Source organism: Flavobacterium limicola, from assembly GCF_003634755.1.
In the GTDB taxonomy this organism is placed as follows: domain Bacteria; phylum Bacteroidota; class Bacteroidia; order Flavobacteriales; family Flavobacteriaceae; genus Flavobacterium; species Flavobacterium limicola.
Genome location: NZ_RBXA01000001.1, coordinates 1,326,447 through 1,661,528 on the forward strand (window position 1 = coordinate 1,326,447; position 335,082 = coordinate 1,661,528).

Annotated in this window: 281 protein-coding genes, 1 tRNA gene and 2 pseudogenes (1 of these 284 cut by a window edge); 100 read left to right on the forward strand and 184 right to left on the reverse strand. The window is 34.0% G+C overall.

Annotated features, from left to right (window positions below):
- The 6 genes from BC952_RS05910 to BC952_RS05935 form a co-directional block, all read left to right on the forward strand.
- On the forward strand, positions 1-254 hold the end of the coding sequence (locus BC952_RS05910) for an amidohydrolase (RefSeq protein WP_121364644.1). 1,372 nt of this gene lie to the left of the window's left edge; the window shows 254 of its 1,626 coding nt (coding positions 1,373-1,626); the start codon falls outside the window, past its left edge; its stop codon occupies positions 252-254.
- A 444-nt stretch (positions 255-698) separates the two neighbouring features.
- Positions 699-2,315, forward strand: coding sequence for an asparagine synthase B (asnB, locus tag BC952_RS05915; RefSeq protein WP_121364645.1), 1,617 nt, complete (start codon positions 699-701; stop codon positions 2,313-2,315).
- A gap of 182 nt (positions 2,316-2,497) precedes the next feature.
- On the forward strand, positions 2,498-4,441 hold the full coding sequence (gene gyrB / locus BC952_RS05920) for a DNA topoisomerase (ATP-hydrolyzing) subunit B (protein WP_121364646.1): 1,944 nt from the start codon (positions 2,498-2,500) through the stop codon (positions 4,439-4,441).
- A 61-nt stretch (positions 4,442-4,502) separates the two neighbouring features.
- Positions 4,503-5,438, forward strand: coding sequence for a malate dehydrogenase (gene mdh / locus BC952_RS05925; protein WP_073353918.1), 936 nt, complete (start codon positions 4,503-4,505; stop codon positions 5,436-5,438).
- 226 nt (positions 5,439-5,664) lie between these two features.
- Positions 5,665-8,637, forward strand: coding sequence for a protein translocase subunit SecDF (secDF, locus tag BC952_RS05930; RefSeq protein ID WP_121364647.1), 2,973 nt, complete (start codon positions 5,665-5,667; stop codon positions 8,635-8,637).
- 141 nt (positions 8,638-8,778) lie between these two features.
- Positions 8,779-9,405, forward strand: coding sequence for an acyloxyacyl hydrolase (locus BC952_RS05935; RefSeq protein WP_121364648.1), 627 nt, complete (start codon positions 8,779-8,781; stop codon positions 9,403-9,405).
- Between the two features lie 44 nt (positions 9,406-9,449).
- Here BC952_RS05935 and lgt read toward each other — a convergent pair whose 3' ends face one another.
- The 5 genes from lgt to BC952_RS05960 form a co-directional block, all read right to left on the reverse strand.
- Positions 9,450-10,376, reverse strand: a complete 927-nt coding sequence (gene lgt / locus BC952_RS05940) for a prolipoprotein diacylglyceryl transferase (protein ID WP_121364649.1) — start codon at positions 10,374-10,376, stop codon at positions 9,450-9,452.
- Positions 10,377-10,441: 65 nt separating this feature from the next.
- The gene (yidD, locus tag BC952_RS05945) at positions 10,442-10,690 is read right to left on the reverse strand and encodes a membrane protein insertion efficiency factor YidD (RefSeq protein WP_121364650.1); all 249 of its coding nucleotides are present in this window, start codon (positions 10,688-10,690) and stop codon (positions 10,442-10,444) included.
- A 58-nt stretch (positions 10,691-10,748) separates the two neighbouring features.
- Positions 10,749-12,227 carry a cysteine--tRNA ligase gene (gene cysS, locus BC952_RS05950; protein WP_121364651.1) on the reverse strand — a complete coding sequence of 493 codons (1,479 nt, stop codon included), beginning with the start codon at positions 12,225-12,227 and terminating at the stop codon, positions 10,749-10,751.
- A 142-nt stretch (positions 12,228-12,369) separates the two neighbouring features.
- Positions 12,370-13,041 (reverse strand): GTP cyclohydrolase I FolE, encoded by a 672-nt coding sequence (gene folE, locus BC952_RS05955; protein ID WP_121364652.1) that lies wholly within the window; start codon positions 13,039-13,041, stop codon positions 12,370-12,372.
- 225 nt (positions 13,042-13,266) lie between these two features.
- A complete protein-coding gene (locus BC952_RS05960; RefSeq protein ID WP_121364653.1) occupies positions 13,267-14,472 on the reverse strand; it encodes a pyridoxal phosphate-dependent aminotransferase in 1,206 nt (401 codons plus the stop codon).
- A 126-nt stretch (positions 14,473-14,598) separates the two neighbouring features.
- Here BC952_RS05960 and BC952_RS05965 point away from each other — a divergent pair, with 126 nt between their 5' ends.
- Positions 14,599-15,927, forward strand: a complete 1,329-nt coding sequence (locus tag BC952_RS05965; RefSeq protein WP_121364971.1) for a retropepsin-like aspartic protease — start codon at positions 14,599-14,601, stop codon at positions 15,925-15,927.
- A gap of 55 nt (positions 15,928-15,982) precedes the next feature.
- Here the strand turns inward: BC952_RS05965 and BC952_RS05970 are convergent, their stop codons facing one another.
- Entirely contained in the window at positions 15,983-16,369 is a 387-nt protein-coding gene (locus BC952_RS05970; protein WP_121364654.1) for a DUF1573 domain-containing protein, read from the reverse strand.
- Between the two features lie 217 nt (positions 16,370-16,586).
- On the opposite strand from BC952_RS05970, the gene BC952_RS05975 reads away from it, so the two are divergent.
- Positions 16,587-19,220 (forward strand): valine--tRNA ligase, encoded by a 2,634-nt coding sequence (locus BC952_RS05975; protein ID WP_121364655.1) that lies wholly within the window; start codon positions 16,587-16,589, stop codon positions 19,218-19,220.
- A gap of 150 nt (positions 19,221-19,370) precedes the next feature.
- Here the strand turns inward: BC952_RS05975 and BC952_RS05980 are convergent, their stop codons facing one another.
- From BC952_RS05980 to BC952_RS06035, 12 genes are all read right to left on the reverse strand, one after another.
- Positions 19,371-21,689: a TonB-dependent siderophore receptor gene (locus BC952_RS05980; RefSeq protein ID WP_121364656.1), complete on the reverse strand. Its 2,319-nt coding sequence runs from the start codon at positions 21,687-21,689 to the stop codon at positions 19,371-19,373.
- Between the two features lie 457 nt (positions 21,690-22,146).
- On the reverse strand, positions 22,147-23,142 hold the full coding sequence (locus BC952_RS05985) for an FAD:protein FMN transferase (RefSeq protein ID WP_121364657.1): 996 nt from the start codon (positions 23,140-23,142) through the stop codon (positions 22,147-22,149).
- Between the two features lie 117 nt (positions 23,143-23,259).
- Positions 23,260-25,458 (reverse strand): PepSY domain-containing protein, encoded by a 2,199-nt coding sequence (locus BC952_RS05990; protein WP_121364658.1) that lies wholly within the window; start codon positions 25,456-25,458, stop codon positions 23,260-23,262.
- A gap of 91 nt (positions 25,459-25,549) precedes the next feature.
- Positions 25,550-26,032 carry a DUF2271 domain-containing protein gene (locus BC952_RS05995; RefSeq protein WP_113665358.1) on the reverse strand — a complete coding sequence of 161 codons (483 nt, stop codon included), beginning with the start codon at positions 26,030-26,032 and terminating at the stop codon, positions 25,550-25,552.
- Positions 26,033-26,120: 88 nt separating this feature from the next.
- Positions 26,121-27,617, reverse strand: coding sequence for an ankyrin repeat domain-containing protein (locus BC952_RS06000; protein ID WP_121364659.1), 1,497 nt, complete (start codon positions 27,615-27,617; stop codon positions 26,121-26,123).
- Between the two features lie 265 nt (positions 27,618-27,882).
- A complete protein-coding gene (locus BC952_RS06005; protein WP_121364660.1) occupies positions 27,883-29,031 on the reverse strand; it encodes a PepSY-associated TM helix domain-containing protein in 1,149 nt (382 codons plus the stop codon).
- 59 nt (positions 29,032-29,090) lie between these two features.
- Positions 29,091-31,463 carry a TonB-dependent receptor gene (locus BC952_RS06010; protein ID WP_121364661.1) on the reverse strand — a complete coding sequence of 791 codons (2,373 nt, stop codon included), beginning with the start codon at positions 31,461-31,463 and terminating at the stop codon, positions 29,091-29,093.
- A gap of 198 nt (positions 31,464-31,661) precedes the next feature.
- Positions 31,662-32,129, reverse strand: a complete 468-nt coding sequence (locus BC952_RS06015; RefSeq protein WP_341866831.1) for a DUF6265 family protein — start codon at positions 32,127-32,129, stop codon at positions 31,662-31,664.
- A gap of 240 nt (positions 32,130-32,369) precedes the next feature.
- Positions 32,370-34,661 carry a DNA topoisomerase 3 gene (locus BC952_RS06020; RefSeq protein WP_121364663.1) on the reverse strand — a complete coding sequence of 764 codons (2,292 nt, stop codon included), beginning with the start codon at positions 34,659-34,661 and terminating at the stop codon, positions 32,370-32,372.
- A gap of 757 nt (positions 34,662-35,418) precedes the next feature.
- Positions 35,419-35,664, reverse strand: a complete 246-nt coding sequence (locus BC952_RS06025) for a hypothetical protein (RefSeq protein ID WP_341866832.1) — start codon at positions 35,662-35,664, stop codon at positions 35,419-35,421.
- A gap of 127 nt (positions 35,665-35,791) precedes the next feature.
- Positions 35,792-37,408 carry a hypothetical protein gene (locus BC952_RS06030; RefSeq protein WP_121364664.1) on the reverse strand — a complete coding sequence of 539 codons (1,617 nt, stop codon included), beginning with the start codon at positions 37,406-37,408 and terminating at the stop codon, positions 35,792-35,794.
- 35 nt (positions 37,409-37,443) lie between these two features.
- The gene (locus tag BC952_RS06035) at positions 37,444-38,004 is read right to left on the reverse strand and encodes a hypothetical protein (RefSeq protein WP_121364665.1); all 561 of its coding nucleotides are present in this window, start codon (positions 38,002-38,004) and stop codon (positions 37,444-37,446) included.
- A 180-nt stretch (positions 38,005-38,184) separates the two neighbouring features.
- On the opposite strand from BC952_RS06035, the gene BC952_RS06040 reads away from it, so the two are divergent.
- Entirely contained in the window at positions 38,185-38,592 is a 408-nt protein-coding gene (locus BC952_RS06040) for a helix-turn-helix domain-containing protein (RefSeq protein WP_121364666.1), read from the forward strand.
- A 104-nt stretch (positions 38,593-38,696) separates the two neighbouring features.
- Here the strand turns inward: BC952_RS06040 and BC952_RS06045 are convergent, their stop codons facing one another.
- From BC952_RS06045 to BC952_RS06105, 12 genes are all read right to left on the reverse strand, one after another.
- On the reverse strand, positions 38,697-40,100 hold the full coding sequence (locus tag BC952_RS06045) for an RES family NAD+ phosphorylase (RefSeq protein ID WP_121364667.1): 1,404 nt from the start codon (positions 40,098-40,100) through the stop codon (positions 38,697-38,699).
- A 44-nt stretch (positions 40,101-40,144) separates the two neighbouring features.
- Positions 40,145-41,056, reverse strand: a complete 912-nt coding sequence (locus tag BC952_RS06050; RefSeq protein WP_121364668.1) for a hypothetical protein — start codon at positions 41,054-41,056, stop codon at positions 40,145-40,147.
- 27 nt (positions 41,057-41,083) lie between these two features.
- Complete coding sequence (locus BC952_RS06055) at positions 41,084-41,542, reverse strand: hypothetical protein (RefSeq protein WP_121364669.1); 459 nt, start codon at positions 41,540-41,542, stop codon at positions 41,084-41,086.
- A gap of 96 nt (positions 41,543-41,638) precedes the next feature.
- Entirely contained in the window at positions 41,639-42,058 is a 420-nt protein-coding gene (locus BC952_RS06060) for a hypothetical protein (protein ID WP_121364670.1), read from the reverse strand.
- A complete protein-coding gene (locus tag BC952_RS06065; protein ID WP_208639971.1) occupies positions 42,058-42,855 on the reverse strand; it encodes a hypothetical protein in 798 nt (265 codons plus the stop codon). Before BC952_RS06065 ends, BC952_RS06060 begins: the two co-directional genes overlap by 1 nt.
- A gap of 308 nt (positions 42,856-43,163) precedes the next feature.
- Positions 43,164-44,174, reverse strand: a complete 1,011-nt coding sequence (locus tag BC952_RS06070) for a toll/interleukin-1 receptor domain-containing protein (RefSeq protein WP_121364671.1) — start codon at positions 44,172-44,174, stop codon at positions 43,164-43,166.
- A gap of 527 nt (positions 44,175-44,701) precedes the next feature.
- Positions 44,702-46,006 carry a M28 family metallopeptidase gene (locus BC952_RS06075; RefSeq protein WP_121364672.1) on the reverse strand — a complete coding sequence of 435 codons (1,305 nt, stop codon included), beginning with the start codon at positions 46,004-46,006 and terminating at the stop codon, positions 44,702-44,704.
- A 627-nt stretch (positions 46,007-46,633) separates the two neighbouring features.
- Positions 46,634-47,518 carry an XAC2610-related protein gene (locus BC952_RS06080; protein WP_121364673.1) on the reverse strand — a complete coding sequence of 295 codons (885 nt, stop codon included), beginning with the start codon at positions 47,516-47,518 and terminating at the stop codon, positions 46,634-46,636.
- Positions 47,519-47,797: 279 nt separating this feature from the next.
- Positions 47,798-48,337 carry a hypothetical protein gene (locus BC952_RS06085; protein ID WP_121364972.1) on the reverse strand — a complete coding sequence of 180 codons (540 nt, stop codon included), beginning with the start codon at positions 48,335-48,337 and terminating at the stop codon, positions 47,798-47,800.
- A gap of 554 nt (positions 48,338-48,891) precedes the next feature.
- Entirely contained in the window at positions 48,892-49,443 is a 552-nt protein-coding gene (locus tag BC952_RS06095; protein ID WP_121364675.1) for a GNAT family N-acetyltransferase, read from the reverse strand.
- Positions 49,444-49,514: 71 nt separating this feature from the next.
- On the reverse strand, positions 49,515-49,943 hold the full coding sequence (locus BC952_RS06100; protein ID WP_121364676.1) for a hypothetical protein: 429 nt from the start codon (positions 49,941-49,943) through the stop codon (positions 49,515-49,517).
- 240 nt (positions 49,944-50,183) lie between these two features.
- Positions 50,184-50,507, reverse strand: a complete 324-nt coding sequence (locus tag BC952_RS06105) for a hypothetical protein (RefSeq protein WP_121364677.1) — start codon at positions 50,505-50,507, stop codon at positions 50,184-50,186.
- Positions 50,508-50,630: 123 nt separating this feature from the next.
- Between BC952_RS06105 and BC952_RS14765 the strand changes: the two genes are divergently transcribed.
- Entirely contained in the window at positions 50,631-50,894 is a 264-nt protein-coding gene (locus BC952_RS14765; RefSeq protein WP_147405263.1) for a hypothetical protein, read from the forward strand.
- Between the two features lie 577 nt (positions 50,895-51,471).
- Here BC952_RS14765 and BC952_RS06115 read toward each other — a convergent pair.
- The 4 genes from BC952_RS06115 to BC952_RS06130 all read right to left on the reverse strand — a co-directional run bounded on the left by BC952_RS06115 (position 51,472) and on the right by BC952_RS06130 (position 54,632).
- Positions 51,472-52,260 carry a hypothetical protein gene (locus tag BC952_RS06115; RefSeq protein WP_121364679.1) on the reverse strand — a complete coding sequence of 263 codons (789 nt, stop codon included), beginning with the start codon at positions 52,258-52,260 and terminating at the stop codon, positions 51,472-51,474.
- Positions 52,261-52,460: 200 nt separating this feature from the next.
- Complete coding sequence (locus tag BC952_RS06120; RefSeq protein ID WP_121364680.1) at positions 52,461-53,000, reverse strand: hypothetical protein; 540 nt, start codon at positions 52,998-53,000, stop codon at positions 52,461-52,463.
- Positions 53,001-53,078: 78 nt separating this feature from the next.
- Positions 53,079-53,843, reverse strand: coding sequence for a hypothetical protein (locus tag BC952_RS06125; protein WP_121364681.1), 765 nt, complete (start codon positions 53,841-53,843; stop codon positions 53,079-53,081).
- 447 nt (positions 53,844-54,290) lie between these two features.
- Complete coding sequence (locus tag BC952_RS06130; RefSeq protein WP_121364682.1) at positions 54,291-54,632, reverse strand: hypothetical protein; 342 nt, start codon at positions 54,630-54,632, stop codon at positions 54,291-54,293.
- 578 nt (positions 54,633-55,210) lie between these two features.
- On the opposite strand from BC952_RS06130, the gene prfA reads away from it, so the two are divergent.
- Entirely contained in the window at positions 55,211-56,287 is a 1,077-nt protein-coding gene (prfA, locus tag BC952_RS06135) for a peptide chain release factor 1 (RefSeq protein ID WP_091174156.1), read from the forward strand.
- An 80-nt stretch (positions 56,288-56,367) separates the two neighbouring features.
- Here the strand turns inward: prfA and BC952_RS06140 are convergent, their stop codons facing one another.
- From BC952_RS06140 to BC952_RS06175, 8 genes are all read right to left on the reverse strand, one after another.
- The gene (locus BC952_RS06140; RefSeq protein ID WP_121364683.1) at positions 56,368-56,712 is read right to left on the reverse strand and encodes a hypothetical protein; all 345 of its coding nucleotides are present in this window, start codon (positions 56,710-56,712) and stop codon (positions 56,368-56,370) included.
- A 12-nt stretch (positions 56,713-56,724) separates the two neighbouring features.
- Positions 56,725-57,261, reverse strand: coding sequence for a hypothetical protein (locus BC952_RS06145; protein WP_121364684.1), 537 nt, complete (start codon positions 57,259-57,261; stop codon positions 56,725-56,727).
- Positions 57,262-57,345: 84 nt separating this feature from the next.
- Positions 57,346-57,642, reverse strand: a complete 297-nt coding sequence (locus tag BC952_RS06150; protein ID WP_121364685.1) for a YtxH domain-containing protein — start codon at positions 57,640-57,642, stop codon at positions 57,346-57,348.
- A gap of 28 nt (positions 57,643-57,670) precedes the next feature.
- Positions 57,671-57,814, reverse strand: a complete 144-nt coding sequence (locus tag BC952_RS06155) for a lmo0937 family membrane protein (protein WP_113633518.1) — start codon at positions 57,812-57,814, stop codon at positions 57,671-57,673.
- A 25-nt stretch (positions 57,815-57,839) separates the two neighbouring features.
- On the reverse strand, positions 57,840-58,478 hold the full coding sequence (locus tag BC952_RS06160) for a porin family protein (protein WP_121364686.1): 639 nt from the start codon (positions 58,476-58,478) through the stop codon (positions 57,840-57,842).
- Positions 58,479-58,954: 476 nt separating this feature from the next.
- Entirely contained in the window at positions 58,955-60,736 is a 1,782-nt protein-coding gene (locus BC952_RS06165; RefSeq protein ID WP_121364687.1) for a sensor histidine kinase, read from the reverse strand.
- A gap of 1 nt (position 60,737) precedes the next feature.
- On the reverse strand, positions 60,738-61,184 hold the full coding sequence (locus tag BC952_RS06170; protein WP_121364688.1) for a response regulator: 447 nt from the start codon (positions 61,182-61,184) through the stop codon (positions 60,738-60,740).
- Positions 61,185-61,195: 11 nt separating this feature from the next.
- Positions 61,196-61,759, reverse strand: coding sequence for a helix-turn-helix domain-containing protein (locus BC952_RS06175; RefSeq protein WP_121364689.1), 564 nt, complete (start codon positions 61,757-61,759; stop codon positions 61,196-61,198).
- Positions 61,760-62,295: 536 nt separating this feature from the next.
- Here BC952_RS06175 and pyrF point away from each other — a divergent pair.
- The 4 genes from pyrF (at position 62,296) to BC952_RS06200 (ending at position 67,054) form a co-directional block, all read left to right on the forward strand.
- The gene (pyrF, locus tag BC952_RS06180) at positions 62,296-63,135 is read left to right on the forward strand and encodes an orotidine-5'-phosphate decarboxylase (protein ID WP_121364973.1); all 840 of its coding nucleotides are present in this window, start codon (positions 62,296-62,298) and stop codon (positions 63,133-63,135) included.
- A gap of 317 nt (positions 63,136-63,452) precedes the next feature.
- Entirely contained in the window at positions 63,453-64,253 is an 801-nt protein-coding gene (locus BC952_RS06185; RefSeq protein ID WP_167445700.1) for an ABC transporter substrate-binding protein, read from the forward strand.
- Between the two features lie 179 nt (positions 64,254-64,432).
- Positions 64,433-65,218 (forward strand): alpha/beta fold hydrolase, encoded by a 786-nt coding sequence (locus tag BC952_RS06190; RefSeq protein WP_121364975.1) that lies wholly within the window; start codon positions 64,433-64,435, stop codon positions 65,216-65,218.
- Between the two features lie 351 nt (positions 65,219-65,569).
- On the forward strand, positions 65,570-67,054 hold the full coding sequence (locus tag BC952_RS06200) for a catalase (RefSeq protein ID WP_121364691.1): 1,485 nt from the start codon (positions 65,570-65,572) through the stop codon (positions 67,052-67,054).
- Between the two features lie 114 nt (positions 67,055-67,168).
- Here BC952_RS06200 and purU read toward each other — a convergent pair whose 3' ends face one another.
- From purU to BC952_RS06215, 3 genes are all read right to left on the reverse strand, one after another.
- Positions 67,169-68,023 carry a formyltetrahydrofolate deformylase gene (purU, locus tag BC952_RS06205; RefSeq protein ID WP_121364692.1) on the reverse strand — a complete coding sequence of 285 codons (855 nt, stop codon included), beginning with the start codon at positions 68,021-68,023 and terminating at the stop codon, positions 67,169-67,171.
- A 124-nt stretch (positions 68,024-68,147) separates the two neighbouring features.
- Positions 68,148-68,855, reverse strand: coding sequence for a DUF4197 domain-containing protein (locus BC952_RS06210; RefSeq protein WP_121364976.1), 708 nt, complete (start codon positions 68,853-68,855; stop codon positions 68,148-68,150).
- Positions 68,856-69,128: 273 nt separating this feature from the next.
- Entirely contained in the window at positions 69,129-70,385 is a 1,257-nt protein-coding gene (locus BC952_RS06215; RefSeq protein WP_121364693.1) for a hypothetical protein, read from the reverse strand.
- Between the two features lie 282 nt (positions 70,386-70,667).
- Here BC952_RS06215 and BC952_RS06220 point away from each other — a divergent pair, with 282 nt between their 5' ends.
- Complete coding sequence (locus BC952_RS06220) at positions 70,668-74,120, forward strand: methylmalonyl-CoA mutase family protein (RefSeq protein WP_121364694.1); 3,453 nt, start codon at positions 70,668-70,670, stop codon at positions 74,118-74,120.
- Positions 74,121-74,235: 115 nt separating this feature from the next.
- On the opposite strand, the gene BC952_RS06225 is transcribed toward BC952_RS06220, so the two are convergent.
- Positions 74,236-74,805 (reverse strand): DUF1543 domain-containing protein, encoded by a 570-nt coding sequence (locus BC952_RS06225; RefSeq protein ID WP_091174110.1) that lies wholly within the window; start codon positions 74,803-74,805, stop codon positions 74,236-74,238.
- An 86-nt stretch (positions 74,806-74,891) separates the two neighbouring features.
- Here BC952_RS06225 and BC952_RS06230 point away from each other — a divergent pair, with 86 nt between their 5' ends.
- Positions 74,892-75,383, forward strand: coding sequence for a hypothetical protein (locus BC952_RS06230; RefSeq protein ID WP_121364695.1), 492 nt, complete (start codon positions 74,892-74,894; stop codon positions 75,381-75,383).
- Positions 75,384-75,452: 69 nt separating this feature from the next.
- On the opposite strand, the gene BC952_RS06235 is transcribed toward BC952_RS06230, so the two are convergent.
- The gene (locus tag BC952_RS06235) at positions 75,453-76,400 is read right to left on the reverse strand and encodes a TerC family protein (RefSeq protein WP_121364696.1); all 948 of its coding nucleotides are present in this window, start codon (positions 76,398-76,400) and stop codon (positions 75,453-75,455) included.
- A gap of 298 nt (positions 76,401-76,698) precedes the next feature.
- Here BC952_RS06235 and BC952_RS06240 point away from each other — a divergent pair, with 298 nt between their 5' ends.
- From BC952_RS06240 to BC952_RS06280, 9 genes are all read left to right on the forward strand, one after another.
- A complete protein-coding gene (locus BC952_RS06240; RefSeq protein ID WP_121364697.1) occupies positions 76,699-78,888 on the forward strand; it encodes a glutamine synthetase III family protein in 2,190 nt (729 codons plus the stop codon).
- Positions 78,889-79,261: 373 nt separating this feature from the next.
- On the forward strand, positions 79,262-79,918 hold the full coding sequence (locus BC952_RS06245) for a hypothetical protein (RefSeq protein ID WP_167445702.1): 657 nt from the start codon (positions 79,262-79,264) through the stop codon (positions 79,916-79,918).
- Positions 79,919-80,119: 201 nt separating this feature from the next.
- Positions 80,120-80,638, forward strand: a complete 519-nt coding sequence (locus BC952_RS06250) for a hypothetical protein (RefSeq protein ID WP_121364699.1) — start codon at positions 80,120-80,122, stop codon at positions 80,636-80,638.
- A gap of 3 nt (positions 80,639-80,641) precedes the next feature.
- Positions 80,642-81,373, forward strand: coding sequence for a curli production assembly/transport protein CsgE (locus BC952_RS15010; RefSeq protein ID WP_244200101.1), 732 nt, complete (start codon positions 80,642-80,644; stop codon positions 81,371-81,373).
- A gap of 111 nt (positions 81,374-81,484) precedes the next feature.
- Positions 81,485-81,895: a curli production assembly/transport component CsgF gene (locus BC952_RS06260; protein ID WP_091174085.1), complete on the forward strand. Its 411-nt coding sequence runs from the start codon at positions 81,485-81,487 to the stop codon at positions 81,893-81,895.
- A 131-nt stretch (positions 81,896-82,026) separates the two neighbouring features.
- The gene (locus BC952_RS06265) at positions 82,027-83,403 is read left to right on the forward strand and encodes a CsgG/HfaB family protein (protein WP_121364700.1); all 1,377 of its coding nucleotides are present in this window, start codon (positions 82,027-82,029) and stop codon (positions 83,401-83,403) included.
- A gap of 70 nt (positions 83,404-83,473) precedes the next feature.
- Entirely contained in the window at positions 83,474-84,955 is a 1,482-nt protein-coding gene (locus tag BC952_RS06270; RefSeq protein ID WP_244200102.1) for a carboxypeptidase regulatory-like domain-containing protein, read from the forward strand.
- A gap of 229 nt (positions 84,956-85,184) precedes the next feature.
- Complete coding sequence (locus tag BC952_RS06275) at positions 85,185-86,363, forward strand: AIR synthase related protein (protein WP_121364701.1); 1,179 nt, start codon at positions 85,185-85,187, stop codon at positions 86,361-86,363.
- A 54-nt stretch (positions 86,364-86,417) separates the two neighbouring features.
- Positions 86,418-86,777: a hypothetical protein gene (locus BC952_RS06280; RefSeq protein WP_121364702.1), complete on the forward strand. Its 360-nt coding sequence runs from the start codon at positions 86,418-86,420 to the stop codon at positions 86,775-86,777.
- 192 nt (positions 86,778-86,969) lie between these two features.
- Here BC952_RS06280 and BC952_RS06285 read toward each other — a convergent pair whose 3' ends face one another.
- Positions 86,970-89,798, reverse strand: a complete 2,829-nt coding sequence (locus BC952_RS06285) for a M16 family metallopeptidase (protein ID WP_121364703.1) — start codon at positions 89,796-89,798, stop codon at positions 86,970-86,972.
- 248 nt (positions 89,799-90,046) lie between these two features.
- On the opposite strand from BC952_RS06285, the gene BC952_RS06290 reads away from it, so the two are divergent.
- The gene (locus BC952_RS06290) at positions 90,047-90,643 is read left to right on the forward strand and encodes a GNAT family N-acetyltransferase (RefSeq protein WP_121364704.1); all 597 of its coding nucleotides are present in this window, start codon (positions 90,047-90,049) and stop codon (positions 90,641-90,643) included.
- A 32-nt stretch (positions 90,644-90,675) separates the two neighbouring features.
- Here BC952_RS06290 and BC952_RS06295 read toward each other — a convergent pair whose 3' ends face one another.
- Together BC952_RS06295 and BC952_RS06300 are read right to left on the reverse strand one after the other, a co-directional pair.
- Complete coding sequence (locus BC952_RS06295; RefSeq protein ID WP_121364705.1) at positions 90,676-92,829, reverse strand: PAS domain-containing protein; 2,154 nt, start codon at positions 92,827-92,829, stop codon at positions 90,676-90,678.
- A 226-nt stretch (positions 92,830-93,055) separates the two neighbouring features.
- Complete coding sequence (locus BC952_RS06300; RefSeq protein WP_121364706.1) at positions 93,056-93,727, reverse strand: DUF6629 family protein; 672 nt, start codon at positions 93,725-93,727, stop codon at positions 93,056-93,058.
- Between the two features lie 479 nt (positions 93,728-94,206).
- On the opposite strand from BC952_RS06300, the pseudogene BC952_RS06305 reads away from it, so the two are divergent.
- Positions 94,207-94,479 (forward strand): annotated as a pseudogene (locus tag BC952_RS06305) (transposase); the annotation flags it as partial.
- Between the two features lie 227 nt (positions 94,480-94,706).
- Here the strand turns inward: BC952_RS06305 and BC952_RS06310 are convergent.
- The 12 genes from BC952_RS06310 to xerA all read right to left on the reverse strand — a co-directional run bounded on the left by BC952_RS06310 (position 94,707) and on the right by xerA (position 107,011).
- Entirely contained in the window at positions 94,707-95,825 is a 1,119-nt protein-coding gene (locus BC952_RS06310) for an erythromycin esterase family protein (RefSeq protein ID WP_121364707.1), read from the reverse strand.
- A 161-nt stretch (positions 95,826-95,986) separates the two neighbouring features.
- Positions 95,987-96,490 (reverse strand): hypothetical protein, encoded by a 504-nt coding sequence (locus BC952_RS06315; protein ID WP_121364708.1) that lies wholly within the window; start codon positions 96,488-96,490, stop codon positions 95,987-95,989.
- Positions 96,491-96,732: 242 nt separating this feature from the next.
- A complete protein-coding gene (locus BC952_RS06320; RefSeq protein WP_121364709.1) occupies positions 96,733-97,737 on the reverse strand; it encodes a hypothetical protein in 1,005 nt (334 codons plus the stop codon).
- A gap of 55 nt (positions 97,738-97,792) precedes the next feature.
- On the reverse strand, positions 97,793-98,347 hold the full coding sequence (locus tag BC952_RS06325; RefSeq protein ID WP_121364710.1) for a hypothetical protein: 555 nt from the start codon (positions 98,345-98,347) through the stop codon (positions 97,793-97,795).
- A gap of 159 nt (positions 98,348-98,506) precedes the next feature.
- On the reverse strand, positions 98,507-98,773 hold the full coding sequence (locus BC952_RS06330; RefSeq protein WP_147405264.1) for a hypothetical protein: 267 nt from the start codon (positions 98,771-98,773) through the stop codon (positions 98,507-98,509).
- 408 nt (positions 98,774-99,181) lie between these two features.
- A complete protein-coding gene (locus tag BC952_RS06335) occupies positions 99,182-99,370 on the reverse strand; it encodes a hypothetical protein (RefSeq protein ID WP_121364712.1) in 189 nt (62 codons plus the stop codon).
- A gap of 24 nt (positions 99,371-99,394) precedes the next feature.
- Positions 99,395-99,703: a hypothetical protein gene (locus BC952_RS06340; protein ID WP_121364713.1), complete on the reverse strand. Its 309-nt coding sequence runs from the start codon at positions 99,701-99,703 to the stop codon at positions 99,395-99,397.
- Positions 99,704-99,872: 169 nt separating this feature from the next.
- Positions 99,873-103,136 (reverse strand): YCF48-related protein, encoded by a 3,264-nt coding sequence (locus tag BC952_RS06345; protein WP_121364714.1) that lies wholly within the window; start codon positions 103,134-103,136, stop codon positions 99,873-99,875.
- A gap of 292 nt (positions 103,137-103,428) precedes the next feature.
- The gene (locus tag BC952_RS06350; RefSeq protein ID WP_121364715.1) at positions 103,429-103,833 is read right to left on the reverse strand and encodes a hypothetical protein; all 405 of its coding nucleotides are present in this window, start codon (positions 103,831-103,833) and stop codon (positions 103,429-103,431) included.
- 243 nt (positions 103,834-104,076) lie between these two features.
- Positions 104,077-104,562 carry a hypothetical protein gene (locus BC952_RS06355; RefSeq protein ID WP_121364716.1) on the reverse strand — a complete coding sequence of 162 codons (486 nt, stop codon included), beginning with the start codon at positions 104,560-104,562 and terminating at the stop codon, positions 104,077-104,079.
- Between the two features lie 642 nt (positions 104,563-105,204).
- A complete protein-coding gene (locus BC952_RS06365) occupies positions 105,205-105,816 on the reverse strand; it encodes a hypothetical protein (RefSeq protein WP_121364718.1) in 612 nt (203 codons plus the stop codon).
- Between the two features lie 151 nt (positions 105,817-105,967).
- Positions 105,968-107,011, reverse strand: coding sequence for a site-specific tyrosine recombinase/integron integrase (gene xerA / locus BC952_RS06370; protein WP_121364719.1), 1,044 nt, complete (start codon positions 107,009-107,011; stop codon positions 105,968-105,970).
- A 461-nt stretch (positions 107,012-107,472) separates the two neighbouring features.
- On the opposite strand from xerA, the gene BC952_RS06375 reads away from it, so the two are divergent.
- Entirely contained in the window at positions 107,473-107,913 is a 441-nt protein-coding gene (locus tag BC952_RS06375) for a hypothetical protein (protein WP_121364720.1), read from the forward strand.
- Positions 107,914-108,045: 132 nt separating this feature from the next.
- Here BC952_RS06375 and BC952_RS06380 read toward each other — a convergent pair whose 3' ends face one another.
- From BC952_RS06380 to BC952_RS06405, 6 genes are all read right to left on the reverse strand, one after another.
- Positions 108,046-109,287, reverse strand: a complete 1,242-nt coding sequence (locus BC952_RS06380; protein WP_121364721.1) for a peptidylprolyl isomerase — start codon at positions 109,285-109,287, stop codon at positions 108,046-108,048.
- 33 nt (positions 109,288-109,320) lie between these two features.
- Positions 109,321-110,445, reverse strand: coding sequence for a peptidylprolyl isomerase (locus tag BC952_RS06385; RefSeq protein WP_121364722.1), 1,125 nt, complete (start codon positions 110,443-110,445; stop codon positions 109,321-109,323).
- Positions 110,446-110,457: 12 nt separating this feature from the next.
- A complete protein-coding gene (gldI, locus tag BC952_RS06390) occupies positions 110,458-111,117 on the reverse strand; it encodes a gliding motility-associated peptidyl-prolyl isomerase GldI (RefSeq protein WP_121364723.1) in 660 nt (219 codons plus the stop codon).
- Positions 111,118-111,121: 4 nt separating this feature from the next.
- On the reverse strand, positions 111,122-112,126 hold the full coding sequence (locus BC952_RS06395) for a DHH family phosphoesterase (protein ID WP_121364724.1): 1,005 nt from the start codon (positions 112,124-112,126) through the stop codon (positions 111,122-111,124).
- Positions 112,127-112,195: 69 nt separating this feature from the next.
- Positions 112,196-113,452 (reverse strand): voltage-gated chloride channel family protein, encoded by a 1,257-nt coding sequence (locus tag BC952_RS06400; RefSeq protein ID WP_121364725.1) that lies wholly within the window; start codon positions 113,450-113,452, stop codon positions 112,196-112,198.
- A gap of 34 nt (positions 113,453-113,486) precedes the next feature.
- Positions 113,487-113,897 carry a RidA family protein gene (locus BC952_RS06405; RefSeq protein WP_121364726.1) on the reverse strand — a complete coding sequence of 137 codons (411 nt, stop codon included), beginning with the start codon at positions 113,895-113,897 and terminating at the stop codon, positions 113,487-113,489.
- A gap of 293 nt (positions 113,898-114,190) precedes the next feature.
- Here BC952_RS06405 and BC952_RS06410 point away from each other — a divergent pair, with 293 nt between their 5' ends.
- Positions 114,191-114,859: a hypothetical protein gene (locus BC952_RS06410; protein ID WP_121364727.1), complete on the forward strand. Its 669-nt coding sequence runs from the start codon at positions 114,191-114,193 to the stop codon at positions 114,857-114,859.
- A gap of 79 nt (positions 114,860-114,938) precedes the next feature.
- On the opposite strand, the gene BC952_RS06415 is transcribed toward BC952_RS06410, so the two are convergent.
- Positions 114,939-115,466 carry a hypothetical protein gene (locus BC952_RS06415; protein ID WP_091172191.1) on the reverse strand — a complete coding sequence of 176 codons (528 nt, stop codon included), beginning with the start codon at positions 115,464-115,466 and terminating at the stop codon, positions 114,939-114,941.
- 293 nt (positions 115,467-115,759) lie between these two features.
- On the opposite strand from BC952_RS06415, the gene guaA reads away from it, so the two are divergent.
- The 7 genes from guaA (at position 115,760) to yidC (ending at position 125,724) form a co-directional block, all read left to right on the forward strand.
- Positions 115,760-117,289 carry a glutamine-hydrolyzing GMP synthase gene (gene guaA, locus BC952_RS06420; protein ID WP_091171857.1) on the forward strand — a complete coding sequence of 510 codons (1,530 nt, stop codon included), beginning with the start codon at positions 115,760-115,762 and terminating at the stop codon, positions 117,287-117,289.
- Positions 117,290-117,350: 61 nt separating this feature from the next.
- Entirely contained in the window at positions 117,351-119,267 is a 1,917-nt protein-coding gene (locus BC952_RS06425) for a lytic transglycosylase (protein ID WP_121364728.1), read from the forward strand.
- Between the two features lie 83 nt (positions 119,268-119,350).
- Positions 119,351-121,288, forward strand: coding sequence for a LysM peptidoglycan-binding domain-containing protein (locus tag BC952_RS06430; protein ID WP_121364729.1), 1,938 nt, complete (start codon positions 119,351-119,353; stop codon positions 121,286-121,288).
- Positions 121,288-121,689: an OsmC family protein gene (locus BC952_RS06435; protein WP_121364730.1), complete on the forward strand. Its 402-nt coding sequence runs from the start codon at positions 121,288-121,290 to the stop codon at positions 121,687-121,689. The genes BC952_RS06430 and BC952_RS06435 overlap by 1 nt, the downstream gene beginning before the upstream one ends.
- A 78-nt stretch (positions 121,690-121,767) precedes the next feature.
- Entirely contained in the window at positions 121,768-121,998 is a 231-nt protein-coding gene (locus tag BC952_RS06440; protein ID WP_091171865.1) for a DUF3820 family protein, read from the forward strand.
- Positions 121,999-122,140: 142 nt separating this feature from the next.
- The gene (locus BC952_RS06445; protein ID WP_121364731.1) at positions 122,141-123,754 is read left to right on the forward strand and encodes a CTP synthase; all 1,614 of its coding nucleotides are present in this window, start codon (positions 122,141-122,143) and stop codon (positions 123,752-123,754) included.
- Positions 123,755-123,819: 65 nt separating this feature from the next.
- On the forward strand, positions 123,820-125,724 hold the full coding sequence (gene yidC, locus BC952_RS06450; RefSeq protein WP_121364732.1) for a membrane protein insertase YidC: 1,905 nt from the start codon (positions 123,820-123,822) through the stop codon (positions 125,722-125,724).
- Between the two features lie 49 nt (positions 125,725-125,773).
- Here the strand turns inward: yidC and BC952_RS06455 are convergent, their stop codons facing one another.
- Positions 125,774-126,739, reverse strand: a complete 966-nt coding sequence (locus BC952_RS06455; RefSeq protein ID WP_121364733.1) for a fasciclin domain-containing protein — start codon at positions 126,737-126,739, stop codon at positions 125,774-125,776.
- Between the two features lie 466 nt (positions 126,740-127,205).
- Between BC952_RS06455 and BC952_RS06460 the strand changes: the two genes are divergently transcribed.
- The 6 genes from BC952_RS06460 (at position 127,206) to BC952_RS06485 (ending at position 133,617) form a co-directional block, all read left to right on the forward strand.
- Positions 127,206-127,919 carry a toxin-antitoxin system YwqK family antitoxin gene (locus BC952_RS06460; protein WP_121364734.1) on the forward strand — a complete coding sequence of 238 codons (714 nt, stop codon included), beginning with the start codon at positions 127,206-127,208 and terminating at the stop codon, positions 127,917-127,919.
- Positions 127,920-128,227: 308 nt separating this feature from the next.
- Entirely contained in the window at positions 128,228-128,848 is a 621-nt protein-coding gene (locus tag BC952_RS06465; RefSeq protein ID WP_244200103.1) for a murein L,D-transpeptidase catalytic domain-containing protein, read from the forward strand.
- A gap of 467 nt (positions 128,849-129,315) precedes the next feature.
- Positions 129,316-130,503, forward strand: a complete 1,188-nt coding sequence (gene mnmA / locus BC952_RS06470) for a tRNA 2-thiouridine(34) synthase MnmA (RefSeq protein WP_121364735.1) — start codon at positions 129,316-129,318, stop codon at positions 130,501-130,503.
- Positions 130,504-130,629: 126 nt separating this feature from the next.
- Positions 130,630-132,243: a S8 family peptidase gene (locus BC952_RS06475; protein ID WP_121364736.1), complete on the forward strand. Its 1,614-nt coding sequence runs from the start codon at positions 130,630-130,632 to the stop codon at positions 132,241-132,243.
- Between the two features lie 15 nt (positions 132,244-132,258).
- On the forward strand, positions 132,259-133,203 hold the full coding sequence (locus BC952_RS06480; RefSeq protein WP_121364737.1) for an NAD(P)H-dependent flavin oxidoreductase: 945 nt from the start codon (positions 132,259-132,261) through the stop codon (positions 133,201-133,203).
- Between the two features lie 3 nt (positions 133,204-133,206).
- Entirely contained in the window at positions 133,207-133,617 is a 411-nt protein-coding gene (locus BC952_RS06485) for a hypothetical protein (protein WP_121364738.1), read from the forward strand.
- Positions 133,618-133,650: 33 nt separating this feature from the next.
- Here the strand turns inward: BC952_RS06485 and BC952_RS06490 are convergent, their stop codons facing one another.
- The gene (locus BC952_RS06490) at positions 133,651-134,091 is read right to left on the reverse strand and encodes a DUF4268 domain-containing protein (protein ID WP_121364739.1); all 441 of its coding nucleotides are present in this window, start codon (positions 134,089-134,091) and stop codon (positions 133,651-133,653) included.
- A 93-nt stretch (positions 134,092-134,184) separates the two neighbouring features.
- Between BC952_RS06490 and BC952_RS06495 the strand changes: the two genes are divergently transcribed.
- The gene (locus tag BC952_RS06495; protein WP_121364740.1) at positions 134,185-134,826 is read left to right on the forward strand and encodes an NUDIX hydrolase; all 642 of its coding nucleotides are present in this window, start codon (positions 134,185-134,187) and stop codon (positions 134,824-134,826) included.
- 139 nt (positions 134,827-134,965) lie between these two features.
- Positions 134,966-135,775 carry a lysophospholipid acyltransferase family protein gene (locus BC952_RS06500; protein ID WP_121364741.1) on the forward strand — a complete coding sequence of 270 codons (810 nt, stop codon included), beginning with the start codon at positions 134,966-134,968 and terminating at the stop codon, positions 135,773-135,775.
- Between the two features lie 24 nt (positions 135,776-135,799).
- On the opposite strand, the gene BC952_RS06505 is transcribed toward BC952_RS06500, so the two are convergent.
- A complete protein-coding gene (locus BC952_RS06505; protein WP_121364742.1) occupies positions 135,800-136,432 on the reverse strand; it encodes a hypothetical protein in 633 nt (210 codons plus the stop codon).
- Positions 136,429-136,932, reverse strand: a complete 504-nt coding sequence (locus BC952_RS06510; RefSeq protein ID WP_121364743.1) for an RNA polymerase sigma factor — start codon at positions 136,930-136,932, stop codon at positions 136,429-136,431. The genes BC952_RS06505 and BC952_RS06510 overlap by 4 nt, the downstream gene beginning before the upstream one ends.
- A gap of 330 nt (positions 136,933-137,262) precedes the next feature.
- On the opposite strand from BC952_RS06510, the gene BC952_RS06515 reads away from it, so the two are divergent.
- Complete coding sequence (locus tag BC952_RS06515; RefSeq protein ID WP_121364744.1) at positions 137,263-138,567, forward strand: NAD(P)/FAD-dependent oxidoreductase; 1,305 nt, start codon at positions 137,263-137,265, stop codon at positions 138,565-138,567.
- A 68-nt stretch (positions 138,568-138,635) separates the two neighbouring features.
- Here the strand turns inward: BC952_RS06515 and BC952_RS06520 are convergent, their stop codons facing one another.
- Entirely contained in the window at positions 138,636-139,697 is a 1,062-nt protein-coding gene (locus BC952_RS06520; protein ID WP_121364745.1) for a DUF3810 domain-containing protein, read from the reverse strand.
- Between the two features lie 109 nt (positions 139,698-139,806).
- Between BC952_RS06520 and BC952_RS06525 the strand changes: the two genes are divergently transcribed.
- Positions 139,807-141,270 carry an aminoacyl-histidine dipeptidase gene (locus BC952_RS06525; RefSeq protein WP_121364746.1) on the forward strand — a complete coding sequence of 488 codons (1,464 nt, stop codon included), beginning with the start codon at positions 139,807-139,809 and terminating at the stop codon, positions 141,268-141,270.
- A 284-nt stretch (positions 141,271-141,554) separates the two neighbouring features.
- On the opposite strand, the gene BC952_RS06535 is transcribed toward BC952_RS06525, so the two are convergent.
- The 5 genes from BC952_RS06535 to BC952_RS06555 all read right to left on the reverse strand — a co-directional run bounded on the left by BC952_RS06535 (position 141,555) and on the right by BC952_RS06555 (position 148,109).
- Complete coding sequence (locus BC952_RS06535; RefSeq protein ID WP_121364747.1) at positions 141,555-141,893, reverse strand: DHCW motif cupin fold protein; 339 nt, start codon at positions 141,891-141,893, stop codon at positions 141,555-141,557.
- A gap of 139 nt (positions 141,894-142,032) precedes the next feature.
- Complete coding sequence (locus BC952_RS06540; protein WP_121364748.1) at positions 142,033-142,800, reverse strand: carboxypeptidase-like regulatory domain-containing protein; 768 nt, start codon at positions 142,798-142,800, stop codon at positions 142,033-142,035.
- 86 nt (positions 142,801-142,886) lie between these two features.
- Positions 142,887-144,812: a DEAD/DEAH box helicase gene (locus tag BC952_RS06545; protein WP_121364749.1), complete on the reverse strand. Its 1,926-nt coding sequence runs from the start codon at positions 144,810-144,812 to the stop codon at positions 142,887-142,889.
- Positions 144,813-145,014: 202 nt separating this feature from the next.
- A complete protein-coding gene (locus tag BC952_RS06550; protein ID WP_121364980.1) occupies positions 145,015-145,593 on the reverse strand; it encodes a non-canonical purine NTP diphosphatase in 579 nt (192 codons plus the stop codon).
- A 1,007-nt stretch (positions 145,594-146,600) separates the two neighbouring features.
- Entirely contained in the window at positions 146,601-148,109 is a 1,509-nt protein-coding gene (locus BC952_RS06555; protein WP_121364750.1) for an FMN-binding glutamate synthase family protein, read from the reverse strand.
- A 173-nt stretch (positions 148,110-148,282) separates the two neighbouring features.
- On the opposite strand from BC952_RS06555, the gene BC952_RS06560 reads away from it, so the two are divergent.
- Positions 148,283-150,664 carry a hybrid sensor histidine kinase/response regulator gene (locus BC952_RS06560; protein WP_121364981.1) on the forward strand — a complete coding sequence of 794 codons (2,382 nt, stop codon included), beginning with the start codon at positions 148,283-148,285 and terminating at the stop codon, positions 150,662-150,664.
- Here BC952_RS06560 and BC952_RS06565 read toward each other — a convergent pair.
- The 3 genes from BC952_RS06565 to BC952_RS06575 all read right to left on the reverse strand — a co-directional run bounded on the left by BC952_RS06565 (position 150,661) and on the right by BC952_RS06575 (position 153,342).
- The gene (locus BC952_RS06565; protein WP_121364751.1) at positions 150,661-151,446 is read right to left on the reverse strand and encodes an NYN domain-containing protein; all 786 of its coding nucleotides are present in this window, start codon (positions 151,444-151,446) and stop codon (positions 150,661-150,663) included. The genes BC952_RS06560 and BC952_RS06565 overlap by 4 nt on opposite strands.
- A gap of 62 nt (positions 151,447-151,508) precedes the next feature.
- Positions 151,509-152,069, reverse strand: coding sequence for a GDYXXLXY domain-containing protein (locus tag BC952_RS06570; RefSeq protein WP_121364752.1), 561 nt, complete (start codon positions 152,067-152,069; stop codon positions 151,509-151,511).
- Entirely contained in the window at positions 152,059-153,342 is a 1,284-nt protein-coding gene (locus BC952_RS06575) for a DUF2157 domain-containing protein (protein WP_121364753.1), read from the reverse strand. The genes BC952_RS06570 and BC952_RS06575 overlap by 11 nt, the downstream gene beginning before the upstream one ends.
- A 287-nt stretch (positions 153,343-153,629) precedes the next feature.
- Between BC952_RS06575 and capB the strand changes: the two genes are divergently transcribed.
- The 3 genes from capB (at position 153,630) to BC952_RS06590 (ending at position 158,914) form a co-directional block, all read left to right on the forward strand.
- Positions 153,630-154,892 carry a cysteate-C-fatty acyltransferase gene (gene capB, locus BC952_RS06580; RefSeq protein WP_121364754.1) on the forward strand — a complete coding sequence of 421 codons (1,263 nt, stop codon included), beginning with the start codon at positions 153,630-153,632 and terminating at the stop codon, positions 154,890-154,892.
- 632 nt (positions 154,893-155,524) lie between these two features.
- Positions 155,525-156,277, forward strand: coding sequence for a GLPGLI family protein (locus tag BC952_RS06585; RefSeq protein ID WP_121364755.1), 753 nt, complete (start codon positions 155,525-155,527; stop codon positions 156,275-156,277).
- 336 nt (positions 156,278-156,613) lie between these two features.
- On the forward strand, positions 156,614-158,914 hold the full coding sequence (locus BC952_RS06590; protein WP_121364756.1) for a hypothetical protein: 2,301 nt from the start codon (positions 156,614-156,616) through the stop codon (positions 158,912-158,914).
- A gap of 74 nt (positions 158,915-158,988) precedes the next feature.
- Here BC952_RS06590 and BC952_RS06595 read toward each other — a convergent pair whose 3' ends face one another.
- Both BC952_RS06595 and BC952_RS06600 read right to left on the reverse strand, forming a co-directional pair.
- Entirely contained in the window at positions 158,989-160,107 is a 1,119-nt protein-coding gene (locus BC952_RS06595; protein ID WP_121364757.1) for a GTP cyclohydrolase, read from the reverse strand.
- Between the two features lie 21 nt (positions 160,108-160,128).
- Entirely contained in the window at positions 160,129-161,064 is a 936-nt protein-coding gene (locus tag BC952_RS06600; RefSeq protein WP_121364758.1) for a transporter, read from the reverse strand.
- A 124-nt stretch (positions 161,065-161,188) separates the two neighbouring features.
- Between BC952_RS06600 and BC952_RS06605 the strand changes: the two genes are divergently transcribed.
- From BC952_RS06605 to BC952_RS06625, 5 genes are all read left to right on the forward strand, one after another.
- Positions 161,189-161,470, forward strand: coding sequence for a DUF4834 family protein (locus BC952_RS06605; RefSeq protein WP_121364759.1), 282 nt, complete (start codon positions 161,189-161,191; stop codon positions 161,468-161,470).
- Between the two features lie 48 nt (positions 161,471-161,518).
- A complete protein-coding gene (locus tag BC952_RS06610) occupies positions 161,519-163,924 on the forward strand; it encodes a YfhO family protein (RefSeq protein ID WP_121364760.1) in 2,406 nt (801 codons plus the stop codon).
- Positions 163,925-163,988: 64 nt separating this feature from the next.
- The gene (locus tag BC952_RS06615; protein WP_121364761.1) at positions 163,989-165,272 is read left to right on the forward strand and encodes a glycosyltransferase family 4 protein; all 1,284 of its coding nucleotides are present in this window, start codon (positions 163,989-163,991) and stop codon (positions 165,270-165,272) included.
- A gap of 48 nt (positions 165,273-165,320) precedes the next feature.
- Positions 165,321-166,781 (forward strand): lipopolysaccharide biosynthesis protein, encoded by a 1,461-nt coding sequence (locus tag BC952_RS06620; RefSeq protein ID WP_121364762.1) that lies wholly within the window; start codon positions 165,321-165,323, stop codon positions 166,779-166,781.
- A 195-nt stretch (positions 166,782-166,976) separates the two neighbouring features.
- The gene (locus BC952_RS06625; RefSeq protein ID WP_121364763.1) at positions 166,977-167,276 is read left to right on the forward strand and encodes a hypothetical protein; all 300 of its coding nucleotides are present in this window, start codon (positions 166,977-166,979) and stop codon (positions 167,274-167,276) included.
- 3 nt (positions 167,277-167,279) lie between these two features.
- On the opposite strand, the gene uvrA is transcribed toward BC952_RS06625, so the two are convergent.
- Positions 167,280-170,075 (reverse strand): excinuclease ABC subunit UvrA, encoded by a 2,796-nt coding sequence (uvrA, locus tag BC952_RS06630; protein WP_121364764.1) that lies wholly within the window; start codon positions 170,073-170,075, stop codon positions 167,280-167,282.
- Positions 170,076-170,261: 186 nt separating this feature from the next.
- Here uvrA and BC952_RS06635 point away from each other — a divergent pair, with 186 nt between their 5' ends.
- From BC952_RS06635 to BC952_RS14840, 9 genes are all read left to right on the forward strand, one after another.
- The gene (locus BC952_RS06635; protein WP_244200104.1) at positions 170,262-173,063 is read left to right on the forward strand and encodes a helix-turn-helix and ligand-binding sensor domain-containing protein; all 2,802 of its coding nucleotides are present in this window, start codon (positions 170,262-170,264) and stop codon (positions 173,061-173,063) included.
- A 237-nt stretch (positions 173,064-173,300) separates the two neighbouring features.
- On the forward strand, positions 173,301-176,348 hold the full coding sequence (locus BC952_RS06640) for a SusC/RagA family TonB-linked outer membrane protein (protein WP_121364766.1): 3,048 nt from the start codon (positions 173,301-173,303) through the stop codon (positions 176,346-176,348).
- Between the two features lie 11 nt (positions 176,349-176,359).
- Positions 176,360-177,838: a RagB/SusD family nutrient uptake outer membrane protein gene (locus BC952_RS06645; RefSeq protein WP_121364767.1), complete on the forward strand. Its 1,479-nt coding sequence runs from the start codon at positions 176,360-176,362 to the stop codon at positions 177,836-177,838.
- 14 nt (positions 177,839-177,852) lie between these two features.
- Positions 177,853-179,478 carry a carbohydrate binding domain-containing protein gene (locus BC952_RS06650; protein ID WP_167445705.1) on the forward strand — a complete coding sequence of 542 codons (1,626 nt, stop codon included), beginning with the start codon at positions 177,853-177,855 and terminating at the stop codon, positions 179,476-179,478.
- 11 nt (positions 179,479-179,489) lie between these two features.
- Positions 179,490-181,136 (forward strand): glycoside hydrolase family 16 protein, encoded by a 1,647-nt coding sequence (locus tag BC952_RS06655; RefSeq protein ID WP_121364769.1) that lies wholly within the window; start codon positions 179,490-179,492, stop codon positions 181,134-181,136.
- 72 nt (positions 181,137-181,208) lie between these two features.
- Positions 181,209-183,509, forward strand: coding sequence for a beta-glucosidase BglX (gene bglX / locus BC952_RS06660; RefSeq protein ID WP_121364770.1), 2,301 nt, complete (start codon positions 181,209-181,211; stop codon positions 183,507-183,509).
- A gap of 6 nt (positions 183,510-183,515) precedes the next feature.
- The gene (locus BC952_RS06665; protein ID WP_121364771.1) at positions 183,516-184,271 is read left to right on the forward strand and encodes a glycoside hydrolase family 16 protein; all 756 of its coding nucleotides are present in this window, start codon (positions 183,516-183,518) and stop codon (positions 184,269-184,271) included.
- 341 nt (positions 184,272-184,612) lie between these two features.
- Complete coding sequence (locus BC952_RS06670) at positions 184,613-185,197, forward strand: RNA polymerase sigma factor (protein WP_091171946.1); 585 nt, start codon at positions 184,613-184,615, stop codon at positions 185,195-185,197.
- A gap of 52 nt (positions 185,198-185,249) precedes the next feature.
- Positions 185,250-185,393: a hypothetical protein gene (locus BC952_RS14840; RefSeq protein WP_165151563.1), complete on the forward strand. Its 144-nt coding sequence runs from the start codon at positions 185,250-185,252 to the stop codon at positions 185,391-185,393.
- Between the two features lie 106 nt (positions 185,394-185,499).
- On the opposite strand, the gene BC952_RS06675 is transcribed toward BC952_RS14840, so the two are convergent.
- Complete coding sequence (locus tag BC952_RS06675; RefSeq protein WP_121364772.1) at positions 185,500-186,150, reverse strand: endonuclease III domain-containing protein; 651 nt, start codon at positions 186,148-186,150, stop codon at positions 185,500-185,502.
- 88 nt (positions 186,151-186,238) lie between these two features.
- Between BC952_RS06675 and bcp the strand changes: the two genes are divergently transcribed.
- Positions 186,239-186,691, forward strand: a complete 453-nt coding sequence (bcp, locus tag BC952_RS06680) for a thioredoxin-dependent thiol peroxidase (RefSeq protein WP_121364773.1) — start codon at positions 186,239-186,241, stop codon at positions 186,689-186,691.
- Positions 186,692-186,839: 148 nt separating this feature from the next.
- Here the strand turns inward: bcp and BC952_RS06685 are convergent, their stop codons facing one another.
- Entirely contained in the window at positions 186,840-188,300 is a 1,461-nt protein-coding gene (locus tag BC952_RS06685; protein ID WP_121364774.1) for a TonB-dependent receptor, read from the reverse strand.
- A gap of 94 nt (positions 188,301-188,394) precedes the next feature.
- Between BC952_RS06685 and BC952_RS06690 the strand changes: the two genes are divergently transcribed.
- Positions 188,395-189,159 (forward strand): MBL fold metallo-hydrolase, encoded by a 765-nt coding sequence (locus tag BC952_RS06690; RefSeq protein WP_121364775.1) that lies wholly within the window; start codon positions 188,395-188,397, stop codon positions 189,157-189,159.
- Positions 189,160-189,165: 6 nt separating this feature from the next.
- Positions 189,166-189,666 (forward strand): hypothetical protein, encoded by a 501-nt coding sequence (locus BC952_RS06695; protein WP_121364776.1) that lies wholly within the window; start codon positions 189,166-189,168, stop codon positions 189,664-189,666.
- A 58-nt stretch (positions 189,667-189,724) separates the two neighbouring features.
- Here BC952_RS06695 and BC952_RS06700 read toward each other — a convergent pair whose 3' ends face one another.
- From BC952_RS06700 to BC952_RS06715, 4 genes are all read right to left on the reverse strand, one after another.
- Complete coding sequence (locus BC952_RS06700) at positions 189,725-190,372, reverse strand: alpha/beta hydrolase (RefSeq protein ID WP_121364982.1); 648 nt, start codon at positions 190,370-190,372, stop codon at positions 189,725-189,727.
- A gap of 5 nt (positions 190,373-190,377) precedes the next feature.
- Positions 190,378-190,734 (reverse strand): hypothetical protein, encoded by a 357-nt coding sequence (locus BC952_RS06705; protein ID WP_121364777.1) that lies wholly within the window; start codon positions 190,732-190,734, stop codon positions 190,378-190,380.
- Positions 190,735-190,738: 4 nt separating this feature from the next.
- On the reverse strand, positions 190,739-191,992 hold the full coding sequence (locus BC952_RS06710) for a dihydroorotase (RefSeq protein WP_121364778.1): 1,254 nt from the start codon (positions 191,990-191,992) through the stop codon (positions 190,739-190,741).
- Between the two features lie 110 nt (positions 191,993-192,102).
- Positions 192,103-194,031 carry a vWA domain-containing protein gene (locus tag BC952_RS06715; protein WP_121364779.1) on the reverse strand — a complete coding sequence of 643 codons (1,929 nt, stop codon included), beginning with the start codon at positions 194,029-194,031 and terminating at the stop codon, positions 192,103-192,105.
- Positions 194,032-194,213: 182 nt separating this feature from the next.
- On the opposite strand from BC952_RS06715, the gene BC952_RS06720 reads away from it, so the two are divergent.
- Positions 194,214-195,326 carry a lactonase family protein gene (locus tag BC952_RS06720; RefSeq protein ID WP_121364780.1) on the forward strand — a complete coding sequence of 371 codons (1,113 nt, stop codon included), beginning with the start codon at positions 194,214-194,216 and terminating at the stop codon, positions 195,324-195,326.
- Between the two features lie 59 nt (positions 195,327-195,385).
- On the opposite strand, the gene BC952_RS06725 is transcribed toward BC952_RS06720, so the two are convergent.
- The 8 genes from BC952_RS06725 to BC952_RS06760 all read right to left on the reverse strand — a co-directional run bounded on the left by BC952_RS06725 (position 195,386) and on the right by BC952_RS06760 (position 204,858).
- Complete coding sequence (locus BC952_RS06725) at positions 195,386-196,738, reverse strand: DEAD/DEAH box helicase (protein WP_121364781.1); 1,353 nt, start codon at positions 196,736-196,738, stop codon at positions 195,386-195,388.
- An 89-nt stretch (positions 196,739-196,827) separates the two neighbouring features.
- On the reverse strand, positions 196,828-197,199 hold the full coding sequence (locus BC952_RS06730; protein WP_091171968.1) for a response regulator transcription factor: 372 nt from the start codon (positions 197,197-197,199) through the stop codon (positions 196,828-196,830).
- Between the two features lie 11 nt (positions 197,200-197,210).
- The gene (locus BC952_RS06735; protein ID WP_244200105.1) at positions 197,211-199,379 is read right to left on the reverse strand and encodes a DUF4838 domain-containing protein; all 2,169 of its coding nucleotides are present in this window, start codon (positions 199,377-199,379) and stop codon (positions 197,211-197,213) included.
- A 69-nt stretch (positions 199,380-199,448) separates the two neighbouring features.
- On the reverse strand, positions 199,449-200,720 hold the full coding sequence (locus BC952_RS06740) for a YaiO family outer membrane beta-barrel protein (RefSeq protein WP_167445707.1): 1,272 nt from the start codon (positions 200,718-200,720) through the stop codon (positions 199,449-199,451).
- Entirely contained in the window at positions 200,717-202,159 is a 1,443-nt protein-coding gene (locus BC952_RS06745; protein WP_121364783.1) for a glycosyltransferase family 2 protein, read from the reverse strand. Before BC952_RS06745 ends, BC952_RS06740 begins: the two co-directional genes overlap by 4 nt.
- Positions 202,159-203,220 (reverse strand): HEAT repeat domain-containing protein, encoded by a 1,062-nt coding sequence (locus BC952_RS06750; RefSeq protein WP_121364784.1) that lies wholly within the window; start codon positions 203,218-203,220, stop codon positions 202,159-202,161. Before BC952_RS06750 ends, BC952_RS06745 begins: the two co-directional genes overlap by 1 nt.
- Before the next feature lie 71 nt (positions 203,221-203,291).
- Positions 203,292-204,056, reverse strand: coding sequence for a TIGR02757 family protein (locus tag BC952_RS06755; RefSeq protein ID WP_121364785.1), 765 nt, complete (start codon positions 204,054-204,056; stop codon positions 203,292-203,294).
- 139 nt (positions 204,057-204,195) lie between these two features.
- Positions 204,196-204,858 carry an ABC transporter ATP-binding protein gene (locus tag BC952_RS06760; protein WP_121364786.1) on the reverse strand — a complete coding sequence of 221 codons (663 nt, stop codon included), beginning with the start codon at positions 204,856-204,858 and terminating at the stop codon, positions 204,196-204,198.
- A gap of 247 nt (positions 204,859-205,105) precedes the next feature.
- On the opposite strand from BC952_RS06760, the gene msrA reads away from it, so the two are divergent.
- Together msrA and BC952_RS06770 are read left to right on the forward strand one after the other, a co-directional pair.
- Positions 205,106-205,654 carry a peptide-methionine (S)-S-oxide reductase MsrA gene (gene msrA / locus BC952_RS06765; protein WP_121364984.1) on the forward strand — a complete coding sequence of 183 codons (549 nt, stop codon included), beginning with the start codon at positions 205,106-205,108 and terminating at the stop codon, positions 205,652-205,654.
- A gap of 47 nt (positions 205,655-205,701) precedes the next feature.
- Positions 205,702-206,001, forward strand: a complete 300-nt coding sequence (locus tag BC952_RS06770) for a hypothetical protein (protein WP_121364787.1) — start codon at positions 205,702-205,704, stop codon at positions 205,999-206,001.
- Between the two features lie 16 nt (positions 206,002-206,017).
- On the opposite strand, the gene BC952_RS06775 is transcribed toward BC952_RS06770, so the two are convergent.
- From BC952_RS06775 to BC952_RS06795, 5 genes are all read right to left on the reverse strand, one after another.
- A complete protein-coding gene (locus BC952_RS06775) occupies positions 206,018-206,320 on the reverse strand; it encodes a DUF6787 family protein (protein ID WP_121364788.1) in 303 nt (100 codons plus the stop codon).
- Positions 206,321-206,352: 32 nt separating this feature from the next.
- Complete coding sequence (locus BC952_RS06780) at positions 206,353-206,787, reverse strand: DUF6146 family protein (protein WP_121364789.1); 435 nt, start codon at positions 206,785-206,787, stop codon at positions 206,353-206,355.
- Positions 206,788-206,904: 117 nt separating this feature from the next.
- On the reverse strand, positions 206,905-207,855 hold the full coding sequence (locus tag BC952_RS06785; RefSeq protein ID WP_121364790.1) for a D-2-hydroxyacid dehydrogenase: 951 nt from the start codon (positions 207,853-207,855) through the stop codon (positions 206,905-206,907).
- A gap of 114 nt (positions 207,856-207,969) precedes the next feature.
- Positions 207,970-209,040 carry a 3-phosphoserine/phosphohydroxythreonine transaminase gene (gene serC / locus BC952_RS06790; RefSeq protein ID WP_121364791.1) on the reverse strand — a complete coding sequence of 357 codons (1,071 nt, stop codon included), beginning with the start codon at positions 209,038-209,040 and terminating at the stop codon, positions 207,970-207,972.
- A gap of 93 nt (positions 209,041-209,133) precedes the next feature.
- Positions 209,134-210,192, reverse strand: coding sequence for an acyl-CoA reductase (locus BC952_RS06795; protein WP_121364792.1), 1,059 nt, complete (start codon positions 210,190-210,192; stop codon positions 209,134-209,136).
- A 138-nt stretch (positions 210,193-210,330) separates the two neighbouring features.
- Between BC952_RS06795 and BC952_RS06800 the strand changes: the two genes are divergently transcribed.
- Entirely contained in the window at positions 210,331-210,681 is a 351-nt protein-coding gene (locus BC952_RS06800; protein WP_091171992.1) for a 4Fe-4S dicluster domain-containing protein, read from the forward strand.
- A 70-nt stretch (positions 210,682-210,751) separates the two neighbouring features.
- On the opposite strand, the gene BC952_RS06805 is transcribed toward BC952_RS06800, so the two are convergent.
- Positions 210,752-211,288 carry a hypothetical protein gene (locus tag BC952_RS06805; protein ID WP_121364793.1) on the reverse strand — a complete coding sequence of 179 codons (537 nt, stop codon included), beginning with the start codon at positions 211,286-211,288 and terminating at the stop codon, positions 210,752-210,754.
- Between the two features lie 153 nt (positions 211,289-211,441).
- The gene (locus BC952_RS06810) at positions 211,442-214,147 is read right to left on the reverse strand and encodes a TonB-dependent receptor (RefSeq protein ID WP_121364985.1); all 2,706 of its coding nucleotides are present in this window, start codon (positions 214,145-214,147) and stop codon (positions 211,442-211,444) included.
- Positions 214,148-214,435: 288 nt separating this feature from the next.
- Here BC952_RS06810 and ychF point away from each other — a divergent pair, with 288 nt between their 5' ends.
- The 4 genes from ychF (at position 214,436) to BC952_RS06835 (ending at position 221,358) form a co-directional block, all read left to right on the forward strand.
- Entirely contained in the window at positions 214,436-215,530 is a 1,095-nt protein-coding gene (gene ychF, locus BC952_RS06815; RefSeq protein WP_121364794.1) for a redox-regulated ATPase YchF, read from the forward strand.
- Between the two features lie 371 nt (positions 215,531-215,901).
- Positions 215,902-216,432: an NADPH-dependent FMN reductase gene (locus BC952_RS06820; protein WP_121364795.1), complete on the forward strand. Its 531-nt coding sequence runs from the start codon at positions 215,902-215,904 to the stop codon at positions 216,430-216,432.
- Between the two features lie 121 nt (positions 216,433-216,553).
- The gene (locus BC952_RS06825) at positions 216,554-218,416 is read left to right on the forward strand and encodes a DNA topoisomerase IV subunit B (RefSeq protein WP_121364796.1); all 1,863 of its coding nucleotides are present in this window, start codon (positions 216,554-216,556) and stop codon (positions 218,414-218,416) included.
- Positions 218,417-218,664: 248 nt separating this feature from the next.
- On the forward strand, positions 218,665-221,358 hold the full coding sequence (locus BC952_RS06835) for a DNA gyrase/topoisomerase IV subunit A (RefSeq protein ID WP_121364798.1): 2,694 nt from the start codon (positions 218,665-218,667) through the stop codon (positions 221,356-221,358).
- 46 nt (positions 221,359-221,404) lie between these two features.
- Here the strand turns inward: BC952_RS06835 and BC952_RS06840 are convergent, their stop codons facing one another.
- From BC952_RS06840 to murQ, 5 genes are all read right to left on the reverse strand, one after another.
- Positions 221,405-222,175 (reverse strand): TerC family protein, encoded by a 771-nt coding sequence (locus BC952_RS06840; RefSeq protein WP_121364799.1) that lies wholly within the window; start codon positions 222,173-222,175, stop codon positions 221,405-221,407.
- Between the two features lie 25 nt (positions 222,176-222,200).
- Positions 222,201-222,575 carry a DNA topoisomerase IV gene (locus BC952_RS06845; RefSeq protein WP_121364800.1) on the reverse strand — a complete coding sequence of 125 codons (375 nt, stop codon included), beginning with the start codon at positions 222,573-222,575 and terminating at the stop codon, positions 222,201-222,203.
- Between the two features lie 79 nt (positions 222,576-222,654).
- Positions 222,655-223,227 (reverse strand): pentapeptide repeat-containing protein, encoded by a 573-nt coding sequence (locus BC952_RS06850; RefSeq protein ID WP_121364801.1) that lies wholly within the window; start codon positions 223,225-223,227, stop codon positions 222,655-222,657.
- Positions 223,227-223,448, reverse strand: coding sequence for a DUF6095 family protein (locus BC952_RS06855; protein ID WP_121364802.1), 222 nt, complete (start codon positions 223,446-223,448; stop codon positions 223,227-223,229). The genes BC952_RS06850 and BC952_RS06855 overlap by 1 nt, the downstream gene beginning before the upstream one ends.
- A 73-nt stretch (positions 223,449-223,521) precedes the next feature.
- Positions 223,522-224,337 (reverse strand): N-acetylmuramic acid 6-phosphate etherase, encoded by an 816-nt coding sequence (gene murQ, locus BC952_RS06860; RefSeq protein WP_121364803.1) that lies wholly within the window; start codon positions 224,335-224,337, stop codon positions 223,522-223,524.
- Positions 224,338-224,550: 213 nt separating this feature from the next.
- On the opposite strand from murQ, the gene BC952_RS06865 reads away from it, so the two are divergent.
- Positions 224,551-225,693, forward strand: coding sequence for a helix-turn-helix domain-containing protein (locus BC952_RS06865; protein WP_121364804.1), 1,143 nt, complete (start codon positions 224,551-224,553; stop codon positions 225,691-225,693).
- Between the two features lie 156 nt (positions 225,694-225,849).
- Positions 225,850-228,240, forward strand: a complete 2,391-nt coding sequence (locus BC952_RS06870) for a TonB-dependent receptor (protein WP_121364805.1) — start codon at positions 225,850-225,852, stop codon at positions 228,238-228,240.
- A 57-nt stretch (positions 228,241-228,297) separates the two neighbouring features.
- Here the strand turns inward: BC952_RS06870 and BC952_RS06875 are convergent, their stop codons facing one another.
- Both BC952_RS06875 and BC952_RS06880 read right to left on the reverse strand, forming a co-directional pair.
- Positions 228,298-228,966 carry a ZIP family metal transporter gene (locus BC952_RS06875; RefSeq protein ID WP_113633336.1) on the reverse strand — a complete coding sequence of 223 codons (669 nt, stop codon included), beginning with the start codon at positions 228,964-228,966 and terminating at the stop codon, positions 228,298-228,300.
- Positions 228,967-229,060: 94 nt separating this feature from the next.
- A complete protein-coding gene (locus BC952_RS06880) occupies positions 229,061-229,825 on the reverse strand; it encodes a class I SAM-dependent methyltransferase (RefSeq protein ID WP_121364806.1) in 765 nt (254 codons plus the stop codon).
- Between the two features lie 95 nt (positions 229,826-229,920).
- On the opposite strand from BC952_RS06880, the gene BC952_RS06885 reads away from it, so the two are divergent.
- Entirely contained in the window at positions 229,921-231,096 is a 1,176-nt protein-coding gene (locus BC952_RS06885; RefSeq protein WP_113633334.1) for a THUMP domain-containing class I SAM-dependent RNA methyltransferase, read from the forward strand.
- 58 nt (positions 231,097-231,154) lie between these two features.
- On the forward strand, positions 231,155-231,391 hold the full coding sequence (locus BC952_RS06890; RefSeq protein ID WP_121364807.1) for a hypothetical protein: 237 nt from the start codon (positions 231,155-231,157) through the stop codon (positions 231,389-231,391).
- A gap of 79 nt (positions 231,392-231,470) precedes the next feature.
- Here the strand turns inward: BC952_RS06890 and BC952_RS06895 are convergent, their stop codons facing one another.
- The 3 genes from BC952_RS06895 to rlmD form a co-directional block, all read right to left on the reverse strand.
- Positions 231,471-232,304 (reverse strand): DUF6048 family protein, encoded by an 834-nt coding sequence (locus tag BC952_RS06895; protein WP_121364808.1) that lies wholly within the window; start codon positions 232,302-232,304, stop codon positions 231,471-231,473.
- Positions 232,276-232,797, reverse strand: a complete 522-nt coding sequence (locus BC952_RS06900) for a DUF6452 family protein (RefSeq protein ID WP_121364809.1) — start codon at positions 232,795-232,797, stop codon at positions 232,276-232,278. The genes BC952_RS06895 and BC952_RS06900 overlap by 29 nt, the downstream gene beginning before the upstream one ends.
- A gap of 80 nt (positions 232,798-232,877) precedes the next feature.
- Positions 232,878-234,293 (reverse strand): 23S rRNA (uracil(1939)-C(5))-methyltransferase RlmD, encoded by a 1,416-nt coding sequence (gene rlmD / locus BC952_RS06905; RefSeq protein ID WP_121364810.1) that lies wholly within the window; start codon positions 234,291-234,293, stop codon positions 232,878-232,880.
- A 381-nt stretch (positions 234,294-234,674) separates the two neighbouring features.
- Between rlmD and BC952_RS06910 the strand changes: the two genes are divergently transcribed.
- Positions 234,675-235,085 carry an OsmC family peroxiredoxin gene (locus tag BC952_RS06910; RefSeq protein WP_121364811.1) on the forward strand — a complete coding sequence of 137 codons (411 nt, stop codon included), beginning with the start codon at positions 234,675-234,677 and terminating at the stop codon, positions 235,083-235,085.
- 68 nt (positions 235,086-235,153) lie between these two features.
- Here the strand turns inward: BC952_RS06910 and BC952_RS06915 are convergent, their stop codons facing one another.
- A complete protein-coding gene (locus BC952_RS06915; RefSeq protein WP_244200106.1) occupies positions 235,154-235,846 on the reverse strand; it encodes an SGNH/GDSL hydrolase family protein in 693 nt (230 codons plus the stop codon).
- Positions 235,847-235,969: 123 nt separating this feature from the next.
- Positions 235,970-236,857: a cysteine synthase CysM gene (cysM, locus tag BC952_RS06920; protein ID WP_121364812.1), complete on the reverse strand. Its 888-nt coding sequence runs from the start codon at positions 236,855-236,857 to the stop codon at positions 235,970-235,972.
- Positions 236,858-237,250: 393 nt separating this feature from the next.
- On the opposite strand from cysM, the gene BC952_RS06925 reads away from it, so the two are divergent.
- Positions 237,251-237,949, forward strand: coding sequence for a DUF1003 domain-containing protein (locus BC952_RS06925; protein WP_121364813.1), 699 nt, complete (start codon positions 237,251-237,253; stop codon positions 237,947-237,949).
- 35 nt (positions 237,950-237,984) lie between these two features.
- On the opposite strand, the gene BC952_RS06930 is transcribed toward BC952_RS06925, so the two are convergent.
- Positions 237,985-238,263: a DUF2752 domain-containing protein gene (locus BC952_RS06930; protein ID WP_121364814.1), complete on the reverse strand. Its 279-nt coding sequence runs from the start codon at positions 238,261-238,263 to the stop codon at positions 237,985-237,987.
- Positions 238,264-238,364: 101 nt separating this feature from the next.
- Between BC952_RS06930 and BC952_RS06935 the strand changes: the two genes are divergently transcribed.
- Together BC952_RS06935 and BC952_RS06940 are read left to right on the forward strand one after the other, a co-directional pair.
- A complete protein-coding gene (locus tag BC952_RS06935) occupies positions 238,365-238,547 on the forward strand; it encodes a hypothetical protein (protein WP_121364815.1) in 183 nt (60 codons plus the stop codon).
- On the forward strand, positions 238,540-239,091 hold the full coding sequence (locus tag BC952_RS06940) for a Smr/MutS family protein (protein ID WP_121364816.1): 552 nt from the start codon (positions 238,540-238,542) through the stop codon (positions 239,089-239,091). The genes BC952_RS06935 and BC952_RS06940 overlap by 8 nt, the downstream gene beginning before the upstream one ends.
- A 140-nt stretch (positions 239,092-239,231) precedes the next feature.
- On the opposite strand, the gene BC952_RS06945 is transcribed toward BC952_RS06940, so the two are convergent.
- Positions 239,232-240,176, reverse strand: a complete 945-nt coding sequence (locus BC952_RS06945; RefSeq protein WP_147405265.1) for a hypothetical protein — start codon at positions 240,174-240,176, stop codon at positions 239,232-239,234.
- Between the two features lie 204 nt (positions 240,177-240,380).
- Here BC952_RS06945 and BC952_RS06950 point away from each other — a divergent pair, with 204 nt between their 5' ends.
- A complete protein-coding gene (locus BC952_RS06950) occupies positions 240,381-241,298 on the forward strand; it encodes an EamA family transporter (protein ID WP_121364818.1) in 918 nt (305 codons plus the stop codon).
- A 19-nt stretch (positions 241,299-241,317) separates the two neighbouring features.
- Positions 241,318-242,442, forward strand: a complete 1,125-nt coding sequence (locus BC952_RS06955) for a cysteine desulfurase family protein (protein WP_121364819.1) — start codon at positions 241,318-241,320, stop codon at positions 242,440-242,442.
- Positions 242,443-242,477: 35 nt separating this feature from the next.
- On the opposite strand, the gene BC952_RS06960 is transcribed toward BC952_RS06955, so the two are convergent.
- The 36 genes from BC952_RS06960 to truA all read right to left on the reverse strand — a co-directional run bounded on the left by BC952_RS06960 (position 242,478) and on the right by truA (position 283,380).
- Positions 242,478-244,745, reverse strand: coding sequence for a glycosyltransferase (locus BC952_RS06960; protein ID WP_121364820.1), 2,268 nt, complete (start codon positions 244,743-244,745; stop codon positions 242,478-242,480).
- An 11-nt stretch (positions 244,746-244,756) separates the two neighbouring features.
- Positions 244,757-245,794, reverse strand: a complete 1,038-nt coding sequence (locus BC952_RS06965; protein WP_121364821.1) for a glycoside hydrolase family 130 protein — start codon at positions 245,792-245,794, stop codon at positions 244,757-244,759.
- 50 nt (positions 245,795-245,844) lie between these two features.
- On the reverse strand, positions 245,845-246,837 hold the full coding sequence (locus BC952_RS06970; RefSeq protein ID WP_121364822.1) for an MlaD family protein: 993 nt from the start codon (positions 246,835-246,837) through the stop codon (positions 245,845-245,847).
- 9 nt (positions 246,838-246,846) lie between these two features.
- Complete coding sequence (locus BC952_RS06975) at positions 246,847-247,599, reverse strand: ABC transporter ATP-binding protein (protein ID WP_121364987.1); 753 nt, start codon at positions 247,597-247,599, stop codon at positions 246,847-246,849.
- Positions 247,600-247,604: 5 nt separating this feature from the next.
- Complete coding sequence (locus BC952_RS06980; RefSeq protein WP_121364823.1) at positions 247,605-248,387, reverse strand: MlaE family ABC transporter permease; 783 nt, start codon at positions 248,385-248,387, stop codon at positions 247,605-247,607.
- A 315-nt stretch (positions 248,388-248,702) separates the two neighbouring features.
- Positions 248,703-251,285 (reverse strand): cation-translocating P-type ATPase, encoded by a 2,583-nt coding sequence (locus tag BC952_RS06985; RefSeq protein WP_121364824.1) that lies wholly within the window; start codon positions 251,283-251,285, stop codon positions 248,703-248,705.
- A gap of 12 nt (positions 251,286-251,297) precedes the next feature.
- Positions 251,298-252,296, reverse strand: a complete 999-nt coding sequence (locus tag BC952_RS06990) for a sodium:calcium antiporter (RefSeq protein ID WP_121364825.1) — start codon at positions 252,294-252,296, stop codon at positions 251,298-251,300.
- A gap of 146 nt (positions 252,297-252,442) precedes the next feature.
- Positions 252,443-253,276 (reverse strand): universal stress protein, encoded by an 834-nt coding sequence (locus BC952_RS06995; RefSeq protein ID WP_121364826.1) that lies wholly within the window; start codon positions 253,274-253,276, stop codon positions 252,443-252,445.
- 157 nt (positions 253,277-253,433) lie between these two features.
- Positions 253,434-253,721, reverse strand: coding sequence for a chaperone modulator CbpM (locus tag BC952_RS07000; protein ID WP_244200107.1), 288 nt, complete (start codon positions 253,719-253,721; stop codon positions 253,434-253,436).
- 2 nt (positions 253,722-253,723) lie between these two features.
- Positions 253,724-254,629 (reverse strand): J domain-containing protein, encoded by a 906-nt coding sequence (locus tag BC952_RS07005; RefSeq protein ID WP_121364828.1) that lies wholly within the window; start codon positions 254,627-254,629, stop codon positions 253,724-253,726.
- Between the two features lie 75 nt (positions 254,630-254,704).
- The gene (locus BC952_RS07010; protein ID WP_121364829.1) at positions 254,705-255,277 is read right to left on the reverse strand and encodes a YceI family protein; all 573 of its coding nucleotides are present in this window, start codon (positions 255,275-255,277) and stop codon (positions 254,705-254,707) included.
- Between the two features lie 218 nt (positions 255,278-255,495).
- Positions 255,496-256,557, reverse strand: coding sequence for a reverse transcriptase domain-containing protein (locus tag BC952_RS07015; protein ID WP_121364830.1), 1,062 nt, complete (start codon positions 256,555-256,557; stop codon positions 255,496-255,498).
- 495 nt (positions 256,558-257,052) lie between these two features.
- The gene (locus BC952_RS07020; protein ID WP_167445711.1) at positions 257,053-258,207 is read right to left on the reverse strand and encodes a phospholipase D-like domain-containing protein; all 1,155 of its coding nucleotides are present in this window, start codon (positions 258,205-258,207) and stop codon (positions 257,053-257,055) included.
- Positions 258,194-259,297, reverse strand: a complete 1,104-nt coding sequence (locus BC952_RS07025) for a site-2 protease family protein (RefSeq protein WP_121364832.1) — start codon at positions 259,295-259,297, stop codon at positions 258,194-258,196. Before BC952_RS07025 ends, BC952_RS07020 begins: the two co-directional genes overlap by 14 nt.
- A gap of 79 nt (positions 259,298-259,376) precedes the next feature.
- On the reverse strand, positions 259,377-260,366 hold the full coding sequence (locus BC952_RS07030; RefSeq protein WP_121364833.1) for an NAD(P)-dependent oxidoreductase: 990 nt from the start codon (positions 260,364-260,366) through the stop codon (positions 259,377-259,379).
- A 1-nt stretch (position 260,367) separates the two neighbouring features.
- Entirely contained in the window at positions 260,368-260,613 is a 246-nt protein-coding gene (locus tag BC952_RS07035) for an acyl carrier protein (RefSeq protein WP_121364834.1), read from the reverse strand.
- Entirely contained in the window at positions 260,610-261,779 is a 1,170-nt protein-coding gene (locus BC952_RS07040) for a dihydrolipoamide acetyltransferase family protein (protein WP_121364835.1), read from the reverse strand. Before BC952_RS07040 ends, BC952_RS07035 begins: the two co-directional genes overlap by 4 nt.
- Complete coding sequence (locus BC952_RS07045; protein WP_121364836.1) at positions 261,772-262,770, reverse strand: alpha-ketoacid dehydrogenase subunit beta; 999 nt, start codon at positions 262,768-262,770, stop codon at positions 261,772-261,774. Before BC952_RS07045 ends, BC952_RS07040 begins: the two co-directional genes overlap by 8 nt.
- A 19-nt stretch (positions 262,771-262,789) precedes the next feature.
- Complete coding sequence (locus BC952_RS07050) at positions 262,790-263,062, reverse strand: zinc ribbon domain-containing protein (RefSeq protein WP_121364837.1); 273 nt, start codon at positions 263,060-263,062, stop codon at positions 262,790-262,792.
- Between the two features lie 148 nt (positions 263,063-263,210).
- Positions 263,211-263,471 carry a zinc ribbon domain-containing protein gene (locus BC952_RS07055; protein ID WP_121364838.1) on the reverse strand — a complete coding sequence of 87 codons (261 nt, stop codon included), beginning with the start codon at positions 263,469-263,471 and terminating at the stop codon, positions 263,211-263,213.
- Positions 263,472-263,483: 12 nt separating this feature from the next.
- Positions 263,484-264,479, reverse strand: a complete 996-nt coding sequence (gene pdhA / locus BC952_RS07060) for a pyruvate dehydrogenase (acetyl-transferring) E1 component subunit alpha (protein ID WP_121364839.1) — start codon at positions 264,477-264,479, stop codon at positions 263,484-263,486.
- Positions 264,480-264,490: 11 nt separating this feature from the next.
- A complete protein-coding gene (locus tag BC952_RS07065; RefSeq protein ID WP_121364840.1) occupies positions 264,491-266,008 on the reverse strand; it encodes a Do family serine endopeptidase in 1,518 nt (505 codons plus the stop codon).
- Positions 266,009-266,054: 46 nt separating this feature from the next.
- Positions 266,055-267,788 (reverse strand): acetate--CoA ligase, encoded by a 1,734-nt coding sequence (gene acsA, locus BC952_RS07070; RefSeq protein WP_121364841.1) that lies wholly within the window; start codon positions 267,786-267,788, stop codon positions 266,055-266,057.
- A 57-nt stretch (positions 267,789-267,845) separates the two neighbouring features.
- Positions 267,846-268,304, reverse strand: a complete 459-nt coding sequence (locus BC952_RS07075) for an OsmC family protein (protein ID WP_121364842.1) — start codon at positions 268,302-268,304, stop codon at positions 267,846-267,848.
- Between the two features lie 30 nt (positions 268,305-268,334).
- Positions 268,335-269,090, reverse strand: coding sequence for an SDR family oxidoreductase (locus BC952_RS07080; RefSeq protein ID WP_121364843.1), 756 nt, complete (start codon positions 269,088-269,090; stop codon positions 268,335-268,337).
- 12 nt (positions 269,091-269,102) lie between these two features.
- A complete protein-coding gene (gene ppsA, locus BC952_RS07085; protein WP_121364844.1) occupies positions 269,103-271,523 on the reverse strand; it encodes a phosphoenolpyruvate synthase in 2,421 nt (806 codons plus the stop codon).
- Positions 271,524-272,085: 562 nt separating this feature from the next.
- Positions 272,086-272,760: a hypothetical protein gene (locus tag BC952_RS07090; RefSeq protein ID WP_121364845.1), complete on the reverse strand. Its 675-nt coding sequence runs from the start codon at positions 272,758-272,760 to the stop codon at positions 272,086-272,088.
- Positions 272,761-273,012: 252 nt separating this feature from the next.
- The gene (locus BC952_RS07095) at positions 273,013-273,597 is read right to left on the reverse strand and encodes a fasciclin domain-containing protein (protein ID WP_121364846.1); all 585 of its coding nucleotides are present in this window, start codon (positions 273,595-273,597) and stop codon (positions 273,013-273,015) included.
- A 500-nt stretch (positions 273,598-274,097) separates the two neighbouring features.
- Positions 274,098-274,532 carry a hypothetical protein gene (locus tag BC952_RS07100; RefSeq protein ID WP_121364847.1) on the reverse strand — a complete coding sequence of 145 codons (435 nt, stop codon included), beginning with the start codon at positions 274,530-274,532 and terminating at the stop codon, positions 274,098-274,100.
- A 165-nt stretch (positions 274,533-274,697) separates the two neighbouring features.
- The gene (locus tag BC952_RS07105) at positions 274,698-275,414 is read right to left on the reverse strand and encodes a hypothetical protein (protein ID WP_147405266.1); all 717 of its coding nucleotides are present in this window, start codon (positions 275,412-275,414) and stop codon (positions 274,698-274,700) included.
- A gap of 462 nt (positions 275,415-275,876) precedes the next feature.
- Positions 275,877-276,791 carry a cysteine synthase A gene (gene cysK, locus BC952_RS07110; protein WP_121364849.1) on the reverse strand — a complete coding sequence of 305 codons (915 nt, stop codon included), beginning with the start codon at positions 276,789-276,791 and terminating at the stop codon, positions 275,877-275,879.
- A 5-nt stretch (positions 276,792-276,796) separates the two neighbouring features.
- Positions 276,797-277,633 (reverse strand): serine O-acetyltransferase, encoded by an 837-nt coding sequence (locus BC952_RS07115; protein ID WP_121364850.1) that lies wholly within the window; start codon positions 277,631-277,633, stop codon positions 276,797-276,799.
- A gap of 279 nt (positions 277,634-277,912) precedes the next feature.
- Complete coding sequence (locus BC952_RS07120) at positions 277,913-278,698, reverse strand: hypothetical protein (protein ID WP_121364851.1); 786 nt, start codon at positions 278,696-278,698, stop codon at positions 277,913-277,915.
- Between the two features lie 240 nt (positions 278,699-278,938).
- Positions 278,939-280,327: a dihydrolipoyl dehydrogenase gene (gene lpdA / locus BC952_RS07125; protein WP_121364852.1), complete on the reverse strand. Its 1,389-nt coding sequence runs from the start codon at positions 280,325-280,327 to the stop codon at positions 278,939-278,941.
- Between the two features lie 422 nt (positions 280,328-280,749).
- On the reverse strand, positions 280,750-282,504 hold the full coding sequence (locus BC952_RS07130; RefSeq protein WP_121364988.1) for an ABC transporter ATP-binding protein: 1,755 nt from the start codon (positions 282,502-282,504) through the stop codon (positions 280,750-280,752).
- A gap of 135 nt (positions 282,505-282,639) precedes the next feature.
- Positions 282,640-283,380, reverse strand: a complete 741-nt coding sequence (gene truA, locus BC952_RS07135) for a tRNA pseudouridine(38-40) synthase TruA (RefSeq protein ID WP_121364853.1) — start codon at positions 283,378-283,380, stop codon at positions 282,640-282,642.
- Positions 283,381-283,626: 246 nt separating this feature from the next.
- On the opposite strand from truA, the gene BC952_RS07140 reads away from it, so the two are divergent.
- Positions 283,627-284,124: a metallophosphoesterase family protein gene (locus BC952_RS07140; RefSeq protein ID WP_121364854.1), complete on the forward strand. Its 498-nt coding sequence runs from the start codon at positions 283,627-283,629 to the stop codon at positions 284,122-284,124.
- On the opposite strand, the gene BC952_RS07145 is transcribed toward BC952_RS07140, so the two are convergent.
- The 3 genes from BC952_RS07145 to BC952_RS07155 all read right to left on the reverse strand — a co-directional run bounded on the left by BC952_RS07145 (position 284,099) and on the right by BC952_RS07155 (position 287,131).
- Positions 284,099-285,826 carry a tetratricopeptide repeat-containing sensor histidine kinase gene (locus BC952_RS07145; RefSeq protein WP_121364855.1) on the reverse strand — a complete coding sequence of 576 codons (1,728 nt, stop codon included), beginning with the start codon at positions 285,824-285,826 and terminating at the stop codon, positions 284,099-284,101. The genes BC952_RS07140 and BC952_RS07145 overlap by 26 nt on opposite strands.
- 67 nt (positions 285,827-285,893) lie before the next feature.
- Positions 285,894-286,556, reverse strand: a complete 663-nt coding sequence (locus BC952_RS07150; protein WP_121364856.1) for a response regulator — start codon at positions 286,554-286,556, stop codon at positions 285,894-285,896.
- A 161-nt stretch (positions 286,557-286,717) separates the two neighbouring features.
- The gene (locus BC952_RS07155) at positions 286,718-287,131 is read right to left on the reverse strand and encodes a DUF4293 family protein (RefSeq protein WP_121364857.1); all 414 of its coding nucleotides are present in this window, start codon (positions 287,129-287,131) and stop codon (positions 286,718-286,720) included.
- A 182-nt stretch (positions 287,132-287,313) separates the two neighbouring features.
- Between BC952_RS07155 and rho the strand changes: the two genes are divergently transcribed.
- Positions 287,314-289,080 (forward strand): transcription termination factor Rho, encoded by a 1,767-nt coding sequence (rho, locus tag BC952_RS07160; protein WP_121364858.1) that lies wholly within the window; start codon positions 287,314-287,316, stop codon positions 289,078-289,080.
- A gap of 138 nt (positions 289,081-289,218) precedes the next feature.
- On the opposite strand, the gene BC952_RS07165 is transcribed toward rho, so the two are convergent.
- From BC952_RS07165 to BC952_RS07175, 3 genes are all read right to left on the reverse strand, one after another.
- Entirely contained in the window at positions 289,219-290,475 is a 1,257-nt protein-coding gene (locus tag BC952_RS07165) for an RsmB/NOP family class I SAM-dependent RNA methyltransferase (protein WP_121364859.1), read from the reverse strand.
- A 140-nt stretch (positions 290,476-290,615) separates the two neighbouring features.
- Positions 290,616-292,577: a KUP/HAK/KT family potassium transporter gene (locus BC952_RS07170; protein WP_121364860.1), complete on the reverse strand. Its 1,962-nt coding sequence runs from the start codon at positions 292,575-292,577 to the stop codon at positions 290,616-290,618.
- A gap of 116 nt (positions 292,578-292,693) precedes the next feature.
- Positions 292,694-294,067 carry a hypothetical protein gene (locus BC952_RS07175; RefSeq protein WP_121364861.1) on the reverse strand — a complete coding sequence of 458 codons (1,374 nt, stop codon included), beginning with the start codon at positions 294,065-294,067 and terminating at the stop codon, positions 292,694-292,696.
- Positions 294,068-294,184: 117 nt separating this feature from the next.
- On the opposite strand from BC952_RS07175, the gene BC952_RS07180 reads away from it, so the two are divergent.
- Positions 294,185-295,249, forward strand: a complete 1,065-nt coding sequence (locus tag BC952_RS07180; protein ID WP_121364862.1) for a WD40/YVTN/BNR-like repeat-containing protein — start codon at positions 294,185-294,187, stop codon at positions 295,247-295,249.
- Between the two features lie 180 nt (positions 295,250-295,429).
- Positions 295,430-296,725 (forward strand): TIGR00341 family protein, encoded by a 1,296-nt coding sequence (locus tag BC952_RS07185; RefSeq protein WP_121364863.1) that lies wholly within the window; start codon positions 295,430-295,432, stop codon positions 296,723-296,725.
- Between the two features lie 46 nt (positions 296,726-296,771).
- On the opposite strand, the gene BC952_RS15015 is transcribed toward BC952_RS07185, so the two are convergent.
- The 8 genes and pseudogenes from BC952_RS15015 to BC952_RS07220 form a co-directional block, all read right to left on the reverse strand.
- Complete coding sequence (locus BC952_RS15015) at positions 296,772-296,963, reverse strand: hypothetical protein (RefSeq protein WP_244200108.1); 192 nt, start codon at positions 296,961-296,963, stop codon at positions 296,772-296,774.
- Positions 296,899-297,828, reverse strand: coding sequence for an FAD-dependent oxidoreductase (locus BC952_RS07190; RefSeq protein ID WP_244200109.1), 930 nt, complete (start codon positions 297,826-297,828; stop codon positions 296,899-296,901). Before BC952_RS07190 ends, BC952_RS15015 begins: the two co-directional genes overlap by 65 nt.
- 12 nt (positions 297,829-297,840) lie before the next feature.
- Positions 297,841-298,887, reverse strand: a complete 1,047-nt coding sequence (arsB, locus tag BC952_RS07195) for an ACR3 family arsenite efflux transporter (RefSeq protein WP_121364864.1) — start codon at positions 298,885-298,887, stop codon at positions 297,841-297,843.
- 2 nt (positions 298,888-298,889) lie between these two features.
- Positions 298,890-299,522 (reverse strand): arsenate-mycothiol transferase ArsC, encoded by a 633-nt coding sequence (locus BC952_RS07200; RefSeq protein ID WP_121364865.1) that lies wholly within the window; start codon positions 299,520-299,522, stop codon positions 298,890-298,892.
- An 18-nt stretch (positions 299,523-299,540) separates the two neighbouring features.
- Complete coding sequence (locus BC952_RS07205; RefSeq protein ID WP_121364866.1) at positions 299,541-300,011, reverse strand: DUF6428 family protein; 471 nt, start codon at positions 300,009-300,011, stop codon at positions 299,541-299,543.
- A gap of 19 nt (positions 300,012-300,030) precedes the next feature.
- A complete protein-coding gene (locus BC952_RS07210; protein WP_113633231.1) occupies positions 300,031-300,363 on the reverse strand; it encodes an ArsR/SmtB family transcription factor in 333 nt (110 codons plus the stop codon).
- A 114-nt stretch (positions 300,364-300,477) separates the two neighbouring features.
- Positions 300,478-300,738, reverse strand: coding sequence for a heavy-metal-associated domain-containing protein (locus BC952_RS07215; RefSeq protein ID WP_121364989.1), 261 nt, complete (start codon positions 300,736-300,738; stop codon positions 300,478-300,480).
- A 187-nt stretch (positions 300,739-300,925) separates the two neighbouring features.
- Positions 300,926-302,440: pseudogene (locus tag BC952_RS07220) on the reverse strand (succinate CoA transferase).
- 157 nt (positions 302,441-302,597) lie between these two features.
- On the opposite strand from BC952_RS07220, the gene BC952_RS07225 reads away from it, so the two are divergent.
- The 7 genes from BC952_RS07225 to BC952_RS15130 all read left to right on the forward strand — a co-directional run bounded on the left by BC952_RS07225 (position 302,598) and on the right by BC952_RS15130 (position 309,679).
- A complete protein-coding gene (locus tag BC952_RS07225; RefSeq protein ID WP_121364867.1) occupies positions 302,598-303,416 on the forward strand; it encodes a helix-turn-helix domain-containing protein in 819 nt (272 codons plus the stop codon).
- Between the two features lie 169 nt (positions 303,417-303,585).
- Positions 303,586-304,929 carry a TolC family protein gene (locus tag BC952_RS07230; protein ID WP_244200110.1) on the forward strand — a complete coding sequence of 448 codons (1,344 nt, stop codon included), beginning with the start codon at positions 303,586-303,588 and terminating at the stop codon, positions 304,927-304,929.
- A 35-nt stretch (positions 304,930-304,964) separates the two neighbouring features.
- Positions 304,965-306,017, forward strand: coding sequence for an HlyD family secretion protein (locus BC952_RS07235; protein WP_121364869.1), 1,053 nt, complete (start codon positions 304,965-304,967; stop codon positions 306,015-306,017).
- 4 nt (positions 306,018-306,021) lie between these two features.
- On the forward strand, positions 306,022-307,605 hold the full coding sequence (locus BC952_RS07240; RefSeq protein WP_121364990.1) for an efflux MFS transporter permease: 1,584 nt from the start codon (positions 306,022-306,024) through the stop codon (positions 307,603-307,605).
- 159 nt (positions 307,606-307,764) lie between these two features.
- Positions 307,765-308,139 carry a hypothetical protein gene (locus BC952_RS07245; protein ID WP_121364870.1) on the forward strand — a complete coding sequence of 125 codons (375 nt, stop codon included), beginning with the start codon at positions 307,765-307,767 and terminating at the stop codon, positions 308,137-308,139.
- A 28-nt stretch (positions 308,140-308,167) separates the two neighbouring features.
- Positions 308,168-308,785, forward strand: coding sequence for a DNA polymerase ligase N-terminal domain-containing protein (locus tag BC952_RS07250; protein WP_244200111.1), 618 nt, complete (start codon positions 308,168-308,170; stop codon positions 308,783-308,785).
- 768 nt (positions 308,786-309,553) lie between these two features.
- Positions 309,554-309,679: a hypothetical protein gene (locus BC952_RS15130; RefSeq protein WP_279629640.1), complete on the forward strand. Its 126-nt coding sequence runs from the start codon at positions 309,554-309,556 to the stop codon at positions 309,677-309,679.
- A gap of 522 nt (positions 309,680-310,201) precedes the next feature.
- Here the strand turns inward: BC952_RS15130 and BC952_RS07260 are convergent.
- The 14 genes from BC952_RS07260 to BC952_RS07325 form a co-directional block, all read right to left on the reverse strand.
- Positions 310,202-310,289 (reverse strand) — tRNA-Ser (locus tag BC952_RS07260).
- A gap of 167 nt (positions 310,290-310,456) precedes the next feature.
- The gene (gene ribB / locus BC952_RS07265) at positions 310,457-311,590 is read right to left on the reverse strand and encodes a 3,4-dihydroxy-2-butanone-4-phosphate synthase (protein ID WP_121364873.1); all 1,134 of its coding nucleotides are present in this window, start codon (positions 311,588-311,590) and stop codon (positions 310,457-310,459) included.
- Between the two features lie 8 nt (positions 311,591-311,598).
- On the reverse strand, positions 311,599-313,032 hold the full coding sequence (locus BC952_RS07270; RefSeq protein WP_121364874.1) for an LptF/LptG family permease: 1,434 nt from the start codon (positions 313,030-313,032) through the stop codon (positions 311,599-311,601).
- Positions 313,033-313,040: 8 nt separating this feature from the next.
- On the reverse strand, positions 313,041-313,721 hold the full coding sequence (gene lolA1, locus BC952_RS07275) for an outer membrane lipoprotein periplasmic chaperone LolA1 (RefSeq protein ID WP_244200113.1): 681 nt from the start codon (positions 313,719-313,721) through the stop codon (positions 313,041-313,043).
- Between the two features lie 4 nt (positions 313,722-313,725).
- Positions 313,726-316,173, reverse strand: coding sequence for a DNA translocase FtsK (locus tag BC952_RS07280; RefSeq protein WP_121364875.1), 2,448 nt, complete (start codon positions 316,171-316,173; stop codon positions 313,726-313,728).
- A 19-nt stretch (positions 316,174-316,192) separates the two neighbouring features.
- Positions 316,193-316,567: a diacylglycerol kinase family protein gene (locus tag BC952_RS07285; RefSeq protein WP_121364876.1), complete on the reverse strand. Its 375-nt coding sequence runs from the start codon at positions 316,565-316,567 to the stop codon at positions 316,193-316,195.
- A gap of 10 nt (positions 316,568-316,577) precedes the next feature.
- Positions 316,578-317,075 (reverse strand): thiol peroxidase, encoded by a 498-nt coding sequence (tpx, locus tag BC952_RS07290; RefSeq protein WP_121364877.1) that lies wholly within the window; start codon positions 317,073-317,075, stop codon positions 316,578-316,580.
- Positions 317,076-317,264: 189 nt separating this feature from the next.
- On the reverse strand, positions 317,265-317,522 hold the full coding sequence (locus BC952_RS07295) for a DUF6952 family protein (RefSeq protein WP_091172168.1): 258 nt from the start codon (positions 317,520-317,522) through the stop codon (positions 317,265-317,267).
- A gap of 104 nt (positions 317,523-317,626) precedes the next feature.
- A complete protein-coding gene (locus BC952_RS07300) occupies positions 317,627-317,935 on the reverse strand; it encodes a thioredoxin family protein (RefSeq protein ID WP_091172170.1) in 309 nt (102 codons plus the stop codon).
- Positions 317,936-318,061: 126 nt separating this feature from the next.
- On the reverse strand, positions 318,062-318,700 hold the full coding sequence (locus BC952_RS07305; RefSeq protein ID WP_113637308.1) for a peroxiredoxin: 639 nt from the start codon (positions 318,698-318,700) through the stop codon (positions 318,062-318,064).
- Between the two features lie 141 nt (positions 318,701-318,841).
- Positions 318,842-320,452, reverse strand: a complete 1,611-nt coding sequence (locus BC952_RS07310; RefSeq protein WP_121364878.1) for a glycoside hydrolase family 3 protein — start codon at positions 320,450-320,452, stop codon at positions 318,842-318,844.
- A gap of 25 nt (positions 320,453-320,477) precedes the next feature.
- A complete protein-coding gene (locus BC952_RS07315) occupies positions 320,478-321,749 on the reverse strand; it encodes an AmpG family muropeptide MFS transporter (protein ID WP_121364879.1) in 1,272 nt (423 codons plus the stop codon).
- A 27-nt stretch (positions 321,750-321,776) separates the two neighbouring features.
- Positions 321,777-323,309: a glycoside hydrolase family 10-like protein gene (locus BC952_RS07320; RefSeq protein WP_121364880.1), complete on the reverse strand. Its 1,533-nt coding sequence runs from the start codon at positions 323,307-323,309 to the stop codon at positions 321,777-321,779.
- Positions 323,310-323,616: 307 nt separating this feature from the next.
- A complete protein-coding gene (locus tag BC952_RS07325; RefSeq protein WP_121364881.1) occupies positions 323,617-324,825 on the reverse strand; it encodes an anhydro-N-acetylmuramic acid kinase in 1,209 nt (402 codons plus the stop codon).
- Between the two features lie 338 nt (positions 324,826-325,163).
- On the opposite strand from BC952_RS07325, the gene BC952_RS07330 reads away from it, so the two are divergent.
- The 3 genes from BC952_RS07330 to BC952_RS07340 form a co-directional block, all read left to right on the forward strand.
- Positions 325,164-328,079: an FAD-binding and (Fe-S)-binding domain-containing protein gene (locus tag BC952_RS07330; protein ID WP_121364882.1), complete on the forward strand. Its 2,916-nt coding sequence runs from the start codon at positions 325,164-325,166 to the stop codon at positions 328,077-328,079.
- A 274-nt stretch (positions 328,080-328,353) separates the two neighbouring features.
- Positions 328,354-330,273 (forward strand): amino acid permease, encoded by a 1,920-nt coding sequence (locus BC952_RS07335; RefSeq protein ID WP_121364883.1) that lies wholly within the window; start codon positions 328,354-328,356, stop codon positions 330,271-330,273.
- 682 nt (positions 330,274-330,955) lie between these two features.
- Positions 330,956-335,082 (forward strand): Calx-beta domain-containing protein (locus BC952_RS07340; protein ID WP_121364884.1); only part of this gene is annotated, 4,127 nt, incomplete at its 3' end.

The following is a 335,082-nucleotide window of genomic DNA, read 5'->3' on the forward strand; positions in this document are numbered from 1 at the left end:
CCAGAAAAGACAGTAAGGAATATCCAAAAGGTGGTTTCCAAATGGAAAATGCTTTGACCAGAGCGGAAACGTTAAGAGGAATGACCATTTGGGCTGCTTTTTCTAATTTCGAAGAAAAAGAAAAAGGAAGTCTGGAAGTAGAGAAATGGGCTGATTTTGTAATGTACGACCAGGATTTAATGAAAGTGGAAGAAAATAAAATAGTGAAAATGAAACCTACCAACACCTATTTAAAAGGGAAGAAAGTAAAATAATTGAATTGTCAGCCTTTTATAATTTACGATTAATTCTTCAAATAACAGCATTTTGTATAATACATTGTTAAAACATATGAGTCATATAAGTTTTTAATTTGAATAAAATCAAATAAAACTAAAAGTTCATTTAAGTAAAGTCACATAGCCTTGCAAAGAACTTTTTTAACTTATTTTTCCTTTTAATCACGATTTGAGAAACTGACTTTTTTAAACTTATATGACTTATATGTTTAAAATTAATGCTGTTTATTTTATAATGTAGCGATAATTTACAGTTGTAATAGAATATTTTAATTTATTGGTATTTGAATTACATTTTTAAGATAAAATGTATCTTTTTGTTTGAAATAGTAACTAAATACTACGATTGTGTTTTGTATTTGTAACTCCTATTGCATATTTGTCGACTTAGAATTGGGTAAAAAATAAAAATACAGAGTTATGTGCGGAATATTAGCCATTATCGGAAGAGGAAAAGAGGAGCAATTGTTTGGAGAACTTTCAAAAAGAATGACGCATCGTGGTCCGGATGAGAGCGATTTGCATGTTACTGAAAAAGGGCATATTCTAAGTCATGAAAGGCTATCGATAATTGATTTACATTCCGGAAAACAACCGATACAAGGCGCGGGAACGGCTTATATGGTTCATAACGGCGAAATATACAATCATCAGGAATTAAGAGATGGTGTTTTGAAAGATCATACTTTTAGAACAAAATCAGATTCTGAAGTTATTGTGCATTTGTACGAAGAGTTTGGTTACGATTTTTGCAATATGCTGGATGGAGATTGGGCTTTTGTTATTGTGGATGGTGATGATTTTATTGCCGGAAGAGATCCATTGGGAGTGAAGCCACTGTATTATGGTTTGGACGAAAGGGGAAGAATCTATTTCTCCTCTGAAATGAAACCTATCGCAGATCAATGTAAAACATTTTCTACTTTTCCTCCGGGACATTATTATACTGCAAAAACAGGTTTTGTAAAATATTACAAACCGGAATATGAAGATTATTTAAAAGCCGACCAGGAATTAGATTTAGAATTAATCAGAGCAACGTTGACCGAAGCGACTCGTAAACGACTGATGAGTGATGTGCCAATTGGGGTCTTGCTTTCGGGAGGATTAGACTCTTCATTAACTTCAGCTATTGCTTCACGATTATTGGCAGAAAGCGACAAAAAATTAAAATCATTTTCAATTGGTTTGAACGCTGATGCGCCGGATGCTGCGGCAGCCAGAAAAGTTGCTGAGTATTTAGGAACAGAGCATCATGAAATTCATTTTACTGTCGAAGAAGGAATTGAAATTTTAGAGAAACTAATTTGGCATTTAGAAACCTATGACGTGACTTCGGTACGAGCAAGTACACCAATGTATTTCTTGTCGAAAGCGATTACGGATTTGGGTGTAAAAGTGGTGCTTTCGGGAGAAGGAGCTGATGAGATTTTTGGCGGGTATTTGTATTTTAGAAATGCACCATCACCAGAAGATTTCCAAAAAGAAACTATCGAAAGAGTGCAGAAATTATTTACTGCCGATTTGTTAAGAGCTGATAAATCAACGATGGCACATGGTTTAGAGACCAGAGTTCCGTTTTTGGATAAAGCGTTCTTAGATGTTTCAATTCGCATCAAAGCAGAAGAAAAAATGCCTAAAACGTACGATGGAAAAGAAAAATACATTCTAAGAAAAGCATTTGATACTCCAGACAATCCCTATCTCCCAGAAGAAGTTTTATGGAGACAAAAAGAACAGTTTTCGGATGGAGTAGGATACAATTGGATCGATCAATTGATTGAATATTGTGCAATGCAAGTTACGGATGAGCAATTAGCTGGTGCTGCAGCCGAATTTCCATACAATTCTCCTACAACTAAAGAAGCCTATTTTTATAGGTCAATATTTAATAAATATTATCCGCAAATAAGTGCCGCGCAAACAGTTAGGAAATGGATTCCAAAATGGCAAGAAAACCTAGATCCAAGTGGAAGAGCCAATGCAGCTCACGTTAAAGCCGATACTGAAATTGCTAAAACAGGAATTGCGGTTTGAAACAATATTTCGAATTTTTTATAAATGAAGAACGCTCTCAATTTTGAGAGCGTTTTTTTATAATTATATGAACAAATGTTAATAACTTAAGGGCTTAAAAAGGGATTTTAACGGTTATCTAATTTGCGTTTTTATATATTTGCGTGTTATACAAAAATTACATTTTTTACAATAAAATATATATGAGCGAAGAAATCAAGAAGGACAGTTATTCAGCAGATAGTATTCAGGCATTAGAAGGAATGGAGCACGTAAGAATGCGTCCTTCGATGTATATTGGAGATGTGGGTGTTCGAGGACTACATCATTTAGTGTATGAGGTTGTAGATAACTCTATCGATGAGGCAATGGGAGGTCATTGCGATACCATAATAGTTGATATTAATGAAGATGGATCCGTTTCGGTTGAGGATAATGGACGTGGTATTCCGGTAGGTATTCATAAAAAAGAAGGTGTTTCGGCATTGGAGGTTGTAATGACTAAAATTGGTGCCGGAGGAAAGTTTGATAAAGATTCCTATAAAGTTTCTGGAGGACTTCACGGTGTTGGGGTTTCTGTTGTAAACGCTTTATCAAATCATTTGAGAGCTACCGTTCACAGTAGTGATGGTAAAATATACGAACAAGAATACGAAAAAGGAAAAGCATTATATCCGGTTAAACAAATTGGTGAAACGACAAAAAGAGGAACAATCGTTACTTTTTATCCGGATCCAAGCATATTTACGCAAACAATAGAGTATTCTTATGATACTTTATCTGCTCGTATGCGTGAATTGTCTTTTCTGAATAAAGGAATTACCATCACTTTTACAGATAAAAGAGAAAAAGATAAAGATGGAAATTTTGTGTCAGAAGTATTTCATTCTGATGAAGGTTTAAAAGAATACATCCGTTACTTAGATGGAAACCGTGAGCCAATTATTGCACACGTAATTTCTATGGATCATGAAAAAGGAGAGATCCCAGTTGAGGTTGCTTTGATTTACAATACGAGTTACACGGAAAATATTTTTTCTTATGTAAATAATATCAATACACACGAAGGAGGAACGCACTTGCAAGGGTTCAGAACCGGTCTTACAAGATCGTTAAAGAAATACGCAGATGCTTCGGGAATGTTAGATAAACTGAAATTTGATATTTCAGGAGATGATTTCCGTGAAGGATTGACTGCTATTATTTCGGTGAAAGTTCAGGAACCACAATTTGAAGGACAAACGAAAACCAAACTTGGTAACAGAGAAGTTGTTTCTCCAGTAAGTCAAGCGGTGAGCGAAATGATTGAAAATTATTTGGAAGAAAATCCAAATGATGCCCGAATCATTGTTCAAAAAGTAATTCTTGCAGCACAAGCACGTCATGCAGCCAAAAAAGCGCGTGAAATGGTGCAGCGCAAAACCGTGATGGGTGGCGGTGGATTGCCTGGAAAATTATCAGATTGTTCGGAACAAGATCCGGCAAAATGTGAAGTTTACCTTGTCGAGGGAGATTCGGCAGGTGGAACTGCAAAACAAGGTCGTGATCGTGCGTTTCAAGCTATTTTGCCTTTACGTGGTAAGATTTTGAACGTAGAAAAAGCAATGCATCACAAAGTTTTTGAAAACGAAGAGATTCGAAATATATTTACTGCTCTAGGAGTTACAATAGGAACTGCTGAAGATAGTAAAGCCTTAAATATTGAAAAATTACGCTACCATAAAGTAATTATTATGTGTGATGCCGATGTCGATGGTAGTCACATTTCTACTTTAATCTTAACGTTCTTCTTCCGTTTTATGAAAGAATTAATCGAGGAAGGTCACGTGTATATTGCAGCACCACCTTTGTATTTAGTTAAAAAAGGAAATAAGAAAGAATATGCTTGGAATGACGTACAACGTGATCAAGCGAATGAAAGAATGGGCGGAAGCGCAGGAATTCAACGTTATAAAGGTCTTGGAGAGATGAACGCGGAGCAATTATGGGAAACTACAATGGATCCGGGTTTTAGAACGTTGCGTCAGGTAACTATTGACAGCTTGGCGGAAGCCGATAGAGTTTTCTCTATGTTAATGGGTGACGAAGTACCGCCAAGAAGAGAATTTATTGAGAAAAATGCAGTTTATGCAAATATTGACGCATAGTAAATGTTCTATTAAATAATTAACCACAAAGATTAACAAATAACCGAATAAACTTTAAAATATGAAAGTTACCATTGTAGGAGCAGGAAATGTAGGAGCGACGTGTGCGGATGTGATTTCTTATAGAGGAATTGCGAGCGAAGTTGTGTTATTGGATATTAGAGAAGGTTTTGCTGAAGGTAAGGCATTAGATATTATGCAATGCGCTACTAATACAGGTTTTAATACCAAAGTATCAGGCGTTACCAATGATTATTCTAAAACAGCAGGAAGTGATGTAGTTGTAATTACATCAGGAATTCCAAGAAAACCAGGAATGACTCGTGAAGAATTAATAGGAATCAATGCAGGAATCGTGAAAACGGTTGCTGAAAATGTATTGAAACATTCACCGGATACTATTATAGTGGTAGTTTCTAATCCTATGGATACGATGACATATTTGGCATTGAAATCTACGGGATTACCAAAAAACAGAATTATAGGGATGGGTGGAGCACTAGACAGTTCTCGTTTCAGAACGTATTTGTCTTTAGCTTTAGACAAACCCGCTAATGATATTTCAGCTATGGTTATCGGTGGGCATGGTGATACAACGATGATTCCTTTGACAAGACTGGCTTCTTATAACGGAATTCCAGTTTCTCAATTTCTATCAGAAGAAGAATTGCAAAAAGTAGCTGCTGATACAATGGTTGGAGGAGCGACACTTACAGGACTTCTTGGAACATCAGCGTGGTATGCTCCTGGAGCTTCCGTTGCTTTCTTAGTAGACAGTATTTTAAATGACCAAAAGAAAATGATTGCATGTTCTGTTTTTGTTGAAGGCGAATATGGTCAAAATGATATCTGTATTGGTGTTCCATGTATTATTGGTAAAAATGGAGTGGAAGAAATTCTTGACATTAAACTAAATGATGCTGAAAAAGCATTGTTTGCTAAAAGTGCAGATGCTGTCAGACAAATGAATGACGCTTTAAAATCGATTTTGGTATAAAAATTTACATATAAAAAAGAGAAGACTGCATCATTGCAGTCTTTTTCTTGAGATTAATCTATAAATAAATTGGTTAATCTTAACGTTAATTATATATTTGCTCGGTTTAAAAAAAATGAGGTAGCTCGAAATATTCTTTTTTAATGTTAAAAATGAATGTAAAGTGTTATTATATAAGGTTTAAAGCAAAAATAAATAAATAAAAAATAATTAATTTTTAGTAATAATGCAGAATAAAGGACTTATTAAATTTTTCGCAATTCTATTTGCATTGGTAAGTATTTACCAACTTTCTTTCACTTTTGTCGCAAGTAAAGTAAAAAGCGATGCCAAATCTTTTGCTGGTGGAAATCCTGAAAAAGAAGCAAAATATTTAGATTCAATCGGTAAAGAGAAAGTATTTAATCTTGGTTTTACCAATTTTACTTTTAATGAAGTAAGTGATAAGCAAATCAACAAAGGTCTTGACTTAGAAGGTGGTATCAATGTTATACTTCAAATATCTGTAAAAGATATTTTAAAAGGATTATCTAATAATTCTAAAAACCCAGTTTTCAATAAGTCTTTGGCTGATGCTTCTGCAGATTTACAAGGGAATAAATCATATTTAGATAAGTTTTTTGATGCTTTTGAAGCAAATTCAAAAGGAACGGTAAAATTAGCTTCTCCTGATATTTTCGCTAACAGAAGTTTGCAAGGTGAAGGTGGGGTTGATTTTCAAATGACGGATGCACAAGTAAAAAAGGTTATTTCCAGAAAAGTAGATGAGTCTGTAGAAAGTGCTTTTGGAGTGTTAAGAAAACGTATCGATCAATTTGGTGTTACGCAACCTAATATTCAAAAATTAGGAAATTCAGGTCAGATTCTTGTTGAACTTCCTGGTGCAAAAGATGTGGATCGTGCTAAAAAATTATTGTCAAGCACAGCTCAATTACAGTTTTGGGAAACGTACAAAATTGAAGAAATTGGTAATTTTTTAATGGCTGCTAATGAGTCATTGAAAAAAACAGAAATCAAAATTACTGAAGTAAAACCAGTTGTAAAAGATTCTTTGAGTGCTTTACTTACGGATGCTAAAGATTCAACTGCTACTAAAAAAGGAGAAAATCCTTTATTTGATAAAATTATTGGTCAAGGTGGAGGTCCAGTTTTAGGACTTTTCTCTCCAAAAGATACCGCTGTTGTAAACGGATATTTGAAAAGAGCTGATATTAGAATTTTATTAGCAGGTGACCAACGTTATGCAAAGTTTGTTTGGGGTAAACCAATGATAATTAAAGATGCTAAAGCAAAAGATATTGATGCTGTAGAATTATATGCTTTAAAAGGAAACAGAGACAATGTGCCTTCAATGAGCGGTGGTGTGGTTACAGATGCAAGCGATACATTTGACCAATCAGGTAAACCAGCTGTTTCTATGCAAATGAACGGTCAAGGTGCAAAAGCTTGGGAAGAATTAACTGGTAGAGCATATACTCAAAAAAGTAATATTGCTATAGTTCTTGATGATGTGGTTTATTCTGCGCCAGGAGTTTCTAGCGGACCAATTTCTGGTGGTAGATCTGAAATTTCGGGAGCCTTTGATGTTACAGAAACTAAAGATTTAGCAAATGTTTTAAGAGCGGGTAAACTTCCTGCTGCAGCGGATATTGTTCAATCAGAAGTGGTTGGGCCATCCTTAGGTCAAGAAGCAATTGATAATGGTACTAACTCCGCTTTAATAGGATTGCTTTTAGTATCACTTTGGATGATGATATATTATGGTAAAGCAGGTTGGTATGCGAATGTTGCACTAGCGGTTAATTTACTGTTCTTGTTCGGAATTTTAGCAAGTATCGGAGCAGTTCTTACATTGCCAGGTATTGCCGGTATCGTTTTAACAATGGGAACAGCAGTTGATGCAAATATCATTATTTATGAAAGAGCAAAAGAAGAATTACGTGCTGGTAAAACACTTGAAGAAGCTATTAAAACTTCGTACAGTTGGAGAGGTGCAATGTCATCAATTACTGATGCTAACGTAACGCATATTTTAACTGGAGCTGTATTGTTTATTTTTGGTTCAGGACCAATTAAAGGTTTTGCTACTACATTATTGATTGGTATTGTAACGTCATTATTTACTTCAATCTTTATTGCAAGAATTTTCATTGATTGGAACATAAGCAAAAAGAATAATTTGACATTTGTTACAAATTTCTCTAAGAATATGTTTAATAACTTTCATTTTGATTTCTTAGGAATGAAAAAATGGACGTATTTATTCTCAAGTATAGTAGTTGTTATAAGTGTGATCTCTTTAGCAACAAATGGACTTGATGAAGGAGTTGATTTTGTAGGAGGAAGAACATTCCAAGTACGTTTTGAAAAACCAATTGAAACAGAAGCTGTAAAAGCAGAATTAGCTAAAGTTTTTGATGGTAGCGCTGAAGTGAAAATTTTTGGTAGTGATAATCAATTAAAAATCACAACAAAATTCAAAGTTCAAGAGCCAGGAATTAAAGCAGATGAAGAAGTGAATAAATTGTTGTTTGCTACTTTAAAACAGCATTTTTCAGCAGATATGACGTATGATAAATTTGTAAATTCTTATGATGGTAAAAAACTAGGTGTTTTACAAGCCTCTAAAGTTGGTCCAACTGTAGCAGAAGATATTAAGACTAATGCTTATTGGGCTGTTCTTGGAGCGATGGCTATCGTATTTTTATACCTAATGATTAGTTACAGAAAATGGCAATACAGTTTAGGAGCTATTGCAGCTATTGCACACGATGTTATTTTTGTATTAGGAATTTACTCATTATGCTATAAATTCATGCCTTTTGGAATGGAAATCGATCAGCACTTTATCGCTGCGATCCTAACCGTTATTGGGTATTCTATGAACGATACTGTTATTGTATTTGACAGAGTTCGTGAATATTTAGCTGGTAAAACAAAAGGGACTTTTGCTGAGATTGTAAATCAATCTATTAATACAACCATGTCAAGAACTATTAATACGTCATTAACGATGATTGTGGTTTTATTAATCATGTTTGTTTTTGGTGGAGAATCAATCAGAGGATTTATATTCGCTATGTTGGTAGGTATCATCGTAGGTACTTATTCTTCATTGTTTATTGCAACTCCAGTACTTGTGGATACAATCTCTAAAGAAGATAAAAACAAGGTAGAAAAAGCACACCAAGAAAGCTAAAAAAAGCTTTTTATATAAATTTTAAAAAGAGATTCAATGAAAGTTGAATCTCTTTTTTTTGTCTGCAATCCAAAGTGAAATTTTTAATTCGTAATTTAACTGTTTGTTATAAAGAGTTGATGAGTTTTAAATTTAAATTTTATGTATAAGAAAGCATTTCTTATTGCAATTGTTATTTGTTGCACAATTCCATTTTATGCGCAAGATGATGACAATAGAGTTGAATTTGGTTTTGCTTACGGACTAGGAAATGAATTTAAAAATAGAAATTATACATATACAAACCAGTATTTCAAGTTACAATTATATTACAAAATAAATGATACAAAGAGCTTTAAATACGAATTTGTACTTCAGCCAGAGCTTAATTTAGCTACACACCAACTCTTAAATTTGTATTTTGTTAAACCTGATGAGACGGATTATATTGCAAAACGAGAACAATATACAAAGCTAAAGAATCTGAAAGAATACGTTCTTAATATTGGCTTTCTGTTAAGGAAACCAATGTTTAAATCGGCTTCGATTTACGTTTTAGGAAGTGTCGGACCAATGATTACAGATACGGAAACGGAGCGTTTGTCTAAAGGTTTTGCCTTTGCAGATGTCTTAGCGATAGGATTTACTTTCAAAGTTAACAGAGTGAAGCTTGACTTAAGACCGAATATTCGTCATATTTCTAATGCAGGGTTGCAAAAAACTAATTCGGGTTACAATACTAAAAATATTGATTTTGGATTTTTATTTACCCTACAAAAAAAGCGTTAACTACTTTGATGTAGCTAACGCTTTTTTTTGAAGCGAATAATTATTTAATTTGTAAGTTCTTTTTGGGCTGTAAAGATGAAATACAGTCCTATAAGTATGAATGGAATACTTAGCCATTGTCCTGTTGAAAACAAACCTAAAGCGCTTTCGAAACCACCTTGACTTTCCTTAACGGATTCTACAATAAAACGTACTGTAAATAAAAGAACTAGGAACATTCCAAAAATAAATCCGGTATATTTTCTTTTTTCTGTTTTCCAATACATGAAAAATAAGATGGCAAAAACAAAAATATAACAAAATGCTTCGTATAATTGGGTAGGATGTCTCGCGGGAACTTGTTCTAGCAAAGTCGCAAATTTAGGATCTGTTGCAATGGCGGAATACGCATCTTTAGGATTTGGAATTTGAGTAGCATTTACTGCGTCCATCGGACTAAAATGATCTTTAATAAATTTTATTCCAAAAGGAGAAGTTGTTTCATGACCAATAATTTCTGAGTTGAAAAAGTTACCCAATCTCACGAAAATAGCTCCGCTTGCTACAGGAATTACAACGCGGTCTAGTATCCACAATTGTGGTCTTTTCAATATGTTTTTACTATAAAAATACATGGCAATTATTATAGAAATAGCAGCTCCATGACTGGCTAGACCTTGATATCCTGTGAATTCAAAACTTGGACTTAATCTAAAAGGCAAAATAATTTCTAACAAATGATTGCGATAATATTCCCAATCGTAAAAGAAAACGTGTCCCAAACGCGCACCAATTAAGGTGGCTAATACCGTCCAGATAAACAATGAATCTAATTTTTCTATCGATTCACCTTCTCTTTCGAAAATGTTTTTCATGATGTACCAGCCTAATCCAAAAGCAATTACAAACATTAAGCTGTAGTATCGAATGATAAAAAAGCCTAAATCAATTCCTTCTGATGGATTCCAAACGATGTTTAAAGCGTGTGTCATTTAGTGTTAAATTTGTTTATTAGTCGTAAAAATAGAGTTTTAAAGTACATTTATACTAAAAAAGGTTAATGTTTGTGATTGCATGTTTTTTTTGGAACAGGATCATAACCCGTCTTGCCCCAAGGATGACAACTCAAAATACGTTTTACTCCCAAAAATCCTCCATAAAACAAACCGTGAATACGCAGGGCTTCAATCATATAAGATGAACACGTAGGCTCAAATCGGCAGGCGGAAGGTGTAAATGGTGATATAGCAACTTGATAAAATCGAACTAATAGTACAAAAGGAAATATGAGGATTCTTGAAATCATATTTTATTAGTTTCAATTTGAAATTTTGCGCGAATCATTAAAAACGGATTACTGAACACTAAATGCTAAATGTTGTTCCTTCTTTGCCATCTTTCAATTGAATTCCTAAAGCAATCAATTGATCTCTAATTTGATCAGACAAGGCGAAATTCTTGTTGTCTCTGGCCTGTTTTCTCATTTCGATAAGCATATTCACCGTTCCTTCTAATTTATCATTATTGTTGTCTGACACTTTTTCATCTTCCAATCCTAAAACGTCAAAAACAAAAGCATGCATTGCTTTTGCAAAATTATTTAAGTCATCGGCATTCAAAGTTTCTTTTTCATCCTTTAATAAATTGACAAACCTTACGCCTTCAAACAACTGCGCAATTAAAATTGGCGTGTTAAAATCGTCATTCATCGCATCATAGCAGGATTGTTTCCATGCAGCAATGTCAATCGTGCTTTTTGCGCCAGCACTAATTTCTTTTAATGAATCCATTGCTTCCATTAATCGCTTATATCCTTTTTCGGCAGCAACAATGGCATCGTCAGAAAAATCAAGAATACTTCGGTAATGCGCCTGCAACATAAAAAATCGTGCAACTGATGCGGAGAAAGCTTTACTCAAAATGGTGTTTTCTCCAGTCAATATTTCTCTTGGTAAAATATTATTTCCGGTAGATTTCGCCATTTTTTTACCGTTCAAAGTAAGCATATTGGCATGTAACCAATAATTAACTGGAGTTTGACCGGTACAAGCTTCGTTTTGAGCAATTTCGCACTCATGATGCGGGAATTTTAAATCCATTCCGCCACCGTGAATATCAAAATGATTACCTAAATATTTAGTACTCATTGCTGTACATTCTAAGTGCCATCCCGGAAATCCATCGCTCCAAGGCGAAGGCCAACGCATGATATGTTGTGCTTCCGCTTTTTTCCAAAGTGCAAAATCTTGTGGATTTCTCTTGTCACTTTGTCCGTCAAGATCACGGGTATTGGTAAGCATATCCTCAATATTACGGCCGCTTAATCGTCCGTAATGATTGGTTTCATTAAATTTTACCACATCAAAATAAACCGATCCATTGGCTTCATAACCAATTCCTTTGTCAATAATAGTTTTTATAATTTCAATCTGCTCAATGATATGACCCGTTGCCGTTGGTTCAATACTTGGTGGCAAAAAGTTAAATTCATTCAAAATATCATGAAAATCTACAGTGTAGCGCTGTACGACTTCCATCGGTTCCAGTTGCTCCAGACGTGCTTTTTTGGCAATTTTATCTTCGCCTTCATCCACATCATCCACAATATGACCTACATCCGTAATGTTTCTAACATAACGCACTTTGTAATCCAAATGTAAAAAATACCTGAAAATTACGTCAAAAGACATAAAAGTACGCACGTTTCCAAGATGCACATTACTGTAAACCGTTGGTCCACACACATACATCCCAACATTTCCTTCATGAATGGGTGCGAATATTTCTTTTTCTCCCGAAAGAGAATTGTATATTTTTAGATTTTGGCTACTATATAATGGCATTGTAGATTATTGTTTTCCCCACCCCAGCCCTCCCCAAAGGGAAGGGAGTTGAGACGTGAATGTGTTATTAATAATTGTTGTAATCTTGTTCAGGCCTTACCAGACTAGGCTCCCTTTCCTTTGGAGAGGGTCGGGGAGAGGACTAGAATTTTGTCTCTAATTTAATATAATCCAAAAACTCTCTGCGAGTTACGGCATCTTTAAATTTTCCACCAAATTCCGATGTTACAGTGCTACTTTCAATATCACTGATTCCTCTTGAATTCACACAAAGGTGTTTGGCATCAATCACGCAAGCTACATCTTCTGTACCCAAAGCGATTTGTAATTCCTGAACAATTTGCATCGTTAAACGCTCCTGAACCTGAGGTCTTTTGGCATAATATTCAACAATACGGTTCATTTTAGATAAGCCAATAACTGTTCCATTAGAAATATAAGCCACATGTGCTCTTCCTATAATGGGTAATAAATGATGTTCGCAGGTAGAATATACGATGATGTTTTTTTCAACTAACATTTCACCGTATTTATAATTATTGTCAAATGTAGAAGCTTTCGGTTTTTTAGCAGGATTTAAACCTCCAAAAATTTCCTTTACAAACATTTTTGCAACACGATTGGGCGTGCCTTTTAAACTATCATCAGTCAAGTCCATTCCAAGTGTAATTAGAATGCTCTCAACATCTTTTTTTATTTTTTCAATTTTATCATCATCAGAAATGTCAAAAGCATCATCTCTTACTGGATTTTTTGCGGATAAACTAACATGATTATCTCCTATTTCGTCTTGAAATTCTTCGTTTTTTATCATTAAAAGCAACTATTATTGTTGGTATAAATATTTAAGCGGTAAAGATAAATAATAAAAATTTAAGAATTTCTATCGGTCTCACTATTTAAGACTACTTTATCGGTTCTATAAGGCTTTATCATTTCTTTTTTTGGAAGTAAAAAGAAAGGCAATAACGAGTTCGCTATTGCCTTTATATATAGAAATCAATTTACTGGAATGGTAAATCTAAAATTTCTTGTTTAATTATGCTTTTGTTAGGGATGCATTATAAACAGGAATTGCTGCTTTAAGGATTCTTACTGCACTAATTAAGTCGGCTTTCTTCAAAACATAAGCGATTCGAACCTGATTTAATCCCATTCCCGGAGTAGAGTAAAAGCCCGCTGCTGGCGCTACCATTACAGTTTCGCCATCTAAGTCATAGCTTTCTAAAAGCCATTGTGCAAACGCATCAGCGTTGTCCACCGGTAGTTGTGCGATACAATAAAAAGCCCCTTTTGGTTTGCTTACAATTACTCCTTCTATTTTATTTAATTCTTCAATCAAGGTGTCTCTGCGTTCTCTGTACTCTGAAATTACTTCGTCAAAATAACTTTGTGGAGTGTCCAGAGCGGCCTCGCTTGCTATTTGTTCAATGGTTGGCGGGCTTAATCTTGCTTGCGCAAATTTCATCGCAGTAGACATCACTTCCTTATTTTTAGAAACAATACATCCTATTCTTGCGCCACACATGCTGTATCTTTTTGAAACAGAATCAATCATAATAGCGTGTTCTTCAAGTCCGGGAACATTCATCACAGAGTAATGTACATCTCCATCATAAGTGAATTCACGATAAACTTCGTCAGAAATCAAGAATAAATCATGTTTTTTGACTAAAGCAGCCAGTTTCATAATTTCTTCTTTCGAATATAAATAACCCGTTGGATTTCCTGGGTTGCAAATAAGTATTGCTTTTGTTTTTGGAGTAATCAGTTTTTCAAAATCTTCTACTGCAGGAAGAGCAAAACCAGTTTCAATTGTTGAAATTACAGGAACTACGGTAACACCTGATGCGGTAGAAAATCCATTGTAATTTGCATAAAAAGGTTCCGGAATAATAATTTCATCGCCCTGATCCATCGTGCTACCCATGGCAAACATAAGCGCTTCTGAACCGCCAGTAGTAATAATAATATCTTCGATATTTACTGAAATATCTTGATTGATGTAATAAGCCGATAATTTTTTTCTGTAACTTTCGTTTCCGGCAGAATGACTGTATTCTAATATAGTTAAATCAATATTTTTAACAGCATTCATCGCAACTTCGGGAGTTTTTATATCCGGCTGCCCAATGTTTAAATGGTATACTTTATTTCCTTTTTTCTTAGCAATTTCTGAGTAGGGAACCAATTTTCGTATTGGTGATTCTGGCATTTGTCTGCCTTTGTTTGATATTTTTGGCATAGTCTTAATTATTGAATTGCAAATTTGCAATTTTTTTTCCGAATTTATTATAATCAAAAGCGGTATATATTGTTAAATCTGCATTTTGATGTGATTTATTTATTAATTTTATGGAAAAGTAAAATGATGAAAAAACCACTTTTTTTATTTTCCATTTGTATGTTCGTTTCTGTAGTTTTTGCGCAGCAAGGATTTCAGTTTGAAAAAGAGGTGAATAAGGTCAGCATGCCATTTAAATTGATTAATAATTTGGTTTTTGTACCAATCAAAGTCAATGGCATCGAACTTAATTTTTTGTTAGATACTGGTGTTGCTGAAACGATATTATTCAGTTTGGAAGATAAAAAAGAAGTCCGTTTTTTTAACGCTGAAAAAATATTATTAAAAGGTTTGGGAAGCCAAGTCGCAGTTGAAGGATTAAAATCTACTAATAATATTTTGGAATTTGGTAGTTTAAAAAATAAGAATCACATGCTCTATATTGTTTTAGACCCAGATTTTAATTTGTCTTCTAATATTGGGATTCCTGTAAACGGCATTATTGGGTATCAATTTTTCCGAAATAATTTAGTCGAAATTGATTACCAGAAAAGGAAAGTTTTTGTTTATAAAGACACAGCTAAAAACAGATCTAAATTTGAAAAAAAGTTTACCGCTGTTCCTATTGCTATCGAAAAATCCAAACCATATTTGAAAAGCACTATCTATCAGGATAATCGCAATGTTGAAGTCAAATTGTTAATAGACATTGGCAATAGCGATGCAGTTTGGTTGTTTCCTGATAAATCAGAATTAATTAAAATTCCAGAGAAAAACTTTGATGATTTTTTAGGCAAGGGATTTAGCGGTGACGTCGAAGGTAAAAGAGGCAGGATACAAAAATTTGAGATGGCAGATTTTGAATTTATCAATCCTGTGGTGGCATTCCCAGACTCAATTTCGATTAGAAATGTTACCATGGTCCCAGACCGAATGGGTTCAGTAGGTGGTGAGATTATGAAACGATTTACTGTAGTCTTTAATTACCAAAATCAACAAATGTATCTAAAAAACAACAGAGATTACAAGGCACCATTTAGCTATAATAAAAGTGGTGTCGAAATACAACATAATGGTCTGCAGTGGGTTCAGGAAACTGTCCGAATGCAAACGGTTCCGCTGAGCACTAAATATAATGAGGAGGGTGGAGTTACCGTTAGTACTGATTTTAAATATAAATTTCAATTAAAACCTATTTATGAAATAGCACATGTCCGCAAAAATTCGCCAGCGGCCATAGCAGGACTACAAAAAGGGGACATAATTATTTCCATTAACAACAACACTCCGTACAAATATTCATTACAGGAAATCAATTCTCTTTTTAAGTCAGTAGATGATAAGTGGATTACTATTGAGGTGGAACGTGAAAGTGAAGTCTTGAAATTTCAGTTTAAACTGGATGATATTTTGTAATAAAAAAAGCTTCTGAATGATTTTTCAGAAGCTTTTAGTTTAATTTGATGATGTATTAGTTGGAAATTACTTCTCCTTTTATTTTAATAGCAACTCTTCCCGCTTCATAATTCACTGCATTCGATTCTACAGTTATTGTTTTTCGGATTGGTCCTGGAGCCATATTATATTTTACTGTGATTTTTCCTGTTTTCCCCGGCATGATTGGTTCATTTGGTTTTGTAGGAACTGTACATCCACAAGTTGATAAAACGTTAGTAATGATTAATGGTGCGTTTCCAGTATTTGTAAAGATGAAATCTCGGGATCCATTTTCTGATTTAGTAACCTTTCCGTAATCGATTGTGTTGTCTTTGGCAGAGAACACAATTTTGGGACCATTTTGAGCAAAACCGATACTGCTGATTAAAGCGAATGCGAATAAAGCTATTGTTTTTTTCATTTTGAAATTTTTAGATTCATTAAAGTAAATATACTTTGTTTTAATTAACGTACAAATTTTTATTTCTCTTTTTATAGTCTACATAATTATTTACTTTTGTTCCAGATTACAATTACAAATATCAGACCAAAGTCTAAAAGGTTATTTGCTGATTTGGTTAACCAATAAACTGAACCGACAAATAATTGAATTTAACGATTAAATGATCCACAATAAAATGACAATTCCTGCACAATTTGACGCTAAAACTATTGAGAATAAGTGGTATGACTACTGGATGAAAAATAATTATTTTCACTCGGAACCAGATCATAGAACGCCATATACCATTGTAATTCCACCACCAAATGTGACTGGGGTTTTGCACATGGGACACATGTTGAACAATACGATTCAAGATGTATTAATTCGAAGAGCGCGTCTCAAGGGATTCAATGCATGCTGGGTTCCAGGAACGGATCACGCCTCAATTGCAACAGAAGCCAAAGTTGTAGCCAAATTAAAAGCAGAAGGAATCAATAAAAATGATTTGACGCGCGAAGAATTTTTGGCACATGCATGGGAATGGACAGACAAATATGGTGGTGTAATTTTAGACCAATTAAAAAAACTGGGAGCTTCATGTGATTGGGAGCGAACTAAGTTTACAATGGATCCTGATATGTCAGCATCAGTAATTCGTTCTTTTGTAGATTTATACAACAAAGGGCTGATTTATCGCGGATACCGAATGGTAAACTGGGATCCGGAAGCTAAAACGACTTTGTCTGATGAAGAAGTAATTTATGAAGAACAACAAGGAAAACTCTATTTCTTAAAATATAAAATCGAAGGAACTGAAGACTTTCTGACGATTGCTACTACTCGCCCAGAAACTATTTTTGGAGATACCGCAATTTGTATCAATCCAAATGACGAACGTTTTGCCCATTTGAAAGGCAAAAAAGCGATTGTTCCTATCTGCGGAAGGGTTATTCCAATTATTGAAGATGAATATGTTGATATCGAATTTGGAACTGGTTGTTTGAAAGTAACGCCTGCTCACGATATGAATGATAAGACTTTAGGCGAAAAACATAATTTGGAAATTATTGATATTTTCAACGAAGATGCTACGCTGAATAGTTTTGGATTGCAATATCAAGGACAAGATCGTTTTGTAGTTCGTGAAGCAATTGCCAAAGAATTAGAAACTATTGGAGCTTTAGCAAAAACAGAAACACACTTGAATAAAGTTGGAACTTCTGAAAGAACGAAAGCCGTAATCGAGCCACGTTTGTCAGACCAATGGTTCTTGAAAATGGAAGATTTGGTAAAACCGGCAATCAAATCGGTTTTGGAAGATAGTGAAATCAAATTGCATCCAGCACGTTTTAATAATACGTACGCACATTGGTTAAATAACATTCGCGATTGGAATATTTCCCGTCAATTATGGTGGGGACAACAAATTCCTGCTTATTTCTACGGAGACGGAAAAGAAGATTTCGTTGTTGCTGAAAATATTGATGATGCCTTAAAGTTAGCGAGAGAGAAAACTTTAAACCTTAAACTTGAAACAAAAGATTTAAAACAAGATGTTGATGCTCTTGATACTTGGTTTTCGTCTTGGCTTTGGCCAATGTCTGTTTTTGGGGGAATTATGGATCCCGAAAGCAAAGATTTTAAATACTATTATCCAACAAATGATTTAGTAACCGGTCCGGATATTTTGTTTTTCTGGGTGGCGAGAATGATTATTGCAGGATATGAATACACAGGCAAAAAACCATTTACCAATGTATATTTGACTGGTTTGGTTCGGGACAAACAAAGACGCAAAATGTCTAAATCATTAGGAAATTCACCTGATCCTTTAGATTTAATTGAAAAATTTGGTGCCGATGGAGTTCGTGTTGGATTGCTGTTAAGCGCTTCTGCAGGAAACGACATTATGTTTGATGAAGAATTGTGCAACCAAGGAAAAGCATTTACCAATAAAATCTGGAATGCTTTTAAACTAATAAAAGGTTGGGAAGTTTCGGATACAATTTCGCAACCTGAATCCTCAAAAGTAGCGATTGAATGGTATGAAGCCAAATTGCAACAAACACTTCTAGAAATTGAAGACAATTTCGATAAATACAGAATTTCCGATGCGTTGATGGCAATTTACAAATTGGTTTGGGACGATTTCTGTTCTTGGTTCCTTGAAATGATAAAACCGGCATACCAACAGCCAATTGACAGCGTAACTTTGGCGAAAGCCATAGAAATGCTGGAAAATAATATGAAATTGTTGCATCCGTTTATGCCGTTTTTGACAGAGGAAATTTGGCAAATTCTTGCTAAAAGAAGTACAGAAGAAGCGTTAATCGTTTCGACTTGGCCAGAAATGAAACCGTTTAACGCAGCTTTAATTGCTGATTTTGACAATACAATTGAAGTAATATCTGGAATTAGAACGATTCGTAAAGACAAGAATATTCCGTTCAAAGATACCATCGAACTGAAAGTGGTAAACAATGATAAAGCTTCCACTTATTTTGATTCGGTTGTGACCAAATTAGGTAACATCACTTCATTAGAATATGTTTCGGATAAAGTAGACGGAGCATTGTCTTTCCGTGTAAAATCGAATGAATATTTTATTCCAATCACTGGAAACATTGATGTAGAAGCCGAGATTTCTAAACTTACGGCTGAATTGGTGTACACGCAAGGTTTCTTGAAATCAGTTCAAAACAAACTGGCAAATGAGAAATTTGTAGCTGGTGCGCCAGAGAAAGTTCTGGCAAACGAAAGACAAAAAGAAGCGGATGCTTTAGCAAAAATTGAAACTATCGAACACAGTTTGGCAGGTTTGAAGTAAGAGTTAAGTTCTTTCAGAAATATAGAATCCCATTTCCTGTCAAAAAGGAAATGGGATTTTTTTATTTAAATAACAAAAACTTTTTCTGCTTTTCAAAAAAATGAAAGTAGCAGAAAAAGTTTTAGATGAAATAAAACCAAACTTAGGTTTTTAGAATTTATACTTCAAGCTTGTCAATACTTGACGTGGAGCGATTGGATTTACACTGTAATTTTCGTGTACCGTGTAATTCAACTCATTTGTCACATTAGATAATTTACACAATATGGAGAATTTTTTCCATTCATAACCTGCCGAAACATCAATTGTTGTGTATCCTTCTAAAGGAATGTCACGGTCTTCAATAGTCACAGTATATGTTTTTGGAGTAGTTACAGGTTTGTTTTCTGTCCATACATAACGGTCATTCCAACCTCCTGTGCGGTCACCAATATAGTTTCCGATAGCTCCAAAAGTTAGTCCTTTTAATTTCCCGCTAGGCAATTTGTAGAAAAAACTCAAATTAGCTGTGTGCTTTGGTGTTCTTGCTAAAATATCGCCTACTACAAGACTTCCGCTTGTCCCTGATGATTTAGAAATTTTGGTTTCGTTGAAGCTATATCCAGCAATGATGTTCAAACCCAGTGTTGGTTTTGCTGTAACATCTATCTCAATTCCTTTTCCTTTTGTTCCCCCTACCAGTTCTTTTAAATTGGTATTTACATTAGGTGTTACACCATCAGCCGCAAACAAAACAGTTTGAGCTAAATTATTGTTTGAGATTTGATATGCTGTTACATTGGTACTCAAAATACCTTTCCAAAAATCTTTTTTGATACCCACTTCATGTTGATCTATTATAGAAGGATCTAATGGTTGTAAATCTACTGTTGTTCCTGTGTTTGGAGTAAATGAGTTCGAGTAGCTGGCGAACAATGACAAATCTTTATTTGGTTGAATTACCAGTCCTGCTTTTGGAGAATAAGCTCTGTTCAAAGTTTTAGTTCCCGTTGTAGGAATTGCATTTTCAAGCGTTGTTGTAATCGTGTCAACACCATTTACTTTTCCTATTACCTCTTTAGAGGTTGTAACCTCACTTTCTTGCCATGACCAACGCAGTCCTGCTAAAACCTTTACATAATCAGTAATCGAAATTAAATCTTGTGCATATACTCCAAAACGTTGCGTATCTGTAGTAGCCAGTTGTGTGGCTCGAGTTGGATACGGTGCTGTTAAGCTTTGTGTGCTGTAATCATAATTGAATAGGTTTATGGCAGTTGCTTCAGTGGTTAAAGCCGTTGTGCCATTTGGATTGGCATAAAAGCCAAAAGTATAACTTGGTGCCATAGAATTTTCATAGTCAACACCTGTAAATATTTGGTGTTTGATGCTTCCAGTGTTGAAGGTTCCTTGTAAACTCAGTTGGTCTCCAAATATTTTTTCGGAAGCATCAGCTTGTGTCAAGCCACGTTTCCAATTCCCGTTCACATCAATCGAGCTTAACTGTGCAGTCGATTTTTGAGTTCTGTTGTAAGACTGAAAAGAAGAATTAAAACTTAATTTCCAGTTGCTGTTGAAATCATGATTGACGAACACTGAAGCACTGGATGATTTTGTTTTACCAGTTGACCAGAGTGCGCCATAATAGGTGTTTCGGGGTAAATCTAAAATGGTTTTTCCAATGATTCCAGTACCAAAATCAGGAGTCCAATCGGCACTTAAATAGTCACCTTGTACCGTAATTTGCGTTTTATCGCTTACATTAAAGAGGAATGAAGGATTTACATAAATACGCTCATTTTTGACAAAATCTCTAAAGCTTTCTGAGTTTTCGTAAGAAGCATTAAATCGATAAGCAATATGTTTATTCAAAGGGCCATAAAAATCAATCGATGGTTTGTAGTAGGAATAACTACCTGCTTGCATGGTAATTTCGCCACCGCTCTTGAAAGAAGGAGTTTTAGTAACTAAATTTAAGATTCCTCCCGGAGCAACGTTTCCATACAGTAAGGCTGAACCACCTTTAAGAAATTCCACTTTTTCTAAACCTGAAATTTCAGGAATAGAACCTGCGTTGTAACGAAAACCATTTTTAAACATATTGTTAGCTGACATATCGTAACCTCTTGAGAAAAACGATTCTTGAGCGCCACCACGTGCAGAACCTACATAAATACCATTGGCATTTTTGATTACTTCACTTAGGCGGATGGCTTGTTGTTGCTCGATAATTTCAGCTCCAATAACTTGTACGCTTTGTGGAGTATCCATTGGTTTTAATCCTGATCGTAAGGCTGAAACTGGTTTTTTCTCTTTGTTGGATGTAATTATAACTTCTTTAAGTACTCCTCCTTTTTTATTTTTTATGGTATCCGTTATGGATTCGAAAGGATCTTCAAAATTTTTATCGTCAGATGGATTTACTGATTCTTGTGCTAAACAAGTTAAACTAAATAAAAGTGTTAATGTAGGAAGGAAAATATATTTCATGAGTGTTTATTTGGAATAATTAAAAATAACGATGCAAATATAAAACCCAAGTTTGGTTTGACAAAACTTATTTAGATTAAATATTAATAATAATTTATTTTTTACTTAACTTATTATAGTTTAGTAATTTGTGTTTATTTAAAACAGTAGTTTTTAAAATAAAACATGCTTTTTGAGAACTTTGTCTAGTGTTTTTTGGTTGTTTTGACTTCTAGATTTTGAAAATTCTTCTCCAAAAAGACTATGAATATCTTTTATGTTAATTTTTGTTAAAGGAGTAATCCAAATAAGAGCGCTGTGTGTTGCTGTTTTGGTGCTACAGATTTTTGATAGTAAACTCTGATTTGTAAAATTTGAATCAAAGAAGGAGTATTAGAATTAATCTTTCCTGACCACAAATAGGAAGTTTATCTTTGTGGAGCTAGTATTTAATTTCGGTAGTTTAAGCTAGGAAGAATTAAAGTCGTACCTTAAATTTCTTGGTTCGGAAGTTTTTTGATTTTATCACTTTTCCATCATCGGTAATCATGATGCAGCTATAATCAGCGTATTTGTTGAGTAAAAGAAGCCCAGCTGTTTTTCCTAAAACCATTAACGAAGTACTCAAACCGTTCGCCGTTTCAGCATTCGGTCCAAAAACTGTTACGCTACACAAGCCTGTAGCGGGATAACCCGTTGCTGGATTAATAATATGCGAATAGCGTTTCCCATTAAAAATAACAAATTTCTCATAGCTGCCCGAAGTGGTTACCGCATCTTGTTTTAATGGAACAACCGCCAGAAGTTTTTCAGGATGAAAGGGATTCGTAATTCCAATATTCCAAGGTTTTCCATTGGGCTGTTTCCCCCAAGTGCTCATATCTCCTGAACCGTTTATAATTCCGGCTTCAACGCCTTTTGCAAGCATCATATCGCGGCATTTATCGGTGGCATATCCTTCTCCTAAAGCGCCAAAACCAATTTTCATCCCTTTTAGTTTCAGAAAAATGGTGGATTGAACGCTATCCAAGATTATATTTTTGTAGCCCACTTTTTCAACTGATTTCTGAATGGCTTCGGCCGAAGGCATTTGTGTCATGTAACCATCAAATTTCCAGATTTTATCCATTGCCGCAAAACTGATGTCAAAACCACCATTCGTCACTTCAGAAAACCGAATCGCTCTTTGCGTTAATTCAAAAACTTCTTTATCCACTTTCACTGGCCGAATACCTGCATTTTGGTTCACTTCAGAAACCTGTGAGTCTGGTTTCCAATCGGAAATTAAATTTTCGATTCGGGTAATTTCATTAATAACTGCATCTATGTTTTGTTCTGCCGATAATGAATCTTTGTCAACGATGGAAATGTCAAATCGACCGCCCATAAGTAAGCTGGTTCTTTTTCGTAAGACTTGGCTGTGGCTTGTGAAAGCGCAAATTAGTAAAAGGAAAAACAGGAATTGGAATTTCATAATAAAAGTATCAGTAGTGATTGCGAGGAACGAAGCAATCGTACTAGCATAAGGATATAAGTTGAGCAACTAATGTGATTGCTTCGTTCTTCGCAATGACAAAATAACATAAATCCACTAATAACAATCCGTCAGCACTTGACCATTAGATTTGTAGTCAGCAATTCCTTTGCTAGTTTTGTCAAGGCAAAGTATATTAAGAACAGCTTCTACATCCTTTTGCATCGCAAGCGAACCGCAAATCATTACAACGCCTTCTTGTGTTAGTAAATCCAAGAAAAAATCAGCGTCACGTTTAATCAAATCCATAACATAATTATGGTTTTCTTCACGGGATAAAGCCAAATGAAAACTTTGTAGTTGCTGTTTCTGAATCATTTCAGCAGCAAATTTTTCATACCCTAAAACAGTTTCAGTTGCTTTTCGAAAGCCACAATACAGATGAATTTCGGTTTTTTTCTTGTTTTGTTCCATCATTCCCAGGAACGGAGCAATTCCTGTTCCATTTGAAATCAACGCTACTTTGGATTCTTTTTTCGGAAAATGAAAAGTCTTGTTCTTAATGATTCGCGCTTTGAAAACAGAACTTGGTTCTGCATTATATAGATAGCCTGAACCTAACCCTGAAGGATGTAATTTCACGACTAATTGTATGTTGCCGTTATGATTCCCTATAGAGTAGAGCCGCTCTTGGTTATCGTTTGCTGGATAAATAGCTAATAGGTCACCCGAAGTAAATGTAGCACTCCTGCTAGTGCGTAATGTGAGCAAAAAGGTATGTTCCGTATCAGATATGGCAGTTTTATCAAGTACCGTCATTTTTTCCAAATCTTTCGGGATTTCATTGTATAAAGATGGAGTCGCCGAAAGTGGAATTCCTGTTTTGGCACTCCATAATTTCACCCAACCTACAAATTCTTCTGCAGATTTGTCGTTTACGGTTTGTAATTCTAAAAAACGTTCCACCCAATTTTGTTTTGCTAACAACACATCAATTTCCTGCGCATAACCACAAAAATCAGGATACGCTTTCGACCCAAAACCTACTACAGAAACATTGATTTTTTGCTGTTGTTCCGTTTTGTTGATTAGCAAAATAAATTTGCTCGCATTAGATGGTGCATCTCCTAATCCGTGGGTTGAAGTAAATACGATAAGATGTTTTGCTTTCGGAAAAACCGAATAATTATTCAGTTCAGTAAGGAAGACTTTTTCTCCGTGCGCAAGCAATTGCTTCTGAATCGCATTGGCAAAAAGGAGCGTGCTTCCATTCTCGGAACCTACCAACAATATGAATGTGCTTTCTTGAGCTTTGTATTTGTTTTTAATGCGACTCGCTCTTCGTTTTAGCGTCATGGCAAAACCCGAGTAGATAAAAAAGAGAATATTTAAACTTGCTATTCCTAAAATTATCGCCCATAAAATACTGCTGCGACCGGTATGTAAATCAAGACTCAAATTTGATGCTAAAGTTTGTAGTGGAAAAGGAGTTTCACTTACAATTGCTCCGGTAATTTGGTTGACTTCGATTTCTCTGTCTTTTAATGTGATGATATAATATTCTTCGGGATCATCTGAAAATGGGAATTCAATTTTTTGAACATCAGCCAGAAGCGTGTTTTTAAAAACAGAAATAGCAGTGCCTTTTTTGGGAATAGGAGTAGTTGCAACCGTTTCGGTTTTTTCTTCTGAATCTGTTTTTTCAAGGAAAAAATTAAACTTTTCCAGAGTTAAATAGGTTCCCGAAAGTGCAATAATCAGAATTGGAATCAGCGATAAACGGCCTAAAAAAATATGGTAATATTGAGCGAAATTTTCTTTTACAATTTTAGAAAACAAACTGCGCAGACTTCTTTGTCGGTTGAGTATCAAAGCAAAACCCGAAATGGAAATCAATACTAACAAAAAGGAAACAAAGCCCACAATAAAACGCCCGGTTTCTTTAAGGAATAAAGAGCGATGGAGCGCTGTGGTCCATTGTATAAACTCACTTTTTTTGATGGGTTCTCCCAGTATTTTTCCAGTTCTTGCGTCAATATAGGCATTGACATCATTGTCTTCCTGGTCGATACCTTGCAGGGTTACAAATTGATTGTGGTTTACACTCAATTCGGTTATTTCAGGATAGGTTTTGCGTAATATTGGCAAAGTTTCTCCAAGGGTTATTTTATCGAAATTTTCTACTTTATATGGCGGTGTTTTCTCTTGTATGGCATCGACTGCGAGGATGACACCAGTTACGGATGCCAAAACTAAAAATGCAGCAGAAAATACAGCCAAAGCCAAGTGTGCGTAACGCCAAAAAGAAAGAGTCATTTGTAATAAATTTTAACATATAAGTCATATAAGTTTTACGTTTTGTAAAAGCTTATATGACTTATTTGGTTTAATGAAAAAGCTGTTTATTTTATATTTTGTTTAATCTTACGTAGCGAATATAGTTTTTACCTTCTGTTTTTGCTGCAATTCCTTCAGTTGTAAGTGGAATCTCTAAATCAGTGGTGTAATATTTATGATCTTCTACTGCAGTTTCAAAACGCAATTTAAATCCTTTGTTGATTTTAGCATCTTCAATTTCTATTGTGGTGATGCTGCGGTCACCACCAGTTACAGAAGCTCCTGTTTTTGCACTGATATTTTCTGGTTTTTTAGAATAGAATTTATGCCATTCTTTCAGGGTTTTATACCATTTTTTGTCGTCACCCATTACGTATAATGTTTTTACATATTCGCCTTTTGCATTTACAAGTGAAACTACAATATAAGCGCCTTCGCCCATGTAGTTTGACATTTGGAGCATGCATTTGTATTTACTTGTTTGTGCTGTCGCTTGAAAGGACAAAAGGAATAGAAACGCTATTGATAAACTGATTTTCAGGATTGATTTCATATGTAGATAATATTTGTTTTTTAAAGGAATATGGTAGCGCCATTGTTTATTATTGTTTATGATTTTGTATCACGGCGATTTCATACTATTATTTTAAAAATTCTAGAGCTATTTTGTTAGTTGTTAACGACTCGTTTTCTTTGGCTAAAGCATACGCACTTTCGTCAAAATCAGTGGTAATTTCTTTTTTTGCACCTATAGATACCAGATATTTCAAGATTGAATCATCTTTTGAAATCATAGCTGCTTTGTGCAAAGCGGTTAAGCCATCTTTGTTTTTGGCATTGATATCGATGTTTAAAGCAGCGATTTTTTTCAATAAAGCCAAATCGTTTTTAATTATGGCGAAATGATATAATGTATTTCCGTCTTTTTGAGGAGTCGCCAAGTTTAAACCTTTATCCTGAAGTAATTTTATTTTAGTCTCAAAAGGATCTTGAGTGGTTGTCTCTGGTCCGCGACCTGATGGTCTGTAGGATTGAATTAGGTAATATCCTAAATTGTTTCCTTCTTTGTCCAGTACTTTTGCATCAGCTCCTTTGTTTAAAAGTACTGTTATAGCCTCAGGAGTTCCTGCTTTTACAGCCATTGTCAATGCCGATTCTCCTTTTAGATTTTGAACATTGTTGTTTTTTACTATTGGCAATAACAGTTCTAACACTGCAATATCTCTAGCTGAAGCTGCTGCCATTAATGCCGTATTTCCTTCATTATCTAATTTGTTTGCATCTACGTCTTTGGACAAAAAGTAATTGATAATTTCAGTTTGGTTGGCTTTGCTTGCTAATAAATGAAGCACCGTTTCACCCGATTTGCTCGTAGCAGTTGGTTTGATTTTTAAATCTTCAACTAAGTATTTGTAGGCTTCAAGAGGAGTCACATCTCTACGGGAACCTTGTGCTGCAAACAGCAGTGCATTGTCAGTATATTTTACTCCTTTTTCTAATAGGGATTTTAATAATGGTAGGTTGCCTGATTTTGCAGCGTAATTAAAAGCCGTATTGCCGTCACTATCAGTATCCTTAATTGACATTCCTTTGGTGGTCAAATAGGTAGTAAGTGCGAGGTTTTTGTCGGATGCGATCGCCATTAATAACAGGTTGACACCGTCTTTGTATTTTTTCTTAGGATCAGTTCCAGCTTTAAAAAAGGCATCATACAATGCGGTATTGCTTTGACCTCCAATAGCTGCAAAGGTTAGTGGAGTTTCTCCTTTGCTGTCTTCTAGATTAAGATCAGCACCTTTGCTAATAAGGTATTCTACAATTGCTACATTTCCTTTATTGGCGGCCCAGTGCAAATAAATACGATTGTCGTGTGTCAATTTGCTGACTTCATTCCCGGGTTGTTCCAGTAAGAATTGTATGGTTGCTGAAGGCGCATCATTATTAATTGCCATAACGGTTACATCAAAAGCATTTGGAGTTGATGCTGATGGGCTGTTACCTTTTGCTATTTCTGCTTTAACTGCATTTACATCTGGTGTTGTTTTCCAAAAAGATTGCTCCAAAAGTGTGTTTTTTTGCTGCGCACTAACAAATAAAGTAGCGACTAAGGCAAAAGAAATGAAAAGATTCTTTTTCATAAATTTTTTATCAAGGTTCTTATTAATAGAAGATGTGTGTTTGTTTAATCTGGTTATTTAGAATAAATAAAAATAACGCAAATGTAAAAATAAATAGTATAATTCCAATTATAATAGACTCAATTATATGGAAATATTTAATGTATTATAATGTTTGTCTGCCTTTCTTTCGATGATTTGAAAAGGTATCTTTTAGTTCCCACTATTTTAGATGCCAAATTGATGGAAAGGTTTAAAGCAGAAACTTGAAATTATTTAATTGGATTTAATTCAAAACAGCTGCTGTGTTTTTCTTTTTTCTGTTTCGTCCCCACCAAATGTAGCATCCGGATATTGGCAGACTTGCAATGAGTAAACTGCACAGAAAGGCGAATATTTTTCCAGGCAAACCTAATATGGCTCCAGTGTGAATGTCATAATTCATTTTCATGAGGTTATCGGCAACTTTATCCGCTGTTTTTCTGCCCCAAAGATGGGAAACAGTTATTTCTTTTAAACTGTATTGATCAAAATAGCGATAATCAATTTTCCAATACGTTCCTTCATCCATATTAGCATTGGCGGCTATCGGTGATAGATTTGTTTCTGGCGGGTGAATTTCAATGGATTCTGCCAATGGATATTCTTTTTGCATTTGAAACCAAATAGCATCTAATGGTTTTACGATTGTAGTTGCAGTTTTTTGGTTTTTTTTCGAAAGAGGCTCTTCATAGATTAGCGATTTTTCGCCACCGGAAACTTTATAATACGAATACGCAAACCATTCAAATCCCCATACTAATCCAGTAATGGCGAAAATGATTCCGATTATAAGCATATAAAAACCAGTAATGTTATGTAAATCGTAATTTTTTCTTTTCCATTTTGTGCCTTTTTTCCATTTGAACGAAAAGCGTTGTTTTGCTGCATTTTTATTTTTTGGATACCAAAGAATTAATCCGGACACTAACAATACCAGAAAAATTAAAGTAGCCACGGAAACTACGACTTGACCAATTTCATGAGGCAGCCATAAGTTGAAATGTCCGTCGAGTATAAAAGTAAAGAATCCTTCCTCGTGGTTTACTGTTTTTAAAACTTTTCCTGTATATGGATTTATAAAAGCGGTATAATAATAGGAGGGTTCATATTGATAAAATTCAGCTTCTACAGCATTATTTTTTTCGTTGTACTTTATCGCGTGAAGCAGTTTATTTGGAAGTTCTTTTTTAGCAATTCCAACTAATTTTGATGGAGGCAAAAAGTTCACATTCTGTTCTTTTACAAAACGATATTCTTCAGTAATGTTTTGTATTTCTTCTTGAAAAGCATACAAACAACCCGTAATGGCGATTATAAAAACTATAATGCCCGATGATAAACCCAACCATAGGTGTATTTTTCCTATCAGTTTTTTGAAATTATTATTTTTCATAAAAAAGGATTAAACTCCCCAACGAAATGAGGAGTTTAGTGAAACAAAACTAACTAACTCTAAAATTTATATCCAACAGATAAGCGCATGTTGGTTCCGGCTTCTGTTTGCCAGTAATACATATCGCTATAGCTATAATATCCTCCAGAATACAAGTATTTATTCAAGATATTATTGACAACAAGATTAACTGATACTTTGTTTTTTTGGTAAGAAACACCTCCATCCAGTCGGAAATAATCGGGTAACATTCCTATATTATCAGGTGAAATAAACCAAGGTGCTCTCTTTACTTGATATTGGTATCCTAATGAAAACCCAACTCCGTTTAGCGTTCCTCTGTCTACTTTATAATTCAACCAAGCATTTTGAATGTGTTTGGTTGTACCTGCAACTTGAGTTCCCACAAGAGATTCATCTGTATCTTTGGTTGTTTTTCCTTCTGTAAATGCATAATTTACAATAAGATCAAGGTTTTTGAAAATTTCTCCTCTAAGGTCAACCTCAAATCCTTTTGTTTTTTGTTGCCCGCTTTCTCTACTGAATTGATATGTAGAATTAGAATGTTCAGGATCTAATGTTAGTACATTGTTTTTGGTGATTTGATAAACAGAAACAACTGAATTCCATTTTCCGTTCAACCAGTCTCTTTTCAAACCTAATTCTATGTTTCCGCCTGTTTGGGGATTAAAAGATTTGCCTTGCCAGTCCGTACCGTAGTTCTCATTGAAAGATTGGTCATTTACAAAATAAGCAGCCGTGTTTTTATCAATAGAATAACTCAATCCTACTCTTGGTGTAAATTTGTTGTTTTTTGTACCTCCCGAGTAATAGTCATAGGTTTTAAGCTGGGTATATCTTCCTGCTAATGTCACTCTCAGTTTGTTATCAAAGAAGCCCATTTCGTCCTGAATATATAGTGCTTTGTAACTGTTTTGGTATTTAACTCCTCTATCTTCCAGACTTTTGCTTCTGTCAAAAGTAGGAGAAGCAACAAGCGTTCCGTGTACGGGATTGTATATGTCTAAATCAGGCATAGTAAAGGATTGCGACCAGTCATGAAAAAATGTTTTATCACTTAAATCCAATCCGGATAATATTTTATGAGTTACAGATCCTGTTTTAGCTTCACCATTTACAAAAGCTTGTCCAACATATATTTTTCCTAAAATGTCCCAATTGCCACCAGCACGTTTCAGAATCGCATCATTAGTAGGATCAAAGCCACTTGGCCATAAAGACATTCCTTCTTGTTGGTAATTAAGATAAGATGTTTGAGCTGTTAATTTCCAATTATCACTTATTTTATGATCTAAAATGGCAAGAATATTTCTTTCTGTCATTTTTGTAGGATCTAAATTTGATTCTGAAGTAGTAAAGTTTCTAGGCAAATCAGCGTATCCTCTTTTAGAATAGGCATAGTTACTCCCAATAGCATTTACTTTAGAAAATTGTTGCGTGTATTCCAATGTGATAGCAGTTTTATCAGTTACTAAATACTTTAAAACAGGTGCAAAAGTATAGCGGTCATTGAAGTCAAAATCACGGTAACTTTGTTTCTTTTCGCCCATTACATTGATACGATACAATAATTTCCCGTTTTTGCTCAACTTTCCGTCAAAATCTAATGTTCCTCTATACATATCAAAACTGCCCAGCGTTAGGCTCGCTTCTCCTTTAGTACGTCCGCTTGGTTTTTTGGTAACTACATTATAAAAACCGCTTGGGTTACCATTTGCCAGCATGAATCCTGCTGGACCTTTTACAAATTCGATACGTTCTACCATACTCATATCCTCCGTAAGTGGTCCCCAAGTTGAACTTACATTCATTCCGTTTCTAAAAGCGGCCACTTGACTGCCTCTCATAGTAATATTGGCATAATTATCCCAATGTTCCACTCTTGTCGCGCCGCTCACATTACGAGTTACTCCTTCTAGCATGTCAAAAATTTGTTGGTCTTGGATAAGTTTTCCCGTTATGACCTGAATATTTTGAGGAATTTCAATAATTGGTGATTGTAATCGTAAAGTAGATGAAACACGATTCGTTTTGAAAGCACTTTTGTTACTTAAAACCACCACTTGGTTGAGTTCATTATTCGATAAAGTAAGTTGTAATGCTGCAACAGTAACTTCTCCAGTGGTAACTTTCACTTCTTGCTCCAGGTCATTATACCCAACTAAAGTAACTTTTAGGATATGAACCCCTTCGGGTATGTTTTTTAGTGTAAAATTTCCATTGTTATCCGCAATAGTGTTTTTGTTCGCTCCTTTTATAGAAACCGAAACGCCTTCGGCAGGTTGGTTATCGCTTGTCAAAATGGAACCTTTTATGCTACCGGAGTTTTGGGCAAAAGCAGTGGTTATAGAAACGAGCAATAAACATGTAAGAAGAATAAATTGAGGTATTCGTTGTTTCAAATATTTCATAATTAAAAATTAAATTAGTTTAAATTTATTTAGAATGAATAAGAATAAAGCAAAAGTAAATTTTAATTTTTATTTAACAAGTATTATTTAGACTAATTAATAATAATTTTTTAATTTGATGATTTACAATATTTTGGGCATAAAAAAACCTTACTTTTCAAGAGCAAGGTTTTGATTTGAGTATAAAATATTAAAGTTTTATTTGATTTTTTTCATCGAAAACTGTTCGGAACTTGGTTTTCCTTGTTGGATCCCCGAAATTTTTGCCACTAAACTGTCAGGAGTAATTTGGGTATAACTTATTTTTTGAGGATAATCGTGTTTTGGATTTTCAAAAACCATTTGCTTTTCTGTTCCAGTTGTCAACTTGAAAGCAACGGGTTTGTCATCATTCTGTCCTTCTACAGTTGCAGTATAGGTTAACATTTCCCCTTTTTGTTGCAAAGTGATGGATTCAAAATGCAAAGTGTCTTTCTCCTTAACGAAATAAGATTGCGCTTGAAAGGTGCTGTCGTTTACTTTTTTCCAATATTCGGTCAGAGTACCATCAACGGCTTTGTTTTCCCAATTTCCCAAAAGCCAATTGGCAGCCTTGATTTTTTCTTTTTCATTTGCATCAGAATCTTTACAAGAAACCATCGCAAGCAAAAGCAGTATAAAGGTCATTTTTTGAAACATAAGCTTAGATTTTATGGGTTATTTATATGCAGCTAAATTATGAAAAAATAGAATAGTGTTCTTTTTTTAGTTTTTAAAATTCAAAAAAAGACTAGACTTTTGAATACTTTTTCAAACAAATAATTAAAATGCAACCGTTGAAAAAACTTAACCATATAAGTCATATAAGAAAAAAACACTTTTTAAAGCTAACTTAAATGATTCTTATATGACTTATATGGTGAAAAATTAAACACTGGATTTCAAAATAGTATAAACCAATTCCTTCGTAGGTTTTTGATCTTTTAGTTTCAATCTGACCGTATCAAAAGTCACTTTAAAATCACAACCCAATTTATATTGACTGCAACCATAAGCCGTTTTTCCTTTTAGCATGGTTCCTTTCCGGCATTTCGGACAGGCTAATTCATCAGGTACGGCTTTCGTCAAAGTTTTCTTAGGTTCTAATTTGAGTTGGAAATTTTCGTCAAAGCGAAGTAAACCTTCCACAACACCAGCATCCGTTTTAAAATCTTTTAAGTTTACGGTAGAGCCTTTTTGAAGCAATCGCAAGTATTGATTCTCGGATATTTTTTTTTCTGCAAAAGTGTATGGCAATAAAAACGTGCAACCCGCTTTATAATTGGAACAGCCAAACGAAGATTTCCCTTTTATTAGTGTTCCTTTTTTACATTTCGGACAGGCTTCCGCCAAAATTCCGGCTGCTTTCTTTTTCTCGACTTTTGCCACTTCTTTTTGAACACTTCCTGCATGCGAAATATTGGCGCGTCTGGTTTCACTGCGGACTTCGTACACCAAAGTTTCGACCATGTTTTTCATGTTCTTAATAAATGAACCCGCGGTAAACGTTCCTTTTTCAATATCTTTCAGTTGCTTTTCCCAAGAACCGGTCAGTTCAGCCGACTTCACCAAATCATTTTGAATCGTATCAATCAGTTGAATTCCAGTTGGTGTTGGTAAAACCTGTTTTTTATTTCTTACAATGTATTGGCGTCTAAAAAGTGTTTCAATAATATTGGCTCGCGTTGACGGGCGGCCAATACCGTTTTCTTTCATCAATTCGCGTAAATCTTCATCATCCACTTGCTTTCCCGCGGTTTCCATGGCGCGCAATAAAGTCGCTTCGGTAAATTGATTCGGTGGTTTGGTTTCCTTTTCTAAAAACGAAGGTTGATGTGGCCCTTTTTCGCCTACAACAAAACTCGGCAAGATATCGGCTTCTTTTTCTTTGGCGTTTGGGTCTTCAAACACTACACGAAATCCCTTTTTCAAGATTTCTTTTCCGGTTGTTTTGAATAAAACATCGGCTGCTTTCCCAACTACAGTAGTATTAGCGACTAAACAATCGTCATAAAACACAGCAATAAATCGCTTGGTAATAATATCATACACTTGCTGCTGATTATATTGTAAGTTGGTTTGAATCCCCGTTGGAATAATCGCGTGGTGATCCGTTACTTTTTTATCATTGAAAACTTTGGGTGATTTTTTTATCTTTTTTTCTAAAAGCGGCTGCGTCAACGCAGCATAATTCGTCAAGTTTTTCAGGATCCCCGGCACTTTCGGGTAAATATCATTGGGTAAAAACGTGGTGTCAACTCTCGGGTAGGTGACTACTTTTTGTTCGTACAAAGTCTGTACAATTTTAAGCGTTTCGTCTGCCGTAAAGCCAAATTTCGTGTTGCAATATACCTGTAAACCTGTTAAATCGAATAGTTTTGGTGCAAACTCATTACCATTCTTTTTTTCGACAGAAACAATTTCGAACTCACTTTCCTTTACTTTATTGGAGAGCAATTCGCCATCTTCTTTCTTCAAGAAACGTCCTTCTTCATAGCTGAAAAGCGTTTCTCGATACAAGGTTTGTAATTCCCAATACGGTTGCGGTTTGAAGTTTTCAATTTCCTTAAAACGGTCCACGACCATTGCCAGCGTTGGGGTTTGCACCCTTCCAATAGACAATACTTGCTTATAGCCGCCATGTTTTACGGTGTATAAACGCGTGGCATTCATGCCGAGTAACCAGTCGCCAATGGCTCTGGAAAATCCGGCGTAATATAAATTATCGTAGTTGGCCGATGGTTTCAAGTTCTGGAATCCCTCTTTGATGGCTTCGGTGGTTAGGGATGAAATCCACAAGCGCTGTACCTCGCCTTTGTATTTGGCTTCGTTCATCACCCAGCGCTGAATGAGTTCTCCTTCTTGCCCGGCATCCCCGCAGTTTATTACTAATTCGGCTTTGTCGAACAAACTTTTTATGATTCTGAATTGCTTTTGAATCCCTGAATTCTCCACCACCTTCGTCTCGAATTTGTCGGGGAGCATGGGCAGGTTGTTGAGGTCCCAACTTTTCCAGTGTGGTTTGTAATCGTTCGGTTCTTTTAAGGTACATAAATGCCCAAAAGTGTACGTTACCTGATACCCATTACCTTCAAAATAGCCATCGTGCTTGGTATTGGCTCCCAAAACGGATGCGATTTCACGGGCTACACTTGGTTTCTCGGCAATACAGACCTTCATTTTTACTACTTATTTTGAGGGCGCAAATTAGGAATTTAGATGTTGCTATTATAAAGAAATCTGCAGGAGTTATGAACGGGTATAAATAGTGGAGGAAGCATTAGGAGGAATGAAGCACTGTTTATCGATGCTTTGTTCATACACTTTCCATACATTATCCATGCTTTATCCATACACTATCTATACACTATCTATACACTATCCATGCTTTATCTATACACTATCTATACACTATCTATACACTATCTATACACTATCTATACACTATCTATACAATATCTATACACTATTCATGCTTTATCCATACACTATCTATACACTATCTATACACTATTCATGCTTTATCTATACACTTTCTATACACTATCTATGCTTTATCAAACATTAAATAACTTTCGTAAAACAAAATAGTAACAACAAAAAAGTTGTACCAATACAAGATTGCGGAAGCCTTAAAAATAAACGAACATAAATTACATAAGTGTTTTTCACCTAAGTGTATTAAAAATAAGTGTTTCTCACTTGTTTTAAGTGTTTTTCACCCATGCCAAGGAATTTTTAATTTAAATTTGAATAATCATTTTTCACGGTCGCAGTGCACCAGAAGGGGGGTGCTAGTAGGATATGGTGCTCTAATAGAAGCCTATACTTTTTCAGTAGTTAATTTATTTAAGTCCTGTGAATCTGTACTAAATATTTGATGCATTTCATCCAAGAACTCAATTTCATCCAGAGGAAGTAACTGAGCCACGATTTCCTATACGCTCGCAACATTAATAGATGGATTTTTGATTGTCTCTGAAATTTCTGGTGCTTCTTGGTCTAATGCCAGAATGCATAATTTCAGCATGTTAGAAATAACATACCCAAGTTCGCAATAATTTAGCACTCTGATTTCAGCAGTGTACATATTCGTTTTATCTGTAACAGGCTTTAGTGTGTTGAAATACCGAGCGCTTAATTTTCTACTATTCTCCAGGTTTTTAATTTCATTTGTTTCCATAATTATTCTTTTTCAATAGTTCGTTTATTTAGGTCCTGTGAATCTGTACTAAACATTTGATGCATTTCATCTGTTTTTTCGATGATCTTGATTTTTAAATTGGTTAATTATATTAAATGACAATATATTAGTCTTGTTCAAAATTTAATAATCCGTCCTCAATAACCAAATTGTGTAATTCATATACCAGTTTTTCAACAATAACAACCATCTGATCCACCTCATTTTTTTTGAGCGTTGATAGCCTTTGATGAAGGGTTCTATGTTTATCCAAATACGGAAAGAAATCCGTCCAGAACTGTTCTGTCAGATAATTGTATTTTCGGATGTCGGGATCTGCGTAGATGCACAGTTCCCACAATGCCTGACTTGACAGATAATTTGGCAGGTAGTACGTTTTTATAAAAATGTAGGTCCTGCAAAAGGACAGAAAAAATAGTGAAAAAAGGAAATCTAAACCCTGATGGTTTTCATTCCCGTTACGGGCTATCGCAAAAAACTGCAAAGCACTATTCTTGGTAGACTTATAATAAAAATACAGATCAGCGTGGTACTGATTGTGAGGCAGCTCCCAATGCAGTTCCGGATGGTATTGACTGGATGAATATATCAGGTATTTGTCTTGTATAATGGTAGCAAAGAAACTCTGATACTGATAGAGGTTCTTTTGCATCCAGCTGCGGTTGTGGCTTATCAAAACAAAATCATATTTCCCACCTGTTTTGCTTTTCAGGGATTGGGTGACTGATTTTAACTTTTCATTACCCGCACCGATAGCTATAAGCATCAGATAATAGGTTGTTTTTTCACCATACGTAATTTGATGGTATAAGTAAATCTGTTCGACTTCAACCGACTTTACTATGGTTTCGATGGCAACGTCGAGAATTATATCTTTAGGTTTTTCATCCATCTGAGAAGGAAGTTCCTGCTTTTCAAATGATGCTTTTTTTATCCGTTTTTTTAACTCGGCAAACCGGTCTTCGATGAGGCGGTAGAGATTTTGTTCGGCAATTCCAACTGCCTTATACACTTCATCTTTATGTATTGGCTCATCGTCATTGACGGATGCTTCTTTTGCTTTTACAAACAGATCAATAAGATAATAGCTGCTGTGGCTGTTTTTTATAAAGTATTTTTGAATCTCGGGAATATAGGCTATCAGATTATTGATCCTTTCGGCTAAAGACAGCGAATTAAAGCTATTTACTAAATATAATTCTTCTAAATATTCCAAATCATATTCCATCCATCTTGCATAGGACGTAAAAACACTGTTGGAAGCACCTTCAGAAATAAGATTATGAACTTGTGACTTCTGAAGGTCGTGATCGTTATAAAAACGCTCTTCAAATGCATGAAACTTTTTCTTGTATTTCTTCCAATCCCTTGTAATGATGAGCGGATTTACAGCGGCTGCATTTTGATAGATAAGAGCCGAAGGCTGACAGTATAGTTCAATAAAGGGATGCCCCATAGAAAATCGATGATGCAGCCTTCCGGAATAAATGAAAATGACATTGATTTGATAACCATTTCTAGCTTTCGCCACCCATTTTGCCGACTGCAGCTGATCCGCATCAATCTTTTTTTCGAGATTAATGACAAGTTGTGAGTGTAAAGAAAGTTCCTGTTTGGTAAAAAACATTTGAATGACAGCATACTGATTGACCAATTGCCGAAGGATATTTTCTAAAAACTCGTTTTCGAGTTTTGGAAATGAAAGTTTTTCTAGAGTTTTCATAATACTGTGTTTTTGAAGATTAGATAAAGGATAATTTATTCCACTGAAGGTTCAACCTGTTCATTTTTCTTTATTCTCTCAACGCCTCTTTCTTTCATCAGTTCCGCTGCATCGAGCATTTTGATTAAATGAATATAAGGTGTCGCAAGGTCGGAGTCAGGATCTACATCATATGGAGACAATGAAAGCTCTGTGATTTCACTTAAGAAAAATTCAAACTGTTGAAGTGTTCTCTCTTCAAAGGCACTTTGAAGCGCCAAAAAAGGATTGTCGTATTCTTCTTTGGTCAGGGAAGAAAGATGAAATACCGTTTCGGAGCGGGAAGACTCTTTCACTTTCCATTTCTTGTCTTTCCCCTTCAGGCAGTAACAGACTTTGAGAAAAGAACATATAGCAGTATAAAAGACAAAAGCATTGCAAGGAGCATCCTGCTTGTAGACTTTTGTCTTATAACAGTGAAGTACTGCTTCACTTAAATTCTGTTTATAATAATCAAGATGTGCAAAGTCAAAAATGGCGTCAAATGCCTCAAATGGATTTCCTGTCACGAACCCTGCCCAAAACCTTGTTTCAAGGGATATTTTATTCTTTTTCATAATGAGAAGATTTAATATTGAAAAGCGAAGTTCCACTCTTTCAAAAGGATAATCTATTCGCTATACGGATATAATATCTGACAAAATGGATATTTTACAGGATATTTTTTTATCTTTGAAACTCAGACTTTTTAATCCAAATGGCTTTATCTTTGAGCCTTTAGAAAATTGACACTCATTATGGAACAAAAAATACATCAGGGAAGAAACGTAAAGCGTTTTAGAGAAATGCTTAACATAAAGCAGGAGGCATTAGCTTATGATCTGGGAGAAGACTGGAATCAAAAGAAAATTTCTATGCTGGAGCAAAAAGATGTAATTGAAGATAACCTGCTTAAACAAGTCTCAGCTGTATTAAAAATTCCTGTTGAAGCGTTTCAGAATTTTGATGAAGAGCAGGCTGTAAATATTATATCGAATACATTTTCAGATTTTAAAGATGGAGCCTCTGCAATTAATCTTCATCCAATATTTAACCCTATAAAAGAGGTTATAAAACTACACGAAGAGAAAATTGCATTATACGAGCGTATGTTGAAAGAGAAAGATGAAATGATGATAAGGCTTGAAAAATTAATCACTAAATAATTTATATAAGGATATAAACAAAAAAAGAGACTTGGAAGTCTCTTTTTTGTAATTAATTAAATTTAAGTTCGCTATTTAGTCAGCGCGCCTAATTTTTTTTATATTCAAAATCGCATGACATCAAATTCTTGACCTTTAATTTGTACTGACTCAACGTGTTTCACCTTAATAGAATCTAAATCAATTGACAAAGTTATTTTTCTCGTATCTGGATCGCTCTTTTTCCATTCTCCGTCAGGAAATTCAAAATACTCATTCTTTAAAATTTTATCTTTTATATTTTCATTCGGTACACATGTTGATACCGTGTAGTTAGGAACTATTCCTTCATCATTCCATTCTGTAAGGTCTGCAATAATATCTGTTCCATCAGGATATTCGAGTACAAATACTCTTGAAGCAGAATGAAAAAGAGTAACATTAAGCCCTCTGTGTGATTGGGCAGAAGGAAAAATAATACCGTCAAGTTCTAATTCTGACGATAAGAAATCAGCAACAACCTGAGTAGTCAAATATTCGGAATGTTCATCATCGGGCATTACTGGCCTAGTCATCCTTTGGCTTAAGTTTCTTAAAAACATGATCCTCGATAATCTATCTGCGTAAGTTTCGTCAAAAATACTCCCGATAACAAGTGTGGATGTAAGTGCACTCAAATCCAATACCTTCAAAGTTTTCATTAGTTCAAAACGTGCAAGAGCCACTTTGCAACCTACAGGTGGCCGAATTTCAGCTAATGCAGTGTTAGCATCAGTTGCTCCATAAAACACTGAAATTCCCCTGGAATTCATTCTTCCTGCGGTTGCAAATTCTGAAGGTGGCGGGCCAAGTTCCTTATCAGGAGACTGTAGTGCATTTTTAAGTTTAAAATCAGATTGAAAAGCTCTTGCTCTGTACAAATGCGTAACATCTTTTTCAGTTCCAATATTACGAACAACAGGCTTTCCTTCATGGGTGTGCAAAGATTCAATTTCTTCGAAAACCGACCTTAAAAGCTCTTCATTATTTTTATTAAAGAAGCGAGCACTAGTTTTGAGGATATGTTCAAAATTGCTCCACTGTTTTTGCCATTCTATATCTTCTGGACTTTTAATATCATAAAATGATTCATCATCAAATTTCGACATTTCTCCTATTTCTGCCGAAGAGCGGTCATAATATTTATCTTCCAATATTTCCTGAACATCTTTCGCAATTTCTTCTTCAATATTTGCCGAGTCCATAATAGCTTCAATTACTGGTGATCCATCAGGTTCCCAAAAATCTAAATTTTTTAATCTATAAATTGACCAGTCATCAGGTGGGTTTGGAGGTGATTGAATGTAATGCTGATCAAAAGCAATATCAATTTTATCAGCAAAATCTAAAAGTGAAAAACACTCCAGTTCATCATTGTCACAGTAAGAGCAGTTAATTACAAAACCATTGTTTTCAATTATGGATTTCAGATAATTTTCGCCCACACAATCATAGCAAATATATTTTTCGTCATTATTATTTGAGTTCATTAAAATGCTAATTTAAATTAGTAATAGATTATGAGGTATAATTATTAGCCAAATATCTGCCACAAAACACCCGCAATTGTCGCCACGCCTACCACCAAAGCCGTAATTATATTGGCCTTAGACCAATTGGATTCTTGTTGTTCAGTTCCGTTTTTTATTGTTTGTTTTTTAATTTTAGAATTTTGATTAATTATAAGATTACCACTATTGATAATAGTTTCTTTAGAACCTTTTTTTACATTCACACCTTGTTCTTTTAAAAATTCCATAAAATTGTTCCCTTCATTTTCAAACCATTTTAGAAATTCAGGTATGTTATCCTTGCCAGAATTGGGAACAGTTTGAAAATCTCCATCTTCAATTACGAAGTCACCATTTTCAATTTGTAAATCGAAATCATGAGATTCATTAAACCATTTCTTGAAATATTTTCTTACTGTTAGCTTATCTAAATTTATAAGTCCTTTTTCAATTATCATATCAAGAAAAAAATCAGCTTCGTCAGCTCTTTTTTCAAGACGTTGGTCATAATATTTATCCCATTCATTTTCATTGAACAATAGATTTTCTTTAATTTCTTTTTCTTCGTCAACAAGAAGAGTAGTTTCGTTTATAAGGGTCTTAATTAGGCTTTTTAAATCAAAAATTCCTTTTTTCCATGCTGATTTTGTATGCTCTCTATCAGTAGTGACTATTTTAAATCCACCTATTTTGGTATCAAAATCAATTTCATTCCAAGGTTGAATATAATCCTGTCTTCCTGAAAACTTGACATTAATAAAAGCAGCGACTTCTTTTAATATATCATCTAATTTTTGATAAGTATCTAAAAGTAATTCTTCATCAGTTCTTGTTAATTCATAACCAATTGGTGCTGCTCTCAAATGAAGGATGTCTGGCAAATCATTTGTGCGTTTTAATAGTTCACTAATTATATTTAAGTCTCTTTGTGTCATGGTTTTTTTAAATTTTGTAAAAAAACTCTATTTCAATTCTTCTAATCTTGATTTTTCAATATTTGAATAGTCTCCCCAAGTTCCTTCATTTATTGAATACAGATTCGAATTTAATAAATTTTGTGACTCATCTATAAGTACTTTTTTTACTTCATCAGAATTTATAGTATTAAAAAATGAATTGTCAGTAATACATATATTTTCGAATTGTTTTGTAATAGCTTTCCCGTAAGGATAATTAACAGTCTCTCTATCAATAGTTCCAAATACATATTGACCAATTACACCACACTTTTGTAATGATATTTTTCTAGGTAAAGATCCATCTATTGCTTGTGAAAAAAAATCGTCAATCGATAATATGTCATTATCAGGATTAATTATTGAACTTGCTCCAAGAAGAAAGGGAATTGTTAATCCGTTTTCAAAATAATTATTATCGTTAAAATGGCATAAAACTTTAAACCAAAAAGGGTAGTTCTTCATAAAATGTATTTTTAGTAGAATTCTTCATCTGTCCAGAAAAAACCAGCCAACTCAATTTTTCCATTAGCCAAATGCCCAAATTACTTATAGCGTGTGTTAGCAGCAGTACTTGCTTAGTTTTTCACATAAATATATACCTAATGGAATAAGTAACATTAGACAGTAAATTGGCCATATTGAGTCGGCTTTTAAACATTCTTTTATTGTATTCTCTCCTGCGTTGTAAGTTTTAGCATCCATAGAAAAGTCAATAAGATTCTCATCTTTAATTCTAACATCATCATATAGGCTTCTGTAACGTCTTTCCTGTAGTAGAAAAAAGGCATTTAGATACCAAAAAATTGGTACTGTAATATAGGTAAGGATTGCATAGGTTGTATTTGAATCTTTTTGAGCAAGTACAAAAAGAGCAGAAATAAGTGTAATAGTCCATCCCTTAATTATGAATGAATTTGTACTCATTCTCGTTATTGTATTTTGAATGAATTCTAAATGTTTTAGTTTGTTTTCTGACATTATAATAAAAATTTTGGATTAATCTTATGTTGGTTGTATAAATTATCTAAAGCATTTTCAGGCGAACTTGCTTGAGTATTTATCCATCTTTGTAAATCATAATTATTTAATTCTGTCAAATGTGAAAGTTCTAAATCATATTCTACGCTAAATCTAATTTGTTCACTTTCATTCATAATGACCAAATCTTTAGCAGAGAAAAGTCTTGTTTCTCGTTTTAATCTTTGTGGAGTTTGCTTGCGAATAATTTTTGATGTTGCAATTTCTGAGAAAATCCAAGGTGAATTTGTTCTTTGATTAATTTCTGTGGAAGTTGAAATTGAATTAGGTGAATTTAAAAAAAACAAGCACTCACTGCTATCCATCATTTTGTTTAATGCTGTTGAGAGCATTAAATGTACGTGAGCAGTTGAATAATTTCTTTTATCGTAATCATAAATTTCTCCGTTACTTTGAAGACAATATTTATTATCAATTTTTTTTAATAGTTCATTTGAATATCCCCAAACAGTTGAGTCAATGAAAGTTAAAATATTGAATTTATCATATAACATTCCTGCAATAATTATTGCTTTTTCTTCATCTTTGTGAGAGTGAGATAAAAATATATGAGATTTAAATTCTGGAAACCAATTTTCAATAATTTTATTTCCATCTAAAGAACCACTATCTAACAAATAAGAGTCAAGAGACTCTTTTACGCATTCATTGGTTATTTTTAAAATTCCTTTACCAATTGTTAATAATCTACTTTCATTAAGTTCATTTGGTATTTTTAGGTTAAATCCTCTATACATTTTTTATTTTTTATATGATTGTTATTTTTCTTTTTTTTGGTCGTATTGCTGCTAACGTCAGTCTGTGAAAAAACTAAAATCTGCCTCTTGAGAATCTCATATTTAAATTTTTTCTTTGGTAGCCTTCCGAATACTATCTAAATTTGAAGAGTTTTTTTCACAGCCTGACGTTCTCGCGCTACAAGCAGTTTGGGGTTAAATTAAACCCATTATTCGGATTTGCCAAATCTTCCAAATACAAAACCAATTTCAAATTAAGCCTAATACCCAAATTGCTTGTAGCGTGTGTTAGCTGTAGTTGTTTAATTTTAATCTGAAGTTTCTTCGTCATCATAGAATGAATTTGGAACACAATCCAAAATTTGTTCCAGTTCAGTGTCTTCAATTTTCTCTTTTAAATCTGTAAAATCTAATCGCTCCATTGCGGTCAAACAACAAGTTTCACACCGATTAAAAGCTATTGCATAGTACATACATAATAACATAAAAGTTGAATTCTCGAATAATATTGATTTTCCAAGCGGAACAAATTTTAAGGAAACAATTTCCGCTTCCACTTCAACACCATCAACAAAACAGCCATGAAGTTTTTTACTCACGGTATATTCAAAACCAAAATTACTTAAGTTATTAATAATATCTAAAATTTCTGTTCTTGTGAAATTTGTTACACGAGTTAGCAAAGACATTTTTTCATGAAAATCTTCCATTAAATTTGCAGAACAAGTGTTTAAAATTAATTTGGATAAAAATTGCCTTTCTTTTTCATTCATTAATTTTAAGTAACCGAATATAAAATTTGCGTGATCATATATTTCTTGCTCTGAAATATCATACAACGATTGAAATATTCGATTAATAAAAGTTAGTTTTTTGGGTAGAAAATTTTCAGGTTCTAACTTTCCAAGCTTTTGAAGTATTTTCCTTCCTAATTTTGCTGGCGTATTATCATTAGCTGAAACGTATCCAATTGTTTTTCTTATTCCTGGAATTTCAGTTAGATCAAATCGGACAGGTAGTATATATTCTTGATTTTCTGAAAATGCTCGTGCTTGGGCACTTTTCAACTCATGATTTGTCCAAAGTTTTCGAGCATAATGTTCCGAAATAAATATGATTGCATATTTAGCTTTGTTTTGATAAATATCGTCCAAATGTTGATATAAATCTTTACCCCAAAGATTAACGTCTTCATATACATCATAAAATACTTTTACTCCAGATTTTCTTAAATATTCAGCCGTTTTCTCTACATATTTTCTGTCTTCTCCAGCGAATGAAAGAACAACATCATATTCTAAATTTAAACATTTTTCCATACAGTTTCTTTACAATTACAGCTAACTAGTATATAGTCGCTATAAAGTAGCGACTATACGCCCAAAACTGGATAGATTGTCGCTATTTTATAACATTTTGTTATCTTCTCAAATATATAAATTAATACCGAAAATACTGATAAAAAACATTTTAGTTTTATCTCTTTTTCAAAAGTAATTCCTTTTTATTCAGGGATGTTACGGGAAACCGTAAACGCCATTTTTTGCAAAAAAACTACAACTTTTTAGGGTTGTAGTTTCTTGTGTTTTATTTTGTTTGTGGGTACGAGCAAGATGCTCGCACTACTAGGGGCTTCTCGATACAATTTTAAATAGTAAAGCTATCGCATTACTATTTAAAATCACTCGAAGTGACGGTTTAAACAACTTAATTTAATGATATTGTGCTCGCACTAGGGGTAAAATAGTAATGGGTAATTATTTTACAATAAACAGATTGCAAAATAATTACCCATTAAAATAAACAAACTTCAATTATCAAGAAGTCCAAATAGGTATCCTATTTTCTATTTCAAGGTACTACTATCCACTCTTGATGGTGTATCTTTTCCGTTAATGATGGTAGCAGAACTGATAGCAATGGCTTTAATGATTTGTGTCATGTTAACCATATCCAGCGTTTCTATTTCATCACTTACTTTGTGGTAATTCGGTTCACTATCCATTTTAGAAGTAGAAATCGTATGTGCAGGAACGCCCAGTTTGGCTAGAGTCGCATTATCTGAACGATAGAATAATTGTTGTTCCGGGTAAGGATCCGGATAAAATTTAAACGCTGATCCTTGTAAATTTTTCTGAAGTATTTCCCCCATACTAGATTTTTCAAAACCAGTGATGTAAGCCGAATTTTTACCCCATTTCGATTCCGTTCCAATCATTTCCAAGTTGAACATAGCCATTACTTGCGCCGGGTTTAATTGTTTCGAAAAATATTGCGCGCCGTAACCTCCAATTTCTTCTGCTACAAATGTGGTAAACAATATCGTACGCTCATTATTATTTAGTTTCTTGAAATACTTGGCCAGCATGATTACGGCTGTTGTTCCAGCGGCATCATCATTAGCGCCATTATAAATAGAATCGGTACCATCGTGACCGACTCCTTCTGCCGGGGAACCCACACCTAAATGGTCATAATGCCCTGAAAACACAACATATTCATTGGGTTTGCTTTTACCTTTCAATACGCCTACTACGTTATTCAATGCTTTTTTTGTAATTGTATTGGTGCCTTCTATTGAAAATTGAGTCGCTTCAGTAGTACCAAAAACAAACACCACCGTATTTCCTCCTGGATTAGCAGTCATTTGCGGAATGTGTTTCACATTTTGAATTCGGGCTTTAAAAGAAGCATCCACAAGAACCAAAAGGTTTTTTTCGCTCTGGTAATACTCGTAAAACTTCGGACCAAATTTATCTCCGGCATTTATTTTCACAACTTGAACATCGCTTTTTTCAGTCATATCAAGTTGAGGTTGGTAGGAAAAAGAAACCACATCCACTTTATCTATTGCTTTACCATCAATCAGCACCTTTAGGGAAACATTTTTAGACTCGGTCATGGAAAATTCCTGCTTGAAATCCTTCGCTCCGTTAAATGTTTGCAGTCCTATTTTCTTAAACTCAGATTCAATATAAGAGGAAGCCTTATCGATACCTGGAGTAAACGCTCTTCGGCCTTGCATATCATCAGCCGAAAGCACTTTCTCTATCTTGGTAACGTCTTTTGTATTGATAATTTTATTGATGTTCTGGGCCTGCAACATACAAGTTGAACAAAGTACAACTGCACTTAAAATAATTTTTTTCATAAATTATAGCTTTTAATAACAATAGGTTCTACCGTAAGAGTGTAGTATTGGAATTGTGTTACAGTAAAAATAATAAAAAGGTTTGGACTTATTTATAATTTGGAGCAAAACGAATGAGTTTTCAAGAACGAAACCTCCTGCTGTGCGCTGTATCTCTCCACTGCGTTACGAGGATGCCGCTACCATCAGGGCTAAAAAATAACGAACTTTTTTCATAATACCGTTTCCACAATCTGGTTATTGCAAGGAACGAAGCAATCTCATCCGGTTTATCTAATAATTTATTTGCCTCTTGTTGTGGGCATAGTTTGTTATATGTCGTTCTAACTTTAGCAAATTCTATTTCCCTTTGTTTATTGCTTATTGGGATGGCTACGAAGTCAGAGACTTCGCAGAGCAATCCCGATTATATTTTGTTGTTACGACTTATTCATACTTCGCAGAGCTGGATGTTAAGCTTCAGCTTAAAATCATTTTGATGTTTCTTTAGCCTGCTCGTCCCAATTACAATAATAATATATTTGCCTTTGTTTGTGTTCACGAGCGGGAGGCTTGCGCCAGCCTTTAGATTTGTTCAACACGAGTTTCCTTGCTCGTGCTGCGCACGCAACGAAACTCTTGCTGTTATTATTGGCAGTCCTTCATTTTTCGTTCAATTAATTGTTGCTTTTTTTCATCCCATTTAAAACAATGCTCTTTTATTAGCACCATTTTGTTCTTTACGACATTGTATTCAGCTGTTGTTACACTAGTTCCTGCACAACATTGATTGCGCTCATAAACTTTTTTGTTTTTGCTGTCAAACTCTAATGAAGTTCCACTAAACCCGCTTTCAAAGAAATTGTTTGTTTGTCTGTCGCATAGGAAATATAGACTAGAAGTATTTGGTCCTGCATAACTTTGCTCAAAGACGGAAAAATCTGCAATGCCGTCAAAGTTATAATCGTCAATAGTTATGTTGTCTAACCCCCAAAGTTGACATTCTAAGTTTATTTGCTGAATGAGTTTGTCTGTTTTTTTTTCAAATATTTTTAATCCTGTTACAGTTGCATAAAATATATCTTTTTCTTTACTAATAATTAATTTAAAGTATTTGTTCTTTAATGAAGTCGGTTGTAGTAATTCCCTATTTTTCCATTCAAGACTATCTCCATGATCTATATCAAAAGATTTGGTTAAAGTTATTTTAAGTTCTTTGTTTGAACTTATATCTTTCCAAACACCTTCAATATTATTGCTTTTAGGATTAAAGTCCTTAAAAATTAAAGTCGCACTATCTTTATTTGAGCCATTCTTTTCTGTTAGCTTTAATAATCCATTTTTGAGAGTTCCGTTTATTCTAATCGGGTCGTCAAATTTTGTGTAAACATAAAATGCTCTTGCATCTCCATCTGAATAAATGTCTGTTACAAATTCAATAGGATATTTGTCAATAAAACCGGCATAAGTTGTTTGTCCAGATAGGTTAATGTTAAAAAGTAAAATAGTCAATATTGTTAATGTCTGTTTCATTTTGCAGGTTCTTCTATAATAGTAGCTAACGTCAGTCTGTGAAAAAACTAAAATCCACCTCTTGAGATTCTTGTCGTATTTGAGATTTTTCTTTGCCAGCCCTCCGAATACTTTCTAAATTAGAAGTAGTTTTTTCACAGCCTCGCGTCTCGGCACTACAGCGGGTTTGGGACTAAATTAAGCCCTATTTTCGGATTTGCCAAATCATTTCAAATACAAAACCAACTTTCCATTAAGCCAAATGCCCAAATCAGTTGTAGTAGCTTTTGGCAATTGGCTTTACAATTTAATTGTTATATAGTATTCTGTTATTCTAAATAGTACAAAACAAATAAAAGCAATAGCTAATTTGATTATAAATTTATTTTTTGGTTGTTGAGATGTATTGAAATGGATTAAAGCCTTTATGCTTTGAATAACTTTATCTTTATTTAACCATAAAATTATTAGAATTAACACTTGGTATAATATAGCTGCTTTCAAAGCTCCAAGATGGACTTCGAAATATATGTCTTGTAAAATCACATTTACAAGTATAGTAGATGTAAACAAACAACCAATAATTCTAGTTCTTTTCATCAAAATTAATGTTCCTCCAATTATTTCAAAAAGTCCTAAAGTTATTGCATATGATTTGGAGTACCCATAAAAAGCCCACATCAATTCCATTCCAGTCAAGTCTGAAACAGTTTTGTTGATTTCAGAAGCTCCATCAAATTGTACTATTTTACCTCCACCATAAACAAAGAGTGCAAATACTACAATCCAACTAATTGCATTTTCAAAAATCTCTATTTTATCTTTTCTGTCGAATTTCATTCTTCGTGTTTTTCTTTTCACTTGTTGCTCACGCTGGCTGGGCGAATTAATTATTTTGCATTATTCCAGCCAGTTAAAAATTCTCCTAAAGCAAAATCAAGAAATATAACTATCACAATTATTGTTACAATAATCCCAATAATCCGTACTGTTTTTTTATTCATTTTAATAATTTATATTTTGATACTTTTTTTAAGCGGACCACTAAAGTTCCCGCGTTCTTCGGATGGTGGGGACTAAAGAAGCCTTATTTTTCGGGTATTCACTAATTTTTCAAGTACAAGCGCTCCGCGCGTGCCAATTGCAATTTATAATGTATTTGCTTTTGTTTGTGTTCACTAGCGGGACGCTTGTGCTAGTGGGGGAAATACCCGCGTTGCAAACGCTAAGATTGTGCTCTAAATTAAAACTAGCACTCGTTGCAAACGAGCGCCAGGGGGATATCCGAGCGATCAGGCAATTTTTTATTTGCTCATCGTTGTGGGCACAGTTTTCAAAACTACGCTAACGATTGTGGATGTCTAAGCGATCGGGACTTTTTTTTACTTGATTTCTTACTCAGGTTTTATTAAATTATCTTTTATTTTAGCATAAATGTCAAGACTTATAAACTTGCCATTTTTAATTTCACAGTCTTTCATTGTTCCTTCGTATTGAAAGTCAAGTTTGGCCATTGCGTTTTTACAATTCTTATTTTTCGACTCAACAAATCCTTCAATTCTGTTAAGTTCTAAATTGTCAAATCCATAATTGCAAATTAGTGGCATTGCTTCTTTCATAATTCCCTGTCCCCAAAAATTTGACATTAACCAAAAACCGATTTCTGCTTTTTTATGTTCTTTACTCAAATTATTTAATCCACCCGCTCCGTAAAATGTTCTGTTATCAGCCGAGCAAACAGCAAACCAAATTCCTGTATCGTTTTTTTCAAGGTCAGCAAAAAAAATCATTTGTTCTTTAGTTGCTTCCAATGTTTGAAAACTCACTCCATAATATTTAATAATTTCTGGATGTGAAAGTCCTTTAAAAACATTTTCAAGATCACTATCTGCAAATTGTCGCAGTAAAAGTCTTTCGGTTTTTATTGTTGGAAATTCTTTCTTCATAATTTTTGTTCATTTCTGATTATCAGTTTTCGTCGTTACAGCCTGACCGACGTTCTGGTACTATAGCGGATTTATATTTTAAAAACATCCATTCTTTGCATCCAGGGAATTTCTGATTCAACGAACGCAAGTTTTGTCTTGATGATTCGGTCACTTTTATCTCTGGGATTTTTAGTGACAAATCTCGCCTTGGATGTATTGAAATCCAACGTATATTTTTCATCAAAGTCTTCTTGTTTGTTCGAAGAGAAAGTAATCAGATTATCTTTCGCAGTCCATTTTCCTTTTCCGTATTTATTTACTTCAGGTGGAATTCCGTTTTTAATTTTAGAATAATAATGAAATACGAATGTTCCATCCTGATTTAAAGTTAATTTATAGTCTAAAATGTCATTTTCTGTCGTATTAAGTGTACGATTATAATCACCGGCAAATCCCTTAGATTGCCCGAATGTTGTAAAGCTGAACAATATAAGTAATGTGGTTAGTAGTAATTTCATTGGTTTGGTTTTTAATGGTTTAGTGTTTATTTGCTATTTTATGGTTTATTTGTTGGCGGTAGGCTTAATTCATTGCGAGGAATGAAGCAATCCCATCCAGTTTATCTGTTATTTATTTGCTCCTAGTTGTGGGCACAGAATGCAGAACTGAGCTAACGATTGTGGATAGTAGAGCGATTGGATTTTTAGTTTTATAAAAGTATTAAAATAAATGCATTGGAAGCAAGTGCGGGTTTGAGATTAATTATTACCAAACAATTTCTTTGCTTCTTTCCAAGGTATCAAATCCTCGTTCTGAATGCGACGAGATTCAATTTTGGAGGAGAATTTTCCGGATTGTTTCATCGCTGCCAGATGGGTCCCATTGCGATAAAAAGCGTTAATGTCATTTTCATTTTCCCATAACGTCATAGTGTACCAAACTCTCCCGTTCCAACTGCCGGCTACTTTGTTTTTTTTGCAGTTGGCTTGTTGCAGCTCTGCTATGATTTGCCCATTGAACTTAAAAAAAGGAATTAGTTTTAGGTATGAATTTAACTCGATTTTAGTGATGGAAACTATCATTAGCTTTTATTTGTTAATGATAGGCTTATTTCATTGCGAGGAACGAAGCAATCCTATCCAGTTTGTCTATTATTTTATTTGCTTTTCGTTCTGGGAACAGTTTGCAAAACTGCGCTAACGATTATGGATATCCGAGCAATCGGGCTTTTAATTGTTGTTCTTTATTTATTTGACGATGCAATTTGCACAAACTTTGATGCAATATATAATATTCCAGGTCGGACCAATATATATAGTATTGCACTCACTAATGTTAATATGGATCCGATACCAGTTGGAAGTACAGCACCAAATGTAAATGTCATGCCAATAACGAAACCTAGAAGACATTCTGCCCGAAAAATTGGAAAGTACAGGGCTAATGGCAATAGTACCAATATCATGTAACCCGATAATTCCGAATGACCAAAAGTAAAAAAGACAGATAGCAGCACCCCGAATAATAAAGAACTAGTGAATCTGTAAAGTACATGTTTTTGATAAGTTGACGTTTCAGACCTTTCATTGTTATGACGAACAATTCTCTTTTGGATTCGGTACAAAAGAAACCAAGTTAAAAAAGGAAGTAGCAGTCCACCCCACCAATTAGAGATTTCCGGTAAGTCTTTATCGTTCAAAATATGGTGACTTGGCACACCTCCATGATAATAATTCCAGGCTAAAAGTGTCCATATGGCAATTGTTACAATTCCTGTGAAATATATACGGATCTTAAAAAACATTTTCTCGTTCATAAAAGCTGATTATGATTGTCTACTGAGTTGATTCATATACTAGGGTTTTTTAGCCTGACGTTCTCGCGAAACAAGCAATTTGAGACTAAGATTAAGTCCTATTTTCGGATTTTCCACCCGAGCGATAGCGAACAGGCGAAGCAAATCATCCCAAATATAAAACCATTTTTCCATTAAGCCTATTGCCCAAATCCGTTGTAGTTGCTGTTAGTGGCTGGCAAAATTTCACTTTATTTCCTTTTACCTTTTTCAACTCCGATATATTTAAATAAGTTATCACTAAGTTGATATAAAAAATATTTTTCAGTCACTTGCATCTTTTCGTTTACAACTGGTATATAAATAATATTTTTCTTGGCATCAAATGAAATTAATTGTAAAGGTCTTTCAGGTCTATCTACAACACTGAAAAAGTCAAATTCAACATCAATTCTATTCAACATCTTAGTTTTAGTTTTAAAAAGTTTTTCTGAGTCAGCAAGTTTGTTTCCTTCTATATTGAAGACAGATATTGATTGCGAGGCGTCTTTTGTCGAGAATATAGCATTAGTTATCGGTAGGTAATAAGTTTTATTGCCAATTTTTACATCGAATATTTTTGAACAAAAAGCACCTGAATCTCCCTCTTCATAAGTTGGTACTTTTAGGTAAACTTTTGAATTGTTTTTATATTGATAAATTGTTTTGAAGAAATGCATAGTTCCACCTGTCTCGGTATCCCAAGAATAAATTCTAAAATTCCCGTCTGATGAAGTTTCTACATAGCAACATTTTTTGTCAATGAGTGTTTTAAAATCGTAATTTAATGTTGAAGGATTTACTTTTAATATTTTAATAAACTCTTTTTCAAATTTTTCAGAATTTTCATATGCCAAATCATCTTCTTTTGAAATATTCGAGTATAGTTTACACAAATTATTCTCGGCTAATTTTAAATTAGTTTTCTGTGAGTAAAAGTTTTGCACTACAAAAAATGTCAAGATAAAAAGCGAGAGAACATTTTTTTTGTTTGTTTTCATATTTTTGATTTTGGTCTTTTTTTAATTGCTAGCCACTGACGTCCCTGCCGCTTGGCGAGGTTGAGACTAAATTAAGCCCTATTTTGGGATTTGCCACCCGAGCGATAGCGAACAGGCGAAGCAAATCATCCCAAATATAAAACCATTTTTCTATTAAGCCTATTGCCCAAATCCGTTGTGGTAATTTATGGTAATTGGCTCTACAATTTAATTGTTATATAGTATTCTGTTATTCTCAATAGTACAAAACAAATAAAAGCAATACCTAATTTGATTACAAATTTATCTTTTGGTTGTTGAGATGTATTGAAATTCATTAAAGCCTTTATGCTTTGAATAACTTTATCTTTATTTAACCACAAAATTATTAGAAGTAACACTTGGTATAGAATAGCTGCTTTTAAAGCTCCAAGATGCACTTCGAAATATATGTCTTGTAAAATCACATTTACAAGTATAGTAGATGTAAACAAACAACCAATAATTCTAGTTCTTTTCATCAAAATTAATGTTCCTCCAATTATTTCAAAAAGTCCTAAAGTTAATGCATATGATTTTGAGTAACCATAAAAAGCCCACATCAATTCCATTCCAGTCATTTCTGAAACAGTTTTGTTAATTTCAGAAGCGCCATCAAATTGTACTATTTTACCTCCACCATAAACAAACAGTGCAAATACTACAATCCAACTAATTGCATTTTCAAAAATTTCTATTTTATCTTTTCTGTCGAATGTCATTCTTCGTGTTTTTCTTTTAGCTTGTTGCCCAAAGGCTAGCGGAGCTTACTATTCGTGCTAATTACAAGGGTTAGTTATTTAATTAAACCGAAAGTCTTCAAAATGAATAATTGGCATAACATCACTCATTGTAGAAATACAAATTCCATCAATTTCTTGGTTTTTCATTTCAGCTTTATTTTTATAATTAAAATAAATAAAGTACGTGAAATATAAATACTTTATTGGTCTGAAATCTGCATAACGAGCAGTAATTGCTGTATACATCCAACTTGCATAATTTTGACTTTTAAAATTTTCTGAATTTTTAATTATATTTTCTGTAATCGTTGCTTCTCCAAAAATTTTGTCGTCTTCTTCAAATGAATAACGACATTTGACAGGATATTTTTTGTCAGGTTTACAAACTAAAGAAATAGATATAATATTCTCGTCTTCTAATTCTGTCGTAAAGAGAATTACTGCATTTGAAAATTTGTATTTATAAACCCAAAATTCAAATTTCTTGTTTTCATTCCACTCTTGTTCAATATCGTCCTTTATTTTCACTAATGGTTGACCTAAATCTTCAATTATTTTACCAATTGTTACTTCGCCAGGAATGTAGTTGTATAAAAAGTCTTGATGAAGATTTTTCCGTTCCCCTAAACCAATAACGTTTCCTGATATCTTTTCTTTAATTTTTGAAAAATAAGTGACTAAGGAAGTTATTATAGCAACTACAGAAAGAATTACTGCAATTAATGGTTCAATTTCCTTTGTATTGGAATACCATATTGATGCTAAAATTAAAACAATGAATTCCGATGCTATTGTCAAGTAATTTTTTAAAAAATTTACCATTCTGAAGTTTTAGTTTTTTATAATTACATATTTTTGATAATAACAGAGTTATGACATCTAAATTGGGTCGCTTTATATAACAAAATTCAGTGTATACTTAATTTTCAAATATATAAATTTCTTCCGAAAATACTGATAAAAATTATTAAGTTTAAATGGCTACTCCAAACCAACATCTTTTTTTTAGTAATGTTAAGGAAATTTGCTATTATATTAGACGTTTAAATATTCAAAGACATTGTCGAAAATGTGGAGAAAATTACAATCAAGTTGATGATATTCTCGAACCTAAAAGAGTTTTCGACTACTTATAAACAGAATTACCTAACGCTTGTGTATATCCGAACAATTGGGGTGTTTTAAAATTAAAGTTTGAGTGTTGCAAACGCATCTAAATAGTTGCAGATTAAAATTGGCACTCGCTGCAAACGAGTGCCAGTAAGGACTTTAGTTTTTTGGATTATAATTATTGTAGGTTTTATTGTCTGGTGTAGTTTTTAAGTGTGGTGCAACATAAGTACCATTGCTCTTTTGGTAACCTTGCTGGATTTTGTATTTTCCACCATTATCATAGTTTCTCTCTGTTGTTTTTGGTGCAGAATAGCTTGAAGTTGAATAGTTTGAACTACTACTTGTCGGTGTTGAATAACTTGATGTCGAATACGAGTTACCATAAGTTTCTTTATTAGCTTTGTATCTCATATCTGGTGTGCCATCTTTTTTTGTTTGAGCGCTTACATTAACGACACAAACTAAGGCAAATGCCAATGTAAAAAGTACTTTTTTCATTTTTTTTAAATTTAATTTTTATTGCCTACTCTACACAGTTTTCGGCTTACCTGTTTAATTATTTTTATACTCGTCTGCGTTTGACATTACATCAACTGAGTAATTCTTTGCTTTTCAAGCTTAATCTTTTTTATCTTCGAGGCCGTCTAAAATATTTCCATGATTTTCATAATTATATCCATCGTTAGCAGAAGAAGTCCAATTATCCAGAATTACAACTCTGAAATTATTCAGTTTAGTTTTTATAACTTAATATAGAAAATTCTGACTAAATAGCTTTTGGTTTTAAATTTTACTCAAAACTAACTCCTTTTGATTCAGTAATATTACGGAAAACCGTAAACGCAATTGTTTTAACATAAACGCACTAGCCCTGATAGCAGCGGCATCCTTTTTCTGGCCTCGTCTCGTCTTTTGGGATGAGACCAGACCAGAAAAAGATATAGCGAATAGCAGGAAATAGCTCCTGATTGACACACAATTCTTTCCTCATTGTTCGCAATGACAATCTCAATTGCGAACCTTGCAAACTGAATACTTTTTTCGTAATTTTGCAGTCTAAATAAAGGACTAAGAAAATGTTAGATAGACTTCAAATAGTAAAACAACGTTTCGATGAGATTTCGGATTTGATTATTCAGCCGGATGTAATCTCGGATCAGAAGCGTTATGTGCAATTGAATCAAGAGTACAAAAGTTTAAAAGCTTTGGCTGAAAAGCGCGATGAATACGTTATTTTGATGGCGAATATCGATGAAGCAAACGAAATAATTGCGGATAACAGTGATGCTGATATGACCGAAATGGCCAAGATGCAACTGGAAGAAGCGAAGGAAAGATTGCCGGAACTGGAGGAAGAAATCAAGTTTATGTTGATTCCTAAAGATCCCGAAGATGCTAAAAATGTCATGGTGGAAATTCGTGCCGGAACGGGTGGGGATGAAGCGAGTATTTTTGCCGGGGATTTGTTCCGTATGTACACGAAATATTGTGAAAACAGAGGCTGGAGAACTTCTGTGGTGGATATGAATGAAGGAACTTCGGGTGGTTTCAAAGAGGTAATTTTTGAAGTTACCGGTGAAGATGTTTACGGAACTTTGAAGTTTGAAGCGGGTGTTCACCGTGTGCAACGGGTACCACAAACGGAAACGCAAGGACGTGTTCACACATCAGCAGCGACGGTTATGGTGCTTCCGGAAGCAGAGGAATTTGACGTACAAATTGATATGAATGATGTGCGTGTGGATTTCTTCTGTTCGTCAGGACCTGGTGGACAATCTGTAAATACTACGAAATCAGCAGTTCGTTTGACACACATTCCAACTGGATTGGTGGCGCAATGTCAGGATCAGAAATCACAACACAAGAATAAAGATAAAGCTTTTGGCGTTTTGCGTTCCCGTTTGTACGAACAGGAATTAGCCAAAAAACAAGCGGAAGATGCTACAACAAGAACCTCTCAAGTGAGTTCTGGTGACCGTTCGGCAAAAATTCGTACCTATAATTATGCACAAGGTCGTGTAACAGATCACCGTGTAGGATTGACGTTGTATGATTTAGGGAATATCATGAATGGTGATATTCAGAAAATTGTAGATGAGTTGGCATTAGTCAACAACATGGAAAAACTGAAAGAAGCAAGCGAGGTTTTCTAAGAAACCAAAATGTGATACCATACAAAAACCAGCGAAAAGAAATTTTTCGCTGGTTTTTTTGCATTCATAACTAACCAATATTATTTTTCTGAAAGGTTTGCGCCTTTTAAAATCCCTTTTTGTTGCCGAATAGACTTTCTGAACGCTTCATATTTGGCGGTTGCGGAATCAATTTTGGCATCAAAGGCCGCTGTATCTTCTAAGTCGTCAATCGTGCTATTGAGTTCTTTGGATTGTTTCTCGAAATATTTTTCAATAGTAGACCAATTGGCCGCTGCATCAGCAGTCGTTTTTTGGGTAACAGAATCTATAAAGCGAACGTATTTATTGGTAATCAATTCGGCTTTTTTTTCCTGTTCACTTTTACACGAGGTAAAAGTGATTGTCAGGAAAAAAAAACCGAATAGTAGTACTGAATTTTTCATTTTGGGTTTTTCTTATAATTTGAAACCGTATGCTAATCGTAGCGATATTTGTCCTAAACCATCTTTAACAACGTCGTTTTTAATTACCGGAAAGTCATTAAAATGTTCGTATCGTAAACTGATGTCAATCTTATCTGTTGCATATCCGATGGCTGGACTTAACAACAAAGAAGTATCATTATATCCGTTTGTCACTGCAAATGCGGCACCAATTTCTCCCATTACATACAATTGGTCTTTAAGTACAAAAGCTTTGAAACCGGCTTTTGCAGGAATGTAACCCAAGTCATTGTTGTCACCTGACACAAACATATTGCTGAATCCTGTGGTTAGGGTTAGGGAATATTTTTGAGATAAATCATATTGAAGTCTTGCATCGGCACCCAAACTGAAATCGTACGGATTGTCAAGGGGAAGTCCTCCGTTGATTCCTACTCCCAGACGAAATCCCTGATCGTAATTTTGTACTTCCTGCGCGCTTGTCGTCGCTATTCCTAATACGATAGCTAATGTTGTGAAAACTGTTTTTATATTGAATTTACTTTTCATAATAACGTATTTTAATTAATAAATTTCTATAATAAATTTTTGAATTATACCTTTTATATACTTCCGCTGAACGGAAATTGTCTCTTAAATTGTTGGCTTATTGATGTTTTTCAAGTTGTCTGCATTTGCTATTTCTGCCTTAATGACCTCTTTTGTATTTCCTAACAATTGTTGGGATTCATTTTTGAGATCATTGATTGTTTTCGAAATCACATTGGATAACTTACCCGATGAATCTTTAAACGACTCTGCTAAGTCCGTGCTTTTATCAACGATTTTCTTTCCGGTTTCGCAACCTTTCGCCGGGGCAAATAGTATTCCTAATACCGTTCCTACTGCTAATCCCCCAAGTAATCCTAGTGCTACATTATTATTTTTCATGGCTTTAATTTTTTAAAATTTAAATTATTTATCCTCTTATTACTCGCAGTAAAATGGCTATTACTGCTATTATCAATAAAACATGAATCATGCTGCCCACGCTGTAAACGAAGAATCCTAACGCCCAAAGGATTACGAGCACCACTGCAACTGCGTATAATAGATTTGACATGATGTTTTGATTTTGTGGTTAATTATTAAAATTTTATTGCTGCATAAACACTTAAAACGCTGTTTTTAGAATCTGGGAACGTGTAGGTTTGTCCAAGAACTGTTCTTTCTTTTCCAACAGTGCTTAATCCATAATTGTATCTGGCACCGATTCCAAAGCTGTCAAAATCAAATCCAACTCCAGCAGCAACACCGAAATCAAATTTATTTAAATCGTCTTCGTCAATGTTTTCTTCAAAGTTGTACGATCCATTAGCCGATTCGTTAGTGATTTTTGAGTCTACCAGAAATGCTGCGTAAGGACCAAATTGCACATTGAAATTCTTAGTAAGATTTGCTTTCAACAAGACAGGAACTTCAATGTAGTTCAGCCTGAATTTTCCTGTTCCTTCTGCAAATGCGTTGTCGTATTGCAATTCCGCTCCTTTGGTAGTATAACTAACTTCTGGTTGCAGTGCCAGGCTTGAAGTTATAGGAAGTTGTGCGAATAAACCAATATTGAAACCGGCCAAAACATTTTCGTCGTCAACATCTTCTGTATATAAATTAGACATGTTCAAACCTCCTTTAATTCCTAATGATGCGCCACTTTCTTGTGCTTGAATTGCATTTGTAGTTCCTAATGTTACTAAAACAACGGCTAATACTCTCTTTAAATTTTTCATCTTTGTATATTTTTTAATTGTTTGTTTTTGTTTTACAAAGATGCGATGGCAATCGTTATTGCGTGTTACATCAATTTCGAATATTGTTACAGAATTTAAATATGAGGTTATAAAATTTTGAAATAATGCCCGTCAGAATAGGGTTTAGTGTACCTCAATTCTTTTATTGGTAATGAAAATAAAGGATAATTGAAAAACGCAAGGAAAGAATATTACGTGTAATAAAGTAGGAATCTTTAATGTGAGGAATAAACTGTTGGGTATAAATCAAGTTTATTTTTTTGAAACGCGTAGAAACATTTTTTAGATTTTGCATTTAAAACTATTCAATTTAGAATAGTAAACTAAAGCGTTATGACCAAAAAAGGGACATCCAACTCTGTTTTGCTATGTTTCTATGTTTTTTATTTTTAAACAGTTTCGGAGCTTTTGATTTTAAATAATGGTTTCAGATAGATTAAATACTGTCTTTTGAATTATGCAGGAAGATATATGGTAAAAGTCGCTCCTTCATTGGCTGTTCCTTTCGCAAAGATAAATCCTTTATGGTTTTCTACTATTTTTTTGCAAATAGCGAGTCCAATTCCGGTTCCTTCATATTCGTTCTTGTTATGAAGTCGATTAAAAAGGATAAAAATCTTTTTAGCATATTCCTGTTCAAAACCAATTCCGTTATCAGCGACAGTGATTTTGTGGTATTTAGTGTTGTTATTGGGTAAAATTTCTTCCTCATTTGCAACAATTGTCAAACAGTTGATTTTGATAATAGGAGTGGTGTCTTCTTTGCTGTATTTTAAGGAGTTGCTGATTAAATTTGTAAACAACTGCTGAATTTGGAACGGAATTACGTTTAAAATTGGCAATTCATTATTTTCAATTACCGCTTTTTTATCTTCTATAATTTGAGCTAATTCTTGTTTTGAATTTTCCAATAAAGAATTCAAATCCGCTTCTTCAAAAACTTTTTCTGCTTTATTTGTTCTTGAAAATTGCAATAAATCCTGAATTAGAATTCGCATTCTGTTTGCTGAGGATTGAATGCTGGACACGTATTGTTGTCCCGCTTTCGATAAATTATCATAGTCTTTGCTGACTAATCGAGAAAGAAACGTTTCAATTTTGCGCAAAGGTTCCTGCAAATCATGACTGGCAATGTAATTGAATGCGGTAAGTTCCTTATTGTTGCTTTCTAATTCTCTGTTGCGATCTTCGATAAATTTTTGAGCATACACTTCTTCGGTAACATCGCTCGTGGTTCCTATAAAGGTTTTATCTCCAGAAGCGATTGTAACCGTTCGGCCTAACGTTCTAAAATGTCTGATCTCACCGTCTTTTCGGATAATTCGGTAGGTAAAAGGAGCGAGGTCATTATCAGTAAGAATACTTTTGGTGTTTTCGATTACATATTCTAAATCTTCAGGATGAATAAAGTTCAAATACGCTTCTAAACTGGCTACAAAAGATTGAGGTTCGCAACCCAACAATCGATATTCATTGTCAGAGAAAGTATAGGTATTGGTTTCGAAATTTAATTGCCAACTTCCAAAACCACCTACGATTTCCGCAAGATTACTGGCTTCATTCGCTACCGAGAGCGTATTTATTGTGATTTTTAGCAACACTAAATCCCGATTCATTTTAATAAAAGCAATCGTAATCAAAATCAAGGTTGTTATAAGTGTCAAATAAATCAGTAACGGTGTATAATTCATCGTTAATTCATAGTCCTTTTGCCTGTTTTTTAAAAGTTTTTGCTGGGTAATCATCATGTCTTCTACTTTATGACGAATAGAATCCATTGTTTGTTTACCAATAATTAAATTGGTTTTAAGAATATTTTGGTCATATTTACCCTGCTCAATCATATAGAGTGACTTAGAAAGGTAGTTTTGTCTTTTGTTAATAAAATACAACAGTTTTTTTAAATTGCTTTGTTGCGTTCTGCTTTGGGCGGTCAGTCGAGTAACTCTTTTAAACGATTTTCTTACTAACCCTTTTGAATTATAATAGGGTTTTAGAAAACTTTTATCATTACTTAAAAGGTAACCTCTTTGCCCGGTTTCGGCATCTTTTATATAGGAAATAAGTCGTTCAAGTTCAGCATTCACCTCGTGGCTGTTACTTACAAAAGCAGACGATTTTTTTAAAACCGTAATGTGCTTAAAAGTAATTCCGCCAATAAAAAAAATAATCGCTACCGAGATAACAAAAATTATTTTTAAAAAAACTGGTGATTTATGAAGTTGAATATATTTCATTTTACATTCTCATTAGAAAATTATCTTTGTTCAAGCCAGAAGTGTGGTATTGCCAATTGATGGTCACCACTTCAGAAAGTATTTTTTTTAAATCCTCAAAATCATTTGGTTTTTTAATATAGATATTGGCACCATTTATAAATGTTTCTTCAATATGCTCTTCAGATGATGAGGTAGAATAAATCGCAATAGCAATATCACTTAGCTTTTCATTTTTTTTAATTTCCAATAAGCATTCAACACCATTCTTTTTTGGCATGTTCAAATCCAGAAACAATACGTTTGGCAAAACGGAATCTTCATTGTTCAGATAATCCATTAACTCGACACCATCGTTAAAGGTACTTACTTTGGTATTTATTTTTAATTCGTCAAAGGCATCCGTAAAAAACAATCTGTCATCTTCGTCATCGTCTGCAAGGCAAATATTTATAAAATCAGTAGTCATATACTATTGGTTTAATTGTTGTTTTTGTTGGATAATTCTCTTCGTTTCGAAATAATGCGCTGGAAAGCAGAAGGTGTCATTCCAGTGGTATGCTTGAATTGCGTGCTTAAATGTGCTACGCTGGAATAATTCAATTGAATGGAAATTTCAGTCAAATTTAGTGGCGTATTGATCATCAACTGTTTCGCTAATTCTATTTTTTGAATAATGATGAAATTTTCAATAGAAGTATACGTGACTTCTGAAAAAACATTGGACAAATAGGCGTAACTAAGATTTAATTTGTCCGCAATATACACGGAGCTTTTTATGTTGAGCGGCTTATCACTGTTGACCATTTCAACGATGGCGTCTTTTATTTTTTGAACCAAAACACTTTTCTGATTTTCAACTATTTCTATGCCATATTCTTTAAAAATAGCGGTGATTTCAGCTACTTTTGAAGAAGGTATTTTTTCTAAAAAATTAAATTCGCCAAACCCGATACTATTAAATTTATACCCCAATTCGGATAGTTTTTCCTGAACAATTTTTTTTGTCAGTTGAGCATAATCAAATTTTAAATATACTTTCATAAAGACTTTTGTTTAACGGTAAAGATATAAAAAGGTTGCTTTCAAATTCATTTTTGAAATTTTCTTAAAACCATTTTACAGAATCAGAAATAGATGATTTTCGAACTTTAATGCAAAATTTCAATTAATTGATAAAGGTTTAGTTTTGATTATTAGGTTTTTAAAAATAGAAAAATATTTGGATTTAATTGGTCTTGAATTTTAAAAAAGTTCAACAATCGTTAATTTTGTGATTTTTTTAACAGATATTTTAAGATTAAATTGTTCTTTTTTTTTGGGCAATTCAGCAAGATTATTCGCGGATATCACTGCTTTTTCAGCGTTATAATTCTTAATTACCAGTTGTTTTTTTATGTATTGAATTGCTGTTTTCAATTCCTTTTTTGCTAGGGATTAAGAGCTGTTTTCTGTGTTTTCAATTTCAGTAATGCCAGAATAATCCGTTTTGATTTCGGAATATAAATTTGAATTTTTATTGCAGGATTGTAACTGATATTGATTCTATGTTTGTAATTTTGCCGCACAACTACATAAAAATGACAACACAACAACTTATCCAGCAAATTCAACAAAAAAAATCGTTCCTATGCGTAGGTTTAGATGTTGATTTGACCAAAATTCCATCGCATTTATTAGAGTCAGAAGATCCTATTTTTGAATTTAATAAAGCGATTATTGATGCCACTCATGACCTTACTGTCGCCTATAAACCCAATACTGCTTTTTATGAAGCTCATGGTATAAAAGGATGGATGTCACTGCAAAAAACAATTAAGTATCTGAACGAAAATTATCCAGAAATCTTCACAATTGCTGATGCAAAACGCGGAGATATTGGAAATACATCATCGATGTATGCGAAAGCTTTCTTTGAAGATTTGAATTTCGACAGCGTTACTGTTGCTCCTTATATGGGAAAAGATTCTGTAGAACCCTTTTTAGCTTTCGAAAATAAACATACGATTATGTTGGCTTTGACTTCCAATGAAGGTGCATTCGACTTTCAAACGCTGAATGTTTCCGACGCTTCGGGAGGAAAAGAATTGTACAAACAGGTTTTAGAAACGTCTAAAACATGGAAAAACAGCGAAAACCTGATGTACGTTGTAGGTGCTACTAAAGCCGAATATTTCACCGAAATCCGCAAAATTGTTCCTGACAGTTTTTTACTCGTTCCGGGAGTTGGCGCACAAGGAGGAAGTCTTTCAGAAGTTTGTAAATACGGCATGAATGCCAATGTAGGATTGCTCATTAATTCTTCCAGAGCGATTATTTATGCCTCAAACGGAACTGATTTTGCCGAAAAGGCAAGAGCAGAAGCGTTGAAAATGCAACAGGAAATGGAAGAGATAATGAGTTTGAAGTTTAACGTTTAAAGTTTCAGGTTGTAACCAAAACATAAAACATAAAGCCTTTAATTATGAAACATATAAGTCATGTAAGTTAAAGAATGTTAGCTTGCTAAATAGTACTTAAGAAGGTATATAAGTTAAAAGCGTTTTTTATAAAGCTTTGACTTTCTTAAATGAACTATTTGACTGCATAAATTAATTGTAAATTAAAAACTTAAATGACTTTTATGTTTAACAATTTATTTTTTCATAATGCTCTTATTTGTAAAAACTTAATTTTTCTCAATTTCTTAATGGTAAAAAAGCGGTCAATTGATGCTTTAACACTTTAAACTCTAAACTTGAAACAAAAAACTTTAATCGATCAAATAGGAACATCTCATTCTTTTGAAACGTCTCCAAAACGTATTATTTCATTAGTTCCCTCTCAAACGGAATTGCTTTATGATTTAGGTTTGGAAGACCGAATCATTGGAATTACAAAATTCTGTGTGCATCCGTATCATTTTAAATCAACCAAGAAAACCGTTGGCGGAACCAAGAAAGTGCATTATGAGAAAATCAGATTGCTGCAACCGGATATTATCATTTGTAATAAAGAGGAAAACACACCCGAAATTGTGGATGAATTGCGTAAAATTTGTCCGGTTTGGGTAACAAATATCATCACGATTGAAGATAATTTTCAAATGATAACCGACTTTGGTCAGCTCTTTAATTGTAGAACTGAGTCTCAGAAATGGAACGACAAATTGGCTTTTGCCTTGAGCGATTTTAAAAACTTCATCAAGGATAAACCGGAACAAAAAGTAGCGTATTTCATTTGGAAAAATCCTTATATGGTCGCAGGTTCTGATAATTTCATCAATGAATTATTGAAGCTGAATCACTTTAAAAATATCTACGAGAATAATGGGCGTTATCCGGAAATTGAACTCAAAAAAATGCGCTTGGAAGGTGATCCGGATTTGGTTTTTCTTTCTTCAGAACCATATCCTTTCAAGGAAGAAGATGCTTTTGAAATAGGTCGTTTTACGCATCACGCAAAAACAGTGTTTGTAGATGGTGAAATGTTTTCCTGGTACGGAAGCCGATTGCTAAAAGCGTTTGACTACTTTAAAAAAATGCATCAAAAATTATAATTCGCATTCCTAGAGGATTAATTTGTATTCTGTTTGCATTTTGTAATTCTGACTCGTTTCCATCGGACATTCTCCTTTGAATTTTTTTTCAAATTTGTATTTTGAAACCATTCCGCAAGCAATATTATTGGTTAAGATTGCGATTCAAAATTAAAGTTATATTTTTACAAAAAAAAGACGTGATTAATTATACCATTTACGAAAATAAAAACAGTGATCAATGGGTGACTTTTGTTCATGGCGCTGGTGGAAGTTCGTCTATCTGGTTCAAACAAATTCGGGATTTCAAGAAACAGTATAATGTATTGTTATTGGATTTACGAGGTCACGGGGAATCAAAACCCACTTTAAAAACGGCTTTCAAACAGAAATATACTTTTTCGGCTTTGGCCAATGATATTCTGGAAGTTTTAGATTTTCTAAAAATCAAAAAATCACATTTCGTTGGTATTTCATTGGGTACCATTCTCATCAGACAATTGGCTGAAATGTATCCGGAACGCGTGCAAAGTATGATTTTGGGAGGTGCTATCTTAAAGATGAATTTCCGTTCCCAAGTATTGATGCGATTGGGAAATATGTTTAAATATGTATTGCCTTATCTCGTTTTATACAAGTTTTTTGCCTTTGTCATCATGCCTAAAAAAAGTCACAAGCAATCTCGTGTTCTTTTTATAAACGAGGCCAAGAAATTATACCAAAAAGAATTTATAAAGTGGTTTAAACTTACTGCCGAAATAAACCCGGTGCTGAAATGGTTCCGCCAAGTCGAATTGAATATTCCTACGCTATATGTTATGGGTGAAGAAGATTATATGTTTTTGCCATCGGTTCGTAAAGTAGTGGAGAATCATTATAAATCTTCGAAACTCTTTGTGATAGAAAAATGTGGACACGTAGTTAATGTGGAGCAACCTAATGCTTTTAACGATGCGGTACTTTCTTTTATAAATACGGCCAAATAAAAAATGCCTGCACTATGAATGCAGGCAATTCTTTAACTAACCAAAACCAAAATAATAAATAACCAGTTTATTACTCTGCAAAGATCACACTTAAGGAAACGTTTTGCTGTTAAGATTTTGTTATTACTTTGTTGTACATACGTTAAGTTTCTTTAACTTTAATATGTTGTTTCTGGTAGCGTTTTTTGTGTCAGAATATATTTCGAAATTACCCCATTTCTACCTATCCAAATTTTACTTTCTTCTGTTGAAAAACACTGATTTTTCGATGTTACTTTTATAGGCGTCATCAATTTTAGTGGTGTTTTGCATTTTGTTATTCCTTGATGAAAACTATTAAATCGCATTACTATGAAATCACATGAAAAACTTACAACAGCGTCTGGAAGACCATTTGTAGAAAACGAAAATTCTCAATCTGTGGGTTCACGCGGACCGTTACTTTTACAAGATTATATTTTGCACGAAAAAATGGCGCATTTCAATAGAGAGCGAATTCCGGAGCGCGTGGTTCATGCAAAAGGTTCGGGAGCTTTTGGAACATTCACCGTAACACATGATATCACTAAGTATACAAAAGCCAAACTATTTTCTGAAATTGGAAAAGAAACTAAGGTCATCATGCGTTTTTCTACCGTAGGAGGCGAACGAGGTTCAGCGGATACCGAAAGAGATCCACGTGGTTTTTCGATTAAGTTTTATACTGAAGATGGCAATTGGGATTTAGTAGGCAATAATACACCCGTTTTTTTTGTGAAAGATCCTAAAAAGTTCGGAGATTTTATCCATACCCAAAAACGAGATCCGTATACCAATATGAAATCACCAACGATGATGTGGGATTATTGGTCGCTAAATCCGGAGAGTTTACATCAGGTGTTGATTTTAATGTCAGATCGGGGAACGCCTTATGGCTACCGTCATATGCACGGTTTTGGTAGTCATACATTTTCAATGATTAATGCAGCCAATGAACGGACTTACGTAAAATTTCATTTCATAACAGCGCAGGGAATCAAAAATTTCACCAATGAAGAAGCAGCCGAAATGAAATCCCGAGATATGGATTTTGCCCAAAGAGATTTGTTTGAAAACATTGATAAAGGAAATTTTCCACAATGGAATTTGCAAATCCAAGTCATGACCGAAGAACAGGCAAATTCCCAAGACTATTATTTAAATCCATTTGATGTAACGAAAGTTTGGCCTCACGCCGATTTTCCTCTGATTGATGTTGGCGTTTTAGAATTAAATCAAAATCCACACAATTACTTTCAGGATATTGAGCAAGTCGCATTTGCACCGGCTCATGTGGTTGACGGAATTGGATATTCACCGGATAAAATGTTGCAAGGCAGATTGTTGTCCTATCCTGATGCGCAACGCTATCGTTTGGGAACTAATTATGAGCAAATTCCAGTTAACCGCTGTCCATTTGCAACTAATAATTACCAGCGGGACGGACAAATGCGAGTGGATGGAAATGGAGGCAGTAACCCGAATTATTATCCCAATATTTTCGATACGATGGAAATAGACCCAGCTTATACAGAACCCCCATTGGAAGTTTTTAGCGATTTTGCGGACTGGTACGATAGAAATTGCGAGGGAGAAAACGATCATTATTCGCAACCGGGAAATTTATTTAAAATCATGACTCCGGAGCAACAACAGAACACGATACATACTATCATTTCGCACATGTCAGGTATTGAAGGTCCTAAAAAAGACGAAATAGTAAATCGTCAGTTGAGTCATTTTTATAGAGTTGATGGCCGAATAGGAGCGGGAGTTGCTGAAGGATTAGGAGTTGACGTTGATTTGTTAGAAAGATAAAAATTTCGATTTTTCGCAAAACAAAGCTCACCAAAAGTGAGCTTTTTTTATATCGCAGATTCCTTAATTCGATGTGTTTTCTCCCTTTCCTTTGTAGAGAATCGTGGTTAGGATTTATAAAAATACCACCGTTTTATTGTCATAAACCATTGTTTTTCTTTCGGCATGTAATTTTATGGCTCTGGCCAAAACCATGCGTTCCAGATCGCGTCCTTTCGTGATAAAATCCTCTATCGAATGGCTGTGCGAAACTCGGGCAATATCCTGCTCGATAATCGGGCCTTCATCCAATCCTTCGGTTACATAATGACTGGTGGCACCAATGATTTTCACACCGCGTTTAAAAGCAGAATGATAGGGTTTTGCCCCAGGAAACGCCGGAAGAAAAGAGTGATGAATATTGATGATTTGATTTTTGTATGCTGCAATCAAATTGGGTGTGATAATTTGCATGTAGCGCGCCAAAACAATAAAGTCAATATTGTATTGCTTTAGTAAATCCAATTGCTTTTGCTCGCCTTCGGTTTTAATGTCTTTAGTAAACGGAACATAATGAAACGGAATAGAAAAACGTTCCGCCACTGCTTTCAAATCTTCATGGTTGCTGATGATTAAAGGAATTTCTAGCGGCAATTCGCCGGCGCTGTAACGTCCTAAAATATCATACAAGCAATGGTCGTATTTAGAAACAAACAAAGCCATTCTTGGTTTTTCGTCTTGAGTATACATTTCCCATGACATATTGAATGGAGCAGCTAACTTAGCTTGGAAATCAGTTTTAATAGCTTCAATATTCCAATTTTTGGCACTGAATTCACATTCTAAACGCATGAAAAAGACATTTTCATCGGCATCAACATGTTGATCTAAATAAATAATATTGCCATCAATGGACGAAATATAATTCGTAACGGAGGCAATAATTGCTTTTTGATCTTCGCAATGGATTAGGATTGTAATTTTTTGCATTAGCGTTCTGTTTTCAGCTTTGTTCTTAGTAATGAATAGTATTTTTCAAAACTAAACGTATTTGTACTTATAAAAAAGTTGAATTTGGCTGTTTTATGTTTGAAAAAAACAGCCCAATTTCAATCTATTTGTAATCCTGCATTGCAAAAACTTTCTGCAACAAAACAGAAGTTCTGGCACTTAGGTTCGTTCTGATGTTTTTCTCTTCAACGGCAACCATTTTGAAAACGCCATTCAACGCTTGATTCGTAACATAATCCGTCAAATCAGGATTTACTTTGTTCACTAAAGGAATGCTGTTGTATTTTGTAATAATATTAGTCCAAACTTTATCGGCACCAACTTTAGTAAACGAATTTTTAATCACCGGATTGAATTTTCCGTACAAAGCCGTTGAAGTGCTGTTTTGTAAATAATTCGTAGCCGAACTTTCATTGCCCATCAAAATCGTTTTGGCATCCATAAATGTCATATTTCTAACAGCGTCAACAAATATTGGCGTCGCTTCTTTTACCGCGTCTTCAGCAGCACGATTCAAGACTTTTAAACCTTCATCGGCTAAAGAACTTAGTCCAATTCTTCTCAAACCCGCGTCTACTTTTCTTAATTCTTCCGGCAATAAAATTTTTACGGCTTCATTTCTGTAAAAACCATCGGTAGCGGTCAGTTTGGTCACCTGTTTTGAAATTCCATTATTCAATGCTTCCTTCAATCCGCCGGCAATATCAACCCCGCCAATCCCTTGCGTTTGCGGAAATTGATTCATAACTTGTTGCATTTCGGCACAACTGGAAAGTGAAATTGCTACTGCTAAAACTAAAATTTTCTTCATCGTAAATTGTTTATTTATTAATTCGCCTTCCGGCATTTGTAAAAATACTACTTATTCAAAAACAAAGCCAACTATTCTTTAGGATTACAAATTTTAGTTTTATTAAACAGCATTCGTACCGCTTCTAGAAGCCTAGGGACTATCTGGGCTAGTTTAGAAGTTTTTTTTAGGATGTGGATAAAATATGACAGATATAAATAAAAAAGGAGATTCAACGGTAAGTGAATCTCCTTTAAGGGTTAATTTTATCTGATAAACTATAGAGTTCAATTATTATTTCACTACAAATTTACCATTCTGATTGTAGTAAATTTCATTAGAACTTGATTCGTATTTTTTATAACCAGAATCTGCTGTTTTTTCTACCAGTAAAAAAATATTTTGATACGGGATATAATTTAATTCAAGCCCTTTTTCAGTTGTAATTGTTGTTTTGTCATCAACATAAACAAAATCAACTTCACCATTTTCTTTATATATCCAAACCTTTGGCTTTGTATCGGCTGAACTCATGATATTTCCTTCCGAAAAATTTGCAAATCGGTCTACTTTAATTTTTCCTTTCTGAGATTTTCCGTTTTGTGTTACAGTGCCATTCATAAAATTAATAAAATAGGCAGAATCATGCGTTAGATTCTCCACTTTAGTGTCAAAATTTGTTTTGTTTACTGCAATCAAACTTTCAATATTTGCTTTAGTCTCATCTGGCCACATACTCATCATACCAGCACCTTGTTTGGCAGTTTCAAGATATTCTAAAGATTTACTAAAGTTTAAACGAAACATTTCAGTAAGAGATAAGTTTAGGTAAATCACTTTGTTGTAATCTTTTGGTTTCAACTTTGGATATTCTTTACCCACATAACCTAAATAAAATTTTTCTAATTCTGCTAAATAATTCTGATCTAAAGAATTACTAGCTATTTTGCTTAAAAATTCATCCGTTTTTGTATTCAATTCTACTAATTCAGGAAGTTCTTCTGACTTAACAAATACACCATAGTTTAGAGTATATTCTTTTTCACTAGATAAGAAATTGTTATCTTTTATGTATTTATAGCCTATGTTATTCAGATCATTAGCTAGATTTACATATGGTTTTACATTTGTATATGTAGGAGAATATAATTTAGCATTGGATCCTTTTTCATAAATAATCTCGTTGTTTTTACCTACAACTAAATATTTGAAATCGCCGTCTAAATAATAGGTGCCATTATCAGCTTTTTTATAAGTCGCTCCATTATATCCCATCAAAACACGAACGTCAGGATTCGTATTGTTTTTCTTGGTGTAATCTTCTATAGTGTTTTTAGTAACATTGTTTTCATAAGTCAATTTTTCCTTGTCTGCAGCTTCAGTATTCCAAGAATCGTCTCCTTGAATAATAATGTCATAAGTATTAATGTTTTTAAAAAACTCAGACTTAGGAATGGTAATGTTTACCTTTTTTTTGTTGGTATCAGCTTTTTGAGCATAAGATGTACCGCTAATGAAAGCCAATAGTAGAAGTAAAGTAGTTTTTTTCATGTATTTTTTTTTTCAAATATATGAATATGACTCTTAATTATGGTTTTGGAATCTTTATTAAATTTAAAAAAATAGAAAGATTTGTAACTATTAAATAATGAGGTGATTATTTAGTAAATGCCAATTTTTGAAACCTAAAAAGACATTTTTTTTAAATTACTTGTAAAAATTATCTAACGAAATTTAAAATAATATTCCTTATTTATTAACAACGAGGAGCAACATCAAATAATTTTTAAAATAAAATTGTAAATTGCAGGCTTAAATTATCATATTCATAAAATGGAACAACAAAAACCATATATCCCTAACAATAAAGTAAGAATTGTAACCGCAGCAGCTCTTTTTGACGGTCACGATGCGGCAATCAACATCATGCGTAGAATTATTCAATCTACTGGTGTCGAGGTGATTCATTTAGGTCACGATCGTAGCGTGGAAGAAGTGGTCAACACCGCGATTCAAGAAGATGCGAATGCCATTGCGATAACTTCCTATCAAGGAGGACATAACGAATATTTCAAATACATGTATGACTTGCTTCAGGAAAAAGGAGCGGGCCAAATCAAGATATTTGGTGGTGGCGGTGGTGTAATTCTACCTTCAGAAATTGCCGAATTGCAAGCTTACGGAATCACCAGAATTTACGCTCCAGATGACGGACGTGCGATGGGGTTGCAGGGAATGATCAATGATTTAGTGCAACAATCTGATTATCCGGTTGGCGATAAATTGACGGATGAAATCAATCATTTGGAAGAAAAAAATCCAAAAGCAATTGCAAGAATCATCTCGTCTGCAGAAAATTTTCCTGATGTTGCCGCCAAAACTTTGGAAGCCATCCAAAAAAAGAATGAAAATAGTACGATTCCGGTTCTTGGAATAACAGGAACGGGAGGAGCAGGAAAATCATCTTTGGTGGATGAATTAGTGCGTCGTTTTCTAATTGATTTTCCGGAAAAAACGATCGGATTAATTTCTGTAGATCCATCCAAACGTAAAACGGGTGGAGCATTATTAGGAGATAGAATCCGAATGAACGCGATTAATAATCCTCGCGTTTACATGCGTTCTTTGGCTACACGCCAATCCAATTTGGCTTTATCTAAATATGTTGCTGATGCAATCCAAGTAATCAAAGCGGCAAATTATGATATCATCATCTTGGAAACTTCTGGAATCGGGCAATCTGATACAGAGATTATGGACCACTCTGATGTTTCTTTATACGTTATGACACCAGAATTTGGTGCTGCAACCCAATTGGAAAAAATCGACATGCTTGATTTTGCTGATTTGGTAGCGATAAACAAATTCGACAAACGCGGTTCTCTCGATGCATTGAGAGACGTGAAAAAACAGTACCAACGCAACCATAATTTATGGGATGCAAATTTAGATACACTTCCTGTTTTCGGGACCATTGCTTCGCAGTTCAACGATCCGGGAATGAATACGCTGTACAAAGCGATTATGGATAAAGTCCATGAGAAAACAAATTCTGATTTGAAATCAACGTTCCAAATCACTCGTGAAATGAGCGAGAAAATTTTCGTTATTCCGCCACACAGAACCCGTTATTTATCTGAAATTGCAGAAAGCAACCGTAAATATGATGTTACTGCGGTAAGCCAAGAACAAGTTGCCCAAAAATTATACGGAATTTTCAAAACGATTGAAACCGTAGCTAAAAAAACTCCTGAGTTAAACAAAGCAGGCATTAATGATGATTCGGTTTTGCCAACAGCTTTAGAATCGGAGAAATCGGGTGCAGCTGAGGACAAAATATTTTTGAATCTTTTACTGAATCAATTTGATAAAGTAAAAATGGATTTGGATCCCTACAATTGGGAAATCATTTTGACTTGGGACGAAAAAGTAAACAAGTACAAAAATCCAGTTTATACGTTTAAAGTTCGTGACAGAGAAATCAAAATGGCTACGCATACAGAGTCCCTTTCACATTCTCAAATCCCGAAAATTGCATTACCAAAGTATAAAGCTTGGGGTGATATTTTACGTTGGTGTTTGCAGGAAAACGTTCCTGGAGAATTTCCTTTTACTGCAGGTTTGTATCCTTTCAAACGTGAAGGGGAAGATCCTTCTCGTATGTTTGCCGGAGAAGGTGGACCAGAAAGAACCAACAAACGTTTTCATTATGTGAGTGCGGGATTGCCTGCAAAACGATTGTCAACTGCTTTTGACAGTGTGACTTTATACGGAAACGATCCACATGTACGTCCTGATATTTATGGAAAAATCGGAAATGCCGGAGTTTCTATTTGTTGTTTGGATGATGCTAAAAAGCTATATTCTGGTTTCGATTTGGTTCATGCGATGACTTCGGTGAGTATGACTATCAATGGACCAGCACCCATGTTACTAGGCTTTTTCATGAATGCGGCGATTGACCAACAATGTGAGTTTTACATCAAAGAAAATAATCTTGAAAAAGAAGTTGAAGCAAAAATCAACAAAATATATGCAGCTAAAGGAGTCGAAAGACCGCATTATCAAGGTGATTTACCCGAAGGAAATAACGGTTTAGGATTGAAGCTTTTGGGCGTTACCGGAGATCAGGTTTTGCCTTTGGAAGTGTATGACGAAATCAAAGCAAGAACGTTGTCTCAAGTTCGTGGTACTGTTCAAGCAGATATTTTGAAAGAAGACCAAGCACAAAATACCTGTATTTTCTCAACAGAATTTGCGTTGCGATTGATGGGCGACGTACAGGAATATTTTATTACTAAGAATGTTAGAAACTTCTATTCGGTTTCTATTTCGGGATATCACATTGCCGAAGCAGGTGCAAATCCAATCACACAATTGGCTTTCACACTTTCTAATGGTTTCACGTATGTGGAATATTATTTGAGTCGTGGTATGAATATCAATGACTTTGGACCCAACTTATCGTTCTTCTTTTCGAATGGAGTAGATCCGGAATATGCCGTTATTGGTCGTGTAGCGCGTAAAATTTGGGCGAAAGCCATGAAAAATAAATACGGCGCTAACGAACGTGCTCAAATGTTGAAATACCATATTCAGACTTCGGGACGTTCATTGCATGCACAGGAAATAGACTTCAATGATATTCGTACGACTTTGCAAGCGTTGTATGCTATTTATGACAACTGTAATTCCTTGCACACCAATGCGTATGACGAAGCAATCACCACGCCTACCGAAGAATCTGTACGTCGTGCGATGGCAATTCAGTTGATTATTAATAAAGAATTAGGGTTGGCTAAAAACGAAAATCCAATTCAGGGTGCTTTCATCATAGAAGAATTAACAGATTTAGTTGAAGCTGCAGTTTTACAGGAATTTGATAGAATTACGGAGCGTGGAGGAGTGCTGGGTGCTATGGAAACCATGTATCAACGCTCTAAAATTCAGGAAGAGAGTTTGTATTATGAGACTTTGAAACATACGGGTGAATTTCCTATCATTGGTGTGAATACGTTCTTGAGTTCCAAAGGTTCTCCAACGGTTATTCCAGCTGAAGTAATTCGCGCTACGGAAGAAGAAAAACAATACCAAATTGATATGTTGAACCATTTGCATCAATCGAATCAAGATTTAGTAAATGAGCATTTGAATACGCTTCAGGAAGCAGCCATTAAAAACGAAAATTTATTCGAACATTTAATTGAAGCGACTAAGGTTTGTTCTTTGGGACAAATTACTTCGGCTTTGTTTGAAGTAGGAGGACAGTATAGAAGAAATATGTAAGCAGAGAACCGCTTTTTGTATCGCAAAAAGAGTGTGAACATCTTAACCCGTTTTCGGGCTAGATTTGATTGCAATATTTATAAAAGGCCTCTCAGTGATGAGAGGTCTTTTTTTGTTATTTTATTTTATTAATTTTCAAGTACCCAATATGCAATTCATCCTCTTGTAAATCAGTTTCAGATTTGGTTATTAAAAGAGCATGTTGCGCTTTAAATTGCTTGTCTAAAACATCGGCTACATTATGTATATCATCCACATCGATTCCGTATTTATCATCTATATGAGATGGGGCGTCCTTGAAACCGAAATGTTTATAGAAAGTGCTTTTTCTTGCTTTTTTGGAAGCCAATCCTAAATTTTTGGCAATAGTTAGAATTTTGTAGTGGTATTCTTCAAATTCATTTTCTTTATAACCGCCCAAGTTGATGAAAAATAAATTATCCGAAGAAGAAGTTAGAGCTGTATCTTTTGCAATAATTTTGATCGAAAAATTGTCTACTGAAGAAACCTCTCGCCAGGCATCAATATGAAGCTGCCCTTTGGCTTCAGGCCAAAACGATTTCATCTGAGGGATCAAATCTTTCAAGGAAGTTCCAATTCCAAAAAAAATATCATGCTGTTCCGTAAACCGTCCTTTTGGTACGCAGCCTAGCATTATCATGTATAATTTAAGTTCTTTTTCCATAATTCAAAATTACATTATATTTTAAAATAAACTTTGGCACAATTCATGAATGGTATTTTTCAATATAAATTATAAAACGATAACGAATGAAAAAAATTACCTTATTTTTAGTTTTCATCGGGATGATGGCACTACAAAGTTGTGAAGTAACGGAAGTATATGATGATGCTCCAAGAAATGAAGTGTTTGAAGTTACAACTTCATTTAATTCCAATAATAATTACAGTAGCTTGGTTACATTTGACCCGCCAATTTATTCCACTGATTCCGTTTTAGTATATCATTTGTATGATACGGTAAATGGGCAAGATGTTTGGAAATTAATGCCTCAAACCTACTATTTTAGTGATGGTGGGGAATTGGATTTCAATTTTGATTATTCTAGATTTAATGTAAATATCTTTCTTTCGGCTAATTTTAGTCTAACTACAGTACCATCAAGTTGGACGCAAAATCAAACTTTTAGAATTGTAGTTGTACCTGATGGTTTTGCCGCTACAGTTAACAAAAATAATATTGATTCTGTACTGTCAGCATTACGTGTTAATCAAGGTGAGATTAAGAAAATTGATTTGTAAAGAATACTTTTTATAAACAAAAAAAGGAAATCGTGAGATTTCCTTTTTTTATTGCTGGTACTTTTAGTATTAGACCATTTCTTTGCTGCTCTTTCTTAGAGAGGCGACAATTCCTGCGATAAGTGAAACAGCTATAAAGGCCAATGATACCCATTCCGGTAATTTAATATAATCATGAAGTAGCATTTTAACCCCTACAAAACTCAAAATAGCAATAAGGCTGTATTCCAAATGAGCAAATTTGTCTAGCATGTGGGCGAGAAAGAAATACATAGAACGCAATCCTAGAATAGCAAAAATATTCGAACTAAAAACTAAAAAAGGATCGCTTGTTATGGCTAAAATTGCAGGAACACTATCTATAGCAAATACAACATCCATTACTTCAATAACAATAAGTGCTACAAAAAGAGGTGTAGCAGCTGTAATATGTCTTCTTTTTACAAAGAAATGCTCTCCGTCGATGTGATTGGAAATAGGTATGACTTTTTTCAGAGTCTTATAAATGAATGATTTTTTTGGTTCAAATTTTTCATCTTCCCCACTAAATAACATTTTCATGGCCGTATATATTAGAAAAACTCCAAAAATATAGGTCATCCATGTAAATTTGTTAATCAGTAAAACGCCAAAATAAATCATCAAACCTCTAAAGATAATAGCTCCTAGGATTCCCCAAAACAATACTCGATGTTGGTATTTTTGTGGTATTTTAAAGGCTGAAAAAATAATAGCAATAACAAAAATATTATCGATACTCAAGGATAATTCTATTAAATAGCCTGTGATGAATTTTAATGACGCATCCATAGGTTTCAAAGAATCTGGATTTGCAATATAATCCGTGGTGTAAAGCCAATAGATTACTCCAGAGAACATAAAAGATAATGCTACCCATATTGCAGTCCATTTGCCTGCTTCTTTTGAACTTATAATGTGAGGTGTTTTATTGAAAACTCCTAAATCGAGTGCAAGAAATATTAAAACAGCTACTAAAAATGAAATCCAGACAATCATAAGTATAATTTTTAAAGTTATGCAAAGATACTTTATGAATTTTAAACTTTCATAACTATTTTGTTGTAAAGTTATTTACTCTAAGTGTTATCAAAGCTGTTTTTTTGCTGAAAATAGGAGTTAAAAAAAATATCGCTATTAAAATTATTTATGTAGTGATTATTGCAGGTGTTTTTTAGGAATATGATAATTTTAAACCTACTGCCTATAAAAAAACAGAGGTAGAACTTTATAAAAGTAATAATTTCTATATATTTGCATCAAAATAATAGGGGTTTAATTAATTAAAATAATTTTTATGTCGACAATACGTTTTCAAGCTTTGAGAGAAGCTTCAAGCAGAAAGCCAGTAGATTTTCAGGAATCGGATAGAAAATCAACTATTTTTGGTTCAAATGTCTTTAATGACAAAGCAATGAGGCAATATTTGACCTCGGATGCTTTTAAAGGAGTGCAAGGTGCTGTTCAGCATGGAACTAAAATAGACAGAAAATTAGCGGATTATATCGCCATGGGTATGAAAGAGTGGGCTTTGTCTAAAGGAGTGACTCATTATACACACTGGTTTCAGCCACTTACCGGAACTACTGCTGAAAAACACGATGCTTTCTTTGAAACATCGTATGATGGTAGTGATCCTGTAGAAAAATTTGGTGGAGCGCAATTAGTGCAACAAGAACCAGATGCTTCCAGTTTTCCAAATGGAGGAATTAGAAATACATTTGAAGCAAGAGGATATACTGCTTGGGATCCAACTTCTCCAGCATTTATTTTTGGAACTACTTTATGTATTCCAACCGTTTTTATTTCATATACCGGAGAAGCTTTAGATTATAAAACGCCTTTGTTGCGCGCTCTTATGGTAATGGATGATGCAGCTACTGAAGTGTGTAAATATTTTGATAAAAATGTTAAAAAAGTTACCGCGACTTTAGGTTGGGAACAAGAATATTTCTTAGTAGACAGAGCTTTAGCAAATTCTCGTCCTGATCTTATTATGACAGGGAGAACATTGTTAGGACATACTTCTGCCAAAGGACAGCAATTAGATGACCATTATTTTGGCTCAATTCCAACACGTGCTTTAACGTACATGAGAGATTTAGAGCAAGAATGTATGTTGTTAGGAATTCCTGTAAAAACTCGTCATAATGAAGTGGCACCAAACCAATTTGAGTTGGCGCCTATTTTTGAAGAAACAAATTTGGCTGTAGATCACAACTGTTTATTAATGGACGTGATGCAAAAAGTGGCTGAGCGTCATGAATTGAAAGTTTTGTTCCATGAAAAACCTTTCAAAGGAGTTAATGGCTCAGGGAAACATAACAACTGGTCTTTAGCTACTGATACTGGTGTAAACTTGTTGAGTCCAAGTAAAACGCCAATGAGTAATTTGCAGTTTTTGACTTTCTTCATCAATACAATCAAAGCGGTAAATGATAATGAATCATTATTGAGAGCAGCTATTGCTTCTGCGAGTAATGATCACAGATTAGGAGCTAATGAAGCGCCTCCTGCAATTATATCCGTATTCATCGGTGGACAATTGACAAAAGTTCTAGCTGAATTAGAAGGGGTAACTACCGGTAAATTATCTCCGGAAGAAAAAACAGATTTAAAATTAAATGTAGTAGGGAAAATTCCAGATGTCCTTTTGGATAATACGGATAGAAACAGAACTTCCCCATTTGCTTTTACAGGAAATAAATTTGAATTCAGAGCAGTAGGTTCAACGGCTAACTGTTCTAATGCAATGACTACTTTGAATGCCATAGTTGCGAAACAATTAAGAGATTTCAAAGTTGAAGTTGATGCTTTGATTGATTCTAAAGACATGAAGAAAGACGACGCGATCTTCAATGTATTAAGAGAGTACATCAAACAATCCAAAAAAATTCTTTTTGAAGGAGACGGATATAGCGAAGAATGGGAGATTGAAGCCAAAAAAAGAGGCTTGAGTAATTTCAAAACAACTCCTGAAGCGTTAAAGGCGAGAGTTTCTAAGCAATCATTAGATTTGTTTTCTGAATTGAATATCATGAACCATGTTGAAGTGGAAGCGCGTTATGAAATTGAATTAGAAGAGTATACCAAGAAAATTCAAATTGAAGGCAGGGTTTTAGGTGATATTTCTAAAAATCACGTTATACCTACAGCAATCCGTTACCAAAATACTCTGATTGCAAATGTGAAAGGGCTGAAGGATATTTTTGGAAATGACTTTGAAACCATAGCTAAAGAGCAAATTATACTTATAAAGGATATTTCTAAACATATTGAAGGTATTAATACCAAAGTAAAAGAAATGACTGATGCCAGAAAAAGTGCTAATGCATTGACTGATGCTCAAGAAATGGCAGAAGCGTATTGTGATAAGGTAAAGCCATACTTTGAAATCATCAGGAACCACTGTGATAAATTGGAGTTGTTGGTAGATAATGAATTGTGGACTCTAACAAAATATAGAGAATTGTTATTCACTAAATAATAGTGCAGATAAATATTAAAAAAAAGAGGCTTTACGGCCTCTTTTTTTGTTAATAAAAACAATGATATCTTTAATAATTTTTTTCTTACTGTATCGATAGTTTATTTTACTCTTTGTCGATTTAGTTTTACACTTCATCGAAAAAATAATTAAATAGCTAAAAAACAGTGTTTTAGTTGTCAGGGGTGTTTAAAAACTTTTATATCTTTGATATGTAGTAATCAAATAAGCAATTAATTAAAAATGTATTTCTTATTAATTATTACCTAAAAAAGCAGATCCCAAATCACTTTTTTGAACCTATATATTAATTTGTATTAACAACCAATTAAATATATTTATTATGAAAAAAGTAATTTTAAGCATCTCCGCGATGCTTGTGGCCTCAGTTAGTTTTGCACAAGGAAATGTTAGTGCAGTAAATCAGTTTGGTATTGCAAATGCTGCTGTTATTACACAGTCTGGTTTAGAAAATGATTCAGATGTTTTGCAATTAGGATTTGCAAATTTGGCTGTCGTTGATCAAGACGGTAGACATAATGAAGCTGACATCAACCAAGGGGGAGCTTTAAACTATGCAAATGTTGACCAAAAAGGACGTCGTAATGATGCGTATATAGGTCAATTAGGAATTGCTAATGCTGCTTACATCACTCAAGATGGTAGAAGAAACGATGCTGTTATAGGTCAAGCAGGTTTCCTTAATTATGCTAGAACAACGCAAATAGGTAGAGACAACTCCTCAACTACTTTGCAGTTTGACATAGCGAATTCTTCTAACACTATGCAAGAAGGACATGATAATAACTCTCTTGTGTTTCAAGTTGGTATAGGAAATAGTGCCAATGTTGATCAATATGGAGAATATAACATGGCTATAACTACGCAACTGGGAACGGATAATACTTCTTACATCAATCAATTTGGTACAGCAAACTATGCTTGGACTATTCAAACTGGGGATAGCCATTTAAGTACGGTAAACCAATGGGGAGCTGGAAATATGAGTTTAGTTATGCAATCTAACTAATTACTTTCTAAAAGGCGGAATTGGTTAACCAATTCCGCCTTTTTTATTTTAAAAAAATATTATTTAGTTTTCAGAAATATTGAAATATTTTTTAATGAAAAGTAGCATAATAGAATTTTTTTGACTGCAATAGATTGTTTTAGGAATAGTTTATAGGTACTCTAAAAAATATTTAGTTTTAATATTCATAATCAATGACTCATGAAACCAAAATTCAATATTTTTTTATTTATACTTCTGTTTTTAACGAGCTATTTTGTTAAAGCACAAGAGTTTAATTCGCCTGTTAATTCATTGCTCTTAGTAAGTAAGGATTTAATATATAATGGGAATAACGAAATTGGGCAAGCTCAACAGTCATCAAATATTCAGTTTCTTACGAATACTAATTTAATACATATTTCTCAAATAGGTTTTAATAATTATTCAGATGCAAGCGTACCTAATGAAAGTTCTACCATTGTCATTGGTCAATTCGGATCAAATAATTATGTATCAGTTGATAAAAATGCGTATGATTTGACGCAATCAGTCACTCAGTATGGAAATAATAATTATGTGAGTGATTTTTCATTATATAGTTCGGGTTCAATCAATATGGCGATACATCAGGAAGGAAATAATTTGACGCTATTCAATAATGGCTCTAATTCAATATCCAAAGATTTGAAAATTACCCAAACAGGAAATTCGGGAGCAATTTATATTTTTAATCATTAAGTCATGAAAAGATTTTTAATTAAAATTGTGGTATTGCTGTTCTATTTTAATATTCAACTTTTGACCGCACAGGTTGTTTATAAAGAAGTTAAAGCAAAGATTGATATTGAAGAAATTGAAAATACTTTGTCAGTTGCAGGAACAGTTGAGAATTTAAAGTCAGAGTTTAAAAACATTTCATTTAAGCTTTCTGTTTTTAAAAAAAACAAATCGAATTCCAATAAATCAAGTAATGCTCAAGATGGTCGCGTTACGCTTGAGCCGATACAGAAAATCACGCTTTCCAAAACTCAGATTAATAAAAGCGCTGAAGATCAAATTATCATATTGTTGTTGATTTATGATGAAGATAATAAGATAATAGGAAAAGATCGGGTTGTTTTTGGGGAAGAGGATACAAATTTAGGGATTCTTAAGCCTAAAGATGGATTAGAGATGGTAGGTATTGTATCCAATGACACGAAAACTAAATTAGGGAATGATTTCTATGATCTTTTTTATAATGCGTATTCAAAATTAAAATTGAATTCCAGCAAGATTATCTCTGTTCAGGAAGAATTGACCTTTGGTAGAACCACTAAGATTTCAATATATGTAGATAGCGAAGTCATCGAAGAATTTATTGCAAAACCTGATGAAGACTTTTTGAAATATATGGCGGAAACAGCTGCTGCTAAAGTTTTTAAATATTTCAAGAATATTGAAAAACAAAATAAATTTATTACTCAGTATTGATTGTTTATTCAGGAGACTATTACAATTTTATAGTGACTTATGATAAAGAATTAATTTTCAGGTTGCTTTTTGTTCGCTTCTCAATAATGTTTTATTTAAATCAATTTCAATATGAGAACATTACTTTTAATGGCATTGCTTTTTGGAGTTTTTAATAACTCAAATGCACAAGATTTAGTCTATAAACCAAAGAATCCTGCGTTTGGCGGAGACACATTTAATTATCAATGGCTATTGAGTTCAGCTGATACGCAAAATGATTTTAAAGAAGATTCCAGAACAGGATTTGAACAGAAATCGGAGTTGGAACGGTTTAAAGAAAACCTCAATAATCAGTTATTAAATAAAATTTCTAACTCCTTATTTGAAGATCAGTTTGGTGATAAAGGTATAGCTGAAGGATCCTATGTTTTTGGCAGTTTAGCGGTAGATATCTATCCATCAAACCTTGGTTTAGTAGTTGATATACTTGATACAGACACTGGCGAACAGACGCAAATATTTATTCCAGGGAATAATTGATTTTTTTGAAAGATACACTTGGCTAGTTTTTATAGTTAAAAATTAATTCAATACTCACCTCATTCTTTACTTTAAGATTTGTGACATTATACTGTTTTTTTGCTCCCAAATAAGTTAATCAAGATATAACCATGAATAAAAAACCTACTATCATTCTTCTGCTTGTTTTTTTGTTTTCTAGCTGTGCAGCATATTTCAATCAACCTGTTGGTATCGAAAAAGCAATTTATGGTGAGAATACTCCCGCAACCTCTTCATTGTTGAAATTGCCTAAACCAAAGGAACCTGTAGTTGTTGGCGTTTATAAATTTAAGGATCAAACTGGACAATACAAAGCCATAGAGCAGGGGAGTACATTTAGCACTGCAGTTACTCAAGGCGCAACATCAATACTGATTAAGGCTTTGGGGGATTCAAAATGGTTTGTCCCTATTGAAAGAGAAAATCTGGGAAACCTTTTGAATGAAAGAAATATAATACGGTCTACACGTCAAGAATATGCAGCAAGCTCAAATACGAATGAATCGCAATTAACCCCTCTGTTGTTTGCCGGAGTTTTATTGGAAGGAGGTATAATATCGTATGATTCTAATATTATAACCGGAGGATTTGGCGCCAGATATTTTGGAACAGGAGCCTCAACACGGTACAGACAAGACAGAATTTCAATTTATCTCAGGTTAGTATCTACATCAAATGGAAAAATTTTAAATACCGTTTATGTTTCTAAAACAATTTTATCTCAAAGTGTTGATGCTAATTTATTTAAATACGTTAACATAAGAAGGCTTCTTGAAGTAGAAACAGGATTTACCAGAAATGAACCGATACAACTTGCCGTTACAGAAGCAATAGAAAAAGCAGTAGAAGGATTAATTGTTGATGGAATTAAAGATAATCTTTGGGAAGTAAATGCTACAAATATTCAAGTCAAAAACTTTTTAGATTCTTATACCAAAGAAAAAGATGAAGCTGATTTAGCCTTGCTTTATGGCAGAAATCAAAATGAAAAGCGCGGTAGATTTGGTGTAGAATTAGTTGGGGGAGCAACCTATATGGCAGGAGATTATCCCGACCCGGTAGCCAAGCCAATGTTAAGAGGAGCTTTCAAATTTTTTGTGACCCCCAATTTTAATATTAGTGCCTCTACCAATGTATTTAAACTTGGAAATAAAAACAAATTGGATGTGGGGTATACTTCATTGGATTTAAATTTAGAATATTTAGCACTTCCATACGATGTTTTGACACCTTACTTTTTTGTAGGAACGGGAACAACTTTTAATTCAGATTATAAAAATTCTAGCACTAAAATCCAATATGGGGCGGGTTTAGAATACTTAATAACCAATAATTTTGGATTCAAATTATATGGGGAGCATAATTTAAATTTTTCTGATAATATAGACTATATAGTGAGTGGTAAAAGAGATGATTATTATTGGCGTTTTGGAGCTGGAATAACCTATTATTTTCCACATAAATCAAAAATTAAAACAAAAAAATAATAGGATTGAAATCAAGATTTATACTGTTATTGATTGACCAGTTGTCTAATAAAAATAATACAATCTAAAGATGAAAAAAATAGGAATAAAAATAGTACTTTGTTTTATTCTCTTGGTTTCTTGCACCGAAGAACAAATTGATGATAGTGGTATAGGAATGGTAAAAGGAAGGGTAGTAAATTCAGAAACTTTTGAACCAATAGAAAACGCAAGAATATCGACGAGTCCCACTACGAATACATTTTTCACGGATAAAGATGGTTATTTTGTTTTTGATGAAGTCTTGGTAGGGAAATATTCTTTTCAAGCACAAAAAGAAGGTTATATTACCAAATTTGAACCCGCTACTGTGGTGAAAAATACAACAATACAAATAATATTCGAATTGGATGTTTCTACAGCAAATAATAAGCCTCCAGAAATTCCTTTATTAACAGCACCTGTAGATAATGCGAAAAGTCAAAGTTTAAAACTAAATTTAACTTGGACCGCTACTGATAAAGAGTCTGATCCGTTAACGTATACCGTCACTCTTAAAAATGGTACTACTGATGTTATAACTACCTATAAAGATATAAAAACTACTACGTTTGAAATATCAGGTTTGAGTTATAGTACAAAGTATTATTGGCAAGTTTCCTCTTCAGATGGTATAAATAGTCCGTCAAATAGTGTGACAAATACCTTTACAACTTTGGCATTTCCAAATCCTAGGTTTTTGTACATCAAAAAAGTAAACAGTAATAATGTTATTTACACCGCAGACGAAGCTGGAAATGAGTTGCAATTGTCTTCTTCTGAGGTGAATAGTTTTAGACCGAGAAAAAATTTGCAAATAAATAAAATTGCCTATATTAGTTCCGACGGGTCTCAAAATCAAATTTATACAATGGATCCAGATGGTTCAAATGTTTTTAAAGTTACGAATTCCATTCCCATAGCCGGATTTAATATGGAACACATTAATTACTGCTGGAGTACCAATGGAAGTCAATTGATTTATCCGAATTTTGACAAACTTTACCGAATTGATGCAAATGGAGGAGGATTGATAGAATTATTTAAAACACCAAATGGTAAGTTTATTTCTGAATGTGACTGGAGTCAGGATGGAACTCAAATCGTATTGAAAGTAAATGATTTATCTGGATATAATGCAGAGATCTATGTTATAGATAACGCGGGAGCTGTTCTTTATGAAGTGCTTTCTGGTTTAAATGGTGCAGTTAGTGGATTAAATATTTCTGTAGATAATCAAAAAATTGTTTACACGAGGGATATTTCAGGTTATCAAAGTTCAAATTACAGAAGACTAGATTCTCGAATTTTTATCTACAATCGTATCACTAACACTTCAACCGAATTAGATACCAAAAAGCCAGATGGCTACAATGACTTGGATGTTAAATTTTCTCCTAATGAAGCAGACGTAATTTTTACAAATACGTCTAATGATGGAATTTCTATAAAAAATATTCAAAAAGCCAGTATCACTGACGTTGATTCCCGTACCACTTTATTTACTGGCGGTTCCATGCCTGAGTGGAAGTAATACTTCATCTTTTTTGTAAAAATGTCTATCTGTTTCGGATAGACATTTTTTTTACATGCATTTTAAGATATTTCTCTCTTAGATACTAAACGTAAGGTGTACATAAATTTTCTTTGCAGGACAAATTTATCACGAAACACTTCTTATTACTCGATAGGCAAAACCCAAAAAAATAATTACCTTTGCCAGACAACTACCTGCCATAAAGCAGGCTTCACAACTATACTACATGAGTTCAGATACTTCAAAAAGATATGCGCTACGCGGTGTTTCGGCATCCAAAGAAGATGTTCATAATGCCATAAAAAACATAGATAAAGGATTGTTTCCACAAGCTTTCTGTAAAATTGTCCCGGATTATTTAACCCAAGATGATGACTATTGTCTGATTATGCATGCTGACGGAGCCGGAACTAAATCCTCTTTGGCTTACATGTATTGGAAAGAAACCGGAGATATTTCCGTTTGGAAAGGCATTGCTCAAGATGCTTTAATCATGAATATTGACGATTTATTGTGCGTAGGAGCAACTGATAATATTCTACTTTCATCTACCATTGGAAGAAATAAAAATTTGATTACCGCCGAAGTAATTTCAGCGATTATTAACGGAACTGAAGAACTGATTAAAGAACTGGATTCTTTTGGAGTAACCATACATTCCACTGGCGGAGAAACGGCAGATGTGGGTGATATTGTTCGAACAATAATTGTAGATTCAACAGTTACGGCTCGAATGAAACGTTCTAAAGTGATCGATAATGCCAATATCAAAGCAGGTGACGTAATTGTAGGATTGGCTTCTTTTGGTCAGGCTACTTACGAGAAAAGCTATAATGGAGGAATGGGAAGTAACGGATTGACATCGGCGCGTCATGATGTTTTCGGGAAGTATTTGGCGACCAAATATCCGGAGAGTTTTGATGCTGCAGTTCCTGAGGAATTAATCTATTCCGGACAAGTAAAATTGACAGACGCCGTTGAAAATTCACCAATCGATGCCGGACAATTAGTGCTTTCGCCAACCAGAACCTATGCGCCAATCATCAAGAAAATTTTAGACCAATATTCTTCCAATGAAATTCACGGAATGGTGCATTGCAGTGGAGGAGCGCAAACTAAAATTTTACATTTCGTAGAAAATTTACATATTATAAAAGACAATTTATTTCCAGTTCCGCCATTATTCCAGTTAATTCAGGAACAATCTAAAACGGATTGGAAAGAAATGTACCAAGTGTTCAATTGCGGTCACCGTATGGAAATTTATGTCCCGGAAGCAGTTGCACAAGACATTATTGCGATTTCTAAATCATTCAATGTTGATGCAAAAATCGTAGGTAGAGTAGAAGCTGCTACTGCAAAAAAACTGACTATTGCCAGTGAATATGGAACTTTTGAATATTAAGTAGCTTTATTGTAAGTTCATTTTTCAATTGTTTAATCTTTTAATTTTTTATCTATGTACGAATTGGTTTTTTGGAAATATCTTGAGGGAATTTATCTCAACCATCACTTAGTTTATGAAACTATTACTGAAGAACAAGCTGAAATTGAAGGCCTTGAAGAACTGCCTGTTCCAGTTATCTTGAATAGAATCGCTTCCGTATTTTCAAAATGGGAAAAAGTAGACGAGAAAAGTTGGAAAAATAACAATGGTGTAGGTGCTTTTCATATCAGGACGACGCCTCAAAGTATTAAAATTGATTGTTATGGTACTGAAGGAAAAACAATGGATTCTTTAGTGAATATAATGGATGAATTTAAATGTCCACTATATGATCCGCAAGTTCCGGAGCGTCATGACGAAATGAATGAATAAAATTTTCAGGAGCTTATCCAGCACTCCGTTACAATACTCCCTTAAAAAAAATATTTATCTAAATCCTGAAAGGAGCTTCCGTTGGTCGCTCTTTCAGGACAAGAAAAATTATCTTTTTTGCAGTCGGGATTTTCACTTCGATCTGGGCTACATCAATCAGTGATGTATAACCCAAATTAGTTTAAAATCAACTTATTTTACTGTTGGTTTATTCAGAAGAATTGGTTCTCCAAAACCAATTTGTTCTAGTTTTTTCAATTGCGTTTCAGCATCACCTATCACTAAATAGATCATTTTATCAGCATTCAAATACTTTTCTGAAAGCTTTTTTATAGCGTCAATACTACTGTTTTTCACAGTGTTTTCCTGTTGCTTTGCGTAATCATCAGCGTAATTGTAGTTGCTGATATCGTAGAGCATTTCCAGTTTAGAAGACAAAGTTTCAAATGCTCTGGCATTGCTTTTTATTAAATATCCTTTTGTCACTTCAAGATCATTCTCGTTGAAGTTTTTTCCATATTGCGAAAGAATTTCTTTGATTACCCTAACGGATTCAAACGTTACATTCGAACGAACTCCACTTGCAATAGTAAAAGGACCTTTGTTTACAGAACCATTGAAGGAAGAATTGATGCCATACGTATATCCTTTTCCTTCGCGTAATTGTTGCGTCAATTGTGATGCAAAACTGCCACCACCCAAACGGTAATTCATGATTTGAACAGGATAAAAATCCTCATCAGTTGCGGCAAGCGCAGGATATCCAATTCGGATTACCGATTGTTTTGCACCCGGAACATCATAGAAATAAATTTTGGATGACGCTACGGTATTTGTAGTTAATGCTTTAGGAACCGTAACTTTTTTAGCTTCCCAGTTTTTATTTAAAGTCGCTAGTGAATTGGTCACCTCCGCTTTTGAAATAGCACCCACAATTTGGAAATTTGTAATTGATGGAGCTGAATTTTTAGCGTAATAATTTTTCAAATCATCAATAATAATACTGTTTACAGCGTTTTCGGTGCCAATGCGGTTGTTGGATAAAATAGATTCGTTTCCATAAATTAATTTTTTGAATTCATTTCGGGCAATACTGTTTGGATCCGCTTTTTGCTGTAGAATTTGGCTTAACGTACTTTGTTTAATTAAATTAAATTCCTTGGTATCCCAACGTGGTTCTAAAATTATTTCCTGAACTAATGCCATAGTCGCATTGTAATTCTTAGCTAAGGTATTTCCTGTAACAAATATAGATTCATCACTTGCATAGGCTCTTATGGTGGCTCCTAGACTTTCAATCGCATTCTCCAGTTGCTCAGGAGTTTTGTTTTTAGTTCCTTTTGTCATCAGTTCCGCCAGCATATTCGAAACTCCTATTTTATTTGCTTCTTCAAGCAACATTCCGCCTTTTATTTGCAATTGAAATTGAACAAGCGGCACTTCGTGGTTTTCAATTCCTAATACGTTTAGACCGGATGACAACTTGCTTTTCCAAACTGTTGGTAATTTTACATCAGGACTTTTTCCATAAGCGGGTTCAACGCTTCGGTCAAATTTGGAAGGAGTCTTTTCATAGCTTGCAACAATACTGGCATCAAACGCATCTTCTTTACCTTCAATGATTTTTTCCTCAACAACGGCTGCTAATTGTGAACTTTCCAAGATTAAATTGGTTTCTCCTTTTGGAACAAAACTGGTGGCTACAAAATGTTTTCCTTTGATGTATTTTTGATATACACGCATTACATCTTCGGTAGTTACCGCAAGAATGTTTTTGACATCTTGATTGATATAATCCGGAGTTCCTGCAAAAATTTCATATTGTGCCAGTTGAAATCCTTTTCCTAAAACACTGGATAAATTGGTGTAAAAAGCAGTCTCTTGTCCGGCTTTAATTCGATTTAAATCTTGCTGCGAAATTCCTTCGGCTTCGAAGTTTTTAAAAGCTTCGTTTACGCCGTTCATTACGTCATTCAAATTTGTTTTTTCAAAAGCAGTAACACTTAGCATGTATTGACCCGCAATTTCTGAATTGTATTGGAAAACATCAGCGGCATCTGTTATTTTTTTGTCTTCCACTAAAGTTTTATACAAAGGTGCTTTTTTACCTTTAGAAAGATAGCTTGCCAAAACTTCTAATGCATAACTATCAGGATGGTATTCGTAAACCGAAGGCCATGTTACCGTGAGTTGCGGCAATTTGGCAAAATTATCTTCATAATATAATTTTTTAGTTTCCGTCAATATCACAGACTGTTTTTCCATTTTGGGAATGGCTTCCCCACGTTTGATTTCTCCAAAATATTTTTCGACCCAAGCTTTTGTTTGTTTGACATCAAAATCTCCGGCAATTGTTAATGTTACATTATTTGGTACATACCAGCGGTTGTAGAAACTTTTTACATCTTCCAGTGTGGCATTTTGTAAATCTTCTAAGGAACCGATAACTTCCCAACTGTAGGGATGCGTTGCCGGGTATAAATTTTTAGAGATTACAGAAAAATTGTGTCCGTAAGGTCGGTTGTCATAACTCTGTCTTTTTTCATTTTTAACGACTTGTTTTTCTTTGGCTAAAACTGGCTCTGTAACCGTGTTGATGAAATAACCTAATTTATCGGCTTCGGCCCAAATCATTTTTTCTAATGCATCTTTAGGAACGGTCTGATAATAATTCGTTCGGTCTCTGCTGGTAGAACCATTGGCACCAGCCCCACCAATACGAGCACTCATTTTATCAAGCCCTCCTTTTCCTAAATTTTCCGATTCCAAGAAAAGTAAATGTTCAAATAAATGCGCAAATCCTGTACGACCTGCTTTTTCTCTTGCGGATCCTACGTGACTCGTCAAAGCAACAGCTACAACAGGATCTGAGCGGTCAATATGCAAGATGACTTGCAATCCGTTTTCTAAGGTAAATTTTTCAAATGCTACTTTGAATTCTTTTGATTTTTTATTTTGGGAGTGAGACGAAAAAGTGCTAAAAAGCACCAAATAGCACATTAATAACTGGATTGGTTTCATTTTTTGAATTTAGGTTCAACGTTATTTTTCACAGCAAAGATCATTTTGCTTTAGACACTAAAAGTAAGAAAAAATAAAATACTATAGCATTAGCAAGTGTTAAGTTGGATTTTTGGATAAAGGCTATTAATCATTAAACAACATATTTGGTAGATTAGTAATGTAGCAGGAAAAAATATTTTTAGTACTAATCCTTTATGGTTTATATTTGAACGTCTTTATTGCTACACTCTAAATTGAATACCAACATGGATTTTAACTTTTCTGACCCTATAGTTTTGGAGGATGAAACTGTTTTATTACGGCCGTTGCAGGAATCAGATTCTGAAAATTTATTGGAAATTTCCCTTAATGAGCCAGAAACTTGGGAATATTCTTTGGTGCGTGCCAATGGCAGAGAAAATCTTGAAAAATATATTCAGATTGCACTAAAAGCCAGAGAAAACCAAAAAGAATTTCCCTTTGTCGTTTTCGATAAAAAATCAGGAGAATATGCCGGAAGTACTCGTTTTTACGATATTAATTTTGAATTTAAAATGCTGCAATTGGGCTACACTTGGTACGGAAAAGCTTTTCGGGGAACCGGACTTAATAAACATTGTAAATATTTACTTTTGCAATATGCATTTGAAACGCTTGGAATGGAGCGGGTTGAATTTCGAGCTGACAATAATAACGAGCGAAGTATTGCAGCCATGAAAAGCATAGGTTGCAAAGTGGAAGGTATATTGCGCAATCACATGCCAACCTTAGGAAGTGACGCTCGGAGGGACAGTATTATTTTAAGTATTCTAAAAAATGAATGGTTTGATGAAGTGAAAGAGAATCTAAAAAGGAGATTATAGCAAATAATCCTTTGCAAATGTAGCTTTCAAGTTTAAAGCATTGTGTCAGCATTTCCTTTTCGGAAACCTATTAATTGTCGGTATTTTGATTCCGTTTCCTTCAATTCTTCTTCCATTTGTTTGTATTTGCTAATATCCTTTATGGTTACAACCGCTGCGACCACATTGTTATTTTGATCGACTAAAGGCCTGCCGCTAATCAGTACTCTTTTCTTTTCCTGAGCTACTGGATTCCAAAGAATGATTTCGACATCATTGGTTACTTCACCACTCAATGCACGTTCCATAGGTAAATTTTGTGATGGGAAAATGGTTTTTTCATCGGGGAAATACAACTCAAAATGGTTGCTTAAATTAGTAGATATTTTGTCGTCTTCTGCTATTCCAAAAATCTCATTAGCCATATTGTTAGCCATTATTATTTTTTTATCGGCATTAGCCACTATAATTCCCTCGCTGATATTTTCGACTATTAATCGTAATTTTTCCTCATTTTCATAGAGGTCATCAATGGCACTCTGTTGCTTATCTTCTAATTCGACAATCTCCGTTACATTGCGTCCAACAGAATAAAATACTCCGTTTTGAAGATCAATGTTACTATTCCAATCGAGCCACTTATACGAGCCGTCTTTGCACATAAACCGTGTTCTGAAATTGACAACGGATTCTCCTTTTAAATGTCTTTGCAATATTTCGACAGCAGTTTGTTTGTCATCCGGATGAATTAAATCTATGAATTTAATCCGATTCATATCATCTTGTGTATACCCTAATGTTTTGGTAAAAGCGGGATTAATTTTTATAAAATGTTCCTCTTTAGCGACTGTTAAAATATCGAATGCCATATTGAAAAACATATTTGATATTTTTAGGGATTCTTCATTTTTAATCAATTCAGATACGTCTCGTGCAACAGCATATATGATTCCAGTTTGAATATCGATTGTACTAGTCCAGTCTAACCATTTATAGGATCCGTCTTTCAAGCGTTCCCGAACTCTATGAGTAACCACAGAATCACTGATTCTTAATTTTTTGACACCATCCATAAAAATTTCGGCATCTTCAGGGTGTATAAAACTTAAAAAGGGTTTGTTTATTATTTCCTGTTGATCATATCCTAGAATTCTGGTAAAAGCAGGATTGACTTTCACAAAATTTTCATTTTTAATCACTACAAACATATCAAAAGACATGTAAAAAAAGGTATTTGCGACATTCAACGCATTTTCAATCTCTTTTTTATCTGTGATATCACTAGCTACGGCATACAATAATCCGCTTTTTACATCGGGGAATACGGACCAGACGAGCCACTTGACAGATCCGTCTTTACAAATATATCGGTTTTCGAATTTAATAGACGCAGCTCCTGTCTGTAATTTTTGTACTTCTTTTTTAGTGATTTCTATGTCATCGGGATGCGTAAATTCTAAGAAATTTTTGCGCAAGAGTTCTTCTTCTGAATATCCTAAAATTTTACTGACTGCCGGATTCACTTTTATAAATTTTTCCATCGATGAGATAATCATCATATCTACTGACATCATAAAGAATTTATCAGCTGCTTTAGAGGATTCTTCCAGTTTCTTTCTTTCGGAGATATCAGTAAAAATTCCACCAATAGCATAAATTCTTTTAGCGGCATCGTAAATAGGAAATTTTACAGCAATATAGGTATGCTTGCCATCAGCCTGTAGAATTGTTTCTTCGGTTTTTAATTCTTTCAACGCTTTGACAACTTCAAAATCCGAATTTCGATACGCATCTGCTGTACTTGGTGCCAAAAAATCATGATCCGTTTTACCTATAATTTCCAGATTTGAGATTTTAAACAAGGATTCAAATTCTTTATTAATCAACAGGTATTCGCCATTTATTTTTTTTATAAACATAGGACTTGAAGTGTTGTCAAGGATTGACTGCAGTAGTTGTTTGTTTTCTAAAAGTAATTCTTGAGAAGTGTTTTTAGCTCGAAGTTGAGCCCGAATAATAAAGTAAACAACGGTCAGCAAAATAACAGAAAGAATAATCAATGCAATTTCAATCCAATTTAATGAAGTATCTAAAGCTTGGTTTCTCTTTTTGTCAATCCTTAAAATAAAAATTCCAGCTATTGCAAAAACAACGAATAGATTGATGACAAAACCAATGATTATTTTTTTTTCTAAAGAAATTTTCATAGTCGAATGGTATAAAAATTAAATAGTAGCGATCTCAATATTTAAAATGGAGATTTGAATGTAAGTATGTGAAAGTTAGTTAATTAAATTGAATTTGCAAACGTTTTTTTCATATTTGTTATTACGTTTCAAACCAATATAAAGCAGTAAGAAAAATTGCTTGTAAATTTTGTTGTAGCTTTTGTTTTTACTGTTATCTTATGTTTTTCAGAATTACTTCAAGAAGTTAAACTTTGGCAAAATCTGAAATTTGTTTGTCCTTATTTTTAATTCCCTGAAGTATAAATAAAATAAGGATACTAATAATTGATGCAAAAAAACACCAAACTGAAATAACATGCTTAGTATATAAAAGTGCCGTAATTACATAAGCAATTGTAATGAACAATCCCAGAAGCCACATTCTCTTAATACTGGAGATAAATGTGGGAATAATTGTTGCGCTAAAATAGAGTAGATCACCATAATTGCCAAATCGGACGGGATAATCATGTTGGTACAAAATGTGGTGTCCTATTATTTTTGCTTCCGAAGGAAAACCAATCAGTAAATACAGTTGATAACAAGAAACCAGTATACCTATTAGTAATAGTATTGACTCAAATTTTTTGCGTTTTGTGCTTTTTTCAAGCTTCAATAAGGCAAAAGGAATCCATGTTGGCCACAAAATTTGTGCAAAAAAAAGGAAAATATAAGTCATCGGTTGCTGTAATGAAGCGTAAGAAGAATTCGTTAGGGAAAGCCATAAAAAGCCTTCAGATGCTTGTTGCAAGCAAAAAATTAATGGAATTCCAGCAAAGTAGAAATGTGAAGTATGCTGTATATTTTTGATTGTTCCGACGCTTATCACTGAAAGAACTATTGCTGCTCCAAAACTTGCACTGGCTGAAAAACACATAAGCTTTTAATTAAGATGAATTAAAACTCAAGAATGCGTATAACTTAAATCTAATTTAATACCATAATTATGGATAGATAATCCTCATCTTTTTATAGTTGAACCAACCCAAATAAGATATTTATTATGGAAAGGTGGAACAAATAAATTCTTACTACTTGCTAAGTTAGTGATAATTTGCAATTTAGTCATTGAAAATCAGATAATTGTAATTTTAAAAAAAGTCTAAGCTAAAAAAAGGTATTTATGTAGAGGAAGATTTCTATAACTCATTAGAATACTTAGTACAACTCTTTGGAAAAACTGAAAGAAAAAAAAATCTTACACCATTGGAAGCTGACCGATCTCATGTCTGTTTAATTATTCGAGTTTATAGAAGGGTTGTCATTTGCAAAAATTAATTGTTCTGACGCAAACGACAAGAATTGAAGCGTAGCGGAAATCACGAAAACAAATAAAAAACAATAAAAATTGAGTAAATCAACGAACATATATTTGGCACCATCAAACGGCAATGGGGCTATAACCATACCAACTTAAAGGGATTAGAAAAAGTAAACGGAGAACATAGCCTGATTATGCTGGTGTATAACATCAAACGGAGTGTCATTATCCTAGGCGTTCCAGAACTGATTACCAAACTCAAAAAATGGAACTCACCCTACAAGGCGAAAGTCTTGTTTTTGCTAAAAAAGAGTTATTTAAAGCTGAACTTAGAACACTATTTCTATCAAACTAAAATTGCAGCCTAAAAATAACGACCTGTTAAATGCCTTATATTTGAATTCTTGAGTAGAATTATCTGAAGTTTTTGAAAGTAAAATAGGTTTTTTCACAACCTGACGTCTTGGCGCTACAAGAGGTTTGGGATTAAAGATGCGAGTTTTTTCCATTATGCACAAATTTTCCAAATACAAAACCATTTTTAAATTAAGCCTAATTCCCAAATTGCTTGTAGCGTGTGTTGGCTGCAGTATTTTTAGTAACTTACTTTCTCTCCATTTCCAATGAAAACAAGTGCATCAAAATGTTTAAAATAATTAAACGCCGTATTTCCCATGCCAAACATACCAACAAATTTTGTGTCCTTTAATTCAGGATATTCTTTACTTATCAAACTTGAAAAAATTATAGAATTACCTGTTATGTTTGGTAATAAATTCAACAGATTGTTTTTCTGTTTTACTTGCGTTTCAATAAAGCTCGTTTTTCGGTAAGACATTTTTATTGGAGCGAAACCAATGTGAAAAGTTTTTCGATTAGTTTGTTCAAGAAATTTTGCACCCATAATTTTGCCATCCATAAATTCCTCCTTCATTTTTGAAATATGAGCATTTGCGGCCCAAACAATTATTTTTTGTTTTTCTAATTTTTCTGCTACAAATTGTAGGTTGCTTGCCATCTGATTATCCCTAATTTCATATGCTTTCAATTTTGATGTGGTATTTTGTAATATGATACTTTGAAAACTTTGAAGAAATTGAAACCACTGTTTATTTTCCTGAACACTATCAGCTTGCAAAATAATATTAATTTTTTCAACTAGATATTTTATATCGTTTTTTGAGAGTTCTTTTTCAAATTCGGGTCCACGTTTGCACACAATATCTACAAAATCTTTAAATTGTTTTTCATATGTAATATTGTTTTCATTCATGAATGAAAAAAGTTGTGGTGAAAAATTAAGGAAACTGTAACCCATACTAAATTGATTATCAAATCCCCAAATTGTAACTTTTTGATCTTCTAAAAAATTAAATAAGGCTTTACATTGTTTTGATTTTGACCAAAACGGAAACAAAAAATTTTTATCGTTTGTATTGTATAAAGCAAAGAAATCTCCTTCAAACGCAATGTTTTTGTAACCATGTTCTAGTACCAAAAATTTCACAAATTCTGTTTTTGCCAGAAAATCAGAGCCAATGTGATGTTCCGATTCACCCATAAAAATCATGTCTTTTTCGGCAATTTGTAATGATAGTTCTTTTTTTGCATCTTGATTTAGTAATGTATCAATCGAATTCAACATTATTATAGACTTTTGTCCAATCATCAAATTCGTAAAAGCACATGTAACTAATAATAGGTAAGTTTTCATCGTTTTGAGGTAATATTGCAGCCAACGTCCCCGCGCTACAAGTAGTTTGGGACTAAATTAAGCTCTATTTTCGGATTTGCCAAATCTTCCAAATACAAAACTAACTTCAAATTAAGCCTAAAACCCAAATTGCTTGTAGCGTGTGTTACAGGAAGTGGATTCTATGCAGTTATTAATGGATAAATGGCCTTTAGTTTTTTTATATTTAACTCTTTAAAATTCACTTCTAATATTTTGTCAATTTTTGTAGAAAAAAGACAGCTTATAAAAATAACTTTTTTGTCTGTTGTTAGAATTTGGGCATAGTAATAATCTTCAAAAGGAAGACTTCTAATTGCACTATTTAACAATCTGTTGGGCATCATAAAAAATGTTATTTCTTTTATGTCGGCTATTGAAATGAACTCTTCTTTATTGTTAACAGTCTTCGTTATTCCGCTTTCATCGATTTTATAAATAATTCCCGTGCCATTTATGTAATAATTCAAATGGATAATAACTACGGGAATAAAAAAGATAGCTAAATATGGTAATGAGAATATTAGTACAGCTCTTTTTTCTAGTGGTATTTCAGCATATACTAACCCACCAATATATAGTGAAGTAATAAATAGTAGCGAAAACAATGATTTTAATTGTTTCCATAATGTTATCTTGAGGATCATAGTTTATTTTCTCCGATTTTTTATTCCATTTCCTGTAACGTTCCCGCGCTACACGCAGGCTGGGATTAAAGATGCGTAATCTTTCGGTTAAAAACAAATGTATAAAATACAAACTATTTTCCCATTAAGCCTATTGCCCAAATCCGTTGTAGTAGCTGTTACAGGAAGCCTTTTTTATCGTTCAATATTTGTTTTCTAACACCTAGTTACTAATACTAAATAGACATTGAGTCCATTACTTTCTAATCCTCCTGATGTTCTGACCAACAACGAGTTCCGCCTTTAACTTCTTTAATTTTAATTTTCCCACTTCTGATATCATCTTTATCAATGATAAAAACTTTTTTGTAATTTGAACCTATTAATAGTTCCAAATCACATTGGGTAAATCTTTGCAAATCTTCAAGACGCAATATTTTGTCGGAATTAGTTTTTAAAAATGATTCCTTTTCATAAAATACATTTGCTGGTTCTGCAGAACTAAAGCGATTCAAATTAATAAAAGAAACATAAGAACAATTAAATTGGAAGTCATAATTTTCTTGGCGTATATTTTTTAATTTATTTATACCAACAATATATGTCATATTTTTCCCTTTCTTAACAATAGTCGAATAAGTAGTATCTGAAAAATTCGATTGCTCATATTGCGTATTTTCCTTTTTTTCAATAAGCAAATAAATAGTATCTAAAGATTTCAATCGTTCAAATTCCTTATCATAAAAATATTTTGTCAGATTTAAGTAATTATTTAAAAACGTCTTTCTGTCTTTAGGAAAAGAAAACTTGTCTTCGAAATTAGTCTCGGAAGAGTAACTATAAAAAAGCTTTAAAGTTTTGTTATCTTTATAAAATGATACCATATACCTACCTAAATTTTCAATAAGTATACTATTTTCTTTATCAATTTCATTGATTATTTTTTTTGGGTCAATCGAGACCAATGTATCAATTATAGACTTACAAATCATTACGTCAATATTATTCAGTTCTACTATATTGTTAATTATAGTGTCTTTACAAACTGTATAGCATTTAACTTTATTGTTCTTTAAGGAGATGTATTTGCTGTCATCCAAGTATACAATTAGTGCTTCATTATCTTCATTCACAATATCTCTAACTTGATTTCCTTTTTTTTCATAATCAAAATTTTCGTATTTTGAAAAGATAAAAGTAGAACCAACTTTATCTTGTGAATAGACAGTCGTAAAAAATAATAAGGTGATAACTAAAATATAATTCATTATTATTCGATTTCTGTGAGTGAAGGTTTCCTGTAGCGTGTGTTGGCAGTAGTAACTATTTTTCTTTTGGTAAAGGCACATTTAATGTATCAAGTTGCATTGCATCCGATATGAAAATGTCCTTCATTCTATTTAATCTTTCCTGCTTTCCAATTAGTTCTATTTCTGTTGGATTCACAAAGGAATGATATAAATTTCGAAGAGGCTGAAATTTCATATCTCTTACTGTCATTGGAAAAGTATAAATTTTCGGAGGATGACTTTTAAAATTTACCCTTATCTTGATGCATGGCCCATTGTAAATTTTTTTGTCAATGGAATCGTTTTTTTTACTTTTTACTAATGAAATTATTCTGTCAATCGAATTATCTTCAATTTCGTTAATAAAATAAAAAGGCTCCTTTTCAAAATAACTATGATTTGAATATGTTATTGCATCGCCCGATTTATCAATTATGGAATAAGTTGAACATGAAATATAAAATCCATCTTTTACATTTTTATAATCTCCATGCATCCAACTGTAGGTTAAAACTTCAATATTTTCATATTCATTTTTTCGAGAACAGCCGGTGATAAATACAATTAAAACTAAAATATAAGCTCTCATAGTTTTTTGGTTATTACTGCCAACGTTCCCGCGCTACACGCAGGCTGGGATTAAGAAAGCCTAAACTTTCGGTTAAAAACTAATTTTTCAAATACAAAAACATTTTCCTGTTAAGACAAATGCCCAAATCGCTTGTAGCGTGTGTTGGCAGTAGTAAATTTATTTATAATGGAAGTCCGATTCAGGTAAATTAATTACTTCACTTTTATTTCGCAAAATATTCCAAATCATATCATAAAGACGGAAAAAATTTCCTGCTCTTTTTTTATTTTCATAACTAGTATATCCAGTATTATAACTTACAACTTTTTGTTTTCCCTCGGAAAATATCACAATGCTTCTATAAAAACCAGGGTCAGTAATTGAGATAACGCTTTCTTTAGGTTCAAATTTATTTGGCATTTTGAAAAAATCAACTTCTTTCATAAATGAATATGTACTCTCTTTTTCTTCTTTCGTTAGTTCAATGTTTACTGTTTTATAATCTTCTAAATATTTTCTAGTGAAAGTGCTGTTTTTCGAATTGTAGCTATCATTATAAAATAAAAATCATTAGGGAGTGAATTATTTTCAATTAAAGAATTTTTCGAAAATGATTTCGGCATTCTTTCATTAAAACTGTAAATACTAAAAAGTATAAGTATTATAGAGATGACTTTAATTTTTTTCATTTCTCATTTTTGTGGTTTATTACTGCCAACGTTCTGACGCTTGGCGAGGTTGCGAGCTTCGGAACCGATTATTTTCTGTTAAAGATAAAATTTCTTGCGAAATGTAAACGTGAATTTAATACTAAATTCGCAATCTTGCCAAACGCCTGTTAGCGGTAGTGCTTTAATTTTCGTCATCTATATCAATTCCAATTGGTACGTTTTTGTCAAGCACTTTTTTCAGACATTTTTTATGGCTAAAAATACATTGTGATTCTTCGGAATTTGCAATTGAAATTTCAATCTCAACAGAATCTTTATGAGTTAAACTTTTTCCGCAAAAACAACACATTACTGTTTCTATTTGTTCCATGAATTTAATTTGTTTGAATATGTTTTAAATTCCAATAAAACCTTTATAATATGCACAAACAAATAACAAAATAATTACGATTTGAGCACCTAAATAAGTGAGAGAGTTTTGTTTTCCATTTGGAGCAAACATTTTGTAAATATTGAAAATTATAGGGGGAAACAATACAATACACGTTGCAATTTGACCACACAATATTGCGCGAGGACTTTCTGCTCCAGCGCCTTCTCCAAAATATCCCCAAAGTGCGAAAAACGAAACAAAAAATAATGCTACAGAATATAAAATTTCTAATGCAACAATTTTTAGTAAAAGTAGATAGTTAATTTTCAAGTTATGTTTCTTTAGATTCGTTTAAGTAGCATTACCGCTAACGTTATGCCACTTTGAGATGGCTGGAAGTTCGTAACCACTTAGTTTTCGGCTTAACGAAAACGTGATGCGAAACGGTAATTCCACTAAATTCCAGCTAGCTCAAAATGGCTGTTGGGCAATCCTGTTTTTAATTCAATATTAATTTCGATGATACTACTTTGGTACTTTCGAAGTTTACTTTTACGAAGTATATTCCTTTTCTGAAATTTGATACATCAATTTTTATATCAGAGATATTAAAAACATTCTCATAGTAAATACGTTGACCTAAAGCATTATAAAATTCAATAGACTTAACTTTTTCAGAAATATTAGATTTAATATTCACATAATCAGTTGCTGGGTTTGGATATATTGATATTTCTTGCTCTAAATCAAAATCTGTAAGGCTCAATGTGCCCGTTGTATATTGATAAGTATCTGAATAAATTATATTCCCATTATTAGTGGCAACTAATCTGTAGTAATAAGTTTGTTTTGCCAACGGATTGTTGATTAAACCAGATATCAAATTAGTATTATAACCATAAGCAAAATTTGGTGTTCCTGTTATTAATGAACCAAAACTGTTTGTAACTCCATACTCAAAATGAATGTTAGTTAAATATGCACCTTGACAATTAATTAAGCCTTTTAATTTTAAAGAATTTGTTTGAGGTTCTTCTATTGTTCCATTAACTATTATAATATTTCTTGAAAAATTGAAAACTCTTTCCTCGCTATAAATTGCTTGTCCATTATGCATGGCTTTCAATCTGTAATAATAATTTAAATTGGCATCTAGGTTAGTAATTGTGGCACTTACATGGTTAGAGCTACTAGCGTTGATTTGCGAAGGATTGGTTGAAATATTGTTTTCATAATCGAGAGTACCATATTCAAATACGATGTCAGTTATATCTTTATTATAGGATGTTAAATATGCTGATAATGTAACATTTGTTCCATTAATATTTGGACTGTTAATATTTATTTTATATTCTGGATAAGTTGTAAAGGACCGAATGTTACCATAAATATCTTCCCCTTTGTGTGTGGCCTTTATTCTGTAGAAGTATTTTGTTTCTGGTTTTAAGTTAGTTAAACTTGCCTCAACAGTTGCTGTTGAATTTCCTAATACAAGTGTTGGTGTTCCGCCTAAAGTACTATCAAGAACATCAGAACTCGTGCCATATTGAAACTCCACATTTGTAATGTCATACCCATTAGAAACTATATTGCCTGAAATTTGTGCAGTAGTTGATGAATAATTATAAGTAAAGTTTGTTGTTATTTCAAAATCGGGAAGTGTTGTGAAACTTAAAATTTGGCTGTAATATATATTTGAATTCTGTATTGCAGTTAATCTATAGTAATAGGTAGTATTTGATTCTAAGTTTATTAAATTTATTGAAATATTTGCAGATCCATTTGAAGCAACTGTACCAGGTGTTGTAGCAATAATATTTTTGAAAGAGTGATCTAAACTGTACTCAAATTGAATGTTTGAAATAGCCTGGCCATTAGAAGTAGCATTACCAGTTAAGCTAGCACTTGAATTAGTAACGTTTTTAGCAGGATTAATACTTAAAACTATGGGTTGGTATTGCACATCACTTCTATAAATTTTACCATTTGACCCTGCAGTATATATTTTATCATTAATAAGCTCAATAGAGTTAATAGCATATTGTTGAGTAAGATATTGCCAATTTAAGCCTCCGTTTTCTGTTTTATATAATTTTCCATCTTCGTCTGCAATATAACCTACATTTTTTGAATAAAACTTAACCTTTGTGTACCATTCGTAAGGAATTTCTAATTTTTTCCATACAATACCTCCGTCAGTTGTTTTATAAATCAATCCTTGGTCACCGACAAAATATCCATTGTTCTCATCAATAAAATCAAAGGCATTGATTCCTTCGTCTACTTCAATACAAATGTTCCAAGTATTTCCACCGTCAATAGTTTTATACATACTACCATTTGAATATCCTATTCTATTGCCATATCCTACCAAATCATTAACAAATTGTATTTCGCCATATAAAATAGATTTAACTTGTGTCCATGTGGAACCACCGTTTGTAGTTTTCATTACTTTTTTTTGATTGAAACCACCACTGACATATCCTATATCATCATTTATAAAATTGATAGAAGACAAATCCTCGTTGATTATTTCATTTCCATTATTTAATTTGGTCCAACTTATGCCCCCATTTATGGTTTTATAAACGGAGCCTGTAGTACCTGAAGTTCCTATAGTACCGCCAACTAAGGCATAGCCTAAATTTTCATTGATAAAATCAAATCTGCTAGTTTTCTCATTTTTAAGTGGAGGTCCAAGATTATTCCAAGTACTTCCTGAATCGATTGTTTTATAAAAATTATTTCCTTGTAAGGCATAACCTAAATCTTTATTGATGAAATCAATTTGACTAAAGTCATTATACGTTATAGAATGCGGTGTCCAAGTATTTCCTCCATCTGTAGTTTTAATGATTCGACCGCGATCACCAGTAGCGTAGCCAATATTTTTGTTTTGAAAATATATACCGTACATAGAAGTTACAGCTACAAAGCCATTTTGAAAAAATATTTGATTCCATGTAGTTCCTCCATCAGTTGTTTTGTAGGTTGCACCATACTCTCCAGTAGCAAAACCATTATTCTCGTCTAAAAAATGAAAATCATAAATAGCTTGATTTGTTTCAGAAATTTCTACCCAAGTTTCACCAGCATCGGTTGTTTTGTATAGGTCATTACGATCTCTTGTTGCGAAACCAATATTTTGATTTACAAAATAAACCGTAAAATAATCTGAAAGTGAAATATTATTGTTATCTATTGTTTTGTACCAATTTTGACCTCCATCAATGGTTTTTAGTATGATTCCATTATTACAAACTGCATGTCCAACTAAAGAACTGGTAAAAGCTGTTTTAACCACAGTGACATTAGGAATTGTAAAACTTTGCCAAGTATTTCCTCCATTATTAGATTTTACGATACTATTTGAAGTTGATAGTATTATATTCTTATCATCTATTATATTAACAGTATTGCAATTACCGCTGAAACCAACAGAAATTTGATTCCATGATGCTCCGTTATCTACAGATTCTAGAACATATCCATTGTTACCGACAATATAACCTTTTGTATTGTAGAAACTCATATCATTTCCACTTGAGATATTTTGCTTTTTTGTCCAAGTATTACCAGCATCCAGTGTTTCTAATAACTCATTTGAAGTTATAATGTAACCAATATTATTTGTCACAAATTCAACACCTTTTCCAGTATTAGCTGTTGGTTTAGGATTTAATAGTTCCCAATTTGTTTGCGAGTGAATTTTATTTATACATATAATAATATAGAACAGGATAAGTAGATTTTTTTTCATTTTCGATTTATTAATTAATTCGTCTCCGTTTATTTAACATGTTGCCCAACGTTCCGCTGCCTGTGGCTGTTGTGGGAGTTCGTAACCGCTCAAGTTTCGGCTTTGCAGAAAGTTGATGCGAAACGGTAATTCCACTAAATCCCACAATAGATACAGACAGCTGTTATAAGGCGGTTTTATTTTCGGTTTCGTGTTTCCACCGCTATTAAGCGAAACACAAGTTTAAATTATTATGTTATGAAATTTTTTAAATCGGATGAACAAGAAATTAGGTTTAATATTATTGTTACAATTATTGCTTTAGCAATATATATAATTCTTTCAACGCTAAGACAATCGCAATGAAAAGTCCAATTCTCGCAAACTGTTTAGTTTTTGGAAATTCTTTGAGCATTTTTTGCGCTAGTTCTAAATCAATTTTTGATTTTTCAAATTCTATACGTTCTTTTTCGGCAAAATATTTATGCTCTTCTATTATGTCCTTTAAGAATTTTTCTCCTTTGTCGGTTATAGAATATATAGAATCTCGATTATCGTCTTCAACAATCAAACTATTTCTTTCCAAGAAGTCAATGTTTTGTATAAAAACAATTCGGTCAAAATGCTCGTCAATTTTTGGATACAAATCTTGGTCTCTTAAATTAACTTTGTTTTGTTTGAAAAATATTAGATGGTTTTTTACTTCGATATTATTCATAGTGTTTTCGGTATTTCGGTTCTCTAAACTGCCTTATAACGTTCCCGCGCTACACGCAGGCTGGGATTAAAGATGCGTATTCTTTCGGTTAAAAACAAATGTATCAAACACAAACTATTTTCAAATTAAGCCAATTGCCCAGCTTGCTTGTAGCGTGTGTTAGGGCTTCGGTTTTATTTTTCGGTTTAGTTTCCGCACCGCTTTTAAGTCGGAAGCAATTTTAAATATTTTTGTTATGATTAATTATGTAAACCTTTTTTGTTCTATTGCTATCAAAGCAATTCCCAATAGCAACGGTATTAATATTTGCCACCAAAATTTTTCTACAAACGAAATAATAACGCTTTGTTGTTTCTCTTTTGCTTTTGGTTGGGTTGTCTGTTTAATTTCTGTTTTTAAAACACTTAATTCATCTGATTGATTAAGTTGGCCAATTGTAGAATTATTAAAATTATTAGTTATGTTTCTATTGTCGGAATCTATTTTGTTTAAATATTCAATTCCTTTGAAGTTGATTTTCGCCCGTATAAAATCTACTTTCACACCAGTTCCATCACCAAATCGCAAGTCAATTCCGCTTCCGTATGATATTAATTTTTCTTTTTCCAGTTCAATTAATTTCTGTTTTAATTTTTTTGTGTTAGTTTCTAATCTAGAAACATCAACAGGTTCTCCGTTATTATTTTCTGATAAATATTTAAGTATTTTATATTCTAAAGTGTCTTTCATATTTCGGTTCTTTAAACTGAGCCCTAACGTTCCCGCGCTACACGCGGTTTGGGACTAAATTAAGACTAATATTCGGATTTGCCAAAACTTCCAAATACAAACCAATTTCCCCATTAAACCTATTGCCCAAATCGCTTGTAGCGTGTGTTAAGCGGGGGTTGTTTAGTCGGAATTACAATTAAACCGCAAATTTTTCACGCTTCTGTATTTCGGTTTGTTATTTTTAACTTTCACGTTTGTTTTTAGTTTTCTGTTATTTGGTTCCAATTTTCACGTTTCCTTTTTCCAAGTTTCTATTGTCAGATTCCAATTTTCACGCTTCTGTTTTCCGAGTTTCTGTTTTTCCACTCCAATTTTCACACTTCTGCTTTTCAGGTTTCAACTTTCCAGCTTCTGTTGGCGCTTCCGTTTTTCACGCTTCAGCTTTGTTAATTTCTTGCGGAAACAAATGCTTGTTTTCTAATGGATTTCTTCTGCGTAATTTCGGCTTTCAACTCCCGCTTAACGTTCTGGCACTACAGCGGGTTTGGGATTAAATTAAGACCATTATTCGGATTTGCCAAATCATTCCAAATGCAAAACCATTTTTCCATTAAGCCAATTGCCCAAATCCGTTGTAGTGGCTGTTAGGTGCTGGCGTTTTTATGCTGTTAAAATAATATCATACTTTTTTAATATTTCTACAGCTTCCGAAAAGGCGTTTAAACCTTCTTGATATGATGGGAATTTTGGTCGATGTCCTTTTACCATATTTACAAATTCTCTACCTTTTTGTATTTTGTCAACTTCATTTTTAGGAATTAACAAATCATTGCAAAGCAAATTAATTACATTTATTAATTCGATTTTTTGTTCAATTATGTATTTATTGTTTACACACATTCTCAAAACCATTTCAAAATTCGCAACGTTTTCAAAATCTTCGTCTAATAAATCATAATCAGTTATATTACCATATTCTTGATAACATTTTGAGTAAAATTCTTTTAATGCAGGAGCAGATAAAAGTAAAAAAAGGAAATCTACATTTTTCATTTCCATTTGTTTCTCAGTAGGTATCAATTCGACTTCTCCTTCTTTAGCAACAATAATATTGTCTGGAATTCCAATATTTATTAAATTGATGAAGCAAACGTAATCACCGTGTCTTATAGCATTAAATTCCTCTTTGTATTTAGTTATTTCAGCTTTAGATTTAAGTACTTTTAGCATATAACCAACAACAAAATCATAGATTAGTTTTTCTTTAGCCATTTTTGATGTTTAATTTTGAACGTGATTTTGAGGTACGCTTGCACCTAACTTGTATATATGTATGACAAAATCATACAAACCCATCCAGTTTTGGGTAGATATGTATGACAAATACCATACTTTATTTTAATTCAAATATATAGATAATTCATTACAAATCATCAAAAGGACTTTTAATTTGTTGAATACTTTTCGTACTTACATGGGTATAAATTTCGGTAGTCTTACTACTGTTATGGCCTAATAATTCCTGTATATATCGTAAATCAGTTCCGTTTTCTAGTAAATGTGTGGCATAACTGTGACGCAACCAGTGTAATGTTACGGGTTTTTTATTCCCCACTTTTTGAAGAGCTTGTTTTAAAACACTTTGTAAACTTTGTTCTGAATAGTGTTCTCCTACATTTTGCCCTTCAAAAAGCCAAGTTTTAGGTTTGCTTATTACATAATAATCTCGCAGCATTTCTAATATTTTTGGAGACAAAGGAACAATTCTATCTTTTTTACCTTTGCTTTGTCTGATTATTACAATACCTCTTTTTGAATCAATATCATTTGGTTTTAAATTTAAAAGCTCACCTCTACGCAAACCACAACTATAAATTAAGGACAGCATCGTTTTGTGTTTGATGTTGCTATGCGCATTTAATATCAATTTTACTTCTTCTTTGCTTAATACATTGGGTAATAGTTTGGCTCGTTTGGGACGATGGATTTTATCAATATCGATTTTGGTGCCTATAATTGTTATAAAGAATAATTTAATGGAGTTGACCGTTTGATTCTGATACGAAGCCGAAAGCTTATTCTTTAAAATATACTCGTTATTATAAATAATCACGTCCTCATTATTGATTTCTACAACGGATTTTTCTCGATAGAAAATCAGGAAAGATTTTAAGGCTTCGCTATAGGTACTAATGGTGCTTTCGCTATATCGTTTAGAACGAAGCCATTGTTTGAATTTCTCTATTTGAATAATCCCCTCGGCGGAAGGAAGAGAATTTTTCAGGGGTTCTATCTTGAAACGTTCTCTATTTTCGATTGTATCGGGCAGATGCCACACCGTTTTTTGCTGACTCCATCGTGCTCCTGCTACTTGCTTGATACGCGCAATCAAATCTTGATTTTTTTCAAAGTAAACAGCAATCCGGCTTTCGCCTTTGTGTTTTATGGGTTTTGCAGTCCAAGTCATATCGTATTGATTTTGTGACTGAAAGATACTAATTTTTACAAATATGGTTTTATTTAACCAAAGGTTCTTATAGTACCAAAGCTTTTGCGTGAGGGATAAAAGCGGAAATCCTCCCGATTTTTCTTCGGGAGATTAAAGCGGTTAGCCCGACCCGCTTTTTTTTTAGCGGGTCACGCCCAAATTGCAAATTTTAGAATTAGTGGCAGTATTTGTGTAGCATTATTTTTTAAATAAAAAGGTAGTGGACTTTGCGAAAAACTTTGCGAACTTTGCGGTCCAATAATACTAGATGAAAGGAGTATAACAAGTTTGAAATAAACAACTGTAGCGCTATGCAAATTACATATTGCTTAAAAAAAATATATAAACTAGGTATGAAATTGCCATGACAACATTTGTCTCAAACACCGATTAAGATCTGGCGATATCATATTCCATTAAAAAACAAATATTATCTACATATGAAAATAAATCCAAAAAACGGAATTGACAAGCTCATTTTCGGAATGAAACAAAATGATGTTACGGCGATTTACGGCAAACCAGACCGCAATTACAAGGACGAGGATGATAATGTGATTTTTGCTTATAATAAGCTAAAAATGCGTTTGACGTTCTATGTAGAGGAAGATTTTAAATTGGGTTATATCGTTGCGTCTAGCCCGGAACTGGAAGTTTTTGGATATAAAATAATCAACAGAAAAATCAGTGACGTCAAAAAAGATTTAGCTGCTAAAGGAATTACTAAATTTACTCAGGAAGAGTTTGATACGTTCGAAAACTATTTCAACGAGGAAAACTGGATGATTTTTCAAACAGAATTTGATGAAGTGGTGAAATTTGAGATTGGTGCCATTATCAACCAAAAAGATGAATTTGACTGGAAATTTGGAAAGAAATAATTGAAACGTCGATAATGCTCAAAAAAGCATAAAAGCCAATTTCTATTCCTGTAATCACAGAGAATGAATTATAAAAATAAAACCCGACAGATTTTGAAGTCTGTCGGGTTTATTATTTGTGATTTTTTTAATTTATTGTTTTGGAGCGGGTTGTTTTTCCAGCATTTCCAATTCGAAAATAAGCATTGTATTGGGTGGAATAACACCACCGGCGCCTCTTTCTCCATACGCTAGATTTGATGGGATGAAAACTACTGCTTTGTCGCCAAAAGCCATATTTTCCAGTCCTTCAATAAATCCTGGAATCATACCGTCTTTTTTTCCTGCTTCAAAAGGGAAGGCTTGGTAGCCGTTTTGTGCGGCACGATTTGCGTCAAATTTGCCATAGGATTTATTCACGGCTTCATAACTGCTGTCAAATAGCGTTCCGTCCTCAAAATAACCAGCATAATTAAAATAGAATGTCGTTCCGTTAGCGGGTTTTACTCCAGTTCCTTTTTCAATTATTTTGTACGCTAATCCAGACGGAGTAGTAGTCGCTGTGGCTTTAGTAGCGACTAAATAAGCTTTTTTTGCAGCTACTACAGGACCGTATTTTTCAGTGTACGCTCTTTTGGCTTCGGCTTCAATTGCTGCTTTTTTTGCTTTGTTTTCAGCGTTGATCCGGTCCTGTTTCTTTTGGTCTTCGGATTTATTGTTGAAATAATCAGCAAACACTTTTGGGGCGTCAAATTTCTGGGCTAAATCACCTTTTCTTACGATGGTAATTTTTGTGATTACATCGTTTTGCGCAATTGAGTTTACTATATTCATTCCTTCGGTAACGTGACCAAAAATGGTGTGTTTTCCGTCTAACCAAGGCGTTTCTTTATGCGTAATGAAAAACTGGCTTCCATTAGTAGTGGGTCCAGAATTTGCCATAGAAAGGATTCCAGGTTTGTCATGTTTTAAGTCGGTGAATTCATCCTTGAATGCATAACCAGGTCCACCAGAACCATTTCCGGAAGGATCTCCGCCTTGAATCATGAAGTCTTTGATGACACGGTGAAATTTTAAACCATCAAAGAACGGTTTTCCTTTTAGTTTGTCATCTGTGACAAAGGTGTTTTTCCCTTCGGCAAGTGCAATGAAGTTAGCCACTGTTACGGGTGCTTTTTGGTATGCTAATTCCAGTACAATATCTCCTTTGTTTGTGGCAATTGTTGCAAAAATCCCCTCGATTACCGTTGGAGTTTTTACCGCAGGCTTTGCTGGCGATTTTACAGTTGCTTTGACACTTGTTGCCGATTTTTTGGCAGGAACGGATTTCTTGACCGTTTGAGAATGTACGTTGACCATTCCCAGAAATAATAAAAACAGAATTTTAAATTTCATGTTGTACTAATTTAAAGGCTTATTTTTTTAATATTATTGGGGCATTTTTTCTAATAACTCAATCTCAAAAATGATATTCGCATTGGGTGGTATTACTCCTCCAGCACCCGCTGCTCCATATCCTAAACGGGATGGAATGAAAATTACGGCTTTGTCACCAAAAGACAATTGCTCCAGTCCTTCAATGAAACCAGGAATCATGCCATCTTTTTTACCTGCTTGGAAAGGGATGGGTTGGTACCCGTTTTGTGCAGCTCTGTTTTCATCGTATTTGCCAAAGGTTTTAGCTACATTTTCGACACTGGCATCAAATAATTCTCCGTCTTCCAGAAAACCGGCGTAATGAATGAAAATTTTGGTGCCTTTGGCAGGTTTTTTACCACCGCTTTTTTGGGTAATCACGTATTGTAATCCAGTAGGCGTTTTTGTCGCTTTGGTTTTCAAATCAGTAAAATAAGCTACTTTTTGTTCGCGAACTCCTTTGTATTTTTCGTTGTACACTTTTTTGTTTTCGGCATCAACAGCTGCTTTTTTCTTTTGATTTTCAGATTCCACAGCGAAATAGTCGTTGAATATTTTTACAGCATTGAATTTTTTAGCCGCTTCACCATTTCTGATGATGGTTACTTTAATGATGTAATCATTTTGTTCAATTTTGTTTACTACTTCCATTCCATTTTCGACTACATGACCAAAAATGGTGTGTTTTCCGTCTAACCAAGGTGTTGCAAGATGCGTGATGAAAAATTGACTGCTGTTCGTTGTAGGTCCGTTATTGGCCATAGCCAAAACACCGCCTTTATCAAATTTCAAATCAGAAAATTCATCTTTAAATTTATATCCGGTATCTCCAGAACCTGTTCCAAGCGGATCTCCGGTTTGTATCATAAATTCTTTGATAACTCTGTGGAATTTTAAGCCGTCAAAAAAGGGTTTGTTTTTAAGATTTTCATTGGTAACAAATTCATTTTTTCCTTCGGCCAAGGCTACATAATTGGCCACCGTGATAGGTGCTTTTTCAAAATCTAATTGTACAATGATTTCGCCTTTATTGGTTTCAATTTTAGCATATAAACCATCAGGAAGATTGTTGTGTTCTTCTTTGCAAGAGTAAAATGAAGCAATTACCAGGAATACGAATAGAATCTTTTTTTTCATTTCTAAATTATTTTATTGAGTTATAGTATCTATGGTCTTGTTTATGATTGGGGCTGTTTGTTTGATAGGTGTTGGAACTGTTGGTACGACTTTTAGTTTTACCTCGTTTTCTTTTTTATATGCTGCTTCGGATTTAAAATCACGTAATGTCACGGTGCAAAGTAGCGGTTGATTGGTTCCAATTCTTTTTTCGTCACCATGGTATCCATATCCCATGTGCGATGGGAAAAGAAAGTTTACTTTTTCATTTTTACGCATCAGCTTAATTCCGTCACGCAAGCCCATCATGATGTTTTGCTTGTCCACATAATATATTTGCGGTCTTAACTCTAATTCAGAATAGATAATCGTACCTTTCAAGTCTTTGATTTCATAATCAAAAAAGGCAACGTCTCCTTTTTTTGGTGTAAGCGTATCAATTTCATTTCTTGTTTCATAGGAATACCAATATCCTTTTTTGGATGCTAAGTATTTCATATTAGGATTACTTTTTATTACATCCTGGATTTGGGTTTCCTCGTTAGCAACTAATTTTTTGTTGCGTGCCACAGATTTTTTCATGAAGCTTCCTGATGCTTGAGAAATAGGTCTCCTGGCTTCCTGAGGTTGTTTGCAACTTGAAAAGAGGACAAACATAAAAAATATAATTGCGATTATCTTGCTGTTTTTCATAGGATTAGATGCTTAAATTGGTTACTAAATCTTCAAATTTCCGAATCGTTTCTTCCATCGAAACTTCTGATTTTCCTCCGGCAGCATTGCGATGTCCGCCACCATTAAAATAATCTCTTGCAAATTGATTGACATCAAAATCGCCTTGAGAGCGGAATGAAATCTTGATGATTTTTTCTTCTTTATTTTCGATAAATATAGCGGTAAATACAATCCCTTTGATACTTAGTCCGTAATTTACAATACCTTCCGTATCTCCTTTTACATAATCAAACGAGTTCAATTCCTCTTGAGTCAGTGTGGTATAGGCTGTTTTATGTTCCGTTATCACTTTCATGTTTTGAAGTGCTCTTCCCAATATTTGTAATCGTCCAAAAGAACTGTTGTCAAATAACAAACTTGGAATTTCAGTATTTTCAACACCCAAATCAATTAATTCAGCCACAATTCTATGTGTTGTTGCAGTTGTTTTTGGGAAACGAAACGAACCTGAATCCGTTAGAATTCCCGTATAAATGCAGGTTCCAATGGTTTTATCAATGTCTGCTTTTTTTCCAAGATGCGATATGAAGTTATAAAGCATTTCGCATGTAGATCCAAACGAAGTATCTGAATAAGTTACCACAGCGTAATTATCCGGTTTTTGATGATGATCTATCATTACGAAAGGCGCGGTCAGTTTAGCTAAAACATGTTCCATTTCGCCGGTGCGATGCAACGCATTAAAGTCTAATGTGAAAATAAGTTCTGCTTCTTCAAGAATTTTTGTGCAGTTTTGTTTGTCTTTTTCGAATATTTTAATGGTTTCAGAACCCGGCATCCACGCCAGAAAATCCGGAAATTCATTTGGAGAAACCACAACAGGATGATGCTTGTTTTTTAATAAAAAATGGTATAAACCCAGTGTAGAACCCATGGCGTCTCCGTCAGGACCGCGGTGAGGGATTATGGCAATCTTTTTTGGAGTTGCTAATAACAACTGTATCGCTTGAATGTCTTGTATTTTCATAGTCTGCGAAATTACATTTTTTTAATGTAATGTTGAAATCATTTATAGAATTAACAAAGTTTTAGAAGGTTATAAAAAGTCGGTATTTTTTCTTTTCAATTTTTGATACAAATGGTATTTTGCCCCTTTTACAATTTGAGCATTATAAATTCCCACGGAGCCCGAAGAAAAGTAAGCTATTAGGCACGCAATTCCAATGAAAATGCCGCTTTCGATCCCGAAAAGTTCCATTCCCATAACCGTACAGGCAATAGGCGTATGGGTGGCTCCCGAAAAAACAGCTACAAATCCCATTCCTGCCAAAAGTGCTATTGGTAAGGGAACGATAAGTGATAAAGTACTTCCCAGAGTAGCACCAATGAAGAATAATGGCGTGACTTCACCCCCTTTGAATCCCGCTCCCAGCGTAAATCCTGTAAAAAGTATTTTCAATAGGAAATCATAAGAAGCATTTGGGTTTAAAAAAGCATTAACAATCATTGGGACTCCAAGACCAATGTATTTTGTGGTTCCAATAAAATAAACGGCCAGTGCTATGAAACATCCGCCTACGAAAGGGCGAAGTGGTGGAAATGAAATAGTTTTTGAAAATAAATATCCCCAAAAATGTGTGCTTCTGGAAAAAAGCATGGCGGCTAGGCCAAATAAAATGCTCACGAGAATTACCCAAAATAGAGTCGTAAAGTTATTTTCTGGCAGAAATGGAATTGCATAATGGCTGTGATTTACGTGCCAAATTTCCACTGTGAAATAAGCGATATATGCAACCAGAAAGGAAAGAAAAATGCTTTTGAAATTGATTTTACTAAAATAAACAACCTCTAAAGCAAATAATGCTCCGGCTAAAGGTGTTCCGAAAATAGAGGCAAATCCGGCGCTGATTCCTAAAATGAGTATTGTTTTTCTTTCGGAAGCGTCAAGTTGAAATAGTTTTGTAAATTGGTCTGCAATGGCGCCACCCATTTGCACGGCGGTTCCTTCTCGACCGGCTGAGCCGCCAAAAAGATGAGTGATTAAGGTGCCAAAAAGCACCAAAGGAGCCATTTTTAACGGAATGATTTTTTGCGGATTTTCGTATTCTTCCAGCAATAAGTTATTCCCTTTTACCACCGATTTTCCCCAATAATGATAGCCCAATCCTATAATCAAACCGCCTATTGGCAAAAGCCATATGATCCAACTGTTATTTTCTCTTATTTGGGTAACCCACTCTAAAGTTACAAGGAAAAAAGCAGATGCTGATCCGGAAAAAAAACCTATCAAAATACAAATAGAAATCCATTTGAGCAGCAGCGATGATATTTTTTTAGTTTTCTCTAAATTCATTAGTAAAATGACAAATTGTTTTTTTGCAAAAGTATTATAAACCTTCTTGAATTAATGGTTTTTCGGTGGCTATTGCGGTGAATTCAATTTCAACTAAATATTCAGGGGCAACCAGTTTGCTGATTTCATAAAAACCGGTAGTGGGTTTAATGTCCTTAAAAAATAGGGCATGAGCCGAAGCAACGTCTTCAAATGTCGAAATATCAGTAGTGAAAATTCGTGTTCGGATGACATCTTCCATACTCACTTTTAAGTCTTCGAGAACAACTTTTACGCGTTCTAAAATATTTACTGTTTGCGCATACGCGTCATCAGCTTTTACTTTTTCACCATCAACTATCGCTACTGTGCCTGAAACTTCAATAGTATTTCCAATGCGTACCGCTCTGCAGTATCCCATTTTGTCTTCCCAAGGAGAACCGGTCAATATGTTTTCTCTTTTCATTTTAGTAGTGTTTGTTTGTAGTTTTTAAATTTTATTAGTAATAAAAATGCGATTTTTGATATGGCATACTATTTGCAAGTTAGAAAAAAAAGTGAAATAAAAATACCGATTTTGGATAAAAAAAGTTCAATTTTTTGAAACGAATAGTAACAGTTTTATTTTCTAAAATGTAATAAAATGCAGATTTGGGAGTTATAAATGAAAGTTAAATTACTGCTTGATTCTTGAATAAATACAATTGGTTTTTTATTTTTAAAATTTTACAAGCACTGATAAACTAATTTTAGAAAGTTATGAAAAGGATTTTATTTTTAATGATTACCATCAGCATGTCTTTGAGCGGATATGCCCAAAACGAATTTAGCTCGAAATTTAAAGCGATTCCACCTAAAAATAATGCCCCAAAAATAAAAAAAACAATTCCACCTAAAGCGGATATTCCACCTATTAATACCCCAAACGTATTTAAAAATCCGGAAATTTTTAACCCAAAACCAAGTCCGTCGCTTCCTAGTACGCCAGCAACTAATTTCTCCATGACTCCGAAAAATGAGTTTATTAATCCCGGAGATGTTTATAAAGACAAATGGAATAAAAAAGAAGAAAATACAGATGGTGTTGTGTATAGAAAGAACCAAAATTTAGGTAATTTTCAAACGGGATCAGTTACTGCTAAGGTAATGTATCGCGATGCAGCTTATGTTGATGGCGATAAGATTCGAGTATATTTAAATGATAAAGTAATTGAATATCAAGTGAACCTGGATAGTGACTTCAAGGGTTTTGAAATCGTGTTGGAAAAAGGCTTTAATAAGATAGATTTCGAAGCCTTAAATCAAGGAAGTTCGGGTCCTAATACTGCTGAATTTAAAGTGTATGATGATAAAGGTGGTTTGATATCAGCCAGTCAATGGAATCTTGGAACTGGATTCAAAGCCACTATTATTTTGGTAAAAGAATAAAAACATACTTTATGTAAATAAGAAAACCGTTGAACATTCATTATACTCAACGGTTTTTTTATGATCAAGGACGTTTTGTCTAAAACGGATCTGCAGTAACTTGAAATTTCATATCCGATTTTACAGTAATGTCTTGGGTTAAGGATTCTTTAATAACTGCCTTAGCTCTTATTTTATAGGAAGGTGCCTTAATGTATTTGTCTAATTTTTGAGAGATACAAATTAGATTGATCGTATTTGAAGTGGAATTAATATCGTCTAAATAAGCCAATTCAATTTCATCATTTGCATCTGTTGAAATGTATAAGTGTATTGATTTTAAAAAGCGGAATGTTTTATCAGTTGGATCAGTGATCGTTAATTTTAATGCTGTCAACTTTACATCTTTAACTAAATCTGCTTTTGTATTGTTGTTTTCAAATTCTTTACTTGAATTCGTGGTTATTTCTGGTGTTACTACTTCAAATAGAGCGCCAACTGGGAAAGCACTGTCAATTGTAAAAGAGGTTTCATTATCAATTGTAAATGTCAACAGATCATCAATTATATTGCATGAAAAAAATAGTAATCCTAAAATTGCTATAGTTATGTATTTTCTTGTTCTCATTTTTTATGGGTTTAAGTAGGATTGTACTATTTTTTTTGTCACAACGCCGTATGGATTGCAAAACTAACGTTTTATAGCCGTAAATAGTATTTAAATGAAAAAGCATTTTCGTTTTATTACCAAGAAAATCAAAAATGACGCTATAATAATGGAGAACATTGTTGTTTTTTTATGAAGTAGACTTTATTTTTTATTGAAAAATTGGTTGGTTATAAAGCAAAAGTAGGATTTGGTCTTGAATAAAATTTAAATTAAATGTTTTTCAATTCAAAATATAAAAAGTATTTTTGCGCATGCAACACAACGTACTTATTTTAGATTTCGGATCGCAATACACACAGCTTATTGCGCGTAGAGTTCGCGAATTAAATATATTCTGCGAAATCTTCCCTTACAATCATTTTCCGAGTGATTTATCAAGTTATAAAGCAGTAATTCTTGGTGGTAGTCCATTTTCTGTTCGTTCAGAAGATGCTCCCCATCCTGATTTATCACAAATCAGAGGAAAATTGCCTTTGCTGGCAGTTTGTTACGGAGCACAATATTTAGCCCATTTTAGTGGTGGGGAAGTAGCAGCATCCAATACCAGAGAATACGGTAGAGCTAATTTGACTTTTATTAAAGAAAACGAAACTTTTTTTGAAGACGTTTCTGAAAACAGTCAGGTTTGGATGAGTCATAGTGATAGTGTTAAAGCTTTACCTACCAATGGCGTGAAATTAGCAAGTACACATGATGTAGAATTTGCCGCCTATAAAATTGAAGGCGAAACTACTTATGGTATTCAATATCATCCAGAAGTTTTTCACTCTACAGATGGAAAGCAAATGCTGGAAAATTTTTTGGTAAAAATTGCTGAAGTACCTCAGACCTTTACTCCAAATGCTTTTGTAGCTGATATGGTTGCTGAGTTAAAAGAAAAATTACAAGACGATAAAGTTGTTCTTGGTCTTTCTGGTGGAGTTGATTCGACTGTAGCGGCAGTTTTATTGAACCAAGCGATAGGAGAGAATCTGTATTGTATTTTTGTAAACAATGGATTGCTTCGTAAAAATGAATTCCAAAGTGTTTTAGATCAATACAAAGGAATGGGTTTGAATGTGAAAGGTGTAGATGCCGGTGATCGATTTTTATCTGAATTAGCAGGTGTCAGTGACCCGGAAACCAAACGTAAGATTATTGGACGTGTATTTATCGAAGTTTTTGATGATGAATCACACCTTATAAAAGATGTAAAATGGTTGGCTCAAGGGACCATATATCCGGATGTAATTGAATCTGTTTCTGTCAAAGGACCATCAGCTACTATTAAATCGCACCATAATGTAGGAGGTCTGCCTGATTACATGAAATTAAAAATTGTAGAGCCCCTTCGTATGCTTTTCAAAGATGAGGTACGCAGAGTAGGAGCTTCATTGGGAATAGATCCTGAATTATTAGGACGACACCCTTTTCCTGGACCTGGATTGTCAATCCGTATTTTAGGAGATATAACGCCGGAAAAAGTACGTATTTTGCAAGAGGTAGATGCTGTTTTTATTGATGGATTAAAATCTTGGGGATTATACGATAAAGTTTGGCAAGCCGGCGCTATTTTGCTTCCGGTAAATAGTGTAGGTGTGATGGGTGATGAACGTACTTATGAAAAAGTGATCGCGCTTCGTGCCGTAGAATCTACTGATGGTATGACTGCTGACTGGGTACATTTGCCTTATGATTTCCTGATGAAAATTTCTAATGATATCATCAATAAAGTAAAAGGAGTGAACAGAGTAGTGTATGATATCAGTTCAAAACCACCTGCTACAATAGAATGGGAATAATATCGTTTTTTAACATTAAGTCATTACATTTGTGATGACTTAATTGTTTAAAATTATATTTATGAAAGGATTTTTACGAATTTTGTTTTTAATAGTATTGTTTTCAAATGTCATTTTTGGACAAGAAAGTGTATTGCAACATACCGTTGTTAAAGGGGAAACAATAACTCAAATTGCTTTAAAATACAAAACAACTCCTACAGCCATTTATACACTTAATCCGGAAACTCAATCCGGAATTCAAGAAAACCAAATTCTTAGTATACCTGATGTTGTCTTACAACAAAGAAATAATCTCGTTCACATTGTAGGTCCTAAAGAAACACTTTACGGTTTAGCTACAAAATACAATGTAAAAGTTGAAGCACTTCAAGGAGTAAATGAAACAGCGCTCGTTAATGGCTTAAAAATAGGTCAGGAGTTAATCATTCCGCGATTTTATGAGCTTGAAAAAACAGTTTCTAACCAGCAAGCCTTCACTGCTGATAATTCAAAAATCACTCATAAAGTAATGCCTAAAGAATCATTGTTTGGTATTGCAAGATTGTATAACGTTTCTGTTCAGGATTTAGACAAAGCTAATTCAGATGTTTTTAAAGTAGGATTGCAAGTAGGTCAAAATTTAGTTATACCAAACAAACGAAAAACATTAGACGGAAGAGCCCGAATTATTAATTCTGAAACTATTTTTCATGATGTTCAGTCTAAAGAAACTAAATACTCAATAGCCAAAAAATACGGAATTACAATTGATCAATTGGAATCACAAAATCCTGAAATTGTAAACGGATTAATTCAAGGAAATAAATTGGCTATAAATGTTAAGCAGATAACTCCTTCAAACGAAAATGAAGAGTTGATGATTGCGTTAGCGGAGAAGCAAGTAGTAGTTGAGAAAACCAAAGCAAAAAATGTTCAATTAGAAGATTTAAAAGACAAGCTTACCGTTCAAAAAGAAATGAATCAAAAAGTTATTAAAGTTAATAATTTAAAAATTGACCTTAACGAGATCGATGATGCCAAAGAAGGTTCAGAGGAAAGGCTCAGGTTAGTCTTAGAAGCTAATAAAAATATTCAGGACATATTGATTTCAAAATTAGATTCATTAGTATACACGATGAATGAAGATTTATCAGAATTAAAAAATACTGAGATTGAAAATCTAGAGAAATCAAAGAAATTGGAAGCTAAATCTTATGAAAGTATTTCGAGAACGAGCGAATTATCATTTCAATTGAAAAAAGATTTAGCCCAAAATAGAAAAGTATATTCGGGGTTGATGAATAAAGTGCAGCGCATAGCTGTTGAAAAAAATATTGAATACAAGAAGAAAGTAAGGGAAAATAGTAAAGCTGATTTAGTGGAGTCTGACACTGAAATTACTTCTCTTGATACTTATAAAAAAATGGAATCAGACCAAAAACGAAGAGATGAATTAAATGAAGTGCTTCTTAAGAAAATTGATTCGTTAGGCGGAGAGAAAAAAATAGAATTAAAAAGGCATATTAGTATGGCTACTTTTTATAGCAGAGAGGCAAGAAATTTTGATGATAAATTAGCGTTGGTGCGCTTAAAAAGATACCAAAATAAAGCGCAGGAGTCTCAAAGCCAGAATCCAGTTCCTAAAGATTTAAACCAACTAAACATAGTGGAGATAAAAGAAGTAATAGAACACGATTCTTTAAGTGAGGTAAATAGATCTAAAATAGAAGTATTAGATAATCTTAAAGAAGTCCCAGCAGGGTATTATATTGTTTTAGGTGATTTTATTGAAGCAGAAGACCGAGATAAATTTATAATGAAATTGATTGATGCCGGAGAATTGAATTCCAGTTTTTTCTTTAATGTAAATATTCTTTCGTATTATGTTTTTACTGAATTTTTTACTACCGAAGAAGAAGCTCTTTATGAATACAAACAGAAAAAAAACAAAGAATTCTTTGAAAAAATGTTTGTTGTAAAGATTGAACAGAATTAATTTATTTAGGAAACAATTAACTACTCTTTTTAAAGTTCATTACTAATTTTACAAAAACTAAAAATTAATTTATTACACTAAGCATGAAATATTTTTTAACATTCTTTGTTGTTCTTTTTTTTATTTCTTTTCCGGGTCACACTCAAAATAAAGTGATACAACATAATGTAACAAAAGGAGAAACTATAAATCAAATTGCACAAAAATATAAAGTTACACCTTATGATATTTATCAATTAAATCCAGATGCACAAAGTGGTTTGAAACCCAATACAATCTTGCTAATTCCTCAAAATTCTGGAAAGCAAGTGGTAGTTCAAGCCAAAAAAAGTACTCCGTCTATAACCCATCAAGTAGCGCCAAAAGAAACCCTGTATGGTATTGAAAAAAAATATGGAATTTCTGATGAATTATTGAAAAAAGCCAATCCTTTTCTTGAAAAAGAAGGGCTGCAAATAGGGCAGACGTTAACTATTCCCTCTAATAAAGTTCAAAAGAATAGTCCTGTCACTTTAGAAAAAGTGGTCTATCATTATGTGCTTCCTAAAGAAACAAAGTATTCAATTGCCAAACAATATGGAATTACGATTCAAGAATTAGAGCGTAAAAATCCTGAAGTTGTTTCTAATTTACCCGAAGGGTTTAAGTTGTTAGTTAAAGGTATAGCTCCCAAAGTAGATAAGACGGTAGTTTCAGAGCCTAAAAAAGAAATTGTAAATTCAAATCCTGTACCGACTACTTCCGCAATCAATTATTTGAATTATGTAGTGAAATCGAAAGAAACACTTTATAGTTTGTCAAAAATGTTTGGCATGAGTCAGGAAGAATTAATTATTCTGAATCCTGCATTGTCTGAGGGAGTTGTAGAAGGAATGAATTTGAAAGTTCCGTCAACAATTGCAATTTCTCCGGAAACTAAAAAAGAATACACGGAATTATCAAAAAGTATGGGCGTTACTTCCAGAAAAAAATTAACGCTTCTTTTGCCTTTTAATGTTTCAAAAATTGAAGGAGATACGGTTAACTCGATGGCAATGCGCTTGAAAAAAGATAAATTTCTGAACATGACTTTGGATTTTTACGCAGGAGCTTTGGTGGCCATTGATTCTGCCAGAACACTAGGGCTTAATATAGAGGTGAAGATATTAGATTCTCAGGAGACTAAAAATAGTTCCAATGTTGCTTCTCTTATAAATAGTCATAATTTAGAAAATTCGGATGCCATAATTGGACCTTTTTATCAAAGTAATGTAGAGAAAACAGCTGAATTATTAATTAACAATCAAGTTCCTGTAATTTCACCTTTGTCAAAAGATTCGGGTGTTTCATACGCTAATATTTTTCAATCCATTCCCGCTCCTGATGCAGTCAAAAACGCTATGTTCGATTATATGCGTTCCAAAGGAGGGAATATTGTAGCGGTAGTTGATAAGAAAAAAGAATCAGTAATACAGTTCATTAAAGAAAATCATAAAGATGTAAAATTTTCATCACTTAGTGCAAATGGAAGCGTATCTGCCGAAAATTTAAAAAGTTTGTTTGTAAAAGATAAAATAAACTTTGTGGTGATGGAAACCGGAAATACGGGAATGATAAAGTCGACAATAGCCGCGATGTTGAGTTCTATGTCAATTTACAAAGTGCAGTTAGTTATTTTGGAACCAAACGAGACATTGGATACAGATGAAATTAATGTGTCTAATTTGGCTAAATTAAAACTTACATATCCTTCCATAACTCGTGAGAATGAATCTCCGGAGGCTTTGATTTTCGAAAAAGAATTTAAAAAGAAAAATAAGATATATCCAAGTGCCTTTGCAACACGCGGATTTGATATTACTTTTGATACAATGATGCGATTGTCACAAAATAAAAAATACCAAGAAACGGTTGATTCTACTGCCACAGAACAAGTGGATAACAAGTTTGAGTTTTACAAAAAATCAGATGGAGGTTATAGTAATAGAGGAATATATATCTTATATTATGACACGGATCTAACTATAAAAGAAGCAAACTAATGACATCAAAAGTAACCTATTTAGGTGATTTAAGAACCTCTTCAACGCATTTGCAGTCAGGGACGGTAATCCTTTCCGACGCACCTTTAGATAATAACGGGAAAGGAGAGGCTTTTTCTCCAACCGATACTGTAGCAAATGCTTTGGCAAGTTGTATGATGACTATTATGGGAATAAAAGCAGGTGAAATGAATGTTGATTTGACAGGTTCTACCGCCGAAGTAATTAAAATTATGAATGCAGAACCAAGACGCATTGGAGCAATAGAAATTTATTTTGATATGGTAGGAACAGCAGATCAAAAGAATAAAACTATTCTGGAAAGATCCGCCATGACCTGTCCTGTTTTCTTAAGTTTGCATCCTGAAATCGAGAAACGAATCACTTTTGATTGGAAATAAAATAGATTCGAGAAGCTTGAGGCAAGAAATAAGAGGTATTACTACTTTTTATTTCTTGCTTCTTTTTTATTAAAAAAAATGGATCAAAATCAAAAACAACTCATTAAGCTGGCCCACACTAAAATGCCGTTTGGTAAATATGAGGGATGGTTTCTTATCGATATTCCGGAATATTATATTGTTTGGTATAGCAATAAAGGTTTTCCAAAAGGAGAACTAGGGGAGCAATTGCAACTTATTTATGAGTTAAAACTCAACGGTCTTGAAGAATTAATTCGAAATATAAAGAAACGATACCCAAAACCATAATTCAGATTAGTAGGCTTTGCAAATATTCGGGTAATAGAAAAAATATTTTCTGATAATCAGGTAATCTAATAATCTGAAAATCCAATTAAATTTGTACTTTTGCCACGTTTTTTTACACAACTACAACACAAACAACAACAGAATGAATCAAACGAAATATATTTTTGTTACTGGCGGTGTGACTTCTTCTTTAGGGAAAGGAATCATCGCAGCATCTTTGGCAAAATTGTTACAAGCAAGAGGATATAGAACAACCATCCAAAAGTTTGACCCGTACATTAATGTAGATCCAGGGACATTAAATCCTTATGAACATGGGGAATGTTATGTGACCGATGATGGTGCAGAAACCGATTTGGATTTAGGGCATTACGAGCGTTTTTTAAATGTTCCTACTTCTCAAGCAAATAATGTGACCACTGGAAGAATATATCTTTCGGTTATTGAAAAAGAAAGAAGAGGAGAATTTCTTGGTAAAACGGTACAAGTCGTGCCTCATATCACCAATGAAATCAAGGAAAGAATGCAGTTGTTGGGGAATTCCGGCGATTATGATATTGTCATCACTGAAATTGGTGGAACGGTAGGAGACATTGAATCCTTACCTTATATAGAGTCTGTTCGTCAATTGGTTTGGGAATTAGGTGAGCATAACGGAATTGTAATTCACCTTACTTTGGTACCTTATTTGGCTGCCGCAGGAGAGTTGAAAACAAAACCGACGCAGCATTCCGTGAAAACTTTGATGGAAAGCGGGATAAAAGCGGATATTTTAGTGTGCAGAACAGAACACGAAATTTCTGAAGAATTACGCAATAAACTGGCTTTGTTTTGTAATGTAAAAAGAGAAGCGGTTATCCAGTCGATTGATGCTTCTACAATTTATGAAGTGCCAAATTTGATGTTGGAAGAAGGACTTGATGTCGTTGCGTTGAAAAAATTAGATTTACCTAAAAAAGCGGCTCCGGATTTAAAAAACTGGAATACTTTTTTACGCCGATTAAAAAATCCGAAGCATACCGTGAATATCGGTTTGGTTGGGAAATATGTAGAAATGCAGGATTGTTACAAATCTATTTTGGAAGCGTTTATCCATGCTGGTGCTGCAAATGAAACTAAAGTAAATGTGGTTTCCATTCATTCTGAACATATTGATGCCAGTAATATAAGCGAGAAATTCTCTGGTTTAGACGCAATTCTGGTTGCGCCAGGTTTTGGTGAAAGAGGAATTGAAGGGAAAATTGCAGCAGTGCAATATGCTCGTGAAAATAAAGTGCCGTTCTTCGGGATTTGTTTGGGAATGCAAATGGCAATCATCGAATATTCAAGAAATATTTTAGGTTATGCTGATGCTAATTCTACCGAAATGAATGAACACACTGCGCATCCGGTGGTAAACCTTATGGAAGAGCAAAAAACAGTTACTGATAAAGGAGGGACAATGCGTCTTGGTGCATGGAAATGTGATATCAAAAAAGATTCATTGGCTTATAAAATATACGGAAAAGAAACGATTTCGGAACGTCACCGTCACCGTTATGAATACAATAGCAATTACGTTGCGCAATTACAAAATGCAGGATTGATTGCTTCTGGAGTAAATCCTGATACCGGATTGGTGGAGATTATAGAAATAGAAAATCATCCATTTTTCATTGGGGTACAATACCATCCGGAATACAAAAGTACGGTTGCAAATCCGCATCCTATTTTTGTGAATTTTGTGGCAGCAGCCGTTCAGGCAAAGAAAAAATAGTTGTTGTTTTTTGAAACAAATCATTAAACTTCATACTAATAGATTAAACTTTTTTAAATATAATAATGGAACAAAAAAAATTTGACCTCAATTCGATTATCGGTTTTGCATTAATTTTTGGTATTTTGATTTTTATCATGTATCAAAATCAACCAGACCCGAAAGTGGTTGCTGCTGAAAAAGCACAAAAAGAGTTGTTGATTAAAGAAGCTAAAGTCAAAGCGTTAGAAGCAAAAACTGTAGCAAAAGCTACTGTTGCGGTTGCTTCAACCGGAGATTCAACTCAATTGGCGCAATTGCAAAAAACGTTGGGGAATTTTGCGTATTCTGCGACACTTCCTTCTGCGAAAGCGGGCGTTACCACTATCGAAAACGATTTGGTGAAGCTGACAATCGCCAATAAAGGAGGTTATATTGTTGAAGCGACTTTGAAGCAATTCGAGAAGTTCAAGAAAGGTTCCGGACAATTAGTTCAATTGGTAAAAGACAACAATGCTAATTTAAATGTGCAATTGCTGACTAGTGATAACCGTACTTTGAATTCGAAAGACTTGTATTTTGAACCTACTTTAACGAAAGTTGGAGCGGATCAGATATTGTCTATGAAATTGAAAGCAGGAGCCAATGAATTCTTGGAGTACAAATACATTTTGAAACCAAACGATTATATGATTGGTTTTGATATTCGTTCTCAAGGGTTGAATAAAGTATTAAATACGGCAAAACCATTGGATTTAGAATGGAATTTGAAAACCTACAGAAATGAAAAAAGTGTTTCTTATGAAGACAGGTATACACTTCTTTATTTTGAGTATGGAGATGAAAAATTTGATTATGTAGGCGATGGAAAAGATAAAGAAGAGATTCCTGAAAATGTTAAATACATAGCTTTTAAACAACACTTTTTTTCAACTATATTATTAACAAATACTCCTTTTGCTAAATCATCTTTAAAATCTACTAAATTGGTTTTAGATGAAAAAGTAGATACAATTTTTACAAAACAATTTAAGGCAAATATTCCTTTGGCGTTTACCAATGGTGAATTAGACCACAAAATGAGTTGGTATTTTGGTCCAACGGATTACAAAACATTAAAGGATTATGATAAAAATTTAGACCAGATTATTCCTTTAGGTTGGGGAATTTTCGGATGGATTAACAAGTTTATTTTTATCCCGTTATTCGGATTTTTAAGTTCTTACATTGCTTACGGAATTGCGATTATCATTTTTACGATTCTGATAAAAATCGCAATGTCGCCTATCACTTTTAAATCGTTCTTGTCACAAGCGAAGATGAAAGTATTGCGTCCTGAAATAACAGAATTGGGGGAAAAATTTAAGAAAGATCCAATGAAAAAGCAACAGGAAACCATGAAGTTGTACAACAAAGCGGGCGTGAATCCAATGGCAGGTTGTATTCCGGCTTTGATTCAATTGCCATTTATGTATGCTTCGTTTCAGTTTTTCCCATCGGCATTTGAGTTGAGACAAAAAAGTTTCCTTTGGGCAGATGATTTATCTTCTTTTGACGAAATTATCCGTTTGCCTTTTTATATTCCTTTTTACGGAAATCACATCAGTTTGTTTCCAGTTTTGGCTTCGATTGCTATTTTCTTTTATATGAAAATGACTTCTGGTGATCAACAAATGGCTGCTCCACAACAAGAAGGTATGCCAGATATGGCCAAGATGATGAAAATCATGATTTATGTTTCACCAATCATGATGTTGTTTTTCTTTAACAGTTATGGTGCGGGATTGAGTTTGTATAACTTTATTTCGAATCTAATTACCATTGGAATTATGATTGTCATCAAACGATACTTTATTGATAGTGATAAGATTCATGCTCAAATTCAAGAGAACAAATTGAAAGAGCCGAAGAAACAAGGTAAATTCCAGAAAAAGCTGCAAGAAGTTATGGAACAAGCCGAAGCTCAAAAAGCACAACAAAAGAAAAAATAATTCATAAAAAAAGCTCTCAATTTTGAGAGCTTTTTTTTTGTTCAAAAAATTACAGAATCGGCAATAATACTTTATCAATGGCATGAATTACTCCATTGGAACATTGGACATCAACAATAATAATATTTGAAATTCTGTTGTTCGCATCTTTAATTTTTGCGCCACCAGTAAGTTGGATTGTAAAGGTTTGAGCTGGTGTCAAAATTGGAGTTACAATTTGTCCTTCGGTTAGACTTGCTGCTAAAACATTAGCTGGACTTACCACATGGTATTGTAATACTTTAGTCAAGTTTGCTGCTGAAACGCCTGCAATTCCTCCAGGAGCAAGTTCGGCATCTAATGAAGTAAAGGCAGCATTTGTTGGAGCAAAAACAGTAAACGGACCTGTTGCGGATAATGCAGTTATAAAATTAGGTTGGCCCGATCGATTTAGTACACTAACTAAAGTGCTAAAATTAGCATTTGCCGCAGCATGAGTTACAATGGTTGGCAAATCAATAACTTTATCAACGATGTGTATTACTCCATTAGAAGCCATGATGTCAGGAGTGGTGACTGTTGCAATTCCATTCAGTTTTACTCCTGCTGATGTATTGACATACATGCTCAAGGTATTCGTTGTGGAGGCGGTACCCTTTGCTAAAGTCTTGATGTAACCTGTAGTCAAATCAGTTGATTTTACAGCACCAGTTACGACATGATTTAACAAAATTTGAGTTAACGCTTCTTTAGGTACATCGTTTATTGTTGCATAAGGAGTTGTGGCAAGAAAAGCTGCAAAAGCTTCATTTGTTGGAGCAAAAACAGTGAACGGTCCAGCTCCTTTCAAAGTGGTTGCTAATTCGGCTTTGGTAAGTGCTTGAACTAATATACTTAAATTGGCAGTTGCAACTGCTTTTCCTGTAATTGTGTTGTCTACAACCACAACTGTATTGTCGTCATCGTTGCACGATACTGTCATGAATGCAAACAATGCAATCACGGCTAAATTTCTAATTTTAGATACATTTTTCATAGTGTTTGTTGTTTATTTGTTTCCTCTAAATTAGTAAATTGATTTCTATATTTGTTTAGTTTTTATTTAAAAATAATAAACAATATGAAAATTTATTATTTTTTTTAAAGTTGTTTAATTTTTATTTTAACATTATAAAATGTAATTAAACAACTGTTATTCAGTATTATATGGTTTTTTAGATTGTTCTAATACATTATTCATGAAAAAAAAATAACAGAATGCTTAAACATTTTATAAAATGATTTATTTCAAACATTTGTTGAGATATTTATCTGAATAACACTAAGGGAAATGGTTGGATTTTAAATTCGAAATTTTCTATATATTTTGCGTTGACTTAGAAGAATAGTGTATTTTATTTGCGAAATAATAGAGTGAGCACCAACTCTAATAAATTCGTATTTTTGGTAAAATAAAAAAGAAGATTCTCAGTTTTAAATAGTGGACTAAATACAAAGTAGTAATGAAAAAATATCAGATTAGTTTTTTTGCCTTTTTGATTTTTGCGCTTTTCAGCCAAAATATTCTATCGCAAACCGATTTTAATAAATTAGATGCGAAAGGAAAAAAGCACGGACTATGGAAAGGGTTTTACGAAGAGTCAAAACGACCTAGATATGAAGGTACTTTTGAGCACGGAAAAGAAATAGGAATTTTTAATTTTTTTGATGATACCAAAGCTAAATCTATAATTGCCACAAGGGAATTTAATACAAAAGACAATTCGGCTTACACCATTTTTTATGATCAGAATAAAAATAAAGTCAGTGAGGGTAAAGTGGTCAATAAAGTATTTGAAGGACAATGGAAATATTACCATCTAGCTTCTAAAAACATCATGACAACGGAATACTATAGTAAAGGTAAGTTGGAAGGTTTGCGTACCGTTTTTTATCCAAGTGGTAAAATTGCAGAAGAAATTAGTTATAAAAATAATTTTAAAAATGGTTTTTATAAAAAATATACGGAGAATGGAATCGTACTTGAAGAGTCTATTTTCAAGAATGATCAATATAGCGGTTTGGCAATCTTTAGAGATTCTAATGGGAACACCGTTTCTAAAGGGCAATTTGTAAATGGAAAGAAAGCTGGAATTTGGCAGTTTTTTGAGAAAGGAAAACTAGTAAAAGAAATGAATATGAGCTTTCCGGAAAATGCAACAAAATCTAAATTGTAATTTTTTAAAGATTAATTGTTTGAGATGAAATAATTTTCGGTAAAATTAGTTATGATTTAATAATAGATTTATTTTTATTCAAATTCTTAATGGATAAATTCAACAATACTAATAATTCAATTTTTTACTTGTTAATTAATTGCTAATGATTATTTTGGTATTGTGTAAAAGGTTTATTTTTGCGAAATTTAATTTATAAATTATAATGAAAACGTACTAGCTTTGTTTGAGTATAGTATTGCATTGAGTTCATAAAAGAGTCTGTAGCCCGTAAATATTTTAGATAAATAAAACGTAATATCGATAAAATGAAAAAACTTTTTTTTGTTTTAATGTCAATTATAATGTTGATGTTTAGCATCAAAATTTTGTCAAAAAGCACTAATCACAGTTCCATAATTTCTGTGTTTAATAATGCTACAGAAGAAAAACTTTTTAACCGAGCAAAAAATATTAAGAAATTCATTGTCAATAATTCTAAGTATAATAATGAAGTCGCTTTCATTATTGATATGAAGATTATGTCCGGAAAAAATAGATTTTTTGTATATGATTTAAAAAACAATAAAATCATCGATCAAGGTTTGGTGGCACATGGTATTGGCTCACAAACACAAACTGAAGGAGAACTAATCTTTAGTAATGAACCTAATTCCCTTTCAACCTCATTAGGCAAGTATAGTGTAGGATCCAGCTATACTGGGCAATTTGGCAAATCATACAAATTATTTGGGTTGGAGGAAACAAATAATAAAGCTTTTGCGAGAAATATTGTTCTTCATAAATATTCTAAAGTGCCTTTTGGCGAACAAGAGAATCCAATTTGTAAAAGTTTTGGCTGTCCAATGATAAATGTGGAATTTTATAAAAGAATTGAAAAGTTAATTGATAATTCAAAAACAAATATCATTTTAGATATTTTCTATTGATAACACAAAAAGTTAAAATTTGCAGTATAAAAAACCTCATTCCAGAAATTCTGAATGAGGTTTTTTGCTTAGCGTTTTATTTTAAAGCAACGATTTTGCGACCGAATGAAACCTTTTGTCAATCCAATTATTTACAGAAGTTGCTTCAATAATATTTTTGACACTTTCTAAAATGGATCATTCAGCAATAGTAGCAGCACTTTTTTCAAATTATTCCGTTGACTTTTAAGAGAAGAATGTAATTAAAAAAAGCAAAATAGGCTAGTCTTTATTTCTTTCTGATTCAAATGAATTAGCATCTGATTCAAATTTTGACTTCATATTGAATGCATTTTTGATCTGTAAAAATACGGATTTGCGGTTGTGGAAATGTAACAAAATTGGATAACAATTAACTTTATAGATAACAAATACTCTTGCAAATCTTTTGTAACTTTGGACCCTTATAAAATTATAATTTTTTGAAGATGAAGCGTGTTGTTGTAGGACTTTCCGGAGGTGTAGATTCAAGTGTTGCAGCTTATTTGTTGCAAGAACAAGGATATGAAGTAATAGGTCTTTTTATGAAGAATTGGCATGACGATTCAGTTACTATTTCTAATGAATGCCCGTGGCTGGAAGACAGTAATGATGCATTGCTTGTTGCCGAAAAATTAGGAATTCCATTTCAAACCGTTGATTTAAGCGAGGAATACCAAGAGAAAATCGTGGACTATATGTTCAGTGAATATGAAAAAGGGAGAACTCCAAACCCCGATGTACTTTGTAACCGTGAAATAAAATTTGACGTTTTCATGAAAATTGCTTTGAGTTTGGGTGCTGATTTTGTGGCTACAGGACATTATTGCCAGAAAACGGAAATCGAAAAGAATGGAGAAACGATTTATCAATTAATAGCCGGTGCAGATACTAATAAAGATCAGTCGTATTTTCTATGTCAATTATCACAAGAGCAATTGGCTAAATCTTTATTTCCTATCGGAGAATTAACAAAACCTGAGGTTCGTGAAATAGCCGCTAAAATGGATTTGATTACTGCCGAAAAGAAAGATTCGCAAGGTTTATGTTTTATTGGAAAAGTACGTTTGCCGGAATTTTTACAACAAAAATTGCAGCCCAAAGATGGGATTATTATCCAAATAGATAAAAATGATCCTGTTTACAGTTCTGAAATACAAGAAGGAATAAGTGTTGAGGATGGTTTAAAATCAGAGGCAAGAAAAATTCCGTATACGCCACAAATGGGGAAAGTAGTAGGGAAGCATCAAGGGGCCCATTATTTTACTATTGGACAACGAAAAGGATTAAATGTAGGAGGAACAACGGATCCATTATTTATTATAGCCACAAATGTGGAAACGAATACGATATATACCGGATTATCTAGTCAGCATCCCGGATTATTTAAGAAAGCATTGCGTATTGAAAAAGATGAAGTACATTGGATTCGCAAAGATTTGGCTTTGGCCGATGGAGAAACTATGGATGTTATGGCAAGAATACGCTACAGACAACCTTTGCAAAGTGCGACTTTACATCAATTCGAAAATGAAATGTACGTGGCTTTTGATGAACCACAATCTGCCATAACTGAAGGGCAATTTGCTGCTTGGTATGTAGGAGAAGAATTAGTTGGTTCGGGTGTAATTTCTTAATTTAGTACTTTGTTTTAATTTCAATAAACGTTTTCTTTGCCTTAAGTAGGAGTGTTATAGAAATTTGCAAACTTGTTTCAAACTATTGGAATTTAGCATATTTATGGCTTAACAAATAAAGTTACTATGAGAAAATTTTACTTATTTCTTTTTCTAATCATTGCTACTGCAGGTTTTTCACAACAGGATGCTTGGGTATATTTTAATGCAAAGCCCAATTCTCAATTTTTTTCTGATTCACCATTAGAAATGCTCTCTCAAAGAGCATTGGACAGAAGAGCCAATCAAAATATAGCCCTAGATTATAAAGATATTCCAGTAGAAGCAACTTATATAAGTCAAATAAAAGCAGCTGCAGGAATTACCGTCATGGCAAAATCCAAATGGCTCAACGCAATTCATGTTCGAGGGGAACAAGCGGCTATAAATTCGTTAGCATTATTTTCTTTTGTCACTAAAGTTGATTTTGCGGACAAATCATTGAATCAATTGGGAAAAATCGCAAAATCCACGAAGGTAAAAAAAGGAAATAAAACCAAAAAAACTAAAATTGAATATGCCTATGGTTCCTCTTCAAATCAAATTGAAATGCTTAATGGACAACTGCTGCACCAACAAAATTATACAGGTTCCGGAAAAATAATTGCCGTAATGGATGGTGGTTTCCCTGGAGTCAATACAATACAGCCGTTTCAAAGACTAAGAGATAATAACCAAATTTTAGGAGGATACAATTACGTAATGAGAGATGCTGAATTTTATACAGGTTCTTCACATGGAACATCTGTACTTTCCACTATTGGAGGATACAAAGAAAATTCGTTAGTAGGAACGGCGCCTGATGCCTCTTATTATTTATTTATAACAGAAGATGATACCTCTGAGAATCCTCTGGAAGAATCCCTTTGGGTCGAAGCTGCAGAAAAAGCAGATAGTTTAGGGGTAGATATTATAAATACGTCTTTGGGTTATTTTGATTTTGATAATGAGGCTTACAATCATACCTACAGTGAAATGAATGGAACAACAGCATTTATGTCTCGCGGTGCCGAAATTGCATTTAGCCGAGGAATGATTTTAGTGACTTCAGCTGGTAATTCAGGAAATTCATCAGATCCACATATTGCTGTTCCTGCGGATGCTGTTTCGGTGCTTTCTGTTGGTGCAGTAACTGCTTCTGAAATAATAACTTCATTCAGTTCAACAGGACCATCTTTTGACGGAAGGATAAAGCCGGATGTTATGGCACAAGGGCAAGCCGCTGTTGTTTCAGATGCTGCAGGGAATATTGTAACGGCAAACGGAACTTCTTTTTCAGGTCCAATCATGGCGGGAATGGTAGCTTGTTTATGGCAGGCGTTTCCACAAAAAACAAATCAGGAAATCAGAGCATTAATAGTACAATCATCCGATAAATTTTCGGTACCAAATAATCAATATGGATATGGAATCCCAGATTTTGGATTGGCGGTGAGCAATGGATTAGCTTCAACATCTTTTTCGAAAGATGATTTTATAATTTATCCCAATCCGGCAAATGATTTTGTTTCGGTTTCTTTACCGGCAAAATTTGAAATAGGAACCGTTTTTATTTATACCATTTTGGGGCAAAAAATCTTTGAACAAAAAATCACCTCTCAATCATCAATTATTTCATTGAAATCTCTTGAAAAAGGAATGTATCTTTATAAAATGGAATCTATTGGTTTCTCTAAAACGGGAAAAATAGTAAAACAATAATAGCATTAATACCACATGAATAAAATCACAACACTTTTTAAAATTAAATATCCAATTATTCAAGGAGGAATGATTTGGAACAGTGGATATAAATTAGCAAGTGCCGTCAGTAATGCTGGGGGTTTGGGATTGATTGGCGCTGGTTCCATGTATCCTGAGGTGTTACGCGAACATATTCAGAAATGTAAAAAAGCCACTTCAAAACCTTTTGGGGTTAATGTTCCAATGTTGTATCCCAACATCGAAGAAATCATGAAAATCATTGTTGAAGAAGGCGTAAAAATCGTTTTTACTTCGGCTGGAAATCCTAAAACATGGACTTCATATTTAAAAGAAAATGGTATTACAGTTGTGCATGTAGTCAGCAGTTCAATATTTGCTTTAAAAGCTCAGGAAGCCGGCGTTGATGCTATTGTTGCCGAAGGTTTTGAAGCTGGCGGACATAACGGAAGAGAAGAAACTACCACTCTTACGCTTATTCCCATAGTGAAAGAAAAAATAAAGATTCCCTTAATTGCTGCGGGAGGTATTGCCACTGGTCGCGGTATGTTAGCCGTTATGATTCTTGGTGCAGATGGAGTTCAGGTTGGAAGTAGATTTGCAGCATCTTTGGAATCATCAGCTCATGAAAATTTCAAGGAAACTATCATAAATACTAAGGAAGGTGATACACAATTGACTCTGAAAGAACTCGCTCCAGTGCGCTTAATTAAAAATAAATTTTATCAAGATGTTCAGGATTTATATGAAAAATGTCCTACAAAGGAAGATTTGGTTATTTTATTAGGAAGAGCAAGAGCAAAAAAAGGCATGTTCGAAGGCGATTTAGTGGAAGGAGAATTAGAAATAGGGCAAATAGCAGGGATTATTCACGAAATAAAGCCAGCGGGAGAAATCATTAAGGAGATGATAATCGATTTTCAAACTGCTAGGAAAGAAGTACTAAATTTTGATTTTTAAACAATGAATAAAACAAAAATATATATAGTCTTGTTTTTTTTGGCACTAGGACTGCAACATTCTTATGGACAAAATTATAAGTTTAAAACCACGGGCTTTAGTGTTTTAGAAAAAAATGAAAAGGGAAAGTGGGGAAATTGGTCTGATTTGAATTTGGTTAATATATTAGTTACTCTTGATACTAATAAAAATAGAATTGTAGTTTATTCAAAAATTATCCAACTATTTGAAATTGTTGATTATCAGGCAACTGAAGAAAATGATACTGATATTGTATATTCTTTTTCTTGTAAAGATAATGAAGGAGTCAATTGTACGCTTTCAATCATTACCAGAAAAAAACAAGATAACAGGAAACAATTATACATCAATTATGACAATAGGATTGTTGTTTATAATATTTTCAACATGTAAATAAGGTTAGATTATCGTTTTTGATTTTGTTCATCAAAGTATTTCGATATCTTTAATGAAATCATCATACTCTGAATAAAATGTTTCCAAAGCATTCATTTTTTCGTTGTAAAAATCAAATATTTCATCCCAATAGTTTTTATTACTGACCCCAACGTCTAATTTTTCAACCCAAATTCGACTGATTGTTTTACCACTCTCCAGCGTGTGTTCCTTCTCGAAAATCAAGTCTTTGATAAATTCTTCTTCGAGAATGTTTTTTAAAGCTTCGAGTTTTTCAAAATAAGCAATTCTTTTTTCATCGCTTCGATGCTCAATATCTATTAGAACTTGAGCTTTTTTATTGTCTACGTAAAATTTAAAAGAGAAATCCTTGATTTTAGTGTCATACAAAACCCATTTACGCGGATATTTTTCTGCAAATGCAATCCAAAATTCTCGCTTTAATCTTTGTGTTTCTTCTTTGCTGTACATTTGAAATGACTTTTGGTACTAGAAAATTTGTGCAACTGTATTTTCTAAACTATATTTATATTAAATTTCAGTGTGCAAAAATAGACTTTGATTATGGATTTTCAAGAATTTTTACGGTTTGTTCCTAAATTAATCGATGCTAGGCTTCCTGCATTTGATGCGCATATTAAAATGGCACCTTTAGAGCGACTGGAAAGCTTGAGAAATAATGATTTTGGCGATAAAAAACCTAGAATAGCTGCTGTTATGATGCTTTTTTATCCTAAAAATGATAGAACGCACTTGGTATTGATTGTTCGGAACTCTTATAAAGGAGTTCATTCGGCTCAGATTGCATTTCCAGGAGGTAAATATGAATTAGAGGATGAAAATTTTGCTGAAACGGCACTTCGAGAAACGCATGAAGAGGTAGGAATTCATCCTGATAAAATTGAAATCCTTAAACCATTTACAGAATTATATATTCCACCAAGTAACTTTATGGTGCATCCTTTTTTGGGTATCAGTAAGGAAGAACTTGTGTTTTTACCCCAGCCTTCTGAAGTGGCTGGTATTATTGAATTGCCATTGTCTACTTTCTTGAGCGATGCGATTGTGGTAGATACAAATTTGTCAACTTCTTATGCTGACAGCATCAGTATTCCAGCTTTCAAAATTGAGGAACATATTGTTTGGGGCGCTACAGCAATGATGTTGAGTGAATTAAAAGAAGTTTTAAAAGAAGTTTTAAGCTGAGATATTTCTTTTTTTAATGACTTTAGTGTGTATTTAATTTACAATAATTTCCAAATGGATTCTATTTAATTCAGCAATCAACTTCAAATATAAATTTCGTAAGTTTGTAATCCAAATTCACAAAAAAATACACAATTTTATGGGATTGTTGAAGAGAAATCCTTTCGGACACATATTATTTATAAAAAAATGGCTAATCCGAATCTTCGGAGCCATGACGCATAGACGGTATAGAGGATTTAATGAATTACAAATTGAAGGTTCAGAAATTATCAGAAATTTACCGGATACTAATGTACTTTTTATTTCCAATCACCAAACCTATTTTGCGGATGTAGTAGCCATGTTTCATGTTTTTAATGCAAGTTTGAGTGGTCGCGATGATACTATCAAGAATGTTTGCTATTTGTGGCAACCTAAAATGAATATCTATTATGTAGCTGCTAAAGAAACCATGCAGGCGGGATTATTACCAAGAATTATGGCGTATGCTGGAGCAATTTCTGTAGAGCGTACCTGGCGTGCTAAAGGAGTTGATGTTCAGCAGAAAAAAGATATTAACCCGGATGATACTGAAAATATAAAAATAGCTTTAAATGACGGTTGGGTAATCACTTTTCCACAAGGGACAACAAAATCGTTTAAACCGGTTCGTAAAGGAACAGCACATATTATCAAACAGCACAGACCTATTGTAGTACCTATTGTTATAGATGGTTTTCGTCGCTCGTTTGATAAAAAAGGATTACGCATGAAGAAGAAAGGAATCCTGCAATCTTTTATCATCAAAGAACCGTTGGACATTGATTACGATAATGATACCATAGAAGAAATTGTAGAAAAAGTGGAGTATGCAATTGAGCAACATCCTTCATTCCTAAAAGTTATTCCATCTGAAATTATAAAGGAGCAAGAAGAATTGAACCGATTAAGAAAATGGGAATATTAAAAAAAGAGGCAATTGCCTCTTTTTTTATAAATCTATTTTCTTTAATTCTTTATAATTAGCATACAATCTTCGAAGTAGTATACCATATAAAACTCTGTAAAAAAGCCATAGCAAACCGAATAATGCAATGCTAAAAATACTTAAGATGGCTATTGTTATTGCCATCACTTTGCTATTGCCATTAATTTGATTTTTCAAAGCATCCATTTCAGGATTATAAGCAAAAGCAATGATAAAACCAATAATCAAACCAAAAACAAGCATCGCTAAGTTATACCAAACATAATATTGAACCGTTTTACGAGTTTTGAGTATATCTTGCATCAATTGCTTGGTTGAAGCAGTGGTCGAAATCCGAATATAATTTTTGTAAAACAAATAAATAAAAATCAATATCACTGCGTAATTAAAATAATTCAATACTTTAAAATAGGCAATTAGTTCTACATGCTTTATTTTCTTCAAATATTCATCTGAGTCATAGTAAGCGCTAACACAAGTCCATAACAATACCTCCAAAATGCTTATAATCAAAATCCACTTCACTATCGAAGATGATTTTTTATGAATCATTTTATAAATCTCGATTTTCGACACCTGCTCAAAAGAATTATCACTCTTTTGCCAGTCTTTTTTTAATAAATCCAACTCTTTCATACGCCTAATGGATTTAATATTTTTTTTAATTTCCCTTTGATTCTATTCATTTTCACCCTTGCATTTACTTCACTAATTCCTAAAGTTTCTGATATTTCCTGATAATCCTTATCTTCCAGATACATAAATATCAACGCCTTTTCAATATCATTCAACTGGTAAACCGCTTTGTACATTAATTTTAATTGTTCTTCTTCTTCATAGTCATATTCCACATCATTCAGAAAATGTTGTCGCCCTTCAAATTCGATAGTATTTATGGATCGTTTTGTTTTTCGGTACAAAGTAATCGCCGTATTCAGCGCGACTCGATAGGCCCAGGTAGAAAATTTGCTGTCACCCCTGAATTTTGGAAAAGCCTTCCACAACTGTATCGTGATTTCCTGGAATAAATCCTTATGTGCATCATCGCCATTAGTATACAACCTACAAATTTTGTGGATTATATTCTGATTTTCCTGCAACTGCGTTACAAAAGAATGTTCTAGATTATCACTCATATATACGTTAGTAAGTCAATACTGGTTTTTGTTACAAATTATGGGAATAAAATAATACTTCTCAAATTTATCATTACGAGGTACGAAGCAATTAGGAGCACAACACTAATCATTTCATAACTAATACTCGTCCCGCTGTACATTACAATCTTTATTTTCTGAAAAATCAAAAAAACAAAGGATTTCCATTACCATCGGGGCTAATTTACACCTTTATTTTTCAGAAGATCATTTCCAAAGAAAACAAAAATTTCGATACTATTTGATGAAATGCAACAATAGAAAACTTTGTATCTTTGGTTTTTAACAACTTTGAACTTTTTTACAAACATGAACATCCCAAATTCAACTTTACCCAGAATAGTCATTATAGGTGGTGGTTTTGCCGGAATTGCATTAGCTAAAAAACTAAAAAATAAAAAAGTTCAGGTTGTCCTTTTGGATAAACATAATTATCACACTTTCCAACCTTTATTATATCAAGTAGCTACAGGCGGTCTCGAAGCCGGTTCTATAGCGTACCCAATCCGAAAAGTGATCCAAGAATACGATGACGTTTATTTTAGACTCACCAATGTCCAGGAAATAGATAGTAAAAATCAAAAGATAATCACTGAAATAGGCGAATTAAAGTATGATTATTTAGTCATTGCCACGGGTTCCAAAACCAATTATTTTGGCAACAAAGAAATCGAGCGGAACAGTATGGCCATGAAAACTATACCGCAATCACTGAATATAAGAAGTTTGATTCTCGAAAATTTTGAGCAAGCCGTTTTGACTACCGATGTAGCCGAACAGAATAGTCTTATCAATTTTGTACTCGTAGGTGGCGGACCAACAGGAGTAGAGCTTTCCGGAGCTTTGGCCGAAATGAAAAAAGCCATTCTGCAAAAAGATTATCCCGATCTTGATATTGCCAAAATGGAAATCAATCTGATTCAAAGTGGGGACAGGATTCTTAATACTATGAGTGAGAAATCCTCTCAAGCTGCCGAGAAGTTTTTAACCAGTTTGGGTGTGAAAATCTGGAAAAACGTTCGTGTCACTAATTATGATGGACGAACTATAACCACAAATTCCGATTTGACATTTGAAACCGCCACCGTAATCTGGACAGCAGGCGTTCAGGGTGCTCTTATTGCGGGATTGGATGGAAAATCCTTGGTAGAAAAAGTAGAACGCATACGTGTCAATGAATTCAATCAAGTAGTGGGCTATGAAAACATTTTTGCAGTAGGCGATATTGCTTCTATGGAATCCGAAACCTATCCGCAAGGACATCCCATGATGGCGCAACCCGCCATGCAGCAAGGGGAATTATTGGGTGAAAATTTAATAAAATTAATTGAAAACAAACCCATGGAAGCTTTCGAATACAGCGACAAAGGTTCTATGGCAACTATAGGAAGAAATAAAGCCGTTGTCGATTTGCCAAATTACCATTTCAGTGGTGTTTTTGCTTGGTTTGTCTGGATGTTTGTACACTTATTTTCCCTTATTGGATTCAAAAATAAAGCTGTCGTATTCCTGAATTGGGTCTACAATTATATTCGTTTTGATCGGGAAGGAAGATTGATTATTAGACCCTACAAAAAGAAAAGTTTTACCACTTTTACAAGTGATGAAGTATAGAAAATGATGCGTTATGAATTATAAGTTTTAAGGTCTTGTTCATAACTCATAACTCCATAACTAATCATTTATAACTCTTTTTCTTTATAATAATTCACCATCAAATTCACAAATTTGCTGTATCCTTCTATGCCGTCTTTTTGCTGGTTTACTTTCAGAAATTGATCGTAAAAAGCATGAAAACCTTTGTCGATAATCGTATCGTATTGCTTCCAGAAATGCTCACTTTCTTTATAATTTTTCAAAATGCCGGGATGAACAGTTTTTAATAATTGTTTGTAAATCGTTTCATTTCGGGCTTGCCAATTGCCTAAACAATAGCGTAAAGCCATGCTGTAACCTGAATATCGAATGTATAAATCATCATTTTTTACAGAAGCTAAAAATCCAATAAAGTTGCATTCGCTTTCACTTGCATAACCCATCTGATGTGCTATTTCATGAGTGGTAGTCATTGGAAAACTATACATTGGGCCCAAATAATTTACCTGCGCTTCATTGGTAAACGGATTGAGATAACCTCCAAAACCCATATAGGTCAAAGGCAAACTAATCAGTGATTTCTTGGTACTTAGCTTGGAATAGGAGAAATAAGGATGTTCAACAGATAAGTTTTTGTATCCATTCAAACTCATTTCAAAAACCTGCTCTTGCGAGTAGGGGAATACGACTTTCAAGCTGTCGTTTTTTGTAAGTTGGTAATGAACAGCATTGCTTTTAGCAATTATTTTTTTTGTGAAAGCCAACAAATCAACATCCGAATAGTCTTTTTGAATTTCCATTTTTTCAAAAAGCGGTTCGCGGTAATAATTCAATGCCCAAAGAACATGAAACAAAAAGTAAAAAATTGAAACAAAACTCAAGATGCTCAAAACAGTGTCTTTCCATTCGGATTTCCAGGTTTTTCGTTTGTTCCAAATCCATTTTAAAATAAATAAAATAAGAATAAAATAAAGGCAGTCACCTACAGAAAAAGGAATTCTGCCCAAAATAGTTCTTGAAAATAGCGAAAGTATCGGATAAAAACCATTGCTGTACCAATCTTCTATCTGTTCCGGGTAAAAGGGAATTATTTGCAAAAGCAGAATTTGGATTAATAGGAAGCAGGAAAGGAAATATTTTGTTTTCAATGTTTGAATTTTGGAAATGTAAATATAATTACAATATCAATTACTATCATACCGAATTTAAACTTTGTAACTTTGGGACTTGTAAATGTTAAACCTCAAACAAAAATAAATGAGTCAGGAAATAAGAAATCTGGAACCAAAAGTACTTTGGAATAAGTTTGCCGATTTGAATGCCGTGCCTCGTCCTTCTAAAAAAGAAGAGCGTGTGATTGCGTTCATGAAAAACTTTGGCGAAAGCCTTGGATTAGAGACTTTCGAAGATGAAATTCGCAACGTAATTATCCGCAAACCGGCAACTGCTGGAATGGAAAACAGAAAAGCAATCGTGCTTCAAGGACATTTGGATATGGTGCATCAAAAAAATTCGGATACCGTTTTTGATTTTGATACACAAGGAATCGATATGTATGTTGATGGGGATTGGGTTCGTGCTCGAGGAACCACTCTTGGTGCTGATAACGGTCTAGGAGTTGCGGCTATCATGGCAATTTTAGAAAGTACGGATATTCCGCATCCTGCTATTGAAGCTTTGTTTACCATTGACGAAGAAACAGGAATGACAGGGGCGTTAAACTTAAAAGGAGGCATTCTGCAAGGTCAAATTCTTTTGAATATGGATACCGAAGAAGATGATGAAATCGACATTGGTTGTGCAGGGGGAATTGATGTAACGGCTACTGCTGAATACGATGAAGAAGAAACTCCGGAAGGATCTGTTGGATATACGATTACCGTAAAAGGATTGAAAGGTGGGCATTCTGGAATGGATATTCACAAAGGATTAGGAAATGCCAATAAAATCATGAACCGATTATTGTTTGATGGTTTTGATAATTTTGGTTTGCAAATTTCTGAAATTAAAGGAGGAAGTTTACGTAATGCGATTCCTCGTGAAAGTCAGGCAAAAGTAATTATTGCCGAAGTGTACGATGAAGCTTTTGTTTTTGACATGCAGCAAATTGTAAATGAAATCAAAACAGAGTTTAAAACAACGGAACCAAATTTAGAAGTTGTTTTTGAGAAAATGGAGGCAACTCCTGCTAAAGTAATGCCTACAATTGCTCAGTTTTATTTTGTAAGATCGATGTATGCGGCACACAACGGAGTGTACAGAATGAGTGCTGATTTTGATGATTTAGTAGAAACATCAAATAACATTGCCAAAGTAATTGTTGGAGACGGACAACTTTCAGTACAATGTTTAACGCGTTCTTCTGTTGAAACATCTAAATTTGATTTGGCTAATGCGTTGCGTTCCGCTTTTGAATTAATGGGTTGTGAAGTAGAATTTTCAGGTTCATATCCTGGTTGGACACCAAATTCTGAATCTGAAATTTTGGATGTTTTAGTTCCAATTTACGAAAAACAAAACGGTGAAAAACCAAAAGTAGTGGCGTGTCACGCCGGATTAGAATGTGGAATTCTGGGAACTAATTATCCGGATATGGATATGATTTCTTTTGGACCTACGATTCACGGTGCGCATTCCCCTGATGAAAGAGCTAGTATTTCTTCTTCTCAGAAATTTTGGAAATTTGTATTGGAAATTTTAGCGAATATTCCAGTGAAATAGTATTCAGTTATTGAAAAAGTGGTCAGTGTTCAGTTGTTTAGGAGTCAGTATTTATAACTGAACACTTCTTTTTAAACTTAACACTGACCACTAATTTTTAGTCTCTTTTAGGAGCGTTCTTCTTGTCTCTCTTTTCTTCTTTCTTTTCTTTAGCCGTCTTCAAAGGCTCTTTTTTAGCAGTTTTTTTTGCGTCTTGACTTTTTGCCATGATATAGATATTTAGGTTATGTTTTTAATTCTTGATTCAGGTAAATGTATATAATATTTTTGATTTGTTTTAAATATTATTTTAAAAAATCCCCATCGATGATTAATAATTCGACGCCATTAGCGGCTATAGACCGATGCGAACTTTCATTGTCTGAGACGATATAAGTCATTCCTTTAGAAAGTAGAACTTGTTCTCCAGATTCTAATTCACTAATAAGATTTCCTTCAAGACAATGAACAATATGTCCTTTTTGACACCAGTGATCTGCCAGATAATCTTTGGAATACCTTACTTTACGAATTCTAAGTCCGCCTAATTGTATTGTTTGCCAATGTGCAATTCCTGTTGTTCCTATATGTTTAGTTTTTTCTATTGAATCCCAATCAATAGTTTGGAAAGGTATATTGGACATAGTTTCTATTTTTTTGAAGATTTAAATTTTGACTAGAACTTTAATATATTGACTTTAAAATAAAATTCCCCAATTTCTTTTAGAATTGAGGAATGATTTAATTTGTAAAAGCTTGTTTACTAAGATTTAATTATATGTTTTATTTTTTCTTTAAAACTTTATATTCTTCATAACAGCCACTGATGGCATCCATAATTTGTAAGTCGTTAGCTGTTTTTATAAATGATTCCGAGTAGTTGCAACGCTGTAAAATTTCAGGGATTTCATTTTTATCAATACCTAAAAGTACGGCTATAGTTTCTCTGTCAAATTTTGATTCCAGAAGATTACGCACCGTATCATCTTTCTTCATTTCTTTGAGTTTTTTGAGCTCTTTTGGATTGTTACCAAAGAAATTATACAACATATCGGCTGGATTAAAGATAGAACCAAGAACTTTTCCAAACGCATTTGGAGAATATTCTCCAGCTTCATATCCTTGAGTCAATCCGGAAATACTATAACGATAGTTTTCTCTTACAGGAATGATTTTAGTGTCAACTTCTAGATATCCGGTCAGATTAAAAGGGCGGATGATCACTTCTTCTAGCGCAATGGCTTTTTCAGTAAGTTGTATTTTGGTACTTTTATTTTTGATCCAGTCATTAGTTACTCTAACACGAAGTGATTGAAATCCCAGACTGGTGATGTGAAGTGTGTCGTTAACTTGAACATCGATCTCAAAAAATCCTCTAGCATCAGTAGTTGCACCTCTTACTTTGTTGATGTTAATAATATTTACACTGGATAAGGGTTGTCTGGTAGTGTTGCTGATGATGATACCATCAACTTTTTGGGAAGGTTCTTTAACTTGCGCAAACGCTGTTGCGGATACTACTAAAAAAAAGAAAACTACAAAATATTTCATAAACTGATTTAAGACTTTAAAAGTAATAAAACAGGATTAAATATTTTGTAGTTCCAGTATAATTATAAGAAAATTAACAATACTTGTTAGTCTCTTCTCGGTCTTCTTGGTCTTGGTGAATCACCAAAGCTTTCAGAACGTCTTGGTGCTCTATCAGATGAACCTTCAGTTCTAGGTCTGTCAGATGAAAAACCACCTTCTCTTCTTGGAGCATCACTTCTTCCGCCAAATCCACCTTCTCTAGGAGCTGAACTTCTGTCGCTTCTAAATCCGCCTGAACCTTCTCTTCTCGGAGCAAAACTTCCTTCTCTTCTTGGAGCTGAACTTCTTCCGCCACCAAAACTTCCGCCAGAACTTCTTCCGTTATGATCACGTCTTCCGCCACCATCATTTTTAGAAATTTCAACATTGATTCTACGTCCTTCTAATTGTACGTTATTCAATATTTCCATTACTTTATCAGTATGTTCCGGATCTGTGTTAAAGAAAGAGAAACCTTCTTTTACATCTACTTTGAAAACATCATCACGACCTAAGTCTAATGTTTCTTTCAAGTAATCCTTCAATGACATCCAATCAAAGTTATCTCTAGAACCTATGTTGACAAAGTATCTTGTTGCACCACCATTGTTATTTTCTCTTGGAGCACCATCTCTGTCATCGCGCTCACGTCTTTCAGAACCAGAAGCTTGATTAGAAATATCTCTGTTTTTCTTATAGTAATTGATAAAACGATTAAATTCAACCGATACCATTTTCTTGATTAATTCCTCTTTTGATAAATCTTCAAGAACGCTGTTAATTGCAGGAAGGTAAGTGTCAATTTCGTGATCAACTTCCGTGTCTTTAATTTTAGTAGCTAAGTGTAACAATTGGATTTCGCAGATTTCAATTCCAGAAGGGATTGTTTTCTCTTCGAATTTTTGTTTTATGATTCTTTCGATCGAAGAAATCTTACGCAATTCACTTTTAGTAACAATTACAATAGAAGTACCTAATTTTCCAGCACGACCAGTACGACCTGAACGGTGATTGTACGTTTCGATTTCGTCAGGTAATTGATAATTTACTACGTGAGTAATATTGTCAACGTCAATTCCACGTGCAGCTACGTCAGTTGCTACAAGCATTTGGATTTGTCTTCCTCTAAAAGATTTCATTACACCATCACGTTGCGCTTGAGATAAATCTCCGTGCAATGCAGCAGCGCTATATCCATCTTCAACCAGTTTTTCAGCAACAGCTTGCGTATCTCTTTTGGTACGACAAAAAACTACTGAGAAAATGTCTGGATTAGAATCGGCTAAACGTTTCAAAGCTTCATAACGGTCACGAGCATTAACAAGGTAAAATTCGTGTGAAACTGTAGCAGAACCTGAGTTTTTAGCTCCAACTGTAATTTCAATTGGATCTTTCATGAATTGTTTTCCAATACGTGCTACTTCAGCAGGCATTGTTGCAGAGAATAACCACGTGTTTTTTTCGTCTGGCGTAGTCGAAAGGATGTTTACGATATCTTCGTAGAAACCCATGTTCAACATTTCGTCAGCTTCGTCAAGAATACAATAGTTGATTTGAGAGATGTTTACCAATCCTCTATTGATCATGTCTTGCATTCTTCCTGGAGTTGCCACAATAATTTGCGCGCCTCTCTTTATGTCTCTCGCTTGTTCTGTAATGCTAGCTCCACCGTAAACTGCTACCACATTAATACCTTTTTCGTATTTAGAGTAGTTTTTAATTTCGTTGGTAATCTGCAAACAAAGTTCGCGTGTTGGAGATAAAATTAATGCTTGTGTATTTCTGTTGTTGGCATCAATTTTCTGAATAACTGGAAAACCAAAAGCTGCCGTTTTCCCTGTCCCTGTCTGAGCCAACGCAACCATATCTGTGTCTTTTTCCAATAATAGGGGAATCGCTTTCTCCTGTACTTCGGTCGGATTTTCAAATCCTAGATCTAAAATCGCCTTCAGTAACGATTCACTCAATCCTAATTGTTCAAATTTATTCATATGTATTTTTAAAATAGGGTGCAAAATTACTGTTTATAATTCATATAAACTAATGCTATTTTAAGATTTAATGATTTATTATAATTTGATTATCAGAAAGTTATATTTTTATTTGCAAATTTGAGGTTTCGATTTGGACAATTGAGTGTGAAATTAGGACTTGAAATTTAATATTTTGTTGTAAAAATGTTGTATTCAATAGTTATTTAGTCTCTTTCAAGAAAGTGATCAATTGTTGTGTCGCTTTTCCTCTGTGACTGATTTTATTTTTTATATCTAATGATAATTGGGCGAATGTTTCAGGAAATCCTTCTGGCTGAAAAATAGGATCATAGCCAAAACCTTGATTTCCAATTTTTTCTAAAGTAATCTCACCTTTTGCAATTCCTGTAAAAAGGTGTTGTTTTCCGTTTAAATTTAGTGCAATCACCGTTTTAAATTGTGCTTTTCTATTATTTTTATCTAATAAGGCCACTAATAATTTATTCATATTATCATCTGCATTGCGTTGTTCGCCAGCATAGCGAGCGGAGAAAACACCCGGTTCGCCATTCAAAGTGTCCACTTCTAGTCCTGTATCATCAGCAAAGCAATCATATCCAAATTTTTCAGTAACATAATTTGCTTTTTGGATTGCATTGCCTTCAATAGTATCAGCTGTTTCTGGAATATCTTCAAAACAACCAATACTCTCTAAACTCACAATGGTTATAGTTTCAGGAAGCATGCTTTGTAATTCCTGGATTTTATTTTTATTATTAGAAGCGAAAACGAGTTGCATTTTTTTAGTTTTAATTTTCAAATATACATTTTCTATATCTTAAGGGCTCTTATGTAAACGTTTTTTATTTATCAAATTTTAAATTTGAATTGTTCGCATTAAAAATACACTTCATAAAAACAGGTGTATCTTAAAATGCTGAAAACCAAATTGCTAAATAAAGGTTAAACTAATGGTTTGCAGTGGTTTATGTATGTTTTATATCTATCTTTGAGTATAGTTTTGATTGATCACTTGAATAATTCGCCAGTGTATGGTGATAATATTCAGATAGTCAATTGTACTGAACGGTAGAGTTGATAATGATAAATCGAAATTAACAATTGGAGGTCTTTAACAAGACCTCCTTTTTTTATGTCAATATCGTATAATTACTCTTATGATCGATCCATAGTAACTGACCAGAATGAGTTGATATATTGATTGTGATTCTTTTAATGTTTAAAATAAGCAGGTTGATAATTAGTTAAAGTGTTTATTTTAAGTTTGTTATAGATGTAAATAGTCTTATCTTTGAATATGATTTTGCTTTGTTCTTGAATATAGCCATCTGCAAAGAGTAGCGTATTTGATAGTTAGTTGTATCGAAAGATTCAAGCTGATAATAACAAACCAAAGTCTAAACTGGAGGTCTATAAAAAGACCTCCTTTTTTTATGCTTGTATACTAAAATCTTATATTTGGTTAGAATAGCTTTCTAATTCAATTTTCAGAAAATAGAGCTACTTGAATTCAGATGTATCAACTTCTTCTGAAAGTAATATTATATCACCATTTATAACCTACAAATGAATATGTTAATTTATTTATAAATACCTGATTATCAATATATTTGACTGGTTAAAATTGTATCTTTGATTGTGGTTTTGATTAATTACTTGAGAATGTTAATTTCATAATGAGATTAATAACTCATAATTGACCATATCAGTAACGGTATGAGTTAGTATTGGTAAATCAGAATTACATTAGGAGATCCTTTAAAAAGACCTCCTTTTTTGTTAATGTTAGTGTTTTCTAACACTTTTTAAATTATCAGGAAAATACAAATCTGATAAATGAGCAAATTCATCACCTCGCATAAATATATTAATATCAACTTCAGCAAAATTATTTTTACCTGCTGCTGCAAGAAGTTCGTTAGCCGAGTGTAAAGTGTTTTTATGAAAATGATAAACGCGTTCTGCTTTATCAGTTACAACTAATCCTTTCATCAGCATTTTGTCTTGTGTAGCAACTCCTGTAGGACATGTGTTATTATGACATCGCAACGCTTGAATACAACCTAAAGAAAACATAAATCCACGTGCGCTATTGCAAATGTCAGCACCAAGTGCAACTGCTCTTAGAATGTAATAGCCAGATATAATTTTGCCACTGCAAATGATTCGGATTTTGTCTCTAATCCCAAAACGAACTAACGTTTTATTAACAAAAATAAGCGCTGGCTCAAATGGCATTCCTACACCATCGGCAAATTCTAACGGGGCAGCGCCTGTTCCTCCCTCGGCACCATCAACGGTGATGAAATCAGGGAAGCAGTTTTGAGCAATCATTTCCTGGCAAATCATTTCAAATTCTCGGGTATCTCCAATGCATAATTTAAAACCAATTGGTTTTCCATTAGACAACTCACGTAATTTTGCTATGAAATCTATTAAACCTTTAATGTCTTGAAAAGCCGAATGGCTTGGTGGCGAAAGTATTGTTGTATGTGGTAAAACACCTCTTATTTTAGCAATTTGAATCGTATTTTTTGCTGCAGGAAGAACACCTCCATGACCTGGTTTTGCGCCCTGTGATAATTTGATTTCTATCATTTTTACTTCTGGTAAATTTGCTTTTTCAGTAAATCTTCCTCCATCAAAACCACCTCTGTCATCGCGGCAACCAAAATATCCAGTTCCTATTTGCCAGCATATATCGCCTCCTTTTTGATGGAATTGGGTTAATCCTCCTTCTCCGGTATTGTGATAGAATTTTCCTTGCTGTGCTCCTTTGTTGAGTGCCACGATAGCATTTTCGCTCAAGGAACCAAAACTCATTGCAGAAATATTTAGTAATGAAGCTGAGTATGGTTGCGTGCAGTCAGATCCACCAATTAAAATGCGAGGAAGCTCTTCATTGACTATTGCGGGAAAAATAGAATGTTTGATTCCTTCATAATGGGGCTGGTTTAAATTTAGTTGTGTTCCAAAAGGAGTACTGGAGTCAATGTTTTTAGCTCTTTGGTACACAAGTGAGCGCTCGTTTCTTGAAAAAGGTTTTCCATCTGTGGAACGTTCTATAAAATATTGTTGAATCTCGGGTGCTATCATTTCAAATAAATATCTAAAATAACCCAGAACTGGAAAATTTCTCAAAATAGCATGTTTGTGTTGCGAAGCATTTGCAAAACCCACTATTAATAATACAATCAATATGACCATAAATAGCAATCCAATATTGAAATAGTAATAAATTACTGCGTTAATAATAAGTGCGGATATTCCTAAAACGAAAAATTTTTGTCTCATTGTAAAGTTGTTTTAGCCCCTAAAATACTAAGAATATTAATATTATATGATTTTAGTGCTATTATTTGAAAGGAATTGTTTTGTTTCACAAAAACATATAAAATTGTGGCGTGATTGAAAACTAAAATATTCTACCTAACGTATATATGTTGCTTAATCACAATTTATTAAACATGAGTCAAAAAAACTACAAACAGATTTGTGCTATTTTGAAATTATTATTTTTCATCTTGTTCTTTTCAAACACTTATTCGCAATATGTCTTTAGCAGTGATACAATTCCTAAAGAAATTTCTTTGCATAATCACGCCACAATTGCAGATGTTGGGCAAAGAAATTTGGATATAAACTATGTTATTGCCAATTATAAAAATCTGAATCCCATAAAACTTATTACTGAAAATGATGATTTAGGTTTTACTCAAAATCATTTTTGGTCAAAAACAGAAATAAAGAATCTAACCAATTCAAAATTAAATTATTATCTGGAAACCGCTCGGCCTATAACGGATTTAGTAGAATTATTTATTGTAGATGTGGCCTCAGGAAAAATAACTACCAAGATTAGTGGAGATAATATGGCGTATTCCGAACGTAGTTTTGATAATCGCAAGACTATTTTTAAAATCGAGATAGCCCCAAAATCCAATTTGCAATTATTCTTGCATCTCAAGAGTGACGGTGAAGTAATAAAAATGCCATTAAAATTATATTCGTCGGAAAGTTTTATAAAATCAGTTTCACAAGAGCAATTAATTTTTGGGATTTTTTACGGAATTTTAGCAATAGTATCCATCATTTATTTCTTCTTTTATTTTGCTTTACGAGAAAAAACATTCCTGTATTATAGTTTGTATGTAATTTTTATCGGCTTAATGCAATTTTCTTTAGATGGCTATTTCTATGAGTTTGTAACGCCCCAAGGTGGCTGGTTTTCTTTACGGGCTGTATTGTTTTTTGCTATGATTGCCGGTTTTTTACTAGGAAAATACAGCGAAGTTTTCTTGAATATAAAAAGATATAATAGGACTATTTACATTCTTTTTAATGTCGTTTATATGTTAGCTTTTGTATTAATAATTTTCATCCTTTTCGTTCCGTCAGCTTTACCCATAAGTTATCCCTTGGCAAATGTATTAGGGTTGTTGATTCTGATTCTAATTATTACCTCGGTTATTTATTTGTATTATAAAAAAAAGAAAGTTGATTCGTTTTTTACTGTGGGTATCTTCTTTTTAATCATGGGTTTTGGAATATTTATTCTCAATAATTTTGGTCAAATCCCCAATTCATTTTTAACGGAAAATAGTTCGAAATTAGGGACTGGATTTGAGGTTGTTTTTCTTTCACTTTCGATGGCGAATTTGATTCGGAATTTAAAAAACGAGAAAAACGAACTCAATCGACTGGCTTTGATTCGCTCGGAGGAAATGAATGATTTGAAATCCTATTTCTTGTCGAATATCAGTCATGAATTGCGAACGCCACTGAACGCTATTATGAATTTAATTGATTCTATTTCTAATGAAGTTCAGGATGATAAAATTAGAAAAAATTGCCAAATTATAAAGTACTCTTCTCATAGTTTATTAAGCTCTGTGAATGATATCTTAGACTTTTCTAAAATCGAGAAAGGAGAATTAAGACTCGAAAAGAACCAATTTGATCCTGTGCAGGTTCTGGAGAATTTAAAGAATAATGCTATCAATAGAGCCGAAGATAAAGGATTAGCATTTCAGTTTTCTAAGTCAGGTACTTTTCCTGATTTAGTAATCGGGGATGTTAATCGATTGGTTCAGGTTGTGAATAATGTATTGAATAATGCCATTAAATTCACTTCGACAGGATTTGTAAAGTTTAATATTGATAGTGAACTTAAACCTAACAATAAAGCCAGTTTAATTTTGACTGTTTCAGATTCTGGTGTTGGTATTCCAAAAGATAAAATGGAAAGTATTTTTGACTCTTTTTCTCAAAATAATATTGATAATAAGCGAAAATTCGGTGGACTTGGTTTAGGACTTTATATCGTGAAGACTTTGGTCGATATGCAAAACGGAACTATTGAAATGGACAGTAAAATCAACGAAGGGACGACTTGCGTTATTATAATTGATTTTGCAGTTTCAGCAGAACAGAAAAAGGTTGAGGCTCCTTCTAAAGTTGTCGTTTACGATTTGGGAGGGAAATCCATTTTAGTAGTCGAAGACAATCCCATCAACCAAATGGTGATAAAAATGATTACAAAGAAATGGCTGAATACAAAAGTGGTTTATGCCAATGATGGTCAGGAAGCATTGGAAGCTATGAAAATAAATCAGTTTGATATCGTATTAATGGACTTGCAAATGCCAATCATGGATGGTTATGAAACAACAATTGCTATCAGAAATGGTGAAGCTGGAGTGTACAGCAGTAATATTCCCATTATTGCGGTTACCGCCGATGTTATGGAAACTACAAAAGAGCGTGTTAAGCAAATAGGAATGAATGATTATTTGTCTAAACCAATAAAGAGAGAAACTCTATATGAGGCGGTTAAGAAATTTGTTTAACTAAAACGCAATCGTACATAAACGTGTTTGATTCCTTTTTTATCGGAATCTCTTTCGTCGATTTCTAAAATATCAGTTAATGATTTTAGCATTGGTGTTAATTTAGAAAAGCCATAATTTCTTGGATCGAATTCCGGTTTTCTCTTTACGATTAGGTTTCCTACATCTCCAAGAAATGCCCAGCCATCATCATCACATATGTCTTCTATGGAAGTTTCAATAAGTTCTATTGTATCTGAATCTATTTTGTTTAATGATTTTTCAACGGGTTTCTCAATAGGTTTTCCAACAGGTTTTTTAGTGTCTGAAGTACGCTTTTTTGCTTTTTTCTTAATTGCGCCATCTAAAACTTCGATATAAATGAAACGGTCGCAAGCTACAATGAATGAGTTTGGTGTTTTTTGCTCCCCAATTCCAATAACTTTCATTCCGGATTCTCTTAGTCTAATTGCTAAACGTGTAAAATCAGAATCACTGGAAACGATACAAAATCCATCTACTTTATCAGAATACAATAAATCCATAGCATCAATAATCATCGCGGAATCCGAAGAGTTTTTCCCAACCGTATAACTGTATTGTTGAATAGGAGTAATGGCGTGTTCCAGCAAAACACTTTTCCAGCCGCCAGCATTTGGTTTAGTCCAATCGGCGTAAATCCGTTTGGTGGTGGGTGTACCAAATTTAGCAATTTCTTCCATCATTCCTTTGACATTGCTGTATGGAACATTGTCAGCATCAATGAGAACGGCCAATTTTAATTCTATAGTATCTTGTGACATTTTGTAATGTTGTTAATTTTCGTACTTGAAAGGTACAGATTATTCTTTTGAATTGTATTTTTTTATTTTTTGGATGCCAAATCTTTAATGGAAACTTCATTGATACGAACATCTTTCAGCACCGCTTCTCCATTTTTTACAGATACTAAAGCGTATGTTTCGTTTTTCTTTTTGATAGAGAATTCCTGATAGATTTTCTCGGCTTTTTGCGCAATATCTTCATTCAGATAATACCGATTGAAAGGAAAGTCAATTATTATTTTGGAGTTTGGATATCCTAAACTAATTTTCGTTTTAATATACGATTCGTTATTTTTTGGTCTAATTTTAGAAATAGAACGGACTTTGGCAAACCCATTTTTGTCAGTAGTGAGTGTTGCAAAAACCGTTTCACCGCTACGCCATTTATGATTGTTTTGCACCGTGATTTCTCTTTCTTTAAAAAATAAAGTGATGTATTTCCCTCTAAACGGATCGTAAGGGTCAATGGGAGCCGTCTGGAATTTGAATTCGGTTCCAGTTTTCATGATATCTTCCTGATCGAATATCATTTGCAATGGAACGTAAAATTGAACGATAACAACCAATATGAAAATTAGGAGTGTGATTTTCTTATTTTTCATTTCTATTTCTTTTTTTAAGGATGAAATAATTAGCTAAGAAGAATCCTAAACCAATCATTATAAATAGAATCCCTCGAATGACAAAACTTAAATCCGTATCGAAAAAACGACACGTAATAAGAATAGTAATAAGGAGTAATCCAAAATTCAATATTCCCAGATGATTTAATTTAATGCCTCGTTTGACCTCGAAGATGCCAATGAATAATACGATTGCATTGGCCACTATTGAAAACTCATAGCCGCTAATAAGAGGAAATATATTCATCAAGAATACAAGTTCTAAAAGAGGAATTTCCTTAAAATTTGTGGGGCTATTTCTTTTGTAAAAGAAAAAAGCAGCGATTAATGTAAGTAGAAAGGCAGTTATGAATTCTATCGAAAGCAATGTTTCTGAAATTGAATCCGTTTTGTAAAAAGATTTATCCCAAAACCATTTAAAACTGTACAGGAGCAACAGATAAAGTATTCCTAGTTTTCCAACGATGAGAAAGCTGTTATTCTTTAATTTCTGCTGGTCAAAGAATGACGTTTTTCCAATGAAATAAAAAATCGTGAACAAACTCATGTAACTCAAATGCAGTAAATGACCATTTTTATGGGCGATAGTACCGAGGCAAATTACAATTGATACAGCAATAAACCAGTTGTGAAACAGTGTAAAATTGCTTTGAGCTTTGGTTTTTAGCAGTATATAATAATGCGGAGCGATTCCTAAAAGCAGTAACCAATACAAAAAAGAATGAGTGCTTGGATAGGTAAAGTAATTAGCATTACAGCCATAATACGTAATTCCTGCAATATATAAGAGTGAAACGATAGAGGATTGAAGCAGATAAACCAGTGGTAAACTCAATAGCATCCAAGAAATAATAAAGGAATTAATATCTCCCGGAATATTATAAACCTGAGCGACTAATGAAATACTTGCGCCAATGGCAAAGAATAAAAAAACGGACGAAGTTTCTTTCCAAGCAGTGCTTTCAGATTTTTTTAAAATAGAATAACCACATAATAACTGACCTATAAGAAGCGGAAGGAACGACAGGATTATTTTAGTTAATCGGGAAAGATTGTCCCAATTGTGAGCGAAAATAAGAATAATTCCAAGTCCAACAAGTATAGCTCCCAAAATTCCAAAAATAGAAGAGAGTCTGTTATGATTTTCTTCCTTTTTTTGGTGGAAATATTCACGTATTTTTTCGGCGGTTTCTGTAGTCACTACGTTCGCTAGGAGTAGTTCTTCCAGTTCATTTGTTATTTTGTCAGACATAAACTATGTTTCTATGAATCAAATATACAATGTTTATCATTGAAAACGACTCGAAGCTTCCGCTTTAGTACAATCCTTTTTAAGTTCGATTAGTTGATTTTGTATTGTCATGTAAAGAAATCACGCACTATTTCATAGTCTCACAAATCATATATTATACAGCAGAATTTAGTTCTAATGAGACAATAACATAAACCCTGAAAAATAAATTTGCTTTCAAGTCCATTATAAAATTTAAATAATTATTTTTGCAACTTCTTAAAATTAAAATTATTACTTGATATATTATGGTAAAAGATTTATTCGAAAGGATTCAAAACAATAAAGGACCGTTAGGAAAATGGGCTTCGCAAGCTGAAGGTTATTTCGTTTTTCCTAAATTGGAAGGTGAGTTGGGTCCAAGAATGCAGTTTGGTGGAAAAGATATTTTGAATTGGAGTTTGAATGACTATTTAGGTCTTGCTAATCACCCGGAAGTGCGTAAAGCAGATACGGAAGCAGCAGCACAATACGGTGCAGCTTACCCAATGGGAGCGCGTATGATGAGCGGTCACACTAAATATCATGAGCAATTAGAGAATGAATTGGCAGCTTTTGTAATGAAAGAGTCGGCGTATTTATTGAATTTTGGATACCAAGGAATTATGTCAACAATTGACGCTTTGGTCACTAAAAATGATGTAATTGTATATGATGTAGATGCGCATGCTTGTATTATTGACGGAGTTCGTCTGCACATGGGAAAACGTTTTACATACCGTCATAATGATCTTGCCAGTATGGAAAAAAACTTGGAACGCGCTACAAAATTAGCTGAAGTAACTGGAGGAGGAATTCTTTTTATTACAGAAGGTGTTTTTGGAATGCGTGGACAACAAGGAAAATTGAAGGAAATTGTTGCCATGAAGGAAAAATTTAATTTCCGTTTATTGGTTGATGATGCACATGGTTTTGGAACACTAGGAAAAACGGGTGCCGGAGCAGGTGAGGAGCAAGGTTGTCAAGACGGGATTGATGTTTATTTCTCTACTTTTGCTAAATCTATGGCTAATATTGGTGCATTTATAGCGGCTGATAAAGACATTATAGATTATTTGAAATACAATTTACGTTCTCAAATGTTTGCAAAAGCATTGCCAATGATTCAAACAATTGGATCTTTGAAACGATTAGAATTGTTGCGTAATCACCCAGAATTAAAAGATAAATTATGGGAAAATGTAAATGCGTTGCAAAACGGATTGAGAGAGCGTAATTTCAATATTGGAGATACAAATACATGCGTAACTCCAGTTTACCTTGAAGGAAGTGTACCAGAAGCAATGATTATGGTAAATGATTTAAGAGAAAACTACGGTATTTTCTTATCGATTGTAATTTATCCTGTAATTCCAAAAGGAATTATCTTGTTGAGAATGATTCCTACAACGTCTCATACTTTATCAGATGTTGATGAAACATTAACTGCTTTTGAAGCCATTCGTGAGAAACTTGAAAATGGAACGTACAAAGAAATCGCAAGCAGAACTACGGTTGATTTGGACGCTTAAAATCATGTTCTAAAATTATAAAAACCATCTGTTGTATTAAAAACAGATGGTTTTTTAGTTTTTACATCTTTTTCAATTAATAAAATGAATCATATTTTATATTGTTTAATTTGTTATTTTGTGTATCATTTTCAGAAAATTTTTATAAAATATTTTTAAATATACTTGCTTAAGTGTTTTTTTTTTAAAATATTTACTTATTAATAATAAATAACTTACTTAAAAACTTAAAACAAATGAAAAAATTAATTTTTAGTGCTATTGCAGTTGTGGCGTTTTCTTTATCAACTTTTGCAAATGAATCTAAAGTTTAAATTGCAGAAGATCATGTTGAAACAAAAACTGCATTAATTGATCGTTCTGGCTCTTATACCTATGTTGATTCCTGTGGTGACGAATATAGTATTAGTTGGACTTGTACTGGTGTTTGTAGTACTACAAGTGTTATAGAAGCACTTCAAGCATGGGAGGAAGAAAATACTTGTGGAGCAGGTGGTACTACAAGCAACTGGCAGTAGTAGGTAAATGAAATTTAGTAGTTGCTAAATTCAAGTTTATAAAATTCAATTTAATATTACTTTTAAACAGAAGGCTGTAATACAATTCAAGACAGCCTTTATAATTTTATTTTTATGAAATATTTTTTCATTTTTTTATTTTCAAATCTTATTTTTTCTCAGAAAGCGGATGGTTATATTGATTATCAATACATTCATAAAGTAGATCTAGTTGATAAAGCTAAAATTAGAAAAGCACAATTTAGAATTTTTTTTACGCCAAGCAAAACTTTCGCTTATGATCTTAACAAGTATAATAGAAGTCTTGAAATTGCGAAGCAATTGGGTGATCAAAATCCTGAATTTAAAAATGAAAAAAATCAAATTAAACCCAATGATTTTATAATTATAGATTTACAAAAACAAATTTATAACTCATTTGAGTATAAAAATAGTAGCTATTTAGTAAAAGATACTGTACTACAAGATTGGACTATTTTAGAAGATAAAAAACTAGTTTTAAACTATAGTTGTCAAAAAGCAATCACTACTTTTAGAGGTAGAGATTATGAAGCTTGGTTTACTTCTGATATACCTGTACCATTTGGGCCATGGAAATTTAATGGTTTACCTGGAGCCATTTTGTCTGTTGTTGATAAAACGGGAGATGTAGAATTTAGTGCTATAAAAATCAATACTGCACAAGTTGACAATATAATTGAAGAACCATTATATTATGAAGAGGTTACCAAAGAAAAATTAGCTGAAATTAATGATAACTATACGAGTCAAATTAATACTAATTTTATGGTGACCAAAAATGGAGAACAATATGCACCAGTTCCAAAAATTAAAAAGAAAATAAATAATCCAATTGAATTACAATAATCAGTTGATAATGAAATTGTTTTATAGTTTATTCTTTATCTTTTTTTCATTTTTTTTTTTAGTTTAACTTTCGCACAAAATGTTACGATAACTGGTAAAGTTAGTTACTTAGACATTCCAGCGAACGATGTTTTTTTATACATTGTTCAAAAAGATAATAGCACTATAAAAAAGTTTACAAAAACTAATGAAAAAGGTGTTTTTAGTTTTGAAATTCAAAAAAAATTTTTTACAAATCATGAAATTCTTGTAAAAAGCTTACGTTACGAAACTATTACTTTTCCACTACTTCAGACTCAACTTTTTTATGAATTTAAACTTTCTGAAAAAGTAAGGGTGTTAGATGAAGTTATTATAAAAAGAGATTTACTTGTTCGCAAACAGGGTGATTCTATTAAATATAAACTTAAAGATTTTACAAATCTTAACGATCGAAAATTAGAAGATGCTTTAAGAAATATACCCGGATTAGAAATTGATGGCAATGGAACCATTAAATACCAAGGTATGTCATTGTCTAATTTTTATATTGAGGGTGATGATATTTTGTCTAAAAATTATAAAATTGCAACGCAAAATTTTAACACTGAGGTTATTGATGAAATACAAATACTCGAAAATAACCAACCTATTAAATTATTGCAAGGGAGAGTAATTCCAAAAAATGCAGCACTTAACTTAACATTAAAAGAGGAATATAAAAATATTTGGATTCATAATTTAGATGTAGGATTAGGTGTTCCAAATCTTTACAAAATGAATTATTTCAATACACTTATTTCCAAAAAAATAAAAGTTATCAACGTATTGAAATTTAATAATGTAGGCCAAGATCTTAGTACTATGTTTGCAAATACCGACTTTAGTGATGTTTTTAATAAGTTTGATCTGAATTTTAGAGAAAATATACTCTCCGTATCCAATACCTCATTACCTCCGTTGAGTAAAAATAGATTTGAAAACAGAGTATTCGCAGCTAGTACAAATACATCATATAAATTGAATACTAATGTGGATTTTAAAACTAATACTATTTTTTATAATGATTACAACCCATATAAAGTAAACAGTGCTACAACTTTTAATAATGTTGATACAGCAATTGGTTACATTGAAAATAATAGTTTTTCAAAAAAAGGCAATTACTTTATTCAAAATAGTATTCTTAGAAAAAATACAAATACTATTTATTGGACTAACGATTTTAAAGCAGAATTTTACAAGGAAAAAAGTTATTCTGAACTAAAAAATTCAAATAGTACTCAGGATCTTAATAATCATTTGATTCAGTTTATAAATAAATTTAATGCGATAAAAACAATAGTAAATACACTATTTAATTTTAATTCGTATTTATATGTTGGTAGTCTTAAGGACGAATTAATTATTAGGAAAGGGATTTTTCCTAATTTATTAAACGATAACAAAGACTATTTTTCGACAAATCAACTCATTAATAATAGGATTTTCTTTTTTAAGAATTTAGCAAATTTTAGTTACACTAAAAATTTATGGAAATTCCAATCAGAACTTGCAAATATATTTTCAAATAGAGACATTAATACAGACTTGTCACTAACACAAAACAGTGGTGATGTAACAATATTGCCAGAATATTTAAACCAGAACAATACAATATTTAATAAAACATCTGTTTTGGCAAGAATAATTTTGAAAAAAGAACAGCTAAAATGGGAATCTTCTTTTGTGCCAACTTATTATACTTTTATTTCGCTAACGAACAAAAATGTATTTTCGAAAGTATTTCAAACCGAAGTTGAACAAAAATTTGGTAGAGAAAACTTGTTCAATATTGAATATTCATTTAACAATGTTCCAACAAATGTTCTTGATAATTATGAAAATTATTATTTACAAAATTTTAGAAGTTTTTACAGAAATCAATTAGATTATTTTCAAACAAATAGTCATAAAATAGCTTCAAGACTTGTTTTGCAGCGCACATCAAAACTCCTTTTTATCAATTTAGATCTTGAGAAAACTTTTAACCAAGCAAATTTTATAGGATCTAATAGTTTTTCTTCTGCATCAAATAGATTTGAATATATTTTATTTGAAAATTATAACGAAAAAACTAAAGACGTTCTTGGAATATCAAAGTATTTTTTTACCTTAAAATCAAATTTTAAAATAAATGTGAAATACAATTTAGTTGTTCAAAATCAACTTAATAACGATGTTTTAATTCCTTTTGAAAACGAAATTCAAGAAATCCGATTTAATTTTAATCCTAAATTTTTTAAAACAATTGGTTTTACTTCTGAATATTCTTTTCAAAAGAACACAAATAAAAATAAAATCACTGGGTTTAAAAACCAAGTGATTTTTCATTATAGTAAAAATAACTTTGATGTTAATTTTACAGAAAACTGTTCGCTTAGACTTTCAAACGAGTTTATACAGTTTAGAAATCTTAGCAAGAATGCAAACCATTATTTAGACGCCTTCTTAAGTTATAAAAATCCAAAATCTAAATTTTCATACGAATTAAAGTGGTCTAATATCTTAAATAGAGACAGATATATTATTCAAAATAATACAGAATTTATTTCAAGCGAGATAGCTTTTTTTATCAGGCCTCAAAATTTATTGTTAACGATGTATTATAAGTTTTAAATAGAAACTCTAACTAGTGTGGTTTTTAACTAATACATAATCATCTGTTTAAAGAATTTCTTGAATCATATTTTTTATAATTCTTTTTTAAAAGTGCACCTGCGTTTATGAACTATAGGATTAAAATGTTTCCATAAATTATGAATGGCCAGATTGTCAGCTAATTCAGGGGTTCGGAAGCAATTAATAATTCCTTTTTCTTTAAAAGTTTCGTAATATTCTTTAAAGATGATTGCTGTAACTGCTTTATTTTGGTACTCAGGGAGAACACCAATTAGATAGAAAAGTACATCTTTGCTTTGTTTTTTTGCTCTAAGCAAATGCAGAAATCCAAACGGAAATAATTTTCCTTTTGATTTTTGTAACGCTTCTGAAAAGGAAGGCATTACAATGCTAAAAGCAACAATGTTATGGTCTTTATCTTCTACAAACTTTATGAATTCAGGATTGATGAAACTGATGTATTTTTTCTTGAAATATTCTTTTTGCGTGTCTGAAATAGCTACAAAAGAGGATAAAGAAGCATAAGACTCGTTGAATAAATCAAACATTTTGTCCACATGAGGCATTACTTCTTTAGTAGTTTTGAAATTAAGTGGACTCAATTGATATCTTCGTTTTACCAAATCATTTGCCTTTTCAAAAAATTCAGGCTTTACGTTTGCAAAAGGAAATTTACTTTCTATATATTCTTTCTCTTTCACATAACCTAATTGCTCAAAGTGAGTGGCGTAATATGGATTATTATACCAAGTAATCATGGTTCCCATTTCGTCAAAACCTTCGGTCAGAACACCTACTTTATCTAGATTTGAAAAGCCCATTGGACCTTCAACATATTCTAAATTGTTTTTTCGACCTAGTTCATATACTTTTTCTAAAAGTGCTTTGGTAACTTCAATGTCGTCAATAACATCAAACCAGCCAAAACGGACTTTCATCTTTTTTTGGTCATTCACTTCGCTCCAATTGATGATTGCAGCGATTCTACCGACTATTTCAGTGTTTTTTTTTGCAACGTAAAAATATGCTTCTGCAGTCTCAAAAGCAGGATTTTTAGTTTTGTCAAATCCTTCGAGTTCTTCGGCAATTAATGGCGGAACCCAATTTTTATTGTTTTTGTATAAAGAAAAAGGAAATTTGATAAAATCAGTTAGTTCACTTTTTGTTTTGGCTTCTTTTATAGTAATCATTGTGTTTTTTAAATTCTATGTTTATCCCTTTTTTACCTTTTTTGCTTTTTTCATCGCTTTACTTTTTGAATCTCCCTTGTCTATATTCATTCTCACTTCTTTATAATTACCGTCATATCGCCAAGAAAAACCTATTCCACCATAAAGAATAGAGGGAGTGTCTTTGAAATTTGTACTTACGGAAGCATCAAGTTGCATGTTTTTGTTTAATAAATAGGCAGCTCCACCTCTTAGAATTGAATCGCTATAAAAATCACTTTTAAATCCCTGATTTTCTATAAATCCAGACCATTTGTCATTAAAACCTCTTGTTAAAGTCAATACATAGCCATAACTTGGAAAATCAGTTCCAATATAATCGGCAATGATATTGGTCACAAAAACCCATTTTCCGTCGCCCAAATGATTTTGAGTAATCAACATGATTTTTGGAGAAATCTGACCTTCTGTTGAGAAATAATATGGATTGTCTGAAAAGGTAAGATTAGCACCCGCAAATACGGAGACAACAGGGATTAATTGACGCCATCTGAAACCGTGATTGGCTTTCCAGCTATAAAGATTTATTTTTTTTTCGTAGTTTTTGAAGGGGTCATATAATAAATACTTTGCTCCTAAAACAGTTTGTTTTAATGCACCTTTTTTAGTTATCATAAGAGGAGCGGTGACTTCTTCATTTTGATATTGTAAGTCAGCAATTAATTCTAGTTTTTCACTAAATAATCCCCATCTTACCATAAAGTCAGCTCCAAATCCATTGGAATCATAATTCAATAAATCATGCTTTTGTTTTATACCATAAATTCCAGTTTCAACTTGTATGACAGATTTTCCTACTGAAAAAGCTGACATTGTTTCTCCCGGTCTATTTGAATTGATTACATCTGTATGCTGACCATAATGAACACTTGGTATTGCGAAAATGAGCACAATAAGTAAGGTTTTGAATTTGAACATAGTATTTATTTGAGTTAAAAAAGTAATAACGCTTTTCAAATGTACTATATTTTATTATTTATTTAAGAATGATATTTTAATTTTGAACGTTGGATTTATTATTTTTGAAAAAAATTACATATTTATGCAAACAGCTTCTTTTACTGGTTTTATAAAAGCAATATTCTATATGATTGCTTTCTACTATATTTTCAGATTTTTGGCAAAATTATTTTTGCCTTTACTGGTTAAAAAAGTAGTCGAAAAAGCGGGGCAAAATTTTCAGCAACAGCAGCAATATCAGCAACAAACTACTTGGAAGAAAACCCAGTCTCAGGATGAAATAATTTATAATACAGAGAATACTAAAAATCCGCGCGAAACCAAAAAAGTGGGGGATTATGTTGATTACGAAGAAATAGATTAAATTTGTCGTTATTAACAAGCTTTTTACTCTAATCCAAACTTTTTTAAATTGAAAATAATAAATAGGTTCTATCCACACGCCCTTGCCATACTTGGTTTTGTTGTAATTTCTCTCCTTTATTTTTATCCCGTGTTGCAAGGAAAACAAATTTTCCAGTCTGATATCGTGCAGTACACCGGAATGGCCAAAGAACAAAATGACTTTAGAGCCACGGATGATATCGAACCGTATTGGACTAATTCAGCCTTTGGTGGAATGCCAACGTATCAATTGGGAGCAAAATACCCACACGATTATATTGGAGCTTTAGATGATGCGTTGCGATTTTTACCGCGCCCAGCAGATTACTTATTTTTGTATTTTCTTGGGTTTTATGGCTTGATGCTCGTTTTAAAAGTGGATCCTTTGAAAGCCTTTTTTGGTGCATTAGCCTTTGGTTTATCTACCTATTTGATTATTATTCTTGGAGTTGGTCATAATGCCAAAGCGCATGCAATTGCGTATATGCCGCTCGTTATTGCCGGATTTATTCTGGTGTTTCAAAAAAAATATATTCTGGGAGGTTTGATTACGCTTTTTGCGACAGCACTAGAAATCAATGCGAATCACTTCCAAATGACGTATTACTTATTGATTTTCCTATTGATTCTTTCCGCTTATTTTATCTATCAGCAAGTTAAAGATAAAGAATATAAATCCTTGTTGAATTCGTTTGGAATATTAGCAGCAGCAGGAGTTTTAGCTATTGGTGCCAATGCTACAAATCTATTAGCAACATCTGAATATGCTGATTTTAGTATTCGTGGGAAAAGCGAATTGACATTTAATCCAAACGGTTCAAAAAACGAGACTACTTCTTCAATGTCTAAGGACTATATCACGGAGTACAGTTATGGAGTGATGGAAAGTTTTAATCTTATTGCACCCCGACTTTTTGGTGGTTCAAATAATGAGGCTGTTGGCAAAGACAGTAATATGTATGAATTCATGATAGGTCAGGGAGTTCCAGAAGATCAGGCAACTGATTTTGTTTCGGGAATGCCAACGTATTGGGGAGATCAACCTATTGTGGCCGCTCCTGCATATATTGGAATCGTAGTATTCTTTTTGGCAATTTTGGCTTTATTTATCGATAAACGCAAAATTAAATATGTATTTCTATCCGGTTCAATAGTTGCGTTAGTTCTTTCGTGGGGTAAAAACTTCCCTATTTTGACCGACTTTTTTATTGATTATGTTCCAATGTATGATAAATTCAGAGCGGTATCATCCATCCAAGTTGTGTTGGAATTGTGTTTCCCCGTTTTGGCTATTATGGGATTGCAGTCTTTCTTCAAATTGGACAAAAAACTGCAATGGAAAGCATTGTATGAAACGACAATTTTAGGTTTAGGAATTATTTTGATTTTATTTTTAAGCAAAAGTATGTTCAGCTTTTCAGGAGGAAACGATGCTTATTTTCAAGAAAGTTACGGTCCTGAATTTGTAAGCGCTCTTAAGCTGGATCGAATGAGTTTGTATAGCGCTGATTTATTGCGTTCAGGCTTTTTTATCGTGTTGACAGCCGGCGTTTTATGGTTGTTCATTAAAGATAGATTTGCTCAAAATACTGCCATTATAATTGTAGGTTTATTGATGGTTTCCGATTTATTTTTTGTGGATAAAAAATATGTTTCCGGGAAAGATTTTGTAAGCGGAAGTCAAGTTGAAGTGCCTTTTCAAGAGTCGCCTTCGGATACTGAGATTCTAAAAGACACCGCTAATTACCGCGTTTTTGAAGTAGGCGATATCATGGGGGCAAGAGCTTCTTATTTTCATAAATCTATTGGTGGTTACAGTGCCGTAAGACCTAGAAGAATGCAGCAATTGATTGATTATCAGATTTCCAAAAATAATATAGAAGTGCTTAATATGCTTAATGTTAAGTATGTTATCCAAAAAGACAAAGAAGGAAAAGAATTCCCAGTATCAAATCCGGATGTTAATGGAAATGCATGGTTTGTGAGCCAAGTAAAATTGGTCAATTCTGCTGATGAAGAAATGAAAGCGTTGGATAGTTTGGATTCTAAAAATGTGGCGGTTGTAAATAGTAAAGATTTTCAAATTAAAAATACGGCTTTCGTCAAAGATAGTTCAGCGACTATAACTTTAGAAAATTACAAACCTAACTACTTGAAATATGTATCTAACAATTCAAATGAAGGTTTAGCCGTTTTCTCTGAAATGTATTATGGAAAAGGTTGGAATGCGTATATCGATGGAAAAAGTGTAGATCATATTAGAGTTGATTACGTTTTAAGAGCTTTAAATGTTCCAGCAGGAAAATACATGATTGAATTCAAGTTTGAACCTCAAGTGATAAAAACTGGAAGCATGATTACGTTGATAAGTTCCATAGGAATGCTGTTGCTTTTGATTGGTGGAATTTATTTCGAAAGGAAGAAAAAGATTTAATATTGTTGATTAACGAATTTTGATTTTAGATTTTAAATTATCGTATTAAAACAAATCCTTGAACTTGAAACCGAAGAAAATTTTAATAATTACCTATTATTGGCCACCGGCTGGCGGACCAGGCGTGCAGCGTTGGCTTAAGTTTGTAAAGTATTTGCCAGACTTTGGCGTTCAGCCTATTGTTTATATTCCGGAGAATCCAACGTATCCCATTGTTGATGAAAATTTGGTTAAAGAAGTTTCGGATAAAGCAATTATTCTGAAACATAAAATTTTTGAACCGTATCAATTGGCTTCTTTTCTTTCGAAAAACAAAACCAAAAAAATCAGTTCAGGAATTATTCCAAATCAGAAAAAGCAATCTTTTCTGGACAAAACCTTTCTTTGGATTCGCGGGAATCTTTTTATTCCCGATGCGCGCGTTTTTTGGGTAAAACCATCGGTTGCTTATCTGGAGAAATACATTGTTGAAAATAATATTGATACCATTGTAACTTCCGGACCACCACACAGTCTGCATCTTATTGGATTAGAATTAAAACAAAAATTAAATCTGAAATGGTTTGCCGATTTTCGTGATCCGTGGACCACTATTGGCTATCACAAATCCTTGCGACTATCGAGTTTCGCTGCCAAGAAACACAAAGCATTAGAGCATCAGGTTTTGAATACAGCCGATACAATTATAGTCACGAGTAAAACCACTAAAACGGAATTTCAAGCGATTACCACAAAACCTATTGCGGTAATAACGAATGGTTATGATACGGAGCAAGTCGAAAAACAAACTTTAGACACTAAATTTAGCTTGGCACATATTGGTTCTTTTCTTTCTGAGAGAAATCCTTTGATTTTATGGGAAAGTTTAATTGAATTGCTACATGAGATTCCTGATTTCAAATCGCATTTGGAAGTGAAATTAATCGGAGCAGTCAGTCAAGAAGTTTTGGAAACAATTACTCAATTTGGCCTTGATTCCTATTTGAATAATTTGGGGTATGTTTCCCATTCGGAAGCGATTGTACACCAAAGAAAGTCGCAGGTTTTGTTGCTTATCGAAATCAATTCTGAAGATACTAAAAGTATTATCCCTGGGAAATTATTCGAATATATGGTTTCAAACCGGCCTATTATTGCGATTGGTCCTAAGGGATCTGATTTTGCCGAAATCATAACAGAAACCAACACAGGTGTATTTTTTGATTATTCAGAGAAAATGAAACTTAAAAGTGTAATTTTGGATTTTTATAATCAGTTTTTGGAGGGGAAATTACAAGTAAATGGAGTTGGATTACAACGCTATTCCAGAAAAAACCTCACGAAAGAATTGGTACAATTAATCCAATAAAAAGTAGAAGTTCAATCTACTGTTAACCTTAAACATTCAACTCCTAAAATGGGAATAGTATTAAATCAATCCTTAAAGAATACGATAATTACCTATTTGGGTTTTGGAATAGGGGCAATTAACACGCTTTATTTATATCCTTTTTTTTTAGGAACAGTATTTTATGCTTTAACAAACTATATACTTTCTTGGGCAAATATTATTATGCCTCTATTGGCGTTTGGGATGCAAAATACTTTGGTGAAATTTTATACGCAGTATAAAACGGAAGAAGAACGCTCTCAGTTTTTATCATTTACAGTGCTAATCCCTTTATTATTGTGTATTCCTTTAGGATTAATTGGTTTATTCTTTTTTGAACCCATTTCATTATACTTGAGTAAAGAAAATCCTGTGGTTAAGGATTATTTATGGCTTATTCCATTTATAGGGCTGAGTATGGCTTATTTCGAAATTTTTTATGCTTGGGCAAGAGTTCACATGCATTCTGTTTTTGGGAATTTTGTTAAAGAGGTTGGACTTAGATTGTTTTCTTTATTTGCCTTAATAGGAGTTTATTACAAATGGATTACTGTTGTAGAATTTATTTATGTTACAGCTATTATTTATTTTCTGGCTTTTATTATCACGATGTTTTATGCTTTCCGAATAAAAAAACCTGTTTTTCAGTTCTCCATTCCTCAAAATGTGAAAGATGTTTTAGTATATACTTTTTTCATTATTTTATCAGGTAGTGTAGCGGTTATGTTGCTGGATATTGATAAGATTATGCTGAATCAATATATTAAAATCGAGAATATTGCCTATTATTCAGTTGCGACTTATATCGCTTCTGTTATTGCTGTTCCCAGTCGTGCAATGCATCAGATTACATATCCCATAACGGCTAAATTGATGCATGAGAATAAACATGATGAATTAAATGATTTGTACAAAAAGACTTCTATAAATCTGCAAGTTGTTGGAGGTTTTGTGATGTTGTGTATTTTTATTAATATCAATCAGTTATATGTAATGGTTCCAAAAGAATATAGTGGAGGAATTCTTGTGGTATTTTTGATTGGTATATCTAAATATTTTGATTTGATTTTAGGAAACAATAATGCTATCATTTTCAATTCAAAATATTATCGAATGGTTTTGTTTTTAGGATTATTGCTTGTTTTTTTGACAGTAGGATTAAACATGTTTTTTATTCCAAGGTATGCCATAACAGGAACTGCAGTAGCTACTTTATTATCTATAACTTTATACAGTTTGGCTAAATTACTTTTTGTTGTCAAACGAATGCATTTGTATCCATTTACAAATCAGACATTGTATTCTCTTGGAATTACTTTTGGAATATTTTTGGTATTTTATTTTTGGGAATTTCCTTTTAGCCCAATAATTAGTATTGGATTAAAATCAATTTTGGTTACCCTTTTGTATGTCTATATCAATTACAAATTTGTTATTTCTGTCGAAATCAATCAAGCTATTGATGTTATTTTGAAAAAATTGAAATAACTTTTGGATTAGTTTTTCAACAAATATTTTAAATCGGTTTTCTTTATATTTTCTGTTGATTTTCAGTTTCTAATATCAAAAAGTAAATATCACTAAAAGTGGGTATTGTAAGATTTCCAAAATGCTGCTATTTTTGCAATTATTATTTAAATTCAATTATCGGAATAAAAGCTAAGATAATTTACCCCAATGATTATGAAAAGCAAAACCTTCACAAGTGATGACAATATGATTAAATTTTCATCTATTCTAGATGATAAAACCAGTGATGGATTTGTAGTTTTAGAACGAAACGATAAGTTGCCTTATGCTGTTTTATTGAAAAAAAGACAAAAGGTCGATCATGTTTTCAATTTTTGTATCTTTTGTGTTACTCTTGGGCTCTGGTCTGTAGCTTGGATTTACATTACACAGGTTTCTTCCAAAGCTAAAAAAATATTAATAGCAATTGATGAAGACGGAAATGCTTTTGAAGAAAATTGTTATATGGGGTAATATTTATAATTTATCCTTTAAATATTTTCCTGTAACAGATTCCTTTATTTTTACAACCTGTTCCGGAGTTCCTACAGCAAGCAATTTTCCTCCGTTTTCTCCTCCTTCAGGTCCTAAATCAATAATCCAATCCGCACATTTTATCAAATCAAGGTTGTGTTCGATAACAATAATCGAATGTCCTTTGTCTATTAATGCATCAAAGGAAGCCAGTAGTTTCTTGATGTCATGAAAATGCAATCCGGTTGTTGGTTCGTCAAAAACAAATAAAGCTTTGTCTTTTGTTGCTCCTTTCACTAGGAATGAAGCTAGTTTTATACGCTGCGCTTCTCCTCCGGAAAGGGTAGAAGAAGACTGTCCCAACTGAACATAACCCAATCCTACATCTTGCAACGGCTGCAGTTTCTGGGTGATTTTAGTCTGTTTATTTTCTATAAAAAACGCAATAGCATCATCAATAGTCATCGTAAGAATATCGTGAATGTTTTTGCCTTCAAAAGCGACTTCCAGTACTTCTTTCTTAAAGCGTTTCCCATTGCAGGTTTCACAAGGTAATTGCACATCGGCCATGAAAACCATTTCCACGTTTATAGATCCTTCTCCTTTGCAGGTTTCACATCTTCCACCATCAACATTAAAAGAGAAATGTTTGGCTTGATAGCCTCTTATTTTTGATAATTTTTCCTTGGCATACAATTCCCGAATATCGTCATACGCTTTAATATAGGTCACAGGATTAGAACGGGAACTTCTTCCTATTGGGTTTTGATCTACGTATTCTATATGTTTAATTTGTGAAAAAGAACCAGTCATTTCAGTAAACTGTCCTGCTTTTTCACCTACATTTTCCAGTTTTTTCTGCATGGCCGGAAAAAGGATTTTCTTTACCAATGTACTTTTTCCACTTCCAGAAACTCCGGTAATTACCGTTAATACATCCAATGGAAAAGTAACATCAATATTTTGAAGATTATTTTCTCTAGCTCCTTTTATTTCAATAAAATTCTTAAATAATCTACGCTTTTTAGGTACGGTAATTTCTAAATCTCCGTTCAAATATTGAGCAGTAAGTGAAGTTGATTTTAATATCTCGTCGTAGGTTCCTTGAGCGACTAAATTCCCGCCTAAAGTTCCTGCTTCCGGACCAATATCTATAATCATATCAGCGGCTTTCATAATATCTTCATCGTGTTCTACCACGATAACCGTGTTTCCTAAATCACGTAAGGAAAGCAATACTTTTATTAGGCGTTCTGTATCTTTTGGGTGTAAACCAATACTTGGCTCATCCAAAATATACATAGAACCAACTAAACTGCTTCCAAGTGAAGTTGCTAAGTTGATGCGTTGCGATTCTCCACCGGAAAGTGTTGCTGAATTCCTGTTTAATGTCAGATAATCCAATCCTACTTCGGTTAAAAAGGACAAACGGTTGTTAATTTCCACTAATAATCGTTTGGCAATTTGTTTTTCATATACATCTAAATCAATGTTTTTGAAAAAGGTAACCAAATGTTTGATAGGCAAATCAACTAAATCAGAAACTGTTTTTTCATTTATTTTTACGTAGGAAGCTTCAATTCTCAGACGCTTTCCTTTACAGGAATGACATTTGGTTTTGCCTCTGTAACGCGAAAGCATGACTCTATTTTGGATTTTATAATTCTTTTCCTCTAGTTCTTTGAAAAAATCATTTAATCCTTGAAAATAGGTATTTCCATTCCAGATTAATTCTTTTTGGTCTTCAGATAATTGATAGTAGGGTTTGTGAATTGGGAAATCAAATTTGTAAGCGTTATTTACTAATTCGTCTCTAAACCAACTCATGCTTTCGCCTCTCCAAGGGAAAATTGCATTTTCAAAAACGGATAAAGTGGTATTTGGAACGACTAATTCAGCGTCAATTCCTATAATATTTCCATAGCCTTCGCAAACGGGACACGCTCCATAAGGATTGTTGAAACTGAATAAATGAACATTTGGTTCTAGAAACGTAATACCGTCTAATTCAAAATTATTAGAATAGGAATACTTTTTATCAGAGTTCAATTCCTGTAAATGGCAAATTCCCTTCCCTTCAAAGAAAGCAGTTTGCACCGCATCAGCCAACCTATTATAAAATTCTTCTTCGCCTGATGTATCGTGATTAATGACAATTCTGTCAATGATTAGAAAAATTTCTTTTTTATCTAAAGCATCCGGTAAATCATCTAAACGAACCATTTCATTATTTACCAATATTCGGGCAAATCCTTGTTGTAAAAGTACTTTCAGTTTGTCTTCCAGTTTTCGTCCTTCTTCCAAATGAATCGGGGCAAGAAGTAGCCATTTACTGTCTAATTCAAACGTTTTTACATCGGAAACCACGTCGGTAACCGTATTTTTTTTGACTTCACGACCGGAAATAGGAGAATAAGTACGTCCTATTCTGGCAAAAAGCAATTTTACATAATCGTATATTTCTGTTGAGGTTCCTACCGTAGAACGGGCGTTTGTGGTATTCACCTTTTGTTCGATGGCAATCGCAGGAGCAATTCCTTTGATGTATTCCACTTTTGGTTTGTCCAATCGTCCAAGAAATTGTCTCGCATAGGAAGATAAGCTTTCTACATAACGACGCTGCCCTTCGGCATATAAAGTATCAAAAGCCAAACTCGATTTGCCGGAACCCGAAAGTCCTGTGATAACCACTAATTTATTTCGGGGAATGGCTACATCTACATTTTTTAAGTTATGTACTTGTGCGCCTTTTATGATGATATTTTTCTTTGGATCTAATTTAGAAAGGTCAACTTGCATAAAAATGATAATTTTTACAAAAGTAATCAATTTTCAACTGACTAAAAGGATTCAACAAGTCACAAATAATCATTAAAAGTGTGGTTTAAAAGTGATTTTCATCCTTGTATAGTTTTTATGTTTTCTATCACCAAAAAAAATAGTATTTTTAAGATTATTTTTGAAAAAATTAATTTCACCATACCATTGAAAACAAAATTATACCTTTTTCTTTTTTTAATATCCTTTTGTGCTTTTTCTCAAGAATTGCCACCCATTGTAAAATACACCTCCACTACTTATGGTGCAGGAAACCAAAACTGGATGATTTCGCAGGATCAAAATCATTATGTTTTTTTTGCTAATAATGAAGGGTTATTAGAGTTTAATGGTTCAAACTGGGGATTATATCCATCTCCAAATGAAACGATTGTTCGTTCTGTTAAAGCGATAGGAAATAAGATTTACACGGGTTGTTATATGGAATTTGGTTTCTGGACGCGACAGGCAAATGGAAAACTAAAATATACTTCACTGAGCAAAACAATAAAAACTAAAATTCTTGATGATGAGCAATTTTGGAATATATTGAATTATGATCAATGGGTAATTTTTCAATCCTTGGATAGGATTTACATTTATGATACTAAAACAGGTGGTTTCAAAATCATTTCTCCAAAAAACAATATTACCAAATCATTCCGTACCAAAAATGCAATCTACTTTCAAACCCTTAACGAAGGACTTTTTGAAATAGAAAGCGGAAAAGGACGATTAGTTTCCAATAATCCAATTTTACAAAGTAATAAAATTGTCAATGTTTTTGCTATTGATGAAGGACTTTTAATCCAGACACAATTAAATGGATTTTATAAACTCATAGGAACTGTTTTAACAAAGTTTTCTACTGAGGTTGATTCGGAATTAGCAGCCAGTAGTGTGTATAGCAGTCAATTACTTTCGGATGGAAGTTATGCTTTGGGAACCGTTTCTAATGGGATTTTTATCTTAGATAATATCGGGAAAATTAAATATCATATCACTCAAAATAAGGGATTGAGTAATAATACAGCGCTGTCTTTGTATGAGGATGCGGATAAAAATCTTTGGGTAGGATTGGATAATGGAATCAATTGCATTAATCTGCAATCTCCAATACAAAATTTTGTTGATGATACTGGAATTCTAGGAACGGTTTATACTTCAAAACTTTATAATGGTAATTTGTATGTGGGAACCAATCAAGGTTTATTTTATAAAAGTTATCAGAGTAATGATGAATTCAAATTTGTGAATGGAACCAAAGGGCAGGTTTGGTCTTTATTTGAGTATGAAGGGACGCTTTTTTGCGGTCACGATTCGGGAACTTTTGTTATTGAAAATGCTGTTGCAAAGAATATATTTTCAGCATCAGGAACTTGGAAATTTGAAACGGTACCCAATCAAAAAGGGCTTTTGCTTCAAGGAAATTATTACGGAATTTCAGTTTTGGCAAAAACGAATAACCAATGGGGCTTTAGAAACAAAATAGCTGGGTTTGATTATTCCTCAAAATATTTTGAAACCACAAATGCGCTGGAGGTCTATGTAAGCCATGAATATAAAGGCATTTTTAGGTTGCAGCTGGATAGTAAACTAATAAAAACGAAGCCTTTTATAACCTATAAAACACCTACAAAAGGAAGAAATGCAAGTTTGACAAAGTTCAATAATACCATATATTATGCGAATAAAGAAGGTATTTTTAAACTGAATGAAAAAACAAAACAGTTTAGTAAGGATGCGGTATTAAGTTCTATTTTTGAAAAAGAGGAATATACTTCGGGGAAATTGATTGTGGATAATTCTAACAAAATATGGTTATTTTCAAAAAATTATATTCATTATTTTTCTTTGAGTAAATTGAGTAGTCAACTTAAACAAAATGTGATTCCTATTCCAGCTTCATTGACCAATTCGATGTTAGGCTACGAAAATATTACTCAAATTTCCAATTCTAATTATTTGATAGGAACGACTGACGGGTATTATATTTTAAATCTTAATGAATTGAGTTTTAAAAACCATAATGTTTCTATAACCACAATCACAACAAATAAGCTGAATGGAAGTTCCGAAAACCGTTTCTTCAAGGAAGAAGGCCGTTTTAAATATGATGAAAATAATATAACCATTAATTATACAGTTCCCGAATTTAATAAATACATCAATGCGGAATTTCAATATCTATTAGAAGGATTTCAAGACGATTGGAGCGAATGGAGCGCAAAACCATCGGTGAGTTTCAAGAATTTGCCTCCGGGCGATTATACTTTTAAGGTCAGAGCTAAGTTTGCAAACTCTACTTTGGAAGATATAGCGGTATATTCGTTTACCGTACAAAAACCTTGGTATTTAACCAATATTGCTCTCCTTGTATATTTAATTTTTATGCTTGTAATGGCTCGATTTATTCATAAGACTTATAAAAATTATTATCAGAAACAAAAAGAGAAATTGATTGAAGAAAATAATCTTTTATTAGAGATTAAAGAGCTTGAAAATGAGCAGGAATTGATGCGCATTAGAAATGAACAACTTTCTCATGATGTAGATATTAAAAATAGAGAATTAGTAGTCTCTACGATGAGTTTGAACAGTAAAAATGAATTGTTAGCTTTTATTAAAGAAGACCTAAAGAAAACGCCGGATGATGGCAACAGGAGCATAAAATCAGTAATATCTACAATTAATAAAAATATTACTGAAGGCGACAGTTGGAGTGTTTTTAAGGAAGCTTTTGACAATGCAGATAAAGATTTTTTGAAAAAAATGAAACTAGCCCATCCTTCCTTAACTCCAAACGATTTGCGATTGTGTGCTTATTTGCGATTGAATCTTTCTTCCAAGGAAGTTGCCCCTTTATTAAATATTTCTGTACGAAGTGTGGAAATAAAAAGATATCGTTTGCGTAAAAAAATGGAATTATCGCATGAACAAGGACTTGTAGAGTACATTTTAGCTGTATAGTTTCCTCAAATTTTCATAAATAAAACTATACATTACCACAACATTAACGTTATTGTTGTGGTTTTTTTGTTTCTAAAAAGAAATTATTTTCTTAATTTATTCTTAATTTCCTGTATTTTTTGAACTATCAAAAATTAAATATGCTTTTTTTTGTATTGTATGTTTTTTGTTGAGGTTCTTTTTAATTTATTATTAGTTCATCCGTTATAATTTTATAATTCACAAAAAACATAAATTATGAAGTCAAACTATCTACTAATCCTTTTTCTAATTCTATCCTCTTTTGGTTATGCCCAAGGATATGATGTAGGAGGAGTTGTTAAAGAAGCAGGTTCTGGTTTACCGATACCAGGAGTAAATGTTCAAGTTAAAAACGGAACAATAGGAACAGCGACAGATATGGATGGTCGTTTTTTTCTAAAAGGGGTTTCCTCTGGCGCAACTCTAGTTTTTTCATATCTAGGATTTAAAAATTTAGAATATAAAGTAGTTTCTAGTAGTAGTACTCTTTCTATCTCACTTCAGGAAGATTCTAAAGTTTTAGATGAGGTTGTAGTAATTGGTTACGGAAGCCAGAAAAAGCGAGAAGTAACAGGAGCTGTATCTGTAGTAGACAGTAAGACGCTTGAAATCTTGAAACCAGTAAGAATTGAACAAGCATTACAAGGTACTGTTTCAGGGGTAAATGTAACTTCACAATCGGGTTCACCAGGTGCCGCCTTAGATATTAGAATTCGTGGTATTGCAACAAATGGAGAAAATGGCCCTACTACTATTATTGATGGTTATGTGGGTGAATTAGGTTTGTTAAATCCTAATGATATTGAGTCTATTACTGTACTTAAAGATGCACAAGCAGCTATTTACGGAACCATTGGAGCTAACGGAGTTATTTTAATAACCACCAAATCAGGTAAAAAGAATTCTAAAGCTAAAATTTCCTATAATACTTATACGGGATTTCAAGAAGCTTCTAGAAAATTAAACTTACTGAATGCTACGGAATATGCGTTGTTATTAAACGAAAGTTATGCTAACGGCGGAAAATCATTGCCTTACACAAGTGTTACTGGTTTAGGTAAAGGGACTAATTGGCAAGACGAAGTGATTAGTAATGGTGTACCTATTATTAATCATGATTTGTCTATTTCAGGAGGTTCAGACAAAGTTACCTATGCAGTTAGTGGTTCGCATTTAGACCAAGAAGGAATTGTTGGTCAAAGTAAATCAGGATTTTTAAGAAATACAGCCAGAGTAGCTTTAAATGCTGATGTTAGTGAAAAATTAAAATTGAAAACTAATGTTATTTATACGTATTTTAATCGTAAAACATTAACTGAAAATGGATTAGGTTCTGTTTTATTCAATGCTTTAAATGTTCCATCCACTTTAACTCCTTACACTGCTAATGGTGATTTTACTTTAGTACCTAATACAACAGGATTAGGAAACGAAATCATCAATCCTTTAGCACAAATTGAAAATACAAATAACGATTACAATTTTAAGAAATTAAACGGAAACTTTGCATTAGAGTACAAATTAATTGACGGTTTAGTTTTGTCAAGCTCGATGGGATTTAATACTTCAAATAGTAAGTCAAGAATTTTTGCTAAACAAGTAGGTTACGGTGGAAAAGTGTTTGATGTTGTCAGAAGTTCAGTAACACAAAATGCAATTAACGATAATAATTACTCATTTGATGCCTTTGCTACTTATACTAAAACAATCGCTAGCGACCACAATTTTGTAGCCACACTAGGTAATACTATCTTTAAAGAATGGGGTAACGGTCTGTTCGCTACTGGGTATGATGTTCCTAACAATTCTTGGGATTTTGCAGATATTTCGTTAACCACGGGAATATTAGATGCAAAAACGAATAGTGCGTATGCCTATGACGAAAGACGTCTTTCTTATTTTGGAAGAATGCAATATGATTTCAAAGGAAAATACCTTTTATCAGCTATGTTGAGACGTGATGGTTCTACAAAATTTGGACCTGGAAATAAAGTAGGATACTTTCCTTCTTTTACAGCTGGTTGGATAATTTCTGACGAAAATTTCTTTGGCCAAGACAAAAAAATCAACTTCATGAAATTAAGAGCTAGTTATGGTACTTTAGGAAATGACCAAATACCAAATAATGGTTATGTAAGTTTATTATCTGGAGAAGGGACTTATGTTTTTGATGGTTCTTTAGTAAACGGAACTGCGACAGGTCAAATTGCAAATCCTGATTTGAAATGGGAAGAAGCTAGAAAATTTGATATTGGATTGGATTTAAAACTATTAAATAATAAAATGTCTATTGTTGCGGATTATTTCATTGATACGCGTAAAGATTTATTGATTCCGAATATTCCTGTTTCAGGAATTACTGGAAATTATGCGCCTGGAGCTTCTGCACCTACTGTAAATGCGGGTACAGTTCGTAATTCGGGTGTTGAATTTGCTGTAGATTTTAAACATGATTTCTCAGACAGTTTTAATATGAGTGTGGGTTACAATTTAACTTTCTTGAAAAATGAAGTGCTAGAAGTTAACAATGGTACCGGATTTATTGAAGGTGGTTCTTTTGGGGTTGGTCAACCGTCTCCTTCTAGAATGCAAGTAGGGTTGCCTATCGGGTATTTCTACGGTTATAAAACAGATGGTATTTTTCAAAACCAAGCAGAAATTGATGTACATCCTTCTCAATTAGCTTTAGGTGCAAATGCTGCTCCTGGAGACATTAAATTTGTAGATATAAATAAAGATGGGGTTATTGATGCTAATGACAGAACTGATATTGGGAATCCAATACCTACTGCTACTATGGGTTTTAATTTACAACTGAATTATAAAAACCTTGATTTTGCACTTTACACGTTTGCTTCTGTAGGCAATGATATGGTAAGAAATTACGAAAGAACATTATCAGATGCTAACCGATTGAATTATGTATTAGACAGATGGACAGGTGAGGGTACTAGTAACTCTGTTCCAAGGGTAACAACTGGTGCGACAGCAAACAATGTTTTTTCTGATTATTTTGTTGAGGATGCTTCGTATTTGAGAATCCAAAACATTCAATTAGGATATACTTTGAATCCTAAGATATCTGAAATTGTAAAAATAACAAAACTACGTTTGTATGCCGGAGTAAATAATTTGTACACCTTTACTAAATACAAAGGTTTTGACCCAGGTGCTTCTAATGGTGATCCTATAGGTGGCGGAATCGATTACGGTTTTTATCCTATTCCTAGAACGTATTTATTAGGACTAAATATTAATTTTTAATTCCAATTAAGATGAAAAAGTACATATATATATCCATAACTGCAGTAGCGCTATTTTCGTTGCTTACAGTTTCATGTAGCGATGATTTTGTGGATCGCGACCCCGTTTACTCTATCGATTCTGAAAATTATTTCAATTCAAAAACAGATTATGAAAACGCTTTAGTGGCTGCTTATGATCCGCTTCAATCATCGTATGTAAACGTATTGCTGGGCGAAATTGCTTCTGATAATACTTTAGCAGGAGGTGAAAGTCAAACAGATGTTATCGGTTTTCAACAAATTGATGACATGATACATACGCCAGTGAATAGCAACCTTAGAGACATCTGGAACTGGATGTTTGGAGGAGTAAATAGAGCTAATTATATTTTAGAATTCAAAGACAAAATAGACTTTGAGGGAAAAAACCAAATAATAGCTGAAGCACGTTTTTTAAGAGCCTATTATCATTTTGAATTAGTAAAATGGTTTGGTGCGATTCCATTAAAAGGAGATGCTCGTTTTAAAATTGGTGACGAAAAAACCATAGCACGTTCTTCAGTGGCTGATGTTTATGCTTCAATTGAAGCAGATTTGATTTATGCTTCAGATAACTTAGCAGCAGTACCTTCTCAAAAGGGGAGAGCGACTAAAGGAGCGGCTCTAGCTCTACTTGGAAAAGCTTATTTATATCAAGATAATTTTGGAAAAGCAGCTACTACATTACAAAAAATAATTACTGATAAAAATTATTCTTTGGTTCTGGATTATAATACCATTTTTGAGGAGGTAGGAGAAAACGGAGAAGAATCAGTTTTTGAAGTACAATATACTGATGTCAAAGGTGCAGGTTTTGGATGTTTACAATGTAGTGAAGGAAATGTTGCTGTAGGTTTTAGCGGACCAAGAAATTATTCAGGTCCCTTGTATACCTCAGGTTTTAGTTTTAATGTTCCAACTGCTAAAATTGTAAATGCTTTTGAAGTAGGTGATAAACGTAAGGATGTAGCAATATTAGACATGACTGCATGGGGATTAGCAACTGGTGCGACTTATGGTCAAGGATATGAAAATACAGGTTATTTTAATCGAAAATACATTCCGAGAAAAAGAAGTTCAAACGCAGCTGGAGATTTAAACTTAACAAATCCTAATAATTATAGAGTCATCCGTTATGCTGATGTTTTATTGATGGCAGCTGAGGCGTATAATAGAGGAGGAATTGATGATGCTAAAGCAAAATTGTATTTAAATGAAGTAAGAAGACGTGCTTTTGGGGATACAAATCATGATATTACGGCTTCAGGAGCTGCATTAACCGATTTTATTTGGGCAGAAAGAAGAGTAGAGTTTGTTGGTGAAGGGCTTCGTTTCTTTGATTTGGTAAGAACCAAAAAAGCAACTCAAGAAATAAGTGGATTCACCGCTGGTAAAAACGAATTATTTCCTATTCCTATCGAGGAAATTCAATTCTCAAGCGGAAATTGGACACAAAACTCTGGATACTAATAAAAAAAAATATCATGAAAAATATAAAATATATAACAAGTCTTCTCGTAGCGGCACTAGTTTTTAGTTGTTCCTCTGAGAATGAATTAGTTGACTTAGATGTTCTTGGAGCTCCAACTAATATTTCGGCTTTGACCACAGTTACTCAAGACAATACAGGAAACGTAACTTTCTTGCCTCGTGGGGAAGGAGTTACTCGATATGAAATTTACTTTGGCGACGGAACAACGGAGCCTGCATATGTAAATGCGGGTGAAACAGTAGATCATACGTATAAAGAAGGAATTTATAATGCAAAAATCGTAGGAACGACGTTGAACGGTAAAAAAACTGAAGTTACTCAAAACGTAGTAGTTTCATTTAAAGCACCAGAAAATTTAGTAGTAACTATCGAAAATGATCTAGAGGTTTCTAAGAAAGTTAATGTAAAAGCCACTGCAGATTATGCATTATTTTATGATGTTTATTTTGGGGAAGCTGGAAAACCGGATCCAATAAGTGCTAATAATGGAGAATCAGTTTCCTATACTTACCAAAATGCGGGGGTTTATACAATTAGATTGGTTTCTAAAAGTGCTGCTATTAAAACTACAGAATTCATCAAGGAGTTTACAGTGACTATTGTAAACAAGCCTTTTACATCAGCAGCGACACCTCCAAATAGACAGGCTTCAGATGTAATTTCTCTGTACGGTTCAAAATACACTAATGTTGTAGGAACTAATTTTTTTCCAGATTGGGGACAAGGAAATCAAGGAAGTAGCTGGGCTGAATTTGACTTGAATGGAGACAAAATGCTTAATTATATTAAATTGAGTTACCAAGGAATCGCTTTAGCAGATGGTAAAACAATTGATGTATCGGGTATGGAATTTCTTCACATGGATGTTTGGACTGCGGATTTACAAAAGCTAGAAACGTCTTTGATTAGCAAAACTAATGGGGAGAAACCAGTAGTAAAAAACTTAGTTGCTAATCAATGGAATAGTATTGATATTCCAATTTCAGCCTTTACAAGTCAAGGGTTAACTGTTGCTGATATTTTTCAATTGAAATTTGTAGGTACACCATGGGCAGAAGGAAGTGTGTTTATTGACAACATCTATTTCTATAAAGCTCCTACTGCATTAATTGAAATGCCAATTGACTTTGAATCTACTACTTTGACATATCCATGGGCTGGTTTTGGAGCTGCTGATTTTAGTGGTATCCCAGTTTCTGTAGTAACAAATCCTGACAAAACAGGAAATAATGTTTCGAATAAAGTGGTTAAAATAGAAAAAACTGCAGGAGCTCAAGTTTGGGCAGGAGCAAGTTTGAATTTAGATTCAAAAGTTGATTTTTCTAAAGGAACTAAAGTAAACGTAAATGTTTGGTCACCTAAGGCAGGAGCAAAAATATTATTGAAAATGGAAGTGTCTACGTCTCCTAAAGACGGAAATAATAATCCAACTGTTTTTGTAGAGGTTGAAGCCACTGCTACTGTTGCTAATTCTTGGCAAGTAATAACTTTTGATCTCACAACTTCCTCTTCGTTCAATACTGCTAATGCTTATGATAGAGTGATTTTATTCCCTGATTTCAATGTTGGTGGTACTGGAACTAGTTACTATTTTGATGATATAAAACAATCCAACTAAAAATATAAAAGATGAAAAATATATTAATAAATGCAATCGCCCTTTTTACATTGCTATTGATGGTTAATTGTTCAAAAGATGATTACTCTTTTGGGGAATTAGCGGCTCCTAGTAATTTGCAGGTAGAGTATGAAATAATAGGAAAAACAGTTGCTACACCTGATGGTGATGGAACAGGAAAAGTGAAATTTACTATAAAAGCTGATAATGCTGTATCGTACAAATTTGTTTTTAGTGATGGTACTTCTGAAAATGCTCCTGGTGGCGTTTATGAAAAACGTTTTACTAAGACCGGTGTAAATTCGTATACAGTTGTTGTTGTTGCTTCGGGCAAAGCGGGATTAACATCTAATACAACAGTTGATGTTAAGGTATTAAGTACTTTTAGTGATGATGAAGCAGTGACATTATTGTCGGGTGGAACTTCTAAAAAATGGTATTTTTCTGCTTCAGAGGTAGGACATTTAGGAGTAGGGCCAAATAATTCAAATGCGGATCAAAATTATTACGGTTTTTACTATCAAGCGGTAGCTTTTGAAAAAGCTGGAGCAGCAAGCACTAGTTGTTTGTATGATAATGTATTGACTTTCTCAGAAGTGGGAGGACAGTTGAAATTCAATTTGGACAATGGCGGAACAACATTTTTTAATAAAGCTTTCTTAAGTGTTGCTGGTGGTTCAGGAAGTGATGATTCCTGTTTGAATTATGCGACTACTGGAATAAAATCAGTGTCATTAAGCCCTTCAGAATCGTTTGTAACCAAAAATCCTAATGCGGCTACTCAAACACGTGGTACGTTGATGACTATTTCTGATGGTGGATTTATGGGGTATTATATTGGACAGAGTACGTATGAAATTTTAGCTCTTACTGAAAACAGAATGGTTGTTAGAGCTGTTCAGGGTAATGATTCAGGACTTGTGTGGTACCATACTTTTACAACTACAAAGCCAGTTCAAGCAGCTCCGGATGCTGATTACACAAATTTAGTTTTTTCAGATGAGTTCAATACTGACGGGGCTCCTGATGTTTCAAAATGGAGTTATGATCTTGGCGCTGGTGGCTGGGGTAATGATGAAAAACAAACCTATACAAATGCGGCTGATAATATTATTGTAGCTGGCGGAAGCTTGAAGATTACTGCTAAAAAAGTAGGTACAGGATATACTTCATCTAGATTAACATCCCAAGATAAATACGAATTCAAATATGGTAAAATTGAAGTTAGAGCCAAACTGCCTTCAGGGGGAGGTACTTGGCCAGCTATTTGGATGCTAGGAGCTGATATTGATACAAATGCTTGGCCGGCATGTGGTGAAATAGATATTATGGAGTATAAAGGAAATGAACCTTATAGTGTTTATGGCACATTTCATTATCCTGGACGCTCTGGTGGAAATGCAGATGGAAACAAAGTGCCTATTTCAAATGCGTCAACTGAGTTTCATGTGTATAAAGCGATTTGGAGTGCTACATCTATTAAAATTTTAGTAGACGAAACCGTAGTCCATTCTATAGTCAATAATAACACCATACCATTCAATAAAGATTTTTTCTTGCTATTTAATGTTGCAATGGGAGGAACTTTTGGTGGAGCTATTGATCCTGCTTTTACACAATCTTCAATGGAGATTGATTATGTAAGGATTTATCAATAAAACAGAAAATAGGGAATGAATAAGGAGGTCGGTTCTTTTACCGGCCTTTTAATTGTAATAAAATGGATAAAGATGAAAAATAAATCCCTGTTAGCATCATTTGCAATAGCAGCTCTAGTAATTACAGGTTGCAGCAATAAAATTTTAAAATCTCATGTTTCATATTCTAAAGAAAATCTTTTAAATACTAAAGTTGATTCGGTTCTCCAATTGATGACTTTGGAAGAAAAAGTAGGACAACTCAATCAATACAATGGTTTTTGGGATATTACAGGTCCAACTCCAAAAGAAGGTCAAGCGGCCAAAAAATACGAGGATCTAAAGAAAGGTTTAGTCGGTTCAATGCTGAATGTGAAAGGCGTTAAAGATGTAAAAGCGTTGCAAAAAATAGCGGTCGAACAAACCCGATTGGGAATTCCTTTGCTTTTTGGATTTGATGTTATTCATGGGTATAAAACGATCAGCCCAATTCCGCTCGCTGAAGCAGCAAGTTGGGATTTAGAAGCGATGAAAAAGTCGGCTGCAATAGCTGCTGAAGAAGCCGCTGCCGTAGGACTAAACTGGACTTTTGCACCCATGGTTGACATAGCCAGAGATGCCCGCTGGGGACGCGTTATGGAAGGTGCGGGTGAGGATCCATTTTTAGGAAGTAAAATTGCCGTAGCTCGTGTACAAGGTTTTCAAGGTGAAGATTTAGCCGCTGTAAATACTATTTTAGCTTGCGCCAAACATTTTGCAGGATATGCTTTTGCCGAATCCGGAAGAGATTATAATACGGTTGATATAAGCGAAACGGTGTTACAGAATACTATTTTTCCACCTTTTAAAGCGGCAGTTGATGCAGGTGTGCGAACATTTATGAATTCTTTCAATGAATTGAATGGAATTCCCGCAACAGGAAATGCCTATTTGCAAAGAGAAGTTTTGAAAAAAGATTGGAAATTTGATGGTTTTGTAGTTTCGGATTGGGGTTCTATCAACGAAATGATTCCACATGGTTTTGCTAAGGACAGCAAACAAGCAGCTGAAATAGCGATTAATGCAGGTTCAGATATGGATATGGAATCCAGTGCGTATGTGGAGCATTTGGTGGCATTAGTCAAAGAAGGCAAAGTCAAAGAAAGTATTATTGATGATGCGGCGAGACGTATTCTGAAAGTAAAATTCGAATTAGGTTTGTTTGATGATCCATACAAATATTGTGATGAAAATAGAGAACTAGCAACCGTTGGAAAAGCAGAATTTCAAGAAGGAGTTTTGGATATGGCCAAAAAGTCAATCGTGCTTTTGAAAAATGAAAAGGAATTATTGCCTCTTAAAAAATCAGGTCAAAAAATTGCATTAATTGGTGCTTTGGCAAATGATAAAACGAGTCCATTGGGAAGTTGGAGAATCGCTGCGGATGATAATTCAGCAGTTTCTGTTCTGGAAGGATTACAAAAGTACTCAGGAAATCAACTTACTTATGCAAAAGGAGCTGAGGTAACTGAAGGAAGAACACAATTCATTTGGGAAACTAAAATCAATACGACGGATAAGAGTGGATTTGCAGAAGCTATTGCAGCTGCAAAACAAGCTGACGTGGTAGTTATGGTTTTGGGAGAACACGGTTTACAATCTGGCGAGGGAAGAAGCAGAACCGATATTGGTTTGCCGGGTGTACAGCAAGAATTATTGGAAGCAGTTTATAAAGTCAATCCTAATGTGGTTTTGGTTTTAAATAATGGTCGTCCATTAGCAATTCCTTGGGCCGATGAAAATATTCCTGCAATAGTTGAAGGTTGGCATTTAGGAACACAAAGCGGTAATGCAATTGCGCAGGTTTTATACGGTGATTACAATCCAAGTGGAAAATTGCCAATGACTTTCCCGAGAAACGTAGGTCAGATTCCTATTTATTACAATTATAAAAATACGGGAAGGCCAGTTATGAATGAACCCGAAAGTGTTTTTTGGTCGCATTATATCGATGAAAAAAATACGCCTTTGTATCCTTTTGGTCACGGTTTAAGTTATTCTAAATTTGAATATTCGGATTTGCAAGTATCATCCAAAACATTTGCTGAAAACGGTAAAATTGAAGTTTCTGTAAATTTAAAAAATACTGGAAAAGTTAATGGAAAAGAGGTCGTTCAATTGTATATTAGAGATTTGATAGGAAGTATCACGCGTCCCGTAAAAGAACTGAAAGGATTTGAAATGATCGAATTACAACCCAACGAAACTAAAAAAGTGGTATTTACAATTGATGAGAAAACAATCGAATATTTTACAGCCAATAGAAAATGGGAAGCAGAAGCTGGAGACTTTAAAGTATTCATCGGAGGTAGTTCAGTGACAAAATTGGAAGGTGATTTTCAATATTCTAATTAAAATAAAATGAAAAAAATATTAGTACTATTACTTGTGGTCAATTTTTCTTTTGCACAACAGAACAAACGAAAACTAGTTTGGGAAGAGAATTTCAGCGGTAAAACGTTAAACGAAAAGAGTTGGAATTTTGAACTGGGTGACGGTTGTCCTAATTGCGGTTGGGGAAATAACGAACGACAATTGTACACGAAACAAAATCACAAGCTTGCTAAAAACAAATTGGTCATTACAGGTAAAAAAGAAGGTGATAAATACACTTCGACACGCATTACTACCAAAGGTAAAAAAGAGTTTCAATACGGTCGTTTTGAGGCCAGAGCAAAGTTGCCTGTTGGACAAGGAGTATGGCCTGCTTTGTGGATGTTAGGTTCTAATATAAATGAAGTTGGCTGGCCAAAATGTGGTGAAATCGATATTTTAGAATATGTTGGGAAAGAACCCAATATGGTTTTTACTTCTTTGCACACCCAGGACAGCCATGGAAATACGATAAATACCAAGAAAACAAGATTTGATGATATTGAGGAAGGTTTTCACATTTACGCTATGGAATGGACAAAAGACAAAATCGATTTTTTTGTAGATGATACTTTAGTGTATACGTTTCAGCCTGAAAATAAAACAGAGGCAATTTGGCCTTATAACCAGCCTTTTTATTTTATTGTGAATATGGCAATAGGAGGAAACTTTGGTGGACCAGAAGTTGATGATAATATTCTACCGCAGGAGTTCATAGTTGATTACATCAGAGTCTACCAATAATCGTAGACAATCAGCAATATAGTTAAAACTAAAATAAAGTTTGATTCTAATGCATTAACAATCAGACTTTATTTTAGTTTTTTTATTTTTAAGAATTCCTTGACATAAACTATTCTTTTTGTTCAACGGCATGCTATTTGTATGATAAATGTGAAAAAAAGAAGAAAAATTTTAACAAATTTTATTCATGATATGTTAATTTTCATTAATTTTACTTGCATGTTAAAATAATATTTAGTTAAATTTGAAAACTTAACGAACCTAATCCAATTTAGCCTATAATAGAAAACTACTTTTTAGAGAAAACTCTCCAATTTTAATTAAAACTAAAAAGTATTATTATGGTTAATATACAACTCCCAGACGCGTCATTAGTTAAGGAATATGTCGCAGGTAATGAGGATGCCTTAGCTAAACTAATAAAAAGGCATGAATCAAAAATCTATGGATTTATTTATTCTAAAATCCCCGACAGAGATATTACCAACGATATTTTTCAAGATACCTTTATCAAAGTGATTAAGACTTTGAAATCAAACTCCTATAATGAAGAAGGTAAATTCTTGCCATGGGTAATGCGTATTTCCCATAATCTGGTGGTTGATCATTACCGTAAAACGAAAAAAATGCCCATGTTCAGAGAAACGGAGGAATTTTCTATTTTCTCAATTATGTCTGATGATTCCTTGACGATAGAAAATAAAATAATTTCGGAACAAGTCGAAATGGATTTGAAAAAATTAATTGAAGAACTTCCAGCGGATCAAAAAGAAGTTTTGGTGATGCGAATGTACCAAGATATGAGTTTCAAGGAAATTTCGGAATCTACCGGAGTGAGCATCAATACGGCTTTAGGGAGAATGCGTTATGCTTTGATGAATTTGAGAAAAGTAATTGATAAACACCAAATTGTTTTGACCAATTAACAATATCTTGAAACTTGCTGCGTTGTAATAGAAAACAAATATGTATTACTATATGGCAAAAACTTACTCAAAAAAATCATTAGTTTACCAAACGATGAAACCAAGTAAAGAAACAATTTCTTTTTTATTAGGCTATTCCAAAGCGTTAACCATAATAAAAGTAGATAATAAAAGTTTCGAAATTATATCGAATTAGAATTGTATTAATTGATGAAAAGTTAGTTTAACTATTCTAATAAGTATTAACTAAAAAAAACCGCTGATTCTTAATGGGAATCAGCGGTTTTTTGTGTTTAGTTAATTTATTTTTTATAATAAGTGTCAATAACCGTTTTTCGACCAATGGTTTTGGTGATAATATCTTTTTCTAAATCCCACCCACGAGCCGGAGAATATTCTCTTCCGTACCAAATAATCTGAAGATGCAAGTCATTCCAGATATCCTCAGGAAAAAGACGTTTGGCATCTTTCTCCGTTTGGACTACGTTTTTACCATTGGTTAAATTCCAGCGGTACATCAAGCGATGAATGTGCGTGTCCACAGGAAACGCAGGAACTCCAAAAGCTTGCGACATCACGACACTGGCAGTTTTATGTCCTACTGCGGGTAATTCTTCCAGAAATTCGAAACTTTCAGGTATTTTTCCGCCGTGTTTGTCAATTAAAATATGTGATAAACCATGAATTCCTTTAGATTTCATTGGCGATAAGCCACACGGACGAATGATTTCTTTTATTTCCTCCACAGACATTTTGATCATATCGTACGGATTATCAGCTTTTGCAAAAAGCAAAGGCGTAATCTGATTCACTCGCACATCTGTACATTGTGCTGATAACAGAACAGCGATCAATAATGTATATGGATCTTTATGGTCCAGCGGAATTGGAATCGTAGGGTATAATTCTTTTAACGTATTTATAACAAAAGTTACACGTTCTTGTTTATTCATTATTCATTAAATTTGATTGTAAAGAAAAACAATTTCAATGGCAATAGCAATATTCAAATTCAATTCAAATAAGTAAAAAATACAAATAATGACAACATTAAAAAAAGGAGATAAAGCACCTAATTTTTCAGGTGTAGATCAAGACGGGAAATCACATCAATTAACGGATTATTCAGGAAAAAAATTAGTAGTTTTCTTTTATCCAAAAGCAAATACGCCGGGATGTACTGCTGAAGCTTGTGATTTAAGAGACAATTTTGAACGATTTCAAGCTAATAATTATGCGTTGTTAGGTGTAAGTGCTGATTCAGCGAAAGCTCAAGCGAAATTTAAAGACAAGTATGAATTTCCTTTTCCATTACTTGCTGATGAAGATAAATCAGTTATTCAGGCTTTTGGAGTTTGGGGACCAAAAAAATTCATGGGTAAAGAATATGACGGTATTCACAGAACCACATTTGTAATTGATGAAAAAGGAATTATCGAAGAGGTGATTTCTGATGTAAAAACTAAGGCGCATGCTGCTCAAATACTTAAATAAGTATTAGTGTTGCCTTTTGGTATTCAGTTACCGGTTCAATTTAAAATACATTTCTAAAAACTGAAATCAGATTTTGAAATGCAAAGAAAAGTCCAGAGTTGAGGTTATAATTTACCGCAATTCTGGACTTTTTTTATAATTTAATGTACTAGTTGCTTTCGTTCAAGACTTTATTTGGATCAAACCCAAAAAGTCTGTGTTCTTTAATTATTTCTGCGATACCGGAAGGAAGCATTTGTTCCCAACCTGGTTTTCCATGATTAATCATATTCAAAACTTCACGGGAGAAAACTTCTAGAATTGAAGGGTCATAATCGTCAATATCAACTACTTTACCATTGAATTTGAAGAATTTATAAAGTTCTTTCATTCTTGGATGTACTTTCAAATTTTCGGATGTAATAATTTCTCCATTTTCACCAATCATTGGATACAAGAATACCTTCATATCGCGGTAGAATAATTTCCCAAAAGCTTCCAGAATTCCACCACTTAAATGACGGTAATATTTCTCGTCAAAAATATCTACTAAATTATTCACACCCATGGCTAATCCCATTCTGGCTTTTGTATAATTCGCAAAATACTCCACCACTTTATAGTATTCCTGAAAGTTCGAAATCATTACGGTTTGTCCAAGAGAACACAATAATTCAGCTCGATCCATGAAATCTCTTTCATCAATTTCACCATCGGAACGTAAATTTGATAATGTAATTTCAAAAACTACCAGTGTATTTTCAGCATTTACTTTATTCTCGTTCAAGAACATTTTCAATGATTTCTCATACATGTCCATATTCACTTTTGTAACCGGACGAAAACTTCCTCTAAAAGCAAGGATATTTTTTTTGTACAAAATAGCTGCAGGGAGTATGTTTTTTCCATCAGGATTGAACATAACGGCATCAGTCATTCCATTTTTGACAAGTTGCAAACTCATCAAACGATTGTCAACATCTGCAAAACGCGGTCCTGAGAAGTTAATCGTATCTATTTCTAATTGGTCTTTATCAAGGTGGTCGTATAAATAGCGTAATAAACGTTTAGGATCATTGTATTTGTAGTAAGCACCGTAAATCAAATTTACACCAAGGATTCCAAGAGTTTCCTGTTGCAAACGAACGTCAGTTTCTTTAAATCGAATGTGAAGAATAATTTCGTTATAATCCTCATCTGGTTCAATTTGATAACTTATACCCACCCATCCGTGTCCTTTGAATTGCTTTGCAAAATCGATGGTAGCAACGGTATTGGCATAACTAAAAAACATTTTGTTAGGATGTTTTTCTCTGCTCAATCGCTGCTCTATAAGATTTACTTCATGAGAAAGCATTTTTTTTAGTCGGCTTTCAGTGACATAACGGCCGTCCTCTTCAATGCCATACACAGCATCACTAAAATCTTTATCATAGGCTGACATTGCTTTTGCAATTGTGCCTGAAGAACCACCAGATCTAAAAAAATGTCTTACAGTTTCCTGTCCAGCTCCAATTTCTGCAAAAGTTCCATAAATATTTTCGTTCAAATTGATACGAAGCGCTTTATCTTTAATGGAAGGGATTTGTTCGATGATTTTGTCACCTTTTAATTTTATTTCTGTATCCATTTTCTTTTAATATGGCTAATATGTTGCAAAGTTAATGAAATAGGTTTCTAATGAAAGATAATTAACCCTATTTTTGTAAATAAAAGTAATAAAATTGAAGGTATATTTTTTAGGAACTGGCACGTCACAAGGGATTCCTGTTATTGGGAGCAATCATCCAGTATGTAAAAGCACTGATTTTAAAGATAAAAGACTCAGAGTTTCCGTTTGGATTTCTTGGGAAAATTACTCTTTTATAATTGATTGTGGACCTGATTTCAGGCAGCAAATGCTTTCTTCAAATTGTCAAAAAGTAGATGGAATCCTTTTTACTCACGAACATGCTGATCACACAGCGGGAATAGATGATATTCGTCCGTTTAATTTCAAACAGGGAGAAATACCAATTTATGCACATCAAAGGGTTATCGATAATTTGAGAAGGCGGTTTGACTACGTTTTTGAAACGGTAAATAAATATCCCGGCGCTCCTTCTGTTGCAACTATTGAAGTTGTCAATAATGAACCATTTTGTCTGGGAAATAAAACGGTAATTCCTATTGATGTAATGCATGGGAATCTTCAGGTTTTTGGATATCGAATTGATGATTTTGCCTATTTAACGGATGTGAAAACTATTAAAAAAAGCGAAATTGAAAAATTAGAAAACTTAAAAGTGTTGGTTATAAATGCTTTACGGGAAGAACCTCATGATACTCATTTCAATTTGAAAGAAGCATTAGATTTTATAACTTTGGTGCAGCCAAAAAAAGCGTATCTCACTCATATCAGTCATATTATGGGATATCATGAAGAAGTACAAAAAAATCTTCCCGATAACGTTTTTCTGGCTTTTGATAATTTAGAAATTACAATTTAATTTACAATGAAAAAATCATTATTCCTTTATCTAACTATTTTGGCTGTTCTTTCAACCATTTTTACCTATATGTTTTTAAGCAAACAGGTGACATTTGAACAAAACAGATACGATAAGACCACAAAAAAATTAAGAGACAGTTTGAGTTTGGTTTCGAATCAGTTGGCTGATGCTAATTATTTTTCTTTGGCTAAAAATGAAAATGCACAAAATTATTTTGATTCAGAAAGTTCAAAAAAAATAATTCAATATGAGAAATTAATTCCTGTTGTTACTGAAAAATTATTAGATTATAATTCCAATCCAAAAGGCAATCCTTACACTGGTCAAGACCAAATTAGTGCTAATAAATTTATTATTAACAAAGTGAAAATACTAAACCACAGATGGATTATTGCGGACTTCAGTGATGGTGAAATTTGGGGAGAAGTTTTTTTGAAATATTTTGTCAATGAAGATGAAAGCATTTCTTTTGAAGTGAATCAATCGTTGTTGTATCAGAAATAAATAAGCAGTCGCAGTTTTCAGATAGTATACCCTGACAACTGCGACTGATTACTGAAACTTATTTTTGCTGAAGCCAATTTTTGAAGTCATAAAAGTTCTGTGGAGCAACTCCATGACCAATTGGATATTCTTTGTAAGTTATATTTATTCCTAAATTCTCCAATATTGAAGGCGTTTTTCTCGCCCATTCTACTGGAATTACCTGATCTACTGTTCCGTGTGAAGCAAATATTTTCAGATTATTAAAGTTGTTTTTGAGGTAATCCTCAGATACAATTTCTAAATTTAAATACCCGCTCATAGCGACTACTTTCTGAACTTTTTCAGGATAAGAAAGTGCAACTGCGTAACTCAAAATAGCGCCTTGGCTGAAGCCAACTAAAGCAATTTGTTTATTATCGATTGGATAATTGGCAATTAACTCATCAATAAATCCAGCTATTAAATCCCTAGAAACTTTAGCTTGTTCGTGGTCAGAAAATTTGTTTTCGTCCGCATCAAAGTTAATGGCGTACCAAGCAAAAGCACCGTATTGCATATCATAAGGCGCACGCGCTGAAATAATGTAATATTCTTCAGGAAGTTCCGTGGCGAAGGAAAATAAATCCTCTTCGTTACTGCCGTATCCATGCAATAAAAGTAAAAGTGGATTCTTGTCTAATTTTATTTTTGGTTCTCTTATTTTGTATTCTAAAGATAAATTCATTGTAATTATGATATGTTTGATAACCATTTTTGATAATAAGTCCCTAATAATGGAACTGGTTTTGTTTCTCCTTTTATAGCACTTGTAATGCCATACGACCATAAAACAAATACGAAAATCCACATGGGAGCGGATATCATTAAGCTGTCAAAATTGCTGATGATCAATCCCAATGATATAAACGTTAAGGTAAGTCCCAGTCCTTGACGGATGTGAAAGGAGGCAAATGCATTTTTATCCTCTGAGTTTATTGACATCGCTATGAAAACGCCAATTCCTAAAATATAACTGGTAATCGCGGCAGTTTTACCGGACTCTGAATTATTATTATTATTATTATTATTATTATTATTATTATTCATTTTTCTATGCTAAAATTAATTTTCCTTGATTCATAATTCCGTACACTTTCCCCTTTATTTCAGTACCTAGAAAAGCAGAATTTTTAGATTTGGATAAAATAGATGATTTTGTAAAAATGCTTTTTGGTTCTGGATTAAATAAGGTAATATTTGCTTTTGAACCTTCATTAATCGTTTCTGTTTCGATTCCAAAAGTTATTTTTCCGGAGGTCAATTTATCTATTACGGTTTCTAATGGCAATACGGTCATCAAAGCACCAAAAGCACTTTCTAGCCCAATGGTTCCATTTTTGGCACCGTCAAATTCCATTTTCTTGTGTTCAATGTCCATCGGATTATGGTCGGATGTAATCATATCAATAGTTCCGTCTTTTATTCCTTTCAACAAAGCCTTTCTGTCGGTTTCAGTTCTAAGGGGCGGAGAAACTTTATAACGCGTATCAAAACCTTCCAGTTTTTCATCGGTTAAAACCAAATGATGCACAGCAGCACTGCACGTTACATGTAGTCCGTTGGCTTTAGCCTCTTTGATTAATTGAACTGATTTTTTAGTAGAAATTGTTGGAATGTGAAGTTTTCCTCCGGTATATTCTAACAGAAATAAATTTCTTGCAATTTGCAATTCTTCGGCAAGATTTGGAATTCCTTTCAATCCTAATCGGGTAGAAACAATGCCTTCATTTGCAACTCCGTTTCCTTTTATATTTTCGTCTTGAGAAAAAGCAAGAAGCAATCCATCAAAGTCCTGAACGTATTGTAAGGCGATTTTCAGCAAATTAGCATTGTCCAAACTTTTATTATAATCGCCAAAAGCAACGGCTCCGGCTTTTTTCATATCATACAATTCGGCCATGTCTTTTCCCGCACTTTCTTTGCTCAAAGCACCAATAGGATAGAGTTGAGTTGCAAATCCTTGTGCTTTATTCAAAACAAAATTCACTTGGGATTGATTGTCAATAATAGGGAAGGAGTTGGGTTGTAATGCGATTGCGGTAAAACCACTTTTTGCAGCTACAGTAAGTCCGTTTGAAATGGTTTCCCTGTCTTCAAAACCAGGTTCTCCTAGAGAAACGCTGCTGTCAAACCAGCCTTGTGAAACGTGTAAATTATCAAGCTTTACTTCGTCTGCTTTATCTGGATTTGGAAGTGATGTTCCAATTTTTTTTATAAAACCATCAACAATTAAAATATCTGCAGTCTTATTATGAAAGGGACTTTTTGAATCGATAATTTTAGCGCCTCTGATGATTAATTTCATATGTAGATAATATTTATTTTTTAATGGAATATGGAATTCGTATTACTGCATTAACTTTTGCAACCAGACAAATTTCACATTTATTTTTTCAAGTATTTAACCTCCGTTATTTACTTTACGAATCGTATAATTGCCATTTCGCTAATCAGAAATAACAGTGCAAAGATAACAAACCATTTCCAAATTTGATTGTCAGTTCTGTCAGTTTGTAAAGTATCAAATAGCGATGGGATGGATTCGATTGTTTTATAGTCAGAAAGAATATTGTCATTGGCTGAAGCCAAATCACTTTCAGTTCTGTTGTAATTAAAACTGATGTTTTCAACCCATTCTTTTTTATTGAAAATGCTAAAGTTCCCAGCTTGTCCCGGATAATCATTGAAAGTCATTCTGACTTTATTATTCAGAATTTGTTGGATAGGAATAAATTGTTCATCTAAGCCTTTTACCGTTAAAATAGCGTCTTTGTTTAACGATGCTTCTGTCAAGTGCGGATTGTTATTTCCTATTATCAGAGCATTTACACCGTTGTTTTGATTGTTCATTGCCATCTTGTAAAATGTAGGCACTATTAATGGAGATTGCTGAAAATTTGAATTTTTGATGTTGATAGGAGCTGCAAAAACGGCAACTGCTGAAACCGAATTTGCTATCGATGTCAAGAAAACACTTTGGTCTTCATAAGATAAAGCAGCAGGACTTGAACTTGATAATACGAACGATTTTTTTGTTTTTGGATATTGAAAATTAGTCACTTTGTTTTCAAAAACATTATTGAATATAGGATGATTGAAGTTGATTTTAGTAATCAGCTTTTCTCTGTTTTCTAAAGAATTGAATCTAAGATTTCCAAAATTTGAAATAAAAGAATTCAAATTGGTAATGGAACTTATTGCTGCAGGAATCACAATTAAATTGCCGCCTTTTTCTACAAAAGATTTCAAAGTGGTCGCCAAAGCTTGCGGGATTTCATCTAATTCATTGAGAACAATTGCATCTTGTTCTTCCAGTTTGTTGTAGTCTAATGCGCTTAAAGTATAGTTGTTAAAATTGAATTCTTCACTGGTGTAAATTCGGGAAAGGAAGTTGCTTTTTGATGGTTCTCCAATGCTGATAATGTTGGCTTTATTCGTTTTAGAGATACTGAAAAATAAGGTGTTATCATAACTCAATCCATTGTCAACTATCGAAAAATAACCATGAAAAGCTTGTTTTGGAATGGTAAAGTTGAGGTTTTTTTTCTTTGTGTCTAAAGTTACGATTGTCTTTGCAATGAGTTTATTTTCGTTGTATAGAGAAATTGGAATCGGTTTGAAATCATCACCATAACCGGATATTTGCACACTAATTTCATAAAAATTTTCTAATGTTTTATTGATGAAAACGCTGTCAATAGAAACATTATTTTTTTGTTCTGCTTTTGGCATTATAAATAGAGGTGAATCTGTTGCATCACTATTTTTCAGTTGTTTTTTATCAAGACCAACAGCATCGGTAATGACAACGATATCTTTTTTAAAAGCCGATTTATGCGCTTTTATTTTTGCCATTATATTATCCAATTGGAACGGAGTTGCGCTGTATTTTAGATTTTGCAAAGCACCACGAATCGACTTTATATCGGTGTTCCAATAATTTTCGGAATTGGTAAGCAAAGAAAAATTTACATTTTCCGGAGTTTCTTCAAGCAGTTCCTGAACAGCTCTTTTTAGCAATTCGCCTTTTTTGCCTTTGGCTTGCATACTAAAAGAATTGTCCAAAATAATATACAATTCATTGTTGGCATTTTTGCTGTCTTTGGATTCAAAAAAAGGCTGTGCAAATGCTATAATAATACAAGTTAGCAATAATAAACGACAGGCGAGAAGCAGCCATTTCTTGATTTTAGAGCTTTTTCTGGTTTGAATCGAAAGTGCTTTTAAGAAACGAACATTAGTGAAATATTCTTTTTTGAAACGGCGTAATTGAAATAAATGAACCAAAATTGGAACAATCAATAAGAACAGAAAGTATAAAATTTCGGGATTTTTAAAATGCATTTCGAGGTTTAGTTTACTTCAATGGATTTTACTTTCAATGGAGTTCATTGATTTCTATGAGTCAAAAATACAAATTTGTTGACAGTTTTAGATGAAGTTGTTATAATTTTTCAAAGGAATAAACAATTGACATTCATTATGGATATAATGTGTATTTTAGCTTTCTAATAAAATTTAAAAACATGAAAAATCCGTTTGCTATTGTTCTATTAATTTTCATTTTTACAAGTGTTCAGGCACAAAAAAATAAATTTAATTTACTGATTGGAACCTACACTCAAAGCTGCGATAGCAAAGGAATTTATGTATATGATTTTGATTCAAAGACAGGTGATTTCAGTTTTAAAAATGCGACTGAAAAAGTTATAAATCCAAGTTATTTGACGGTTTCAAAAGATAATAATTTTGTGTATTCCGTAAATGAATTTGGTGCTGAAAGTTCGGTAAGTTCTTTTAGTTATAATCCAGCAAGCGGAAAGCTTGACTTAATCAACAAGCAAAGTTCAAAAGGTGCTGATCCTTGTTACATTATAAACGATGATAAAAATGTAATTGTTGCCAATTATTCTGGTGGGAATATTTCCATTTTTGGTAAAAATAATGATGGAAGTCTTACTGCAGCAAAGCAAGTAATCCAGCATTATGGTAAAGGAATTAATACGCAAAGACAAGAAGGTCCGCATGTACACATGGTTCATTTTTCTCCAGATAAAAAGTTTATTTTGTCTAACGATTTAGGGAATGATAAAGTGTATTCCTATGGCTATAATCCTAATTCTGAACATACTGTTTTAGAACTGAAAGACAGTATTTCAGTAAAATCGGGTAGTGGACCCAGACATTTGACATTCAGTAAAAATGGAAAGTTTGTTTATTTATTACAGGAACTTGACGGAGCCTTAACGGTATTTAGTTACTCCAACGGAATATTGACAAAGATTGATGAAACGACTATTTTAGCTAAAGATTTCAAAGGAACGTTCAGTTCTGCGGATATCCATATTTCGCCTGACGGGAAGTTTTTATATGCGTCTAATCGCGGTGAAGCCAATAACATTACAATTTTTAAAATTCTAAAAAATGGAAAATTAGTTTTGAAAGGACAAACCAGTACTTTAGGAAAAGGACCTAGAAATTTTGCCATTGACCAAAGCGGGAATTTTCTTCTGGTAGCACATCAATATACTAATGATGTGGTGATTTTTAAAAGAAATAAAACTACGGGAGCACTTACAGATACTGGAAAAAAAATAGCTTTATGTTCTCCTGTTTGTTTGGTTTTTACTAAGAATTAAATAGTAAGATTCAAGAAAAAAGGCTAAAAATGATTATCATTTTTAGCCTTTTTTTAGTCTTATTTGTTCTTGTCTTTTCTCTTTTTGTCTCTGGTTTTTAGCATGTTTCTATTTACAGAACCGTGCGTTTTTTTCTTTGTTACACCAGGTCCACCCAAGTTGACTTTCTTGTTCTTTTTACTTTTTTCTTGAAAAGCGCCATCTCCGTCAAGTTTCTGTTTTTTCATCAAAAACTTAATCGGTTGTCTGTCTTTTTCAGGTTCAATTAATTTGGATGAAACTTCAACGGTTTCTGGGAAAGGCTCAATTGCCAATTCCATATTCATCAGTACTTCAACCTCTACTTTGAACTCTTCTTCACGAGGCGCGATAAAACTTATGGCGGTCCCTGAAGCATCGGCACGACCAGTTCTACCAATTCTGTGCATATATAATTCTGGCATTTCTGGCATTTCAAAATTGATAACATGAGTAATATTTGAAATATCTAAACCTCTGGCCATAATATCTGTGGTAATCAAACCACGTAAATTTCCTTCTTGGAACAAAGCCATCGTGCTCAAACGATAATTTTGTGATTTATTAGAGTGAATTACTCCAAACTGACCGTCAAAATCTTCCTCGATTCGCTCGAGAACCATATCTGAAATCTTTTTATTATTCACAAATACCAGAACACGACTCATGTCCTCGTTATTTTGCAATAAGTGTTTTAGAAGGTTTATTTTGGTATTGAAATTAGGAACTTGATAGGATAATTGTTTGATATTTTCCAATGGTGTTCCTGAAGCAGAAAGTGTAACTTCTTCTGGATAATCAAAATAATCATTCAAAATTGCATCTACTTCATCTGTCATCGTAGCCGAAAAAAGGATGTTTTGACGTTTTTTTGGCATCATCGCTAAGATAGCTGTCAATTGCGTACGAAATCCTAAATTTAGCATTTCATCAAACTCATCGATTACCAGTTTTTGCATCTCTTCAAAACGAATGACATTGTCCAGTGTTAAATCCATGATTCTTCCTGGAGTTCCCACTAGTATGTCGCAACCTTGATAAACGGTTGTTTTTTGAGTATTAATATTGACACCACCAAAAATACCAATAGTTCGAACCGACATGTATTTTGTCAATTTTTCAACTTCTTCCACAACTTGCACGACAAGTTCACGTGTAGGAACCAGAATCACTATTTTGGGTGTATGACCTGGAGTAAATTTATATAATTTCAATAAGGGCAATAGGTAAGCAAATGTTTTACCGGTACCCGTTTGAGCGATTCCCATCATGTCTCTTCCGGACATTATCACAGAAAAAGTTTTTTCTTGAATAGGAGTCGGTGTTGTAAATCCTAAATCGTCTATTGCTTTTTGTACGGATTTAGGAAGATTGAATTGCTCAAAAGTAGTCATTTGCTTAAATTTTTTGCAAAGATAGTCTTTTTGAAAGTAATGCTCTAAAATCAACGAATTTCAGGTTACATTTTAGTTTTTTGATTCAATTAATGATTTAATAATCGCTTCACTCGAAGTACCAATTCGTTTGGATTAAATGGTTTTGCAATGAAATCATCAGCACCAAGCTTAAACACTTCACTAACGGAATGTTCTTCTTCGCCCAAAGCAGATAAAACTATTATGGGTATTTTTTCAAAATTTTCTTTAACAAAACGAATAACTTCCAGCCCGGATTTATAGGGTAACAAAAGGTCGGTAATTACCATATCTGGATTTATGGAGTGTATTTGTTCCACGGCACTTAAACCGTCCTTAATAACGCTCAACTGGTATCCTTCCTTATTGAGAATGAATTTAAGGATTTTAACCATCAATTCATCATCTTCTATAATTAGTATTTTTTTGTCGCTATTCATTTCGAGATATTTTATTTTTTATAAAGTTCAATCTCATCAATCATTACCATTGGTTTTTTTAGCTTTCGTTTTCGCCAAACGGGTAATTCTTCTTGGTTTTCTATTATTAATTTTATTTTTTCAAAATTTCTGAAGTTTTTATCTTGTATTTCTATTTGGGATGTTTTGACAGTATAATCTTTAGTTAAATTTACAATTTTTTTTTCATTTATGAGATTCCATTTTTTCTTTTTAAAGCCATAAATTAAAATTTTATTAGGCAGAAAAATCCAGTGTCTTTGATTGTTTAGAAAATTTATTTTTAGTTGATTAAATTCTAAATTATTCGTTATTAGTTCTATTTCGGGATTGGTTCCATACCAACCGATCCAATTAATATTATAATCAGTATGTCCTCTTATTCCATCAACTAGTCCGTAACCTCCTTTTCCAGTAAAACCTTCAGCTGGTGCAGTTAAAAAATTGACTTGCATTTTTTCTCCAAGATGTGTTGTTGTTTCTCTGGCTATTTCTAGCCAATCTTCATAATATTTATCTGGTGATAACCCATCTTCACTCAATTCGTAAATTCCAAATTGATTACAAGTTTCAGCAAATTTACGAACTCTTTCATTGAGTCCTTTTTTTACCTCTTTTTCACCTTTTTCGTTGATAATAAACATCCCATGTTGGTCTTTTCCATAAAATTTAGATTGTTCAAAAAACACAAACTCTAATGCCAGTCTTAATTTATGTATTCTGGATTCTAAAGTAAGGTCTCCATCAACTGCTTCTATGGCTTCCTCCAGTAATTGATCGTATTGGTTCATTGCCTCGGGGGATAAAAATGTATTTCTGCTTTGAACGGGACCGGAGTATATATCCAAATCAGCGTTAGAATTTTTCTGATTTTCGGTTAAAAGGACTAAATATTTTTTGATATTAGAGGCTGCTTTTCCATAGAAACCTCTTAAAAAATCATCTGTAGTTGTTTCAATATTAATTTCGGTATCCCATAAAATTTTTGCTAAAAGATATTGTCTCAATTCCGAAAAATCACCGGGAACATCAGCATAACCTTGCACAAATAGACCTTTAACATTATTATGTTTAAAAAGTTTATAATTATCAGAAAAGGTATGAAAGTTTGGAAAGGGAGAAAAATAGTTTGAAAATTGCACTGTATAATCCCATAAATATAGATTAGAAGCTGTTTTTCCCCAATTTTGTAATATTTTTATAAACGGTTTGCTTTCTGTGTCATTTATAATTGATTTCCCACGATTCAATTCGATTGGACAAAATAAAGTATATATGTTAGGTTCTATTTTTAGGCCTGTTGGTGGCTTGTAAGTGTGTAGGTAGGCCAAAGTTGTTATTTTATTTTTTGGAAAACGCATGGCAATTTTGTTTAAAAAATAGTAAAGAGAGCCTTGAGGTCCACCATGTTTTTCATTCAATAATTTGCATTGAGCGCACTCACAATAAACGGCATCATCATTTTGACTCACTGAGTAAAAAGTAGTGTTTGGGTTTTCAGTAATTATTTTTCCCATTTTTTTTGTCACAATGGCAACAACGGTATCATTAGTCATGCAAAGTGACTCGGCTCTTCGGTTTCCTTCATACAAAGCATAAAACTCAGGATTCGTTTTGAAATATTCTTTTGGCGGTAGAAGTTTATCAAAGGAATGTCCCCAAACGCTGAAGTCGTTTAAATGCCAATCTAATTTATGCCAATCCCTGAAATCTTCATCATATGCGTCAGGATATAAAATGACTCTGTATTCAAAAGATGGTTTGTAGTGTTGCGTTGTGTTTTTTGGAAATTCAACTTTTTTTAATTTTGGAATATAAGTATCTATAGAAGTGAATTTTCTAAATCCCCAGCTTTCCAGTAAGGTGTAAACTGCGTAACGTAATGATTTTTCATTGGGTGCTACCAAAAAAATATCTTTCGAATCACTTTTAATGATGAAACTATTTATGTCTTTTTGGTTTTCTGAATTTGATATTCTAAGGTAAATTGTTGAAGTAGTTTCTTTATTATTGTTCTCAATTTTGATAAAAAAAGGATTCAAAAAGCTTTTGTCTAAATAAGATTTTAGGATTTTTGCTGCTGATTTTGCGTTTTCTTCCGTTATGTGAATAGTATTTTCATTACCCATTTTATTCTCGATGATAATATTGGATTGCGCCATTGTTTTAAAGTTAATAAGAACTAAAAAAAATAGTGTACAAAATAATTTCAGTTGTTTATTAAACATAGTTTAAAATTTATATTGTAACATTAATGATAGTTCTAGCTCGTTTTGTGTTGAGTTACGAATGTATTCTTGCTGGTTGTACGTGAGTTGAATTCCAGTTACATAATGATTGTTAAACAGTTTAAAATATCCTGCACCAATCCTATATGAATTTAAAGAAATCCTCTCTTTGAACTGGCCTAAAGTGGTTCTTTCTTCAGGAGAGGATCCGTAACCGGAGGTCAAAGTTATATAATCAAAACGGGTATCAAAATAATACCGTACCGTTAACGTAACTGCGGGGTAATAATCTTCTTTATCTTTTTGAATAAAGGTTCTTAGATTTACCCAATAGGAATCTATATATTTCCCGACACCAACAACTCCTGTTGTGAATTCAGTGCCATCTTGTGTCTTTAAATATCGAATGCCTAAATCACCTTCCCAGCCCTTTTTGAAATTTTGATAAAAGGAATATCCAAGTCTTAATTTTGGAAATACGGCATCTTCACTGTAAGCCACGTTCACGTAGGAATAATTATTTTTGCCGGTAAAAAAATAAGATTCCACTTCATATTGAAAACCATTTGCAATGCTGTGTCCAGAGGATAATCTATCTGCATAATTTACACGTCCGATCAAGGAACCCCATTGGCGCTCTTTTATGTACTGCAAACTTCCTAAATGCCAAGGGCCATACCCTTCTCTGTCGAAAGAGGTGAAACTGTAGTTGATTCCTATTCGATCCGTTCTTAACTTTGATTCTAACTGAAAAAGAAGTTGCGTAATTTGGTCATCATTCGGGTTTTTTAATTGTAATGTTTTTAAATATTGATATTCTTTTTTTCGATCTTTTTGCAATTGATATACTACTAGTTTTTTTTGCTCAAAATCTTTGTCTTCCGGATGTGAAGCAATTGCTTGGTCTATTATGATTTCGGCATTATTGTATTTTTTTTCATCTAATTCTATATTGATCAAATAGTTATATGCGTCTTGGTTGATGGGGGTTTTATCAATATAATATTTGTAATAATATCTTGCGCTGTCAGTGTTTTTTAATAAATCATAATTACGTCCTAAAACCAGATAATAGTCTAAATATGCAGGTGCTAATTTTTTTCCTAATAAGGCCCTTTGGACATTTTTTTCATAATTCTTTCCATTTTGCATGTCTTTAATTATAACGGTCAAAAGACTGTCTGAATCAATTTTTTGAGCTGCTACTTTTTGATTGGAAACAAAAAATAAAAAAATAAAAAAACAAGCTATATTTAAAATTTTGCTTTGAATCATGATGTTAGTTTTTGAGTAGTTGTAAATCCTTTTCGAATCATTACGCCCCATTTTTGTTCGGTCTGTCTAAAAAAGAACCAATATCCTCTTAATGATGCATAAATGTTTAGTGGATGGTAAACGAAAGGCTCTATCATTGCCATAAAGATTAGTACCATTAATTCTTTGTAATTGGCATAGCTTTTATACAATAAATCGTCTATCATAATTGAAATAAGTGTAATCAACAAATAAAAGATGTATACAAATACACTCATGATGATTAAGTATTCAGTATTCAGTCTTCCAGTTAAAATACCGGCAATCAATGCTATGATTCCAAAAAACTCTATTATTGGCACGAGAAATTCGAATATCAAAAAGAAAGGTAAAATCATAAATGCTGTTTTACCATATTTTGGATTAAAAAACATTTTTCGATGCAGGAAAAGTGTTTGTATAAGCCCTCTTGCCCATCGGGTGCGTTGTCTTAACAGCACTTCTCTCGAGTCGGGAACTTCTGTCCAGCATAACGATTCGGGAATATATTTAATTAAAAATTTTAATTTGTTTTCATGCATGTGCTTTCTCATTCGAGTGATTAATTCCATATCTTCTCCTAATGATTTATGCCAATAGCCACCTACTTTTATGGCTATTTCTTTATCAAACATTCCTAATCCGCCAGAAACTAAAAGCAATCCGTTGATTTGGCTCCAAGCCATTCTGCCAAAAAGGAATGAACGTACATATTCTAATTCCTGAAATCTGGGATACCAATCTTTAGGAAAGTGCACTTTATGTAAGAAACCATCTTTAACTTCGCATGAATTTGAAATTCGAATTCCAGCGCCTGTGGCTATCACTCTTGTTTCATTTTCCATAAATGGTTTTGCTAATTTAAGTATGGTGTCTCTTTTAAGTATACAATCTACATCGGTACATAAAAACAAAGGATATTTTGACGAATTAATACCAGCATTGGAGCCATCAGCTTTACTTTTCCCATTTTCTTTATCTACCACTAAAAGTTTCGAATAAATAGGATTAGTTGATTTATAATGACCTCTTACGGGTTTAGTCACAATTTTTTCTTGGTAATAAAAATCAATTTTTACTAATTCAAATTCCGTTATTAATTTGGTTAGCGTGTCATCTGTGCTCCCATCATTTATGATTATAATTTCAAATTTAGGGTAGGTTAATGACAGTAGTGATTTTACATTATAAACAATACTAACTCCCTCATTAAATGCTGGCGCCACAATTGAAACTCCCAATAAATGATTTGATCTGGTGAGAATATCCTCAGAAATATATTTTTGGTATCTAAGATGTTTTAATATAGCATAATAGGATAGAAACGATAAGAAAATGTAAAGCAAAATATAAGTAACAGAAAAAAGTGATATGAAAACTTCATAAAAATGGATTAACTGGTATGTTGGGTTTTGCATCATTATAAGTAAATTTCTCTTACATGTTTAGTCATTTTCATTGTGTCGTAATCCTTGGCGGCCACAGTATCTAAAACAGTTTTGTTTATTTCGTTCAAACAATCAACTGCTTTTAATTTTAGGTCTTTGTCAGTTTGTAGTTGAATTTCATTCTCTAAAAATGAAACTACTGCCTCATCACCGATAACCTTTAATGTATCTAAAATTTCCAGTTGAATTTCAATAGATACTTTATTGAAATGCACAATCAAATCTTCTTTTGCTTCAGTTAAAAAAAGTTCGCGTATGGCTATAATAGCTTCTTTTTTCAAAGAATCATCCTCATTTTGAATCAATGCTATGATTTCTGAGGCTTTATTTCTATAATTATAAAAAACCATTATTTTTAACCCTAATTTTGTAATTGAGTTGTTGTTGGTCTCAATCCATTGATCAATGTTTTTGGGGATTGGAAATTTTTTTTCATGTAAAAGATCCATTATTTTTATGGTATACAAATGCGAAATAGTAGACGGTAATTCTTTAAAACTCTCCATGTAATTTTCAGATAATGATAAAAAAGCCATATTAGCATTAGACCGAATCACGATATTAGGATGTTTTAGATAAGGTTTAATGATGGAATTACCTTTTTTATAATCTAAAGCTTGAAAATGATAAAAGCCTTCACACTTGTTATAGCTTCTAAAATCACGAATTAAGCGCGCAGAATATTTATTAAGGTTTAGTGCTTGATAAAAAAAAAGTATAGGTTCTGATGCTTTTCCTTTTAAACTATGTTTAAATCGAATCATATCATTAATGACGAGTTCTTTGCACCAAGATTTATGGAGTGGAATTTCTTTTTTGAACTGCAGTAGTTTTTTGTTGATTGTCTCTTCATTGGGTTTTGAGAGAATCATTTCAGTCAAAAAAATCTCGGCTTTGTTGGTTACAGCCTGTCTGTAAGGTTTATTATATTCGTAATAAATTCGTTTTGATAGTAATACTAGTGTCGATAATACTGTGGATATCAGTAACAATGGGATAATATAATATTTTAGATATAAAATAAATAAGTCCATGATTAGCAGTGTTTTATATCATAATATTACAAAATATAAAAAGTTAAAAAAAATATTTCCGATGTATTACATTAAAATCCTTCGAAAACACCTAAACCAAATAAGGCAAAGTCATATTTAACAGGATCAGCACTGTCAAATTCACGAAGTTTTAAATCCAATTCAGACAAGGCTTTTCCATCATTTTGTTTCCGTGTCAAAATGCCTAATTTTCTGGCTACATTTCCAGAATGTACGTCTAAAGGACATGATAACGAAGCTGGCGAAATGCTTTTCCAAATTCCTAAATCGACGCCTTTATTGTCTTGACGAATCATCCATCTCAGATACATGTTGATCCTTTTTGCCGCAGAATTATTCAGCGGATCTGATACATGTTTTTGGGTTCTATACTGGTGTGGAATTTCGAAAAATATTTTCTTGAATTCGTGGATGCTTTTTTGCATCGAATGGGTTTCCTGATGTTTGCTGAACACCGCTTCTAAACCGCCGTGATTTGTATAGATGTGTTGTAAACTTCTAATAAAACTAGTAAAATCTATTCCGTTGAACGTGCGGTGAACAAAAGTTTCCAATCGTTCTAAATCATTTTCAGTATGCGACATGACAAAATCATACGGCGCATTTCCCATCAAATCCATCATGCGATGTGAATTTTTGATAATCATCGTCCGATTTCCCCAAGCAATAGTAGCGCTTAGAAAACCTGCAATTTCAATATCTTCTTTTTGTGAAAATAAATGTGGAATTTGTACCGGATCGCTTTCTATGAAGTCGAGTGTGTTGTATTGCAGGACTTTTTCGTCGAGAAAATCTTTAAGTTCTGATGGATTCATTATCGATGGATGACTTTGAGTACTAATTTATTTTAGGAAATACAGCTTGTTGTTGCAAGGTATAGCCCAGATAGAAACGGCATCCTTTTTATTTTTTCTTTAAAAATAAAAAGATACAGTGTATAGCTGGAAATAGCTCCTAGTTACTAATTAAACCGTCCACCATTATTAGTTTTCTGTCGGCCATGTTCGCTAATTCCTCGTTGTGAGTCACAATGACAAAAGTTTGTCCCAACTCATCGCGCAATTTGAAAAATAATTGATGCAGGTTCTCAGCAGAAGCTGTATCGAGATTTCCGGAAGGCTCATCAGCAAAAATGATGGCTGGTTTATTAATCAGCGCTCTAGCTACTGCCACACGTTGCTGTTCTCCACCCGAAAGTTCGTTGGGTTTGTGATTCATTCTGTGCGAAAGACCAAGATAAGTTAATAATTTTTTGGCTTCAGTCTCAGTCTCTTCTTTTGGTTTATTGGCAATAAATGCAGGAATACACACATTTTCCATTGCCGTAAATTCAGGTAATAATTGGTGAAATTGAAAAATGAAACCTAAATTCAAGTTTCTGAATTTCGATAAGGTTTTGTCATTCATCGTCAGAATGTCTTCATTATTGATGCGCAACTCAATTCCGTTTTCAACGGTTGGCTTGTCTAAAGTTCCAAGAATTTGTAAAAGTGTTGTTTTTCCAGCACCTGAGGCTCCTACAATAGAGACTATTTCTCCTTTTTGAATATGTAAATCAACTCCTTTCAACACATGCAGTTGATCGTAATATTTATGTAGATTTTTGGCTTGTATCATTTTGAAACTGTTTTTACAAAGAAACAAAGATTTTAATGATTATGAATTGGAACTCCAATTATTTTCCTTTGACAAACTATAAACTTTAGTTAACAGAGAATATTCACAACGATTTATTGAATAAATTTGATTCTAAATCATACAAATTATGAAAAAAATAATTGGGATTTTTTTGGCGCTATTGCCTTTTTCATTTTGTGCAAAAGAAAAGAATATTACTTTACCAAAAAGTATAGAAACAAAAAATATGGAAATACAAAACGGAATGGAAGTTGCAACCTTTGCAGGAGGTTGTTTTTGGTGTACTGAAGCAGTTTTTTTAGAACTGGACGGTGTAAGTAAGGTAGTTTCAGGATATATCGGAGGAAATACGGTGAATCCTACGTACCAAGAAATAAGTACTGGTGATACCGGTCATGCCGAAGCGATTGAGATTACGTTTGATCCCAATAAAATTAGTTTTGGCGAGCTGTTAGAAATATTCTTTGCCACGCACGACCCTACGACATTGAACCGTCAAGGAAATGATATTGGGACACAATACCGCAGCGAAATTTTTTATCACAATCCTTTTCAAAAACAATTATCCGAAGATTATATCGCTTTGATGACTACTGAGAATACATTTGGAAAACCAATTGTCACTAAGATTTCTGCTGCGTCTAAGTTTTATGTAGCCGAAGATTATCATCAAAACTACTACAATCAAAATAAAACCCAAGGCTATTGCAGTTATGTGATTACTCCTAAAATTGATAAATTGAAAAAATTATATCAGGATAAGCTCAAAAAATAATTGGCATTAGATTTGTACGTATTCTGGAAAATAATAATCTAAATACTATGACAGAACAAGTGTCCGTTAGTGCAGTAAATAACAAAACCAGAAATCTGGCATTGGGAATTCTGTTTGATTCCATTGGAATGCTTTCGTTTACCGTACCTTTTATCGGTGAATTTTCAGATGTAATTTGGGCTCCTTTAGCCGGTTTTTTAATGACTTGGATGTATAAAGGCACAATAGGAAGAGTAGGAGGAGTAGTTACATTTCTAGAAGAAATTTTACCATTTTCGGATTTTATTCCAACTTTTACGTTAACCTGGATTTATAATTATGTAATTAAAAACAAAGATGCCTCGTAATTCGAGGCATTTTTTGTTAGTCGTTAAAAAGAAATCCTAATCCCAATCGTTTCAGCATTTTTTTTTCGAAAGCCCAAAAGAATTTGAACTGTCCAAACAAAAATCCTATCAATACTAATAAGACTTGGTATATGGGAAAAATTAGAATTAATCTGACAGGAGTAAACCAATAGCCTAAATGTTCTTTTGTAATTCCAAGCCAGAAACAAAAAGGTTTAGAAAGCCACGCCGATGCAGATCCAGTTATCGCAAAAACAATAAATATAATGGTAAGTTGAAAATTGCTGTCAATTCCCCAACGTTGTTTCAGTTTGTTCATTTTTATTTATAATGAATACAAATATAGTGACATTATCTGATGGGGACAAAACCAAAAAGTTTTTGTTTGTAGGTGTTTTGGAAATAAATCATGTAATTGTATATCAAATAATTTACCTCATAGCCGTAATCAATATTAGGGTCATAGTTGATTGTCATTTCATATAAATTGGGATCATATCGTTGCGGTTGCAAAACCCGACTGTTCCATTCCGTTACATATAGTTGGTTTTTGGTTTCCAAAAAAGATTGTGAGTGATAGCCACGTGGCAATGCTCTTGAATTAAGCCAGCTATTAAAACCGGGATCAATAATTATCACCTCGTATTCCAGTTCATCATTAGCAATTCGGACTGTGTCACCCTGAGCAGCAACAGATTTTTCAGTACTTGGAAATGCACTTTTTGAAGTGGTACAACTCAAAAACACAAAAAAAAGGACGATTATAATGTAGTAACTGTTTTTCATGACGGAAAAATTGAACTATAAAGTTACAAAAACAAATGATTGATTGATAGAGTTTTGACCAAAAAAAGAGGCTGCTTTTATCAAGCAGCCTCTCATTAAATATTTAAGAAAGAAAAACTAGCTTAACAAACTAATAATTTGTGAAGCTAATTCTGTACCGATTCTGTCTTGTGCTTCTCCAGTTGCAGCACCAATATGTGGAGTCAACGAGATTTTATGGTTCATCAAAATAGCCATTTCAGGAGTTGGTTCGTTTTCAAATACATCTAATCCAGCAAATAATACTTTTCCGCTGTCTAATGCTTTTACTAATGCCACTTCGTCAATAACTCCGCCACGCGCACAGTTTACAATTCCCACACCATCTTTCATGATTGCCAATTCTTTTTCACCAATGATGTAACCATCTTGCGCAGGGACGTGTAATGTAATGAAATCAGCTTCTTTGAATAAAGATTCCAATGATTGTGAAGCGATTGTAGTCGTGATGGATTGTCCGTCAAAAAATTCCACTTTAATATCCACTTGCGGGATAAAACTATCGGCAGCGATAACTTTCATTCCTAGTCCTAGCGCCATTTTAGCAGTAGCCTGACCAATACGGCCAATTCCAACTATTCCAAGTGTTTTTCCTCTTAATTCAATTCCGTTTGCGTAGGCTTTTTTCAAACCATCAAAGTTGGTATCGCCTTCAAGCGGCATATTTCTGTTAGAATCATGCAAGAAACGAACACCAGAAAATAAATGTGCAAAAACCAATTCAGCCACTGATTCTGATGATGAAGCCGGAGTATTGATTACGTGAATTCCTTTGCTTTTAGCATAATCCACATCAATATTGTCCATTCCTACACCACCACGACCTATAATTTTCAATCCTGGGCAAGCATCAATGATATCTTTACGAACTTTAGTCGCACTACGTACCAAAACTACACTTACATTATTTTCATTTACAAAGTTAGCCACTTGTTCTTGTGCTACTTTTGTTGTTATCACTTCAAATCCACCTTTTTCTAAAGCTAGAATTCCACTTTTAGAAATTCCGTCATTGGCTAATACTTTCATTTGTATTTTATATTTAAAGATTGAAAAATTTAAAGATTCAATCTGTGTTGTTTAATGTAGTGATTGATTAAAAATTGATTTTTCAAATCTTTAAATCATTCAATATTTTAATTTTTAAATTGCTTTTTCCAAAGCTTGCATAACATCTACTAATACCTGAACACTTTCTAATGGAAGCGCATTGTACATAGAAGCTCTGTAACCACCTACTGAACGGTGTCCAGGCAAACCTGAAATTCCCGCAGCTTTCCACATTGCATCAAATGTTGCAGCATGTGCTTCATCATTCAATAAGAAAGTAGCATTCATATTTGAACGGTCTTCAACAGCGGCAGCTCCTTTGAATAGCGGGTTTCTGTCGATCTCTCCATAAAGCAAAGCCGCTTTGGCATTGTTTATTTTTTCAATAGCAGCAATTCCACCAAGGTTTTTCAACCACTGTAAGGTCAATAATGAGGCGTAAACAGGGAAAACAGGAGGAGTATTGTACATGCTTTCTGCTTTGATATGTTTGGCGTAATCCAACATGCTAGGGATTATTCTATCATTTTTACCTAAAATTTCTTCTTTTACAACAATCAGCGTAGTTCCTGCTGGACCCATATTTTTTTGTGCTCCGGCATAAATCAAATCAAATTTAGAAAAATCCAATTCTCTTGAAAATATATCAGAACTCATATCACATACAAGTGGTATATCAACTGATGGAAATTCCTTCATTTGCGTACCAAAAATAGTGTTGTTACTTGTACAATGGAAATAATCAGCATCTGCTGGTATTGTATACCCTTTTGGAATGTGATTGTAATTTTCTTCTTTTGAGGAAGCGACAACCACAGTTTCACCAAAAAGTTTGGCCTCTTTGATAGCAGCTGCTGCCCAAGTTCCTGTATCAAGATAAGCAGCTTTTCCGCCTTCTTTCATCAGGTTGTAAGGTGCCATCACAAATTCTAAACTCGCTCCGCCAGCAAGAAATAAGGCGCTGTAGCCTTTCCCTTCAAGGCCTAAAAGTTCAAGAACGATGGCCCTAGCTTCATTCATAACGGCAACAAAATCTTTACTTCTGTGCGAAATTTCTAAAAGCGATAATCCGGAATCGTTAAAATTTAAAATTGCTTGTGCTGATTTTTCAAAAACTTCTTGCGGTAAAATACAAGGTCCTGCGCTGTAGTTGTGTTTTTTCATGGTGTAGTTTATGTCCAAAAAATTAAAGTGCAAATTTCGACAATAGGAGTTTAAAAAGCGTTAATTAATTCGAAATAATTGCACTTTTTTCTGCTATATTGTTAATAAAAATGAAATTGTATCGATGTTATCTGCGTAATTCCATAATCGGGGATTTTGAGTTTGTCCAAATGCCACGCTGTTTTCTATAGTCTCATCAGCAACAATACATTGTAATAGCTCACTTTCCGACTCCAATCTTGTTTTTAATTCGTTAATATCCTCGTAAAACTCATAAAAAACACTCGAAATAGGTGAGGCATGACTTTGATCTTCTTTTAAAGTCAAAAATCCATTGTCCAATAATTTAAAATTACTCATCAGGAAAACGGCTTTATTGTAATCGTAATTGTTGGCGTATTTTTCGTAATGAATGACATCTTGGTAAGCAAATATCGCTTCAAAAAACGGAACAAACGAATATCCTTTTGGAACAAAAAGTTTAGAAACATTGCGGCAACCCAATCCAAAATAGCGAAAAATGTCTTCGCCTAAAGCAGTAAGTTGTTCTTTGGTTTCATTTCCGGTTAAAACCGCTACTGAATTTCTGCTTTTTCGAATAATCGATGGTTTATCTTTAAAATAATATTCAAAATAACGGGCTGTGTTGTTACTTCCCGTGGCTATAACGGCATCAAAATTTTCTAATTTTCCCTCTACAAAAGTAATATTCCCAGCTAATTCTGGTTGAACAACAATGATGTATTTCGCTAAAAAAGGCAACAAATGCTGATCATTTGAAGATGTTTTTACCAGTACATTATTTCCTGTAATCAAAACCGAAAGGAAATCGTGAAAGCCCACCAACGGAATATTACCAGCAAGAATTAAAGCGACTTTTTTAGGCTCTTGATTTGGAATTGTATAACTTGAAATCCATTGATTCAGGTTTTCTTCTGTTAATGCTTCTGCCCATGATTGTATGGAGAAATAAACGTTTTCAGGAGTATACCAACCGTTATGCGATTGTGATAATTGTATCAAGTCAACAAAAGCATCAAAAAAAGTTTCGTTGTGCAAAACAGCCGGATTTTTTAAAGTGTTATTTTCGGAAAACTGACTTAAAAATTTTCCTAATTCAACAAAAACACTTTTTTTTGTTTCTAATGTCATAATGTTTGCTTATGAATAGTTTTGATTGTAATTTTGCACAAAAATAAGCTATAAAACGTATAGTTAAAAGATTAAAGAGGAAAGATATGAGAATCTTAAATCCAAAATCTTATTTCCTTAATATCCTAAATTAAAAAGATGGCAATTATAATAACAGACGAATGTATCAATTGTGGTGCTTGTGAACCCGAGTGCCCAAATACAGCAATATATGAAGGGGCAGACGATTGGAGATACAAAGACGGAACAAAACTAAAAGGGAAAGTGATTTTGCCTGATGGTACCGAAATTGATTCTGATGAAGCTCAAACTCCAATTTCTGACGAAGTGTATTACATTGTACCAGGAAAATGTACCGAATGTAAAGGTTTTCATGATGAGCCACAATGTGCGGCAGTGTGTCCTGTAGACTGTTGTATTCCGGATGACAATCACGTGGAAAGTGAAGAAACGTTATTGAACAGACAGGCGTTCTTACATAACGAATAGGCAGAAGATCTTAATTTTATGCAAAAAAAATCCCGAGCTAGCTCGGGATTTTTTTTGTTTTACAACTTTATTATTCTTTAACCATAATGAAAGTCTCTACTATTACTTTATCTGTTTTATCATCATAAGATTCTAAAACCAGATTTCCGTTAGCATCAAAATAACCAAAAGAAGTTTTATTTTTTGCTTTATAGATGTAATTGTTATTTGACGTTTTTCTTAAAACTGCAGCCTTTTCTTTGTTTGGTAAATACATATTGTATCCAGTCTCAGCCAATGAAACTTGATATTTCTGTCCATTTAAATTATAATAAGCAGATCTGTCGACATCCACAATATTTGTAACTCCATTTGCCGTCACTGCAGTAATTGCAGTTACTTGAACTGGCGTATTTTCCACTTCTTTATTCAATGCATTTGAGTCAGCATCTTTTAGTTCAATATTTTGAATTTCTTTTACTTCCTGCGTTTTAATTAATTTTTTTTCGCCTTTTGAATCTTTAATGGTAGTAACAGTTGTTTTTACTTCTGATTTAACATTTTTATTTTGCGCTTGAATATTTAATGTAAATAAAAAAGCAATCATTCCAAGAGTTATAGTTTTCATAACGTTTTATTTTTTAATGTTTTACAAAACAAATTTACAGATTATAATTTATACTATTTTTTTAAATTATTGTAAAATTCACATACGACATTTGCTAAAACAAGAAAAGGGCTGTCTTTCGATAGCCCTTTTCTTAATTATTTTAGGATAATATTAGAATTTATAATTCAATGATAAATTAAACATAGTTCCTAATTGACTAAAGTGATATCCATCATACGTCATTTGAGAATAACGACCATTAAAAGTAACCAAATTAAATTGAGTTCTGGTTTGAGCTGGATCATTTAGGATTGCAGTACCAGCAGCATTTTCAGCTTTAAATTTCCATTCAGGTAATACATTTAATAGGTTGTTTACATTTAAGGCCAATGTTAGTTTATCACTAGCAGCGTAGTTAATACCTAGATCAGTAACCATTTTTGTTAAAAATTCTACTTTTAGGTCATTTGACATACCAGCATTCTTAAATTTTGTAGGTCCAAATACAGTATTGTTCAAGGTGAAGCCAAATTTTCCAAGTTCATATTCTGCGCCACCAATCAATTTAAATTGTGGTCTTGAAGTAAATAGTAGTGCTTCTTGTGTTTTATCAATTACTGATTGGTTAACTGCTGCTACACTTGCTGGGTTTTTTACAGGTCCATCAATTTCATTTTTTAAAGTATAGTTACCAGAAATATTAAAGCCCATTTTTCCAGAGCCTACAATTAGATTTTTGTATCCTGCAACAAGATCAATACCCGATGTTCTAGAATCAATACCGTTCACGAAAAATGCTGATGTGTTAGTAGGAGAAAATGTAATAGGGTTTCCTAAAACAATTCTATCTTCAACTTTAATATCGTAATAATCTATTGTAAGATTAAAATTCTTATTTGGTTTTAAACCTATTCCAGCGGTAAAATTGGTTGAATTTTCGGAGTCTAACTTCGGAACACCGCTCGCTCTGGCAGCTGATGATACGTTGTTAATAAGACCTTGAACAACAATACCTTGTCCTGGAACAAATGATGATTGTGATTTTTGAGTATAAATCTGGTGTAAAGATGGAGCTCTAAAACCAGTTGATAAAGAAGCTCTTAATGTAATTTTATCATCAGAAAATTTATATCTTGTACTTGCTTTCCATACAGTTGCACTACCAAAATCACTGTAATCTTCATATCTAACAGTACCATTAACTAAGAAATCTTCTGTTATATCTAATGCAACATCTAAATAAAGACCTAGGTTGTATCTGTTAAATTTGCCAGAATTTTCCGGAGTATTACCTTGAAATGAATCGGCTCCACTTCTGTTTCCAATATATGAAGCTAGATCTCCTGCAAAAATTTCAAAATTTTCAGTTCTAAATTCAGATCCGAAACCTAAACTTAAATTATCCGTTAAATTTTTAGAAATGTCTATATTTCCAACATAATGATTAAAAGAAGTTCCTCCCGGTTTGAAAGTAATTGGAGTGTTAATTCCATATAAAAAGTTTTCTCCAGGGTCTTTTGTATTATTACCATTATCGTCAATAAAAGATCTGTTTTGTGAATTTGAAACGGTGTATATTTGAGTATTTCCTCCTGTAGTTAAACTTACATCTGTATTCCATCCGTTTTTTGTTGATTTATATCCAATTGTTGCATTGTAGTCATTCAAATCACCTTCGAATGTTGGCACATAACCTTGGTATGATGCATCAGTACCATCGCCAAATAATGTTGCTAAATAAGGCATATCAGTTACTGATCTCCAGTATGGAGTTCTGTAATTAGCAAACGAATTTACTTTCTTGTAAACGTATGCTGCATTGTAATACATTTGATTGTTTTCATTGTAATCAATCCCACCATTTACTAAAAATTTTGCTGCTGCCGTTTCTGGAGATCCATTTACGTTTCCAGCATCAGGTTTTAAAGCTAAGAAAGCATTCACATCTGCAGGACTAGCACCAAAATCAGCGATTTCGCCATCTGCATTTACTTTTCCTGGTCTGTTCGCTAGTGCAACTTTTGAAAAGTCTACTGTATAATTGATAAATCCTCTATCACCAACAGTTGATCCATTGTTTAAGCTTACTCCATACATCTCTCCATCTCCTTCACTTGTTATTCCTGTTCTTAATGTAACGGAACCTATAGAAGAGTTCTTTTTTAAGATGATGTTCATTACACCAGCGATAGCATCAGATCCATATTGAGCAGACGCTCCATCACGAAGAATTTCAACTCTTTCAATTGCATCTGTTGGAATTGCTGAGATGTCTGAACCTGTTTCTCCACGTCCTGGAGAAGTCTGTGTGTAAACAAGTGAACTCATGTTTTTTCTCTTTCCATTGATTAAGATTAGGGTTCTACTTGGTCCCATATTTCTGATTTCATAAGGATCTAGTAATGAAGTTGCATCATTCACAGGTGTTTGAACCGTATTGAATGATGGAATTTTGTACTGTAATGCTTTGTCAAATGAAGCTTGTCCAGTTGATGTCAAGTCTTTTGAGGATAAAACATCTATTGGCAGCGCTGATGTTGTATTACTTCTTGGAGCCGTTCTGGTTCCTGTAACTACAACTTCATCAAGATTTTGTCCGCCTTCTTCGGATAAAACTACATTTATAACTGCGTCAGTAGCTGCTTTTTCTAATTTAGAAAAGCCAACATAACTAAAAACTAATGTAGCTCCTTCTTTTACTTTGATCTTGTACATTCCGTCCATGTCAGTAGAGACTCCGTTTTGAGTTCCTTTTTCGATAATGTTTACACCTGGTAGGGCATTTCCGGTATTGTCTTTAACAACACCCGAGACTTCTTTTTGCGCGAAAAGAAACGACACGTTTAGTAGAAATAGTAATAATGCAAATTTTTTCATAATAAATTGTGTTTGATTTTTGGTTTGGTTTATAATCATTCGCAATATAAATTTTTTTAACAAAATATTAATATATTTTTCAATTTTTTATAAAAAATATATTAGGCCTTTTTAATGTGCGATTTTAAATTATTTAAAACATTTTTAAAATCTTATATTTGCAAACTTTTAGAGCAGACGTTATGTTCAAACCTAGCGTGTTATTTATAAAAAAGAGTTGTATGAAATCTTTTAAAAACAGAAAGAATACAACACAATATTCCATTAAAAATAAAATATTATCTACATATGAAAGCAGGAATTGTAGGATTACCAAATGTTGGAAAATCAACATTATTCAATTGTTTATCCAATGCAAAAGCGCAAAGTGCTAACTTTCCTTTTTGTACAATCGAACCAAATATAGGGGTTGTAAATGTTCCAGATCCAAGAATTGAAAAATTGGAAGAATTAGTAAAACCAGAACGTGTACAAATGGCAACGGTTGATATCGTTGATATTGCAGGATTGGTAAAAGGCGCCAGTAAAGGAGAAGGATTGGGGAATCAATTTCTTGGAAATATAAGAGAATGTAATGCGATTATTCATGTTTTGCGTTGTTTTGATAACGATAATATTGTTCACGTTGACGGAAATGTAAATCCAATTCGCGACAAGGAAACGATTGATATCGAGTTGCAGTTGAAAGATTTAGAAACAGTTGAAAAACGCCTTGAAAAAGTAAATCGTGCGGCTAAAACAGGAAATAAAGAAGCGCAAACTGAAAAAGCACTTTTAGATCGAATCAGAGAAACATTACTTCAAGCAAAATCGGCGAGAACGGTAACCCCACAAAGTAATGATGAAGAGGTTTTGATGGAAAGTTTTCAGTTAATTACAGCAAAACCAGTTTTGTATGTATGTAATGTGGATGAAAATTCAGCAGTTAGCGGAAATAAATATGTTGATCAGGTTCGTGAATTAGTAAAAGACGAAGATGCGGAAGTAATAATTCTTTCAGTTGGTGCTGAAGCTGATATTACCGAATTAGAAAGTTACGAAGAGCGTCAGGTTTTTCTTGAAGATATGGGGTTGAATGAGCCAGGAGCATCAGTTCTTATACGTGCAGCATACAAATTATTGAAACAACAAACCTATTTTACCGCAGGTGTCAAAGAAGTTCGTGCTTGGACAATCAATATCGGATCAACCGCGCCACAAGCTGCAGGAGTGATTCATACTGATTTCGAAAAAGGATTCATCCGTGCCGAAGTTATTGCTTATGAAGATTTCGTTCATTATGGTTCAGAAGCAAAATGTAAAGAAGCAGGAAAATTCAAGGTAGAGGGAAAAGAATATATAGTCAAAGATGGCGATGTAATGCACTTTAGATTTAACGTTTAATAAAGTCAGAATGTCCAAATTTGTAAAGTCGAAAGTTAGTAATAGCTTTCGACTTTTTTTTGAACACAATTCCAGCTTTCTACTTCAAACGAAGTTCACTGAACTCCAATAAAAATAAAACTTTAGTGAAGTAATATTTTTCCATCAATCTCTTTTTCTACGACCAAAAAGGAGCTTCCTTTGGTCGTTCTTTTTCATCAAGAAAAAGTAAGATTGCTCTGAAAAATGCTTTCCGTTTCACTCTGGGGTAAAATCGATTTGGAGGAAAATGAAATTTTGTTTTTTTCTTATTTGTTTTCGTAATCTGTGAATCAATGTTAATTATTTTGTTGTTATTTTATTTTTACTACTTTTAATAAAAACTAATCATCATGAAAATTATAGCCTTTGGTGCAAGCCCCAGTAAAAACTCCATCAATAAAAAATTAGCAACTTACGCCGCAACTCTTTTTGAAAATGCAGAAGTTGAAGTGTTGGATTTAAATGATTTTCAAATGCCTATTTTTACGGTAGACATAGAAAAAGAAATCGGTCAGCACGAGTTAGCAAAAGCATTTTTAGCTAAAATTGCTACTGCTGATATTTTGGTAGTTTCAATGGCGGAAAATAATGGGAATTATTCAGCGGCTTTCAAAAATATTTTTGATTGGTGTACTAGAATAAACGCCAAAGTTTTTCAGGAAAAACCAATGTTATTGATGGCAACTTCACCAGGAGCCAAAGGTGGGGCTAGCGTTTTGGGAATCGCAAAAAACGCTTTTCCTTTTTACGGTGGAAATATAAAAGCAAATTTTTCACTGCCTAGTTTTGATTCTAATTTTGATGTAACAAACGGTAAAATTTCAAATCCGGAATTGGATAATCAGTTGAAAGAAGTTATTAAGAATTTTTCAATCGTTTAATTTTCAATGTTTAAATCTTTCAATTTACTAATGTCAATATTATTCTTAATAACTTTGACGTCTGCCTATTTTAAAATTTATCGAATTACACTACATTAGCGCCAAATCCATAAATTTTACAATGTCCGAACAAAATCAATATACCGAAGATAATATTCGGTCGCTCGACTGGAAAGAACATATTCGAATGCGTCCCGGAATGTACATTGGGAAATTGGGTGATGGCTCTTCTCCGGATGATGGTATTTATATTTTGGTCAAAGAAGTACTCGATAACTGTATCGATGAATTTGCTATGGGAGCTGGAAAAACTATCGAAGTAACCATTAGAGATAGAACAGTTACGGTTCGTGATTATGGCCGTGGAATTCCCCTTGGGAAAGTTGTCGATGTAGTATCGAAAATGAATACAGGAGGAAAGTATGATTCTAAAGCGTTTCAAAAATCAGTTGGTTTAAATGGTGTCGGAACTAAAGCTGTCAACGCTTTGTCAGATTATTTCCGTGTTGAATCAGTGCGTGACGATAAACAAAAAGCCGCAGAGTTTTCAGCGGGAAATTTGATTTTAGAAGAAGATATAATTGATACTACTAAAAGAAAAGGAACGAAAGTTACTTTTACGCCCGATGAAACCATTTTCAAAAATTACAAATTCCGTTTTGAATATATTATCAAAATGGTTAAAAATTATTGTTACTTAAACAATGGTTTGACAATCATTTTTAATGGAGAAAAATACTACTCTGAAAACGGGCTAAAAGATTTATTAGAGGCAACTATCAATGTTGAGGATTTAGAATATCCAATCATACATTTGAAAGAAGGCGATATCGAGATTGCTTTAACACACAGTAAAACACAGTACAGCGAGGAGTATCATTCGTTTGTAAATGGACAAAATACCACGCAAGGAGGAACCCATTTAGCAGCTTATCGAGAAGCAATTGTCAAAACGATTCGGGAGTTTTATAATAAAAGTTTCGAAGCTTCAGATGTTCGAAAATCGATTGTTACGGCGATAAGTATAAAGGTGATGGAGCCGGTTTTTGAATCGCAAACCAAAACCAAATTAGGTTCAACTGATATGGGTTCTGAACCGGGAACACCTTCGGTGCGGACCTTTGTAAATGATTTTGTGAAAACGAAGTTGGATAATTATTTACATAAGAATCCTGCAACTTCAGACGCATTATTACGCAAAATTCTTCAAGCCGAAAGAGAGCGAAAAGAATTATCTGGAATCAGGAAACTAGCCACTGATCGTGCCAAAAAAGCGAACTTACACAATAAGAAATTAAGAGATTGTAGGGCGCATCTTCCGGATACTAAAAATCCTAAAAATTTAGAAAGCACGCTTTTTATTACGGAGGGAGATTCGGCTTCTGGGTCGATTACCAAATCACGTGATGTAAATACGCAAGCCGTTTTTAGTTTACGTGGTAAGCCTTTGAATTCTTATGGAATGAGTAAGAAAATTGTTTATGAAAATGAAGAATTCAATTTATTGCAAGCGGCTTTGGATATCGAAGATGGATTGGAAAAACTACGTTATAACAACATTGTAATTGCAACTGATGCCGATGTCGATGGAATGCACATTCGATTGCTATTGATTACGTTTTTTCTTCAGTTTTTTCCTGAATTGATAAAAGAAGGTCATTTGTATATTTTGCAAACGCCACTTTTCAGGGTTCGAAATAAAAAAGAAACGATTTACTGCTACTCTGATGAAGAACGGAAAGATGCTATTGAAAAACTAAAGCCAAAACCAGAAATCACCCGATTTAAAGGATTAGGAGAGATTTCTCCGGATGAGTTCAAGAATTTCATTGGAGAAACCATTCGTTTAGATCCAATTATGATGGACAAAAACACTTCGATAGAACAATTGCTTTCTTTTTATATGGGTAAAAATACTCCCGACAGACAGGAATTTATCATCAAGAATTTGAAAGTGGAATTGGATGTAATTGAGAAAGTTTAAATAGTTATTAAGATGCCTACAAAAAGAACACTAATTTTTATCGCTTTACTATTTTTGATTACTTTTTCAACTATTTTTTTTATTAAAAGTAGTAATGATCATAAAGAATGTGATATAGTTATAAAGAAAGAGTTGGATACAAATGGAAATGAGACTAGAAAGGAAGAGCATGTTTGTAAAGAGAAATATTCTTTTTAGAGTTTTTAGAACAAAATTAGAATTGATTATGATTCAATAGAATATATTTAATGAAAGACGAAGAAGACGAAAACATATTACCGGAAGGTCAAGAAGACGAAAGTACAAGTGGTGCTGAAGGTTTTGAAGATATAATTTCTTCTGGAAGCCAACATTTTTACGATAATCAAGAAGACGGAAACGATACCATTACCAAAGTTACGGGAATGTATAAAGACTGGTTTCTGGATTATGCGTCGTATGTAATTCTGGAGCGTGCCGTTCCGGCGATTGAAGACGGGTTTAAACCCGTGCAACGTCGTATCATGCACTCTCTAAAAGAATTAGATGACGGCCGTTATAATAAAGTGGCTAATGTTGTTGGACACACCATGCAGTATCATCCTCACGGAGATCAGAGTATTGGTGATGCGATGGTGCAAATTGGTCAAAAAGAATTATTGATAGACTGTCAGGGAAACTGGGGGAATATACTAACAGGTGACGGTGCTGCTGCTTCCCGTTACATTGAAGCGCGTTTGTCTAAATTTGCTTTGGAAGTTATTTACAGTCCAAAAATCACTGATTGGGGCGTTTCTTATGATGGAAGACGAGCGGAACCGAATAATCTTCCAGTGAAGTTTCCGTTACTATTGGCGCAAGGAGCCGAAGGTATTGCAGTAGGTCTTTCCACGAAAGTGTTACCTCATAATTTTAATGAACTAATTGATTCTTCGATAAAAATATTAAAAGGGAAACCTTTTACACTGTATCCGGATTTCATGACACAAGGTATTGCTGATGTGTCTAATTATAATGATGGATTGCGTGGCGGACGTGTTCGGGTTCGTGCCAAAATTGGCCAGTTGGACAAAAATACGTTGGTGATTACCCAAATTCCGTTTTCGACCAATACGACGAACTTGATTGACAGCATTCTGAAAGCGAATGAGAAAGGTAAAATCAAAATCAAGAAGATTGAAGACAATACCGCGGCGGAGGTTGAGATATTAATTCACCTTTTCCCAGGTGTTTCCCCTGATAAAACCATTGATGCATTATTTGCTTTTACGGCTTGTGAAACTTCGGTGGCGCCGTTAGGTTGTGTGATTGAGGATAACAAACCACTTTTTATTGGTGTCTCTGAAATGTTGAAAATATCAACGAACAGAACCGTTGAATTACTGAAAAGTGAACTTGAAATTCAATTGAGTGAATTGGAGGAACAATGGCATTTTCTTTCTTTGGAACGTATTTTTATCGAAAATAAAATATACCGCGACATTGAAGAAATGACAACCAGAGAAACGGTAATTAAAGCCGTCGATGATGGTTTGAAGCCACACACAAAACACTTGAAACGTGCTGTTACCGAAGAAGATATTCTAAGTTTGTTAGATATCCGAATCATGCGTATTTCCAAATTTGACAGCAATAAAGCACAGGATAAAATTGAATCATTGGAAGGTGATATCGAGCAAGTAAAATATAATTTAGAACATCTGATTGATTTTGCAATTGCCTATTTTACCAAGCTGAAAGAGAAGTATGGAAAAGGGCGGGAACGCCATACAGAGCTTCGAATTTTTGATGATATCGAAGCAACGAAAGTAGTTTTAAGAAATACTAAATTATACGTAAATAAGGAAGAAGGTTTCGTAGGCACAAGTTTGAAAAAAGATGAATATGTTACGGATTGTTCTGATATTGATGATGTAATTGTTTTTCTGCGTGACGGAAAAATGATGATTACCAAAGTAGATGCTAAAACTTTCGTGGGTAAGGATATTATTCATATTGCTATTTTTGACAAAAGTGATAAAAGAACGATTTATAACATGATTTACCGTGATGGAAAATCTGGGCCTTCTTATATCAAACGATTCAATGTTTCAGGAGTTACCCGTGACAAAGCATACGATTTAACCAATGAAACTGCTGGTTCTCAAGTATTGTATTTTTCTTGTAATCCAAATGGCGAAGCAGAAGTGATTACTATTTTACTACGTCAAATTGGAACTGTCAAAAAACTGAAATTTGATATTGATTTTGCCAGTTTGGCGATAAAAGGAAGAAGTTCGAAAGGAAATTTGGTGACTAAATATCCAATCAAAAAAATAGAATTAAAAGAAAAAGGAATTTCAACTTTATTGCCAAGAAAAGTTTGGTTTGATGATACTGTTCAACGATTGAATGTGGATGGAAGAGGGGAATTATTGGGTGAATTCAGACCTAGCGATAAGATTCTAGTCATATCGCAAGCTGGAAAACTAAAAGTAATTACGCCGGAATTATCTACACATTTTGATGAAGATATGGTAGTTTTAGAGAAATGGATACCTAAAAAACCAATTTCAGCGATTTATTATGATGGAGAAAAAGAGCGGTATTACATCAAACGTTTTTTGGTGGAAACTGAAAACAAAGAAGAAAGCTTTATAACGGAACACGCTAATTCACATCTTGAAATTGTCTCAACAGATTATCGTCCAGTTGCGGAACTAGTTTTTACAAAAGTTAAAGGTGTACAGAAAGAAAATATGACGGTGGACATTGAATCTTTTATTGCTTTGAAAGGATTTAAAGCGTTAGGAAATCAATTGACAGCTGATAAGTTAAAACAAGTAAATCTATTAGAGCCTTTGGCTTATGAAGTTCCGGTTGAGGTAATTGCTGAGGATTTAGAAGTAAAAGGAGAAACGGATGCTGATGATGCTTCGATTCAATTAGATGATGATGGTCAGATTACTTTATCCTTAGAATAAAAGAAGCTCCTGAAAAGGAGCTTGTGTATTTTAAAAAAGGTTTTGATTATTTATTTTTCTTCATTTTCATATTCAGCACTTCAACTAATAATGAGAATGAAATTGCAAAATATAAATATCCTTTTGGAACTGGCGAAACATGACTTCCGAAGATTAAAGCATTTGATAAATGGGCACTTTCAGTAAGCAACATCATCCCAATAAGAATCAAAAAGGATAATCCAAGTATTTGAATTGAAGGATGTTTATTGACGAAATTCCCAACAGGAACAGCAAATTGCATCATTACTAAAACTGAGATTACGACAGCTGTAATCATAATGTACAAAGCACCTTCCACTCCGTTTGTCATACCCACCGCGGTAAGAATACTATCAAAAGAGAAAACTAAATCAATCATGATAATTTGTAACAGTACGTTCTGGAATGATTTCGTTGCTGCTTTTCCTATTTCTTTTTCTTCATGTCCTTTTTCATCAACTTTCTCCCTGATTTCATTTGTACTTTTATAAATTAAGAATAATCCACCACCGAGTAATATAAGACTCTGCCCCGTTATTCCAGCTGAAAACCAACTAAAATCAATATGAAACCAAGGTTCTTTCATTTGAATCAATAAGTTGATACCAAACAAAAGTGCAATTCTCATGAACATGGCTAGGAACATTCCTATTTTAGTAGCTCTTTTACGTTGTTCTACGGGCAATTTCCCAGTAGCAATCGATATGAATATGATATTATCGATTCCCAATACAATCTCCAGAAATGTCAATGTTAAAAGGGCAATCCAGGCGTCGGGATTTAAAAATACTTCCATTTTGTTCAGTTATAAATTATAATTCTTAATCGGCAATCTTGGTAACGGTTCCTTTTTGTTTGGCATCTGATCCAACCATTCCAAATTCAAAGGTATACGAATTTTTTGAGGTGGTCAAAATTTTCATATCAATAGCTTTTTTCTCTGCCATATTTTTAGGATGAATTTTTTGTAAAACATATTCACAATCATTTACCCATCGAATTGCAGCGGTATCTGTTTTGCCTTCGAAAGTTTCAATCTCGATAGTGTCATTGCGTTCAAAAAGAGTGGTTTTTTTCACACCGTCAACTTCATATTCAAACTTGAATTTTCCAGTTTTAAAATCTTTGCAATTACGATCCGCATCATAACACGACATTAGAAGCAGTAGTGGGAGGAGGAATATTATTTTTTTCATTAGTAAGAGGTTTATTTTTAATTTTATAAAGTAAATCAATTTTACTGATTCAATCGAAGGGTTGTAGTTAGAAATCTAATTACACAATTTTAATATCATATTTGTCCAAAAGTCCAATAATTCCTTGTGTTGAAAATTTTGCTTTTTTCATCGGATTGAATTCAGGATCAATTTTGAAATCAGTAGCTTTTGAAAAATCGGCTCCAGCTAATTGCGTATTATTGAAAATACCACCATCTAAATTACTATTATCGAAAACAGCACTTGTAAGATTAGTTCCAACAAAGCTTACTTCTCTTAATGAACAGGAATTGAATTTTGTCTTTGGCATTTTTTTATTGGCAAACGAGGAATAATCCAAAACACATTCCTGAAAACTCACATTAAACAAGAAATCATCACATTCCTCAAATTGAATTCCCAGTAATTTGCAGTTTTTAAATTGAATGCCTTTCAAACTTGTCCCGGATAATTTAGTCATAGCCAAATTGCAATCAATGAACTCGCAATCCATAAATGTGCTATACGAGAAATCACTATTTGATAAATCACAGTTTTTAAAAATGCAATCCTCAAATTCTCGGTTGTTTACTTTTTTATCGACGTAAACAATTTTTTCAAATGTTTTTTGTACATGAATTAGGTTTTCCATTAGTCGTTAAATAAGCTTTTCATAATTGTTTTTAACCCCAAGAACATCAAATACATGGCAGCAATACAAGCAACAATTCCAATTGCTAAAACTAAATAATGCCACACATTTTGTTTGTTCATAAAGGCATTATATATTAAAGTAGGCCCAATGAAAATCAATGGTAAAGCTCCTGATAAATATTTGATTCCTTTAGATAATAGTTCTTTGTTGGTTACCATTGTTTAGTTTAAAGTTTAAGGTTCGGCATTTGTCGATGTACTCAAAAACATTCGCCTGTATTCTGAAATCTGTTTATTGAGCTGTAAAATTATCAACAGCTTTTCTCACACTTCCGTGCTTTTTTAGTAAGTCTGCGGCTTGTTCGTAGGAAACAGGAATTTCTCCCATAATCATTTTCACACCGCGATCCACGAGCTTGCTATTACTTAATTGCATGTCGACCATTTTGTTGCCTTTTACTTTCCCCAGTTGAATCATTGTGGTAGTTGAGATCATGTTGAGTACCATTTTTTGTGCTGTTCCGGCTTTCATGCGGGAACTTCCCGTTATAAATTCAGGTCCTACAATTACTTCTACAGGAAATTTTGCGGTTTGCGAAAGCGGACTTCCCACATTGCAAGAAATACTTCCTGTGGTAATATTATTTTCGTTACAAGCTTGTAATCCTCCAATAACGTAAGGTGTTGTTCCTGAAGCTGCAATACCAACCACGATATCATTTTTATTTATATCGAAAGCTTTCAAGTCAATCCAGGCTTGAGTAGCGTTATCTTCGGCATTTTCTACGGCTTTGCGTATTGCGGTATCGCCACCAGCAATAATGCCAATTACTAAATCGAAAGGAACGCCAAAGGTTGGCGGACATTCCGAAGCGTCAAGAATTCCAATACGTCCTGATGTTCCTGCGCCAATGTAGAATAATCGTCCGCCCAGTTTCATTTTGGCAACGATTTCAGTCACTAAAGTTTCTATTTGCGGCAAAGCTTTTTCTACGGCGAGCGGTACGGTTTTGTCTTCTTGATTGATATTAGATAACAATTCTTCAACCGACATTGTTTCTAAATGTTCGTATTTGGAGGATTGTTCGGTGGTTTTTGTGAAGGTCATTTTTCGTATAATTGGACAAGTCCAAAATTAACCTTTTTTATCACAATCTCGAAATTTTCTATTTTTAGTTTTAGGATTTTCACTGTCTATTTTCTTTAAATTTGATATATGTTGATTTCCTTTTTTTAGTTTTTAATTTTTCATGTGGAGAAAGGGTATTGAATCTTTGTTAGATGAACTAAAATATTATATTTGTTAAATATTAAAAAATAAATGGATAGAATAATCTTATTGCAAGGGATTGCACGGATTTCGGTTTTTGTGTCTTTATTGATGGCATTTTTTTTATTGACAGTTAAAACTGAAAATAAATTGGCCAACCGTCTATTTGCCTGGTTTTTTATTTTCTCTGCTATCGATCTTAGCGGATTTTTTATTGAGGTGGGTACTCGTAATGAGTTAAATTTAGAGATTTTTAGATCTACAGCCTGTTTGTTTGGAATGCCTTTATTTTATCTTTTTGTACTAGCAGTCTGTTATTCTGATTTTAGATTAAAGTGGAAGCATGTAGTGCATTTGCTTCCTTTTTTATTGATTAATTTGGTTTTTATTCCAAGGATTTATCTTAGCACGAACATAGATAAAGATAGTTTTGCTGCAACGCTAAATCAAATGCCAGAGATATACCTGATTCAGATTTTAATTGAATTTCAATATGTATTTTATATCGTCAGCGTATTTTTGATTTTGAAAAAGTATAGAGAAATCTATTTAGAAAATTACGCTGATTCGAGTACTGCGACTTATAAATGGCTTTTTCAGATAACCTGTGTTTTTCTTATCGCACATTCTATTGTGGCATTAAAAAATGTATTGCGTTATAGCGGTTTCAGAGAGATATTTCTTTGGACAAATGTACTTGTAGGGGCTATTGCTTTACTTATAACATGCTGGTTTATCATGAAAGCGCTCAATCATCCCGAACTTTTTAGGGGAATTAATTCTAAATTACAATTGACAAAAGATATTCTGCCTGAAGTCGAAGAAAAAACAGCATCTAAAAATGTTCAAAACGATGCGATTTCCATTCAAATTTCGGCATTGAAACAATATATGGCTGAGAAAGAGCCTTTTCTTGATCCATCCCTTACCATTCAGGAGCTTGCCAATCAAATTGATATTCCGGTTCGAGAGTTATCAGTTTTAATTAATCATCATATGGATCAGCACTTTTTTGATTTTGTCAATGAACATCGTATTCAAAAAGCGATGGGTATTTTGAAAGATCAGTCTAGAAGTCAGCTTACCGTTCTGGAAATTTTATACGAAGTTGGTTTTAACTCCAAATCTTCTTTTAATACCTCTTTTAAAAAACACACTAATTTGACGCCTACAGCTTACAGAAACGCCTTATAATAAGTGGTTTGTAAAAAGTCGTACTTCATGCCTGATAAAGTCGAACTGATTTTCTGAATAGAAATTGGTTCGACTTTTTTTTGTCGGTCGAATTCTGAAAATTTCTAAGGCAACTTTGCTTCAAATTAATCGAAACAAGTTTTAAAATTAGAAATCATGAAAAAAGCAAATCTCCTTATCTTTTTATTATTGCCTTTATTTTGTTTAGCACAAGAATCATTTAAATTAAAGGGAAAAATAACAAATGAAACAATACCATTAGAATGGGCAGATGTTTCCATATCGAATTCAGAAGGAAAAATTATAGATGGTTCAACCTCTAAACAAGATGGTAGTTTTGAAATCAATCTTAAAATAGGATCTTATAAAATTGGAATCACCCTTTTAGAATTTACAGATTATGAAAAAGAGTTTACAATAGAAAATGATACTGATTTAGGAACAATCATTTTAAAAGAAAGCGCAACCAATTTAAATGAGGTAATCATTCAATCTAAAAAGAAAACAATCGAACAGAAAACGGATCGTTTGGTGTATAATCTTGAAAACAATTTTACAACAGTTGGCGGAGATGCTTTAAGCGCCATTAATAAAGCTCCCGGAGTTGTCGTTCAGAATAATACAATCAATATATTAGGGAAAGGAACTTCCCGTGTTATGATAGATGGACGAATGATTGAATTAGTAGGTGAGGAACTGAATAATTTTCTGAAATCAATTTCGGCTAGTGATATTAAAAATATTGAAATTATCAGCAATCCGCCGGCAAAATATGATGCCGAAGGAACTGGTGGATTGATTAATATTATTATGAAAAAAGGAGTTCGTGATTCCTGGAAAAACACGACTACAGTTTCTTATGATCAAAATAAATATAGTATTTATACTTTAAGAGATAACTTTTTTTACAATAAAAACAAGTTTAGATTTTCTACTAGCATTAATGCAAAAACAGGTTATTTGAATGCTACAGATGATTTAAAAATGTATTTTCCTGATGGACTTTCACATATGAAAAGTGTGACAAAGGTAAAAACTGAAAATCTTTCGAGTAAATTGGCTTTAGATTATGATCTTTCAGAACGTACTACTATTGGATTTCAATATTTAAACGATAGAAATAACCCTGATTTTAATTCGGATATTAGAATTGAGGATTACAATACTCAAAATGAATTGGATAATGTTACGCTGAACAATAGCTTCACTGATAAAGGATCAAAAAATCAAACGTATAATGCACATTTAATTACCAAACTAGATTCCTTAAAAAGGAAGTTATCTTTTGATTTGGACTATTTTAATTACAGTTCAAAATTCGATAGAAATTTTGTCGCTAATAACTTCACGTCAGAGATGACATTTGTTGATATAAATCAGTCGGGAAGAAATATTTCGAATCAGGATATTGACAATTGGAGTTTTAAGGCAGATATGGAACATCCGCTTCAAGCATTGAATTTGTCTTATGGCGCAAAAATGAGTTTTACAAATAGTGTAAGTGATGTACTTTATTTCAATACAATTACAGGAACTCCGGAATTAGATTCGAACCAATCCAACCGATTTAAATACACTGAAAATAATCAGGCGGTTTATGTAAATGCGGATAAAAAACTCAATGAAAAATGGAATTTCCAAATGGGATTAAGATTGGAGAACACTCAAACAAATGGATTTTCTGAAACTTTAAATCAGCAAACAGAAAATAATTATTTGAAAGTATTCCCAACGTTTTATGCTTCTTACAAGAAAAACGAAAACAATACTTTTAGTTTGAATTACGGAAAAAGAATCAACAGGCCACGTTTTGACTTATTGAATCCGTTCAGAATTTACATCAACAGCAATAGTTATTCCGAAGGAAATCCGTTTTTAAGGCCATCATTTAGTGATAATATTGAGTTGGCACATTCTTATAAAGAGATTTTGAGAACAAGTGTTTTTGTTAATTTAATTACAAACGGTTATGGCGTTTTATTTACCTCAAACCCGGAAACCAATACACAGATTGTAACCCGTGAGAATTATTTTAAAAACTTAAATTATGGAATAGGGGAAAGTTACTCGGCAAGTTTTGCAGATTGGTGGTCTAGTGAAAATTCATTGTACCTTTTGGGAGCAAAAACAGAATTTATTAAAGATATCAATGCCACACCATCAAACAGTTTACAAATTGATTTTTCTACAAATAATACTTTTTTATTAAGTAAAATGACAAATTTGCAAATCGATTTTACGTATACAACTCCTTTTAAGAGCGGTTTATATGAAGTAGGATATGCCTCAAGTTTTGATATTGGCTTCAAACAGGATTTGTTTAATAAAACCATGCAGATTGCCTTTTTGGCAAATGATATTTTTAATACCTCATATTTAAAAGATTTTACTTCAGTTATAAACGGTGTAAAACAGGTATATGACCAGAAAGAAAGTAATCGATTTGTACGTTTATCTGTGATTTATAATTTTGGAAACAAAAAAATCAATGTACAACAGCGTGATTTTGGAAATAAGGAGGAGAATAAAAGAACGGTAGGTAATTAGAAAATTAAAAGCTAAGAAACAGAAATCTCTTTATTTCTGTTTCTTAGCTTTATAAAATTATATAAAATATGCCAACGCAATTCCTATCACAATCATCGAAACTTTGGCAATATTGAACTTGTGTCCTTCGCTGCTTTCGAAAATAATGGTGGATGAAATATGAAATAATATTCCTATTACAATGGCGGTGATTTCAGTATAATACACGTTTAATACTGGCAAATAATCAGATAAAATGGTACCAAGCGGTGTCATGACTGCAAAGGTTATCATGAAAATAAAAATGGCTTTTTTGTTCAGACCGGCATTAATAAAAAAGGTGGTCAGGATTATGGCTATTGGTAAATGATGTATAGCAATTCCGATTGCTAAATCATGGTGATGACTCACTGGAAATCCTTCCAAGAATGCATGAATACATAAACTGATGAATAGCAACCACGGTATTTGGGTCATTGTAGGATGCCCGTGAACATGCCCATGTTCAGCACCTTTAGAGAAAAATTCCAATATGATTTGGAATAATATCCCCAGCATGATAAAGAGTCCAATGTTTGGGTTTGCACTTTCGTAAATTTCCGGTAATAAATGCATAACCGTTAAGGAAAGTAAAAAAGAACCACTAAAAGCTAGTAGCAATTTGAGATTCGTTTTGTTTTTTGGTTTTAAAACCAATGCGATACTATATCCTATAATTACGGAAAGTAAAGGTAAAAGGTAATTCATGTTATTTGCTTAACCGTTTATTTGTATGTTCGTTTAACCGTAAATCTGCTTCACGGTTTATTTTTTTTTTTCGATTAGCCGACTAACCCAACAATTATTTAAAAATCATGATTAGACGTTCGCTTTCCGTTTTGTGGAATTTTTTTAATTTGTAGTCGCCAAAAATATCCAACAGATAAATTCCTGCTTCTTCCATTAATTCCTCAAAATCTTTAAGCGTTAAGGCTTTTACTTTTTCGGTAAAATGAAATTTTTGACCTTTGTCTTCAAAATCAATTTCTTTGTAAATATGACCTTCTTTTAAATAACGTTTGATATGAAAATCGATTCCATCAACTGTTTTTGTTTCTTCGGGAACTAATGTTTCGAGAACTTGGGCAACATTCATAAAGTCAATTACGGCAAAACCATATTCCGAAAGGCTGTCTTTGATGGCTTTTAATGTTGTTAGATTGTCTTCGTCATTTTCGAAATAGCCAAAGCTGGTAAACAGATTGAAAATGGCATCGAATTTTTCTTCAAAAGGTTCACGCATATCGTGTACTTTGAAATGAAGGGTTTCATTCGTATTTTTAGTAGCTTCGGCAATACTGTTCTCCGATAAATCAGCACCAAGAACATCAAAACCCAATTGGTTCAAATAAATAGAATGGCGACCTTTTCCACAGGCTAAATCCAATACTGTTGCCTTTTCAGGAAGGTTCAGATAATGGGTAAGATTGTCCATGAAAACCTGGGCTTCTCTATAGTTTCGGTCCTTGTAAAGGATGTGATAATAAGGAGTGTCAAACCACGAACTGTACCAGTTCACAGGTGTTTGTGGTTGATTTTCGGTAGAGGATTTGCTAGATTCGGACATTTATTATTTTTCAATTAATTCGATTGATGCAAATTTAGTGTATTTTTGCCGAATATAACGATAACAATTCCCGCTTTAGTGGGCAAAAGGGGCAAATGGAAAATAATTATAAAATGGTTGCCAAAACCTTTTTTGGTTTTGAAGAAATATTAGCAAAAGAGTTGCAAAACCTAGGCGCACAAGATGTGGAGCAAGGGGTAAGAATGGTAAGTTTTAAAGGAGATAAAGGCTTTATGTACAAAGCGAATTTGTCTTTGCGTACCGCTTTAAAAATCCTGAAACCTATTTATTTTTTCAAGGCCAATAACGAACAGGCTTTATACAAAGGAATTTCGAGCATGAACTGGTCTAAATTACTAAATGCCAATCAGACATTTGTGATTGATACAACGGTGCATTCGGAATATTTTAATCACTCAGAATTTGTTTCCCAAAAGTGTAAAGATGCGATTGTGGATCAGTTCAGAGAAAGAACTGGGCAACGACCAAGCATTGATAAAATACATCCTGATTTAAGAATCAACATCCATATCGATAAAGACCAGGTTTCAGTGGCACTGGATACTTCAGGAAATGCATTGAATCAACGTGGATACAGGACTGCAACCAATATTGCTCCTATAAACGAGGTTTTGGCAGCAGGAATTTTATTGCTTTCTGGTTGGGACGGTCAAACGGATTTCTTGGATCCAATGTGTGGTTCGGGAACATTCTTAGCCGAAGCAGCCATGATTGCTTGTAATATTCCGGCAAACATCAATCGTAAGGAATTTGCTTTCGAAAAATGGAACGATTGGGACAATGATTTGTTTGATAATATCTCGGACAGTTTATTGAAACGCGTTCGTGAGTTTCATTACACGATAAAAGGCTATGATAAAGCACCAAGTGCCGTTCAAAAAGCCAAAGACAATATCAAAAATGCTAATCTTGACGAGTATATTTCTATTGAAGAACAGAACTTTTTTGATACTGAAAAAACTTCAGAAGGAAAACTGCATATCGTTTTCAATCCGCCGTATGATGAGCGTTTGGACATTCACATGGAAGAATTCTACAAAAATATTGGTGATACTTTGAAGAAAAATTATCCTGGAACGAATGCTTGGATGATTACAGCGAACTTGGAAGCACTGAAATATGTTGGACTAAAACCTTCGAGAAAAATCAAACTTTTTAATGCTGGTTTAGAAGCTCGTTTAGTAAAATATGAAATGTACGAAGGAAGTAAAAGAACAAAGTTTCAAGTTACAACTGATAGTGCTGAATAAACAATATTCAATTTTTTACTTTCGACCTTTGACTTTAAAACTTTAAGATTTAAAAAAAATGACCAAATTACAAATACGAGCATTCCTTTATCAACTGGGATGTTTTGCAATATTATTTATTTCTGCCAGGTATTTAGTGGAACATTACACTAATTTAACCGGATTTTGTATTCCGTTAACCGCATTTGTTATAGGAACACTTTTGTCGCCAAAATTCCATGCGATAAAAACTAAAGACGGGGAGAAATTATTCATGAAATGGATTTTCATGAAAGGAATTAAGGAAATAGGGTAGTTTTTTACTCTAACAGAAAAAAATATTGTAAAGAGAACTGTTGTTTTCCTTGCGATATTTTTTTATTCCTAATTCTAAATTACTTTTTCTCAACTTTTTTTGGAACAGCAATAGGCTTTACTTTTTTCTTATAAATAGGAACAAAATAAGTAATGGTGTAGTTAAATCCAACACCAAAATCGCCATCGTAAGTTCTGTTGAATCCGGGAATATATAAGTTAGAGAAATTCTCCGGTTCTTTGTTGGTTATCAATCGGTTCAATCGAAGACTGAAACCTACAAACACATTATCAAATACTTTGGCTTTTACTCCAGCCACAACTTCAATCCAACTCGCGGATAATCCATCAAACTTTTTACCGGAAGGAATTACAGGAAGTTCTCCAAAATAAGGATTCGCATTGTAGATCCGATAACTGTTTAATTGTTGATTAAAAGTACTGAAACCGTAACGCATTCCTATAGAAATAATGTTTTCCATATCCAGCCAGTTTTCGTAGGCATTATAATCAAAACCCGCTTTTATGTACGATCCTTTGGTGGTGAAATTGACACGGTCATCATCTGTTGTTTTATTTTCATTCCCAAGTTCGGCAGCCAAAAAATATTTTTTAGTCAATCGATAATCTCCCACCAACTCAATTCCCTTGTAATCTTTGTCATAAAGAGCGCGTGTCAGTTTATATAAATCAACACCCACACGTACACCATAACGATCGGTCTTTACTGGAATCGAATCGTTCTTTATAATTTCAGGACTAATTTTGACTAAAGGCAATGGTGCTTCAGGAATAATCTGTTCTGTTTTGGCAGTTTTTGGATCACTTTTGACAGGAGTAGTTTCCTGAGCCTGTACCAAAGTCAACGACAATACGAGACAAATACTAAAAAAAGATCTTAATGTGTGTTTCATTTTCGTTTTCGATGTTACTTTTTTCAACCGATATAAATTTTATCCATTTTTGATTTGCAGTTGTCGCATCAGTATGTGTATATGGATTTGTTGGATCTAATGTAAAAATTGATTTATAGCCACAGGCTCTGGAAACAAAAAGTTCCTGTGTGGTATAATCAAATTTTATGATGTCTTCGTCAATCAATACAGGATTAGGATTTCCTGAATTTAATGTAAAACTATAGGTCGTACTTGTTCCAACAGTTTTTAACGGAATAGAAATAGTATTTCCATTGGTAGTTTGACTGCCGTTAAAAAGGATTCCATCGGTCATTCCTTCGCCAACAACTTTCAGATTAGATACGTTTTTTAAAACAGAAGGATTCAAAAAATCATAAAATTCTATTACTAATCGTGGCGTTGTGGGAGTATTTGCATCGCAAATGTCATCTTTCTCGCAACTGGAGAGAGTGAAAGCAAAAAGCAACAATAATAAAAATGTTTTTTTCATATAATAATATTCAGTGTTCAGTGTTCAGTTTTAGTATTCAGTAAAATTCGCACTGAATACTAAAAACTGCAAACTGACTACTATTTCCTTCTTTCCAAAAGTACAACATTTTCCACGTGATGCGTTTGCGGGAACATATCCACTGGACGCACACGAGTCACCTTGTATTTCTCATCCATTAAAGCCAAATCACGCGCCTGTGTAGCCGAGTTGCAACTTACATAAACCACTTTTTCAGGAGCAATTTTCATAATTTGTTCGATTACATCTTTGTGCATTCCGTCTCTTGGCGGATCCGTGATAATTACATCAGGATGGCCGTGTTGAGCGATGAAATCATCATTGAACACCACCTTCATATCTCCTACAAAGAACTCACAATTGGTAATTTCATTGCGCACCGCATTTGCTTTGGCGTCTTTAATCGCATCAGGAACACTTTCTACACCAATTACTTTTTTTGCTTTTTTCGAAACAAACTGAGCAATTGTTCCAGTTCCGGTGTATAAATCATAAACGATTTCATTTCCGGTAAGACCTGCAAAATCGCGCGTTATTTTATACAATTCATAAGCTTGATCCGAATTGGTTTGATAAAAAGATTTTGCATTAATGCTAAATTTCAAACCTTCCATTTCTTCCAAAATGTAATCACGACCTTTGTATAATTTAATATCAGTATCGTATAAAGTATCGTTCGCTTTATTGTTTACTACGTATTGTAGCGAAGTAATTTGCGGAAATTTCTCGTAAAGATGATTTAGAATCAATTCTCTGTTGGCTTTGTCATTTTCGAAAAACTGAATCAAAACCATGATTTCACCAGTCGAAGCTGTACGCAACATCAAAGTTCTCAATAAACCTTCATGCGCTCTTGGATTAAAGAAAGTCAGTCCATTTGCATTAGCAAAATCTCTCACTTCGTTTCTGATAGCATTCGATGGATCTTCCTGCAAATGACATTTATTGATGTCCAGGATTTTGTCCCACATTTTTGGAATGTGGAAACCAAGTGCGTTTCTATTTCCTAAATCTTCGGTACTGTCAATTTCTTTTTCGATTAACCAACGGCTGTTCGAAAACGAAAATTCCATTTTGTTTCTGTAAAAAAACTGTTTTTCGGAACCTAGAATCGGTTCAAATTCCGGAAGTTCTATTTTTCCTATGCGTTGCAAATGATTTTTCACTTCATTTTGCTTGTAATACAACTGCTGGCTGTATTTCATATTCTGCCATTTACAACCTCCGCAAACACCAAAATGCTCGCAAATAGGTTCTACACGATGCTCTGAATATTCATGAAAATGAACTGCTTTTCCTTCGTAATACGCTTTGCGCTTCTTGAAAGTCTGCACATCAACCACATCACCCGGAACCACATTCGGGATAAAAACTACTTTTCCATCGGGAGCCTTTGCTACCGAAACGCCTTTTGCACCAGCATCAAGGACTTTTATTTGATGAAAGACAACTTTGTCTGTATTTTTCTTAGCCATAGCGCAAAAATAAGTGTTTGAATGGTTTTATAAATTCAAATTGTGAAATATTTTCATTTTTAGGTGTTTTTTATTTGGTCCGACTCCCGATTTTCGCGGCAAATCCTCGCTACGCAAGCAGTAACACTACGCCCGTAAAGCACTTTCTTTTTTAATAAGCACAACCAATTAAATAAGAAAAGTAACATAAATATTGTTTTTAAACTTAACTTAAAATTCTTAGAATCAGATTTTTTTCGAACACGTAATATAATGTCAGTTGAGAGTGATGATGAGAGTTTCAGTAGCAAAACGAACTTTAAATTTTAGTTAAATTATCATTTGTTTGAAAGTATTTTTTGATAAAAGAACTAAATTTGAGAAAACAGAAAACTGAAAAATATGAAAAGAAATGCAACCGCAGTCTGGAATGGTTCACTGAAAGAAGGAGCCGGAAAACTTACCACACAAACTACCACATTAAAAGATACGCAATATTCGTTCAAATCCCGTTTTGAAGAAGGAGTTGGAACCAATCCTGAAGAATTGATCGCAGCCGCTCACGCAGGCTGTTTTACGATGCAACTTTCTGCTTACATTAGCGAAGAAGGTTTTGAAATTGAAAGTATCGAAACGAAATGTGATATTGATTTTGTGGATGGAACAATTGTAACATCACACTTAACTGTTCAAGCAAAAGTGAAAGAAATAACAGAGGATGCTTTTCAGCAATTGGTAACCAAAGCAGAGAAAAATTGTCCGGTTTCTAAAGTGTTGAATGCAGCAATTTCAAGTACAGCAACTTTAGCATAAACACGAATTTATAAAACAAAAAGGCTCGATTTAGTTTAAATCGAGCCTTTTTGTTTATGTATAGTAGATTATTTATTTGCTAAAACTTCCGAGATTGCTTTTTCAGCTAACGGAGCCATTACCTGATATCCTAATTTGTTGGGATGTACTCCGTCTTCGGAATAAGTAGTTTTCAATCCGTTACGATCATCTTTCATAGCCGAGAAGTAATCAAGATAAAGAATGTCATTGGCGTCAGCATAATTTTTTATCATTTTATTTAAAGCTACTACTTTTTCAGCCGGATTTTGATTGGGTTTCCAAGAGAAATCATAGGCTGGCAATACTGAACATAAAATGACTTTAATGTGGTTTGCTTTTGCCAACTCAGCCATCGAGAAGATATTATTAGAAATCATGTCTAATGTTGCAGGACCGGTATTGCCGGCAATGTCATTTATTCCTGCCAAAATAACCACAACGACTGGTTTTAATGCAATAACATCCGCTCTAAAACGGATGAGCATCTGAGGAGTTGTTTGACCGCTGATACCTCGATTAACGTATGGTTTTCCGGCAAAATATTCTGAATCTGTTACACTCCAAAATTCAGTAATGGAATCGCCCATAAATACAATTCTTTTTTGTCCCGGAGCTATCGGTTTTAGATTTGCATTTTCTTTTTGATATTTATTTAAATTCGGCCAATCTTGCGCCTGTACTTTTCCTCCCATAACAATTGATAAAAATAGTATACTGTAAATTAATTTGATATTTTTCATTTGGAACCTGATTTTAAATTTTGAAAACAGAAAAAATGGGATGCCGAAATAAAATGAAACAACCTTCCATTCCTATCCGAAAGATACAGAAAAGTAAGGTTGTTTTTATAAGATAAAAGTAATTTAATCAAACAAATCCGAAGACAAATACCGATCACCTCGGTCGCAAATGATAGCGACAATAACTCCTGATTCTAATTTCTCAGCTATTTTTATTGCAGCTGCTACTGAGCCACCACTGCTCATTCCCGCAAAAACGCCTTCTTCCAGCGCTAAACGTTTGGTCATCGCTCGTGCTTCTTCTTCGGAAACTTCAATGATTGTATCTACTTTCTTGGCATCAAAAATTTTAGGTAAATATTCCTGAGGCCATTTTCTGATTCCCGGAATTTGGGAACCGTCGCTGGGTTGCGCACCAACAATTTGAATTGCTGGATTCATTTCTTTTAAATAGGTAGAAGTTCCAATAATTGTCCCCGTTGTTCCCATCGCTGAGACAAAATGGGTTACAGTTCCTTCGGTGTCATTCCATATTTCGGGTCCAGTGGTATTGTAGTGTGCTTTCCAGTTGTCGTCGTTTGCAAACTGATTGAGCATAATATATCCGCCTTCGGCTACTTTTTTATCGGCATAATCTCTGGAACCAATTATTCCTGTAGCAGCGGGTGTCAAAATTACGGTTGCGCCATAAGCACGCATGGTTTGCGTGCGTTCGATAGTGGAATCTTCTGGTAAAATCAATTCGATTTCGATATTGAATAATTGGGCAATCATCGCCAGAGCAATTCCGGTGTTGCCACTTGTTGCCTCAATAAGTTTATCGCCTTTCTTGATGTCACCTCTGTCCAGCGCGGATTTAATCATATTGTACGCTGCACGATCTTTTACGCTTCCTCCGGGATTATTTCCTTCCAGCTTTAGTAAAAGTTTTACGTTTTTATTTTGTATCAAATGAGTGGATTCAACTAAAGGTGTATTTCCTATTAAGTCTAATATTTTGTATGATTTCATGCTGTCGATTTCTATTGTTTGAATTGTAATTACCCAATTTTGGATTTAATTACAATAAGATTTTTTTTGAAAACTGTTTATACTAAGTGAATTTTAAAAACAGCAACAACAGCAATAGAAGGGAATGTTTTCGAAGTTTAGTGACATTTTCATGGGTTTTAAAACGAATCGCAAAGATATTGAACTAATTCGAATTATTTCTTTCTTATGTACAAAGCTATCTTGGTTATTGCGACACTTTTGTTAAATTTATAGTGTTTAAATGCTACAGAATTTATTGTTTTAAATTTTTGTGATGAAAGAGCGGTTTCATTTTTTTTATTTTCAATCTACAGAAATCGATTAGTAGTTTTGATGAAAGTGTTTTTTAAATTAGCCACTAAATAACAATCCATGAAAAGTAATGCAACTTTTATAAGTGATATTTCCAAAAAGGAATTCCCAATTGCGGATAAAGTATCTGCTAAAACCATTCGAAATCCAATATTGGCGCTTATCCAAAATGATTATCCTGATTTTGATGCCGATAAATTCTTGTCGATTAGTGAACTCAATATGTATCGCGAGAAATACATTTCGAATTATTTATTAGTTGAAATAGGGGAGTTGACTAATCTGGAAACCAGAGTTATTGGTTCGCTAAACGAGGATAAATCCTTAGTGAGTACTGTGGAAGACGAAGCCGGTATTCGCACCTTTGGGCAAGTAGTGGCGGATAAAGTAGCTGCTTTTGGCGGAAGCTGGAAATTTATCATTTTTTTCGGGGTGTTTATTCTGTTGTGGATTTTGGCTAATATCTATATTCTTTTGAATGAAGGATTTGATCCGTATCCGTTTATTTTGTTGAATTTAATTTTGTCTTGCCTAGCCGCACTTCAAGCGCCGGTAATTATGATGAGCCAAAATCGTCAAGAAGAAAAAGACCGCGAGAGAGCTAAAAAAGACTATATGATCAATCTGAAATCCGAACTTGAAATTAGAATGCTTCATGAAAAACTGGATCATTTGATAATGCATCAACAAGAAGAATTAATACAAATTCAGAAAGTTCAAATCGAAATGATGAATGATATTTTGACACGCATCAAATAATTTTTTGGTTCTAAAAAGTTAAAAAAAGGAACCCGTTAATAGTGTTTGTAATAATAACCCGCAATCATAAAAACACCATTTAAGATTGCGGAACCAATGATGATTTTTTTATAATTCCTGTTTTTATCAATAAAATTTAAACCCAAAATTCCCAGAAATAAAAGGGTGGTAAAAATCGCCGGATACATCTTAAAAGCACCTTCGAAATCACCTTGCAAAAGCAATAAAAATCCCCTCTGAAAACCACAGCCCAAACACTCCATTCCGAAGAGTGTTTTACTTAAACACGGCAGCATATATTTTTCTAAATCCAATGGTTTTTCTTTTTACAATTGTACGAAAAAATAAGAAAGGTTTGTCATAATAATTGATGCAATTTTAAATTCATTACTTTTGGAATCTGATATTTTAAAAGATGAAAAAATTTATAATTCCCATAATGATTATCGCTATCATTGTTGCTTTGTATGAGCAGGTGAGTGCCGAAAAAAATGTGTATATTATGGTCGTTGCAATTGTAATATTTATGATTGGAATGATGCAATTGAGTGCCAAAACACCGAGTAAAAATCAAGATAAAGAAGACGAAAATGTTTAACAAAGGAGATAAGGTTTCAGTGCTGGATGAAGCCATAAATGGAGTTGTGCTTTCAGTAAAAGAACAGCAAGTAACTATAGAAACTGAGGATAGATTCATGATGACATTTTTTGTCAAAGAGTTGATTAAAGTAAACGATTCCAGTAACTTACTTGATTCTATCAGAAGAATAAATGTAAGTGAGGTTTCTAAGGAAAAGGAGATTCCAAAAGCACGAAGTTTTGTGAAAGAAAAGAAATCAAAGCACGAAATTCCAGCTCCGGAGTTTGATTTACACATTGAAAAACTGGTGCCAAATAAACGCGGAATGTCAAATTATGATATTCTGACATTGCAGACAGAAACGGCAAAAAGACACATAGAATTTGCCATTCGCAATAGGATTCCGAAGATAGTTTTTATTCACGGAGTTGGCGAAGGAGTGCTGAAAGCGGAGTTGGATTTCTTATTGGGACGATACGATGACATCGCTTTTCAAGAAGGCAATTATCAAAAATATGGACAAGGCGCAACAGAAGTTTTCATTAAGCAAAGTGCTATGTAAGTTTTTATTTTACGTTTTTAAAATAAAAAAAGAGACCCAATTTTAAATGAATTTTACAATTAAAATTTATTTAAAATTGGGTCTCTTTTTGGACAAAAACCCAAACGTTTAACCGGTCGATTTTCATGCCTTTTCAGGTCTTAATTTGTGGTCAATAATTCGCCGTAAATGTAATTATCACCCAAAATAAAATCGCTGTTTCCTTTCTTCATTTTAACTTTTTTGAGTACAACAGTATGCTTAAAACCGTTTCCAAAAACAGTAGTAGTAACTTCAACTATACCACTTGCATTTGCGACTCCAGCTACTGCAATCCATTCTTCAGTCACTACAGGAGTTGCCGGAAAAGTGGTGTTGCAAAAATAGGCATCGGTTACTAAACCGGAGAATAATCGGTAGGTAAGTTTGTTTTTTGTATCGCTGATCAATCCGGTTCTTGGGGCATTTAGCGGTGTTGCTTCATTAACAATTAATGTAGGATCAACATCAAGAATCAGCGCTTCGCTGCTATTGTAATCATATAATTGCTTAGAAGAAGGACATTGTTCGAGAGTTTTATTGAATGCAAAAGGTAAAGGCGTAGCACTAATTATATAGTCTCCAAAAGTGAATGTTTCGTAAACTTGTGTTCCAGTTCCTTTGTCAAAAGTGATGTTTTTAAAAGTGATATTGTGATTATAACCTGTAATTTTTGTACTGTTATCCGTTTCATTTATGGTTTTAACAGCGGTAGTGTTTATTACTATTTTTCCACCTGTAGCAGTCCATTGTCCTGTGACAATAGGAGTTGCCGGCGGTATTGATTCGCAAATTGTTGATGCAGTGACGGTAGCATTATAAAAGCGATAAATCACGCGATTGGCACTGCTGATGTTTAATTCTTGTGAAGTAGTTTCGGTAGGGAACGTAACTCCGGTTGCCTCAAAAATAAGCGCTTCACTGTCTTTCAGTTTATAAATGATGTTGTTTGTGGTACATTTTTGCGTGTTAACATCTTCAAAATTGATGTTTTCTTGAATTAAATCGCCATCATCACACCCATTTAAGAACATGGAAAAAACCAACAAGCTAAGGACTCTTTTCATTTTTATAGTATTTGTAACAAAAATAGAATTTTTAATTTGTTCCAAATACATTCCCGTTTAAAAATAGATGATTTAACAGGATATTAGGTTTTATTTCCGAATAATTTACCGTAAAAAACAAAAATATGGCTGACAGTATTGTCAGGATTGCTGTCATTTAAAGACAATAGAATTGATTATCTTTGCATCAATTTAATATTGGTCATGAGGCTTAACAAATATTATTCGGCTGCTTTTTTAGCTTTTTTTGTGTGGGGTTTTTTTAGTTTTGCTTTAAAACCGTTGCATAATTATCCTTCTTTGGATATTTTGTTTTATCGGGTATTTTTTAGTGTGATTACGATGGTATTAATCAATGTTGTCTTTCGTAGAAAGGTAATGCGGCAAAATTGGAATCATTTCAAAAATATCTCTTCAAAACAACAAAAAAATGTTGTGTTATTGACACTTGGCGGTGGCGTATTTCTTTCTTCAAACTGGTTTGTTTACATTTATGTGATGAATCATGTCAGTGTTAATGCAGCATCTTTGGCTTATCTGATTTGTCCAATAGTAACAACAGTATTTGCCTTTTTTATGTTGAAAGAAACATTAAGTAAATGGCAGTGGGTTGCTGTTTTAATCAGTTTTTTTAGTTGTATTTTATTGTCTTTCAATCATTTTCAGGATATTTTTTATAGCCTTATTACCGCTGCTACTTACGCACTCTATTTAGTGAGTCAACGAAAAAATAACGATTTAGATAAATTTCTGGGCTTGACGATTCAATTGATTTTTACGGCACTTGTTCTCTTGCCTTTCTATCCAAAATACAGCGGTGCAATCCCTACTGAACCTCTATTTTACACTTGTATGTTCATGATTGTGGTGTTTTTTACTATTATTCCACTGTTTTTAAATCTCTATGCGCTCAAAGGAATTAACTCTTCCGCGGTGGGAATTATGATTTATATTAACCCGATTATTAATTTTTTACTGGCCATATTTTATTACAATGAGCAAGTAAGTTTCCTTCAATTGTTTTCTTATTTTCTAATTTTGGTTTCGATAGTTGTCTTCAATGAAAGAATTCTCTTCTCCAAAAAAACGAAAGAGATGCCAACAGAAATCAAAGGGCTTTAATAATTTTATATTTTAAAAAATGAAAAGAGTATATCTAGATAACGCCTCAACCACAGCTCTTCGTCCAGAAGTGATTCAGGAAATGACTAAAGTTTTAACGGAAGAGTACGGAAATCCATCGTCAACACATAGTTTAGGACGTTCTGCAAAAAATATTTTGGAGCTTTCCAGAAAATCAATTGCTAAAAATTTGAATGCTACTGCACAGGAAATTATTTTCACGTCTTGCGGTACCGAAGCTAATAATTGGATTCTTCGTTCTGCGGTTAAGGATTTGAAAGTAAAACGAATTATTACTAGTAAAATAGAGCATCATGCCGTTTTACACACCGCTTTAGCATTAGAAAAAGAGTATGGTATTCAAGTAGATTATGTGTCAATTAAACCAAATGGTGAAATTGACATAACTGATTTAGTGGAATTACTGTCACAGGAAAAGAAAACATTAGTCAGCTTGATGCACGTAAATAATGAAACTGGAACCGTTTTAGATTTAGAGCGAATAGGACGTATTTGTCAAGAACATAATGTTTTATTTCATTCGGATACGGTGCAGTCTATTGGGAAAGCAACGATCGATTTGCAAGCTATTCCTGTTGATTTCATTGTGGCCAGCGCGCATAAATTTCACGGACCTAAAGGAGTTGGTTTTGCTTTCATTCGAAAAAATTCGGGTTTGCAATCGCTATTTTTTGGCGGAGAACAGGAAAAAGGATTGCGTGCGGGAACTGAGGCTTTGCACCAAATTGCCGGAATGGCAAAAGCTTTAGAATTTTCATACAACAATTTAGAAACAGATAGAGAACATATTACTGAGTTGCGAAACTATCTTATTACTCAACTTGAAATCGAATTTCCAGCTTTTGAAATAAATGGAACTGCTGATGGATTTTATACGGTTTTGAATGTTTTAATGCCTTTTTCAGCGGATAAAACAGCAATGATTTTATTTCATTTAGACATGAAAGGAATTGCAGTTTCCCGCGGAAGTGCCTGTCAATCTGGAAGTATAAAACCTTCGCATGTTTTAGCCGAAATGCTTTCGAATGAAGATTTGAAAAAACCAAGTTTGCGAATTTCGTTTAGTCATTTCAATACAAAAGAAGATATTGATATGCTTATTGAAGCATTGAAAACGATATAAAAAAATCTGCTTTTCAGCAGATTTTTTAGTGGAATTTAAGTAATTAAGGACTTCTTTTTGGATGTTTTTATTGGATTAGATGGTTTTTCCATATATTTTTCCATGATTAATCTCGCTTTGAAAAAACACAAAGTAGATTCAGCTCCCTGATTAATATTAATGTGTTTGTCCTCCAAGCCATCATAGGAAGCACCATTTTCCGGATTGTACATGATCTGTTTTAGATGATTGTTCCCTAAAAACCAGATGAAAGCAAGTTTTAATTGGTCTTTATATTTTTTATTTTGCGTTACTTCATAAAATAAATCAAGTGCAATAATGGTTGTAGCCACTTCAATAGGTTGTTCGCCATAGAAAACCCTTTCATTTTGCTTCTTAAACCAACCTCGATTAGATATTACCTTCAACTGCCCTTTCATGAAATAATGAGAAAGCAGAAAGTCGAAGGTAATTACCGCAATTTTTTTATATTTCGGATTTTTGGTGACTAGATAACTGTACATCATAGCTTCTGGCAGGACATTATTAGCATACGTCATGTAATCTTCATACCAACACCAATTCTCGGCCGAATTGATTTTATAATGACGCAACAGTTCATCGGCAAGATTCTCGATATGTTTTTTTACTTCCCCGTCTTCATACATTTCATGGTAAAGATAAAGTCCTTTTAATGCGTAAGCTATGGCTCTTGGAGATTTAAAATTATCAATTTTTTTGATGGCTTTATCCCAGCATTTTACTGCTTGGCAAATCATGTCCAGCGGTAGGTTTTGTCTATGCGAAATCACTGTTCCAAGACTCCACAACGCTCTACCATTTGCATCTTCCAAATTTACCTCTTCGTTTTGTTTGGTCAATTTCTTGTTGTAATCTTTATAATTATCAAACCAACCATCGTGTTGCTGTATTCCTTCAATAAAATTCAAATAAGTATTCGCTAATTTTAAATTTTCCTTATCGGGAAAAGCTTTGTTGTATAGGACCATATTGATTAATGCTCTGGCATTATCATCTAGTGTATAACCAGATTCAGGGTCAGGCTGACTGAATTTGGAAAACTGAAGAATTCCAAAATCGGTAGTCAGTTTTTTGATATGATCTAACTTTATTGGAGGAAAATTGAATCTCAAATCATCCTCTCTATTCGTTAATTGGTCAAATAAAAGGCGGTATTGTATGGCGATATTCTCCCAGTTTGTAGCACGAGCCATAGAAAAAGCATTTCTTCCCATTGCTATTCGTTGCTCTTTATTTTCGATGAGAAAAAGAATTGCTTCCTTAAATTCTTCAGGATTATCGAAACTTTTTAATAGGATTCCATTGCCGTTTCCTAACGATTCGACGGCATGCGGTATCGGTGTAGAAATTACTGCGCAGCCGCTGCTCATCGCATACGCAAAAGTTCCGCTTACGGCTTGATTGGGATCTTTGGATGAAAATAAATAAATTTCGGATAACGTTAAAAATTCCAGTAATTGGTCCAATTGAAGATACTCATTAACGAAAATCACATTGTTTTCCAGACCGAGTTTTTTTACTGTAGCAGTAAGCAAATTGCGATATTTTTCACCTTCTCTTTTTATAACTTCAGGATGAGTTTTCCCTATAACAAGATAAATTACCTCAGGATGTCGAGCTACAATTTCCGGTAGGGCATGCAATACGGTTTCAATCCCTTTATTTTCGCTAATTAAGCCAAAGGTTGATAATACAACTTTGTCTTTAAAGCCATACTTATTTTTTAATACTTTTTTCTGTTCCCAGAGTACAGTATGATTGCCGTGGGGAATAACCATACTTTTAGAAGGAGGACAATTATAATATTCGGTCAAAATTTCTTTTGATTTTTTGGTGAGTACCACCACCTTGTCTGATAAATCAGCAATGGCATAAACCACTTTTTTTCTTTTTTCATCCGGATCAGGGAGCACAGTATGAAAAACGGTTACAATGGGTTTGTTGAGCGCTAATATAAATGAAAGAATATGATCTCCATATTCCCCTCTGAAAAGACCAAATTCATGCTGAATACAAACCAATCCAATATCGTTTCGTTCATTTATTTTCTCGGCAACCAACCTATAATGGACCAAAGAATCTACCGGCAGAACATAGCTCACTTCTTCAGGATATTGGAAATCTTGTTCTCTGGTTTGTAAGGCGCATACTTCCACAGGAAGTGTGTCTCCAAAGACAACATCCAATGCATTTACAATATCATTCGTAAAAGTTGCTATTCCGCATTCTCTGGGCGGGTAGGAGCTTACAAGAAGCATTTTAATTCCTTTCTCGATTTTCATAGCGTTATTTTTTAAGGTTGTTTTCTCAATTCGAGAAGTAATTCGCTTAGTTCTAATTTTGCAACTGCAATGTGTTTATCAGCCACACCGTAATAAATGTAAAGGTCATTCCCAAATAAAGCATGTCCCGTTGGAAAAACAATATTGCTCACTTCTCCCTCAATTTCCCATTGTTTTGTTGGTGAAAATAACGGAAATGGCAATCTGGCAATCTCAATTTTCGGATTATCTAATTGTAATAATGCGGCTTTAGCATGATATATTTTCCCTTTAATTGTTTCTTGTACTCCATGGTAAATAATCAACCAGCCGTCTTCGGTCTCTATAGGCGGACCGCCAGCTCCAATGTAATTGACTTCATATATATCTTTGGGATCCAGTACAATATGATCCACCAAATTAATGAGATATTCTTTCCAAAATGACTCTGTTAAATCCTTGAAATCGGTAAATTCCGCAATCTGAATTCCTGGCCAAATCCGATGCAAAAGCATGAACTTTCCGTTTATTTTCCTTGGAAACAACACCACATCTTTATCCCGAAGCAATCTGAACTCATCGGCAACCAATCCTATTTGCGCAAAAAGATTGTAATATTGATGGTATTTTGGATTCAGTTTATTACTGTCACAATAGTTTACAAAATTTTCATATTCTTGATAATTAACATGTGGAGTTATGACACCGTGCTTTTCAAAATGAATTAGATCCTTTGAAGTGGCAAGCGCTCCCATCGCATTGACTCCGTCATAAGCGGTATAGGTAATGTAATAGGTATCCTCAATTTTTACAATACGCGCATCTTCCACACCGTGTTTTTCATAATCAAAATCTCTAATAATTAATGGTTTTTCATGGCGTTCTGTTACTTTCATGGGACCATCTAACTTGGCGTAACCTATCGTAGAATAATTGCCATGTTCTACCGCTCGGTATAAAACATGAATGGTATTTCCTTCCTGATAAATTCCGGGATTGAACACGCCATTATTTTCAAATTGATGGTCGGTAGGACTTAGAATTATTCCTAATTTTTCTATTGTAACCATGTTGTAATCGTCTTTTATGTAGTTCTAAAATCAAATTAATATCCAAAAAACTATTTTTGTTCTTCCGCTTTCTTTTCTTCTTTCAATTTTGCTTTTTCTTGTTTTCTAAAATATCCCCGTAGTAAAAAATTATGTTTCAAAGCTTCTAGATTTTCATTCAAACGCAAACTTGCCTCGTTAACATTTGTCATCGTTGAATCTATTTTCCGAACTAATTCGGGGTCATTAGAAAGATAATTTACTACTCCTTTACCGTTTTTTATATTTACAATTGTAGTATCGAGATTGTTGACAACGTTATCTATTTGTGTACTGGTTTGCTTTAAATTCAGTACTATTTTTCTAAGATTATTGGCAACAGCCGTATCTTTTAAAACACCAATCACATTGTCTTTATTTTCTAATGATGAAAGGAGTTGGTTGATTTTCGTGATTGATTGTGAACTTCCTTGCCCTGTAATTTTCAAATAGTGAACGGTTTGTTTCAAATCATTTGCCAAGTTAGAATCCTTAATTAGCAAGCCCACGGTTCCAGTTCCCTGATTAATTTCATTCGTGATTTTAAGTAAATCGGATGTCAGTAGTGCCGCATTTTTATTGGTTTTGCCAAGGGTATTCAGCATATCATCGGTGCGAATTCGACTTAACGTACGAATCTCATCTCCGGGCGATATTGAGGTTGCTTTTTCCTTACTGGGAATAATATTAATAATCATATTGCCTACCAAACCATCAGAACCTATCGTGGCAATGGCATTTTTCCTGATATGCGGAAAAATGGTTTTGTCAATCAGCATATCGACTTTTATTGCCGTGTCATTAATCATTGTAATGCTGCTAACCGTCCCCACATTTATACCGGAATAGCGTACATTGTTTCCCAGTTGCAGGCCGCTCACATTATTAAAAACCGCTGATAACTGATTGGTTTTTCCAAACATTTGTTGCTTATCGCCAATGAAATACACCGCGAGTATAAACAGCGTTAACCCGATTATTACAAAAAGTCCTAGACGCAATTTTTGTGATGTCGTTTTTTCCATTTTTTATTCTTATTTAAAGAAAGCTTGTACTTTTGGATCAGTTGAGACGGATAATTCCTCAAAAGTGCCTTCGATATAATTGATGCCGTCAACCAATAAAATCATTCGGTTCGAAATCACCCTCGCACAATCCACATCGTGCGTGATAATTATTGCCGAGGTGTTGTATTTTTGTTGGATAGTCATCATCAAGAGCAAAATTTCTTTTGCAGTAATGGGATCTAATCCTGTTGTAGGCTCGTCATATAAAATTATTTTGGGTTGCAAAATCAATGTTCTGGCCAAAGCTATTCGGCGTTTCATTCCACCTGATAGTTCTTCCGGCATTAAATTGATGGTTTGAGCCAGTCCTACGTTTTCCAAAGCTTCCATCACTAATGGCGTGGTGTCTTTAATGACTCCAAACTTTTTTTTGTGACGACGCAACGGAAATTCCAAATTTTCCCTGACGGTCATCGAATCATAGAGCGCGCTTCCCTGAAAAAGGAATCCAACTTCTGTCCGTAAATCGTCCAGTTCTTCGCGATTAAGTTGGGTAATATCTTTGCCCATCACAATGATAGAACCACTGTCCGGCTGCTCTAGTCCAATCAAGCACTTAATCATCACTGATTTTCCAGAACCGGATTTGCCCATAATCACCAGATTTTCCCCTTCATTCAGCACCATATTAAAACCATCCAAAACATGATTGTCACCATAACTTTTTCGCAAGTCTTTGATTTCTATAATTCGGTTTTGATTGGGTTTCGGGATACTCATAATCGTCATAAATCATAAAATATATCAGTAACAAAAACAGCAATAAAATCAATAATAAACAGCAACATCGAGGTGAAAACCACCGCAGAATTAGCTGCTAATCCCACACCTGCTGTCCCTTTTTTGCAATTGTATCCTTTGAAACAACCTACTAATCCGATGGCAAAACCAAAAAAGAACGTTTTGATGGTTGCGGGAATCAAATCACCAAATTCCAAGGCATCAAAAACCTTGTTGTAATACAATAAAAAAGAGACATTTCCTTTGATATTTTCGACAAGAAAAGAACCAAATATTGCAATAGCATCGCCAAAAAAAACTAAAACGGGTAACATAAAAGTGGTAGCCAAAACTCGGGTCACCACTAAATATTTGAACGGATTAGTTCCGGAAACTTCCATGGCATCAATTTGTTCCGTAACCCGCATCGATCCTAATTCAGCGCCAATACCAGAACCAATTCGTCCCGCACAAATCAAAGCCGTTATAATAGGACCAATTTCTCGAATCAGTGAAATACTAACCATTGATGGCATCCAGGAAACAGCGCCAAACTCCTGCAATGTAGGACGCGACTGCAAGGTGAATACCAATCCTATGATAAATCCTGTAACAGCCACCAGAAGCAAGGAACGATTTCCCATATTAAAACATTGTCGCAAAAACTCTTTAAACTCCATTGGACGTTTGAACGTTTCTTGAAAAAAACGACCAGCAAAGTAGGAGAGTTCGCCAATTTCGAGTAAAAAAGCTTTGAATAATTCCCTTATTTTTGAAAATGTATCCATAAGCAAATGAATTAGTTTTTAACAGAAAATAGCTACTCAAATATATAGTTATTTATCTGATTATCAGCACTGTAAAAAGTGTTGTTTGCCTATTATATTGACGGTTTTATCGAGAAAATATCAATTTTAAAAAATAACAGCATTTTTGTAATGGTTATTTTTATTCGGGCGAATAATTAGGATTGTAAAATGGGATATGTAGAAGTAATTTTTGATAAAAAAGAAAGGTGAATCAATCTGAACTTTAGGAAGATGACATTGTTAATTATTGATATACGGTAAATCGTATATTTATTTTTTATGAATCCACTTGTCTTATTTTTTTCTGTTTTTAATCCACTTCTCGATTTCTACCGCCCAAAAAACAATACTTGACAAAGCTAAGGTTAGCAGCAACTCATATAAAGTAAGTGGTTGTGTTTTGAAAATTTCATTAAAAAAAGGCGTGTAAACAATCATAAGTTGTAGCGAAACTGTTATTAATAAAGCGCCAATCATGGATTTATTGGAGAAAAAACCAATTTTAAAAATTGAATCCTGTCCGGAACGGATCACCATTACATGTCCCAATTGACTGAAGCAAAGTACCGTAAATGCCATAGTTTGCCAATGTGAGTTTGCCACATGTATCGCATAAGCCTGCATTCCTATTGTGACGACACCCATTAAAAATCCAACCCACAATATGTGAACTGCCATACCATTTGAAAAAATACTTTCAATTGGATTTCTGGGCGGGTGTTTCATAATATTTATTTCTGATGGCTCGGAGGCCAAGGCTAATCCGGGCAAACCATCTGTTACTAGATTAATCCAAAGAATATGAATGGCCAATAACGGAATGGGTAAACCAAAAAACGGTGCTAAAAATATCGCCCAGATTTCGCCTGAATTTCCGGTCATGATGTATTTGATGAATTTCAGGATATTATCGAATATTTTTCTGCCATGTTTGACTGCAACAATAATTGTAGCAAAATTATCATCCAGTAAAATCAGGTGGGATGCTTCTTTAGAAACTTCGGTGCCGTTGATTCCCATGGCGATTCCAATATCAGCGTTTTTTAGTGCTGGCGCATCATTGACACCGTCGCCAGTCATTGCCACAAAATGATTTTTAGATTGTAACGCATTAATGATTCTTAATTTCTGTTCGGGATTGACACGGGCATACACGCGAACTTTCTCCACAATTTTTACAAATTCTGTTTGTGTTAATGCGGATAATTTAGAACCCGTCAGCACCATATCTTCCTCAGAAGAAATTATTCCTAGTTTTTCGGCAATGGCTTTTGCGGTGAGTTTATGATCGCCGGTAATCATCACGGGAATAATACCCGCTTCTTTGCATTCCGAAACCGCTTGTTTTGCTTCCTCGCGTGGCGGATCAATCATCCCAACAAAACCAATAAGCGTTAGTTCTGTTTCAATTGTTTCTGGATCTAAATTTTTCGGTAAAGAAGAGAGCGTTTTCATGGCATATCCTAAAACCCGATAGCCTTTTTCAGCCATTTCGTTTACTTTGCGTTCCAATTCGGGAATATGTGATTGCTGCTCGGCACTCAGTTTATGAAATAGCACATCGACCGCTCCTTTTGTAATTACGATCACTTCATTATCAGTATTTTTAGTTTGATGCAGGGTTGACATGCATTTTCTTTTAGAATCAAAAGGCAATTCTGCTATTCGGGGAAATGCAACTTCTAAATCTGTACGGTTTATATTTTTATCGAAAGCATATTGCACCAATGCGACTTCAGTTGAATCTCCCAACCATTTTCCGTTTTCGCCTTTCGAGACATCGTTATTTAAAGCTATGACGTGAAGCAATCGGTTTTTTTCTTCAAAAGTGGCATTGTATTTTGTATCTGAAGTTTCAAAAATTTCCTGTACAGTCATTTTATTCAGCGTGAGAGTTCCCGTTTTATCAGAACAGATATAGGTTACGGAACCCAATGTTTCCACAGCGGGTAATTTGCGAATAAGCGCATTGTTTTTGGCTAATTTCTTGGCACCAAAAGCCAAAGCGATAGTCACTAATGCTGGTAAAGCCTCAGGAATTGCAGCAACAGCAAGGGAAATGGAAGTAATCAACATCGTCATTACAGATTCTCCCCGCAACCATCCGATAAAGAATATGACAGTGCAGATGATTAGAATAACAGCGGACAAACGTTTGCCAAAAGCAGCTAATCTTTTTTGCAGCGGTGTTGTAGTTTCATCCGTTTGAATCATTTTAGCGATATGTCCCAGTTCAGTATGCATTCCTGTGGCCACAACATAACCAAGAGCTCTTCCGTTGGTAATCGAAGTGCCTTTGTAGCCCATATTGGTTTGGTCGCCTAGAGCATAATTTCCTTCTGGAAGTTCCTCTGTATTTTTTTCTACATTGTTGGATTCCCCGGTAAGTGCTGATTCGTCCACTTTTATTTGATGGGTTTCAAAAAAACGAATATCTGCAGGAATAACATTTCCGGCTTCTAGAACTACAACATCGCCAGGAACAAGATCCGAAGCCGGAATGTCAATCATTTTTCCTTCGCGTACAATGCGCGCATGGTTTGCAACCATATTTTTCAATGCTTCCATCGCTTTTTCGGCTCGATATTCCTGAATGAATCCCACAATGGCATTGATAATAATGATGGCAAGAATAATAATGGTGTCTGTTACATCGCCTATTATTCCCGAAATTATTGCAGCCGCAATCAGAATCAGAATCATGAAATCAGATAACTGAGAAAGGATCATTTGTAAAATACTTTTCTTTTTTGTGTCTTCAATTTCATTTTTTCCATGTTCGCACATACGTTCTGATACTGTAATTTCATCAATACCGTTTGGAGTTGTTTGCAACAACTGGGTAATTTCGGAAAGTGGGAGTAAATGCCAGTTCATCGCTTTGTTTTTTTATTTTTTGTAATATAAAAGCCCCATCATGAGTACATAAACGACAGCAATTAATGCAGTATCAATTGCGAGTTTCCATTTTTTTTCTTCTTTGAAAACAATTCCAATAATTCCTATTGCGGTAATAATAATGGTGCCAAGGACGGGAATAATATGATTGGGACTTGTAAATTGAAAAATAGGTCCTTTGGTATAGAGTATATCGTCAAGCGCAAGAATGGCAATGTTAAAAATATTACTTCCAAAAATATTACCAATCGCCAAGTCGATAGTTCCGATGCGGATGGCGGCAATAGACACGACTACTTCCGGAAGTGACGTGGAAGCTGCGATGAATAATGTACCAAAGAAACTTTGTCCCAATCTGCTGGCTTCAGCAAGGTGTTCTCCAAAATAAGGCAATAGCATAGCAGCACCCATCAAAATGACCGCGTTCAAAGCATAACGTAGAACCACTTGTTTTAAAGTTAAAGTGTAAGTATCTTTTTGTGCTTCACGATGATTATTTTCTTTTTTGTCATAAAGGAAAATAACCCGAATGGCTACGAGGTAAAATATCAGAAATAGAATACTGAATTCTCCAATCCAAAGAATAGTTCCAAAAAAATTAGGCATCAAAATAGCAAAAGCAACTAAGCATAACAGTATGATTCCAAAAGAGGCGGCAATTATATGGCCCGGTTGTGCAACGGATGTTAATGGTTTTTTATGATTATAAAAAAAATCCATAATGGAAATAATAAGGATGTTGAAAGCGCAACTTCCCACAATATCGCCAACGGCAAGGTCAGGAGCATCCAAAATGACAACTGCGCTTATTCCGTTCATCAGTTCAGGCATAGAAGTTACAGATGCCATTAGGATAAGACCCATAAACATTTTTCCCCAGCCCAGCATATCAGCCAATAGATCTCCATATTTGGAAAGTCTGGAACCAGTTGTTACGATTATCGCTGTTGCAATTAGAAACCCAATACTATCCAGATATAAAGTATTCATATAAAACAATTACTTCGTTAGTGTCTTTGGTTTTCCTGATTAATCATTCTAAATCAGGAGGAATGAAAATTTTTTAGTACATACTTTTATTAAATTATTCTACTCGTTAGCTATAACTATTGAACACTTTGGGGAGTAAAAAGATATTATTTGTTTGGGATACTTAATAACGGAACGGGAATGTGATACGCTATTTTTTTAGTTACACTTCTGTGAAAAATACGATTCCAGATTCCTTTTCTTTTCAATGGATTCATTACTATTATATCCGTTTTGTCCAGTAAGGTTTCCTCCAAAATAGTTTTCGAAACATCCTTTCCAACAGTATGATTAAAAGTGAATTCAAAATCTTTAAAATGATTTTGGATTGTTTTTTTATAGTGTTCATAATCTTCATCAGCTGTAAAAAAAGTGTTTCCCCAATCGATGTGTAAAATTGTGATTTTAGCATTGAAAAGCCTATTAAACTCTAATAGCGATTGCAGTACCTTTTTGTCTTTTTTATTATAATTAGTGGCGTAAGTAATTTTTTCAGGGACTTTGAATTTATACTTTTTTGGAATAGCTAAGACCGGACAAGGCGCATTAGTCATAACTTCGGCGGTAAAACTTCCTATGAGTTTTTCTTTCAAACCACTGGCGCCTTTGGTACCCATCACAATCAAGTCTGATTTGCTTTTTTTGCAAAAATCAATAATTTTAATGCCTTCCGGACCCTGATCTACGTGAATCGAAACAGAAAGATTTGGGTTTTTATTTACAATGGAATTCTTTATTGTTGTAAGTCTGTCCGTTAATTTTTTATGAGCTTCCATATTTTCTTGCTCACTCAGTGAAAGCAGATAAAAACCACTTTCGAATGGAATAAAACTGTGGTACAAAATCAATGAAGCATCCCAAAATAAAGCCATCTTTATAGCGTAATGAATGGCGGAATCTGCCGCAATGGAGAAGTCTGTGGGTACAAGTATTGTTTTCATAGCTATAAAATTTATGCGTTAGCAATGTCATAAAGTATAAATTTTGAAATTTTTTAGGTTCCAGAAATAATAGCATTACTAAAAAGCAGTGAAACGTTCTCTTTTTTAAAGATTGTAAACCATAACTTTTTAAGGGCAGATTCTAGTGGGGCTGTTGTTAACTTTCGTACAAACGCAATCTGTTTCTGAGTGCGGTCAATTCATTTTGCAATCTATCAATCTTTTGTAGCAAATTAAACACGACATCAATTCCTTCAATATTAACGTCTAATTCCTGATAAATACGAATCATTTTTTCGATTTCATAAATTGCATCTGAATCAATATATTGCTTGGATTCAATCGTTTTTATTTCGAGCAAACCCATTTCGCTGAGGTTAGTAAAAAAAGACAGTTCCACAGTATAATGAATGCACAATTCAGGTATCGGGATCAGATTTTCCATGTTCATGATTTTCTTAAGGTAGCGAGTTCAGCGAATAATTCCTTTTCTTTCTCAGAAAGATTGGTGGGGATTTGTATTTGATAAGTTAGGTACAAATCACCAAATTCTCCTTCTTTTTTATACACTGGAAATCCTTTTCCTTTCAATTTGACTTTAGTTCCGTTTTGGGTTCCGGGTTTAACGGTCAGTTTTACTTTCCCGTCAAAAGTGTCTGCGGTAATCTCGCCGCCCAATAACGCAGTATACAAATCCAAATCCACTGTTGCGTAAAGGTTGTGCTTATCTAGTTTAAATTTCGTGTGATTTTCGACCGTGAACGTGATGTATAAATCGCCTTTGGGACCGCCACCAGAGCCTTCGCCACCCATACCGCTGATTTTTATTTGTTGGCCGTTTTCGACTCCCGCTGGAATGGTAATACGAATATTTTTGCCATTGATAGTCAATGTGCGTTTGTGAGTAGTGTAGACGTCTTTAAGTTCCAGATGCAGTTCAGCATTAAAATCCTGTCCTTTGAACTGCGCACTTCTGCGGCCACCGCCACCAGAGGCTCGACCACCAAACATCGATTCAAAAAAATCAGAAAAATCACCTCCACCGCTGAATCCACCACCACCAAAACCTCCTTGTTGTCCATTTCCGTGGTATTGACGTTGCTGTTTTGATTTTTCAAATTCTTCCGCATGTTGCCAATTTTCGCCGTAATCATCATATTTCTTACGATTCTCCGCATGGCTCAAGACTTCATTTGCTTCATTGATTTCCTTGAATTTTCTCTCGGCTTCTTTATCATTTGGATTTAAATCGGGATGATATTTACGCGCAAGTTTGCGATACGCCTTTTTAATCTCGGCTTCTGTCACTTTTTTGTCCACTTCAAGAATTTTGTAATAGTCTATGAATGCCATTGTGATTATTTTTATGTTGTGGTTATTCGGTTAAGTTTGTAGTATCTGGAAATATAAAAAATGGTTTTTCGATACTTATTGTTTTATAAATTCAATGTCAGCCTTAATTTTTACTTCATCACTAATCATTGGCTCAGGGAATTTTGGACCTATATTAAAATCAGTACGTTTTATGAAAGTACTAAATTTAAAACCAGCTGTTGGTGCTTTTGATTGAGGATTTTCAATAGTTCCTCTATACCACATGGTGATGATTACCGGTTTCGTTATTCCGTGCAGGGTAAGTTGACCCGTTAGTTTGTATTTATCTTTCTCTGTTTTTTGTATCGACGTACTTTTGAAAGTCATTTTAGGATATTTTTCTACATCAAAAAATTCGTCACTTCGTAAATGCTTATCTCGCATTTCCACTTCGGTATTGATGGACGCAACATCTGTAGAAAGTTCAAAAACGGCATCGCTGAAATCAGTTTTGGTTGTAATTGCGCTAATTTCAAATGTTTTGAACAATCCTGTAATGTCAGAAATTCCATTGTGTACCGTGCTAAAAGTTAATTTAGAATGCATCGGATCCGCTTTCCATGTTGTTTGTGAAAACAGAAAAGTGGATAAAAATAATGTAGTAATGATAGTAGCGATGTTTTTCATGGCTTATTTAATTTAATTTTTAAAAAGATACTCTAATAAGTAATTAAGAAGTTTAGACGGAATTTTTTGCGATAAGCAGAATTATAATTCTCAATGAATGTATTTACCAAATTTAATCAATTTTTAGGTCATAAAATAATAATAACTTGTTTTATAACAGTTAGTTATGAAAATTAAAAGCCCCAAAATGGAGCTTGTTCTAAATTATTTTTTACAATTTAAATAGGAAACAATTCGTTTTCTATCGCCATTAAATCTTGTTTGTGTTTCAAATCGAAAAGCACAGCTTTATACTTTATAAATTCCGCGTCTTTTGGATTGATTTGGAGTACAAAATTTATTTTCCCCAGCAAATGCTCCAAATAATTGTTCTGATTAATTTTTTTGAAGATTTTATGTTCTTCAAAACCAAATTTCTGAATGTAATATAAGGCTTGTCTCAGTTCATTGCGTTTATGGAAGATGACTTGCGGTTTTTGATTCACCACAACGCCAGTAACCGTTTGCCGCATATTTGGCGTCATCAGTTTGGTCTTTTTGGCATTGATGTGCAGGTTTAGTTTTTCAAGCGTTTCTGTTACTTTTTTTAGCAATTCCTCTTGGTCAAAATCTCCTGAAAAACTCATATCGTCCGCATATCGCGTATAACGAATTTTATAATCTTTGCAATACGAAGCAATTTCGGCATCAGCCTGTTTAAAAATCAGATTGGAAAGATAGGGGCTGGTAGGCGCACCTTGCGGTAGATTTCCATTTCTGGTGCATAATCTGGAAAGTAATTTGGATACTATTTTAGAATATCCCAATTCCAGAAATTCTGCTTCAACAACTTCAACTGATATTGAAGGAAAGAAATTTTCTAAATCCAGCGTGAAAATCTTGGGTTGATTTTTATGAAATCTTAGGTTTTCCAGCAGGGTTACGTTAGGTTTGTAGGCTTTCGCAAAAGGGCTGATGGGTACTTTATACAGTATATTTCTGAGAATCCAGATTTGGATTTCTTTCAAGCTGGGCAGTGGTTCAGAAATAAGTCGTTTACTACCATTTTTTTTTGCGACTTCAAAATCACGATAAAAATAGTTAGGAAACATGGATGCTTTTTTCAGGTATTCTTTTTTATATCCCACAAGTGCTGATAAATGCGAAGGATTGTAAATTACCGGGACTTGATGCGAAAATAAAACTTCGGCATAATCCAGACAACGCTGAATATTAGGTAGCGAAAAGCCCATTTTTCGCGATTCCTTAATAAAAGCTTCTTTGTAATGGTTAAAATCCATAGGGTTAAGTCATTAATGGGATAGGGACTTTTGCGTCCCTAACCCCAATTAAGAATACCGGTTTAAAAGTTCGGAGCTCTGCGGAGAATCTTTTAAACCTGGTGCTTGAAAGAACATTCAATTACAGAACAGTGACTCACGGCTCCGTCGCTAGCTTAAGCTAACAAATTTCTTTTAAAAATGAATTAAAAAAACAGTTCATCCTGATTAGGCACAAATATTTTTTTACAGTCCAATTTAGGGATTTGTCTTTCAAAATCCTTTTGGATCCAATCCTCTTTTTTTTGGGTTTTAATTCGGTATGGTTCCATTTTTAAAAAAATTAAAATCAACATCTAATATTTGTAACTACTTATTTGTTAAGTGATTACATTTATAAATTTACAAAAAAAAATGTAGTAACCGCATAAAATATTAAATTTTTTAGTTTTTATTTTTAAAAAATGCTTCTTTATAAATTTGATAAGTTTTAATAGGAATGAATGTATTGCTTTTTCAATTATAGAACCGTTTATAAGGCGTGTAAGTGACTACTAATTCTACGATTCTTGTGATAGAATACGAAACTAAGTTGATGAATTTTGTCATTAAAGTGGTTTTTGTTTTCAATGATTCCAAAGTGATGCGTTGACATTGCGCAATAATTCCGTTGAGGTGCTCCTGAAAACGTGCTGAAAAGGATTCTGATAGGATTTCCACATTCATTTCCAGACTTCCGTAGGAGCTCAAATTGTTGAGGTTAAATGAACCAATTGTAGACCAATTGCCATCCACTACAGCAACTTTTCCGTGTAAAATGGATTCGTTCCATTCATACAATTCAATGTTATAACTGAGTAGTTTACCGTACAAAAAGCAAGTTGCTCGTCTTGTCAGCGGTAGATCTGATTTTCCCGAGAGAATTAGTTTGATGGTTACTTTATTTTTCGAAGCTTTTTTCAAGGCTCGAATGATTCTAATTCCGGGAAGAAAATAACTGCCTACAATGATGATTTCTTTTTTTGCTTGCCGAATGGATTTTATATAACCGTCACATATTTCGTTTTTCCCTTTCAACCAATCATTTTGAAGGATGCGAACAGAAGTATCTTCCTGAATATGAAATGCAGATTTTATTTTTTTATTTTTTAAGTGTCTTTTTTTTAAATAAATATCGTGACAAAGCTGTTGAAGTGGTTTGGCAATTCCCCCGTTAATTTGAACAGCGTAGTCCAGCCAAGGTTTCTGGGTGGCGGAACCGTGGTATTTATCAGCTATATTTATTCCGCCCACCAGCGCAACTTTTGCATCAGCGACAACCACTTTACGATGCAATCTTCGTCCAAGATAAAAGGTATAAGTTGAAAATAAAGGGGCAAAAAAACGAATATTTACACCACTGTATTTCAGTTCTTTTATTTGTTCAGCAGGAAAGGTCAAAGAACCCAAACCATCTAGAAGCACATAAATTTCAACCTTACGGAGCGCGGCTTCTTTTAGTGCATTGACGATTCTTTTTCCAGTTGCATCATTTTCAAAAAGATACATTTGGAGCTGTATTTGAGATTGTGCCTCCCGGATGATAGTTTCTAAACGGGCAAAATAATCTTCGCCACTGTGCACTAGCTCTAAGTTTTTGGCATTAGTAAAGCTATCGTTAGTTTTTATCATGCGCTTTATTTGTAGTAACCTCATTAATCAAAATGAACTCCATTAGATTTTCGATATCTAAAGTTCCGCTGACTTCATTGTTTTCCATAACGAGCATTAACCTTGATTTATTGAGTTGTATGAGTTCAAAAACATTTTCCAAAAGCGAATTTGCATCGAGAAAAATTAAATTCCGATCCATAACATTATAAATAAATTCCTCTTCGCCTTTTTTGGAGAGTGCTATTATGATTTGGTCACGGTTCAGTGTTCCGACAGGAGTTCCTTCTTCCATGATTAAAAAATTCTTGTTTTGGCTATTTAAAACTAATGCTACGGCAGTTTTGACGGTGGCATTGGCATCAATTTTTGGATAGTCTTTCATCACAACATCATGGACTTTAAACCCTTTCAGTATGAATTTCGACTCGGTATAATCCGCTTCAACCTGAGCACCTATGATAACAAAAATACCAATAAAAACTAAAATAGGCGAGGTGAAAAAACCAAAAAATATAAATCCCAACGCAAGAAATTGACCAATCCGCGCAGAAATTCGGGTAGCTATATTTCGCTGCATCCGGAAGGATAATAAAGCACGTAAAATTCGGCCGCCATCCATTGGAAACGCCGGAATTAAATTAAATAGCGCCAGCCAAAAATTCACTAAAAAGAAATTCAGAAAGAAATTATTGGCATTGACACCGTTGGATAATTCGGCCATCAATTGTTCCGAAGTATCAGGAATGGTGATAAAAATTCCGGTAACAACTGCTAAAGTTATGTTGACCAAAGGTCCTGCAATAGCAACGATTAATTCTTCGATGGGTTTTTCAGGAATTTTTTCGAGTCGCGCCAAACCGCCAATGGGTAAAAGTGTGATGTCTTTGGTAATTATGTGGTATCTTTTTGCTGCCAAAGCATGGCCTAATTCATGCATTACAACGGTGATGAAAATACTCAAAATAAACACAACCGACCATACGATCTGAGTAGCATTTTGACCTGATCGGTAATTAATGAAAATGATAAACAGAATCAGTAAAGAGAATGTCCAGTGAACAAAAATACCTATATCTGCTATTTTTCCGAGTTTAAAGGAGCCTTTCATTTGGTGTTTTTTTAATAGTTTATTTTGAAAAATAATCTCGAGAATTCTATTTAAACCTGAAAACAAACAGCATATTTTATCAACTTATTTCATTTTCAGAAATGCCATTATACGCCCAAGCATTTAAATTGGCAATGGTAGTATGGGCAATTCCTGCAAGCGTTTCATTAGTCAAAAAACCTTGATGTCCGGTAATCATGACATTGGGATAGGAGCGGAGTTTCAAAAACAAGGTGTCTGTAATAGGAGCTTCGGTATGATCTTGAAAAAATATAGAATTTTCGTTTTCATATACGTCTAAACCAACAGCAGCGAGGGTTTTGTTGTCTATTGCTTCTATTAAATCTCCGGTATTTACCAATTTTCCACGTGCGGTATTAATGAAAATCATTCCTTTTTTGCATGATGAGAAGGTATTTTTGTCAAACAAAGGATAGGATGATTCGTTCCAAGCTGCATGTACGGACAATACATCTGAAGCGGCACAAACGTCCTCTAGCGTCTTATATGAAATTGGGATTTCATTTATCAGTTCCTTGTTTTCTTCGTTATCAAACGCGACAATTTTGCAACCAAAACCATGCATAATCCGTGCAAAAGCAGCACCTATTTTTCCAGTTCCAATAATCCCCACTGTTTTTCCATGCAAATCAAAACCAACCAAATGATCCATTCGGTAATCTCCAATGTCCATTAATCGCTGTCCTAAAACCAGTTTCCTGTTCAGTGCCAATACCAAACCAACAGCATGTTCAGCAACCGAATAAGGAGAATAAACCGGAACATTCGCCACCTTTATCGCCATGGATTTTGCTCTTGGAACATCAATTAAATCGGAATGTACAGCACGCAACGCAATATATTTCACACCGCAGGTATAGAGTTTTTGCAAAACTGTTTCTGAACCCACATCTGAAGTGAAAAGCGAGACGGCATCAAATCCTTGGGCTAGATGCGCCGTCTTTTCATTCAAATGCTGCTCAGTAAAAACCAATTCATGATTTCCATGGGCCGCTTTTTCCATAAATGGCTTATCAAAGCCAAAGATGCTGTAGACTAATACTTTCATTTTATGGTTTTTTATTTTTAATGTAAGCTGTCAGTGCCTGTAATGTGGCTATTTTTCCATAATCTTCTTCTGGAATTTCAATTCCTGTTTTTTTATTCAATGCAACGATGAATTGCAGCGAATCAAATGAATCAATATTGAGCGTTTCTCTGATGTTTTCATCCGGTTTTAATCTTGATGGTTCCGTATCCGGTGCAATTTTTTTCAACAATTGAAAAACAATTTCTTTGATTTCTTCTTCATTCATAACGCTTCAGGATTTTGTAAATGGTTGTTCAAGGCTACTAGAAAGCGGCTGCCGGTTAATCCATCCGTGGCACGATGATCCCCCGCCAAAGTCGCGAAAATTGTAGTTCGGATTCCTAACATGCCTTTCTCCGCAAAGGGTTGTTCTGAAATATTTCCGAAACCAATTATCGCAACCTGTGGCGGATAAATCACCCCAAAAATCGTATCGGCGCCACCATCGCCAATGTTGGTTACTGTAATTGTAGCGTCACTCAATTCTGAACTGCGTAGTTTCAAGGCGCGAGCTCTGGGAATAATATCATTTAAAGAAGCCATGATTTCATCTAGATTTTTTAAATCTGCATTGTGAATCGCGGGAACTATAATTCCTCCGTTGCGCAGCGAAACCACAAAACCGATATGAATTTCTTTTTTTAGCTGTAAACCGTTTTGCCAAACCGCATTCAATTCCGGAAAATCAGTCAATGCTTTAGCGGTTGCTTTGATGAGCAGCACAACGGGAAGCAATCGTTCTTGAACTGATTTTTCCTTATTTTTGGCTATCAGCCAATCAATTGATTTTGTTATATCTATTTTTTTCTCTAGGTAATAATGTGGAATTTCTCGTTTCGATTTGCTCATTGCCGACGCTATTGCTGTACGAACCGCCTCAATTTGTGCGAGTGTTTTTGCGTCATCAGGAGGAAATTTTTCCGCTTTTGGAAGTTGCTCTTTTTGAGTTGCCAATGCTTGTTCCACATCGTCTTTCGTAATCACGCCATTTTCCCCCGTTCCTTTTATTTGCGAAAGATCAATATGATTTTCTGCAGCAATTCGCCTTGCCAGTGGGGAAGCTTTTATTGAAAACACTTCTGTTTTTTCTTCTATAGGTTGTAAGGCAATTGGCTTTTCTGATGTTGCTTTTCCTTTTTTGGTTTCCAATGCCGCTACGCTGGGATCAATCAATGCCATTACCGTTCCCACAGGGACTTTAGTTCCTTCCTGTATCAGTAATTCTCCGATTGTTCCTTCATCAAAAACCTCAATTTCTATAAGTCCTTTCTGCGTTTCCACTTCGGCAATGATATCGCCACGCTGAACCTTATCGCCTGGTTTTTTCTTCCATTCGATGAGAGTTCCAGCTTCCATATCAGCGCCTAAATTTGGCATTTGAAATTCAATCATGACGGATCATTTTTTTTACTGCATTTACAATATCATTTTTCTGCGGGATCGCAGCTTCTTCCAGATGTGCAGGGTAGGGAATGGGAACTTCTACACCGCACAATCGCTGTACGGGAGCATCCAAATCATAAAATGCCTTTTCCATAATTCGTGCACTAATTTCTGATGAGATACTGACCGAACGCCACGCATCTTCAACAATCAAAACCCGATGCGTTTTTGCAACCGATTCCAGAAATGTACGTTCATCCAAAGGTCGTAACACACGCAAATCAATAACTTCGGCATCGATTCCCACCAAAGCTAATTCGGTGGCAGCTTCCAGACTTTTATAAACGCCCGTTCCATATGTGATAATTGTGATAGCAGATCCTTCGCGTAACACTTTGGCTTTTAAAATATCTATAAATCCTATATCTGCGGCAATTTCTTTTTCGAGATTAAGCATCAGCGTGTATTCAAACAGCAAGACGGGATCCGGACTTTGCAAAGCAGCACGCAACATTCCCCGTGCATCCTCATGCGTTCCCACTGATAAGACAATTAATCCCGGAATGTGTGCATAAAACGGTTCCCAACTGTGCGAATGTTGTGCTGCCAGTTGACGGCCAATTCCGCAACCCATCCGGATAACCATTGGGACATGGATTTGGCCGCCTGACATGTGCAACAATGTCGCCGCATTATTTACAATTTGGTCCATGGCCAACAAACTGAAGTTGACGGTCATCACCTCAATAATGGGTTTCATTCCCGCCATAGCCGCCCCGATTCCGGCTCCTACAAAACCTGCTTCAGATAGTGGGACATCCATAATACGGTCTGCACCAAACTCCTGCAATAATCCTTTGCTTACCGCAAAAGCGCCTCCATAACGGCCCACATCTTCGCCCATCAAAAAGACGTTTTCGTCATTTTGCAATGCATCCCGAAGGCCTTGTTTCAACGCTTCGCGATACGTAAGGGTTATTGTGCTGGTACTGTTGTCCATGATGCCAATCGATTAGGGATTAAATAACAAATTGTTTGTTTTTCCAACGTTTCAATGCGGGTAAAATATTCAAAGCTTTTTGAACCATATATGCAGGAAGCTTTTTTTTCTCCATGTGCATTTTTACTGCATCTTTCATTTCTTCTAAGTTCATATCCGGGTTTTTGAAGTTACTGTCTTCATAACAATACCGGCAATAATCATTTGTTTTTAGGCCGTTATTTTCGGTTCCTTTCGCGTCTTCTGTAGTTAGTGGCATTCCGCAACTTTGACAAAAATGTGTATTTTCCATGTGTGTTGATTTAAATAGTTAGCTTTCTTTCTGTATGTGGTTTCTAATTTATTTTTCGTGTACACCATTTTGTCAATGGGCTCATAAGAACCAGATTTCGGCTTCCGCAAAAGGAACTCCGTTCTGGATTCTACTTTTAACTTCTGGATTAATTACTTTTCCACCGTTTTAATGCTGGTAGTATGTTTACCGCTTTTTGAATTGCATATTCATCAAGTTCTAATTTTTTCATTTGATTTTTCACGTTATTTTTCATGTCTTCTAAATTCATTTTTGGATTCTTAAAGGCCCCATCTTCATAACAGTATTTGCAATATTCATTGCTTTTTAAACCGTTTTTCTCCGTTCCTTTCACAGCTTCGGTGTCCAGTGGCATGCCACAACTTTGACAAATTATTTTATTTTCCATGATTTTAAATTATTAGTTTGCCGTTTCACTGTATACAAATTTTGTTAGTTGGTCTAACGGTTCCCAAGTTCCTGCTTCCGCAAAATCGACTGCGATGGCTATTTTGTTTTCAATTTTACTCTTAAAAGCAGCAATTTCCTCATCTGTTATCCATTGCTTTTGCAAAAGAAACTGTTCGAATTGTGGAATAGGATCTCTTTTTTTCCATTCTTCGACTTCTTTTTTATCCCGATATAATTCTGCATCAAACATCGAGTGTGCCCGAAAACGATACGTATTGCAAACTAATAAATATGGCTTTCCACTGCTTCTTACTTTCGCGGTAGCAATATTTGCAGCAGCAATCACAGCCAACAAATCCATTCCATCTACGGCAACAGATTCAATTCCGTAAGCAGCTCCTTTTTTTTCCAGTTCTGTTACTGCATGCGAATATTTTATCGCAGTTCCCATCGCATACAAATTATTCTCACAAACAAACAAAACGGGTACTTCCCAAAGTGCCGCTAAATTCAGGCTTTCATGAAAGGTACCTTCGGCAGCTGCTCCTTCTCCAAAAAAGCAACAAGTAAGGTTCGTTTTCTTTTGTTTTTTTGTTGCCAAAGCCATTCCAACAGCAAGTGGAAGATGGCCGGACACAATCGCATTGCCACCATAAAATCGGTTTACCACATCAAATAAATGCATCGAGCCTCCACGACCTCGGCAGCAGCCTTGCATTTTACCATACATTTCGGCCATGATACTATCAGGATCAATACCTCTAGCTAGTGCATGACCGTGTTCCCGATACGTACACAATAAATTATCATCTTCCCTCAGCGCCTGAATTACGCCTACAGCAACCGCTTCTTCGCCAATGTACAAATGCAGAAAACCACGAATTTTCGCTTTCGTATATTGCTCTGCTGCTTTTTCTTCAAAGCGTCTTATGAGCAGCATTTGATACAAAAAAAGTAATCCTCTTTTGGCATCCATCGGTTGTGGTTCTGTCGTTGATTGTACCATTTTTTATAGTTTTATAATCCAAAAGCATAATAGTAATACGTAGGATCGCCGGCATATTTTCCTTCGAGCATGATGCCGCGTTCTTGTGCTGCAACGGCATCCACGAAGGATTGAACTGATGAAACTGCCCTGTTATTGACTGATGTAATTACGAATCCGTTACGTATACCGGTGAATCTTTTTATTTTTCCATCAAATAGTTTGGTGATTTTGAGTCCGTTTTTTACATTATACATTTTTTGGTCTTCCTTAGTAATTGGACTCAACTCAACTCCCAAATCTTTCAGCAATTCTATATTTTTACTTTTTGTAAGTTCTGGGGTTGCTTCCTGTTTTTTCAGTGTGGCAATCAGTTCTTTTTTCTCATTACCGTTTCTGATGAGTGTGATTTTTACTTTTTCACCCGGACGTTTTCGCATGATGATTTCCTGTAATTTTGAAGCCGAAGCGGTTTCTATATTATCAATGCTGATGATGACATCTTTCTCTTTTACACCTGCTTCTTTCGCCGCACCACTTACAGTGACGCTGTCAATATAAACTCCATTAGCACGGTCAATTTTTATTTCCTTTGCTAATGTGCTGTTCAAATCGCGTATGCTTATTCCTAAAATTCCCCTGTGTACAGAGCCAAAATTCATTAGATCATCCGCTACTTTTTTTACAATATCTACAGGAATTGCAAACGCATAGCCCGCATAAACTCCTGTTGGCGTTGCTATTGCGGTATTTATACCAATGAGTTTTCCTTCCAGTGTCACTAATGCGCCGCCGCTATTGCCTGGATTTACCGCTGCATCAGTTTGTATGAAGGATTCTATGGCGCCTTGATCGCTTAGAATATTGATGTTTCGGGCTTTGGCACTGACAATTCCTGCCGTTACCGTCGATGCCAGATTAAATGGATTTCCTACCGCTACGACCCATTCTCCCACTTCAATAGTGTCACTGTCGCCGTAGCGTATAAATGAAAGGTTGCTTTCTTTGATTTTAAGGAGAGCAAGATCAGTTTGAGGATCATTTCCGATAACTTTTGCAGGATAGGATCGTCCATCGAACAAAGTGATATTTATTTCATCGGCATTTTTTACCACATGATTGTTGGTTATGATGTACCCGTCAGGAGTCAGAATTACCCCAGATCCGCTCCCGACCACAGTTTCGGAATTGTAATGTGGTGACTGCGGTAGTTGAAACCTAAATTCCCTGAAAAAAGGATCGTCCCTAAAAAAATCTTTGAGTGGGTCTGGAATGTTATAAAATTTATCTTCACCCTCGTATTGAAGGGTTTGTGGTTTGAAACTGCACTTGATATGAACAACTCCAGGCGTAGCTATTTTGGCTGCCATTCTGAAATCGACATTGCCTGAATAGGAAATTTTTTCGGGAACAAGTGCGGCGCTTTTCTGGATCGATTCTATGTCCGTTTCATTATTCTTATTTTGAGCTTCGCATCCTTGAAATAGAATAAGAAGTACAAATAGAAAAACAGTTTGGTTTTGTAGTTTTATTTTTTGGAAAGGTATCATGGCTGAAATTGATTAGTGAAAATTAATTTTTGATGACTTTTATATTTTAAGAGGATTCCAATGTTGAAATATCGCCTTCGGGCAAACCGAGTTCTCGGGCTTTTAATAATCGCCTTAAAATTTTTCCGCTTCGGGTTTTGGGAATATTTTCCACAAATTCAATTTCTTTGGGAGCCACTGCCGGACCCATTTCTTTTCGGGCGAAAGCCATAATATCCATTTTGGTTGTCTCGTTAGGCTCTTTTCCAGTTTTGAGTACGACAAAGGCTTTTACCAATTCTCCAATGGTGGGTTCCGGTATCCCAATCACAGCGGCTTCTGCCACATCAGGATGGCGCATCAGCGTGCTTTCGACTTCAAACGGACCGACCATGTGTCCGGAAGTTTTAATAATATCATCGGCCCGACCGATAAACCAGAAATACCCATCCGCATCTTTCTTGGCTAGATCGCCGCTGAGATACCAATCGCCAATAAAGCATTTTTTATAACGTTCTTCTTCATGGATATAGCCCCGAAAGAGTGATGGAAATCCTTTCTTTAGAACCAAATGCCCTTGAATATCAGGCCGAGTGATAAGTGTCAGTTGGTTATCATTAACTGTTGCAATGGCAATTTCTACTCCGGGCATCGGTTTTCCCATCGAACCCGGTTTTACGGGCATCGACGGATAATTGGCAATCATAATCCCGCCCGTTTCGGTTTGCCACCAATTGTCTAAAATGGGGATGCCAAAATTTTCCTGTCCCCAAATCACGGCTTCGGCATGAAGCGGTTCGCCAACACTCAGAATCAACCTAAGATTCTCGAGATTATATATATATATGGGTTTTATATCCATACGCATCAATCGCCTGATAGCGGTGGGAGCGGTGTACCAAATGTTTATTTTATGTGTTTCAAGGAGCGAATACCATCGGGAAGCATCAAATTCCGCTTCATCAATAATACTGGTGATTCCATGCAGTAATGGAGCAATAATGCCGTACGAAGTGCCAGTAACCCAACCTGGATCCGCGGTGCACCAATAGTGGTCACCTTCATGAAAATCGAGAACATATTTGCCCGTTATGTAATGCGTGAGTACGGCTTGGTGAACGTGAAGTACGCCTTTTGGCATTCCGGTTGTTCCACTGGTGAAATGCAACAAAGCGGGGTCTTCCAGATTGGTTTCCGGAATGGTAAATTCCGTTTCGGCCTCGTCCATGAGCTTGGAAAAAGAACGTATTTTTTCAGAAATATGTTCCGTCGCGTCGGTAAGAATGATATAGCGGAGCAAAGGAAGTTTTTCTAGGATTTGTTTTATCTTTTTTTCGAATAAAAGAGTGGTGGTTACCAGAACAGCTGCATCGCCTTTGCTGAGTCTTTGATAAACTGGCTCAGGGCCAAAGACAGAAAACAATGGACAAAATACTCCGGTGTATTTCATGGTTCCCAAAGCGGTTATGTATAGTTCCGGTATCCTGCCAGCAAAAGAAAAAACGCGTTCCCCTTTCTGGATTTTCAATTTTTGAAGTACATTGGCAAATTTTGAGGTATGTTTTTGCAATTCTGCATACGTGAATTCCTGTAAAAAGTTGTCTTTTCGAATAAAACGCAATGCCACCGTATTTTTTAGATGTGTTTGTGCATGACGATCCACAGCTTCATGCGCTATGTTGAGCCCTTTTCCATTTGGAAGACCATCTAATTCCCGGGCAACATTTCCCCACGAGAAAGTAGCTTGCACTTTTTCATAGTCCAAAAGGTGGTGCGTAGTTTTATTTTTGATGGAAATCATGGAGTAGCACGTTTAAAAAATGATGGGTTCGAATAAAAATTTTCTGTTTTGTATTCGTCAAAAAGATTCACCAATAGGAATCAGACTTTTCTCTACAATTATTTCGGGCTCTAATCGAATGGGTATTTTTAGTGTATTGGAAACCAAACACGCCTTTTCACTCATTTCCACAATTCGTTTTGCCCGGTCTGGTTTTTGGGAATAGGGAATGATGACTTTAGGATGCAAGAGGACTTCAGTAATTACATAAGCACCTTCGACCAAATCAACGGTGCAAGAAGATTTGCATTCAAAACTGATAAAATGCAGTTTAGAATTTTCGGCGATATTCAAAAAAGTACTCATGACGCAACTGTTGATTGATGCGATAAATAAGTGTTCCGGCGACCAAATTCCTTGCATTCCTTTTGGGAAATCGGGTGGTGTGGCGACTTCAATATTCTGTGGTAAAACCGGAGAACTCAAAAGCCCTTTGGTGTTACCTGTCCATTTTAGGTTGACTTCGTACGTGTGCATCTTGGTATGGTTTTTTGGTTATTTTTTAAATTACTGAGCTGTAAATCCGCCGTCTACTGCCATTACATGTCCGGTTACAAATGAGGCTTCATCAGAGCACATCCACACTACGGCATTAGCTATTTCTTCCGGAAGACCAAAACGTCCAATGGGTTCAAAACCTTTAAATCGTTCGATACCTTCTTTTGTTTTTCCGGTCAGTCTGTCAATCATTGGTGTTTGAATAACACCGGGACAAACCACATTTACTCGGATTCCTTGTGTTGCACATTCTAAAGCAGTGGTTTTTGTGAGTCCCACAATTCCATGTTTAGAAGCCACATAAGCCGGCAAACCTGCAAAACCAATCATTCCGGCTACCGAAGCACAGTTGACGATGGCTCCTTTTCCTTGTTTGAGTATTTCCGGGATTTCATATTTCATGCACAGCCAAACTCCTTTCAGGTTTACACCAATGGTTTTGTCCCAGTTTTCCTCCGAACAATCTTGTGTAGCAGCAGACGCACCCTCGATTCCGGCATTGTTGAACGCATAATCCAATCGGCCAAATGCGGCAATTATTTGTGCCACCATAGCTTTTACGTCATCGATTTTTGAGACATCACATTTGATAAAAATAGCTTCACTGCCCAATTCTTTGATGAGGTTTACCATTTCATCATTTTCCATCCAATCTACTACGGCTACTTTGGCTCCTTTTTTGGCGAAAGCAAGTGCCGTGGCTCTCCCAATTCCTGATGCTCCTCCGGTTACTAATGCGACTTTATTCTTGAATGTTGTTTCCATGATTTAGTTTTCTTAGACGATGATTTTTCTTTTTGTTTTTTGTTCTGCTCCCAAAATGTTTTCGATTCCCTTTATCAATGCATCGGGATTAAACGAGATACTGTCAATCCCTTCGTTTACTAAAAACGTGGCGAATTCAGGGATGTCGCTGGGTGCTTGTCCGCACAATCCCACTTTTATTTCGTAGCGCTTGGCCACCCGAATGGTTTCTTTTATAAGGGCTTTGACGGCAGGATTTTCTTCGCTGAATAAGTAACTCACTAAGGCCGAATCGCGGTCCAGTCCCAAGGTGAGTTGCGTTAAATCATTGGAACCAATAGAAAAACCATCGAAGAGTTTAGCAAAATCATCCGCCATCAATACATTGCTTGGAATTTCAATCATCACATAAACCTGTAATCCGTTGATGCCTTGTACTAAGCCGTTTTTAGCCATTTCGGCCAATACATTTTCTCCTTCTTCGAATGTGCGGCAAAAGGGAATCATCAGTTTTACATTGTGAAGTCCCATTTCGTTGCGTACCTTTTTCATTGCCTCGCATTCTAGTGCGAAACCTTTTCGATAAAAATCGCTGTAATATCGTGAAGCGCCACGAAAACCAATCATCGGATTTTCCTCGTCTGGTTCAAAATATTTCCCTCCGATGAGGTTGGCATATTCGTTGCTTTTAAAATCACTCATTCGTACAATAACTTCTTTTGGATAGAAAGCAGCGGCGACAATCGCTACCGCTTCGGCGAGTTTGTCAACGAAATAATTTTTAGGATCTTCATAGCCTTTTGTCAATGCCGCTATTTCCGATTTGATATTTGCATCGGTTATTTTTTCAGGTTCGCACAAAGCCAAAGGATGGATTTTGATGGTATTCGAAATCGCAAATTCCATTCGCATCAAACCCACACCCTGATTGGGATAATGACTTAGTTCAAAAGCTCTTTCCGGATCAGCAAGAATCAGCATCGGATCTGTTTTTGGCATTTTTAGCGTACTGAAATCCTGTTCTGTTATTTCCCATTTTAATTTCCCATCGTAAACATTTCCTTCTTTGCCTTCGGCGCAGGAAACGGTTATTTCCTGTCCGTTTTTTATAGTCGAAGTAGCATTTCCGCATCCTACAACGGCAACAGTTCCCAGTTCTCTCGCGACAATAGCAGCATGGCTGGTACGTCCGCCTTTATTGGTGATAATTGCCGAAGCTCTTTTCATGATGGGATCCCAATCTGGATTTGTTAAATCAGTGACAATGATTTCTCCGTTTTGCAACAAAGCACCTTCTTGAGGATTGTTCAATATTCTGGCTTTTCCGGACGCAATTTTATCACCAAGAGCAATTCCTTTGGTCAAAAGTGTACTTTTTTCCTGGAGTTTATATATTTCCCGAACTTGTTTGTTTGATTTGCCGTGAACGGTTTCCGGACGGGCCTGAACAATGTATAATTGGTTATTCAAACCGTCTTTTGCCCATTCGATATCCATTGGTTTTTGATAATGTTTTTCAATTTTAGCGCACCATCGGGACAGTTGAATGACTTCTTTATCGGTTAATGAAAATTGGTTCTGCTTTTCCAAGGTTGTTTCCGTGTTTAAAATTGTGTTTTCTGCTGAGTCACTTTCTGATGTCTCGGAATAAATCATCGTAAACTCTTTTCTACCACACTGGCTTTTCAGTATTGGATTCAAATCCGGGTTTTCTAAAGTGGGTTTAAAAATCATCCATTCATCGGGCGTGATAGTGCCTTGAACAATATTTTCGCCCAGTCCCCAGCAGCCATTTATGATAATGGTGTTTTCAAATCCGCTGTCCGGATCTATTGTAAAAGCCACGCCCGAAGACGCTTTGTCACTGCGAACCATTTGTTGTACGCCAACGGAAATAGCGATGTCTATTTTGTCAAAATTCATATCATAGCGGTATTTTATAGCGCGATCTGTAAATAATGAAGCATAGCATCTCCGAATGGCTTCTTGCAATTGCTGTTCGCCGTTGATATTTAGAAAAGATTCCATTCTTCCGGCAAAACTGGCGGTTGGTAAATCTTCGGAAGTGGCGCTGCTGCGGACTGCTACATCTAGATTATTTATGCCACATTTTTCGCTGAGTGATTGATAGGCTGTGTTTATTTCGTCCCGAATTTCGGAGGGAATAGTTGCAGATACAATTAGGTTTCTAGCTTTTTCTCCAATAGCAGAAAGATTCGAATACTCTTTAGTGTCTAATGAAAACAACAAATCTTCAAGCGGTTGTTCCAGATTATTTTGTTTACGAAATAATCGGTAGGCTTCTGCGGTAAGGGCAAAGCCGTTTGGAATGACGATGCCAATTGGGTTGAGCTGATTGTACATTTCGCCCAATGAGGCGTTTTTGCCACCAACTTCACTAAGGGCTTCAATACCAATTTGATTGAAAAAAAGGATGTGTTTGTACTTTGCCATTTCTTATTTTTTTTTAATAGAAACAAACCATTGCTTTAGGCTGTTAAAATTATAACATTAGAAAAAATAGTGATGGGGCGGGCTTTTAAATTAATCCGATAGTAAATTTTGAAATTCAGCAGTAGGTCTGAAATTTACATATCGTTTGTTAGGTTTAGAGAAGCGAGTAGTAGGAATTCCTTCTTGCTAAAACCAATACTGTAAATTTAATAAAATATTTATTCTAATCTTAAAAAATATTATTTATTTTAAACATTAACTTGCTGTTTATCAGGATAATGTGTTTTTTATCGAGTGCTTTTGAAATATTTTTATTTTTAATTGAAAGTATTGATTTTTGGATGGTTTTTTCAGGAGAAAAGTTTTAAAATACATACACTCTAATGACTTATTTTTTTAAAATAAATGAAGTCAAGAATGCTTTTTTGAATTATATTTAAAAATAAGTAGTTATGATTTATAAATAAATATCTTCATAAAAAAGGTAAAAGAAAATGTGTTTTCTGTTACCTTTTTCTTTATTCGAAGTATTTAATGCAACGGGTAATACTAGTTTTTTAACTTATCTGAAATTGCAACTAAGACCACTCCATAAATTTGTAATTTTTGACTCTTTATTTGCACCATCAAAAATGCCATACAATCCTGATGCCGTTGAAAATTCGTAACCTAAACTGGTTTTGTTCACTGTGATTACATAAGCACTTTCCATTTCAGCTCTTGTAGATCCAATGCTGATTCCTGCCATTGTAGAAATCCTTGGACTATTCTCTGAATTGCTACCCACGAACCAACCCGCAAAATACCATTCGGTTTCTGGTGCTTTAGATTCAGATTCTTTTTTCTGAAATACTAGTGTCAGTCCATTGTTCCATGTAGCCATTTTTAAAGGTCCGGCACCGCATTCGGTGTTTATTCCAATAGATTTTGGTTTGGATTGGAGAATGTTATTTACGATTTCAGTTATTTGGTCAAATGGTTTACCAAAAGGGATTTCTGAGGTGGAACCGGTATTTTTATTTACGATCTGCAATGCATCAGAAGTCAGAATTAATCCGTGTATGCTTTTACTTTCGACAGTCGCTGTACTATCTGGAATCTTTTCCTTGATTTCTTCAACAATGGAAGCAGTGTCCAGCGTATTGTTTGTTCTTGGGATTTGTGGGGAATTATTGTCTTTCTTTTGGCAACCGATTAGGATTGCTGAAACAAGAAGTAAAAGAGTAAAGTGTTTCATAAGATGTATGTAGCTGAATTATTTTAAATGTTATGAATTTCCATTAATGTCAGTTGATTATTTTAGCCACAAATTACACTAATTTTCACGAATCTTTATTTAATTTCAAAAATACAGTTAAACCTGATTTTATTTCAAAGTTAGTCAAAGCTGTTGTCTGTGGCGAAAAATGAACTGTTATTTGTTTGTGACATCGCATAAAAAAACCGTTGCATTGTTGCAACGGTTTCTAAAATTTAAAAGTTAAAAACCTTATTTAGGCATAACTACAGTATCAATTGCATGAATAACTCCATTTGAAGCAGCTACATCAGCAAGAACAACTGTTGCAGTTCCACCATTTGCATCTGTCAACATCACTTTTCCGTCTTTCAAGCTTAAAACAATAGTACCACCTTGAACAGTTGTAACAGTATATTTTCCGTTGTTTTTGTTGATTGCATCAATTACTGTTGCAGCATCAAATTTTCCTGAAACTACGTGATACGTCAAAACAGCTTTCAATTTGTCAAGACTTTCTGGTTTCAATAGACCATCTACAGTGCCTGCAGGAAGTTTATCAAACGCTGCGTTGTTTGGAGCGAAAACTGTGAAAGGTCCATCACCGCTTAATGTTTCCACTAATCCTGCTGCTTTAACAGCTGTAACCAATGTTGAGAAATCTGCATTTCCTGAAGCTACACCTACAATGTTTGGTGTTTCAGCAACAGCCATTGTATCTACGACTACAGTTGTTGTGTCAGCCATGTCTGTTGATTCAGCTGTTTTTTTCTCTCCACAAGAAGTAGCAATTACTCCTAACAATGCAAATGCACCAATTGTTTTTACTAATTTCATAGTCAATATTTTTAAGTTTAAATTAAATTAAGATATTCGAAGATAGCTATTTATTTGTTTTGTTTAATTAATTTAACAAATAATTAAACAAATAATAAAGTTAACATTGATTTGTAAAACTCAAAAAATGGAACTCACCCTACAAGGTAAAAGTCTTTTTTTTTACTAAAAGAGGAGTATTTAAAGCTAACTACTGCCCTTAATTTCTATCAAACTAAATTAGTAGCCTAAAAAAAGAGCCTTCTTAAAAGGCTTTATTTGAATTGTAGAACAGGGAAATTCAAGGTTTTTAATGGAAAAAGAAGGTTTTTTCACAGCCTGACGTTCTGGCACTACAGCGGGTTTGGGATTAAATTAACGTTATTTTTCGGTTATCACTAAACTTCCAAATACAAAACCATCTTTCCATTAAGTCCAATGCCCAAATCCGTTGTAGTGGCTGTTGGCGGTAGTTTTTTTATTTACTTTCACTTAAGTTATTTGATAATTTCCATTTAGATTTATCCATCAATAGAAACTCCAACTTGCTTATTATTTTCAAAATGTACATTAAAATAATAGTTTTTACCTTCTTTTTCCTGAAATGACATTTCAAAACCATTTTCTTCAACAGAAAGTGCTTTAGGTTCAAAATGTTTTTCAATAGATATAAAATCCATTTCAGCATTTTCGAATTGTTCTTTAAGCGCTTTTTCAGATTCAGTTTTAATTTCTGTTTCGTTATTCAACGCATTGAGAATAATTTTTCTTTGGTTTTCTAATATTCCATCTTCGTTACTAACAATTAAGATTTCAATGTCAGAATCCAAAAATCTTTTCTTTATTTTCCAACCAACCTTATTTCCTTTCGTGAAAAAACTTTCAATTTCTCCGAAATCAACGTCAGTAATTTTTAGCTTTTTTTTACTCCCAAATAAATTTCCAAATATTCCCATTAATTTTCTTTTTTAGTCCTAATTTTTTCTCAAAATTACTGCCAACGGTTCGCGGCTTTGTGAAGGCGGGGATTTTCAGCACTAAACTTCATTAAATGCACAAAGCTTGAATTTAGCACTTCACTGTCATAGAAGCACAAAACCCCCGCTTTTGCAAAACGGCTGTTAGTGGCTGGCATTATCTTCATTTTGTCTTTTCGTTTCTAGTTGAATATAAAGTCCCATCCCATTAATTGCAAATTCTGGATATTCTTTCAAGTCAACATTTGGCAAGTATTCTCCAAAATATTTTTTGTCCGTTAAATGAAATTTTTCAATGCTATAACGCTTAATCTTCTTGTCTAGCGGGCTTACAAAGTTGTCAAGTTGTTTATTCACTTTTGATTTTAAAAGAAAGTCATTAAGTTTCTCGTAGCTAATGTTTTTCCTTCCAAATTGTTTTTCATATTCTGTTGAAAGCTCTTTCACTAAATCAAAATAATAAATTGGGTCTCTAAAATATAGTGAATTGAGTTTTGTCAAGTAGAAGTCTTCCTTAATTTGAGGTAAACATTCGTTTATTCTTGTCAATGCTGTTGTAAATATTATTGGTTTTTTATGATGTATGCTCAAATGTAGAGTGCTGTCTTTTTCATATTGTCTTGCGTTTACTGAAAAATCCAAAGTGTCATTACCTACAAGCCAATAATAAGAATACGATTTTGATAAAAATCCTACTTCATAAGATTTGTTTAAGTCGTTTTTATGTTTCACAATGATAGTGTCAGTCTTGTCGTTAGTTACGGTAGTTTGATTATTTGATTTTGTCTCTTGATTGCAAGATATGAAACCAAGTGTCAATGAAAGTATCAATGTCAGATTTGTAAATATTGCTTTCTTCATTTCTGTCTGTTTATTTTGGTCGGTCATATGCTTGCCACTAACTAGTATATAGGCGATACAAAGTAGCGCTTATACCTCTCCCTTTGGGTGGATAGGCGCTACTGAGTAGCGCATTGCTCTCAAATATACACTTTAAATATTATCTTACAAATCTTCGCATGGACTTTTTATTTTTAGGATGTTTTTAACTTACAAAAACATATATTTAGCACCTTTTGCGTGAGGGATAGCAGTGGAAATCCTTTTATGAAGCGCAGCGTAATAAAAGATTACTTCACAATGTTTTTAATTTTTAGCGGAGTTCAGTGAACTTCGTTTATAACGGATAGCTCGACCTTGTTGCGGAACTAAGCAAAATGATTTATACAATAGCACTGCAACAAGGACACGCCCAAAAAAACAAACGCCATAAAAAAACCGACTTGTTTTCACAAATCGGTTCGTATTTAGAGGGATTTTCGTTTATACAAATAAGCCTTCGATGCTTAAATAGTGCTCTCCGGTGTCGTAACAAAAAGTTAGTACTTTAGCGTTTTCAGGGATTTCAGAAAGTTTTTTGGCTACAGCAGCGAGTGACGCTCCCGAGGAGATTCCTATGAACATACCTTCTTCTTTGGCTGCTCTTTGGGCGTATGCAAATGCTTCGTCTTTGCTCACTTGGATGGTTCCGTCCAATAGATCCGTGTGCAAATTGGTAGGGATGAATCCTGCTCCAATTCCTTGAATAGGGTGGGGAGCCGGTGTACCACCACTGATAACGGGTGAGGCTTCAGGTTCTACAGCATATACTTTCAGGTTGGGGAAATGTTGTTTCAATATCTCGGCACAACCTGTGATGTGACCACCGGTTCCTACTCCGGTTATCAAATAATCCAGTCCGTCAGGGAATGCTTTTATGATTTCCTGCGCGGTGGTTGTTTTATGAATTTCGATATTGGCAGGATTTTCAAACTGAAGTGGTGACCAGGCATTTGGCATTTCGGCAACTAATTCCTGTGCTTTCTCCAATGCGCCTTTCATTCCTTTTTCGCGGGGCGTCAAGACAAATTCGGCACCATAAAGGCTCATGAGTCGGCGTCTTTCTATCGACATCGATTCTGGCATTACCAGTATTAATTTATAGCCTTTTACGGCGGCGACCATTGCAAGACCAATTCCTGTATTTCCGGATGTGGCTTCAATGATGGTACCTCCAGCTTTCAATAATCCTTTGGTTTCGGCATCTTCAATCATCGCAAGAGCGATTCGGTCTTTGATACTGGCTCCGGGATTAGCACGTTCCAGTTTGATCCAAACATTGTGGTTGGCACCAAATAAGCGATTGATTTTTACGTGTGGCGTATTGCCTATTGTTTCGAGTATGTTGTTGTATTTCATAATATTTATATGGAGAAAAAATTAATATCTTTTATTTCCTGCTGGTTTAAAACTTTATTTTTATTGGATTGCATGACAAATGAATACGGATTCACACTCTTGGTAATAAACGTATTTCCGCCCACAATACTGTGATTTCCTATAATGGTGCTTCCGCCCAAAATAGTAGCATTGGCATAAATAATCACATGGTCTTCTACGGTAGGGTGGCGTTTTTTTTCCTGCATGCTTTTCTCGACTTGCAACGCTCCCAATGTCACTCCTTGATAAATACTGACATATTTCCCAATGATTGTAGTCTCCCCAATGACAATTCCGGTTCCATGATCAATCATAAAAGGAACGTCGATGGTGGCACTTGGGTGAATGTCAATTCCGGTTTTGCTATGCGCATATTCGGTAAGAATTCGTGGCAAAAGACAAGTATTGCGAGAAGCAATAGCATTGGCAATTCGATAGACTTCTATGGCAAAAAAACCAGGATAAGAATTGATAATTTCCTGAATGCAATCAGCAGCGGGATCCGTGTCCAGAATGGCTTGCGCATCTTTTTGCATCGAATCATATAGTTTCGGAAGTCCGGTATAAAAAGATTCGGCATCATCTAAGATTTCATTCGCTGATTTGTCTTTTACAATCTCTGAAAGAATGGCGATGAAATTGGCTTTGTTTTGGTCTAAAAGCAATTCGATTTGAATGGTTTCCAAAGCTTTCTCAGGAAATAATATTTTGAATAAATCATCAATCCAAGTGATGATTTTAGAAGAATCGATGGCTCTTACCCAATTTTTATTTTGGTTTTCTTGTAATGTGTTTGAAAAACGGTTGGTTTCAGTATTCATTTATAATGGAATAAAATCAGAATTAAACGAGATAAAAGGCTCGAAATACAAATATAGAGCAGAATTGAATAGGTTCATAATGCTGCTTTGTAAATAAATGTTAATATGTTAAATTCCCACAAAATAGCTCTTTGCTGTTGAAAATGTTTCTATAAAAAAATCCGATTTGCAAAAGCGAATCGGATTCCTATTTTGATATAAAATCGAAGTTTTTAATTATCAAAATGACAAATGAGTTGTCGAATAGCGAGATTGTGATTGTTCAAATTTTCAGAAAAGTTACTTGATAAAGATTCGGTTTTTTGAGGTGATTACTTTACTGTAAATGGAATCCGCTGCGTAATTTTTGATAACACTGTATTTTGTTTTCAAGTCATTAATATGATTCAGAGCCGAACGTTTGATCGCGCGTTTTATTCTAATTAAAGTGTCGGTATGATTGTCAATTTCCATGTTAAGGATGGACTGTATAATATCTTTTTTCTGTACGTGACAGATCATTCCTTTGTCAGAAATTGAATTCATCTGACTAAATTTTTTAGCAATTTTTATATTTTGTAGACCTTGATAATTAAAATTGGATTGGTTATTTAAAAACGTCTTTTTCAAATGAGATAACAATGGATCATTGATAGTATGCACTAAACCAGCGGTTTCTACTTGTATCAAAGAGAATTGGATAGCTGAATTTTTTTTGAAATGCAAGATAGTATTTACGCTTGCTGTGCTGGTTACTATTGCTGAATAATGTTTTCTAAGCGTAGATTTAGGTCCAGAAATACCAACACTATGTTTGAAATATCCTTCGGTGCAATACGCAAATAAAATAGACGATTTACTTGGTGATTCGATGCTTAATGCGATGTCATCCAAAAATGTCATGTTTACCTGAAAGGATGTAATTCCGTTTATAAAAGTAACCGCATCAATATTTCCCTTTATGAAATCAGTATCTAAGGCTAGTTTAAATTCATTGTTACTTGAATTTAATACGCCGTCAAAAGAAGTTTCAAGTTCATTAAAAACTTCATGTAGTGTTCCGGTGTTTAGGTAAATATTTTTCATAAGGCAGCGATTTAAATAATTACAAAAAGAAAATTGAATCCGTTTATTTTAACTATTTTGATTTATTCAAATTACGGAATTAGACAGAAAATTTTTGTTACGTAATTCTGTATAAAAGTTTCATAATTCTTATAACTACTTTATCTCTTGGCTAATGCATTAAGGACATAAAAAAATCCGATTTGCTTTCACAAATCGGATTAATATATAATCTGAAATCTTTATTCTAAATTCTGAAATCTATAAGTGAATTACTTCACCATACGCATCAGCAACAGCTTCCATAACAGCCTCACTCATGGTTGGGTGTGGGTGAATTGATTTTAGGATTTCATGTCCTGTAGTTTCCAGTTTACGCGCCACAACTGCCTCAGCAATCATATCAGTAACTCCGGCACCAATCATGTGACATCCTAACCATTCGCCATATTTGGCATCAAAGATTACTTTTACAAAACCATCCGGTGTTCCAGACGCTTTCGCTTTTCCAGACGCTGAGAACGGGAATTTACCAATTTTCAATTCGTATCCTTTTTCTTTAGCTTGTTTTTCAGTCAAACCTACAGAAGCAATTTCTGGAGTCGCATACGTACAACCCGGTACATTTCCATAATCGATAGGTTCTACATGCAATCCTGCAATTTTCTCCACACAATTGATTCCTTCAGCAGAAGCTACGTGAGCTAATGCTTGTCCTAGCGTAACATCACCAATAGCGTAATAACCCGGAATGTTCGTTTGGTTGTAAGCATTCACCAAAATTTTATCTTTGTCAGTAGCAATTCCTACTTCTTCTAATCCGATGTTCTCAATGTTGGTTTTGATTCCAACAGCAGAAAGTAAAATCTCCGCTTCTAACACTTCTTCTCCTTTTGCCGTTTTCACAAATGCTTTAACACCTGCTCCAGTTGTATCAATTCTCTCAACAGAAGAGTTTGTCATGATTTTGATCCCTGCTTTTTTCAAGGAACGCTCCATTTGTTTCGAAATGTCTTCGTCTTCAACAGGAACTACATTTGGCATAAATTCTACGATAGTTACCTCAGTTCCCATGGAGTTATAGAAATGTGCAAATTCAACTCCAATTGCTCCAGAACCAACAATAATCATCGATTTTGGTTGTGTTGGTAATGTCATTGCTTGTCTGTAACCAATTACTTTTACACCGTCTTGAGGTAAGTTTGGCAACTCACGAGAACGTGCTCCAGTAGCTACAATAATATGATCTGCGCTGTATTCCGTAACTTTATTGTCTTTGTCTGTAACATCAACTTTTTTTCCTGGTTTTAGTTTTCCAAAACCATCAATCACGTCAATTTTATTTTTTTTCATCAAGAATTGAACCCCTTTGCTCATTCCGTCAGCTACTGAACGGCTGCGTTGTACAACAGCAGGGAAGTCTTTGTCAAAGGATGAAACAGTCAATCCATAATCAGAAGCGTGTTTTAGATAATCAAAAACTTGAGCCGATTTTAGTAAAGCTTTTGTTGGAATACAACCCCAGTTCAAGCATACACCACCTAAGTTTTCTTTTTCTATTACGGCTACTTTAAAGCCTAATTGTGATGCTCTAATAGCTGTAACATAACCACCTGGACCACTTCCTAAAACTATAATATCGTATTTCATTTTTTTATTTTTATTTAAATTTTTGTAAAAATGAATTCGTAAAAACTCATTTCATTTTGTGTGTTTCTCTTGTTTAATTGATTGGGCGAATTTAAGGATTTATTCTGTTTTGAGAAAGTTTCAAAGTAATAAAGTGGCAAACTAACCAATTTTCAGAAAAATACCTTTGTTTTTTTAACTGTAGCATCTTTGTAAAAAAGAAAAGTGAAATTCATGGTCATGTATTCAACAGATTTCTCTCTTAACTTTCTTAATCTCATTATTGAAAAGATGGGAAGCGGATTCAACTGATTTTTCTCTTACTCTCTTATTCTCATTGTTGAAAAATGGCACACGGATGACACGGATTCAAAGGATTTACGCTGATTTTTTAACCTTGAAACCTTTGCGTCACTGAGCCTTTGTTCCTTTTTAGCAAAAAACTAATTCGCTACTGAAAACTGAGAATCGTACAAATTCTTGTAATAGCCACTTTCACGGTTAATTAATTCCTGATGTGTTCCTTGTTCAACAACCAATCCTTTATCCATGACTACAATTTTATCTGCATTTACAATCGTAGCCAAACGGTGCGCAATGACAATTGATGTTCTGCCTTTGGTAATCGTTTCGGTAGCGCGCTGGATCAATTCTTCAGAATACGTATCAATCGATGACGTGGCTTCGTCCAGAATCAAAATACTTGGATTACTCACATACGCTCTCAAGAAAGCAATCAATTGACGCTGACCGGAAGAAAGCATAACGCCGCGTTCCTTCACATCAAAATCATAATTATCCGGTAAACTCATGATGAATTCATGCACGCCAATTTTTTTGGCTGCAGCCAAAACTTGTTCCCGACTAATTTCAGAATTATTTAAGGTGATGTTGTTGAAAATAGTATCGGCAAAAAGGAAAACATCCTGCAAGACAACCGCAATTTGTTTTCGTAAAGAACTCAATGTGTAATTCTCAATATTGTGATTGTCAATATAAATAGAACCGCTGTTGATTTCGTAAAAACGATTCAGTAAGTTAATAATCGTAGATTTTCCGGCACCTGTAGAGCCTACAATAGCAATCGTTTGACCGGCATTAACTTCTAAATCAATTCCTTTTATCACTTCTTCATCCGGAATGTACCCAAAACGGACTTTTTTAAATTCAATATCTCCCTTAAAAATTGGTGCGTCGATAACTCCGGTATCCTGAATTTGATCTTCGGTATCTAAAATGTCAAAAACACGGTTCGCCGCAATCATTCCCAGTTGCATCTCGTTGAATTTATCCGCAATTTGACGTAACGGATTGAATAACATTCCTATGAACATGGTGTATGAAAATAAATCTCCAAAAGTGGTAAAATTATCGCCGTTTAATATCTTGATTCCGCCATACAAGACAATAAAACCAAGGGTTAAGGACGAAATAATATCCGCAATAGGGAAGAAGATGGAGTTGTAAAGAATGGTTTTTATCCACGCTTTTTTATGCTTGTCGTTGATGCTTTTGAATTTTTCGTACTCAATTTTTTCTCTGTTAAAGAGTTGGACAATCTTCATTCCCGTTACGCGTTCCTGCACAAAGGAATTCATATTGGCAATTTGGGTTCGCACTTCTTCAAAAGCGACTTGCATTTTCTTTTGAAAAATTCGGGTGAAGAAAACCAGAATTGGCATTGCCACAATCACAATCCAAGTCAGTTTCCAGTTCATGTAAAACATAAAAGCCAATACGACAACCATTTTCATCAAGTCACTGATAATCATGAACAATCCCTGACTGAAAATTCGGGCTATCGATTCAATATCCGAAACCGAACGTGTCACGAGTTGGCCCACAGGAACGTGATCAAAATATTTCATTCGGAAACTTAAAATATGTCGAAATAATTTTGTTCTAATGTCTTTTACAATGTCTTGACCCAGCCAGTTCGCCCAATAAACAAAGTAAAACTGCGAAAATACCTCCAATAAAAGGACAATTCCCATCAGGATGACATACATCAATAATCCTTGTTGATCTTGCGTTGCAATGTATCCATCTACGGTTTGTTTCAATAAATACGGACGTAATGCCGCAAAAATCGATAGTGAAATGGCGAAAATAATCACGCCATTAAAACGCCATTGATAGGGTTTTGTGAATTTTAATATTCGTTTGAATAATCTGGTATCAAATGCTTTTGCTTTCATATTTTTTGGAGCTATTCCTGCTATTCGTTGCAATTTTTTATGTTTTTGGCAGCAAAAACATAAAAGGATTTTTACTGCAAATGTTTACATTCACTGAACTCCTACGAAAATAAAAGTCTAGTGAAGTACTCAAGGCTATTGCGTAATGTAATCGTATTCTATTTTGGTTAAATATAAACCATGCGCCGGAACCGAAAAACCAGCTTTATCTCGGTTTTTACTTTCTATAATGGCAGTAAAATCAGCCAGTGTAATCTTGTGTAATCCTATGTTTACTAATGTTCCCACTATGGCACGCACCATATTGCGTAAAAAACGGTTGGCCGAAATGGTGAAAATCAAATTGCCTTTTTCTAGCTTCCAATAGGCTTCAAAAATCGTACAGTCAAAAGTATTTACATCCGTATTTACTTTTGAAAAACACTGAAAATCATTGTGATTGAATAATAGTTGTGCCGCTTCATTCATCAAATCGATATCTAGCTTTTGATGGAAATACCAACTTTGCTCTTGCGAAAAAACATCTTTGAACGTATTGATGTGGTATTCATAGGTTCTTTTAGTGGCATCAAAACGAGTGTGCGCTGCATCGTGAACCATTATAATGTCATAAACAACAATGTCTTTGGGCAAATAAGAGTTGAGTTTGTGCACTAAACTTGGAATATCTAATGGCGTTTCAAAATCAAAATGAGCATACATTTCTTTCGCATGAACTCCGGTGTCTGTTCTTCCGGCTCCCATAAGATTGATGGTTGTATTCAATAGCACCGAAAACGCTTTGTTCATCGTTTCCTGAACGGAAGCAGCATTGGGTTGGTATTGCCAGCCGTGATAATGGGTTCCGTTGTATGCTAATTTGATGAAATATCTCAAGTGAATTTTTTTGAAGCCACAAAGATACTTATTAATTTTTTTGCCACGAAGTCACGCAGGTGCAAACTTTGTTAAGTTTCGATTTCATTTTTTATTTGGAATCCGAATGTTTATTTTTACCCCAAAATCCTAGCCCTGATAGAAGTGAAAATCCTTTATTGTTTTGCTGCCAAAAACAATAAAGATTGTAACGGATAGCAGGAAATTGCTCCAGATTACTTGTTACCTCGTAATGACATTATAAATATGAAAAAAATACTCCTGCTTTCCGATACACACAGCCATATTGATGATACGATTTTGAAATATGTCGCTCAGGCTGATGAGGTTTGGCATGCGGGCGATATAGGTGATTTGGCGGTTACGGATGCGATAAAAAAGCTAAAACTGTTGCGTTGTGTGTATGGAAATATTGATGATGCCACAGCCAGACTTGAATTTCCGTTGCACAACCGTTTTATGTGTGAAGGAGTGGATGTTTGGATTACGCATATTGGCGGTTATCCTGGGAAATTCAATCCCAATATTAAAGCAGAAATGGAATCGAATCCTCCAAAATTATTTATTTGTGGACATTCGCACATCTTGAAAGTCATCTTTGATAAGAAACATAATTTATTGCACATGAATCCTGGAGCTGCCGGAAAAAGTGGTTTTCATCAAGTGCGTACGATGTTGCGCTTTGTGATTGAAGGCGACAAAATCAAGGATATGGAAATTATTGAGATGGAAAAACGGGTGTAGTTATTTTTTTTTGATAAGTAATAGGCACTTCAATAGTAACAGTTGTTCCTGAATTTAGCTTTGAATTTATTAGAATGGTTCCTTTTAGATTGTTTATTCGGGCTTTGATTTGGTTGATTCCGAAACCTTCCAGAATATAAAATTTATCGTTGTCAAATCCTTTACCGTTATCCTCGATTTTGATTTGGAGTGAATTATTGTTTTCTTGAATAGTCAAATTTGCCTGAGTGGCGCGGCTGTGTTTTATGATATTGTTTAGTAGTTCCATGATGATAAAATACATTTTCATCTCAAAATTTTCATTGTAACGTGTTTTGGTAGGCACCACAATAGAGTAGTTAAATTGAATTACCGAGTTTGAGTTTTTTTCGCATAAATCTTCTAAAGCATAAAATAAACCAAATCGTGCTAAAAGCGTTGGCATGAGTTCATGAGATAAATCCCTTATTTGATCGTGTGCTTCTTCTAATATGGCTTTGGTTTTTATGATTTCTTCTGCATTAGTTTGATTTTTAGAGGTAAATGCATTGAGGTGCAACCCTGCAGAGGATAACAAAGCACTGATGTTATCATGTAAAAACGAAGCGATTTTTTTTCGTTCTAATTCTTGTCCGTTGATAGAGGCGTTGATCGTATTTTGTTGCAGTTGACTTTGTATGTCTTTAATTTTATTTTTTTGTTTTAGCTGTGTATTTTGAGAATAGAGATAAAAAAGGATGGACAATACGAGCAGGATTCCGACTAATAATATAACAATTTTTTTGTTTCTGGATTGCTCTTGTATTAGTATAGATTCTTTGGTTTTATAGTCGTTTCCTATTTTGTCGATTTCTCTTTTATACTCGTCAATTTGAAGATTTATTCCGACAACATTTGCTTTGTTGAGTTTTTCCTCGATATTTAATTCATCTGTAATTTTATTGTATAATTCAAGGTTTTTATACGCATTTTCATAGTCCTTTTTTTTTAATAAAAATTTAGAGAATTCATAATGCGAATACGATAAATCAGATTTTTGATTTCCTTCGGTTCCTAGTTTTATCGCATTTTGGAAAAAAACGACCGCCTTTTCAGGGTTGTTTTTATAGCTGTGATACATCCCGTTGAGCATGTTGAGTGCAACAACAGTAGATTCGTCTCCGTATTTTTTGTGGTATTTATTGATGAATTTTAAATGAGGAAACCCTTTTTCAAATTGACCAATATCAAAATAGGCCCAAGTCAAGTTGAGATTGGTAAAAACAATTTGTATGGAATCCTTCGATTTTTCGCTGTATTCTAAAGACTTTTTATAATAAAAAATTCCTTTTTCGTATTGTTTTTTATCAAAGCAATAGATGTTTCCTATATTGTTATTCAGCCAATTTTTTAACTCGTCATTGTTAGTTTTATTAGCATATAAAAGTCCTTTTTTATAGTAAAAAAAAGCTTTGTCGAACTCTGCTAATCCATCAAAATTAGCTCCAATCGTGTTGTATATGGATGCAATAAGATTATTGTCATTAATAGCGATGGCATACTTTAAAGCAAGTCTTGATTTTATTAAAGATTTTTCAAAATTTCCGGCATCCATATCTTTTAGTGCCTCATTTGATATTTGGGTAATCTCCTTTAGTGTGGTTTTTTTTTCTTTAGCAAAAGAGGGGATATTGAAGAAATGGATTAGAATTAGTATCAATATAAAAATTCGATGTGCAGCCATAAATAATGTATCTCTATTTAAATGTATTGTTTTGAAAAGCTAAGCTACTTAAAGTTTGAATAAAGATTTAGGATTTTACTAAATTATTTCTCAAGGCATATTTGACAAGACTGATAGAGTTTTTTGCATCTAATTTTTTCATTATATTTTTCCTATGCGTCTCAACCGTGTTGGTACTGATAAATAACCGATCACTGATTTCCTTGCCACTATATTCCAGTGAAATCAATGTAATGATTTCTAATTCCCTTTCGGTTAAAATCGAATTTGGGTTTGACTCTTGTCTGTTTACTTTTGGATTGTCTTTAGTGAGTGTGTTAAATATTTTTTCTCTAACGGATTTACAAAAATATTCTTCTCCTCTGGAAACGGTTTGTATTGCTTCAACTATATTTTCTCCAGCACATTTTTTTGTCAGGTAGCCGCTTGCTCCAAGTTTCATGACTTCTTTTATTATTCTTAAATCATCGTGACTGGATAAAATAATTACTTTACAAGGAAATCCTTTTTCTGAAAATTCCTTAATGACCTCAATACCATCTTTTTCGGGCATGTTAATATCCAGAATAAGGATGTCAGATTTGTTATCGGTGACTTCATTAAAAATACTACTGCCATTGAGTGAAAACCCTACTACTTCAAAGACAGGAATGGTGTGCAATAAAGTACGAATGCCATCAATAAGAATTTGATGGTCATCAGCGAGATGAATTCTAATTTTTTTTAACATATCGTAATTGTTATGTCAAATCTATGAAAAATAAATAGGCAGGAGGCTCTTTTTATAAGATTTTTATTGTTTTTTTTATGAAACGTATATTTCAGGATACAAAAAAACCCGAATTGTTACATTCGGGTTTCCTTCGCACTAATAAACTAAAGTTTATAGGTTTACCTCAATCTGTCCACAGATTTTACAAGATCCTCATCCTTTTTGATAGCCTTATTAGCCAAGACTAATAATACGATAGCAACTACAGGTAGAAACATCCCAATACCTTTCTCCGAAACAGCAGGTGTTTCTCCAGATAGATTTAGTGAACGATATACAAACAATCCTAATAAAATCAAATTTAATATGATATTCAATCTGCCAATAACAAATTGATTTTGTCTTTTTTTATAGGAAACAATACTCAATAACGTCAACGTAGTACTCAATCCCAATAGTATCGTATACACTTGGCTTTGCATGAAATAATACGCTGTATCATCACTCATAGTCCATAACGGAATAAAAAATAACAAGATGCCGGTGACTACAAAAGCAAGTAGTAAATAAATAGTTTGAATTCTTTGTATCATTTGTTGAATATGTTTTACAAAAATATATTTTCTTTTTTAAAAATACTATTGTCTGATTAAATTTTATTCGTATTATTGCATCATAATTCCGTAAGCACTTCATACTGCGGTTGATTCAATTTAAAGTTCACTACCTATCTTTTACATTATTTCCAAAAATTAATTAAACTCATAGAACATTCATGTTTGATATTTCTGCATTAAAAGAAATGAAGCTTTCTGAGCTTCAAGAAATAGCTAAATCAGCTAAAACCATAAAATTTAACGGTGTAAAAAAAGAGACTTTAATCAGTCAAATTTTAGAGCATCAAGTGGCTGACGCTAATCCTGCATTGGATACCAAAACAGAAAGTAATCTGGAAGACGATAAACCTAAAAGAGAAAGAGCTAGAATACTGCCTGTAAAAAAAGTGGCTATTCAGAAAACACCAAAAAACACAGTTTTTGAAACGGAAGAAATCACAGCAGAAACAAGTGTTGACGCTGAAAATACTTCTGTTGACGCATTGCCTATTTCTAAAGAGGAAAAACCATCTTCAACTCAAGAGCTTGAATCAGGTGAAAAAAAAGTGGGTAAGGTAATTAAGTTTAATAAATCAGCTTACGAGAAGAAAATAGCTTTAAAAAAGGATAAAGAAGAAGGAAAAGAAATAGCAAAAGAGACTGATCCTGCAGCAGAAATCACAACCGAAGAAAAAGTTGATGTTCCTGTTCCTGTAAAAAAAATAAATCCAAACCAATTACATAAGCTGAATCCAAATCCAAACGGAAATGGAAATCCAAATCCAAATTTCAAAAATAAGAAAAGCAATTTTGCCGCTTCTGATTTTGAATTTGACGGAATCATAGAAAGTGAAGGCGTTCTGGAGATGATGCCTGATGGGTATGGTTTCTTGCGTTCTTCGGATTATAATTATTTGGCTTCACCAGATGATATTTATTTATCGACTTCTCAAATCAGGTTGTTCGGTCTTAAAACTGGAGATACGGTAAAAGGTGTGGTTCGTCCACCAAAAGAAGGAGAGAAATTTTTTCCATTAGTTAGAGTTTTAAAAATAAACGGACACGATCCTCAAGTGGTTCGTGACCGAGTTTCATTTGAACATTTAACGCCTGTTTTTCCATCGGAAAAATTCAAATTGGCCGAAAAACAAAGCACTATTTCAACCAGAATTATCGATTTGTTTTCACCAATAGGAAAAGGACAACGTGGAATGATTGTGGCGCAGCCTAAAACAGGTAAAACCATGTTGCTGAAGGAAATTGCCAATGCAATTGCGGCGAACCATCCTGAAGTATACTTAATTGTTTTATTGATAGATGAGCGTCCGGAAGAGGTTACAGACATGCAACGTAGTGTGCGTGGTGAAGTAATCGCTTCAACATTTGACAGAGAGCCGCAAGAGCATGTGAAAATTGCAAATATCGTTCTTGAAAAAGCAAAACGATTGGTAGAATGTGGTCACGATGTAGTGATTTTATTGGATTCTATTACGCGCTTGGCGAGAGCATATAATACGGTACAACCTGCTTCGGGTAAAGTATTAAGTGGAGGTGTGGATGCGAATGCATTACAAAAACCAAAACGTTTCTTTGGAGCGGCACGTAATGTAGAAAATGGCGGTTCATTAAGTATTATTGCTACCGCATTGACTGAAACGGGTTCCAAAATGGACGAAGTTATCTTCGAAGAATTTAAAGGTACCGGTAATATGGAATTGCAATTGGATAGAAAAATTGCCAATAAGCGTATTTTCCCAGCAATCGATTTGACTTCTTCAAGTACAAGACGAGATGATATGTTATTGGATCCAAAAACATTACAAAGAATGTGGATTATGCGAAAATACCTTTCGGATATGAATCCTGTTGAAGCAATGGATTTTATCAATGATCGTTTCAAGAAAACGAAAAATAATGAAGAGTTCTTAATTTCAATGAATGATTAATTATAAAGGTTCAAAGTTTTTTTAGTTTAATGTTTAAGGTTAGAAAAAGATTAAACTGAAAAAAAAAATAATTTACAAAAAAAGTCCTCGAAATTTCGAGGACTTTTTTTGTAAATTATAGAGTGTAAAATCTAATTTTTATTCTATTTCTTTTTGTACTCTTTTTTCTTTCTGTTCTACACTTTCTTTACGTTCTAACAAAGCCATGTAAAATCCGTCAAAACCTGACTCTGAAGCCAAGATTTTTTGGTCTTTTATAAAATTGAATTGTTTACCAATGTCAGTTGTCAAAAAACGTTGTACCTGTTCTTGATTCTCGGATGGTAATATAGAACAAGTGGCGTACACTAATTTTCCTCCCGGTTTTACAATTTTAGAATAGCTTTCTAAAACTTCCGATTGTACTTTTCGGATATTATCAATAAATTCCGGTTTCAATTTCCATTTTGCATCTGGGTTTCTTTTTAAAACTCCTAAACCGCTACAAGGTGCGTCAATTAAAACACGGTCTGCTTTTTCGTGTAGTTTTTTGATGATTTTTGTCGAGTCTATAATGCGGTATTCAATATTGAAAGCACCGTCTCTTTTGGCTCTGATTTTTAATTGCTTCAATTTGCTTTCATACAAATCCATAGCGATTAATTGTCCTTTGTTTTCCATCAAAGAAGCTATGTGCAACGTTTTTCCACCTGCACCTGCACAAGTATCAACCACGCGCATTCCTGGCTTTACATCAAGGAAAGCGGCTACTAATTGTGAATTGGCATCCTGAACTTCAAAGAAACCTTGTTTGAAAGCATCAGTCAGGAAAACATTCGCTCTTTCTTTCAATACTAAAGCATCCGGCTGATTTTTCAACGTTTCTGTCTCAATGTTTAAATCCATCAAAATAGCACGCAGCGCTTCTCTGGTTGTTTTAAGTGTATTTACTCTTAAAATTACTTTAGCAGGCTGGTTTTGAGCTGCTATTTCAGTTGCCCAAACTTTTTCTCCTAATTCTTTAACCCCTAATTCATCCATCCAGTCCGGAATAGATTCTTTTAAAGCTCTCACTTTAGAAAGTTCATCAAAACGTCCTTTTATTTTTCGTTCTGGAGTTCCTTCCAGTTGGCGCCAATCCGGGATAGGATATCCTCTTAATACTGCCCAAACCGAAAACATTCTCCAAAGATTGTCTCTGTCAAAAGGTTCTTTTACTTCGGCTATTTCTGCGTATAATCTTTTCCAACGTACAATTTCGTAGATGGTTTCGGCAACAAACTTTCTGTCAGAGCTTCCCCAACGTTTGTCTTTTTTTAAAGATCTGGCAACTACTTTATCCGCATATTCACCTTCGTTAAAAATGGCGTTTAAAGCATCTATTGTTGTGTAAACTAAATTTCTGTGTAATCTCATTTTAAATAATTGAGGTGCAAAGGTACTATTAATTGATTGAATGTTATATTTTTAATAATGAATGTTATTTTTAAATTTTTCGACAAAAAAAAACACTGTACTACTACAGTGTTTTATGGATGATTTTAAAAGCAAAAAAGTTATTTTACTCTTGTCAATCCTATATTCTCAGGAGCATGAAGTACCATTGGAAATTTTTCCACTTTTACGGAACTGCTGTCTAAACCAAACGCTCTTTCTTCAGATAAACTTAGTTTTTTAATGAAGAAATAGGAATTCATAATTATTTTTTCATGCCATCTTAAGTCACTATCATTAGAAAGGAATTTTTCAGATAAGACAAATTTGAAATCACCTATGATATTGTTTTTGTTCAAAGATTCATATCTGCTGGTTATATCTACCTCTCCTTTTTTTACCATGTCTCTGATTACTTCTCTAAACATCAGGTTTATTTTGGTAGGTTCTCTAAAACCAAGATTAAAGTCTACACGATACAAATCATCTTTGACAATCTCGGTTACTTTATATTCGGTTTTGTATGGTTCTGTTAGTATATTCACGTGAACAAACCAGTAGATATCAGCTCTTTTAGGTCTTTTTTGTAAAATAGAATACATTACTTTTTCTTCTATTTCGTCTGTTCTTCCGGCATTAGTCATGTAAACTAAATGCGTGGCATATTTAGGTATCGATAAATCGGCACTTAATTCAACAAGCACTTTTTTGTAATCCTCAATTTTAACAATTTTGGTGTAGCTTTTATTAATTTTCTTCGCCAAATACCAAATGGTCATTATACTGATTAAAGTAATTGCTATGAAAAGCGTTACATAACCACCGTCAGCAAACTTAGTTATGTTAGCAGCAAGAAAACTAAATTCTATTGCTAAATAAATGGTAATCAACGGTATGATAAAATATAATTTTACTCTTTTCATGATTAAATAAAAATTAAGTAAAATAGTGGTCATAATCATGCATAAGATAATGGCCAGGCCGTAAGCGTGTTCCATATTACTGGATTCTTCAAAATGCAATACGATTCCAACACAACCAAAAAACAGTAACCAGTTGATTGATGGAATATACAACTGCCCTTTTAATTCAGTAGGATATTTGATTTTTACTTTTGGCCAAAAATTTAATCGCATCGCTTCATTTATCAAGGTAAATGAGCCACTAATTAAGGCTTGCGAAGCAATTACAGCGGCAAGAGTTGCTATTACAATTCCTATAGGCTGAAACCAGTCTGGCATAATTAGGTAAAATGGATTTCCGTTTTTTCCGCCCAAACTTTGCAATGTTTCTCCTTCATGCTGAATTAAATAAGCCGCTTGTCCAAAATAATTAAGTACTAAAGCAGTTTTTACAAAAATCCAACTGATTCTAATGTTTTTTCGTCCGCAATGTCCCATGTCAGAGTACAATGCTTCCGCACCTGTTGTACAAAGAAATACAAATCCCAAAACAAAAAAGCCTTCGGGATGAATGGTCAATAAATGATAGGCATAATAGGGATTGATGGCTCTAAAAACATCAGTATGTTGTGCTATTTGGATACATCCTAAAATAGCAAGCATTCCAAACCAAATCAGCATCATTGGAGCAAAAAACTTACCGACTAATCTGGTTCCAAATTGCTGTATAGCAAAAAGTACGAATAGAATAGTTATTACAATTGGAATTGTATTTATTTCGGGATAATAAGTTCTAATCCCTTCTACAGCAGAAGATACAGATATGGGAGGTGTAATGATTCCGTCCGCTAATAAAGCACTTCCACCTATTATTGCAGGGACTATCAGCCATTGAATTTTTGTTTTTTTGACCAAAGCATATAATGCAAAAATACCTCCTTCACCGTGATTATCAGCACTTAAAGTTATGAGTACATATTTGATAGTGGTTTGAAGGGTAAGTGTCCAAAATACACATGATATTCCACCTAAAACAACATCTGCGTTTATGATATGCTCGCCTAATATGGCTTTCATCACATATAGTGGTGATGTTCCTATATCACCATAAATTATTCCCAATGAAATTAATAAACCACCTAATGTCCATTTACTATGCAAGTCTTTGTGCGATGCGCTCATGTAATATTTTTAAAAAACTTGTCAAAAATACACTTTTAAAATAAATTAGAGCTTTTTATCCAATAAAAAAACACGGCTATCAAAGCCGTGTTTTTTAGTTTCTTTTTAATATACTCTTAGGATCTTCTATTGTCGTTTCTGGACGAATTTCCTCTTTGACTTTCTGTTCTTTGTGGCGCTGATTCTCTTGAAGAATTTCCTCTGCTTTGAGATTCTGCTCTTTGTGGGGCAGCTTGTCTTGAGGGGGTTGTTCTGTTTTGAGAATAATCTCTCTGGGAATTTCCTCTTTGAGGTGCTGCCTGTTCAGAAGGACTAGTTCTGTTTTGAGAATACTCTCTCTGCGAATTTCCTCTTTGAGGCTTTGCCTCAGTGGAAGGACTAGTTCTGTTTTGAGAATAATCTCTTTGTGAATTTCCTCTTTGTGGCGTTGCCTGAGTGGAAGGACTAGTTCTGTTTTGAGAATACTCTCTCTGGGAATTTCCTCTTTGAGGCGTTGCCTGAGTAGAACGATCAGTTCTGTTTTGAGAATAATCTCTTTGTGAATTTCCTCTTTGTGGCTTTGCCTGAGTAGAACGATCAGTTCTGTTTTGAGAATAATCTCTCTGCGAATTTCCTCTTTGTGGAGTTGCCTGACTAGAAGAATTAGTTCTGTTTTGAGAATAATCTCTAGAAGTTCCTGCTCTTTGTGATCCAGCTTCTCTAGATGTAATGGCTCTTCTATTAGAATAACCAGTTTCATTTCTTGATCCTCTTCTTTGGTCTAATTCATATCGGTTCGTTACAGTAGCGTTTCTTCGTGAGAATGAATAGTTCGGGTTTTGTCTTTCATAACCATTTGAGCGTCTTGAATTGTATAAAACTACAGCGCGATTGCTTCTTCTATTAGTAACATAATTATAGTTGTTGTTAATATTCAAATTAATATTTATGTTGTTTCTGTAACGGAATACCGGAAATGGATTCCAAGCGTAATAATAGGAAGGATAATAGCCCCAGTTCCAAGTGGAATAATATGGACGATAATTAGGTGACCAGAATGAAGCATAAATTACAGGAGTACTGTAATAAACGGGCTCATAAATATAATTTTCACCATACATGAAAACATCCCCTACTACTTGAACATGAATTTTATTGTTTCTGTCTTTTTCAACATCAATTGTAGCCACATCTTGGTAGACATCTTCATCAATTACTGATTGGACTATGATTAAGTGTGTTCTGTTTTCTACTGTTTCAATAACCCGTAAATAATCAACTTCATTATCATTATTTAAATCTAAATTTGATATTTGAAGTTCTGGATCATTCAGGCGTCTTTCAAAATCCTGTAAGTCTCTAGATTCGCCAAAAATAGAAGCAACAGCTCTCAAATCAAGATTATCGCTGATTTCGGCATTCATGGCATTTACTGATGTTCTATCTTGCGCTTGTGTTTGTGTTGCGAAAACAGAAGTCAATAGACTCAATAATAGTAGTTTCGTTTTCATAATAAATTGGATTAAGTTTTCCCTTTTTTTTCAATATCCAATTACTGTGCCAATTAATATTAGTCTCTATTTGTATTTGTATTATTAATTGTAAATTAGCCCTAAAATGTACGAAAAATGAAAAATATTTTTTTAATTCTATTAGTTTTAATTGTGTTTGTGTCTTGTAAAACAGGTGTTTATAAGTCAGAAAATTTAAATAAAGTTAGTTTTCAATCCGTTACAATTGATACACTATTCCAAGATAAAATAAGTATCAGAGCGATTCAAGTGGATAAAAATAAAATTTGGTATGCTGCTGATAAAGGAAGATATGGTTTTTATAATTTGGATACCAATCAAAAAATGGAGAATAAAATTACTAAGGATTCTTTAAAACTTGAATTCAGAAGTATTGCTCAAACAGCGAAGCATATTTTTATTCTGAATGTTGCAAATCCTGCATTGTTGTACCAAATTTCAAAAGATGGCAAGCAAACTAAAGTAGTATATCAGGAAAATCATGAGAAAGTCTTTTACGACAGTATGCAATTTTGGGATAATAAAGAAGGTATTGCAATGGGAGATCCAATTGCTGATTGTCTGAACATCATTCAAACCCGTGACGGAGGGAATACCTGGGATAAAATCCCGTGTGATAAATTACCAAAAGTGATGGAAGGCGAAGCTGCTTTTGCGGCCAGCAACACAAATATTGTCATCAAAGGAAACCATACGTGGATTGTTTCCGGTGGAAAAAAATCAAGGGTTTTTTATTCCTCTGATAGAGGAAATAGCTGGTCAGTGCATGAAAGTCCAATTGTACAAGGAAAAACGATGACCGGAATTTTTACAGCTGATTTTTATGACGCAAATAACGGATTTATAGCCGGAGGCGATTATGAAATCAAGAATCAGAACTTTTCCAATAAAGCCATCACTACGGATGGTGGAAAAACATGGAAGCTTACGGCTGAAAATCAAGGTTTCGGGTATGCTTCCTGTGTGCAATATATTCCTAAAAGTAACGGCAAAGGAATTGTAACTGTTGGGACTTCAGGAATATATTATTCTTCGGATAGTGGGGCTTCGTGGAACCAATTGGCATCTGATTCCACATTGAATACAATTCGCTTTATAGATAAAAATACCGCAATCGCAGCAGGGCAAAATAAAATGATTCGAATCAAATTTAAATTCTGATTAATATAGCAGTAACATCAATTAGATTTGTATTTAAAAAATTATTTAGGGAATTGGTTTTTTGAAAATATACTAGTATTACTATTTTAAAATTAATTATCTTACTGACTTCATTGGTAAGAGGAACAATTGAGATTTTGGTTTTGAAAGTAATTTTAAACAAGGAATAAACAAAGAAGCATGAATAAAGTAGTAAATTTTATTGACTTACATAGCGGAGAAGAAGACAAAAAGAAAGTCATGGATAATGTGAAGTCAAATATTTCTTTCAGAGGATCAAATTTATGGATTTTGGCCTGTGCAATTGTAGTGGCTTCTGTCGGACTGAATGTGAATTCCACTGCGGTAATTATTGGAGCCATGCTAATTTCTCCTTTGATGGGACCAATTGTTGGAGCGGGTTTTGGTTTGGGAATTTATGATTTTAATCTGCTAAAAAGATCGCTTAAAAATTTACTTATCGCTACGGTAGTGAGTTTGGTGGTTTCCACTGTTTACTTTTATTTAAGCCCTTTCAAAGATACACAGTCGGAACTTTTGGCTAGAACATCACCTAATATTTACGATATTTTCATTGCTTTTTTTGGAGGATTAGTTGGTGTAATAGCCATTACAAGGGTAGAAAAAGGAAATCCAATTCCCGGAGTTGCCATTGCAACTGCATTGATGCCTCCTTTGTGTACGGCGGGTTATGGATTAGCCTTGGGGAATTTTAAATTCTTTTTTGGTGCTATGTATTTGTACACTATTAATTGTGTTTTTATCTGTATTGCAACCTTTATAATTGTCAAATATTTAAAATATCCAATTGTCAAACAAACCAATGCAAAGACAGAAAAGCGAGTGAAGTATATGATTTCTTTTTTGACTTTAGCTTTGATTGTCCCAAGTGTTTTCTTTGCGTATCAGCTTTTTCAAGAAAAAAAATACAAACAAAAGGTAGAACAATTTTTAAAAGTAGAGTTTATTGATAAGGGATTTACTGTTCTGTACAAAAAAACGCAGTTTACGTCAAACCCAAAAAAAATAGATATTGCTTTTTTACGAAAAAGGTTGGATAAGGACGAAATAAAAGAACTTAACGGAAAATTGAAAACATATGAATTGAATAATACGGTATTAAATATTATTCAAGATACAACTGATTTAAAACAGGATATTTTGAATGAAATCACGTTCAACAATAAAACGATGAGTGAGAAAGATTTGATTATTGCCAAGCTGCAAAGTCAAATTACTTCTTTGAAATTCGATAACAATGCTATTCTGAATGAAACACGAATACTGTTTCCTGAGATTGAAAATATTGCTATTGCGAATCATGTGTTCAATGAAAATAAAGCTACCAAAAAAGTGATTACGGTTGTGCTTTATGAAAGTAAAAAAGATATAAATACTGCCGAAAAACAAAAATTGACTGCATGGCTAAAGAACAAATTCAAAACGGATGTTGTTGAAATTTATAAAAGGCAATAAATTCGCTTAAAACACTGGAATGAAATGATTTTTATAATAAACGAATTTAGATTTGCTGTAGATATTCGATGATTTCGTTACAGGTTTGTTTGGCATTTCTGTTGATTCCAATCAGTGTTGCTGATGCGTAACCCGTCCAACTGCCGTAACCTGCCAGCCATAATCCGGGAATTTCAGTTGCTTTGCTTTCTTCGGTTTTTACAATGCCTCGTTCGTCTGCTGAAACAATGTTTTTCAAAAAAGATGTCGTAACCAAAACCTGTACACCAGATAATTGCATCAAAATCTTCTTTGGTTCCGTCAGACCAAATCACACCATTTTCGTACATGCTTTCAAAACTGCCACTTGAAATCAAAACTCCCCTGGAACGAGCTTCTTTCACGGGTGGTACCATTACAATATTTCCCAAATCATAATTGGCGGCATTAAATGGTTTTCCTTCTTTTTCAGCATTGTATTTGGCGGTTGCCACGTTGAAAAGATAAAACCCGTCCACTTCATCCGGTAAATATTGTGGTGGTTTTCTAGTAGACCATTTCACGGTTGTAACTTTAGAAACTTCGGCTACAATTTGTGCACCTGAATTTCCTTCACCAACAACCAGAACCTTTAAATTCCTAAACTCTTCCGAATTTTTGTAATTAGCAGAATGGATTTGAATTCCTTTGAAAGTCTCTCTTCCTTTAATCTTTGGAATATAAGGATTGTTCCAAGTTCCCGCTGCCGCAATAACTGCTTTTGAAAAATAGATTCCTTTATTGGTGTAAACTTTGAATACTTTATTTTCAGAAGTTATGTTTTCTACAGTTATGGAGCGCTCTATTGGCAATTCATAACGTTTTTCATATTGGCATAAATAATCAATTACTTCCTGTTTTAAAGGAAACAGATTTTCAGATTTTGGCATAAGCCAACCCGGCAAAGAACTGTGCTCAGCAGGAGAAAAAAGTGTCAAACTGTTCCAAGCATGAAGCCAAGCACCACCGCACTTTTCTTCTTTATCCAAGATTAGAAAGTTGAGTTTATGACGTCGTAAATAATATCCGCAAGCCAAACCGCTTTGTCCGCCACCAATAACAATAACATCCAGAATTTTATGCATTGGGATTTTACTTTAAGTTGTTTTAGTGTAATATTTTTTTCTTAACCAAAAAGCGACATTTACCAGAATTATCAAAGCAGGAACTTCTACTAATGGCCCAATAACTCCTGCAAATGCCTGTCCGCTATTGATTCCGAAAACGCCAATGGAAACGGCAATTGCCAATTCAAAATTATTTCCGGATGCAGTAAATGAAAGCGCAACGGCATCTCTATAATTAGCTCCGATTTTTTTTGAAACAAAAAACATAAGGAAAAACATAATGGTGAAGAAAATGACAAGCGGAATGGCAATTCGAAGAACATCCAGCGGCAAATCAACAATCATTTCACCTTTTAAACTGAACATGACTACGATTGTAAAAAGCAACGCAATCAAAGTAATGGGAGAAACAAACGGAATAAACTTTTGATTGAACCATTTGTCTCCAATGAATTTCTTGATGGCATAACGACTAATTACGGCTAATGCAAATGGAATCCCTAAATAAATTCCGACTGTTGCAGCAATTTCAGCAATAGTAATGTTTAATTCCAAGCCTTTTATTCCAAACAGAGGTAGCATGATTTCCAAATAGAAATACGCATATAAACTAAAGAAGAACACTTGAAGCAAACTATTAATCCCAATTAAACCCGCTGTTAATTCCCTGTTTCCCTCGGCTAATTCATTCCAGACAATTACCATCGCTATGCAAGGCGCAATACCAATTATAATTAAACCCATCATGTATTCGGGGTAATCTTTCAAAAAGAATGTTGCCAGTGAAAACATTAAAAATGGACCAACAATCCAGGTGATAAAGAAAGAAGCGGTCAGTAATTTTGGCTTTTCAAACATTAAAGGAATTTTTGAAAAATCAATTTTAGTCAAAGGCGGATACATCATTAATATTAATCCAATTGCCAAAGGAACATTGGTCGTTCCGCTAGAAAACGAATTGATAAAACCGCTACTGGATGGGATAAAATAGCCAATGGAAACGCCAATCGCCATTGCCAGAAATATCCAAAGTGTCAAGTAACTATCTAGGAAATTTAATCTTTTTTTAGAAGCCATTATTATAATTTTATTTGGGAGAATACATAAAACATTTCGGTTGCAATTTGCAAACTGCGTTCCTGATATTTTTCTGCTTGTTGCGGTGTGTTGTCAAATGCTTTTGGATCTTCAAATGTGATTGGGATGCGCTTTTCAGCACCAGCTATAAACGGGCAGCCGCCATCTGCTTGCGAACAAGTCATAATTGCTGCAAATTCACTTTTTGGATTAAAATCATCATCATACGCTTTGGAAAAACCAATAATAGGATGCTCGTTTTCCGAGTATTTTATGGCATAAATAGGATTAGTTCCTGCCGCAATAGTTTTGATTTTAAATCCTGATTGCTCCAATGTTTTTGCTGCCATTGGAAACAAAGCCGTTGCTTCGGTACCGCCAGAATAGCAAAATACATTTTTTACGTTGAAATGTGCAGCTGCTGTTTGTGCCCAAACCTGAGACAAATGGCTTCTTCTGGAATTGTGCGTGCAAATCAAGTTCAGCCGAATTTCTTGTTGATTCGATGCTTTTGCTTGAATAAAATCAATAAGCGGTTGCAAAACAATTTTGCGTTCCGTCGAAATGCTTTCGAAATTAAAAGAATAAATTGTTTTTGCAATTTCTGGAAATAGGGTGGTTTTGGTTAGTTCCATTTTACAGTTTTAAAAAAATTAGCAACAACCTCCACCTGGAGTGCAGCTATTGGTTTGACTTGGGATTTCGGATAATTTTACTTTTTGTTTTTCTGCAGGAATTCCGCATTGGTCTTCTGCTAAACAAGCAGTTTGTTTGTTTAATAATGTAAAAGCTGTTCCGTTGAAACCAATATCGTATTTACCAATAGTTTCTGCTTGAAATTCAACTTCTACTTCATAATCTTCAATACCCAACACTTTTTCAGATAATTCAATGATATCCAATAATTTTTTTGGTTTTAGACGGTGCTCAAAATCATTGGCATCCCATAACTGGAAATTTACCACGGTTTCTTTTCGAACTTTTCCACCACAATCAATGAAGTTTCTGGTAATTAAACCCACTTCAGTTACATGGAAATGTTCTGGAACATAGGTTCCATTTGGCAATACAAAAGCAACGTTGTCCAACGTGCTCAACTGTTTTTTAATTTCTGATAATTTCATGATTCTTGTAATTTAAAAATTAGCAACATTGATTTTTCTTGTTTTCTAAATAGGTATTGATGTGCTGAAAAAAGTCCTTTATTTTATTAAAACCTTCTTCGTTGAGGCAATAGCAAATGGCATTTCCTTCAAAATTGCCTTTTATAAGTCCGGCATTTTTTAGTTCCTTCAAGTGCTGCGAAACGGTAGGTTGGGCCAGAGGCAGTTCGTTTACAATATCGCCGCACACACAACTGTTTACTTTGATGAGGTGTTGTATTATGGCAATTCGTGCAGGATGGCCTATGGCTTTCGCCAAAGTTGCCAACTCATTTTGCTCGTCTGTGAAATGTTCTGATTTAGTAATTCCCATCGTTATATATTTATATTGCAATATTACGATATAGTTTTGTTGTAAAAAAAATTAAATGGTTATTTTTTGAAAAAAAACTATAGTGCAGGCATCTTTAAAATTAACTTATGAAAATTAAAGTTCGAATAATCCTTTAGGGATAGCATGAAAACCAACTAGTTTCACTCGATTTTCAATAGCACTTATGGGAATCATTTTGGAGGTATGCACTGTAAATTCTCTAGGGAAAATATCAGTATTCAAAAGGACGTCTTTAATTCCGTCTAATTCTAAAAGGCTGGACTTGATTTCTAATAAATCTAAATCTTCGATAGCATTTGTTCCAAATATTTTACCATGATTTCCCGGAATCACATTGTCGGTAAGTATACTCATGATTTTGTCTTTTAAGATTAGCAAAACGGTTCTGGTAGAATTTAAGTATTTTAAAGTTAGTGATTTATGTTTTACAAACATAGAAAAATAATAAAATTTTTAACTTTAAAAATGAATTGATTCAATAAAAACATCCCTAAACAAAAAGTATGTTTAGGGATGTTTAAAAAAAATATAATTACTAATGCTAGAGTAATTCAACTGAAATATTTTCTTTCATGCTACCGGTTTCAACATATCTGGAGTGCAGTTTGAAGGCTTCTTCTAAAATGTGAGGCGTATGTCCACCGCGCAAACAAGCCCGATTAAAATAATCTGATAATTCATCTTTGTATTCTGGATGCGTGCAATTTTCAATAATTACTTTGGCTCGTTCTCTGGGCGCAAGTCCTCTTAAATCGGCAATTCCATGTTCGGTGATTAAAATGTCAACATCATGTTCCGTATGATCGACGTGCGAAACCATTGGTAAAACATGAGAAATTGCATTAAATTCTTTTGATGATGATTGCGTAACAAAAATGCTCAAGCACGCATTTCTGGCAAAATCACCCGAACCACCAATACCGTTCATCATCTTGGTTCCAGAAATATGGGTAGAATTGACATTCCCATAAATATCAAATTCAATGGCTGTATTTATGGCTATAACTCCCAATCTTCGTATCACTTCGGCTGAATTGCTGATGGTTTGCGGTCTAAGTAGAATTTTGTCCTTGTACTTTTCGAAATTATCAAGAATGTGTTTGTAGCAATTTTCAGAAACAGTTATGGAAGAAGCCGATACAAAATCTAATTTTCCGCTGTCTATAAGTTCAAAAGTGCTGTCCTGCAAGACTTCGGAATACATTACTAAATTTTAAAAATTTCCTTTGGCAAAGCCAGACATGACCGCATTAGCTACTTTTCCTATTCCCGCTTGCAACGGCATCAATGATTTGGTTAAGCGTCCTTCCTTGATTTCCTTTTCAAAAAAAGCTAGTAAATGATTGGCAATGGCAGCCGTTTTGGGATCTATTGCAGTTACTTGTGCAGGACTATCGGGGATTTCTGTGAAAACAATTCCAATGACTTTGTCAGGATTAATGGTGATATATTCGGTTCCAATTCTTTCATCTGCAGCAGTAATGTTTAAAACGCCTCTATTGGGATAACTTTTTGCAATATAAATATCATGAATCCCTTTGAATTCAAGTGGTATGGAAGTATTTATTTCGATGATGATTTTATTGGCCGCATGCGCAAAAGTAGCTGAATTTCCAACTGAGGTTGTCGGAATTACATTTCCATTCTCATCAATATACGTAGCTTCAATTACAGCAATGTCAATTTTTGGAAGGTGTTTGTTTTCTAATAACTCGGCCGTTTCACTTAAATGTTGATCTATAAAAAGTACTTTTCCGTCGTTTATTTTTTTTCGTAGAGTAGCATCAACCTGAAATGGCATTCTCTTGTATAAAGCATCATTATTAGCCAAATCTGTATCAGTAGTATGCCCTAAAGAAGCACCGGTAATTAATGTGATTCCAATAGTTTCTGATTTTGCTCTTTCGGCAAAAGCGGGTAAAACGGCTTTACTATCACCAGCTTTTGTAAATCCACTGGTTCCGATAGTCATTTTATCTTTGAAAAATAAAGCGGCTTCTTGTGCAGAAATAACTTTGTATTTGTAACTTTGAAATCTAATTCTATCCGACTGCATAATTATGTGTTTTTAATAAAAAAATAACCAAAAATTGATGTTTTGATAATGAATTAAATCAATTTTTAGATTTTAATTTATATCATGTACAATTTTAGTGAAATTAAGAACTGGATAAATATCGTAATAAGTCATAAAAATATTCATTTCAGCCGCAATGAGTCCATTCGAAACTTTAGAAGAGAAATATTATATTAAAGAGGTTGATACCGATAAAAAAAGTATTTATTGCCACCATGATTTGATGGGTGAATTGTTAATTCCAACTCACAAGCATGAAAAAGCCCAAATGCTCTATTCAGAAGGTGGTATTGTTCACGTTACCACCGAAACCAAATCTTATTTTCTTCCTGCGCGTCATTTTATCTGGATTCCAGGCGGAATAAAGCATAGTATTCATCCGAATTCGGAACATGTCATGATGCGGAATTTATATTTTCCAATAGATTCAAATGACGATCCTTTTTACAAAATGGAAGGCATTTATCCCATTAACGATTTATTGTTGCAAATGATGCTTTTCACAAACCGATGGAACGGAAATCTAAAAAAGGGAACTAGAAATTTTACGATTGTTAATGCAATAAAAGCCATTTTACCAGAAATCTGTCTGACTAATTTGCCGTTATCATTGTCTTTGCCTAAGGACATTCGACTGAATAAAATCATTAGCTATTTAGATAAAAACTTGGGAGAAACTATTTTGTTCTCTGATTTAGCCAATCGATTTGGGTTTAGTGAGCGCTCTTTGTATCGTTTATTCCAAAAAGATTTGGGCATGTCGTTCATTCAATATTTTACGATTCGGAGAATTTTAAAAGCAATAGAATTGTTACTTGAAAAAAAACTATCTGTTAGCGAAGTGGCACAAGCTGTGGGATATAGTAGCGTTCCAACTTTTAGCAACACATTTTTCAAGATTTTAGGACAACGCCCTTCTGATTATTTAAAAGGGATTGAAATATTAAAAAAGTAGTTTTTCACAGCACTCATTTTCTGCAATCGTTATAGTGTTTGTTCTTGTTTTACAATTGTCTGAAATGAATAAATAGTTGGCTTTTGTTGATTTTACGGCATAGATTAAATTAGGGAACTTTGTATTCTATTCCTTTATCTATATTATGTTTCTTAAAAATCAGGTTTTTTTGAACCAATCGAGAATTAATTTTTCGAAAAATTACTTGTTGCTATTCCTCTTCTTTCATGGAATTACTTCATTACACGCACAGCAAGTTTCCTCAATTTCTTTGAATGATGCTTTAAAAATCGCTAAAGAAAATAATAAGACCATTCAGAAATCTCATATTGAACAGCGCATCTCAGAAAAAGAAATTGCCGGTGCAAAAAATCTTCGTTTGCCGGAAGTTAATTTTAATGCGATGTATTCCCGATTATCTGATTTGACGGAATACGAAGGCGGTTTTTTCTCAGACAAACATACCTATACTCCTGAACCTGGAACCGTGATATATGATGCGGTTACCAAATTTGATGTACCACTTTATGCAGGTAATAGAATCAATAATGCGATTAAAAAGTCGAAAGAGGAAAACGAAATTGCTAAAATTAAGGTAGAGAAGACACAAAATGACATTCAATTGCAGGTGACAGCTACTTTTTTGGGAATTTATAAAATGATGGAACTCCACAAAATCATTGGCGAAAGCATTAAAGAAGAACAGGAGCGATTAAAAGAAGTGAAAGCTTTTAAAACCTTTGGAACGGTTACTAAAAACGAAGTGTTGCGTTCGGAACTGCAACTTTCGGATCGAGAACTAAACTTATTGACGAATAAGAAAAATATCAAAATTGCACTTCAAGAGTTAAAAACACAGTTGCAGTTGCCCGAAGAATCAGAAATTTCTATTGATACAACAGGATTACTTGATATTGCACCGTTGAAAGACTATGATTTCTATTTCAGAGAGACGCTTCAAAACGAAGAAATGCGTATCGCAAATAGGGAAGTGGACGTTAAAAAAACAGAGTTAAAAATGGTGAAAGGGAATTATTATCCGAAGGTCAGCTTATTTGGAAATTATAATCTAAAATATCCTGACTATATGTTATTTACGCTGAATCGTCCGTATCTCTTTACCGTAGGACAAATAGGAGTAGAGGCTACTTATAATTTGTCGGGTTTATATAAAAATAAAGCTAAAGTTCAGGTTGCCAATTTAAAAGTGGATTTGCAAGAAAATGAATCGGAGCTTGTGAAAAATGAAATGGTGGACAAATTGTTTAGAAAGCATACCCAATATCAGGAAATACTGGACAAGTTACCGGTTACAGATAAAGCATTTGATTTAGCCAATGAAAATTATCGCATTGTAAAAGTAAAATACCTTAACCAACTGGTTTTGATTACGGAAATGGTCGATGCGGATAATGCGTTGCTTCAGGCAAAATTCAACAAAGTTTCCACTAGAATAGATATGGTTATGAAACAGTATGAATTGCTCCATACGGCAGGATTACTCAACAAATAATAATTCAATTTAATATAATTTAGTTTCAAATTTATATGGTAAAAGTTCATAATTCGTCAAGAGCTCATCGATCATTTCATAGATTAATTACCGTGATTTCCGGTATGCTGGTTCTCGGCGGAATTGTTTTAGGGATTTGGTTTTATATTTTTAATAAAAATCACGAAGAAACTAATGACGCCCAGGTGGATCAATATGTAACACCAATTATGGCTCGAATTACAGGGTATGTAACCGAAGTGCGTTATAATGAAAATCAATTTGTTCACAAAGGCGATACGTTATTAGTAATTGACGATAGGGAATACAAAGCGCATTTAGACATGGCATTGGCCGATGTTGAAAATGCAAAAAGCAATAGCATTGTGATTGAAAAAAATGTCGTAACAACTTCTAATGTAACTTCCGTTAGACAATCGCAGTTACAAGCTGCAAAAACAGAAGTTTGGAAAACAAAATTGGAATACAATCGCTATAAAGGATTAGTAAGCCAAGAAGCGGCTACTGAACAACAGCTTGAAAAAGTAAAAGCGGATTATGAATTGGCACAAGCACATTATCAGGAAATAGCTAACACGATTCAATCGGCGGCATTGAACACCTCAGAAGCTTCGGCTAAAATTCCAACGGCTCAGACGGTAATTCAGTCCAAACAAGCAGTTGCTGACAATGCGGCTTTGTATCTTTCTTATACCATAATTACCGCTCCTTATGATGGTTGGGTTGGTAAAAAAATCATGCAACCGGGGCAAATGATAAAAGAAGGACAGACTTTAGCTTCTATCGTTAGTAAAGAAAAGTGGATTACGGCTAATTTCAAGGAAACACAACTGCAATATTTATCCATTGGCCAGGAAGTGGAGCTAAAAGCAGATGCGATAAGCGGAAGAGAATTTACAGGAACTATTGAATCTTTATCGCCAGCCAGTGGCGCACGTTTTTCTCTCTTGCCACCTGATAATGCAACGGGTAACTTTATAAAAATAGAGCAAAGAATTCCGGTTCGAATAAAATTAAAAGAAAGTGATGCACAAACGGACTTTCTGAGAGCCGGTATGAATGTTACCGTTATTGCCGAACACAAATAATCCAATGTCAAAAACAAGTATTTTTAAATCTTGGGTTCCTAATTGGGCCATTATTGCTATAATATTTTTCTGCATGTTGCATTCCATGGTTTTATTGGGAGTATATACTTCTAATGTGACGTATGCAGCGAGTTTTTTGGACGTAGAAGTAGAAGATTTGCAGTTTTCAATGTGTGTGACTTATGGAACATTTTTGGCTACATTACTGATTGAAAGCAGGTTTTTTAAATTTTTTCCAACTAAAAAATATTTCCTGGTTATTTACAGTCTGGCAGCCTTAACATTTATTTTGACTGCTGATACTGAAAATTTCCCTTTGTTTATTATGTTACGAATGGCCGAAGGTATCTTGATGGCATTGCCAGTTTTGCCTTTACGACAGTTTTTGATTACACGATTTAAGTCTAAAAATGCTGTGATTATAGCTTTTACAATTAATTATGGAGCCTTGATGCTGGCTTCTCCTTTTATAATGAATATTGCGGTTTGGCTGCTGGAGAATTACGATTGGAAATATATGGCGTATGGTTCGGCTTTTTTCCAAATTGTATGCGTGGCTTTGGTCATGATTACTTTTAATAACAATCGTTTTCATAAAAAAATCCCATTGTATCAGATTGATTGGGCCAGTTTTATTCTGGTGCTTACCGCTATTTTATGCGGTAGTTATTTTGTGGTTTATGGCCAAAAAAAATATTGGTTTGAATCTTTCCAAATTCTTTCAGCACTCATTGTAGCCTTACTAACAGGAGGTTTTTTTATCGCCCGACAAATGCTGGTGAAGAGACCTACTTTTGATATGCGAGTTTTTCGCTATGCGAATCTAAGAACTGGATTGTTGCTGTCTGTGGTTTTTTATATTGCCAGATCGACTTTGAATATTTGTCACAGCACGATGGCCGTTATTTGGAATTGGGAACCTTCAAGAGTGGCGCATGTGCAGTATTTAAATTTGACAGGAAATGTAATTGGGATGATTTTGACTGTAGTTTTTTTGTCTAAATCAGTAGCTTCGCGTTATATTTTTATAATAGGATTTTCAATTTTTGCGCTATTTCATTTTTGGTTTACTTTTCTTTTTGTGCCGGATGCTTCCTTGTCAGACATTGCGATTCCGTATATGTTACAGGGCGTTGCTGTCGGAATAATATTTGTTCCGTTAGTCTTGTTCACCGTAGCTGCTGTTCCTACGCATTATGCTCCGTTTGCAGGAGTAGTGGGAGTTGCAGGCCGTTTTTGGGGAAGCATAATGGGTTTTGCGATGATTCAAAACGCAGGGTTGTTTTTGCAAAGTACCCATTTTACAAAATTCAGACAATTTATTATTCCCGAAAGTCCAGAAACACAAAGGCGCGTCGAACAACTTACCAGAAATTTTATGGCTAAAGGCTATACTTTGGATGACTCCAATGCATTAGCGATGAAACAAATTATTAGTTCAGTTTCAAAACAATCAGTTTTACTGTCCAATATGGAAATCTTTACCGCTATTGGTTATATAATGGTTATTGTGGTTATTTTTCTATTGCTTAATCAGCATTTAAGACAAACATTTGACCTTTTTAAAAATAGAATTTGGGGTACTTAAAAAGGTGTACTATGGTTTATTTAAACCTTTTTGGATTGAAAATCTCTTTTTGGCACTTTGAAATCCTTGAATAATTTGATTTTTTTATATAAATATAAACAGCATTTCTATTTAAAATGTTTAACTTAGTGTATTGAAAATCAATTAAATAAGTGTGTAATGAATAATAGAAACGATAAATTGAACTTTGACAAAAGAAAACCGGGGAAGAAAGATAAAAATAAATTACCAGATTCTCTTTTGTACCCTCCAAGCGAAGATATATACAGTCAATTTAAAAAAGAATCGGATATAGATCCGGAAGATATTTCTAAAAATAAAGTGCCAGTTGAAATCAATAATGTCACGGAATTGAATGAAAAAAATTTTGAGGAGGATGTTTCTGGTGGAGATTTAGATGTGCCTGGCTCAGAATTAGATGATGATAAGGAAAATTCCGGAAATGAAGACGAGGAAAACAATCATTACAGTATCGGTGGTGATGATCACAACAATTTAGAGGAAAATACAGGAAGTAAGAGTGGACAAGTCTGAGGTTGAACCTTGAGTTTTATTAATTGAAATGATAATCGTATTTGCAATGTCTTTAAAGGAATACAGTAAAAAGCGGAATTTTAATTCTACAGCCGAACCAGAAGGTGAAATTAAGAAATCAACATCCGAATTAATTTTCGTGGTGCAAAAACATGCGGCTTCTCATTTGCATTATGATTTTCGCTTGGAAATGGATGGAGTGTTAAAAAGTTGGGCAATACCCAAAGGACCGTCAATGAATCCCGCTGATAAAAGATTGGCTATTATGGTTGAAGACCATCCTTATAGTTATAAAGATTTTGAAGGCACTATTCCAGAAGGCAATTACGGTGCTGGAAATGTTGTTGTTTGGGATAATGGAACGTATACTTTAGCGGATTATAAAAATGCAGGCGATCTGGAAACTAAATTGAAATCTGATTTACAAAAAGGGCATCTTAGCTTTAATCTTAATGGAAAAAAACTGAAAGGCGAATTCGCATTGGTGAAACTTAAAACAAAACAGGAAAATACATGGCTTTTGATAAAGTCAAAGGATCAATATGCAATTGATGAAGATGTTTTGCAACAAGACAAATCGGTACTTTCTGATATGACTTTAGAAGATTTAGAAAATATGTCTAAAAAAAATGATGTTATTTTATAAAAAACAATAAATAAAATAGTAAGTTTTTAATTTACCCGTTTCTTAAATAAAGAGTTAAATTATTGGTACAGGTAATAGTTGTTTTTTTATTAATTTGGTAACATAATAATTTAGGAAACCAGTTATAATTTAGAACCTTTCCATTGTAATTATACATAGGCGTTATTTTATAAATAGTAGAATCAGACATAACAGCACTACTCCTTTTTATATTTAGTAAATGAAATTGTAAAACACTATTTTGTATTCGAGTAGTGGGATTGTATCCAATACACTGTGTTTCTCTGTTTATTGGATTTTCTACAATTATTCTATAGTAATGAACGCCTAAATCTTTTGAAAACTGTGCATTTGAAACAAAAATAAAATGTAGCAAAATTACTGTCTGAATCAATTTTATTTTCATAATTTATAGTTGTTAATTTAATTCGGTATTAATTTGACTGTTAGGTATTTAAGTGTGATTTTTAAAGTCATATTTTTGGCTTTGTAATTAATAAATTTAGAAATTTTATTTACTAGTTACAAACAAAAACGACTAAAGGTTAGGTATTTACGTTTATTTGCACTGTGTGTTAAGTATAAATTCCAATTTAAAGTGATTACTAGTTTTGGAGTAAAAAGACCACCACTTTCCAATTCAAAAAGACCGCCATTTTTTTGGTAAAATTGATCCTTATAAACTACTGACTTTAAATGTTGTTAGCATCTTGGACATACGAAACTAACCAGCAAAGAAAGTTAAGAAATAAACCTAAATTTTAACCTATGAAACTAGTCCGCAAAGTTTATGATAAAGCTTTAAAAAAAAAAGCAGTTCAATTGAGTGAGAGAATAAATAATTCAGAACTTGCCATAGAGGTAATATTACATTCCCATAGTTATGAAGTTTAAAAAGCCTAGGCTTCGAGTGAACAATCTCTATAATTTTGAGTGTGACTTATTCCATAATTTTTAACGGAGCAGTTTATTGGCTTACCTGAAGTAGACAAGCCAAGGCTTGGTAACATTGTCATGTTTCATAATCTTGGGAATTGTGTAAATTGATTTCATTTTAATTTGTTTAAGAATTAAAATGTTTGCGGGGGACATTAAATCGATCGTTAGAACATTTCTGTTCCCTTTTTATTAAAAAAAAATGGAAAGTTTTTGTTTTCATCGTGGTAACTTTTTAACAATTATTAAATTTAAACTTTGTAATACTTCCAAACAAGATGTTCGAATAGTGAAAAGGTATTTGAACAAATGTTGAATTGGTAACTTTTGAGATAGGTGTCACTTGAGAAATATAATTTCAGTGACACCTCAAAAGACACCTAAGTTTTGAGATTTAATGAATAATTAGGGGTTTGGCTAAAAGCAAAAACCCTTTAAATCATACGATTTAAAGGGTTTTAATTCAATTTGTATTTCTACTGGCGGAGAAAGAGGGATTCGAACCCCCGGACCTGTTACAGTCAACAGTTTTCAAGACTGCCGCATTCGACCGCTCTGCCATTTCTCCAGTCTGTCGCTTTCATTACCTGATTGCGAGTGCAAATATAAGAACCTTTTTTGGTTATGCAAATCTATTTTTACAAAAAAAGCATCTATTTTTAAGACTATTTTTTAAAGGTTTCATTTTCTATACTTTAGATAAAAAATAAATTTATAAAAAATCAGTAATTAACTTTAATACTTTACATATTCGGTTATTTCCAGCCCGTATCCAATCATTCCAACACGTTTGGTGTGTTCAGCATTCGATACTAATCGTATTTTTGAGATATCAATATCGTGTAATATTTGAGCCCCAATTCCAAAATCTTTGCTATCAATAATTATTTTTGGTGCTTTCATTGTTCCTTCTGCTTGTAAAACCTTCAATTCAGAAATACGATTCAGTAGATTTACTGATTGCATATCTTGGTTGATAAAGATTACGGCACCTTTTCCTTGCTCATTAATTACTTTAAACATGTCATCCAGTTGCTGGTCGGCATTATTTGTTAAAGTACCCAATAAATCATTATTCACTTGCGAAGAATTTATTCTTGTCAAAATTGGTTCTCCTAAATTCCAAGTTCCTCTTGTCAAAGCAATATGAATTTGCTTATTGGTTGTTTGTTGATACGCTCTTAGCCTAAAAGTACCAAAGCGAGTTTCCAAATTGAAATCTTCTTTTTTAACAATTAAACTGTCATGTTGCATTCTGTACGCCACTAAAGCTTCGATGGAAACTAATTTCAAATCGAATTTTTTAGCCACTTTTACTAATTGGGGTAAGCGAGCCATTGAACCATCTTCATTCATGATTTCTACAATCACTCCCGCCGATTTAAAACCTGCTAATCGCGCAAAATCAATAGCAGCCTCTGTATGTCCTGTTCTTCGCAATACACCACCTTGTTTAGCAATAAGGGGGAAAATGTGTCCTGGTCGTGCCAAATCATGTGGCTTAGTAGTCGAATCAACTAAAGCAAGTATCGTTTTTGCTCTATCTGCTGCTGATATTCCTGTAGTAACTCCGTTTCCTCTTAAATCTACCGAAACTGTAAAAGCAGTTTCCATCGGATCTGTATTATTGGTAACCATAACATGCAGTCCTAATTCTTTACAACGGCTTTCGGTTAGTGGCGCACATATCAATCCTCGACCGTGTGTAGCCATGAAATTGATCATTTCCGGTGTCACTTTCTCGGCAGCAGCCAAAAAATCTCCTTCATTTTCGCGATCTTCATCATCAACAACTATAATGATTTTTCCTTGGCGAATATCTTCTATTGCTTCTTCAATTGTATTGAGTTGTATTTTATTTAGGTCCATTTATGTAGTTAATTTTGTGATGGAAATATTTTTTTAATTATTTTTTGGAATGGAGCTAAAATGACATCCATATTTATTAATCCAATATCGTTTGTAGCTCTATAAGTCAGTAAAACTGCTAATGGTGTCAAGATAAATGACGATAACCAAGCTCCCATAAAAGGAGTCATTCCGTTTTCCTGAGCAATCCTTTTTCCAAAAGTATTTATAAAGTGAAAGGTTATAAAAATTAAAATTGCAAAAACAATTGGAAGTCCTAATCCACCTTTTCTAATAATTGCGCCCAAAGGAGCACCAATAAAAAACATTAGAAAACAGGCGTATACAATTACAAATTTATCGTAAAGTGCCAGTATATGTTTGTTGATATTTTTTTGTTTATTTTCCAATTCGTTTTTAATTGTGTCAATCGAATAGGATATACTGGTGACATTACTACTGGCTATTTTTAAAATATCTAATTTTTCCTGATCAGTGTATAATGTTAAAATATCATCTGGAAAAGGCTTGTTTTTTTCTTTTTTTAAGATTTTTTTATTGTCTGGAATTCCGATACGTACATTACTGTTTTCCGAAAAGGATAGGATCTCAGTTTTAATATTTTTATTTAATGAATCTAAAGTGTAGTTCAATTCAGTAACGGTAAGCATCGTATTTGTGTTAGCGACACTTTCATCGGTCACATCAGTTTTATTCAATTCAGATAAATCGATGTTGATGATGTGTTTTTTAAAGGAACTTTTTGCAAAAGGCATTTTGCTGCGGTCTTCATATTTTTTTGGAACAATATCTTCGTAATAATAACCATTATTCAATACTAACTGTAAAATGCTGGATTGTTCACTACTAATCAATTCACCATCTTTGGCTTTGATCACCGTTTTACTGCCATCACCAATGTTTGATTTTTTGTGAATTGTAATTCCAGTGAGGATGTTTCCATTGTCTCCTGTTTTTTTATTGACCTTAATATTATAAAAACCAACATCATTAAATTGACCTTCGGCAATGGCCAAAGCCGGTTTAACCTGTGCAATGTTTTTTCTGAAATTGATGAATTTGTATTCAGCATAAGGAATTACATTGTTCGAAAAGAAAAAGGCTACGATACTTAATAAAATGATGAATACAGTCAGACTTCTCATGGCTCTTTGGAGTGAAATTCCGGAAGATTTCATCGCTGCAAATTCATAATTTTCAGCTAAATTACCAAAAGTCATTATGGAAGATAATAAGATTGAAAGCGGTAGAACTAATGGTACAATTCTAGGCATAGAAAAGGCCAGGAATTTAATAATCATTAACAGATCTAAATCTTTCCCGGCCAATTCGGATATGAATAACCAAACGGTTTGAAGTATAAATATAAAAAATAGGATTACAAATACCGTAGTAAATGTAGTCAAAAAGGTTTTTAATAAGTATTTGTCAAGAATTTTCACCTAATGCATTAATCTAATTTGTTGATGTAGTAATTTGGATATTTACTCCCCGCAAATGTAAATTGATTTTTTGACAAAGGTTGGTTGGTTTTAAAAGAATTAACCGTTAAAGTTGTTTTTGTGCCTTTTTTGCCCATTTCTATTAAGTTATAGATATGTTTAGTCTGAACATCAATTCCCAACAATACTTCTTTTCTTTGATCTTTAGAGTTTATTGGAACTAATTTGATATATTGAATTTTTCGACCTTTTACATTCTGTAAAATATCCATAGAATATTTATAACCTGAATTGAAAAAAGTTAACATTTTAGAAGGTGTAATAGCATTATCGTCTTTTTCATTAACTGTAGAAATAGTGATTTCTTCATCTTCCGGAACGATAGTATATGTTTTTTTACCATCAAAAATTTTAGTTACTCCCATGAAATTTAATACATACTGATTTCCTTTCATCGTTACATTTCCTTTGCTGTCCTGATTGATATTTTCTTTAGCATTATTTAAAGAATATTTAAAATCAATTGCAATATTATTATAGCTTTTAACTTTTGCGGTGACCTGATCTAAAAGGTCTTTTGCTTTTTTATCTTGTGCTTGTATTGAAAAACTAAAAAGTAATAAAGACGCAATTAAAAGAAATCTTTTACCCAAGCTCTTAGTTTCTGTATTGTTTTTTTTGAAATTCATGATTTTATTTGTTTTGTTCATTGTTGAAAAATTGATCAAGAGAACTCATGTCAAGAATGTTTACACTACGTGCTTTACTTCCTTCAAAAGGACCAACAATTCCAGCTGCTTCCAATTGATCGATTAATCGGCCTGCTCTGTTGTATCCTAATTTTAGTTTTCTTTGTAACAATGAAGCTGATCCTTGTTGTGCATTCACAATTATTTCGGCAGCTTCTCTAAACAAAGTATCTCTATCTGAGATATCCATATCAAGATTAATGCCACTTTCTTCGCCAACGAACTCAGGAAGTAAATAAGCTGTGGCATACGCTTTTTGTGAACCTATGAATTCAGTGATTTTTTCCACTTCAGGAGTGTCAATAAAGGCACATTGTACTCGCACGACATCATTTCCATTAGTATAAAGCATATCACCACGACCAATCAATTGATCAGCACCTTGTGTGTCCAGAATGGTTCTGGAATCAATTTTTGAGGTCACTCTAAAAGCAATACGAGCAGGGAAATTGGCTTTTATCAAACCAGTAATTACATTTACCGATGGTCTTTGTGTCGCGATGATTAAGTGAATTCCAATGGCTCTAGCCAGTTGTGCCAATCGGGCTATAGGAACTTCAACTTCTTTACCGGCAGTCATAATCAAATCGGCAAACTCATCTACAACAAGAACGATGTAAGGCAAAAATCGGTGTCCGTTTTCAGGATTCAATTTCCGAGCCTTAAATTTATCGTTGTATTCTTTTATGTTACGCACCATCGCATCTTTCAACAAAGAATAACGGTTGTCCATTTCCACGCAAAGCGAATTCAAAGTATTCACCACTTTTGCATTGTCCGTAATAATGGCGTCATCCATGTCTGGAAGTTTTGCTAAATAGTGTCTTTCAATTTTATTAAAAAGTGTAAGCTCAACTTTCTTAGGATCAACCAAAACAAATTTAACTTCGGCTGGATGTTTTTTGTACAAAAGCGAAGTCAAAACAGCATTCAAACCAACTGATTTTCCTTGTCCGGTAGCACCAGCCATCAATAAGTGAGGCATTTTGGCTAAATCCACGACAAATGTTTCGTTCGAAATTGTTTTTCCAAGTGCGATTGGTAATTCCATTTCGGCTTCTTGAAATTTGGCAGAGCCAATAACACTTTTCATCGAAACCATTGTTGGATTCTTATTCGGAACCTCGATTCCTATCGTTCCTTTTCCTGGAATAGGAGCAATGATACGAATTCCTAATGCCGAAAGTGATAAGGCGATATCATCTTCTAAACTCTTGATTTTTGAAATACGAATTCCCGCTTCCGGTACAATTTCATATAACGTTACCGATGGTCCAACGGTCGCTTTTATTTGTGCAATTTCTATTTTATAATTGCGAAGCGTATCTACAATTCGGTTTTTATTTTCTTCTAATTCTTCTTGATTGATGGTAATTCCGCCAGTTGAATATTCTTTTAATAAATCAATCGTAGGAAATTTATAATTGGATAAATCCAAAGTTGGATCAAATAATCCAAAATCAGCCACCAATCGGGAGGCTAAATTTTCTTCGATAATATCTTCTTCCGGAGCAGTTTCTATTACAAAAGTATCTGTTGTATTTGAAATAATTTCTGGAGTTGCAATTGGTGTTACTTCCATTGCAAGCGGTTTTGCAATAGGGTCTTTATTAATATCAGATGAATTACTGATCGTAGGCTTCAATGCTTCTTTATTAATTTCGAATTGTGAACCATTCGTTTTTAAATGAATTTCATCAACTTCTTCTTCCGCAACAGCAAATTCCTCTAAGTTGTAACCACTTTTACCATTATTAATCGGACTAGTTGTTAAATCTGTTTTGAGTTCTTTTTTAGTGTTGTCAAAAAAGGATTGGATACTTTCAGGAGAAAGTTTGATTTTGAAAATTATATAGATGATTAATCCAAACAATAAAATTAATAAAGCTCCTGTTTTTCCAGTGTAATCTTGTAGAAATAAATTCAATTCATATCCAATTGTACCTCCCAATTCTGGAGCTGAAGTAGCAAAAAAACCAAATAAAACGGATAAAACAATTATTACAAATAAGTCCCAAAACCAAATATTCTTCAATTTTTTTAATGAAATAGCAAGAATTAAATACATTCCGGTTAGAAAAAATAACCGTACAAATATAAATGCGGCAAGTCCAAATCCTTTGTAAACAAGCAAATCAGCCAAAAATGCACCGAATTTACCTAGCCAATTATGAACAGTTTCTGATCGATCAGTCAATTGTTGAACAGCGCTTTGATCTTCTTGTCCATAAATAAAAAAGCTTACAAACGCAACTAGTAAAGCGATAGAAAATAAAACCAATAAAGAACCCAAAACAATTTTGTGTTGTTTGGTTATTTTTATTGGAGTATTTAACGGTGCTTTGGTGTCGTTTTTTTTATTTAAAGGGGCTGTTTTTGTTATTTTTGCCATTCTTAATTTGAAATAATACCTAAAGAAATAAAGGCACATATATGATTAAACCAATTGCTATTGCTGTCAAAGCAGCAAAAAATACCGCTCCAGCAGCAATATCTTTGATGAATCCAATTCTTTCATGGTAATTTGGATGAATAAAATCGGCTATTTTCTCAACGGCAGTATTTAGACCTTCGATGCTCATGACTAAACCGATAGCTAAAGTCTGAAAAAGCCATTCTGTTTTAGAAATACCAAAATAAAATCCAGCAATGCACATCAAAATCCCAATAGAAAATTGAACCATAACACTGTGTTCCGTCGAGATTAATTTCAAAGCGCCCTTAAATGCATAAGAGACGCTTTTTAATCTTCCGGTAAAGAAAGTATTGTCTTTTTGAAACTCCATCAAGTTGTGATTATAGTACTGCTAATGCAGCCTCGTAGTTTGGTTCATCTGCAATTTCAGCAACTTGTTCCGTGTGAGTGATTATTCCGTTTTCGTCAACAACAATAATAACTCTTGAATGCAATCCAGCCAATGGTCCGTCAGTAATTTCTAAACCATTTGCTTTACCAAAACTTCCTTCTGGAAAATCAGATAAATTAACAACATTCTCAAGTCCTTCCGCTCCACAAAAACGTTTTTGTGCAAAAGGTAAATCTCTTGAAACGCATAAAACTGTTGTATTTTCTAAAGTACTTGCACTTTCGTTAAATTTACGAACAGATGCTGCACATGTTCCGGTGTCAACACTTGGGAAAATATTTAAAACTAATTTTTTTCCAGCAAAATCAATTAGTGAAGCTACAGAAAGGTCAGTTTTAACTAATTTGAAATCAGCAATTTTCGTACCTACTTTTGGTAATTCTCCTGAAGTGTGAATCGGATTTCCTCCTAATTTTATTGAAGCCATAATGTTTGTTTTTTTGTGAGGTTCAAAAGTATGAAAATTATTTAAGAATAAGTCCTCATATGTCGCGATAAGTTTAGCGTTTTGGTTCAATTTTTAAACTGCATGGCTACAATGTGTTTTCAATTTTAAATAAAAAAAAACACACTCGTTGGGGAGTGCGTTTTTGAAATAAAGAATTAAAAATTATTTTTATTTGTCAATAGAACCCAAAACACGTTTCATGAAAGTGTTCAAAGCTTCTTTTTTATCAGTTCCAGTTTTTACCAATTTGTTGACTTCTAAAGCGCCATACATATTAGAAATTAATTCCCCAATAACATCTAATTCTTCATCTTTCAATGATGAAATTTCAGTCATTGCTTCCAGAACTTCGATTGTTTCTATGATGTAATCTTCATCATTCTCTTCTATAAACTGCGTTAAATGCTTAATTACGGGTAATTTCATATTTTTTTAAAGTTTAAAGTTTAAGGTTTTGAAAGTTTAAGGTTTTGAACTGCTGTTAAACTAAACTTATTTATAAAGTCAGGTAACTTTAAACTAAAAAATCATTAAACAATTTCATTCACTAATTCAATTAAAACTTCTTGTTTATTGGTTTGTGTTTCGTTCACCAGTTTTCCATTTACAAAAGTGGCAAAAGTTGGTAAATTACTAACATTTGCTAATTTTCTCGATTCTGGAAAATTTTCAGCATCAACAAGAGCAAAAGTAATTGTCTCGTTTTCTGAAGCTAATTTTTTGAATTTTGGCTTCATAATTCGGCAATTTCCGCACCATGATGCCGAAAATTGAACGACTACTTTTTCGTCTTTTGCAATTAAATCCTGTAACGTATCTTCAGTTAATTCGATTAACATAAGTTTGTTTTTTAAGGTTGAAAGAGGCAAAGGTTCAAGGGGACCAAGTTTTTAGAACTTCGTGAATTTACACAACAAAAAACCTTTGTTGCTCAGGACCTCTAAACCTTTGTATCTTTATTTTAATTAGTTTAAAGTCAAGTATTCAGCAGTACTGATTCTGTCAGCGCTCATCGCTTCTTTTCCAGCTTCCCAGTTTGCAGGACAAACTTCTCCTTTTTCCTGAATGTGCGTGTAAGCATCAACCATACGTAAATACTCGTTTACGTTACGACCAAGTGGCATATCGTTAACACTTTCGTGGAAAATTTTTCCAGTTTCATCAATTAAGTAAGTCGCTCTAAAAGTTACATTAGAACCTTCAACAATTACAGAATCAGTTTCTTCAGAATATTCAGTTGAATCGATATCAAGGATTCCTAAGATGTTAGATAAGTTTCTGTTAGTATCAGCAAGAATTGGGTATGTAACGCCTTCAATTCCACCATTGTTTTTTGGAGTATTTAACCAAGCAAAGTGAACTTCGTTAGTATCGCAAGAAGCACCAATAACAATTGTATTTCTTTTTTCAAATTCCGGTAAAGCAGCTTGAAAAGCGTGCAACTCAGTTGGGCAAACGAATGTGAAATCTTTTGGGTACCAAAACAAAAGTACTTTTTTGTTGTTATTTACAGCTTCATCGAAAATGTTGATTTTTAAATTATCACCCATTTCAGAGATAGCGTCTACTGCAATACTTGGAAATTTTTTACCTACTAATGACATTTTATTTACTTTTTTAGTTATTTTTTTGATGGTGCAAAAGTAGTTAGTCTAAAAGTTAAATAAAATACCAAATGATTATAAAAATTTATTTCAAAATAGGGAATTACTATACTCTATATTTTGAAAGATTTAATTTACTAATTATAACATGTTAACCTCCACAGGAAGAGTTCCTTCGCAGGTTGAGTTTTCCAGGAGTTGCTCTGCAGCGGCTTCTTGGAATTCAGAAAAATCTTGGTACAACATTATAATCCCTGAAGCTTTTTTCAGATTTGGGATCACTTGAAGTGCGTACGGATTCCCAAAAACATATAAAATACATTTTTTAGTAGTCAATAAGTTGCCTAAAAATTGAAGTACGGAATCTTCAATATCAAAATTGTTTAAAGGTTTTGCCTTTGGAACAAATAAAGAAATAACTAACGTGTCAAATCTATTTAAATTTTTTTCTAATTCATTCAGAACAGATTCGCCTCCAGTTTCGTAACTAAATTCTGGAGAAGGCAAAGCATGTGTCAAGCTTTTAAAAAATACATTATCAATATTTTTGTAAAGGCTAATTTTGGCGAAATCTTCTCTGTTTTTTGCATCAAAAACAGTCACAGTATTGTCATTGTCTTTTATTTTTGTGATGCAGTTTTGAGCAATTTTTAGGTTTAATTTTGAAGTGGTTTCAAAATCAAAATGACTTTTGGAAAGGTTTGGCAAACTTAGTTTTCCATCCAAAATTCCAGCTTTTTGCTTGCATTTCCAAATGCGTTTAAAACTAGCTTCAATTCGCTCAGGAGTTGCATTTTTTAAGATTTCCTGAATTCCTTCGGGAACATTTTCTGCAAAGCATAACACATCATTTCCAGCATTAAAAGCTTCCCATTCTAATAACCCTTTTTGATCGTATAATTTAGAAACGCTGTGCATGTTCAACGCATCCGAAATCACTAATCCATCATAGCCTAATTGCTTGCGCAAAAGTGTTTCAATCACGGATTTTGATAACGTTGCCGAAGTATCTTTTCCATCGTTCAAAGCGGGAACAGCCAAATGACCAATCATAATTGAATCGACATTATTATCGATTCCTTTTATAAAAGGAACTAATTCATTTGCTAATAATTCTTCCAATGTTTCTTTTAAAACGGGTAATCCTAAATGTGAATCGACATTGGTATTTCCATGTCCGGGAAAATGTTTAAGACAACCCAAAATCCCAACATCATTCATTCCTTTTAAATATTCCAAAGAAAAATCACTTACTTTTTCTTTATTTTGACCAAAAGAACGGTAGCCAATTACAGGATTATTCGGATTGTTATTGATATCTGCTAAAGGCGCTAAATTATAATGAATCCCAACTGATTTTAAGTCTAAACCAATTTGTTTCCCAACTTCGTAAACCAAATGTTTTTCACTGTCAGGCAAAGCGCCAAGTGTTATTGCATAAGGATATTGTGGTGTTTTTTCGACGCGCATGGCTAATCCCCATTCGGCATCAATACTCATTAATAACGGAGTTGTAGCACAATTTTGATACCTGATGATGAGTTCCTTTAAACGCTGAAAACTATCATCATTTAATACTATTTTTTTATTGGTTTCATAATTGGTTGCAGCGCTGGCTCGACTATGAAAAAAAGTCAATCCGCCTATATTGTGCTCTTTGATTAATCGTTCTGTAGCTTGAATATTTTCTTCGGTATCATTGATGAAAACAGCAGGAAAGAAAAATTGTCCTATTTTTTGTTCTAATGTCATTCTGAAACAACTTTAAATGGTAAAATTAAATATCTGATTTCTTACCAAAATCAGCTGGAAAAATCAAGAATCGGGATAAAATTAATCCTGGGATGGTTGCTAAAAATACCCAAATAAAGAAATTTCCATACCCAAGATATTCCTGAATATAACCGCTTATCATTCCCGGAAGCATCATTCCCAAAGCCATAAATCCGGTTGCGATAGAGTAGTGGGACGTTTTTGATTCGCCATCAGCCACATAAATTAAATACATCATGAAAGCGGCAAAACCAAATCCGTAACCAAATTGCTCTGCGATAACGGCTGCATAAACATACAAAACGGAACCAGGATGAAAATGTGAAAGTAATATGAACCCAATTATAGGTAAGTGCATGGCCAAAATCATTGGCAACATCCATTTTCCTAATCCGTCTCGTGAAATTACGATTCCGCCCAAAATTCCACCAACAGTAAGTGCAATCACGCCAAAAGTCCCATAAATAACACCAACATCTTGAGTGGTTAAACCCATTCCGCCTGCTGTTACAGGATCGATTAAAAAAGGAGTCAACATTTTTAACAATTGCGATTCTCCTAATCTGAATAATAGAATGAAAGCCAGAACTAAACCAATTTGTTTCTTTTGAAAAAAAGTAGCGAAAACAGCAGCAAAATTTTTATTTGCAACCGATTCCGTTGTTGTTTCTACGATTTTGGCTTCTATTTTTGGTGTGGAAAAATAATTGTAAATCGTAATGACAGTCATAATTAATCCTACAACTACCATGGTATAGGACCATGCTTTTTGTTTATCGCCATATTCTTGTTCTAAATAACCGGCAATAAATACCATTAATCCATTTCCGGTAAGCATCGAAAGTCGGTAAAAAGTACTGCGGATTCCCAAGAAAAAGGATTGTTGGTCTTTTTCTAAAGCCAACATGTAAAATCCATCACTGGCCACATCATTTGAAGCTGATGCAAAAGCAGCAACCCAAAAAACAGCTAAACTGATAACGAAAAAATTACTCAAAGGAATTGTTAAACCCACAATCAAAAAAGCGAGGGAAATTAGCAATTGCATGCTCAAAAACCATTTTCTTTTAGTGGAATAGAGATCAATAAACGGGCTCCACAACGGCTTAATTACCCAGGGTAAATAGAGTAAACTGGTGTAAATTCCAATGTCTTCATTATTAATTCCGAGGTTTTTGTACATAATCACCGAAACCGAAATAATGATGGCGTAAGGCAAGCCGGAAGCAAAGTTTAAAACGGGAATCCAATACCAGGGTCTATTGTCTGTTTTCATGAAAGGCAAATTATATTCGATTAAATTTTATAGCGTAAAGTTTACTAAAGTTGGGTCACTTTCATTACCATAAAAATCAATGAATGTAATCGCGCAGGTGGTATTTTTGTTTAATTTATAGGATGGAATCACGACTTCAACCGTATCACTATCGTCTTTGAATGCAATTTTATCAATAATTTGACTTGGATCATTTACATTAATTTCCGAGTTGAATTTGGCGCCATAAACCATAACATATCGTACTTTACTATACATTGGATAAGTCACGTTAAATCGTGATGCAATTGGATTTATCAAAATGTTATTTGCAGTTGGTACGATAGCCATTTTTTTTATGGAACCGGGAACTACAGTTGGAAGAGCGGGATATTTGTATTGGTTTTCTGTTAGTAATTTAGTCACACTTTGATTTTTGTTCAAAAATGATTTTGCACTAAAAAACGCATTTCCCTGAACATTTTTGTACGATCTGGTGATGTCAATTTGATTCGGAATTTCTTGTGGATTATTCCATCTTTTATCAGAATCCGCATTGATTTTGTAGGTTCCGTTTCCAATGTAAATTGCAGTATTTGTTGAGTTTTCAGACCACCAACGTAATAGTTTTGAATAAGAAGCCTTTGGGTGATCCATACTCCAATACAATTGAGGAACTAAATAATCAATCCATTTGTTTTCCATCCATGCTAACGGATCAGCGAATAAATCATCGTAATTCGTTTGTCCCGCTTCCGTTTCAGAACCTCTGGGATCCATTGATTTATTTCTCCAAACTCCAAACGGACTGATGCCAAATTGTACCCATGGTTTAATATTTTTTATCGAAAGGGAAACACATCGTACAAAATTATTCACATTCGAACGTCTCCAATCTTCGATACTTAGATTATTTCCATATTTTTTGTACGAAGCGGTATCATTAAATAACTCTCCTTTAATTCTGTATGGATAAAAATAATCGTCAAAATGTATCGCATCTATATCATATTTTTCCACAACTTCTTCTACAATAGCCAGTAAATGGTTCTGAACTTCTGGTAATGCTGGATTGTAATAATATTTTCCACCGTATTTAATCATCCAATCTGGATGCTTGAAAAAATCATGTTCCGGACTCAAAAGCGACGTATTGTAATCCATCGTAGCTCTATATGGATTCATCCAAGCATGAAATTCAAAACCTCTCGCATGCGTTTCAGCAATCATCCACGCTAATGTATCAAAATAAGGTTTGGGTGCCTGTCCTTCTTTTCCGGTCAAAAAACGGGACCAAGGCGCTAATTCAGTTGGATAAAAAGCATCTCCAACGCTTCTAATCTGAACAATTACGGCATTATAATTTAGTTTTTTGTACACATCTAAAATTTCAATATAATCCGCTTTTTGTTTGGCAACATTATCAGTACTCATTTTCGGCCAGTCAATATTTACCACGGTAGCAATCCAAACAGCTCTAAATTCATTTTTTGGATTTGTAGCCAATGCTTGTGCATTACCATTCCAAAAAGAAAGTAAGAGGAATGTAATAAGCAAAAGGGTGTGCTTGAAATTTTTCATTAGAGTTTTGTTTATAGAGTGTTCAAAAATAGTTTTTTTAGTGAAATTTACCAGTTAAAATGGTTTTAAAATTTGACTAATTTTAAGAACTCAATTTCTTTGCCAATTTTCTTACTATCATTAAAAAGTATAGTAGTGTTAGTTTTTTTACAACCGGAGCTAATGTATAGAAGTTAAAATTTTAATTATGTACTTAGACAAATTTAAATTTTAGAGTTTTCAAAGATTAAATAGTAATACATTATTAAAAATGCAATGGAGGATGGCCAAAAATGGATTGTGGATAGTTTGAAATTTTATTTGCTCTTTAATTGGGAAATGATATTTTCCCCATAGAAACTGAAGGGATTCCTTTACGTGTGCCAAAATCTGAGCCTCCACCAGAAATCGTTTCGTTAGCTAAAACAGCGAATAATACTGCTTCTTTTGCATCACCAGAAATACCTAATTCATCAGTTGTAAAAAAATGGCAAGGCAATAGTTCTCTTAACCAACTAACTAATAATGGATTATGTGTTCCGCCACCTGACATATAAATAGAAAAACTTTCTAAATCGTATTTTGTATTTGCTACAGCATACTTAATTGCTTCGGCTATAGTTACGGCGCTAAATCTTGTTAATGTCGCTAATAAATCAGGAACCGAAATATTTTCCGTGTTGCTTTTGGCTTGAGCCTCTTTAACATAGTCGATATTAAAAAGTTCTGGACCAGTAGTTTTTGGGAAAGAATCTTTAAAAAATTTATCGGCTTTTAAAGTATCTAAAAGGGATTGATTTACAACACCAAGTTTTGCAATTTCCGCATCTTTATCATAAGATTTTCCGGGGTAAAATATTCTGGTACACGCATCAATTAAAGTATTTCCAGTGCCGGTATCCGTTACGAAAACCTCCTCGGGGTTCATATTTGAGGGTAAATAGGTGAAGTTTGCAATACCGCCCATGTTCAACATAATGCGATTTTCGCCTTTTTTCCCAAAAATAAAATAATCACCGTAAACCGCCAAGGGAGCTCCTTCACCACCTGCTGCAATGTTTTTTTGTCTGAAATCGGAGAGGGTTATTATTCCTGTTTTTACAGCAATATGGTCGCCATCACCAATTTGCAACGTACCATTTGGGAATTTTTCTTGCTGATGCAAAATTTTTGGGAGGTGCAATACTGTTTGTCCATGTGAAGCAATTAAATCGACGTCATGACTCGATATATTCCAGTTTTCCAAACAATTTAAAACCATGTTGGCATGAAGTATGCCAATCCATTCATTCAATAATACAAGATTGTGGAAATCAATATTTTGTTTTGCAAAAACTTTTTGAATTTCAGTTTTTATTTCTTCGGAATATTCAACCGTATCAAATTTTAGTAGCGCAACTTTTGTGTTTTCTCCAACACCTGAAACCTCGCATAAAGCAACATCGAGGCCATCCATTGAAGTACCTGACATGAGACCAATAATCATTCGGGTAGGTTTTTGGGCAATTTTATACAGTAATTCTAGATTCACATTCATGATTCAATATTTAGCGGACTATTTTGTTTTTGGATATCATTTAAATAGTGGAATATTCGTATTGGATTATTAAAAAAGTTGCAAAATTGAATAAAAGCAAGTTTCAGTATAGATGTAGTACTAAAATAAATTGCATAAACTTTTTAGCAAAGTACAAATTAATTTTAAATGATTAATAATTGATATAATGTGTCAATAAATATATTTTTCACAAACCGATAGATACGACTAGGAATCAAATATTTTAATTGCACCAATTGGGTTTTATTACTAATATTATTAAATTATAGTTTACGATATTTTATATTTGTGAAAATAACAGCAATTTACGCCACTACATGTCAATCACGCCTCAATTAGAACAATTATCTCAGTCATTAGAAGGAACACTTTTTTTTGATGATCTCCATAAAACACTGTATGCCACAGATGCTTCCGCGTATCGGATTATGCCAGTTGCTGTAGCGATTCCAAAATCAGTGGAAGATATTGTGAAAATTATTCGCTTTGCAGCAAAAAATAAAATATCAATTACGGCCAGAACTGCTGGAACTTCGTTAGCCGGTCAAACAGTGGGTAACGGAATAATTGTAGATGTTTCTAAACATTTTACTAAGATTATCGCTTTTGATTCTATAAAAAAAACGGTTACCGTGCAGCCGGGAGTGATTCGAGACGAATTGAATTTGTACTTAAAAGATCATGGATTATTTTTTGGACCCAATACTTCGACTTCAAATCGCTGTATGATAGGCGGAATGGTAGGCAATAATTCATCAGGAACCACGTCAATTCGGTACGGAGTTACCCGAGATAAAATAGTCGAGATTAAAGCCATTTTAAGTGATGGGTCTTCAGCAATATTTAAAGAAATAACTTCAGCCGAATTCATTGAAAAAACAAAAGGAAATGCGCTCGAAAACTCCATTTATAAAACCATTTATGAGGAACTTTCGAATATAGAAAACCAAAAAGAGATTATTAAAGAATTTCCAAAGCCTGAAATTCACAGAAGAAATACCGGATATGCGATTGATTTATTATTGAAATCGGAACTTTTCGGAGGAACGGAAAATACTATAAATCTAGGGAAACTCCTCTGCGGAAGCGAAGGAACGCTTGCTTTTACCACCGAAATCACGTTGAAAGTCGATGAGCTTCCACCAACGAATAATGTTGTGGTAGTGGCGCATTTTCATACTATTCAGGAAAGTTTAGAAGCTGTGGTTACGGCGATGAAACATCATTTGTATACCTGTGAAATGATGGATGACACGATATTGGATTGTACCAAAACCAACCGGGAACAAGCCAAAAACAGATTTTTCATTCAAGGCGAACCAAAAGCGGTTATTATGCTCGAAGTAGCTTCGCATATTAGTATTGAAGATGCCGAAAGACAAGCGAATGATTTGATTGCAGATTTAGAACGAAATAATTTCGGATATGCTTTGCCAAAAATTTACGGAGCTGATATTGATAAAATAAATGAGTTGCGAAAAGCAGGTCTCGGACTTTTAGGAAGTATTGTTGGCGATAATAAAGCCGCCGATTCTATTGAAGATACCGCTGTTGAGTTGAGTGATTTACCTAATTATATTGCCGAATTCTCCGCTATGATGGAACGCCATGGTCAAAGCGCTATTTATTATGCACATGCCGGTGCCGGAGAATTGCACTTGCGTCCGGTTTTAAACTTAAAAACAAAAGAAGGATTACATCAATTTAGAAACATCGCAACCGAAGTGGCTATTTTGGTCAAAAAATATAGAGGCTCGCTGAGCGGGGAACATGGAGACGGAATTGTGCGTGGTGAGTTTTTGCCTTTTATGATTGGAGATAAGAATTATGAATTGTTGAAACGAATCAAACATGCTTTTGATCCCAATACCATTTTAAATGTTGGAAAAATTGTGAACGCTTTCAAAATGGATGAAAACCTTCGGGTAGAAGCGGGCAGAGCCGAACCCGAGATACAAACCATTCAGGATTTCTCGGACAGCATGGGGATTTTGCGTGCTGCAGAAAAATGCAATGGCTCCGGTGATTGCCGAAAATTACCTTCGGCAGGCGGAACTTTATGTCCAAGTTATCGTGCCACCCGAAATGAAAAAGATACTACTCGTGCCAGAGCCAATGCGCTGAGAGAATACCTTACGCATTCGGAAAAAGACAATAAATTCGACCACGAAGAATTGTATAAAGTATTTGAATTGTGCGTGAGTTGTAAAGCTTGCGCCAGTGAATGTCCCAGTAATGTGGATGTAGCGGCATTAAAATCGGAATTTTTGTACCAATACCAAAAAGCAAATGGATTTTCATGGCGCAATAAAGTGTTTGCTTTTAATGCCAAACTGAATGGATTAGGGAGCATTTCTCCAAAGATTACGAATTTCATGGTGAACTTGCCTTTGGTAAAAAAAAGCATGGGAATTGCTTCTAAAAGAGAAGTACCGCTTTTGGCTCCAAAGACGTTTCGAAAATGGTACGAGAAAAATTGGAATCAGGCGCCAAGTAATTCTTTTGTCAACGGAAAAGTATGTTTGTTTTGTGATGAGTTCACTAATTTCTATGACGTTTCGGTTGGAATTGATGCATATGAATTATTGACAGCATTAGGATACGAAGTAATTCTGGTGGATCATGAAGAAAGTGGAAGAGCTTTTATCTCGAAAGGGTTTCTCGAAGAAGCAAAAGCAATTGCGAATACAAATGTAGCTGTTTTTTCGGATTACATTACTGCAAATTTTCCTTTAATTGGAATCGAACCTTCAGCGATATTGACCTTTAGAGACGAATACATTCGATTGGCAGACGATAAAGAAGGTGCCGAAAAATTAGCCAAAAATGTATTTACGATTGAAGAGTTTTTCAAAAATGAGATTACAAAAGGAAAAATTCATGCAGAGCAATTTTCTGAAGAGGAAAAAACAATAAAAATTCACGGACATTGCCATCAAAAGTCATTGAGCACGATGGAAGCGACTTTTGCGATGTTGAATGTACCCAAAAACAGTTCGGTTACTATTTATAATTCGGGTTGTTGTGGTATGGCAGGATCTTTTGGATATGAAAAAGAACATTATGAAATCAGTATGCAAATGGGCGAAGATACGTTGTTTCCTAAAATTAGAACGACTGAACCGACGACAGCTATTGCAGCAGCTGGAACGAGTTGTCGCCACCAGATTTTTGACGGAACCAGCAGAAAAGCATTGCATCCAGTGACAATTTTAAGGAGCTGTTTGAAATAGTCAGTAAATCATAATACGGTTCTAATACTACAGAAAAATATTTTTTGATTTTAATAAATTTTCCTTTTTAAAGGTTTAAAATGTGTTATTTGACTTTTTAAATTAAAAAATAAATCATTTTTAGATTTTAAAAAATAATAAAAAAAAATAGTTGGAGAAACAGCAATAGTTCAATTTGTTTTATACTTTTGATTTTTGAAGATTATTTGCATAATATCTAACATAAAAACATATAATTTACAGTATATTAATTTTTAATGATAAAATTTACAATATGGCGTTAAAGGGTTTATTTAGAAAAAAAACAGTACAAGATATATTAAAACAAGTTGAAAAAAACAATGCGGATGGACATAACGCTCTAGGTAAACACTTAACTGCACGAGATTTGACAGCTTTTGGTATTGCTGCAATTGTAGGAGCTGGAATTTTTAGTACCATTGGAAAGGCAAGTGCCGATGGAGGTCCTGCGGTTATCTTTTTATTCTTATTTACTGCTATAGCATGTAGTTTTGCTGCTTTTGCTTATGCTGAATTTGCTTCAATGGTTCCCGTTTCTGGAAGTGCTTACACGTACTCGTATGTTGCCTTTGGTGAAATTATAGCGTGGATTATTGGTTGGGCCTTGATAATGGAATATTCGGTTGGTAATATAACGGTTGCCATATCGTGGAGTGATTATTTTACAAGTTTACTTGAGAGTGGTGGTCTTCATTTGCCGCAATGGGTTCAGATGGATTTCTTGTCTGCTTCCAGAGGATTTGATGACGCCACGGCACTGATGCAAGGCGGAAAAGAATATGCTAACTTAAGTCCTGCTTTGCAAGATTCTTATACGGCTTGGACAACTTCACCTGTTATTGGTTCATTTCATTTTGTAGCAGATCTTCCAGCATTATTAATTATCGTTTTAATCACAGCATTAATTTACCGCGGGATGAAGGAGTCTCGAAATGCGAGTAATATCATGGTGGTTGTCAAATTATGTATCGTTCTTTTAGTAATTGCTGTTGGTGTTTTCTATGTTGATACTGCTAATTGGGATCCATTTGCACCAAATGGAGTTACAGGAGTTTTAAAAGGAGTTTCAGCAGTGTTTTTTGCTTACATCGGTTTTGATGCTATTTCAACAACTGCAGAAGAATGTAAAGATCCACAACGCGATTTACCAAGAGGAATGATGTGGGCCATAATTATATGTACCATTTTATATATTGCAATTGCCTTAGTTTTAACTGGAATGGTTTCTTATGACCTATTGAATGTAGGTGATCCATTGGCTTTTGTATTTGAAAAATTAGATCTGAAATGGATGTCGGGAATTATTGCAGTTAGTGCAGTTGTAGCTATGGCAAGTGTTTTATTGGTTTTCCAAATGGGGCAACCGCGTATCTGGATGAGTATGAGTCGTGATGGGTTGTTGCCAAAACGTTTTTCAAAAGTGCATCCAAAATATAAAACCCCTTCGTACTCTACAATCGTAACAGGTTTTGTGGTAGCAGTTCCTGCTTTGTTTTTGAACCTAACATTGGTTACGGATTTGTGTAGTATTGGTACTTTATTTGCCTTTGTACTGGTTTGTGCCGGAGTTTTAGTTTTGCAAAATAAGACTGATATTCCTAGAGGAAAGTTTAAAACACCTTATGTAAATTCAAAATTTATAATGCCAGTTTTACTTATTATTGGGTTGGTATTTGCTTTTGGATTTAATAAGAAAGCGACTATGGATTTTATTACCAATGAAACTCAAATTAATAGTTCAGCAGATATTATTACATCCCTTAATAAAGAGGAAACTCAAAAAGTATATGATTATTTAGTAGGAATTGATGTAAAAAATAGCACTGACGAAACACCGGATTTAGAGCTATTATTGAGTCAATACCAAGAAGACGATGCAAAATATTCCAGTATTATAGCTGGTTTACCAATTTCGGATGCTGTAAAATATGAAAGTGGTTTTAGTTTATTTAAACATAAAATTCCAATGTGGATTTTCCTAATTGTTTTAGCTGGATTATCAGTTTGGTCTTTTAAATCAAATTTATCATTGATTCCATTATTAGGCTTAATTTGTTGTTTGTATATGATGGCAGAATTGAGTGTTTGGAACTGGATTTATTTTGGAATTTGGCTTTTGATTGGACTGGTGATTTATTTTAGTTTTAGCCGAAAAAACAGTAAGTTGAACTAAAAGGTATGAAGTCATATTGATATATTAATTACAAGTTTAAGACTACAAAAAAACTGACTAATCGTATTGATAGTCAGTTTTTTTGTTTTTTATAAGGAGGTAAATAGCTACAGGTGAATAAATTCTATTCTATTAAGCGTTTATTTAGCAATTTAGGTCTTCTAAATTGTGTTTTTTACCGAATAAACAATACATTTAGTCGATTAAGGGCCTCAATTCCTCTTTTTTTTTTTTGATTTATCTTTTTTTTTATATAAATACATACATTTGCAAGATATTAAGCAATTAAACATTTGTTTTTAAGAAGATTTTTGTAATCTTTAGCGTTGATTATTGTAATTAATAACTGACTTTTATAAAACAGATTTAAGATATAAAATTCAACATATGAAGAACTTTACTTTTATTATCTCTTTTATCTTATCCTATTTTGCATCTATTGTAAACAAATATTTAGATAATATAATTTTGTTCTATTTGTACTCAAAACAAATGTGTTATGAATTCTCCAATGAATTAGTAATGACTATTTTTACTAATTACCAATCAATCAATAATTTTCCACGCAAGAATTTAGTCCTTTTGAAGGGTCAAATAATTTAGACGTATCAAAAAAACCAGGCTTATTTTTTTTTCGTAAATAAAATATAAACAATACTATTATCCTAATACCCAAATATACATGATAAATTTTACCTCTGTAAAGAATTTCTTTTTTGTATTTTTTTTAATAATTACGTTTCAGAGTGCTAATGCGCAATTTTATACACAACATTATGTAGCTCCAGCTCCTTGGAGGTACTTTAGTGATGCAAATGAGCTAGTTGTTGCTACAGAATCAACAACTAACGTATCTGTACAAGTTAGAAGAAGTGATGGAAATTTAGTTACAACGCTAAATGCTGTTAAAGGAACACCTGCAGTATATCGATTTACTGGTTCGCCCACTGCTGTTGGATCAGAGTATTACGCACTCAATACAGTCATAAGCGGAGCTGGACTAAATATTTCAGCTACAAGACCGATATCTATAAATATAAGAAACGTTGCTTCGGATGCTACAGGTGGTGACGGAACACATATTAAAGGGAATGCCTCTTTGACTAGTTTTGGTAATGCTGGTATTGGAGTGAGTTTTAGAGTTGGTTATTATAGAAACGGTGGTTTAGGTACTAGTCCTGCTCCACAATACAGTGTTATGGCAATAAACAATAACACTTCAGTAAAAATAAATGGAGTCACGGTTGTAACGTTAAGTGCTGGTCAAAGTTATTTGTTTACAAGTGCAATGGGTTCCTTAGTAGAAACATCTGGACCAGCTGTAGTAAATACTGCAGCTCGAATTGATGCACCTGGAGGATGTGGGGACGGTACTTTAGATCAAGTGCCACCAATATCGGTATTAGGAAAAGAATACTTAATATTTAGAGGTCAAGGGAATTCTACAGCAGAACAAACTACAGTTGTTGCTACGGAACCAAATACAGTTCTGAATATTGAACAATTTGCACAAAATGGAACTTTATCCGGTACGCTTTCTGCAACATTAACAAACGCGGGTGATTTTTATACTTATGCACATGGAACTACAGTTTCATTTTCAGCATCGAAGATTAATAGTACCAAGAATGTAGTTGTCTACTCGGGAACTGCAATTACTTGTGAAGTAGATGTTACAGCTGTTGCCCCAGTTTCAGCTTGTGGAGGTTCTAATTTCGTGGAAACTTATAAATTTAGAAATTATGGTAGTAGTGATCTTCCTTATTTTGGTTATATTCTATTAAAAAGTGCAACGGATCAAGTAAATATAAATGGTTCTAATATTGAAACTGCCGCTGGTGTAAGACGTCAATTAGGATCTACAGGTTGGTATTTAATTGATTTTACCAATACTGAAATTACTTCTCCAACGACAATAAGTATTGAAAGCGTTTCTAAAATGACTGTTGGGTTAGTACAACAAGGTGGTGGTTTTTCCATGGCCGCTATTTTTTCTAGTTACACGGAGCAACCAGATGCACCTACTGTTGTTCCTGATACTGGAGGGGTAGGATGTACAGCATCTGCCACTTTATCTACTAATCCAGGATTTGCACCCTATCAGTGGTTCTTGGATGGAGTTGCAATAGCTGGAGCGAATTCTAACACTTATACAACTACAACAACGGGTACATACTCTGTGTCTTCAACTTTATCATGTGGAGCTACTGCGCAATCTGCTCCCGTACCTGTAAATATTTGTGGAGATGTATCACTTACTAAAGCTGTTAATATTGCTAGACCTTGTGTTGACTCTAATGTTAATTTTACAATTACAGCAACAAATAATGGTCCAAGTAATGCAACAGGAGTTTCTGTTTTAGATTTGTTACCAAATGGATATACCTTTGTTTCGGCTACCACTAGCATTGGTACATACACTAGTTCAAATGGTAATTGGGCTATTGGAAGTTTAAATAATCAACAAAGCGCTACTTTAGTAATAACAGCTCGAGTTAATGCATCGGGAGATTATAGAAACGTTGCTACAATAAGCTCATCAAACGACTCTACAACAAATAATAATTCAGCAAATATATCAACCATACCTAATCAACTTCCTGCTGCAGCAACTCTGACCTCTAATAGTCCTATTTGTTCAGGCTCAAATGCAATCTTTACAATTACTGGAACAGCGGGTAATACAGTTACATACACAGGAGCCCAATCAGGAACTGCAACAATTGGAACAGGAGGGACAGTAACTATTACAATACCATCAGTTACAGCAAATACTACTTTAAATCTTACTAACGTAAGTAACGGTACTTGTAGCCGACCATTGACAGCAACTTCAACGGTAACTGTAAATGCTTTACCAGTTGTAGCAACACTTAGTTCTAATAGTCCTATTTGTTCTGGTGCTAATGCAATTTTCACTATAACTGGAACGGCAGGAAATACCGTAAATTATACAGGTGCAGCATCTGGAACAGCAACTATTGGTGCTGGTGGAACAGTTAATATTACAATACCATCAGTTACAGCAAATACTACTTTAAATCTTACTAACGTAAGTAACGGTACTTGTAGCCGACCATTGACAGCAACTTCAACGGTAACTGTAAATGCTTTACCAGTTGCAGCAACACTTAGTTCTAATAGTCCTATTTGTTCTGGTGCTAATGCAATTTTCACTATAACTGGAACGGCAGGAAATACCGTAAATTATACAGGTGCAGCATCTGGAACAGCAACTATTGGTGCTGGTGGAACAGTTAATGTTACAATACCATCAGTTACAGCAAATACTACTTTAAATCTTACTAACGTAAGTAACGGTACTTGTAGTCGACCATTGACAGCAACTTCAACGGTAACTGTAAATGCTTTACCAGTTGCAGCAACACTTAGTTCTAATAGTCCTATTTGTTCTGGTGCTGATGCAATTTTCACTATAACTGGAACAGCAGGAAATACTGTAAATTACACAGGAGTGCAATCAGGAACTGCAACAATTGGATCAGGAGGAACAGTCACTATTACAATACCATCAGTTACAGCAAATACTACTTTAAATCTTACTAATGTAAGTAATGGAACTTGTAGTCGACCATTGACAGCAACGTCAACGGTAACTGTAAATGCTTTACCAATTGCAGCAACACTTAGTTCTAATAGTCCTATTTGTTCTGGTGCTGATGCAATTTTCACTATAACTGGAACGGCAGGAAATACCGTAAATTATAAAGGTGCAGCATCTGGAACTGCAACAATTGGAACAGGAGGGACAGTAACTATTACAATACCATCAGTTACAGCAAATACTGCTTTAAATCTTACTAACGTAAGTAATGGAACTTGTAGCCGACCATTGACAGCAACTTCAACTGTAACTGTAAATGCTTTACCAGTTGCAGCAACACTTAGTTCTAATAGTCCTATTTGTTCTGGTGCTGATGCAATTTTCACTATAACTGGAACGGCAGGAAATACTGTAAATTACACAGGAGCGCAATCAGGAACTGCAACAATTGGATCAGGAGGAACAGTCACTATTACAATACCATCAGTTACAACAAATACTACTTTAAATCTTACTAATGTAAGTAATGGAACTTGTAGTCGACCATTGACAGCAACGTCAACGGTAACTGTAAATGCTCCAACTGTGACCTTAATAGGTACAACTTCAATTACTGAAAATTCTGGTACTGGAGTTAACTTAACAGCAACTTTATCTACACCAACGTTTACTGATGTTTTAGTTACTATTTCTTACACAGGAACAGCAACGATCAATTCAGATTATACTGCAAGTAATGCAACAATTACAATACCAGCAGGATCAACAACTGGAACTATTACCATAATCCCTATTGATGACAATATCAGCGAAGGATCGGAAACGGTTTTTGCTAATATTGACAATGTAAATGGTGGATGTGCTACAGAATTAGGTACTCAATTTGCAATAGTAACTATTTTAGATAATGATGCTGTGCCTGTTGTTGCAACTATCAGTCCTGCTAGTGCTACTGAAGGATCAAATGTGGCATTCAACTTTACGTTGAGTAACCCATCTGCAGTGGCAACTAATTATACGTTCACATTAACCAATGGAACTGCTGGAAGCGCGGATTACACGACAACGGATGTTACAGTAACAGTTCCTGCGGGAGCAACTACCGGAACAGTAAGTGTACCAACGACCCAAGATACCATTGACGAAGCAGATGAAACCTTCACAATCAACAATGGAGCAGTAAGTGCTACAGGTACTATTTTAGATAATGATGCTGTGCCTGTTGTTGCAACTATCAGTCCTGC

Bases quoted from the DNA above. Each gene is read 5' to 3' on its own strand.
- asnB (WP_121364645.1), top strand. From the start codon at position 699: ATGTGCGGAATATTAGCCATTATCGGAAGAGGAAAAGAGGAGCAATTG.
- gyrB (WP_121364646.1), top strand. From the start codon at position 2,498: ATGAGCGAAGAAATCAAGAAGGACAGTTATTCAGCAGATAGTATTCAG.
- mdh (WP_073353918.1), top strand. From the start codon at position 4,503: ATGAAAGTTACCATTGTAGGAGCAGGAAATGTAGGAGCGACGTGTGCG.
- secDF (WP_121364647.1), top strand. From the start codon at position 5,665: ATGCAGAATAAAGGACTTATTAAATTTTTCGCAATTCTATTTGCATTG.
- BC952_RS05935 (WP_121364648.1), top strand. From the start codon at position 8,779: ATGTATAAGAAAGCATTTCTTATTGCAATTGTTATTTGTTGCACAATT.
- lgt (WP_121364649.1), bottom strand. From the start codon at position 10,376: ATGACACACGCTTTAAACATCGTTTGGAATCCATCAGAAGGAATTGAT.
- yidD (WP_121364650.1), bottom strand. From the start codon at position 10,690: ATGATTTCAAGAATCCTCATATTTCCTTTTGTACTATTAGTTCGATTT.
- cysS (WP_121364651.1), bottom strand. From the start codon at position 12,227: ATGCCATTATATAGTAGCCAAAATCTAAAAATATACAATTCTCTTTCG.
- folE (WP_121364652.1), bottom strand. From the start codon at position 13,041: ATGATAAAAAACGAAGAATTTCAAGACGAAATAGGAGATAATCATGTT.
- BC952_RS05960 (WP_121364653.1), bottom strand. From the start codon at position 14,472: ATGCCAAAAATATCAAACAAAGGCAGACAAATGCCAGAATCACCAATA.
- BC952_RS05965 (WP_121364971.1), top strand. From the start codon at position 14,599: ATGAAAAAACCACTTTTTTTATTTTCCATTTGTATGTTCGTTTCTGTA.
- BC952_RS05970 (WP_121364654.1), bottom strand. From the start codon at position 16,369: ATGAAAAAAACAATAGCTTTATTCGCATTCGCTTTAATCAGCAGTATC.
- BC952_RS05975 (WP_121364655.1), top strand. From the start codon at position 16,587: ATGACAATTCCTGCACAATTTGACGCTAAAACTATTGAGAATAAGTGG.
- BC952_RS05980 (WP_121364656.1), bottom strand. From the start codon at position 21,689: ATGAAATATATTTTCCTTCCTACATTAACACTTTTATTTAGTTTAACT.
- BC952_RS05985 (WP_121364657.1), bottom strand. From the start codon at position 23,142: ATGAAATTCCAATTCCTGTTTTTCCTTTTACTAATTTGCGCTTTCACA.
- BC952_RS05990 (WP_121364658.1), bottom strand. From the start codon at position 25,458: ATGACTCTTTCTTTTTGGCGTTACGCACACTTGGCTTTGGCTGTATTT.
- BC952_RS05995 (WP_113665358.1), bottom strand. From the start codon at position 26,032: ATGAAATCAATCCTGAAAATCAGTTTATCAATAGCGTTTCTATTCCTT.
- BC952_RS06000 (WP_121364659.1), bottom strand. From the start codon at position 27,617: ATGAAAAAGAATCTTTTCATTTCTTTTGCCTTAGTCGCTACTTTATTT.
- BC952_RS06005 (WP_121364660.1), bottom strand. From the start codon at position 29,031: ATGAAAAATAATAATTTCAAAAAACTGATAGGAAAAATACACCTATGG.
- BC952_RS06010 (WP_121364661.1), bottom strand. From the start codon at position 31,463: ATGAAATATTTGAAACAACGAATACCTCAATTTATTCTTCTTACATGT.
- BC952_RS06015 (WP_341866831.1), bottom strand. From the start codon at position 32,129: ATGACCTTTATACTGCTTTTGCTTGCGATGGTTTCTTGTAAAGATTCT.
- BC952_RS06020 (WP_121364663.1), bottom strand. From the start codon at position 34,661: ATGAAGGTCTGTATTGCCGAGAAACCAAGTGTAGCCCGTGAAATCGCA.
- BC952_RS06025 (WP_341866832.1), bottom strand. From the start codon at position 35,664: ATGGAAACAAATGAAATTAAAAACCTGGAGAATAGTAGAAAATTAAGC.
- BC952_RS06030 (WP_121364664.1), bottom strand. From the start codon at position 37,408: ATGAAAACTCTAGAAAAACTTTCATTTCCAAAACTCGAAAACGAGTTT.
- BC952_RS06035 (WP_121364665.1), bottom strand. From the start codon at position 38,004: ATGAAAAAGAATAAAATATCCCTTGAAACAAGGTTTTGGGCAGGGTTC.
- BC952_RS06040 (WP_121364666.1), top strand. From the start codon at position 38,185: ATGGAACAAAAAATACATCAGGGAAGAAACGTAAAGCGTTTTAGAGAA.
- BC952_RS06045 (WP_121364667.1), bottom strand. From the start codon at position 40,100: ATGAACTCAAATAATAATGACGAAAAATATATTTGCTATGATTGTGTG.
- BC952_RS06050 (WP_121364668.1), bottom strand. From the start codon at position 41,056: ATGACACAAAGAGACTTAAATATAATTAGTGAACTATTAAAACGCACA.
- BC952_RS06055 (WP_121364669.1), bottom strand. From the start codon at position 41,542: ATGAAGAACTACCCTTTTTGGTTTAAAGTTTTATGCCATTTTAACGAT.
- BC952_RS06060 (WP_121364670.1), bottom strand. From the start codon at position 42,058: ATGTCAGAAAACAAACTAAAACATTTAGAATTCATTCAAAATACAATA.
- BC952_RS06065 (WP_208639971.1), bottom strand. From the start codon at position 42,855: ATGTATAGAGGATTTAACCTAAAAATACCAAATGAACTTAATGAAAGT.
- BC952_RS06070 (WP_121364671.1), bottom strand. From the start codon at position 44,174: ATGGAAAAATGTTTAAATTTAGAATATGATGTTGTTCTTTCATTCGCT.
- BC952_RS06075 (WP_121364672.1), bottom strand. From the start codon at position 46,006: ATGAAAAAAATTATTTTAAGTGCAGTTGTACTTTGTTCAACTTGTATG.
- BC952_RS06080 (WP_121364673.1), bottom strand. From the start codon at position 47,518: ATGAAACAGACATTAACAATATTGACTATTTTACTTTTTAACATTAAC.
- BC952_RS06085 (WP_121364972.1), bottom strand. From the start codon at position 48,337: ATGAAATTCGACAGAAAAGATAAAATAGAGATTTTTGAAAATGCAATT.
- BC952_RS06095 (WP_121364675.1), bottom strand. From the start codon at position 49,443: ATGAAGAAAGAATTTCCAACAATAAAAACCGAAAGACTTTTACTGCGA.
- BC952_RS06100 (WP_121364676.1), bottom strand. From the start codon at position 49,943: ATGAAATTACTACTAACCACATTACTTATATTGTTCAGCTTTACAACA.
- BC952_RS06105 (WP_121364677.1), bottom strand. From the start codon at position 50,507: ATGATAGTTTCCATCACTAAAATCGAGTTAAATTCATACCTAAAACTA.
- BC952_RS14765 (WP_147405263.1), top strand. From the start codon at position 50,631: ATGGATATCCGAGCAATCGGGCTTTTAATTGTTGTTCTTTATTTATTT.
- BC952_RS06115 (WP_121364679.1), bottom strand. From the start codon at position 52,260: ATGAAAACAAACAAAAAAAATGTTCTCTCGCTTTTTATCTTGACATTT.
- BC952_RS06120 (WP_121364680.1), bottom strand. From the start codon at position 53,000: ATGACATTCGACAGAAAAGATAAAATAGAAATTTTTGAAAATGCAATT.
- BC952_RS06125 (WP_121364681.1), bottom strand. From the start codon at position 53,843: ATGGTAAATTTTTTAAAAAATTACTTGACAATAGCATCGGAATTCATT.
- BC952_RS06130 (WP_121364682.1), bottom strand. From the start codon at position 54,632: ATGAAAAAAGTACTTTTTACATTGGCATTTGCCTTAGTTTGTGTCGTT.
- prfA (WP_091174156.1), top strand. From the start codon at position 55,211: ATGTTAGATAGACTTCAAATAGTAAAACAACGTTTCGATGAGATTTCG.
- BC952_RS06140 (WP_121364683.1), bottom strand. From the start codon at position 56,712: ATGAAAAATTCAGTACTACTATTCGGTTTTTTTTTCCTGACAATCACT.
- BC952_RS06145 (WP_121364684.1), bottom strand. From the start codon at position 57,261: ATGAAAAGTAAATTCAATATAAAAACAGTTTTCACAACATTAGCTATC.
- BC952_RS06150 (WP_121364685.1), bottom strand. From the start codon at position 57,642: ATGAAAAATAATAATGTAGCACTAGGATTACTTGGGGGATTAGCAGTA.
- BC952_RS06155 (WP_113633518.1), bottom strand. From the start codon at position 57,814: ATGTCAAATCTATTATACGCAGTTGCAGTGGTGCTCGTAATCCTTTGG.
- BC952_RS06160 (WP_121364686.1), bottom strand. From the start codon at position 58,478: ATGAAAAATTTAAAGAGAGTATTAGCCGTTGTTTTAGTAACATTAGGA.
- BC952_RS06165 (WP_121364687.1), bottom strand. From the start codon at position 60,736: ATGAAATATATTCAACTTCATAAATCACCAGTTTTTTTAAAAATAATT.
- BC952_RS06170 (WP_121364688.1), bottom strand. From the start codon at position 61,184: ATGACTACTGATTTTATAAATATTTGCCTTGCAGACGATGACGAAGAT.
- BC952_RS06175 (WP_121364689.1), bottom strand. From the start codon at position 61,759: ATGAAAGTATATTTAAAATTTGATTATGCTCAACTGACAAAAAAAATT.
- pyrF (WP_121364973.1), top strand. From the start codon at position 62,296: ATGACAACACAACAACTTATCCAGCAAATTCAACAAAAAAAATCGTTC.
- BC952_RS06200 (WP_121364691.1), top strand. From the start codon at position 65,570: ATGAAATCACATGAAAAACTTACAACAGCGTCTGGAAGACCATTTGTA.
- purU (WP_121364692.1), bottom strand. From the start codon at position 68,023: ATGCAAAAAATTACAATCCTAATCCATTGCGAAGATCAAAAAGCAATT.
- BC952_RS06210 (WP_121364976.1), bottom strand. From the start codon at position 68,855: ATGAAGAAAATTTTAGTTTTAGCAGTAGCAATTTCACTTTCCAGTTGT.
- BC952_RS06215 (WP_121364693.1), bottom strand. From the start codon at position 70,385: ATGAAAAAAACTACTTTACTTCTACTATTGGCTTTCATTAGCGGTACA.
- BC952_RS06220 (WP_121364694.1), top strand. From the start codon at position 70,668: ATGGAACAACAAAAACCATATATCCCTAACAATAAAGTAAGAATTGTA.
- BC952_RS06225 (WP_091174110.1), bottom strand. From the start codon at position 74,805: ATGGAAAAAGAACTTAAATTATACATGATAATGCTAGGCTGCGTACCA.
- BC952_RS06230 (WP_121364695.1), top strand. From the start codon at position 74,892: ATGAAAAAAATTACCTTATTTTTAGTTTTCATCGGGATGATGGCACTA.
- BC952_RS06235 (WP_121364696.1), bottom strand. From the start codon at position 76,400: ATGATTGTCTGGATTTCATTTTTAGTAGCTGTTTTAATATTTCTTGCA.
- BC952_RS06240 (WP_121364697.1), top strand. From the start codon at position 76,699: ATGTCGACAATACGTTTTCAAGCTTTGAGAGAAGCTTCAAGCAGAAAG.
- BC952_RS06245 (WP_167445702.1), top strand. From the start codon at position 79,262: ATGCTTGTGGCCTCAGTTAGTTTTGCACAAGGAAATGTTAGTGCAGTA.
- BC952_RS06250 (WP_121364699.1), top strand. From the start codon at position 80,120: ATGAAACCAAAATTCAATATTTTTTTATTTATACTTCTGTTTTTAACG.
- BC952_RS15010 (WP_244200101.1), top strand. From the start codon at position 80,642: ATGAAAAGATTTTTAATTAAAATTGTGGTATTGCTGTTCTATTTTAAT.
- BC952_RS06260 (WP_091174085.1), top strand. From the start codon at position 81,485: ATGAGAACATTACTTTTAATGGCATTGCTTTTTGGAGTTTTTAATAAC.
- BC952_RS06265 (WP_121364700.1), top strand. From the start codon at position 82,027: ATGAATAAAAAACCTACTATCATTCTTCTGCTTGTTTTTTTGTTTTCT.
- BC952_RS06270 (WP_244200102.1), top strand. From the start codon at position 83,474: ATGAAAAAAATAGGAATAAAAATAGTACTTTGTTTTATTCTCTTGGTT.
- BC952_RS06275 (WP_121364701.1), top strand. From the start codon at position 85,185: ATGAGTTCAGATACTTCAAAAAGATATGCGCTACGCGGTGTTTCGGCA.
- BC952_RS06280 (WP_121364702.1), top strand. From the start codon at position 86,418: ATGTACGAATTGGTTTTTTGGAAATATCTTGAGGGAATTTATCTCAAC.
- BC952_RS06285 (WP_121364703.1), bottom strand. From the start codon at position 89,798: ATGAAACCAATCCAGTTATTAATGTGCTATTTGGTGCTTTTTAGCACT.
- BC952_RS06290 (WP_121364704.1), top strand. From the start codon at position 90,047: ATGGATTTTAACTTTTCTGACCCTATAGTTTTGGAGGATGAAACTGTT.
- BC952_RS06295 (WP_121364705.1), bottom strand. From the start codon at position 92,829: ATGAAAATTTCTTTAGAAAAAAAAATAATCATTGGTTTTGTCATCAAT.
- BC952_RS06300 (WP_121364706.1), bottom strand. From the start codon at position 93,727: ATGTGTTTTTCAGCCAGTGCAAGTTTTGGAGCAGCAATAGTTCTTTCA.
- BC952_RS06310 (WP_121364707.1), bottom strand. From the start codon at position 95,825: ATGAAAACTTACCTATTATTAGTTACATGTGCTTTTACGAATTTGATG.
- BC952_RS06315 (WP_121364708.1), bottom strand. From the start codon at position 96,490: ATGATCCTCAAGATAACATTATGGAAACAATTAAAATCATTGTTTTCG.
- BC952_RS06320 (WP_121364709.1), bottom strand. From the start codon at position 97,737: ATGAATTATATTTTAGTTATCACCTTATTATTTTTTACGACTGTCTAT.
- BC952_RS06325 (WP_121364710.1), bottom strand. From the start codon at position 98,347: ATGAGAGCTTATATTTTAGTTTTAATTGTATTTATCACCGGCTGTTCT.
- BC952_RS06330 (WP_147405264.1), bottom strand. From the start codon at position 98,773: ATGAAAGAAGTTGATTTTTTCAAAATGCCAAATAAATTTGAACCTAAA.
- BC952_RS06335 (WP_121364712.1), bottom strand. From the start codon at position 99,370: ATGGAACAAATAGAAACAGTAATGTGTTGTTTTTGCGGAAAAAGTTTA.
- BC952_RS06345 (WP_121364714.1), bottom strand. From the start codon at position 103,136: ATGAAAAAAAATCTACTTATCCTGTTCTATATTATTATATGTATAAAT.
- BC952_RS06350 (WP_121364715.1), bottom strand. From the start codon at position 103,833: ATGAATAATATCGAAGTAAAAAACCATCTAATATTTTTCAAACAAAAC.
- BC952_RS06355 (WP_121364716.1), bottom strand. From the start codon at position 104,562: ATGAAAGACACTTTAGAATATAAAATACTTAAATATTTATCAGAAAAT.
- BC952_RS06365 (WP_121364718.1), bottom strand. From the start codon at position 105,816: ATGGCTAAAGAAAAACTAATCTATGATTTTGTTGTTGGTTATATGCTA.
- xerA (WP_121364719.1), bottom strand. From the start codon at position 107,011: ATGACTTGGACTGCAAAACCCATAAAACACAAAGGCGAAAGCCGGATT.
- BC952_RS06375 (WP_121364720.1), top strand. From the start codon at position 107,473: ATGAAAATAAATCCAAAAAACGGAATTGACAAGCTCATTTTCGGAATG.
- BC952_RS06380 (WP_121364721.1), bottom strand. From the start codon at position 109,287: ATGAAATTTAAAATTCTGTTTTTATTATTTCTGGGAATGGTCAACGTA.
- BC952_RS06385 (WP_121364722.1), bottom strand. From the start codon at position 110,445: ATGAAAAAAAAGATTCTATTCGTATTCCTGGTAATTGCTTCATTTTAC.
- gldI (WP_121364723.1), bottom strand. From the start codon at position 111,117: ATGAAAAACAGCAAGATAATCGCAATTATATTTTTTATGTTTGTCCTC.
- BC952_RS06395 (WP_121364724.1), bottom strand. From the start codon at position 112,126: ATGAAAATACAAGACATTCAAGCGATACAGTTGTTATTAGCAACTCCA.
- BC952_RS06400 (WP_121364725.1), bottom strand. From the start codon at position 113,452: ATGAATTTAGAGAAAACTAAAAAAATATCATCGCTGCTGCTCAAATGG.
- BC952_RS06405 (WP_121364726.1), bottom strand. From the start codon at position 113,897: ATGAAAAGAGAAAACATATTGACCGGTTCTCCTTGGGAAGACAAAATG.
- BC952_RS06410 (WP_121364727.1), top strand. From the start codon at position 114,191: ATGAAAAGGATTTTATTTTTAATGATTACCATCAGCATGTCTTTGAGC.
- BC952_RS06415 (WP_091172191.1), bottom strand. From the start codon at position 115,466: ATGAGAACAAGAAAATACATAACTATAGCAATTTTAGGATTACTATTT.
- guaA (WP_091171857.1), top strand. From the start codon at position 115,760: ATGCAACACAACGTACTTATTTTAGATTTCGGATCGCAATACACACAG.
- BC952_RS06425 (WP_121364728.1), top strand. From the start codon at position 117,351: ATGAAAGGATTTTTACGAATTTTGTTTTTAATAGTATTGTTTTCAAAT.
- BC952_RS06430 (WP_121364729.1), top strand. From the start codon at position 119,351: ATGAAATATTTTTTAACATTCTTTGTTGTTCTTTTTTTTATTTCTTTT.
- BC952_RS06435 (WP_121364730.1), top strand. From the start codon at position 121,288: ATGACATCAAAAGTAACCTATTTAGGTGATTTAAGAACCTCTTCAACG.
- BC952_RS06440 (WP_091171865.1), top strand. From the start codon at position 121,768: ATGGATCAAAATCAAAAACAACTCATTAAGCTGGCCCACACTAAAATG.
- BC952_RS06445 (WP_121364731.1), top strand. From the start codon at position 122,141: ATGAATCAAACGAAATATATTTTTGTTACTGGCGGTGTGACTTCTTCT.
- yidC (WP_121364732.1), top strand. From the start codon at position 123,820: ATGGAACAAAAAAAATTTGACCTCAATTCGATTATCGGTTTTGCATTA.
- BC952_RS06455 (WP_121364733.1), bottom strand. From the start codon at position 126,739: ATGAAAAATGTATCTAAAATTAGAAATTTAGCCGTGATTGCATTGTTT.
- BC952_RS06460 (WP_121364734.1), top strand. From the start codon at position 127,206: ATGAAAAAATATCAGATTAGTTTTTTTGCCTTTTTGATTTTTGCGCTT.
- BC952_RS06465 (WP_244200103.1), top strand. From the start codon at position 128,228: ATGAAAAAACTTTTTTTTGTTTTAATGTCAATTATAATGTTGATGTTT.
- mnmA (WP_121364735.1), top strand. From the start codon at position 129,316: ATGAAGCGTGTTGTTGTAGGACTTTCCGGAGGTGTAGATTCAAGTGTT.
- BC952_RS06475 (WP_121364736.1), top strand. From the start codon at position 130,630: ATGAGAAAATTTTACTTATTTCTTTTTCTAATCATTGCTACTGCAGGT.
- BC952_RS06480 (WP_121364737.1), top strand. From the start codon at position 132,259: ATGAATAAAATCACAACACTTTTTAAAATTAAATATCCAATTATTCAA.
- BC952_RS06485 (WP_121364738.1), top strand. From the start codon at position 133,207: ATGAATAAAACAAAAATATATATAGTCTTGTTTTTTTTGGCACTAGGA.
- BC952_RS06490 (WP_121364739.1), bottom strand. From the start codon at position 134,091: ATGTACAGCAAAGAAGAAACACAAAGATTAAAGCGAGAATTTTGGATT.
- BC952_RS06495 (WP_121364740.1), top strand. From the start codon at position 134,185: ATGGATTTTCAAGAATTTTTACGGTTTGTTCCTAAATTAATCGATGCT.
- BC952_RS06500 (WP_121364741.1), top strand. From the start codon at position 134,966: ATGGGATTGTTGAAGAGAAATCCTTTCGGACACATATTATTTATAAAA.
- BC952_RS06505 (WP_121364742.1), bottom strand. From the start codon at position 136,432: ATGAAAGAGTTGGATTTATTAAAAAAAGACTGGCAAAAGAGTGATAAT.
- BC952_RS06510 (WP_121364743.1), bottom strand. From the start codon at position 136,932: ATGAGTGATAATCTAGAACATTCTTTTGTAACGCAGTTGCAGGAAAAT.
- BC952_RS06515 (WP_121364744.1), top strand. From the start codon at position 137,263: ATGAACATCCCAAATTCAACTTTACCCAGAATAGTCATTATAGGTGGT.
- BC952_RS06525 (WP_121364746.1), top strand. From the start codon at position 139,807: ATGAGTCAGGAAATAAGAAATCTGGAACCAAAAGTACTTTGGAATAAG.
- BC952_RS06535 (WP_121364747.1), bottom strand. From the start codon at position 141,893: ATGTCCAATATACCTTTCCAAACTATTGATTGGGATTCAATAGAAAAA.
- BC952_RS06540 (WP_121364748.1), bottom strand. From the start codon at position 142,800: ATGAAATATTTTGTAGTTTTCTTTTTTTTAGTAGTATCCGCAACAGCG.
- BC952_RS06545 (WP_121364749.1), bottom strand. From the start codon at position 144,812: ATGAATAAATTTGAACAATTAGGATTGAGTGAATCGTTACTGAAGGCG.
- BC952_RS06550 (WP_121364980.1), bottom strand. From the start codon at position 145,593: ATGCAACTCGTTTTCGCTTCTAATAATAAAAATAAAATCCAGGAATTA.
- BC952_RS06555 (WP_121364750.1), bottom strand. From the start codon at position 148,109: ATGAGACAAAAATTTTTCGTTTTAGGAATATCCGCACTTATTATTAAC.
- BC952_RS06560 (WP_121364981.1), top strand. From the start codon at position 148,283: ATGAGTCAAAAAAACTACAAACAGATTTGTGCTATTTTGAAATTATTA.
- BC952_RS06565 (WP_121364751.1), bottom strand. From the start codon at position 151,446: ATGTCACAAGATACTATAGAATTAAAATTGGCCGTTCTCATTGATGCT.
- BC952_RS06570 (WP_121364752.1), bottom strand. From the start codon at position 152,069: ATGAAAAATAAGAAAATCACACTCCTAATTTTCATATTGGTTGTTATC.
- BC952_RS06575 (WP_121364753.1), bottom strand. From the start codon at position 153,342: ATGTCTGACAAAATAACAAATGAACTGGAAGAACTACTCCTAGCGAAC.
- capB (WP_121364754.1), top strand. From the start codon at position 153,630: ATGGTAAAAGATTTATTCGAAAGGATTCAAAACAATAAAGGACCGTTA.
- BC952_RS06585 (WP_121364755.1), top strand. From the start codon at position 155,525: ATGAAATATTTTTTCATTTTTTTATTTTCAAATCTTATTTTTTCTCAG.
- BC952_RS06595 (WP_121364757.1), bottom strand. From the start codon at position 160,107: ATGATTACTATAAAAGAAGCCAAAACAAAAAGTGAACTAACTGATTTT.
- BC952_RS06600 (WP_121364758.1), bottom strand. From the start codon at position 161,064: ATGTTCAAATTCAAAACCTTACTTATTGTGCTCATTTTCGCAATACCA.
- BC952_RS06605 (WP_121364759.1), top strand. From the start codon at position 161,189: ATGCAAACAGCTTCTTTTACTGGTTTTATAAAAGCAATATTCTATATG.
- BC952_RS06620 (WP_121364762.1), top strand. From the start codon at position 165,321: ATGGGAATAGTATTAAATCAATCCTTAAAGAATACGATAATTACCTAT.
- BC952_RS06625 (WP_121364763.1), top strand. From the start codon at position 166,977: ATGAAAAGCAAAACCTTCACAAGTGATGACAATATGATTAAATTTTCA.
- uvrA (WP_121364764.1), bottom strand. From the start codon at position 170,075: ATGCAAGTTGACCTTTCTAAATTAGATCCAAAGAAAAATATCATCATA.
- BC952_RS06640 (WP_121364766.1), top strand. From the start codon at position 173,301: ATGAAGTCAAACTATCTACTAATCCTTTTTCTAATTCTATCCTCTTTT.
- BC952_RS06645 (WP_121364767.1), top strand. From the start codon at position 176,360: ATGAAAAAGTACATATATATATCCATAACTGCAGTAGCGCTATTTTCG.
- BC952_RS06650 (WP_167445705.1), top strand. From the start codon at position 177,853: ATGAAAAATATAAAATATATAACAAGTCTTCTCGTAGCGGCACTAGTT.
- BC952_RS06655 (WP_121364769.1), top strand. From the start codon at position 179,490: ATGAAAAATATATTAATAAATGCAATCGCCCTTTTTACATTGCTATTG.
- bglX (WP_121364770.1), top strand. From the start codon at position 181,209: ATGAAAAATAAATCCCTGTTAGCATCATTTGCAATAGCAGCTCTAGTA.
- BC952_RS06665 (WP_121364771.1), top strand. From the start codon at position 183,516: ATGAAAAAAATATTAGTACTATTACTTGTGGTCAATTTTTCTTTTGCA.
- BC952_RS06670 (WP_091171946.1), top strand. From the start codon at position 184,613: ATGGTTAATATACAACTCCCAGACGCGTCATTAGTTAAGGAATATGTC.
- BC952_RS14840 (WP_165151563.1), top strand. From the start codon at position 185,250: ATGGCAAAAACTTACTCAAAAAAATCATTAGTTTACCAAACGATGAAA.
- BC952_RS06675 (WP_121364772.1), bottom strand. From the start codon at position 186,150: ATGAATAAACAAGAACGTGTAACTTTTGTTATAAATACGTTAAAAGAA.
- bcp (WP_121364773.1), top strand. From the start codon at position 186,239: ATGACAACATTAAAAAAAGGAGATAAAGCACCTAATTTTTCAGGTGTA.
- BC952_RS06685 (WP_121364774.1), bottom strand. From the start codon at position 188,300: ATGGATACAGAAATAAAATTAAAAGGTGACAAAATCATCGAACAAATC.
- BC952_RS06695 (WP_121364776.1), top strand. From the start codon at position 189,166: ATGAAAAAATCATTATTCCTTTATCTAACTATTTTGGCTGTTCTTTCA.
- BC952_RS06700 (WP_121364982.1), bottom strand. From the start codon at position 190,372: ATGAATTTATCTTTAGAATACAAAATAAGAGAACCAAAAATAAAATTA.
- BC952_RS06705 (WP_121364777.1), bottom strand. From the start codon at position 190,734: ATGAATAATAATAATAATAATAATAATAATAATAATAATAATTCAGAG.
- BC952_RS06710 (WP_121364778.1), bottom strand. From the start codon at position 191,992: ATGAAATTAATCATCAGAGGCGCTAAAATTATCGATTCAAAAAGTCCC.
- BC952_RS06715 (WP_121364779.1), bottom strand. From the start codon at position 194,031: ATGCATTTTAAAAATCCCGAAATTTTATACTTTCTGTTCTTATTGATT.
- BC952_RS06720 (WP_121364780.1), top strand. From the start codon at position 194,214: ATGAAAAATCCGTTTGCTATTGTTCTATTAATTTTCATTTTTACAAGT.
- BC952_RS06725 (WP_121364781.1), bottom strand. From the start codon at position 196,738: ATGACTACTTTTGAGCAATTCAATCTTCCTAAATCCGTACAAAAAGCA.
- BC952_RS06730 (WP_091171968.1), bottom strand. From the start codon at position 197,199: ATGAATAGCGACAAAAAAATACTAATTATAGAAGATGATGAATTGATG.
- BC952_RS06735 (WP_244200105.1), bottom strand. From the start codon at position 199,379: ATGGCGCAATCCAATATTATCATCGAGAATAAAATGGGTAATGAAAAT.
- BC952_RS06740 (WP_167445707.1), bottom strand. From the start codon at position 200,720: ATGATTCAAAGCAAAATTTTAAATATAGCTTGTTTTTTTATTTTTTTA.
- BC952_RS06745 (WP_121364783.1), bottom strand. From the start codon at position 202,159: ATGATGCAAAACCCAACATACCAGTTAATCCATTTTTATGAAGTTTTC.
- BC952_RS06750 (WP_121364784.1), bottom strand. From the start codon at position 203,220: ATGGACTTATTTATTTTATATCTAAAATATTATATTATCCCATTGTTA.
- BC952_RS06755 (WP_121364785.1), bottom strand. From the start codon at position 204,056: ATGAATCCATCAGAACTTAAAGATTTTCTCGACGAAAAAGTCCTGCAA.
- BC952_RS06760 (WP_121364786.1), bottom strand. From the start codon at position 204,858: ATGATACAAGCCAAAAATCTACATAAATATTACGATCAACTGCATGTG.
- msrA (WP_121364984.1), top strand. From the start codon at position 205,106: ATGGAAATACAAAACGGAATGGAAGTTGCAACCTTTGCAGGAGGTTGT.
- BC952_RS06770 (WP_121364787.1), top strand. From the start codon at position 205,702: ATGACAGAACAAGTGTCCGTTAGTGCAGTAAATAACAAAACCAGAAAT.
- BC952_RS06775 (WP_121364788.1), bottom strand. From the start codon at position 206,320: ATGAACAAACTGAAACAACGTTGGGGAATTGACAGCAATTTTCAACTT.
- BC952_RS06780 (WP_121364789.1), bottom strand. From the start codon at position 206,787: ATGAAAAACAGTTACTACATTATAATCGTCCTTTTTTTTGTGTTTTTG.
- BC952_RS06785 (WP_121364790.1), bottom strand. From the start codon at position 207,855: ATGAAAGTATTAGCCAATGACGGAATTTCTAAAAGTGGAATTCTAGCT.
- serC (WP_121364791.1), bottom strand. From the start codon at position 209,040: ATGAAAAAACACAACTACAGCGCAGGACCTTGTATTTTACCGCAAGAA.
- BC952_RS06795 (WP_121364792.1), bottom strand. From the start codon at position 210,192: ATGACATTAGAAACAAAAAAAAGTGTTTTTGTTGAATTAGGAAAATTT.
- BC952_RS06800 (WP_091171992.1), top strand. From the start codon at position 210,331: ATGGCAATTATAATAACAGACGAATGTATCAATTGTGGTGCTTGTGAA.
- BC952_RS06805 (WP_121364793.1), bottom strand. From the start codon at position 211,288: ATGAAAACTATAACTCTTGGAATGATTGCTTTTTTATTTACATTAAAT.
- BC952_RS06810 (WP_121364985.1), bottom strand. From the start codon at position 214,147: ATGAAAAAATTTGCATTATTACTATTTCTACTAAACGTGTCGTTTCTT.
- ychF (WP_121364794.1), top strand. From the start codon at position 214,436: ATGAAAGCAGGAATTGTAGGATTACCAAATGTTGGAAAATCAACATTA.
- BC952_RS06820 (WP_121364795.1), top strand. From the start codon at position 215,902: ATGAAAATTATAGCCTTTGGTGCAAGCCCCAGTAAAAACTCCATCAAT.
- BC952_RS06825 (WP_121364796.1), top strand. From the start codon at position 216,554: ATGTCCGAACAAAATCAATATACCGAAGATAATATTCGGTCGCTCGAC.
- BC952_RS06835 (WP_121364798.1), top strand. From the start codon at position 218,665: ATGAAAGACGAAGAAGACGAAAACATATTACCGGAAGGTCAAGAAGAC.
- BC952_RS06840 (WP_121364799.1), bottom strand. From the start codon at position 222,175: ATGGAAGTATTTTTAAATCCCGACGCCTGGATTGCCCTTTTAACATTG.
- BC952_RS06845 (WP_121364800.1), bottom strand. From the start codon at position 222,575: ATGAAAAAAATAATATTCCTCCTCCCACTACTGCTTCTAATGTCGTGT.
- BC952_RS06850 (WP_121364801.1), bottom strand. From the start codon at position 223,227: ATGGAAAACCTAATTCATGTACAAAAAACATTTGAAAAAATTGTTTAC.
- BC952_RS06855 (WP_121364802.1), bottom strand. From the start codon at position 223,448: ATGGTAACCAACAAAGAACTATTATCTAAAGGAATCAAATATTTATCA.
- murQ (WP_121364803.1), bottom strand. From the start codon at position 224,337: ATGACCTTCACAAAAACCACCGAACAATCCTCCAAATACGAACATTTA.
- BC952_RS06865 (WP_121364804.1), top strand. From the start codon at position 224,551: ATGGATAGAATAATCTTATTGCAAGGGATTGCACGGATTTCGGTTTTT.
- BC952_RS06870 (WP_121364805.1), top strand. From the start codon at position 225,850: ATGAAAAAAGCAAATCTCCTTATCTTTTTATTATTGCCTTTATTTTGT.
- BC952_RS06875 (WP_113633336.1), bottom strand. From the start codon at position 228,966: ATGAATTACCTTTTACCTTTACTTTCCGTAATTATAGGATATAGTATC.
- BC952_RS06880 (WP_121364806.1), bottom strand. From the start codon at position 229,825: ATGTCCGAATCTAGCAAATCCTCTACCGAAAATCAACCACAAACACCT.
- BC952_RS06885 (WP_113633334.1), top strand. From the start codon at position 229,921: ATGGAAAATAATTATAAAATGGTTGCCAAAACCTTTTTTGGTTTTGAA.
- BC952_RS06890 (WP_121364807.1), top strand. From the start codon at position 231,155: ATGACCAAATTACAAATACGAGCATTCCTTTATCAACTGGGATGTTTT.
- BC952_RS06895 (WP_121364808.1), bottom strand. From the start codon at position 232,304: ATGAAACACACATTAAGATCTTTTTTTAGTATTTGTCTCGTATTGTCG.
- BC952_RS06900 (WP_121364809.1), bottom strand. From the start codon at position 232,797: ATGAAAAAAACATTTTTATTATTGTTGCTTTTTGCTTTCACTCTCTCC.
- rlmD (WP_121364810.1), bottom strand. From the start codon at position 234,293: ATGGCTAAGAAAAATACAGACAAAGTTGTCTTTCATCAAATAAAAGTC.
- BC952_RS06910 (WP_121364811.1), top strand. From the start codon at position 234,675: ATGAAAAGAAATGCAACCGCAGTCTGGAATGGTTCACTGAAAGAAGGA.
- BC952_RS06915 (WP_244200106.1), bottom strand. From the start codon at position 235,846: ATGAAAAATATCAAATTAATTTACAGTATACTATTTTTATCAATTGTT.
- cysM (WP_121364812.1), bottom strand. From the start codon at position 236,857: ATGAAATCATACAAAATATTAGACTTAATAGGAAATACACCTTTAGTT.
- BC952_RS06925 (WP_121364813.1), top strand. From the start codon at position 237,251: ATGAAAAGTAATGCAACTTTTATAAGTGATATTTCCAAAAAGGAATTC.
- BC952_RS06935 (WP_121364815.1), top strand. From the start codon at position 238,365: ATGAAAAAATTTATAATTCCCATAATGATTATCGCTATCATTGTTGCT.
- BC952_RS06940 (WP_121364816.1), top strand. From the start codon at position 238,540: ATGTTTAACAAAGGAGATAAGGTTTCAGTGCTGGATGAAGCCATAAAT.
- BC952_RS06945 (WP_147405265.1), bottom strand. From the start codon at position 240,176: ATGAAAAGAGTCCTTAGCTTGTTGGTTTTTTCCATGTTCTTAAATGGG.
- BC952_RS06950 (WP_121364818.1), top strand. From the start codon at position 240,381: ATGAGGCTTAACAAATATTATTCGGCTGCTTTTTTAGCTTTTTTTGTG.
- BC952_RS06955 (WP_121364819.1), top strand. From the start codon at position 241,318: ATGAAAAGAGTATATCTAGATAACGCCTCAACCACAGCTCTTCGTCCA.
- BC952_RS06960 (WP_121364820.1), bottom strand. From the start codon at position 244,745: ATGAAAATCGAGAAAGGAATTAAAATGCTTCTTGTAAGCTCCTACCCG.
- BC952_RS06965 (WP_121364821.1), bottom strand. From the start codon at position 245,794: ATGGTTACAATAGAAAAATTAGGAATAATTCTAAGTCCTACCGACCAT.
- BC952_RS06970 (WP_121364822.1), bottom strand. From the start codon at position 246,837: ATGGAAAAAACGACATCACAAAAATTGCGTCTAGGACTTTTTGTAATA.
- BC952_RS06975 (WP_121364987.1), bottom strand. From the start codon at position 247,599: ATGAGTATCCCGAAACCCAATCAAAACCGAATTATAGAAATCAAAGAC.
- BC952_RS06980 (WP_121364823.1), bottom strand. From the start codon at position 248,387: ATGGATACATTTTCAAAAATAAGGGAATTATTCAAAGCTTTTTTACTC.
- BC952_RS06985 (WP_121364824.1), bottom strand. From the start codon at position 251,285: ATGAACTGGCATTTACTCCCACTTTCCGAAATTACCCAGTTGTTGCAA.
- BC952_RS06990 (WP_121364825.1), bottom strand. From the start codon at position 252,296: ATGAATACTTTATATCTGGATAGTATTGGGTTTCTAATTGCAACAGCG.
- BC952_RS06995 (WP_121364826.1), bottom strand. From the start codon at position 253,276: ATGAAAACAATACTTGTACCCACAGACTTCTCCATTGCGGCAGATTCC.
- BC952_RS07000 (WP_244200107.1), bottom strand. From the start codon at position 253,721: ATGGAAAATCTGATCCCGATACCTGAATTGTGCATTCATTATACTGTG.
- BC952_RS07005 (WP_121364828.1), bottom strand. From the start codon at position 254,629: ATGGCATTCATAGACTATTACAAAATTCTTGAAGTGGACAAAAAAGTG.
- BC952_RS07010 (WP_121364829.1), bottom strand. From the start codon at position 255,277: ATGAAAAACATCGCTACTATCATTACTACATTATTTTTATCCACTTTT.
- BC952_RS07015 (WP_121364830.1), bottom strand. From the start codon at position 256,557: ATGGATTTTAACCATTACAAAGAAGCTTTTATTAAGGAATCGCGAAAA.
- BC952_RS07020 (WP_167445711.1), bottom strand. From the start codon at position 258,207: ATGATAAAAACTAACGATAGCTTTACTAATGCCAAAAACTTAGAGCTA.
- BC952_RS07025 (WP_121364832.1), bottom strand. From the start codon at position 259,297: ATGAAAGGCTCCTTTAAACTCGGAAAAATAGCAGATATAGGTATTTTT.
- BC952_RS07030 (WP_121364833.1), bottom strand. From the start codon at position 260,366: ATGAAAGTATTAGTCTACAGCATCTTTGGCTTTGATAAGCCATTTATG.
- BC952_RS07035 (WP_121364834.1), bottom strand. From the start codon at position 260,613: ATGAATGAAGAAGAAATCAAAGAAATTGTTTTTCAATTGTTGAAAAAA.
- BC952_RS07040 (WP_121364835.1), bottom strand. From the start codon at position 261,779: ATGATTGAATTTCAAATGCCAAATTTAGGCGCTGATATGGAAGCTGGA.
- BC952_RS07045 (WP_121364836.1), bottom strand. From the start codon at position 262,770: ATGGACAACAGTACCAGCACAATAACCCTTACGTATCGCGAAGCGTTG.
- BC952_RS07050 (WP_121364837.1), bottom strand. From the start codon at position 263,062: ATGGAAAATACACATTTTTGTCAAAGTTGCGGAATGCCACTAACTACA.
- BC952_RS07055 (WP_121364838.1), bottom strand. From the start codon at position 263,471: ATGGAAAATAAAATAATTTGTCAAAGTTGTGGCATGCCACTGGACACC.
- pdhA (WP_121364839.1), bottom strand. From the start codon at position 264,479: ATGGTACAATCAACGACAGAACCACAACCGATGGATGCCAAAAGAGGA.
- BC952_RS07065 (WP_121364840.1), bottom strand. From the start codon at position 266,008: ATGATACCTTTCCAAAAAATAAAACTACAAAACCAAACTGTTTTTCTA.
- acsA (WP_121364841.1), bottom strand. From the start codon at position 267,788: ATGATTTCCATCAAAAATAAAACTACGCACCACCTTTTGGACTATGAA.
- BC952_RS07075 (WP_121364842.1), bottom strand. From the start codon at position 268,304: ATGCACACGTACGAAGTCAACCTAAAATGGACAGGTAACACCAAAGGG.
- BC952_RS07080 (WP_121364843.1), bottom strand. From the start codon at position 269,090: ATGGAAACAACATTCAAGAATAAAGTCGCATTAGTAACCGGAGGAGCA.
- ppsA (WP_121364844.1), bottom strand. From the start codon at position 271,523: ATGGCAAAGTACAAACACATCCTTTTTTTCAATCAAATTGGTATTGAA.
- BC952_RS07090 (WP_121364845.1), bottom strand. From the start codon at position 272,760: ATGAAACACTTTACTCTTTTACTTCTTGTTTCAGCAATCCTAATCGGT.
- BC952_RS07095 (WP_121364846.1), bottom strand. From the start codon at position 273,597: ATGAAATTAGTAAAAACAATTGGTGCATTTGCATTGTTAGGAGTAATT.
- BC952_RS07100 (WP_121364847.1), bottom strand. From the start codon at position 274,532: ATGGGAATATTTGGAAATTTATTTGGGAGTAAAAAAAAGCTAAAAATT.
- BC952_RS07105 (WP_147405266.1), bottom strand. From the start codon at position 275,414: ATGAAGAAAGCAATATTTACAAATCTGACATTGATACTTTCATTGACA.
- cysK (WP_121364849.1), bottom strand. From the start codon at position 276,791: ATGAAATACAACAACATACTCGAAACAATAGGCAATACGCCACACGTA.
- BC952_RS07115 (WP_121364850.1), bottom strand. From the start codon at position 277,633: ATGAATACTGAAACCAACCGTTTTTCAAACACATTACAAGAAAACCAA.
- BC952_RS07120 (WP_121364851.1), bottom strand. From the start codon at position 278,698: ATGAAAAATATTTACCTAAACACCGGAACACTACATGAAGTTTTTAAT.
- lpdA (WP_121364852.1), bottom strand. From the start codon at position 280,327: ATGAAATACGATATTATAGTTTTAGGAAGTGGTCCAGGTGGTTATGTT.
- BC952_RS07130 (WP_121364988.1), bottom strand. From the start codon at position 282,504: ATGAAAGCAAAAGCATTTGATACCAGATTATTCAAACGAATATTAAAA.
- BC952_RS07140 (WP_121364854.1), top strand. From the start codon at position 283,627: ATGAAAAAAATACTCCTGCTTTCCGATACACACAGCCATATTGATGAT.
- BC952_RS07145 (WP_121364855.1), bottom strand. From the start codon at position 285,826: ATGGCTGCACATCGAATTTTTATATTGATACTAATTCTAATCCATTTC.
- BC952_RS07150 (WP_121364856.1), bottom strand. From the start codon at position 286,556: ATGTTAAAAAAAATTAGAATTCATCTCGCTGATGACCATCAAATTCTT.
- BC952_RS07155 (WP_121364857.1), bottom strand. From the start codon at position 287,131: ATGATACAAAGAATTCAAACTATTTATTTACTACTTGCTTTTGTAGTC.
- rho (WP_121364858.1), top strand. From the start codon at position 287,314: ATGTTTGATATTTCTGCATTAAAAGAAATGAAGCTTTCTGAGCTTCAA.
- BC952_RS07165 (WP_121364859.1), bottom strand. From the start codon at position 290,475: ATGAGATTACACAGAAATTTAGTTTACACAACAATAGATGCTTTAAAC.
- BC952_RS07170 (WP_121364860.1), bottom strand. From the start codon at position 292,577: ATGAGCGCATCGCACAAAGACTTGCATAGTAAATGGACATTAGGTGGT.
- BC952_RS07175 (WP_121364861.1), bottom strand. From the start codon at position 294,067: ATGAAAACGAAACTACTATTATTGAGTCTATTGACTTCTGTTTTCGCA.
- BC952_RS07180 (WP_121364862.1), top strand. From the start codon at position 294,185: ATGAAAAATATTTTTTTAATTCTATTAGTTTTAATTGTGTTTGTGTCT.
- BC952_RS07185 (WP_121364863.1), top strand. From the start codon at position 295,430: ATGAATAAAGTAGTAAATTTTATTGACTTACATAGCGGAGAAGAAGAC.
- BC952_RS07190 (WP_244200109.1), bottom strand. From the start codon at position 297,828: ATGCATAAAATTCTGGATGTTATTGTTATTGGTGGCGGACAAAGCGGT.
- arsB (WP_121364864.1), bottom strand. From the start codon at position 298,887: ATGGCTTCTAAAAAAAGATTAAATTTCCTAGATAGTTACTTGACACTT.
- BC952_RS07200 (WP_121364865.1), bottom strand. From the start codon at position 299,522: ATGGAACTAACCAAAACCACCCTATTTCCAGAAATTGCAAAAACAATT.
- BC952_RS07205 (WP_121364866.1), bottom strand. From the start codon at position 300,011: ATGAAATTATCAGAAATTAAAAAACAGTTGAGCACGTTGGACAACGTT.
- BC952_RS07210 (WP_113633231.1), bottom strand. From the start codon at position 300,363: ATGGGAATTACTAAATCAGAACATTTCACAGACGAGCAAAATGAGTTG.
- BC952_RS07215 (WP_121364989.1), bottom strand. From the start codon at position 300,738: ATGAGTATACTTACCGACAATGTGATTCCGGGAAATCATGGTAAAATA.
- BC952_RS07225 (WP_121364867.1), top strand. From the start codon at position 302,598: ATGAGTCCATTCGAAACTTTAGAAGAGAAATATTATATTAAAGAGGTT.
- BC952_RS07235 (WP_121364869.1), top strand. From the start codon at position 304,965: ATGGTAAAAGTTCATAATTCGTCAAGAGCTCATCGATCATTTCATAGA.
- BC952_RS07240 (WP_121364990.1), top strand. From the start codon at position 306,022: ATGTCAAAAACAAGTATTTTTAAATCTTGGGTTCCTAATTGGGCCATT.
- BC952_RS07245 (WP_121364870.1), top strand. From the start codon at position 307,765: ATGAATAATAGAAACGATAAATTGAACTTTGACAAAAGAAAACCGGGG.
- BC952_RS07250 (WP_244200111.1), top strand. From the start codon at position 308,168: ATGATAATCGTATTTGCAATGTCTTTAAAGGAATACAGTAAAAAGCGG.
- BC952_RS15130 (WP_279629640.1), top strand. From the start codon at position 309,554: ATGAAACTAGTCCGCAAAGTTTATGATAAAGCTTTAAAAAAAAAAGCA.
- ribB (WP_121364873.1), bottom strand. From the start codon at position 311,590: ATGGACCTAAATAAAATACAACTCAATACAATTGAAGAAGCAATAGAA.
- lolA1 (WP_244200113.1), bottom strand. From the start codon at position 313,721: ATGAATTTCAAAAAAAACAATACAGAAACTAAGAGCTTGGGTAAAAGA.
- BC952_RS07280 (WP_121364875.1), bottom strand. From the start codon at position 316,173: ATGGCAAAAATAACAAAAACAGCCCCTTTAAATAAAAAAAACGACACC.
- BC952_RS07285 (WP_121364876.1), bottom strand. From the start codon at position 316,567: ATGGAGTTTCAAAAAGACAATACTTTCTTTACCGGAAGATTAAAAAGC.
- tpx (WP_121364877.1), bottom strand. From the start codon at position 317,075: ATGGCTTCAATAAAATTAGGAGGAAATCCGATTCACACTTCAGGAGAA.
- BC952_RS07295 (WP_091172168.1), bottom strand. From the start codon at position 317,522: ATGAAATTACCCGTAATTAAGCATTTAACGCAGTTTATAGAAGAGAAT.
- BC952_RS07300 (WP_091172170.1), bottom strand. From the start codon at position 317,935: ATGTTAATCGAATTAACTGAAGATACGTTACAGGATTTAATTGCAAAA.
- BC952_RS07305 (WP_113637308.1), bottom strand. From the start codon at position 318,700: ATGTCATTAGTAGGTAAAAAATTTCCAAGTATTGCAGTAGACGCTATC.
- BC952_RS07310 (WP_121364878.1), bottom strand. From the start codon at position 320,452: ATGACATTAGAACAAAAAATAGGACAATTTTTCTTTCCTGCTGTTTTC.
- BC952_RS07315 (WP_121364879.1), bottom strand. From the start codon at position 321,749: ATGAAAACAGACAATAGACCCTGGTATTGGATTCCCGTTTTAAACTTT.
- BC952_RS07320 (WP_121364880.1), bottom strand. From the start codon at position 323,309: ATGAAAAATTTCAAGCACACCCTTTTGCTTATTACATTCCTCTTACTT.
- BC952_RS07325 (WP_121364881.1), bottom strand. From the start codon at position 324,825: ATGAATGTGAATCTAGAATTACTGTATAAAATTGCCCAAAAACCTACC.
- BC952_RS07330 (WP_121364882.1), top strand. From the start codon at position 325,164: ATGTCAATCACGCCTCAATTAGAACAATTATCTCAGTCATTAGAAGGA.
- BC952_RS07335 (WP_121364883.1), top strand. From the start codon at position 328,354: ATGGCGTTAAAGGGTTTATTTAGAAAAAAAACAGTACAAGATATATTA.